The following is a 461,373-nucleotide window of genomic DNA, read 5'->3' as shown; positions in this document are numbered from 1 at the left end:
CGGCGTTGTTATTGATCTCCGTCACGGAACCCACCTTGAGCCCCTCGTACTTGTTCATCTTGCGCATTTTGTCCTTGAGGTTGGCCAGTTCTTTCTTGTTGAGGTCGCCCAGATAGACATCGTAAGGAACGCGGCACTCGAAGACTTTCACCGTATAGCCAGAGGAGGATTCGAGGGTGGCGGTGTCCATCTGGAACTTAGCGTTCACGCCCTTGACGGGGATATACGCGAGGGAGTCGACGTTGAAGTCGCGTCCCAGCAGGGTGTCTTTGGCTGACACCCACATCGTGTCACGACGGAAGTTCTGGAGGCCATTTCTGATCACCTCGTCATTGTTGCCGGTCTGGCGGGCACGGCGTACGATCTCGGCGGCTTTCTTTTCGGTCAGCCCCTTCTCCAGCTGTTCGTCGGTCAGCACGCCTTCCTTGATGACGAAGGGCAGCTTGGATTCGTTCAAGAACTTGGCCAGCTCCTCGAAGGATCCAGCATGGCGTCCGTTCCTGTTTTTATACTCGATCTGAGCCGTCCGAATATCGATCAGGCGCTTCTCGATGGCTGATTCACGCGCTGTCCGCTCTTTGTCAAACTCAATCGGTTCCATGATACTTCTGTAGCACATGTATGCCAGCAGCACAACCGCCGCAGCCAATAATACCTTCAGTGTAACTCTCATATCTGTATATTCACTTTGATTGTTAGAATGATTTTATTGCTGCAAATGTATGATTCTTTTCAAAGGTCTACCTTTATCCCAAAATATTCATCTGACATGGTCGACAAGTACATATACAAGAAGATTTCGGAGTATTTCCCGTATGAACCTACCGAAGAGCAGCAAAAAGCGATCGCTGCGATCGCTGCTTTTGCTGCGGATACGACCCCAAGATCGCTGTTGATTCTTAGGGGATACGCCGGTACGGGCAAGACGTCTGTGCTGGGAGCTGTGGTGAAGGCTTTGCATGCCATGGAGCGGCCAAGCGTGCTGCTGGCACCTACGGGCAGAGCAGCGAAGGTGTTCGCCGAATATGCGGAGCGTGACGCCTTTACGATCCATAAGAAGATCTATCGCCAGAAGTCGTTCTCGAACGATTTCGGCAGCTTTTCGTTAGGAAAGAACCTACAGAAGAATACGCTCTTCATCGTCGATGAGGCGTCGATGATCTCGAACGAAAGTGCGGGGCAGAACGCCTTCGGGAGTGGCCATTTGCTGGACGATTTGATTGAATACGTCTACGAGGGCCAGGGGTGTCGGCTGATTTTGTCGGGCGACTCGGCGCAGCTGCCACCGGTGATGCTGCGGGAGAGCCCAGCACTCAGTGCAGAGCGACTCAGGGCGTACGGGATGGAGGTGCATGAGGTGTCGCTGACGCAGGTGGTGCGGCAGGATGTAGACTCGGGCATCTTGTTTAACGCCACGCGGATCCGCAATGGGCTGTGGCAGTCGGAGACGACGCGTTTCCCGGTGCTGAGGGTCGAGGGGTTTCCGGACATTCGGAAGGTGACGGGCGAGGATCTGATCGAAGAGATTGCCTCGGCTTACAGTCGTGATGGGGTGGACGATACGATCGTTGTCTGCCGGTCGAACAAGCGTGCGGCACGCTACAACAACGGGATCCGACATTATATCCTGGACCGTGAGGAGGAGATCGAGCGGGGCGACCGCCTGATGGTGGTCAAGAACAACTACTACCGATGGTCGCAGGCGAAGGATGCGGAGTCGAGCTTCATTGCCAACGGCGAGATCGTGGAGGTGCTGCGTGTGCGACGTGTGACGGAGCTGTACGGGTTTCACTTCACCGATGTGTTGGTTCGGTTTCAAGACGATGCCGCGGAGGTGGAACTGCGTGTGCTGACGGAGACGCTCCGGAACGAGTCGCCCACACTACCGCGTGAAGACAGCGACCGCCTCTTTTATGCCGTGCTCGAGGATTACAAGGAGGTGAAAACGAAGGCGGCGCGGATGAAGAAGATGAAGGAAGATCCGTATTTCAACGCCGTGCAGGCGAAGTATGCGTACGCCATCACGTGTCACAAGGCCCAGGGCGGACAGTGGCGCAATGTGTTTCTGGACATTGGCTACCTGACGGAGGAGATGCTGGGCGAGGACTTTTATCGCTGGCTCTACACGGCCGTCACCCGCGCCACGGGGCGGCTCTACTTCGTCAACCTGCCGCCGGCCTTTGAGGATGGCGGACGACACGGGGAGGCGGCCGAAGATTTCTGACAACGATCCTACACTACACGAACACTTACACACACAAAACATACAACAATGGAAAATAGAGAGATTACCCCAAAGAAGAAATGCCCGTATTGTGGCGAAGAGATTCAGCCGGATGCTGTGAAATGCAAGCATTGCGGCGAGTGGCTGACGAAAGAGTCGGCGCCAGTACCACCTCCAACAGAGGATCAGCCTCCTATCGAAAACAAGTCATCGGCGCCTGATACCAACACTCCCGCCCCCCACAGACGAAGGATAAAGCCCGTTGTGCTCTGGGCAGGACTCATCGCCGTGGTGGCTATAGCCGCCATTGCCTTAGCTCCCTCCGAAGGGCAGCATAGGGAGCGCATCGAAAAGGCGGCCATCGCATGTGTCGAAAAGAAGATCAGTAGCTCTTTAGGCGCTGTCGGAGGGAGTGCGTTAAGCCCCATTTCTTCGATTGCTTTCAACGTAGAACTGGTTCAGCAGAAGATCCGGGAGCGCTTGGAGCAGGAGAATCGGATCGAGGTGGAGAACCGCGTGTTTTGGTCGCAGGGGCGCATCTATAATCAGCTTCACCCCTACGGCAAGATGGTCAGCTTCGGCTGCTTTGGCTTCGTCTTTCCTTCGATCGAGTGGGAGGACATCGCCCTGCTGTCCCAAGCGGAGCGGGAGGATATTTCTCGCTTCCTCAACCCGCCGTCAGCCCAAGCCGAACAGCCACTGACGCCCCCCGCTACGGCCCAAGCGCCTACGGGAACGACGGGCATACGTCAGCTCTATCACGGGGTGATTGAGGGCGACATCGACGGGAAGAACCGGATCGACACCTTGCGCTGTGAGTTCGATCTCTTTTTCGAGGATCGGGTGAATGAAGAGGGCAAGCTGATCGTGAATGGCACGTACAAATACCCCCGATATGGCGGACGCGCCATCACACTGAGCGGCACGTACGATCCGAATACCGATCTGCTCGTGCTGGTGGAGTATTACAAGAGTGGCAAGCCGAACTGCACCATGCGAGTCCAACGCACCAGCTATGGATTCGATGGCATGTTTATCCGCAAGAATGGCCAAACGTTGTCGCTAACCATGACACAATAACCCCCGTGCCACGGGGCGGCTCTACTTCGTCAACCTGCCGCCGGCCTTTGAGGAGGGCGGAGCCACTGTAAAGGAGTGACGACACCACGTTCCGAACCTATTGGAATACGTTAGGGAGGTGGTCGGAATACGTTCCGAACCAACTATTCCCCTCAAAAGCAGAAGTCCCGATATCGAAGCAAGTGGACTGATTGTTAGGCAGAAAGGGGTCGATATGCTTCCGGTTGCGTCGAGCGGAAAAGGCAGAAAAGTGCGGATCCGAGCAAGAGTTCGGTTACTAAACCGTTACCCTGTCTGGTGGTAGGTAACGATGGTGCAAACGCAGGTAACTGAACCTTTCTTGCACATGGTTCTTTTGCATTGATATACAGGAATCTGCACAGGTAACGGGCGCTTTGAACCGGGTAATTTTGCCCACAGTTTTCAAAGCGTATGGATGACATGAAAATGAAGGTGTTGCTCTACCTCAAAAAGAGCAGTCGCGACAGGTCGGGCAATGCGCCGATCATGGGACGGATCACGCTGGGACGTTCCATTGCACAGTTCAGTTGTAAGCTGTCCTGCAATCCCGATTTGTGGAACCCGCGCGAAAGTCGGATGGACGGGAAGAGCCGCGAGGCGGTCGAAGTTAATGGACGATTGGACAACCTCCTTCTTGCAGTTCAGACCTCCTATCAGTCCTTTCTCGCCAAGGGCTCACCATTTGACGCAACGGATATCAAGGAACATTTCCAAGGCAGCGTGCAGAGTCGAACTATGCTATTGGAACGGTTCGACGGCCTGATCGAGGACATGGAGGAGCACGTCGGGATAGACATCAAAAGAGAGTCTTTGGTCTTGTATCGTCAGACAAGAATGAGGCTGCAACAGTTCATTCGGGCGAAGCATAACGCTTCCGACTTGACCTTTTCGCAGCTCACGGAGGACTTCATCAAGCGGTTTGAGCAGTTCGCAACCGGAGAGGTTGGGCTGAAACAAAGCACCTGCTACAACATGGTCATCCTTGTCAAAAAGGTCTGCAAGTTGGCGTATCGAGAAGGTGCGGCAGACACCTTGCTATTCGACAATGTGCATGTAGATAAGGGAGACAGTCGACTGCCCAAAGCGCTCGACAAGGACGCGTTAGACAAGTTAAAGGCGCTCTGTTTTGACGGCTGGGAGATTGACTTGGAGACGGCGCGCGATGTGTTTCTTTTCGCCTGTTACACTGGCGCCGCCTATTGCGATCTGATGGCGCTGAATCGTGAGTATCTTGTCCGCGACGATGAAGGCGCCCTTTGGCTGAAGTTCAACCGGCAGAAGACGGGCGTCCTCTGCCGTGTAAAGCTCTTGCCCGAAGCACTCCGATTGATGAACAGACTGTCTGATGAGGGAAGGAACACGTTACTTCCTCACATCAATTACATGACCTATCAATCCCACCTGAAAGCCCTCCGACTGCGGGCCGGTATCGCACTACCCTTCACCTCGCACACCGCCCGACACACCTTCGCTACGCTCATCACCTTGGAACAGGGAGTACCCATTGAGACCGTCAGCAAGATGCTTGGACATAGCACGGTGCGCATGACCGAGCGATATGCGAAAGTCACTCCCCAAAAGCTATTTGAAGAGTTCGACCGCTTGATCGCCTTCACCGAAGACTTACACCTGACCATTTAACTGAAACCGATATGAGAAGTACATTCAAGATCCTGTTCTACATCAACAGACAGAAGACGAAGATAGACGGCAAGACGGCCATCTTTTGCCGCGTTACCATCGATGGCAGGAGTGCGGTGATGACAATCGGCGAGGAATGTCTGCCAGATGAATGGAACAGCAAACAGGGTATAACCGGCGAAAAGAAAATCAACCAACGCCTCGCTGCATTCAGGGAGCTTGTGGAAAAGACTTACTCGGAAATGCTCACGAAGGACGGCGTGGTCAGTGCAGAACTGCTCAAGAATCGTTTGCAGGGTGTCGCGACAACTCCAACCACCCTTTTGGCCATGAGCGAGGTAGAACTGCAATCCGTTAAGGCATGCGTAGGCAAGTCAAAGGCAGAAAGCACTTACCAAAACCTGACCTATTCGGACAAGGTGCTTCGAGAGTTCGTGAAGGAAAACGGAGGGCGAGACATCCCCCTCGCAGGCATTACGGAAGATCTGTTTGAGAACTTCCGCTTCTTCCTCAAAAAGCGCGGCTTGGCGACATCGACCATGAACAAACACCTCTGCCGATTGAGTCGGTTGATGTATCGCGCGGTAGACTTGAAAGTCATCCGCTGCCATCCTTTTGAGGATGTTGTCTACGAAAAGGAGGAAAGGAAGATCCGCTTCTTGCAAAAGAGCGATGTGGCCAAGATCATGGCGCTGAAAGTAAACGACAAGGAAGCGGAGCAGGCTCGGCAGATGTTTCTCTTTTCCTGCTTCACCGGACTGGCCATTGCGGATATGGAGCGCCTGAAATTTTCGCATATCCAGACCGCGGCCGACGGCCGGAGGTATATCCGTAAGGAACGACAGAAGACGAAAGTGGAATCTGTCGTGCCGTTACATCCGATCGCGGAGGAGATCCTTAGCAGATGCCGAGAGGAACAAACGGTGAAAGGAAAAGGCGACGACCTCGTCTTCCCACGCTGTTGCGGCCGCAGTGTGATGAATAGCAAACTGAGTACTGTGGGGCTGGCGTGTGGCGTCAGGCAACGACTGTCTTTCCACATGGCTCGTCATACGTTCGGAACGCTGTCACTCAGCGCAGGCATCCCGATAGAGAGCATCGCCAAGATGATGGGCCACGTGTCCATATCCAGCACGCAGATCTATGCGCAGGTGACGGACAAAAAGATCTCGGAAGACATGGACAAGCTGATCCAAAAGCAACAAGCGGCTTCAGTGTGATCCCCTGACGGCCGCCCTAACATGCCTTTTTCCCTTTCACTGATTCTATCTTACTACATGACTACAATGGGGGTAATACAGTGAAAGAAGAGGGGTTGAGGTATAGTCAGGTGTAGTCGTTGTAGTTCCAGCGAATCGATAATGAGTGCAGAAAAGAGGGATGCACGGTGTTGATGGAGGACTTTTTGTCGAAGAAGGAGAAAGCAGCCAAAGCTGATAATAGATTGATAATGAAGTTTAGGAAGTATCGATGGCAAGTGTGCTCTGTTTGACAAACGATCTTTGAGCTGATCATTAACCGTCTCGATCAGAGATCTTTTCGGAGCATAATCTTTTTATATTAAAGCATTAAGACATTCTTCATCCCTTCTTCAAACGTGTCCGCAAGGTGGATTCCGTCAATAAAAAGTTGTTTGAAGAGATTCTTTGAGATATCCTCCTGTCTCCGAAGAGCTTACTCAAATATTCATTTATGGAAGCCCAGATGTTTCAAGGAAGTCCTGTTGTTCACATTACCCGGAGTAAGAGAGACCTGAGTAGTTCTCCCTTGTCATTGATGATCAAGTGAAGTTTGAATCCATAGAACCGGCCTATTGTATTTTTCACATAGGTGGATTTGTTAAATTGTTTACGCAACTTTTTCATTTTGATATAACAGTGAGCGTAGGGGGTAGAATCGATAAAAGAAATGCCGGTACCTTGCTCTAGGGCTTTCATTTTCAAGAAGGCAAGAAGGGGCATACAAATCTTTCGCTGGAGTTCTACGAGGCGGTTGTAAGACCACGGTGTGAGGAAAGTCTTTCTTCTCATATGTTCGGACAGAGAGATGGAAATGCTTTAGATCTCAAAAAGAGGAGGAATGGAAAAGGATAACAATCGTCATCACCTCGCTACCGGACATAGTAAATTTGGGGTTCCTCTGTTTCTTTGGGGCAGGGCAACCGTACCAAAATGGCTGTAGACTCAGGATGCGCGTGTTTTTGCTCTCCATACCCCTATGGAGATCAAAATGACACGTGATTTTACCCCAAACACGACCGTAAATGGGCCGCGCACGCTGTGCGGAGCAAACCAAATAATTGTGGGGAAGCAGAAGCATGTTTTTGATGCGGTTGCTCTGTTCTTTAGGGTCCTTCTTCCAAGGATGGACTTTTGATTACAGTGTCGTCTTCTTTAAAGAAGTCGTCGACGATATAGTTGATCTCTACAGTTTTATTGGCGGGAATCATTATGCAGCTCACTCTTTGTTATCAACATATAAAGAAACAAACTATCCCTTGATTTCCGCGTCTTTTTGCACCCTTTTCTTACGTCGAACTCACGTTGACTAATAAATACACTCTTAAAGATCAACCGTTTTCCCACGGAAGTCTTCTTTCATTATGGATTTAATTAATGATTATGCTTCCTGTATTATTCTCTACATACACGGACTTTTCTCCGTTCTGAATAGTTTTACGGATCATAGTTGGCTGTGTTTCACCAGTAGGAATAACCCCCTCATCAAGTTTAACAGTCCTATAGGGTGTTGTTTTCTGAATCTCCTCCATAAGTAGAGCAGCATCGTTCTCTAACAGTGTTTTAAAAACGCCTGTATTAATGTGAACAATGTAATACCAAAACTCATCCAGAGCTTTTATGATGGCGTTAATTTTACGAAGCTCATCAATGATATAATCAGAGCTGCCCACCTCTGTCTGCATTTGAGCAGAAGCTTCAACTTTCTGCTTCTGCCAGTAATCTTTTATTTCTTCAAGGCCTTTCCGATTCCTAGATATTGGCGTTATATCAACAATGGGGAACACCCTCTCCATTACGTCTGATTTCTTGAAAATCTCTGTCATCTCAAACATACAGTCTATAGATTTCAGATAAGATGCTGTAATGAACATGATAACCCTAACCGCAGTTCCTATCTCTTTTTCATATTCAACAATATCATCCCGATATTTAATATCCTGTAGATCTATCGAGTATTCGATATTGTTCTTTTTTAGGCCATTTTTAATGGCTTCCAATGCTTTGCTGTAAGAGCTGTCGTGTTTATAAGAAATGTACACTTTATTCAATCTGCTTGCCGTAAACATATTTTCAATCCCTCCTTTTTTAACGATTTATTTATTGCAGAACCACTCTTTAATGTTAGTACATTCTTCCGTGTGGAAATAACAACTATCGTATCATCAATGTGAGTGAGTGCTGCATCGAATATATCCAAGTCTTCCGACTCTATGCATGATAAATCTTTTTTTCTAACACATGCACCACAGTTTTTCTACCTGCACTGAAATGTTTCAAGGTTTGAATTGCCAAACTATAGATGATGACATCTCTTATACGGTCATCCGCAGTCATTAATTGCTACTTTAGAAAATTGACGCCACTATCATCCTGGCACTGATGGCTCAATCCAACTATAAGCAACTCGAAGACGTTCCCCTTAGAAGCTGGAATAAGCTTTCCACTAACGTATTGATATGAGCTGTTTCTCCTGATATACGCCTCAATGTCCTCATCTGTCAAATCCGTATCAAGCAGATACAATCCAGATGACAATTCTGGATTCATCAACAGCTTGCGGAGTTGCTCCTCCCCATAAGCCTTATTCATTATCTAGTTTGTTGATGAAATTGGTTATCAGGTACTTGTTACTCCGATTTTTCATGATGGCATCTATCAAGTCCATGGCGTGCTCCAATGTTTCTTGATCATTATTGTGATTGAACGACTTAATGCCATTGTACGATTGGATAAGCACGTCTACCACATGATTCAAGATAAAGTAGTCATCAGGCAATTCACCTGCAAGGATCTTGTTTAGCCATATCAGCGTCTGGACAGGGTCTCTGATTGCATAGCTCACCAAGAACTCAATGAAAACTTGAATCTTATGTTTACTTACGGGTGAAGCCACAAATGCATCTGCTATCTTACGCTGAATATCATCATTCCAATCTTTTGCATGATAGAAAAGGTTGTCACAGTTTTTCCCCATTTCAGGTGTATCAAACTGCAGTTCCATAAAATGGAGAATATAGCAAATGGCATCCTCATTCATCCTCTGGCCAAGAGTGGACAAGAAGTTCAGCAAAGAAATTCGTGCCTCTTGGTCTTTCTCACACATTTTGTCAAGAAGTACCTTGATGGACTTGTCCCTATTGTTGTGCGTCCAGGCCAGCCATAGTATGATGACTTGCTCACGATAACATTCAGGGCAGTCTGCTGCATGGCTGAAGAATTCCATCAGTTCGCCAACGGCATAATTAACAAAGTACACAAGTGGATTATAGTTGTGTATAGGCATCGCCATTAGCCTAGGATTAAAGTCATACATCAATTTCTTAAAAAGCTCAACGTTCCTGCTTTTGTCGAGAAAGTTGAGCGTCGCCATGTTCAAAAGTATTGCCGCCCTTGTATAAACGGAAGCCGTCCCTGCAATTCTTTCTATGGTTCGGAATATATCTTCCTTATATTTATCCTCCTTGGCGCACTCTACCAGCATGTAACCGGCATTGCCTCTAGCTTGGTTAATTCCCACGTTATAAACCTCCTTCTCTTCCTGATGAATATCCTCTTCAGGTTCCTTGGTGTTGAGCAGTGCATTGCAGAGCAACTGAAACACAACCTCTGGAATTTGATCCATTTTGGGTATATCATTCAGAGCAAATAGCAACGAGTGCAGGCTAAATCCTCTTTCTGTGGAGTTGACATCATTGCAAATCACATCAAGTATGCGCTTTAGAACATGCATGGCATCGTCCAGTCGTTGGGCATCCAATAAACCTTGCATTCCGGCTTGTGGATAAGTCAGAAGTATGCGGTTGTCATTTAGTAGCGTATTTATCAGACCAATAAACTTGTCTGGATTTTTTTTTACAACAGCTCTGAACAGATTGCATTGCCCAGTCAAAGATGGTTTATTCCAATCCATAGGATCATTCGTATAGGTCAGCATAGATTTGTGCCATGTCTCAGGGGACATCTTCAAGCCTTGGTCTTCCCTCAATGAGGTGTACCCTATATGGCTTGACATGCTGGAAGGCTTTTCATTCTTCAGTCGGGTCTCATTGAATTTCCTATCAATTCTTTGTCGCTCTTGATAGGCTTGCCAAGACAACCTCCGCAGTTCCTCTTTATGTATAGCATACAATGCTTTACCCTTATGTAAATCAATATCAAGCAATGGATGACCATATTGTAGTCTTATCTCAACTATATCCTTGAACAGTATGTATTCTCCCCGGTCATCTATAGACAGAATTCTGCTTATTACTGCTAACTTTTGCTCATTATTCCATAGCGAAAATGTTACTCTTAATGCCTCCACAGCCTGATACTCCACCAAACTCGGAGCATTAGAGAGGACAGAACGCTTGGTTATGAGGTTATAAATGTCGTTCTTGAACTTCTCAGGATGCTCAGTATAGACATATAAGGCAATGAAAACGAATCCCTCATGTTTACTCTTACTAAATTCTGCTATACATCGTCTGACTCTCTCGTTATCAATGTCTTTCAAAAAGTCATCTATAAGGATATTCGTGGCATCTTCTGTGAAATTTGAACCAAAACAACTTCCTGCCACCCTCTGAAAACAATAAAATTCCGTAGATTTGTTTATTTCACTACCAGAAAGATTAAGTTTTGACTTATCATAAACGATCGCCAGGATGTCCACCAAGAGTTGAATTCCTATATCATGATGACTTTTTAGCAATTCTTCGTATAGATATGCAACTTTGCGATCAGCTCCAATCCTATAAACATACTTTAATTCCTTCTCTAACAATTGCAGTCTGATATTCTCTTTCAACTCCTGACAGACAAAATCTGGGTTATCCTTCATGATATTCTCCAGAAGATATATATGCTCGAGAGGAAGTCTGCTTTTAACCAGTCTATTATAAAAATCTATCAGTTTCTCGCTACCACAATTCAGATTATGATACTGAAGCAGATTGCTCAAATACTTACAGTCTTCTTCGTCTCTAAAATCAAGTGTTGCATCTAACTTATCAAGAACAATCTCAGCACCAAGCCCAAGGGTTCTCTCGCACATTAGCATAGTTTTCTCTTTATAACTCTTGCTTAAACTCTTCCATCCACCTTTACAGTCTATAATTTCCCAAATGGTCTCGAACCAGTTTGGTGCAAATACTGACTCAAATAAAATATCCATAAAAACCTCATCCGGAAATATCTTACTTGAAATTAGACTTTTCTCCTCTTGCAACGGCATTTCGAAATACGCCATATTGCTCAGAATCAAAGATTTTAGATGATAACGGTAAGTATCTTTACCATCCTTATTTTTAGCATAGAGTAGTTGGTCGATGATATGGATATACTCTTTTGGGTTCTGTTCGCGAAGGAAAGTTAATATACTCTTGACTGCTGCTCTGGAGAACAATCCCTGGTGCTGTCCTCTAAGCACTTCCAGTAAACTGTCACCCTTTTCCGTAAACCTGCGTGCGTATACATAATCAAATAACGTTTGATGGAAGAACTGTATCTGATTGCTCTTCATCTTTAACAATAGTTCGTGAGAAAACAGGTATTGTAACTCTGCACTAAAGTTGGTTTCAAACAACCTGATATGTACGGACAATTCTTGGTCTTTATACATGGTTGCAACTAACGCATCCAGTAAGGCTAAGAGGCTGTTTTTATTAACCTTTCTCACACTATCATCAAGTATATATTTCCTCCATAATTGGTGGTAAAGCAAGTTCGTTGACAATGGGTCTGTCAGTTGTTCGTCTGGCTTTACCATTAAGAACAAATACAGTTGCAGAGGATTCCCCAAGAATCGTAGAAGATTGTCATTCATACGTTCCTTGCACTTGTTCTTTCTAAGAATATCCTGAATCTGTTCTTCTGTAAACTCCTTCAGTTCCCACTTGTTTTTTATACGTAGCCTATTCAATAATGGGTCATATTCCAAGTCATACGGTCTGCAAGAGATAACTACACGAACGTTTGGGATATTTTGTGTTCGATTTATTAGTTCTAGGAGAGAGCGTAATGGTGTACGGTTGGAAGAGAGTGATAAAGACAGTGCATCAATCTGGTCTATCAGCAGTATGACCCGTTTGTATTGATTGGCCATTTCTTCTACGACAGTCTCTATCGGCTTGGCCAGATGAATATTCTTACGAAATTTATCAGTATCTACAAACTCTACCTGATCAGACTTTAGACCAAGTACCAGATAGTCCTTATTTGCCTGCAACTCTTCAAGCAGGTCATGCATCACAATCGACTTTCCGATACCTGCTTTTCCATACAGTAATGCCAGTCTGGATGAACATTCTGCAGATGACTTTCTTTCGATCCAATCTTTTATCTGACAGACCTCCTCTCTATGGATGGCAGGTTGTATGGTCGGTGTGTAATTCTGTAGTTCGTATGACCCCTTATTAAAAGCAGTAGAGGCCTCCTCTACGTAGTTATTATCTATGTAGATTTGACCTTCATTATTCTCTATATAAATTGGCGTTACACCATTTTGATTAATGGTTCCTTCTTTCATGATTACTTCTCCTTATTATGCTAAAACTTTACATGAGACTCATCCATTTCATACAGAATCAATCATGATGTCACTATGTCATAAACACCCTCCTGTTACTATCCTTCTCGTCTCGTTCCATGGTACTTCTTATGAATCAATTTATCCAACTGTACCTGAATCGTGGTAATACTACCCCTGTCCAAGCCTCCCATATCCATATCAGAAGCTGTTTGGTATCGTATAACGCGCAAATATACGCTTTTGATCTTAGAAGCTGTTTTTGAGTTTATTGGATGATCAGGGCAACCGTATCAAAATATATAAAAGTCTGATTTTTAGATTAGCTAGCCGATGATTGACAACATAAAAGTGATGAGAGAATACCCAACCAGCCTGACCGATAAACAGTGACAAAGTATGAAAGATCTATTCGAACCTCGAGAAAAACGCAAAAAAAATATCTCCGAGGGATCGTGAACACCCTACTGTACATAACAAAAACTGGGGTGCTAATGGCGAATGCTCCCTGGAAATTTCACTCCGCAGCAAACAGTCTACTTCTATTTTTAGAAAATGGAAACAATAAGGAGTCTTTGAGGAGCTGATGTGTCGGCTAAGAGATTCAGTTCGAAAATCCTATGACAGAAAATCTCCGAGCCTTGGTAGCATTAAGGCTCTTGAAGCGTACGAACATCTCCCCATAAAACAAAAGAATTGGGATTTAAGAGCCTGTCAATGAGTGAATACTGATTGCTCTACTCACCCAAAGGGAACGAATAGGAAACGAGCGAGGTACGCCTGCTTTCGTCTCTTTGCTGTAGTCATAAGACATCTCATTTCTCGCCCGCAAAGGTGCCAAAATCTTCGGCAAACGTCACAGCAAAAGTTTGAAGGCATGCGAAAATCCTGCAATGGCTACGAAGGCTCACCCTTCGATGATCAGATAGCAGTTCCTCGTCGAAATGCTGTCGATGGCGGAGGGTATTTCCTCCACGTTCATATCAGACTTGACGGGCGCCTGACGAATGATCACTTATCAGAAAGTTTTCCCTCTCTGCAAGTTTCATAGGACACGAGAAGCGAGAATTTTGGGAAAGCGAAGTATTTCTTCGATTAAAAAGTTTGATTTGTAGAAAAAAAGAGATCTTTTTGGAGTAAAATATCAAGAATTGCAGGAAATAGCTTTCGTATTACAACTATACGTGCTACATTTGTGTCGAATATTCAACAGGCCATTTATATGAAAACTATAGAGGATACTCCACCAGACCAGTCAGGGCGCCCTTAGGATCCGCATCCCGGAGGCGCAGTGAGATAAATCGATCCGGAAGCAGAACTATATTAACTCAAAACATGACGAGAAATGAAAGCGAAATACATGATATGGATTGGTGTGTTGTGTCTAATCGTCGCGGGATGTAGTAAAGAGCGAGAGTCGGAATCTCCGACTCCAGTACCAACGCCTGTACCGCCCACATCGCGTGATAGCATCTCCACTGTGCTGTTTGACAAAACATGGAAGCTGGAAGGTATTGGTCGGGTGGCTAACGGTGTCGTGCGCGAACCTGTGCCAAAAGGTTATGGCCGATGCTACACGCTGACGTTTCGTCGCGATAGCTTCCTCACCGGTTTTACGTCTCTATACGAAATGGCCGGTTCTTTTCAGGTTCTTGGCAACCGGATTGAGGCAGAAGGAGTTCGTCAGATCTACTCGGATGCCGTAGAATTATTCGATGATCGCATATTCTTGGATGGAATCAGAAGAAATACCCACTTTGAAGTGGACGCTAATCAACTGAAAATCTACTTCGAAGAAGGTCGTGAATACCTGCTCTTTCGTGTGTGGCGGGAAGGGGAAAATGGAGATCTCTCCCCAGGCAAAAAGCCCGACGAGCTGGTGAAGATGTGGCGTTTGACGGGCTTTGTTCGCGTCTCGGATGGCAGCGTAACGGCCGTCGATAGCAAAAGTTGCGGGTCGTGCTATACACTGACCTTCCGTGGGGATGGAACCCTTTCCGGACGCACTTCGGCAAATGTTTTTGATGCGATTTGCGGCGAAAAAGACCATCGAATGCAGATTTCTGACTTGATCGGACCGAATAAAGGAGAGCAGGCAGCCGATCGACACTATCGCAAGGCGTTACTCGGCACCGTACGTTGGGAAATTGTCCGCGGACAGTTGCGCATATATTACGATGCTGGTCGATATTTCATGCGTTTCGAGGCGCCACCCCAATTGACGGATAGCCGGTGGATTCCGGTCGGAATTGTGAACTCCGCGACGGGTGTCGTGCGCTCACTTGCGCCTGAGGGTGGCTATTGGATTCGTTTCACATCCCCAACAAAGGGAAATGGGCATTCGGTATTCAATCGTACGCACATAGATCTCGAGCATCCACCGTTTATCAGCCGGGTGACGAAAGTGGGAGACAATCACAACGGAGACGCAGCACTTTTTTATAGCATAATTAAGCGGCTCGAGTCTTACACATGGAAGGGTGACGAGCTGAAGTTCTTCTTCGATAACAATCGGCAATATCTGCTCTACAAACGCTCTGTTCCAGACCAATTGACGGGTAGTCGCTGGTGTTTGGCGGGCACGGTAAATGTAAAAACTGGCGTCCTGCGTCCGATCGCGCCTGCCGATGGCTATCAGCTCAACTTCACCTCTGAAACGGACGCCTGCGGAAGGGCAGTGGAAAACGCGCTGAGGGTCGATCTTATCGTACCCCCTTATTTTCACGTAGAAACGAAGGCCAATAGCGAAAAGATAGGCGACGCCGCAATGTTTTACAGCATTATTCGCTCAATCGAATACTATAATTGGGTAGGCGGTGAGCTGAAATTCTATTACAATAATAGTCGCGATTATCTACTTTATACATACTTGAAGTCATGAGAAAGATTGCCTTTTTAATTGGGCTGAGTTGTATGCTTTTCGCCCAATTTTTGGATGCACAAATTACGACAGAAGAAGCTCCCCCTATCTTTGATTTGTATATGTCGTCACTGAAGGGGGTGAACTTGAATACCTCAGAACAATCTCTTCCCTCTCCAGATATGAAGACTATAGAGATGGAGGATAGAGCTAACGATGGTAAACGAGGCGGCCCATTACGGTTTGCTTATCCGGTAAAAGTCCATTATACCTTAACCAATTCCGGGAGATGGTTCGACTTGAAAGATGGAAGCAAACTGTGGCGCTTAAAAGTTCTCATGGCAACAGCCATTTTCTGTAGTTGGGCTATCTTGCTTTGTTCAGCCTGCCTTACCCAGTCATCAATCACTTCTTCTGCCATAGCTTTCATAGGTTGCGACTATATCTGACGGAGTTGTTCCTTAAGATAGTATGCTTTTGACAATGGCTCGTTCATAGCTAAAGCATTCTCAAGCCTTGTTCTGTGTTGTTTATCAAAGATGTCAGCACCATTTCCGAGTAGCAGATACCTTGTCCCCTTGAGTACTTTACGCTTATTCGTATCTTTCTCCATGCTATAAACTTTACGTCTGATGTCGTCAAGTTTCTCGTTCATTAACTTCACCACATGAAAATGATCAAACACGTGTATCGCATCGGGACAATTCTCCATAACAGAGGCTATGAAAGCTGCAGACAGATCTGTTGCCACATGTTTTATCTTTAGGTTCTTACGCCTGACTTTTCGCCAGAATCCAGCTAGGGCATCCGTACCCTTGCCAGCACCAACATAGATTACCCTGCCAGTGTCCAAATCCACAACGATTGTCTTATATACATGTCCTTTCCTAACAGCAAACTCATCTATACCAATATTCTCTACACCATCTAAAGATGGAGGGCTATAATGACGCTTAAGGTAAGAGGAGTGTATTTCCTTTACAGTATCCCATGACACGCCCAGATGATTCGATACATCCTGAAGCGTCATACCACGAAGTAAATCTACTACATACTTGGCGAAGCGGTGAGTATAGCTGCAACTGCCAGTGGCAAAAGGAATTTTCTCCTGTTGGTAGAAATCACATTCCTTACATTTATAGCGTTGCGCTTTCATGCGTATGGTTACTCGCTTGCCACCTATGGGAAGTCCGACGAAGTCCCGCAGGCAATACCCATTCTTCACAATAGAGCTGGATCCACAAGAAAGACAACATCTTACTCGCTCTTTTGTTTGCACATGCAAAATAATTCTATTACCTTTGTATTCTTCACAAGTGCATTCGTGGGTATAAAGACCCCAAGCATGATATAGGAAACAGCTGTTCATCTTTGTGCATTTGTTTGTGTTTATTCAAATATACAATATTTACAGCGGTTTCTTTTTTTATTTTATGATATTTATCACTTTATATTTCGGAAGAATTCTTTTTTATTATCTTTGCAACTGATATTAACTTTTATAATAATGAGAAGTTACTTTCAACCTTGGTAGGCGTGTTGATAGCATCGACAATGCAGGCTCAGTATCAAGAGTCAGTACGACGTGACACGTCAAGGTTGCAGCCATTAAAGGGCTTAGAATATAAGGTAGAGATGCAGGGGGAGCCTTGCCAAAGGACGAACACCCCTCTGGCTCAATGCCAATAAATACGGACTGAGTTCGCTGGAGACGGCGAACGGCTATGTGCGGGGCGGTATTGAGCGACCTTTGCAGACGGATGAGGGGCGGAAATTCGGCTTAGGCTATGGCTTAGACGTTGTACGGCCTATCAACTATACGAGTAAGACTATTTTCAGCAAGCATACGTCGAGGGACGATGGTGGCACGGAACACTGACCATTGGAGCGAAGGAAGAGCCGATGGAACTTAAGAATAATGAACTGAGTTCGGGCTCGCAAACGTTGGGAATCAATGCCCGCCCAGTCCCACAGGTGCGTTTGGCATTGTCAGACTATTGGACACTACCCTTTGCGAATGGCTGGTTACACCTCAAAGGACACATCGCCTACGGAATGATGACCGACCAAAATTGGCAACATAACTTCACCGCTAAGCAGTCGAAATATACCGACCGCGCACTCTTTCACTCAAAGGCAGGCTATCTGAAGGTAGGCAATGACGAGGTGTTCTGTCCGTGGTCGTTAGAGATGGGATTAGAGATGGTTAGTATCTTATAGAATGTAGTTAATTCAAATAGAGATATCCAATAGTGATCAACAAAGTTTTATAATGAATTCTTGTTTAGTTTGTTTTTGCGATAAACTTTGTATATTTGAATATGTATAGAATGGGTTTATTGAAGTTAGTTAATAGATTATCTGTAGATATTTATTGAGTTTGATTCTCACATAATTCATAATGTGCTTATAGTTAATATAACTTAATTACACAGAAGGAAGGTATTTACGCATAAGTTAAAAAAAGAGATTTATGAAGATTGGATTGTATGATAATATTTTATTATTCTTATTTTTATGGGTTAACACATTAGCTTGCGTTTCTGCTGATACATCAAGAACTGTGGAGAGTCAGCCAATAGAAAATGGACTGATAATTACTGAGTCAAAAGGATGGTTAGAGACAATTTACGCTAAATGGAAGCCTGTAGATGAAGCAGATGGTTATTATGTTTATGTGAAAGGTAGGCAATATGCTGATTATAGCAAGGTTGATTCCGAGTTGATACGCGTATATAATGGCTATGTACGAGTTGATATTCCAGGATTAAAAGCTGGCACTTATTCTCTGAAAATCGTAGCTAAGAAGGGTGGAAAAGAAACCCAATCGAGTGAGGTAACAGGACTGAAAGTCTTGAATTATGTGCGAGAGGGCTTTGCTCATAAGAATTATTCGGGTGTAGGTGCCTATAATGATGACGGTACGTTGAAGTCTGGTGCTGTTGTTATTTATGTAAATAAAGACAATGCTAAAACAGTCAGTGCTCATTTAGGTAAGACTACGTTCATAGGTCTTCAGGCTATTCTCAATGCTTATCAGAAAGGCAATATCACCACACCATTGTCTGTTAGAATCTTAGGTTTGCTTAGAAATGGTGATACTGATACCTTCGGAAGCAGTACAGAAGGTATACAGATTAAGGGAAAGCAAGCAGATAGTGAGATGAATATTACTATAGAAGGAATTGGTGAGGACGCCAGTATTTATGGCTTTGGCTTCTTGGTAAGGAATGCTAAGAGTGTTGAATTCCGCAATTTAGGTATCATGCGAGCTATGGACGATGGCGTGTCACTTGACACAAATAATTCTAACATATGGGTTCATCACATGGATTTATTCTACGGAAAGGCGAGTGGTGGTGATCATATTAAGGGAGATGGTTCTATTGATGTGAAGACTGATTCAAAGTTTGTCACAATAGATAATTGTCATTTCTGGGACACAGGAAAGACGAGTATGTGTGGTATGAAGAAAGAAACAGGTCCAAATTATATCACTTATCACCACAACTGGTTTGATCATAGTGACTCTCGTCAAGCACGAGTTCGTACAATGAGCGTTCATTTATGGAATAACTACTATGATGGATGTGCAAAATACGGAATTGGTGCAACGATGGGTTGCAGTGTTTTCTCTGAAAACAACTATTTTCGTGCTACAAAGAATCCTATCTTGATATCAAAGCAGGGAAGTGATGCAAAGGGTACTGGCAAATTCTCTGATGAGCCTGGAGGTATGGTGAAAGAGTATGGAAGCTTATTTACAGAAAAGGGAGCGGAGAGTACTTATACCCCAATTAGTTATGCAGATAATAACAGTAGCTTTGATTTTTATCATGCTATTTCACGTAACGAAAAGGTGCCAGCTTCTGTTAAAACGCTTAATGGTGGAAATATCTATAACAACTTTGATACAGATGCTGCACTAATGTATTCCTATACCCCAGATGCAACCGCTCTTGTTCCTTCTCAGGTCACGGGATTCTACGGCGCAGGACGTTTGAATCATGGTTCTTTGCAATTTAAATTTAACAATACCGTCGAAGATACGAATTCTACTCCTATACCAGCATTGGAAGCACTTATCGATGCTTATTCAGGTAAGTAATACGGTAAAGGGCTATGTGTTTGTAGCTTGAAGAGTCTACTTAGACGAGATGTTGTGAGGCGAAGTCTTACGTCTTACGTTTGTTTTGCCTCAATCTTGTAGTCTTGGGTGTTTAGTAATTTATAGTATTAGTTGTTTGGGGGTGCTTATGATATGGTCATCTAATGACAATATCAATTCACTCTTACCATCTTTTACTAATGTGCGGAGGCTTAACACATGATGTGCGGAGGCTTAACACATGACGTGCGGAGGCTTAACACATGACGTGCGGAGGCTTAACACATGACGCGCGGAGGCTTCGCACCATTGGTGCGAACCGTAAGTTCAATATAAAGGATGCTCGGATAGAGATAAACAGGTGGGCAGTGGGTGATATCCTAAAAAAGTATGCAGGCCTTCTCTTTTTATTTTATTTTTCTTTCTTTTGTTCCCAGAATTTCCATTGATAAATTTTGGCTCTATAACGAATCGTGTGGGCAACCCTGTTTAAGCTCCCCTGTTATGAAATAGACTATATACTTAAAGTTTTCTGTATTTACGAATCTCCCTACCCTCCTTTTAACAAGTTGATTCTGGTAGGCCTAAAGCCTGTGCGAATATCTCGGTAATATTCATAATATAAAGATAATACTTTCATCTGAGTTCTCTATGATTGCCCACACGATTCGTTATAGAGCCTAAATTTTTGATTCATCCGACATTTCGAGTGATACGGCAGTCGTGTAGTGCATAGAGTCGTAGAGTAAAATATCTCTCATCCCTAAATCCATAAGCATTTCTTTTCATTACTTTAATCTTGTTATTAATGCCTTCAACTTTTTCCCGTTGATAGATGACAGTCGTACCATGCGAGGATGCCTTTCTTATAGGTTCGATTGCCAGGAGCCTTATCTACAAATGCCTCATATGATGTATTTCGTTTGCCTAAAGGTGCGAAATTCTATGTATACAGCGAAGAAACCAAACAGTATATTGGAGCAATAACTTCCGAATATCTGCCAGTATACGAATCGAGTAATATTCCGTATGCTTTCGCTACGGGGTTAATTTACGGAGAAACGGTCGCGTTCGAATATTATCAGCCTGCTACGGTACGTGATAATGCCATTATCTCTATTTGTCGAATTGATTATGGATATAGATTTATAGACAATCCTTATATTAATACTGATATTACTCGATCTAAAGCTCCTGGAGGATACGGTACTTCCGGAAAATGTCAAGTAGATGTAAATTGTTCGGAAGGGCAGAATTGGAAACGTGAGAAAGATGCAGTCGCCAGAATCTTGGTTAAATCAGAATACGGCTCCCATTGGTGTTCTTGCGCATTGATCAACAATACTTTGAATAACAATACGCCATACGTGTTAACGGCAAATCACTGTTTAGAAGCTCCAAACGAAACCCTTCTGTTTGACGCCGAAAGGAGAAGCAACCTTTCCCGATTGGGTGTTTTATTGGGGATATGAACATCCCGATTACGAGAACAAAGAAAAAAAGAGAAGTGAACCAATAAGGCGAGCAACAATTGGAGCAGAAGTCATAGCCAATGGAGATACCGACTTTGCATTGCTTAAATTAAAACAAGATCCATGCAATTTAATAGGATTTAATCCATGCTACTTAGGATGGGATCGATCTGGAAATTCCGGCACAGGAGGAGTAGGTATTCATCATCCAAGTGGAGATGTAAAAAAATCGCAACATTAAATCATACTCCAAATAACGGATGGAATGGAAAATCTATGTATTGGAGTTTTTATTGGGATGCAACTCCTAATGGATACAGTGTTACGGAGGGAGGCTCCTCTGGCTCACCCTTGATTAATAACAATCGTCATATTATCGGACAGTTATATGGAATTGATGAGGGAGATTGTGACGCTCCGGACCGAGACATATCTGTATATGGAAAATTCAGCTTTTCATGGAATGGAGATCCTACTTCAAATAGCCGTAAGCGTCGTCTAAGAGACTGGCTTGATCCGGCAAATATAAATCCTCAAACATGGAATGGAATTGGTGTCATAAATGCTTCTCCCTCCATTTCCGGCTCCACCGTAGTTTGCAATCAGGAGACGTACACCATCCAAAATCTTCCGTCTGGAGTTTCGGTACAATGGAGTACGAGTAATGGTAACTTGCAATTGATTTCGGAACAAGGAACGAGAACTGCTGTGTTTAGGAAAAATGGTTCAGGGGAATGTATGGTTCGAGCAAGGATTGCATCATCTACCATTACATATCGCGTTTGGGTAGGGATACCATCCCGAGTTGATTATATTGAAGGGATGAGAGAAGGCTCTCAATTTGAGCCAAATTCCACATACGTTTTCTCAATAGAAAACGATCCAAACAGTGATGATGTAACATGGGCAGTTGGAGGTGGTCGAATTGAAAGCGGCCAAGGTACTAACCGAATATTTGTTATAACAAGCGGTGCAGGTCGATTTTTTATATGGGCGAGAAAGAGGAATCGTTGTGGTACGGGGGGATACCACAGATTTAGTGGAACAATCAAGAATTCAAAATACTTCTCTCTCCCCCAACCCCGCCACGGATGTTGTGACACTCAAACTGACGGAAGGGGGCGATGGAATTCTGCCTCCTCAAGGTCAAGGCTCTTTGACCACAAAGGGCGTTACAAGTACGTATGAGATTCAGCTTTGGAATGGGCTGACGATGTTGAGATCGTTCAAGACGAATCAGCCGACTTTCCAAATTCCGATCGCGGGACTTCCGGCAGGGCTGTATTTCGTGCGTGTGATCAAAGACGGACAGACCTATACCGAGAAGTTGATCAAGAATTAGCGTCGAAGGCTCACCGTGTAAAAGCTGCGTGCAAGTGAACTGTTATTGGGCAGGCCGAAGGGATGAAAGTCCCTCGGGTCTGCCTGATTTTCGTATGGACGAACGGCAACGCCCCCTTCACTTCCCTTTCATCGCCCCCTCTCAGCTTTGGGGCAGCTCCGATGCGAGCATCCCATTTCGGGGACTTGGGGACGATTCACGGGGTCGGTTTTTCGTATGGGATTAGGTGGCGACTTTGGAGCCGAACCGCGCGGAGAGGTCGCTCCGGGCGCAAGGCGTTTTGTAGCACAAAACGGTTTTTGTGGCACAAAAACACACCTTGCCGGGCCCCAGAATAGGAGGTGCCCGTACCCTGAACACTTGCACTCAATACATGCAAGTGTTCGGGAGGGCATTGCACGCTAAGCGTGCATGTGTTCAGAGCTTCCGCCATAGTTCGATGCTGTCCTTGTACCCGTCGAGATGCTCCCGAAGCACGCGCTCGACATAGCCCGAGATGCTGGCGCCTCGCAGACCGATTCGGCGGACAACGAAGTCTAATCTCTGCTGGGTCTCGTCGGAGACGTAGACCGCCTTGCGGTGGCTGATGCGCGCTGGTTGAAGGTACATCTCTCGAAATGCGGCCAAATCCTCCTTGTGACTCTTAGCCTTTCGAGGGACCGAAGCGGGAGCGGCTGAGATGACTTCTTCCTTAGGCTCATCTGCTTTCTCCGGCGGATGTGCTGGGGTGCTTCTTTCCAGCTCGATCTTTGCGGGCGGATCAAAGAATAGCGACTCCTCCGCTTCCGCATTGGCCTTCCGCTTGGCTTCGGCATAGCCGCCCATGCCGCCCATCGCTTCCTGTTTAGCTGCCAATCTGGCGCGCCGTAGTTCTTCTATCGTCATACCGATGGCTTGGGAATGGGGTTATAATGTCGGTCGAGCATCGCTTGCAGGTCGCTCTGTTTGTAGAGGATCTTGCCGCCGATTTTGTAGAAGGCCAAGAGGCCGCGGCTGCGGTACTCCTGCAGCGTGCGGGTGCTGAGCTTGAGCCGCTCGCAAACCTCCTCGCCAGTGAGATAAACCTCCCCTGCGAGCGTGGGGCGGGCCGAGGCGCAATAGCGCTCCAGCTTCTTCAATACGCCCTCCATGAGCTGGACAAACAGCTGCATTTGAGGGCTTTCTTCCGTAATGATTGCATGTTCTTCCATCGTTCATTCAGCTTTTGAGTTCAGTAATTCAGCGATGTCTCCGGCTTTGTAATAACACTTGTGCCCGACCATGGAGAAGGGGATTTTGCCCGTATCTCTCAAGGTCTGCAGGGTGCGAGGGCTGATGCTCAGCCGGCGGCACACGGCGTCGTTGTCGAGCCATTCGTCGGCCTCGGGCGGGTTGCCAATGAGCCGCTCGATGCGGTGGATAAAGTCGGCAAAGGCGGAGCGATGTCGCTCCCAAGCCTTACCGTCTACAAGGATGATTTGCATGGTGTTTCGATAAGAATAAGGTTGCGTAATTGGATTGAAGCAAGCCAGTGCGACTGCCCGCGCTTGCTGTTTCTTTTGGCAGCAAAAGTCGGCGAAAGGACACGCGGAACCATGGATCAATGGAATATCGAGGATGCCAATGGAACACTGAGGATAAGGAGGGAGAGCGCTGGAAACAGGCGGGCTTAATCGTGAGAAATTCTCCGGCAGGCGGCCTGCCAACATCGCTGGAGTGTTCGATGACTCTGGCAGGCGGCCTGCCAACATCACCAGAGTGTCCGATAGTCCTGGCAGGCGGCCTGCCAACATCACCTGAGTGTCCGATAGCCCTGGCAGGCGGCCTGCCAACATCACCTGAGTGTCCGATAGCCCTGGCAGGCCGCCTGCCGGCGTCACTTTTTCTCGAGCATCCCCTTCCTCGGCGGACAAACTCGCAGGGCACGGCGTAGCCTCTGCGTCTGCTCGCTGCCCATCAGTGGACGCATCTCTTGGGCAATCTTTTGCTTGCTCACCTTGGCATATAACTCCGTGGTGGAGATAAAACGATGCCCCAACATCCGACTCACCGTCTCGATGGGCAGGCCGTTTTCTAAGCAGATGGTGGTTGCGAAAGTGTGGCGCGCGGTGTGCGAACTGGCCTCGGTGTGCGGCGAGCAACCGGCCTTGACGAGCAGCTCGCGGAGCTTTCGATTGAAGTGGCTGTTCACGGGAAACTCCCGAAACCATAGCCCCTCAGTACGCCCCTGCCCCACGTAGGCGAGTATCTCCTCGGCGATGGGCAGCAGGGGTACGATGCTGCGGTTCTGCGTCTTGGTGCGGCAGATGGAGAGGTATCGGCGCCCGTCGCCGAGCGTGTAGACGTCTTCCATACGGAGCTTCTTGAGGTCGGAGAATGCTAGGCCGGTGAAGCAGCCCAAGAGGAAGATCAGCCGAACGTGGTTGTCCACGGAGCGATGCGGGCGATAAGCCAAGAGCCGTTGCAGGTCTTCGGCACTGAGGGCGTTGCGTTCGTAGGCCGGCGTCTCGATGTCGATTAGGTCGAACGGATCCTCTCGAAGCCCAGCCTCTAACATCGCCCGTCGGAAGGCTTGGCGCAGACGCCTCAGGTAGACGGCCACCGAACTCATCTTATAGCCCAAGTCGCGCAGCATGTAGAGGCGATAGGCTTCTATCAGCGCCTTGTCCACCTCGTGAGGTAAACAGCGTCGCAGCCCGCGCGTGTCAAGGAAGCGGACGAAGCTCTTGTAGCTGTCTCTGTAGCCTCTAGTCGAAGACGGACTGAGCGTCTTGCCTTTCTGCGCCTCTTTCTCTCGGCAAAGGGCTAAGTAGATGTCGGCGAACGTCTGCCGCGGCTTGTCCTGACGCAGATATTGCTCCTTGAGGTACTCGGCCGTGATGTATCGCTCCTCCCGGAGCGTGCGCTCATAGAGTGCATTCAATCGTTGTTCGATGTCACTCAGTGCATGATTGACACCATGAGCCACCGCGGATGTGGGGCCCACTCTCCCTTTTTTCGCCAGCCAATCATCGGGCGAGGTCTGTTGCCGGGTGGAGAAAGAGGCTGTCCGGCCATTGCATGAGATGCGACAACGAACGAGGCACAGCCCTTCGCCGCTGGGCTTGCTGCGGTCGATGTAGAAGAGGATCGAGAAGGTACTTTTCATTAGATCGGGGGATTAATTGGTTAGATGATAATGGGTGATCGCAGGGAGGATGCGCGTGACGTCCTTGAAAATGCGCTCCGGAGAAGTCTCGGCATAGACCTGCGTCGTCTTGATCTCACTATGCCCTAACATCTTGGACACGCTCTCGATCGACACCCCTTCGGCAAGGGTCATTTGCGAGGCGAAGGTGTGGCGGGCCATGTGGAAGGTCAGCCGTTTCGGGATGTGGCAAAGCGCGACGATCTTCTTGAGATGGATATTGACGGTGTCGCAGCCGGGGATGGGAAGGAGGTAGCCCTCGGGCGGTTCGTGACGAAAGGCGCGTGTGTGGATGCCCCTGTACTGCTCGATGATCGCTGACGCTTCGGGCAGCAGGGGGATGTGGCACATCCGGCCCGTCTTTACGCGCGGCTTGCGGATCCAAGTCATTCCGCCCTCCTCGATCAGATGTTCCGCCGTCAAGTGGTAGATGTCCGTGTAAGAGAGACCTGTGAAACACGAAAAGAGGAACATGTCTCGGGAGACACACTCGTAGCTTCCCAGCTGCGTATCGTTCAAATTGATGATGCGCCGCAGCTCTTCCTTGGTGATGTAGCGCGGTGTGCCTACGTCCCATCGGATGGAGTAACCCATGAAAGGATAGGTGTCAATGACACGCCTTTTGTATAAGTCTTTGAGGAGCGACGCCAGCACGGTAAGATAGCCGGCGGTGGTGTTGAGCTTGAAGGCTTTCTCCTGCGCGAAGTAGGCCTCGAGATCCTCGATAAAGGCCTTGTCCGCCTTGTGCACCGGGAAGTCGCTCACTCGGTAGCGATGCCGAAGGAAGGCTGCGAGATGCCCCCGAAAAACCCGGAGGAACTTGTATCGGCGTTCGCTGCGATCCACCCCCACCCGCTCCCGAAAGCGAGCGAGGTATTCCTCCAAATGATAGAGCAAGCCTTGGCTGTCGCTCTGAAGTCCTAAGAGGAGGGCCTTGACCTCCTCGGCGGTCACAGCCTCGCCTTCCTTCTTCCGCAAGTCCTCATAGGCTCGGCAGACACTGACCTGCAGGCTGTCCAGCTCGGCGTTTACGGCCACCGCCTCGGTGCTTTTCCCGACGAGCCTGTGCTTACGGCTGTCCCAAAGCGACGGCGAGCAGGCCGTCTTACAACTGAATTGCACCATCGTTCGCCCTACACTGAGGCGCGCCATAATCGGGCTTTTGCCCGCCTTGCTCTTTGTGCCCCGTTTGAGGTAAAAGAGCAGCTTCAACGTTTTTTCTTTCATCGTTTTGTTGCTTACAAAGTGGAACCTTAAAAGAGATACTTGTCGCTACGCAAAACACTGAATGCAAGAGAAAAAGCCTCGGTTTAGTTACCTCATTTTGCGTCCTCTTGCCGAAAGGCAAAAAGGGGAACGATTAGGTAACTAAACTCCCTCTTTGAAGCCCCTTTTTTCACCTTTTCCCTCTGGTGCAAGCCTCGGCAGGATGCGGCAAAAGTCGCTACCCATCAGCCCTCTCGCCCTTTCTCGCTTTCCCTTGCTCCCTACTCCCATACTTCCCCTTATTAACAGTGAGGAATACGGAGTTGACGGAGGTAAGAAAATCAAAGGAATGAGCATATCGTTGTAGATACGCTCGGACATCCTATAGCTGCTTTGATCCATCCGGAAAACATTCATGAATCTAAAGGTACAACACTTGTTATAAAGCAACTACTAAGTAGATCTCCATGTCTTAAAAAGATCTTTGCTAATGATGGCTATCGGGGCTTGTTTGAAGAGTTTGTAGAAGGACTCGGATGGAACTTTGATGCTGTACTTTACCCCTAAGAATCTGCTCGCAAGTTTGTGCTACTTCCGCTCAGATGGATTATGGAAAGGACGTTCTCTTGGATGGAAAGCTATAGAAGAATGACCATCGATTACGAGCGAAGCAGTAATTCTGCAGAAGCCATGTTGTATGTCTCTTTCTACCAAATCCTCCCCAAAAAACTCCGCCAATAAATTCAAAAATAGCTTCTATCTTTCTGATTGACGTTTAGGATTTACTGTTTTCGGCGGTAAACATAATTGCACGTAAAACGCTGCTTATGCAATCGGGAACAGTAGGGATCCAAATGGAACAGTGAGGAAATGGCTGGCATAGCATGGATGCAGCTGCCGCTCATTCGGAAAACAGCCGCAACGGAAAGCAGATAGCAGCCTGCGAATCGTCCCCTACCTCTCTTTCTTCCAATGCCATTTTGTCTTATCGGATGGGCGAATCACTTCCTTGTAAAGCCTCTCTGAAGAAATCGGCCGCAAACAGATGCAACATCATGCCGGAATGCGCTATATGCTTGGATGCCGGGGATGCTCATCACACTTTTACCCTCGAAAACTCCATCCAAACCAACCCAAGAAGAAACAGGCAGATAGAAGCAATATAAATGACTCCAATGAACTACAGAACTCCCCTCCTTCAAATCTGTAGTAGTAACATGTAGTCAGCCGCGTAGTGACTTCGATTTGTATGGATGCTATTGGAAAACAATCGATTATGGCGATTGTAGCTTGTAGTAAGAAAAAGCCAAAAAGTACGGGTGTTTGATCTTAAATCACTTGCATTCCAATAAAACACCACGCCATTTCATCACCTATCCCAATGTTTGATCAGTATGAAAGAAGAAAACCTATCGACCATCAAACGGTACCCCATCACGGCGTACTTGGAAAGTAAAGGCATCACGCCCGTCCGACGGCTGGCGACCTACACGATGTATCGCTCGCCGCTGCGGGATGAACGCCACCCGAGCTTCAAGGTGGATACCGAGAGGAACCTGTGGATTGACTACGCCGAAGGCCGCGGCGAAAGCACAGGGCAACCGTGTCAAATTGGCGATAAGTCCAAGTGCAGGTACTTTTAATCTCCGTACCCCTACGGAGATCTCCCTGACAAGTGTTTTTAATCTCCGTACCCCTACGGAGATCTCCCTGACAAGTGTTTTTAATCTCCGTACCCCTACGGAGATCTCCCCGACAAGTGTTTTTGATCTCCGCACCCCTACGGAGATCTCCCCGACAAGTGTTTTTGATCTCCGTACCCCTACAGAGATCTCCCCGACAGGTGTTTTTGATCTCCGTACCCCTACAGAGATCTCCCCGACAAGTGTTTTTGATCTCCGTACCCCTACAGAGATCTCCCCGACAAGTGTTTTTGATCTCCGTACCTCAATGAAGATCTCTTGAGCTGATCGAACGTCGGGCTATCTATTTGAGTCGGGCAACTCAGAAGCGCGCCGACTTCGTTGTCCGTCGATTGGGAGATCGAGGAGTGGCGAAAGCCGTAATCCGAGTACGCAGATGCATCAAGGAGTCCACGATCGATTTACGTGCTAAGCATGCAGCATCTGTCTGAATGCACGGCATGCAGTGATCACAGGCGAAACTCCTGAATTGTACCAAAGCGTGACGACGGTAATGCAAGACGTCAGTTTGTTCCCACAAACTGCGCTTGCTCCCTCGGCCTCAAGGTCCGAGGGAGAGAGCCGTAATCACATCCGTTCTCATCGGCCCAAACCATAGAATAAGCACCACAGAAAAGACCTATCCACATGAAAAGACACCCCCAAAAGGAAGACAAGAAGACGAACAAGACGGCCTTCATCAAGGTCAGATGCACGGCCGAGGAAAAGGTACGGATCCGTTCGAGAGCCACGAACACAGGGCGGAAGTACTCCGACTACTGCCGCGAGATGTTGCTCAGCGGATCCGTCATTGCCGTACCTCCGATGGGTGACAACGAGAAGGAGGCGCTCGCCATCCTCCGTCAGACAGCGCTATTCTACGCGCACATTTCTAACCTGATTAAGGTCAAGGACGTCTCCTAGGTGGACGCAACGAAGGCCCTTGCCACCTATGCCCGGATCGCTTTTAAGCGGTTCTTCAGCCCTCGCTACCGGGTCAATAAAGAGGTGTTTAAGCGCTTAAATATTGAAGACCATGATCGCAAAATGTAAGGCCATCGCGCACGGAGGTAACGCGCTGGAGTACATCTTTCGTGAGGGAAAGCTCGGCCGGCTTCTCGCCCTCCACAACCTGTGCAGCGAAACGCCGAAGGAGATTCACAAGGAAATGAAGCTGATCAGCGACTACAACAGCCGTTGCAAAAACAAGTTCCTGCGCATCGAGATCGGCATCGCCCCGCAGGACGAGCCGCGGATGACGTTCAAGGCGCTGAACCGCCTAGCCTTGTTCTTTGCCAAACAGATGGGGCTGGATGACCATCAGTGGGTAGCCGTCACGCACAAAGACACCGACAACCTGCATATCCACATCATCGCCAATCGGATCAGCCTCGAAGGACAGGTCTACGACACCACTTTCGTCAGTAACCGAGCCGCCAGAGTGGCCGAAGAACTCAGCCACAAGTACGGGCTGACCATCGCCAAAGAAGTCCGTTCCGTACGACCACATCGAAAAGCCCAAGCCAATCCGGCAAGAGACCGCACGAAGCAACAAGTGCGGAGCATCTGCTACACCCTACTGGACAAACACCGCGGAAAAGGCTTGTCGGGTCACTCCATGTTCCTCTACGAACTCCACCAAAGCGGCGTCACGATCGACCGCATGAAGAACAAACAGGGGAAAGTCTACGGACTCAAGTTCACCTACGGCGAGCACAGTTTCAAGGCCTCCGAGATCGGTCGTGAGTTTGGTTTTCGCACCCTGCCGAAACAGTTCGAGACCAGCAATGCGCAGAAGCCCATCATCCAATCCTCCATGATCCCTACGAAAGACAGTACACCTACCGCACAAGTCGCAAGCCCCGTTGTGGACGTTGCTTTAGACACCGCGGGAAGCCTTCTTTCGGAGACTGGAGAGGTCACAGCTCTACAGACACACGGCGCAGACTACGCCGAGATCGCATGGCAACGGCGCTTAAGAAACCAAGCCGGGAAAAAGAAGAAGCGAGGGAGGGGGATATGAGCCTTAGCCCCCATCCGCTCTGCGTTCACATACTCCCAAGTCGAAAGCAGAATCGTGAGAATCGCATCAAAAGCGCCTGTAATTCAAATAGCCATAGTAACATTGCGCCCTCAAATGACAAGCGCCCTTTGTTTGTGCAGATTCCAGCAACCTCAAGCGCTTCGCTCGTTTCTATTTCGTTACCTATCAAATGTCTACGACCGACTAACTTCTTCTTTTGCAGAGGGATATTTTCTGACAATTTTCTCCCGAACCTATTCGAATACGTTGGGGAGGTGGTCGGAATACGTTCCGAACGTATTCCAACCACCTCAGAACGTATTCGCGGGGCATTCTCCTCCCGCTCATTTCCCCCACCTTTGCGGCCGATTAGACATCGCAAACACATGACGCCTATACACACACGAATACTCCGACTATTATGCATACGCTGAAATCAAAGAAAACGGCCATACAGGCCTTCCTCTATTTCATGGCTACGGCCGTCGTGATCGCCTACTTCTTTCCGCGAGAAGGCAAGTTCAGATACCAGTTCCACGAGGGTAAGCCTTGGCGCTACGGCCTGCTGACGGCCCCCAGCGACTTCCCCATCTACAAGTCCGACGCCGAGCTGAAGGCCGAAAGAGACAGTCTACAGGCTCGCTTCCGGCCCTACTTCCGACTCGACGACCGCGTCGCAGGGCAGGCCTTGGGCAACCTCAAGAACGACTACGTCGAACATCGCACCATGAGCACGCCCGTCTGGCAATACCTCACCCAAAAGCTCAGCGCACTCTACGCCGACGGCATCATCTCGGTGCAGGATATGGAGCGCATGACCTCCGAGCATCGCACCCGCCTCAGACTGCTCCGCAAGAACGTCTCCTCGCAGGTCGACATCTCCCGCTTCCACTCCGAAAAGTCGGCCTACGAGCTGGTCATCAACGAGGCGCCCGAATCGATGGACAAGGGCGAGCTGAGGGCCTCCAACTTCGACCGCTACCTGCAGCCCAACGTCACCTACGACGCCGAAACGTCCGACAAGGCGCTGGAGGCACTCATGCAGAAGGTGACACTCTCCACCGGCATCGTGCAGGCGGGCGAGCGCATCGTCGATCGGGGCGAGGTGGTCGACGCCCGCACGTACAACATCCTCCGCTCGCTCAAGATCGTCCACGAGACCAAGTCCGGAGGCAACCGCCGTGACGCCATCACCATGCTGGGCCAAGTGATTCTCATCCTCGGCATCATGGCCTGCTGCGCGCTCTACTTCTTGGCCTTCCGCCCGGAGCTCTACTTCAAGCGCCGGAACCGTTTCTTCATCCTCGTCTGCATCCTCGTACCCTGCCTCCTCACGGAGCTTTGCGTGCGCTACGACTTGGTGAACATCTACATCCTGCCCTTTGCCATCATCCCCATCGTCGTACGCACCTTCTTCGACTCTCATTCGGCCCTCTTCACCCACCTCATTACGGCGCTCATCTGTTCCCTCGTGGCCCCCTTCCCACACGAGTTCCTACTGCTGCAGATCATGGCCGGCGTCGTCTTCATCATCAGCCTCAAGGAGCTTTCGCAGCGATCGCAGCTCCTGCGATGTGCCTTCCTCATCTCTCTGGCCTACATGTTGGGCTACATCGGCCTCTCGCTCTATCAAGACGGCGACTTCAACAAGATCGATTGGCGCATGGGGATCTATTTCGGCATCAACTTCGTGCTGCTCATGTTCTCCTACGTCCTCATTTATATGATGGAAAAGGCCTTCGGATACGTCTCGCCCATTACGCTCGTGGAGCTGTCGAACATCAACACCCCGCTGCTCAAAAAGCTCTCCGAGACCTGCGCCGGCACCTTCCAGCACTCCCTGCAAGTCTCCATCCTGGCCTCCGCCGCCAGCGCCAAGATCGGCGCCGACACGCAGCTGGTCCGCACCGGAGCGCTCTATCACGATATCGGCAAGATGAAGAACCCGCCTTTCTTCACCGAGAACCAAATGAAGGGCATCAACCCCCACCGCGATCTGCCCTTCGAGCAGAGCGCGCAGATCATCATCAGCCACGTCACCGAGGGCATCAAAATGGCCGAAAAGGCAGGCCTGCCCGAGGCCATCGTCGACTTTATCCGCACGCACCACGGCGCCGGTAAGGCCAAGTATTTCTACAACTCCTACTGCAACGCCCACCCCGGCGAACCCGTCGACGAGTCGCTCTTCACCTACCCCGGCCCGAACCCCTTCACCCGTGAGACGGCGATCCTGATGATGGCCGATTCCGTCGAGGCGGCCTCGCGCAGCCTCAACGAATACACCGACGAGACGATCCGCGCACTGGTCAATAAGATCATCGACGGGCAAATAGCCGACGGACTCATGCGCAACGCCCCGCTGACCTTCCGCGACATCGACAAGATCAAGACCACCTTCGTGGAAAAGCTCAAAACGATGTACCACACCCGCATCAGTTACCCCGATCTCAAGAAGAGTTGACGCCCCCGGGGCTATTTCCAACAAGAAAGGCCTGCCGCACCGCTTGCGACAGGCCTTTTTCTATGCGAAAACTTCGCCGTTTTTCCCGATTTAGGCCCGTTGCTTAACGTGAGTTCGATTTAGGCCATCCTACGATTTCCTGAGGAAATGAGTGGAAGCCCATCCCAGCGATTTCCTGAGGAAATGAGCTGAAAAAGTTTTGTGGCAGGCGATTCCCTGAGGAAATGGGCTGAAAAAGTTTGTGGCGGGCGATTTCCACCAGAAAATCGCATATCGAACTCACGTTTGCTTAGAAGAAACGCACCAGAATTCCCGATTTAGGCGTGTTGCTCGAAAGAAACAGGCCGTTTTTCAGGATTACGGCCCATTCTTCGAGTAGAAACGCACCGGAATCCAGAAATCCAGCGCGTTTCCCAAACAGAAAGACGCCCGATGACCTCTTCTTAGTAGCCCGGATTATTGGGCAAGAGGTTGCGGTCGTTGTCGATGGCTTCCGTGGTGATGGGCCAAAGGAGGTTGTAGCCGTTCTCAGCGATGTTCAGCTTGTCGGAAGCCTGCGGACGACTGCCCGCGGCCTCGCCCGTACGATACTTACAGAGCGCACGCACGGCCTGCCGCCCTTCGGGGCCGGAGTTGAACCAGCGACGGAGGTCGTACCACCGTTGCCCCTCGGCGAAAAACTCCACGCGGCGCTCGTGCATGATGCGCGCCATGAAGTTTGCGGCCGTGATCGTGCTGCCCGTCTGGAGGGCCGAGACACCACGCTTGGCCCGCAGCTCGTTGAGCCGCTTCACGCCCTCGGGGTAGCCCGCCGCCTCGGCCACGATAAGGTACATCTCGGCGATGCGGACAACGGGGTAGGAGTCGGATTTGTCCGTGTTGGGATACTTGATGCAGTCGTACGTCTCGGTGCCGTTCTTGAGCTTCAAGTGGCGCACGGAGGCCGCCTTGCGCTCGTCGCCCTCCTCGTAAGCCCTGATGAGGGCCTGATCGACGGGTAATTCGTAGCGTCCGTTGCCGCCGGGGGCTGCGCTGCCCGCACCGTTTTCCTTCTCGTACTGGTCGACGATGTTGGAGCGCAAAAACCAGCCGTAGGAGCCGCTGTCGCCCGTCGTGTTGGTCCATTGCAGGATCATCTCCTTGCTCGTCTTGGCGTGCCAGATGTCGGCATAATGCTCGGCCAGGGCGAAGTGACCGTCGGCGATCACCTCTTCGGCCAACTGTCGGGCGCGCGCCTTGTCCTGCACGGGCGTGGGGGCAATGAGCAGCACCCGCGCCAAGAGTGCCTTGGCCGCCACGCGACTGGCATAGCCGGCCGTGGAGAAGGCCGGCGCATGCGCCATGCCATACTCCAGGTCTTGCTTAACGAGCATCCAGACGGAGTCCTCCGGCGCACGGCTCACGGGCTCGTCCGTGACGGTGGTCAGCAGCGGCGCGTCGCCCCAGTTGGCCGCGATGCGCATATAGAGCCAGGCGCGGACGATGCGCGCTTGGGCGGCGATCTCGGTCAGGTTGACGGTCGATGTGCCCGTATGCTTCTCCACCAGGTTGATCAGGTTGTTACACCGCTGCACGGCGCCGTAGAGCTGTTGCCAGAGGTCGTTGATGTTAGAGCTGCTTGTCGTTGGGTCGTTGTCGTCCATGTCGGCATACCACGACTTGCTGTTGAGGTTATCGGCCGCGATGTCCTCCATCACGAGTCGGTAGTTCTGGGCGCCGTCGTAGACGCCATTGAGCAGAGCCTGATAGTCGGCATCCGTCAGCGAAGAGTCCGAGACGGCCGCGGTGGGCGGATAGTCCAGGTTGCAGCCGTTGAAGGCCAGTAGTGAGGCCGCCAGTGCAGCGACCATCAAAGGGATTCTCATATTCATTGGGTAAGTCATCTCGTTGGGGGAAAGTTTAGAAGGATAAGTTCATGCCGAAGAGGAAAGAGCACGGATGCGGCACGGATCCGGAGTCGTAGCCGCGATAGGTGGCACGGTCAGGATTCATGGCCACTTCGGGGTCGAAGCCGTCGTAGGCCGTGAAGGTGTAGAGGTTGTTCACCTGGGCATAGAAACGCAGTCGAGAGAGGCCCAGATGGCGCACCGTCTCGTCGGGCAGGGTATAGCCAAGCGTCACGTTACGGATGCGTAGGAAGTCGGCCTTCTCGAGAAAGCGCGTCGTGTAGTTCATCATGTTGTTCGTGTACGCCGCACCGTCGGCCACGGCCCGCGGCCTGTCGGTCGATGGGCGTTCAGGCGTCCAACGGGCCTCAAACTCGTCACGGAAGATGGCGTATCCGTTCGGCGTACCGCCCTGTCCGCCGCCTCCGGTGTAGGCCCCTTTCCACGTGGCGTAAATCTTGGCGCCGAGAGCATATTGGAGATCCAGCCCGAGGTCGAAGCCTTTATAGGCAAAGTTGTTGATGAAGGCGCCCGTGATCTTGGGGAAGGGCGATCCGGCCGCCACACGGTCGTTGTTATTGATGATGCCGTTGCCATCCTTGTCGTAATACTTCACGTCGCCCGGACGGATGCCGCGCTTCCAGAGCGCCTCGCCGCCGGGCTGAGCCAGAATCTCCTCCTTGCTCTGGTAGATGCCCTCGGCACGGATCAGGTAGAACGTCGCCATCGGCCGACCCACCTGCAGGATGTTGCTCGGCCCGACTTCGATGAAGTTATCCGTGCCGTCAGCCTTCTTCGTGAGCGCCACGACCTCGTTATGCTGATAGCCGAAAGAGAGGCGCACGTCCCACGTTAAGCCACGGCCACGCAGCGGATGTCCGGTGATCATGGCCTCGAAGCCTTCGTTACGGATGCGCCCTACGTTGGAGGTCGTCCGCGTGTAACCGCTCAGGGCGTTGATGGAGTGCGAGAGCAACAAGTCGCGCGTATCCTTGTGATACCAGTCGAGCGTCAGCTCCAGGCGTCGATCGAAGAGCGCAGCGTCAACCCCCAGGTCGTATTGCAGCGTTTTCTCCCACGTCAAGTCCGGGTTCGGACGCGAGTTGGGGAAAGCCAGCCCCGACTGTCCGATGTAAGCCACATCGCTGGCGCGATAGGTGTTGAAGTAGTCGTAATAGCCGATCCCCTCTTGGTTGCCCGTATAGCCGACGGCGACGCGGAGCTTTAGATCGTTCACCGATTTCGTCTTGGGGAAGAAGCCCTCCTCAGACACGATCCACCCGAGCGAAGCCGCCGGGAAGTAGCCCACTCGCCGCCCGGGTGCGAACTTCGACGAAGCATCACTACGCAGCGACGCCTCCAAAAGATAGCGGTCGGCATAGTTCAGGTTCACGCGTCCGAAGAGCGACTGGAGGGCGTACTCCGACAGGGACGACGACCCTTCCGTGACGCTGCCCGCCGAGTTGATGTATTTCAGCATAGGCGAAACGAAGTTGCTGCCTCGGACAAAGTTGTTGTCCAGCGTTGTCTTCTGGTAGCTGTAACCGAGGAGCGCCTTGAGGGCGAGCTTGTCCCACTGGTGGAAATAGTCGAGCGTATGCTCGGCCAGGTTCGAGAAGCTGAAGCCGCGGAGGTCGTGCACGTCCCCATTGGAGCGGGCGCCGCGGATGGTGCCGCGTGGGAAGACGCCCGTCTCGTGCATGAAGATGTAGTCGCCGCCCAAATCGAGATTGTAACGCAGTTCGGGGAGGATGTTCCAAGTCGTCTTCAGACCGACGATGGCGCGGTACTTCCGCGTCACCTGCTCTTGCTCATCGATCAGCGCTACAGGGTTGTATTTGCTGGCGTTGATGGAGCCGAAGCTGCCGCTGGCGGTGCGCACGGCATAGTCTGGCGAGGCGGATAGGGCGTTGATCCAAGGCGAATAGAGGTTGCCGTCGCCCGTGGCACGATTGGTCGTGGCGGAGCTGAGGGCGATGTCGGCCGAGATCTTCACCGTGCGACTGATGCGGTTCGTGAGATTCGTGCGCAGGTTGTAGCGGGTGTAGTCCGTCTTCTTCATCACGCCCTGCTGATCGTAATAGCCGAGCGAGGCGTAGAACTGCGTCTGGTCTGTGCCGCCGGATAGGGCCAGCTGATGGTTCGTATGGAGCGCCGTGCGGGTGATGGCGTCGATCCAGTCGGTGTCCGCACCCTCCTGTGCGGCGGCGACAGGCTTCTTATACGTCGCGTCCGTGGGCGAGAGGCCGAGCGAGGTGTTGTAGTTGTTGATTGCCTCGTTGCGGGCGGCCACATGCTCCGCCGTGGGCAGGAATTGGAGCTTGCGCCAGAGGTTCTGCACGCCGACGTAACTATCTAACGTCACCCGTGTGCGACCGGAGCTGCCGCGCTTGGTGGTGATGAGGACGACGCCGTTCGAGGCGCGCGATCCGTAGAGCGCTGCGGCCGAAGCATCCTTGAGCACCTCCACCGAGGCGATGTCTGCGGGGTTAATGTCCGCCACACCGCTCAGGGTGTTGCCTTGGTAGCCGGCCTTCTGCGAGAAGTCGGCCGAGAGGATCGGCATCCCGTCGACGACATACAGCGGTTCGTTGCCGGCCGAGATGGAGCTGGTACCGCGGATGTTCACCACCACGGCTCCGCCCGGTGCTCCCGAGGCCTGTGTGACCTGCACGCCGCTGACGCGTCCGCTGAGCGTTTGCTCGAGCGACGTGGCGGGGGTCTCCCGAATGGAGGCGGCGTCCACCGAGCCGATGGCGCCCGTCAATTCGCGTCGTTTCTGTTGGCCGTAGGCCACGACGACCTGCACCTCGCCCAGCTGCGTAGCGTCCGTCTCCAGCTCGACGTGCATGGAGGCGGTGGCGGGGACCTCTTTCGTTCGGTAGCCGACGAAGGAGATGACGAGCGTGGCGCCGGGGCGTGGGGCGGTCAGGCGGAAGTGTCCGTCGACGTCGCTCACCGTGCCTGTCGTCGTGCCCTTGATTACAATGTTTGCGCCGATCACCGGTTGGCCGTCGTCCTTACCGACGACGGTACCGCTGACCGTCACTGACTGCGCCTGTGTCCATGCGACAAAGGCGAAGAATGCGAATAGCATCAAGAAGAGTAGTCTTCTGTTCATGTGTGACATACTTGTTTAATGGGGGTAATACAAAAAGAGAAGCGGCCCCTTTCATTGCATAGAAAGAGGTCGCTTCCGGGGGCGCAAAAGTACGGGCGGGGGCCGGCGCGGCTTGTCCCAAATTGTGGCGATTTCAGGCCGTGCGCTGCCCTGTAGACCTACCATTTGTAGCGATAACAGGACAGGTGCCGACCCCGTACCCAACAACAAGCCCCGCCGGACGAGGAGCGCTGGATGTAGGCTCATCGTCCGGCGGGGCAGAGTGTGGGGGGCTGGCGATCGGGGGGCTAATCGCGTTCGGGCAACTGGTGTTTCAGGAAGAAATAGCCGACGATGCCCGAGACGAGCGACCCGACAAAGATGCCCAGCTTGGCTTCGTTGAGCAGTTCGTCGCCGATGTCGGGCACGGCAGCAAAGGAGAGGTTGGCGATGAAGAGCGACACGGTGAACCCGATGCCGCCCAGGATCGAAACGCCGAAGAGGGCCCGCTTCGTGATCTCCGGTGAGATCGACACGATGCGCGCTTTAGCCGCCAGATAGGAGAAGGTGAAGATGCCGATGGTCTTACCCACGAATAGGCCGAGGAAGATGGCCAACGGGATGCCTGCCAGGGCCGAAAGGTCGAAGCCGCCGAAGTGTACGCCGGCATTGACAAAGGCAAAGAGGGGCAGGATGAGGTAATTGACCACCGGGTTGAGCCGTTCCACGAGGCTTTGCAGGGGGCTGACCGTGTGGGCGGCCAGGCGGTGGATGTTGGTGAGGACTAAGACTTGACCGGGGCTCAGGACGGTGGACTTGCCGGCGTGTCGGGCCTGGGTGAAGTCGAGCGAGGCGAGGTGATCACGCATGTTGTCGGCGAAGGAGTCGAGCTTCACCTTGGGTCGCGCGGGCACGGTGAAGGCGACGAGTACCCCGGCTATGGTGGGGTGAATGCCGGCTTGGGTGAAGAGGTACCAAACGACGAAAAATCCGGTGTAGAAGAAGAGCGCGTGCTGTATTCCCAGGCGTCCGCCGACGGTCAGGAGGACCAGTACGCCCAGAGCGATAAACAGCGGGGTGGCGGCGACGTGTCCGCTGTAGAAGATGGCGATGACGATGATACCGCCGATGTCGTCGACCACGGCCAGGGCGGTCAGGAAGACGCGTAGGCTGAGGGGGACGCGGCTGCCGAGGGCACCGAGGGCGGCCAGGGCGAAGGCGATGTCGGTGGCCATCGGTATGGCGGCGCCATGGGCCGCGGGGCCGCTATGGCAGACGGACAGGTAGACCAGTACGGGCACGATCATGCCGCCGCAGGCCGCTATGACGGGCAGTAGCGCCTTACGGGCGGAGCTAAGTTCGCCTACGAGCAGCTCCTGCTTGATCTCCATGCCCACGACGAAGAAAAAGATGGCCATAAAGGCGTCGTTGACAAAGGTGGTGAGCGACATGGGCTGACCGTGATGGGGGAAGAAGATGAAGTTGTCGAACCGGAAGTCGAGGGGGTACTCCAGGCAGCTGTTGTAGGCGTCGACTAAGGGGGAGTTGGCCAGCACGACGGCCGCGATGGTGGTTAGGAACAGCAGCAGACTGGCGTTGGGCTTCTGGGTCACGAAGCGGCTGAGGGATCGAATCTTGGTGATCATGAGTAATGTTGTAGTGAGGTTTGAGGATCAAATAACGTAAGTCTAAATAGGTGTGGCAAAGATAGACGGATCCCTATTTTTTGGCCATAAATTTTTGCAGTTGGGAGGCTTTTTTTGGTCTACGGCCGTCCAAGTTTTTCCCTTTGGGGGCGACTGAGCGGCATGCACGGCCGTTGGAGCGCGCTTTGGGAGCGGCTTGGGCGCAGTCGCCGCCGTCGGAAAACATTTTGCGGGCTGCAGGCATTTATACACTACTGTTGGAAAACATTTCACCGGCTTCGGGCACACGTAAGCCGTCGTTGGAGATCATTTTATGAGCTACGGTCATTCATACGCCGCCGTCGGAAAATATTTTGCGGGCTTCGGGCACGCGTAAGCCGTCGTCGGAGATCATTTTATGGACTGCGGGCACTCGGGCGCTGCTGTCGGAAAACATTGGAGCGACTCGGGCGGGCAGAAAGCTCCTCTCTTACTCTATTTCGTGAACTCCCGGCGCACTTTCGCTCCCGTTGAGACCTTCAATGGAGCGTAATTGCACGATCACATCCTCGTTGAGGCCTTCAATGTGGCGTAATTTCACGATCACACCCTTATTGAAGTCTTCAATGGGGTGTAATTGTGCAATCACATACTCGTTGAGGCCTTCAATGATGCGTAATCGGGGAAAAGAGTCCCCAAAATGTTTTCCAACAGCAGCGCCTGACGGCTGGTGGTCCCCAAATTGTTTTCTGAAGAGAGCGACCGGCCGAATAGAGTCCTCAAAATATTTTCCGGAGAGAGCGCCTGACGGTTGGTGGTTCTTATTGGAATATCCGACGAGAGCGCCCAACAGGTAGCTGCTCATAACGTATTCCCAAACGAGAGCGCCTAACAGGTAGCTGCTCATAACGTATTCCCAAACGAGAGCGCCCGACGGGCGGCGGCTCATAACGTACTCCCAAACGAGAGCGAGTGACAGGCAGCGGCCTGTAACGTACTCCCCAATAAGAGCGACCGATGGACAACGGCTCCCAAAATATTTTCCGAGAAGAGCGCCCAACGGACGGCGGCTTCCATAGTATTTTCCGACAGGGGCACGGCTTAAACCATCGCCCACGGATGACGTCTATCGCCCCGCTTTCGGGGCTTGGGCGCCTCGGAAGGACACACGATTTATAGGTAAACAAACGATGATACAACGATTTTCGATCCTTTTTTTGAGCCTCTTGCTGCTGGGGGCTGCCACTGGAGTGGTGGCGCAAGTCCACATCAAGGGCACCGTCGTCCGCTCGGGCGAGCCGGCCGAGGGTGTGGAGATGGCGGCCGTGAGGCTGCTGAACGTCAAGGACAGCGCGATGGTGAAGGGCACCGTCACGGACCGCGAGGGGCGCTTCGACCTGATGGGCGTCCGGCAGGGCGACTACCTGCTGCACGTGACGTACGTCGGGCTCGACCCGCTTTACCAACGGCTGCACATATCGGGCAGCAAGACGCCCGTGGACGTGGGCCGGCTGACGATGACCGAGGACGGGGTGCTGCTGGGCGAAGCCGTGGTGACGGCCCGCGCCGTGGAGGTGCAGGTCAAAAACGACACGGTGGAGTATAACGCCAGCGCGTACAAGGTGGCCGAAGGGTCTGTGCTTGAGGATCTGCTGAAGAAGATGCCGGGCGTGGAGGTGAGCGCTGAGGGCGCGGTGACGGTGAACGGAAAGGAGATCAAAAAGATACTGGTCGACGGCAAGGAGTTCTTCTCGGACGACCCCAAGGCGGCCTCCAAAAACCTGCCGGCCCAGATCGTCGACAAGGTGCAGACCTACGAGAAGAAGAGCGATCTGGCCATGCTTACGGGCTTCGATGACGGCGACGCGGAGGCCGTGATCAACCTCACGGTGAAGCCCGGCATGAAGCAGGGGTGGTTCGGCAACGCCTTTGCGGGGGCCGGCAGCCGTGGGCGGTACGACGTGAACACGATGTTGAACCGGTTCGTCGACGACGACCAGTTCTCGCTCATGGGCGGGATCAATAACACGAACAACATGGGATTCACGGACTTTGCCGCGGCGGCCTTCGGCGGTGGCCCGGGCGGCGGGCGGCACCGGTTCGGGGGCTTCGGCGCGGGGAATGGCATCACGTCGTCCGGCAACGTGGGCACGAACTTCAGCAAGCGCCTAATGAAGGATCTGACCGTCGGGGGTAACATCCGGTTCTCCGGTTCGGACAACGAGGCGCGGGCCAAGACCGACCGGCAGAACATCCTGGCCGGCGATAGCACCTCGTTCGACCACGCCGAGAGCGCCTCCGACACCCGGACGCGAAACGTGGGCTTCAACCTGCACATGGAGTGGAAGCCGGACTCGCTGACGCAGGTCATCTTCCGCCCGGAGTTCTCCTATGGCACGACCCACACCGACGCGGAGGAGCTGACCCATACCCTCAGCGGGAGCCTCGACTCGGTGAACGCCTCCCGATCGCGCTCCCGTGTGGACGGCCACGCGCTGACGGCCTCCGCCAAGCTCGACGTCAGCCGCAAGCTGAACAGTCGCGGCCGCACGCTGACGCTCTCCGTCTCCGGCGGCGGCAACCAATCGATCGACAACACCCAGAATCGCTCCGACACGCGCTTCCTGCTCTTCGCCGACTCTACCGAAACGATCGACCAGCAGGTGCACAGCGACACTCGGGGCTACAACGTGCGCGGCAAGGTGGCGTGGGTTGAGCCGCTGGGTCACTCCAACTTCCTGCATCTCTCCTATCGCCTCCGACGGACACACCGCGAGCTGCTCCGCGACGCCTACCTCATCGATGGGGAGGGCCAATACACCGTGCCCGACACGACGACAGGCCGCAACACACGTAGCGACGCGACCGAGCACCGCCTCAACCTCTCCTTCAAGATGGTCCGCCCGAAGTACGACTTCACCCTGGGTCTCAACTTCGACCCCACCCAGACCCGCACCGTGACCGAGGTGGCCGGCCGGACACTCTACGACCTCTCCCGGAGCGTCGTCAACTACTCCCCGACGGCCAAACTGCGGATCCGCTTCGACAAGCGCACCGACCTCCGCCTCGATTACGACGGCCGCACCGAGCAGCCCTCCATGACGCAGCTCCAGCCGGTGGCCGACCTCTCCGACCCGCTCAACACCGTGATCGGTAACCCGGACCTCCGCCCCACGTACACGAACAGCCTACGCCTCCACTTCGGCAAATTCGTCCCCGACAGACAGTCCGCATTCATCTTCATGGCCGGCGTGAACTATGTGCTGAACGACATCGTCAGCCGCACCACCACCGACCGCCTCACGGGTCGCCGCCAGACCACCTACGAGAACATCGATGGCAATTACAACCTCGACGGCCGCCTGATCATCAACCTCCCACTGCCGGGCAAGCACTTTACGCTCAGCTCCATGACCTACGCCCGGTATGGACACTCCGGCGGCTTCATCGACGGCTCCCGCAACACGAGCCAGGCCACCGTCCTTATGCAGCACGCAGGCATCAGCTTCCGTTCGTCCCTGGCCGACATCGAGCTCAACGGCAACATCCGCCATAACCGCACCCGCAACACCCTCAGCGCGGGCCGCGACCTGAGCACCCTCAACTATGGCGGCAGCGCAGCCTTCACGCTCTACCTCCCACTCGGCTTCCGACTGGAGTCCGACCTCACCTACTCTACCAACTCAGGCTACACCGATGGTTATTCGCAGCGCGAATGGCTCTGGAACGCGGGCGCCTCGAAGTCGTTCCTGAAGAACAACGCCGGCATGCTCCGCCTGAAGATGTACGACATCCTGCACCAGCGCAGCAACATCTCGTACAGCGCTACGGCGACGGCTATCCGTTACTCGGAGTACAACACGCTCTCCAGTTACGTCATGCTGCACTTCATCTACCGCTTCAGCCTCTTCAAGGGCGGGGCCAACGCGTCCGATATGCGTATGCCCGGCCCACCCGATCGGGGCGGCCGCGACCGTCGACCACGAGATTAAGAGTACAGATACAAGAAGTCCTGCCGGCAGAGGAGGTGTTCGCCTCCCGCCGACAGGACTTTTCCTTTTTAGCGGTTCGTTATTCGTTAATCAAAGAGACCCGGGTCGGAATAGTAGACTCGGTTGCCGACCACGCGGGCGGCCTGTGTGTAGGGATGCTCCTCGGCACGGCCCACGCCGGTGATGTGCATCACTCGCCAGCCGTGGGCCTTGAGATAGTCCGAAACGAGTGAGCGGTGACAGCGCCACCAGACGGCCTCGGCGCAGAAGTAGGCCGTCGGTTGGCGCTCCGCCTCATCCATAAGGCGGGCGATGCCGCGGGCAAAGTCGTCGGTCTCCATATAATCCGCATAGGCGCGGAAGGAGGCGTTGCGCCAGCGCGTGTTGTGCGAATCGCGGTGCACCCGTCGGCGCCCGCCCAGATCGGGGAGGTGGAGGTAGGCAATGCCGCTCGCGGGGAGCGACGCTTGCAGGGCCTCCTGATTGTACTGCGGATACTTGTTCGAGCCCGGTAGGCCGCGGATGTCGACCAGTAGGCGGACGTCGAACGATCGTAGCATGGCGATGAAGACCTCGATCGGGTGGGTGGAGTGGCCGATGGTGTAGACCACGCGCTCAGGTTGCGACATGGCGCAGGGCGTGTGTCAGCACTCGATGCCCGGCCGGGCCTCGACGCCGAGGGTGTAGTAATGCTTCACCTCCTGCATGTCGGTGACGAGGTCAGCGGCGGCGATGAGGTCGGGCGTAGCATAGCGACCGGTGATGACAACTTCCGTGTCGGGGTGACGGTCGTTGATGGCGTCGATGAGTTCGGCGGAGGTGAAGAGACCGAAGTAGATGGCGATGGTAGCTTCGTCAAGGATCACGAGCCCATAGCGGCCGTTGTGGAGTATGCGCCGAACCTCCTCGAGCCCCTCGGCGGCACGACTGATGTCGTCCGGTGTGGGTTTGCGCTCGATGAAGCACTCCGAGCCGTAGCGGTGGGTGGTGATGGTGGGGATGCGGCGGTCGATGTAGGCTATTTCGCCGTATCGCTGGCCTTTGACGAACTGTGCGATGTAAACACGTCGACCGGCTCCGACTGCGCGGAGGGCCAATCCAATGGCAGCGGTGGTCTTACCCTTGCCGTTGCCGGTGTAGAGATGTACGTAACTCATAGTGGATTGATATTAGTAGGTTGAATAGGATTTAGTTTGAGGTAGTTTGAAGGAGAGTGGGGAGGGGGAAAACGAGGCGAGAGGGTGAATGTCTCGTCCTTCTGCATAAAAGAGCATTGCCCCGACTGTCCGAGCGTCGATTCCTTGGGGCTGCCTCATCATTCTTTCACGAAAGCCTTTTTACCGTCCACATAAAGTGCCTGTTCAGCGTCGTTGAAGGCATAGCGATCGGCCTTATAGGTGCCATCGGCTGCCTTGTCGAGGATGATGGATTCCACGTCGCTGTTGGGCAGGAAGATCTCGGCTTTCGAGCGGTCGTCGTTGAAGAGTACGAAGGCGCTGATGACGGCTTCGCCCTCTTTCTTTTCTACGGGGTTCAGGCGGGTGCCGACCTCGAAGACTTGCACACATTCTTGGCGCAGCTGGCTCCACGACTGTCCGGCCGAGGGGATGCAACCGTGCTCGTCGCGGTCGCCTCCTGTGGCGGGGGCTTCCTGCGCCTGCGCGGTAGAATCGGCGGCGGCAGTGTCTTGCTGCTGGGCGTTGTTATTACATGCGGCCAAGGCCAGCATGCTGATCACTGTGATAAATACTTTCTTCATTGTCTTGTCATGTAGAAATTAAAATCTGGGGGCAAAGATACATAGGCTGCAAGGGCTTTGGACATAGAGGGGGCATGAATAGCAGGAAATAGGCTTCGTCCCGCGGCGGGACGAGATCAAAATGACCGTTGAGACGCCATCCCGTGGCGGGACGAGATCAAAATGGCCGTTGAGACGCCATCCCGTGGCGGGACGAGATCAAAATGACCATTGAGACGCCATCCCGCGGCGGGACGAGATCAAAATGGCCGTTGAGGCGCCATCCCGTGGCGGGACGAGATCAAAATGACCATTGAGACGCCATCCCGCGGCGGGACGAGGCCTAAATGACCATTGAGACGCCATCCCGCGGCGGGACGAGGCCTAAATGACCATTGAGGCGCCATCCCGTGGCAGGACGACGGAAGCAAACAGAAGACGGATCACTCAAGAACGAACAACGAAGAGAAACGGCCGAATGCCCCTTTGTGCACCCGGCCGTTTGTCGCTGGTCCGTCTTTAGTTGTTCGGTCGCTCCGTCTCATTTTCGGGGAGCGGCATCCACTTCAGGCGACGCGCCTGCCAAGTCTGCTGCTTGGCGGCGGTGGTGAGGCCACGGCGATAGTCGAGGGTGCGCTCACCGCGGAGGAAGAGGTAGACGCGGCGCAGGTGGTCGATGTCGCTGAGGGTGGGCTGGGTGGTCAGCGCCGAGGCGGCGTCGTAGGTCGTGATGACGCGGTTGACGGTGGCCAGGGCGTCGCCCGTGCGCACGCCGCGGACGATCAACTCGGCGCGAATGAGGAGCATCTCGGCGCCATCGGTGATGGTCAACGGGCTATGGCGTTGCAGGTTGGTGAGGTAGCGGTTGCCCTCCTTGTTCGTGGCCGTGGGGACAGCCTTCCGCTCGGCGTCGTTGCGCAGGCTGTTGACGATGTCGGCGTCGACCTCCACGTCGCGGGCCGTCTCGCCGAGGGTCGAATAGAGGCCGTTGGGCGAGCCGTTGACGTTGTAGACGATCTGCATCGTGGCCTTTTCGCCGAGGGCGGCATCGAGGTGGGCAGAGGCTTCGGCGTACTGCCCGCGACTCATGTAGAGTTTGCAGAGCAAGGCTTCGGCGCTGCCCACGGCCAGGTCGCGATTGAAGGCACCACCCATGCCGCGGAGCACCTCGGCGTCGGCCTCGCGGACAGCTGCCTGGAGGTGTGTGATGGCCTCGGCGTAGAGCGCCTCGTGGGTGAGGTTTTTACCGTTCACGGGCACCTCGCCAGCCGCCGAGGGGTTCGACGAGAAGCAGTCGGCCAGCAGCTTGTAGGCATAGCCGGCATAGAGATGGCCCGTGTGGCGGGCATAGGCACGGACGATCTCGTACCCTGCCGAGCCGTCATCTTCCGTCGAGGCCTCGATGGCGAGGAGCTCTTCGGCGCGGGCGCGGAGGTTCTGGAGACTGTTAAAGACGCCGTCGGCCTCGCCACCCGCAGAGGAGGCGTTGTCGTCGCTGAGGGCTTTATAGACGAGGGCGTTGGGCACCTTCGTCGGTGTCAGCTCGTCGGTCATCGCACCGAGGGCCATGAAGGCGGCCGAGGAGGCCTGTCCGGCCAGTGTCTTGACGTTGGCCGTGAGGGCGCCGTCGGTGAGGGTCTTGCCTTTGACGGAGGCCATCATGCCGGGTCGGCGCAGGTCGTCGTACGTGAGCGAGTTGGAGGGTGTCTTGGCGTTGTCGATCCATTTGTCGCAGCCGGCCAGGGTGACGAGGGCGACGGCCGAAAGGAGGATATAGCGGAGGTTCTTCATTATGTCTGTCTGTGTCATTGTTTAGAATCCGATGGTGAGTGAAGCGGTGAATGAGCGCGGCGCGGGGGCGTTGGTGATGTCGCGCGAGAGGCTGCCGATGCCACGCGTCTGGCGTGTGCCGCCGTTGGCCTCGATCTGCGGCTCGGCGCCGCTGTAGTTGGTGATGAGGATGAGGTTCTGCGCCGAGAGCATCAGGCGACACGTCTTGATCAGCTGATGCGTGGCCCGACGCACGGGCGAGCTGAAGTCGTAGCCCGCGGAGAGGCTGCTGAGGCGGATGAAGTCGGCCTTCTCGATGTAGTTATCGCGATTGCGCTCCGTGTGCGCCAGCTGTTCGGCCGTAGCGCGATAAGCGTCCGTGCCCGGCGTCTCCTTGGCGAGCGCGGCCTTGAGGTCTTCGCGCTTCTTAAGGTTATCGCCCAAGCCGGCCACGTTGTAGAAGCTCTGGTTGTAGACCGATGCGCCGGCGGCGTAGTTCACGCGGGCGTTGAAGGTGAGGTTATGGAACAGCTTCAGCTCAAAGCCCACCGCGCCGTTGAGCGTCGGGAAGGGTTTGCCGAGATATTCATACTCCTTGCTCTCCTGCGCACCCTTGTAGACGCCTTTGGCATCGTAGCGCGCGCCCTCTACCTTTTTATAATAGAAGGCGTAGGCCGGCTGACCCTCTTTGATCACGTTGGGCAAGTTCTCGATCGTGCGGCCGCCGGTGTTCGTCACCTCGTTCGTTTGTCCGTTCACACTGACGAAGAGGTCGAGGGCGTTGCCTGCGCTGCGATTCTCCCAGACGGTGCCGTTCCAGTTCAGCTCAAAGCCGTAGCCGCGCACACTACCGATGTTCTCCGGGCGCGAACCGAGCCAGCCGAGGGAGCTGCGCAGGGGCACGTAGATGATGGCGTCTGAGGTGAATTGGCCATAGAGCGAGAGGCCGATGCGATGGCGCTTCAGGTTGACGTCCGTACCCAGCTCGATCTCGCGCATGCGTTCGGGGCGGATGTTGGGATTGCCCTGCGTGGAGGGCGCCACGAGCGGACCGTAGGCCGAGCTACCGGTCAGGGCGTAGGCCGTGTGGGCGTCGGTGGGGTAAGGCAGGCGACCCGACTCGCCATAGGCGGCGCGCCACTTGAAGGCCTGTTGGTTGTACGATACGCTGAGCGAGGGATAATAGATGCTGGCCACGTTGGCGCCGATCAGGTTCGAGGCGTCGCGGCGGAGGCCGGCGTTGATGAAGAGCGTGTTGCGATAGTTGAAGAACGCCTCGCCGTAGAGTCCCCATGTGCGCTGCTCAAAGTCCGACTCACTGACTTGCTTCTCGGACGCGGCCGAGAGCTGCGTGACGTTGCCGCTGAAGACGCTTGTGGAGACGGTGTTGACCGTCTCGTAGCGGCGGACGATCTGCGAGAGGAGCGTCAGGGTAGTCTGCCATCCGCCACCGAGGTCGAAGCGACGGTTGGCCTTGATGTCCCAGTTGAGCGTTGAGTTGCGACGGTTGCTGACGTTGCGCGCACCCTTGTCGTTCGTGTTGAGCAGGTAGCCGTAGGGCAGCAAGTATTCACCGCGGATGAAGTTCACGTCCATACCGAGGAGCGTCTCGACCTTCACAGCGCCGGGCAAGAGGTAGCTGAGGCGGGCTTGACCGATGACGCGGTCGTTGTCGTACGTCCACGACTGTGCGCGCCAGGTGCGTTCACTGACGTAGCCCCACGGCTTCTGCGTGCGCATAAGGTTCCAGATCGCATCGTTCTTTCCCTGCGCCGTCTGCGGCAGGCTGAGCGAGCCGTTGATGTAACGCAAGCTGACGTTCATGCCGAACTTATCTTGGGTCACGTCGTAGGCGGCCATGAGGGCGTGGCGCACGTCGCGGTTGCCGGGGATGATACCGGCGGTGTGGTTCTCGTCGAGCGAGAAATAGAGCTGGTTGCCGGGCGCGAACCGCTTGGATAGGTTGGCGTAGACGCGGGTGATGTTGCCGTTGACGAAGAAGTTATTGATGTCGTCGTTGTTGACGAACTGCGTGTATCGGCGGGCTAACGTGTTGACGCCTTGGGTGAACTTGACAGTCCCCGTCAGGTTGCCGCCGTCGGCTGCGGCCGAGCTGCGACGCTTGGTGGTGATGACGATGACACCGTTGGCCGCCTCGGCGCCGTAGGAGGCTGCGGCGGCTGGACCCTTGATAACGTCGATGGAGGCGATGTCCTCCAGCGGCAGGTCGTTGAGGGAGCTCATGGCGTCCTGCGAGGTGTTGATGTCCGACGTATGGGAGTTATTGTAGCGCACACCGTCGACGTAGATGATCGGGTCGCGGTCCATGCTGAGCGTAGCGCCGCTGCGCATGTTGAAGCGGATGGGCATACCCACCTTACCGTTAGATTGGAACATCTGCACACCGCTGATGCGTCCGTCGATAATGTCGGCCAGGTTCGAGCCTGTGCCCTGATCCATGAGCCGCTCCACGTCCACCTTGTCGATCTTCGATCCGACGGCCTTGGCGTTGCGTGCGCTGGCGATACTGGCGGTGACGACCACCTCGCGAAGCTCTGCGCCCGTCTTCAGGCGGATCTCGTGATGGTCGATGAGGTAAAAGGCGGGGAGGGTCTGCGGCTCATAGCCGACATAGGAGACGGTGACCGAGTCGCCCCGTGTGATGGACAAGTTGTAGGTACCCTTTTCGTCGGTGACGGCATACGTCCCGTTTCGGGTGACGAGGTTCACGCCGGGCAGTGTCTCACCCGTTTCGTTGTCTACCACGCGTCCCTCCACGCGTCGCTGTGCCAGGGCCGTGGTGGCGGTGCAGAGCAGAAAGAGGAGGGTGAGCAGATAAAACTGCGTAGTTCTTTTTGTCATACTGTTCTTCTATTACAATTGATTTTTAGCGGGCGCAAAAGTACGCCCGCCCCTGCCCGTGGCCCCTCCCTAATTATAGCTGTTTATGCGGCTCTGCAGAGAATGCAAACTCCCCTTTTCTCCCTATCAATGGGGAGGAAACGGGCGAGGGACGTAAAAAGCCCTGCCGGCTGAAAGGGTGAGGTCTTCACCTTCCCACCGGCAGGGCTGATTCATAGGACGCCGCAGGCCGCGTGACTCAGAGTATAGCGGCAGCTAACGACGACTTCTTTTTCTTCGGCACGCTATGCTGATCCACCTTCTCGGGTGTGTGGTAACGGATCACCTCCGCCTCAGAAGAGAGCTTGAAAAGCTCCTCCTCGTCGCAGAATAGCGGTGCGTTGTCGTCGTATAGATCATTCATCCGATTCTCGAATTCCATCGTCTCACGGGCAAAAGATTCGCTCTCGTCAATCTTTTCTGAGGGTGAGTAGGAGACGAGGTATACGCCTCTCCTTTCGCTGTATTCAAATCGGATCGTCAGCCAGGTGTAGCGACTGACCAAGTCCTGCGCCCATCGCCGCAGGATCTGTTCCAACTCAAGATCTCTCATAGGTCTCTAAATATATTACCAGTTTCGCAATCAAATCTTCTGCCTGTTGTTTGCACGCCAGACATTCCTCTAAAGTGAACAGCCGTGTACTGTAATCGGCTTCCACCCTTTCTCCTTTCAATTCACGCACCGCCTATCCAAACTTTCGCGCCTTCTTATAGGTGCCCATCTGTAGAGCGATCCGCAGTACGATCTGCTCAATCACGTATTTGTGTGACCCCTTACTCCTCGCTTTCTCATCCTGCTCTTTGTAGGACAGCGGGGACGTTCCGGTGTTTGCCAATACGTACTTCATGTACTGAAACACGGCATAATAGGCGTGGTGTATGCTAGCCGTGTAATAGCGCTCGTCCTGTTTATCAATAAGGGCTGCAGCTGCTTCCAAATTGTAGATGGCTTTCGTCTTCATGTACATTATCTTTTATCGCTTGCCGAAGACAAACATAGTTCCTTCGATTGCGTCACGACTGCCCCTCCTCTCTGGCTTCCTTTTGGCGACGGCGGGCGCGGCGTTGCGACAGGCTCTGCTTGTAGGCTGTGCGGGTATGGTCGACCATCTTATTGATCAGATGTACCAGCTCGGTGATAGCGGCCTGTCCATCGGGCGAGGCGTTCATGTACGACAGCTCTAAATACTTGACGATGCGGCGATAGACGGCGTCCGTCGTGGGGCGGAGGTCGGTAGACGAGGGCAGGTCTGGCTTCGACCGCGCCTTAATTCGTTGCAGCTGTAAGTCTTCCAGTGCCTGGTTCGCCTCATCGAGCAGTTGCACGCCGCGGTCGAGTCGGAGGCGCGTAATAAGTGGGGCGTAGCGGTCATCTTTGAGATCGATCAGCAGGGACGTTATGCCGGCTGACTTCCGCCCGAGGGACACTCCCTGAAGTGGCTTATCGGAGCGCCACAGGAGGTAGAGCATTTCGGCGGCCTTCACCTCGTCCGGATCCGGCGAGAGGCGCATGGCCCGCACCACGGCCGCGATGTACGACAGCCAATGGTTGCATTCCTTCTCCTTCTTTGCGATATGTGGTGTCTCAAACCGCGCGCGGGTCTCCTTAATCATCTCCTGCTCGTCTTGGACACATTTCTCGTACTCCTCGACGAGTTCCTTCGGCAACCCGATCTTTTTCAAGTCCGCCTCGCGCAGCCAATCGCGAACGGAGGCGTGAAAATGCAGGTGCAGGGCGTTGTCAAGCCGCTCCTGACTGAGTTTTTGGATTTGCACTTCTTCTTCCATCTCTTTTTCTCCTCGTTTGTCTATGTGCAGGCCGTGCAGGAGGCCAAACGTGCCTCGTTTACCCCCTTGCACCTCGTGCAAAGGTAACATTTAGCGGTTTGTTGAAATCCCATCTATCCATCGATGCTTATCCACGCAGCGGATTGAAATCCCATCTATCCATCGATTCCGTTTATCAATGTCTATCGAAATCCCTTCTATTCATCGGTAAATAGATACCTCGTCTTTATCCATTCAACGATTCAATCGGCTCCCATACACATCGTATCTGCCAATCACTTCTATCAAATGGATCAAATATACGAAGTTAATTACAGTCACTTCTATAAAGTGGATCAAATATGCGCCGTATATTTTTACCGATCCTATCATGCGGCTTATATATACAGCATCAATAAGACACACCTCTATAATTCGACTCAAATATACGCTGTTTATTTGACCCGATTCTATCAGGGGATTCTCATCTACTGAGTTAATAGGAGTGGATTGAGCCATGTGATTCTTATATACCTTATCAATTCAATCCGACTGAATCATGTGGTTTTCTTCTACGCTGTTTTTTGGATTCCATTTTATCGGGGGAATGTGGCAAACGCCTCTTTGAGGGGCCTGCACGGGGTGATGGCCCCCACACGAGGCACTTTTCCGAGCTTGCCGCACTGCCGACCACCCAAACGTGCCCCAAATGGCTCCGCCAACGGCTGCCGACCTCCCAAAAGCGGCACGAACAGCGGCTTGTACGCCTTTCGATCCCTACTTTTGCCCCCATGATGACAAAAGATTTGACCGAACACTGCGCGCTCTTCCGAGGGCTGACGCCGGAGCGCGCCACGGAACTCCTCGAGACCTATGGCTACGCCCTCCGTTCCTACCCGCCGCGCTCCTTCGCAGCCATGCAGGGCGACACGTGTCGGACGCTGCTCATCGTCTGCCACGGGCAGGTCAACGCCTGGATGGCCGGCGCGGGCGGCAAGCAAATCATCGTGGAGCAATTCGCGGACTGGGACGTGCTGGCGCCGGCCTTCCTCATGGCCACGCACAACGTCTTCCCGGTCAGCATCGAGACGACCACGGAGAGCGAGCTGCTCGTGATCCATCGCGACACCCTGCTCAAGATGCTGCACGCCGATATGCGCATGATGGAGAACTACCTGCGCGAGATCTCGGACAAGTGCTTTGCCCTCACGCAACGCATCGGCAGCTTCGCCCTCAAGTCGCTCCGCGAGCAACTCCTGACCTACCTGCACACGCACGACACCTATGCCCGCCAGCAAGACATCGCCGACCGCTTCGGTGTGGCGCGGCCGTCGCTCAACCGGGTCCTACAGGAGCTCTCGCAGGAGGGCATCGTGAAGATGGTGCACGGTAAGATCAAGCTCCTGCGCCGCTTCGATCCGTAAGGCGAAAGGCCGTACGACGCCCCCGCAGCCTCGCTCTGGCTGGGGTATGAAAAAGCCTCCGAAGACCCGCTTTGCAGCAGGAGTTCGGAGGCTTTTCGCGTCGGGGCACGCACGATCGAGCGTCGGCCCGCGGAGCCGTCAAAAGTCACGGAAGGCGGCGTTGAGGTTGCCCATCTCGGTCTTCACCTGATTCATTCCGATCAAGCCGCCCGACATGCCGGACGACTCGGTGCGCACCTCGCAGATCACCTCGTCCGACGGGGAGACGGACGTCTTGACCGACACCTTGAAGTATTTCACCAGGGCGCCCAGCAGCAGTCGAGCCACCCGGTTGCCCTTTTCGTAGACTGCGGCGCCTTGAGCCGTATCTGATACCCGTTTGTAGCCCCACGCGCTGAGCAGTTGTGCCGCGCGGTCGTCCAGTTCACTCTTCGTCATGCCGCCGTAAACGTGGCGGAACATATCGCCCGTAGCGATGTCGTTTCTAATAAATGCCATTCTGTTCTGATGTTTTGTTATGTCCTTCAAACAACCTGCGTGGCGCATGGTTCATCCAATCATTGATACGCTTTCCACTCTTCCGGTATACGCAAATCATAGTCGGCGACAGATAAATGGATGACATCAGGCAAAAGACTCTGCCTGAATCGGCTCTCATAGCGTTGCAACTGCGTCGGTTTTCCGATCCCCATAGATGCCAGATTACTGGAATACTGATTGGGCGGGAAATAGATAAACACCTTTTGCCGCGCTTGTATGGCGAGCTCTATCGCTGGGATCATATCGCTGTCAGCAGAGACGACAATAGCCGCATCGCCATTCTTTTGATACGCATCGGCCACGATCTGCGTTGCAATCCTTACGTCCGTCTCCTTCTCCTCGTAGGTATGGATGACATTCCCACACTTGAAGCAGGTGATCTCCTTCTTCAAGTACTTCCCTAAGACCAGATGGAACTTCGGGTTCTCTTTGTTTGTCTGAAAAAAGGCATTCTGCCGCCTACTCCGCTCTATGTCGTCCGGCCTCGCGGAGAAATACTTTACCGCGACTAATTCTTGATTGGGACGCATAAAAGCCTCGAACAACTTGACGACATCGAGCCAATAGTATTTCTTCCAACGCCGATCTCCCCTCAAGCCGTAGTAAAAGTTGAACCCGTCGATATACACGATGACTCTTTGTTTTCCTTCTGTATCCATGACACCAATAAAAAAATAAGCCACCCCGATGTGGGGTGGCGAGCCTTAGTCTTTTCCACCTAAGGGTGATAATTCTGTCACAAAGATAAGCCCATCCTATTTACGCAGCCTCACGAAGTTCAATCGGAGCGCGTTCATCACCACGCAGAAGCTGGAGAGGCTCATGGCCGCGGCGCCGAACATGGGCGTCATGCCGACGCCGAACACGGGGATCCATAGGCCTGCCGCTAACGGTATGCCGACGACGTTATAGATGAAGGCCCAGAAGAGGTTCTCGCGGATGTTGCGCAGCGTGGCGCGACTGAGTCGCACGGCGTCGGGGACGTCCGACGGCCGACTCTTCATCAGCACCACATCGGCTGCATCCACGGCCACGTCTGTGCCGGCGCCGATGGCTATGCCGATGTCGGCCGTGGCCAGCGCGGGCGCGTCGTTGATGCCGTCGCCGACCATCGCCACGGCGCCGAACCGTTCACGGAGCGACTCCACCGCCGCCTTCTTTCCGTCGGGCAACACACCCGCGATCACCTCATCCACGCCTACAAGTCGCCCGACGGCCTCAGCCGTGCGCTGATTGTCGCCCGTCAGCATCACCGTCCGAAGGCCCATCGCATGCAGTCGGCCGACGGCCTCGCGCGCATCATCCTTCACCGTGTCGGCCACGGCGATCAGCCCCAGCCACTGATCCTCTGCGGCAAAGAGCAGCGGCGTCTTGCCCTCGCTCGCGACGCGTTCGGCGGCAGAGGTGATGGCGTCCGTCGTGCCGATCCGCTCCGAGAGGAAGGCCAGGCTGCCACCCGTAATCCGTCGCCCATCCACCATCGCCGTCAGTCCCTTACCGGGGATCACCTCGAAGGCCTCCGACGCGTCGGGCTGCATACCGCGCGCTTCGGCGTAGGCCGCTACAGCCCGCGCCAGCGGATGCTCACTCTTCACCTCTAACGCATAGGCCGCACGGAGCAGCTCCTCCTCTTCCACGCCAGCGGCCGGCAGGAGGTCGGTCACGACGGGCGAGCCGTTCGTGATCGTGCCCGTCTTGTCGAGCGCCACGACCTGCACTTGGCCCGCTCGCTCGAGCGCCTCGGCCGTCTTGAAGAGGATGCCGTGACGCGCACCGAGTCCGCTGCCCACCATGATCGCCACGGGGGTAGCTAACCCGAGGGCACACGGGCAACTGACCACCAAGACGGCCATGCCGCGTGAGACGGCTGTCCCCACATCCGCCCCGACAGCCAGCCACACGCCCACCGTGATGAGCGCGATCACGATGACGGCCGGCACGAAGATGCCCGACACGCGGTCGGCCATCTTGGCGATCGGCGCCTTGCCCGACGAGGCGTCGCTGACCATGCGTATGATCTGCGCCAGCGTCGTGTCGCGCCCGACGCGCTCAGCCCGACAACGCAGATAGCCCGAACGATTGACCGTAGCAGCCGAGACCCGATCGCCCGGCGACTTGTCTACGGGCAGGCTCTCGCCCGTCAGCGCCGACTCGTCCACGGCCGCCGTGCCCTCCGTGATGATGCCGTCCACGGGAATATGCTCGCCGGGGCGGACGGCAAACGTGTCGCCGACGCGCACCTGCTCGATGGGCACCGCCACCTCGCGGCCATCGCGCACCAGCGTGGCCGTCTTCGGAGCCAGCCGCATGAGGCTCTTCAGCGCGTCCGTCGTCCGCCCCTTGGCGCGCGCCTCGAGCAGCTTGCCGAGCGTGATGAGCGTAAGGATCATGGCGCACGTCTCGAAGTAGAGTGCATGCAGCCCCGCATAGGCGTCGGCCGTGCGCCCGTCCATCAGCGCGGCGGACATGGCAAAGAGGCCGACAAGACTATAGACGAAGGCTGTGCCTGACCCTAAGGCTACGAGCGCATCCATGCCCGGCGCACCGTGCAGCGTGCCCTTGTAACCAGAAATAAAGAAGCGCCCGTTGATGATCATCACAGCCATGGCGAGCAGCATCTGCACGATACCGACGGCCATCGGGTTGCCCGCCAGCGCCGCAGGGAGCGGTAGGCCGAGCATCGAGTGACCCATCGCCGTGTACATCAAAAGAAGGAGCAGCACCAGAGAGGCGATGAGGCGACGACGGAGGGCGGGCGTCTCACGGTCGGCCAGGGGATTGTCGGGCGACTTGTCCGCAGGCGCATGTGGCTCTTCGGTCACCTGCTCCGCGGCGTCATAGCCCGCCTTGCGCACGGCGGCCACGATGGCGTCGGCCGTAGCTGTGCCCTCGACCACCATCGAGTTTGTCAACAGATTAACGGCCACAGACGACACGCCCTCGACGCGCGACACGGCGCGCTCCACATGGGCGCTACAGGCCGAACAGGACATGCCATCGACGGAGAATTGTTTCGTTGGATTCATATCTATACGTAGTTAGGGGGAGTAATAAGTAGTAAGCAGGAATAAGAGGTAGTAAAAAGCACCCCGACAGGCCGTCGGACTCAAAAACAGACCGCCGCTGACACCCCGACGGGCTGTCGGACCCCAAAACAGACCGCCGCTGGCACCCCGACGGGGTGTTGGACCCCAAAACAGGCCGCCGCTGGCACCCCGACGGGCCGTCGGACCCAAAAACAGACCGCCGCTGGCACCCCGACGGGCCGTCGGACCCAAAAACAGACCGCCGCTGGCACCCCGACGGGCCGTCGGACCCCAAAACAGACCGCCGCTGGCACCTCAACGGGCTGCGCGGTCAAAAACAGACCGCCGCTGGCACCCCGACGGGCTGCGCGGTCAAAAACAGACCGCCGCTGGCACCCCGACGGGCTGCGCGGTCAAAAACAGACCGCCGCTGGCACCCCGACGGGCTGCGCGGTCAAAAACACGGTCTGTTTTTCACAGTTCTTGGGTGCGCGGTCAAAACGGCGCCCCGTTTTTCACCTTTCTTTACTGCGCGGTAAAAAAGGCGGCGCCGCTGGCACCGCGACGGGCTGCGCGGTCAAAAAGGCGGGGACATACACAACTAAAAAGACGGGGAGCACTGGGCAAAGATCGTGCCCCGGCTCCCCGTCCTGTCGTTTGGTGGTTCACTCCCACTCGATCGTCGCGGGCGGCTTGGAACTGATGTCGTAGACGACGCGATTGACGCCCTTCACCTTGTTGATGATCTCGTTCGAGACCTTGGCCAGGAAGTCGTAGGGCAGCTGCGCCCAGTCGGCCGTCATGGCGTCGGTGGAGGTGACGGCGCGCAGGGCGATGGTGTTCTCATACGTCCGCTCGTCGCCCATCACACCGACGGAGCGGATCGGCAGCAGGATGGTGCCGGCCTGCCAAACCTCGTCGTAGAGCCCCCACTCGCGGAGGAGGGAGATGTAGATGTCGTCGGCGTCTTGGAGGATGCGCACCTTCTCGGGCGTCACCTCGCCGAGGATGCGTATGCCGAGGCCCGGGCCGGGGAAGGGGTGACGCTTCAACAGGTGGGGCATCATGCCCAGTTCAGCGCCCACGCGGCGCACCTCATCCTTGAAGAGCAAACGCAGCGGCTCGACGAGCTTCAGCTGCATCTTCTCCGGCAGGCCGCCCACGTTGTGATGACTCTTGATCACCGTACCCGTGACGGAGAGTGACTCGATGACGTCCGGATAGATCGTGCCCTGACCGAGCCAGCGTATGTCGTGCAGCTTGTGCGCCTCCTCGTCGAAGACGTCGATGAAGCCCCGGCCGATAATCTTACGCTTCTGCTCGGGGTCGGTGACACCGGCCAGCTCGCGGTAGAACTTCGCCTTGGCGTCGACGCCGATCACGTTCAGTCCGAGATGCTCGTAATCGCGGAGCACGTTCTCAAACTCGTTTTTGCGAAGCAGGCCGTGGTCGACGAAGATGCACGTCAGGCGGCTGCCGATGGCGCGGTGGAGCAGAACGGCCGTGACGGACGAGTCGACGCCACCGGAGAGCGCCAGAATGACACGGTCGTCGCCGAGTTGGGCCTTCAGTTCGGCCACGGTGGATTCGATGAAGGAGGCCGGCGTCCAGTCGCGGGCGCAACCGCACAGGGTGAGGAAGTTGTCGAGCAGACGCGTGCCGCCCTCGGTGTGGAAGACTTCGGGGTGGAACTGTACGCCCCAGGTCTGCTCGCCATCGACGCGGAAGGCAGCCGCCTCCACATCGTCCGTGCGGGCAATGACGCGGAAGGTGTCCGGCAGCCGTGTGATCGTGTCGCCGTGCGACATCCACACCTGCGATCCAGCCCGGATGCCGTCGAGCAGAGGATCGTTGGCGTCGACCTCGGCGAGGAGTGCGCGGCCGTATTCGCGCGTAGCGGCCGACTCGACGTGTCCTCCGGCCGTAGCGGCCAGCAGTTGTGCGCCGTAGCAGATGCCGAGCACAGGGTATCGCCCGCGTAGGGCCGCCGTATCGATCCGGAAGGCGTCGGGGTTATTCACCGAATAGGGGCTGCCGGAGAGGATGACGCCGCGGACCGTGGGGTCGTCGGCCGGGAAGCTGTGGTAGGGCAGGATCTCGCAGTAGGTGTTGAGCTCGCGGATGCGGCGGCCGATGAGCTGCGTAGTCTGCGAGCCAAAGTCGAGGATGATGATCTTTTCGTGCATATCTAAATGAGTAGTTATAAGTAGCCAGAGGAAGCGTGAGGGGCAGCAATAAGTAGCCCGAGGGTGCCCCCTTTCGCTTTACGGGCGACAAAGATAGTCCGGGCGGCCCTTGTGGTTGCCGGTTTATCTTTGCCGCCCATAACATATTACTCACTATAACACACCCCAAAGACATGAATCCGGAGGATAAAGAGATTAGGAAACGCACGCTACTCATTATGGTCATCATCGTCGTCGTCATCGCGCTGATCGGCGTCAGCTATGTCGTCTTTCATCAACGCAAACAGATGGACGACATGACCGAGCTTTTCGCCATCGAAAAGGAACAACTCACGGACGAATACGCCGAACTGTCTCTGCAATACGAAGGGTATAAGTTCAGCGTCGGCAACGATTCGCTCGTGGCCCTGCTGACTACGGAGCAGATGAAGGTGCAACGCCTCATGGAGGAGCTTCGCACGGTCAAGGCCACTAACACGCGCCGGATCACCGAGCTGAAGCGTGAGCTGGAGACGCTCCGTAAGATCATGCGCGGCTATGTCGTCCAAATCGACTCCCTCAACGCCGAAAACGGTCGCCTGCGCAACGAGAACGAACGCGTCACAGAGCAATACCGCCAGGCCTCCTCGGCCGCGGCGCAGCTTACGCGCGAGAAGGAGCACCTCACGGAGCGCGTCACGCTGGCCAGCCGACTCGAGGCCTCCGCCATCGCCGTCCGCCCCATCACCTCGCGCGGGAAGGACGCCAAGAAGATCGATAAGATCGCCCAGCTCGCCGTCTCCTTCCACGTGGCCAAAAACATCACCGCGCCCACGGGCGAAAAGACCATATATGTGCGCATCATGCGCCCCGACGATGACATCCTGACCAAACCCGGATCGGGCACCTTCGCCTTTGAGAACCGCAACATTGGTTACTCCATGAAGCGCACCGTGGAATATGCCGGTGAGGACTTGCCCGTCGTGATGTATTGGGACGTGGAGGAATACCTCTCGCCCGGCACCTACCGCGTCGACATCTTTGCCGACGGCCACCTGATCGGCCGCCGCTCCTTCACGCTCCAGAACTAACCGGGGCGTCTACGGACGCCGGCGAAGTCTGGGCCGGATACGGGTGCGTGCGGTGAGACCGGTCCTTCCCGCGGCGGGAAGGGAATGCGCCTCCCCCCCCCTAAAAAAAACTCCCAAGCTGTAACCCGACGCAACTACTGGCGTCCATACATCACCGGCGGGCACATTGCCCGCCCCTCATCTTTCTCTAACTACTACATTCACCCACCAATGATTATCCGACTACAAGGAATCAACAAGACCTACTACAACGGCGCCCCGCTGCATGTACTCAAGGGAATTGATCTCGGCATCGAACGTGGCGAGATGGTCTCCATCATGGGCGCCTCCGGGTCGGGCAAGAGCACCCTGCTCAACATCCTCGGCATCCTCGACACTTACGACTCGGGCGAGTATTACCTCGACGACCTACTTATCCGTGACCTCAGCGAAAGCCGCGCCGCCGAGCTACGCAATCGCATGATCGGCTTCATCTTCCAGTCCTTCAACCTCATTTCCTTCAAAAACGCGATGGAGAACGTGGCCCTGCCGCTCTACTATCAGGGCGTGCCGCGCAAGCAGCGCAACGCCTTGGCGCTGGACTACCTCGAGCGTGTCGGCCTCCGCGATTGGGCCGAACACCTGCCCAGCGAGATGTCCGGCGGACAAAAGCAACGCGTGGCCATCGCTCGCGCACTCATTGCCCGCCCGCAGGTGATCCTGGCCGACGAGCCCACGGGCGCGCTAGACAGCAAGACGACCATCGAGGTGATGGAGCTCCTGCGCGCCGTCAACCGCGAAGGCATGACGATGGTCATCGTCACCCACGAACCCTCCGTGGCCGAAGCTACCGACCGCGTAGTACATGTCAAGGACGGACTGATTGTGGCTAATGATTGAGCTTGGCCAACTCCCTACTACCGCGGCTTTAGTCGCATAACTACCCGGCCGTAGGCCGTAACTACCGGGCGACTACAAGGGTCGCCCCTACTACCTATAAGATTTATGTTCGACTTCGATGACATTCGTGAGATCCTCAGCACGATGCGCAAGAACCGCTTGCGCACCTTCCTCACCGGCTTCTCCGTAGCCTGGGGTATCTTCATCCTCATCATCCTGCTGGCCGCCGGCAACGGTCTGCGCAACGGCGTGATGTACAACTTCAGCAACTTCTCCGCCAACCGTGTCGAGGTGTGGCCCAACTACACCACCAAGCCCTGGCAAGGCATCCGCGAGAACCGCCGCCTAACCTTACGCAACGCCGACGTGGAGCACCTGGGCACCGACTTCCCCGAGGTGGAGTACTACTCCGGCCGCATCGACCATAGCGACACGTTGGCCTACAATAAGGAATACGTCAACGGCAACCTGAGCGGCGTCGCACCCGACTTTGCCTCCATCGACTTTATCATCCCCACCCGCGGACGCTTCATCAACGAGATCGACATGCAGCAACGCCGCAAAGCGATCGTCCTCAGCCCACGCATGGCCGAGGTGCTTTTCCACGAGGAGGATCCCATTGGGCGCTACGTGCGCATTGGCCGCATGATGTTCCAAGTCGTCGGCGTCTATCGCGACAAGGAGATGAACAACAACAAGCCCGCCTACATCCCCTTCACCACCGCCCAGCAACTCTTCCGCAGCGGTATGGAGGTGGACGATCTGATCTTCACCGTGCGTGGCATCAAGTCTGAAGAAGAGAACACCGCCTTCGAGCAACGCTTCCGCACCGCCATGGCCCTCCGCCACCACTTCGACCCCTCGGACACGGGCGCCCTCGGCATGTGGAACACGGGCGACGACTTCCGCATGTTCGACCTTATCCTCAGCGGCCTGATGATGTTTATCTGGATCGTGGGCATCAGCACACTCATGGCCGGCATCGTGGGCGTGAGCAACATCATGCTCGTCACCGTTCGCGAACGGACGCGTGAGTTCGGCATCCGCAAAGCCATCGGCGCCGGCCCCGCCTCCATCCTGCGGCTCATCATCATCGAGTCCATCCTTGTCACCACGCTCTTCGGTTACGTGGGCATGGTGGCCGGTATCGGCGTGACTGAGCTGATTGATTACGGAATGACGATGGCCGGCATGAACGCTGACACGGGCGGTGGCACGGGCAACCTCTCCATCTTCCGCCACCCCACCGTCAGCCTCGGCATCGCCACCTCCGCCACCGTACTGCTCATCATAGCCGGCGTCGCAGCCGGATATTTCCCCGCCCGCAAAGCCGTAAGTATCCCCGCCGTTGAGGCCATGAGGAGTGAATAACGAAAAACTAAAAATGAAAAGTGACCGGGTACGGCGAATGCTTCCGGAGTGTTTAGTTGTTAGATTTTAGCTTTTAGTTCAATAGCAATATGTTTTTCGACGCAGATAGATGGACCGAGATATGGGTAACCATCACCCGCAACAAGACGCGCAGCCTACTGACCTGCTTCGGTGTCTTTTGGGGCATACTCATGTTAGTCATCCTCCTCGGGCTTGGCACAGGGCTCAAGAATGGCATCCTCAAAAACACCGACGGCTTCGCCACGAACTCCGTCTTTTTCATTGCCGATCGCACCAGCGAACCTTACCGTGGCTTCAACAAAGGACGCGAATGGAACATCCGCAACCGCGATTTGGAGAGTATCCGCCGCGAGGTGTCCGGACTGGAGGCCATCTCACCCGTCCTGTGGGGGGCGCGGGCGGATAAGAACGTGGTCTATGGCCAACTCTCCGGCACATATAACGTGAAGGGGGTCGACCCGGCCTACTTCCGCATCGAGGCGCAACACGTGCTCTTCGGCCGCCTGCTCAACGAGATCGACGCCCGCGAGAAACGCAAAGTATGCCTCATCGGCTCGCGCATCAACGAGACCCTCTTCCGCAACGAGAACCCCTGCGGCCGGTACATCCGCGTCAACGGCATCTACTATCAGGTCGTCGGCGTGGTACGTGAACGGGCACGGGTGAACATCGGAGGACGGTCGCAGGAGAGCGTCTTCCTTCCCTTCACCACCATGCAGCAGACACTGAACCAAGGCGACGTGATCCACTTCCTGGCCGCCTCCGCCTATAAAGACGTATCCATACAGCGCATCATCGACGATATCACCGGCATCCTCCGCCGGCAGAACAGCATCGCCCCGACCGACAAGCAGGCCGTGATGGTGATCAACATCGCCGAACAGTTCGCCACGTTCGCCATGCTCTTCACCGGCATCGACGCGCTGATCTGGCTCGTGGGCATGGGCACACTGCTGGCCGGTGTGATCGGCATCAGTAACATTATGATGGTGACGGTCAAGGAGCGCACGCGCGAGATCGGTGTGCGTCGCGCCATCGGTGCCCGCCCGCGCGACATCATCTCGCAGATCATGAGTGAGAGCCTTGTGCTGACAGCCATGGCCGGCATGATAGGCCTCAGCATAGGCGTCTTCATCATCGACATCGTCGACCGCCTCCTCAGCGCCCAACCCGGTGACGATGCGGCGCTCGTCAACCCCGGTGTACACATGGGCACCGCCGTAGCCGCCACCTTTGTGTTGCTCGTGTGCGGCCTCTTGGCCGGGCTTATCCCCGCCTGGCGAGCCATGCAGATTAAAGCGATAGATGCAATCCGCGATGAATAGGGGGGAGAGACTTTGTATAGCAGCGCATCTGCTGCGTGTCCTGCGACAAGCTCAGGCTCGGTCAGATACTTATGTATGCTCCCTTTGCCTTCGGTCTTGGACGCCTTGCATCTGCACTACTCTCCAAAGTCTCCCCACGCCCCAAACCGTTCATTTCCCAAACTGTGAGTTGTTAGTTTTTAGATTTTAGTTTTCAGCTTATGAATAATCGACTTGTAAAGAAGATCAAGAGAATCGTCCTGCTTTCCTTAGTAGGGCTGGCCGTGGTAGGCACCTTCGTATTTCTGTGGAAGAAGGCGCAGCCCGAAGTGACCGAGTATGAAATCGTGACGCCCGAGCGTGGGACGGTCGAGACCAAGACCGTGGCCACGGGCAATGTGGAGCCGCGCTACGAGATCCTGATTAAGCCGCAGATCTCGGGCATCATCTCCGAGGTGCTCAAGGAAGCCGGCCAACGTGTCACCGAAGGCGAGATCATCGCCAAAGTGAAAGTCATTCCTGAGATGGGGCAGCTCAACAGCGCCGAGTCGCGCGTCAATGTGGCCCGTATCAGCTTAGACCAGGTGGAGAGCACTCATCGCCGCGACGAACAACTCTTCAAGCAGGGCATTCTCACGGCCGAAGAGTTCGACGTGTCGAAAGCCAACTATCGCAAGGCCAAAGAGGAGCTGGCCAACGCCCAAAGCTCGCTCGAGATCGTCCGCGATGGCATCTCGCGCAACACACGCAGCTCGAGTACCACGCAAATCCGCAGCACCATCACCGGCATGATCCTCAACGTGCCTATCAAGGTGGGTAACTCCGTGATCCAAAGCAACAGCTTCAACGACGGCACCACCATCGCCTCCGTGGCCAACATGAACGACATGATCTTCCGCGGCAATGTGGACGAGACGGAGATCGGCAAGATCCGCGAGGGCATGCCTATCAAGCTGACCGTCGGCGCGCTGGGCACACGCACCTTCGACGCCGTCCTCGAATACGTCTCCCCCAAGGGCGAGGAGAAGAACGGCGCCATACAGTTTGAGATCAAGGCGGCCGTCTCGCTGCCCGACACCTCGTTCGTGCGCGCCGGCTACAGCGCCAACGCGGAGATTGTATTGGAGCGCGCCGAGAATGTCCTGACCATCCCCGAAAGCACGGTGGAGTTTCACGGCGACACGGCCTTCGTGCAAGTGGTTAAGCAAGAGAAGCCCAAGCAAATCTTCGAGAAAAGGCAGATCAAGACGGGCCTCAGCGATGGCATCAAGATCGAAGTGAAGGAAGGACTGACGGAGAAAGACAAGATCCGCGGTGCGGCTATCAGCAAGGATGCAAACAATAACAACGAAGCCAAGCCATGAAGACGCTGCCCCTCATCCCCGCCTTGCTCCTCGCCGCCACCCTCACCGCTTCGGCGCAGGACACGACCGCCACGTGCTGGAGCCTCCAACGCTGCATCGAGCACGCCAAAGCGAATAACCTGGAGGTACGCATGCGACAGGTGGAAGTCGACCGGCAGGAGCTGACGCTCCACACGGCGCGCAGCAAACGTCTGCCGAGCCTCTCGGCCGGAGCCTCACAACAATGGTCGTTCGGCCGATCGGCCTCAGCGGCTGACAACACGTATCAGGTGCAGACCACCTCCTCCACCGCCTGGTCGCTCTCATCCGACGTGCCTCTCTTCACCGGCTTCGAGATTCCCAACGAGATCGCCGCCGCGCGCCTCGACCTCATGGCCCTTGCCGCCGATCTCCAGAAGACGCGCGAGAATATGGAGATCACCGTCACGTCGGCCTACCTGCAAGTGCTCTTCGACAAGGAGCTGCTCGGTGTGGCCGAAAATAAGCTCGCCCTGAGCCGCACGCAGCTCGATCGCACGCGTAAGATGCACGACGCCGGGCGCGCCTCCGAGGCACAGATCTACGAGACCGAGGCACAGGTGGCGGCCGACGAGCTCTCCGCCGTGCAGACAGCTAACGACCTGCGCATGGCCACGCTCACACTCACCCAGCTGCTCGAGCTGCCCAGCCCGGAAGGCTTCGACGTGGAGCCGCCCACGGAGGCAGACACGACCTTCCTGTTGGCGCGCCGCCCCGACGACATCTATCGCACCGCCCTCACCACGCGCGCCGCCGTCCGCGCCGAGGAGCTTCGCCTCCAGAGCAGCGAGAAGCAAGTGCGCGTGGCCCAGAGCGCCCTCTACCCCAGCCTCTCCTTCGGCGCCAGCTACAACAATGCCTTTTATCACATCTACAACAAGCCCAACACGCCCTTCGCCAACCAGATTCGCGACAACCGCGGCCTCGGCCTCGGCTTCAACCTCCGCATCCCCATCTTCAACCGTTTCGCCACACGCAACAGCATCCGCAGCGCTCGCCTCGGCCTGCGCAACCAAGAGCTGCAGCTGGAGAACACCAAGAAGGCACTCTACAAAGACATCCAGCAGGCCTACTACAGCGCCCTTTCAGCCGCCGAGCGATACCGGTCGGCCACCGCCGCGTGGCAGTCGGCCGAGAAAGCCTTCACCTTCACCGGCGACCGCTTCGAGAATGGCCGCGCCACGACCTACGAATACAACGAGGCCAAGACGAACCTCATCAAAGCCCTCTCCGACCGCACCCAAGCCAAGTACGAGTTCCTGCTCCGCAAGAAAATTCTCGAGTTCTACGAGCAGCAGTAAGCGGGGTGGCTTGGTTTTCTGTGCTTACACTCCGTGCGGGTAGCATACTCGGGTGAGTTATCCTATGTCGCCTGCAAACTTGGCCGGCGCCCCTGGCGCCTTTCGAGGCTTGCACGCTGTGCAAGTAGCATACTCGGGTGAGTTATCCTATGTCGCCTGCAAACTTGGCCGGCGCCCCTGGCGCCTTTCGAGGCTTGCACGCTGTGCAAGTAGCATACTCGGGTGAGTTATCCTATGTCGCCCGCAAACTTGGCCGGCGCCCCTGGCGCCTTTCAGGGCTTGCACGGCGTGCGAATAGCAAAACCCGGCGGGTTTCGGGCCTTGCACGCCGTGCGAATAGCAAAACTCGGCGGGTTTCAGGGCTTGCACGCCGTGCGAATAGCAAAACCCGGCGGGTTTCAGGGCTTGCACGCCGTGCGAATAGCAAAACCCGGCGGGTTTCGGGGCTTGCATGCCGTGCGAGTAGCAAAATGAGGGTCATTTTGGGCCTTGCACGCCGTGCGAGTAGCAAAATGAGGGTCATTTCAGACCTTGCACGCCGTGCGAGTAGCAAAATGAGGGTCATTTCAGACCTTGCATGCCGTGCGAGTAGCAAAATGAGGGTCATTTCGGGCCTTGCATGCCGTGCGAGTAGCAAAATGAGGGTCATTTCGGGCCTTGCACGCCGTGCGAGTAGCAAAATGAGGGTCATTTCAGACCTTGCACACCGTGCGAATAGCAAAATGAGGGTCATTTTGAGCCTTGCATGCCGTGCGAGTAGCAAAACCCGGATTTGTTATCCTGTATCCGGAAAACTTGGCCGGCGCCCCTGGCGCCTTTCGGGCTTGCACGCCGTGCGAGTAGCAATACGAGGGTGGGTTATTCCCTCATGTGTGGTCTTCCTCCTCTCCGTCATCCTTGACCTTTAGCCATTGACAATTACACAAGCCTTCTACTTTTGTCCGCTCGCTGAACAAGCGGGAGAAATAGAACCACACCTATTTACATTAATGCATACACAGATCATGATCGGTATACCCAACGTAGACGTCGGGATCTTGACGGAGAGAGACGTTTCATTTCATTTCAACGGCGCCTACCGCTGCCTGGAGACGGGCCGCACGCACACAGGCCAACAACACGCTACGCTGCAAGACGGGCGCATCGCCTTCGAGAGTCACACGTTCGACACGCTGCACTTCGAGCCCACCGACCCCTCGGACTCGTTCGACCTGCGGGGCGTCACCATCGGCGTACACTTCCACTGGGAGCGCCGCGAAGACCAACGCTTCCGCGGAGCGTTGATCCTCACGCCCTCGAGCGACGGCGTCCTGGTGGTGAACCGTATTGACGTCGAGTCGTATCTCGAGAGCGTCATCTCGTCTGAGATGAGCGCCACCTCGTCGCCCGAGTTACTCCGCGCGCACGCCGTCATCTCGCGCAGCTGGCTGCTGGCCCAGATCGAGAAGCGACAGGCGTCGGTCGACGCCAAGGCGGAGAGCTGCAGCCAAGACGACGAGGGTCTCGTCCGATGGTACGACCGCGAGGATCACACGCGCTTCGACGTCTGCGCCGACGACCATTGCCAGCGTTATCAGGGCATCACACGCGCCACGACACCGGCCGTGGAGGAGGCCGTCCGGGCCACCTGTGGCGAGGTGCTCACGGACGAGGGCCGGCTTTGCGACACACGCTTCTCGAAGTCGTGCGGCGGCGTCACGGAGTGCTTCGAGTACTGCTGGGAGCCTATTCATCACCGTTATCTCGTCGCCCTGCGCGACAGTCGCACGCCAGACACCCCGGTGCCCGACCTGACGAACGAGGCCGAAGCCGATCGCTGGATCCGCTCCGCACCCGAGGCTTTCTGTCACACCACGGACGAGGGCATCCTCAGCCAAGTGCTCAACAACTACGACCTCGAGACGCCCGACTTCTATCGCTGGACGGTGGAGTACACGCAAGACGAGCTTGCCGACCTGATCCGCCGCAAGAGCGGCATCGACTTCGGCGCTATCCTCAACCTGCAAGCCGTCGAGCGCGGCCGATCGGGGCGCATCGTGCGGCTCCGGATCGTCGGCAGTCGGCGCACATATATCATCGGTAAGGAGCTGGAGATCCGCCGCACGCTCTCCGAGACGCATCTCTATAGCTCGGCCTTCGTGGTCGACGCGCTCGATCTGCATCACGGCGTCCCGCGACGCTTCCGCCTCACCGGCGCAGGCTGGGGACACGGCGTGGGTCTCTGCCAGATCGGCGCCGCCGTGATGGGAGCCGAGGGGCATTCCTATCGCGCCATCCTGTCGCATTACTATCCCGGCAGCCGGTCGGAAATACGGTACGTCCGATGAGCAGCTCTACCATCCTCTTCATCATCGCGGCCTACTTCGGCCTGCTGCTGCTCATCGCTTGGATCACTGGGCGAGGCGGCGCATCGGCTGCAGACAACGACGCCTTCTTCCTCGGCAACCGTCGCTCGCCGTGGTACATCGTGGCCATCGGTATGATTGGCTCCTCACTCTCAGGCGTGACGTTCGTATCCGTCCCCGGCTGGGTGCGGCAGATCGACATGACGTACATGCAGACCGTCTTCGGCTTCTTCTTCGGTTACGTCATCATCGCGCACGTGCTCCTGCCGCTCTACTACCGCCTTCAGCTCACGTCCATCTACACCTACCTCGAGACACGCATCGGTCGGCGGGCTTACAAGACGGGCGCCTCCTTCTTCCTCCTCTCCAAGATCATCGGTGCGGCCGCGCGGCTCTATCTCGTGGTGCTCATCCTCCAGACGTACGTCTTCTCGACGTGGCAGATCCCCTTCGGCGTGACCGTTATCCTGAGTATCCTGCTCGTATGGCTCTACACCTACAAGAGCGGCGTCAAGACAATCATCTGGACAGACACGCTTCAGGCCCTCTGCCTTGTGGGCACGCTCGTCGTGATCATCTGGCAGGTGAAGGATCGCATGGGGCTGGACTTCGACGGCCTCTGCCGCACGGTGGCCGAAAGCCCGCACTTCCGCCTCTTCGAGTGGAGCGATTGGTCGAGCAAGCAGCACTTCGTGAAGCAGTTCTTGAGCGGCATCTTTATCACGATCGTCATGACCGGACTGGATCAAGACATGATGCAGAAGAACCTCTCCTGCCGTAGCCTGCGCGACGCACAGAAGAACATGTACTCCTACGGCTTGGCCTTTACGCCGATCAACTTCCTCTTCCTCTCGCTGGGCATCCTGCTCATCACGCTGGCCGGACAGCTCGGCATCGCCCTGCCCGACGCGGGCGACGACATCCTGCCGATGTTCTGCACCTCGGGCGTATTGGGGCAGACGATCGTCGTCTTCTTCACCATCGGGATCATCGCGGCCGCCTTCAGCAGTGCCGACTCGGCACTGACGGCGCTCACGACGTCCTTCTGTGTCGACATCCTCGGCATCGAACGCGACCAAGCGGCGCGTGCTCGCCGCATACGCATGCGGGTGCACATCCTTATCTCGGCGCTCTTTGCGGCGATCATCATGGTGTTCAAAGCCGTGAACGATCGCAGTGTGATCGACGCCATCTATGTGATCGCCTCCTATACCTACGGCCCGTTGCTGGGCCTCTTTGCCTTCGGCCTCTTCACGCGCCTACGGCCCGCTGACAGCGCTGTGCCCTACATCTGCCTCGCCTCGCCCCTCATCTGCTACGCCCTCGAACGCCTCACGCTGCATTACACCGGCTATCGCTTCGGCTACGAGATGCTGATGATCAACGGCGCCCTGACGTTCGTCGGGCTGTGGATCGCGTCCGTGAGGATGCTGAAAAACGTCCGTGAGGATGCACATACCCGTGTCGGAGCGTAACGCTGACGTCCTGCTAAACACATACACAAGATCAGTTTCCACCCGGGGCCAAACTTTGGGTGTACTTTTACGCCCGCCGCAGCCAAAAGCGTAGCAGTCATTAATTATCAACCCATACACCACTCAAAAACCCAAACAAAAATGGACACCGTAAAACAAGAGAAAAGCAATGTCTTAGTCATCGCCGTCATGTTCCTGCTCTTTTTCATGATTGCGTTCGTCACCAACTTCGCCGGATCGATGGGCGTCATCGTCAAGACGCAGTTCGGCGCCAGCAACGCCCTCTCACAGCTGGGCACACTGGCCAACTTCATCGCCTACGCCTGCTTTGGCATCCCCGTGGGCCTCATCCTCAAACGCCGCGGATACAAGTTCACCTCCCTACTGGCCACCATTGTGGGCTTTGTGGGCGTGGGCATCCAGTTCGCATCGGGCTATGTGGATCCCTCCATCGCGTTCGGCATCTATGTACTCGGCGCCTTCGTGGCCGGCATATCGATGTGTCTGCTCAACACGACCGTCAACCCCATGCTGAACACCCTGGGCGGCGGCGGAAACCGTGGCAATCAGCTCATCCAGTTCGGCGGCTCGTGCAACTCCATCGGCGGAACGATCGCCCCCATCCTTCTGGGCTACCTCATCGGCGGCTCGGTGCAGACGGCTAAGGTGAACGACGCGGCCCCGGCCATGATCATTGCGATGGCCATCTTCGCCCTGGCCTTCCTCATCATCCTGCTGGCACGCATCCCCGAGCCGCACATGGAGACGGCCGACGAGCGCGCCGCGCGCCTCTCTGGCAACACGAAGAAAGACCCGCACGGCCCGATGTCGTTCCGCCACTTTGTGCTGGGCGCCATAGCCATCTTCTTCTACGTCGGCATCGAGGTGGGCATCCCGAACACGGCCAACCTCTACATGTCGAACCTCGAGTGGGTCGGCCCCGTGGTGGCTGGGACACTCGTCGGCTTCTACTGGTTCCTGATGATGTGCGGACGCCTCGTGGGCGGCGCCGTGGGTGGCCGCGTCTCGAGCAAGACGATGCTGACGACCGTCAGCCTGCTTGCCACCGTCTTCCTGCTCTGCCTCATCTTCATCCCCGAGGATGTGCGCTTCTCGATCCCCGTCATCGGCGCTGAGGTGCCGCTGGGCATGGTCTTCATGTTCCTCTGCGGCCTCTGCACGTCCGTCATGTGGGGCGCCATCTACAATTTGGCCGCCGAGGGGCTGGGCAAATACACCCCCTTGGCGTCGGGCATCTTCATGGCCCTCGTCTGCGGTGGCGGCGTCATCTCGTTCATCCAAAACCTGGTGGCCGATAAGGTGGGCTTCATCAGCAGCTACTGGGTGATCATTGCCGGCCTCTGCTACCTGCTCTTCTACGCCCTCGTCGGCTCGAAGAATGTCAACCGCGACATACCGACGGAATAAGTAGGGTCCGCCAACAAATTCGGCCGGGTACCAGTGGGGCGCAAACCCTCCGGTATCCGGCCGTTTTCGTTGTACCATTCCTCGCCATGCTCTCAAAAAAAGGGTAAGCGTTTGCGGGAGCCCCGCAAGGGCTTCGAAAAACTTTTTGGCGTTTGCGGGAGCCCCGCAAGTGCTCCGGAGAACTTTTTGGCGTTTGCGGGAGCCCCGCAAGTGCCTCAAAAAACTTTTTGGTATTTGCGGGAACTCCGCAAGTGCCTCGGAAAACCTTTTGGCGTTTGCGGGAGTCCCGCAAGTGTCACGAAAAATTTTTTGGTGTTTGCGGGAACTCCGCAAGTGCCTCGAAAAACTTTTTGGCGTTTGCGGGAACTCCGCAAAGGCCATTTTTCCCATTTTGATGCTTGCGGAAGTCCCGCAAGAGCCATTTTCTCCATTTTGATGCTTGCGGAAGTCCCGCAAACGCCATTTTCCCCATTTTGACGCTTGCGGAAGTTCCGCAAGTGCCATTTTCCCCATTTTGATGCTTGCGGAAGTCCCGCAAGTGCCTCGGGAAATGCTTTGGCGTTTGCAACACCGTTACAAGGCAAGCATTTCCAAAAACGATTTGCCCTCTTCGGAGGCATGAGTAGACGCGTCTCAGCGCTTATGGGCCCGATACAAGCACAGGCGGCTCGTCAACCCGCCTTCCTCAGGGCTAATCTTCCTTTTAACGGCGTGCCGAAGACTTCTTCTCCTCCGGCAGGTGTACGTGTTCGTACGCACCAATGGTCGGAGCGGTGCTGCCGGTGAGGCGACTCACGCCATAGCGGTCGGTGGGGAACTCGGCGGCGACGGTGCGGTCAGCGGCACCGATCCCGACGGATTTGTTGGCCAAACGGAAGTCGTAGGCGTAAGCCTGTTTGCGGGTGCCTGACTTGAGGTAGATGGGCTTCTGGCTGAAGCCGAAGAGGCAGCGGTCGAAGCGGGGATTGTTGGTGATGGCTTTGGTGAGGATGTAGCAGGCCGTGAATCGGTAGTTGAAGGCGTCGCTGCCGGCCGTGTCGCCGTTGCGGGAGATGAGGGAGATTTCGCCGCGGTACGTGCGTGTGGTGTCGCCCGAGATGCTGCCGTCGATGAGGCAGTTGTCGAAGCGCGCTTCGGTGAGTGGGTAGTGGTGCGGCGTGTTGTCGATGCGGGCGGTGTCGGCCAGGATGAGGGTAGGGGAACCTTGACGCGTGGTGAGGACGATGAAGTTGGCCAGCGTGCAGTGGGCGAAGCGGTGGCGCCCACCGATGAGGCAGACGGTATTTCCTGCAGCGTTTGTGAACTCGCTGCCAGAGGCCTCGATGTGACAGTTGACAGCCGTCAGTAGGTCGCCACTGCTGTTCGTGACGCGAGAGTTGTGGATGCGGATCTTAAGCCGATCGGGGGTAGAGGGTTGGAAGTCGAGGCCGAAGGAGGTGTTGCGGACGTCGGTGTATTCAAGCTCGTTTTCGAAGCTGGTGGATTCGAAGCGGATGCCGCCCCATTGGCCGGGGACGCGGTCGTAGGGCAGGGTGACGTTGGCGTAGATGCTGTCGAGGCGGTCGCCGCGCAGTGTGATGGGTTGGGCTTGGGTACCGATGGCCTTGAGTGTGCCGGCGACGATGAGTTTGGCCTGATGGTGAAAGCAGAGCGTGGCTCCGGGTGTGAGGGTGAGGGTGACGCCGGGGCCGACGGTGAGGCTATCGAAGATGAGGTAAGGCCGGTCAGCCGGGAGGGTTGTGTTTTCGGTGTACGTCCGGCCGCCTCGGATGATGTGAACGTCTTGCCCGACGGCTTGCAGCAGGACAAATTGGCGGACGCCATTGGTGTAGAAAAGGATGGAATCTTGGATCAGCAGCGGGCGGTCGGCATTATTAGCGCTGGCAGTCACTTCGACGAGCACGCGCAGGCTGTCGCGTTTCCAAAGATCGATGCCGCTGAAGGAGTCGCCCTTTCGACCGTCCACATTGAGGCGGAAGCCGCTGCGCCCTCCGCTGGCCAGTGTGACGGACTCGATACGGAGGTTCTCGCCGTGCGGGTTATAGACCATGAACTGCTTCGTGACGGACCCGATGGTGGTAAAAAGGGTGTCGAACGTGAGGGTGTCCGTAGAAAAATCGAGCCGGAGCGAAGGGTCGGTGGCATAATGGTCGACCCGTTCGCATCCGGCTGCGAGGTAGAGTAGCGTGGCGAGGAGCAGGCCGAGGCCGGCTGTTTGTTTCTTCATCTTCATCGTCTCTGGGGTTTGATTACGAATGAAGAAACGCCGCTACGCGTGCGATATTTTGTTTACGCGGGGATATTCTTCAGTATCTCCAGCAGGTGGCGCCACCAGAGGTCTACGGTGGCAATTTCGATCCGCTCGTTAGGCGAGTGAACGTCGCGCATGGTCGGGCCGAAAGAGATCATGTCGAGGTAGGGGTACTTCTCGAGGAAGAGTCCGCACTCCAATCCCGCGTGGATGGCCAGCACCAGCGCATCCTTGCCGAAAATCTTGCGGTACGTATCCTCAGCCACCTTCAGGATCTTCGAGTCCGGGTTAGGTGCCCAGCCGGGATAGCCGTCGCCATGCTTCACCTCGGCTCCAGCCAGACGGAAGACGGCAGCTACCTGATCGGCCGCAGCATCCTTCAGCGAGTCTACCGAGCTGCGTTGGCTGGTCTCAACGATCACCTTGCCTGCTTCAGGCATCTTCACCGACGCCAAGTTGGTCGACGTCTCCACCAATCCTTCCACCTCGTGGCTCATGCCCAACACACCGTGCGGACAGGCAATCAGCGACTCGACGAGTCGAGCAGCAACGTCCTTCGGCAGGACAGTCTTCGGCGTGTCGACCGTCTCCATCGTCAGGCGTACGTTCGGATCGATGCGCTTTAGCTCGTTCTCCACGTCGGCTTGGAAGTGGTTCAGCAGCACGCGCACCGGTTCGCGGTCGTCGTCCTTAAGTCCGATCACAGCCGAAGCCTCACGTGGAATGGCGTTGTGCAGGTTACCACCTTCGATAGCCGCCAGCGTGTAGTCATACTTCTCGCGCAGTGAATAGAGGAAACGAGCCAGCAACTTGTTGGCGTTGCCGAGGCCTTTGTGAATGTCGCCGCCAGAGTGTCCGCCGTTGAGACCCGTGACAACGATCTTGAAATACGACCGGGCAGGAGCCGCTTCGGGCGTGAAGCTGAACGTGGCGAGGGTATTCTTTCCGCCGGCACATCCGATGAAGATCTGGCCTTCGTCTTCGCTGTCGAGGTTGATGAGAATCTTCCCGCTGAGGAAGCCTTCTTTTACCTCAAAAGCACCTGTCATACCCGTTTCTTCGTCGACGGTGACGAAGCATTCGATGGGGCCGTGCTCGATGTCGTCGGAGGCCAAGATGGCCAGCGATGCAGCTACGCCGATACCGTTATCAGCGCCGAGTGTGGTGCCCTTGGCGCGCAGCCACTCACCGTCGACAACGGTCTCGATCGGGTCGTTGTCGAAGTCGTGGGTGACGTCGTTGTTCTTCTCGCAAACCATATCCATATGCGATTGCAGGATGATGGTTGGCAGCTTCTCGTAGCCCTTCGTTGCGGGTTTTGAGATGAGAATATTGCCGGCCTCATCTTTCTTAATCGGGAGATGATGGTCGGCAGCGAATTGCTCTAAATAGCGGATGATTTTTCCTTCCTTTTTAGAAGGACGAGGCACTTGTGTGATTTCGTGAAAATACTTCCACACAATAGCCGGCTGGAGATCCAATATAGTCTTCATTTTCTACGTATATAAATGACTTAAATCGCTGAGTGAAAAAAGATAGGCGCGGCGAATGACAAAAAAACGGAAATGGGAGGAAGCCCCGAATGGCTGTTTATCGAATCGTCTATCTTTGCGTCCACAAAGGTAAAGTAAAATGTTTATCGTCTCTCTGGCAACTATTATTATACTGATTATTTGCATGGCGCTGCTTTGCGTGAGGATTTTACTGGAGAAAAACGGACGTTTTCCGAACACGCATGTCGATAGCAGCCCCGCCCTACGCAAAAAGGGCATAGCGTGCGCTCGCACGCAGGATCGGCAGGCTTCGCACCAGAAGAATCTGGCCGATCGGATGGGTGAAATGATGAGTAATTAAATTCCGTTTATATGAAAAGTAATCTACACTATGTGATCGAGGGGATTCTTGCGGCTGCAATTGTCTGCCTGTTCGTCATGCAACTGTCCGGCCATAAAGGGGGCAGCGTCGCGGTGGCGAAGATGGAGACGGATTCCACCGGAGCGCCCCTCAAAGCTTTCCCTGTTGCTTATATCAACGTGGACTCCTTGTTGCAGAAATACAATTTCTCCATCGACCTGAACGAGCAGATCCTGAAGAAACAAGAGAACGCACGCGCCAGTTATACCCAGAAGGCACGCAGCCTGCAGGCGGAGGTCAAGGACTTCCAATACAAGATGCAGAACGGGGCTTTCGCCACGCGTGAACGCGCTGAACAGGAGCAGCAACGGCTGATGAAAAAGGAGCAAGAGTTGCAGGAGCTGGACGCCCGTCTGACGAAGGAATTGATGGAGCAGACGCAGGCCATGAACGAGCAGTTGCGCGACACCGTGGTGCGTTGCCTGAAGCTCTACAATAAGGACAAGGGCTATCAGATCATCTTTAGCAATACGGCCGGTAGCCCCATCTTCTTAGCTGACGACGTCTACAATATCACGGGTGAAATCATTGAGTTCTTGAATAAGCGATACGCCGGAACGAAGTAACCTGTCGGGCGTGATCCTATACATCCCATCCTTTCTCGGCCTCGAGAGTGGATGGGATTTTTTTGTTGCGCATTGGGCGGGTGCGGCCTCCGGCGAAGGTTGACCGGGTACCCCCCCGAGATAAATTCCCCCTCATCTTGTACCAGGCAAACTTCCCAGACCTCGGCAGAGGCCTGCCATGAAAGAAAAACGGGATGCACCGTTGACCGATGCACCCCGTGGGAGCTGATGAATGTCAGTCGCCGATTAGAGCTTGTAGGACTTGTCAGCGGCACGACGATAGCCGCGGATCAGGTCGTCCATGATCTCGGCGACGGGCCGGATGTCGGACAGCAGTGCGGAGGCTTGGCCGATCTCCAACTCACCCTCTTCGAGGTCGCCCTCGAAGATGCCCTTCTTGGCGCGCCCCTTGCCGAGCAGTCGGCTCATCGTTTCGGCGTCGGCACCGGCGGCTTCGGCCTCCTCGACAGCCGTGCGGAAGGCGCCGGCAGCCAGTCGGGTGGGGGAGAGCTTCTTGAGCAGCAGCTTCGTGTCGCCCTCGTCCAGGGCCAGGCAGTGGAGCTTGAAGGCCTCGTGCGCGGAGCTTTCTTCGGCCAAGGCGAAGAGGGTGCCGATCTGCACGCCGTCGGCACCGAGTGCCATCGCGGCGAGCATGCCTTCGCCCGTGGCAATGCCACCGGCGGCCATGAGCGGCAGGTCGGTGACGCGTCGCACGGCGGGGATGAGGCAGAGCGTGGTGGTCTCCTCGCGACCGTTATGTCCGCCCGCCTCGAAGCCCTCGGCCACGATGGCGTCGACGCCCGCGGCCTCGCATTTGGCGGCAAAGCGTGAGGAGGAAACGACGTGCGCCACGGTGATGCCGTGGTCCTTGAGGCGCGCCGTCCACGTTTTGGGGTTGCCGGCGGAGGTGAAGACGATCTTCACGCCTTCGTCCATGATGATCTGCATGATTTCTTCGATCTGCGGGTACATCAGCGGCACGTTTACGCCGAAAGGCCGATCGGTGGCGGCGCGGCATTTGCGAATATGCTCGCGGAGGGTCTCGGGGTGCATCGATCCGGCGCCGAGCAGTCCGAGTCCGCCGGCGTTGCTCACGGCCGCGGCCAGTCGCCAGCCACTGCACCACACCATCCCGCCCTGAATGACGGGGTATTCGATATCAAACAAAGAAGCGATTCGATTCATATACATACGGAATTAAATACGGCGGCAAAGGAACTGAGATAATTCGGGAACGATGCGGGCGCCCTGCTCCCCGACGGCCTGCCGGTAAGCCGTCCGGGCGTTGCAATAGGCGGTGCAGGCCTCGGTGTAGCGGTCGCGGGCGAGGCGCAGCTGGGTCTGGCGTCGAGCAGGTCGGTCATGGGGACGGTGCCCGCCTCGTAACTATCGCGATTGAGGCGGAGGTTCTCCGTGGCCGAGGCGACGGAGCGGCGGGCCAGATCGATCTGCAAGTAGGCCTCGCTGAGGTTGCTCCACCTTCATCAGGGCGTTGGGCAGGGTCACGCTGGCATCTACGGAGGCCTTCACCGTGCGATGTAGCTCGTCGAGCTGACTATTGCGGAGCGTGAGATTGTTTTCGGCCCCTAAGCGGAGGCATTCGTCAAGCGTATAGGTGCGTTGCGCCGAAGCGCTGAGGGTGGCCGTGAGGCAAAGGATGGAGAGTATGCCCTTCCATCGGAGGGCGCTGCGTTGGGTGTACATATATAGTAGGTAGGGTGGAGTGATAAGTAGTAAGAAGTAGTAAGTAGTAAGAAGTAGAAGGGAGTAGGCCTCCCGAGGCTCGGGAAATGGCCTCTCCCGAAGGTTGGGCCCATTTCCTGACTCGGGAAATGCCCTCTCCCGAAGGTTAGACCCATTTCCTGACTCGGGAAATGCCCTCTCCCGAAGGTTGGGCCCATTTCCTGACTCGGGAAATGGCCTCTCCCGAAGGTTGGGCCCATTTCCTGACTCGAGAAATGCCCTCTCCCGAAGGTTGGACCCATTTCCTGACTCGGGAAATGACCTCTCCCGAAGGTTGGGCCCATTTCCTGACTCGGGAAATGGCCTCTCCCGAAGGTTGGGCCCATTTCCTGACTCGGGAAATGGCCTCTCCCGAAGGTTGGGCTCATTTCCTGACTCGGGAAATGACCTCTCCCGAAGGTTGGGCCCATTTCCTGACTCGGGAAATGGCCTCTCCCGAAGGTTGGACCCATTTCCGAGGCTCGGAAGTGGCCTCTCCCGAAGGTTGGATCCATTTCCGAGGCTCGGCGAAGGGGGTGGCTTACGTTGAGACGTCTACGCCGTGTGCGTTTCTGGAGGAGCGCCCGCCCCGCGCGTCTGCCTTTTCTGATCCTCTTTGCCGTAGAGTTTCCAGTAAAGCACGGGCAGGACGGTGACTACGGCGATCAGCGCACCGATGCCACCAGCGAAGATGGAGACGCCCACGGGGCTCCAAAACGAGCTGCCCTCGATGATCATGGGGATCACACCCACGGCCGTCGTGGCGGTGGTCAGGAAGATGGGCGTCATGCGTCGGGCGCCGGCGTCGTAAGCCGCATCGCGTGCCGATCGGTGGGCCAGGTGGCGCTCGTCTTCGGCATGCTGATACATGAGGATGACGTTTTTCATGATCATGCCTAAGAGCGAGATGAAGCCGAACATGGACGTTACCCCCACCTCGGCCGTGCGACGCCCCACGACACCGGCAAAGGGCGCATGCAGGGCGCAGTCGTTCATGTTCTTCTTCGATAGTTCGTACATCGACCGAGCCTGTTGCAGGCGCGTCTCGACCTCCACCATTTGCATTTCCGGTAGGCTCTTCTTGTCGTAGAGTTGTTTCATGCGGGCGTAAGCGTCTTCGGCCTGATGCAGCGAGGCGACTGCTGCATCTCGTTCACCGACGAGCAAATCCGCGAGCTGGACGAGTATTACGCCTTATTCTTTCGACCCTGGCTTGCCCCGAGGCGCCTTTTAGGACGGAGGCCTTCAGGTGCCTGATCGCGGCGGCGATCTATCGCATCGGCGCCATCTTTTTCAGCAAAGTCAAGACAGGCAACAATCGCCCGACGAACAATCGCCGGGAGGCCCTCTTCGAACGTTTCATGCAGCTGCTTGAGGAGCATCATGTCTCGGAGCGCAACGTGGCTTTCTATGCTGACCACCTCTTCCTCACGCCCAAACATGTCTCGAAAGTGATACTCTAACCTGACGATACAAGAGATCGCTGACTACCTGAATTTCTCCACGCAGTCAGTCTTCGGTAAGTATTTCAAGCACAAGACGGGCCTCTCCCCACGGGAATACAAGGAGTCGTAGAAGTCAAGTACGGGCGGCCCCGGAGATGGTTCCGTCCGGCACTTGACTTCTTGGGGGCGGGCTTACTTCGACTCCTTCGGCTCCTTGGGCTTCTTCGGCTCCCTGTCGGTCATCTTGCGGAAGAGGGCGAGGGCCTCGTTTTCGTGGCGCTCCATGATCTCGCGCGCTCCGGGCGCTTTGTCGTCGATGCCGCAGAGGTGCAGGATGCCGTGGATGATGACGCGGCGGAACTCGTCGCGGAAATGTGTGCCATACTTCGCGGCGTTGGAGCGGACGGTGTCGGGGGCGATGATGATGTCGCCGGAGATGGTGTCGCCCTCGGAGTTGTCGAAGGTGATGATGTCCGTATAGTAATCGTGCTGCAAGAACTTTTGGTTCGTTTCGAGCATCTTCTCTTCGGAGCAGAAGAGGTAAGTGATGTCGCCCACCTTTTTGCCGTGACGTGCGGCCACGAGGCGGATCCAAGCGGAGGTGAGGCGGCGGAGGAATTCGGGGCGTTTGATGCCTTCGAAGTTGTACGTGATCATTATCTAAAGAATAAGTATGTCATAAGAATGGCGGTGATAGCGCCTGCCAGGTCGGCAATAAGGGCGCAGGGAATGGTGTAGCGCGTGCGGCGGATGGCCACGCTACCGTAGTAAACGGCCACGATGTAAAACGCCGTGTCCGTAGAGCCTTGGGCCACGCATGCGAGTCGGCCGACGAAGGAGTCGGCGCCGTAGGTGCCCATCGCGTCGAGCATCATGCCGCGTGAGCCGCTCCCGCTGAGGGGTTTCATGAGCAGCGTTGGCAAACCCTCGACGAACGACGTGTCCCACCCGATGGCGTCGACCGTCCAGCGCAGCCCGTCGATCAGCAGACCCATCGCACCCGAGGCACGAAAGACGCCCACGGCCACGAGAATGGCCACGAGGTAGGGCACGATCCGTATGGCGGTGCCGAAACCCTCTTTGGCGCCTTCGATGAAGGTCTCGTAGACGTTCAGCCGCTTGCGCACGCCGGCCACGATGAAGCCGCAGATGATGGTAAACAGCAGCACGTTGGCGGCGACCGTGGAGCAGAGCGAGACCTGCTCCGACGGCAGCGTGCGGAAGAGCCACACGAGTCCGCCGATGAAGGCTGCGGTGCCCGCGAAGAAGCCGATCAGGCTGCGGTGCATCAGGTTGATGCGTTGCATGAGTGCCACGGCGATGATGGCCGTCAGCGTGGCCACGGTGGTGGTCAGCAGGATGGGCAGGAAGACGTCGGCGGGGTTCGCAGCGCCGTACTGCGCACGGTACATCATAATCGTGATCGGCACCACGGTCAGGCCCGAAGCGTTCAGGTTGAGGAACATGATCATGGCGTCGCTGGCCGTGTCCTTGCGCGGGTTCAGCTCTTGGAGTTGCTGCATGGCGCGCAGGCCGATGGGCGTGGCGGCGTTGTCGAGACCGAGCATGTTGGCCGAGATGTTCATGAAGATGGACCCCGCAGCCGGATGACCGGCGGGTACGCCTGGAAAGAGTCGGCCGAAGACGGGCGCGGCCAGTCGGGCAAAGGCACCGACCAGCCCCGCGCGTTCGCCGATCTTCATCAGCCCCAGCCACAGCGAGAGGATGCCCGTCAGGCCGATCGAGACATCGAAGCCGGCGCGGGCAGCGCTAAAGGTGGACGTGACGATCTCGGTGAAGACGTCCGTATCATGAAAAAAGATGAGCCGGCATGTAGCGACCGCAAAGGCGATCACGATAAAGGCAACCCAGATGTAGTTAAGCGTCATGCCGGACTCAGAGATAGTGTGCCAAAAAGGCAGTCAGTTCGTGTTTGCGGAATCAATTGAACTCGTCCCCGTAGCGGATTTGGGCGTCGGCCATGTATTGCTTGATGCGCTGCTCGTCCGTCTTACGACAGATCAGCAGGACGTTACCCGACTCCACAACGATGTAATCCTTGAGTCCCTGAATGACGGCCAGGCGGTTGCGATCTTCGATGGCGACGATGTTGTCTTCCGACTCATAGAGCATGGCACGAGTCTTCAGCACGGCATTGTTGGCCTCATCGCGAGAGGCGATGTCGAAGATGGAGCCCCAAGTGCCGAGGTCGGCCCAGCCGAAATCGACGCAACGCATGTAGACATTGTCGGCCTTTTCCATCACCCCGTAGTCGATCGAAATGCTGGGGCAGAAGGGGAAGTGCTCCTCGATGAAGGCGGCCTCGGCGGGGGTGTTGAACTTCTCGGGGCCGATGTCGAAGCGTGCCGAAATGTCAGGCAGATATTGGCGGATAGCCCCCAGAATCGTGTCGACATTCCAGACGAAGAGACCGGAGTTCCAGAAGAATTCGCCGCTCTCCATGAAGACCTGCGCCAGTTCGCGGTTCGGCTTTTCGGTGAAGGTCTTGACTTTGAAGAAGTCGCCCTGACGTTCGTCGCTGCTTTGGATGTAGCCGTAGCCCGTCTCGGGTCGGGAGGGTTTGACGCCGAGGGTGACCAGAGCACGATGCTTGGCCACGAAGTCGAGCGACTTGCGAACGTCGTCGAGGAACTCGTTTTCCTTGAGGATGAGGTGGTCCGAGGGGGCCACGACGATGTTAGCCTGCGGGCAGCGGGCTTTGATGCGGTAGGAGGCGTAGGCGATGCAGGGCGCGGTGTTGCGCCGGGCGGGTTCGGCCAGGATTTGGTCGTCGGCCAGGAAGGGCAGTTGCTCGTGCACCATCCCGACGTAGCGCCGATTGGTGACAATGTAGATGTGTTCCTTGGGGATGATTTTCGCAAAGCGGTCGACCGTCATTTGCAGGAGTGATCGCCCCGTTCCGAAGAAGTCGAGAAACTGTTTCGGCCTGTTTTCGCGGCTGAATGGCCAGAAGCGGCTGCCAATTCCGCCGCCCATGATGACACAATAGTTATTATCCATAGGGTAGGGTTTGATTCTGTGCGACAAAGGAACGTAAAGAAATGGAGATCGATCGGACACTGTCCACGCCTGCGATCGGGAGACGGTCGGGAGGGGTGCGGAGGCTGTCCGGCGGCGTTTCCGAAGGCTGCAAAGAGATTGTCGGGCTCACCGTCGGGGTCGATCCCTTGGTGTGCGACTAAAAATGAGGTGCGTGCGAACAAATTTTGATGATGCGAGAGCTTCAGAACATCTCACGTGATCAAAATTCGATGACTCGAGAGCAACTATTCCTCTCAAAAGCAGAAGTCCCGATGTCGAAGCAAGCGGACTGATTGTTAGGCGGAAAGGGGTGGAGATGCTTTCGGTTGCGTCGAGCGGAAAAGGCAGAAAAGTGCGGATCCGAGCAAGAGTTCAGTTACCAAACCATTACCCCGCTCTGCAACAGGTAACGATGGTGCAAAAGCCGGTAACTGGATATATCTTGCACATGGTTCTTTTGCATTGATATACAGGGATCTGCACAGGTAACGGGTGCTTTGAACCGGGTAATTTTGCCCACAGTTTTCAAAGCGTATGGATGACATGAAAATGAAGGTGTTGCTCTACCTCAAAAAGAGCTCTCTCGATAGGTCAGGCAAGGCGCCGATCATGGGACGCATCACGCTGGGACGTTCCATCGCACAGTTCAGTTGCAAGCTGTTCTGTAATCCCGATTTGTGGAACCCGCGCGAAAGTCGGATGGACGGGAAGAGTCGCGAGGCCGTTGAGGTCAATGCCAAGTTGGACAACCTCCTTCTCGCCGTTCAGGCCTCCTATCAATCCTTGCTTGCCAAAGGATCGCCGTTTGATGCAATCGACATCAAGGAACATTTCCAAGGTAGGATACAGAGTCGAACTATGCTATTGGAGCGGTTTGATGGCCTGATCGAGGAAATGAAAGATCACGTCGGTGTAGACATCAAGGAAAATTCTTTGGCCGCGTACCGTCAGACAAGAGTGCAATTACAGCGGTTCATTCGGGCGAAGCACAAAGTCTCCGACTTGACCTTTTCGCAGCTCACGGAAGACTTTATCAAACAATTCGAGCAGTATGTAATAGGAGAAGTGGGGCTGAAACAAAGCACTTGCTATAACATGATCGTCCTTATCAAGAAGGTCTGCAAGCTGGCTTATCGCGAAGGAGCGGCAGACTCCTTGCTATTTGACAATGTACATGTGGACAAGGGAGACCGCCGATTACCCAAGGCGCTTGATAAGGATGCATTAGACAAGTTGAAGACGCTGCGTTTTGACGGTTTGGACGAGGATATGAAAACCTCCCGCGATGTGTTTCTTTTCGCCTGTTACACCGGTGCCGCCTATTGCGATCTGATGACGCTGAACCATAAGCATCTTATTCGCGACGACGAGGGCGCTCTTTGGCTGAAGTTCAACAGACAGAAAACGGGCGTCCTCTGCCGTGTAAAACTGTTGCCCGAAGCCCTTAGATTGCTGGAACAGCTACACAGCGATGCAAGAGAGACACTGCTCCCTTATATGAATTATGCCACCTATTTGTCTTGCCTGAAAGCAATCTCGTTAAGGGCTGGGCTGTCTTTGCCGATCACCACGCACACGGCCCGACACACCTTTGCTACACTCGTCACCTTGGAACAGGGCGTGCCCATCGAAACCGTAAGCAAGATGCTTGGACATAGCACGGTGCGCATGACCGAGCGATATGCGAAAGTCACTCCCCAAAAGCTATTTGAAGAGTTCGATCGCTTGATCGCCTTCACCGAAGATTTACACCTGACCATTTAACTTAACTGAAACCGATATGAGAAGTACATTCAAGATCCTGTTTTACATCAACAGACAGAAGACGAAGACAGACGGCAAGACAGCCATCTTTTGCCGCGTCACCATCGATGGCAGAAGCATAGTCATGACAACCGGAGAAGAATGTCTGCCGGCCGAATGGAACAGCAGACAGGGTATAACCGGCGAAAAGAAAATCAATCAACGCCTCGCTGCATTCAGGGAGCTTGTGGAAAAGACTTACGCGGAAATGCTTACGAAGGACGGCGTGGTCAGCGCAGAACTACTCAAGAACCGCTTGCAGGGTGTCGCCGCGGCACCGACTACCCTTTTGACCATGAGCGAGGCAGAACTGCAATCTGTTAAGGCATACGTAGGCAAGTCAAGATCTGCGGGTACCTATCGCAATCACACCTATTCAGACAAGATGCTTCGCCAGTGGATAGAAGACAAAGGGCGAAAGGATATACCCATTGGCTCTGTTACAGATGGGATGTTTGAGGAGTTCCGCTTCTATCTCAAGAAGAAGCGGTTTGCAGCGAAGACGGTTAATCGACACCTCTGCTGGCTGAGCCGATTGATGTATCGTGCGGCCAGTAAAAGGATCATTCGCTACAACCCTTTTGAGGATGCCATCTATGAAAAGGAAGAGAGGAAGATTCGCTTCTTGCAAAAGAGTGATGTGGCCAAGCTCATGGCGCTGAAAGTAAACGACAAGGAAGCAGAGCAGGCTCGGCAGATGTTCATCTTCTCCTGCTTCACAGGTTTGGCCATTGCGGATATGGAACGTCTGAAATTTTCGCATATTCAAACGGCGGCAGATGGCCGGAGGTATATCCGAAAAGAACGGCAGAAGACGAAAGTAGAATCCGTCGTGCCGTTACATCCGATCGCGGAGACTATCCTCAACAGACTCCGAGAAGAAGAGGAACAGGCGGTGAAAGAAAAAGATGGCGACCTTGTCTTTCCACGCGATTGCAGCCGCAGTGTAATGAATAACAAACTGAGCACCGTGGGGCTGGCCTGTGGCATCAGACAACGCCTGTCTTTCCACATGGCTCGTCATACGTTCGGGACGTTGTCACTCAGTGCAGGCATACCGATAGAGAGCATCGCTAAGATGATGGGACACACGTCCATTACAAGCACGCAGATCTATGCGCAGGTGACAGACAAAAAGATTTCGGAAGACATGGACAGGCTGATCCAGAAGCAACAAGCTGCGTCAGAGTGATTCCTGTATGGCTGGCTTAAGGTGAGAATGTAGACTTTTTTCCTTTCATCGAATAGATCTTACTACATGACTACAACAGGTATAAAGCGATGAAAGAAGCGTGACTGGGGAGTAGTTAGGTGTAGTCAAAAAGCCACACCTTTTCTTGATAAGTGTATTAAAGTTTTCACACACGCAACTGTCTAATAATGAGCGGAATACTAGAAACTCTACTATAAGAATTCAATGTTAAATACTGAAAAGCATCTCTAAAAATCAGGCTCTTATATTGATGCGGTTGCTCTGGGTAAGAAGATCAAAGGAAGGAAAGAATATATTGTTGTAGATACACTTGAACTTCCCCATAAAACAAAAGAATAGGATTTAAGTGCTTGTCAGTGAGTGGATGCTGATAGCTCTACTCACCCAAAGGGAACGAATAGGAAACGAGCGAGATTCTCCTGCTTTCGTCTCTTTGCTGTAGTCATAAGACATCTCATTTCTCGCCCGCAAAGGTGCCTAAATCTTCGGCATGTGCTACTTTCTCATCAAGCAGTTTTGCCAAACACATCTCGCCTCATTTTGGAGATAAGTATCTTTGTCATCGAACTCATGTAATCATTAGAACGAAGGAACATCATATGTCAATAATAGACAGGCGCAAAGCTGTGTTGGCAAACAAACAACGGAATAAGAGGCCAGCCGAACGATTGGAGAAAGCTGAGATAACCCTTTCTAAGCAGTGCTATAACGAAGTACAATCTCAGTTGGGGAGTCTTACGAATGCGGCCGAAATATTAGGTCTCAACATGCACGGATTGATTGTTCCAACCAGATAGTCTACAGCATATGAAAACGATCTATGATATTCTCAAAGAGTTCAGAGATGAATCCTTTTCGGAAAAGTATAAGGGGATACGGTTCGAGCGTTTGATGCGTGCATGGCTCAAAACAGACCCGAGATATACGGGCCTATTTGAGACCGTCTGGCTGTGGGAGGAATTTCCTTTTCGCGATGAGTTGGGAGGGACAGATACTGGAATTGATCTTGTCGCAAGAACTTATTCGGGCGACTATTGGGCTATCCAGTGCAAATGTTATGCTGAAGATACGGTAATCGACAAATCGTCCGTGGACTCCTTCTTGGCAACCTCGAGTCGGACTTTCAACCACCATCAAACAGCTTTTGCCCATCGCCTGTGGATTGCAACAACCAATCATTGGGGTAGTAATGCAGAAGAAGCTATTCAGAATCAGAATCCCCCTGTATCTCGCGTCAACCTATATGACCTTGACCACTCTTCTGTAGATTGGGAGAAACTGTTCCAAGGAATCGAGGGCAGGGAGGCTTTATCAGCTAAAAAGCAACTCAGAGAACATCAGCGGGAAGCCTTAAAAGCGGCCCATGAACACTATCAAAGTAGTGATCGTGGAAAGCTGGTCATGGCCTGTGGTACAGGGAAGACTTTTACGTCGCTAAAAATGGTCGAGCATGAACTTTCCGGCAAGGGGCTTGTGCTGTTCCTCGTTCCAAGCATTGCTCTCTTGGGGCAATCGCTGAATGATTGGATGGCAGATGCCGCTTATCCTATCAAAGCAATTTGCATCTGTTCCGACAGTCGTGCTTCACGCAAGATAAAGCGTAACAACGACGACGATGAATCCGATAACTCAATCGTAGACCTAGCTCTCCCTGCCTCTACAAATACCAGCTTCATCACCAAACAACTCATAGCGTACCAAATACACGATGGCATAACGGTGGTATTCTCTACCTATCAAAGTATCGACATCGTGGCCGAAGCACAGGCCGCCATATTGAAAGATACGAACGGTGAGTTTGGCGTGTTTGACTTTATCGTTTGCGACGAAGCACATCGCACCACAGGCGTGAAAATCTCCACGAAGGATGAAAGCGACTTTACCAAGATTCACAGCAATGAATTTATTCAAGGTAAGAAGCGCCTGTATATGACGGCTACGCCTCGCCTCTATGGTGAAAATGCCAAGATCAAAGCGAGCAAGAACGATTGCATCCTTTGCTCTATGGATGACGAAACTATCTATGGCAAAGAATTCTATCGGGTTAATTTCTCCTACGCTGTTCAGAATGGTATTTTGACCGATTACAAGGTGCTGGTACTTACGGTCTCGGAAGATATGATTCCAGAAAAGCTGATGGAGCAGGTCAAAGATCGGCATGTCAAAGAGCTGAACTACGATGACACGGGGCGATTGATCGGAGTCATCAACGGCTTATCGAAAAAGATCTTAGGCGATAAGGGAATTACTTGGGATGCTGACCCTCGCTTAATGCGCCGCGCCATTGCTTTCACGTACAAGATAGGACGTGTTAACGAGCCAGGAACTTCTAAAAACATCGCAACCGTACTGCCAAAGATTTCCGATATCTATAATGACAGTCTGCCACATGAGGAGCAAACGGGCGTTGTGCATATCTCGGCTCGCCATGTAGATGGTAGTATGGGGGCAATAGAACGAAACGCTGCTTTAGCATGGTTAGCAGAGGATACAGATGATCCTCAAGAGTGCCGTGTTGTGACCAATGTGCGCTGTCTATCCGAGGGTGTAGACGTCCCGGCTCTGGATGCCGTGCTCTTTCTCTCCGCACGCAACTCGCAGGTAGACGTGGTGCAAAGTGTAGGGCGTGTGATGCGTTCTTTTCATCGAGGACAAGTTGACGAAAAGAAGTATGGCTATATCATCATTCCCGTTATTGTCCCTGAGGGCACCAGCCCTGAAGAGGCATTGAACGAAAGCACCTCTTTTTCTGCTGTCTGGGATATTCTTAATGCCCTCCGTTCGCATGACGACCACTTTAATGCCCATGTCAATACCATCGCTCTAAACAAAGATAAAGGGTCTAAAGTGACTGTGGGGCTACCCGGCTTAGGGCAAATCGGTATTGGACAACATTCTTTTGCCGGCGACGGTAACGACAATCAAGACGCACAACAACTTTCTCACCAAGAGATTGCCAAGCAATTGGAACTGCAATTTGGCTCGATCCGAGAACAGATCTATGCTAAGCTCGTAGAGAAGTGTGGCGAACGCCTCTATTGGGAGAATTGGGCGGCAGAGGTGGGCGAGATTGCCAAGAAGTACATCGCTCGTATCTCTCGACTTGTATTGGGTAACAATGACAAGTTCTCCTCTGAATTTGAGATATTCGTGAAGACTCTTCAGAAGAACCTCAATCCAGGCGTCAATGCGGAGCAATGTATCGAGATGTTGGCGCAGCACCTTATCACGCGCCCCGTCTTCGATGCTTTGTTTACCGACTATCAATTTGTTAGTAACAATTCTATCTCTTCCTCTATGCAGAGGATGATAGAGCTGCTCGAGACCGAAGCGGTGGACAAAGACCTCGTAGAGCTTGATAAGTTTTACGAATCGGTACGCATCAATGTGGGCAAGATTGATAATCTGGAGGGCAAGCAGACCATCATTAAAAACCTCTATGAGAAGTTCTTTAAGCGAGCCTTCCCTTTAACGGTTGAGAAGTTGGGGACGGTGTACACCCCAGTTGAATGTGTTGACTTTATCATCCACTCGGTTGGCGATGTATTGAAGAGTGAGTTTGGATCTGCCCTAACAAATGAGCATGTGCACATACTTGACCCCTTTATTGGTACGGGCACATTCATCACACGCCTTTTGCAATCGGGGCTTATTCGCCCTGAGGATATGGTGCGTAAATACACGTCTGAGATTCACGCCAATGAGATAGTCCTCTTGGCTTACTATATCGCCGATGTCAATATCGAAAGCGTATTTCAAGAACAATGCCCTCAGACAACCTATCTCCCCTTCGATGGACTCTGCCTCACCGATACCTTTCAACTGGGCGAAAACAACGACCGTGACCTCTTCAAAGAGTTCTTCCGAGAAAATTCTGAGGCAGTAGAGTCCCAACGAAGCACACCAATACGGGTCATTATCGGGAATCCGCCCTATTCTATCGGGCAGAAGTCGGCTAATGATAATGCCCAAAACCAAAGTTATCCTATTCTCGACCAACGCATTTCCAACACCTATGCAGCATGGCTCAACGGCAGGTCTCTCCAAAGGCCTTTACGATAGCTACATCAAAGCCTTTCGCTGGGCTACCGACCGTCTTTCACCCGAAGAGGGTAGCGTTATCGCTTTCATCAGCAACGGAGCGTGGATAGACGGCAACAGCCACGATGGGTTCCGTGCCTCCCTGCAAAAGGAGTTTGATAAGATTTATGTCTTCAATCTCCGAGGCAACCAACGCACAAGTGGCGAGCTGTCTCGTAGAGAGGGTGGCAAGATCTTTGGTAGTGGTAGCCGCACGCCTATTGCCATTACCATCTTGGTACGCTATCCCGATGGCAAACGATTAAATGCATGCCAAATACATTACCACGACATAGGCGACTACCTCAGCCGTGAGGATAAACTGCGCATCATTCGTCAAGCAGGGTCATATAAATACTTAGAGTGGACAACGATAACACCCAATGAGAAGAACGACTGGATCAACCAACGTGATGGACTCTTCGATACTCTCCTGTCCCTTGCGCCGGCAAAGAAGTTTGACGCAAACGCACAGAGTGTGTTCTCAACTTATGCCACAGGGGTATTATCTAGCCGAGATGCTTGGGTTATTGGTTTTTCTAAAGAGCAGGTAGCTGAGAATATGCAGTCTATGATTGCATTCTATAATGAACAGCTGGGCAAGAATGTATTCTCTGAAGATGAGACAAGGATCAGCTGGACAAGAGCACTTAAAAGAGACTTGGGAAAAGAATTAAAGCATTCTTTCGATGCCACTGCTTTTGTACAGAGCTCCTATCGTCCTTTCTGTAAACAACAGCTCTACTATCATCGTCCTTTTATCGAAAGTCCAGGCACCTTCTCTTCACTGTATCCACAAGGCAAAGCCAACCTGATCATCACATTAAGTGGTGTAGGTAGTTCAAAAGGTTTTTCGTGCCTAATAACAGACAAAATTGCAGATTACCAGTCCCAATATAATACCCAATGTTTCCCTCTCTATTGGTATGAAGCAAACAAGGGGATGCAATCTCAAGACTTTTTTGGGGAAGAGAGCTCTGAACGCTGGATAAAGCGAGATGGCATCACAGATTGGTTCTTGAAAGAGGTGCGTAGCCGCTTCTCGGGAGCAAAGAACCTGACGAGGGAGGACATCTTCTATTATGTTTACGGATTGCTGCACAGCCCCGATTACAGAGAACGCTTTGCCGATGACCTCCGCAAGTCATTGCCCCGTATCCCGATTATAGAACGCGTGGAAGACTTTATAGCATTTAGCAAGGCAGGGCGTGCCTTAGCTGATTTGCATTTGAAGTATGAAGACTATGCCTGCGAAGCAGACGTGGAGGTGAAAGAGCGAGAGCGTGATACTATGGATGATTACGCTTACTACGCGGTGGAGAAGATGCGTTTTCCTAGCAAGGGCATGCGTGGCACGATTATCTACAATGCCCGTATCACCATCGAAGGCGTTCCCGATGCAGCCTATGAATACGTAGTCAATGGGAAGAGCGCCATCGAATGGGTAATGGAGCGCTACGCCATTACAACCGATAAAAAGAGCGGTATTAAAAACGATCCCAATCTCTGGTCTCGTGAACATGGCAAGCCACGTAACATACTCGATCTATTGCTTTCCATCATCTACGTGAGCCTTGAGACGCAGAAGATTGTGAAAACTCTGCCTAAGTTGAATTTCTAAATAAAAAGGCGACAAATAAGATGAACGATCCCAAATTGGATAAAATCATAAAAATGAATACAAAATCAGTCAAATTAAGAGCATTTAGAATCAGTCAGACTAGCGAATTAACTTCAGATGACAGCGCACTGATATCCCTATTGCAGCAAGTGTTAACCTCAAGATCGATTGTTCAAGATCGAAGTATGCGACTTAATCAGAATGAGAACGAAGAAGATGTTATGCCTTTCTTTAAATGGAATTCAGAAAAGAGCTTTGTGTTTGGCTTGGTGATGAGGGTTCTAAAAAATGATATCACGCAAGGGATACCAAGCGAATTCTATAATAGAGATTCTTTTTCTATCTCGGACATAGATGGAACGGAAGGAATTGATACTTGCAAAAGTTTTTATTACATAGCGCTTAATAAGGATTTTCTTATTACCAATCTTAGAGGAAATCTACCTGTGAATAGAGTGGAGGCGTACCTTAATTTTCTTGTCAAAGAACAACGACGGGTAATTTATAGCTTTACACCAGTTATGACGATTCCAGAAGGATTTCCGCTGTATAAAATTAAAAAAATATCAATTGGAGATGGAATTTCATTGCGAACATCAACAGGAGGAATTGGGAGTACGATAAAATCATTGTCAAAAGATGTTCTTTCCCATCTGCTAGGAGAAAATCCCGACCTTACAGAGTTGATGAAAAACGATATAATACAAGCGAGTTTGATTATTAAATTTCGAAAAAGGCCCGCAGAGATGACTAAGGAGGAGTATGAACGACTACTTGGGCAGATAGCACATCCGCTATCAGACGATAAAGAATTTTATATAGAGACGAAACAAGGTAGAAAGATAACAGGAGAAGAAATTCGTCGAGAAAAACAAGTAGTAGTAGATACGACTGAAACTGGTAGATATAATGAAATCAACCTGATGCATGAAATGGAACGCTTTATTACTGAATTAGTAAGAGAATGACTCGTAGTATAATATATAGAATAGTGCTATCTTTACTTGTCGGGGCATGTATTGCTTTTGCTAGTGATACTCCAAAAGGGAGTATTTCGGATACGCTTTTTACGGTACTCGGGATAGTATATTCTATTGTTATGAGTCTACTTATCACCTTCTCTACATCTGGTATAAAGAATGCCGAATATAGAAAGGTGATAAAAAAACTAATCAACAAAAAAATCTCGCTAACCACAGTAGATTTCTTTATACCCGTATTGTTTTATTTGAGCATTTATATCGAAAGACTGCCTAGTGGTTTTGTTGGACCTATTCATTGTTTTATTGGTGCTATTGTTGTTTCTTTGGTCAGTTTAACCCGAGCTTTCTTTTATATCCGAAAACTGAATGACGATATCGAAGAGAAGATTTTTGAAGAGCAAAAGCAAAATCTTTAACACCTATTCATTTTTGATTGTTTTAATCTACCCATTTTCGGCACTTACAATGCATAACACCTCTTGTTTGATGCGCTTATAATTAGTTCCAATGATCTCATTGAGATTGTTGGAGCCATCTTCGCATATGAACTCTGTTATGATAGAGATAGGCCCGTAAGTCTTATAGCATTAGCTGACACTTTGGCTGTATCGGCCACAATCTCCGCATGGAAAATCTTCTACTTGATGTGCGCGTCGAAGTTGTCGGACGCGGCGCCGACAAACGTACCTTGCCTGAGATCGGAGATCTTGTTTACCGGAATCATACTGTCCATTTGCATATTGATCGAGGTGGATACGTCCTGACGTTTTGCAGGACTCTGCCGAACCGTTTGGAGAGTGTCTTGGTGGTCTCGCCAATAACCTACCCCGAAAGTATATTCCCGACCGTGTTCCGAATTACCGAACTTTCCTTTTCACTGTAGTCGCACGTAGGCTGTGAAAAGTCTTGGAAACCGAGGCGAACAGCCAGTTTATTGCTGCGTGCCGTGGTGATCAGGTCGTCGAACCGTGGACATAGATCGTCGATAGCTCGTCGATGACGACCGAGTTTTTGAGCTATTTCTTGTTGATCAGCCTCACAATACGTGAGTCCTACAGGTTTGAGGGCGGCCGAGTAGAAGTGGAAGGCATCCAATTTCGAGGAGCGAACAGGTGTTTTCTTGGGTCGATTCATGGGGTTGGTTTTTCATATAAGATTAGGTGGCGACTTTGGAGCCGAACCGCCGCGGAGTGAAGGCTCCGGGGGCAAGGCGTTTTGTAGCACAAAACGGTTTTTGTGGCACAAAAATACACCTTGCCGGGCCCCAGAATAGGAGGTGCCCGTACCCTGAACACTTGCACTCAATACATGCAAGTGTTCGGGAGGGCATTGCACGCTAAGCGTACATGTGTTCAGAGCTTCCGCCATAGTTCGATGCTGTCCTTGTACCCGTCGAGATGCTCCCGAAGCACGCGCTCGACATAGCCCGAGATGCTGGCGCCTCGCAGACCGATCCTGCGGACAACGAAGTCTAATCTCTGCTGGGTCTCGTCAGAGACGTAGACCGCCTTGCGGTGACTGATGCGTGCGGGTTGGAGGTATGTCTCTCGAAATGCGGCTAAATCCTCCTTGTGACTCTTGGCTTTTCGAGGGACCGAAGCGGGAGCGGCTGAGATGACTTCTTCCTTAGGCTCATCCGCCGGAGGAGGATCAAGCGGGCTTCTTTCCAGCTCGATCTCTGCGGGCGGATCAAAGAAGGGTGACTCTTCTACTGTGCGACGTTTGACACCATAGTCGCCCAGTTCTTTCAGTTTGGCGGTCAAGACGGCCTGCCGTTGTTCTGCTGTCATCTTACCGTCTGCGGGCGGATCAAAGAATAGCGATTCTTCCACCTTGGCCTCCGCCTCCACTTCCGCCTTGCGCTTGGTTTCGGCATTGCCGCCCATCGCTTCCTGTTTAGCTGCCAATCTGGCGCGCCGTAGTTCTTCTATCGTCATACCGATGGCTTTTGAGTGGGGTTATAATGTCGGTCGAGCAGGGCCTGCAGGTCGCTCTGTTTACAAGAGGATCTTGCCGCCGATTTTGTAGAAGGCCAAAAGGCCACGGCTGCGGTACTCCTGCAGCGTGCGGGTGCTGAGCTTGAGCCGCTCGCAGACCTCCTCGCCGGTGAGATAAATCTCCCCGGCGAGCGTGGGTCGGGCCGAGGCGCAATAGCGCTCCAGCTTCTTCAATACGCCCTCCATGAGCTGGACAAACAGCTGCATTTGAGGGCTTTCTTCCGTAATGATTGCATGTTCTTCCATAGTTCATTCAGCTTTTGAGTTCAGTAATTCAGCGATGTCTCCGGCTTTGTAATAACACTTGTGCCCGACCATGGAGAAGGGGATTTTACCCGTATCTCTCAAGGTCTGCAGGGTGCGAGGGCTGATGTTCAGCCGGCGGCATACGGCGTCGTTGTCGAGCCATTCGTCGACCTCGGGCGGATTGCCAATGAGCCGCTCGATACGGTAGATAAAGTCGGTAAAGGCGGAGCGATGTCGCTCCCAAGCCTTACCGTCTACAAGGATGATTTGCATGGTGTTTTTGAAATATGAGGTTGTATAATTGGATTGGAGCAACCAGAGTTGCCAGCGTCACTTTCGATCCAGCGGACCCGTCAATCGAGTTGCCAGCATCACTTTTTCTCGAGCGTCCCCTTTCTCGGCGGACAGACCCGCAAGGCACGGCGTAGCCTCTGCGTCTGCTCGCTGCCCATCAGTGGACGAAGCTCTTGCGAGAGTGCAACCACACCGAAACGCACCAGCGCCAAAATGAAGCGAGGGACACTGGAGGCTTACAAGCAGACCTTCCTTGTTCCTGTCAAACTGACAGATCGTCGGGCGGTCTATTTGAGTAGGGCGACACAAGAGCGCGCCGACTTCGTTGTCCGTCGATTGGGAGACAGGGGCGCCAATCTGTCGAGCTTCGTGGAGCGCATTGTGCGCGCCCATTTGGAAGACTACGCCGAGGAAATCGAGGAATGGCGAAAGCTGTAATCCAAGCACACTGATTCATCAAAGAGTTCACGAACGATATGCAACCTAACAAGCAGTAACCATCTGAATGCAGGGCACGCAGTGATTGTAAGAAATACAGCGGGTACGTACCGGAGGTGACGACGGTAATGCAAGACGTCAGTTTGTTCCCACAAACTGCACTTGCTCCCCCGCCCTGTCCGGACGTGTGAGAGGGCCGTAATCACATCCGTTCTCATCGCCCACAACCATAGAATAAGCACCACAAAAAAGACCTATCCACATGAAAAGACACCCTAAAAGGGAAGACAAGAAGACAAACAAGACCGCCTTTATCAAGGTCAGATGCACGGCCGAGGAGAAGGAGCGGATCCGTTCGAGAGCCACGAAAGCAGGGCGGAAGTACTCTGACTACTGCCGCGAGATGTTGCTCAGCGGATCCGTCATTGCCGTCCCTCCGATGGGCGACAACGAGAAGGAGGCGCTCGCCATCCTCCGTCAGACGACGCTATTCTACGCGCACATTTCTAACCTGATTAAGGTCAAGGACGCCTCCTGGGTAGACGCAACGAAGGCACTCGCCACCTATGCCAAGATCGCTTTTAAGCGGTTCTTCAGCCCCCATCCGCTCTGCGTTCACACACTTCCAAGCCGAAAGCCAAATCGAGAGAAGCGCATCAAAAACGCCTGTAATTTAAATAGTCATAGTAACATTGCAGCCTCAAATGACAAGCGCCCTTTGTTTGTGCAGATTCTAGCAACCCCAAGCGCTTCGCTCGTTTCTACTTCGTTACCCGTCCAATGCCTACGACCGACTAACTTCTTCTTTTGCAGAGGGATATTTCCGAATAGTTTTCTACACCAGCTTTTTTACCTCTCACGTGATCAAATCTTGATGACGCATGAGTCTTTTTATCTCTTACGTGAACAAAATTCGATGACTCAAGAGCTTTTTCACCTCTCACGTGATCAAATTTTGATCACGTAGAAAACTATTCGGGAATATTCCCCTGAAAAAGAAGAAGTTACTTGGTCGTAAGCATTGGATAGGTAACGAAGTAGAAACGAGCGAAGCGCTTGAGGTTGCTGGAATCTGCACAAACAAAGGGCGCTTGTCATTTGAGGGCGCAATGTTACTATGACTATTTGAAAAACAGGCGTTTTTGATGCGATTCTCGCGATTTAGCTTTCGGCTTGGGAAAGGTCGGGATGGATGGAGTGGATGAACGTCGAACATCATATCCCCCTTCCTCTCCTCTTCTTCTTCACGGCTTGGTTTCTTAAGCGCCGTTGCCATGCGATCTCGGCATAGTCTGCGCCGTGCGTCTGCAGGGTTGTGACTTCGCCTACCTCCGAAAGAAGGCTGCCTGCGGTGTCTAAGGCGGTGTCCACAGTGGAGACCGCGACTTGTGCGATAGGTGTACTGTCGTTCGTGGATCTCATGGAGGAATGGCTGGATTGGATGATGGGCTTCTGTGCATTGCCGGACTCGAATTGCTTCGGCAGGGTTCGATAACCGAACTCACGGCCGATCTCGGAGGCCTTGAAACTGTGATCGCCGTAGGTGAACTTGAGTCCGTAGACTTTCCCCTGTTTGTTTTTCATGCGGTCAATCGTGACGCCGCTTTGGTGGAGTTCGTAGAGGAACACGGAGTGACCCGACAGGCCTTTCCTTTTGTGCTTCTCGAGCAGGGCGTAGCAGATGTTCCGAACCTGCTGCTTCGTTCGCTCTCTTGCGGGATCGGCTTGGACTTTCCGATGCGGTCGCGCAGAGTGGACTTCGTTGGCGATGGTCAGCCCGTACTTGTGGATGAGATTTTCGGCCACTCTGGCTGCCCGATTGCTCACAAAAGTGGTGTCGTAGACCTGCCCGCCAAGGCTGATCCGATTGGCGATGATATGGATGTGTAGATTGTCGGTGTCTTTGTGCGTGACGGCCACCCACTGGTGATCGTCCAATCCCATCTGTTTGGCAAAGAGCAAGGCGAGGCGGTTCAGAGTTTTGAACGTCATCAGTGGCTCGTCTTTCGGGGCGATACCGATCTCGATGCGCAGGAACTTGTTTTTGCAACGGCTGTTGTAGTTGTTGATCAGCCTCATCTCCTCGTGAATTTCCTTTGGCGTTTCGCCGCACAGGTTGTGGAGGGCGAGAATTCGGCCGAGTTTGCCTTCGCGAAAAACATACTCCAGCGCGTTACTTCCATGCGCGATGGCCTTACACTTTGCGATCATGGTCTTCGATATTTAAGCGCTTAAATACCTCTTCGTCGACCCGATAGTGGGGGCTGAAAAACCGCTTAAACGCGACCTTGGCATAGGTGGCAAGTGACTTTGTGGCATCTACCCAAGAGGCGTCCTTGACCTTGATCAGGTTGGAGATGTGTGCGTAGAACAGCGCCGTCTGACGGAGGATGGCGAGGGCCTCTCTCTCGTTGTCGCCTATCGGAGGGACGGCGATGACAGATCCACTCAGCAACATCTCACGGCAGTAGTCGGAATACTTCCGTCCTGCGTTCGTAGCTCTCGAGCGGATCTGCTCCTTTTCCTCAGCCGTGCATCGGACCTTGATAAAGGCCGTCTTGTTCGTCTTCTTGTTTTCCTTTTTGGGGTGTCTTTTCATGTGTGCTGTCTCTTTTCGTGGTGCTTATTCTATGGTTGGGGGCGATGAGAACGGATGTGATTACGGCCCTCTCTCTCGGCCTCCCAAGGCCGGGGGAGCAAGCGCAGTTTGTGGGAACAAACTGACGTCTTGCATTACCGTCGTCACCTCCGGTACGTACCCGCTGTATTTCTTACAATCACTGCGTGCCCTGCATTCAGATGGTTACTGCTTGTTAGGTATGCATATCGTTCGTGAACTCTTTGATGAATCAGTGTGCTTGGATTACAGCTTTCGCCATTCCTCGATTTCCTCGGCGTAGTCTTCCAAATGGGCGCGCACAATGCGCTCCATGAAGCTCGACAGATTGGCGCCCCTGTCTCCCAATCGACGGACAACGAAGTCGGCGCGCTCCTGTGTTGCCCTACTCAAATAGACCGCCCGACGATCTGTCAGCTTGACAGGAACAAGGAAGGTCTGCTTGTAAGCCTCCAGTGTCCCTCGCTTCATTTTGGCGCTGAAGCGTTTCGGAGTGGGTGCACTGTCGGCAGACGTTCGTAGACATCTACCTGGCCCTTTGCCGAGAGAAGGAGGCGCAGAAGGACAAGACGCTTAGTCTGTTTCAATAAGAGGCTACAAAGACAGCTACAAGAGATGCGCCCACTGATGGGCAGCGAGCAGACGCAGAGGCTACGCCGTGCCTTGCAGGTCTGTCCGCCGCGAAAGGGGACGCTCGAGAAAAAGTAACGCTGGCAACTCTGGTTGCTCCAATCCAATTATACAACCTCATATTTCAAAAACACCATGCAAATCATCCTTGTAGACGGTAAGGCTTGGGAGCGACATCGCTCCGCCTTTGCCGACTTTATCTACCGCATCGAGCGGCTCATCGGCAATCCGCCCGAGACCGACGAATGGCTCGACAACGACGCCATATGCCGCCGGCTGAACATCAGCCCTCGCACCCTGCAAACCTTGAGAGATACGGGCAAAATCCCCTTCTCCATGGTCGGGCATAAGTATTATTACAAAGCCTGTGACATCTCAGAATTACTGAATTCAAACGCTGAATGAACGATGGCAGAGCATGCAATCATTACGGAAGAAAGCCCTCAAATGCAGCTGTTTGTCCAGCTCATGGAGGGCGTATTGAAGAAGCTGGAGCGCTATTGCGCCTCGGCCCGCCCCACGCTCGCTGGAGAGGTTTATCTCACTGGCGAGGAGGTCTGCGAGCGGCTCAAGCTCAGCACCCGTACGCTGCAGGAGTATCGCGGCCGCGGCCTCTTGGCCTTCTACAAAATCGGCGGCAAAATCCTCTACAAACAGAGCGACTTGCAGGCGATGCTCGACCGGCATTATAACCCCATTCAAAAGCCTTCGGTATGACGATAGAAGAACTACGGCGCGCCAGATTAGCCGCTAAACAGGAAGCGATGGGCGGCATGGGCGGCAATGCCGAAACCAAGCGCAAGGCGGAAGTGGAGGCGGAGGCCAAGGCGGAAGAATCGCTATTTTTTGATCCGCCCGCAGACGGTAAGATGACAGCAGAACAACGGCAGGCCGTCTTGACCGCCAAACTAAAGGAACTGGGCGACTATGGCGTCAAGCATCGCACAGTAGAAGAGTCACCCTTCTTTGATCCGCCCTCAGAGATCGAGCTGGAAAGAAGCACCCCAGCTCATCCGCCGGAGAAAGCAGATGAGCCTAAGGAAGAAGTCATCTCAGCCGCTCCACCCGCTCCGGTCCATCGAAAGGCCAAGAGCCACAAGGAGGATTTGGCGACGTTCCGAGAGACATATCTCCAACCCGCGCGCATCAGCCACCGCAAGGCGGTCTACGTCTCTGACGAGACCCAGCAGAGATTAGACTTCGTTGTCCGCCGAATTGGTCTGCGAGGCGCCAGCATCTCGGGCTATGTCGAGCGCGTGCTTCGGGAGCATCTCGACGGGTACAAGGACAGCATCGAACTATGGCGGAAGCTCTGAACACATGTACGCTTAGCGTGCAATGCCCTCCCGAACACTTGCATGTATTGAGTGCAAGTGTTCAGGGTACGGGCACCTCCTATTCTGGGGCCCGGCAAGGTGTGTTTTTGTGCTACAAAAACCGTTTTGTGCTACAAAACGCCTTGCCCCCGGAGCCTTCTCTCCGCGGCGGTTTGGCTCCAAAGTCGCCACCTAATCTTATACGAAAAACCAGAGCCCCATGAATCACCCCAAGCCCCCCGAAATGGGACGCTAGCATCAAAGCCGACCCGGAGCTAAGGGAGCGATGAAAGGGAAGTGAAGGGGGCGATGCCGTTTGTCCATACGAAAATCGGGCAGACCCGAGGGACTTTCATCCCTTCGGCCTGCCCGATAACAGTTCGCTAGCACGCAGCTTTTACACAGCGAGCCTCCAACGCTAATTCTTGATCAACTTCTCGGTATAGGTCTGTCCGTCTTTGATCACACGCACGAAATACAGCCCTGCCGGAAGTCCCGCGATCGGGATCTGGAAAGTCGGCTGATTCGTCTGGAATGATCTCAGCATCGCCAGCCCGCTCCAAAGTTGGATTTCATACGTGCTCGTCGTGCCCATTGCCGAGGGCGATCCTGGGGCGCGCTGTTCGCCTTCCACCCCTGTCAGTTTGAGCGTCACCACATCCACGGCCGGGTTGGGGGAGAGGGTGAAATGGTATTTTGACGAGATATGAACACTGACATGTGCTGTCGTTCCCCTGCCACACTGATCTATTGCCGTCATGCGGAAGCTGCCAACCCCCTGCTTTATGGGACTGACGATTACAAGTGGGGCATGCCCTCTTAAGGAAATAACATCTGGCGTTTCATTATGCAATTCCCAGGTAACATCCATCACGTGTTTACTTCCTCTCATCGCGGCAAATTCGACGGTGTTATTTAATCCCAGACCTCCGAGCAGGTCGATGTGCAACGATGTTGAGGGACTAAATGGTGTGTCATGATCTTCTCCCTTGGCTCGTACAAGCGTCTTGACAGCTCCTGCCCAGACCTCTAAGGGGAGGGTTATATTCAGATGGGCTGAGCGTAAGGTTGCCCTTATCGTACATTCTCCCGAACCGTTTTTCCTGAACACAGCAGTTCTCGTTCCCTGCCCGGAAACCAATTGTAAGTTTCCATTGCTTGTACTCCATTGTATGGAAGTTCCGGACGGAAGATCTTGGATGGTATATGTCTCCTGACTACAAACGACAAAGGGACCAGAGATAGCAAATACTGAATTAACAGCCTTGTATGCGTCAATAAGACCATAACCGTAAGTGTGATCAAATCCAGGAGCTCCCAAATCCTTGGCCGTATTCTGTAGAATTGTTCGCACTTGTGCCTCGGTCAAAGCGGGATTCGCAGATAACATCAATGCTGCAACACCTGCAACTTGTGGACAAGCAGCAGAAGTCCCATTAAATTTAAGATAGTAATTACCAGTATAGTAGCCCAAATCACCCATTCTATCCGTTGTAACAACATCTCCGGGGGAACCTCCACTGGGAGCAACTAAATCCATTGAGGCGCCACGTTGACTGTAATTACGAATAACACCTCGATTGTCGATTGCTCCGACGGTAATAACCCCGTCTACATTGCCTGGGAAAGAAACGTCTTTTATGCTTGGATAGCCATTTCCAGAGGCGAAAACAACGACACATCCCTTCCCATTGCGACCATATCTTCTTGCGTTGTTTATGGCTGAAGTGATATCGTTAGAGGCAGGTCCTCCTCCCCAAGAACAACTAAGAATGTCCGCTCGTTGCCATGCCCATTTAATGGCCTCTGCAATTTCAATATTAGAACCAAAACCACCGGAAACAATCTGGTTTAGGTAATCCAAAATGACATAATCCGGTACGATGTTTACAGGGAGTATATTGATATTACTCGCTACACCTCTTATCCCAATAGAATTGTTTGTAGCGCCTATTATTCCGGCACAAGCCATTCCGTGGCCTTTACATGTAGATGATATATTCCCAGCATTTTGTGGAACTCCATATCCATTTGGATTACGAACGGTGTATCCCTCCAAAACTCGGTTACCCATATCTTCATGATTCCGATCTACACCTTCATCTATTACTGCAACTTTTATATTGGGGCTCCCATTCGTGATCTGCCATGCCGGCTCGGCATTGATATCAATACCTCTAATTCCACCATTCGGTCCGGTATTCTTTAGATAGTATTGAGCAGAATAAAGCGGATTATCCAACTTGTAGTCTGATAACATTTCTGGTTCACACCATTCAATTTCGTTTAAAGTGTTCAGCATTGCTATCACGTCCAATACATCTTTGGAATGATTCAGATGGCATCTCAGGATATACCTAGATCCATCCTTTTGCTCTACGGACACTTTTCCATAAAACTTCTCCAAGATGGGATCAATCATTCGGCCTTCTTTCATAGAAAGTACAATCCGAGGCAAAACAACAATTTTGCATTGATCTGGGTTTCTGTATACGTCGGAAACATAACCCAATGTATTTGCAACTGCTTCTTCTGCTGAAACAACAAGAAATCGGTTGGTGGAAATCTTATCGAATGACTTTACTATTTTTTGCTGCTGCCGAACACTCAAGGTATCTTCCATCGTCCTTTCGCTTACGACATCCTTTGTCTGTATAAAATACATCGTGCGGTCGGGTTTCAAATAGATATATTCCGATCCATACTGGTAACCAAGCTGAGCATATGTATTTATGCACGAGAGCATTAATACAATGGCTGATATGATTCTTTTCATCACACATTAATCATTACAAGGTTCAACTTCTCCAACATATTGAGGCCATCGATGGTCTGCTGTGGCAGGGCCACTCCATTCCTCATACCTGATAATTCTAAAACGTACCACATCTCCGATTTTTAGTTTGGGACTAAAATCACCTCTATTAAAGGTAATGGTAGAACCTATAGATAAATCTCCGCCAAATCGAGGAGTAGACGTGATTTCGATAATGTTATATTGCTCAAGTCCAATGCCAACCAGAGTGAGCACTTTTCCAGTATAGCATTGGGAGACGTCTTTTCCTTTTTCGCACCCTCCACCTGCCAGTAGAAGAAAGAGAGCGCTAATCCACAAAATGAACTTCGCCTTCATTTCTCATCATGTTTTCCGTTAATCACAAACTCCGCATTCGGATCGATTTATCTCGCTGCGCCTCCGGGGTGCGGTTCCTAAGGGCGCCCTGATAAGTCTGGCGGAGTATTATCTATGGTTTTCATATAAATAACCCGTTGAATATTCGACACAAATATAGCATATATAGTTGTAATACGAAGGTTATTTTCCATAATTCTTGGCGTTTTACTCTCAAAAGATCTCTTTTTCCTACAAATCAAACTTTTTATTCGATGAAAAACTTCGCTCTCCCCTGATTCCCGCTTCTCGTATCCTATAGAACTTACAGAGAGGGAAAACTTTCTGACAAGTGATCATTCGTCAGTTACTTGTCAAGTCCGATATGAGCGCGAAGGAAACACCCTCCGCCATCGACAGCATTTCGATAAAAGGAAGCTACGTAATCATCGAAGGGTAGGCCTCCGTAGCCGTTGCGGAAGTTTCGCAGGCTTCAAAACTTTTGCTGTGACGTTTGTCGAAGATTTTGGCGTCCTTTGCGGGCGAGAAATGAGATGTCTTACGACTACTGCAAAGTAACGAAAGCAGGAGAATCTCGCTCGTTTCCTATTCGTTCCCTTTGGGTGAGTAGAGCGATCAGTGTCTACTCATTGACAGATACTTGAGCTCTAACTCTTTTGTTTTATGGGGAAGTTCAAGTGTATCTACAACAATATATTCTTTCCTTCCTTTGATCTTCTTACCCATAGCAACTGCATCAATATAAGAGTCTGATTTTTAGAAGTTCTTTTCAGTATTCAACATTGAATCCTCATAGTAGAGCTCCTAATATACCACTCATTATCAAGCAGTTGTGCGTGTAAAAACTTTAATACACTTATCAAGAAAAGGTATGGCTTTTTGACTACACCTAACTCCCCCCCAGTCACGCTTCTTTCATCGCTTTATACCTGTTGTAGTCATGTAGTAAGATCTAATCGATGAAAGGAAAAAAGTCTACATTCTCACCTTAAGCCAGCCATACAGGAATCACTCTGACGCCGCTTGTTGCTTCCGGATCAGCTTGTCCATGTCTTCTGAGATCTTTTTGTCCGTCACCTGCGCATAGATCTGAGTGCTGGATATGGACGCGTGCCCCATCATCTTGGCGATGCTCTCTATCGGGATGCCTGCGCTGAGCGACAACGTCCCGAACGTATGACGAGCCATGTGGAAAGACAGGCGTTGTCTGATGCCACACGCCAGCCCCACAGTGCTCAGTTTGTTATTCATCGTACTGCGGCTGCAATCGCGTGGAAAGACAAGGCACTCGCCTTTTTCTTTCATCGTCTGACCCTTTCTTTCTTGGCATCTGCTAAGGATCGCCTCCGCAATCGGATGTAACGGCACGATAGACTCCACTTCCGTCTTCTGCCTTTCCTTGCGGATATACCTCCTACCGTCGGCCGACGTTTGGATATGAGAGAACTTCAGGCGCTCCATATCCGCAATGGCCAGTCCGGTGAAGCAAGAGAAGAGAAACATTTGCCGGGCTTGCTCTGCTTCTCTATCGTTCACTTTCAGCGCCATGAACTTGGCCACATCGCTCTTTTGCAAGAAGCGAATCTTCCTCTCATCCTTTTCATAGATGGCATCCTCAAAAGGGTTGTAGCGAATGATCCTTTTACTGACCGCACGATACATCAATCGGCTCAGCCAGCAGAGGTGCCGATTAACCGTCTTCGCTGCAAACCGCTTCTTCTTGAGATAGAAGCGGAAATCCTCAAATATAATCCGCCAATCAAAAAGTACAAGGTTTCCAATCAAAAAGTACAAAAACGGGACGTGTTTTTCGCGCCCCGTTTTTTGTATCCCTTTCACACCTCGAAAGGGGGCATTTTCGCCCCTTTTGATCGTCTACTTTACTTCTTGGAAGGTTGTCGAGTAGATCAGATTGAACACGACGATCTTATTGCTGCGCGTCTGCATTGTGGCACGGCTGCGGCTGAGGGCGGAAACCGTATCGCCCAGCGTCTCACCTTGGAGGGCATCATGTAGCTTTTCCACCGTATCGAGCATTTGCAGGGCCATGTCGCGCACCTTTTCAGGGGCGTGGTTGTGCGTTTCGCCAGCCGGTGGAAAGGCCACGCGTAGGGTGATGTCAGCCATTACCAATTGCGTATTCACCTCCACGGCAAGGTCACGGCAATTCGTGTAGTCGATGCTCAGCAGACAGCAAGGCCATTCCACGGGCGGGCGTTCGCTGGATGCGCTCAGCTGCCCGCGGTCGAAGTCTATAAAACGAATCTCGGGCACACACTGCCCGATTCGGTCGCATAAAGCGATAAACAGTTCCTTATTCATTGCCTCTATTCTATTTGATTACAGTATGCCATCGATGGCCTCATCGAGACGCTTTTTGATGCGGTCGGCCATGTCTCGAGAATAGCCCATGAATTGCCGCTTGGGGATATTCATGTGACGCGTGTGCGCCTTTACCGTGCCCGGGGCGTCGCCGGCATCCACCTTTTTCTTATTCGCTTTGCCCTTCGTGCTGCGCACGTAGGACTGTATAGCCACATCCCCCTCGAACCCCTCATTGTGCACTTGTGCGTAGGGCACTTGGGCATTACCGGCTGAGATGACGACCTTATCCGGCCCCACGTAGGCGGGACGGATACTATTCATCAGATTACCGCTTTGCACCAATAGGGAGCCGCTCTTTTTCGGTCTGCCTGGTATCCACGGAGATCCATCGAACCCTTTCACCGCAAAGCGCTCTTTGTAATACTCTACGGCTGTCTCTGACACAATGGCAGGCGCAGTGCTCAAAATCTTTTCCGGTAACGCCTTCAAATAATTCTTGAACTCATCTATATCCATATTCTGTTCCCTGTTTCGTTGTATATTTGCATTGAAGTTTGCAGCCACGGTTAAGGCTGATGGCCAACACCTCGGGGATGTATGGGGACTCCAGCCGACTGTAACAGCTACAGCGTGAGATGCAAATCAATCCCCCAATAAGCCGGAGTCCATCCGGCTTATTTTGTTTTCGGGGCTTTCTTAATCAGCAACCCGCGACGCACATTCTTATCCCTTAGTACATACCACGATTTTAGCATCAGCTTCGCTCGTTCAACTTTTCCAATCACGGCGATCGCCTCATCTTTGTAGTATTTGATCATTATGTAATTGTTGACTGCCCTCACATGGGTGTTCCTATCTTTTCGATCTCGACCAAGCCACACTTCATCAGGCGCATCAGCTACTTCCCGGATGGCATTCAAAAACTCAGTACGGAAAGCCCGTTTCTTTACTATATCTGTAGAGTGCGCAGTAAACGCCTTCTTTGTCATCTGCCACACACGGCCGACATAGTCTTTCACCTTCAATAGTTCCATGCCGGCCTCAATGACTTTATTCGCATCAAACCATTCTTCCGGTGATCCCTTGTATTTGGGTACCTCTTTTTTTGCTTCCTCTTTTAGCACATCGATCGATCCCTCAACGCCCCATTCGTCTGGGGTGATCTGCTCGATCGTCTTGCTGGGCATATCCGTAAAGTTGCGGATATACATCTGATTCTCCGTGAACACCGCGGCCTCATTAGCTCGATTGATGCCGAATCCCTGTGTCTCGCACCGTTTCCATTCGGGCGATTCAAGGTATTCGTCGCATTGCGCACGCATGCCCTCTATATCTAATTCGACCGCCTCATGCCTCATTCTGGGGGTAATGTAGCAACGGCAGTTCCACCCGTTGGGTGGCATAATCTTTTGCCAGCGCGGATCATTGACCGGCAGGATTAGCCCCTCTAAGACTTGGTGCTCCTGCCTTACACGGTTATCTCCCACGGTACGGTATTCCCAAAAGGGGAACACGTTCGTTTGCGCCATAAGGCGCCGGTAGGTGCTTGCCGATTCGGCCACGGATACGGCCGTATTGTACTCCGTGCGCAGCCATTGCTCATTGTAGACCTTTAGCAGCGCTCTGGCTTTCTTTCTGAAATCGCTGTAGCCCTTGCTCTCGCGGAACAGACGGTTTAATTCACTCACTTCGGCCAGTGTTTTGGCGGCTGAGAAATGAAACAGGTTTTGCTCCAAGGCGGTGATGTAAGCATCATCGTTGGCATTGTAGACAAAGCCACTATCAGCCAGACGGACGTCCGCGCGGCGATAGCCCTTTCGCAGTCCGCGGATGAGCTCCGTGTGGGTGTAGGCGAATAGTTCGGCGCTGAAATAAGCGTGGCCCTTTGTCTCAATCGTCTGTCGGATCAGGGCATCCGCAAGCGTGGCTTCCGAGAGTGTGAGGATGTCGGATGTCGCCCGGCCGTATGACCGGGCGGGGACGAAAAAATCGAACAACCGGGTAAAGAAGTTGCCGCGGTCGCGATCCGCATGTTTCACTTTGCGACTTGTCGGCGCATCATCCTCCGATGCCTTTTTGTCAGGCACGGTGGCGTCTGCTTTGCCCTTGTCGGGGGCGGTTTCTTCGTCCGTTTCTTCTTCCTCACTGTCCCCCTCGGGCACGCCAAACAGCGGCTGCGCCTGTCGGCGGGCGATAGGCTCGCCAGGCTCGGGCAGGGGGATGTTGTACTTTTCATGCAGGTAGCTCTGCGGGATGGGTAGGATGTCCGAGAGTTGAACGATTTCGGGCACCTCGAGCTCACGTTTGGCATCCATGTAGCGGAACTTCCCGCCAGTGATCGGATAGCCGCGACGGATGAGCATGGGCACAAAATAGCGATTGAGCATACGCTCCACGAACCGCCTATCGGCGCGGTGCTTCTTTTCTTGAACAGCCATGTGCACCTGCCCTTGCGCCAGCGAACTGCCGTCTACGGTGGTCATCGTCTGCCCCAAAATGGTGATCAGGATTTCCTCCGTACAAGCCTGTCGGAACTCTTTATATAGAAGCCCATTGCCAGACGCTGCGTTGGCTTCCTGCGTGGCCTCTGTCTCTTTGGGGATAACGAGATAAGGCGCCGATCCGGCCGTCTCGAAGGCGCGGATCAATTCGCGGCGGCTGGCCTCGTCCATTGCACTGTATTTGCCGATGCGCAGGGGCATGCCGAACAACTCGACAAACTGCGCCCAGTCGCCAAATCCGCCGCGTTTGTAGATGACCAGTGGCGAGACCTTCAGCAATAGCCCGAGATCGTCGTCTTTGCCCCACTGAATGATCCGATCATCACCGGCGTAGGAGATACCGCGATCATCCGTCTGCTGCCTTACAATCTCTTTCAACTTCGGGCGGATGTGCTTCCGATTGATAGACGTAAAGCGGAAGGCTCGATCCTCATCAAAATCGAACTCATCGACGGAGATACCCCAGAATTTGGCCATCATAATCTCGCCGATCAGTTCCTCGAACTCGACCGTATCCATCAGATCATACATCACATCCACGTCTTTGTTGTCGATCGTGAACGACAGATCGGCGTCTTTGACGGCGTCGATACGTTTATCGATGGCGTCGGCAAGCACGCCATCCAGCAGGATGTCACTATACAGGTCGTAAAGCTTTGTACGGTTGCCATTGTCGGCCATACGCAGTGCGGAGCGCCATGCGGCCACATCGTGGACGGTGCGCACCACAGGCTGCACGATGATCTGCGTAGAGATGGGGCCAGCGGCGGCCTGTTTATGCTTCGTTTTATTGCTCATTAAATGGCGTTTAATCGGTGTTTAATCAGTGCTTAATAATGCTGGCCGCGTTTGGGATTGCTGCCAAAGTGGATCTTTCCGATCGGCGACTCATTGCCGGGCTCAGTGGTGCGTGGGGGTAGGTCTGGCGAGAGATCGCCCTTTTGCACAAGCCGCAGCCACGCGATAGCGCTGTCGTAACGCTTTTCGCGTAGTTCCATATCGATACAGGCATTGCCGAGGTTCACAAAGTGCCACACGGCAATGTCTTTGACAAATAGCAGCAACAGCGCATTGCGCGCCTCACCCTCAGCCGAGAAAATGGCAGCCGTGTCGAAGTCATGCAAGTAGCTTTTGGCCTCGGCAATGGCAGCATCGATGGCGGCCACGGGTATGGCCTCTGTGTCGCGGCTAATGACGGCCACCGTCTCGTCATGCAGGTGGGTATAAAGTTCGTCGACGGTCAGAAACATGGGGAAAGAAGTGAAAACGAAAAGTGAAAAACTAAGCCTGCCCGGCGCTCAGCTGGGCGATGATTTCACGCTCACGGTCGGAGATTGCCCATGCCACGCTGGCTACCTTTTCCGCCTTGAGGCGGTCGGCCTCACGAAGGGCTTCTTCCATGCGAGCGGCTTGTTGGTCAGACAGCAAAAAGCCACCGCCATAGATGTACTTCTTCACTGCCTGTTGGCTGTCCAAACGGCGGACAAACGTGGCCCCACTGCGAGGGATCGAGAGCGCTACGCCGTGGCTGGCGCAGCGGGACAGATCGGAGAATGTCAGCAAATGCGAGGGGTAGCTATAGCGCGGCAAAGGATCTTTGCTACGCATAGCCGTCGTGAGGCGCTCATAAAGATCGGGCACGGACATGGCCAGCGTGTCCCCGAACAGGTTGCTGGCAAAAGAGGTGCGCACCGCGGCGCCGTTCTCATAAATCACATCCGCGCCACAAACGAGGCGTGTGTAGGGCGCATCGAGGTTGAAAATTGTTTTATGCTGAGCAAACAGGAAGAAGCGTACGCCGCGCTCCAAGTACCAGCGTATGATCTCGGCAAACTTTGAAAACGGCGGATTGTCCACCACGACGCACCCGTCGGGATATTCCACTCGGCGATAATCCGTATCCGGCCAAAAGGGGCGTACGATCTGGGCGCCGCGGAGGTCGACCTGTTCGCTGAGCCAGCCGTGCACGATGTCGTACACCTCGGGCGGTGTGTAGCAGTCGTCAGAGGTACGTTTGCGCTCGAATTTGGCCACGAAGGCCTCGTAATCGTCTTGCCTCTTTTTCATCTGCCCCCCCTCTCACACGATGGCCGTGATCTTGTCCAGATTCACCCAGTAGGGGACGTCTTTCTCGTTGTAAAACTTCACTTGTCGGCGCTCGAAGTCGACGGCTGTCACGTAGACTGTCCGCCCATCTATCAGCCGCGCCTTGGTCTTTCGCGTGAAAGCGAGAGCGTCGAACGCTTCGGGGGTGATCGGGGTGGGGCCTTGCACCAGCGTAGGCTGCGGCTTAACCTCCGGGGTACCCGGCGCGGCTGGCCGAATAGATGGAATAACCGGCGGCTCGATCGGCATGGGGTTCTGCGGCGGAACGGGCACGGCTTTGCGCTCGAAGTCGGGCGTGTAGGTCACGTTCGGATCGCCACCGGCCATGTAAAGGGCTACCTGCCGGGCGATGGCAGTCATCTTTTCGCAATAATACTTCTTGCGGGCGCTGTGGATGTCCGTGATCCCGAGGGCGCGGTAACGCTTTACGGTGGCCTTCTCATAGTCGAGCTTCAAGTCGTCAATGCCTTCGCCGGTCTCGAGCGCACGCTTCGCGGCGGGGCTGAAGAGGGTACCCCAAACGACAGGCGTGCCCTCGATTTTGTCGATCACCTCCGAGGGGGTGTCCGTCTTGAGGTTCACGCGCCAAAGCGGTTTTTGAATGAGCTGCAATTTAGCCCGGGCGAAGTCTATATGGCTGGCGTAGTTGGCATACGGATCGAGACTTCCCTCTACTTTGTCATCTCCCAATCGGCCGCTTTGCCCGCGGCGGGCCTTGATGTTGCAGTAATTGTAGTCGCCTACGGGTCTCATGCCTGCGCCGGTGTCCAGCACATCCATCGAGATCAACAGCTGGCGCATGGCGTCGCTGAGCGTGTCGTCTGCCTCGAAGTAGGCGCGGTCGCTGGCTTTGATGAATGCAGGCCGGGTATTGGCTCCAAAGGCGCCCTTGACGGGTTGCCCCAGGTAGCTGTAGGGGACATAGGTCGGGGTAAACTCCGGCGGGATGGTGGTTTTGGTTGGAGTGTTCATTGTTGTTGAATCGTTTATTTGTTGGGTTGTTGAGGGGGCGGTTGGTGGCCATGCAAGGTGTCATCTGCCTTCTTCCGTAGAATCTCGGCGAGGTTATCCGTCCCAAGGGCTTCAATCACGGCTTGCACGATAGCCTCAGAGCGGCGGCGGGTCTTTTCGTCGGCCTTTTCGCGTATGCTGAGAATCTCGATAATGCAGAGACAGACACTTATCAGACAGGTAATGACGGGCAACCCTACGATGGGGTACAGCTTCATCAATACAAACAGATGCGAGAAATGCAGCATGTGGTCGATCATGGCTGCAATGATTACGGCGCTCTCATAGATGACGAACTTCGTAACGCTACGGCTGAGCGGGTTCGAGCGGATCTCTTGCTTGCTCTCTTTGGCCTTCCGTATGCCGCTGATGAGGTCTGCGATGATGGCGATTAAAACGAATACGAAACACGCGGTTGCCACGGGAAACATGGCTCCAGTGCCCTCAAAGAGTACTTCCATTTGTTTGTTGTTAGTTGTTGTAGGTGTTAGAAAAACAGGGTGCCCCGCCCCGGTTATGGTCAGGGTGGGACACCCTCAAGGCAGTGGCTACGCCATAACCACCACCTCGCGTTCGATCAGCAAATACCCCTCAGTGGTACGGGAAAGCGTGACCGCTTCACCGAAAGAGGGTCTGTAGAAATTCATTCTGAAACCTCCTCCACCGAGCGGGGCGTTCAGCTCAAACTTGGCGACAGGTGAAAAGATTGTCGCCGATGCACCTGCTGCGATATTCGCAGAGAGCGGAACAGAGACACCATTCACCGTTGGAGCATCCCCCGTGCCTGTAGTGACTTCAATGGACCCACGCGCACTGTTGTTCTTCACGTTGTATTTGTGGACGATGCCGGTGAAGGCAGGCGCCTCAGGCTGATGGCTTGTGATGGATGTATTCAGTATCATAAGATCACCACGTTAACGGTTAGCGACTCTTCTGGCTGCTTGGCGCACGCAAACGTCAAGCGGCCCTCTTCCTGTGCGGCCGCATAAACGCCGCATCTCCCATAAACTACAATCGAAGCCGGCGCGGGGCTTACGATAAGTGTATTTTCAGCCGTCACGCCTTCCACAGCCGCCATCAGCTGCTTTGTATCGGTATTCCAAGCTGAGACCTCAAGCGTGACCGTTTGCGTAACAACCTTGGCAGCCTCCCCCTTTTCGCCCTTCAACGAAGCAAGGAAATCAGACTTGCTGCCTTCATTGCCGGCCTCTTTCCAAAGGTCGTACGTGCTTTCGCCGGCGTCACCCTTTTCACCTTTCTGGGCAGCAAGGAAGTCAGACATGCTGCCCTCGTTGCCTGCCTCTTTCCAAAGGTCGTAAGTCGATTTACCGGCGTCCCCCCGCTCGCCTTTCTGCTTAGCCAGAAAGTCGGACATACTGCCCTCGTTGCCTGCCTCTTTCCAAAGGTCGTACGTCGATTTACCAGTGTTGCCCGGTTCACCTTTCTGCTTAGTGAGGAAGTCATCCAGGCTGCCTTCGTTTCCCGCCTCTTTCCAAAGGTCGTACGTGCTTTTGCCGGCGGCGCCCTTCAATGAAGCAAGGAAGTCAGCCTCGCTGCCTTCGTTGCCTTGCTCTTTCCAAAGCGTATAAATATCCTTACCGGCTGCGCCTTTCAATGAAGCAAGGAAGTCAGCCTCGCTGCCTTCGTTGCCTTGCTCTTTCCAAAGCGTATAAATATCCTTGCCGGCTGCGCCTTTCAATGAAGCAAGGAAGTCAGCCTCGCTGCCTTCGTTGCCTTGCTCTTTCCAAAGCGTATAAATATCCTTGCCGGCTGCGCCTTTCAATGAAGCAAGGAAGTCGGACATGCTGCCCTCGTTGCCTGCCTCTTTCCAAAGGTCGTACGCCGATTTACCGGCGTCGCCCTGTTCGCCTTTCTGCTTAGCCAGGAAGTCGGACATGCTGCCCTCGTTGCCTGCCTCTTTCCAAAGGTCGTACGTCGATTTACCGGCGTCGCCCTGTTCGCCTTTTTGCTTAGCCAGGAAGTCGGACATGCTGCCCTCGTTGCCTACCTCTTTCCAAAGGTCGTACGTCGATTTACCGGCGTCGCCCTGTTCGCCTTTCTGCTTAGCCAGATAGTCAGCCACGCTACCCGTGTTGCCCTGCTCTACCCAAAGCTCGTAGGCACTTTTGCCAGCCTTTCCCGGTTCGCCTTTCAGCTTAGCCAGAAAGTCGGCCACGCTGCCTTCGTTGCCCTGCTCTTTCCAAAGCTCATAGGCCGATTTGCCATCCTGCCCGAGCCGCTGGTCGAGCGCTACTGTTACGTTAAACTCTTTTCCTTCCATGTCTTACGTTGTTTAATTGTCTACTACTTCAATACCTGTGTTCACTTCGCCCGAGGCGATGTCATAGAATCCATCCGGGAAGGTGGCATCATAGATGCGCGTCCGGAAACGTGCAAAGAGGGGGCCTTCGGTGAATCGGGGGTTGTCGAGGCCTACGACCACCTGCCCATTATCCACCTTCAATCCCGGGGGGAACGCTTCGCCGAGCTTTCGCCCGACGACGATACGCCGCGACCGCGACGTGTAAAACTCAAATAGCAGATCGCACTTCGTTGGATCGACGGGGTTGCCCATTCGGTCCGTAATGTCGATGCGAAACTTTGCATCCGATTGCTTTTGCAAATACTGTCTGTCCATACTTCGTATAATCGTTAATGGTTCGTTGTCTATACTTCCGGCCGCGTCCACGCATAGGGGCGGCGCTGAGTGAGGTAGTTCGGATCGGCCATATTGCGGTATGCCTCACGCTCGAATCGGATAGCCCGGTAAGCAGTGTGAGCGTCGCGGAGACGCAGCATTCCCCATAGCCATTCCAGCATATAGATGAGGTAGAATCCGAGGAAACCCGTTTCGCGCATCTGCGCCGTGTGGATGGCCTCATGCCGCAGGACGGCTTCGGATAGCGGCCGATACTCCCGCCGAGCGAATACGACGCCCAGCAGATTGATGGCCGTAAAGCCACGGAAAGGCACGAGGCCGTTGTAGATCACTTTCATGCTTTCGCCTTCTTTTCAGGCGTACCGCCACCCATAGACCGGAACGCACTGGCCACCTCGTCCACAATAGCGGCAAACGCGGCCTTCTTTTCCGCCTCTGTCAGGTTGCTCCCTTTATCGAGGTAAAAGCTGATCCGCCCATCCGGAAAGGCCGAAACACTGCCGAGGTTCCGATCCTCACGTTCGATCGAGGCGTTCAATTCCATCGTTCTTCCGCCTTCTTCCGTGATGTTGTACCGGATCGACAGCGTGCCCGCCTCGTCGATCTTTGTCACGCCCTGTCTGATAATTCGTTGCAGTTCCATTTCTATTATTCCCCTTTCACGTCCACGGCCGCCGCTTTGACGTCGCGGATAACTGAGTGAATAAATTGCCCGGTGAGGGTCTGAATAAGCAGTGCAAACTCATCGTCAGAAAACTCTGTTTCCTCCCCCTCGGGAGCGTTGTAAACCTTGCGCGCCAGCGTGTCGAGCTCGAGCGTTAACGAACGCCCATAGATGGCATTGCCGAACGCCCGCCGCTGGTCGAGCACCTCGAAGCGCCCCGGCTCTACTTCTAATTTGATCCTACTGAAATCTATTCTTTTCATATTGTCTATTGTTTGATTGTTGTTATTGCCAGCATAGCAGCCTCGTCTTGGAGTCCCATACAACTACATGGTAGTCATTCCCTCCTATGGGCTGAGTGGTGTGGTTCTTATGCGGTAGATCCATTCTTATTTGAGCGTAACTATGCCAATCAGAGTCCAATCTCCCAACTCGGAGTTCGATCCCCCCCCCTCCGCTCTGGATGCTCAACTCTCGACCGTTCAGACTTGTATTTGAACTGCTTCCATAGGTTGGATTAAATTCTCCTTTTAGACCGAAGCCGCTGAGTTCCATGTTCATCTTATTGTTTTCTAAAGCTGTTGCTATTCTAATGCCTCCAGTCGGAGACATAGACATTTGATGGTTAAAGCTATTTTTGACGGACGCCCAAGATGTTCCAGCTGATGAGATGTTTTTGTCTTCTATAACAAATCCTCCAATCTTCGCAGCCTTCGATAGAATCAAGTCCGCGTCAAGTAGCGAGGTAATGATCTTGCCTTTGTCAATGATGGTGCGGTTGCCATACTTCACGCGGTTAAGGTCAATGTCGCCGGAATTGACTTGTTTTTGCAGATTGGACGTAAACCTTTCCTCCGCGTCTAAACGGGTGTGTGCACTGTCGGCCAAGTCTCTTGTAGTCTTTAGACCGTCTTTATACGAACCAAAGGAGACGACGGCATCCATATTGATATTCTTCGAGATCATATTAATCGCCGTCGGGCTTTGGGTGATGTACGAGGCGATCGTGTCGCCATTAGCCAGCTGCGCGGAGGCGTATAGTGCATTGCCTTGTGCGGTGGTTATAAAGCCCGCCGTTTGCAGTCGGAAGATCTTATCCTCGGACGTTGCTTGCCGATTCAGCAGGCTGTTCACCTGATTTTGCGACCACGTTTGCAGCGCCGCGAGCTGATCCTTTGTTCCCCCGGCCGTGACATTGATACGCCCCACCTCACCACGGATCTGATCGGCAAAGACCTTGAACTCCGAACGGGTCTCATAGATCGAGAGATCCGGTTTGTCCGTCAGGTTGCTGTATCCCACGGAGCCCGATTCAATGCGAATATTCCCGCCGATCACCCCCTCGGCCACGTTGAAATACGTCCGGCCGTCGGGGCTGATGATGTTGCGGATGCGCATTTGCCCGGGCAGGATTTCCGTGTAGCCATAGGCCGTGGCAAAGCTGCGTTCCCCGCCCGATTCAGACGAAAGCAGCCCCACGAGGAAGTAATAAAAGCCATCGCCCGGGTCATACTTGTATGTCTCTTGCAACAGGAACTCGCCCGACGTGCCCCCTTTGGCGCATTTGGCCACGAGGTAAAAGGCCGACTTTTCACCTCCAAGGAAGGGCGAGGTGTAGCCCACCACGTCCCAATACTTATAATCCGTCGCTTTGTGTGCTGATGAGGTCTTATTGATGCCCATCGTCATATGCTTCAGGATGGCAGCCGGAGCCGTGAACACCTTCGTCTCATTATTCATCTCGAACAGCGGGATGATTTCGCGCTGCGTCTCCGTCCGGTTGTCGACGAACATGAATTGCTGATACTCGTTGCCCACCAATACGGACATCGTGCGCACCCAGATGGGATTGACGCCAGCCGAAAAATTGTCCAACGCCTTTTCCAGCATATCCTGCGCCTCTTTGGCATGCTCATAGGTGCGCGCCGTCTCGTGACGCAGCTGCCGGAAGCCCTCTTCCGTTGTTACCTCGTTGCGATCGATCTTACCCAGCTGCCCCGACACGCTGCCCGGCGATGCCACATTCGAGAGCTCGAACTGGGGGCGGCGCGGGGTGTTCACCGGCGTGCGTACCCCAGTGATGCGGATCAGCAGGCCATCCGTGGGGGCGTACTTATCTGACTCGAGCAACACGAATCCACCTTTGACGACGCGGCTGCCGATCTCTATCCAGTGACGGTCGGCATACAGCTCATCCAGCTCGGCGGAAAAGGTGTATCGCTCTACTTCGTTTTCATATTTCACCCGCACGGCCTCCCGGAACATCTCCCACGAAGCGCCCGTCCGTGTGGCATTGTCACACACATAAGCGTCGGGCAGCGAGCAACCGAATACGGCGTAGGTGTCACCCACCTTGGGGATGTAGACCGTGCCGCCGGGCATGGCGATGCCGTCGTACGTAGTTTGCACGAGCTCGAAGCGGCGCCCGTCGTGCTTATATTTCAGATCGAACTCCCGGCCGGTGAGGTTTCCACTTTGGAAAATGACTTTCATCGTCTGCCCCGCGATCAGCGCCTTATTGTAGTCGAGGGCCTCAGGGATGGAACTGTCGATGATGTCGTAATTCACATGGCCATCTTTACCGGCGATCATCTCGACGGACGAGACCGTGCCCACGCGCTTGGGGTAGATCTGCGACAGGTCGATGCTATCCTCGACAAAGGTCAGGAGCGGCCGGTCGGCACGGGTGATCTCCGTACCTGTCGCATCCGTTTTGTAGCTGCGCGCCGTGGCGGCGTTGAAGCCCGCTTCATCGGCGAACTTCGTCCCATCGAAAGCGATCGTTTGCGACTTTGGAAGCAACAGTTCCACACTGCCATAGGTCGAGGCGTCGATATTCTTCCGCCCGCCCTGTACAAGCAGGATCTCGCAAGGCTTCTTTGCCCCGAAATTGTCACGCGACACGCCCGGCTTCAGCCCGCAATCTCGCCCGTAACGCAGGCGCAGCGGGTTGGCTTTGTTGTATTCCACGCGGCGCAGGTAGATGGCTTTGCCCCGGATCTCCCATTCCGTTTTGAACTCATCGGCCAGCATTTGCAGGGCATCGGCGCAGGAGGTGTGGCTGTATGAAAGCGTCTTTTCCGTCGCCTCAATGCAGCCGCCCACCGTCCAGCCGCTATCCCTGCGATTAAGTGCCTTCACGATCAGCTCCAAGTGTGCCCGCGGTTTGGCCGTGTAGGCAAACTTCAGCAGGTTTTGAATCGTCGTGTCGCGCACTTTGTACTTACGCAGGGCAGCCTCTGGGCCTTCCATCGTCACGGTGTATTCGAAGTTGCGGTCGCCGTGGCAGATGAATTTTTGCGCGCTTTCCAGCCGGTAGCGCGTACCTCGGAAATCGGTGTAGGCCCCTTCCGGGATCTCCACATATTCAGGCAGGGAATAGTAGAGCGTCAGCAGCTTTGTCTGATGGATCCGATCCTCGAGGTAGCTGCCGTCGTCCGGCTCGACATCGAGGATCAGCGCATCCTTTTTATCGTAGATTTTCATCGGATCACCGTCAAATTCAGTTCAAACTCATACAGGATGAAACCGGGCCGGAGGGCGATAAGCCGCGTGCCCGTACATTCGCGATAAAACACGGGGTAATCCTTTCCCCGGTAGTTCAATGTGTGCTCACCCGGCGCCGTAAGTCGGCCGAACAGGGCGTCGCGGCAGCTCCACATGGCCGCCGTTGAAACGGCTTTTAAGCAGCATTTCAACGCTATTTCTTTGGCATTGAAACGCACGATGCCAGTGTCGTAGATGCGGCCGTCGCGGGTGGCGATCTCCCGGGTGAGATTCTGTTTTACCTCAGCCGGGCGCAGTAGGCTGTCACGCCCTTTTTGAACGAACACACCGAAATCGGCCAGATTGATGCCGTCGAGGGTGTAGGCCGAACGGATGACGTGCGTGCCCGGCGATTGCCAGACGGCCGCGTCAGTGCGCTCAGGTTCGTCGAGCTCGAACAGCGGGCGGAATGATTGCAGCGGCCCGTAATCGCGCAGCTCGTCGAAGTTGGTCAGGCGCAGGCGGAATGTTCGCCCGAGGGAGGGGAAAAGGATAGACCGATAGCCCGGCACAGCTAACGCCGCCACAAACCCGCGGACGTCGGCCTTGGGACCGGAGGCCACGCAGTCGATGCCCACCGTAAGGGGTTGCAGCTTGGGCGCCTTCAGATCCACCTCGAGCCCGTCGTGTTCCGGCCAATCATTGGCAGCCGGCTCTTTCATAGCCGGGTAGGCCAGCAGGTCGTTGTATCCGCCCCGTACCACCCACACGCCAAAGGCCGCCCGGGCGTCCACGCCATCGATGTAGATATTCGCTTTCATTTCCGTCTTATCCGTTATGCTGTTCGCAGGGTCACCCCGCGGGAATTGATTGTTTCCAGTTCGCGTTTCATGCTGCCGATACCGCTTTCGATCTGCTCGAGGCGCCGGCAGTGCGATGTGTTATCTCGTATCTCTGTCAGTATGGCCACACCCGCCACAAGGGTCTGATTGATCCCCCCTACGGACAGTTTGATGGCGTCTTGATAGATCAGCAGCGCCGTCAGACGGCCCTCGATGGCCGTAGCCGTGTCCTGCGTAATGCTTTGGATACTCTTCGTTGTGCCCGTGCGGCCGTCCTTCGCCTTATCATCTTTCTCGCCGAACTTGGTGTAGCCGCGCTCCTTCGCGCGCTTTTTGACCTTATTCAGCAGCTCGATGTATCGGTCGTCGCGCTTGGTCATCTCTTCCATCAGCTTATCGAAGTCGTCGAGTACATCCTGATCGCCGCCGGGCTTCAGCGATTCGACAAGGTTCTTCTTGAAATCCTCGAACACGTCCGAAAAGATGGCCGAATACAGTAGTTGCGTGATAAAGTCCTCGAGCGAGTCGGACGCCGTGGCAAACATGGCCTTACTGGCATCCTCGCCCGCCTTCCACGCTCCCACGATGGCGTTGCGCAGGTTGTTACCAATGTCGCCGGCCAGGCTTGTGGCGATCTCGCCGAGGCTTTCCTCCGCCTTTTTGACGGCATCCTGCCAATCGAGGGCGTTTTGAAGCAGCTGCTTCGTCTTATCGTCTACCTGATCGGTGTTGATCAGTGTTTTCGCCAGCTCTTTATTCAGGTTGCCGGCCTCGTCCACAAGCCCCGGGAAAACCTTCATCAGATCATCCGTGACCTTGTTTTTTTTCTTGCTGAATATGCCCGCAAGCAGTCCGCCGATCGTCCCCACCACGGCGCCGATGGCCGTTCCTATGCCCGGAATGATCGAGCCCACGGCCGCGCCGGCCAGTGCCCCCGTGGCCGCCCCTTTGACTACGTTGTTGCCGTCGACTACGTTGCGCAGGTCGACGTTGGCCTGCCCCTTATGCAGCTTGCCGATGGCATCGGAGTAACCATCCATTGCCTTATTCAGCGCTTTGAAGCTGTCTTTGATCTCACCGGCGTAGTTGCGCACAAAGGCGCCCGACTTGCTTTGCAGGCGCAATTGCTCATTCAGCGACAGGGCATATTCATGGGCAAAGGCGATGGCGTTTTTGTAGAACTCTTTTTCCACGGCGCGGCGTTTTTCGGCCGCCGCGGTGATCATATTGATCAGCGTGGCTGTGCCCGAGATGGCCGTGCTGATGGCGCCCACCTTGCCCCGTGTCGTATCCATGTCGCGGGAAAGCATCTCACTGGCGGCGGCGAGGCTCGAACCGATTGCCGCGAAGGCCTGACCCACGCTGCCGCTCAGTCCGCCCAGCGCCGCGGCCATCTGCCCGAAGGCGCCGAGCACCTCGGACAGCTTTTGCGTCGGGATACGTCCGAGTTCCTTATTCAGGGCTTCGAGTTCCTCGCGGGCAAGGGCGATTTCCTTAGCCAGCTTGTCCGTCGGGGCGAGCTTGTATCGCTCTTCCATCAGCCGGATACGTTCCTTTTGCACCCGGCGCTCTTCCTCGAGTTGCTTTTTGCGACGATCCGCTTCCCAGCGATAGAAAGATTCCGCATTGGCCATCTGCTTACGGGTGATCTCAATGTCATAATTGAGCATCTCCGCGGTATAGCTATTTTTGGCCAGCATGATCTCTTTCTCTTTGGCAACGGTGAGTTCGGCGATCAGTTTCTCATTGTTTTCCGCCATCCGCAGCCGCTCTTTGTAGTAGTTTTCGATGTCATCCAGCTGCACGGCCAGCTCATCGGCAAAGCGCAAGCGCCCTTCCTTGAATGCGCCGTTGACGGCTTCATCAATCTCAGCCGCGGACTTCTTATAAGACTTTTCGGCCAGATCGACGAGGTTTTTGAAGTAGGTCGTTTCTTCCTTCGATAGGGTGGCATTTTTGCCATAGGCCTCTCGTTTGGCCTTCAGCATATCCTCCTCCTGCTGTTTGATGGCAGCCAGTTCCTTCTTCTTATTCAGTTCGGCCTGCTGGCGTTGTTTGTAGTAGCTGTCATTCAGCAGGTCGATCTGCTTTTGGGCGAACTCGAGTTGGTTATTCTCCCATTCCCGCTGGTAGGCCTTTTGCAGTTTGAGCCGCTCCTGCTGTTCGCGAAGTGCCTTTTCTGCATCCTTGTTCCCTCTTCCGGAGCCGGAACGCGCCGCCTTGTCTATAGCGCCCAGTTCCTTTTCCCGATCCGTGTCCAATTTGATCAGAGAGGCCTTCAGCTGGTTCACCTTGTCGATGTCTTCCAGACTGTTCGTCGTTAGTTTGTTTTGGCCTTCCTGTATGCGCAGTTCCTCAGTAAGTTGTCGCTTCCGCTCGTCATAAATCTCATTGACGACGGCCTTGTATTCGTTGGCTAATTGGATCCGCCTTTTGCCTTTGGCGCTTTCCATCTGCTCGCGCAGCTTTTCCGCTTTGGCCTCTTTTTCCGCTTCTTCCACCCGCCATTCGCTACGGTCACGCGACAGCTTTTCCCCAGCTACACCCAACTCAGCCGTTTTTTTGGCTGCTTCATGTATAGACGTGAGATAATCAGACACGCGCTCATTGGCACGATCTATTCCCCAGTAGAATTTTGAAAAACCTGCACTAAGCTCGTCAAAACCCTCCGTAAAGCCCGAGAAAATGATCTTGCTCAGCCCTTTGAACATATCCCCCAAAGCCAATAAGCGGTTGGCGAGATTCGACAAAATGGCTCCACACACATCGTTTACAGCCTTTATCGGATCACGGACGGCGTTATAGATCGTTTCGCCGAGCTTAATGAGCGATTCCCTAAGCTGCCCCATCACACCAGAAAGATAGCCAGAGGTACGGGCAAACTCCATCTGTCCCTCAACAGACGAGTTGAACCACATCACCAAGGATCGCAGGGCAACGACGATGGCGTCGAGGAGAAAAACAATCCCAGAGGCTTTGAGAGCCCCAAAGGCTTTAGAGAGGGATCCCACTCCCGAGGCGGCTGTATTCAGTGGCCCAGGCAGCTTATTGATGGCATCGGCCTGTACACGAAAGCCCCGCGACACGAGATTGCTCCCCTCAGCCATCTTTTTTAGGACTTTGGAGGCCTCTATCTCTAATCGGTCGAGACTGTTCGTCACGCCGTCGACATCCTTATCCAGATTGCCCTGAAACTCGAATGTTACGTATATCGTTTTTTCGTCGGCCACGGCCTTTTCTCGTTAGTTGTTGGTGGGTTATGGGGGCGGAGGCTGTCCCGCCGTTTTAAGCCAGATTGAAAAACTTTTTGGCTTCAGCTTCGGAGGTGATTTCGCCCTCGTCAGCCGGTTTCTTCTTTCCGTATTTGGGTTGGTCATTGATGGCCGCCAGCACAACGCTCCACGGCACTTTATACATCAGTTCGCGCCACGTCCAAACGCCTTGCGAGGCGATCTGGAACAGTGCGCCGAAAGGGCTATGGGGGCCTTCGTCCCTTAACTCCCCGTCGCTTCCCGGCTCAGATTCGGAGTCGTCACCTGTAGATGAGCAATCGATCTGATAATAGTCGTAAAATGGCCCGCGCCACTCAGCAGGACGATCACTTTGGCCAGCTCTGCCATCGTTTGGGCATCCATCCGTCGGCGTAGGTAGGCCGCCACGGCACGATGAAACAGCGCACTCATCAGCCCCGAACGGATCAGCCCGAGGGCGATCAGCCGACTGGCACGGACGCCGTTTTTGGCCGCTGAGGTGAGCACTGCGGCGGCCTCGCCCGTTTCGAGCGTTTCGAGGTCGACGTGCATACGCACATACATCCGACTAATGCGCAGCAGCTGGGCATAGACGGGGCGCCGAAAGCGCATCGGGAACACCTTTATCCCCAACATGCGCAGTGGGCGGGGCGCCGGCACCTTGACCAGCAGCCCCGTATCCAACAGCGCATCGGCGACGTCGATTTCCACCGCCCGCTTGTTTTCCGTCTCTTCCATTATGCCGTCCAGCTGAATACCTCGTAGGTACCGCTATCGTCCCCATCGGGAGCCATGCAGCGCCCCGTAACTTCGATCTGCGCGATCTCCGTACGGGTCAGGTTCCACTGGAAGCGGGCGAGGATCTTTGCGCGGGGAATGTCGAAGCCCACCTTGTAAGGCGTAAGCACACGAAGCGCCTTTTCCACTTCCACGTAGTCCTTCGGGGGGATGAACTTTTTCACGTTACGCTCCGTGCCAGACAGATCCTTGATTTTGCCATCTACCTCTTTGCCACCAAACAGGGTTTGCAGCACTGCGTTATCCCATTCGAGAATGTTAAACGTGAGGTTCTTCAATCCCTTTTCCGAGATCACGGATTCCACCGGGGCATCCGGCTCTTCCTCGCAAAAGAACTCTTGTGTCTGATCCTGTTCGGTGGTAAAGGTGGCCGTGCCCTTCAGGGTGCGGGCCAGCTGCTTCATCTCTTCCGGCATCTTAGCGCCGCCGTCTGTCACGTCGCCGAACAGGATGGCGCTCAGTCCGACAGATCGGATTTTCTTTCCTAATGCCATGTTCTTTCTTTAATTGTTAATGGTTGTTGGTTGTAATAATTAGGGGATACCCCCGCGACCTCTGATGTAGAGCCGCACGATGAGCCACGCGGCCATGCCGAGCACGAGGGCCAGGAAGGCGTATCCGCCGCCCATCAGCGCCCGGTGATGCCACCGGAAGGGGCGCTCCACGGTGACATACTCCGTGCGTACACGGTCGGTCAGCTCGCGGATCGTGCGGTCGCGCAGGGCGATCACCCGGCGGAGGCTGTCTTCGTGGCATTGCACATCGAGCAGGGCACCACGGTAGCCCGTATCGGTCAGGACGTCCGTCAGCGTCACATTCGGCACGATGCGCGCGCCGGGCACGGCGATCAGCCGCGAGAGCGCCACCCTGCCCGACTGGCATTCCAGGTAAGCACGGATCAAGGCCGAGTCGGGTTCGATGACCACGAGCGTATCGCGCACCGTCTCGACGACTTCCCTTTGCGTCATCTCTCGCTCCGTGTACGGCATGCGCAACAGGCGGCAACCGGTCGTCGCAAAGAGTGTGAGGGCAGCCACCGCCGTAAGCCATAGGCGCCGAAAGAAGGCGCGCGCACGGTCGGGAGAGAGGTCGGCCAGTGCGCGCAGCCTCGGAACGAACAAAAAAGTGAGGGGAAACACCTTGGCAGGGTTACTTATTCGTTTTTGTGGGGTCGGCCTTTGGGGCCTTTGCTTCCGTGGATGGTTCCTCCTTTGCGGCCTCGGAAGGTTTCACCGTCTCGGGCGCCTTCGTAGCCTCGGAAGGTTCCACCGCCGCGGATTCTTCCGGCTTTGGCGCCGCTTCCGTGGGGTTCACCCACGGGGTCGAGCCGCCCAGACGGACGTACCTATCCGCGCCACCGGTGTACATCATCACCGTATCTCCGGGGTAGCACGGAATGCCCGAAACGGTCACCGGTTTATCGGTCTCGTTTTCCACGATCAGCATGGAGGCCGGCTGAATACCCTGCGGGAAGGCGCGCAGCTCGGCCTTGGGATCATTGGCAGTCACTGGTACGATGCAAGGATTGCAATCGTGACCGATGATGCCGTCCGCCGTAGGCCGGCGCAGCGCCGCGGCCGGGAAAGGTACCATGACCACATCCGGCCCGTCTAAACTGTCCGGGGCAACGAACGTGTACCGCCGCCCCGTGGTCTCATTTCTGTACATCGCCACTTCTACACTTATTTAGCAGAAAGCAGTGCGCCGATGTATTTACCCGTGATCGGCAGCGCCATGCCGCGCATGTTGAAGCCGATGATGTCGCCGCGGTGTTGCGGGTCTTTGAGCGCGGAATACATGTCAAAATCACCCTGACAACGACCTACGGAATCCTCGTGGTAGGCCAGTGAGGCAGGCACATCGCCCGTAGTGGCCGCTGCGCCCCACGCCTTCTTCTCGTGCGTCGTATTGAGGTATCCCGGCGTCAGTGAGCAACGCACAACGCGGAATGAAAACAGGCGATTCTCATTCCAGATGTTTTTGTACGCTTTGAGGTCTTGCAGCATCAAATCCGAGGCATGCACGTGGTTCAACGCCAAAATGCGCTCATCCTCGGGCACCTCCAGCTCGTTGAATCGAAGCTCCATTTCGAGGATGTCCTCGAAGGTCAGCATCTTATATCCCCGCTTGTTGGTAGCCGTTCCACTGGCGATCGTCACGGGAGTCGTCGGGGTATCTTTCTGCGGCGCCCAGTTGTAGGCGGCTTGTGCAGTAAATTGCTTCAGCAGCGCCTTCTTGTGCCCCTCGATGACACTTTGACGTTTCTCCGATGATTCTTCCACCTCAATGGCATCGCGGTAAACCGTGTTTTCCGTGTCGAAGCGGTGCAAGGGTAGCTGGTGAGGCACATCCGTGCGGGTAACTACCGGAATCGGCCACACGGTATTATCCATGTAAACCTTCGGATCGACGCCGGCCTCTTGCAGATTCAGTGCGTTGTTATCCACCCACGCGTCGAGGTTTTTGCAGTAGGACAACAGGGCGTTGCTCGGATAAAACTTTTCAATGATTTCCGGAATCCAGATCTCTTTATTCAATCCCATTTCTATACTGTTTAATTGTTATTGCAATGCTGTTTCAGGACGGATCATGGCCGTAGGCTTCACGGAATTTCTGCACATAGAGCTCGCGATCCTTTTTCAGCTCTTTCAATCTGTCGGCCTTCAGAATGTCGGCAAATGACATGTCAGCCAGCTGTACCATGCCGCCGGACGTTCCTGCGGGTGCGACTTGCTCGGCAATGCTCGGGCGCTTGGGGATGGATGCCAGCCGGACGGAAGCCTGCGCAAAGTCCGTCTCAAAGTCTTTCAGCCACGCTTCGCGACCGTCTGCATTGATGCGGGCTTCGCGTATGGCTCCGTCCACCAGACGCACGGCCTCAGCCTGTTCCGCTTCTTTCTTTGCCTTATTGATCGACTCGAGCCGCTCAGTCAGTTGTTTGTTTTCATCTCGGAGACGGACGGTCTCCGTTTGCAGCTCGTCGCGGTTGCGGATGATAGCCTCGACCGCCTCCGTTACAGCCGCTTCACCAGCGGCATCATTGAGTTTCAAAAGTTCCTTCAGTGTCATATATGTATCATTTGAAATTGCGGTATTGGGGCTCCCAGCAAATAGGCGGATCACCTGTGCACGGTCATTGAGGTCTACCCGCGCACCCGTGGCACGGTCATAGAGCGCCAGCGCGTTGTGGTTGGCTCCAATGGGGCAAATTGACGCTTCGCGCGCTGTCCAACGCACAATGGTCGGCCCAGTCTGTCCCGGCATGCGATACACCGGATCCTCCGATGCCTCGTCTACCCACGCAGAAATAGAGGCCATGCGCAGAAAGTCACGTTCCACTTTCCCGGCTACCTCTTTGGCGCGGGCATCCGTTTCATCGAATACGGCATCGGCCAGAATCTGTGTCCCTTCGATGCGGATATTCTCCCACCGGCCGATGGGCAGCTCCCAGTCGTTATGATTGAGCAGCATCACCGGGTTACGGCGGAACTCATTCAAGTTCGCCCCCGCGGTCAGCATACGGATCCCATACGTGTTCACCGTCTCATCGTGTAATATGAAAGTCTTTACAGCCATTGTGATCTTGTTGTCGACTGCAAAAGTGTCAGCCCATCGAACGACCTACAAATCGGCCGGAAATGGGACGTAAAATCCTGCGCTTCACACGTAAAAATCAGCGCTTCATTTCACGATCTTTTCAGGGGAAGACCTTACAGGCTGTAATTTTGTCACATACAAACAGACTTAGTTGCAGTAAGATGGATAAACAAACCCCCAAAGGCGGGACAAAGGCCGCCCGCCAGCAACAGCGTGAGCTGGCACGGCTCAAATTCTTTTATCAGCATTGGACGTTCAAGGAAATTTCCGGGTGGCTCGGCGTGTCTGAAAACACCATTGGGAAATGGGCAAAGGATGACGGGTGGAAAGATGAAAAACGATCCCTCACTCAAAGCCGCGAGCAGGCTCTGATGGCCGCGTATAAGCAACTGGGCGAGATCGATGCCAACATCGACGGGCGCCCCGAGGGCGAGCGATTTGCTACCAGAGATGAGCGCCTCGCCCGCCGTGACCTACGCCGCGACATTATGGAAATGGAAGCCGGTAGCGGCGTCCGCGATGTGATCAATGTATCGCAGGCCTTACTGAATTGGCTGCGCGCCTTCGATCCCACAAAGGCCATCGAAGTCAGCGCCCTATTCGATCAATACATTAAAGAGATGCTCCGATGAAGCTGACGGACAAACAGGCTTTACAGGAATGGGAGCAATACCTGCAATCCATCCGCGAAGAAACGGCCATCGATCGTGCCATGCCCGTGGCCGAACGCGAAAAGCGCCGCCAATGGCTCGAGGCGCATCCCCTCGAATGGATCAAAGAGCTGTTCCCACGGTTCGCCAAATATGACTTTGCAGGCTTCCAAAAGAAGGCTATCGCCCGCATCATTCGGCAGGCCACGGAGGGCAACTGGTACGAGGTGCTCTCATGGGCGCGTGAGCTGGCAAAGAGTACCACGGTGATGTTCGTTGTGATGTATTTAGCGCTTACTGGCCGCAAGCGGAACATCCTTTTGACCTCCAACAGCAGCGACAATGCCGAACGCCTGCTGCGCGTCTACCGGGCGCAGCTCGAGGCCAACAAACGAATCGCCTTTTACTACGGCAATCAGCGGGGCACGAAGTGGACGGAGGAACATTTCATCACCGCCCGCGGCGTTTCCTTCTTTGCCGTGGGTGCCCGGCAGTCGCCCCGTGGTTTCAAGCTCGACGAGGTGCGCCCAGACGTCATCCTGCCCGACGATTTCGACACGGATGAAGAATGCCGCAATCCTGAAATCATCGCTGACAAATGGAACTGGTTCGAGCAAGCCCTCTACTTTACACGCTCTTTCAGCGAGCCCCTGTTGGTTATTTGGTGTGGCAACATCATCGCCCGTGATTGTTGCATTGCCCGTGCTGGTGCGCGTGCCCGTGAGCTGGCCGGGCGGAATAAGCCGCTGGGGAATTGGGACATCATTAATATCCGAATGGTAGACATCCGCCGACCCGATCCCAAGCGGGACTTTGCTGAGGGCGTTTCGGTCTGGCCGGAAAAGAATACGGAGGCGATGATCGACGAAGTACTCGCTCAGGTGTCGGCCGCCTCGGCGCAAAAGGAATGCTTCAACAACCCGGTGGTTGAAGGGACGTACTTCAAAGAGATCACATGGGGCGCCGTGCCCCCGCTTAATAAGTTTCCTTTCCTCATTAGTTATGGCGACCCGGCGCCCTCCAATCGCACGACGCACCGCAAGGGCGTGAAAGCGCTCGGATCGTTTAAGTCGAATGTGCTTTTGGGTATTTTGGATGGCCGCCTGTATGTCATTACGGCCTTCCTCGATCATGTCACCAATGATGAGTTCGTCAATTGGTATTACTACCAAAAGGATTACGTCCGTGACCGTACGACGATCTACAACTACATCGAGAATAACAAGTTACAGGATCCCTTCTACGAACAGGTTTTCAAGCCGCTTTTTCTGCAAAAGGCCGTCGAACGGAAATTCATCATCTCTATCGCACCCGACGAGCGAGCCAAACCGGATAAGTTCGCCCGAATTGAAGGCAACCTCGAGCCGCTCAATCGGGCGGGCAATCTGATTTTCAACATTGCCGAAAAAGAGAATCCCCACATGCAGCGACTCGAGGAACAGTTTAAGCTCTTCGATGATGGACTCCCCGCCCCAGCCGACGGCCCGGATGCTGTGGAAGGGGGTTACTTCGTGGCTCAGCGTAAGGTTGCCGCCATCACCCCCACGGCGTGGTCGATTGGCACGCGGCCAGTGAATAAGAAGAGATATTAAGGGGGACAGCTACGGCCGCTGGCGAAGTTGATCCGGATAATTAAGAATTGCTCATTAGCCGGCCGCCTCCCAACTCCACGAAGGGTAGGCACGTCGAAGGGCAGCGGGCGTTTCGCGGCGGGTATGCAGGTCGGATAGGAGCTGGCCCGCATCGCGCAGCACATCCGTGATCGTTCGCTCAGACATGAAAAATTCAGACTCAGAAAGTATGTGCATCACATCATCGAAGCGGCGCCGGCGTACCTCTGTCCAATAATAGAAACGCGCAGCCATCAGCTGGTTGCGTGCATCGATTCGTTCCTCGCGTGTCATACACATCGGGGGTACCCCCTCCGTCTCTTTGGTCTGATGCTGTCCGGCCATTACCTTGATTGCTTGTTCTTGCTTTTGCAAAGAAAGCAAAAGCGTAGGGAAAGAGCGACGATTCAGAGCAGGTGAAAAGATAGACACAATGTCATCTGCCTATATACAGCAAAGGCGGCCTATCCATCCCGGACTCCGGCCGCCCCTATCAAAAGAAATTTATAGCATCTTACTCTTATACCTTGTCTGCTTCTTTCCTGACGTCAGGAAAATGCTCCCCCCGCTCTATCTCTATGATCCCCCGTATAATCTCATAAGCCACTTGCGGGACAATCGCGTTGCCGGCCGCTCTTAGGGCTTCTTCGTTGAATCGTTTATCGGCTCGGTGGGGCGCCTGCGGGCGCCGGCGAAGTCTGCCGGGTACCAGTGTCTCTACCCTTGAGACAAAAGACTCCCGCGGGATTCATGTACCCGGCCAAACTTCGCAGGCGGCCGCAGCCGCCCCGATATGAATCATCCCCGCTGCCATCCTGTTTTACACCTCGTCGTCCGTTTCCGATGTGTTATTCCCAGCGGCATGCGCCCGGCAAACTTCGCCGGCATGTACCCGGCCAAACTTCGCCGGCGTCCGCAGACGCCCCTGGTAAGTCGCTTCCCGGCTTCGGATCCACGCGGCAATATCTTTCCACGGGAGCATCCCGCCTACGTTTTTATCATCCACGTAGCAATGCGCATACACCTTGCGCGCGTCGCTACCATAGGCCACCACCTGATCCGGCTGATGATCATTGATGCGATCGAAGCCGATGCCCTTTTCAAGCAGCCAGTTCACCATCTCCGTTTGCTGGCGCCCTTCGCGGCATGTCCAGATAATGATATAGTGCCCTTCGGCGCGCAGAGCGTTGATCGCCTCACGCGCCCCAGGCATCGCCTCGCCGATCCTCGGCCACTGGCCGTCGTGGATCGTTCCATCAAAGTCTACTGCGATGATCATACGTCCGTCATGCTTAAGGGGATGGGCACCCAGGCGCCCGACTCGTCACGTACCGCCGCGCGGATGTAGTCTTTCGAGGGCGTGGGTTGGTAGCTCTCTTGGATGATGCGCACGCCCTCTATAAAGCGTTCGTCGCCCGTTTCCTCGGCCATCTTTTGCAGCTGTAGCACGCGGGAGGCCTTCAGATTGCCCGCCTCGTCGCGCGACAGCAGCCGCAGGATGGCCTTGACCAGCGCGCGGCTGGCATCGTCGCGGGCCTGCGATTCGATGTACGTTTTGACCATCGCGATACCCTCGTTCACCGTGTCGCGGTAATTGTCGAGCATGTAGTGCCCGATGGTGATGCGCATCGTGCCCTCGGAGTTGGTGAACGTGTGCGACTGCTGATCGTCTTTCACGCCGAACAGCTCCGCCTTCATCTCCAATGCCCCGCGGAAGGCCTCCGCCGCGGCCGTCTTTTTCTGGGCGATAGCCTCGCTGATATTCGTCAGCTCGGGCATTACGGCCGCGATCGTCTCATCCACCAATTCCGTGTAGGCTTCGCGATCGGACTTCCGTTTGGCCTCCGCCGCTTTCTTCTCTTTGGCCAGTTTGTAGGCCTCAAACTCTTGGCGCTCCTCGGCCGTCATTTCTACTGTTGTCATTTCTGTTTATGCGTTTAGGTGTTTATCTGTTTATGCGCCCAGGGATCTCTTTCCGTCCGTCGGGGAACATCACATAGAGGAAGCCCCCGCCGCCCTGGGGTGTATCCGCCATTCGGCCGACCTTTTCAATGTCTTTTACACGCTGCATAAAGGCGTTGTAAAGGCTGCGTAAACGCTCCAGCGGGATGCGGTTGAAGTTCGTAGCCCCGGCAGCCCGGCAGGCAATGGCCTTTACCCGATTCACATCCGCCTCATAGTCCATTGCTTGGCAGTAGCCGAACACGGCGGCCATCACCCGCTTGCGCCAGCGGTCTGCCTCGGACGCCCGCGGGGTCATCGCCACGGCCAGTTTACTACACACGTCGGCCAGCCCCGCGCAATCCATTTCCGAGGAATGCTCTACGCCATACGAGGCGAGGATTTCGCGCTTACCGTCCTCATCGATCCGCGCCCTGTTTAGCAGCATGTGGAAGCGCTTTAGCAGTTGCCGCTTCCGGTGATCGTTATCTATTGTTTTCATCATTCTCTACTTCTTCTAACTACCCGGGCGAAGCCCGTAACTACCGGGCGGCCTTACCCGCCCCTACTTCTTTTTCTCGCCCCCAGTATTCATCCGCGCCTTTATCCCAGATCACCACCGGCCGACCGCCGCCGTAACGGCTCGTGGGGAAGGCTTTGAACCCTTCGATGCGGAAAGCCACGTTGGCATCGCGCAGGATGCGCAGGGCCGTGGGCGTCGAGGGGCGACGGCCGTCCACGTGACTGATGTAGACGAACAGCTTCGTGGGAAAGCGTCGTTTGAGGTCTTTGTATTCTGAAAACTTCAGATCCATGAATTGCACGGAATCGATAAAGATGATGTCCGCACTGCGTTGCCGCCGCAGCCTTTCGCAAAGCTCGTCCTTGCTTTCGCGGTCGAGCAGTATCCAGCGGGCGCCCGCTTCGAGCATTCCAGCGCGGTCGACAGCCATCTGGATCGTTCGCGAATTGCCCTCCTCGACGCTGTTGTAGGCCACGCGGCCGAAGGCGGTCAGATACTTGGATAGCATCATCGCGAAGGTCGTTTTGCCGTTTTTCGTATCCCCGTAAATGATCCAGCTGCCCGTCAGCTGGGGATCACCCACCGCATCGCGCCACACGCCATCAAACCCGAGCGTGTTGAACTTCGTGGCCAACACATTGCGCGCTGTCAGTCCCTTCTTCATCGTCGTTATGCTCTTTTTGACAGTTCGATGTTTATCCGTCGGAGGGATGGCGTGTTATCCTCACCCATCAGGCGGCGCAGCAGGCGGTTCACGTCCGTATCCGCCCCGGCGTTGGCTTTGATGATCATCGCGGCCGTCAGTTGCAGGAAGCGCTCGGCCTCTTCGCGGGCCGTGGGCACGACCTTGCCGTAGCGCTTGCCAAAGCGGCCGAAGATTTCGGCGTAGCCCACCTTCTTATTGTCGATGGCTCGGCGGATCTTTTCGCTGAGACCGTCAGCGCCCATCATGTAATACCCGCAGCAGTGCTCCGTGGCGTTCCATAGGGCTTTGATCTCGAGGAAAGCCTCATAGCTGAGGTCGCCCGCCTCGTCGAGGATGACCAGCGGCCGATCGAGCGTTTTGAGGTAGAACACGAGGTCGTTGTAGACGTCCGCCAGCCGCCCCGTGCTACCCACGCCAAACTCTCGGGCGATGCCCCGCAGCAGCTTTTGCCGCGTTTTGACCTGCGAGCAATCCACGTAGACGGCATTGCGGTGCGTTTTGACATATTGCCGGGCGGTGTAGGTCTTTCCGATGTCGGTCAGGTCGCAGAGCATGGCCGAGAGGCCGTTCTGCTGGCACATTTCGAGCTGCGCCGTGATGTATTTGAAGACGGGCGTTTCGGCCGTCTGCCATGCCGGCGCATCGGTCAGGCCGACGCCCAAGCGGCGGGCGATGCTGATCCACTTTTCGTCGGCCAGCACCCCGACCGTCTCGCCCCGCTTGATGCGGCTGTATTGCGCGCTGCCTATGCCAAGCGTGGCGGCAAAGCGGGCGTCCGAGCCGTCGAAATTGGCCCGACGCGCCGCCAGCGCAGCCCGGATTTTCTCTTTGTATTCGTTCGTGAGGCTCATATATTCGCGTGTTTTTAACGTTATTCTTACTTGCTTATGACTGAGTATTATTTGCTTGAATGCATGATCCCTGACGAGCTGCCCGACAAGCAGTTCGTCGAGAGTACCAAAGCTCTTTTGTCGTTTTCCCGGCTGATGAAATGCCCTTGCCGGCAGGTGCAAGGGGAAAACTATTGGTTAGTTGAATTGCCGGCTGACCCATATGCTTTCTGCGAGGCGATAAATGCGTTTGAGGCGTTTTGCCCACTTTATCAGATTGCTCATTCTCTACAATGCTATCCTGTCGAAACATGTCCTATTCGTGTTAAGTAGTTTCTATTTTGTTGGTTCATAATTGATCGATCGCGCGGGCGGCCCAATCCTCCATCGAGGCCGTGAGTTCGTCTTCCTCGTAGCCGATCGGCTGACGGGTCTCGACGATTTTGACCGGCGCCGCGGCCACAGCCTCAGCCGTCTCCCGATCCACCCGACCCACCTGGGGAATCTCTTCGCGTCGCTCGCGGATCATCCGGTCGAAGCGCGCCGCCCGCTTGTGTTGCACGAGCATCCGCGCCTCGTCTTCCTCAGTGCGTTCCGCGGCGCATTCGTTGTAGGCCATCTCCGCCCGCGCCGTGGCCTGACCGATGTAGACATCGCCCTGATAGAGGTAGACACATGGCACCGAGCCATCCTCGAGGGGCAGCCAGTAGGCCGTGACGCGCCGATCGTTCGGCTGAAGGCGGCTGAGCATATCGAAGTCCGCAAGGGCGAACTCGGCACTGGCTACCCGCACGTAGTCGTTGTTGCGGATGGTCGTTTCCGTCACGTTGCCGATGTGTTTATACAGCCTTTCCGGCGCGATCGGCCGCAGCGTCGGGTTGGCGTGCTTCAAAAGCACCTCGCGGCGGGTCAGCCCGGGGAACTCTTTCTGCCGTGGATGCAAGGCGTTATTATGCAACTCAATGTCTGCTAAATCGTCGGCAATGATCGTTTGCGGTTGAAAGGTGGGATCGATGAAATCGCCGTGCACCTTGTTGCGCACGCTTTTGAAGGCCTCCGCCTTGCCGTACCAACGGCCGCGCATGTGCCCTTGCTTCTTCGATGTGCCCCATTTGAGCGACCGGATGTTGTGCTCGGCCCGTTTCTCGGTGGGCGACGAACAGAATCGGACGAATTGGAAGGCCTCAGGCAGCCAGTCGATGTTTTGCATCAGGTGATGCTCCACTTCCAGCTCGGCCGGCATGGGCAAACCCAGCTCCGTGAGCTCGCAAAAGACGTTGCGGAAGGCCTCTATCACGGTGTCCAGCGTGGGCGTGCCCACGGTGTAGGCCGGGCGGAACCAGTAGCCCGAGACGACGTCCACGCAGAGGTATTTGGCCACCCAGCCGCGGGTGCTTTTTCGGGACAGGACGGCGTCGTCCATCGAGATTTTGGAGAGGGCAAATCGGCCATTGTGTCGCACATGCTTCGGGCGTTGCGAGTTGGCGTAGTCGAACTGGCCGTTGCGGTCGGCATAGACAGCCGTCTCGTTGACCACGTTTTTCAGGTACCGCCGGATGGTCGAGCAGCTCACCGCCTGCGGGCGGCCTTTGTAACGGTAATCCTCGGGGCGGAACACTTCGCCCGTCTCCCGGTCGAACAGCTCCGTATCGCCCGCCGCGAACTCCATGTAGAGCTCGTGCACGCGGGCTGCAAACGGCTTGTCGTTCGTTCGCCAAAGCGCCACGATCAGGTTTTCAGCCCGGCGGGACACCTTCCGCGCCGCGTCGTTGCCCATGTTGCGGGGCAGCAGCGCGGCGTACCCCTCAGCCACATAGGCGCGGAAGGCGCGCTCGAGGCTGCGTGCGTTGGTGTACTCCGGTACGGCCACGCCGTACGTTTCGGCCGACCGCCGGCACTCGTCAGTGTGCCAACGGAGCATCGTCTGCCAGTAGGCACCTTTCCGAAGTTTGGAGCCACTGGCCGCGCGACGTTCCGTCTGCCGGGCGAGTCCCTCGCGGAGGGCGTTGAAGATTGAGGCTTTGGCCGTGAGCTGCCGGACGGTCTCTTCCGAGAGGCGCCCGCCGTCCGCCTTTTCGTAAGCGGCGAAGAAGGCCTCCGCCTCCCGATCCATGTCCACGGTGTAGAGCGGCCGGTGTTCCTCACGCGGCACACGCCCCATCACCCGTTCGATCACCCGCAGCCGGTCGGCCCGGCGGATCGAACGCGCGTCGATCACCGTCTCACCTCCTTTGCGTTGGCTGATGATGGATACATCGCCGTTTTGTCTGTCATAACAAAACTGCCGATACGTCAGCCCCGACTCACACCAGTCGTTCACCGTCAGGGCGGGCACACCATCTATATATGCGTAAGCGGGCATCGTTCTTTTTATCTCCTTTCAATGTCCGGTTCGGGGGAGTCGAACCCCCGCGGCCACTTTCGGCCGTCAAAACCCTGAACCGGCGCCCCCTTAGGGATCAGGCACCCCCTTGGGGACTCACGTCAAACAGTTCTAAGAAATAAGCATCTATGTCGAGCAAAAAAGTATTCTTCTAATCCTCGCCGAAGTGGTCGGCTATGCGTTTCATCCGTTCCCGGTCGAGCCACCAAATCAGCCCCACCATAACACCTGCAACCAGGTACAGGGCAATGTCTGTCATCGTCTCCGATCCTTCCGTCGGGCTGCACGAGAGCAACACCCCAAGGCATCCGAACCGAAGCCACATCCCCACGCTTGTCATTCTGAGCGCGCCCAAAAACATGCGTAGGGGCGCACACGCATACGCCTCCGGGCATCCCGTGAGGGATGAATGCCCGCTCTTGTATCTTCCGTTTTCCATTTTTCACTTTTCGTTTTTCGTTGCACTTACGCCCTCCCTTGGATATATCGTTCCACCCGTTCGGCCGTCAGTCTGACCGACTGCCCATCGTCCGAATCGAACAAGTAGACATCCAACTCCCGGTATCGGTATCGCAGCATTTCGCGCCGCCCCCGACCCGTGTACCAATAGCACGCGCCGGGCCTCAAATCACTTGTTTTCATCGCTCAGCTTGATTTTCTCGATTTCACTCATCAAAAACACCCGCAGCGCCACTCCGATCCGCGGATCGTTCCACATCAGCCGGCACAGCTCTATCAGCATGTAGCCCCGGCCGCACACCGCCAGCATAGCCTCTGACTCTTCCTCGCCGTCCATCTGATCCATCGTAACCAACACCGCCGCACGATCTTCGGATTTCTCCTTGACCAACTTCCGCAGCTCATTTCCTATCTCATCAGCCCGCAGAATCAGCGTGCTATTCACCTCCGAGACATCCGCTGGTCTCATATCCTTATCCGTATTCATTTCGTTTTTCACTTTTCGTTTTTAGCTCTTAATGATCAATTCTATCGCATCACTCAGCGCGTCGATGCGTGCCTGCGCACGCAGCAACTCCACATATAGCGGGTGCGCCACTTGGACGATCTGTTCGTCCATCAGTTCCTCTTCCAGTCGTTCCGCGTCCGCCTGCGCCAACTCCAACCGCTGGCCCAGCTCGCCGATTACAGATTCATACTTCGTTTCCATCACGTCGTTTTTCATTGCCATCAGCTCAGTTGTTCGATGACGGACGTCATCCGCGCCTCCGACAGCGGATCGACATACTCCTGACAGTTCTTTAGCGCCCGTTCCTGCAAAGCCAGCATCACGCTCCCGGCATGCCCACCGGCCTGGCCAGCCACTACCCGCTGCACGAACCACACCGGGTAACCCGTCGAGCGCGCCACCTGTATGTAGTCCCGCCGCGACAGGTAGCGCCTCATCCGCCCCATCATTACCCGTTCCAGCTCTTCCCGTTGCTCATCGGTCAGCTGAGCTCCCGGATCCACGTAGTAGCCATATTTCCGAAGGCTCGGCAGCACCTCGCCCGTCACCCATTTCCGAAACGCCCGCGCCTGCGGCTTCCTGCTTTGAAAGATCAGCGCATACATACCGGACTCATTGACGAACGTAAGCTCCTGTTTTCCACCAAGGGTGTCGGTATTAGCTACCCCCTTTTCATCGTCGTCCAATCCTTGGACGGCATCTCTACTGTTTTTAATACCCAGTACCTCGCACAGATCTTTAGCCGCAAACCACGGCTCATCCTTAATCATCTGCATCCGTACGGATGCCCCTTCTTTCCATTGTAAAATGCTCGTTTCCATTCTTCTTACTCCTTCATTTTAATACAGTTACTCGTTCCTTTCCTTTCTCTTTCAGACCCATATCCAGCGCCCGTTGCCGGATCCGCTTGGCCAGGTCACTCTGCGTTACGCCATCCAAGGCCGATCGTACGCTCCTCGTACTCACCTCGAAGGTCTTAGCCAACTCCTTTACTGTTTCGGGGTCTCTTAGAATCTTTCCCATTTCTTCGTTCGTTACGTTTATTCCTATTTTTAGCGCGTCTTCCCTTTTGGAAGGCGCTGCAAAGCAACTAATATATTTTCTGTCTGGCAAAATATTTTAGCTCAAAAACCAGTATGATCAAGGAAAGAATCTTGCAAATAGCTAAGAGAAAGGGAATTACAAATCGAGAAATCTGTCAGAAAATCGGTTTGACTTATGGCGGTTTCACGGGTGAGAACAAGAAAAGGCCCGTAAATTCTGATGCATTAGCTAATTTATTAGCTGAGTATCCCGATGTAAATCCCCGATGGCTTTTGACGGGTCAGGGGTCTATGCTGCGCGAGCAATCGGCGCCGGAAGTGGCTCCCCCACCATCAGAACCGGCCTTCCCCGGCTTTATCGAGAAAATACAGGATCTATCCGTCAAAGTCGGCCGCTTAGAAGCTGAGAATGAGCACTTGCGCGCCGTCATCGAAGCCAAACAGAGGGAGATCGAGGCCAAACAAAGAGAGATCGAAGCCCAGCGAATGAAGATTGAGGCCAGGCAAAAAGAGATCGAGGATAAGGAACGACAGATCAAGCTGATGCGCATTGATCACCTGAAAAAAGAGGAACCCGATATTCATACTCAATATCTCGAACCTGCCCACGCACCTCTACCCCCCGAAAACCCCGTAGAATCCGCCGAACTGTTAAAATCTCAGCCCCAAGAAGCCCTCTTTACCCCCTGAAAACGGCCTAAAACGCTGGTTTTAAGCCCCCTTTGTTGTGTCCCACCCGTCGCAACTCGCGCTCCTACGCCGTAATAGGGGGCAAAACTCACCTCAAAAAGTCCACAACTTAACACATTCTTAACCCGTAAGCGGGGGGCACTCACCCCCCTTCGTTGTCAATATTTTGTCATTATTCGGCGCCAGGATTGTCATTATCGCGTCATTATTCGATTTTGAGGGGTAAAAAAGAGGGGTGCCCGAACCCACGTCCGAACACCCCTTTTTAGGCCCTTTTTAAGGCCTCTGAGCGCCTTTGTTTATCCCCTCAGATCATCAGTATTCATGCGCCTTTTCGCGCGTTTTTGGCCCTTTGGGTGGCCTCAATCCAACCCGCCCGTTGTAGGCCCCCAATTCCATCCCCTCGAATCCAACCGAAATCCAAGCAAAATGTACTGAATGTTTGGCGCCCCTTTTTCTCACATCCCTGTCTATCAGTGTTTTCCGTTTTCCCCGTTGTACTTAATGATTTGTGGGGCATACAAACATCCCATCTGTAACAGAGTCAATGGGCACGTCCTTTCGCCCTTTGTCTTCTATCCACTCGCGAAGCATCTTGTCCGAATAGGTGTGATTGCGATAGGTGCCCTCAGATCTTGACTTACCCACGCATGCTTTTACAGATTGCAGTTCCGCTTCGCTCATGGCCAAAAGGGTGGTCGGTGCGGCGGCAACGCCCTGCAAGCGATTCTTGAGCAGTTCTGCACTGACCACGCCGTCCTTCGTAAGCATTTCCACGTAAGTCTTTTCCACAAGCTCCCTGAACGTCGCGAGGCGTTGATTGATTTTCTTTTCGCCGGTTGTTCCCTGTCCACTGTTCCATTCGGTCGGCAGACATTCCTCGCCGGTTGTCATCACCGCACTTCTGCCATCGATGGTGACGCGGCAAAAGATGGCTGTCTTGCCGTCTGTCTTCGTCTTCTGTCTGTTGATGTAAAACAGGATCTTGAATGTACTTCTCATAGTGCTTTGTGGTTAAATGGTCAGGTGTAAATCTTCGGTGAAGGCGATCAAGCGATCGAACTCTTCAAATAGCTTTTGGGGAGTGACTTTCGCATATCGCTCGGTCATGCGCACCGTGCTATGCCCAAGCATCTTGCTCACGGTCTCAATGGGCACGCCCTGTTCCAAGGTGACGAGTGTTGCGAAGGTGTGTCGGGCCGTGTGCGTGGTGATCGGCAAAGACAGTCCGGCCCTTAGCGAGATCGCTTTCAGACAAGATAAATAGGTGGCATAGTTCATATAAGGAAGCAGTGTTTCTCTGGCATCGCTGTGTAGCTGCTCCAACAATCGAAGAGCTTCGGGCAACAGCTTTACGCGGCAGAGGACGCCTGTCTTCTGCCTGCTGAACTTCAGCCAAAGATTGCCCTCATCGTCGCGAACAAGATGCTCACGGTTCAGTGCCATCAGATCGCAATAGGCCGCACCGGTATAACAGGCGAAAAGAAACACATCGCGGGAGGTTTCCATATCCCCGTCCAAACCGTCAAAACGCAGTGCTTTCAACTTGTCTAACGCATCCTTATCGAGCGCTTTGGGTAGCCGGTTATCTCCCTTGTCCACGTGCACATTGTCGAATAACAAGGAGTCTGCCGCTCCTTCGCGATAAGCCAGTTTGCAGACCTTCTTGATAAGGACGATCATGTTATAGCAGGTGCTTTGTTTCAGACCAACTTCTCCGATTACATACTGCTCGAATTGTTTGATGAAGTCCTCCGTCAGCTGCGAAAAGGCCAAGTCGGAGACTTTGTATTTCGCTTGGATGAACTGCTGCAATCGCGCTCTTGTCTGACGATATGAGGCCAAAGAATTTTCCTTGATGTCTACACCGACGTGATCCCTCATTTCCTCGATCAAGCCGTCAAACCGCTCCAATAGCATGGTTCGACTCTGCACGCTGCCTTGGAAATCCTCCTTGATGTCGGTTGCGTCAAACGGTAAGCCCTTGGCAAGCAAGGATTGATAGGAGGCCTGAACGGCGAGAAGGAGGTTGTCCAATTTGGCATTGACTTCAACGGCTTCGCGACTCTTCCCGTCCATCCGACTTTCGCGCGGGTTCCACAAATCGGGATTGCAGAACAGCTTGCAACTGAACTGTGCAATGGAACGCCCCAGCGTGATGCGTCCCATGATCGGCGCCTTGCCTGACCTGTCACGAGTGCTCTTTTTGAGGTAGAGCAACACCTTCATTTTCTTGTCATTCATACGCTTTGAAAACTGTGGGAAAAATTACCCGGCTCAAAGCGCCCGTTACCTGTGCAGATTGCTGTATATCAATGTAAAAGAATCGTGTGCGAGAAAGGTTCAGTTACCTGCTTTTGTACCATAGTTACCTGTAGAGGGACCGGGTAACGGTTTGGTAACTGAACTTCTGCTCGGATCCGCACTTTTCTGCCTTTTACGCTCGACGCAACCCAAAGCATATCTCCTTCTTTCCACCTAACAATCAGTCCACTTGCTTCGACATCAGCTCTTCTGCTTTTAAGGGGAATAGTTGATCACGCGTGAACGAAATTTGATCACGTATGAGTGAGGATAAGCTGGCGCATGATCAAATTTTGATGACAGATGAGTAAGAGGGAGCTGGTGCGTGAACGAAATTTGATGACTAATGAGCAAGGAGGAGTTGGTGCATGAACAAAATTTGATCACGCACAGGCTAGAAGGGAAGACTTAAGAGTGTGTTTGATGGATAGATCAGGCGGAGGCACCGGGGAGACGACCCCCAAAAACGGAGCCAGCCCCGCCGGAGGTGATCCGACAGGGCTGGCTCTATTTTTGTGACAATACGGCGGGGGCGTTTTGCCTCCGTTAATCCCTTATACACTTATAGATATGTGGCAGGAAATCATTGTCATTCTGATTGGCCTAGCGGCGTTTGGCGTCGTAGGCTGGAGGTTATACCGATTCTTTACGGGGCGTGGCAGCGCGGGATGCAGCTGCTGCTCGGGTTGCGAGGCCGCGGAGGTGGTCAAGGCTTCGGGTCATACATGCTGTTCCACCAAGCCGGCTGGCCCTTCAGCCAGCGATCAAAAAAGGCCAGAATCGAGCGCGTCCACTTCACACGCTTGTTGTAATCCATGATGAAGTGGTCTTCGCCCTTGACCTGAACGAGCTCGACGGGCTTGCCGAGGATCTTGAGGGCGACGTACATCTGGACGCTCTGTCCGGGGGGGACGTTCGTGTCCGAGGTGCCGTTGATGAGCAGGATCGGGGTGTTGATCTTGTCGGCGTTGAAGAGGGGGCTCTGGTCGACGTAGAGGGCCTTGTTGTTCCAGGGGTAGCTGCCGGCGCTGGCGGCGGTGCTGTAGGAGTAACCCCAGTGGCCCTCACCCCAGTATCCGGCGATGGAGCTGATGCCGGCGTGGGCCACAGCGGCAGCGAAGAGGTCGGTGCGCGTTTGCAGGTGCATGGTCATGAAGCCACCGTAGGAGGCGCCGATGCAGCCTACTTTCTTGCCGTCGACAAAGGGGTGGTCGGCGATGAACTTGCGGGTGCCCTCGATGATGTCGTCCGAGGAGCGTTTGCCCCATGCGTTGACGTGCAGGGCGGAGAACTTCTGCCCGAAACCGATGGCGCCGCTGGGCTGGAGCTCATAGACGACGTAGCCGAGCGAGGCGTAGACGTGCATCGGGTAACGGCCGCCGAAGTAGCGGGCGTTGGGCAGCGTGCCGCCGTAGTAGAAGACGATCATGGGGTACTTCTTGTTCGGGTCAAAGTCGGGCGGCAGGTAGTAGAAGCCCTTGATTTCCTGTCCGTCGGAGTTGGTGAAGTTCCAGTCCTTGACGGGTTGCAGCTTCAGCTGGGCCAGGTGCTCAGCGTAGGGATCGGCGATGCGAGTCGTCTTTTTCGTGTTCAGATCGTAGACGTAGGCGCGGGTGGAGTTCATGAGTCCCTCACCGCTGTAGGCCATGACGGGCGCTTGGTTGGCGACATCGAAGGCGTTGACCACGTCCTCCTCCGAGGGCAATCGGTTGAACTTCTTCGCGGCCACGTCGTAGGCGTAGACGTAGACATGGTCTTCGTCAGCTACTTCAAAGTAGATCGTGCGTCCGTCGCCGCTCCATTTGGCCTTGGAGATGCTCGGATTAAAGTCTCGCGTGAGCGGCTCCACCTTCTTTGTGGCCACGTCCATGAGGTAAGCCTGGACGTCGAAACTGTTTGGCGTCTGCCCTTGGCCGACGTTCAAGCCGATGCGTCCGAAAGCCTCGGGATCGCCGAGGAAGAGCACCTTGCGTCCGTCGGGTGAGAAGAGCGCCTCGGTGGTGTGCGCTTCGCGTGCGCAGAGCGTGTCGACGCGCATGGTGCGGAGGTCGAGGCGATAGTGGCTGTTGACGGTGAAGGGCTGCTCGGTGATGGTCTCGTCGGTGATGGTGAAGAGGATCGACTGTCCGTCATGGGCGATGTCGTTGAGTGTGGCGGTGCGATCGCCAAAGGTGAGCTGCGTGGTCAGGCCTGTGCCGAGGTCGTAGCGGTAGATGAAGGTCAGGGGCACGGCGCCTCCGGAACGGTCGGTGACGGTCTGCATGCGGTAGACGTCTTCGGTCTTCTTCGGCTCATCGCCCTTACTGTAGAAGAGCGCTTTCTCGTCGGGCGAGAAGGTGACCCATTCGTAAGGCACGTTGCGAGCCATGACTTTCTCCTCGAGTGTCTCCGGATCGATGGTGATGAGGTTGGCCACGTTGCCGTCATCCTTGGAGAGGTAGAACAGGCGCTCGCTCCGTGGCATCCATCCCAGGGCGTGCTTGTCGTTGTTGGGCGCGATGGTGACGCGTCGGCCGGTCTTGATAGAGTAGAGTTCTTTGGGGTAAGTGGAAGTCTCGCCGTGGTTGTAGGTGTAGGTCATCAAGACGTAGTTCCCCTTGGGCGATACTTTGGTGTCATAGACGCGTTTGCCTTTGATGGCGTCGTTCAGTTCGATGGGTCGCTTGCCACTCTCCCAGGTGGAGAGCTTCATGTCCTTTTCCGTCGAGTCTGGTTCAAGGGCGACCTTGATCACCGGTTCCGCCTTCGCACCGGCCGGTCGCAGCAGTTTGACTACCACGCGATCCGTCTCCGGATAGGGCGTTAACGTCGTCGACAGCTCTTTGGCCTCCTTTCGTCCGTCCTCCGAGGTCGTTTTGGTCGCTACCGATTTACCATTCACGAACAGCTCGGCCAAGTCGGGCGTTGTTACGGTCACTTTCACGTTCCCGTATCGGTCCCCCCTCACATAAAAGGCGAACAGTTGCACAGACGCACCTTGTGCCACCTTTCCAACCTGGAAAAATCCGTCAGCATCGGCGTCATACTTTTGAGTGAATCCCGTCTGTTCGGGGATCGTCAGTCCGAGTTTTAGGAGCTTGTCTGCTCCGAACGGATCCTTTGCATCTTTTGCCGGGTCCACCATTAGCGGTGCCCGAACTTCCAGCGGTGTAGTGGCGACGATCTTCTTCAAGGTCTCGCCCTGTGCGAAGCCGACTGTCACATATGACGCAAGCAGGAGCGCCACTTGCATCTTTCGCATCATCAAGTTCTTTTTCATCATGTTTTTACGGTTGATTGATACTTCTATTTTATGATCTCTGATATTCTTTCTGTTGAGGGAGGCCCACTTCAACAGTCGTAAGGAGTTCGCAGAGGCACACTCGGGGAAGTGTATGTAGTTCGAGCAGAAGTGTGTTCCAATGCGGCTTCACGACACGTTTTTTGTCGGGCGGCCAAAACTACAAATACAAAGGCGAGATCAAAGGATAGACACAAAAAAAGCCGGCGGAAAGAAACTTCCGTCGGCTTTTTCTAAATGTTAGGGGAATCGCTTATTTGTTATCGGTATTCATGATAACCACGCGGTTCCAAGCATTCTCAGCGTACGGCTGAACCGTGTCGCCCATCCATTCGATGGAGATGTTGTCAGACGAAACGCCATACTTGTCGATAAGGCGCTTAGCGACGGCTCTTGCACGTCTTTCAGAGATACCCTTGTTGTAGTCCGGGTTACCCGTCTTCTTGTCAGCATAACCTACCAACTTGATCGGCAAGTTGTACTTCTTAGCGTACTCAGCCGTGTTGAAGATGCTGATCTCTTGATGCTTGTCGATCTTCGCGCTATTCAGACGGAAGTAAACGACATTCTCGAGATTCTCCTTCTGCTCAGAGGCTTCGGGGCACTTCGGGCATTCGGGGCAGAACTCCGGACGCTTAGCCAGCTCAGCATTCTCTTCACGCAGTCTGTTGATCTGATCGTTCAGGTCGTTCAACAGGTTGTAGTCCATCGGCTCGATCACCTCGAACTCCTTGCGACCCAAGTTGAAGTTCAAACCAAGCATAGCCTGTACAGCGCGATCGTAACGGGGCCGTGGATGCGAATCCCAGTTCCAGTGCTCACCCAGCAGTGTGTACTGTCCTTCCAAGAACAGGTCTACACGCTTAGAAAGGCGGAACATAAACTGAGCACCACCGTTGAGCGATGCCGATTCAGCTCTCGGGAAACTGGTGTGCGTCTTATCATCCGTATAGCCCGGACGCAGTGCGTAACCAAGACCCACGAACGGAATGAAACGGAACACCTTAGACTCTTTGTACGGAGCAAAGAAGTTGGTTACATCCCACATCAAGTCTAGGTGAGGATTGATCCACCAGAACTCCTGAGCGTTATCGCTCTTGTAGTCCGTTACGTAGCTGTAGTTTCTCATCTTACCACCGTTTACCTGCAAGCGGAAAGCCAAGTACGGGTTGTACCACTTTCCGACAGAAATAGCACCTGACGGTGCAATGCGGTCCATCAACTCAGCATTGCCATTCAAGTCGCCAAACAGGACGTTCGCACCTCCGGCCAGCGAAATAAATACGTTGTCCGTCGCTTTGTTTTTCTTGAAGTTCGTCTTAGAACCTCTCTCCGTGCTGAAGCCAACTTGCGGTTCATATCTCTGCGCGTTTTGCGCTGAAACCGCCAATGCAGAACCGAATAAAACGGCTAAAAGTAATGCCTTAGTCTTCATAATCTATTCAATTTCTTATTAAACAATCTTCTTTTCCTTTCTGTTTTGTGATCTCTTACTTAACTCATTCGTTATCTCTCAATTATTTGCGGCAAAGGTAAATGTTTTTTCTTCCCTAGCAAGGGAAGCGCTTGCTTTGCTCTGGAGGCCCCATCTATATACACTTCACGTTCGATTTCACACCAACTGCCGTTACTTTTCCCCTTTCAGCAGATTCAATAGGTACTGTCCGTAGGGGTTCTTGGCCATTGGAGTGGCGTTACGCTCCAGTTGGGCGGCGTCGATCCAGCCTTGCCGATAGGCGATCTCTTCAACACAGGCAATTTTGAGGCCTTGACGCTTCTCGATGACTTCGACGAAGGTGGAGGCTTCGGCCAGTGAGGCGTGTGTGCCGGTGTCAAGCCAAGCAAAGCCGCGTCCGAGGAGTTCGACTTTCAGGCGATGCTTGTCCAAGAAGGCTTGATTGACGGACGTGATCTCCAGCTCTCCGCGGGCCGATGGCTTGACGTGGCGTGCCACTTCGACTACTTCGTTGGGATAGAAGTAGAGGCCAACCACGGCGTAGTTCGACTTGGGATGCTCGGGTTTTTCTTCAATCGTGAGTACGTTGCCCTGAGTGTCGAACGTCGCTACGCCGTACCGCTCGGGGTCGTTGACGTAATAACCGAATACGGTTGCATTTTGTTTGTCAGTTGCGTTGAAAACGGCGCTTTTTAACATTCGGGTGAAGCTCTGGCCGTAGAAGATATTGTCGCCCAGGACGAGGCAGACGTCGTCATTGCCAATGAAATCGGCTCCGATGAGGAAGGCTTGTGCCAGTCCGTCGGGCGAAGGCTGTTCGGCGTATTCGAAGCGAACGCCCCAATCCGATCCGTCGCCCAGGAGACGGCGGAAGGCGGGTAGGTCTTGGGGGGTGGAGATGACGAGTATCTCGCGGATGCCGGACAGCATGAGCACCGAGATGGGGTAATAAATCATGGGTTTGTCGTAGACGGGGATCATCTGTTTGGAGATGCCCTTGGTGATGGGGTAGAGGCGTGTGCCGGAGCCTCCGGCCAGTACGATTCCTTTCATCTGTAGTGTTGTATTTACGGGGTTGTTATGATGGGTTTGTTTATCCGTCGTGCTTGTTCCGCTTTCGGGGGTTGGAGCGGCGGATATGGCGCAAAAGTATGCCAATCTTGTCAGGTGACTGGCGTCCGACCTGCTGTTGACGGCCTCATCAGGGCTTCGATGCAAGAGGAGGCGCCGTAGTCTATAAAAATGGTTTGTGTAGATAGGGAGTACAAGATTTATAAGCTATGAAAGTTATTCCGCGTATGAAATATAACTTTTATAGCCTACGGAAATAGTTCTCTCTATAGATAGAAAGCATTATAGGCTATGATAAGTTGCTTTGATAATGATAGTTGTTTTTATTGGCTATATGGATAGGAGTTTGGATGAATAGAGAGCTTCATAAGCTATGAAAGTTGTTATCTATATGAATAAGAACTTTTATAGGCAATGAAAGTAGATTTTTATGTGGATAGGAATGCTTATAGACTATGAGGATAGGAATAGATAGTGGGAATGATTCCTATAGGCTATTTCAGTAGGTTTTTAGATGCAGAGAGAGATTCATAGGCTATGAAAGTTGTGTTTTGTATGAATAAGAACTTTTATAGGCTATGAAAGTGATGTTTTGTGCCGATAAGATATATCATGGTAGGATCTGTAGAGGCGACGGGTGTAGAAGTGCTGGTGGGGCGTACGACGGCAGATTGTGACACAAAAAAGCCCCGGCAAGGGGGGCGACGAGGCAAAAAATATGCGGAAGACCCGACGGGTCCCCCGCATATCCAGAAGAAAAAAACAGCAGGCTGATGTTTCAGCCTCCGAAGTTGTCAAACATGAGGTTCTCGGGCGGTACGCCGAGGCTGTCGAGCATGCCCTCTACGGCTTTCGACATGGGGCCGGGGCCGCACATGTAGTACTCGATGTCTTCGGGTGCGTCGTGATCCTTGAGGTAGGTGTCGTGCAGGACGTTGTGAACGAATCCAGCGGTGTACTTCACGCCTGCAGCATCGGCGGCCGGATCGGGTCGGTCGAGGGCGAGGTGGAAGGAGAAGTTGGGGTATTCCTTCTCTATGGCCAGGAAGTCGTCGAGGTAGAAGACTTCGTTCAGGGCGCGGGCGCCGTAGAAGTAGGACATCTTCCGATCGCGCGTGTGGAGCGTCTTGGTCATGTGCATAATCTGTGCGCGCAGGGGGGCCATACCGGCGCCACCGCCGATCCAGATCATCTCGTTCTTGGAGTTGAAGATCGGGTGGAAGTCGCCATAGGGGCCGCTCATTTTCACCTTGTCGCCAGGCTTGAGGGTGAAGATGTAAGAGGATGCGATGCCGGGCATGACGTCCATGAATCCCACCTGGGGCTTCGGCTTGAAGGGCGGGGTGGCGATGCGGACGGTCAGCATGAAGCGGTCGCCCTCGGCCGGATAGTTGGCCATGGAATAGGCGCGGATCGTCTCCTCGTCGTTGCGACATTTGAGGGTGAAGAGGCCGAACTTTTCCCACGCGGGCAGGTACTCGGCGCCGATGGAGTCTTTGTCGATGTCGACGTTGTAATCCATCGAGAATTTGGGGATGTTGATCTGGGCGTAGGAGCCGGGGATGAAGTCCATGTGCTCGCCCGGGGGCAGGGCCACGATGAACTCCTTGATGAAGGTGGCCACGTTCTTGTTCGAGACCACGGTGCACTCGTACTCCTTGACGCCGAAGACTTCGTCGGGCACTTGCACCGTCATGTCGTTCCTGACCTTCGTTTGGCAGGCCAGTCGCCAGTGGTCTTTCATCTGTTTGCGGCTGAAGAAGACCTTTTCGGTGGGCAAAATGTCGCCGCCTCCCTCGATGACTTGCGCGCGGCACTGGCCGCATTTACCGCCGCCACCGCAGGCGGAGGAGAGGAAGATGTTGCCGCTCTGAAGGGCTCCGAGCAGGGTGCCGCCGATGGGCGTTTCGATTTCTTTTTCGCCGTTGACGGTCAGCTTGACGTTGCCCGACGGCATGAGCTTGGCTTTTGCAACCAGCAGCAGTACGACCAGCAGCAGCACGATGATGAGAAACACCGCTACGCTGGCTCCGATCGTCAGTCCTGAGATTTCCAATAAAACCATCTTGTATTCTTGCTTATACGTTTATAAACCACTCAAATTTTGAACCCTGAGAAGCACATGAAGGCCATACCCATGAGGCCGGTCAGGATGAAGGCGATGCCCAGTCCACGCAGCGGTTTGGGGACATCGGAATAGGCCAGCTTCTCGCGAATAGCGGCCATGCCGACGATGGCCAGCATCCAGCCAATGCCCGACCCGAGGCCGTAGACGGTGGCGATGCCGACGTTGTCGAAGGCTTTCTGCTGCATGAAGAGCGAGCCGCCCATGATGGCGCAGTTCACGGCGATGAGCGGCAGGAAGATGCCGAGCGATGAATAGAGCGCGGGGGCGAACTTTTCGATTACCATCTCGACCAGTTGCACGAACGAGGCGATCACGGCGATGAAGAGGATGAAGGCCAGGAAGCTCAGGTTGACGTCCTGGAAGCCCGCACCGAGCCAGGCCAGTGCGCCCTCTTTGAGGACGTAATTCTCGAGCAGGTAGTTGATCGGTAGCGTGCAGACTTGGACGAAGGTGACGGCCAGACCGAGGCCGAGGGCGGTCTTGACGTTCTTCGACACGGCGAGGTAGGAACACATGCCTAAGTAGTAGGCGAAGATCATGTTGTCGACGAAGATCGACCGGATGAATGTGCTTAATAGGTTATCCATGATTGTTTACTCCTTTCTTTTTCGTCAGTGACATGTGTGTTACTTCTCTTGCAAATCCTTGTTGCGTGCACGGTGTATCCATACGATGACGGCGCAGAGGATGAGGGCCATCGGAGGCATGATCATCAGGCCGTTGTTGACGTAGCCTGCATCGTAGACAGCTTGCGGGATGATGCGGAAACCGAGCAGTGTGCCCGATCCGAAGAGCTCGCGGACGAAGGCTACGACGACGAGGATAATGCCGTAGCCGGCGCCATTGCCCACACCGTCGAGGAACGACTCCCAGGGCTTGTTGCCCAAGGCGAAGGCCTCGAGGCGCCCCATCAGGATACAGTTCGTGATGATCAGCCCGACGTAGACGGAGAGCTGCTTGCTGACATCGTAGGCGAAGGCCTTGAGTATCTCGTTGACGATCGTCACCAACGCGGCCACAACGACCAACTGGATGATGATGCGGATGCGGTTGGGGATCGTTTTGCGGAGCAGCGAAATGATGACGTTGGCGAAGGCCACGACGGCCGTCACGGAGATGGCCATGACGAGCGCCGGCTGCAGTTTGACGGTCACGGCCAGGGCCGAGCAGATGCCCAGCATTTGCACGATGACCGGATTGTCCTTGCTCAGGGGGTTGAACAGGATCTCTTTATTCTTTGCTGATAAACCCATATCTCTTTATTGTTTTTGCTTGGTTAGGAATCCGGCGTAGTGCCCCAGGCTGGTCTGGATCATGGCGTTGACGCCGTTGCTGGTGATGGTGCCGCCAGAGATGCCGTCCACATAGTCCTGGCCGTCGGCTTTGTTGCCATGCTTCACGACGGCGATCGATTTGAAGGCGCCGTCCTTGAAGAGCTCTTTGCCGGCGAACTGTCCGGAGAAGGCTTTTTGTACGATCTCGGCACCCAGACCGGGCGTTTCGCTCTCGTGGCTAAAGTCGGCGCCGAAGACCGTGTTGCAGTCGTCGTTGACCGACATATAGCCCCACAGCGGACCCCAGAGGCCGGTGCCACGCATGGCCAGAATGTACTTCGTCTGTCCGTCTACCGTGGCGACAAAGACGGGGAAGACGCCGCGGGCAAACTGCTTCTTGACGTCGTCGCTGAAGGCGTCGCCGTCTACGCGATTGCCGTCGGCATCGACCAGGAAGGCCTCCTTGATCAGTTCCTTGTATTTCGCTTCAGCCTCACTGGCGGGCACGCTGACGTTCACCGCGCGGAGGATCTGCTGTCGCTTGTCGTTGTCCTGGTTCGCCTTCTGGGCCGAGCTGAGCGCCTGCGAGGTGAAGGCCAAGAGCAGGGCCACGACGACGACCATCACCGTGGCATAAATCACGGTGTATCCGTTTCCGTTTGTATTCAACTTAGTTGCCATAATGTTATCCGTCTCCCCATGATTAGTTAGCGGTTTGTTTGAGTCGGGCAGCCCGACGTTTGATGTTGGCGTCGACCACGTAATAGTCGATCAGCGGAGCGAAGATGTTCATCATCAATATGGCCAGCATCATGCCTTCGGGATAGCCCGGGTTGAGGACACGGATGCAGATGGCCAAGAAGCCGATGAGGAAGCCGTAGATCCACTTGCCGCGTTCGGTGCGGGCTGAGGTCACCGGGTCGGTGGCCATGAAGACGGCGCCGAAGCAGAAGCCGCCCAGCACGAGGTGCTCGTACCACGGCATGTTGGCCATGGCGTTGTTCTCCATACCGATGGCGTTGAACATGCAGGCCGTGAGTGCGCCGCCCACGAAGACGGACAGCATCGTTTTCCAGCTGGCTATGCCCGTCCAGAGCAGCAGCACGGCGCCGATGGCGATGGCGATGACGCTCGTCTCGCCGATGGAGCCGGGGATGAGACCGGTGATCATATCCATTGAGAAGGCCGGATAGCCTGTGCCCGATGTGGCTGTGGAGGCGATGCCCAGCGGTGTGGCGCCTGAGAAACCGTCGACGACGCTACCGGTGCCTAAGCCGAACGTGTCGGCGGTGCGGACGAAGATCTTGTCGCCCGACATGGCGGCGGGGTAGGCGAAGAAGAGGAAGGCGCGGGTGACGAGGGCGACATTAAAAATGTTGTAGCCCGTGCCGCCAAACACTTCCTTGGCGAAGACGACGGCGAAGGCCGTGGCCAGGGCAATCATCCACAGGGGCGTATCCACGGGCACGATCATAGGGATCAGCATACCCGAGACGAGGAAGCCTTCCTGTATCTCTTCTTTCTTCCATTGCGCCACCGCGAACTCGATGCCGAGCCCGACGACGTACGAGACGATGATCTTGGGCAGCACGGCCAGGAAGCCGAAGAGGAACGCAGGCCAGAAGAGCTGTTCGGCGCCGATGGCCAGGTTGTGCTGATAGCCCACGTTGTACATGCCGAACAGCAGCGCTGGGATGAGGGCGATGACGACGACCGTCATCGTGCGCTTGGAGTCGATGCTGTCGTGGATGTGTACGCCCGATTGCGACGTGTCGCTGGGGACGAACAGGAACGTTTCGAACCCCTCGAATACGGAGCGAAACATCGACAGGCGGCCACCCTCCTCGAAGGTCGGCTTGATCTTATTGAGGTAATTCCTTAATGCTTTCACTTTCTATTTTCCGATTAATGGTGGTTGATCAATTCATCTCTTTGTAGAGTAGGTCGAGGCCACCACGCACGATCCGTTGGATCTCGATCTTGGAGGTGTCTACGAACTCACAAAGGGCGAAGTCCTCTGGCGCCACTTCGTAGATGCCGAGGGCTTCCATCTTATCGATGTCGTAGGCGATGATGGCTTTGAGGAGGTATTCGGGGTAGATATCCATCGGGAAGACGCGGTCGTATTCGCCGGACATGATCATAGCGCGGCGGCCGCCCTTGATGCGGGCGTCGAGGGTATATTCCTTTTTGGAGCCCATGAGCCAGGAGAAGTAGCTGTGCGACATGCTGTATTTCCCGAGGCCGGGCATGCCCCAGCCGAGGAACTCGTTGACGTCGTTGCCCTCGGGGATGGCTGTGATTTGCGTGTCGTAGGCGCCGAGCCAACCGGTGGCGGGGTCGACCTTGTGACCCGTCAGGACGTTGCCGCTGATGATGCGAAGGGCCGCGAGGTTAGGCTTCGTCCGCTCTTCGATGAGGCTGTTGATGCGGCATCCGGCGATGGCCTTGACGTAGCCGCGCTCCGTCATCTCGGAGCCTACGAGGGCTACGGTGCGGGTGAAGTCGATGCGGCCTGCGGTGAAGAGTCGGCCGATAAAGAGCACGTCGGCGGCGCGGAGGGTCCAGACCGTCTCGCCCTTGTTGACGGGCTTGACGTGGTTGATGATCACGCCCACGTTGCCGGCCGGGTGGGGGCCTTCAAGCTCGACGACCTCCACGCCCTGCATGTTGCGCAGCGGCGATCCGCGGCGGACGCCGAGGTAGACGCGCCCCGGGGTGAGTCGGGCGAGGGCCGCGAGGCCAGCCTGGAGGGTGTCCTCCTGACCGTTGACGACGTAGTCAAAGTCGGGCGCCAGGGGGGCGGTGTCGAGTGCGGACACGAAAATGTCGCGCGGTGTCACCGTCGGGTCTGCCACGCGATCGTACGGGCGTTGCTTGATGTAGGGCCATATGCCCGTTTGGAGGAGGAGGGTGCGGATGGCCTCCGGTTCCGCCGTGGCGGGACTCTTGGGGGCGTCGAAGGGCTCGCTGTCTGAGCTGCCATCGGGTCGGACTACGACGCTGAGCACCTTGCGTTTCTCGCCGCGATGGACGGCGGTCACTTCGCCGCTGACGGGCGCTACGAGGCGGATCTCCGGGTGGACCTTGTCCCACATCAGCGGCGTACCGACCTTGACTTTATCGCCGACTTTGACCAAGACCTTGGGCACAATGCCAGCGAAACAGCCCGGCTCAACGGCGTAATCCTCGGACTGGTGCCTTTCCAGTTCCGACAGGGGGGCTTTGCCTTTCAGCTGGATGTTGAGCCCCCGTTTGATATTAACCACATTTGCCATGTTACTTCTGGTTCTATTATTATTTTCTGTTTGCGACGCCAAAAATAGGTGCTTTCCTTCAGGTTTAATGATCGGCGATTATCCGAGGCGCGCTGGGGCATCTTCGGATGCCGGCGAAATGGACCTGATACCTGTAGGGCGTATACTTTTTAGTTCGTGTTTATGTGGTGTAATGCTATGCTGCGTAGTGGGAACCTCTGTTTCCGTTGTGCTCCGGATCGCTTTCGCCAAAGCTGTCCGAAATGGACCTCGCCCCGGGTCACTTTCGCCAAAGCGGCCTGAAATGGACCTCGCCCCGGGTTACTTTCGTCAAAGCAACCCGAAATGGACCTCGCCTCGGATCACTTTCGCCAAAGCTGCCCGAAATGGACCTCGCCCCGGATCACTTTCGCCAAAGCAACCCGAAATGGACCTCGCCCCGGGTCACTTTCGCCAAAGCAGCCCGAAATGGACCTCGCCCCGGGTCACTTTCGCCAAAGTAGCCCGAAATGGACCTCGCCTCGGGTCACTTTCGCCAAAGCAGCCCGAAATGGACCTCGCCCCGGGTCACTTTCGTCAAAACAACCCGAAATGGACCTCAAAAAGCATTTGTAATCCCCCGAAGCCTCCACCCCGCGGGGAGATCTGGAAAGATTCAGTTGTCTCCGCAGCCGGCATCTCTCCCTTTTAGAATGGCCTATGGGTCATTGCCTCAGCCGATGCGCATGACGGCGGATTCGAAGGCGTCGCGGTCGAGGGTGGACTTGCCACGGGTCTTGCTGCGGTAGTTGTAGATGGTGGTCACGGAGTAGCCGAGGAATTCGGCTATGCGGGCGCTGTCGGTGATGCCGAGGCGGATGAGGGCGAAGATGCGCAGCTCGGTCGTGAGCCGTTCGCCTGCTTTGGGCGTGATGCGGTCGGCGGGGTGGAGCAGGGCGTTGAACTCCTCCACGAAATGGGGGAAGAGGCCGAGGAAGGTGCGGTCGAACTCGGCGTAGAACTCGCGGCGCTCGTCGGCGATAAGCTCCGTGGAGCGGACCGTGCGCAGCAGTTCGTCCGTGCGGCCACTCTGGGCGAGCTTCATCAGTCGGCGGCGGTAGTGGTCGAGCTTGTCGATATAGACGGAGCAGCGGTTGATGTACTGGGCGATGTATTCCTCTTTGATGGCGTTGGCCTCAAGGAGGGTGCGGTTGACGTCGGAGAGGGCGTCGTTGGCGGTTTGCAGACGGGCGTTGGCGTCGGAGAGGGCGCGGCGGGCCTGGCGGAGGCGCTGCATTTGTCGGTAGACATGCAGGAGGCTGAGGACGAGGCTGGCGGCTAGAAGGACGCTGCCCAAGAGCAGTCCGACGATGGTGCGCTGCTTGCGGTCGCTACGGATACGGTAGGCGCGATCGATGACGGGGTAGATCTCGGCAGCCTCCACGATGCGTGCCCGGGCGTTGCAGGCGCCGGCGTCCTCGAGGGCGCACTTCATGTAGTCGTAGGCGCGGTCAATGTCGCCGTCCTCGTAGAGCAGGAAGGCCAGTTGGCGCAGCGAGATGTATTCGCGGACAGAGAGTCGGAGGTCAGCCTCGGCCGATAGGGCCAGGTAACGCTTTTGCCGCTCGCGGTCGCCCAGTCGGCCGTAAGCGTCGGCCAGGGTATAGGCCAAGAAGCGCATGACGGCGGACTGGCTGCAGGTGTCGGCCACGGGCTGGAGCAGACGGACGGCTTCGGCCGGTCGGCCGCGGGCAATGAGCTGGTCGGCGCGGATGATGCGATGGTTGACGTCCGCGGGGGGGATGACGGAGAGGAGCGAGTCGCGGTAACGGTCGGCGCGGAGGAGGTATTCGCGGCGTTCGTCGGGGGTCAGGGCATAGCCTGCCATGTGTCCGTAGAGGGTGCGGAAGTGGTGGAAGTAGGCCTGGAGGAGGTCGGGCGGGATGTCGCTGCGAGTCGTTTCTTGGAGCACCTCCAGCGCTTCCTTATACATGCCCGCGATGGTGAGTGCGCCGGCACGGTTGAGTCGGGCGTCGATACGGAATCGGGGTTCGGTGAGTCGGGGCAGCAGGCGTTCCTTCTCATGGATCAGCTTCAGGGCGGAGTCCGTTTGATAGGCCACGTAAGCCTCATAGAGTCGGCTGTAGAGATCGAACCGCGCGGCGTCCGTGTGGGCCCTGTAGAGACGGCGTCGCAGGCTGTCGATCGCACGTTCCTTATCGGCCTGAAAAGCGGCCCGTCGTCGGATCACGTCGTCCAGCCTCCGGAGCGCGTCACGCCGGCCGCCCGCCTGCACGCCGCCCGCGCAGCAGACACACAGAATGATGTATAAACAGATGCGTAAATCCCGTTGCATGGGTTGCCTTCTCCTCTCTATCACTGATCTATGGCTCTGATTTTCGCGGTAAAGGTAGAGGGTACATCTAAAAATGAAGAGCTAAGAGCTAAGCCGAGGGTGCACGTGAGGCAACTTCGCTGGCGTCCGCAGACGCCCAGAAGATCGTGTCCGTGTGCGCCAGGCGTTTTTCGGGCGGAGGCAGCTGCATATAGTCGCCGTAGAGCTGGGCGAGGTAGGCGTCGGGATGGGTGACGCCACTCAGTGTCATGTCCTCGAAGGCGTAGTCCACCGGCGCGCCGAAGACGTCGGCGGAGAAGATCTCGCGCGCCCGCCAATGGCCGAAATAGTTGATGCACCGTGATGCCCCCGACCGACTGTGGCGCAGGATGCAGCGGTCGATATGCGCGATCAGTGTGTCCGTGCGGAAGGGCAGGCGCTTCAGCGTGTCGGCAATGAGGCGCTTCAGGCCGCGTCGGGGCGAGGCGTCGAGTTGCTTGTAATCCTTGACGAAGAGCAGGAGGTGGATGTAGGTGGCGAAAGGGCGCGTGAGGAGCTCCACACGTGGGCCGCGATCGAGCGGGAAGAGGTCGATGTTGACGCCCGTGTCGGTCGTCTCCCATGCGCCGCGGATGCAGGTGCGGGTGTCGACCATCTTCAGATAGTTGATCTTGTTGGGCGAGTTGTGGTAGGTGTGCAGTCGGTAGGGTGTGCCGCGTAGGGCGTCGGTGAGCAGGTGGGTGAGGCGGTCGAAGTGGTCGCGGGGGATACCGAAATCCATGTCGTCGTCCCAGGGGATAAATCCGCCGTGACGGACAGCGCCGAGCATGGTGCCGCCGAGCATGTAGTAAGGGATGGCGTTCTCTCGGCAGACACGGTCGAGGATGGCGGCCATGTCGAGCAGCAAGCGGTGGCATTCGTGGATGTCGATCGGTCTCATGGGCGGGCTGTCGATGGGGCTTTCATGCACTGTCGGTAGAACGCGATGAGCCGCGGGTAGTAGTTCTCCGTGTTGAAATGTTCGCGGGCGAAGTCGAGTGCGGCGCGTTGCATAGCGGCATAGGCATCGCTCGAGAGGCTTGCGGCGGCGGTCAGTTTGGCACGCAGATCGTCGGTGTTGCGACTCTCGAAGCGGAAGCCGGTGACGCCCTCGGGTACGATCTCAGGGATGCCGCCGATGTTGGCACCGACGACAGGCGTACCGATGGCGTAGGCCTCGATGATGCTCATCGGATTGTTCTCGTAGCACTCCGACGGCACGACGATGAAGCGCGCATTCCGTACCAATGTGGCCAGTGGCTCGCCCGTTTGGTAGCCGCAAAAGTCTACGTTGCTCAGCCCGTGCTCCGCTGCGTAACGCTTCAACTCGGCCTCCTGCGGACCCGTGCCGGCCACCTTCAGTCTACATGACGGCAGACCGTTCATGGCCTCCACCAAGGTGCGGATGCCCTTCTCGCCCGATAGCCGACCCATGAATAGGAAATACGGTTCGCCTTGCTTCTTATATGGCTCCGCGGCGATCTCCGGCGCACTGTTATAGAGTACCATGTTGGGTTTTTGGCGCAGGGCGGGCATGTAGGTTTCGTGCTTCTTCTTCGTGAAATGGCTGACATAGATAAAGCCGTCGATCAGCTTCGAGGGGTTGAAAAAGGCGTTGCGGAAATACTGTTCGGTGGCCATTACGCCGCTCATTACCCAGTTGTTTTTCGCGCATTTGTGCAGGAAGCAGTGGTAGAAGGATCGCCCCTGGCAACGCTCGCAGATCTGTCCGCGGCCGTCACGAAAGACGTAGGCGGGGCAGACCACCCGGAAGTCGTGCGCCGTCAGCACGACAGGCACACCGTGGCGACGCAGGACGGGCAGGATGGACTCCGTGATCTGTCCCCAGATAAGGTGGATGTGAGCGATGTCTGGCTGCTCGTCGCGGAGCAGTTGGTCCATCTTACGGGCCGCCTCAAAGTGGTAGAAGTAATTGACGAGGTTCTTGGCCTGGCGAAATACCCCGCGGCGCGTCTCTTTCGATTCGGGGAAGTAGTGTTCGAAGGGGGAGGGGAGGTTGCGCTTCCATTTGAGGCAGAAATAGACCACCTCGTGGCCGTGTGCTTGCAATAGCTGTCCGGTATTGAAGCAGACCGTCTCGGCGCCGCCGCGGTTGTAATGGTACACGTCGATCAAGAGCACTTTCATTCGTTCAAGCGATTTCTTTCGGGGTAACGATTCGGGCCCGTGGCGACTTGCATCCCGCTACGGATGTCGGACATGAGCAGTCCGAGCAGCATCATAATAAACAGTCCGCGGTTGTGCGTGATGGTGGCGTCGGACGTGCTTTCGATCGCGAAAAAGAAGACGATCAGCAAGACGAGTATCGACTCCTTTTTCATCCCCACCCGATAGGCCTTCATGGCCCGCGAGGTTAGGTAGATCCAGAAGGAGAAAAAGAGCGCCACACCGACGAACCCGAACTGGGCCAGCACCGGGTAATACGTGTCGGCTACGAAGTTGGGATTCGATTCCGTCAGGCCATATAAATGGTCCATGCCGAAGCGATTGTAGAGCTTGGAATAGTAGACGCCCGAGGCGTAGGTGCCGTACGAGGCGAAGCCGGAACCGAAGGGGATGTATTGCAGGAAAATCGGGATCGAGAAGTAGTAGAGCGCCATGCGGGCGTAGAGATCCTCCTCCGACCGTCCACCGCCGAAGCCTCCCGTGATGAAGTAAAGCTCGATCTTATCCTTAGCCACATAGGCCGTCGCCGCCAGTGCCATGAGCAGGAAGAAGGTGTTGCGCAGGTCGAACCGCATGCGGAACGAGCGGTTCATGTAGATCAGCATCAGGGTGGATAGGGCCAAGAAGCCGAACAGCTTCGAGCGCCCGGAGAAGAGCCCCACGGCCAGAATGCAGACGTAGACGAACTTGTCCTTCGACGTGAAGTCGCTGCAATAAAGGTAGATCATGGCCAGGATGGTGGCCGATGTGGCCAGACGCGATTCGTGGCCGAAGAAGGCTTGAATGATGTGCCCTCCGTAGACGGCTTCGGCCAGCCCGATGGGAATCATGTAAAGCGTGAAGAGTACCACCAAGTTGCGCAGGATGCTCTTTTGGTTCTCCGTCAGCTTCGTCCTGAGCGAATAGATGCAGAAGAAGGCGATGTAGGGCTTGATCTGAATCAGGAAATCCATGGCGATACCCTGCACCGAGTTGCTGCCGATGAGGAGGGAATAAATGAAGTAGAAGACGAAGACGCCGATCACGAAAAGGAAGCCTCGGTTGAAGGCCCACGTGCGCGACTGCGACGTGTGGTAGCCGAAAAGGCCGAAGATGAGCAGCGCGCAGATCTCGTCGACGTAACTAAAGCCCAGCCGGTCGATCATGTCGTAAAACATCACGCCGAAGATGAGCGTGAAGACCAGTAGCGCGAAGAAGCTCTTGTTGATATAATCCTGCATCGTGTGGTTTTTACTGTTGTTCCTAAGAGCGCGGCAAAAGTAAGCCGGGGGGCTAAACCTTTGCAAAAGCGTGCCGGAGGGGAGGCGTCTACACGGTTAGAAACTGTACTTCACCCAGCCGAAGTACTTCTTCTCCGCGATCCATCGCATGAAGATGGTCAGGAAGAAGCACGGCGCCACGACCAAAACGTAGAACAGCCACGTGTGCATCTCAAGGCCGATGATGTCGTCCAGGAAGTTGATGAAGGTGAAGTGAGCGAAGTAGGTCACTGTACTTTGATTGCGGATGAAGGCGTAGTTCACCTTCCAATGCACCTCATGACGCAAAACGAACACCAGAAGCAGGGTCGTCACGGGCACTAACATGAAGTAGGTGTCGTCCGAAAAAGCCGTGTGAGAGAGCACCTCGAGGGCCGCACCGGCCATGCTTAGCAGTAAAGCCGTGTCAGTCGCCCAACGTGGTATCCGCTCGATGGCGTCTTGCTTTTCCGAGAGGTATTTGCCGATGCTGCAAAACACGATGGCAGCCAAAAAGGTGAATTGTATCGGGCCGAAAGTGGCCACCGTCCAGTCGTGGAATTGCTGGACGCCCGCTGGCAGATAGTTGTGGTAGTTCGAGAGCAACGTCACGGGCAGGTAGCAGAGCGCCCCGATGCCGATGGCCCACCGCGTGGATAGCCGTTTGCTGATGGCGTACACCAACGGGATGGCTATCATCAGCGCCATGACGAACCAGGAGCCGCGGAAGGTGCTGCCCAGAAAAAAGTTGCGAATCAGGACGAGCAGATCCGCTCCGAATCCACCCTCATGATCGAGGAATGAGCGCTTGATGATGACCGGCAGTCCGACGATGAACCAGATCAGATACAGGCGCCCTAAGCGCTTCAGATAGGCGACGAGCTTCTCCCCGTCGCACCCCGCCCGGAAGAAGAAAAAGGCGCTCACCATGAAGAAAAAGGGCACCGCCATGCGGGCAAACAGGCTGATGGCAATCGTGGAGCTGAGGCCGCTGAAGGGATTGGCGTGGATGGCGGCCACGAAAAAGGCGCTGACCAATTTGGCCACATCGATGCTGTTGTAGGTTCGCTTTGTCATGCGTTTTCCGTCTTTGTGCTTTCCGCCTTCTTTTTCCGTTTGGGGAAGACCTGCTGCCGATAGCGCCGCACCAGCTCGTTCACGAAGTTGATGAACGGCGCCACCACCGCTTCGTCCTCCAGCACAGCCATGGCGTTGGCCACCCGGGCCACCTGCCTAAAGGCCGCATCGGTCCGCAGCCGCGCCTGCTGCATAGCCGCCGGTTTACGCTCCACCTCGCCATTTGATCGTTCGTCGATTAGGCCTTTCACCCGCTCGTTGGCCGCTTTGAGCCCACTCACGAACAGGCCTATGCTAAGTAGTGACACTTGCGAGGCATACGTCGTTTCCAGCTCCTCCGTGAGCTTCGTGATCATGCCTGTTTCGCGATCCAGCTGCATGCTGCGTTTTACCCGGTTGCCGCTCAGCATCACCTCCAATTCTTGAGCAGCCTTGGCCTTCTCAGGATCGGGCAGACGCCGAAGTCCGCGCACCGTGGCACGGAGGCCCGTTAGTAGGCCATCTCGCTCCTTGTCCGCAGTCTTGATTTCGTCCGTCAGTAGGCTTTTGCGTGACCGTCCCAGATAGAGTGATTCCTCTTCCATAGCTGCCTTCAGCGCCATAGCCGCCCGTTGCATCACGGCGTTTTTCATCACCTCCGATTCCTTCTCCAGCCGCTCGCTGACTGATTGCATGAACATGCCATGCGCCCCGTTGTTCGCACGCCTCATGTCGGGATAATCGATCTCCTTCATATAATTAATGGTGTAAGTTCCGTTTGCAGAAAGGTTCCACCAAAAATCGTTTGGGTCGATGATCGTTGGAGGAGCTTTCGCTGAAATATTTTCGCTGTCGTGTGACCTCGCAATAGGTTCTCATCCTTTCGTTTTATCTCTGTTTGATGCCACAAAGATAAGTCTAAAATGATCTTATTCGCTTCGTGCGCGAACATGAATCTGTATTTACTTATCTCTATGATTATATGGATGTCCTATAAAATAGATCAGATAGAGTTCTCTACTTCATGATGTCACGGAGATAAGAAAAAATGATTTGATTATTTCTGTGCGCGCATGTATATTATATGAATATGATATCTATGTTCACTTCCATGCGTGTATAGTTTAATCATATTGTATAGTAATTAAAATCCATGCAGTATGAACTGCATATAGATGATATTCTATTCTATGGTATGGATGAATATATAGATATGATCATTCTTAACTGTACATGCTTGGAGTGAAATCTATAATCTATTTTTGTGTTGCGATAGGTATACACGAATTATTTAGCATATAGTTATTTGCTATTTCGTGTGTGCAGGATGAATTTCAAACGAATATAACATCCTATATGTGTGTGCATTTTTCAGTATAGATAATTCATCAAAGATTGATGTGCGTGCACGAAGATCTGAATTTTTATCCCGTGAGCGGCTTTACAACGTCAGACAGCCTCATCGTGATCACCGTCGGATGTTCGCTTTCGCTTTTCTCTTTCTTTGCCGCCGCTTTCGACCCCCAATCTACGGTCACTTAGCTCTTGTAACTCGTAACCATTCGCTCGTAACTCGTTTTTAGATGAATCTCATATTGGATCAAGGCAACACGGCCACGAAAATTGTCCTCGTCGACCGCGGAGAGGCCGTCTACACCGCCGCCTGCTCCCGCCTGACGTCGGAGGAGCTCGCTGCACTCATCGATCGATACCGCCCCGAGCGCGGCATCATCGCCTCCGTCGCCACGCCCGATCCCGCCTGGCTCCCGTTGCTCCGCCGGCGCCTCTGCCGCTTCCTCTCCCTCAATGACGACCCGACGATCCGCCTACCCATCACCCTCGGCTATCGTACGCCCGAGACCCTCGGCCGCGACCGCATCGCCGCTGCCGTTGGGGCCTGGACGCTCCGCCCAGAGGTGCCGCTGTTGATCATCGATGCGGGTACGGCCATCACGTACGACGTCGTCCTCCCGCCGGGCCATTTCGTGGGCGGAAACATCTCGCCCGGCCTCACCACCCGCTTCCGTGCCCTGCACGATTACACCCGTCGCCTACCCCTCATCAGCGAGCGCGACGAGGTGCCCGATCTGGGCGTCACCACCGAAGAGGCGATCCTCTCGGGCGTCGTCCGCGGCATTGTCTACGAGATGAATGGCTACATCGAGACCATGCACGCCAAGCACCCTCATGCGGCTGTCTTCCTCACCGGCGGACATGCCCCCTATTTTGATAGAAGGCTCAAATGCCGCACCTTTGCCTCTGAAAATTTAGTGTGGCTCGGATTAAATCGAATTATTGAATATAATGAAGACAAGTAGGTCAGTCCTCTCCCTCCTCCTTGGCATCCTCCTTTGTGGCGCCCTGCCGATGATGGCACAAAACAGCACAAACTCCCCTTATACACGTTTCGGATATGGCATGCAGGCCGACCGCTCCTTTGCGGCCGGGCGAGCGATGGGCGGCATCGGATACGGCCTCCGCTCCGCACGCCAAATCAATCCGATGAACCCCGCGTCGTACACCGGCATGGACTCGCTGACCTTCCTTTTCGACGGCGGCATATCGGCGCAAATGTCCTGGTTCAACGATGGCACCCATCGGCAGCGCGACCTCAATGGCGGCTTCAATTACGCTGCTATGCAGTTCCCACTCCATCGTCGCCTGGCCGTTAGTATCGGCCTCCTGCCTTTCTCGTCCGTCGGTTACAACTATACCGCGCCCAGCCAGGGCGACACCCGCTATACGGATCGATTCAGCGGCACGGGGGGATTAAACGAAATCTACGGGGGCCTGTCATTCGCGCCGTGGAAAGAGAGATTATCCATAGGCGCCAACATCAGTTACATGTTCGGGACGATCACCCACAGCAGCGTGACGAACTTGACGAACACGTTTTACTGGCGGAATAAGATCCGGGTACACAACGTCAAGTACGACTTCGGCCTGCAATACACGCATCCCCTCTCGAAGACCGATCGACTTACCCTCGGCGCGGTCTATTCGCCCAAGCTCCGCCTCGGCACTACGGTGAGCAACGAGACCAGCTTCCGCGAAGACTTCTCCACCGTCGTCGAGGGCGACACGATGCGCAACGCAGGCTTCGACCTTCCGGATATGTACGGCGTGGGGCTGTCCTTCACAAGAGACAATCGGATGGTGCTGGCGGCTGACGTCTCCTACAGGCAATGGTCGAAGGCGCAGTTCTACAACCGCGAAGGCGACTTCAACGATCAGATCCGCGTCGGCCTCGGTGGCGAATACATCCCCAACGCCTTCACCCGCGCCTACCTGCAACGCATTCGCTATCGTGCCGGTCTGCACTACGGCAATTCATACGTCAAGGTGAATGGCAACGGTGGGTATAAGGAGTACGGAGTGACGCTGGGTGTAGGCCTGCCGATGCTCGACAATCGGTCGTTCATCAACGCCTCGCTGGAGTACATCAAGGTGGCGCCAGAACGCAAGGGCCTGATCGATGAGCAGTACCTCCGGTTGACGGTAAGTTATACGTTTAATGAGTATTGGTTCTTCAAACGCAAGATAGATTGAAAGAGAAAACAGAGAGAGACTTGTTTCGGATTAGTGAATACAAAAAGACAATGAGGATATGAACATCAAAGGATTCTTGAGTGTCGCCCTGTTCCTGGCGACGGTAATGAGTGCAAATGCACAAAAAGGTGTGGACAACGGGACGCAATTCGGTTCCGGAGAAGACAGCATTCGGTGTCTGACGAATATCAGCCTGTTTATCCCTTATGCCAAGGTGAACAACTTCCAGGACGCCTATCCGTATTGGAAGATCGCCTACGACGAATGCCCAGCTGCTACGAAGGACATCTATCTCTATGGTGTCCGCATCATGAATTGGAAGATTGCGCAGGAGAAAGACCCGACGAAGCAGGCTGCGCTCATCGATGAGCTGATGGCCGTCTATGACAAGCGTGTGAAATACTTCGGTGGCGATCAGAAATATGGTAAGGACTGGATCTTGGCGCGTAAGGTGGAGGATTATCTCCGTCTCAAGGGCGATAAGGCCGACATCGCTGCCGCCTACGGTTGGCTGACTCAGGTGCTGGACGAGTACAAGGAGAAGACGGACGAGTTGGCCGTATCGGAGTACATGTTCCTTTCGCATAAGATGATGGAGAAGGACGAGGCCGGACACAAAGCCAAATTCGTGCAGGACTTCCTCCGCTGCTCATCCATCTTCGACACCCAAATCAAGGCTGCTCAGGAGGCTAACAACCAAAAGCAGCTGGACAACCTGATGGCCATGAAGGCCGGTATCGAGAAAGGATTCTCGGGTAGTGGTGCCGCCGACTGTCAGACGCTCCAGAGCATCTACGCCGATCAGATCGAGGCCAACAAGGACAATCTGGACTTCCTGAAGGAGACCCTCACGCTGCTCCGCCGTGCTGGATGCCAGGAGATCGAGGCCTACTTCAAAGCCTCTGAGTACGCTTACCAGAAGGAGAAGACGGCAGAGATTGCTTTCGGCATGGGTAATCAGGCTATCAAGAAGCGTGACTACGCCAGCGCCGAGCGTTACCTCTTGGAGGCCGCCGACATGGCTAAGGACAAAGAGATGAAGGAGAACGTCTACTATACGCTGGCCGTACTGGCTTCTCAGCAGCGTGCGTATCCGAAAATGCGCACCTACTGCTACAAGGCGCTGGAGTTCAATCCAAACAATGGCAAGGCGTATATCCTGATCGGCAATGCGTACGCAGCCACGGCTGGCGGTATCTATCCGGACGATCCTGTGAAGCGTAAATGTGTCTACTACGCCGCTGTGGACAAGCTCCAGAAGGCACGCTCGGTAGACCCCTCGGTGGCCTCTGAGGCTAATGCACTGATCGGACGTTACAGCTCGTATTTCCCCTCGACGGAAGAGATCTTCATGCACCCCGATCTGAATAAGGGCGCTGGATTCACCGTCGGTGGCTGGATCGGTGAGCATACTACGATACGCTAACTCCAACCTCTTCCCCCCCTCCATCGAAGAGGTGATGATTCACAAGAGAAACAATCCCAGCATAGCAATCGCTTCTGTAGCGGTTGCTATGCTTCTTTTTTGCTCGATCGTCTCGTGTAGTCGCGAAAAGAAAGAGGAGGTAGAAATTGGCTTCAACCCCGACAGCACCTACACGATGAAGGCGGTGGACGTGGTCACGCTCGTCTCTGACTCCGGGGTCACGCGCTACAAGGTGGAGACGCATGAATGGTACATGTTCGGTGAGGCATCGGAACCGTATTGGTACTTCCCTAAAAAGCTGCATCTGGAAAAGTTCGACTCGCTCTTTCGCGTCGAAGCCAGCGTGGATGCCGACACGGCCTATTTCTATCAGCGGCGCAAGCTCTGGAAGCTAATTGGCAACGTGCGTGTCCGCAGCTTACAAGGCGAACAGTTCGAAACGAGCGTCCTCTATTGGGATCAGAACACGGAGAAAATCTACTCCGACCAATTCATTCGTATCACGAAGGGCGAGTTTGTCAACACGGGGCAGGGCTTTGAATCGAATCAGGCGTTGACACAATACAGAATCTTTAATTCGGCAGCAGAGATCCCTTTTGATGAGCGCTCCTCGTCCGATTCGATGGGTGTCGCGCCACCACTTCCGCCGACATAAGACGAACGTATTTATCCCCCCGAAACAACCCACAAACACCACCTAAAAAGCGCGTCAAATTTGCCGTATACCAATTTTTGCACCTCCTTTGCGCGCGCTAAATCAAAAGACAATTCATATTTGCAGAAGTAAAGATGGCTACATTAGAGAAGATTAGAGGGCACGCACCGCTGTTGGTTACTATCGTCGGTCTGGCCCTGTTAGGGTTCATCATCGAGGACTTTCTGAACTCGGGTTCGACCTATTTCCGTCAATCAAAAAACCAGGTGGTTACCGTCAACGGTACCTCCGTCGACTATCAAGAATATCAAAAACGCATCGAGGAAATGACGGAAGTCACCAAGCTGCAGTACGGCCTCCAAAGCCTGAATGAAGAGCAGACGCTGGACCTCCGCCAGAGCGTATATAACTCGATCGTGAGTGAGATTGTGATGAAAGACGTGGCGGATAAGATCGGTATTGACGTGACGTCAGACGAGCTCTTCGACATGATTCAAGGTGACAACATCCCCCCGATTGTGCAGCAGAATCCGCTGTTTTTGGATCCACAGACGCGGCGATTCAGCAAGGCACGTGCACTGGGTGTGTTGAAGGCCTTAGAGAACATCGACGCTGTGCCCGAAGAGCAGCGCGAAGAAATGCAGCAGATGCGCAACTTCTGGCTCTTCTGGGAGAAGAACATGAAGCTGCAACGCATGCAAGAGAAATACATGAACCTCTTAACGAAAGCAATCGTAGCCAACCCCATCGACGCCAAGGATGCTTACGAAGGATCGGTGGTAAGCTCGGACATTGTTTACGCCGTGCAGTCGCTGGCTTCGATACCTGATTCTACGGTGCAGGTGGACGAGTCGGCCATTCGCAAGCTCTACAACGAGCGCAAGGAGCAGTTCAAGCAGAAAGATTCGCGCGTGATCGATTACCTGGCCGTCGAGGTTCGCCCGAGCAAGGAAGATTACGACGCCATCAATAAAGACATGCAGGAGGCCCGTGCGCAGCTTGCCGCTACGGACAGTAGCAGCAGCGTGGAGAATGTGATCTCGAAATATTCCCGCACGCCATACATGGACTTCTATATCTCCGAAAACGATATGCGAGACGAAGACCTCAAACGCTTCGTTCAGAATGCTGAAGTGGGCACTATGGAAGGCCCGATCTTCAAGGATGACAGCTATCGCCTCTACAAGCTCCTCGGTCGCAAGTCTGCACCGGACTCCGCCAAAATCAGCGACATCTTCCTGGCTGCCCCCAGCGGATCGATTACCGCTGACCTAACCCGACTGGCCGACAGCCTCATGACGCTGCTCAAGGGCGGCGCCGACTTTGCCGAGCTGGCCAAGAAGTACTCCTCCTTCGGATCGGCCGAGAATGGTGGCGATCTGGGTTGGCTTACCGAGGCCTCTCTTACCCAAGCCAACCTTGGCAAGGACTTCGACCGTGAAGTCTTCAGCGCCCCTATCAACCAGCCGACGCTGGTCAAGACCAACAATGGCTATCACCTGCTGAAGGTGACGGAGCGTACCGCCGCCGTATCGAAGTATAAGGTAGCCGTCGTCTACATGGATGTGCGCCCGACCAACAAGACTTACAGCAAGGTCTTCAACGACCTCAACGCTTTTGTGGCGAAGAATAAAACGGCTGATCAGATCGCTGCTGCCGCTAAAGAGAATGGCTATGAGTTGACGCCAGACGTGACCGTAACGGGTGAAGACCATCAGCTGGGCATGATCCAAGATGCCCGCCAGGTAGTGCGCTGGGCCTTTGAGAACAAGTCGAAAGGCAAGGTGTCCGACATCAAGGAGTGCAAGTCGCGCATCCCAGGCACGAGCGATTACAAGACGACCTACGTCGTGGCTATCCTGCGCGATGTGTTGAAAGAGGGTTATCAATCGTTTGAGACCGTGGCCCCGCTGATCCGTCGTGAACTGGCCATGCGCAAGAAGAGCGAGGACGTAGCCGCAGCACTGAAGGCCAAGAACCTGACCTCGCTTCAGGCCTACGCTTCGGCCATGAACTCACGCATTGACACCGTGAAGTTCATTACGATGAACACGGCACGCATCAACGGTATCGGACTCGAACCGATCCTGAACGCCTACGTGGCCTATGCAAAGCCGAACACACTCTCTGGACCCGTAGCGGGATACAACGGCGTTTACGTCTTCCAAGTCTACAACCGCACGAAGGACGCCACGCCCTACAACGAGAAGGCGCAAATGCGGGAGATTGAGGCCAACACCGCACCGCGCGTGGGCTATTTCGCCCTTCAAAAGTTGGTGGAGGACTCGAAGATCACCGACAATCGCATTCGATTCGAATGATACTTCCTCCTCTCTCTGAGGAGGCACTTTGTACATAATTTTTTTGCTGCCGTAGCGACGAAAGTCGTTGCGGCAGTTTTTTTAGCTTTTGATTTTAGCCGTTAGATCCCCCCACCTATATTTGCGGCCGCAAGAAGAAAAACGACAACCATCCGATCCACACAGAACCGAATGACTATTTCAAGCCTCGACATACCGCACTCCTCCGACGAGCTGCACGAACAAGCGCCTATGCAGGCGTTTGGCGATCTGGTTGTTAAAAATACCCCCCCCCTATTTAACAGTTAAGCCCATTATTTACGGACTCCTACTTGTCTGCGGATGCTTGTTGCCGTCCGCAGCCATGTTCGCGCACCCTTTTGCCGGGGATGCGTGCCGTGTCGGTGTGTCCGTTGGGGAGGGAGAACTGAGAAACAAACAAGCACGAAATATGAGTAACGGAAAATGTTATTGTGCCTACTGCGGCCAGTCGTTCAAGAGCGTCAGTGAGCTGACGCGAGCAGGACTGTGTGCGCGCCACCCCGACGGCCCCGTCCGAGGGAAACACAAACTCTATGAGGGGACCGAGAAGACGGTCTACACCTGCAAATACTGCGGCGCGGAAGCCCGCACGATCGATCGCCTGACGGCCTCCACCTGCGTACACCATCCCAAGGGTCACCATCGCGGCCACCATGAGCCGGCGCTGTAGAAAAGAGTACAATGAAGCACCAACTAATAGATAGGTATTATATGAGAAAGGAAATTAGAAATGTAAAGGGACATCTGAAGTATGTCCATGAGGTTGTTAGATCTTTCGTATGCACTCCCCAAACAACTAATTGAACTATGGCAGGAGAAAGCAGTAACAAGATTGTGCCGATTATTATCGGTGTATTAGGTGTTTTATATGGGATCAGTCCGGTTGACATATTGCCGGACGTCGTGCCGGTGTTTGGCTGGGTAGATGATTTGGTGTTTACCGGAGGCAGCATATTGGGCGTCATGCAAGGATTCGCTCAAGATAGCAATGCGGCCTTTGCAGGGATACTGAAATTCTTCAAGTGGACACTGTGGTTGCTGGGAGGTATAGCTGTGCTATTGATAGCCTTGCTGGGTGGATTGGTTTACAAACTCGTAGCCTCGTAACAAGGGGGGCTTTAGATTATCTACACTCATGGATTTAATAAAAGCAGCCCTCATGCTGGGCAAGTTCGCAACCAAGGAGCGGTTCAAGTCCGCACACAACTTTATAGATAAGCATGGTGATGACATCGCAAACATCGCGAAGGGAATCGGTGCGGCTTCGGCATTCATGCAGAAGAAGAGCGAAGAGCGGCGACAACGGTCAAGTATCACGCGGCTTACTGAAGAGAATTTGAAAGCTGGGAATTTTAGTACGGTTGACATTCGACTTACTAACAAGGGCATTATCGACGACGATTTTGATGTACGGTCGAAGTAAGCCCTCCAATGATAGTCACGGAATGAATAAAAGGGAAACAGCGACGGGGCATGCTTTTGTGGCATGACTTGGAGCTTCATACTACTAACTGAATAACGAGATTTCTTATGGGACAAAAAATTGAGAACACAAAGAAGCATGTCAAGACGGTTGGCGAGATCGCCAAAGTCGTGATCGAGGTCGCTACTGCAGTAGGACTTGTCTTGAACGTGTTGTCCGGAAACAAGAAGAACTGATTAACCCTCCGCGCCCCACCCCATAGCCCTATTATCGCAATAGGCATAAGCGGGTAAGTGAATCTGGTGGTGCAATCGTACGTGTGGGGCGGCCCTCAGTGGTCGCCCCTTTTTGACCTCTATAAGGGAGGTGTAGTCATACGATTTTCACATTTCACATCTCCGGTTACTTTTGTCGCCGCAATCACCCTTCAGAAAAGAAGAAAATGAACCATTACAGCTTACACTATCGACATTATACCCCGCGAAAGAAATAGATAAGGAATCGCAACCCTGTACCTTCCCGCGGCGGGGACGGCGGCTTCTTGAAAATGCTCTTCGCGCGGCGGAAAGCGTTTTTCGGAGAATTTGCCCCATTTCCCGCCGCGGGAAACCGATCTCCAGCAAATTTTACCGCCTTCCCGCCGCACGAAACCGTTTTTCGGGAGATTTTATCGCTTTCCCGCCGCGGGAAACCGTTTTTCTGAGAATTTTTCCCATTTCCCGCCGCGGGAAGGCGTTTTTCTGAGAATTTACCCCATTTCCCGCCGCGGGAAGGCGTTTTTCGGAAGTTTTGATCGGTTTCCCGCGGCGGGAAGGCGTTTTTGGAAATCAGCGATCGGTTTCGCGTTTCATTTTGGCGTTTCACGGGAGCAGAGATCCATTTCGTGTTTGAGGACGACCTTTCTGCTTCAAAAACATCTTGCTCCAATTCAGGGGGAGCATCGAATCTTCTGGCATTTCATGCACCTTTGCATGGTTAATAAACACCCTGAGAGAAATGAAAATACTCGAAGTGACCTTGCCCCGGGTCATGAAATTTGAAGGGGGCAACAGACAGATGTTGAACATCTCGCTCCACACCCAGTTTCACTACCTGCAATACGGACTGGTGAAGGCGGTGGATCAGACAAAGCTCAAAATCCCTGTCACAGTGATGAACGCTTGGGACACGACGATCGGCGCGCAGACGAAGCTCGTCGAACAATCGGCCGCTTCCGAGCGTACCGCCAAAATGCTGGCTCTGGACAACGAACGCGACAACCTGCTGGACGGCATCTTTCATGTCGTCAGCGGTTTGAAGTACTCGCCCACGGAAGCTACCCGCGAAGCCGCGCTACGCCTCGAGGCCAAACTGAAACCGTACACCAACCTCCGCAGTCGCCCGTTCGAAATGGAAAGTGTGGGTATACGCGGCTTGGAAGACGACATGAAGACAAAGACGGCGGACATTGCAGCCGTTGGCCTCACCGACGTTCTGACGCGACTGCATACCGTCAATGAGGAGTACGAAAAGCTCCGCACCGATCGCCGTATCCAAACCTCCGACGAGAAACTCCCGACAGCTCAGCAGGTGCGTCCGCTGACTGACGCCGCCTACGATGTCGTTTGCCAGTACATTCAGTCAGCCTACCTCACCGCTACGGCCGACGAGGACAAGGCGATGATTGAGCAGCTCGTCGATCGTATGAATAAGGTTGTGATCGACATTAAGGGCAACCAGCGTCAGATCTTGGCCAGTCGCAAGCCTAAGGATCCGAACGCTCCTAAAGAGCCCAAGCAACCGAAAGACCCCAAGCAACCCAAGGACCCCAAGACTCCCGATCAGCCGAAGGAACCGAAGCAGCCGGAGAAGCCCGGTGGTGGCGCTGGCGAACAGCCCAAGAAACCGGACGAGAAACCGAAGGATCCGAAGAAACCGGGTGACGACGGTAACCCTGACATCACGTTGCCGGAGGAATAGGGGCGTCAGGGACGCCTGCCAAATTGGCCGGGTACATGTTGATTCGATTCACATGTACCCGGCTTTTTTGTATCCGGTTGTAGGGGCGAATTGCATTCGCCCCACAGGTACCCGGCCAAATTCGCCGGCGTCCGCAGACGCCCGTATGCAATACGCCTCTACCCGGGTACGATTATTCGGTTCCCCACGTGTACCCCGGCCTACACGTCTCCAGCTTTTCGTTTTCCCCGTCGCTTGCGGCGGAAGAGACGGCCGATGTAACGCAGGCCGAGGACAAAGCCGCTGACCGAAACGGCCGTGCCGCCAAGCAGTAACACCCACATGACGACCGTCCACAGCGCGGGATGATCGATCAGGAACGGGAACCGTAGACTGTGCAGCCCCTTGTACATCCAAAAGCCCGCGCGGCGGTGGTCGCTGTAGTCGCGCAGCTGGCCGTTCGCGGGGTTGATGTAGTACGTGGTATGATCGGCGTCGGCTACGCGAATGCGGTAGACGGGCAGCGGGAGGCGCCCCTTGCGGTCGAAGTAATAGGTGTCATAGTCTACCATCGATTCCGTGCTGAGTTGGGCGTCTGAAGCGTGGAGTCGCCGAACGGCTTCGGTCACTTGCTCGCGGGTGAGAGCCAGCGGACGGAGCGTAGTGGCGTCCAAGGTCTGTCCCTCTTTTTCGTCTTGTAGACGCACCTCATAAGCGGGGCGGCCGAAGAAGTGCGTCCAGCGGATCTGCGTGATGGGCGCTTCGAAGTAGGTATAGTCCGTCGTAAAGGCCTCGCGGTAGTCCATCGGGTACGACGCGGGGTTGGGCGCGAGGGCCTTGATCGTGTCTTGGGCGGCCGAGGGCGCATGTTGCGGCATAAACCATTCGGGCGGATCGGCCAGCGACATCATGCCGCTGAAGGCCCACGTGAGGGTGAAGAGGCCGAAGACGAGCCCCGTGAGGTGGTGCCAGTAATACCACCGCTTTTTGTAAGGGATGAACCGTTTCTGTCGGCGGCGCCGCGCCTGGACGGTGGTGTAGATGCCGACGTAGAGGCCGGCGATGACCATGATGCAACCAATGCCGGAGAGCCAGATGACGGTGCGGCGCCAGAGGTCGACGTCCTGCCTGAGGCGGGTGAAGTAGACCCAATGCGGGATGGGCCCGAGCCAAGCCCAGATGCGCTCTTTGAGGGTGGTGCGTTGGAGCACTTCGCCGGTGCGTGAGGCGACGTAGAGCTGCGTATGGTCGGCGTCGGCAAAGCGGAAGCGGAGGATGGGCAGCTCCTCGCGCAGTCGGCCGAAGGGGATCCACTGGTCGAGGTCGCGGAGGGTGTCGACGGCGGCTATGGGTGCGTCGCACCACGCGGCGGCCACGCGGCGGAGGTAGGCTGCGTCGATGGTGGGCAGCGACTGGGTGCTGTCGGCCGGGAGGCGGAGTGTCTCGTCGCCAGCGTGCACCTCAAAGACCGTCTGCCCGAGATAACGGCTGACGGAAAGTCCGTCGATGTGGCCGAGCGAGTCGGGCACTCGGCAAAGCACGGACTCGACCGGAGGCAGATCGGCCGTGTCTAAGGGGTCGAGTCGGGCGAGTCGATCGTCGGCTGTGACGCGTGGGAAGCCGTGGTACATCATCACAATCCCGGAGACGAACCAGGCGACGAAGAGTAGACTCAGCAGCGTGCCCGTGACACGATGCAGGGTGAACATAAAGCGGGTGAACATAGCGGATGAAGGTTTGAATCTTTAGAGGGTGAGATAAAATAGAGGGGGCGAATCATTGCTGATCCGCCCCCAGGCATAAAAAGAACAGATTACAGACTGTACCCGATCGTAAACAAGTAGCTGCGCGGTGTGCGGGGCGTGATCTGTGTGCCGAGCGACTGCGTAAAGGTGCGGTCGTCGAGGACGTTGTTGATGTTCACTTGCAGACGAATACCATTCTTCAGGCGATAAGCGATGCCGAGGTCGGTGTCCCAATAGGCGCCGTAGATGAGGGTCTTGTTCAGGTCGCGGTAGACGTTATCCATGTAGTTGGCCGTGGCGTTCAAGCCGAGGCCCTGGAGCGGTCCGCGGGTGAAGGTGTAGCCGGCTGCGAGGTAGAACGTGTTCATGGGGATACCGGCCTGGCGCATGCCGTCCTGCATTTTGGTTCCCTTGTCCATGAACCCGTCTTCGATCAGGCGTTCGGGGCTGAAGCTGAACTTGCGGATACGGGCGTCGGTGTAGCCGTAGCCGGCCAGGAGTGAAAGACCTTCCGTCGGCGTGTAAGCCACTTCCACCTCAAGGCCCTTAGAGTCTGATCCGGCCACCTGAGCGACCACGCTCTTCGTCTTCCCGTCCGTGGGATCGACGTAGCGACTGTTGAGCGTCTTGTTCTCGTTTTCGCGGCGGATGTAGAAGAGGCTGGCCGTGGCCTGGAGGCGAGACGTGAGGTTGTAACGGGCACCGATCTCACCCTGATACCCCTTCTGCGCTTTGAATGCTTCTTCGCCCGAGGTCGGATAGAAGCGGTTGCCGTCGGCGCCGATGTAGACCGTGGTGGCCGTATTCACGATGTTGCGGTAGGGCTGGAAGAAGTTGGCGAATGAGCCATAGAGGGAGAGGCCCGGCGTAGGCAGGTAGACGGCGCCGATGCGGTAGGTGAAGGCCGAGGTAGACGTCTGGTCGTAGTCCGGCAGTTCGCTGTATTCGCGCGTCTTGAGGCGGTTGATCTTGGCCGTGGCGGTCTTGAAAATGAACTGATCGAAGCGGCCGGAGACCATCACTTTGAACTTCTCAGAGAGCTCCAAGAGGTTTTGCAGGTAGACGCTATGCGTATAGTTACGCGTGGACGTTCCGCCGCTGAAATGAGGCTCCATGTAACCCATGCTGTGCGGGTTGCGGACGGCCACTTTAGAGTTCAACCCAGGGCCCTCGATCAGGTCAGAGAGCTTGTAACCGCCGCCATAGCCGCGATAGGTGTCACGGAAGAAATAGACATAGTTGTAGCCCGCGAGGTAATTGTACTTCATGCCGCGGCCGAGCGAGACGCTACCGGAAGCCTCGAGCTGCTCGTTGACGGTGTGCACGGTGTAGGCGAATCGCAGCGGGTAGGTCAGCTGCACGGTGTCGAGGTCGATGAACTTCTTCTTGCCGCCAGCCATATAGTAATGCTTGTAGATCGGCTCATCGCTGGTGGGATAGCTGAGCTCCTCGGTGCTGAAGTAGTCAATGTTGTCGTAGGTGTACGCCAATCGATTCTCGAGCTTGAAAGCGGGCGAGAAGCGGTAGTTGTACTTCACCGATACGTTCGAGCCGTGGTGCAGCATGAAGTCCGATTCATTATTGTAGCGCCAGCGAGGATTGAGTCCCGGCAGGCTCTCGCCCTTGGAGAGATACGGCGTGCCGTCGGCGTTGAAGATGTCGTTAGCCATGAGCTTCGGCAGACCGATATCCGTGCCATAACTGTCACGGTTGAAGCCGCCGCGGATGTCCAGCTCCTGATTCTCCCAGCGGGCACCGATGGCGGCGTAGCCCGAGAAGCGGCGGTCGTTGGCGTAGCGATAACCCTCCACGTCTTGCCAGTTGAGGACGGCGCGGTAGTTGAACGGTCCGATGAGTCGTCCGCCTATGTCGATCATGGCGCGGCGGTCGTTCCATGAGCCGTAGGTGAGGCGCGTGTTGAGCGTCGTGCGGGCGGTAGGCGATTTACGGATGATGTTGAGGATGCCGCCGACGGTCGAGTGGCCATAGAGCACGGAGGCAGGGCCTTTGAGCAGCTCGATACGCTCTACGGAAGCTAAGTCGCCCATCGGAGCGGAGTTGTTGATCGAGGTGCGCTCGTCACGCACACCGTCGATCATCACCGGGGTGTGGTCGAAGCCGCGCACTTGGAACTGTTGGTAGGCGCCATAAGTAGTGCGCATGCGGGTGCCGGGCAGGAACTTGACGGCGTCTTGCAGGTTGACGATGCCGCGGTCTGTGAGCATGGAGGTGGGGATCACGGAGCCCGATACGGGCAGGTAAGCATTGGGCACACCGAGCTTCGTGATTGACATCGGCCGCTGGCGCGTGGCGGTGACGGATACCTCGTCGAGTCGGAAGGTGGTGTCCTGGAAGTTGGTGTACTCGCGTTTGGTGTGGCCGTCCTGCGCGTGAAGCATCGGGCAGAGGGCAAGGCCGAGGAAAAGGGTAAGGGATGATTTCATTCTCGTGTAGTGTTTGATTGTGACAAATGTTTTGTGCGATTATTTCTGCGACAGGTAAATGCATGCTTAGGGTAGCGGGGGCGAATCGGTGAATAGGGTGTAGTGCGATTCGCCCCCCATATCCTTGAAGGATGAGATTACAGGCTGTACGCAGCAGAGATGAGGAAGTTGCGGGGCATGCCGGGCACGTACTGGCTGTCGAGGGCTTCGTTGTAGTAGTCTGTGTTGAAGACGTTGTTGACGTTCAAACGCAGCCGGACGCGGTTGGGCAGGCGGTAAGAGATGCTGGCGTCAGTCATCCAATACGAAGGGAAGGTGGAGGTGTTGGAGAAGTCGCGGTAGACCTCATCTTGATACGTGACGTCGAAGTTGAAGCCTAATCCGCGCAACACACCTTCGCGAATCGTATAGTCGGCGTAGACGTAGAAAGAGTGGAGTGGCGAATAGGCGTAGCGCTTACCGACCAGATTCTCGCCGTCCAAGTAAGGATTGGTGGCGATCTTACGAAGGCGGGTATCGGTGTAGCCATAGCCGGCCGTGAGCGAAAGACCGCGGATGGGGCGATAAGTCAGCTCTAAATCGAAGCCGCGCGAATCCATGCGTCCCACCTGGCCCACGACGTATTTGTCGAGCTTCTCGCCATTGATGACTTCGCCCTTGTAGGCCATGTATTGGCGCTCGTTCTCGCGATTGATGTAGAAGAGGCTGAAGTCAGCGCTCAGCTTATCGTCCAGCTCATAGCGCGCCCCGACCTCCACTTGTATGCCGCGCTCGGGGTCGAAGATCTTGCGGCTGTCTTTGTTGGGGAAGAACTCGCGGCCGTTCCGGTCGAAGTAGCGGGTGTTGTCACTGTAGGTGGTGTTGTCGGGCTTGAAGTAGGAGCCGACCGAGGCGAAGAGGGACAGCGGCTGGACGGGAATGTAAACCAACCCGGTGCGGAAGGAGAAGGTGCTCGTGGCGGTGCGAGTGAAGAGACTGTCTGCAGGCATCTCAAATTCTGCGCGTCCGTCAATGGTGGGGACACCGGAGACGCGCTTGTAGGAATAGAGGTCGTAACGCCCGGCCAGTAGCATCTTCAGCTTCTCGTTCAGCTCGAGCAGGTCTTGCAGGTAGAAGCCGTGCATGTAGATGCGTGACACGAAGGCTTTGCTGAAGCGTGTCTCCATCCAACCGATGCTGTGCGGATTGTAGACCGAGCCGATGCCCGTGAGTCCGGGGCCGTAAACATCCTTCCCGAGGTCGTAGCCGCTGAAGGAGTTGCGGTAGAGGGCGATGAGCGAATAGCCGCCGAGGTAGTTGTGCTTGACAGATCCGGTGGCGAAACGTCCGTTCAGCTCTAACTGGTTGTTCCAAGTGCGGGCGATGTGCTCGAAGCGCAGGGGAAAGTCGTAGCGCAGGGAGTCGAGGTTGATGTAGACCTTGCGGTTGCCCGACTTGTAATAGTGTTTATAGATGGGCTTATCGCTGGTAAGGTAGGCCAAGTCCTCGGTGCCGAAGTAGTCAATGTCGTCGTAGGTGTAGGAGAGCTTGTCGGTTAGGCGAGCTGCTTCGCCAAAGGTGTGCCGCCACATGATGGAGGCGTTGAAGTTACGGTTGTACATGAAGTCCGACTCGCTGTTGTAGCGGGCTTTCTTGTCGAGGCCGGGCAACATGTCGCCACGGTCGTAAGCCTTTGTGTCGTCGGCCGTGCGATAGATGTCAGCGGGCATGACGTCGGGCAGACCGATCTCCGTCGGGTAAAAGTCGCGGAGGGCGCCGATGCGGATATCTAATTCGTCCGCTTCAGAGAGTTTACCACCCAAGGCGAGGTAGCCCGAGAGGCGTCGCATGGCGTTGTCTCGCCAGCCATCTTGCGTTTGATAATTGAAGTTGGCGGAGTAGTTGAGCGGGCCAAAGAGGCGTCCGCCGAAGCCGAGCGTCGTTTGCAGGTTCTGATAGCTGCCATAAGCCACGCGTGCATTGACGTGTTGCTGTGCGGTAGGTGCCTTACGCACGATGTTGAGCACGCCGCCCACGGCCGATTGTCCGTAGAGCACCGATGCCGGGCCTTTGAGCAGTTCAATACGCTCCACGGAAGTCAGATCCATGAAAGGGTAGGAATTGTTGATGGACGAACGCTCGTCACGCACGCCGTCGACCATGATGATAGAGTGGTCAAAACCGCGGATGGAAATCTGCTGGAAGGCGCCGTAGCTGGTCTGTACGCGTACGCCGGGCAGGAAGCGTGCGGCGTCTTGAATGTTCGTGATGCCGTGGTTGGCAAGCAGCCGTGAGGGCAGGGTGTTGGTGGTGACGGGCAGGTAAGCCGCAGGGACACCCAGCTTCATCACCTCCACTTGCATGGGGCGCTTGGCGGTGACAGAAATTTCGGAGAGCTGGAAGGTGGTGTCCTGGAAGTTGGTGTACTCGCGTTTGGGCTGACCGTCCTGCGCGTGAAGTGTGGTGGTGAGGGTAAGGCCGAGGCCGAGGAAAAGGGTAAGTGATGATTTCATTCTGATATAATGTTTGGGTGATACTTAATGTGAGTTCGATGTAAGCATAAAACCAGCAGAGACTCTTTACGGAAGCCACGCGATAGCCAAAACGCTTTTGGAAATGCTTGCAACAGTGTTGCAAACGCCAAAAAGTTTTTCGTGGGACTTGCAACGGTGTTGCAAACACCAAAAAGTTTTTCGTGAGACTTGCAACGGTGTTGCAAACGCCAGAAAGTTTTTCGTGAGACTTGCAACAGTGTTGCAAACGCCAGAAAGTTTTTCGTGAGACTTGCAACGGTGTTGCAAACGCCGAAAAGTTTTTCGTGAGACTCGCAACGGTGTTGCAAACGCTGAAAAGTTTTTCGAAGCATTTGCAGCATTGCTGCAAGACCTTCTCCAGAGACAAGACGCCTCATGCTTTCGTCGAACTCACGTTACTTAATTGGTGAGATAGCCTCGTCAATTCAATCGACGACGAGGGAGGACTGATTCGATGCGTTCCATAAGTGTGCGGGGACGGATGGGTGTAATGTGTAGTGTAGTGTTGTTCTAAGAGGGGGAGAATCCGTCCCCGCATTTGTGTCAGCGTCTTAGTCGCGATCGTTCGTCTCGTAATGTTTCTTTTTGGAGAGGATGTCGAACATGCGGTGGTTCAGTGCAAAGCGGATGTGGGCCAGGTAGAGGGCACGGATGGCGTCGCTCTGGCCGAGGCCTTCGAGGAGGACGTTGACGCGGTAGCCTTCCTTTTCGAGCTCTTGCTTCATATCGGTGGCGATGTCATTCTTAGCGTGGTCTCCAGCGACGAACATGAAGGGGCGCAGGGTGACGCGTTTCGCACCGCTCTGCTTGAGCTTTGCCCGGAGGTCGTCGAACGTGGGGTAGCCCTCGATGGTGGTCACGAAGCAGCGTGCGCGGCCCTCGGCGGCGAGCATGTAGCCGAGCATGGCGTACTGTGCCGTGGCGGGATCGTAGCTGCCGTGGCCCACCCAGACGTCGGCGGCGTCATCAGCGGGCGCGGGGGCGAGGGCGCGGATCACGGCCGCGTAATCCTCCGGCATGTAGAGCAGCGGGGTGCCGATACGCACCTCCTTGAAGTCAGCGGCTACGGACGCCACCTCGCGACGCAAGGCCTCCATCTCCACGCCTTCGATGATGTTGGCGGATTGGATGACAAGGTGGGTGAAGCCGTCGGATTTGAGCTGCTTCAGCACTTCAAGCGGAGCAGATGTCTCAACGCCGCGATCGCGAAGCCGGCGGCGCACGATGCGTGAGGTGTAGGCCTCGCGTACCTCCAGCGTCGGGTAGGCGGCGCGTACCTCGCGGGTCAGGGCATCGATGGTGAGAGCTCGGGTGTCGTCGTGCGTGGACCCGAAATAGACCATGACGATGGCGGCTTTGTCGCCGGGCTGCATGGACTTGAGCATGTCGGAGGCGACGAAATTCTCTCCGTCATGCGCGTAGCTGATTGCGGTAATCATCAGTAGAAAGGCGATGAAATAGGTTTTCATTCGAATAAGCAGTTAGGGGGTAATAAGAAGTAGTAGTCAGCGTAGTCAAACAGCCTCAAGCTCTCCGCTTTTTGCTTTTGCGGCGGAGTCGCTTGAGGTTGATCCACACGCCAGAGAGGGAGACAAAGGCACCACCGAGGCAGGCCGTCCAGATAGCGATGGTCCAGAGCGTGGGGCGCTCTACGAGCCAGCGGATGTTGAAGTAGTGCAAGCCGCTGAAGACCCACTTCTTGGCCATGCGCGCGCGGTTGAGGTTGCGGAAGTTGCCCGTGGCCGGATCGACGTAGTAACGGGTCCGGTCGGCGTTGTCCACCATCACCTTGTAGGCCGGGAGCGGGAGTGCTGTCCAGCGGGAGATGTAATACTCTTCGTAGCGTTCGATCTGCGAGATGGTGAAAGACTCACCCTTGTGCAGTGCGCCGATCGCTTTCTCTACCGTGGCCGGAGAGAGTTGGAGCGGGGGCAAGTCGGGCGTGGAGGCATCGAGGCTGAAGGTGGCTGTGTCGGTCGTCACGTCGTAGATAGGCACATCGCGGAAGTGGTTCCAGACGATTTGCCGCGCTTCGGGGTGCAACTGCCGGACGGCGCGATAGTCCGTGTAGGCCGAGAGGGGCAGTGACTTGCCACGCATCTTGGCGTCCGACACGCGATAGTCGCCGTGCGTAGGGATGACCCATTCGGGGATGCGTTGCAGGGCCATTGCGCCGCTGAAGGCAAAGCCGATGAGGACGAGTCCGAACGTGAGTCCGGTGACGTGGTGCGCCTTCAACCAGGCCTTCTTATAAGGGCTGCCGAGCTTACCCCGCGCCTTCCGGTTACGCCGGAGCATGATGAGGCCGACGATGATACCGGTGAGTATCGCGATGAGCGCTACGACACCGCCGGTGGTCAGGCTGCGGATCCAGACGTCGTTATCGCGGCGCAGGATGGGCAGGTAGAACTTGTGCGGGATGGCGCCGACGTAGGCCCAGAGGCGACTGCTGCGGTCGGTGAACTGGAGCACTTCGCCCGTGCGGATAGAGATGTAGAGCTCATGGCCCGCGGCATCGTCGAAGTAGCACTTGGCGATGGGCATCTCGTCCAGATAGCGGGAGTACATGATCCACTGATCACGGCTGTGGAGCGTGTCGATGCGTGCGATGGGGGCGTCGACCCAGCGGCGGGCCACGTTGCGGATGGTCTCCGCGGTGACGGGCCGCCGGACCTCGGCGGAGTCGGCGCAGAGGGTGTAGGTCGTGTCCTTCGTCTCAAAGTCGAAGAGCGTTTGGCCTTGGAAGCGCCGCACCGTGACCGTCCGCACCTTCGCCGCCGCGCCCTCGGGTAGCCGTTTGGCTACCGAGTCGACGGCGGGAAGGGAGTCGGGCAGCGGCTCCATGCGCGCTTGCAGGTCGCGCTCGTCTACGTTGGGGAAAGGATGGTAGACGAGCACCAACCCCGACAAGCACCACATCAGAAAGAACAGTCCGACGACTGCGCCCACCCAGCGGTGGATCCGAAACAGCCACTTATTCATCAATCTTCTGTGCGTTGATATCGTTTATTCCTCGATGCCCACGATGCGTTCGAAGTGGTAACCCTTGGCGATGGTCATGCCCTTGGTCACCTGGCCCGACGGGATGTCGTAGATGTAGATACACGTAGGTGCGTCCTTCGGGTTGACACCGATGTAGGCCTTGTTACCGAGGACGAGTGAGCGCTGCGAGAAGGTACCGCTGCTGAAGGGCAGGTTGGTGCCGTTGTATTGGATCTCGGTCAGCTGATCCGTCGTCAGGTCGAGGATGGCGTAATAGCAGTTGTAGTCAGCACCCCAGCCCTTGGCACCGGTGTGCTCCGGATCTTGGATGTAGAGCAGCGCCTTGGTCGGAGAGAGACAGTCGGCGGTAACGATCTTGCCTTTGGGGTGGTTGTAGCCGCGGTAGCTCTTGTCGAACTCCGTCGCGCCCTTCTTGATGCGCAGCAGGGCACCGTGCTGTTGCGTGGAGCTCTTGGCGCCGGCGTTCACACTGTTGCAAGCCAGATAATAGTCGCCGTTGGGGGTGAAGAAGCTCTTGTGCTGGAGCAGTTCGCCGTAAGCCGTGCCGGCCATGAACTCGGCGCGCGTCTCCTTGACCACCTTCTCCGTCTTCATGTCTGCGGCGTTGATGAAGGCCAGCTGGAAGCCACTCTTATCGTTGCTGTAGGTGAAGGCATAGAGAATCTTGCCGTCACGATAGTTAGCGATGCCGGAGGTGTTGAACTTGTCTTTGTCTGGCGGTGCGGGCAGGTCGAGCTCGCCCTCGCCGAGGATGGTCATGTTCTCGGTGTCGATCTTGATCCAAAGGATCTTGTCCGACTTGCCATTCGAGCCGATCAGCACCAGGGTGTGGTCGTTGATCCAGGCGTGCGTGTAGCGGCGGTCCTTCAGCGTGTTCTTTTTGAAGCTGACCTCCTTGACGACGGCTATCTGATGCGTCCCTCCGGCGTCAACAATTTGATACTTGCCGAAGCGATCCTTCTCCTGCGGAATCTGGTAGTAATACTTACCGCGGATGATGGTCTCTTGATAGAGTTTCTTCGTCACGTCTACGCCCGAGCCTTTGAAGTCGAGCTGCGTTTGTGCGTCGAGCGACTGGGTACTCTTGACCAGCAGCGCTGCGGTCGAGCCCATGCCACCCTCTTCGCCCACAGCCACCCAAAGGTCGAAGTGGGCTTTCTGCGTAGGACCCGGATTCGGTGTTGGTTCCGGATCATCATTACATGCCGTGAAAACGGCTGTCGTTAGCGCCATGATCAGCGCCCAAGCGTAACATTTGATTGCTTTCATCTCTGTGTCTATTTATTGGTGTAAGTCAATTGTCATTCTTAATGGAAGGGCTTCAGTCAACCCTCTGCCCTCTATTCTACCCTCTACTCTCTACTCTCTACCCTCTACTCTCTACTCTCTACCCTCTACTCTCTACCCTCTACTCTCTACCCTCTACTCTCTACTCTCTACCCTCTACCCTCTACCCTCTAATTAATGAACACACGGAACTTGCAGAAGAAGGCACGGCCCGGCTTCTGGAGTTTATAGTTGTCGTAGAGCGTACGGTCGAAGAGGTTGTTGCACGAGAGCGAGATGTTGTAGCGCTCATCGGCGAAGGAGACGGAGAGGGAGACGTCGTGGCGATACTGCGTGGGGATGCGCGACTTGCTGTCGAGGCTGCCGTAGCCCTCCCAGGTGAGGAAGAAGCTGCGGACAAAGTCGAAGTTGTACGTCAGCCGCACCGTGCTGCGGGGGATGAGGAGGTCGCGCCGCTTCAGCGTCGCCTCGACGTGGGCAAAGAGCCACGGGCGATTGGGGATGCGGTTGCGATAGGTGATCATCTCCTTGCCGTCGGGATAGTAGCGCGTCATGCTGCGGGCGTCCTCCCAGCTGCCGTTGGCCACGACCTGCAGCAGGTCGGAGTAGGCATAGCGCAGCTCGCCCTCGAGGCCCCGGATGCCCACGCCGGGCACGTTGTCGTACTGGCTGGTGCCTTCGGTCTCGGAGACGACGAGGCGGATGTAATCCTTCACGTCGCGATAGAAGGCGTTCAACTCGTAATCCAACCGATGACCGGGGGCGGGGCGGAGCGCACCGAAGAAGCCGAGGTTGATATTGTGACTGTTCTCCGGACGCAGACGTAGGTTGGCATAGACGGTGGTGCCGTTGCCGAGCAGCTCGCGCGACATGGGTAGACGCAGACTGTGCTCGTAGGAGGCTTTCACAGCGAAGGCGTCGGAGGGGAAGGCGTAACGCGTGGCCAGGCCGTAGCCCGTATGATTCTTTGTCGAAGAGCCCTGCACCTCACCCGAACCGGTGATCCAGGGGAGTTCCTGCTGCCCAACCTTCAGGTAGTTCGTGTAGTTCTTGACGAAGAACGTGTTCTGCCAACGGTCTTCGACGAGCAGCTGGCTATAGGAGAGGCCGAGTGTATGCTTGGCGAAGATGTCGTCCGAGGGCGCAAAGTCCGAATCCACGTCGTCCGTACGGCGATTGCCGGTGCGGTTCATGAGGTAGTTCAGGTTCAGCGAGTGGTGCAGGCTGAAGTGGTAATCCAGCCCGAGGCGGACGAGCATTAAGGGGCGGCGATAGTGTCGGTGCATGCGGTCGCGGCCTAAGATCTCGCTGCGGGCGGACTCGATGTAGGAGCCGTCCCAGCGGTATTTGCGGAAGGTGGTGTCGATCGTCTGGGCGTGATCCCAGGTGTGTGAGGCCGAGAGCGAGGCGTTGAGTCCGGGCAGGAAGAGGGCCTTCTTGGCATACCGCGCGGCGATGTTCCAGGCCTCCGTCTGACGTTCGGCGGCGCCGTAGACGATGGTCTGCATGGCGCCCGTCTGAAGCTGCTTGCGGGTGGTGGAGTAGGAGGCAGAGACGAACAGCTCGTCGGCCCAGGTGCGGCGGCTGACGCCGGCCTCGAGCTGCATGAGGGCGGAGAGGTAGTCGTCGTGGAAGCGACGCCGATCGGTGAGGCGGAACTCCTGCGCCGCCTCGTCCCACAGCTCCACGCCGCGCACTCGGTAGTCGTTCTTGGAGAAGTTGAAGCCTGCCGCAGGCCGCACGATAATCCCCGTGCGCCGATCGACGACCTGCGCAAAGAGGTCGGCCTTATGCGTGTGGAAGGAGCCGATGCCGTACGAAGCGTCGAGGTAGTTGCGCTGCTCGCGGCGGGTGATGATGTTGATGGCGCCCCCCAGCGCGTCGGCGCCGAGGTAGGCCGGGACGACGCCTTTGTAGATCTCCACGCGCTCGATGAGGTTGACCGGGAGGTTGGCGGGCGATACGCCGCTGCCCTTCGTGGCGAGCGGCAGGCCGTCCATGAAGTAGCGGATGGAGTTGCCCGAGAGGCCGTTGATCGATAGCTCGAAGTCGGAGCCGACGCCGCCCTCCTCGCGCACCTTGACGCCGGCGGTGCGGCCGACGAGGGTGTTGAGGTCGTGCAGCTGACTCAGCTGCGCCTTGACATCGGGGGCCGCGGCGGCGAAGGCGCTCTCGCGGAGACGCTGTGCGGGGCTTTTGGCGTAGACTTCGACAACGTTGAGTGTGACGGCGTCTTCCTCGAGCACAAAGTTCTGCGTGGGGGTTCGCGCTGCGTCCACCTCGGCCTTAACCGTCTTGTAACCGACGGACGAAACGGTGAGCGTCGTGCGTCCGGCGGGCAGTTCGAGGGCATAGGCACCGCGGTCGTCGGTGGATGTGCCACGCTGTGCACCGGCAGCGACCGTGGCGGCCACGACAGGTCTACCCGCAGCGTCGCGCACCGTACCTCGCACCGTGCCCTGTGAGGCGGCGTCGAGAAGGTAAAGCAGCCCGGCAAGCAGCATCAGGGCGCGCCGCAGTGCGACGTCCGACAGGCATCTCCTATGTATCTCGTATGTGTGAAACATCCCTTTTGTAACCTCCGCCCCTTGACCCCGAGGGGCGGTATACGTGTTGTTTCCGGCAGGTTTCCTGACTTCACCCTGAAGGGGGGCTGTGGGCCTTCCCGCCGCTCCGGGGGCGGCAGTGGCACGTCTTGCGGGTGCTCTCCTTTGTTCGATAGGCGGGGTGTTACAGTAGCGGGCACTGTTCCAGTCTTTCACTGGATTCCCTTTTTACGCCGTGGGCCGGACGGCCTACGATGCGTCACCGAAAACGGCGGCAAAAATAGAATCAGAAAGCAAAGTAGAAAGGCATCAGGGATGCCAGCCAAGTTTGCCTGGTACATGAATGGCGTGTACCCATGTAGGGGCGTATTGCATACGCCCCACCGAACGGTCCCAACGGGGCCGAACGATCCATGCCAACCGGGTACAAAAAAGGGCACCCCCATCTGTTTGGGGATGCCCTTTAATCATTCCGGGTACCTGTGGGGCGAATGCAATTCGCCCCTACAACCGGGTACCCTATTCCTCCGGCAACGTGATGTCAGGATTACCGTCGCCACCCGGTTTCTTCGGATCCTTCGGTTTCTCGCCATCCGGTTTCGGTGGCTGAGGCGTCTCCGGCTGCTTCGGATCCTTCGGCTGATCGGGCGTCTTGGGGTCCTTGGGTTGCTTAGGCTCTTTCGGTTGCTTAGGTTCCTTGGGCTTCTTCTTTGCAGCAGCCTTCTTCTGAGCAAGGCTCCGATTATAATCGGCATCGATACGATCGGCCAGCTTGCAAAGGTTCTCAGCCAACGTAGCGATAACCTCGGGGTCGATCGGCGTAGCACCATTGAGATAGTTCCACTGTAGGATGAGGATTACGCGGTCGTAGATGGCATCTGTTTCGGGGCGGATCTTGCTGGAAAGTGGAAGTTTCGCACCCGTGTCAGACGTCATGCGCTTCGTGTATAAGTCGTCGAACTCTTGGTTCGTCGTTTCCAGTTTTGTGAGCATCGGCGTGAGTCCGAGCTTGGCTATATCTGCTGCGTTCTCCGTCTTTTTCAGGTCGGCCACCAGCCCCCTGATGTCCGCCGTTTCACGATCGAAGCCTTCGTTCTGCATCCCGTTGTACGGTTTGACTACTGCCGCAATACGAATCGCAGCCTCTACGATGTCCTTATCAGGCAGGAACTGGGCATTGCGAATGGTGCCCATGATGTAAGTCAACAGCCCATCGCGTTCCCCATCTTTCTCCTGCATCAACCTTGTCTCAGCGCTTATTTGCGAGACCTTGGTGATGTCCGTCTCGATACTCTTATTGCCGTCCCACTCGACCATCAGCTCGTTCGGGATGCCCAGTTTGGTGATGTCGGCACCCTTAACCAGGCCATAGGCTAAGCTGTGAAATTGCACATGCAGGGAATTGTCCAATTTGCTCATTCCCGGCTTCCTGATCTCTACTGTCTTTTTCATTGTGTGTACTTTTTAGTTCGCGTTTATGTCGTGTACTACTATGCTGCATAGTGGGGGGCTCTATTTCTGTTGCGCCCCGGGTTGCTTTCGCCAAAGTTGCCCGAAATGGACCTCGCCCCGGGTCACTTTCGCCAAAGCTACCCCAAATGGACCTCGCCCCGGGTCACTTTCGCCAAAGCTACCCGAAATGGACCTCGCCCCGGGTCGCTTTCGCCAAAGCTGCCCGAAATGGACCTCGCCCCGGATCACTTTCGCCAAAGCTGCCCGAAATGGACCTCGCCCCGGATCACTTTCGCCAAAGTTGCCCGAAATGGACCTCGCCCCGGATCGCTTTCGCCAAAGTTGCCTGAAATGGACCTCGCCCCGGATCACTTTCGCCAAAGTTGCCCGAAATGGACCTCCGCCCCGCAGCGGGGGCGAAAGTAGAAAGATTCGGGAAAGGGGGCGTGTGAGCCCCCCCCCACGTTTTCGCTTGCGGTCAGACGTCGTCGTCGAGTGAGGAGAGGTATTTCTCGATGAACTCGTTGGAGATGCTGGTCAGCTTCTCTTCGCGGTCGGCCAACTCGCGCATCTCGTTGAGGCGGAGCAGGTGCTCACAGCCGGCCTCGCGGAAGAGACTCGCCAGACGCGAACGCTGGTCGATCTTGGAGGCAAAGAAGGTGCTGAGGCGGTCGATGCAGAGGTAACGCTTGTCGAGGGCCTTGAGGCCGGCGTAGCTGGAGAGTATCTCTCCCTCGGGCGTGTGGTCGTAGGTGATGAAGTAGAAGGTGCGGATGACGATCTTACGGTCGCGCGTGAAGTCGGCAAAGAAATACCCCACCCGGAAGCTGAAGACGCTGAAGGAGATCAGCAGCGAACCCTTGTACCAATCCACGTCGAAGGAGGTGAAGCAGAAGTTCATGTACGTATTGACCACGTTGGGCGAGAGGCCGTCGACGCGCTCGAACATGCGCTTGATGGCGTGCTCCTGGATGTAGACGTCGTAGGGGCGGTCGGGGTCCAGCTCGGGGATGTAGGGGTTGTGGGGGATGCAGGCCGAGAGCCAGCGGAGGCCGTCGTTGAGGATGTCCGGAAAGCCGACGCGGAAGAGTAGCCGTCGCTCGCCCTTGCGGTCGGTGCCCCAGATGGATTGCGGCTTGCAGGAGGAGAAGTCGACCGTGCGTCCGACGCGGTTACGCAACATTTCGAAGTTGCGCTTCTTGAACCACAGGAGGTGCATGCAGGGGTTGGAGAGCTGGAAGATGTAGGTCATCAGGGTGCTGGTGTACTGATACTCCATGCGCACCAGCACGCGGTCGAACTCGGCCGAGAACTCGTAGGGGTTGTTGATGCCGCGCATGGAGAATCCGCCCGCCTCGATGATGTCTACAATGCGGGCGTAGATCTTGTCCTCCGGATACTTGGGCTCGCGCAGGAGGTAGAGCGAGAGGGGCATCCAAATGTCGTAGAAGTCGAGGGCCGAGATGGTGCGTTTCTCGCCTTCGCGCAGGGTGAAGGGCATCTTGTCGAAGTCCATGTAGTAGTAGAACTCGCTCTTGATGATGTCCAAGTCTTCCTTGTTGAAGATGGTCATATCCGCGGCGTTGATGCGGAGCAGCGTCGGTCGAGCGGAGTAGAGGACGCGCAACATGGAACGGTCGATGTACTGTATGGCTTCACTATACCCCAGCTCGCGGAGCAGGTTGAAGACGCGTTTCTTGTAGACGTTGTATCGTCGTGCCTCTTCTTCTTTTCGGGCTTGGGTAGCAGCCGCTTTTTTCTTTTTCGCCATGACTATGTATCTATATTTTGAATAGGTGAAACTTGCGCTTTCGGGTGAACCCCCTGAAGGCGCTTTTTGTGGGCCTCCGGTGGCTGCCCACGCTCGCTGTGGGGGCATCGTGGCTACGTTTGCCACCTGTAAAATCACGCCCCCTGTTTATGAATTACGTTTATCTCTTATCCCTTTTGCTTCTGGCCCTGCCGACGGCCACGCATGCGCAACAAGACGTGTCGGCCTTCAAGCGTGGCCGCATGCGTGGCGACAGCCTCCGCACGGAGCTCCTGCGCCGCATCGAGGATGCACGCCCGGACTACAATGCCGACAGCGTGCGGGCGGTCATCGAGAGCGGGCCATACTTCGGCATCTTCCGCGACAACTACTTCATCGGCGGCATTCCGATTGGCGGGCCTGTCCGCCGCGACAACGCCAACGTGAAGTTTCAGATCAGCATCATCCATCGCCTGACCAAGAGTCGCCTGCCTTTCGACACGTATCTCTTCCTGCAATTCACGCAGAAGACGATCTGGAACGTCTTAGAGGAGTCGCTCCCGATGCGAGATCTGAACTTCAATCCCGGCGTAGGCTTGGGCCACCTCATCGTCTACCACAACAAGTATATCGGTCACGCCCTCTTCATGTTGGAGCATGAGTCGAACGGCAAGGACGGCCCCGCGTCACGCAGTTGGAACAAAGTCTCGCTCAGCAGCACCCTCCTCCTCAATCGCCACATGGAAATGCAGCTCAAGGCCTGGATCCCCATCGTGGACGGCGAGAACAATCGCAACATCCTCCGCTACTCGGGTTTGGCACAGATGGGACTGCTCTATCGCACGGACAATCGGCGTGTGCAGGCAGGCATGCTGGCCACTTGGCGGGCGCACTCCTTCAGCTTCAACACCCAATGGGAGCTTAGCCTCAAGATCAGCCGTCACGCCAATCAGTACCTCTTCTTCCAGTACTACAACGGCTACGGCGAAAACCTCCTCGACTACGACCGTTTCAAGAGTGTCCTCCGCCTAGGGATGGTGATCAAGCCCGAAGGCTTCTCCATTTACTGAGGCCGGAGGATGGCGCTTAGGGCTGGGCGAAGAGTCATCTACCCCTCAACGCGCCGCTCTCCACGCGCTACTCCCGATCGACCACGGACGTCAGTTCGCGGACGAAAGTCTCTTCGGCCGAGAGCAGCCAGCGGCGGAAGGTGTCGTGATCAAACGTGCGCGGAGTCTGCATGAAGTTCAGCAGCCGCGAGAGGTCGAACGAGTCACCCGTCGTGGCGGCGCCGGGGATCGACGAGGCGTCGGCGGCATTGATCTCTTGTTCCAGGTGCGCGGGGATGAGCATCACGGGCTTATTCAGATAGAGCGCTTCGCAGACCGACTCGAATCCGGCCGTGGTGATGTAACCGCGGCAGCCAGCCATGTAATGGAGGAATTGCTCATCGTCGATGCGGTGAAGCGTCAGCGTGTCGTCCACCCGGAGTTCCGCCGGAGCGTCACGCTTGTCCCAGAAGAAATGCAGGCGGACGTCCGGGTGGGCGTCGTGCCAGCGGCGCACTTCGTTCTCAAAGCCCTGATTGAGCATATAGCCGAGGATGTAATCCCCTTCCGTGGCTTGCAGGTCGAGCACCTCACGCCTGAGGAGCGGCGGCACGACCACGATGCGTTCCCTGACGCATGACTTCATCGGATAGAAGGATAGGGCCAGGAGCTTCGTAGCGCCGATACCCGTCAGCAGCGTGTGCAGACGCAGGACGAGGAGGCTCTGTGCGTCGCCCGTGCCATGCCGATAATCGGGGTGGCGCAGCAGGTATTGGTGGGCGATGTTGACAAAGGGGATGTCTATGCGGAAGCGCAGCTGCGCCAGGGCGGGGAGCATCTCGTAAAAGTTCACCACCACGTCCGGCTGCTGCTTCTTGATCCGTCGGTGAATCATTTCAATGCTTTGGCCGTACTGCCGCAGCTTTCGCGGATTGCCGTTGTAAAATGCTGTGCGGAGCTTGTCGAGACGCTTATGATCCTTCTTATAGATCAGCGACGGGGCTTCGTAGGCGCGCACCGGCGCTTTGACCTTCGATCGAAAGAAGGAGGGCACTTCGCGCCCGTGACTCTTACCGACCAGTACCTCCACGACCTCGTGGCCGTGGCGCCGCAACATATCGGCGAGTGAGAGCGCTTGCGTCAGGTGGCCGCGCCCCTCACCTTGGACAATAAACAGGAACCGCAGTGGGCGGGTTGCTTCATTCATTGGGATAGGGAGTCAGAAGTAGTTCGGAGGTAGTTGAAGTAGTGAATCGTAGACCTGTTTGGACGTCTGACAGACGATCTCGCCTAATTTTCTACGGCTGCGAACTCCATCAAGTAAGCCTTAATAAATCCATCAATCTTACCGTCCATCACGCCGCCCACGTCGGAGGTTTGGAAGTTCGTCCGGTGATCCTTCACGCGGCGGTCGTCAAAGACGTAGCTGCGGATTTGCGACCCCCATTCGATCTTCTTTTTTCCGGCCTCCACCTTGTTTTGCTCCTCCATCCGATGCTGCATTTCGCGGTCGTAGAGGATGGATCGGAGTTGACGGAGGGCGTTCTCGCGGTTCTTCGGCTGATCGCGCGTCTCGGTGTTTTCGATGAGGATCTCCTCCTCGGCACCCGTGTACGGGTCTTTGTACTGATAGCGCAGACGGACACCAGACTCTACCTTGTTGACGTTCTGACCTCCCGCGCCGCCGGAGCGGAAAGTGTCCCAAGAAATGCGCGCCTGCTCCACGTTGACCTCGATCGTGTCGTCGACGAGCGGTGTGACAAAGACGGAGGCGAACGACGTCATGCGTTTTCCTTGCGCATTGTATGGCGAGACGCGCACGAGGCGATGGACGCCATTCTCCCCTTTGAGATAGCCGTAAGCATAGTCACCTTCGATATTCATCGTGACGGTTTTTATGCCTGCCTCGTCGCCTTCTTGTAGGTTGCTGATGGTCACCTTGTATCCATTGGCCTCGCCCCAACGCATATACATGCGCATAAGCATCGAAGCCCAGTCTTGGCTTTCGGTACCACCGGCGCCGGAGTTAATCTTGAGCACGCAGTTCATCGCGTCGGCCTCGCCGCGCAACATGTTGCGAAATTCGAGGTTCTCCACCAGTTCCTTCGTGCGCGCATAGGCGGCGTCGACCTCGTCCTCGGTCGTCACGCCCTCCTTGACGTATTCGAAAGCCAGGCTCAGCTCCTCCGTCGCATCGTGGACAGCGCGGTATAGCTCAATCCATTTCTTCAGATCCTTGACCACTTTCATCTGCGCCTCCGCCCGTTGGGCGTCTTCCCAGAAGGCCGGGTCGCGCGTGCGCAGCTCTTCTTCCTCTAATTGAACGGTTTTCGCATCGACGTCAAAGAAACCTCCTCAACGCCTGCTCGCGTTCCAACATATCCTTCAGTTGGTCTATCGTAATCATGTTCGTAAATCTTGTTCGTTCATTCTGTGAATAAAAAGCCTCGTTCGAAGCGGTCGCAAATGTAGAATCTCCGTCCAAAACGCCACGGCGTCGGGGGCGGCCTATTTTCAGGATCTGCGGCGTGGCGGGAGATGCTTTCCGAAAAATGTAGGGCTGAAAAAAGTAATGCTTGGGGCAATCGATCGAGTGGGGGAGATGCTCCGCGGGGCAGGTTGGGCAGTCGACATATTTACTTGGTGTGCAGCGTGGCAGGGGAGGAACTTCGTCAGTTATCGCTGCCGAAAAATTGGCGCCAGCGCTTTATCTTTGTCCCCGAAATCCATATCTTTAGGTGGGGGCGTCCGGGACCATATCTTTTTTTCATTTACGCAATGAATCTCCAAAACCCCGGATGCCCTACCTTCTTTTTTTGCCCTTTCCGAGAGGATGGCGGGCAGATCGATCGCTTTCCCTATCGAATTTTAGACCCAATGAATAGAAGAAAATGGATGCAGCTCCTTTGTTTGGTGACCTGCTTTTTGATGATGATGTCCATCGCCCTGTTGCGCGGTGGCAAACTTTTCGGGCACGATTTTACGGCCAAAAAATCCACCTCGACGGAGGCACCGAAGGACACCGTGCCCACGATACGCACCTCGTCCGACGGCACGACAGTGATCAACACCACCGCGCTGGGGGCCGACCTTGTCGGCTACGCCGGCCCGGTGCCGATCGAACTCCATCTGCGTGACGGGCGCATTGAGCGCCTCGAGGTGCTACCGAACAGCGAGACGCCCTCGTTCCTCGAGGCGGTGACCGATGAGCTGCCCGCGCGCTGGGTCGGGCACACTGCGGAAGAGGCGGCCACGATGGAGGTGGATGTCGTTTCCGGCGCCACGTTCACCTCGCGCGCACTGATCGGAAACGTTCGCCGCGCCGCTGCCTATGCGACAGACCATCCCGCCGCACCCTCGCTCTGGGACACGCTCGACCTCTCGCCCGGGTCGATCGCCGCGCTCTTGGTCGTACTCCTGGCCGCCATCCTGCCCCTTTTCGTGTACAATCGCACGTATCAGACCGTGCAGCAGGTGCTTAACGTGGCTGTGCTCGGCTTCTGGAGCGGCTCCTTTCTCTCCTACACGCTCTTTTTGGGATACCTCACCAACGGTGCCCAGCTGCTCCTGTCGATCGTTCCGATCGTGATGCTCGTCACCGCCTTCATCTACCCCCTTTTCGGTCATCCGCAGTACTACTGCACCCACATCTGCCCCCTCGGATCGCTGCAACAGTTGGCCGGGCGCGTCAACCGACGCAAGTGGCACCTCAGCAGCCGTACCGTCCGCCTATTGGAGCGTTTTCGCAAAGGGCTTTGGGTGGCGCTGATGATTTGCCTCTGGACCGGCGTACTGGCCGACTGGATCGACTGGGAACTCTTCCCCGCCTTCCTTGTCCGCACCGCGCCCGTGGTCCTAATCATCCTCACCGCCATAGTGACCCTCCTTTCGGCCTTCATTCCTCGTCCCTACTGCCGATTTGTCTGCCCGACAGGCACCCTTTTCAAGATGTCTGAGGGAATGAAGCCGAAGCGTGCCTTCCGATAAGAGGCAAGGATTTGAGTCCGACAGTTATCGGGGATCAAAAAATTACCCACATGTACCCGGGTAGGGGCGTATTGCATACGCCCCTTGGATGTTTTCGGTAGGAAGCGAATGATCGATACCGAAAATGGGCGTTTTTTTTCTTGCCTTCAGGATCTTCTTTTCTTCCCTTGATACAAGAAAAGGCCCCTTCCGGGGCAGGGAAGTTTTTCCTGGTACATTTTTAAGACCGATCATGTATCCGGTCAAATTCCCCGGCCTCGGTGAGGCCTTGATCTTCTTTTGCTTCTTTTCTTCCATCAAGGGAAGAAAAGAAGATCATAGCAAGGCCCCAAAACCTGCCGGGTTTTGGATTCCGCCAAACGACATAGCACGAAACCCGGCGGGTTTTGGATTCTGCCACACGACATAGCGTGAAACCCGTCGGGTTTTGGACCTTGCCACACGACATAGCGCGAAACCCGGCGGGTTTTGGACTCTGCCACACGACATGGCGTGAAACCCGGCGAGTTTTGGACTCTGCCACACGACATGGCGTGAAACCCGGCGGGTTTTGGACTTTGCCACACGACATGGCGCGAAACCCGGCGGGTTTTGGACTTTGCCACAAGTCTGAGTGAAACCCGGTGGGTTTTACTGAAACTTGTGGCAAAACGAATCCGAAACCCATCGGCCGGCAGGCGGTAGGGGCGTATTGCATACGCCCTTTGGACGTTTCCGGTAGGAAACGAATGATCGACATCAAAAAAGGGGTATTTTTTCTTGCCTTCATGTTCTTCTTTTCTTGTCTTGATACAAGAAAAGAAGCAAAAGAAGATCAAGGCCTCACCGAGGCCGGGGAATTTGGCCGGGTACATGATCGGTCTTAAAAATGTACCGGGAAAAACTTCCCTGCCCCGGTAGGGGCCTTCCCTTGATGGAAGAAAAGAAGCAAAAGAAGATCAAGGCCTCACCGAGGCCGGGGAAGTTGGCCGGGTACATGTGGGAACGGAAAAGAGGGCGGGGAATTAGGCCGGATACGGGTGGGGGTGGAAAATGGGGTACTTTTTTCTTTGCTCCGTCGGTCGCTGACCGATATTTGTCTGGCGGGAGCTTCAATATCGGTGCGCGTACGCTTCTTTTGCAGGCGATTTTGAACAACCCGGCGGCGCACTGACGCGACGCCCTACATTTTCTACAGATATGATTCCTCAATGGCTCATCGCGGCCACAAACTCAGGCTGTGGCAAGACCACATTCACCATCGGGCTACTGCGCGCACTCCGGCGACGCGGGCTCTCCGTGCAACCTTTCAAATGTGGGCCGGACTATATCGACGCACGCTATCACACCCGGGCCGCGGGCCTGGCGTCCGTGAACCTCGACACTTGGATGGCGTCGCCCGATCATATACAATATATATATGGCAAATACGGCGGGTCGGCCGATGCGTGCGTGGCCGAGGGCGTGATGGGGCTCTTTGACGGCTTCGACAAGACGCGTGGAAGCTCGTCCGAGGTGGCGCGGACGCTCGGCCTGCCGGTCGTGCTCGTCGTCAATGCCCGTTCGACGGCCTACTCCGTGGCGGCTCTCATCCACGGCTTTGCGTACTTTGATCCGCGTGTCGAGGTGGCCGGCGTGGTCTTTAATATGGTCGCCTCGACGTCGCATGCCGCTTACCTCCGGGAGGCGTGTGCCGACGTCGGTGTGCCTTGTCTCGGCTGCCTGCCTCGGCTGGCGGAGCTGGAGGTGCCCTCGCGACACCTCGGGCTGACGCTCGATACGAATTTCCAACTCGAACAATGGATCGATCGCGTAGCCGACACCGTCGAGCAGCACGTCGATCTGGATCATTTGCTCAGCGTCTGCCGTCGCCCCACGCCCCCCGCCGGCCAGGCCCCGCCCCTCATGCGCCCCATCGGACGCGTGGCCGTGGCCGACGATGAGGCGTTTGCCTTCGTCTATCGCGAGAACATCGCCAGGCTCGAGCAGGCCGCCGAGGTCGTCCGCTTCAGCCCGATGCGAGACGAGCGGCTGCCGGAGGCCGATCTGGTCTACCTGCCGGGCGGATACCCCGAGTTCCATCTCGACGCCCTCACGGCGAACACCCCGATGCGCGACGCGATCCGTCACTATGCCGAGCGCGGCGGCCGGATACTGGCCGAATGCGGCGGCATGATGTATCTCTGTCGCGCCGTGACGGGGATGGACGGCGTGCGGCGGGAGATGGTCGGCATCCTCGCTCAGGACGCCACGATGGAGGGTATGCGGCTGCGCCTCGGCTATCGCCGTTTCGAGCTTGGCGGGACAGACTGGCGCGGCCACGAGTTCCACTACTCCTCGGTTGTTCCCTCGCCCGACGCCCCGCCCAGCGTCGCCCAGCAGTACAATGCCAAGGGCGGCACGGTCGATACCCCCGTTTATCGCCACGCCAACGTCCTGGCCAGCTATACCCACCTCTATTGGGGCGAGTCGGACATCGCGACGCTGTTCGGATAGGGCGCCACGAGGTAAAGACGGGCCGGCGTCCCTGACGCCTTGATTTTCTTTTGTTTCTTTTCTTGTATCAAGACAAGAAAAGAAGATGAGGCGCGGGGCGAAGCCGCGCAAAAAGACCCCCCTACTTCTTACTACTTTTTACTACCGGGCACCATGAGCGGCGCCCTTACTACCGCGGCCATTAGGCCGCATAACAACCCTTCTGATGAGATACTTCATTTGGCTATCATACACCGGTGGCGCCTACTGCGGCTGGCAGCGACAGCCCAACGGCATGAGTGTGCAACAGCGCGTGGAGGAGGCCTTGGCCACCATCCTTCGTCAGCCCACGCCCCTCACCGGAGCCGGCCGTACAGACGCCGGCGTGCATGCCCGACGCATGGCGGCGCACTTAGATACGGACGTCCCGATCGACGATCCCGCCGGGTTGGTGGGTCGGCTCAACCGACTCCTACCGCCCGACATCGCCGTGTGGAGCCTCGACGCCGTGCGGCCCGACGCCCACGCCCGGTTTTCGGCCACGGCGCGCACCTACGAGTACACCGTGACGGGCGTCAAAGACCCCTTCGCGCCTCCGGCCGTACATCGGATGGTCTTGCGAGGCGTCGATTTTGAGGCTATGAACCGCGCCGCGGCGACGCTGCTGGACTATCGCGACTTCACTTCTTTCAGCAAGTTACACACCGATGTGAAGACCAACCTCTGCCACGTGACGCGCGCCGAATGGCGACGCCAGGGCGACCGCTGGACGTTCACGATCACGGCCGACCGCTTCCTGCGCAACATGGTCCGCGCCATCGTCGGCACCCTTCTCGAGGTGGGGCGCGGCCGACTGAGCGAGGAGGGCTTTCGACACGTGATCGAAGCCCTCGACCGCAGTCAGGCGGGCGACTCGGCCGCCGCCGAAGGTCTCGCACTCGTCGAGGTGCACTATCCGGCCGACATCTATCTTTAGTCCCGATCACGCCCTCCTTGGGCGCCTCAGATCCCGCTCCGGAAGCGGCTTTTGACTTTTGCGAGATTGGTCTACTTTTGCGGCCAGTTTAATTTTCAACGAATTACAGTAATAACAGAATAAGAAAATGATTAACTCTCAAGACATCAAGAAAGGGACCTGTATCCGCCTCGACGGCAAGCTCTACTTCTGCATCGACTTCCTTCACGTAAAGCCCGGGAAAGGCAATACGATCATGCGCACGACCCTGAAAGACGTCGTTCGCGGCAATGTGATCGAACGCCGATTCAACATCGGGGAGAAACTGGAAGACGTACGTGTGGAGCGTCGCCCGTACCAGTACCTTTACCAAGAGGGCGAAGAGTTTATCTTCATGAATCAGGAAACTTTCGAGCAAATCCCTATTGCCAAGTCGCTGATCAACGGGGTAGACTTTATGAAAGAGGGTCAGATTGTAGACGTCGTCTCGGATGCCTCTACGGACACGATTCTCTTTGCCGACATGCCCATCAAAGTGCAGCTGGCCGTGACGTACACCGAGCCGGGCATCAAGGGAGACACGGCGACGAACACGCTGAAGCCGGCCAAGGTTGAGTCAGGCGCTGAAGTGCGCGTGCCGCTCTTCATCAACGAGGGGGATGTGATCGAGATCAACACCCAGGACGGATCCTACACGGGTCGCGTGAAGTGACGCGCGTCGCCGTCCTATACCTATATATATAGGGGTGCGGCAAGGGGGAGCATACGCATGCTCGCCCCGTTTGTCAATCACCCGTAGCGGTTACTTACCATTCGTAACGCGTAACGATTGGGCGCAATGGACGACAGGCTGCGCATCAAGGAGTTGGCCGAGGAAGATCGGCCGCGCGAGAAAATGCGGCTCAAAGGGGCCGCTGTGCTGAGCGACGCCGAGCTGATCGCGATCTTGATCGGATCCGGTAGCAGTACCGAAACGGCCGTGCAGCTCTCGCAGCGTATCCTCGGCACCGTCGATAACAGTCTCGGGCGGCTCGCCCGCCTGACCGTCGACGAGCTGATGGCTTTTCGTGGCATCGGCGAGGCGAAAGCCATCACCATCGCCGCCGCGATGGAGCTGGGGCGGCGCAAGGGACTCACCAACGACGACGCGGACCGCGACACGATCCGAAGCAGCGCCGAAGCCTTTCGCCTCTTCCATCCGCACCTCTGCGACTTGCCGCACGAGGAACTCTGGGCGGCCTTCACCAATCGCAGTGCCAAGGTGATCGCCCGGACGATGATCAGTCGCGGCGGCACAGATCATACCTCCGCCGACGTGCTGATCGTTCTCAAAGCAGCGATCAACAACCTCTGCTCGGGCATTGTGCTTTGCCACAACCATCCCTCAGGCGATCCCCGCCCCAGTAGGCAGGACGACGCCCTGACCGATCGCATCGCCCGCGCCGCTGCGCTCCTCGGCATCCAGCTGATTGATCATATCATCCTCTGCGACAAGCGATATTATAGTTACGCCGACGAAGGTCGCCTGCCGCGCACCTAACCCTCGTTCACGCTCCGAAGCGTACCTCTTTCGGTCAAGGTGCCGCGGACTCAATCCTCAACCCACCCGGCTTTGAGGCCAAACGAAAGTTGCCCCCAAGGGCGCGCCAAATCCCGCAGCCCGCAGGGTTGCATGAATGTTTTTTTGACCCCTTTCGGCCAAGGTGCCGCGGGCGCAGCCCGCAAATCGCCCGGCCTTGAGGCCAAACGACCGTCGCCCCCAAGGGCACGCCAAATCCCGCAGCCCGCAGGGTTGCAGAAATGTTTTTTAGCCCCCTTTGGGCCAAGGTGCCGCGGGCGCAGCCCGCAACTTGCCCGGCCTTGAGGCCAAACGAAAGTTGCCCCCGAGGACACGCCAAATCCCGCAGCCCGCAGGGCTGCATGAATGTTTTTTTTAGCGCCCTTTCGGCCAAGGGTACCGCGGACTCAGTCCGCAAATTGCCCGGCCTTGAGGCCAAACGACCGTCGCCCCCGAGGGCGCGCCAAATCCCGCAGCCCGCAGGGTTGCATGAATGTTTTTTTAGCCCCCTTTGGGCCAAGGTGCCGCGAGCGTAGCCCGCAAATCGCTTGGTTTTGAGGCCAAACGAAAGTCGCCCCCGAGGGTGCGCCAAATCTCGCAGCCCGCAAGGCTGCATGAATGTTTTTTAGACCCCTTTGGGCCAAGGTGCCGCGGGCGCAGTCTGCAACCCGCCCGGCCTTGAGGCCAAACGACTGTCGCTCCCAAGGGTGCGCCAAATCCCGCAGCTCGCAAGGTTGCATGATTGTTTTTTAGCCCTTTTTGGGCCAAGGGTACCGCGGACTCAATCCGTAACTTGCTTGGTCTTGAGGCCAAACGAAAGTCGCCCCCGAGGGCGCGCCAAATCCCGCAGCCCACAGGGTTGCATGAATGTTTTTTTAGACCCTTTGGGCCAAGGTGTCGCGGGCGCAGCCCGCAACTTGCCCAGTCTTGGGGCCAAACGACTGTCGCCCCCAAGGGTACGCCAAATCTCGCAGCCCGCAGGGTTGCATGAATGTTCTTTAGACCTCTTTCGGCCAAGGATACCGCGGATCAATCCGCAACCCGAACGGCCTTGAGGCCAAACGAAAGTCGCCCCCAAGGGTGCGCCAAATCCCGCAGCCCGCAAGGTTGCATAACTACTTTTTAACTCCATTATGGATAACGAATTCCTGAGAATAGAAGAAGAGATCGTGAAGGTCCTTCGCACCGTTTTTGACCCCGAGATACCCGTCAATATTTACGATCTGGGACTAGTCTACCGCGTCGAAGTCGACGACGATAAGGATGTGACGATCGACATGACCTTCACCGCGCCCAGTTGCCCAGCCGCCGACTTTATCCTGGACGATGTGCAGCAAAAAGTGGAGGGCATCGCTGGCGTGCATGGCGTGACGATCAATCTTGTCTTTGAGCCCGAGTGGAACAAGGACATGATGACCGACGAGGCTAAGCTCGAGCTGGGCCTGTTCTAATCCCGCCCCTCCGCCGACCTTCCCTCTGTGAAGAAGATCTACTTTGCCTCCGACGCCCATCTCGGCAACCGTTACGCGGCCGATCCCATGGCCGACGAGAAGCGGCTCGTCCGCTGGATGGACCGCATTGCCCCGGATGCCGCGGCCATCTACTTTCTGGGTGACATGTTCGACTATTGGTACGAGTACCGCTACGTCGTGCCCCGCGGCCACGTGCGTTTCTTGGGCAAACTGGCCGAGCTGCACGACGCCGGCGTGGAAATCCACCTCTTCATCGGCAACCATGACATTTGGATGTTCGATTACCTACCCGCCGAGGTGGGCGCTGTCATCCATCGCGGCCCGCTGACTGTGGAGCTGCTCGGCCATCACTTTTTCCTCGCTCACGGCGATGAGGTGGGCTACCAGCCCCGAAAATACCGCTTCATTCAGCGCATCTTTCGCAATCGACTCTGTCAAGTGCTCTATGCCTCGATCCACCCTCGGTGGACGTTCGGTTTTGCCCGGGGATGGTCGCTCAGCAGCCGTCGCAAAGGCCTCGCCGAGACACGTCGCGCAGCCGCACAGGAACGCAACACACGCTCGCTCGACGCCTTTGCCCGCACTTATTTGCAATCCCATCCCGAGACGGATTTTTTCCTCTTCGGCCATCTCCACCTCATGCTTGACCGCCAGCTCACGCCCCACACTCGCATGATTGTCCTCGGCGACTGGATGCAGTATTTCTCTTACGCCGTCTGGGACGGCCTCGAGCTCCGTCTGCTTCAAGACGAAGGCTGACCGCGCTCCCGATCACTTTTTCCTTGGTGAGAAGTGATCTTTCGGGACATTTACCCTGTTTTTCGCCCTGTCGGGATTATCGATCGAAAAACTGGATTGATTTTCCGCTGTGAGGGGAGGTCGGATAGCGATCCTTGCTCGGTTTTGCACCCCGACGGAGGGTGTCAATGGGATCAAGGGCGTGTTTTTCGAAGGGTAACTTTTTGCAATGGAAACGGAGGTGTCTTATGGCCCCCGTTTTTAGATCCGTACGCATGTCTTTACTTTGCGCCCATATTTACAGCAGACAGATTTTCAAATAGCAATAATGATAAAAGTCACATTCCCGGATCACTCCGTAAAAGAATTTGCAGAGGGAACGACCTCCATGCAGATAGCCGAAAGCATCAGCCCCAGACTGGCCAAAGAGGTGCTCGCGGCCAAAGTTAACGGCACCGTTTGGGACCTCACACGACCTCTCAACGAAGACGCCCAAGTTGAACTCCTCAAATGGGAGGACGAAGGCGGTAAACACACTTATTGGCACTCCAGCGCACACCTTATGGCCGAAGCCCTCCAGCAACTCTATCCCGACGTTAAGTTCGGTATCGGCCCCGCCATAGAAAACGGCTTCTACTACGATGTCGATCTGGGCGACCGCACCATCACAGACGAAGACTTCTCACGCATCGAAGCTCGCATGCAGGAATTGGCTGCACGCGCCGAACCGATTGTCCGCCGGAGCATCTCCAAGGCTGACGCCATGAAGATGTTTGGCGACCGTGGCGAGGTGTACAAGACGGAACTAATCAGCGAACTCGAAGACGGTAAGATTTCCACCTATACGCAAGGCTCTTTCACCGACCTCTGCCGTGGTCCGCACGTTCCGGATACATCGTACATCAAAGCGGTCAAAATCACCAGCGTGGCCGGAGCCTATTGGCGCGGCGACGAGAAACGCAAGCAACTCGTGCGTCTCTACGGCATTACTTTCCCGAAAAAGAAGATGCTCGACGACTACCTTACCATGCTCGAGGAGGCGAAGAAGCGAGACCATCGTAAGGTAGGCCGCGAACTAGAGCTGTTCACCTTCTCACCTGCCGTAGGTGCCGGTCTGCCTCTGTGGCTCCCTCGTGGCACACAGCTCCGACTCAAACTGGAGGAGTTTCTCAAGCAGATCCAGAAGAAGTATGGTTACAAGCAGGTTATGACACCGCATATCGGCAGCAAACACCTCTACGTCACCTCCGGCCACTATGCCAAATACGGCAAGGACTCTTTCCAGCCTATCCACACGCCGCAGGAAGGCGAAGAGTTCCTTCTCAAGCCTATGAATTGCCCGCACCACTGCGAGATATACAAATCTTTCCCACGTTCCTACCGTGATCTGCCTTTGCGCCTGGCTGAGTTCGGCACGGTTTACCGTTACGAACAGAGCGGCGAATTGCACGGCCTGACGCGCGTCCGCGGCTTCACGCAAGATGACGCCCATATCTTCTGCCGCCCCGATCAGCTTAAGGACGAGTTCCTCAAGGTGATGGATATCATCTTCATCATCTTCAAAGCGCTCAACTTTGAGAGCTTCGAGGCGCAGATCTCCCTCCGCGATCCTAACAACAAAGAGAAATACATCGGCTCCGATGAGAACTGGGAAAAAGCTGAACGTGCCATCATCGAAGCCTGCGAAGAGAAAGGTCTTCCAGCCAAAGTAGAGCTTGGCGAGGCCGCTTTCTACGGTCCCAAACTCGATTTCATGGTCAAGGATGCTATTGGACGCCGTTGGCAACTGGGTACTATCCAAGTCGACTATAATCTGCCCGAACGATTCGAGTTGGAGTACACAGGCGAGGATAACCAGAAGCATCGCCCAGTGATGATCCACCGTGCGCCCTTCGGCTCCATCGAACGCTTTGTTGCCGTATTGATCGAGCATACCGGCGGAAAGTTTCCCCTCTGGCTTACTCCTGACCAAGTTGTCGTACTTCCCGTAGGCGAGCGCTACAATGACTATGCTCATCGCGTGGCCAAAGAGCTGGAGCAGCATGACATCCGTGTCCTCGTAGACGACCGTAACGAGAAAATCGGACGTAAGATTCGTGACAACGAGCTCAAACGTATCCCCTACATGCTTGTCGTCGGAGAGAAGGAGCAGGAAAGCAATTCCGTATCTGTCAGGAAACAAGGTGAGGGCGATAAAGGAGTAATGGAAATTTCTACATTTGCCGCGCTTTTAACAGACGAGGTCAACGACATGATGCATCGCTGGGAAAAAGAACAGATAAATTGATTTCACCGTACAATTAAAAAGGAGGATATATTACTCATTTGGATACGAGAGGTAAGATGAGAAACGACAAACTGAAGGACCAATACCGGATCAACGACCGGATTCGCGTACCTGAAGTTCGTTTGGTCGGCGAGAATGTGACTAACGGAGTCTATCCGATAGAAAAAGCATTGCAGATAGCAGAGAGCCACGAGATGGATCTGGTGGAGATCTCTCCCAACGCCGATCCCCCGGTGTGTAGAATCACCGACTATCAGAAGTTTCTTTATCAGCAGAAAAAGCGGCAGAAAGAGCAAAAAGCTAAGTCGGTCAGAGTCGTCGTGAAGGAGATCCGCTTCGGACCGCAGACTGACGATCACGATTATAACTTCAAGCTCCGCCACGCCAAAGAGTTTTTGGACGAGGGTGCCAAGGTTAAGGCCTACGTATTTTTCAAAGGCCGCTCGATCCTGTTTAAGGAGCAGGGAGAGGTGCTGCTGCTGCGATTTGCTAACGATCTGGAAGAGTATGCCAAGCTGGATCAGATGCCTGTCTTAGAGGGTAAGCGCATGACCATCATGCTTTCGCCTAAGAAGAGCGTATCGAGCAAGGCCGCTGCCGCTAAACAGCAGGCCGCTGCGGTACAGAAAGCCGCCAAGAACGCCGATGACACCCAGCCCACAGAATCCGCTGACTCCGACGAGGAAGAATGATATATACATCGATATACAGTATTAATTAAGAGTAGATTATGCCAAAGTTGAAGACTAATTCCGGTGCCAAAAAGAGGTTCGCCCTTACCGGAACAGGGAAGATCAAAAGAAAACATGCCTTCAAAAGTCACATCCTGACTAAGAAGACGAAAAAGCAAAAGCGCAACCTGACCGCCACCGGTCTCGTGGATCGCGCCAATGTTCGTAGCGTGAAGGAAATGCTTTGCATGAAGTAAGTTGATCCGCAAAACAGAGAGGACAGAATATCATTTTACTAACCGAATGAATCAGCGCCAAAGATCATCGCTTGCAGAAGGGATGACGCTGACATTCAAAAACAAGAACTTATGCCAAGATCAGTAAATCATGTTGCTTCGAGAGCAAAAAGAAAACGGATTCTGAAACTTACGCGCGGCTACTATGGCGCCCGTAAGAACGTGTGGACGGTAGCTAAAAACACGTGGGAGAAAGGTCTGACCTACGCCTTCCGCGATCGTCGAAACAAGAAGCGCAACTTCCGCGCCCTGTGGATTCAGCGTATCAACGCTGCGGCACGCCTTGAAGGGCTGTCGTACTCCCGACTGATGGGTGGGTTGCGTGAGGCCGGTATCGAAATCAACCGCAAAGTGTTGGCCGACCTTGCCGTCAATCACCCCGAGGCGTTCAAGGCCGTTATTGCCAAGATCGCGAAGTGACGATGAAAAGATAATGTGAGAAAATAGATCGTTGAAGGAGCTCGGCCCGATGAAGGTCGGGCTCTTTCTGTTTATTGTCGCCACTCTGCGCACCCCATCCAAGCCCTTAACCGCCTGCCCTATGGACATCCTTATCGTTGCCATTGTGACGTTCGCTATCAACCTGTTACTAGGACGGTGGCGCGTACGCTATCGGAAATTCAGCCCCATGTGGTGGGTGCTGATACATGCCTCGATCCCCATCGTTATCCCACTGCGTATAGGACTCGGCGTACCGTTATGGACGATACCCGTTTTTATTACCCTGGGTGTGGCGGGTCAAGCGTTAGGAGCGAGGCTCAGATGGTGATCCTCGGCGGGGCACGCTTTACGATTCACAACACGATCGGGAGGACGCCCAAATCCTCTCTTCCCCCAATCACCCGGGAGCACAACTCCCATAAATTCCCGTTATGAAAAAGACATTTTTACTGTTGATCGTCGCTTCCGCGTGTGTAGCGACGGAAATGGCCTGCATGTCGCGCGAGGCGAAAGATCCTGTGGTGCAGGCTGATGCGAAACGTGGCGAGACACAGATTGACACAGCGCCGTCGATCGCCACACCTGCCCCCGAACCCGTTCGCCCGAAGGTAACGACCGAAACAACCTGGTCCGAAATCGTTACCATACCCCAGTTCAAGGGCTTCGGCCAGTACATTTTGGCTCGCGAGCGCATCGGATACAAGCCCCACATGAAGTTAGCCGATGTGGCCAAGACATTGCCCTTCCACCGTAACGTTGACGCCAATCAGGCTGCCGATTGCATTAACAAAATGATCGAGCGCGTCGATGCCGGTCGGATGAGCTACCACAGCATTGGGCAGGACGTCGGTCTTTTCTTCTTCCGCGGTCGGCCCGGCGCCCCGTTTGCCATTATCAGTGCCGGCGGCGGGTTTTACTACGTCGGATCCATCCATGAGGGCTTCCCGTTGGCGATGGCACTCAGCGACTTAGGCTATAACGCCTTCGTTCTTCAGTATCGCACCGGCGGGTTTCAGATCGCTTGCAAAGATTTGGCCCGCGGCATCGATTACGTTTTCAAGCACGCCGACGAATGGAAGGTCGGTACCGCCGACTATTCCCTTTGGGGCGCCTCGGCGGGGGCTGAAATGGCCGCTGCGCTCGGTTCGCACGGCACACGGCACTATGTCCCGAGCATTGTTCGGCCTCGCCCGGCCGCGGTCATCCTCTGCTATACCGAGCACGCCGATTACACCCGTCACGACCCACCCACTTACGCCGTTGTTGGCGCTGACGATCGTGTCACGAAGGCTTCCGCCATGCGTCGCCGCGTAGCTAACCTCAAGGCTGCCGGCATCGACGCCGAGGTGCACGTTTACCCGAACCTTGTTCACGGTTTCGGTATGGGCATTGGCACTACCGCCGAGGGATGGCAGATAGGAGCTGTCAAGTTTTGGGAGAAATACATCAAAAAGGACCGCGCAAAGTGACAAAATGACATTCTTTGACCGCCAGATAAACCTTTTCGTAGCCTTATTGCCGTACGCAGGCGTAAAATGAAGCGCAAAGGAGGCGAGTCGGCTGACGCGACTCTATCCCATAACGAAAGACCGGAAGGCTTTGCGCTTTCCGGTCTTTTTTTGATCTAAAATATCGGCGTTTCTTATCTTCATCGAGAAGATTTATACCCTAAATCCATCGAAAAATCACTTCCACAAGTAGATTTTGATCATCAGTCTGTCATAAATTCAATTCCGAGAAAAGAAGAGTATCTAGAATCTACCAAGAATCTGCTTCCATGAAAAGAAAATGGCAGAGCACCTATCGATGATTTTCTTCACTGACACTTTTCCTACTTCAAATTAGATCAAGATATGCTTCTCTGACTCACTTTGCACTCAAAACCTATCAAAGATTTGCTTCTCTGATACATACCAGATCTAAAAATTGGCGGGAATTTGCTTCATTGGCACTCTTGGATGGGAATCCTTGCCGGATTTTTCGTATCTTTTGGCTCTTGGATAGGAATCCTCGCCGGGTTTTTCGTGTCTTTTGGCTCTTCGATAGAAATCCCCGGCAGGCCTTTCGTATCTTTTGTCTCTTGGATGGGAATCCCCGGCAGGTCTTTCATGTCTTTTAGCTCTTGGATAGGAATCCTCGATGGGTTTTTCGTGTCTTTTGGCTCTTGGATGTGAATCCTCACCGGGTTTTTACTTTTAAGAGCGCGCTCTAAGTCTGATCTATATAAAAATGGGCTGATCTTTTATCGTGGTAACGCTACTTTATATGAGTTTGGCTATGTGATTGCTTCTCGGAACAGTTCTTCTTTTCTTTCCTTGATGAAAGAAAAGAATCAAAAGAAAATCAAGGCGATGATCGCCATCTATTGTTGCCTTGTACATGTAGTTAATGGGCAGTATTTTGTGCACCTAGGGGATAGGAAGAGCATCCTCGCTGGTTTTTTGCTTTTGAGAGTGCTCTATAAGTCTAATCTGTATAAAGATAGGCTGATATTTTATTGTGATAGCGCTGCTTTGCATAGGCTTGGCCATGTGGTTGCCTCTCGGAACGGTTCTTCTTTTCTTTCCTTGATGAAAGAAAAGAATCAAAAGAAAATCAAGGCGATGATCGCCATCTATTTTTACCTTGTACATGTAATTAATGGGCAGTATTTTGTACAATTGGAGAGGGAGGGGAGTGTCCTTGTGAGGTTTTCGTTTTTGAGAGCATGCTCTAAGTTTGATCTATAGAAAGATAGTCTGATCTTTTATCGGGATAGCGCTGCTTTGCATGGGTTTGGCCATGTGGTTGCCTCTCGGAACGGTTCTTCTTTTCTTTCCTTGATGAAAGAAAAAGAATCAAAAGAAAATCAAGGCGATGATCGCCATCTATTTTTGCCTTGTACATATAGTTAATGGGCGATGTTTGGTACGATTGGGGGAGGGGAGAGCCATCTTTGCCGAGGGCTTGCTTCTCCGTACTTTATATATGAGGAAAAAGTGCCTCCATTTTTTTTCGATTGTGCTTGGTGTTTGTTTCAAAAACATGTTCTAACTTTGTGGCCATGAAACGAAGGGAATCGTTGCCGATATGAGACTTATAAGTCACAGCGGGTAGTAGATTCTCTTCCAGATGTAAATTATAATACTAAATATAAACAGGAAAAAGATGGCAAGAACGATTGAAGTTAAGAGAGTGGGCATGAAAAAGTACGACAACTCTCTTCATGTACGTTATCACAGCGAGATCTATGGCATTGTAAAACAGTATGATCTGACCAAGATTGGCCTTACGACCGCTTTGATGGATGAATGGAATGGCGACATCAATTTAGAGGGCGATATTAACAAAGAGGCAGGCATGAATGTGAACACAGAGCGCATGCTTAAGAAAGACGAAGAGCGTGGCAAGCTGATCACGTTCATTTTTAATGCTATTCGGAACGCGCGGCAGTCTCCCGACGACAACGAATCCGATGCGGCTATGACGCTGTACACCGTGATTCGCTCTTACGATGGTCTGCAACAGGAAGCGCACGAGCGCAAGTCTGCCGATATCTTTGGCTTAGTGACCGACTTACGGAAAACTGAAAATGCTTCGTTTGTTACAGCCCTTCATTTGACAAACGCCGTGAATAAATTGGAGACGGTGAACAAAGCGTACGACGAATTTGTCGCAAAACGGGCAAAAGATCGTACAGCGGCCGCCGAACTGCCTCCGGCTCGGGTAGTCCGCCCAAAGACGGACGAGGTTTTTGACCACATTGTCTTTGCGATACAGAGCGCTTACACTTTTGGCACCGCACCCGTAGAAAAGGAGCTGATTACGAAGATGGTAGCCGAGATGAATCAGCGTACCCGAGAGATCGAGGAGGCTTATCACCGCAGTTTGGCGGAGAAAAAGGCCAATCGGAAGAAAGATCCCGGTCAGCCAAAGGATCCTAAACCGAAAAAGCCCAAGAAAAAGGACAATGATCCGGATATCCATCTGCCTGAGAAAGAGGAACCTAAGAAGCCTGAGGATGGCAAGGACAAAAAGCCTGAAGGAGGCGGCGGGTCTGCTGGTGGCGGAACGGAAGGCGGCGGCGGAGGCGGCCCCGAAATTCATCTCCCGAAAGAATAGATGCATAGACTGGGCAGGTCTGGGAATCGTTTGTAATGCCCTAACTACCTTTTGATGAGATAGATAATGACTGGGTGCACGGCGAAGGGAAACCTTGGTTCGTGCGCCTTTCATTTTGCCTATCTGTAGCGAAATCTTGGCTTTGTTTCTATTCGTAAAGTGTTCGTATAGAGGATATTTAGCGAGTGCGCCCTTCGTCTATACTTTTTTATAGACGTTCCTCTTGAATTTCTTCTTCCTTTTTTATCCTTGATGAGAGAAAAGGGCGGGAAGTAGATTAAGAGATCAAGAGTGTTAGCCAAACTGGCCGGGTATCCAGTAAAAAAGGAGTAAAATAGCGCCAAAATGTCAGGGATTTTGGATGAATGGGCTTGGTATTAGGCAAACTTCCCCGCCTCCGAAGAGGTCTTTTCCCTTCTTAATGAGAGAAAGGGAGGGAAAGAGGATCGGGGCATTACGAGTGTCGCTATCTTTGCCGGGTAAATTCTGAGTTGGCGTCCTGTTTATCAGATATTTAGTGAGTACTTTCTTCGGAAAAACTCTTTTTAGGGTAAACTGGGCGAGACATCGATTAGAATTTCTTTCTGTCATGTATAACTGATTATTAATCAACCGCTAATAGCTTCATCTTTTCCCATTCTTGACAATATGTCCAAACTGATAATCACCCTGATCATGATTACGAGCTTTACCGCGGTAGTCGGCCAGCGGATCAAGGTCGCATGCGTGGGCAACAGCGTAACCTATGGCTATGGTTTGCCGAATCCTGCCACCGACGCTTATCCCGCACAGCTGCAAAAGCTGCTCGGCGATACGTTTGACGTGCGCAACTTCGGCCGCAATGGCGCCACCCTCATGCATGGCAGTGGCACGACCTACCGTCTTCAGAGCGAGTGTAAACGCGCCCTTGCTTTTGCCCCTGATTACGTCGTTATTGACCTCGGAATGAACGATGTAGATCCGATGAATTGGACACCCAACGACACGGCCTTTACTCGCGACTACCGCGAGCTGATCGACGCCTTCCGTCGGGTCAATCCGCGGTGTCGCATTTGGATTTGCCACATGACGCCGATCGCGTATGACTATCCGAACTATTTCCACGGCCTTCGTGAGCGCTATGCCATGATTCGACAGAAAATTGCGGATGTGGCTCGCGAAACAGGCGCCTCACTGATCGACCTTCGCGAGCCGTTCCGCCATCGCCTCGACCTACTTTTTGACGGCCTCCATCCGAACGCCGAGGGCGCACGCTTGTTGGCCGCAACCATTGGCGAGGCCCTGACCGGGAGGCACGGCGGGCTGCGCATGCCTGCCATGTACACCGATCACATGGTGCTCCAGCGCGACCGGCCGATCAAGATCGAGGGCACGGCCGACGCCGGTGAGACCGTAACCGTGCGCATAGCCGATCGCACGCACTCGGCGCAGGCCGCAGCCGACGGGCGCTGGCTCGTCACGCTCGACGCCATGCCCGCCGCCACCGGTCTCACGCTTGAAGTGGCCACCCCGAAGCGCAAACTCCGCTTTGACGACGTAGCCGTGGGCGACGTTTGGCTCTGCTCCGGGCAGTCGAACATGGCCTACCCCACGGACAGCGTCGTGCCGGCCGAGCGCGCCGTATTGCGCGCCTTCGCGAAGACCCTTCCCGCCGTGCGTCTCTTCCTCATGCAGCCCTCGCGGATCCCCTTTGCCGAGGAATGGGAGGCGCCGATGCTCGACAGCCTCAACCGCTTGGAATATTTCCTGCCCGCGCGCTGGGAGCAGTGCGACGATTCCACGGTCGGCCATTTTTCAGCTATAGCGATGGTCTTCGCTAAGCGGATTCAGGAGACGGAGAACGTTCCTATTGGCCTCATCCTCAATGCTGTCGATGGCTCACCGCTTGAGGCTTGGATCGATCGCGAGACCTTAGAAGCTGACGGCCCGGAGATGCTCAGCGACTTCGCGTCGAACGTGCTCATTCATCCCTGGGTGCGCAGCCGCACTGCGTTCAACCTACGGCGTGCGACATCGAATCGACAACGCCACCCGTACGCGCCCACGTACCTCTTTGAGACCGGCGTTTGGCCCCTTGCGCAGCTTCCCGTCCGCGGCGTGTTGTGGTATCAAGGCGAGTCGAACGCGCACGATGCGGCGGGTTACGCGCGCTTCTTCCCGTTACTCGTCAGCAGTTGGCGGCGTTGCTTCAGCGACGCCACATTACCGTTCTATTTTGTCCAAATTTCCACTACCGAAAAGCCCGATTGGGGTCGTTTTCGCGACATGCAGCGCCGCCTGCCCGAGTGCGTCCCCGCCTGTTACATGGCCATCAGCAGCGACCGTGGCGATTCGATCGACATCCATTTCCCGCATAAGATCGACGTCGGGGAACGGCTAGCGCGACAGGCCCTTTATCACAGCTACGGCCACACGGACGTGATCGCCGACGGTCCGATCGTCGAACGCGCCGTGCAACACGATGGCCGAGTGACGATTTACTTCCGATCGGCTGCGGATCTCATCACGTCTGACCGTCAGCCAGTTCGCACGGTCGAGTTGGCCGATGCCGAAGGCCCGTTTTACCCCGCTACGGCCGAGATTATCGAGGACAGGCTGAGCGCTTACTCACCACACGTCCCCCGTCCGCATCGCGTGCGCTACGGTTGGGCGTCATTCAATCGGGCCAACCTAACGAATGGCGCAGGACTGCCCGCTTCGACCTTCTCCGTCGATGTCGAACAGGAGGGCAAGCCATGAAGAAAGCTCAAAAAGGTGCGGTGCCTCGTTCGGAACGCAAGCCGCGCATGCATCGCGTATCATTTTTGATGAACGAAGAAGAATATCGGGCTGTCACGCATCATTTAGCAAGATACAAGATTAAAAACCGTTCGAATTGGCTTCGCATGACGATTCTCACCCACGTTTTTCGCGTTATGAGCGAGGATCATCCGACACTCTTCAACGAAAACGAAATGCGCCGATGACCGTACAGCCTTTTAATGACGAATACTTCATGCGCCGTGCCCTCGATGAGGCGCGTCAGGCCGCTGCAGAGGGCGAAGTGCCCGTCGGAGCGGTCGTAGTTTGCGGCGATCGCGTCATTGCCCGTGCCCACAACCAAACGGAGCGCCTCAACGACCCGACTGCGCATGCCGAGATGCTGGCGATCACCGCCGCCACCGGGGCTATGGGAGCGAAATATTTGCCCGAATGTCGTCTCTACGTTACCGTCGAGCCTTGCGTCATGTGTGCTGGCGCCATCGGTTGGGCACAATTAGGCGCCGTCGTCTACGGTGCGCCAGACGCCAAGCGCGGCTTCACCGTTTACGCTCCGCAGGCGTTCCATCCGCGGACGGAGGTGCGTGGCGGCGTGATGGAGGCGGAATGCGCTGCCGAGATGACAGCTTTCTTCCGTGCTAAGCGGTGAGGTGTTATCGTGTGCTTGCGGGGGTGTACCGATGTGGCCGCCCAGAGCAAATAAAAAGAGGGTAGGACGTCGTGGTCTTACCCTCTTCTCATTGTCTGTTACCGGACCCGCTGTTCGGCTGGGATCCGCACTGAATGCGGCATACGTTTAGCGTATCCTATGCGCAGCAAGATTGTCGGATACTCACTCGGAAGACCGAGCGTGTCGGCCAACTCATGGGTGAGTTCCGGAAGCTCGTTCGGTGGGTTGAGGTACGCATGGACGAGGCCCATCGCCGTCGACGTGAGCAAGAGGCGCTCCAACGTCCGACCCAGCGCTACCCATTGCTCCACGGTATTGCTGCGGGTGGTGAGCAGGATCAAGTGGGAGGCCGAGGCGATCTTTTTGCGGTCGGCGCGGTTCTGCGATCGCTCGTTGAGTGCACCGGCGATCACGTTTTCGGAGATGAAGCGCGGCAGATTAGGGGCGCCGAAGACGTCGTAACTCAGTCCGTCGTGCTGAGCGTCGCGGTGCTTTTTGTTGTAACGCATCCAGCTGCGGAGTTCGGCTTTGAATGCGTCGTCCTGCATTTGCAGGCTGTTGCCGCGGTAGATCAGTTCGGCGATAGCGTTAAAAGCAGGCGTGCCACGCTCGTAGAAATGGATGTGGACCGAGGGCGCGACTTCGACGGCCCGCAGTTGGTCGATGTTTGCCGCGGGGATCGTGCGCCCATCGTACACCCGACGATTAGTCTGACGGAGGGCGATTTGTGCGAAGAGCGGCGACGGCGTTACGTCGGCGTGGCGATCAAGCCGGATGCAGATCGTACCGTCTTCTGCAACGGTCACCGTCGGGCAGTAGCCCTTATGCGAGGCGGCTATGCAGAGGTTTTCCGTCGCGCAACCGAGGCTGACGAACAACTCCCGATTGTCCGGATCGACTACGGGCAATGCCCGGCTGTAGTCGGGGCAGATGTCGATCTCCGTCTTGCCGATTCGGAACAGCCACGGCTGTGTGTTATGCCCCGACGGGGCTTTGACGGCCTGCTCGATCAGGAACAGGAGGTCAGGGTTTTGTGTGAACAAGTCATTCATTGCAGTCTAAATTCAATAGGTGAAATCGAGCATGCCATTTCATTTTCCGTTTTTCACTCCCTTGAGGTAGTGGTCCAACGCCTTGACGTATTGATGGAGAGCTTCCGTGCCCTCGGGCGTGATACGGCAGGTGGTACGTGGAATTTTTCCCCTGAAACCTTTCTCTATAGCGATATAACCCGCTTGAGAGAGCTTCTCCAACTGCACACTCAGGTTGCCGGCCGTCGCGCCCGTCTCCTTGCGCAGGTAGGTGAAGTCGGCACTTTCTACGCCGATCAGGATGGACATCACGCCCAGCCGAAGTTCGCTGTGGAGCAGCGGATTCAGTCCGGGGAGCATGCCTTCTTTGCGCGACGGTTCAAGATGTGTCCGGGGATGATATCCATCGCCACGAAAGCCAAGGCGAAGGTCAGCAGGTGCAAGTCTATGTCCGTGAGATGGAGGAGCGCGAAGCTGAGCAACAGCGCGACGATGCCGCCGATGGTGAGCGGCCGGAAGCGCGTGACTAACCCCGTGATGACGCTGCCCTGACCCATCATCAGCGTGATGAGGAACAGGATCGTCGTCCGCATTGCACCGAGGAACGAGAGGCAAGAGACGATGAAGCCGCTCCAGCCCATGACGATCCAGATGTACGACACCACTTTGTCGACATACGTGCGGACCTCCGGCGGCCGGCGTTTCTGAAATAGCTGCCACGGCAGCCCGATGGCGGGGATTAGGAACCAGAGGTACTGCATCCGAGGGTCGTTCGTGAACTTCAAGCCGGCCCAGACCGCCAGCGTGGCCAGTATCGTGGCGTAGCCCCACACGAGCATCGGCGTACCCGCGCCACGCTCCATCTTGCGCTGCGTGTTGCGGATCATCTCCGCGATCAGCGCCATACTTTCTTCTTCATTCGGCGGGACGTCCCGCAGGATCTTCTTCTCTTCTTTCATTGTCATGATTCGTTATTTCGATTCTTATCTGTTTGGATGATTTACCGGCTACCGGCTGAGCCTATTGGGGGCGCCCCTGACTTCCTTTTCTTGTCTTGACACAAGAAAAGGAAGCAGAAGAAAGTCAAGGCGCCAAGGGGCGCCAGCCATCCTTGCCTGTTACAGGCATGTATTCCCGATCATTTTTTCCTTTTCACTTCTCATTCTTCACCCGATCCATCCGCCGGGTGTCGTCGGACGAGGCACGCTCCACGGTGCGCGACTTGCCGGACTTGCCGGAACGCAGCACGTAATGCAACCCGACCGTGACGCGTCGCCCGGCTGATCCTCCGGAGACGGACGTGCGCTCGTCGAAGCGCTCGGTGTGCGAGAAGTACGTCACGCCGCGGTCGAAGATGTTGCTTACGCCAAGGGTGACGGTCAGCCGACGGTCGGCGAACTGCTTCTTGAGCGCGACGTCGAACGTGTGGCGTGGCTCGATGCCGGAGTTGGCCGAATAGAGCCGACTCGACGCGTTGTAGGTCAGCTCCGCGTACGCGTCGCGGGGGAGGGTGACGCCGAGCGTGAGGCGAGCAAAGCCGAGCCAGTGCGTTGCCCACGGATCGGAGGATGTGGCGCGCAGATCTTGCCGCACACCGACGAGGTTGGCGTTGAGTTCCCACCCGCGCATGGGGCGGAGGGGCGCGCTCAGGGCGACGAACCAATGGTTCTCGCGGTCGTGATTCTCGGGCCGCACGATGCGGACCTCGGGCGCCGAAGCGTCGGTGTGCGCCTCCTCACGGACGAGGTCGCGGTGGAGGTTGCCGCCGACGGTCAGCGTGTAGCGGTAGTGCCAGACGGCCGTCAGGCTGAGGCGCCGGATGTAGGTCGGGCGGAGCGCCGGGTTGCCCTCGATGTAGGCGAAGTCCGACGAGCGGACGCGCCGCGGATTGAGGTAGCGGAAGTTGGGCCGCTCCACGTTGCGGGCATACTGCGCGACGAGCATGAAGAGGCGCATCGGATCGAAGGCGTACGTCGCGGTGGCGTTCTCGAAGAGGTCGGCATAGGCGCGCCGCACACCCTCGCGACCGGCCGTGTGTGTCCACTCTGCGCGCAGTCCGGCGGTGAGGCTGAGGCGACCGAGCTCGAGGGCGAGCGAAGCGTAGCCGGCCGCGATCTGCTCGGTGTAATCCGTCAGGAAACCCGGGTCGGACGCCGCGCCCTCACGTCGGACAGAGTCACGCATGCGGTTGCGGGTGTACTTCGCGCCGGCGGAGAGCCGCATGCCCGACCGGAGGACGCGCAAGGCGGAGGCGTCGATGGCCAACACTCGGTAGCGCGAGGCCGTGATGTCGCGGTTCGTCCAGCCCGCCGTCGAACGTTCGTCCGTCTCGCCGCCGAGGCTGCGGTCGGTGTAGTCGGCCACGAGCTTGAGTCGCGAGCCGATCGTGTCCGTGCGGTGTGTCACGTTCAGGGCTGCCACGGCTGTGCGATCCGTCTCCTCGCGGTCGTAGTGACCCGTGATAGACCGCAGCTGGCCGTGTTGATTGATCCGGGTCTCCACCTCCGACGGCTCCGTTTCTCGCCCGCGCGACAGCTCCGCCTCGGCGCCGACGGACGTCCGCGGGTTGGCGTCGAAGATCGCCCCCACGCGCCCCGTGACGTTGCGTCGCCGGCCGTCCGTCACCGACTGGGACGCGAACGAGCCGGCTTCGCGGTTCACATAAAAACGCTCGGCCGATAGCTGCCCTATACCTTTATATAGATGGTCACCCGCGGCGGAGGCGTGCCACGTCCAGCGCCCGGCGTGCGCCCGGACAGAAGCCGAGGGCCGGACGCCGCCGTACTGCCGGCCGAAGTCGGCCTCGGCTGACACGTTGGCATCCACGCCCCGCTCGCGCCGACGACGCAGCACGATCCGAACGACGCCGCCCCGCACATCCGCGCCGTACGACGCATCAGCTTGGGGTAAGACCTCCACCCGCGCCACATCGGCTGCCCGTAGCGTGCGCAAGTAAGCCGTCAGCGCGCGCCCCGAGAGCCGCAGCTCGCGGTCGTCCACATAGACCCGCGCGCCGGCCGCGCCATTGACTGACACGCCGTCGTCCGTCACCCAGACGCCCGGCGCCGTGCGGAGCAACTCCGCGCCATCGCGGCCGGCCATCGCCGGCGCATCGCCCACGTGCACCACGAAGCGATCCGCCTCACGCACGATCCGCTCGGCCTGCACCGTCACCTCGCCAAGACCCACGGACGCCTCAGCCATGACGAGTGACAATTCGTCACCCGAATGGCCGCGCACCGAGATCAGCGTGTCCAACGGTCGATAGGCCACATGCCGCACACGGAGCGTGTATGGCTCGTCAGGAGCGGCCAATCGGAATCGCCCCGCTGTGTCTGTCACGTCGGCTGCCAGCTGTCGATCGCCGCGGAAGACGGCCACCGTGGCAGGCTCCACCGCCCGGCCCTCGGCGTCCGTCACCCGGCCGCGGACCTCCTGTGCCCGCGCCTCATGGGCGAGCATCGCCGCCGCCAGCGCCACCATATATAAGGTATAGCGCATAGCCGTAGCCGCTATTTGCCCATCATCTCGGCCGGGTTCACGAGGTGCGCCCTCAGAAGAACGCCGTGGTCAGCAACCTTCACCTTCTGCTTCATGTAGCAAGGCTCAGTGGGCACGCCGTCCGCGTTGCAATCGAGCTTTTTGTTGCCGTTCAGGTCTTGAAAGACGTAGATGTCGCACATGCCCACGGGCACGTTCTCCAGTACGACCGCCTGCAGCTCGTCGGCCGTCGGATCCACCATGGCGTAGACCGTGTGCTTGCTGTCTTTCGGGTCGACGGCCGAGGCCATCAGCTTGCCGCCGTCAGCGCGTACGCCTGAAAGGAGCAGGTTCACGTTCACCTTGTCCGACATAGGCAGGGGCCTACTTTGCGCCACCATCGCGGCGCCCGTCATCATGCAAAACACGCCTGCGAGGCAGGCCATTCTCAGTGTTTTCATCTTGTTTATCTCCTATTTTAATGGGGTTTGAATCGTCATTGAATGGGTTCGATGACGGGGGCAAATGTATATCAGTTTATTTTATAAACCATTCTTCTTTGCAGACCAATTGAAGCTGATGGGTGAGCGATTGGGGGTGAGGGGAGAGGGGGGCGGAGTGTGTGTTTCTCGTAAATCGCTGATCAATAAGCGTTTTTTGTTGGCAGACGAGCAAGGGGAAGCTCATCGGCGAGCTTTTTTGAGTAGAGAGAGCTTTCTGTGGTTGCATTGCATGGCCTTTTCACGTGGAAGGAAGAGCGGATGAACGAATGTGCCTGCCAATCTGTGACGAACGTGGTGTGAAGGTTGAAGGTTCAGAGAGGAACCTTTTGGGGAAGTCTATCTTTGCGGGCAACTAATCAAAACACATGACATAATGTACTATCATATTGCTGTAACAAAGGGAGAGCACGAAAAAAAGGAGAGTGCGTATTATCCTTACTACGAACTAAATATTAAAAAGGAGAAGGTAGAAAAAATCGTTCGCGAATACATTAAGAAGGAACCTTTTCTACTTAAGAGTACGCATATAGATCTTCAGGAATATCCACAGATGATAATCGTGCAAACCCGAAAAGCTGTTCATGGATTTGCTGAGGATCGAGCTCGAGCTCTAAATCCATTACCAATCCTCCTAGGACCTTCAGGAGCCGACACATTTTTTATTGTGAGAAGAGATACAAAAGATGATGTCACGACCTCATTTATCGAACGTATGCAGAAGGTAGTTGATGAAGAGAATCATCCGAAAGCGCGATTAGCTAATACAGATGTTGTCAAAAACAAGAAGGTATTTATCGTTCATGGGCACGATGATGAGCTTAAAGAAAGCGCGGCACGATTAGTTGAAAAGATCGGGCTTGAGGCTGTTATCCTACATGAACAAGCCAATGAGGGCCTGACAATCATTCAGAAGTTGGAAAAGCAGGCAGATGTGGGTTATGCAATCATACTGTATACACTCTGTGATGAGGGCAGAAAGAGAGGAAGTGAGAACAGTAAGCCTCGTGCTCGGCAGAATGTAGTTTTCGAACACGGCCTATTTATGGGCAAGCTGGGTGCGAGGCGCGTTTGTGCTCTACGGAAGAGCGAGGTAGAAATGCCTTCCGATGCCCAAGGCATTTTGTACATCGAAGTGAAAGATGGAAGTAATGACTGGAAGTATCAAGTGGCTAAAGAACTCGAGAAAGCCGGCTATGATGTAGATTGGAGTAAGATATAATCCAGCATCTCTCCCTTTAGCCTCCCGCCGTTTGGATCTTCTCCTTGGAGAGTATCCGGACGGCGGGAGGCTTTTTTGTGGCCGGGGATTGATCGTAACCTTTGGATTTTGCGAGGGCGTGAAACATGTCGAATGCGTTTTCGGAAGGGTATTCAACGTATGTTTTTACGCCCCCACCCTAACGGTAGGAGGGGTGAGGGGTGACAAAGTGTCCGCCTCTATGATTTTTGAGGCGCTTTTTCATGTCAGAAAGGCGCGAAAAATGGGCTGAGAGGTTCTAAACGTCTCCGGAGAGGTAAAAAAGGTCTCGCGAGAGGTTCTGAACGTCTCGCGAGAGGTAGAAAAGGTCTCACGAGAGGTTCTGAAGGTCTCGCGAGAGGTAGAAAAGGTCTCGTAAGAGGTTCTGAACGTCTTCGGAGAGGTAAAAAAGGTCTCACGAGAGGTTCTGAAGGTCTCGCGAGAGGTAAAAAACGTCTCGTGGATGTGCGGACACCTTTCCCGTAAAAAATGAAGCATTATCTTTACGCCATCTAAAAATCATAGATTATATGGCACGGAAAAATTTAGTATCAGCATCCATAACGGATGAAGCAATGACCGCTGTAAAGAAGGGTCTTGGAGACATCGCAACCGCTCTTCCATTCTTGATCGTATTGAGTGCGGAAGAAAGAAGGAGGACAAGAGTGATGGGACATAAAAGTGTCGAATTTGTCAACCTGGCATTGAACGGCGCTGAATCTTTTTCGGAGTATCTGCTCTCTTCCTTCAACAAGGCTGAGATGGCAAAGGACATCGAGTTGATTAACAAGCTGTGGAAGATCCGTGTAGACGTGGCCTCGCTGCTTGAGAAGATTGACGATACCATCTATGGCGCATCGGCCGACGCAATAAAGGCCGCAGACGAGGTTTATGAGTACTTGAAATCGGCCAGCGGTAAGAACGCTGCCGTGAAAGCCCTTGTAGCTGAGATGAGTAAGCGCTACGAGCGTCCAAACAAGAAGTCGAAAGACGATCCCAACAAGCCTGCCGACCCGAAGCAGCCCGCCGACCCCAAAAAGCCCGCCGACCCGAAGAAGCCGGACACGCCGAAGAAACCGGGTACGGGCGGCGATCCGGACATCCATCTGCCGGAGGAATAAGGAGGGTCGTTTAGTCGGCGGTCGCAGCCGCCCGAAGCCGTCTTAAAGTGCCAATGGCCACAACCGGAGATGATCCGGGGAGGCCGTTGGCACTTTCTTTGCTAAACAACGCCTCGTTTCACACATCACCCCATGCCTAACGATTATGACGTGAGCCGCACGCTCTGCCGGTGGTACGACACGCACCGCCGCGCGCTCCCCTGGCGCGACACCCGCGACCCCTACCGCATCTGGATCTCCGAGGTCATCCTCCAGCAGACCCGTGTGGCGCAGGGGATGGACTATTACCACCGCTTCCTCGAGCGCTTCCCCGACGTCCGCGCCCTGGCCGACGCCGCCGAGCAGGACGTCCTCCGGCTCTGGCAGGGCCTCGGCTACTACTCCCGCGCCCGCAACCTTCACGCTGCTGCGCGCGACGTCCGCGATCGCTTCGCCGGGCGCTTCCCGACGGCGTATGCCGACGTCCGCTCCCTCAGCGGCATCGGCGACTACACGGCCGCCGCCATCGTCTCCTTCGCCACCGGCGCCCCGTATGCCGTCGTCGACGGGAATGTGTTGCGCGTCATCGGCCGACTCTTCGCCCTCGACACGCCCACCGACACCTCCGCCGGCCGACGCCTCTACAACGATCTGGCCCGCAGCCTCCTCCCGCCCGATCATGCCGGCGAACACAACCAAGCCATCATGGAGTTCGGCGCCCTGCAGTGCGTCCCCCGCAACCCCGATTGCAGCGTCTGCCCGCTCGCCGCGCGTTGCGCCGCCCATGCCGCCGGCACACCGGAGCGCTTCCCCGTCAAGCAGCACCGCACGAAGACCGTCGACCGTTACTTCCATTATTTCTACGTCACCACGGGTGACGACCTCTTCCTCCGCCGACGGCCCGCGGGCGACATCTGGCAAGGCCTCTTCGAACTCCCGCTCATCGAGACGTCCGCCCCCGCCGACCTCGACGCGCTCATGGGTACGGACGACTTCCGCGCGCTCTTCGCCGACACGGGCAGCACGCAGTTTGCGCTTGTCGCCGCCGACGTCCGCCACGTCCTCACCCATCGCATCCTCCACGCCACCTGCTACCTCGCCCGCATCCAACACCCCTCCGAGGCCCTCCTCCGCCTCACCCACACCTCGCGCGCCGAGCTGGATCGCTATCCCCTCCCGCGGCTCATCACGCTACTCATCGATCGTATCCACGTCGACGGCCACTGACCGCTCCCCGCTTTGTGCGATCCTATTCTAAGCCATACTTTTGGCGCACTTAAACGATAAAAAAGACTGATAACTATGTCACTGAACAAAGTCATCCTCATTGGAAACGTGGGGCGCGAACCCGACGTCCGCTACTTTGACAGCGGGAACGCCGTAGCCAACTTCACGCTGGCTACCAACGAACGCGGATACCGCCTGGCCAACGGCACAGAGATCCCGGAGCGCACCGAATGGCACAACATCGTCGCCGGCCGCGATCGTGCACTCTTCGTAGAGCGCCACGTCCATAAGGGATCGCTCGTGTACGTCGAAGGCAAGATCCGCACCCGCAGCTACGACGATGCCTCGGGCAACAAGCGCTACATCACAGAGATCTACGCCGATCGCATTGAGTTCTTTTCCCTCGGTGGACGCCGTCCGCAGGATGCCGAACACGCGGGCGACCCATCTGCCGCCACCCAGCCGGCTGACGCTGCCGCCGAAGTGCATGCTTTCGCCGCCAAGTCCGAACCTACACCGACGACATCCGCCTCCGGTCTCGAGCCGATCTCTCCCGCCGACGCTGATCCGGTGGACGATTTGCCCTTCTAACCTTAGCCCCCTCATTCCTTGGATTCAGACTATTTCCCGCCCCTTTCGCTGCAAATAGCAGCCCCCGGATGGACGGTTCCGGACGCCATCCTTTGTTGTGTCATCCTCTGTATTCTCCTGATTCTCGCTTGCGCAATTGCTGCGGGTGGGCGCGCACTCTTTGCGCTCACCCTGGAAGAGTTGAGTGAGGTGCGTGAGGAGAAGAATCCTGCCGATCGTTTCCTCCATTTATTGTCTGATCGCCCGCAGCAGACGCGTTTCTCACTGGCCGCCGTCCAGTCGCTCGTGACGTTAGCCATTGGCACAGTCGGATTGTATGGCGTGGCGTTGTTGTGGCCGGATGCCTTGCAGTCGGCAGTCGGATGCGTGTCGGTGATCCTTGTTGGTAGCCTTTTGATGTGCCTTTGCTGCGGACTTGTGCCGAGATGGCTGCTTAGGAAGGGCCATCTGCGCGTGGCGCGGACCATCGCACCCGTATTGAAGTTCATCGATTTTCTCTGTTCGCCCATCAGTCGCCGATTAGCCGTCGCCCCTTCGAACGCCATGCATCGCAACGAGGTGGCAACTAGTGAACCCGCCACGATCCTCTCCAAAGAGTCGGCCGATGAGCACGAAATGCTCGAGGAGATCGGGCAGTTTTACAACAAGACGGCCGACGAGATCATGGTCTCCCGCATGGACATGAAAGCGATCAGCGCCCATTGCACGTTTCAGGAGGCCCTCGACCTCATTATCCGCAGCGGCTTCTCGCGCATCCCCATCTATGAAGAGTCGGACGACAACATCACCGGCATTTTGTACGCCAAGGACCTTCTGCTCTACATCCGCGATCCGCAAGACTTCAACTGGCAGAAATTGATCCGCCCCGCCTACTTCGTTCCGGAAACGAAGAAGATCGAAGACCTCCTCGAAGAGTTCCGAACCAACAAAGTGCACATTGCCATCGTCGTCGACGAGTTCGGTTGCGCCTCCGGACTGGTAACGATGGAGGATATTATCGAGGAAATCGTGGGCGACATCAGTGACGAGTACGACACGGAGCAAAAACCCTTCTTCCGACTGCCTGACGGTAGCTACATTTTCGAGGGGAAGACGCAACTCAACGATTTCTTTCGCGAAACCGACATCGACGAGGAAGAGTTTGGCGATTTGACTGAGGACGTCGAGACGCTCACCGGCTTGCTACTCAAAATCAAGGGCACGCTGCCCCGACGTCGCGAGACGATTGACTATGGACACTACCGTTTTCGCGTGCTTGAGGCCAATGAACGTCGTGTGCTCAAGGTAAAATTCTATCGCCTCCTCACGTCACCCGCCGAGAACACGAAAGCGTGATGCACGAGGGGGCTTCCACCTCCCATTCTTTCTCAAGAAAAACAAGCGCATAATGAACTTAGCAGTACACCAGGCCGGAAACAAGAAAATCGCCGAGATACAGGCATCCGGAATCGTCATACATAGCACGGAAGATGCCTTGAACCTGATGGGCGATCTCTATTATCAGGGTTACAACGGACTCATTCTGCATGAGGGGCAAGTCACCCCCGCATTCTTCGACTTAAAAACGAAAATGGCTGGCGAGATCCTTCAAAAATTCTCGAACTATCGTTTCCCATTGGTCTTGATTGGCGACTTTTCCAAGTTTCCAAGCCAGAGTTTGCAGGATTTTATCCGAGAAAGCAACAAGGGACGACAAGTGAACTTCGTCTGTACCCTTCCGGAGGCGCTCCAACTACTGTCCAAGCCATGAAGCCGCGGCCGACTACTCTCGTCACCCTCTGTGCAGTCCTTTTTTCCCTCTTCACGGCCTGCAATGCACCCATGCCAAAGCCCCGCGGCATGCTGCGCATCGACTTACCCGCGCCACGATACGCCGAATTTTCCGCGCTAGGCCGTCCCTACACCTTTCGTTTCTCTCGCCTTGCGAATGTGGAGCTTCCCCCCGTCGGTGAAGCTGACGACCGACTCAACATTACCTACCCCAAGTGGGGCGTAACGATCTATTGCAGCGGGGCAGCCATTACCTCGGCCACCTTAGCCGCCGCCACCGACGAATGTCGCGAGCTTGTCCGCCGGAGTGTCCGCGACGTGCACGCCGTTACCGAACAAGTCTACGAGGATCCCGACGCACGCGTCTACGGCGTCCTATTTCGCATCGAGGGAGATTCGCCCGCGCCTATCCGCTTCATGCTCACCGACAGTGCAGCCCACTTTTTTCAGGGCGCGCTCTATTACTCCGACCGTGTGAGCCCCGACTCTGTCGCGCCGCTGACTGATTACCTCCTTAGAGACGTCGCCGTGCTGATCCAAACCTTTCGTTGGAAATAAGTACCCCCTTACCGTGCCATTGCTTGAAATTCATACGCGGTCGAAGTGCCGATGGGGACTGTGGCGCATAGACGAAACAGGATTGGAGTTGCTCGACGGGCTGGAGCGACGTGATGCCTACCGAGATTTTCTCGAAAATGTCCGCGCGGAGGGCCGTCGCACGGAATGGTTAGCCGTTCGCGCGCTGTTGCGAGCCCTACTCGGCTATGAACCGACCGTCAACTATCGCCCCGAAGGCTACCCCGAGGTCGATGGATGGCACGTCAGCTTCTCACATACGAGACACTACGCCGCAGCCATCTGTTCCCGCGACACGGTCGTCGGTATTGACATCGAACGGTTCCGTCCGCGCATTGTCGGGCTGCGTGACCGCTTTCTGGATAGGGATGAACTGGCGCTCATCGGCGGCCCGAACACGGATGATGTCCGTCGGCTGACGGTCTGCTGGAGTGCCAAGGAGGCGGCATTCAAAATGCTCCGTCTGGGGTCGTCTGACTGGCTCCGAGGAGTGCGTATCGTGGCCTACGAACCCGCTTCCAACCAGCTAACAGTCCACGAAACGCTCACGCCGAACACATACACCTTCAAAATAGACTTCTCCCTCACCTCGGACTACGTACTCACGTGGAGTAGGAGGGGGTAGCGCGGTGTGTTTTTAGGGATACATGGAATATGTATGCCCAAAACACGGTACATTTTCAAGGTAAATCATGTACCCGGTCAACTTCCTCGGCCTCGGCAGAGGCCTTGATTTTCTTTTGCCTTCTTTTCTTTCATCAAGGAAAGAAAAGAAGGTAGGGGTATGAGGGCAAAGCCCCTGATTTTTATTCTCCAAGATCAATATATTCAGAAAACGTACCGCGTATTGGGATTAATAGATCGTTATATCTGAAAAATGAACCGCATTCCCATTATTCATTGAATATGAATGCCCAAAACGTGATGCGTTTGGGGATTATTAGATCCTTGTACCCCAAAAATGTATCACGTTTTCGGCATCCGCCATCATTAAAATGGCGTCTGGTGGGGCGTATGCAATACGCCCCTACACAGAGACCTGAAAAATCGATACGTTTTCGGGTAACAAGGTAGGGGCGTATTGCATACGCCCTACAAACGTTCCATTTATGGAACGAATGGCCCGAACCGTGGATCGATCGCGGACATATACCGTTGATGAGTTGCTAAAGTTTGAGGTAGCGGCCGGTTAGGGACTCGGGGCAGGCGGCAATCTCGCGCGGGGTGCCGGCACAGATCAGGTGTCCACCGGCTTTCCCGCCTTCGGGACCGAGGTCAATGACGTAGTCGGCACACTTGATTACGTCCGGATGGTGCTCAATAATAACTACCGTGTGCCCCAGGCGGATCAGATCGGAGAAGGCTTTGAGTAGGGTCTTAATATCGTGGAAATGAAGGCCAGTCGTAGGTTCGTCGAAGATGAACATCGTCGCCGGATGCTGCTTCTCTAACCCTAAATAGTAGGCCAATTTGACGCGCTGGTTCTCGCCTCCAGATAGGGTCGACGAGGATTGCCCGAGTTTGATATACCCCAAGCCTACTTCTTGCAAAGGCGTCAAGCGAGCGACTATTTTCTTGGCTTGTTTGTCGTCCTTCTGCGCGCTGAAGAACTCCATTGCCTGTGCAACCGTCATCTCGAGCACGTCGTAAATGTTCACCCCGTGATATTCCACCTCCAGCGTGTCGGCGTTGAACCTCCGCCCGTGACAAGCCTCACACTCGAGCGTGATGTCGGCCATAAACTGCATTTCGACCGTGATCCGTCCCTCGCCTTTGCACTCCTCGCAGCGACCTCCCTCCTTATTGAACGAGAAATGGGCTGGTGTGTAACCCATTTGCTTCGAAAGCGGTTGTTCGGCAAAGAGTTTCCGTATTTCTTCGTACGCCCCGATATAAGTGACGGGATTTGACCGCGAACTTTTCCCGATCGAATTTTGATCTATGAACTCTATGTTCTTGATATGCTGCACATCGCCCTCGATAGCGAGGCACTCCACGGTTAGAGGCGCATCGTCTAAGAGTTGTTTCAATCCCTCATACAAAATATCCCGAACGAGCGAGCTTTTTCCCGACCCACTGACCCCGGTAACGACCGTCATGGCGTGAAGTGGGAACTTGACATCGATTTGCTTCAGATTGTTTTTCCGAGCGCCCCGTACTTCGATAAATTCGTTCCAGAGCCGAGGCGCGTCGGGGGCTTCAATCTGCTCTTCCCCCGTCAGATAGCGCACGGTGAAGCTCTCCTTGGCGCCTTTTTCTATTTCGCTGACCGGGCCTTGATATATCACCTCGCCACCAAGCCTTCCCGCGGCTGGGCCGATGTCAATAATGTAATCCGCAGCCCGAATAATCTCCTCGTCATGCTCTACTACGACGACCGTGTTGCCCTGCGTCTGCAATTGCCGGAGCACTCGGATCAATTGATCCGTATTGTGCGGATGGAGACCAATGCTCGGTTCGTCGAGTATATAAAGCGAGCCCACGAGGCTACTTCCCAGCGAGGTGGATAGGCTGACGCGCTGACTCTCGCCGCCTGAAAGCGACGCAGATAGGCGATCGAGCGTCAGGTAACCGAGTCCCACATCGAGAAGGTACTGAATCCGGGTCGTGATCTCGGCCAATAGTCGCTTTCCAATCGTTGCCTCGGTCTCGTTGAGCCTTAAATCGGAGAAAAAAGCACGTAGTTCGGTGATGGGCATAGATACCAGTTCGGTGATTGTCCGTCCGCCGACGCGGACATAGAGCGCTTCGGGTTTTAAGCGCGTCCCGTGGCACGTGGGGCAAGTCGTTTTTCCTCGATATCGCGCAAGCAACACGCGATACTGTATTTTATACACATTGACCTCCACGTCTGCGAAAAAATCGTCGATGCCATTCACATCCTCTGCCCCATGCCAGAGCAGATGGCGCTCCTCATCCGTTAGATCGTAATAAGCACGATGAATCGGGAAGTCCTTTTTCGATGCCGTCCGCATAAAATCGCGTCGCCACTGATCCATCACCTCACCCCTCCAGCACGCGACCGCGCCCTCATAGACCGACAGGTTTTTATCCGGGATCACAAGGTCCTCATCGATACCTACTACCCGTCCGAAGCCCTCACATTGCGGGCAGGCGCCCATCGGATTATTAAAATTGAACATCATCTCGGTCGGTTCCTCGAACGTCAGGCCGTCAGCCTCGAAACGTTTGGAAAATTCGAGGACCTCAGGATCGGCCCCAGGCTTAGCGTAGACGCTGAGGCGGCATGTCTCATGCCCTTCGTAGAAAGCCGTTTCCACGGAGTCAGCTAATCTGTTCCTAAAGAGCTTGTCGTCGGACACTTCGAGGCGGTCAATCAAAATATATACCCCTTCCGTGGGCCACTTTTCCTGTTCCAACACCTCTTGAAGGCGCATCACGCGCCCGCCCGCCTCTATTCTCGTGTAACCCTCTTTTTGCAAGATCTCGAGTTGCTCCTTCATCGTCCTCCCTTCCGGCAAAACGATCGGCGCATAGACCGCCAACCGAGTGCCAGTCGGGTAGGAGAGCGCCTTTTCGACTACATCAGACACTTGATGCTTCTTCACCTCCTGTCCAGAGACAGGCGAAAAAGTACGACCCAGTCTGGCGAACAACAATCGGAGGTAATCATAGATTTCAGTCGACGTCCCGACCGTCGATCGGGGATTCCGGACGCTCACTTTCTGCTCAATGGCAATGGCCGGGGGTATACCTTTAATATAATCACATTCCGGCTTGCTCATTCGGCCAAGAAACTGCCTGGCATAGGCCGACAGACTCTCCACATAGCGACGTTGGCCCTCGGCATAGAGCGTATCGAAAGCCAGCGACGACTTTCCGCTGCCCGAAAGCCCTGTAATGACCACGAATCGGTCTCTCGGGATACGTACATCTATATTTTTCAGATTGTTGACCCTTGCTCCCTTGATAAGGATGCAATTATCGTCTTGCCATACGGCCTCTTTCATCTTGGATACGGTCATTTTGTTGCGTGTGATGAGATCTATGTCTGATGTAAGTGGCCACAAAGGTAGGTCGAATAAGTCATTGATACACTGATTATCCATCTCAAAAAGAAGCACCACTTCAAAAAAGGAAAAGACCCCATCTACACGAAGTTTTACATTAAAATACTTTGATTGATCAGCAAAACGCGGCGAAGGCAAAACATCCATCTTAGATGGAAGACTAAAACGCGGCGCGTTTTGCACCTCCAACTAAGATGGAAGTCCCAAACGCGGCGCGTTTTTCACTTCCAACTAAGATGGAAGTCCCAAACGCGGCGCGTTTTTCACCTCCAACTAGGTAGCAAGTCCCAAACGCGGCGCGTTTTTCACTTCCAACTAAGTAGCAAGTCCCAAACGCGGCGTGTTTCGCACTTCCTACTAGGTAGCAAGTCCCAAACGCGGCGCGTTTTTCACTTCCTACTAGGTAGCAAGTCCCAAACGCGGCGCGTTTTTCACTTCCTACTAGGTAGCAAGTCCCAAACGCGGCGCGTTTTTCACTTCCTACTAGGTAGCAAGTCCCAAACGCGGCGCGTTTTTCACTTCCTACTAAGTAGCAAGGTTTAGGCACGATAATTTTTAGACCGTCAGGGTAGGGGCGTATTGCATACGCCCCACCGGACACCATCCCGAGGATGGCGAATGCGCAAAACATGATATGTTTTTAGGTTATTCATTCCATAGATAGAACGTTTGTGGGGCGTATGCAATACGCCCCTACCATGTTACCAGAAAACGCGTTGATTTTTCGGGGTTCCATGTAGGGGCGTATTGCATACGCCCCACCGGACGACATACCAATGATGGAGAATGCGCAAAACGTGATACGTTTTTGGGATATAAGGATCTAATAATCAGAAAACGCGTCACGTTTTCAGGTTATTCGTTCCATAGATGGAACGTTTGTGGGGCGTATGCAATACGCCCCTACCATGTTACCAGAAAACGCATCACGTTTTCTATTTTCATCATGTACCCGGCCATCTTCCCCGGCCTCGGCAGAGGCCTTGATTTTCTTTTGTCTTCTTTTCTTGTATCAAGACAAGAAAAGAAGGTAGAGGCATGATGAATACGCTTCGCCGAATACCATTTTAATGATGATGAATGTCGAAAACGTGATACGTTTTCGGGATATAAGGATCTAATAACCAGAAAACGCATCACGTTTTTGGTGTTCATATTCAATGAATGATAGAAACGCATCACGTTTTTAGGATATTCGTTCCATAGATAGAACGTTTGTGTGGCGTATGCAATACGCCCCTACCGTGTTACCGGAAAACATATTGATTTTTTGAGATCTCATGTAGGGGCGTATTGCATACGCCCTACCGGACGCCATCCCAAGGATGGCGAATGCACGAAACGCGTCAATTTTTCAGGATATAACGATCATATAATCCCAAAACGCGTCACGTTTTCTATTTCCATCATGTATCCGGCCATCTTCCCCGACCTCGGTAGAGGCCTTGATTTTCTTTTGCCTTCTTTTCTTGTATCAAGACAAGAAAAGAAGGTAGAGGCAAGAAGAATACGCTACACCGAATACCATTTTAATGATGATGAATGTGGAAAACGTGATACGTTTTCGGGATATAAGGATCTAATAACCAGAAAACGCATCACGTTTTGGAGATTTATATTCGATGAATGATGGAAACGCATCACGTTTTTAGGTTATTAGATCCATAGATGGAACGTTTGTGGGGCGTATGCAATACGCCCCTACCGTGTTATCAGAAAACGCGTTGATTTTTTGAGATCCCATGTAGGGGCGTATTGCATACGCCCAACCAAACGCCATCCCAAGGATGGCGAATGCGCAAAACGTGTCAGTTTTTCAGATTATAACGATCTAACAATCCGAAAACGCGTCACGTTTTGGAGATTCATATTCGATGAATGATGGAAACGCGGTTCATTTTTCGGATATAACGATCTAATAATCCGAAAACGGATCACATTTTCCGGATATATTGATCTTGGGGCATAAAAATCGGGGGCTTTGCCCCCATGCCCCTACCTTCTTTTCTTTCCTTGATGAAAGAAAAGAAGGCAAAAGAAAATCAAGGCCTCTACCGAGGCCGGGGAAGTTGACCGGGTACATGATTGATCTTAAAAATGTACCGAGAAAAACTTCCCTGCCCCGGTAGGGGCCTTGTCTTGATACAAGAAAAGAAGGCAAAAGAAAATCAAGGCCTCTGCCGAGGCCGGGGAAGTTAACCGGGTACATGATGAAAATAGAAAACGCATTGATTTTTTGGGGTCCTACGTAGGGGCGTATTGCATACGCCCCACCGGACGTCATCCAAAGGATGGCGAATGCGCAAAACGCATCACGTTTTTGGGATATAACGATCGTATAATCTGAAAACGTATCGCGTTTTGGGGGCATAACGATCTAAACGTAAGGGAACGGTACAAAAAAACGGCACCTCCTCTCGGAAGATGCCGTTTGCGACATAGAATCAGGCGGGTGTATCGACCTATCTCTCCGCTTCTTTATCGCTCTACGACTACGCGACTGGCACGGGTGCGGGCTTGCACGCCGGGGGCGTACATGGCTGCACAACGGATGGCGGGTAGAATGAATGATCCGGCGTATGAGGCTTGCAATCGTACGCGGAACGTTTTCGTCTCGCCTCTCTTGAGGTCGAAGTAGGTCAGTACGCGGTCGTCGCGGATGTCTCTATACGTGTAGGATGTGGCTGAGGCGCCCGACTCGACGTCTTCCGGCGTGATAAGCCTCTCGTTGTAGATCTCCCAACCGGAGGGTATGATCTGGGTAAGGGCTAGATTGGTGTAGTCGGACACCGCCGAGGGGTTAGATACCTTGACCACGGCCACGAGATCGGTTCCTTGCGGCAGACGATCCACCGAGAGGGCACGCCCGGACCTATCTGTATAGGTGACTTCCATGCGGAGGCCTTCGGAGATGGCTGGCAGGGAGTCGCGAAGGGGTATCATCTTCGTGGTGAGGCTTACATAGAGCTGACCCTTGCCGTTATTCTTGACGGAGACGAGTCCTACGGGCGGGAAGGTGGGCAACTGGCTGCGGAAGAGGGTCCGCTGACTGTTGACTGTCGGTTGCTTGCCGCCGTTTAGGCTCCAATCGAACTGAAGGCTGCCCGACGTGCGTTCGGCCAGTCTTCCTAAGGCCAAGAGGGCGTAAGCCGTGGACTGGGTAGCGAACTCTTGCGACGTGGTAAGGCTTTGCGACACGCGTCGAGCCTGCTCGAACGCCTCCCGATCACGCCCCATCAGCACGAGCGCCTCTAATATCATGGCTTGATCACGCTCCGGCGACCCGTACGTCGGATTGCTCCAATCGTAAGTCGCCACCGCGAGGGGAATTCTGAATATTAATTCGTTAGCTATGTTCGGCTTGCCCGCCAAAGCATACGCTGCGGCGAGACGCCACCGTGCCTGCATCGAAAGTGTGCGACTCTCACGCAATCTGTTCATCGCGCCCAGCTCGGGAGCACCTGCTAAGGCCAAGGCATAGAGTCGGTAAGCCTGGACAAGGTCTCCCTGGTCGATAGCAAAGCGTGAAGGCGCCTTGGCGGCCGGCCTCCACCCCTGTGCAGCCCGTCGCTGGTACGATTTCCACCGATTCAGTGCGCCAGCATTCACCTCGTAGCCTTTTTCGCGGGCTAAAACGAGGAAAGTGCCCACGTACGAGGTCGCCCACTCGTCTTCTTGCAAGCCACCAGGCCAATACGTGAAGGCACCGCCGGGTAATTGTCGGCTGTAAAGGTCTTGGACGGCGCGGCGGACGTTTTCACGGATGGCATCAGCCTCGCGCTTATCCAATTCTCGGAAAGCACCGACGTAAAGAAGGGGTAAGGCGGCAGAAGTGACCTGTTCTGTGCAGTAATGAGGGTAATCGCTGAGAAAATCGAGGCATCTGCTGAGGTTGGGAGAGGGTATGCGAGCCACTTCGAGGCTTGCCCAGCCCTCGGATGATCCGCCGAAGCCCGTTTGATAGGTCAAGAGACCGGTGGATCCCGCAGCGATGAGGCGGCTGTCGATCCTTACGATGGGGGGATTGGGATTGCGGACGCCGATTTCGATCGTTTCCTTGGAGGAGTGTCCGCCGCCGGTAGCGGTGACGACTATGCGTTCAATGCCAGTGGTCAGACCCGATCGGAGCTTGAAAAACACGGGTTTATCGCCAGGTGCCGCGAACGTGACGGACTGGCTGGAGCCTTCAGTAAGTCGCAACTTGCCCGTGGTTTCCACTTTCACGGTCACATTTTTCACGCCGCTCTCCATCGCAAAGACATTCACCGGGAAAAGAATTTCCTCATCCGTGCTCACGACGCGAGGCAAAGACGAAAGAACCATCAACGGCGCACGCACAGCCACCCTTTTTTCGGCACGTCCGTACGCCCCTTCCTGTCCGGCCACTACCATGACGCGAACAGATCCGATATAAGGCGGAAGTTTGAGCTTATGCGTCTGTGTTTCTCCCTTCTTCAGCGCGAAAGGCCCAAGGAACTTCACGACAGGCTTAAACCGGTTCGCTTTTGACTCTACTGGGCGCAGAGACTCGTCGCCCCCGACGCTGAAGAGGGATCCCAGACGGCCGGCATAGGCGCCCATGACGAAATCGTACATATCCCAGGTGCGAATACCGAGCGCCTCGCGGGCGTAGAAGGTATTCCAGGGGTCGGGAGTCTGAAAATTGGTCAGGTCGAGGAGTCCATCGTCCACAATAGCCAGCGTGTAGGTCATCGGGCGGCCTGATTGCTCTTTGACTTGCACAGTGAAGTCCGCTTCGGGCCTCAACACATCTTGCATGACGATCAAGGGCTTCAGGATGGAATTTTTATGGGTCACGAAGACGGGCATCACGCCATACATACGGATCGGCAGATCGTTAGCAGTCTGTGCGTAAGGCTGGATGAGGGTAATGTGGAGGTAGACATTGGGCGCCATGCCCTCGGTGACCTTAAAACTGTATTTCGTATCGCCCGAGGCGGCCATGTTGACCCATTCACGATGGAGCACTTCCGTACCATTTTCAATGGCGACCAATGCGCGTCCGCCGGTAGAGGCAGGAATGATGGCGGTGGCCGTTTCACCCACCTCGTAAGACGATTTATCGAGCGCGAAGGCCAACATTTTGATGCCGTTAGGGTCAGATTTGTTCGAGCGACCGCGCCATTCGGGCCAATCCACGTAAATCGTGCCGCCCGTGGCATGTCCACCCTCGCGATCCTTGATATACACCAAATAGCGACCCCATTCAGGATAGTTGACTCGGAAGGGGATCACGGCTTTGCCGCTTCCCACCGTGTTGATTGTTCCCGCCGCGACGGGGACGATAGATGCGTTGTTGAGATAAGAGGCAAACGTCTCGTCGTCATGCTCCCACCACCAGCTCCAGTTCACTTTGTAGATCTTGTATTCCAGTCCTTGGCGGTTAAGAGGCTTGCCATCGGGCGAGAGGGTGACTACCTCGAAGTGGTGATCCCGATCCGTCTCAAGGGTCTGACCTTGGTCGAAATTGCCCAGCTTGACGCCGACGTAAACGGGGAAAGGAGAGAATGGAATGCTCTGCGTGAAGAGACTTGCGTCACCTCCAGGTTCAAAGACTCGGCAAGTGAGGTTGGCTTGCAGCATGCCAGGTGCATCAGATGCCGTAGGCAGGTTGGCGAGGAAGGATGCTTTTCCCACATCACTCAGTGCGCCGTCAAAAAGATCGGTCGTACCGGAGGTGAATGCCGCTGCGGGATTGTCGAAGGTGTACTTTTCGTAGCCTTTGAATTGCGTCGGCACCTTCGTGAGGGACATCTCCACCTTAGCTTTTAGCCCACGCGCCACGGCACCGGTCAGCCAGGCCGATTCAAGGTTCATCGGCACCGGCAGCGGGGACACTTGCAAGATTTGACCGGGCAGCGTAAGGTTGATTTTGAGCCTATTGGGCTTTACGGTTTCGATCCGCAGCGCCTTATGGAAGCTGGCACCGCCTACTTTCACGTAAGCGTTCCAAAGTCCGGTAGGGTCATCCGGTCGGGTGGGGATATGGAAAACATACATGCCATTCACACCACTGACGGAGATCTGTTTCGTGTAGAATTGGCCACGCGGATTGAAGATCTCTATCGAAACGGGATGATTTTGAGGGATACGTTTTTCGCGATCTTCCATCATGAAGGTCACGTGGAGGGTGTCACCGGGCCGCCATACGCCACGCTCGCCGTAGATGAAGCCTTTCAGTCCGCGTTCAGTCTCTTTGCCGCCAATGTCGAAGCGGCTAAGCATGTTTTCCTCCCCGTCCACGAGTCGGAGGTAGCCTTTTTGCTTGTCCGAAGCGGTAGCCACGAGGGCGAAGGGCTTATTTTTCGTCTTGATTTCGGCAAAGCCATTTTCGTCGGTCTTTGCGCTGCCGATGGGTTGCAGTTGGAAGTTGTAAACCGTCACTTCTACGCCCGACAAAGGCTTCGTATCGATCAAATTAGAGACTGCTACCCAGAGCGTATTATTCGCATTGGCCTTGACGATAAGCCCTAAGTTCGAGGCAAGTACGTTCGTGGCCGCCATACGGTCTGACGATATATAATAACTGGCCGAGCACGGATTGTCGCGCTCTTCCCACTGGTAAGTATCCCAATCGATGTCTGCGCCGTCGGAGTAATAGGTTTGTGGCTTGTCCCACGTGGCCTCGTCTGCCTCTCCCAACTCGTTTTCATCCAGTCGCGTCATGCCAGCAGGGCCTAAATTTCGCGCACCACCCTCGACGCTGTCGCAGGGATAAGCTGAATACTCGCGCTTAAACGAAAGCACGACGCGGTAGATGGCTCCCGGTTCCTGACGAATGAGTTTGCTGAGGTCGATGAAGTAATTATCCCAGTTGTGAATGTCTTTCGTGGCGTCGTTGTCGAGTCTGAGCATCTTGCGATAGACGAGTCGACCCGTCCGCCGGAGTTCTGACGAGGAGGAAGCCTCGAGCGAGTTGTCCTGTAAGAAGGTCAGGACGTTACGCTCGAAAATGCGGATAATTTTTAGGTCTACCGCATAGAGATTTACGGCTCGGAAAGGCAAAATGAGCTGCTCCGCGTTCGGCATAATCGTCCCCTCGGACAGGAATTCGACCTGCGGATTGAGCGATTTCACCTCCAGCCGCACGGACGAGGAAGCCGTCAAGGCATCACCCGCCATGCTGCGCAGCGCACCGTCTACCTCGATGGCGACAGCCTTCAAATCGCTCCGCCGCTCGAAGAAAAGTCGCACTTTGTTGTCTTGCACCTGACAGGTGTAGGATACAGCGCCGTCAGATCCCCCTTCGCCAGCCCGGAGAGTGACTAAACCGTTCACATCTTGCGTCGTGGAGACGGGGGCGGAGAAGGTCAGGCAGACGCCACTCTCCGGCTCGTCGATCATCTCGGCTTGCATCAACTTGAAAGGGGGTTTCGTGCCCGGGATGGTAGCTCGGAGCGTCTCCTTATGGTCTGCGCCGAAAGGGCTGCCGTCTATCGTCACTGGGAGTTCCGTGTCGGCCTCTTTTTTGGCGACTTCCGAGACGGTGAAGCGGTACACCCGGGCGTCTTCCGTCCTTGTGACCGTCACCTTGGGCTTATCGCCGTCATGTTTGGCCGTCACCATCTTCGCGACCTCATCCGCCTTGGGCGCTTCGCTCAGTCTAAGCTCGCCGCACACGGTCACGCGGTCCGGGGCCGAGGCTGTGATGTCGGTTGAGGTGATGCGCGCCGTAAAGTCACGCGCTTGTACGCGGTAGGAGAAGCGAAACGCATCCAGTTTCTTCTCCACTTTCATCACACGCCCCAAGCGGAAGGTCGCATTGTAGAGTGTCCCCGGGCGTAATTGCCCAGAATCAGGCACGAACTCAATCGTGCGACTGTTGACCCAATACGTTTTGCCTTTCAGACCAGGAGAAAAGTCGAAGAGATCGTCCTTCACTTCCTCGCCCATCTGTACAATCTGTTGTTCTTCGGTCAATTCGATGCGTATCGTCCCATCCGAGCCGATGACACCCCCCGTATAGGCAGAGATGTAGGGCGCAAATTCGATGGAAGGGGTAAGATCTTGGTTTGACCGGCACGACACGATGGCCCAAGCCACTGTCGCGATCGTCATCAGTAGAAATATCCGTTTCATAGAGTCACTTGTTGATATGTTATGTATGAGCATGTTTTTATGAGTTCTTGCCAGGGAATGGAGAGCGGACTCCCTCTCTGTGAGGGTTTACAAAGGTATTCCTCTTCGGCCCATTTTTCCTCGTAGGGGTCCGTCCCCTCGCCGCGTGAAGAGGAGGCACTCTTCATGGATGTTCGTGCGGCGGGCCTTTAGGGGATCAGAAGCTGTTTGGAATTTATTTCGGAGGCTACCCTAGAGCATATTTCTGATGATTTTGTTTCATCATGAGACGAGCATAGCGAGCTATGTGAGGATTAATGAGGGAACAAAAGGGCAGAAACAGGCCTCGATAGGCCCGAAGCAAGAAAGGAGAAAGATCCACTCAAACACCTCCATGAAACAATCACCCAATAAATTCAAAACGGCTTCTCAAAACTGCGTCTACCTTTGGCCCCGCTTTTTTGGAAAGAATGGGACAAGAGAATAATGATCGCTCCGGGCAGTTGGTACTGATCCTGCTGGTAACAGCAGCGGCCTGTCTGGCGCTCTACATGTTGCCAGACGAGTTGTTTGGCCTAAGCATAAAGAAAATGGATATGCTCTCCGACCTTAGAGTCGGGAGCGAGGATGAAGACGAGGACAGCAACCTCTCCAGAGCCGACTCCGTACTGTTGCGCGGCGACTCCACGGGGTTGAGTGCAGCCGACCGTGAACGTTTGGCGTACCGTGACTCGATGTATAGGGCCATCATGGCTCAATTGCGGGGCGATACGCTCAAGGCAGTCGTCGAAGACTTTTCCGTGGGGCACATCGGACTGCGGCGATTCTTCGCTGCGCTGAACGGTATCAGCACGTTAGGCCGACCCGTCCGCGTGGCGTTCCTCGGCGACTCCTTCATCGAGGGTGACATCCTCACGGCCGACTTCCGCGAGCGGATGCAAGCGCGATTTGGTGGCCGAGGCGTAGGCTTTGTGCCGGTGTCATCGCAGGTGGCACAGTTTCGCCCGACTGTCCGACTGCGCTCTAAGGGGTGGACGACGCGCTCCATACTCTCCGACCGTAAGCCGAAGTACCTCCTTTCTTGCCTCCTGTTCGATGCCGCGAACGATGCCCCGACAATAGCCTTCGAAACGACCGACTATATGCCCCACTTGAAGAGTGTCGGTACCCTCAAGTTCCTCTACACAAGCAATCGAGCGACAGACCTCCGCTGGATATGCAACGAGGGGCGGGATACATTCACTGCGCGCCTCCCAGAGACCGACGGCGTGGGGCAATATGTGGCGAAGGGCTCCTTTACGGAGGGCAAATTGGCCTTTACACATGCGCAAGGGTTGCAAGCGTTGGGCATTGCGTTAGAGGATGACCGTGGAGTGGTAGTGGACAATTTTGCTTTGCGAGGTAATTCCGGTTTGCCGCTGGAAAACTTGGACGTAGCGCGCTGCCAAGCGTTGCAGGGCATACGCCCCTACGACCTGATCGTGATCCAATACGGCCTGAATGTGGCCGTCGAACGAACGAAGGACTATGGCTTCTACCGAGACCGGATGGTGGCCATCATTAAACATATCCGCACCTGTTTCCCAGGGGCCGACGTGCTGCTTTTGGGTGTCTCGGACCGCAGTAAAGTGGTCGGCGGAGAGCGCCACACGATGTCGGCCGTGAAGAATCTTCGCCGCGCGCAACGTGAGGCGGCCCTCGAGGCGGGAGTAGCCTTCTGGGACGTTTACGAGGCGATGGGCGGAGAGGATGGCATGGTCAATTACGTGAAGCGCAATTGGGCGGCCAAGGATTATACACACCTCAGTTTTCAGGGTGGCCGCGAATTGGCCAATGCCCTCTACGACGCAATCATTTTAGAGAAAACGCTATATGACAATCTGGAAAAAACGCAGCGCTAACAGGGCACCTTTCTGGGCGGCGCTCTGCTGCTTATGTATGGCTACGGCAGCCCAGGCCGAAAGGCCGCATTCGCCGATTGAAAACAGGAACCTTGCAGCGGAAAAAGCTGCCCCCGAAAAGAAGAAGACCAGCCCCCTGACGGATCAGGTCGACCTCACGATGACGTTTGCCGTCGATTCGCTTTGTCGCATCATTGATCCGAGGCACACGCTGGACGAGTTCTGGGAGAATCTGCTCAGCCTATACAATGGTAAAGACACCGTACTGCCTATCGCTCACTTGGGCGACTCCCATATCCAGGGCGGATTCTATACGAACGAGACTATGAATCTGCTCCGGCGCACCTTTGGCAATGCCGGCCGCGGATGGATCGCACCTTACCGGCCTGCACGCGAAAATGGCCCCTCGGACTATCGTATTTTCTCGCAAGTGAAGAGCTGGAGCGTCGGGCGGTGCACGCGTCCGCAGTCGGGCACGCCGTGGGGGCTGGGCGGCATGGGCTTGCAGACGGATGCCGCCACGATCGACTTCACGATCGCGGTCAATGGGGCGGACGACGACTTCACGCAGGTGCTGATGTACCGCGGAGAGTACGCCCGACCCATGCTCCCGGAGGGGATCCGCAATGCGCGGACGGCTTGGGGCAAGGATACCTATGCGCCCGACCTGACGGTGGATAGCTTCTTCCTGCCCGAGGCTGTGCGCGAGCTCCGTTTGCAGAGCGTCAGCCGCAGTGAGGCTCCCACCTCAGTCACGGGCGCGAGCTGCTACTACGGATTCTCGCTCTTCAACGGGCGCCCCGGGGTGGTCTATCACGCCATCGGTCGCAACGGAGCCACCTATTCGCAGTACACCTCCGAGCGATTCGTCCGCCAGCTCTCGCTCTTGGAGCCTGCCATACTCATTATCTCGCTCGGCACCAACGAATCGTACGGCACGCACTTCTCGGCCTCCGATTTCATCACGCGCGTAGACCGCTTCGTGCGACTGGCCCAGCGATACATGCCCCTGACGACCATCGTACTCACTACTCCGGCCGAAAACTACCTCGCGGCGCGAACCACCGTCACTCGGCGGGCCAAGGGCAAGAAACGTCGCACGACGACCACCGTCACGCGGGGCTATACCCGCAACGTGCACGTCGGTGAGGCCGCTGAGGCGATCCTCGATTATGCCGCGCGGGAGGGTCTGGCCTGCTTCGACCTCTACGGCATGACCGGCGGCGCAGGCTCGTGCGAGCGGTGGCAAGCCGAAGGACTCTTCTCGCACGACCGTGTGCATTACAGCGCCTCCGGTTATAGGGAGCAGGGGCGGCTACTGTACAAGGCACTCGTCCGCAGTGCATTGGATTACCAGCAACGTAAACGAAAATGATCCACAGCCTACCCCTTGACCTCAGCCTCGAGCGCCTCCGCGCCCTCTTCGCGTATCAGCCTGAGAGCCCGATGCTCTTCAGCACAGGCCTCTTTTTCTTCCTTTTCATCGCCTTCTACATCGGTTATCGCGCCCTGCGCCACACGACGACCGCCCGCATCCTTTACGTCGTCCTCTTTTCGCTCTACTTCTATTATAAGAGCAGCGGCGTCTGGTTCCTGCTTCTCGTCTTCACCGCCACGTCCGATTTTCTCATCGCCCGGGCCCTCGCCGCCACCGTCCGCCCGGCTGGACGAAAGGCTTGGGTCGCGCTCAGCTTGGTCATCAACTTGGGCATGCTGGCCTACTTCAAATACACCAACTTCCTCCTCCAGACCCTCCTCGCCATAGGTCAGAGCATGGGCTCTTGGTTCGGCGTGGCTCCCGTCGGAGGCACGGTTTACGAGCCGTTGGACATCTTCCTGCCCGTCGGCATTTCGTTCTTCACCTTCCAATCGCTCAGCTACACCATCGACGTCTACCGCGGTGAGCTCCAGCCGCTCCGACGCTGGATCGACTACCTGTTTTACGTCTCCTTCTTCCCCGGACTCGTGGCCGGACCTATCGTCAGGGCCCGCGACTTCATCCCCCAGATGTTCCGGACGCCCGTCGTGACCCGCGAGACGCTCGGCGAAGGGCTCTACCTCATCATCTGCGGCCTGCTGAAGAAAAGCGTCATCTCGGACTATATCAGCGTCAACTTCGTCGACCGCATCTTCGACGCCCCGACGCTCTACACGGGCCTCGAGAACCTCGTCGGCGCCTACGGCTATGCGCTTCAGATCTACTGCGACTTCTCGGGTTACTCCGACATGGCCATTGGCATCGCCCTGCTGCTGGGCATCCGCTTCAATACCAACTTCGACTCCCCCTACCAGTCGGCCACCATCACGGAGTTTTGGCGACGGTGGCACATTTCGCTCTCCACCTGGCTCAAGGACTACCTATATATCAGTCTCGGCGGTAATCGGCGCGGCCGCGTCCGTACGTACGTCAACCTCATGCTTACGATGCTCCTCGGCGGACTCTGGCACGGCGCATCGGGCCGCTTCATCCTCTGGGGCGGACTTCACGGGGCAGCGCTAGCCGTTCATAAGTTCATGATGAACCATTTCCCCAGCTTCCGCCCTACCGGCGACACGATGTCGCCACTTCGGCGCGTCTGCGGCGTCCTCATCACCTTCCACGTCGTATGCTTCGGCTGGATCTTCTTCCGGGCCGACACGATGGCCACGGGTTGGGACGTGATCCGCCAGATCTTCACCGCCTTCCACCCGGAAGTCTTCAGCCAGTTCGTAGTCGGATACACCGAAGTCTTTCTGCTGATCCTCGGCGGCTACGCGATCCACTTCATGCCCCGAGTGGTCGACACGACCGTCCGCGGGTGGGTCACCCAGTCTCCGACGCTGGTGCAAGCCCTCTACCTCACGGTCGCCATCATCATTGTCCTGCAACTCAAGAGCGCCGACATCGTCCCCTTCATCTACTTCCAGTTCTGAGGCGTCAGGGACGCCGGCCAAGATGGCCTGGTACCCATATACAGCCCTTAGGCGTCAGGTGCCCCCGTCGGAAACCATTTCAACGGCGGGCACATGCCATCCGCCGGTAGGGTAGGGGCGTATGGCATACGCCCCCACAGATGCCCCGTCAGGGGCAAATCCATGACGAGCGATTTTCGGTCAGGCGCCCTCGTCCCTTGTTGGTACGTGCTGGGGCGAATGCAATTCGCCCCTACCCTGACGGCCGACAATAGCCCCCGACACAAACCCGCCCCCGCCGAAAACCATTTCAACGGCCCCATCCCATACCCGGCCAGCTTCCCCGCCCCGGTGGGGGCTTGATTTTCTTTTGCGCCCTTTTCTTGTATCAAGACAAGAAAAGGGTGTGGGGGATAGGGGGCAAAGCCCCCCACGACAATAGCCCCTGGCACAAACCCGCCCCCGTCGGAAACCATTTTAATGGCCCCATCCCGTACCCGGCCAGCCTCCCCGCCCCCGGTGGGGGCTTGATTTTCTTTTGCGCCCTTTTCTTGTATCAAGACAAGAAAAGGGTGTGGGGGATAGGGGGCAAAGCCCCTCACGACAATAGCCCCCGACACAACCCCGCCCCCGCCAGAAACCATTTCGAGAACCTCGGGCACCCATCCGCCTCCGCCGCATATTCCGGTGGGGGCGATTTCATGTCAATGGCTTCCATCGAAAAACAATTCGTGAACTCCGGACACAAACCCGCCCCTGTCGGAAACCATTTCGCTAACCTTGGGTACCCATCCGCCCCCATCGGAAAACATTTCACGAACCCCCGGCGCACCGTCGCCTCCATAAAAAATCCGTTTGGGAACCTATTTCACGATCACGCCCCCGTTGAGGCCTTCAATGATGCGTTATTTTGCGATCACACCCTCATTGAAGTGTTCAATGGGGTGTAATTGTGCGATCACGCTATCGTTGAAGTATTCAATGGGGCATAATTTCAAAAACACACCCCCATTGATATCCTCAATGGAGGCGAGACAACGACGGGAGTCCATGAAATAAAATCCGATGCGAGCGTCTATCCGGTGGGAGTAGCCGAACCATCTGTCTTTCTGTGTATAGATCATTCCTATCTCCCCGTTGGAAACCCATTCGGGAGCGACTTTGCGTCCAATGTTCCCAACGGAAATTATTTTACCGGCCGGTGTCACCCATTCGCCTCAAATGGAGACCCATTTACCGGCCACTGACACAAACCCGCCCCCGCCGGAATTTATTTTGTCGGCCCGTGTCACCCATTCGCCCCCGATGGAAACCCATTTACCGGCCACCGGCCGTCGTCCGCCTCCGATGGAAACCCATTTACCGGCCACTGACCGTCAGGCGCCCCCGTTCCTTTTTGGTACGTGCTGGGGCGAATACAATTCGCCCCTACCCTGACAGCCGACAACGGCGCCCACACGTCGGCTGCCCGCGTCGGAAACCATTTCAATAGCCCCATCCCGTACCCGGCCAGCTTCCCCGCCCCCGGTGGGGGCTTGATTTTCTTTTGCGCCCTTTTCTTGTATCAAGACAAGAAAAGGGTGTGGGGGATAGGGGGCAAAGCCCCTCACGACAATAGCCCCGGACACAGACCCGCCTCCAACGAAAATCAATTTACCGGCCACCGTCGGTCAGGCGCCCCGGGAAGGGTCTACGGCGAGGGCCAGAGGTTCAAGGGGGCTGCCATATATTTGCAGGACGATAGCAAAATAGTGTTCAATAGAAGTAAACGAAAAACGAAATAATGAGACCGGTTAAAACGATCGATGAACCGGGAAACAGTCGCTTCCCGCTGGATCTCCATCTCGACTATCAGCAACGACTTTATGGCGTGATCACCGAGATGGAGCCTCGAAAAATAGGTCTGGAGGAGGCCGATTTCCTCCAGTGGCTCACGGATATTAAGACGGAGGAGGATGTCGTCCGCGAGACACGGGCGGCGAAAGAGTCGGAGGCCCTTCGCGACAAGGATGCGGAGCGAAACGAATGTCTGACGGGGCTGTTTCAGGAGATTCGGCAGGCTGCGCGCTCTCCGATAGTGGCGCGTCGCGAGTCGGGGCTCCTGCTGAAAACCATTATCGATGCTTACAAGGGGCTGCAGCACCAAAGGCGATCTGGGAAGACGGCGCATATCGACTCCTTGCTCCGGGATTTGTCTACGGCGGAGGCCGCCGAGGCGCTGAAGCAGCTGGAGGTAGATACGATCGTGAGCTTGCTCCGGGAGCGCAACGAAGAATTTAAGTCGTTGCGCGAGGTCCGCTCGACCGTAGCCGCCGGCGCAAACCGCCTCGCGGGCCAGGCGATCCGGAAGGTGAACGACCAGACCTTGAACACCATCTTCCGCTACATCGAAGCCGCCTACATTGCGTCCGACAACGACCCCGACCGCCAAGTCATCAGTCGTCTGATCGACCAAATCAACCAGCGCACGCACGAGAGCAAGGTCTCGTTCAAACGAATCGAGGGAATACGCAAGAAGCGGCTCCAAATGAAGGATTCGGCGGAGGCGACCGACACGAAGGCGCCCCCGAAACGAAAACGGTCGGCAGCCGACCCGTCCGCCGTGCCCCCGATGGAACCTACCGGGGAGGCCGAGACGCCTCAGGCGCCGCCGATGGGCACTACGGAAGCAGCCGCCCTGTCCGCCGTGCCCCCGATGGAACCTACCGGGGAGGCCGAGACGCCTCAGTCGCCCCCGATGGGCACTACGACACCGACCGCTGACGAACGGTCATAGCCCCCGGATTCCGCTACATTTGCCGCCATGTCAAGAAATAAACTCCAAAAATTCGCCGAGATGGAAGCCCTGCCCAACGTCTTCCAATACCCTTACGCCGCGCTGGCCGAGGGCGGCGGCTGCCCCCTGAAAGGTCGCTGGCGGGAGGCCGCTTTCGGCGGAAGGCCCGGGCGCATCGTGCTCGAATTGGGCTGTGGGCGCGGGGAATACACCCTCGGACTGGCTGAGCGGCACCCGGACGCGAACTTCGTCGGCATCGACGTCAAGGGCGCCCGCATGTGGGCCGGCGCACGCGTGGCCGCAGCTCGCCAGATGGGCAATGTGGCCTTCCTTCGGACCGACATCGAACTTTTGGCCAGCTTTTTCGAGCCGGGCGAAGTGGACGAACTTTGGATCACCTTCCCCGATCCGCAAATGCAGAAGGCGCGGAAACGCCTCACCAGCACCCGCTTCATGGCGCTCTACAGCGGCATCTTGCCTCAGGAGGGCGGGCGCGTCCACCTCAAGACCGACAGCCCGTTTCTCTTTGCTTACACCTGCGAAATGCTCCGCGCGAACCAGCTGGAGGCGGCGCCCTGCACGGCCGACCTCTACGCCGATACCGCGGACACGAGCCTCGACGAGGTGCGCGCCATCCGCACACACTACGAGCAGCAGTGGCTCGACCGCGGCCTAACCATCAAGTACCTCAGCTTCTGCCTCACCCCGCGCGAGGCTTGGATCGAACCGGAGGTGGAGATCGAGCGCGACGCGTACCGAAGCTATGGGCGCGGCCAACTGTCGCCCGCCCGGCCCGTCCGCTCCCGTCGCTCCTCCCGCTGAGGGCTGACACGCGGCAAGGGCCTCCGGGGCATCTCCCGATCGGGGGCTACCCCCTCAAAAATGCTTTTGAATCACAGGCCGAAAGGTCCCATCCACCCCAGATGGCTGCCCGGCTTGTCCTTATAAACTATAGCGGCCAAGTGGCTGCACAACACGATTATATAAGATGAAACTTTATCCGAAATTGATTTTAGACGCACTGGAAAAAGTGCGATACCCAGGCACGGGGCAGAACCTCGTGGAGTCCGGAATGGTGGACGATGATATCCGTATCGACGGCATGAAAGTCTCTTTCACGCTCATTTTCGATAAGCCCAACGATCCGTTCACCCGATCGGTGGTCAAGGCCGCCGAGGCCTCGATTCTGGCTTACGTTTCGCCGGACGTGGAGATCAAGGGCAACATCAGCACCACCTCACGGCAGGAGATGCAGCCCGTCGGCCCCGCCTCGGAAGAGGCACCGCTGCTGCCGGGCGTCAAACACATCATCGCCGTGGCCTCGGGCAAGGGCGGTGTGGGCAAGAGCACCGTATCGGCGAATCTGGCCGTGGCGCTGGCTGCCGCTGGCTATCGCGTGGGACTGCTGGACGCCGACATCTTCGGCCCCTCGCAGCCGAAAATGTTTGACGTGGAGGCCGCCCGGCCTGCGTTGGAGAAGGTGGGCGACAAGGAGCTGATTATCCCCATCGAGAACTACGGCGTGAAAATGCTGTCGATTGGGTTCTTCGTCAACCCGGACGAGGCCGTGCTCTGGCGTGGGGCCATGGCCTGCAATGCGCTCAAGCAGCTCATTAGCGAAGCCAACTGGGGCGAGCTGGACTACCTGCTCATAGACCTGCCACCGGGCACCAGCGACATCCACCTCACCCTCGTGCAAACCCTTGCGCTGACCGGGGCCGTGATCGTCAGCACACCGCAACAGGTGGCGCTGGCTGACGCCCGTAAGGGGATCAGTATGTTCGTTGACAACAAGGTGAATGTGCCCGTGTTGGGTCTCGTCGAGAACATGGCGTGGTTCACTCCGGCCGAATTACCAGAGAACCGGTACTACATTTTTGGGCGCGAGGGCTGCAAGCGCTTGGCCGAGGAGTTAGGTGTGCCCCTGCTCGGGCAGATTCCGCTCGTGCAGAGTATCTGTGAGAGTGGTGACGTCGGCGAGCCGGCTGCGCTGGACGAGGATACGGTCACAGGCATGGCTTTCCGGCAGCTGGCCGAGCGCGTGGTGGAGCGTGTGGCCTACCGTGAGCAGCACATGGCGCCTACGCAGAAGGTGGAAATCACACATTCATAGCCTCCGTGGAACTTTCCGCGGACATGCGGCAATTCATAGCCGATCACGCAGCGGACGACACCCGTTCGCTGCTGCTCGCAGCGGCACGTTACCCCCGGGTAGACGTGCCGTTTGCCGTTATACAGATCGAATCGCACCGCCGAATCCGGGATAAGCTGCCCCAGTGGTTTGCGGCGCGCGATCGGCTCGTCTTCCCCTCGCGGCGGTCGGTCGAGCAGTGCTCCTCGGAGGCGGCGGCGCGCTACAAACAGCGGCTTATCGAGGGCGCGGTCGGTAGCCTCTGCGACCTCACGGGCGGCCTCGGGGTGGATACCGCGAGCTTAGCCGAACGCGTGGCACGCGTCATCTATGTGGAGCGCGACGGCCCGACGTTCGAGGCGGCCATGCATAACTTTTCCGCCTTGGGGTTAGGCAACGTGACCGGCCTCCATGCTTCGGCTGAGGACGCCCTCCTTATCCTGCCGCCCGTGGACATCTGCTATATCGACCCCTCGCGACGCGACGGCTGCGACCGCCGACTGTTTGCGTTGGCCGATTGCAGTCCGGACCTCGAGCAGTTGCTTCCGACGATCCTGTCTAAGGCCCCGACGCTCATCGCCAAACTGTCGCCGATGCTGGATTGGCAACATACGCTGGCCCGCCTACCGGGGACGTCGGACATCCACGTGCTGGCCGTCCGGGGCGAGTGCAAGGAGCTGACCTTCGTCGTCCGACGCGCCCACGCCGCACCGCCAATGATCCACTGCGTTCACCTCACGGCCGACGGCGGGGAGCAGGTCTTCCGCTTCACCCCGGATGAGGAGCGCGCCGCACCGTCGGCCGTCACCGCCTCCGTCTCGTCGTTCCTCTACGAGCCTAACGCCGCGATCCTCAAGGCGGGCGCCTTCCGACTCGTAGCTCAGCGCATGGGCCTCGGTAAGCTGCACACGGACAGCCACCTCTACACGTCGAGCGCCGAGGTGACAGACTTCCCCGGCCGACGCTTCCGTGTGGACGAGGTGCTGCCGTTCGGTCGCCAATTGTCCCGCGTGATGGCCCGCACCGTGCCCCGCGCGAACATCGCAGTGCGCAACTTCCCCCTCTCGCCCGACGCCCTCCGCGCCCGACTGCGGATAGCCGACGGTGGCGACGTCTACCTCTTCGCCACCACCCTGGCCGACGGCCGCCGGGTAGTGATCCGTTGCACGCGCATCGGCTGACGGGGGCGACCGTCGACTGCGGCCAAAAGAAAAGGGTTGGTGAGCCTGCTTGGCCCATCAACCCTTTTTGGTAGTGATCGGTTACGGTGGCCCGTTTGTGGTCACCGCCCGCGGTACGTCCGTCAGTCGTCCGCCTGTTGCATACGGAAGGCCCGGCCCAGTTCGTGGACAATATCGCTGGCCACCAGACTCTCCTCCGACGACCGCGCTGCGGCCAGATCGCCCGCCGAACCGTGCAGGAAGACGCCTATGATGGCCGCCTTGACCGGATCGTAGCGCTGCGCCATGAGTGCGGCGATGACACCCGTCAGCACGTCGCCACTGCCGGCCGTCGCCATGCCAGGGTTACCGGTGGTGTTGAAGTAGATCTGCCCCTGCGGCGCGCAGACGGCCGTATAGGCGCCCTTGAGGACGATACAGATGGCGTGCTTGACGGCGGTCGTGGCCGCCTTGTGCAGTCGGTCGTAGCCGTTGGCGCTCTCGCCGAACAGCCGATCGAACTCGCGTGGGTGGGGCGTCAGCACGGTGCCCGGCGGGAGGAGCGGCATAAGCTCGCGGTTGCGCGCCAGCAGGTTCAGCGCGTCGGCGTCGAGGAGGAGGGGCTGGTCTACCGAGCGCAGCAAACGCCCCAGGAGGGAGGCCGTACGCTCGTCCGTGCCGATGCCGGGCCCGATGGCAATGGTGTCGAACTCCCGCAGGCTATCCGGCAATGTGGTGATGCGATCGCGGTCCGCGTCGAGGTCGATCATGGCTTCCGGAACGGCCGTCTGGAGCACCATCTCGCCCCGCTGAGGCAGGTGGACGGTCAGCTTACCCACGCCGCTGTGCATGCAAGCCGAGGCGGCTAAGAGCGCTGCGCCCATGCGGCCTTTACCGCCGGCGACGAGCAGCGCATGGCCGAAGTCGCCCTTGTGTGCAAAGCGGCTGCGGGGACGGATCAGCCGCTCCATGTCCTCGTCCGTGACCATGAGATAAGCCGTCGGCGTCTTCTGGATAATGTCGGGGTGCAAGCCGATGGGGAGCACCTTCCAGCGACCCACGTAGGCCTCGTTTTCAGGCAGCAGCATGGCCAGCTTGGGGAACTCGAAGGTGAGCGTCATTTTGGCGCGGATGATGCTGTCGGGGTTGTTGCTCAGGTTGTCCTCGCCGAAGAGTCCGGAGGGCATATCGATGGATACGACGGTGGCGTTGGACTGGTTGATGTAGCCAACTACGGCCGCATAGCCGCCTGTGAGGGGGCGGTTGAGGCCGGAGCCAAATAGGCCGTCGATGACCACGTCATGCTCGGTGAGTTCGGGCGGATCAAAGTCGTCGATCACCTCATAGAGGCGTACCTTCTCGTCAGCCAAGATGCGCTGCTTGTTCTCCTCACAGTCCGGCGAGAGTCGTTGGCCGGGGTTGAAGAGGTAGACTTCCGTGCGATACGATTCCTCGGCCAGCAGTCGGGCTACGGCCAAGGCGTCGGCGCCGTTGTTACCCTGCCCCGCAAAGACGATCACGCGTCGCTGCTTGGAGAAGTTGCGCTTAAATTCATTGGCAAAGGTCACGGCCGCTCGCTCGACCAAATCGATCGACGAGATCGGTTCGTTGTCGACCGTATATTGATCAAGGCTCTTCAGTTTCGATGTCTCAAATATTTTAATCATGTCCGGTGGGGGTTAATGGATTGAGTGTCCAAAGATACGGCTGTGAGGGCGAAACGAGCCGGAATTGCCTTCATCATGCCCGGGCGGCAGCATCTGAACCGTACCAGCCTCCAGACTTTCTGCCGACCTGCGGAGATCCTACCCCGCGCGTAGCTTTCCTTTCCGTAACGTGAGTTCGATGTGCGATTTTCTGGAGGAAATCGCCTGCCACAAAACTTTTTCGGCTCATTTCCTTGAGGAAATCGGCCGCCACAAAACTATTTCGGCTCATTTCCTCAGGAAATCGGCCGCCACAAACTTTTTCGGCTCATTTCCTCAGGAAATCGGCCGCCACAAACTTTTTCGGCTCATTTCCTCAGGAAATCGGCCGCCACAAAACTATTTCGGCTCATTTCCTCAGGAAATCGCTGGGATGGCCCACATCAAACTCACGTTATTCTTACGTCGAACTCACGTTTCCGTAGATGCACATGGAAAGGCGCCTTTTTGATGCGGTCGCCCTGCCCATCATCTCCAAATAGGCTCAAGAACACGGTGCTCGTTCGTTTTTTTTTGCACTTAGCAATAAGATCACGGAGCGATCGTTTTTCAATCGTGAAATAAAACAACCAATCAAGTAGATTATGAAAGCAAAACGAGTATGCGCTGTGCTGATCCTGTTGATCGGTATGGCAGGCGTGGTTCGGGCGCAGGAGCTGACCGGACGCGTGGTGGACGACGCAAAACGTCCGATGGAGTTTGTCAATGTGGTAGCCTATGCGCTGCCCGATTCTGCCTTTGTGGCGGGGGCGATCACCGACGCCAATGGCGCCTTCTCATTGTCCGTCCCTGGCACGGCTGCGAAACGCGTGCTGAAGGTCTCCTTCGTGGGCTATGAGACGCAAGTCGTTGAGGCACGGCCGGGCGTCGTCGTCACCTTACGACCCGAGGCGGCAGCGCTCGGCGAGGTCACGGTGACGGCCGATCGCATTCGCCGCAGTGCAGGCGGATACACGGCCAACCTGCTCGGCTCGACCGTGACACAGGGCCGACAGGCGGACGAGATACTGGCATTACTGCCCGGCGTGACGCGCCGTGATGGAGAGCTGCAAGTGCTCGGGCAAGCCGTCGGAACGGTCTACGTGGACGGCATCCGGCTGACCGACATCAAGGACCTGGCTGCCCTGCCCGCCGACCGCATCCATCGTGTGCAGGTGGATTACACGCCCGGCAGCAGTGAATTTGCCTCCACACGCGGCGCCGTGATCCGCATCACACTCCGCAAAGAGCTGGATGGCGGATACTACGGCTATGCCATGGCCGGCGCCGATGTGTACTCCAAATACGGCTTCTCGCGCGACTTCGCCTACGCCGTCTACAACGGCCGATTCAATCGCCTGAGCCTCTACAATGTCCTCTCTTATACCGATTACTACCTCGCCACCGACGACGAAAACACGTACGACTTCCTCCGCACGGGACGCGCGCAGCGTACCGACGTACAGTCTCGCGGCTGGACGCACCGCCTCTACGACCGCCTCAGCCTGACCTACGACCTCACTCCGCGCAACACCCTCGGCACCTCGCTATACTTCTCTACCGACCACGCCAAACCCCGCACCGACGTGGCCACGTTCGTGCGCACCCCGTCGGGCTGGGCCGACACGGCGCTCTACACCACACGCATCGAGACGCCCTACACCTATCGCACGTACCAGGGCACCCTCCGCTTCGACCGCGAGCTGGACGACCAGGGTAGCACCTTCAACATCGGCGCCGACTACCTCCGCCAGTACGCCCGCAATCGCATGCAGACCCTGCGCCTCCTCCCCTCGCCCAATTTAGACACCCTCTCGAATCGCTCCGAAGAGACGACGAACATGCTCGAGGCCCGCACGTCGCTCAACAAGAATTTCGCCTCCGGCCTCGCCATCAACGGCGGCTTGGCTTACCGTCGCATCACCGTGGATTACGACCTCACCAACGAGCGCCACCTCCGCACCTTGCCCTACGCCGAGGGACGAATGCCCGCCATCTATGCCGAGGTGCAAGGCCCTATCGGCAAACGCCTACAGTACGGCGTCGGGCTGCGCGTGCAGGAGAGCCGCATCGCCTATCGCCCGGACGCTGCCGCCGACCTCACCGTGCACGACGATTGGGACGCTTACTCCTCCTTCAACCTGCTGTGGATGATCAACGAGGCGCGTAAGATCTCCGCCACCCTGAACTACACCGAAGCCGTCGACGACATCCCCTACAGTGCCCTCACGACTCACCGCGAGTACACCGACGACCACAGCTACACGACCGGCAACCCCGACCTCGTCCCCTGCAAGTCGCACACCCTCACGGCTGTCCTCGACCTCTACGACCATCTCTCCTTCAACACGATCTACATCTACAACGAGACCCCGATCTATTACGCCACGCGGATGGATCCTGCCCTGCCGTCCGTGACTTACACGAAACCGATGAACGCCAAATACGAGCGTCTGCTCGGACTTAGCGCCGAGGCACGCTTCGATCCCCTGCCGTGGTGGAAGCTGAAGGGCATGGTGATGTACACGCTTTTCGGATCTAAGTCGGAGGACTTCGACGTCAGCGGTCAGCAGAAATACTACTTCTCGCTCTCGAACACGTTCCGCTTCACGCCGCACATGGGCGCTTCGCTCGAGGGCTATTACGAGCCTACGTACCACTTCACCGACCGTATCTACCGCACCGTCTATGAGATGTCGGGTAGCGTCTACCACACCTTCCTGCGCGATCGGCTGGCACTCCGGCTCAACTTCAAGCTCTTCCGCCACGGCCGCGTGATCGACACCGAGACGCCCGACCTTCGCCTCGTCGAGGCCAACCGCTCGCACGAGCAATACTTCGGCCTCTCTCTCTCGTACTCCTTCAGCGGCGGCCGCAGCGTAGACGTCAAGCAGACGGAGGAGATCCAGTCCTACGAAAAGATCCGCGACAAGCGATGACGGAGCGCGATTGTACCCGTACAATCGCCTGTCGAGCCTATGCAGCACGCGAAAGTGTGGGGCGCGTGTATGACTAAATGTACGCGCGTCCCTATTCTATGGTTTTAGTCGTTGCGCCGCCGGTGCAAGATTTCCAAAGGCACTTTGGCCATCGCGTGACGCCCGTAGAGAGTCTCTGCGGGCTTTATTCTTACATCGACATACGCGTTATGTCACAAGACGAAGGGAGGGGAATGTGTGGAGGAGGGGTAGGGATAAAAATATAGGAATCGACGGTAATCACTTACGGTCGATTCCAGAAAAGAAATTTATTTGACTTACGTGGTTTTTTTATCCATGTCTAACTAAAAATTCACACCGCAAAGGTACGGGTGCTGAGCGGGGGGCGAAATCCCTAATTGTGGGTAAATTACTGTCTTACCCTTCGCTATTACTGGGTATGCGAGCCGTATTGAGGGCAAAAAGAACAGCCTCAGGCACTCAAAAACAGCCCCGCGAGGTGGTAGACTCCGTACGACATCAGCCACGCCACACCCGTATTATAAAGGATGGAGAAGGCTACCCACTTGCGACTACCGGTCTCGTTGCCGATGGCGGCCAGTGAGGCGATGCAGGGGCAGTAGAGGAGGATGAAGATCAGGAAGGCCAGGGCTGAACGCTGCGTAAAGTCGCCCGAGGCGGCCAGGGTGCCGGAGAGCGAGGCCTCGTCCGCGTTGCTGTAGAGCACGCCGAGCGTGCTGACGATCACCTCCTTCGCGGCGGCACCGGAGAGGAGCGCCACGGTAGCCTTCCAGTTGAAGTCCATCGGCGCTACGAGGGGTTGGCAGAACTTGCCGATGCGACCTAGGAAAGAATTCTCGTATTGCATTTCGGACAGTGCCACAGGGTCGAGCGTGGTGTCGGTGGGCACCTCGGTGCGGGGGTAATAACTCAGGAACCAGATGATGATGGAGATGACAAGGATCACGCCGCCGATCTTGCGCATGTACTGCTCGGCTTTGTCCCACATGTGTTTCAGCGTAGCGCGGACGGTGGGCATGCGGTAGGGGGGGAGCTCCATCACGAAGGGCGTCTCGTCGGCTTTGAAGACGCCGCGGCGCAGGAGCACTGCGGTGAGGGCGGCCATGAGGATACCGAAGGCGTAGAGCGAGATGAGCACCGTGCCGGCGGTGGCGGAGAAGAAGGTGCCGACGAGCAGAATGTAGACCGGTAGGCGTGCGCTGCACGACATGAAGGGATCGATCAAGATCGTGATCAGTCGGCTGCTGTGGCTCTCGATCGTGCGCGTGGCCATGATGGCGGGCACGTTGCAGCCGAAGCCCATGAGCATGGGGATAAACGACTTGCCGTGCAGGCCGATGCGGTGCATGATGCGGTCCATGATGAAGGCTGCGCGGGCCATGTAGCCCGAATCTTCCATGAGCGAGATGAAGAGGTAAAGCAGCAAGATGTTAGGCAAGAAGACGGTCACGCTGCCCACACCACCGATGACGCCGTCGGCCAGCAGATCGCGCAGCGGCCCCTCAGACATGTGTGTGCGGAGCAGTTCGCCGAGCCACGCGAAGGCGGCCTCGATCCAGTCTTGCGGATACTTGCCGAGCCAGAAGGTGGTGGAGAAGGTGAGCCACATGAGGAAGATGAAGATGGGGAAGCCAAGCCACTTATGGGCCACGATGCGGTCGATGCGGTCGGTGGCGCGGTTGAGGTCGACGGTGCCGGGGGTGTAGACCTTGCGGAGGGCGCCGGCGATGTAGCCGTATTTGCGGTCGATGACGGCGGCCTCCGTCTGTTCGGCCAGCAGTCGGTGGATCTTCTCCGCGCCCCGTTCGGCCGCCGCCTTCCACTCCGGGTAAGCCGCACAGCTGCGCAGGGTACGCTGCGCCTCGGTGTCGCCCTCAAGGAGCTTCAGGGCCCAGTAGCGGGGTGGGAACTGGCGGGGCAGCTCGTCGCTCTGCTGCATGAGGCGGGAGACGATGGCCAGTTCGGGTTCGATCGTGGTGCCGTAGTTGATGTTCACCTGACGCGTCACGCGGTTGCGGCCCTCGAAGAGGTCGATGATCGTGTTGAGCAACGTGTCGATGCCATCGCCCGTGCGGGCCACGGTGGGCACCATCGGTATGCCGATCATGCCGCCCAACTTCTCGTGGTTGAGCGTGGCGCCGCTCGCTTCCAGCTCGTCGTACATGTTGAGCGCGATGACGGTCGGCTGGCTGAGGTCGATCAGTTCGGTGGTGAGGTAGAGGTTGCGCTCGAGGTTGGAGGCTACGACGACGTTCAGGATCACGTCCGGCCGGCGGTCGAGGATATGCTGACGCACGTACCGCTCCTCGGGCGAATAGGCCGAGAGGGAGTAGGTGCCCGGCAGGTCGGTGATGTTGAAGCGGTAGCCTTTGTAGGTGACATGCCCCGTTTTGGCGGCCACGGTGACGCCGCTATAGTTGCCCACATGCTCGCGCCCGCCGGAGATGACGTTGAAGAGCGACGTCTTGCCGCTGTTGGGGTTGCCCACGAGGGCCACGTTGATTTCGTTCTTGCGTGGTGCGGGCTGTGTGTCGGCCGACGGGCGACGGTTCGTCGGGTCGTTCGCGTTCGGTGCCTCCTCCGGGCCGTCCGGCAGGGGCTGGTTGGCTTCGTCTTCGGGCAGCACTTCGATCATGGCTGCCTCGCTGCGTCGGAGGGAGACCTCATAGCCCATGACGCCGTATTTGACGGGGTCGTTCAGCGGGGAATTGAGCATCGACGTGACCTTCTGTCCGCGTACAAAGCCCATCTCTATAATGCGTCGGCGGAAAGCTCCGTGTCCCGACACACGCACAATGACGGCCGAGTCGCCGTTCTGTAAGTCCGATAAATTCATCTGTATCCTTGATTAGTAAAGAGGGACATTACGGAGCATGCACACTGCTACGCACTGTCCTTTTGGAGGGCGCAAAAATATTTCCGTGCCCTTCTTATACCAATCCCAAATAATCGGGGGCGTTTTATGATCATCCCCCCCACATATCCCCAATAATTGGGGGTGTCGGGGGACGTCTGCCCAATTGGCGAAGAGGAGACAGGGCGTTATCCTGAAATTACACCTCATTCCCTCGGGGGATAGGGGCGTTATCCTGAAATTACACCTCATCCCCTTGAGGGGATAGGGGTGTTATCCTGAAATTACACCTCACCCCCTCAGGGGATAGGGGCTTCATCCTGAAATTACGCCTCACCCCCTCAGGGGATAGGGGCGTCATCCTGAAATTACGCCTCATCCCCTCAGGGGATAGGGGTGTCATCTTGAAATTACGCCTCATCCCCTCAGGGGACGGGGGTGTCACCGCAAAAAAAGCTCCCATCCCCTCAGGGGACGGGGGTGTCACCGCAAAAAAAGCTCCCATCCCCTCAGGGGACGGGGACTTTCCGGACGGGTACGCCCTCATCCCCTCAGGGGACGGAACTTGGTAAGGGCGTCTCTGGGTATTTCTGGCTCGTCATTGATCCGCAATCAGCGACAGCAGCGCCTCGATGTTGGTGGCGGACTGGGTGCTACCGTCTGCGCGGTGGATGACGAAGGGATCGCCTGCGGAGCCGGTGGTGTCAATGTGGAGGGAGTCGTCAGCGACGTGGCGGTCGGCACGGATACCGTTTCGTTGCAGGGCTTTGCGCACCATCGCGTAACGGCTGCCGTGGCCGTGGAGGTGGATCTCGCGGCGGTAGTCCGTGTCGATGCGGAAGAAGCCCGTTTCGGTGTCGTAGGTGATGCCTTTGCGGGAGAAGAAACTGCTGAGTTTGCCTTCTAAGGAGAGGTCCTCAGGCGTACCGATGGCGATGCCGTTCGTGCGGTCCATGAGCCAGATCTTGTCCGCGATTTGGAGCGCCAGCTCGAGGTCGTGGGTGGACATGAAGACGGTCTTCTGGAGCGTGTGCGTAAGGTTGTGGAGCAGCTGCATGACCTCCACCTTGCTGGGGAAGTCGAGGAAGGCCGTGGGCTCGTCGAGGAAGATGATGGGCGTCTCCTGCGCCAGCGCCTTGGCGATCATCACCTTCTGCCGCTCGCCATCGCTGAGGGTGTGCACCATGCGCTGGGTGAGCGGCTCGATGCGCACGCGGGCGATGGCCTCGTGCACGATCTTGCGATCGCCCTCCTTGAGTGTCCCCCAAAAGCCGGTGTAGGGACTGCGCCCGAGGCCGACCAGCTCCTCGACCGTCATGTTGCGGATGTCGCTCTTTTCGGTCAGGACGACGCCGATGACGGTGGCCAACTGCCGGTCATCATACGTGGAGAGCGGACGGTCGAGCAGGTCGATCGTGCCGCCGAGCGGGGGTTGGAAGGCCGAGAGGGTGCGCAGCAGGGTGGATTTGCCCACGCCATTGGTGCCGAGGAGGCACGTCAATTCGCCGCTGTGGATCGAGGCGTTGAGGTGTTCGGCCACGCGCTTCGTGTTGTGCTTGTCGGGGTAGCCGATGCTGAGGTCGCGGAGGCGGATAGTCGTTTCTTTCATTCGTTCACTTCATTTCTTCGTTTACTGAAAAGCACGTAGACCACGATAGGTGCGCCGATGAGCGCCGTGACGGAGTTGACGGGCAGGGCGCCCTCGAAGCCGGGCATGCGGGCGATGAGGTTGCAGACCAAGGCCAGCGAGGCGCCGGTGAGGATGGAGGCGGGCATAAGGATGCGGTGGTCGGACGTGCGCAGGAGGCCGCGGCAGAGGTGCGGCACAGCCAGCCCGAGGAAGATCACCGGCCCGCAGTAAGCCGTCACAATGGCCGTCAGGAGGCCGGCGCAGGAGATGACGCTCAGGCGCGCCCGCTTGATGTTCAGGCCGAGGTTGCGGGCGTAGCCCTCGCCGAGGAGCAGCAGGTTGAGCGTCTTGATCAGCAGCAGTGAGAGCGGCAGTAGCACGGCCATGATGGCGACGAAGAGCGTCATCTGATTGCCCGACACGCGGGCGAAGCTGCCCAGGCCCCAGATGACGTAGGCGCGGATGTCCTCCTCGACGCTGAAATACTTCAGCATGCCGATGATGGCGTTGGCCACATAGCCGATCATGACGCCGATGATGAGCAGCGTGACGCTGCCCCGCACCTTCTGCGAGACGAAGACGATGAGCGCCATGACGGACAGCGAGCCGACGGTGGCCGCGATCGTGAGCGCCAGTTCGCCGATGTAGCCGAGCTTGCTCAGCGCTACGCCGCCCACGCTGCCCGAGAGCAGGATGACGAGCGCCACGCCGAGGCTGGCCCCGGAGCTGATGCCGAGCACCGATGGCCCGGCCAGTGGATTGCGAAAGACGGTCTGCATTTGCAGGCCGCTCACGGCCAACCCCGCGCCCGCCACTAAGGCCGTCAGTGACTGGGGCACGCGCGACTTCCACACGATGTTGCGCCACACCTCCGACTCCTCGCCCGTGCCGAAGAGGATATGCACGATCGATTGCAGTGGGATGGCCACCGATCCGAGCACCAAGTTGAGCACGAAGAAGAGCGCGATGGAGGCGGCGATGAGCGTCAGAATAAGTGCTGTATGGCGCTTCATCACTTCAGCAACTTGTAGTAAACCGGCTTATGATCGGGCAACAGCTGCGGGTGGAAGGCGTGGATCAGGTCGGCCAGGACCACCTCCGGCTCCACGGGCACGCCCTCGTAGAAACGTTGCGACTTGAGGTTGCAGTAGACCACGCCCCGCTCGCGGAAGGCTCGGAAGTCGGCATAGCGGGCGTCCTCCTGCCGGAGGGCGTCGTAGGTGAAGGTACCGTCGTAGCTGTTGATGATGCGCCAGAAGCGGGCGTTGACGGCTTGGGCGTAGACGGTCTCGAAGTCGAGCGTGAAGCCGCCCGAGTGGGGGTCGTCCTTGAGGAAATAGTCGGCGCCGGCGTCCTCGAACTGGCGCGCCAGGAAGCTCTTACCGCCGACAGCGTACCAGTTGCCGCCACGCATCTCGCCGCTGAAGACCACCGGTCGCTCCTTGACGTCGGCCGTGAGCGCCTTCAGCTCGTTGTATCGCTTCTCGATCTCGTCGAAGCGTTTGATCGCAGCGTCCTCGTTGCCGGTCAGCAGGCCGACGAACTTGATCCATTCGGCCTGCCCGAGCGGCGTCAGCTCCTTGTATCCCAGGTGCGGAATGAGCGGTGCGCCGGTCTCCTTGAGCGCCTCGTAACCGCCGCGTTTGAAGGGCGAGATGAGGATCACGTCGGGCGCAATGCCCATCACCACCTCGGTGTCGAAGTTGCCCTCGATGCCGATCTTACGCGTGCGGCCATCCTTGAGTTGGGCGTTGATCTGCGGGTCGAAGAGGTGGCGTGTGCTGGTCAGACCGGCCACGAGGTCGCGGCGGTCGAGGGCGATGAAGTTGGAGAGCTGGAGCGTAGTCATGCAGACCACCTTGCGGACGGGTATCTCGATCCGCTCGTAGCCCTCAGGCGCCCGGAGGTCACTGCCGCGCGGCACGAAGGCATAGCGGTAGGCACCCTCCGCCATCTCCCCCTCTTCGTCCTCCTTCTGCGGGTCCTGGATGTCAACCAGCCACACGCCGCCCTCGGATCGCAGGCTGAAGCCCTCGGCATAGCGCGGCTTGAGTCGTTCGGTACGTTCCGCATCGGTCGCGTCCGTCTGGCCCGCTCCGTGCTGTTCCTTCTTAGCGCCGCCACATGCCGCCATCAGTAAGAGCAGCAGGCCCGCGGCCATCATTTTCTTGAGTGTCATTGTCATCATTCTTCTATTGTAGTATATGTCATCTTCTCGCTTCTGGCCGCCCCCTTCCGGGGGTACGCGCATCGGCCATGCCCATTCGGTCGATGCCTATATAAATAGGTATAGCCTCCGCCTCCGGAAAAATCGGCGCCAAAGGTAACGGCCGGATCCAATCAGAGCGGTGCTGGATCCGTAATCCTTTGGGCCTTACGGGCGATTTGAAGATATAGGCCCGGACTTCGGTCGGGGGGATCAGTCCTCCCTATCGTGTCCTGCCAACAGCTTTCGGCTCCTGAGGCGGCCTCGATGTGCGACTTGGCAACTCTGGCAGGCCGCCTGCCAACATCGTCGGAGTGTTCGGTGACGCTGGCAGGCGGCCTGCCACCATTACCGGAGTCTCCGATAGCCCTGTCAGGCGGCCTGCCACCATCACCGGAGTGTTTGGTAGTCCTGTCAGGCGGCCTGCCAACGTCACCGGAGTGTCCGATAGTCCCGGCAGGCGGCCTGCCAGAGTCACCAGACACTCCGACCACTTTGGAAGGCCGCCTGCCAGCGTTTGCGCCCCCGGATGTTCAGCGACGCGCCCCCCCGAAGCAACAAGCCGACGGACGACCTCGCCAAGCTCATAGACAAGCTCATAGATATACAGCAGACAGCGGCGCCGATAGGTATCGATGGGGCTGTCGGTTTGTCTACGATCACCGGATCGGAAGCCGTTTGGACTACAGCCGAAGCGCTACGCACCCGGCACCACGGATGATTTCACAACTTTTCGTCAGGTGCTTTGGCCATTATGGACGATTTCACAGACTGGCGCCTGCTCTCCACCAGCCCTCCCTGCCTTTTCATCTCTTTTTGCGCTTCGGATGCCCCAACCCGCCAGAGAAGCCACTCCGAGGAGCTCCATTCATCCGCGGACGGGCCGTAAACGGCAAGGCAGGGAACCCGGAAAGTCTATTTTTGCGCCGATTACAAATTGAAGAAGATAGATCAAATGAAAAATCGTATCCTATGGATTCCCCTCTTGGGGATCTTGGCCATCATGAACTTGATTGGCTGCTCAAGCGAAGAAAAACTGCCCCCCACGGTCACCCTGGAGGCCAACAAAACGTCGATCAAAGCCAACGGCCGCGACTCGATCACCTTCGTGGTGAAGGTGAACGGTCAAGAGACGACTCAGGGCGTCACCGTTCGCTCCGAGTCGGGTCAGGCCGTCTCGTCCACGCTCCGCTATGCCGCGGATAAGGTCGGCACGCAGACGTTCTACGCCCTGTATGAGGGCACGAAGTCGAACGCCGTCACCGTCACAGCCACCCAGATCGTGGTGACGCTCAAGGTGGATCGCACATCGATCCGACCGGGCACAGCGGATCAGGTACACTTCACCGTTCTGGCTGACGACGAGGATGTGACCGCCTCCTCCTCCATTCTGCGCCGCGGCGAGACCGAGACGAAGCTCGAAGGCACCACCTTCTCGGCCGATAAGTCGGGCGACTACACCTTCTACGCCATCTATCGCAACGAACGTTCGGCCGAAGTGGCTGTGCACGCTGCTGCTGGTAGCGTCACGCTGCGTGCCGACCGCAGTGCGATCCACGCTGACGGCAACGAGGCGGTGGCCTTCACCGTGACGGCCGACGGTCACGACGTTACGGACAAGGCCGTCATCTCCCTCCGCTCCACGCCCGACATCGCCCTCATCGGCCACAACTTCACCACCACCGAGGCCGGCGACTATGCCTTCTATGCCACCTACGACGGCGTCCGCTCGACTGAGGTGCGCGTCAAGGCCAGCGCAATGGCGTTGAACTTCGCCAAGCAGCATTGCATCATGCAATTCTCGTCGGCCACCTGCGCCACCTGCCCCATCATGACCACGGCCATCAACGACATCATGACCCTCACGCCGGGTCGGGCTGTGCCCATCGTCTTCCACGTCAGCCAGCTCTGCTTCAACTATCCCGAGCTCTACGGCGTACTCTCGGAGACGGCCGACCGTCTCTGCCCGGCTTGGCCCTCGGCGCTGGTGGATATGCACACGAAGGTGAACGTCTACCGCACGGCCACGCGCGAGAAGTTCAACGAGGCCATCTGGATCCTGAACAGTTACGCACCGGCACAGACGGGCATCGCCCTACGCTCTTCGGTGAAAGGCGGCACGATCAGCTTCACGGCCGATGTGGCGGCTAACAAGACGGGCGAGTATCGCTTCTTCGCCTACATCGTCGAGGACGGCATCAAGTACGGCCAGCGCATCGGCAATGGTGAGGACGCCATCGACCCCAACTATGTACATAACAACGTGGCGACCTATCCGCTGACCGCCACGGACGACCCGAGGTCGGGCCTCTCGTTAGGTACCATCGAGCGTGGCAAACACCTCACCCGCACCTATACGATCGACACCCGCGCCTACAACATCAAGCGCAACGTGGATCTCAGCCGCTGCCGCGTCGTGGCTTACACACTGCGTTTAGTGAACGGCTCGTACACGGTCGACAATGTGGCCACCTGCTCCGTCTCGGGCGGTTCGGTCAGCTTCCGCTACGCCAAGTGAGCAGGGCGTCACTCTAATCACCCCGTAACGAAGAAAAGCCCGCTACCGACAGAGGAGTTCGGGAGCGGGCTTTTTGTGTGATAGAGGTGGGATCAGAGGCTGCGATTGATCTCGTCGATGTAGGCGAGGATCTCGTCGCGCCCCTCGTTCTTCTCGGACGACGAGGTCATGATGGGCGGCAGCTCCTCCCACGTCTCGAGCATCTTTTCGCGATAGGCCGCAAGGTTCTCTTGCAGGCGACTGCGGCTGAGCTTGTCGGTCTTGGTGAAGATGATGGCGAACGGCACACCATTCTGCCCGAGCCACTCCATGAACTCCAGGTCAATGCGCTGCGCCTCATGGCGACAGTCGAGCAGGACGAAGAGGCACGTGAGCTGCTGGCGACTGAGGATGTACGATTCGATGATCTGCCGCAGCCGGTCACGGTTCTCGCGACTGCGTCGGGCGTAACCGTATCCGGGCAGGTCGACCAGATACCAGCTGTCGTTGATGATGAAATGGTTGATGAGTTGCGTCTTACCGGGCTTCTGCGACGTCATGGCCAGCTGTTTGCGTCGTGTCAGCATATTGATCAGCGACGACTTGCCGACGTTCGACCGTCCGATAAAGGCATATTCCGGCATCCCACCGTCGGGACACCGCTTCACGTCCGTGTTACTCGTCACGAACTCTGCACGTTGAATTTCCATTTGTTGTTATGTATGGGGTTAGGGTGGATGAAGGCGTTCTGTAGCTGTTTCCTTTCGGGAAATAGTCGCCCCACCTTATTTCAGGAATCCGTAGGCATAGACCTTCGGCTCGATCTTACGGGCCAAGGCGGCGACACGGGCGCGGAGGTCTTTGATCAGCGTGGTATAGGTGTCGTCGGGGCTGGTGGTGTTCATCTGCGTCTTGCCGCTCTTGCTCGTCTTGACGCCTTGGCAGTGGAGGCGGATGTCGTAGAGCGAAGCGTCGGGGAGGGCGCCGGGTTGGCGGTGATAATATTGCCAGAGGGCACGGCCGGTGTCCATCGCCGCGGTAGCCTCGGGCGAGAAGGCGAGGGGCTCGCCTGTGCGTGGGCGGGGCGTGTCGACATTGAAGATTTGGAGCTGGCTCTCAGCTGTCGCCTCTGCCTTGGGCAGCTTGCCGCGGATAAAGTCGTGCATGAAATGGCTCTTAAACGCGTCTTGTGCGCCGACCTCTGCTTCTGAGAAAGGGATCCAGTGGTTGACGCCTTGCGTGCTGCTGATGCGGTTTTGTCCGTGGAAGAGGGTAAAGACAAGGCAATCGTTTTGAAACTCCGTATCGCTCGCCCAGCCATCGTTGGGGTAAAGGAATTGGTCGCGGTCGTTATCCCAGTTGGGAGAAATGCAAAGACGGATAGCGAAGTAGATGCTGCCTACAAACAACGTATCTCTATTAATGTATAAGTAGTTGTTATGCCGACTTCCTTCTATAGATGCGATGTTTAAGAACTTGTTGTTTTGAAAATCAGGAGTAGGGTTTTCCATAAATCCGATGGCTCCCTTCTTCTTGTCAAACTGCTTAATCCATGCGTTGATTCTTGGTACATGGTCGAGTGAGGCTACGGTCTTCTCTTTATAGAACGCGCCCTTTTTGTCGTAGAAAGTCCCCGTCTTTTCAACAAAGATCTCTTCCTGCTCCGTGTTCCACATCTGAAATGAGATGGGGAACTGCCCACTCACATTGTCGAAGGTATCGGCTGGAACCGCAAAAAATTTTTCGAGCTGCGCTCGAAATTCTTTCCTGAAATCCGAGAAGTTGGAGGATTGCAAATTTTTCAAAGTTGAAAAATTTGCAATCCTGCATAGAGGGATTTCCTTGTATATCCGGATCAAGAATTGTGCGAATAATTCATTTCCAGCTTTACCGATAATTCCTTTATACTTCTCGTGTGTGCGATTACCAATGGCTGTGCCTGCTTTGTTCTTGCTTGTTCCTGTGACTGTTTTGGCCGTAGTTGCCTCCGCATACGGCGGATTGATATAGATGACCAGCTTACGGCGGCGTTCGGGATCATTAATAATCTCTCGGAGGCCGTCGGGGAGGAGGTCGAAGGAGTCGTTGAGGAAGTCGAAGCGGAAGACGTGGCTGTCGAGCAGGTTGGCACCGTTGGCGATGCGATCGTGCATGACGTCGACGTCGCTCTGGTCGAGCGTGGAGGCCCAAATGCGGTACTTGTTCGTTAGCCCCACGAGCAGGTTGCCCGTGCCCGCGCAGCAGTCCCAGATGTCGTATTCCTCCTGCCAATCTTCACCTAACTCGTCGGAGAGGTACTGCTGCGAGAGCTCCACCCACTGGCGCGGCGTGAAGTAGGAGCCTTTGCGTTCGCGCACGTCTTGCGGCACAAGTAGGTCGCGCCGCGCCACGATGTACTCCCAATATTCCTCACGAGGCGGACGCTCGTAGCGATTCCAAAACTCAGTGTGCGCGCGGCCGTCATCCTTAAAGTCGGCTCGTTTGGCGTTAAGAAAGCCCATGCCGTCGATCTTCCGATCCAGCTCGTAAAACGTCTCTCGCAGCAGGACGTAGAGCTTCTCTCGGAGCGTGATGTTTTGCCGAGAGAGGAGGTCGGCTAAGTAGAAGTCAGCGTCGATGATGCCGGCCTTCTTCGTCTTTTCCCAATCGATAGCGATGGACGGTCGGACGGCCTCGCGCCACTTGGCGTATACGGCCGTGAAGTTGGTCTTGTTGATGGGCAGCTTCCAGAGGTTGGCTTTGTCGATGATGAAGTTTTGGCGGATGAATTGCCGTAGCTCTTCGCTGTCGGTGTCGAGGCGGAAGCGGAGCGTGTCCTTTTCGAGCGTCCGGCGGACAGTCTCCATGAGTTGCCGAAACTCGCGTGTATCGTGGTCGGAGGGCTTGACGTTCCAGTTGAAGTCGTTCTGATAAAAGACGTCATGGATGTCGCTGTAGGGCAGGAAGGCAATCTTCTCGGCATCAAAGGCGCCGAGGAAGGTGGGCGGCATGTGTCGGTCAAAGGTGCGTGCCTTTCCGATGGTGAGGATGAGCTGCACGAGCGACTCGTCGATGTCGTGCGATGTACCCTTCTTGGCTTCGGCCCAAAGCAGGTACTCCCTGTCCTCGGGTGCCGGAGCGACGCCATGCAGCGGCAGTGCGGGTAGGGCTACGGCAAAGTCAATGTTGCCCAAGATGGGCGTGGCGTCGTAGGCGCCGAAATAGTCGTGCCGGAGTCGGTTCTTAATCTCTTCTTCGCGGAGGTTGGTTTGATACTTCATAAAGGGGAAATAAGCGGGGAGGAGGCATGCAGAAAAACAAGGGCTGAAATCAGTGACTTCGGGGTCGGGATAAAAATCCAAGACCTAAACGTGCGGCGCGTTGTCATCCCTCCTCGGGAGGAAGATCGAAAAGCGGCCGGGTACACGGGAGGGGGGAATCCTCCATCTCGCGTGCCCGGCCTTAGCTGTTACGCATTGGCCACCAAGTAGGCGGTGTAGGCGATGAAGCAGAGGGTCATTACGACGCCCTCCCAGCGGGTGATGGTGCGCTGGCGGAAGAACTGTCCGAAGATGAGCAGGAGGACGGCCGATCCGATCATCACGGCATAGTCGACCATCGTAATGCCGGCTACGTGTAGCGGCGAGATGGAGGCGGCGCAACCGAGGACGAAGAAGATGTTGAAGAGGTTCGAGCCGACCACGTTGCCGATGGCCATCTGTGGATTCTTCTTCAGCGCAGCCACGGCGGAGGTGGCCAGCTCGGGTAGGGAGGTGCCGCCGGCGACGAGCGTCAGGCCGATGGTCGACTCGCTCACGCCGAGGTTGCGCGCGATGGCCGACGAGCCGTCGACGAAGAGCTGTCCGCCGTAGATCAGCCCTGCTAGTCCGCCGACGATGTAGAGCGCCGAGCGCCAGACGGGCATGGATTTGATGCCCTCCTCGTCGGCGTCGTCCGTCTTATTGTGGGCGATGGCCAAGGTGTATCCGAAGAAGATGGCGAAGAAGCAGAGGAGCACCAGTCCGTCGATGCGGCTGAGGACGTTCTCCGTGGCGCCGTCGATCCAGACGTCGCTGGCTACGAAGAGGAGCACCAAGGAGGCGAGGATGCAGAAGGGCACTTCTTTCGTTATGGTGCTTCGAGGGACGTGCAGCGGAATGATGGCGGCTGTCACGCCAAGGATCAAGAGGACGTTGAAAATGTTCGACCCGACCACGTTGCCCATGGCCAGGTCGGGGCTGCCCTTGAGGGCGGAGAGTACGCTCACGGTCAGCTCCGGGGCGGAGGTGCCGAAGGCTACGATCGTGAGGCCGATCACGAGGTTTGAGATGCGGAATCGCTTGGCTACGGCCGCGGCGCCGTCAGTCAGGGCGTTGGCGCCGACGAGGATCAGCACCAGTCCGATGACGACAAAAACGAGGGACATCCATACGTTGTTCATTGTTTTTCCATCCTTTCTTCTTCATTGTTTTCCAGCCGATCGATGGCGTCCCGAAGGGCGACGAGCTCGGCGCGAATCGTTTTTAATTTCTCTATGATTTGCATTTGGTTGATAGTAGTCTCCTTGTTGTCCTTGAGCTTGCGTCGGGCGCCGGCGACGGTCATACCGCGTTCCTTGAGGAGGTAGTGGATGAGGCCGATGAGCTCAATGTCCTGCTCGGTGTAGTAGCGGGTGCCGCCGGGCGTCTTGCGCGGAGCGAGCTCGTCGAATTCCTTCTCCCAGTAGCGGAGGGTGGATTCGTTCAGGCCGAAGCGTGCGGCTACTTCCCGGATGGAGAAGTAGAGCTTGAGGTTCTTGTTCTGTTTTAATCCCATTGATGGGCGAGGGGGGGGATCAGTCGAGCACCTGGCCGTGGTTCTCAGACAGCTGCAGCATCTGGTCGTACTCCTCGGGATTGAGATCCTGATAGTAGTACTTGGCGGGGTTGTCCGGTTTGTCGTTGATGTGCACCTCGTAGTGCAGGTGTGGGCCGGTGGATTTGCCGGTGCTACCCACCAGGCCGATCACTTCGCCACGGGTCACAGACTGCCCTTCGCGGACGAGGATCTTCTCCATGTGGCCGTAGAGCGTTTTGTAGCTGTAGCCATGATCGATGATGACGCAGTTGCCGTAGCCCTGTTTCCATCCGGCTAGGATGACGCGGCCGTTACCCGTGGCGTAGATATCCGTGCCCATCGGGGCGGCGAAGTCCATGCCCGCATGGAAGCGGAGGGTGTGATAGATCGGGTCGATACGTGTGCCGTAGCCCGATGCGGTGCGTTTGAGGTCTTTGTTCGATATGGGCTGGATGGCGGGGATGCAGCGCACACGCTCTTCGAGACTTTTACCGATGGAGATCAGCTCCTCGAGCGAGTTAGATTCGACGTAGAGCTGCTTCTTGAGCATGTCGAGCTTCTGCGTGGTCTCGATCACCAGATCGGCGTTGGAGAGGCTGGAGAGGTAGGCGTAGCGGTTGGTGCCGCCGAAGCCCGGTTTGCGGACAGATTCAGGGATGGAGCGGGCTTGGAAGATGGCACGATAGAGGTTCTCGTCGCGTTGCTGGATGTCGTCCAAAACCTCCAGCGCATCGTTGAGTTGCAGGCTGAGCACCTCGTATTGGGTTTGCAGCAGTTTGTTCTCCTTTTGCAGGAGGGATTCCATGGGGGAGGAGAAAATGTTGGCGAAAAGAAAGAAGAGCGCTACCCCGACCAATATGCCGATGCTGGCATGCCTGACGACAGCGAAAATGCGCTGCTTGACGGTGGGATAGACCCGCTCGAAGCTGAGCGTCTCCGTGTTGTACTTGTAGTATATCTTCTTTGACTTGAATAGTCCCATAATCAATTCATCCCTTATGATTGAGGCGCAAATGTAGGTTTTGACCTATGTTTGCGCCCCATTTGCAAGGTTTTAACAGGTTATTTACATATTCAAATATGCTGACAGCACAAGAAATTCGCGAATCATTCTTGTCTTTTTTCGCATCGAAAAGACACCATATTGTACCATCGGCTCCGATGGTTATTAAGGACGATCCCACGCTGATGTTTACCAACGCCGGGATGAACCAATTCAAGGACATTATACTCGGTAACACCGCCATCAAATACCCTCGCGTGGCCGATTCTCAGAAATGTTTGCGCGTCAGCGGTAAGCACAACGACCTCGAGGAGGTGGGCCACGACACGTATCACCACACCATGTTCGAGATGCTCGGCAACTGGTCGTTCGGCGATTATTTCAAGAAAGAAATTATCAGCTGGGCGTGGGAATACTTGGTTGACACGCTGCATCTTGACCCGGCACGACTCTACGCCACCATCTTCGAGGGCAGCCCATCCGAGGGCCTCGAGCGCGACAGTGAGGCGGCCGGCTATTGGGCCGAATACCTGCCCGCTGACCACATCCTCGAGGGCAACAAGCACGACAACTTTTGGGAGATGGGCGACACGGGCCCCTGCGGACCTTGTTCGGAGATCCACATCGACCTCCGGCCCGACGCTGAGCGCGCGGCTGTGCCCGGGGCATCGCTCGTGAACAAAGACAATCCGCTCGTGATCGAGATCTGGAACCTCGTCTTCATGCAATATAACAGGAAGGCCGATGGCTCCTTGGAACCGCTGCCGAACCGCGTCATCGATACAGGCATGGGCTTCGAGCGACTCTGTATGGCGCTGCAAGGCAAGACGTCGAACTATGACACGGACGTCTTCCAGCCGCTCATCCAGGCCATCGCCCACATGACGGGCACGACCTACGGCGCCGATCGGCAGAAGGACGTGGCTATGCGCGTCGTGGCGGACCATATCCGCACCATCGCCTTCTCCATCACCGACGGACAGCTGCCCTCGAACGCCAAGGCGGGCTATGTGATCCGCCGCATCCTGCGCCGCGCGGTGCGTTACGCCTACACCTTCCTCGACTGCAAAGAGGCCTTCATGTATCGCCTCCTCCCGACGCTCATCGCCACGATGGGCACGGCTTATCCGGAGCTAGTGGCCCAGCAGGAGCTGATCGGAAAGGTGATGAAGGAAGAGGAAGAGGCTTTCCTCCGCACGCTCGAAACAGGCATCCGTTTGCTCGAAAAAAAGATCGAAGAGCTGAACGCCGCGGGTCGTAAAACGCTGGCCGGAACGGACGCCTTCGCCCTCTACGACACGTATGGCTTTCCGCTTGACCTCACCGAACTGATCCTCCGCGAGCATGGCATGGACGCTGACCTCAAGGGCTTCGACGCCGAGATGCAGAAGCAAAAGGAACGCGCACGCAACGCCGCCGCCATCGAGGCTGACGACTGGGTGACGCTGCGCGAGGGCGAGACGGCCTTCGTGGGTTACGACATGATGGAGTGCGACGTGGAGATCCTCCGCTACCGCCGCATCAAACAGAAAAACAAGACCCTCTATCAGATCGTCCTCGACAAGACGCCCTTCTACGCTGAGATGGGTGGACAGGTGGGCGACAGCGGATGGCTCATCGCCCCGGACGGCGAACAGACGGAGATCATCGACACGAAGCGCGAAAACAACCTGCCTGTGCACCTCACCACGAAGCTCCCGAAAGACCTCACCGCCTCGTTCACAGCCCGCATCGACGTGGAGCGCCGCATCCGCTGCGAATGCAACCACACGGCTACGCACCTGCTCCATGAGGCGCTCCGCGAGACGCTCGGCACACACGTTGAGCAGAAAGGATCGTACGTCGGGCCCGAGTCGCTCCGCTTCGACTTCTCCCACTTCGGCAAGATGACCGACGAGGAGATCCGCCGCGTGGAGCAGATCGTCAACCGTCGCATCCGCCAGAACCTGCCTCTCGACGAGCGTCGCAACATGCCCATCGCCGAGGCCAAAGCCTTGGGCGCGATGGCCCTCTTCGGCGAGAAGTACGGCGAGGAAGTGCGCGTCGTGCGCTACGGCACCTCCGTCGAGCTTTGCGGCGGCACCCACATCCCCGCCACCGGCATGATCGGCTCCATGTACATCACCAGCGAAAGCTCCATTGCCGCCGGTGTGCGCCGCATCGAGGCCGTCACGGCCGACGCTGCCGAGCGACTTTTCCACTTCACCCAAGACGCCGTGCGCGAGGTGCGCGCCTTGTTCAACAACGTGCCCAACCTGCTGCCGACCATCCGCAAATCGATCGAAGAGAACAGCGAGCTCAAGCGGCAAGTCGGCGAGTACATCCGGGAGAAAGCCGCCACGATGAAGAAGGAATTGCTCGCCCACGCCGTCGATCGTCGTGGCACCCGACTGATCCTCTTCAACGGCGAGGGCGACGTCGACCTCTGCAAGTCGATCGCCATGCAGATCAAGGACGAATCGTCGAGCGACGAGCGTATCTGCTTCGTGGCCGGCATCCGCGACCACGATCGTTGCGGCCTGCTCGTCCTGCTCAGCCAGCCCCTCGTCAGTGAAGGTCTCGACGCCGCGAAGCTGGTCAAGAAGGGCTCCTCGTTCATCCGCGGTGGAGGCGGCGGACAGCCCCACTTCGCCATGGCTGGCGGCAAGAACCCCGACGGCTTGAGCGCCGCCATCGACGCCATCTTGGAGGAGGCCGGACTGAAATAAAGTCGCCCGGACCGCCCCCGCCAAGAGCTTTGCAAGCGTGTGAAATCCAATCTGAGCCTCATTTTGGACTTTGCACGCTTGCAAAATGCAATCTGAGGCTCATTTTGGACTTTGCACGCTTGTAAAATGCAATCTGAGGCTCATTTCGGACTTTGCACGCTTGTAAAATGCAATCCGAGCCTCATTTTGGACTTTGCACGCTTGTAAAATCCAATCTGAGGCTCATTTCAGGCTTTACATGCTTGTAAAATCCAATCTGAGGCTCATTTCGGACTTTGCACGCTTGTAAAATGCAATCTGAGCCTCATTTCAGGCTTTGCACGCTTGTAAAATGCAATCTGAGCCTCATTTTGGACTTTGCACGCTTGTAAAATGCAATCTGAGGCTCATTTTAGACTTTACACGCTTGTAAAATGCAATCTGAGGCTCATTTTGGATTTTGCACGCTTGTAAAATGCAATCTGAGGCTCATCTTCTCCCATTATTATATGTATAGCATAGACCCCCCAATGATCATCTTCACAAAAGACATCGCCGAGGCGCTGACCGCCTACCTCGCGTCAAAGAATTACGACAAGACCTACCTCGTCACCGACACCAACACGCGGCAGCACTGCCTGCCCCTGCTCGAAGGCACTCCCGCCCTCCGCGACGCCGGGCAGATCACCATCGAGGCCGGCGACGTCCATAAAGACATCGCGCAGGTGGCCCAGATCTGGCAGCACCTCTCCGACGGCGGCGCCTCGCGTCACTCGCTGCTCATCAACCTCGGCGGCGGCATGGTGACAGACCTCGGCGGCTTCGCCGGCGCCACCTTCAAGCGCGGCCTGCACGTCCTCAACATCCCCACCACCCTCATGGCCTCCGTCGACGCCGCCGTGGGCGGAAAGACGGGCATCAACTTCAACGGCCTCAAGAACGAGATCGGCTCCTTCCACCAGCCCGATTGCGTGATGATCGACTGCACCTTCCTCCGCACCCTCGACCGCGACAACCTCCTCTCCGGCCTCGCCGAAATGATCAAGCATGGTCTCATCGCCGACTCCGACCACCTGCGCGCCCTCCTCACCATCGACATTTCTGCCCGCCACTTCACCATTGATCCCGCTGAGGTGGAGCGTTCCGTCGCTGTCAAAGCGCGCATCGTCGAGGAGGACCCCATCGAGCAGGGCATTCGTAAGGCGCTCAACTTCGGCCACACCATCGGCCACGCTTTCGAGAGCCTCTCCTTCGCCCGCAGCCGTCCCATCCTCCACGGCCATGCCGTCGCCGCGGGCATCGTCTGCGAACTCTACCTCTCGCACAAACACTGCGGCCTCTCGACCGACGATCTGCGCCGCGTAACCCACTTCATCCGTTCGGGCTATCCACCCTTCTCGTTCAGTTGCCGTGATTACGACACGATCTACGAACGCATGACGCATGACAAGAAGAACGCTGGCGGCCGCATCCGCTTTGCCCTCCTGCGCGGAATCGGCGACGTCGTCATCGATCAAGAAGTGCCTCGTGAGCTCGTCATCGAGTCGTTCGACTTCTATCGGGAGAACATGGGACAGTAAGAAATAGTGCGCACGGGGTTTTGGTTAGTCGATTATCTTTCTACTTTTGCCGCGCATTCGAGAAAACGATGCAACGCGGGGTGTAGCTCAGCCCGGTTAGAGTACTCGTCTGGGGGGCGAGTGGTCGCTGGTTCGAATCCAGTCACCCCGACTAACTGGAAGGCCTCTCAAAGTCAGCATTCAAGCTGCTTTGAGGGGCTTTTTTCATGGCCATGAACGAGGCGGCGCCGCGCCTCTCCGCAGAGCCGTTTTCGGGTATTATGGGGATATTGGAGAGTGCCGCAATCGAGTGTTTATCGATCAACGTAGAACCGATAACTATTGAGAAGCTGTCATCAGAAAGTCTCTATTCGCGTGGGGGGGAAAGGAAGCCGGATACTTCTATCCATTGCCGGTTTGCGGCAAAAGAGACGATGTTCCACGAGTAGGGTGTTTTCAGGTATCGCTTTCGGGGCGGGGGCAGAGAATCGCGCGACATTACAGACGTCCGCAGAGGAACGAGAGAAGACCGCCTCTCTTCATCAGGAAAGCTCCCTCTTCTTGAGGATCCGATCTTTTCCCGGGTCATGAAAGCGAGGAGGTAATAGAGCCATTGTCACTCTCCTTATTCCTTTGGATTCAATGGTAGTAGTTTGACGGAATAGAAATCCATAAAAAAATAAAGCAGTACGTTGAAACGAAATAATTTGATTCCCTCTACGGCAAATTTTTGCCGACAAACATTCGGCTATCAAATGAACTACAGACATAAGACTAAAGTGAAGAATAAAAAGAGCTCCGATGTCAGATAAGGGGACTTCGGGGCAGATTCCAAATCAATAAAGTATTACAAAATGAAGAAGAGAAGAATCTCTGGTAGGACGTTCGCTATGGCCCTTGCGGCCACGACGTTTTTTGCAGCACCATCCTACGACGCTTGGGCCTCCAGCCCGGACGCCAGTGGACGGAACGGAGAGGCCAGCCTTCGGGCACCGCTATCCAACCCCGCAGTATCCGATGGTGATCTGCTTGGCACCTGGACCATCAACCGGGTGAAGGTCAAAAAGACCGTCGATGGTGTCTCCTCCGAGCGCACCTATTCGGCCGGTCAGAAGGTGGAGTCGTTCATTCCTTGCCCTCAAAGATGGAGGATGATGAATAGCAAGGAGTTGGAAATGTATTTTGAGGATGGGCGGAAAGAAGTGCTTGAGTATAAGTTGGGAGACGGACAGTTCTCCATCAACAGCTTGGGCGCCATTTTTGACTATTCGTATAGCGTGAATGGGAATACGATGACCTTAACGTCGATCTTTAAGTACGGCAAAGAGGAAGAACAATTGATCGTGGATTTGAAAAAGCAAAACTGATCGGGAGTATGAAGCGAATAATTACACTATTCCTCCTCTTGGTATTTGCGTGCTCTCTTGGTGCGCAAGTCGAGACGCGAGGGTCTGATTTCTGGATTACGTTCGGTAATAATGCAAACGCCCCATCGAATGGCGTATATCTGCAGTTGCGAATCGTAGCCAAACAAGCGGTAACGGGTCGGATTACGTTTACGGAGAACAACAAGGTTGTTCCCTTCTCAATCTCAGATAATGACGCGTTCAATTACACCCTGACTCAAGAGGATAGAGCTGCCTCCTACTCCCTTGAAACGAGGATAAGCAGCAAGTCTATCCGAATCCAAACGGACAATGATATTCCCGTGACGGTGTATGCCTTTAATACCTATGCGGCATTGGCTGATGCGACGAATTTGTTGCCTGTCCCCACACTGGGAAGCGATTATTATCATTTGGGGCGAGCTGCTGTTAATAGTAATTTTACTGACAACTACATGGTTGTAGCCACTCAGGATAACACGATCGTCTACGAGAATGGAAATGATGTGGCACACCTTTCAAAAGGGCAAGTCTATTTCAGACGAGCTGATAACATGAGCCAAGATTTGAGTGGACGTCACATCACCTCAAACAATCCGATAGCCTACTTCACAGCCCACAATTATCATCAGATAGATGGTGGTGGTGACAATATCTTCCAGCAATTGACCTCCACCGAAACTTGGGGTACCAAGTTTATTGTACCGGTCAGCTTGAGAGGTGTTGAATTGATTAGGATTGTTGCGTCTCATAATAACACCAAGGTTACGCAGACCGGGGCGGTACTCCCTAAAACGTCTACACCTGCTCAACAGACTTATACACTTAACGCCGGAGAGTTCGTAGAGCTTCAGATTTCATTAGCTAATAAGGGCTGCTATATCGAGAGTGATAAGCCAGTGCAAGTCTGCTCCTACATGGTGGGAATGAATTACAATAATGGTGCGGTTGGTAATGGTGATGAATCGCTTGTGTGGATTCCTCCTGTTGAGCAGTCTGTGCAAACAGCCTTGATTGCACCATTTGGTTCAGATAGGTTGTCGTCTCATTATGCATTGATCGTGACCCCTACCGCGACAAAAGAGAAAACGACCATTAAGATTGGGGCTGGACAGACGATGCTTTTGAGTAGTCAAAACGGTACGTGGTATGACAATCCGAGCTCCGGTATGTCATTCTACAACCTACAGCTTACGGAGTCTTCGGCCTCTTATCTGTTTGACAACGAAGAGGGCCTTATTGTTTATGGATATGGCTTTGGATCTTTCATATCCTACTACTACATGGCAGCATCATCCCTACGGCAGCTGAACCCTTCATTCTATATCAATGATGTCCATTTCCAAAATGCGAATGGGCAGACGTACTGCAATGGCTCGTTCAAATTCAAGGCTGAATTGAATTTCCCGCTAAGTGCGAATCCCGGACATATAAAATGGTATGTCAACGGAGTCGAAGAGCCCACCGCTCAAGATAAGATCGAATGGACGAAGTCGTCATTCCCATTGAAGACCCCTCAAGAGATCAAATTGGTCGTTATCGGAGAAGATGGAAAGCAGCTCACGATAAAATCTACGATAACAGTAGTAGATCCCAAACCATTGAAGATTACGGGTGACCGTTTTATCTGCCCACCTGCAAAAAATACGGTGTTGACAGCTGAAAGTGGTCCGACACGTTATCAGTGGTACTATAATGGCAATCCTATTTTAGGAGCCATAGAGAATACATACACGGTTACGTCGGATAAAGCGGGTCAATACTCAGTAATTGGCTCGTATGGTAAGTGCACCTCCCCGATGAGTGACACCGTAACCGTGGTAGACGGCTGCAACGCTACGCTCAATGTGACCTACAACGGAAACGGCAGTAACAGTGGCACGGTGCCGACGGACGAGAAGAGTCCCTATGTCGAGGATGCCGAAGTGACCGTAAAGGGCTTGGGCGACCTCAAGCGTACGGATGCTACGTTCATCGGTTGGAGCTTTACGCAGAAGCAAGGCGTCATCACCGCCAAGAGCGACGAGCCGACCGACCTGAAGAAGGAGAACGACAAGTTCACCATCAAGACCGATACGACGCTTTACGCCACATGGGCCGTCGATAAGAAAGGTCCCAATGGCAACGGTGACAATGTGCCCGACTACCTGCAAAACGGGGTGACCTACAACGGTAACGGTGGAACCGGTGCCGCTCCGACGGATGATAACCTCTACAACGCCAATACGCAGGTTGAGGTGAAAGATTCCGGCAGCCTCGTTCGTACGGGTGCAGCATTCGTCGGCTGGAGCTTCACGCAGAAAGAGCTGATCAAGAAGGCCAGCGAGGTGCCAAGCGACCTGAAGACGAAAGGCCAGAACTTCACCATTACCCAGGACACGACACTCTTCGCCGTATGGGGTGAGGACAAGACCGGCCCGAACGGAACCTCTGACGGTATCCCCGACTATCTGCAAAAGGGTCTCACCTACAACGGTAACAACCAAACCAGTGGCGACGCTCCGGTAGATAACAACCGCTATAACAGCGGCACGTCAGTAGCTGTAAAAGATTCCGGCACGATGGTTCGCACCGAGGCCGTGTTCCTTGGCTGGAGTTTCGCGCAAAAGGGTCTGATCACGCAGGCCGCGGATGAACCCGCAGACCTGAAGAAGACCGGTGCCCACTTCAACATCACGGCCGATACGACGCTCTTTGCCGTATGGGCAATCGACAAGACGGGCCCGGGCGGTACCCCCGACGGTAAGCCTGACTACAGCCAAGCCGGCGTGACCTACAAGGGCAACGACAATACCGGTGGTACGGCTCCGGTAGATTCGAAGCTTTACAATGACAACGACGATGTGAAAGTGCTCGATAAGGGTAGCTTGGTTCGTACGGATGCCGTCTTCCTCGGCTGGCTCTTCGAGCAGAAGCCTCTGATCACGAAGAAGGCTGATGTACCGGCAACGATCTACCAGAAGGATGCCACCTTCAAGTACTCGGCTAACCAGAAGACCCTCTTCGCACTCTGGGGAGAGGATAAGACTGGCCCGAACGGGACCTCTGACGGTATCGCTGACTACCTGCAAAACGGTGTCACCTACAACGGCAACAATCAGAGCAGCGGCGCGGCTCCCGTGGACGCTAACCGCTATAACAATGGTGAGAACGTAACGGTGAAAGATTCTGGTTCACTGGCACGCACCGAGGCTGTATTTATCGGCTGGAGCTTCACACAGAAACCTGTAATCACGAAGGCCGCAGATGAACCTGCCGACCTGAAGAAGAAGGGTGCTACGTTCGCAAGCACAAGCGATACGACGCTTTACGCTGTATGGGCAATCGACAAGACCGGCCCGAACGGTACGCCTGACGGTAAGCCGGACTATAGCCAGGACGGCGTGACCTACTATGCTAACGGTGGCACAGGCGACGCTCCGACGGACAACAGCCTCTATAACGACAATGACGAAGTGACCGCGAAGGATAAAGGCACCTTGGCACACACGGAGGCCGTGTTTATTGGCTGGCTGTTCAATAGCCACGCCTTGGTTACGAAGGCTGCCGATGTGCCGACAGGTCTGAAGCAATCCGGAGACAAGTTCAATTACTCGTCTACGACCAATAAGCTCTACGCTATCTGGGGTCAGGACAAGACCGGCCCGAACGGCAACTCGGATAATATCCCCGACTACCTGCAGAAGGGCGTTACCTACGACGGCAACGAGAACTCTACCGGTACAGCACCGACGGATGACAAACGCTATAACAGCAATGACGCAGTGACCGTCCTGGGCAAGAATGATCTGACCCGCGATAAGGCCGCGTTTGTTGGCTGGAGCTTCGGTAAGAAGTCGCTGCTGACCACGAAAGCCGAGCACGATGCAGTGACCGACCTGAAGAAGGAACACGAGACGTTCACCATCACCACCGACACGACGCTCTTCGCCGTATGGGGTAAGGACGAAACCGGCCCAGCTGGACAGAGCGATGATGTGCCCGACTACCTACAGATGGGTGTGACCTACGACGGTAACGGTGGCACAGGCACAGCGCCGACAGATGCCAACCGCTATGACAACAACGCAACCGTAACGGTGAAAGACAAAGAACAGCTGACCCGTAATCAAGCCGTATTCATCGGCTGGAGCTTCGGCGTGCATCCTTTGGTTGAGACGTCGGCCGCACAAAGTGCAATAACCGATCTGAAGCAGCCAGGTGGAACCTTCGCCATCACGGCCGATACGACGCTCTATGCGGTATGGGCAGTAGATAAGACCGGTCCGAGCGGCACACCAGACGGCAAGCCAGACTATAGCCAAGATGGCGTGACCTATCATGCTAATGGCGCCAGTGGCACGGCTCCGCAGGATGCCAACCTCTATAATAATGACGACCAAGTGACCATCAAGGATAAGGGCGACTTGACGCTTAACCAGACGGTATTTATCGGATGGCACACTTCAAGTGTATCTGTAGTGACAACTGCATCCGCTGTACCGGCCGACATGAAGCAGCCGAATCAGCAAGTGTCTTACTCATCCGCACTCGCAAACCTATACGCCGTATGGGGTGAGGATAAGACGGGTCCGAACGGTCAGAGCGACAATGTGCCCGACTACCTGCAGAAAGGCGTGACCTATGTTGGTAACGGCAATGACGGTGGTACGGCCCCTGTGGATAACAATCGCTACAATGACAGCATGATGGTTACCGTGAAGGGCAAAGGCACCTTGACGCGTACAAAGGCTGCCTTTATTGGTTGGAGCTTTAGCACCTCAAGTCTGATCACAGCCAAGGCCGATGAGCCAAGCGGTTTGATGAAGCCAGATACAGCCATTAGGATCACATCTGATCTGACCTTCCATGCCGTATGGGCTAAGGATGCCAACCAGAATGGTATCCCTGACTATGACGAAGTGTTTGTTACATGGAATCCGGGAGCTCAGCCTCGGGCCGGTAAGCAGAGGACTGAGCCCGTATCGAAAGGCACCCTTCAGTTCAAGGCCAACGGCTTTGCCATACGTGGTTATGTTCTGCTCGGATGGTCTGAACAAAAGAAGCCCGTGGTGACAAGTCAGGCAGCGGAGAATAGCCTATCCAATTTCCATAGGCTCGGAAGTCAGTACGACATTCAGGAGGATAAGAAGTTCTTCGCTGTATGGGCGATCGATAAGGACAACAATGGTTCACCTGATTACAATAATGCAGTGGTTGAGAAGCGCTCGCAATTGAGAATCTTGTCAGAGGATCAGACAGATCAGACAGCGCCCCAGCTTGAAGCAGCCGCCATCCGCGTATGGGCTCATGAGGGTGTGCTCTATATCGAGTCCGACCGTCGTACACGTGCAGAGGTCTACACCCGTAGCGGTGCGTTGTACAAGCGTATCGACGTAGCCGAAGGGCAGACACGCGAACCGCTCGCCGAAGGCTTCTATGTGGTAGTCATCGACGGCAAGACGCACAAAGTGATAGTGAAGTAAACCAAACCAAATTACAATGGAATATGATACGAACAAGTAAAAAGAATTGTTTGTGGGCTATGATAGCAACCTTCGGGTTGCTGTCCGCCCTCAATATCGGCTCGCTGCGTGCAGCCGATGTGACTTGGCGCCCGGGGGCCCAGCCTCGTGCGGGTGCACAAAGGACGGAGACGGTAGCCAATGGCATGCACCGGTTGACTCACAATGGCTACGGGATACGTGGCTATATGTTGCTCGGATGGTCCGATCGTAAATTGCCTGTGGTGACTTCTTCCTCTGCAGAGATGGGAATTGAGACGTTGCTCTATCGAGTGGGAGATGCTATCGATATACAATCCGATAGGACGTTGTATGCTGTATGGGCTATTGATAAAGACAACAATGGCTCTCCCGATTATAATAATGCGCGAAGAGAAGTGAAGGATCTGGCCCAGATCGAGAGAGGAATAGCTGAACGCGAAAGAAAAAAGCGGGCTGCCGAAACAGGTGCAGCACGTTATAACCTTCGAGCGGCAGCAGTCTCGCTTCCGAAATGGAATATTGATGATGATATACTAGCCTATAAAGACAACGTTTTTTACGTAGGCTGTGTGTATAATACGGATACACTCGAAGAGCACAATCTAAGAGAGACGATTATTTGCTGGAATAAGAACGAGAACGTTTTTGGCGGGCTAAAACTAGCTAGCATGAAAATGATAAAGGCAGCTCGTGACTTAGAGCTTGTTTTTGAATACGGAGGCGTATTGGAAGATTCTTGCTTAACGGGAGGCCGGGCTCAAAAACCCATCACGAGAATCCTGCTTCCGAGGGATTCTGCAGTACACACTTTAATCATGTGTGATCCGATACAGTTTACCCGGATCAAGGAGGATGGCGATGCGGTATTGAAGATGTACTTTGTCAGAAAGAAGACGGGTAACGGCCCCGATACGCTGGCGAACGATGCCTCGGATTGGGTGGTACCTCCCACTAATGCTTGGAGATACCCGGGGGTGGGTAATAGCCATCCGGCGTTATTCCCCCATCCTTTTTACAATGAGGAGACCGGTGAGCCATCCGATACGTTCACCGTTCGATTCAAGATCTACAACCAGCCAAAATTCGCTTCGAATATTATTCGCTCGCGAGTGCATTATCGCGACACGATGCGTTTGAATTACGGCTTTGTGAGCGGTACAGACACAAAGTATATGGTACGTAGCCTTGATGGAGGTTGGAACTGGCATCCGGCTGATTCGCCCCTGACCGATGTGGAGAGAGACTTGCTACAAGACGACAGTGTACGCGTCTGTCTGAGACAACTCGATTCAAAAGTCGGGCGATCAGCAGATCTAAAGCAAACTTATATGGACCCGAATAGATTTTACTATACCGGCGATACCCTTAATAGTCTTACCAATCTCCTGAATGGAGGTACTGAAGAGATAGCTTATAGAAGGAAGATGGGTATTCCATATTACAAATCATTGTTCGAAAGTCAGTCGGCTACCATTCAGAATGCTATCATAGAATATTATGAGGATGGTTCCTTTATGGGTATTGGTTCTGGAACTTGGGGCCCCCTTAGCGATGAAGATAAATACAACCCAGAGGGAGGTGAATTTTCGCAGGTATTAGACAACTTGCTCATGGACAATTTTCCTCTTCCTTCCGGTCACCCATTGGAAAATTTTGTGAGCAGAATTAATTACCCGCGAGGAACTGATCAGGCTTTAGATGCCATACTGAGAAGAAATCTGAATACGGTATTAGGTAAAGAACTGGCCGACAAGCAACTTGTCCCCGACTGGTGCCGTGATGAGAGCTACTGCTTCTATGTCAAGCGGGATGCACCTCCCGTTCATCAGCGCTCGGTGTTTATCCCGACGGTGGAAGGGGTGACGGTCGTTTCGCCGGGAGTTGGATACAGCTCGATACCTTCACAGAAGAACTTCACCTTCCGCGTCAAGTATGCCGGCGAACCGATGACGGTCACGGCTAAGCGTCTGATCGACGGTCGCACGGTGGAAGTGCTGACGGGTACGCGGAACGCAGATGGCGAATACGAATATGTGATTCGTCGCGTGATGCAAGACCTGACGCTGGAGTTCACCAAGACGGTGGCCAATACACTGGTAGATCAGCCGTCCGTATGGGCGAACAGCGGTGCGGTTCGCATCCACGCCCCGAAGGAGACGACGGTGCGCATCTACTCTGCTTCGGGTGTGCTGGTAAAGCAGGCCACGGTGCAAGGCGACAAGACGGTGCCTCTCGCTGCCGGTCTCTACCTCGTTGTCCTCAGCGACGGCACAACGCAGAAGGTATTGGTACAATAATCCAATCGTAACGCTACTCCGTCCCCCCCCCTCATCTTTTTGACGTGGGGGGCGGTATAAAAGAAGAAGCGGGCATGCCTATCCAAGGGCGTGCCCGCTTTCCTTTTCTATACGTGCCTCCAACACGGACGCCAAAAAATGAACCGGATTTTACACCAAAAACCGTTTGGGAGCCCGAAACTTGGGGCAGTTTCGCTTGCGTAAGCGTATGGGGGAGGATGGTCTGCACCCCTACGGAGATCAAAACCACGCGTGGGTGGGCTTTCCGTAGGGGTACAGAGATTAAAACCACGCGTGGGTGGGCTTTCTGTAGGGGTACGGAGATTAAAACCACACGTGGGTGGGCTTTCCGTAGGGGTACGGAGATTAAAACCACGCGTGGGTGGGCTTTCCGTAGGGGTACGGAGATTAAAACCACGCGTGGGTGGGCTTTCTGTAGATGTACAGGGGAGTAAGACCCCGCGCCCGGATCCCTACGGAGACGCCCCCGCTTCTTTCTTATTCGAACGACAGGTAGGGCTCGAGGCGTGCACGGTCGGCGTCGGAGAACTCCTCCAGCAGCGACAGCTCGCTCCAACCGCTGATGGGGCCGTTCTTGCGACGTAGGCGGACGATGACCTTCGCTTGGTAATAGTTGATGTAGGGGTGGCGCCGAAGCGAATCTTCCGATAGCCGGTTGACGGCCAGACGACGGATGAGTCGCGGATTGACGGTGAACCAGGGCGCCAGTTCGGCGTATTTCTCTTCGTCGACGCCGTAGACCTCGCTCAGCTGCTCCACGCGGGCAAAGCCACCGAGCAGGGCGCGAAACTTTGCGATCCGCCGCGCGTAATACGGCCCGATGCCAGGCACCTTTTGTAGGGCTACGGTGTCGGCTGCGTTCAGCTCGAGCGTCTGCCCCGGCGAGAGTTTTTCGCGGTGCGGATAGTGTGGCCGTCGGTCGGTCAGGCGCCGGACACGCTCCCCCAGACTCTCCCTGCGATACGAGCGACGGTAGGCCGTATGCCGCGGACGACTGTCGGACGGCGGCGAGGCATACGTGGGCCGGTCTGCCGCGCGAGTGTCGATCGGCGGCACTGTCTGTTCCGTGGCCACCGACGCTGCGGCCTGCTGCCGATCATAGAGGATGTCGCCCCAAATCAAAAGGATCAACCCGATGGCGATCAGGATGAGCAGTAGGATCAGGGCACGCCGTTCGCCGATGGAGAGGTAGAAGAAGTCTTTCCAGTCGTTCATGGCTTTAGATGCCGGCTATGCTAAGGAGTGCTTGATGAGGCCGAACGCGATGCGGCACGACAGGCAACGCTTCGGCTCGCAGTACTCGCGGCGGAGCTGTAGCAGGGCTTGCGAATCGGAGGCGTTGCGGGGACGGATACCGGCCTCGGTGAAGGGGCGGATGACGGCGTTGCGCTCCGGGGGCAGGCTGTCGAGGAGGCGCTGGGCGCGTTCGCAGTATTCGGGCACATTCTTCTGGAGACCGTAGGCGTAGAGGATCGGTACGACGGTGTTGATCAGCATCAGGCGGGCGGCGGAGGGGCCGAGGGAGGGCTTATGCGGCGGCGAGGGATAGTCGAAGTGGAAGTGCGTATTCCAATAGGCCGACAGTGGGACGTCGAAGCAGCGGCAGAGGCGGTCGGCCGAGGGATCCTCGAGTATCTCGGAGAAGAGCGTGTCGTTGTGCGCCCAGACGGAGGCGAGTTGCGCCACGCGGAGGTGAGGGAAGTTGAGGGGGCGGGTGCGGAAGTTCTTGAAGAGGTGGGCGTCGATCGGGCGAAGGCTGTACTTGGTGCGGAGGAAGTGGTATTCGCGCTGTAGGGTGCGGTAGTAGGCGTCGTCACGTGCGTCGCTGAGCATGCCCGCTTGGCCGAAGAGCAGGGCCTCGATTTGCACCGTGCTGTGGCGCTGCTTGCAGATGTATTTGAAGGGTAGCCCGGAGGCGAGCCACTCGAAGGCGTCGCTGTTGGTGCCAAAGCCGAAGTTGCGCGAGAGGGTGATGTAGAACGTTTCGTTCCAGTCGTTGTGTGTGCGCTCGAGGCGTCGGAAGATGTCGTTCGTTTTGCGTTTGAGGCGTTCGCCGACTAAGACCGAGAGCCAGCCGTAGAGCAACCGGTCGTCGAGTCCGCTGAGGCGATCGATGCAGGGGACGGCCTGCTCGCGCGAGAGCAACCAGTCGATGCTTCGGACAACGCGTTCGGGCACCCGTACGACGACCTGCGGGATGAGCGAGCCGTCGGTGCGACGGATCGGCGTGTCGGCCTCACCGACAACGTGCAGGATGACCGAGTCGTAGGCCGGATTCGTATCGTGCCCGTGCCGTAGCCAGTCCGACGAGCGTCCGTGGATCTCCACATTGCCCACCCAGGTGATGTCGTCCAGTTGCACTTTGGCGTTGAAGAAGTCGGGGCCGGCGTCGGTGTTGTGTATGCCGGGCGTGATGACGCGGAGCTGTTCGCCGTCCGTGGTCGTCCATTCCGGCGCGGCGTAGAGCTGGTATTTCCATGCGTAGTGAAGGATTTGTTCTTGAGTCGCCATGATGAATAAGGTTGTAAGCGTCGGGAGGAGCTCCACGTTTGGTAGCCGTAGAGCCTCTTAGAAGTCGTTTTGAAGTGAATGCTTGGAAAAAATGCCAGATCTGCTCTTACCCCCGAACGCGAATAAGGGCGCACGCTCCAGTCTGGAGGTGGCTTGTGTGACGTCGTACAACCACTTGACTACCGACTGTGTCGGTACGAGTCGTTCTCTCGGCGGCTTGGTGACACCTTTAATCTGAGTTTTGAATGGATAGACCATGATCTGTGTAATGGATAGGTGTTATTTCTATGGCCCCAAAAGTACGACGCCGAAGAGGTTCCGAGGCACTTGCCCGAAAAAGATTTTCGTGTAAAGCCCCGTGTGCAGTAAGAAAAGTCTACATGCGGATCGAGGCGCAGCACACAGACCCCGCGATCGTGTTATTCAAAAGAATCTATCTTTGCGCCCGTTGAAAGAGAAAGCCAGCCACGTCGAGGCGTCGACGGAGTGACAAGATCAAGGCTGCTTTTTCCAAGGTACAAACACATTTCGGGGCTGACCGGTTTTGACAGCGGGTAGAAGTGGTTTGTAAGCATGCAGTGCCTCGTTGGCCAGCACTCAAATCTCGGCTGATGAACAATTAACTGGCGAAGAATCTTACGCTCTCGCTGCCTGATTGAAGAACAGTAGGTCAAGGCTTAATCCTTACACAAGGTGTTTGGACGAGACATCACCCGGAAGCCGTGGCTTCGAGGCCGTCCGAATCGGTGGTGCAGCAATTTCGGAGATAGCCTGATGGACGTCCCGGACGTCAGGTGAAACTTTAGGGAATAAGGTTGCGGTTGGTGGCTCTGGTCTTGCCGCAGCACGAAAATGAAGGCAGAGATAAGCATGTAGAAAGCGGATCAATTCCTCGTTTGGACGAGAGTTCGACTCTCTCCAGCTCCACAAACAACGCTATAAGTATCAGCAAGTGATCGTGCGTTGCCACGGCCATTGCCACGTGAAGGGGTCTTCATCGAGAGATGGGAATGATTTTCAGATACACGTATATAGTGGCTCTATGACTGACATCATTAATCACAGTCAACGCTCGAGATCTCTTTCGTTCGACTTGAGGCGTGGTTAGCAAAAAGTCCTGCTGGTAGGAGACATGCTCCCGCCGGCAGGACTTTTCGCTTTCTCGTCTCACTATGCCCACTCCGTGTACGGTCGGGTGGAGAGCGCGGAGTTGTAATAGTGGGCGTCGCCTGTTACTTCACGACCCACCCACGGGGGTAATGTGAGCGGCTCGTCAGCGTCTTGGAGCTCGATCTCCGCCACCGTGAGCCCTGCGTTGGCGCCGCTGAAGACGTCCACCTCCCACGTGTGACCGTCGCCGCCGGGCACCAGATGGCGCACCTTCTCGATCCGGTGGCCCACACACATCGAGAGCAGCTCTTGGGCGTCGTCCACCGGGATCGGCTGCTCAAACTCGTACCGACTCCAGCCGCGCTCGTCCGGCGCACTCTTGATCGTCAGATAGGCCCTATCGCCCGCCCGACGCACGCGCACGGTACGCTCCGGATCGGTGCAGAGATAGCCCTGAGCAATGGGAATCGCGGCCGTCGCGTAGGGTATAAAGTCGCCCGCCACAAGGAATTTCCGTTCCGTCTCTTGTGCCATGACGCTCAGTGGATCTTGACCATCGTAGCCCCGAAACCATACTCCCGGAACGAGGCGTCTTGATACTCACACGACTTATACCGCGTCTTCAGCTCCTTCTCGATCGCCGCCCGCAGCACGCCCTCGCCTTTGCCGTGAATAAAGACGATCCGCTGCCCCTTACGGCCCGCATATTCCTCCATCACGGCGTGGAAACGGTCCACCTGATAGCGCAACATATCGCCCGGCGCCATGCCTGTCGTGTCGTCTAACAGCTGATGGATATGCAGATCCACCTCCACCGGGTCGTCGTCCCGTCGCTTGGGCTTCGAGGCCGCAGGCTGCGGCCGCCGACGATCCTCGCGCGCCTTGGTCATCATGGCCTCCTCCAGCTCGGCCACCGGGATCAGGAGCGGACGCTCCGGCACATCGTTGCGCACGATGGGCACCACGATCGCCCCCTCGTCGAAGTAGTCGTTCGGCGCAAAGCAGTGCAGCTTGTAAAACTTCACCGTGTCCAGCCGCAGCTCCACCGAGATGGCGTTCTTCAGCCCAAACGGCCGCCCCCGCTTGAAGGCGATCAGCTGCACGCAGAGCCGCTCCAGATCCCCGAGCTGCTCCTTGCCGAATTCCTCGAGGAAGATCCGCGTGTTCGGCTCCACCGTCCCCCCGGCGCGGAGCGTCCAGCTGCGGTTCGAGGCAGACATATAACTATAGGAAAGCTCGTAATTGCTCTCGTTGATCAGGTACGCCTCATAGCCACTCTCGACCAGGTTCTTCGGGTCGATCGGCAGGTAGGCCAGGCTCACGTTCAGGCACTCGCCGTCCGGCGTCTCCTCCGGACGATAGGCCGCCGGCCGAGGCTGAGCCGGCTCCGACCGCGGAGGCTCCGGAGCCGTCGGTCGCGTTGCACCGCCCGCCGCCGGTCGCTTCCCGTCGTCCACCACAACGCATTCGCTCACGAGCACAGGGTAGTCGAATCCATTTTCATCCTCCACCATCACCGTCTGCTTATCCTTCAAAGCCTTCACCACGCCCCCGCCCACACTGTTGAGGAAGCGCACCTTGTCACCTATTTTTATTCTGTTCATAATCTTGATCGTGAAATTGTTTGGCGCAAAGGACGGCTTTTCGCCCGCGCAACCCAAACCGTGCCTGTGAAGGCCTTGTCCACGGCCCGGAAAGTCCTGTCGGGCGACAAATTCGGGTTACCCGAAGTGCAGAAAGCCCCGTCACTCCACCCGATGCCGTTACCCTCTTACCGGTATGTCCCCACAGCTGGATTATCCGCATTGTCTTCCTTTACCTGATAAATAGCAAGTCACTTTTTTATACTGAACAGCTTTACTCAAAAATGAAAAAGTGACTTTTTATCATGGAGCAAAAATGATCAGGAATTAAATGGTGGCCTTTTTATACTGGATAAATCTCGTAGACTAATAAATTGTTGCTCTTTTATATCCAAGAGAATTTATTGGGTATAAAAAAGTCACCAAATAGATACCAATCATTTTTATTCAGAATAAACGAGTGACTTTTTATAACCCAATAGATTTTATCACTATAAACTGGCGACTGTTTTATAGCTAAGACATATTCTCAGGTATAAAAAGTGACCATTTAATTCCCGATCAATGTGAGACAACGGTAGAATTTCAACTGGTGGCCTTTCCTTGACCCAGACCGTGGCTTCGTGTCGGCTGGCGAGGCTTTACCCGACCTGAACCGTGGCTTCGTGTCGGCTGGCGGGGCTTTATCCGACCCGGACCGTGGCTTCGGGGCGGCTGGCGGGCCCTTCCCTGACTCGGATCGTGGCTTCGTGTCGGCTGGCGGGGCTTTACCCGACCCGGACCGTGGCTTCGGTGCAGATGATGGAGCCTCGCCTGACGAGGACAGCGATTTGATGGAGGCGTTTGGCCCCCTCTCGCCTCGTGTGCGACGCCTTTTTGCCTGCGGGGCCAATTCCCTCTACCTTTGCGGCGTCTAACTCAATCAAAGTGCATTACATATGACGAAAATTCAATCGAAACAATCCAACGAGCCGATCTGGAGAGACATCTATTCTCACTCCAAACTCCCGAAGCAATTATCCCCTTTGTATGAAATAGCCAGCAACCTCTGGTGGGTGTGGCACTACGAAGGGGCTAAACTTTTCGGTGAGATCTCTCCCGACTTGTGGAAGTCTACCGAGGGTAACCCCGTGCTGCTGCTCCAAGAACTGCCCCAGCGACGGATCGATGAGATACTGGCCGACAATGAGCTGATGATGAAAATCGACTGCGTCTATCAGCAATTCAAGGATTACATGGCCGAAGCGCCCGACACGTCGAAGCCCTCAATCGCCTATTTCAGCATGGAATACGGCCTGACGAACGTGCTCAAGATTTACTCCGGCGGCCTCGGTGTGCTGGCCGGTGACTACCTCAAGGAGGCCAGCGACAGCCACGTGGATCTCACGGCCGTCGGCTTCCTCTACCGCTATGGTTATTTCACCCAGACGCTGGCTATGGACGGCCAACAGATAGCCAACTATGAGCCGCAAAACTTCACCACCCTGCCGCTGGAGCAGGTGATGGAGGGTACGAATCAACCTTTCGTGCTCGAAGTGCCCTACCCCGGCCGCACGGTTTATGCACACGTCTGGAAGGTGAGCGTCGGCCGCGTGCCCCTCTATCTGATGGACACCGACATCCCCGAAAACAGCGAGTGGGACCGCTCCATTACGCATCAACTCTACGGTGGCGACTGGGAGAACCGCATGAAGCAGGAATACCTGCTGGGTATCGGCGGCATCCTGCTCCTGAACAAACTCGGCATCAAGCAGCAGGTTTATCACTGCAACGAGGGTCACGCGGCGCTGATCAATGTGCAGCGACTCGTGGACTATATCCACAACGAGAAGCTCGACTTCAACGAGGCTTTAGAGGTGGTGCGCGCCTCTTCCTTATATACGGTGCACACGCCCGTGCCCGCCGGCCACGACTACTTCGAGGAGTCGCTCTTCGGCAAATACATGAGCGAGTTCCCCGACAAGCTCGGCATCAGCTGGCAGGACTTTATCGACATGGGCCGCACCAATCCCGGCACCCCGGAGAAGTTCTGCATGAGCACCTTCGCCCTCAATACCTGTCAGGAGGCCAACGGCGTCAGCTACCTCCACGGCATCGTCTCCCGCAAGATGTTCGCCCCCGTGTGGAAGGGCTATTTCCCCGAGGAGCTGCATGTGGGCTACGTCACGAACGGCGTGCATCTGCCCACGTGGATGGCCACGGAATGGAAGAAGTATTGCGAGCGGACGTTCGACCGGAACTTCCTCGACGACCAGTCGAACAAGGCCATTTGGGATCCCATCCGCAATGTCCCCGACGGCGAGATCTGGGAGATCCGCAAGGCGCTCAAGAATAAGCTCATCGAATACATCAAGAACCAGTATCGCGACAACTGGCTGAAGAATCAAGGCGACCCCTCGAAGGTGATTACGCTGATGGAGAAGATCAATCCCGGCGCACTGCTGATCGGCTTCGGCCGCCGCTTTGCTACCTACAAGCGCGCGCACCTGCTCTTCACCGACCTCGACCGTCTGGCCAAGATCGTGAACAACGACAAGTGCCCCATTCAGTTTGTCTTCACCGGCAAGGCTCACCCGGCCGACGGTGGCGGGCAGGGACTGATCAAGCACATCGTAGAGATCTCTCGCCGGCCGGAGTTCCTCGGCAAGATCCTCTTCCTCGAGAACTACGACATGCGTCTGGCTCGCCGCCTCATCTCCGGCGTCGACATCTGGCTGAACACACCGACACGTCCGCTTGAGGCCTCCGGTACGTCGGGCGAGAAGGCTGAGATGAATGGTGTGCTCAACTTCTCCGTCCTCGACGGCTGGTGGTACGAAGGCTATAAGGAAGGCGCTGGCTGGGCGCTGACTTCGCAGCGGACGTACGACAATCAGCAGTATCAGGACCAGCTGGACGCGGCCACGATCTACCACCTACTGGAGGACGAGATCATTCCGCTCTACTTCGCCAAGAACAGCAAGGGCTATTCTCCGGAGTGGATCCAGTACATCAAGAACTCCATGTCGCAGATCGCACCGGAGTACACGATGAAGCGCATGCTGGACGATTACGTGGCGCGTTTCTACTCCAAGCTGGCGGTGCGTGCCGCACGCTTAGAGAAGTCCGACTTTGCCGAGGCGCGTGAGATCGCCGCATGGAAGCGGGAGGTGGCCGATCACTGGAACGAGTTCGAGGTCGAATCGTTCGACTATCAAGACGACGCCGCTCACCCGACCGTAGGCGAGGAGTACGACATCCGCATCGTGATCGATCGCAAGGGCCTCAAGAGCATGCTTGGCGTGGAGATCGTCTACACGAAGGAGAATCCGGAGAATCATCAGACGGAGCTCGTCACCGTGGCACCCTTCACGCTGAAGAAGGAAGTGGGATCGAAGCTCTACTTCGAACTCCATAAGAAGGCCGCCGTCTACGGCCACATGCGCGTCGGCTTCCGCGTCTATCCCGTCAATCCGAAGCTGCCGCACCGCATGGACTTTGCCTACGTGCGCTGGATTCAACCCTAAACAATGGCACAATTCATGGAACGAAAACTCATTATCTCCGACCTTCTGCGGAAGGCGTGGCAGAGCCTCGTGGCTCAGATATGGGTGCTTGCAGGGCTGGTGATCGGTTACACGATCATCAGCCTCTTGCTTACATGCACTATGCCTTACGTCGGCTTCCCGGGTCGCACGGCGCTCGGGGTAGCCAACACGCTCTTCACGCTGGTCTTTGCGCTGGGCTATCTCAAGAACCTCTTTCAGGCGCTCGACGGCGAGGAGCCGCAATTTTCGGCTTACGGACAGATGTCGCGCAAGGTGTTTGCTCTGCTCTTTGCCTATATCCTTTATTGGACGATTGTCAGCATCGGGCTGGTGTTGCTCATCGTGCCGGGTATCTACGTCGGCCTGCGACTGGTGTTTGCACCACAGATCATCGTGGAAGAGAACGCCGGCGCGTTGTCGTCGCTTAGGCGCAGCTGGGAGATCACGCGTGGCGCTACGGGACAAGTCTTCAAGCTCGTGCTCGCCGGCTGCGGTATCATGTTGCTGGGACATATAGCCTTCGGCGTAGGCGTCTTTGCGGCTATTCCGCTCGCGCATTTGATGATGTGCGCGGCGTACCGGCAATTAATTATTCGAGGGCAATGACTCCAGTACCCGGCCAACTTCCCCGCCCCCTACTTCTCCTTTTCTTGTCTTGACACAAGAAAAGGAGCAAAAGAAAGTCAAGGCGGCTGCGGCCGCCGGCGAAGTTGGCCGGGTACCCGATAATCATAGACAATGAATCATTCAACAAGAAGATGAGAATCATCGCTGACGATAAGATCCCTTTTCTGCGGGGTGTGATGGAACCGTATGCCGACATTGCCTACTTGCCCGGCGCTGCGATCTCGGCTGACGATGTGCGTGACGCGGATGTGCTTTTCACTCGTACCCGCACGCATTGCGACGCGTCGCTGCTTGCCGGCAGTCGCGTTCGCCTGATTGTCACCGCGACCATCGGTTTCGACCATATCGATACGGATTACTGCCGACGCGCTGGCATCCGCTGGGTGAACGCGCCCGGTTGCAACGCCGCCTCTGTCCGACAATATATCGCCGCCACACTTGTCACCATCGTCCGCCAACGGGGCCTGCGACTTACTGACACGACGCTTGGCGTCATCGGCGTGGGGCACGTCGGGCGAGGCGTGGCCGACGCGGCGCAGGCACTCGGCATGCGCGTCTTGCTCAACGATCCGCCCCGTGAGGAACGCGAGGGCAGCGACGCCTTTACGTCGCTCGACGAACTGCTCCGACAGAGCGACATCATCACCTGCCACACGCCGCTGACGGCCGATGGCCCGTATCCGACGCGCCACTTAGCTGATGCCCGTTTCTTCGACCGGATGCGTCGCGGCGCCGCCTTCATCAACTCCTCCCGCGGACCGGTTGTCGACAGCGCGGCTCTCCGTGAGGCTGTGCAGAGCGGTCGACTCGCGGCCTTTATCCTCGACACGTGGGAAGGCGAACCCGATATCGATCGCACGTTGCTCCGCAATGCGCTTATCGCCACGCCCCACATCGCCGGTTATTCGGCCGACGGAAAGGCCAACGGTACGGCCGTTTGCGTGCGCACGTGCAGCCAAATGTTCGGCATTGACGCCCTCGCGGACTGGTTCCCGCCCACCCTCCCCGCGCCGCCTATGCCGACGGATTTTGCGCTCGACGCCATCGGCCGCACGGACGAGGATGTCTTTTACGAAGCTGTCACCCACACTTATCCGATCGAGGCCGACAGTGCCCGACTGAAAACGTCGCCCGAGACGTTCGAGCGCCAACGCGGCGACTATTGGATCCGACGCGAGTTCCCCTGCTTCCGCCTGTGCCTCACCGGTGCGAGCCGACGTGCGGAGGAGGGCCTACGCCGACTTGGTTTTCGGGTCGATTAATAAGCAAGCTGCCGCGACCCACCGATGACTTTGAAGTTCACCCCGACTGACCGCGAGATCCTGCGTTTGGCGCTGCCGAACATCGTCTCGAACATCACCATCCCGTTGCTGGGCATGGCCGACACCGCGATCGCCGGGCGCATCGGCGACGACGCCAACATCGCCGCCCTTTCCGTCGGCACGACCATCTTTTCGATGATCTACTGGAACTGCGCCTTCCTACGCATGGGCACCGGCGGCATCACCGCCCAGGCCTACGGAGCCGGCCAACCGGGCGAATGTGCCAACATGCTCGCGCGTTCCGTGTGGGTGGCCGCCGTGCTTGCGCTGCTTTTGCTCGCCTTCCAACGCCCCATCGGCCACGCCTCGCTCGCCCTGATGCAGGCCGGCGACCACGTCAACGCACTCGCTGCCGACTACTTCTTCGCCCGCGTTTGGGCCGCGCCCGCCTCCGTCCTGCTCCTCTCGCTCCAGGGCTGGCTGATCGGCATGCAAGACGCCCGCACGCCCATGTTCATCGCCATCCTCTCGAACGTCGTCAACGTCGTCTTTAGCCTTTGGTTCGCGCTCGGGCTCGGGTGGGGCATCGCCGGCGTGGCTTGGGGGACGGTCGTGGCGCAATACACCGGGCTGCTCGTCGCCCTCGTTTTCCTATGGGTCAAATACCGCGGCTATTTGCGGCTCATTGACCTCCGCGCCTCGCTCAGTCTGGCGCCGCTCGTGCACTTTCTGACCGTCAACCGCGACATCTTTCTGCGCACCCTCTGCGTCGTCACGGCCTACACCTTCTTTACCGCGGCCTCGGCGCGTTTCGGTGACACGATACTGACGACAAACGCCGTGCTGATGCAGCTTTTTACGCTCTTCTCCTACCTCTCCGACGGCTTTGCTTACGCCGGCGAAGCACTCTCAGGCCGCTTCGTGGGCGAGCGTAACGCTGAGGCGCTGCGCCGTTTCATCGGTCGCTTGATGGGTTGGTCGCTCGTCATTGCCGGCCTCTTTATCGGGGTGTACGCCCTCTGCTGGCGGCAGATCTTGGCCATCTTCTCCCCCTCGCCCGCCATCATCGCGACGGCCGGGCGCTACATCGTGTGGATCATTGCCGTGCCACTCGTCGGTGCCGTCCCGTTCATGATCGATGGCATCATGATCGGCGCCACCCGCACCCGCATCCTGCGCAATACGGTCTTCTATGCCCTCGTGCTCTACCTCGCCGTTTTCTACGCCCTTGCGCCGTGGATAGGCAACGACGCCCTGTGGATCGCCTTCCTCACCTTCCTCTTCGCCCGCGGCTTCTTCCTTTACGTCTGTTCAGGCCGCCTCAACGTAGAGCGGATCATCGGCGGATCGACTGCGGCTACCGGCAAACTTCGCCGGCCGGCGCACCGGCCTTGATCTTCTTTTGCTTCTTTTCTTCTATCAAGAGAAGAAAAGAAGGGCTGCGGCCGCTGGCGAAGTTTTCTTCGTCACGTTTCGGATACATTCCGTACCCGGCCAACTTTGCCGGCCGGCGCACCGGCCTTTTTCGCGCGATTTCCTCAGGCAATTGGCTGAAAAAGTTTTGTGGCGGGCGATTTCCTGAGGAAATGGGCCGAAAAAGTTTGTGGCGGGCGATTTCCTGAGGAAATGAGCCGAAAAAGTTGGCTTAAGGGTCAAATATGTTCCTGCGGAGTGCTATAACACACTGTGAGTCTCATTAAGGGTCAAATATGTTCCTGTGATGGTTCAACTCTCGTTTATAGGACAGGGGTTGTAAGCTATTATAATGGCCTGAATAAGTCTTTGCTTTCTTTCCCGAGAGATTCCACGATGCAAGCGCAATTTCGTCTTCAGGGAAGCATTCAGTGACTCCAATGCATTATTGGTGTTTGGTAGGCCTAACTCCGGAAAGCATTGGTAGGTATAGAGAATATCTAAGTGCCTTGTTAAGCTAAAATAAGCGGCCCTTAAACGCCGATGGGTATAAGTGAAAGACGCTCCATTTTCTGAGAATGTTTTCTCTTCCAAGTATGCCTTCCACTGCTCATGCCATTGTGCTAACAAACCAGCAAACTGTTTTTTGTCGGATTGTGTAAGCTGTAGGCCGATCTCTTTCAGCGCAATAGAGGCCGGATGTTTTGGATGATTGGTGAGCAGCTGTCTGATACGCTGTATTTGATGGAATTGACAGTATTGGTAAGGGATTGGTGCTAAGGCTTTTCTCAGTCCAGAGAGTCCATCAGAAATGACTCCGCTCACCCGTATTCCTTGTCTTTTGAGATAAGCTATTCCTGCCAAGTAATCTTCTATACGCTCCTTTCGATAAATGAATCTGAAATGAAGGACGCGATGGGTGGCTACATCCATGAAAAGTACTACGCCAAAGTTTCTACCCCAGTATGTGGTATCCATTTGAAGCGCCACAGTTCGAGGTGCTATAGAGGTAGAACTGAGAGGGAAATTTTTCATACGACGCTTTACTGTAGAACAAGATATACCCAATCGCTCTGCGATCTGTGCAATGGTGTAGGTACCTTGAGCATAGTACTGATAAACTGCTGAAGAATCTACACGCGAACGACCACTGAAGTAGTGTCTACAGCTATGGCAGAACCAATAAGACGCTCCATTTCGTGTGCCTTTACGTATCACATCTTTTGATCCACAATGGGGGTACTTTTTTTCGAGTTTGATCTCTCATAATACTATGAGATACAACATATGCATGACTCACAGTGTGTTATAGCACCCCGCAGGAACATATTTGACCCTTAAGCCAAAAAGTTTTGTGGCGCGCGATTTCCTTAGGCAATTGGCAGCCCTCCGCTCGGCGGGATTTTTCGTTCCCACTTTTTCGATTTTCACCCATTCCGGTTATACATTTGCACCCGTCAGAACGAACGATACGTAATGAGTATAAGATAGTTATCACATATAAAACAACAAGGTATGCAGACCATTGATTCATTTGATTTTGCCGGTAAGAAGGCATTCGTGCGGGTCGACTTCAACGTCCCGCTCGACGAGAATTTCCACATTACGGACGATACGCGCATCCGCGCCGCCCTGCCCACACTGAAGAAGATCCTCGGCGACGGGGGCAGCGTCGTCATCGGCTCGCATCTGGGGCGGCCCAAAGGCAACGACGACAAGTTTTCGCTCCGGCACATCCGTGCGCATGTGGCTGAGCTGCTTGGCGTCGATGTGCAGTTTGCCAGCGATTGCGTCGGCGAGGAAGCCGAGCTTAAAGCCTGCGCCCTGCAGCCGGGTGAGGCGCTGCTGCTGGAGAACCTCCGCTTCCACGCCGAGGAGGAGGGCAAGCCGCGCGGCCTGGCTGACGACGCCTCGGACGAGGTGAAGGCCGCCGCCAAGAAGGAGATGAAAGAGAAGCAGCGCAAGTTTGCCGAGACGCTGGCCTCCTACGCCGACGTCTACGTCAACGACGCCTTTGGCACCGCTCACCGCGCTCACGCCTCGACGGCGCTCATGGCCGACTGCTTCGACGCGGATCACAAAATGTTTGGTTACCTGATGGAGAAAGAGGTGCGCGCCGTCGAGAAGGTGCTCAACGACATCAATCGGCCCTTCACCGCCATCATGGGCGGCTCGAAGGTGTCGTCGAAGATTGAGATCATCGAAAACTTGCTCGGCAAGGTGGACAACCTCATCATCTGCGGCGGCATGACGTACACGTTTATGAAGGCCCTCGGCGGTAAGATCGGCAGCTCCATCTGCGAGGACGATAAGCTCGACCTGGCCCTCTCGCTCATCGAAAAGGCCAAGGCGCGCGGCGTGAAGCTCGTCCTGTCGAGCGATTCGAAGATCGCCGACCGCTTCAGCAACGACGCCAACACGGCCATCGCGCCGAACAACAACATCCCCGACGGCTGGCAGGGACTCGACATCGGCCCGGAGACGGAGCGCGAGTTTGCCGACGTCATCCGCAGCTCGAAGACCATCCTCTGGAACGGCCCCACGGGCGTGTTCGAGTTCGACAACTTCTCGCATGGTTCACGTGTCGTGGCCGAGGCCATCGTCGAAGCCACCAAGGCGGGCGCCTACTCGCTCGTGGGCGGCGGCGACTCCGTGGCGTGCATCAATAAGTTCGGTCTGGCCGACGGCGTGTCGTACGTCTCGACCGGCGGCGGCGCCCTCCTCGAAGCCATCGAGGGCAAGGTGTTGCCCGGCATCAAGGCGATCCGCGGATACTGATCTGCCCGTTGCCTAATAGATATGTATAGCAAGAGAGGGGAGCTGTCCGTCCGGGGGTGGTTCTCCTCTCGGTTTTATGGGACATCTTTGCCCGCCCAAATCGAAAAGGAAATAAACCACACATCGACACGTATGGATCGACATCTGATTATCAAAACAAGAGACGAACTGCTCCGGCTACGCATCAACAACATCCTCTACCTCGAGGCCGACCGCAACTATACCCGTCTGCTGCTCACCGAAGGCATCCAGTTCACCTTCGCCATCAACCTCGGGCGCATCGAGGAAATGCTCAACAAACAAACCGCCGGATCCAATTCCCCCCTCGTCCGCGTCGGGAAAAGCTACATCGTCAATAAGAACTACATCCTGCACATCAATCTGCCCAAGCAGAAAATGCTCATGCTCGTGCCCGGCGGCAAACCTCGCGAGCTGGTCATCTCGCGCGATCCGCTGAAGATGATGAAGGATCGTCTGGAGCAAGAAGCCCTGGCTGGCACCGCCACGCCCACCCCGTCAACCGCCGCTGAGAAGCCATGAGCCAGGCCACGATCCGCATCGGTAAATCCACCGACAACGACTACGTCATCCCGGCCGATGCGCCCGGGGTCAGTCGCCATCACGCCCGTCTCGTCCGCGAGGTCGACGGCCGACTCTTCATCGAAGACGCCGACTCGGCCAACGGCACCTTCGTCAATGGCGATCGCATCGTCCGCAAGCGCCTCGGCGCGTCCGACACCGTCACCCTCGGCGACACCTACACGCTCGACGTCCGCGAAGCCCTCAAGTTCGACAACGACTACACCGCCGAGTTCGCCGCCCTCAAGCCCATCTACGACGGCTACATCCGCCGCAAGATCCGCATCCAGTCGTCCAACCAATTCAAGACGCGCCTCTTCCAGACCTTACCCTTCGCCGCTGTCGGCATTGTCGGGCTGATCGTCGGCTCCGTGGGGCGGAGCCATCGCGTCGTCTTCCTCGTTAGCCTCGTGCTCACCATCGTCGCTCCGTTGCTGGGCGTCTACCTCGGTGCGCGCCAGTCGGCCAAGATCCCCGCGCTGCTCCAAGACCTGGCCAACCAATTCAAAATAGATTACGTCTGCCCCAAGTGCGGCACCTTTTTGGGCGAGATCCCGTGGGAGTCGCTGGCCAAAAAGAAACGATGCCCCACGAACGGTTGTCGTGCCAAATGGGTAAACGACAACAAGCCGTAAAGCCCCTACGGCGGGTGTAATTGGTACATAAACGTCTGCTTTTTGTACGTTATGAATCCCGTGGGACGGCTCGAGGCCGGCAATCGTCCTACTTTCGTCACCGATTTCTAATTGATAACGATGTAATTATACAGCACAATGGACGAGCAAACTTTTGTTTCAATAGACAGCGATCTGGCCGACGTGGTGATGATCGACATGGACAATGATGCGGACCACAGTTTCGTGATGGTGGACGACGCAGCGCAGGCAATGGATTTTATTACCCTCTCGGACGACGCCGAGTTCTCCACCGCGGACGACATTATCGACATCGCCTCCGACATGGATGACGCCGCTGACATCTCCATCTTCTCATGATACCCGTCAAATGCCCGCATTGCCGGACCGGCCTCAAAGTCGACGAAACGAAAATCCCCGAGGGCATCACCTCTTTCAAATGCCCGCAATGCAAGCACGACATCCCCGTATCATACTTAACCCAGCGAGCTGCTGACGGCGGCTCCGAAACCGTCCTTCTTAGGCCGGTTGAAAAGCGGCAAGGGCGGATCACTGTCCTTGCCGCTTTTGATACGCCCGAACAGGTCTTCCCCTTAAGCGAGGGCACGCACATCGTCGGGCGTAAATCTTCGACCACAGAGGCCGCGATCGCCATCGAAACGTCCGACCGCACCATGAGCCGCAGCCACGCACGGATTGACGTCCGTCGGGATCGCCGCGGCAACCTCATTCACACGCTCTCGGACTGCCAAAGCAAGAATCACACGCTCTACAACGGCGTCCCACTGGGCGCGGGCGAGACCGTCGTCCTCAAGGACAACGACGAGCTGCGGCTGGGCCGAACCACGCTCCGATTCAATTTCTGAAAGTCTTATGCAAATAGTCGTCGGACAACCCTTTGCCGCCTCAGAAACGGGCGGGCGAGCGAATAATGAGGACGCCATCTATCCGGCCATTGGGCAGGCGGCACGGGGCACGGGTGCGCTGTTTGTCGTCTGTGACGGTGTGGGCGGAGCCGAGCGGGGCGAAGTGGCCAGTGCGCTGGCCTGCGAGGCCTTGGCGGACGGCATGGCCGTGACAGGAGGGCGTGATGTGCAAGAAGCGGTGAAGTACACCGAGCGACGTTTCGACGAATATCTCGCCGCGCACCCCGAGGCGGTGGGCATGGCTACGACGCTCACGATGCTTGCCTTCGACCGCGGCGGGGGCGTCACGGTGGCGCACATTGGCGACAGCCGCGTGTACCAGTTTCGCGACGGTCGGATCGTCTTTCGCACGGAGGATCATTCGCTCGTCAACGTGTGGGTCAAGCTGGGGCGGATCACGGCCGAGGAGGCCGCGCGCCATACGCAGCGGCACGTCATCACGCGTGCCATCCAAGGCTCGAGCGCACCCGCGGAGGCGGACGTGGTGCGCCTCACGGACGTGCGCCCGGGCGACCGTTTCCTGCTCTGCACGGACGGTGTGACGGACGTCATCACGGACGACGCGTTGTCGTCCCTTTTTGCCACGCACCCCACGCCCGAGGCCGTCGGCCGGGCAATCATCGACGCGTGCTCGGTCCGGGCGCGCGACAATTTTTCGTTTTACATCGTTCCCATCCTCCGCGGCTGATAGGCTGCCGGTTGAATGTCGCGTCATGCGACACGAAATGGCTTCGACGGTCGGAAATGCCATTTCATGCGACATGAAATGGCTTCGACGGTCGGAAATGTCGTTTCATGCGACATGAAATGGCTTCGACGGTCGGAAATGTCGCGTCATGCGACATAAAACGGCTTCGACGGCTGGAAATGTCGTTTCATGCGACATAAAACGGCTTCGACGGCTGGAAATGTCGTTTCATGCGACACGAAACGGCTTCGACGGTCGGAATGTCATTTCATGCGACATAAAACGGCTTCGACGGTCGGAAATATCATTTCATGCGACATAAAATGGCTTCGACGGTCGGAAATGTCATTTCATGCGACATGAAATGGCTTCGACGGTCGGAAATGTCGTTTCATGCGACATGAAACGGTTTCGACGGCTGGAAATACTGTTTCTGGTGACCCGAAATGGCTGCAAACCTCTTTTTAGTCATTTCTGGTGACCCGAAATGGCTGCAAACCTCTTTTTGGTCGTTTCTGGTGACCCGAAATGGCTGCAAACCTCTTTTTAGCCGTTTCCGGTGACCCGAAATGGCTGCAAACTACTTTTTAGTCGTTTCGGGCGAAAAGATGGGCTTCCGGCGTTCCGCTGCATCGTTTCAAAAGATGGATTTCGATTCAGCTGTATTTGCGCGGCAGACGCAGGGCGATGGCCAGGATGGCGCAGGCGCCCATGATGAAGGGGTAATAGAGGTAGCCGACGATGGCGATGGGCGAGACTTCGGCGAAACGGGCGGCCAGAAGCAGCTGCGCGCCGTAGGGGATCAGGCCCTGGATGAGGCAGGAGAAGGTGTCGAGGATGCTGGCCGACTTACGCGGATCGATGCCGTAACGGGCGGTGATCTCACGCGCCATCGAGCCGGTGGTGAGGATGGCGATGGTGTTGTTGGCCGTGCAAATGTTGGCCACGGAGACGAGTGCGGCGATGGCCGCTTCGGCGCCACGCTTGCCGCGAATGCCGCGCGTGAGGCCACTCATGAGGTAGTCGATGCCGCCGTTGAAACGGATCAGCTCGAGCATGCCGCCGGCGAGCATGGTAACAATAATGAGTTCGCCCATGCCGACGATGCCTTGCCCCAAGGCGCCGATCCAAGGCCAAAACGTGACCGTGCCGAAGACGGCGCCGACGAGGCCACAGACGACGATGCCGAGGGTCAGGACGGCGGCCACGTTGATGCCGCGGGCGGCGGCGATGAGGACGACGAGGTAGGGGAGGGCCAGCCAGGGCGAATGGGTGTCGGTGCTGAGCGGCGTCTCGGCGAGGTGGGCGCCTTGGAAAGCGTAGATGACGAAGGTGGCGATGGCGGCGGGCAGGACGATGCGGAGGTTGACCCGAAATTTATCGCGCATGCTACAGCCCTGGGTGCGTGTGGCGGCGATGGTGGTGTCGGAGATGAACGAGAGGTTGTCGCCGAAGAAGGCACCACCCGTGACGACGGCCGCAATGTACTCCACGGGCAGACCGAGCGGCTCGGAGAGTCCGAGGGCGATGGGCACGAGGGCGACGACGGTGCCGACGCTCGTTCCGATGGAGAGGGAGATGACGCAGGAGGCAAGAAAAAGACCCGGTAGGAGTAGTCCGGCGGGCAACAGGCGGAGGATGAGGTGGACCGTAGCGTCGATGGCGCCGATGCTCTTGGCGGCTTCGGAAAAGGCGCCCGCCAGGACGAAGATCCAGATCATCATCAGCAGGTTGTAGTCCGCCACGCCGCGCGAGAAGCGCAGGACGCGTTTCTCGGTCGATAGCCCGCGGGTGATGGCCACGGCGTAGACCGAGGAGACGAGGAAGGCCACGGTGATGGGCATCGCGTAAAAGTCGCGGAGGATGAGCGAGGTCAGCAGGTAAACGGCCAGGAAGACGACGAGCGGCGTGGCGCCGATCCATCGTGCCGCGGCCGGGATGTGGGGATTGATTTCTTGGGCGGGGTTATGGTCCATTGTGATGCGTTATAGGGAGTGAGTAGCGTCCTCTCCGGCCTCTAATGGGCGGATGACGCGGCAGGGATTGCCGACGGCGAGCGAGTCGGCGGGGATGTCGTGCGTGACGACGCTGCCCGCGCCGATCACCGTGCGATCGCCGATCGTGACACCGGGGCAGATGATCGCTCCGCCGCCAATCCAGCAGTCGGCGCCGATGGTGACGGGGCGCGCATGCTCGCGGCCCGTGCGGCGCTCGAGATAATTCAGCGGGTGATGGGGCGTGTAGATCTGTACGGCGGGGCCGATGAGGGTGTGGTCGCCGATGCGGATCCATCCGCCGTCGAGGAAGGTGCAGCCGGCATTGATGTAGACGCCGTGGCCGAGGCGGATGCCGTGGCCGTGGTCGCAATGGAAGGGCGGACAGACGACGGACGTCGGGGGGATGCCGGGGATGAGCTGTTCGAGCAGCTCGCGGAAGCCGCCGCTGTAAGTCGACATGGTACGCATGCGGGCCAGCAACTCCTTAGCGTGCCGGAAGCTGGCTTGCAGCTCGGGCGATTGGAAGTCGGGCGACTCGCCGCGGCGCATTTTCTCGATCTCGGTATGATGCATGCGCTATTCGACTTCTAAGACGAGGCCTTTGAGGTATTCGCCTTCGGGGTGATAAATGCTGACGGGATGATCGGCGGGTTGGGTGAGCTGATGCAGGATGCGGACGTGGCGACGCGTCTGTGCGGCGGCGGTGAAGACGGCCAGTCGGAAGTCGTTGCGACTGACCACCTGCGAGCAGGAGAAAGTGAAGAGGATGCCTCCGGGCCGAATCTTCTCAAAAGCCGCGGCGTTGAGTTTGCGATACCCCTGGAGGGCGTTGCGGAGCACGTCGCGATGCTTGGCGAAGGCCGGGGGATCGAGGATGATGAGGTCGTAATCGTTGCCGGCACGTCGGAGGTAATCGAAGGCGTCTTCGGCAAAGGCGCGGTGGCGGTCGTCGTCGGGGAAGTTGAGGGCGACGTTGCGCTCGGTCAGGGATACCGCCTTCGAGGAGCTATCGACGGAGTGTACCGCCCGCGCACCGCCGCGCATGGCGTAGACGGAGAAGCCGCCGGTGTAACAAAACATGTTCAGCACCGTGCGACCGCCGGCGTACTGCTCTAAGAGCCGACGGTTCTCGCGTTGATCGACGAAGAAGCCCGTCTTCTGCCCCTTTAGCCAGTCGATGCCAAAGCGTAAGCCGCGTTCCGTGGCGAGGTGTTCGCCGCCGGAGTAACGCCCCAGTAGGTACTCGTCGGTGTGATCGAGGGCGGCCTTGAAGGGCAGTGTGCCGTCGGATTTATAGTAGATGGCTTGTAGGCGATCGCCGAGGAGCTCGCGCAGGGCCGTGGCGATGTCGTGGCGGGCGTGGTGCATGCCGACGGAGTGCGCCTGCATGACGGCCGTGTCGGCATACATGTCAATGACGAGGCCCGGCAGGCGGTCGCCTTCGCCGTAGACAAGTCGGTAGGTATCGTTCTCCGGCGCATGGTCTAAGCCTAGCATTTGACGGAGGTTGTAGGCCGAGCGGAGTCGGTCAAGCCAGAAGGCATGGTCGATCGTCACTTCATCGAAGGCAAGCAGCCGGACGGCGATGCTACCGATCTGATAGTGCCCTACGCCGAGCGGTCGGCCATCGGCAGCGAAGACCTCTACCACGGCGCCCTCTTCGGGCTGGCCGTCGATACGTGCCACGGCGCCGGAGAAGATCCACGGATGGAGGCGCAGCACGGACTCCTCCTTCTTGGGCTTGAGGTAAATCTTGGGGTATATCATGAGCAGAGGTGTTTGTAGATGCGCAGGCAGGCCCAAGCGTCGAGGGCGGCGTATTTCTGTTGCGCGGAGGTGAGTACGTTGGCGTCCCAGTTGGTGAGGCGTGCTCGTTTGGAGATTTTCTTTTGGAAGAGGATGGCGTAGATCTTTTGCAGGCCGGCCTCGTTGATGCCGTAAGAGGGCATGAGCTTTTGTAGTTCGATAAAGCCCGCCGGCTGGAGCGTCTCCACCCGTTCACGAAGCATATGGAAGTCGTCGGCCAGCGAGAGGCCGATCTTCGTCACGTCGGCGTTGGAAAGGAAGCCCACGAGTGGCTCCGGAATACCGCCGAGACAGTTCAGCCGAAAGAGGTAGCACGTCTCTTCGGTAGCCACTTGTACGAGCGACACCTTGTGGTGCTGATCCTTGCGAAAGTTGGGGCGTGTCTCGGTGTCGAAGCCTACGCGTGCCTCGGCTGATAGTTCGGCAACGGCCCGAGCTACGTCCTCCGGGCAATCCACGACGACGATTTGCCCCGCATATTCTTCTTGGGGCAGCGTAGCGATTTCTTCTTTGGTGATTTTGGCGGGGAGAGGAGGGTGTAGTGTCATGTCGTGGGGTCGGTTAGGGTGAATTCTTCGTTGTAACGCACTGCGTGGAGGGCCTTGAGGGCGTTGAGGAGCGTTTGGCCCCAATAGAGGCGGAAGTTTTCCGTACAGCGCGCCAGTGCGGCGTGCATCGTGGGCTCATGCTCCTGGCGGAAAAGGGAGACGAAATCGCCGAGGTCTTGGTAGAGATCGGACAGGTTCTCGGAGATAAAAGCAGCGATAGGGGTGTCGCTGTATCGCATGTCGGGCAGGAAGGTTTCGAGGTAGCTATCGTGTTGTCCGAGCAAAGCGGAGAGTCGGGTGCGCAGTGCCTCGTAAGTCTCTTCGGTGATGAAAGGCGCGAGGTCGACGTCTTCATCGTCGTCGACCTCGACCTCGGGTAGGAGCGTCGCTTTGAGATAGAGCAAGGGGAGCAGCTTGGTCGCCTTGTCAACAAATGCGAAGAGGTCGGCGCCCTCACGCTCGGTTTTTTCTAACCACGAACAGCACTCGAAGGCCACAGCGACAAACTCCAGCGTGTTCTTATCGTAGAGTGGATTATTTCCCTTCTCCATCGGCTCCTTGTTGCTATACATTATAGATTACTGCAAACCGTCGACAGCCACGGCGGGCTCAATTTTCTTGATCAATCCCTGCAGCACATTGCCCGGGCCCAGCTCCGTGAAGTGCGTAGCGCCGTCGGAGGCCATGTTGCGCACGGTTTGCGTCCAGCGGACGGGTGAGGTGAGCTGCGCGATGAGGTTGCGGCGGATCGCGTCGGGATCGGTCTGCGGTCGTGCGTCCACGTTCTGGTAGACGGGGCAAACGGGCTGGTTAAAGTGGGTCGACTCGATCGCCTCGGCCAGTTCGGCGCGTGCGGGCTCCATCAGCGGGGAGTGGAAGGCACCGCCCACCTTCAGCTTGAGGGCGCGTTTGGCACCGGCGGCTTTCATCTTCTCGCAGGCGGCGTCAACACCAGCAAGGGTACCCGAGATGACGATCTGTCCGGGGCAATTATAGTTGGCGCAGACAACCACCTCGTCCGTGATCTCAGCGCAGATCTGCTCGGCCTGCTCGTCGGCCAGTCCGATGATGGCGGCCATCGTGGAAGGCGTCTTCTCGCATGCCTTTTGCATGGCCTGTGCACGTTTAGAGACAAGCGTGAGGCCGTCCTCGAACGAGAGTGCGCGGGCGGCGACGAGGGCAGAGAACTCGCCCAGCGAATGGCCGGCCGTCATGTCCGGACGGAAGGCGTCGCCCTGCGTGAGCGCCAAGATGACGGAGTGGAGGAAGACGGCGGGCTGGGTGACTTTCGTCTGCTTCAAGTCGTCGTCCGTGCCGGCAAACATGAGGTCGGTGATGCGGAAGCCGAGGATGCCGTTGGCTTGTTCAAACAGATCTTTCGCGAGGGGATTTTCGTCGTACAGCGACTTGCCCATTCCAACGAACTGGGCGCCCTGGCCAGGAAAAACATAGGCGTTCATACTATCTTTTATCGTTTTGGTTTTAAGCGCGGCAAAAGTAGGCGCAGTTTGGAAAGGGGGAAACCCGTTCGCGATTCGATGGCCAGTCCATCGAGGGCGAAAGTGCGTAGCGGGATCAGATTGGCACTTCGGATATAGATCGCAGGAGCGTATAGCCTCTAAACGATCTATCGGAGCGAAACGGATGCCCTCGACGGCGGATCTCCCTTTCCAGAAATCTTTGCAACGTGAGCTTGAACGAAAGAATGAGGCTCCTAATCCCTGAAGAATGGCTTGGATAGAGCGCTGTAACGGCCAAAGTGCTTTTGGGAATGCTTGCGGAACTTCCGCAAACGCCAAAGCGTTCTCTTTTTGATTTGCGGAACTTCCGCAAGCGCCAAAACGTTCTCTTTTTGATTTGCGGAACTTCCGCAAGCGCCAAAACGTTCTCTTTTTGATTTGCGGAACTTCCGCAAGCGCCAAAGCGTTCTCTTTTTGATTTGCGGAACTTCCGCAAGCGCCAAAACGTTCTCTTTTTGATTTGCGGAACTTCCGCAAGCGCCAAAGCGTTCTCTTTTTGATTTGCGGAACTTCCGCAAGCGCCAAAACGTTCTTTTTTGATTTGCGGAACTTCCGCAAACGCCAAAGCGTTCTCTTTTTGATTTGCGGAACTTCCGCAAGCATTTCCAAAAACGTTTTGGTCATGGCGTGGCTCCCGTAGAGACTCCCGGCGGGCTTTATTCTTATTTATCGGACTCACGCGTAGTTCTAAATCGCCATAGATGGGCAGAAGGCTTGAAGGTGGCTGCGGTTTTTGATGTGGTTGTCCGAGAAATACACATCCCGATAGACCCTGAAATCAAATTAATTCGCTGCGTGTACTTTTGCGCCCTTGGAAAAGAGAAGATTTCAAGTGATACGGAAACATGAACCCTCTGCTACTCATGGCCCATTGGGGCGTTGGAGAAGTGCTTCTTGCGATAGCCATTTTGGCTTTGCTTTTCGGAGATCGACGGACGTGGGAGGTACTCAAACGTTTGGCGCAGACCCTACGGACACGACTGCGTTCGTTTCGGCCGAAAACGACACACCACCGATCGGCATGATACGGCTATCGCTAACCGATGGCTCACTTCTGTCTTATCCCCCACACGATTTGCTATTACATCTACCCCTTCTATTTTGATATGAAAGAGATAAAGAAAAACGTCGGACACTTCGCTGCCAATGGGGCGGGGTCTCATCGCAAATCCGGCGACCCCACGAACCGCAAGCTGCACCTTCCGTCTCGCGGTCGACAGCGCTTCATTGCCGCCATATGGATCACCGCAGGAAGTATAGCGGCACTCGTGTTCATCATCTTCTTTGCCATCTCGCAAGGATGGATTGGCTATGTGCCGGCTGTGGAGCAGCTCGAAAATCCGATAGATCGCTATGCTACGCAACTCATTTCGGCCGACGGAAAGAGTCTCGGGAGCTTTTCCTACAGTCAGGACAACCGATTTTATGCCAGCTATCAAGATCTGTCCCCCGATTTGGTTCAGGCGCTCATAGCCACGGAGGACGTGCGCTTCACGGATCACAGCGGAATCGATGTCCGTGGACTCTTCAGGGCCATTGTGAAACGCGGATTGATGGGCCAACGTAGCGGTGGTGGCGGTAGTACCATCACGCAGCAGTTGGCCAAACAGCTGTACTCCCCCAGCGTAGAAAGTTTGACCGAGCGACTCCTCCAGAAGCCCATTGAGTGGGTCATTGCCGTCCGTTTGGAGCGCTACTATACCAAAGAGGAAATCATCAATATGTACCTCAATAAGTTTGACTTTCTTCATAACGCAGTCGGAATACGATCCGCTGCGCAGTCCTACTTTGGGAAAACTCCGGCTACGCTGACTACCGAGGAGGCCGCAATGCTGATCGGTATGTGCAAAAATCCTTCCTACTACAACCCGATTCGTTATCCCGAGCGCACCCTGGAACGCCGCAACACCGTCTTCCGCCAAATGGTCAAGGCTGGGTTTATGACCGAGGCCCGCTGCGAAGAATTGAGCGCCAAGCCGATCGTCTTACACTATACACAACTCGATCATACGGACGGCATAGCACCCTATTTCCGCGAATATCTCCGTGTCACGATGATGGCTAAAAAGCCCGAGCGTAGCGATTATTCCAAATGGCAGCAGCAGAAGTATTTGGACGACTCCCTGGCCTGGGAGACGAACCCCCTTTATGGCTGGTGCAACAAAAATCGAAAGGCCAACGGCGACCCCTATAATTTATATACCGACGGACTGAAGGTATACACTACCATCGACTCCCGCATGCAGCAATACGCCGAAGAAGCCATTGCCGAACACCTCGGGAAGCATCTTCAGCCTGCTTTTTTCCGTGAGAAACGTCGGAAACCCTATGCGCCTTTTTCAGAAGATATTACCGAGAAGCAGCGGAAGGATATTCTCGATCGAGCCATGAAGCAGAGCGATCGTTACCGCGCACTCAAACAAGCTGGATACTCCGAGAAGAAGATTCGGGAGAACTTCAACGAAAAAGTAGAGATGCAGGTCTTCACCTGGAAGGGAATTGTCGACACGACGATGTCGCCGATAGACTCCATCATCTATTGCAAAAGTTTATTGCGTACCGCCTTTATGGCCATGGACGTTCGTACGGGGCAAGTCAAGGCCTACGTAGGCGGCATCAACTTCGATAAATTCAGATACGACATGGTGACTACCGGGCGCCGTCAAATCGGATCCACCATGAAGCCCTACCTCTATTCATTGGCCATGATTGAAGGTTTTACGCCTTGCGATCAGCTTTTACATGTCCAACCCGTTCTTTATGACGAAGGCGGAAACGCGTGGATACCTCGAAACCCCGGCGCACGCCGTATAGGAGAGATGGTAACTGTCCAATGGGGGTTACAAGTATCCTCCAACTGGGTCACGGCCTATCTGATGAAACAACTTTCGCCCTACAGTCTGGTTCGATTGCTCCGTTCCTATGGTATGCATAGCCACATCGATCCCGTGGTCTCTATTTGCTTGGGTACGCCGGACATCTCAGTGAGTGAAATGGTCAGTGGTTACAGCGTTTTCGCCAATAAAGGCATTCGTGTAGAGCCGCTTTATGTGACACGCATTGAGGACTCCTTCGGAAATACCATCGCCACGTTCGCTCCGCAGGTTAACGAAGTTTTACCTGAAGAAGCGGCTTACAAGATGCTATACATGTTGCGCAGTGTGGTCGATGGCGGTACAGCAGGGCGTGTGCGATACGGCTATGATATTACCGCGCAAATGGGAGGCAAGACGGGAACCACTCAAAATAACTCCGACGGTTGGTATATGGGCTTCACGCCTTCCTTAGTAGCCGGTTGTTGGGTGGGCGGGGAAGATCGATCGATCCACTTTGACAAAATGGACGAAGGACAGGGTGCCGCAATGGCTTTACCTATCTATGGTCTATTTATGAAGAAGGTCTATGCTGACAAGAAGCTCGGTTACTCGCAATCGGAGACCTTCGATGTCCCCAAAGAGTACGCCAACCCCTGTCGCGGATACGTCCCAATGGAATCCGACTACTCCAACCACACCGGAATCGACGATCTATTCAATTAGAGGCTCGAAATTAAGTTCTAAGACAGCCCCGAAAGGTCTCCAGTCCATCCGACTGGAGACCTTTTGTTTTCAGATACGTGTGAAGCCTTACTTGATTTTCTGATGAGACCTTCTTTTCTTTCCTTGAGAAAAGAAAAGAAGCAAAAGAAACTCAAGCCCTCTGCCGAGGGCGGGGAAGTTTTTCCGGGTACCTCGAGAATAGCTGGAGGTCTTGAATCTCTCAAATTACTGGCTTCTAAATACGTACCAGGCCAAATTTGGCTGGCGTCCCTGACGCCTTGATCTTCTTTTGCTTCTTTTCTTCTATCAAGAGAAGAAAAGAAGATCATGTGGCCTTACTTGACTTTCTGATGGGACCTTCTTTTCTTTCCTTGAGAAAAGAAAAGAAGCAAAAGAAACTCAAGCCCTCTGCCGAGGGCGGGGAAGTTTGGCCGGGTACATCGAGAATATCCGGAGGTTCTGATTCTCTCAAATTATTGACCTATAAATACGTACCCAGCCAAATCTGGCTTTCTAATGAGACCTTCTTTTCTTTCCTTGAGAAAAGAAAAGAAGCAAAAGAAACTCAAGCCCTCTGCCGAGGGCGGGGAAGTTTGGCCGGGTACCTCGAGAATAGCTGAAGGTCCTGAATTTCTCAGATTACTGGCCTCCAAATTTGTGCGGTCTCGAATGGCTTCTCGATAGGATATGTAGAGGAGTGTATACTGTACGCCTCTAATGCCTACCGGAATAAAAAGCACTCTCTCCTCAAAAAATCTGCGTTTGATGTAGTTCCCTTTTGTCTTCTATTGTCGGGTGTGTCGATGGATGAAATTCCGTATATGGTGGAAGCCTTTTTGTCAAGGATACTTTCAGGGCGTATCTTTGTAATCGTTTTTTAATCCATATCCACATGAATAGAAAAGATCATTACACAAGTCATCGAACGAAACAAGGCAGTTGGCGAAAGCTGTTGCCTGCCATTGGCCTGGTTGTCACCCTTTCGATGCAAGCCGAAGGTGCCGGAGCGGCGACCGTAGGCAGTGCAGCCAGTCGTGCACCGGAAATGGCGACGCTAACACAACATCAAAAACGTACCGTGGTCGGAACGGTTATCGACGAAACAGGCGAACCGGTTATCGGGGCCAATATCCTCGTGAAGGGAACAGCTACGGGCACAACGACAGACCTCGACGGACATTTTTCGATTGAAGCCGAGGGTTCGCAGGTCATGTTAGTCATCTCTTACATAGGTTACAAGCGTTTGGAGGTGTCGGCTACGGCGGGGCAACCTGTTAAGGTACGTCTGGAGCCGGAAGACAACGTGATGGACGAAGTTGTCGTCACGGGTTATGGCACATTCAAAAAGTCAGCCTATGCTGGATCGGCTTCGAATGTGAAAGCCGATAAAATGCAGGATGTTCCAGCCGTTTCGTTTAAGGATTTGTTGCAAGGAAACGCTTCAGGCGTGCAGTTTTCCTCCTCTTCCGGTCAGCCGGGAGCCGCCTCGACACTCAAGATCCGTGGCATGGGATCGTTCAACGCCAGCAATGCGCCGCTTTATGTCATCGACGGCGTACCCGTACGGTCGGGATCGATTAATAGTCTCAGCTCGCGTGCAGGGCTTGACATCATGTCCACGTTAAATAGCTCCGACATCGAAAGCATTACCATCATTAAGGATGCAGCTGCGGCTTCGCTTTACGGATCGCGTGCGGCCAACGGTGTGGTGCTGATTACCACCAAAAGAGGCAAGTCAGGAAAGCCTGCCTTCTCCTTCAAGGCCGATTTTGGTAGTTCAGACTTTGCGATGGAGTATCGCCCGATCATGGGCGGAGAAGAACGTCGCCAATATATCTACGACGGACTCGTGGCGGGCCAAATGAAACGCGGGAAGACCGAAAGCGCGGCGCGCGCATACGCCGATAAACGCATCAACAACTTCGCGCCCATTCCGTGGAGCGGCTATACGGACTGGGATGACGTATTGTTTCGCAAAGGCAGTCACAGCAGCTACGAAGCCTCGATCACGGGCGGATCGGACAAGTTCAAATACTATTCATCTCTCTCTTACCTCAAGCAAGAGGGTATCGCCTACAACTCAGGTCTGGAACGCATCAGCGGACGCCTTAACGTGGATTATCAGGCCACGGATCGCTTGAAATTGGGCGTAAATATGTTGCTGGCCACCGTAAATCAAGAAGTAAACAGCGAGGGAACGTCTTATGTTTCACCTTTCTACACATCGCGCAATGCCGTTGTGCCTTCAGATCCGGTTTACAACAAAGACGGCAGTTGGAACCGCAATATGATTCGTATCGGCGACCGCAATCCGGCCCAGTCGGCAGCTTACGACTATCAACGCGAATACGTTACGCGTACTTTTAATACGCTCTTTGCCGAATATGAATTCATTCGTGATCTCAAGTTCCGCTCCACCTTCAGTTATGATTACGTGAACACAAAGGGAAAGGACTGGAGTGACCCACGCACGGCCGAGGGACAGGACAAAAATGGTATCATGGATAAGCGCTACAGCGAATTGAGTAAAATGACTTGGGCAAACCAATTGAGCTATCGGACGACCCTATCGGACAATCATCACCTCGATGCGCTGATCGGATACGAGGTTGACGATCAATATAGTGACTATCTGCTCGGAATAGCCAGTAATTTCGCTACGCCACAGAAAAACGAGATCAGTAACGGTATGAAAACCGAAGCCGTAGGCGGAAGTAATACGCGATCGCGGATGGTGTCTTACATCTCTCGCTTAAATTATGATTATCGCAATCGCTACTACTTAGGAGGTAGTTTCCGCACCGACGGAAGCTCTCGCTTCCACCGCAATAGCCGTTGGGGCAGCTTCTGGTCCCTCTCAGGCGCTTGGCGGGCCATCGAGGAATCGTTTATGGAACCTACAAAAGGCTGGTTGTCCGATTTGAAGCTCCGCGCGTCGTATGGCGTGAACGGAACACTTCCTTCGGATCTCTATGGCTATATGGGGCTTAGCGACCTCACGAATGGCTATTTAGAGCAACCTGGAATCATTCGGTCGCGGCTCCCGAATATCGATTTGAAGTGGGAGACGAACCACAACCTCAATCTGGGTCTCGATCTGGGCCTCTGGAATCGTATCAACGTGACGCTGGAATATTATGTCCGTACGACGAAGAATCTACTCATGGATCGCCCGATTTCGATGACTACGGGATTTTCGAGCTACCTGATGAACATTGGCGAGGTGAAAAATCAAGGCGTGGAGTTGGAAATCGGTTCGACAAACGTGCAGACGAAGGACTTTACCTGGACGACGAATTTCAATATCTCGCACAACCACAACGAAATTGTCAAACTCGACGGATTGCAGACTGAGATCATCGGCGGATATCAAATTCACCAAGTCGGAAAGCCTTACCGTACCTTCTATATGATTGAATTTGCTGGCATTAACCCTGAAACGGGTGCGCCACAGTTCTACACGAACGAACGGGATGCTAACGGCAACTATAAGAAGGATATTACCGAAGATGTAAGCAAGGCAAACGCTGCCGTACTCGATAAATACGCGGATCCGGCCGTGATAGGCGGTCTGAGCAACTCGATTCGTTACAAATGGTTCGACCTGAGCTGCATGTTCTCCTATCAGTTTGGCGGATATGCCTACGACGTATGGGCGCAGAAGACGGAACACGGTGGCAACGATATGCGGGCTAACATACCGACCTATTATCGAAACAGTTGGCGGAAGGCAGGCGACGTGACCAGCTACGAACTTTTCTACGAGAACCCCGCGGTAGCCATGAACAAGATTTCGACTTCTCGACGCCTGCACAGCACAGACTTTATCCGTCTAAAAACGCTCACCTTAGGCTTCACACTGCCCAAAAACTGGGTAAAGGCAGCGCATCTTGAGAACGTACGCCTCTATGCTTCCGCAAATAATCTCTGGACCTGGGCGGCATACGATTATTATGATCCCGAAGCCACCGAAGGCGGTTCGGCAACGTGGGGAACGCCTCCGCTCAAAACCGTCATCTTTGGCTTAAACATGAACTTCTAATCTCAAAAAAATGATCGAATCATGAATCGCTTGAAATATATCACCCTCTTTTTGGTTGCCGTCCTGATCTCCTCGTGCGGCAACGATTGGCTCGACGTGGAGCCCTCGACATCCATACAGACCGAAAGCGGCGTCAAGTCGCTGAAGGAAGTGGAGTTTTCCCTCAATGGCATTTACAGCACGATGCAAAGTGCCGATGCTTATTCCGGCCGACTCGTTTATTACGCTGACGTGACGGGCGACGACATGCAAGCCGTCAGCTCGACTAAGCGAACGGCCAATTACTATCGCTTCAATTTCACGAAAGACAACGGTCCGTCCAGTCATTGGGCTTACCTCTACAACATCATTCAGAATTGCAACGTAGTGTTGGCCAGCCTCGATCGCATCACCGCAAAAGACGCTGAGAAGGCTTATCGCAACGATTTGCGAGGCCAGGCGCTCGCCATCCGTGGCATGGCGCTCTTTGACCTGACCCGCATCTTCGGCTACCCCTATACGAAAGACGGCGGGGCCTCGATGGGTGTCCCCATCATCGAAACCGTTTCCGGCACGGAGGATAAGCCCTCCCGCAGCTCCGTGGCCGAATGCTACACGCATATCATAGCCGACCTGAAGTCCGCCTCGGAACTCCTCGGGGAGAAGTTCAACAAGGGGAAGTTCAATAAGTGGGCCGCTCTGACGTTGCTGAGCCGCGTGTACCTCTATAAAGGCGAAAATGCGGAGGCCCTGAAAGCCGCCAAGTCCGCTATTGAAGGCGCGGAGAAGAACGGGTATGCCCTCTGGTCCAATAAGGCTTATCCGACGGCTTGGGGAGCAGACGCGTCGTCCGCAGATCAAGGCGAAGTGCTGTTCGAGATTGTCAATCTCACCACCGACTCGCCCGGCAAGGAGAGCATGGGTTACCTGAACTCCAAAGACGGATACGACGACATGTGCATCACCGCCTCGTTCTATCGTTTGCTCAAGGAGAACCCCCGCGATGTACGTCTGAAGCTCCTCAGCTTCGACGGCAAGCAGTACGCGTATGTCAATAAGTATCAGCCGCAACCGGGAGAGAATATTGCCGATGCCAATATACCCCTTTTGCGTCTGTCGGAAGCCTATCTGAATGCAGCTGAGGCCGCAGTCAAGACTGGCGACAACGCCACAGCCGTGACTTACCTCGATGCCATTGTTCATCGAGCAGATCCCGACTCTACGGTGAAGGGAAAAACCTTGACTTTGGCCAATGTACTCAATGAGCGACGCAAAGAATTAGTTGCAGAAGGACATCGCATGTATGATGTAATGCGTAATGGCCTTTCGATCAAACGTGAAGACGTCGAGGAGAGCGCCATCAGTCGCACCCGCCACGACACGCCCTACATGGAGTACGATCGCACGTTCTATATGATCGTCCTGCCCATCCCCAAGGGCGAGATTGATGCCAATCCCAACATCAAGCAAAACCCCGGCTATTGATTGGATCTCATTTAGGAGAACAAAAAGAGCGGCAGGCCAGTTTGGTCTGCCGCTCTGTGTTTCCACCCATGCGTTAGTTCGGAAATAGGCCGGCGCTAGACCTCCAAATACGTATCAAGTCAAACTTGGCTGGCGTCCCTGACGCCTTGATTTTCTTTTGTTTCTTTTCTTCTATCAAGAGAAGAAAAGAAGATCATGGAGCTTTACTTGGCTCTCTAATGAGACCTTCTTTTCTTTCCTTGAGGAAAGAAAAGAAGCAAAAGAAACTCAAGCCCTCTGCCGAGGGCGAGGAAGTTTGGCCGGATACATTCATATAAGTCGGATGCCTGAAATTTGGCTGGCGCTGGATCTCCAAACAGGTACCAAGCCAAACTTGGCCGGCATCCCTGATGCCTTGATCTTCTTTTGCTTCTTTTCTTCTATCAAGAGAAGAAAAGAAGATAATGATGCCAGAAAGATCTTGCATCAAAAGAATAAAATCAGCTACACCCTGAAAATCAGCACATACAACAGCTCCGTAAAAATTTTTCTACGATTTTTTCGCGAAAAGTTTGTTGCTATTCAAAACAGTTATACTTTAGCCGCCGCTTAGGACAGCGGTCATAAGTCAAACTACATATTGAAACACTTTCGAGTCGTGGGAAACACTCCAGATAGATTTTGAGGATAAAGAGAAAGCGCCAAATACGCTTTGGATGTGTTTTTACAGCTCGGAAGGAGCCAAAAACCGTTTGAAGTCAATTTTGAGGCTCAAAAAGGGCTACAAAACCATTTGAGGTCGATTTTGAGGCTCAAAAAGGACTACAAAAGCGTTCGAGGTCGATTTTGAGACTCAAAAAGGACTGCAAAAGCGTTTGAGGTCGATTTTGAGGCTCAAAAAGGACTGCAAAAGCGTTTGAGGTCGATTTTGAGGCTCAAAAAGGACTGCAAAAGCATTTGAGGTCAATTTTGAGGCTCAAAAAGGACTGAAAAAGCGTTTGAGGTCGATTTTGAGGCTCAAAAAGGACTACAAAAGCGTTTGAGGTCAATTTTGAGGCTCAAAAAGGACTGTGGAGATATGTGGAACAGCTTACGCTGCCGTCGGAAGCATTCATCATTATATATGTACCTATAAAGAAAGGAGAAAAACGAATGGACGAATTAGTCGAGATTCAAAAAATGCGCCTTACGAGGCTTGACAACGCGCTGCACGTACTGTATCATTCGGATGCGTACGACATAGTTCATGCTGTAGACATTACGAAACTCGGATTGACCCTCGCGCTACTCAATGAGTGGAATGGCAATCTGCTGACGGAGAAAGATCTCAATTTGGAAGCACAAGCCAATCACAACACGAAGCTCCTGAATGAGAAAAATGAGGAACGAAACAAATTGATCACCTTTATTTTCAATGTGGTTCGTACCTACCAGCGTTCACCGGATGCCGACGAGGCGAAAGCCGCTACACAGTTGGATATCATCACTCGCCGCTATCGGGGCATACAGTATGGCAGCAAATCGCATGAGACAGTGCATATTGATGGCCTGCTGATCGATCTGAAGAAGGCTGAGATGACTCCGCTACTCGCTACCTTGCGACTGACGTCGGCCGTGTCACTTTTGGAGACTGCCAACGCCGAGTTTAACAAGTTCCGTAAGGCCCGCACCGCATCTCGCGCTAAAAAAGACCTCCCGAAGATCGTCGAGGTACGTCCGAAGACGGATGCGGTATATGAGCGCGTCATTTTTATGCTTCAAGCCGCCTATTTGTCAGGTTCGGCAACGGTAGATAAGGAATTGATCCGTACAGTAGCTAAGCAGCTCAATCAGCGGATGGACGAAATCAACGATACGTTTAGCCAGATCCTCGCGCGCCGCAAATCGGACAAGAGTAAGGATCCCAAGACACCCAAGGAGCCTAAAAAACCGCGTAAGCCGAAGGATAAGGATGATCCGGATATCCGTCTGCCAGAGACCGAGGAGCCCAAGAAACCCGGCGATAGTGGAAAAGACAAAAAGCCAGAGGGTGGCGGTACGCCGAAGCCCGGAGGCGGTGGCAAGAAGTCCGAGGGCGGCGGCTCGGGTACCGAAGGCGGCGGAAAGAACTCTAAAGAAGGCGGCTCAGGTTCCGAAGGTGGAGGTGGTGCCAGTGGCGGCGGCCCCGAGATCCATCTTCCGGAAAATTGAACAGAGAGAACGAACACCATAAACCTAAAAACAAATCCGGGTACATGTCAAATCATGTATCCGGATTTTTCGTTTTCGATTTTTCGATTTCAGATTTTCCGGTAGGGTAGGGGCATATTGATTGTTAGAATATTATCGTATCGGAATATATAGGGGCGAAAAAATATATGCCCCTCTAATATGTATCAAGCCAAAATTAGCTGGCGCCCCTGATGCCTTGATTCTCTTTTGTTTCTTTTCTTACATCAAGACGAGAAAAGGTCCTCTACCGAGGGCGGGGAAGTTTGGCCGGGTACGTTCATATAAGTTGGATGCCTAAAATTTAGCCGACATCCCTGATGCCTTGATTTTCTTTTGGTTCTTTTCTTGCATCAAGACAAGAAAAGGCCCTCTGCCGAGGGCAAGGAAGTTTGGCCGGGTACGTTCATATAAGTTGGATGCCTAAAATTTGGCTGGCGTCCCTGACGCCTTGATTTTCTTTTGGTTCTTTTCTTGCATCAAGGCAAGAAAAGAATACCAGAAACGAGAAAAATCTAATTGTTAGAAGATCAGTATATCAGGATCTGTAGGGGCGCAAAAGCATACGCCCTACGAACACCGCCGGAGGCGGCGAATGATCATTTTTGTGCATTGGCACGCCTCTTCGTTTCCTTCGGAAACGTTCGGGGGGCGTATGCAATACGCCCCTACCTATGTACATTCTTATTTTTCGGATTCTATTCCTGTAATACGGTAGGGACGCAACAGCATACGCCCCACAAACACCGCCGGAGGTGGCGAATGATCATTTTTGTGCATTGGCAAGGATTGGGAAACATGTTGTATAACATGTATCTCTATTTTTGATGATACAGAAGGTAATTGTTTCTTTGTGGGGAAGCATATAAGGATATTTCAAATGAAACGAGTACTGATATTTCTTTTCGCGTGGACATTAGTAGTCTTCGCCCTGCAAGCGCAGACAGAAATCGATAAGGCGATGTTCCGGGCTATGTATAAGTTCTCTTATAAAACAAGCCCGGAACAGCCCACATTTGGTTGGGTGGATTGGATGTATATCGATATAGGGAATAAGGCAACGATGTTTTATAATCGTTATGCCGAACTCAAAGATTCTATGACGAACGAGTGCCTAAAGCAGAATATGCCCCCAGAGGCGATCCATGAGCGGACAAAAAACTATCCCGTAAGGGGAGATGCGCCGGTTTATTGTCAATTGTACAGTGAGAAGACAACGCGGGTTGCTACACGGTATACCAAAGGTTATTACTATGAAGAACCGATGGTCATGCCGCAGTGGATACTTGACAATAAGTCGCTAACCTTATACGGTTACACTTGCCTTCGGGCTACAACCCATTATTTAAGTCGAACATGGGAAGTCTATTATACCACAGAGATACCCTTGAGTTATGGACCATGGAAATTATGGGGATTGCCCGGATTGATAGTTCGTGCTACAGATGCAGACCATTATTTTCTCTTTGAATTAGATCATTTCAAACGTCTATCTAAGCCTGAACCCATTATTTATATCCATCGGGAATTTGGCAATAAGGGTGGATACACAGGAAGTGAGTATAAGAAGGTATCCAAGAAGACTTTTGTGGAATATGAGAGATTGTTCCATAAGGATGCTATGGCGTTTCTCGATTTTGAGATGGGAGATACAGGACCTACATCGGGTGATCCCGCTCCAGTTGCAGAAATTCCATATATCCCACTCGAGAAATAGCTTTCTCAAAAACATATTCCTATTGCCTATATATGGGGACTCTGTTTTTAAGCGGCTATGGCAGTCATTGAGCATCTCCAATAGCAAGCTCCCCAATTTTCAGGAGCCAAAAAACATGTTGTAAAGCATGCGCTCTTGTTTTTGAGTCTACAGTTGTTTCTGCGTTCTTTGTGGAGAACAAATAAGGACATTCCTAATAAGACGAATACCGATATTCTTTTTTGCATGGATTTTCGCTATAGTGGCGATGCATGCGCAGGAAACAATCGACACGGCACAGTTCCGGGCGGTCTATAAGTTCTCTTATAAGACCGCTCCGGAACAGCCGGAGTTTGATGGCGTGGATTGGATTTATCTGGATATGGGCAATAAGGTGACGAAATTTTATAGCCGTTATGGTGAGATACGTGATTCAATCAAAAATGATGCGTTTAAGAATGGTCTGTCTGCCTGGGAAGTCCTCGAATTGATCAAAGGCTATCCGCGGCCAAGTAATACCCCCGCTTACTATCAATTTTATGACGAAAAAAAGACCCGTACGACTATCGAATATATGGATGGGTATATCGGTGAGGAACAAATGGCTATGCCTGACTGGACATTGCATGAAGACACCGCAACCATATCAGGATATTTGTGCAAACGGGCTACGACGCATTATCGAGGTCGTGATTGGGAAGTGTATTACACCTCCGAAATACCGCTTAATCGTGGTCCGTGGAAACTTTGGGGCCTTCCGGGATTGATTACTCGCGCTACGGATGCGGATCACCACTTCCTATTTGAAATGGAGGATTTTAAGCGTCTAATAAATCCAGTTCCGATCATTTATATTCATCGCGAGATTGGTGCAAAAGGAGGTTATACAGGTGCTGAATACAAGAAAATATCGAGGAAGACCTATTTGGAATATGAGCGATTGTATCACGAGGATGCCATTGCTTTTGGAGATTTTGAGACGGGGTCGCCTTCGACCTTTTTTGATGAGAGCGGAAACCCCACATCTGCTCCTGTGATGAAAAGAGAGTATATCCCAATAGAGAAATAGCACCTATTTTTTTCAGAAGTACTTTACAGGCCTCAGCTTGTGCTTTTCTTTAGACGAAAGACACATCCTGAGGTTTTTTGATTACTCACTTTAGCGTAAGAATGACCTATGATGAATCGTGGACTACTTTTTTGGACAATACTTTTTATGCTGACCGTCGCCGGATCCAGCGCGCAACAGCAATTGAAGGGCCATACCCGCGCGAAGACCAATGGCGCACCCATTCCGGACGTCTACGTTATGCTGATGAGTGCGGACGGACGGCGAATCCTGTCCTACGATTACTCGAGGGATGACGGCGCTTTCACTTTAGACCTCCCGTCGGACGGTGCTCCGGAATACGTTGTATCGACCTCTCGGTTAGGTTTTGAAGCCCTGCGGCAAAGTGTTCGGAGGGATGCGGGCACTGTGGAACTGCGTTTGCAGGAGACTTCGGTCAAGCTGCGCGAAGTGAAGGTCGAGGCCGCGCCCATGCGACGCCGCGGAGATACGCTGACCTATTTCATGTCTAATTTTTCGCGGCCGCAGGATAAGACGTTGGCCGAAGTGCTGGAGCGTATGCCCGGCATTGAAGTCCGTAGTGACGGACTTGTCAAATATGACGGCCGACCTATCAACCGCTTTTATATCGAAGATTTGAATCTGCTTGGCAATCGGTATTCACTGGCTACGAAAAATCTTTCACCGGCTGACATCGCTTCCGTACAGGTTTACGAAAATCATGAGCCGATCAAAATGATGCGTGGACGCACGGATCCCGACGAGGCGGCCCTAAACATCAGACTGAAATCGGGATCGCGTGCCAAATGGCTCCTCACGGGTGACTTCGGTTTGGGCGGTTTTCCGATGCTCTATGACGCGACCGTGACGCCAGCCCGCTTTGCGCGTCGAAACCAGACGCTGATTGTCGCTAAGGCCAATAATACGGGGCGGGACATTGCCATGGAGCTCCGGATCCATTCGATGGGCGCCACCGTCTTTAATCCGGCTACTTTGGAGGGCATTCCGGATCAACTTTCACCCCTCACGATGACCTCGGCCTTCTTCGTTCGCGATCGTGCACGCTTCAATCGGTCTGCTATCGCCTCGGTGAATCAACTTTGGCGGTTGGCGGACGACGTGGACTTGCGTCTGAATCTCAATTATGGCTACGAACGTGAGTCGCGCAGCCGTAGCGTAGAGACGGAGTACCGGCTGGGCAACGGACAGACGTATATCGTCGGCGATTACACCTCGCAGATCGTTCGACGTCATCAATTGGAAGGCGAATGGACTTTGACGGCCAATCGGACACGTTATTTTTTGGAGAATAAGCTCAGCGCAGAAATTCATTGGAAGGATGCGCGCGCCGATGTAGCTGCCGGTGGTCGCCAAATGCAGCAGCAGATGAATTTGCCACGCACCTTGATAAAGAATCACTTAAAACTTTCTCGTTTGATCGGTCGCGTGGCTTTTGGATTCGGAAATGAGACAGAATTTATACGTATGCCGCAATGGCTTACGGTTTCTTCGCAAGATTCGATACCACTTTTTAGACAGCTATTCGTCCGGCAATCTATTCGCTATGAGGCGGGTAGCAACGATTCATATCTGACGCTCAACTTCCACTCCGGGGCACATACGCTGGACTTAAAAACGGGTTTTGCATGGAAGGGACAAGCCGTGCGGTCCGCCCTGCAACCCCAACCGGAGGGCGTGGAGGGTCCCTACACGAACGATCTTCGTTGGCGCCTATGGCAGCTATACGCGGTGCCTGCTTATCGATTCGTGTATGGGGCTTGTAGCCTCACGTCATCCGCGATGCTGGAGCAACGACAGACCACGTATGCCGGCCATACCGATCGCGATCTGCAAATCCACCCCGCGATACGTTTCAGCTATGAGCCTTCGGCGGTATTCAAGTCGAGCGCCAGTTGGAAGCGTACGATTCGCCGTGGCGACCTGGACAATCGCCTCACGGGCTATGTGATGAAACGCTATAACCTGCTCACGCGTGGCACGGACCGTGAGGAACGCAACGTTTCGGACATGCTGAGTCTCGACCTCTCGGTCAAGGATCTGTCGCATTTCTTCAACTTGAGTTATATGACGTATTTTTCTCGTCATCAGGGAAACCTGATCTCGGCATATCTTATTCGTGATTTCTATACCTTCTCCTGGCTTCGTCCTTTTGATCAACGCAGCACGTATTGGGCTCATACCCTTTCGGCAACTCGGCTATTGACGCGCCTTTCCCTTACCGCAGGGCTACAAATTACGTACGCTCGCAACGCATCGACCTTGGAGCAGCAGGGAGCTACGATAGATTATACCGATCATAGTTTCACGCTTTCGCCTTCCCTTAAATGGAACGCTCGGAGGAACTTAAATTTTGATTATGTCGCGTCGCTATCGTATACCGGGGTAAGCATCGATCGGAGCGCCGTGGATCGGTACATTCCATTCCTCGACCATCGTCTGTACACCTATTGGGGCCTCACGCCGCGCCTCTCACTAACCACCACCCTGCAACATTATTACACACAGGCCCCAGACATATCGGCAACGAATCTTTTTTTCGCTGACTTAGGTCTGCGTTTTTCGTTCCCTCACATGACCGTCAGTTTAGACTGGACGAACCTCCTGAACCGTCGCACGTATGTGGTTACGGGCTATAACGCCATCAATACCTATACGCGTACCGATCGGCTGCGGCCCTCGGAATTTCTGATCAGCTTTCGTTTTAAGCGATAGGGGATCAGGAGAAAACGAAAATCGAAAAACAAAAAATGGCCGGACACCTGCGAGTTTTCTCGTCAGGTATCCGGCCTTTTTTTATCCATCCGACTATCCGGAGATAAGATCGCAAAATCTTACGCCACCTCAAACGACGCGTAAGGTGCACATGCCGTTTCATGAAGGAGCCGCGGCGCCGTGTGTAGACTTATTTTTCATCCCAACTTATTTCGCCGGTACACGTGAGGACAAAAAAATGCCGGGTACACGACTTGGGGAAATTCCGCCCGTGTACCCGGCTTTCGTTTGAAGGCCTTAGACTTTTGTCGACCTACGTTTTACAGCTTCCGCACCACCTGCATCATCTGCTCACCTAAGCCAATCGTATAGCCCTGCGATACAAAGACTACCCGACCGAACGTATCGGCGATAATGAAAATTGGCAAGTCGTTCGTATTCCGCAATTTCATGGCCTCGGCAATCATACGCGTCACGGAACCGTCCGCGTCCGTGCCCCACGTAATTGTGCTCGGTAGCGGGCCGAACTCCTTTCGATCAAAGCCATCCAAAGAAGCCTTATCCTTGAAAAGAAGCACTATGCCACGGTTCCAGCCTTCAAAGTCGGCCTTCAGACGGGCAATATCGCGCAGTGCATGATTCGTCGGTTCCTGACGCGCGCCGAGAATGCCTATGATGAAGTATCCGCGGCCTGTGGTCGAAAGAATGGAGACCTTCGAGCCTGTTTCGTTGTCGAACTTGGCTTCGGGATCGATACTGCCGATCACGCTGATGTCCGTCGTATCCGCACGCATGACAAGCGGCACATTCGTCGTCTGCCCTTCGTGAATAGAGAAGAAGGTGAGACGTGCCAGCACCTTGCCACTGGCCATACGCGTACCCGTGACGAGCACATAATTGCCGCAATCGAGTCGCAATGAGGACGGCGCGCGAAGCAGATCCTGCCACGTGTCGCCCACACCGCCCTGCGATTCAAAGTCGAGTGTCCGCATTTGTGCGTCGTCACGCAATCGGGCAATCGTGAAGTGGCTGTAGTATTTCGGATTGTCAAGCGAGGGAGTGGGGGAGTAGCTGGCCGTGAGCATTCCTTGGGGCGCGTTAGTCTGATGGTCCGCCTCGAAGTTCACATCCTGCCATCCGTGATTGTAGTACTGCACCTTACCCGTCATTAACTCGATCCGGGCAGGTATGCCAAGGCTTCGCGCCACGGCCACGAAGAAAATGTTGCGCGAATAGGTGTCCGCCATGCGCGCACGCCATACACCCGTCGGCATGATAGAGATATACTGCGGATTGAGGTCGTTACGAAGGGCGATATGTATCTTCACCCATTCCACGAGGGCCTGCGGATTGCGTCGAGCTGCCGTAGCCAACGACGTATCGATCCGCTCGGCAAAGAATTGTTTGTAAGGCGTCAGATACTCGTTCCATACGCGTGGGTTAACTACGTACTTCGCAAAAAGAGTGGCATCAGGTCGGTCGATAAGGCTCTCCGGGATTTGCGGCGTGTTGTTCAGATGGTCGAGTAGCACGTCCGCCGGCGTATCGCGGAGGTCCTTTTCGGAGATACTGTTTAATAGACGCAGCGCGTCGGGCAGTCGGTTGGTCTGATCTGCCTCACGCAGGAAATGCTCGACCTCCTGGTGGTTGCCACGTGTCTTGGGCATGATTTTCCGCAGCTCATCCGCGTTCGACATACCTAAAACTTTCGCTAAGGCAGCAGACAGGGTGTCGGTATAGAACGTGGCCACGTATGCGTTGCGGATACTGTCCTCAGCCAGCATGCGACGCGTATTTTCGGCCTTCTCCGCATCCGTCACCTCACGCTCCGGTGGGATGGCACCTTCCACCGGGGGCACGATGTCCATCTCTACCGTAGCCGTGTCACCTGGCGTATGATCCAAGGCGATCGTCACGGCGTCGTCTTTACCAAAGGTCACCTTGTGGAAGCCGTAGCGTCCGTCTTTCGACACCCACACGAGCATGTCGCCCTTACCTGCCGTCAGTGAGGCCTTGCCGTCGGCATCGGTCTGCTTGCGCGCCACGGTGAAGAACTCAGCGTAGTTGTAGAGCTGGAACTCTACGAGCGCATCCGCTACCGGCTTGCCATCGGTACCCTTCACGGTGATTGTCGTGTGACCCGTCGGAGCGTAATTGTCGATCACGTTGATTTCCGTGTAGCAGGCCGTGCGCTCCATCACGTCCTCTGGCCCGTCGTAGTAGCCGAACACCTTCGTGTGCATCAGCATCCCGCGATAAGCCGGAGCGTTGAACCAAGCCAGATTGAGCGCCGGCTCAGGCTCACAGGCGCCGAAGAAGTACCAGCGACCGTCGACCCACGCCTCGACCCAGGCATGATTGTCGTCCGTATGGGCCCAGCGTGGCGTGTAGACCTGCCGCGCGGGAATGCCGACAGCGCGTAGGGCGGCCACGGTGAAGGTGGACTCCTCGCCGCATCGTCCGTAGGCCGTGCAGACGGAGGCGAGCGGTGAACTGGTGCGGGCGTCGGAGGGTGTGTAGATCACCTTCTCGTGACACCAATGGTTCACCTCAAGCACCGCCTCGCGCAGTGAGAGTCCCCGCACGCGGTCCTTCAGCTCTTCGAAGAAGACGGTGCGACTCTCGTCCAGATTCTCGTTGTTGACGCGGATCGGGAGGACAAAGTGGCGAAAGATGTCCTCCGGGATCTGTTGTCCCCATGGCATCTCACGGCGGGCCGTGAAGGCCGCCCGGACGTTGCGCAGATAGAAGGCGCCGTCGTAGTCGGCCACGTCGCCGATGGGCATGTAGGCATAGAGGAACTCCATCGCCTCACGCTCCGGGGTGGTCATCTCGGTTTGGAAGATGGCGAAGAGCGACGAGTCGGCGAAGGCCTCACGTTTCGTTTTGAAATCCGCCTCCACGCGAGCGCGATAGGAGGCGTCTGTGATGAAATGTTCGGATTTCGTGCAGCCGAACGCAGCGAAGAGCAGGAGCAAGAGTCCTGCGATCATGGGTGAGTATGTTCTCATAATGAATAGGTAGTTATAGAGCCTTGCATAGGTAGTTGCGCACCTGCGGCGTCGAGCCGCCTCACTTCAGATATTCCTTCAGGAATCGATCGATGATATCGAAGGGGATGCGCTTTATGTCGTCATAGAGGTCGATGTGGTAGGCGCCGGGCACGATGTAGAGCTCTTTGTTCGAGCCGTTGAGGCGCTTGAAGATGTCCTCGGCCATGCTGCGAGTGTGCGACTTTTCGCCCTGGACGATGAGCACCGCACCGCGGATTTCGCTCACTCGCGAGCAGAGCGGCGAGCCGATGAAGGAGATGGGCGTTGTCTTTGTCCAGCCGCCCGTGGAGTTCACCGAGCGCTTGTGGAAGCCGCGGGCCGACTTGTAGTAGGCCTGAAAGTCGCGCAGGTAGCGGGGCGCGTTGGCGGCGATACGATCCAAGTTATCGCCCGTCACCTCGTGCGTATCCGTCTGCGCGTCTCGGGTGCGCTGATTGCTCAGTCGGCGCAGCTCCTCGTAGCGCGCATCGTCGCTTTTGGAGTCGTAATAGACGTCGGCGAAGAGGCGCTTCATGTCGTAGAAAGAGCAGATGACGGTCGCCTTGACGCGCGTGTCGACCGAGGCCTCATTGACCGCCATGCCGCCCCAGCCACCGATGCCCACGAGGCCAATCTTCGAGACGTCGACGTTGCGCAGGCGCATCAGATAGTCCACGGCCGCGCCGAAGTCCTCCGTGTTAATGTCTGGTGCGGCCACGCTGCGCACCTCGCCGCCGCTCTCGCCCGTGAACGAGGGGTCGAAGGCCAGGGCCACAAAGCCGCGCGATGCCAACTCCTGGGCGTAGAGTCCGGAGGCCTGCTCCTTGACTGCCCCAAAGGGTCCGCAGACAGCCACGGCGGGGTATCGCTTCGATGCCTCATAGCCTTTGGGCATGTAGAGGTGGCCGGCCAGCTCTATCCCGAAGCGGTTTTTGAAGCGCACGCCCTGCACATCGATCGCCGGATCGACCTTGAAGACGCGCGTGTCGTTAGCCAGCACATTGACTGCGGCCGACTTCTGTTTCTGTTTTGCTTTTTGCCCGTAGGCTGCGCCCCCATGTAGGGCGACAAGCAGCGCCAAAGCGCCGATAAATAGATGCTTCATGCGGGGGTTCTTGTTTGGTCTGTTATCTGTGAATCCTTCCATTGTCCTATTGTCACTTCTTACTCTCTGGAAATTTGGAGGCGCAAAGCTAAGCGGCTGTTCGATTTATGGTAGGGGCCTCTGCGGAGGCAGGCGCAGTTTGGCCAGATACAGGAGAGACGATCGGGTAGGGGCGCAAAAGCATATGCCTCCCTTCCGGGGGAACATCCCGCAGGGGAGGACGGAAAAGACGAAGTGGAGTCGATCCGTGAGGGGCGTTAGCCTGCAATTGGAAGGGCATTTCGGGGTGCGACGTCGTGTGAGGGGCAAAAGCGACGGCCTTTCGGACTGTTTCCGGGTGGCAGGCTGCCCCAGCGGCCCCATTCGAAGCTCCTCCCCGCTGCGTAGCCTTAGATGGAGGTGTATATCAGACGCTTTTAATGTGATAGGATAAAATATCACATGTATATTTTATGCTTTTAATCTGATAGGATAGAATATATACTGCAAGTCGGAGCGTATTAATTTGAAAGATATCTACTTTCACCGTATATATAATACTTTCAGATTAAAAGGATTAGATATATCATGTATATTGTATCCTTTCAGTGTAAAAGCATTAAATATAGATCGTATATAATAGGCTTTTAATATGAGAGCATTCAATGCGTGTCGAATATCTTATCCTTTCAATATAAAAGCATATTACTTGCACTGTATATCTCGCACTTTTAATGTAAAAGCATGGAATATATGGCTCTTTTTAGGGCCTGATGGGGTGGTAGTGGGGCAAAATGACTCGCTTCGGGCGCCGCGCAGGGTGTCTATCGGGTAAAATGAGGCGCATTAGGGGCCACGCAGGGCGTCTATTGGGCAAAAAGAGGTGCTTCGGGCGCGGCGCAGGGTGATTGTAGGACAACGGAAATGGCGATGCCGGGTAAGCCGTTGCGCGCACCCGTAATCAGGGGAATTTGACCCCTGACCCTTGCTCCGGACGCCGGTTGTGTAGGACGAATATCTATCTACTTTTGCCCCTCGTTCAGAAAAAACAATTGTGTAAATGAGAAATAACGGGTTACGATCGGTGCTTGTCAGCTGTTTAGCAGCGCTCGTTTTGTCGTCCTGCTTGAAGGACGAAGCGCAGAGGACAACGCCGAAATGGCGGCAGAAAAACTGCCAAATCGCCTCCTTTTTGCTGAAGAATGTCACCAAGGACAAGGACTCCATCGCAGGCCTGAGTCGGGTGACTTTCACCATCGACCAACTGCGAGGGGAAATCTACAACACCGATTCACTGCCGTACGGCACACGGGTCACCCATAAGTTGGCCTGCCAGATCGTATACGACGAAGCCGTGGGTCCGTCGAGCGTGGAGTTCGAGCCAGAGGCGACCGGCAAACGCATTTCGGGGCGGGAGGACGACTCGATCGATTTCTCGCGGCCTGTGCGCATCTACGTCACGTCGCTCGACCGCACCGAGGCCAAGACCTACACCGTGCGCCTGAATGTGCACCAGCAAGACCCCGACTCGATGGCCTGGCAACACACTGCGCCGCTGCTCCGCCAGAGCAACCTCGTTGAGGCGCGCGTGCTGGCCCACACTGGCGCCTACCTGCTTTTGGCCCGCACGACCGACGGCCTGAGTGCCTATCGCTCGTCCGACGCGCAGACGTGGACGGCCCTCACTCCGTCCGGCCTACCCGCGGGCAAGACGTTCGAGGCGGCCTACGCCACCCTCCTCCGCCATACCTATTATATACACGCCACCGACGGCGCGCTCTACCGCTCGTCCGACGGCGCCACGTGGACGTTCGTCGCAGGGGCGCCCACCATCGTCCGCCTCTTGGGCGCCGTGGACACGGTGACTTACGGCTCACAGCCGGTGGCGCTGGCGGCCATTGTGCGCAGTAAGGACAACACGCTCCATTTCGCCTCGATGGATGCGTCGGGCACATGGACCACGGGCGACGCCGTCCCAACTACGTTCCCCACGGAGGGCTTCGGCAGTACGAGCTATGAGGCGGCCTACCGTCGGCACCTGCTGATCGCGGGCGGTCGTCGGCGCGACGGTATCCTGACGGATCAGGCTTGGGAGACGACCGACGGTCGCACGTGGATCTGCCTCAACCAGTACACCGCCTCCGGTCTGCCGGCCTTGGAAGGCGCGGCGGTAGCGAACTACAGCGGCGCCATCGTCCTTGTGGGCGGCCTGAACGCCTCGGGCACTGCACAGCGCACGCTCTACCTCTCCTACGACCGCGGCGCGACATGGATCGCAGCGGCGCACAAGCTCCAGCTGCCAACGGAGTTCGTGGCGCGTGGCTATGCTTCGGCCGCTGTCACGTCGGACGGCTACCTGCTGCTCGTCGGCGGACGCACCTCGCGAACGGGTGCCATGATGGACGAACTGTGGCGTGGACGCATCAATCGACTGGGTTACGGGCGGTAAAGGGTGAACGTAATTTTGAAACACTTTTCGCGTTAGGGAGAAAGTAATGACCGTAATAATCAAGGATAATGTCAGCAGCTTTCTTTCGACACCTTGCGGCGGGGCTCGTCTTCGCCGTCGTCAGCGTGTCGGCCTTTGCGCAGGAATACAAATACGAGATCGGCGGCATGGGCGGCGGAGCGTTTTACATGGGGGATGTGAATAAGAGTACGCCGCTCAAGGGCATGAACCCGTCGTTGGGGCTGGTCTTTCGCTACAACGCCAACTTCCGTATTGCCTTCAAGGGCGGCCTGACGTGGGCACGGGTCACGGGTAGCACGGCTGGCCTCAAGAACGCCTTCCCCGGCGGTATGCAGACCGCTTTCTCGCGCAACGTGGTGGACCTTGGTGGGCAATTCGAGTTCAACTTCTTTCCCTACAGCGACAAGTTCGCCTACCTCAATACGCAGCGCCTTGCGCCCTACCTGCTCGTTGGCCTCGGTGGCACTGTGGCTACAGGCCAAGGCCGTACGTTCGGCGGGCTGAACCTGCCCATCGGCGTGGGGATCAAATACAAGCTCCGCAACCGCGTCAACATCGGCGCAGAGCTGACGGTGCACAAGGTCTTGGGCGATGGCTTAGACAATGCGCAGCTGGACAACCCGTACAACATCATCCCCGGCAGCGTGATGAAGAACGGCGACTGGTACACGCTCACGACGCTCTTCCTCACGTGGGACTTCGGGCCGCGCAACCGCAAATGCAACAGCACAAAGGGCATCGAGGCGCTGATGGGATTATCGAAACACTGAACCAACTGAAGACTTACCAAAGCATGTCGTTGAAAGAACAAATAGACCGCAATCGATTGCCGCAGCATGTGGCGATCATCATGGACGGAAACGGCCGATGGGCGCAGGCGCGTGGCGAAGATCGCAGCGCGGGACACCGCGAGGGCGTCGTCTCCGTGCGTAAGGTGGTCGAGGCGGCCGTGGCCATCGGGCTGCGCTACCTGACCATCTACACCTTCTCCACTGAAAACTGGAACCGCCCTGCGGCCGAGGTGCACGCCCTGATGGCGCTCATGGTGGCCGCCATCCAGCGCGAGACGCCCGACCTGATGAGGAATAACGTGCGCCTTGAGGCCATTGGCGACTTAGACCGTTTGCCGGCCGAAGTGCGGGCCACGCTTGAGGAATGTCTGCGCGAAACGTCAGGCAATACAGGCACGACGCTCGTTCTTGCGCTCAGCTATTCGGCGCGTTGGGAGATCCTGCGTGCTACGCGTGAATTGGCCGAAGCCGTTCGTGACGGTCGGCTACGGCCGGAGGAGGTGACGGAGGCGTGCTTCTCCAATCATCTCACCACCCGCCATCTGCCCGACCCCGATCTGATGATCCGCACGGGCGGCGAGCAACGCATCAGCAACTTCCTGCTTTGGCAACTCTCCTATGCCGAGCTGTATTTCACCGACACCTATTGGCCCGATTTCAGGGAAGAAGAATTATACACGGCCATCTTGGACTATCAGCACCGCGAGCGGCGCTTTGGCAAGACCGGCGAACAACTCAAATAAATAAGACAAGTACACAGGTACGAACCTCGCTGGGGGCACCGCTTCCCTACGACTTACTACCTCAAACCACACTCCTACTACTTCTAACTACTTTACTATGCAGAAGAGATTACGCTTGATGGCGGCGGCCCTAATGGCAGCCTTAACGGTGGGCAGCGCGTGGGCGCAGGTCGACACCACGGCCGTGCACGCTGGGACGGTGCTTTCGGACCTTACACCGACGAACGCGGTACCGACGGATACGGTGCCAGCCGGCGAGGTGCCGACGGTATCCTATACGCTGACGCCGAAACGCTACACCATCGCCGGCATCCAAGTGACCGGCACCAAGAACTACGACGATTTCATCCTCATCGGCTTCTCCGGCCTCTCTGTTGGCGACGAGGTGTCGATCCCGGGCGATGAGATCTCGGACGCGGTGCGGCGCTTCTGGAAGCATGGGCTGTTTTCTGACGTGAAGATCCTGGCCACTCGCATCCAAGGCGATAAGGTGTGGCTCGAGATCCGCCTGAAGCAGCGCCCACGTATCTCGGAAATCCACTATAACGGCGTGAAGAAGAGCGAACGTGAAGACCTCGAGGCAAAGCTCGGTCTGCGCAAGGGCCATCAGATCACGCCCAACGTGATGGATCGCGCGAAGACGCTCGTCAAGAAATATTTCGATGGCAAGGGCTTCAAGAACGTGGAGGTGGACATCGTGCAACGTGAGGATGCGGGGAAAGACGGCGAGGTGATCGTGGACGTGAACATCTCCAAAAACCAAAAGACGAGGATTCGCGAGATCCACCTCAATGGCAACCATGCCCTCTCGGATGTTACACTGAAGAAGGCCATGAAGAAGACGAACGAGAAGTTCGACCTCAAGAAGCGCTTCCGCACCAGTTGGTTGGAGCTTTTCAGCACGAAGAAGTTCACCAGCGAGGAGTATGAAAACGACAAGAAGAACCTCATCGATAAATACAATGAGTACGGCTATCGAGATGCCGTCGTAACCTCAGACAGCATTGTGCCCGTGGACGACAAATACGTCGACATCTACCTCAACCTTAACGAGGGCGACCGATACTATCTGAAGGACATCCGCTTCGTGGGCAACACGAAGTATCCCACCGAGCAGCTCTCCATGCTGCTGAACATGAAGGCGGGCGACGTCTACAACCAGAAGAAGTTGCAGGAGCGCCTACAGTCAGATGACGACGCCGTCTCGAACATCTACTACAACAACGGCTACCTCTTCTTCTACGCCGACCCCGTCGAAGTGGAGGTGGAGAACGACTCGATCTCGCTTGAAATCCGCATACAGGAAGGCCCGCAGGCCACGATCAATAAAGTGATCATCAACGGTAACGATCGGCTCTACGAAAACAATATCCGCCGTGAGTTGCGCACCAAGCCAGGACAGCTCTTCAGCCGCGACGACCTGATCCGTTCGGCGCGTGAGATCGCGCAGACGGGCCACTTCGATCCTGAGAAGATGAACCCCGAACCCATCCCCAACCCGGACAATGGCACGGTGGACATCCGCTACAACCTCGTCTCTAAGGCCAGCGATCAGATCGAGTTATCAGCCGGATGGGGACCGGGCGGATTGCTTGGGCGCGTCGGTTTGAAGTTCAACAACTTCTCCATGCGCAACCTTTTCCACCCCGGCACCTACCGCGGCATTATCCCCCAGGGCGACGGCCAAACGTTTACCATCAACGGCCAGACGAGTGGTAAATACTATCAGTCCTACAGCCTCTCCTTCCTCGACCCGTGGTTCGGTGGCAAGCGCCCGAACACGCTCTCTGTCGGGCTCTATTATTCCAAGTACACGGGTTATAATCCCCGCTATTTTAATCAGGAATACAGCCGCTACATGGCCAACAGCTTCTACAACAACGGCATCTACGGTCGCAATAGTTATGGAAGCAATGGCTACAATCCCTATGAGCAAGCCTACGACCCAACGAAGTACATCGAAATGGTTGGCGGAAGTATAGGTTTTGGTAAGCGTCTCAATTGGCCCGACGACTATTTCTATACCATGCTCACGCTGGGCTATCAGCTGTATCATATGCACGACTACCGGTATTTCGACGTAGCCAACGGCGTCTGCCACAAGATCAGCCTCGATCTGAGTTTGCAACGTAACTCGATCGATAACCCGATCTACACGCGCTACGGCTCGCAGTTCCTGGCTTCCGTCTCGTTCACGCCGCCCTACTCGCTCATCGATGGCAAGGACTACTCTAAGATCAACGACCCGGCCGAGCGACACAAGCTGATCGAGTATCACAAGTGGAAATTCCAAGGCAAGATGTTCTTTCCCCTCACGCCCCTGCCGCAAAACAACGGCCCCAAGCGTACGCCGGTCCTCATGACCCGTGTGGAGTACGGCTTCCTTGGCTACTACAACCGACATAAAATCTCCCCCTTCGAGTCTTATCAAATGGGTGGCGACGGCATGTCGGGCTATTCCGGCAACGGCTATCCCACCGAGCTTGTTGCCCTACGCGGCTACGAAAACAACTCCATCGCCGGCAACAGCGTCGTGCCCTACGCCTACGCCTACTCCCGCCTGTCAATGGAATTGCGCTATCCGCTTATCCTCGAGCCGACATCTACGATCTATGGCCTGGCCTTCGTGGAGGGCGGTAACGCCTGGGGATCGGTGCGCGACTTCAACCCGTTCGACTTGAAGCGTTCGGCCGGTGTCGGTGCGCGCATCTTCCTGCCTATGATCGGCATGATCGGTATCGACTGGGCCTACGGCTTCGATCGGCCTTATCCCGGCGCGCAGCGCGGCGGCAGCCAGATCCATTTCTATTTGGGCCAAGAATTTTAATGTGATTTATGAAGCGGACGACTCAAACCTCTACGCAGGCAGTCCGTCTGTTGCGACGATAAATTTTTAATGACCATAGAGCGATGAAAAGGAAAAGTATTTTGATGATCGGAATGGTGCTGCTGTTCTCAGTGGCATCGATGGCGCAGAAGTTCGCCTTAGTGGACATGGAGTATATCCTGAAGAATATTCCGGCGTATGAGATGACCAACGAACAGCTGTCGCAGCTCTCCAAGAAGTGGCAGAACGAGGTCGAGGCCATCCAGCAAGAGGCGCAGAACATGTATAAGAAGTATCAGAGCGACCTCGTCTTCCTATCGGCCGAGATGAAGACCAAGCGCGAGGAAGAGATCGTGAAGAAGGAACAGGCGGCCCAAGATCTGAAGCGGAAATATTTCGGGGCCGAGGGCGAGCTCTATAAGAAGCGCGAGAGCCTGATGAAGCCCATCCAAGACGAGATCTACAACGCTGTCAAGGAGATTGCCAACGACAAGGGCTACCAGATGGTCATCGATCGTGCCTCGGCCGGCAGCATGATCTTCGCCTCGCCACGGATCGATATCAGTAACGAGGTGCTCACCAAACTCGGCTACGCGAAGTAGAGCGGAACGACGAAAAGCCAAAAGCCCGAAGGCGGACCCCACATCTGGACCAGCCGTCCCCCTTAGCTTTTCGCATTTCGCTTTTACCTCCATCTTTGCCGCCCGCTTTTGAATAGACAGAACAATCCATTTTAGTAACAAGAGATTTTTAGAGTAATGAAGAAGTTAGTAGTGCTGATTTTTATGCTCCTGCCCCTGGGCGGAGTCTTCGCACAAGACAAGATCGCTATTGTCAACACGGCAGACATTTTCAATGCCATGCCTGAAGTCGCAGCCGTTGAAAAGAAGATGGCGGCCCTCAATGAGCAGTATGAGAAGGAGTTCAAAACCATGCAGGACGAGTACACGAAGAAGTATTCCGAGTACATGTCCAAGCAGGACTCCCTGACCGAGAACATCAAGCTCCGCCGTCAGCAGGAGATTCAAGACCTCGAAACCCGGATCCAAAACTTCGTTCCCGTGGCCCAGCAAGAGATCCAGAAGAAGCAGCAAGAGCTCTACGAGCCCATCCAAAAGAAGATGCAGGCCGCCATCAAGGCCGTGGGCGATGAGAAGGGGTACACCTACATCATCAACCCCCAAGTGCTTCTCTACACGGGTAGCTCCGCTATCGACGCCACACCGCTGGTTAAGGCCAAACTTGGGCTCAAGTAATCGGGACGAGACGCACGTGTAATCCGAAGTAAAAATCAGAGAAGGGATGCCCCGCCAATCGATGTGCGGCCGGCATCCTTTCCCTTTTTATCCCCGCCCCCCTCTTCCTATAACTACCCCTAACTCCCCGGTCGCAAGGCCGCAACTACCGCGGCCGACGGCCGCATAACTACCCGCGCCAACGGCGCGTAACTCCCCTAAAAAATGAACGATAAACCTACCCCCATCGGCATCTTCGACTCCGGCTTCGGCGGACTCACCATCTTCGACAAGATCCGCGAAGCCCTGCCCGACTACGACTACATCTACCTCGGCGACAACGCCCGCACCCCCTACGGCACACGCTCCTACGACGCCGTCTACCGCTTCACCCGCGAAGCCGTCATGCACCTCTTCGCCGAAGGCTGCCCCCTCATCATCCTAGCCTGCAACACCGCCTCGGCCAAGGCCCTCCGCACCATCCAGCAGCGCGATCTGCCCGCCGGGCACGACCCCTCGCGGCGCGTCCTGGGCGTCATCCGGCCCACCGCTGAGATCGTCGGGCGGCTCACACACACGGGCCACGTCGGGCTGCTGGGCACCACCGGCACCGTCGCCTCCCGATCTTACCCCATGGAGATCGCCAAGCTCTACCCCGACGTCACCGTCGTCGGCGAGGCCTGCCCCATGTGGGTGCCGCTCGTCGAGAACGGTGAGGCCGACTCGCCCGGCGCCGACTACTTCGTCCAGAAGCACATCGAGCGCCTCTTCAACCGCGATCCGCAGATCGACACCGTCATCCTTGGCTGCACGCACTATCCGCTGCTCACCGACAAGATCCGCCGCTACCTGCCCGAGGGCGTTACCCTCTTCTCGCAAGGTGACCGCGTGGCCGACCGCCTCAAGGACTACCTCACGCGCCACCCCGAGATCGAGCGTCGCCTCAGCCGACACGCCGAAGTGCGTTTCCAGACGACCGACTCCCCCGAGCGATTCGCCGACATGGCCTCCCTCTTCCTCCGCAAAGACGTCGGCCGTGCCGAACGCGTCGCCCTGACGTCCGACACCGTCACACAGCGGCGCATCCGATGAAGCGCCCCCTCCTTGCCCTCCTCGTCGCCCTTGTCCTCGCCGCCACCGCCCGCGCCGAGGACTGGGACGCCCGCCTCCGGGCCGCCGGTTACGTCGACCTCCAGCTCCTCATCCCCGGCCTACGCGTGGAGCTGAAGTATGCCACGGCCGACAACTTCATGGGCCGCCCCGTCTACGACGGCCTCACCCGCGCCTTCCTCCACCCCGACGCCGCCCGTAAGCTCCGCCGCGCCCACGAGCTGCTCCGCCTCGAGCGCCCCGACCTCACCCTGCTCGTCTACGATGCCGCGCGGCCCATAGCCGTGCAGCGCATCATGTGGAGCCTCGTCCGTGGCACCCCGAACACCTACTACGTGGCCAGTCCCGCCCGCGGCGGCCTCCACAACTTCGGCCTCGCCGTCGACCTCACCCTCTGCGACACCCTCGGACACGCCCTGCCCATGGGCACGCCCTTCGACCATTTCGGCCCCACGGCCAACATCGACCGCGAGCCGTCGCTCGTTCGCACCGGCCGCATCACCCAACAGGAGCTCCAGAATCGCCTGCTGCTCCGTCGTGTCATGCGCGCTGCAGGTTTCACCACCGTCACCAGCGAATGGTGGCACTTCAACGCCTGTCCCGCCGCTCGAGCCCGCGCCTCCTACCCCCTGATTGGCAAGTGACGCCCCGCGGCGCTCCCCCCGACGCCCCGTTTGGCCCAGTAGACCGCTCGTCCGCCCCCAGAACGGGTGTCTGTGATATGCTTTCAGCTTAAAAGGTTAGAAATGTCACTGCCTGTAAAGTGCTTTCACAAGGAAAGGATCTAATGTCTATCGTATATAAGAGGCTCTCAGATTAAAAGGAGGTTATGCATACTGTACATAGTATGATTTCAGATTAGAAGGATAAGACCTCTCATGTATATGTCAGCCTTTTACATTGAAAGTATGTAATAGTCAATGCATATTCTATCCTTTTAGATTAAAAGGAGGCTATGTGAACTGTATATAGTATGCTTTCAGATTAAATGGATACAATCTCTCATGTATATGGTGTCCTTTTATATTGAAAGCATAGTACAGTCGGTGCATATTCTTTACTTTTATATTAAAATCGTGTGATAGATAAAGTGTGTAGGCACATTTCAGATCAATAGCCAATAACCTGCTGTGCATATTATAGGCTTTCAGATTAAAAGCCTATGATATACATTCAGCACAAGGCTGCGGTGGCTCGGTTGAATTTTAGATAAGTTCGCGACGACACCGCGCTACCTGATGGAAGTCCATTTCGAACCTTTTCGGACATCCCGTCACCCGACGAAAGCCCAAAACGAGCCTCCCAAACCGCTACGCATCGTCGCCCGATGCTGTTCCGAAGCGGGAAGTGGATCGGATGGCGGGGAGTGGCACCCAAACATTCAAACGATCCTCGCCGCTATCCAATTTCCCCACATACCCGGCTGTCTGATCGATGAATAAGGCTTACCTTTGTGCACAAATTTTTAATTGACTATGAATAGATTGAATTTCTATCTGCTGTCTCTCTTGCTCTGTTTGCCACCCAGCTTCTTGGCGGCACAGGGTAGCCGCAAACAAGCATCCGCCGGTAACGAGCGCGACGACAGCGTTATTTATCACACCGTAGAGCGTGGACAAACCATCTATTCCATCGCCGCCCTGTACAAGGTGAGTGAAAACGACATCTATCGGTTGAACCCCAGTAGCCGCAACAACATCCGGGAGGGCGAAACGCTGAAGATTCCCCGTAATGGCACGTCGAACGCCAGCGGACGGACGGCCGACGGCGCCTCTGTGCAGCACACCATTCGCAGTGGCGAGACGCTCTTTTCCCTCTCCAGGAATTATGGCGTGACGCCGGACGAGATCACGGCCGCAAACCCGGGACTGGACGCAGGCACGTTCTACGTCGGCAAGACGATCCGCATCCCGGCCCCGTCCGCCGCTCCAGCCACCGCCTCGACGGGCGAGACCTACACGATCAAGAAAAACGAAACCATCTACGGTCTCTGCCGACGCTTCGAGACGGACAACGAGACACTGCTCCGAGTCAATCCACAACTTAAAAGCGGCCTGCGCGCGGGCATGGTGATCAAGGTGCCACCCAAGAAAGCGGGCGCCGCACCTTCTACACCCACCACACCCGTCAGTGGACCCACGAACGAATTTGACATCGAGGCCATGCGTGCCTATCGCAACGAGGTGAATCGCATAGACGTGGCCCGTGTGGCGCTGCTGCTGCCCTTCCTGACGAGCGACAAGAAAAACGTACCCCGCTTTGTGGAGTATTACGAGGGTTTCCTCATGGCCATTGACAGTCTGCGCCGTACGGGCACCTCGATCGATCTCTCGGTCTACGACCTGGGCGACGGCACGCAGAAGACGGAGGAGGTGCTCCGCACGGACGAGGTGAACGCCGCCGACCTGATCATCGGTGGCGTGACGGACGAACAGATCGAGCTGATTGCCGACTATGCCTCGCGGAAGGGCGTCAAATACGTCATCCCCCTCTCTTCGAAACTCGAGAAGCTGACGTCTGGCAACTCGTTCATCTTCCAAGTCAATGCCCCCAAGGCTTATATCGCACCCATCGCTGCCGTCCGAGCCGCCTCACTGTTGGCGAACTACAACGCCGTCTTTGTCAGCATCGGCGATAAGGACGAAGAGACGGACTTTGTCCGCGCCCTCAAAGCGGAGATGACGAAAAAGGGCATTCCGAATCGGGAAGTCGGCTATAACAGTCGCACGTTCATGAACGATCTCACGGGCCTGCTCAGCACATCGAAACCGAACGTGATCATCCCCACTTCGTCGTCCGAGGGCGCGCTGGCCAAGCTCCGCCCCACGCTCCGCGCGCTCTTGCAGGGCAAGTCGAACTATCGGCTGACGCTCTTCGGATACCCCGAATGGCAGACGTACACCAACTACACGCGAGACTTTAGCGCCTTCAATACGTACATCTACGCGCCCTTCTTCGCCATCAGCCGATCGGCGAGTGTGCGCCGCTTCACCTCGCGCTACAAATCGTTCTACCAAAAGAGTATGCACCAGACCTACCCGCGCTACGCCATGCTGGGCTTCGATACGGGCATGTATTTCATCGGTGCGCTGCAAAAGCACGGCGCAAACTTCGAGGAGAACATCCGCCAGATGAAGTACACCAGCCTCCAGATGGGCCTCTACTACAATGAGCGGATGAGCAACTGGGGCGGCTTCATGAACCAGAACATTTACATCGTCCACTACAATAAGGACAACACCGTCACGCGCGAATGATGAGCCGACTTCACAGCGCAGCCCGGTGGCTGCAAGGCGTTTCAAACAGGAGGAGGGCGATGGCCCTCTTTCTGTTTCTGGCATGGGCGGCCGTTCACGCTACGGACAGTCGGGCACAACGGCCCACGTTCCGCGAAGAATGGGCGGCAGGCGTGACGGGCGGCATCAACTATTCGACCGTCTTCTTCGCGCCCAAGGTGCATCAGAGCCCGATGCAAGGCTTCAACGCTGGCGTGGCCTTCAGGTGGATCACGGAGCGTAACCTCGGGCTACAGCTCGAGGCCGGCTTCCGTCAGCTTGGTTGGCGCGAGCGCTTCGACGAGCAGCCCCGGTATCGCTACATCCGCCGCATGAACTACCTCGAAGTGCCCTTCCTGACGCACATCTACTTCGGCTCCGAGCGCGTGCGATGCTTCTTCAACCTCGGTCCGCAGATCGGCCTCCTGACGGGCGAGAGCACGGACGAGAACCTGAACGGCGCCACGCCTAACAAGACGAACGATCAGCACACGATGGCCATCGAGCGGCGTTTCGCGTGGGGACTCTGCGGCGGGCCGGGCGTAGAGCTGCGCACGTCTGTCGGCTATTTCCAGCTCGAGGGCCGCTACTACTATTCCCTTGGCGACTTCTACAGCACCCGCCATGGCGACGCCTTCTCCAAAGCCTCGCCCCAAGTCTTCACCCTGCGGCTGGCCTACTTCATGCCCTTCACCCTGCATCGCCCCCTCTCCAAATAGAATTGGGAGTAGGGGTGAATGCTATTTGCCCCCGTGTACCCGGATAACAGGCCTACGATTCCATCCTAAGGGGCGTATGCAATACGCCCCTACATCCTACCGGCAGGAGAGGCCGCCTTCGCCTCCCACATATTGGCTAAAAAAATCCCGCACACCGTGTGGCCGGTATGCGGGATTAGTCGTGAAAGCAGGGTAGGAGGGGGGCGCTCGGTCAGAAGCGAGCCGAGAGCTTCTCCAGCATGTCGCGCGTCATGGCGTCGAGATCGTAGCGCGGCGCCCAGTCCCACTCCTCGCGGGCGCAATGGTCGTCCATGTGGTTCGGCCACGAGTCGGCGATAGACTGCCGCAAGGGATCGACGGCGTACTCCATGACGAAGTCGGGCCGATACTTGCGGATCTGCCGGTAGATGATCTCCGGATCGAAGCTCATCGAGGCGATGTTGAACGCGTTGCGATGCCTGAGCCGCGCAGGGTCAGCCTCCATCAGACTGATGGCAGCGTGCAGTGCGTCGGGCATGTACATCATGTCCATGAACGTGCCGCCCTGAATGGGGCAGCGGAACGTCTCGCCCCGAGCCGCGGCGTAGAAGATGTCGACAGCATAGTCCGTCGTGCCACCGCCCGGAGGCGTCACGTACGAGATCAGCCCCGGGAAGCGCACGCCACGCGTGTCGACGCCGAAGCGGGTATAATAGTAGTCGCTGAGCAACTCGCCCGTCACCTTCGTCACGCCATACATGGTGTGTGGCCGGCAGATGGTATCCTGCGGCGTCATGTCTTTCGGCGCACCGTCGCCAAAGGCTCCGATCGAGCTGGGGGTGAAGACGGCGCAGCCCCGTTCACGGGCCACTTCGAGCACGTTCATCAGGCCGTCGATGCCGATGTGCCACGCCAGGCAGTGCTTGCTTTCGGCCACGGCCGAGAGTAGCGCTGCGAGGTTGTACACCGTGTCGACGCGATACTTCGCCACCGTGTCTGCGATCTGCTGTCCGTTCGTGATGTCCACAATGGCTGCCGGGCCCGTTTCGGCCAGCTCGCCCTTGGGTTCGGCTCCGGGTATGTAACCCGCAACCACATTCTCTCCGTAATGCTTTCGCAATTCCAAGGTCAGTTCAGAGCCGATTTGTCCGGTTGAACCGATTACCAATATGTTTTTCATCTTGCTGAATGTGAATTTTTGCGCGCAAAGGTATCAGAATAGATATACGACAAAATAGAAACCCATACAATCTGCAAAAAGAGATGATGCGTGCACTTCAAAACGCACAGCGACGGGCTGTCGCAGATTTTGCAACGCCCGAAATACACAGCGACGGGCTGTCGTAGATTTTGCAACGCTCGAAATACACAGCGACGGGCTGTCGCAAAATTTGCAACGCTCAAAATACACAGCGACGGGCTGTCGCAGCTTTTGCAACGCCCAAAACACACAGCGATGGGCTGTCGCAGCTTTGCAACAGCTCAAAACACACAGCGACGGGCTGTCGCAGCTTTGCATGGCCCCGAAATACACAGCGACGTGCCCGCGCAGACGGGCGACGATACGCTGATATCGCATCGGTGGCTGAGGGATGAGGCGCCGGCCCCGTTTTACCTCGAACTACGTCTTACATTTGCCGCCGCGAAACCATAATTACATACACAAAGAGTCATGTACGGAAAAATTCAAGCGTTCCTCCAGCAGGAACTGGCCGACATCGAGTCGGCGGGATTATTCAAAAAAGAACGCATCATCCGAACCCCGCAGCGCGCTGACATCCGCGTTGGCGACGGCGAGGAGGTGCTAAACTTCTGCGCCAACAATTACCTCGGGCTATCCGACAATCCGCGCCTCATCGAGGCCGCCACACGCGCCATGCAACAGCGCGGATTCGGCATGTCGTCCGTGCGATTCATTTGCGGTACGCAGGACATGCACAAGGACCTCGAGGCCGCCATCGCCCGCTTCTTCCGGACGGACGACACGATCCTTTACGGCTCCTGTTTCGACGCCAACGGCGGACTCTTCGAGCCGCTCCTCGGCGAGCAGGACGCCATCATCTCCGATGCCCTCAACCACGCCTCGATCATCGACGGCGTACGCCTCTGCAAGGCCAAACGTTTCTGCTACGCCAATGCGGATATGGCCGACTTGGAGCGTTGCCTGAAGGAGGCCGCGGGCTGTCGCTTCCGCGTGATTGCGACGGACGGCGTCTTCTCGATGGATGGCAACGTGGCGCCGATGGATCGGATCTGCGACCTGGCCGAGCGTTACGACGCGTTGGTGATGGTCGACGAGTCGCACTCTGCGGGCGTCGTTGGGCCGACGGGACGCGGCGTAGCGGAGCAGTTCAACCTTTACGGACGCATCGACATCTTCACCGGTACGCTGGGCAAGGCCTTCGGCGGCGCTATGGGCGGCTTCACCACGGGCCGGAAGGAGATCATCGACATGCTCCGCCAGCGGTCACGCCCGTACCTCTTCTCCAACTCGCTGGCCCCGTCGATCGTCGGCGCGAGCATTGAGATGTTCAAGATGCTCGACGAGTCGGACACGCTCCACACGAAGCTGGCGCGCAACGTGACCTACTTCCGCGACCGCATGATAGAGGCGGGCTTCGACATTAAGCCCACGCAGTCGGCTATCTGCGCCGTGATGCTGTACGACGCCAAGCTCTCGCAAGACTTTGCCCGCGAAATGCAGCACGAAGGCATCTACGTGACCGGCTTCTACTATCCGGTCGTGCCCAAGGATCAAGCGCGCATTCGCGTGCAGCTCTCTGCCGGACACGAGCGCGAGCACCTCGACAAGGCCATCGCCGCCTTCATCAAAGTCGGCCGTACGCTGGGCGTCATCAAGTAGACGTAAGCCTGCCGACAAGCCCCCCGACGCCGATCGGACAGATTTCAGGCCTGCCCGGTCGGCGTTTCCTTTCCTATTTATAGACTTATGACATTCCAACCCATCTCCCTCACCGATCGCGACGCGATCAGCGCATTCACCCTGAATGCCCCCTATTCCAACTGCGATTTCGCCTTCGCCAACATATGCAGCTGGCGGTTCCTCTACGACACCGAGTATGCCATCGAGGACGGCTTCCTCTTCATCCGCTTTTACATCGAGGAAAACGCGGGCCGACGACTGGCCTACATGATGCCGATCGGCCACGGCGGCCTGGGCGCAGCCATCCGTAAGCTGGACGAAAACAACCACGTGAACGGTTTCGGCCACCCGCTGCTTGTGCTCGGCATTACCCCCGAGGCACGCCCGGAGCTGGAGGCTGCCTGCCCCGACAAGTTCGCCTACATGGCCGACCGCGACTACTTCGATTACATCTACCTGCGCGAGGAGCTACTCACGCTGCGCGGCAAAAAACTCCAGTCGAAGCGCAACCACGCCAACCGTTTCCGCAAGGAATACACCTACACCTACCTGCCCCTCACGCCCGAGACGGCCCCCTGCTGCATGGAGCTGGAGCGCACCTGGATGCGTGCCAACGCGACGGACGACAACGCCGACGACCTCACCAATGAGCGTCGATCGATGGACTTCGCCCTCCGCAACTTCGAAGCGCTGGGCCTCACCGGTGGCGCCCTGGTCATCGACGACCACATCGCCGCCTTCACCTACGGATCGCCCATCAACCGCACCACCTTCGGCGTGCACGTCGAGAAGGCCGACACGCGCTACGAGGGCATTTTCAGCGTCATCAACCAGGAGTTTGTCGCCCACATTCCGGAGACGTACACCTACATCAATCGCGAGGAGGATCTCGGGCTGCCGGGCCTCCGCAAGGCCAAACTGTCGTACAACCCCGCCGTGCTGCTGGAGAAGTTCGGCGCCGTGAAGCGCCGATGATCCGCGACCCGCGACTACCCGCGATGATGCGCCTCTGGCAGGACACGTTTGGCGACTCCGACGCCTTCGTCCGCCTCTTCTTCACCCGCGTCTATCGGCCCCAGAATGCCCTCACGCTCAGCCGCGACGGACGCCTCGCGGCCATGCTTCACATCGTCCCCTACCGCCTCCGCGTGGGGAGGCGCACGCTTCCCGCGGCCTACATCTGCGGCGTCAGCACCCGCCCCGAGGCGCGCGGCCAGGGGCTGATGACGGCCCTCATGCGCCGCGCCCTCCGCACGATGCGCCGCCGAGGCTTCGCCCTCACCACGCTCATCCCCGCCGAGCCGTGGCTCTTCGACGTCTACGCCCGCTTGGGCTACGTCCACCCCATCCAGACTTGCGACGAACGGATCGCCACGGCCGACCTACCGCTCGCTCCCCCTGACGTCCGCATCGCGCCCTGCACCGACGCGCGCTTTTACGCCGCCTTCGACCGCCTCGAGCGCCGCCGACCGTGCGCCATCCTGCACACGGCCCGCGACTTCGACACCATCCGCCTCGACTGCGAATCGGACGGCGGCCGTGTGCTCGTGGCCCTGGCCGACGGACGGCCCGCAGGCTTCCTCTTCGAGGCGCCCGAGGAGGGCGGCGTGGTGCGCGTCAAGGAGTTGCTCGCCGAGGACGCGGACACCGAGACGGCCCTCCTTCGCGCCGCTGCCACGCGTCACGGCGCCACGCAGCTCCGCATTCGTCGCCCCCCGCAGCCCGACCGCCCCTCGCAGCCTTACGGACTGGCCGCACGGCTCGACGACCGTCTCTCGGCGGCCGACATCGACCGTCTCCACATGGCGCTGATGCTCGATTAGCCGAGCCGCGCGTCGTTTCCACCCGTTTTTGGGTCCCTGATCCTGATTTCTATTGAATGCAAAACGTGTATCCTATCGTATGGCTCAAAATACGATTTGATACACGTTTGTTTTATATCAGATAGCATGCAATCCGATCCGATACAAAATTGTTTCGCTCTGGATTGCACGCAATCTGATCCGAATCAAAACTGATTCGCTCTAGATTGCATGCAATCTGATCCGAATCAGAATTGTATTACTCTGGATTGTATGCAATCCGATCCGATACAAAACTATTTCGCTTAGAATTGCATGCAATATAATTCGAATCAAAATTGTATTACTCTATATTGCATGCAATCTGGTCCGATACAAAACTGTTTCGCTCCGGATTGCACGACAAACGAAGCATTTCTATTTTGTATAGATAGAGGTGGAAGGGGATGTGATCTGAATCAAGATGGATTCAAAAGAGAGGGTCGGCTATACGAGATGAATCCAAAAAGCGGCTATTCGTTTCTTAGCGTCGAGGGGCTGTCGTCAGCCCGCGTCAGACGAGAGACGACCGACTGAGATCGCTTCTTCACCTGCGTACAATAATGCACCGGCCTCGTAGTTATAAAGGGGCTTATTTTTTGAACGAAACATTGACACAAACCCCTATGATGAACCTTCGTAGAATCGTCGGCCTGTTGCCGGCGCTGCTCCTGCCCGCAGCCCTGCTGCATGCACAGGACAAGTACAAACAATTCAGCCCCATCAACACGGCTATCCCTTCGCTTTCCATCGCCCCCGATGCGCGCGGCGGCGGTATGGGCGACATCGGCGCCGCCACCCTGCCCGACATCCACTCGCAGTATTGGAACGCCTCGAAATACGCCTTCATGGAGAGCAAAGCTGGCGTCGGCATCTCGTACACCCCCTGGCTCCGCAAGCTCGTCAAGGACGTCTACATGGCCTACGCCTCGGGTTACTACAAGCCCAACGACCGATCGGCCATCGGCGCCTCCCTGCGCTACTTCTCGCTGGGTGAGGTGCCTATCACCAATCAGGTCGGCCAGCAACTCACCAACCTCAACCCCTACGAAATGGCCTTCGACCTGAGCTACGGCATGAAGCTCTCCGAAAACTACTCCATGGCCGTCGCCCTGCGCTACATCCGGTCTGACATGAACGCCACCGTCAACCAAGACCTGCAGCCCGCCAACGCCGTCTCGGTCGACGTCTCCGGCTACCTCGAGAAGTACGTCTACCTCGGGCAGAGCGAGAGCCTCTGGAGCTTCGGCTACAACGTCTCGAACCTCGGTACCAAGGTCTCGTTCGACGGTGGCAACCGCCAGCAGTTCCTGCCCGCCAACCTCAAGATCGGTACCGGCCTCCTGTACCCCATCGACGACTACAACCAGATCGGCGTCTACCTCGACCTCAACAAGTACCTCGTGCCCACCGAACCAATTAAGCGCGAGGGCGAGTCGGACGCCGACTTCGCCAAACGCAGCGACGACTACAAGACGATGAACTCCCTCTCGGCCGCGCTCCGGTCCTTCTCCGACGCCAACGACGGTTTCAGCGAAGAGCTGAAGGAGGTCAACGTCTCGCTCGGTGCCGAATACAGCTACAACAACCAGTTCTTCGTCCGCGGCGGTTACTATTACGAGAACCAGCTAAAGGGCAACCGCCAATACTTCTCGATGGGTGCTGGCTTCAAGATGAACGTCTTCCGCCTCGACGCCGCCTACCTCATCAGCACCGTCCAGAGTAACCCCCTCGATCAAACGCTCCGCTTCTCCCTCTCCTTCGACATGGACGGACTGCGTAGCCTATTCAATTAATCATTAGAGGGTAGAGGGTAGAGCCGGGTACATGTTCATCCTCTACCCTCTACTCTCTACCCTCTACTCTCTACCCTCTACTCTCTACCCTCTACTCTCTACCCTCTACTCTCTACCCTCTACTCTCTACCCTCTACTCTCTACCCTCTACTCTCCACCCTCTACTCTCTACCCTCTACTCTCTACCCTCTACCCTCTACCCTCTACCCTCTACCCTCTACCCTCTACCATTATGCGAATCGGATTCGGATACGACGTCCACACCTTCGCCCCCGACCGTGAACTGTGGATCGGCGGTGTGCACATCGACCACCCCCTCGGACTCCTCGGCCATAGCGACGCCGACGTACTCATTCACGCCATCTGCGACGCCCTGCTCGGCGCCGCCGGACTGCGCGACATCGGCTATCACTTTCCCGACACCGCCGGCGAGTATGCCGGCATCGACAGCAAGATCCTCCTCTCCTGTACCATGCGCCTCCTCCGCGATGCGGGCTACGAACTGGGCAACATCGACGCCACCGTGGTGGCCGAACAGCCCAAGCTCAACCCCCACATCCCCGACATGCAGCGCACGATGGCCGAAGTCATGGGCGTCCCCACGGCCGACATCTCCATCAAAGCCACCACCTCCGAGCGTATGGGCTTCGTCGGACGCCGCGAAGGCATCGCCGCCTACGCCGTGGCGCTCATTGTCCCCCGGTGACTTATGCTGCATAAGACGCGCGGCATCGTCCTCCACACCCTACCCTACGGCGACAAATACCTCATCGTCGCCATCTACACCGAACTCTTCGGGCGTGTCGGCTACCTCACCACCCCCGCTCGACGGGGTAAGGGTGGCGTTGCGCAGGCCCTGCTCATGCCCCTCTCGCTACTCGAGCTGGAGGTGGAGCACCGCAACGACCGCGACCTGCAACGCATCCGTGAGGCGCGATCCCTCTCCATCCCCACCGCCCTCCAGACGCATCCGGCGAAGAACGCCGAGGCGCTCTTCCTCTCCGAGATCCTCTATCGGGTCATCCGCGAGAAGGAGTCCGATCCGCCGCTCTTCCACTTCCTCTTCGACGCCGTCCGTCATCTCGAAACGGCCGACGCCGGCATCGCCAACTTCCACCTCACATTCCTCTTCCGTCTGGCCGTCTACCTCGGCATCCGCCCCAATCGCGAGACGTACGTGGAGGGCCGCTACTTCGACCTCCTCGAGGGCATCTTCACCGAGGAAGTCCCCCTTCACGGCCGCTATCTGAACGCTGACGACAGTCGCGTCATGGCCCGCCTGACGAAGATGACCTTCGCCAACATGTCGCTCTTCGCCTTCTCCCACACCGAACGCTCGGCCATCCTCGGCCACGTCCTCGACTTCTATCGCCTGCACCTGCCCGGCTTTCCAGAGCTCAAGTCGCTCGAGGTGCTGCGCGCGCTTTTTGAATGAAGGCGGATCGTGTATGGGAGGAGGGCGTAGAACGACGGCAGATGCACCGCTAAGCAGAGTCACCCAAAAAACAGTAAAAGCCGAATTGCCACTTTGGCATTACAACCCCGGGCGTATCTTTGCCCGCGTTTTTTGCCATACAGCAGAATGAGAACCATTGTATTATCCATCATCACAACAATCATCAGCTTTACACTTATGAGCTTCGACATGCCCAAACTTCCCTACGCAACGAATGCGTTAGAACCCGTAATCAGCCAACAGACGATCGAGTTTCACTACGGTAAACACCTCCAGAACTACGTCAACACGCTGAATAAACTCATCGAAGGCACCGAATATGCGAGCAAACCCCTCGAAGAGATCGTCAAGACAGCCCCCGCGGGCGGCATTTTCAACAACGCCGGCCAGCTGCTGAATCACACGCTCTACTTCCTCCAGTTCAAGTCGCCCGTCGAGAACAACAAGCCCACCGGCAAGATCGCTGAGGCTATCAACCGCGACTTCGGCAGCTTCGAGGCCTTCCAGAAGGCTTTCGGTGATGCCGCCGCTACCCTCTTCGGGTCAGGCTGGGCGTTCCTCTCGGTAGATCAGAATGGCAAACTTGTCATCACGCAGGAGCCCAACGGTGCCAATCCCGTAGTCCGTGGCTACAAGCCCATCTTCGGTCTCGATGTATGGGAGCACGCTTACTACCTCGACTATCAGAACCGTCGTGCCGATCACATCAAGGCCGTCTGGGATATTGTCGACTGGGACGTGGTAGGCAGCCGCCTCTAAACCGGAAGCGTCAGTTAATGGCGCCAAGGCGCACCAACAACTCTTCACGGCGGACTGTTTCTCAGGCGGTCCGCTGTTGAATAAGGTCTCGTAGTTCAATGGATAGAATGGAAGTTTCCTAAACTTTAGATTCGGGTTCGATTCCCGGCGAGACTACCAAGCAACACTCCCTCCTCCCCCCTCTATGAAAAAAATCAGAGCTGCCGTAGTGGGCTACGGCAATATCGGGCGCTATGCGCTGGAAGCCATTGAGGCCGCGCCCGACTTTGAAGTGGCGGGCGTCATCCGTCGCAACCCCCAATCTCCCCTTCCTGAGCCGTTCCGCTCATACCCCGTAACCGATCATTTAGAGAAGCTCGAGGCTGTCGACGTGGCCATATTGGCTACCCCCACGCGTTCGGTCGAGGTTTACGCCAAAGCCGCACTGGCGCTGGGCATTCGCACGGTGGACAGCTTCGATATCCATACCCAAATAGCCGACCTGCGTCGGACGCTCGATGTAGAGGCCAAACGGCACGGCGTTGTGTCGGTTGTGGCTGCCGGATGGGATCCGGGTAGCGACTCGGTGGTGCGTGCGCTGCTGCAGGCCATCGTGCCGGAGGGCATCACCTACACCGACTTTGGCCCAGGCATGAGCATGGGGCACACGGTGGCGGTGAAGGCCATCGAAGGCGTACGCGCGGCGCTGAGCATGACTATCCCGATGGGCACGGGCGTGCACCGACGCATGGTCTACGTAGAGATTGAAGACGGATACGACTTCGACACCGTAGCCGACGCCATCTGCCGCGACGACTATTTCGCCCACGACGAGACGCACGTCGTCCGCGTCGACTCGGTCGAGGCGCTGAAGGATGTGGGCCACGGTGTGCACCTCACCCGCAAAGGCGTCTCCGGCGTGACGCACAACCAGCGCATCAGCTTCGATATGCAGATCAATAACCCGGCGCTCACGGGGCAGATCCTCGTGGCCGCCGCCCGCGCTGCGATGCGACTCCAGCCGGGCGCCTATACAATGATTGAAATTCCGCCCGTCGACCTGCTGCCTGGCGATCGCGACGCCTGGATCGGACGAATCGTGTAACGAATCCCACTCGGCCTATGCTTTTAGACATTACTTGGACCGCCGACCCGGTCATCTTCTCCATCGGCCCGAAGGAAATCCGCTGGTATACGCTCATGTTCCTCATCGGTTTTGCCGTGGGTTACAAGATCGTCGAGCGCATGTTTCGGCGCGAAGGCCTCAATGAGAAATGGCTCGATCCGCTCCTCTACTTCACCCTGGCCGGCACGCTTATCGGTGCCCGACTGGGGCATTGTCTTTTCTACAATCCGTCGTATTACTTCTCCCACCCGGTCGAGATCCTCAAGGTCTGGGAGGGCGGCCTGGCCAGCCACGGCGGCGTATTGGGTATCATCATTGCCATCTATTTCTTCTCGCGTTACGTGTCGCACCGGAGTATGCTCTGGACGTTCGACAAGCTCGTCGTCCCCACCGGGCTGGTGGCGGCGCTGATCCGCATCGGCAACCTGATGAACCACGAAATCTATGGCCACCCGACCGACCTGCCGTGGGGTTTCCGCTTCGTCAAGAACCTCTACGCCTGGCGTCACGGCGCCGCGCCCATCTTCACCCCGCCCTCACACCCGACGCAGCTCTACGAGGCCATCTGCTACCTCCTGACTTTCGTCCTCTGCATGTGGCTCTACTTCAAGCGGGACGCTTGGAAGCGCGAGGGACTCATCTTCGGCATCTTCATGATCTGCATCTTCACCGCCCGCTTCTTTGTGGAGTTTCTGAAGAACTATCAGGAAGACTTTGAGGCCTCCCTGCCGCTCGATATGGGCCAGTTGCTCAGCATCCCGTTCATCCTTTTGGGCATCTATTGCGTATGGCGCGCGCTGAAACAGCCTGTCCAGTCTTGAACGCATATTCTGAGGGCTTTACAGTGCCCGCGGAGCTTTTGGAAATGCTTGCAACAATTCTGCAAAGCCCAAAAAGTTTTTCGCGGCACTTGCAGCGTCCCTGCAAACTCCAAAAAGTTTTTCGAAGCACTTGCAGCGTTCCTGCAAACGCCGAAAAGTTTTTCGAGGCACTTGCAGCGTTCCTGCAAACGCCAAAAAGTTCTTCGCGGCGTTTGCAGCATTCCTGCAAACGCCAAAAGGTTTTTCGAGGCACTTGCAGCGTCCCTGCAAACGCCAAAAAGTTCTTCGCGGCGTTTGCAGCATTCCTGCAGAGGCCAAAAAGTTTTTCGGGGCATTTGCAGCATTTCTGCAAGCACCAAAACTTCATTTTTCGATTTGCAAGATTGTTGCAACGACTAACAAGTCCCTCCGCGCCCCGTATTTCCCATAAAAAGGAGGCTGAGAGTTCATTTCTCCCCAACGATTTCGCACTACCGAATCATACACATATCAATCATCAATAAAAAAACAGGATCCATCATGAAAGCTGTTGCTAAGGACATTTATTACGTAGGCGTAAACGATCGCCAAAAAGCACTGTTTGAAAACCTGTGGCCGCTCCCCGGGGGCGTGTCCTACAACTCTTATTTGATCGTCGACGACAAGACTGTGCTCGTCGATACGGTCGATATCTGCTATTCCGACCTCTTCTTCAAGCGCGTGGCCAAGCTGCTTGGCGGCCGCAAGCTGGACTATCTGGTGGTCGATCACATGGAGCCGGACCACGCCGGCAGCATCCGCCTCTTGCGCCAGATCTACCCCGATGTGAAGATCATCGGCAACAAGCAGACCTTCGGCATGCTGGCCGGATATCACGGCATCACCGACGGGCTGCACGAGGTCAAGGAGGGCGACACGCTCGACTTGGGCCACCACAAGCTCTCGTTCTACATGGCCCCGATGGTGCACTGGCCTGAGGTCATGGTCACGTATGAGGAGACGGAGAAGGTGCTCTTCTCGGCCGACGCCTTCGGCACGTTCGGCACCCTGGACGGCGGCGTGCTCGACACCGATATGGACACCGACCGCTTCTGGAGCGAGATGACGCGCTACTACGCAAACATCGTCGGCAAGTACGGCGCCCCCGTGCAGCGCGCACTCAAGAAGCTCTCCGGGCTTGAGATCCACACCATCTGCTCTACCCACGGCCCCGTCTGGACGAAGCAAAGCGGCGATGTGATCGCCCTCTACGACCGCCTCAGCCGCTACGAAGGCCTCGACGGCGTGACGATCATCTACGGCAGCATGTACGGCCACACCGAACAGATGGCTGAGGACATCGCCACGGCCCTCTCCGACGGCGGCGTGCGCCACATCGCCATGCACAACGTCAGCAAGAGCCACGGCTCCTACATCCTGCGCGACGTCTTCAACTACCGCGGCCTCATCGTGGGTTGCCCCACCTACAGCGGCCAGCTCTACCCCGAGGTGGAGATGGTGCTCTCTGAGATCAAGCTGCGCGAGGTGAAGGATCGCCTCTTCAGCTACTTCGGCTCGTTCACCTGGGCCGGCGCCGCAGTGAAGCATCTGGCGGCCTACGCCGAAGCCATGAAGTGGGAGGTAGTCGGCACACCCGTCGAGCAGAAGCAAGGCATCAGCACCGAAGAGCAGTGCATCGCCCTCGGACAAGCCATGGCGGAACGACTGAGAGGAACGAACAAGTAAAAACGGAACAGTGAAAGGCTCCTGCCGGTAAGGGAGGGGGATCGCCCCTTCGTCCGGCAGGAGCTTTTCGTTTATAGATCAATCATGCGCCTGCTTATTCAACCCACCTACGAAGCCATGTCCCGCTGGGCGGCGGACTACATCGCTTTGCGCATTAACCGCGCCGCACCCACGGCCGAGCGTCCCTTCGTCTTGGGTCTGCCCACCGGCTCGTCGCCCATCGGCACCTACAAACGGCTCATCGAGCTGTGCCAGCAAGGCCGAGTATCCTTCCGCCACGTCGTCACCTTCAACATGGACGAATACGTCGGCCTGCCCGAGGATCACCCCGAGAGCTACCACACCTTCATGCGTCGCCACTTCTTCGATCATGTCGATGTAGCGCCGCACAACATCCATATCCTCAACGGTAACGCCCCCGACCTCGAAGCCGAGTGTGCAGCCTACGAGAAGCGTATCAGCGAAGTCGGCGGCATCGACCTCTTCCTCGGCGGTATCGGCCCTGACGGCCATGTGGCCTTCAACGAGCCCGGTTCGTCGCTCCGTTCGCGCACCCGCATCAAGTCGCTCACCACGGACACGATCATCGCCAACTCACGCTTCTTCGACAACGACGTCACGCAGGTGCCCAAGACGGCGCTCACCGTCGGCGTCGGCACCGTCATGGACGCGCGCGAGGTGGTGATCCTAGCCAACGGTCACGCCAAGGCGCGTGCGCTGCAGCAAGCCGTGGAGGGCAGCGTGAACCAGATGTGGACCATCACCGCCCTGCAACTCCATCCGCACGGCATCATCGTCTGCGACGAAGCCGCCTGCGACGAGCTGAAGGTCGGCACCTACCGTTACTTCAAAGACATCGAGCGAGCGAACATCCTCGGTCACTAAGGGCCGGAGCCGGTTCGCCGGCCAGCGAAGTTTGGCCGGGGGCGTCTTCGGACGCCAGCGAAGTTTGGCCGGGTACAGGTGGCTGTGGCCGTCAACGAAGAATGCCGGATACATGTGGGGGAGACCCATCGTGTATCCGGCATTGTCTTGTATAGAAGAGTTTGTACCCGGCCAGCTTGGCTGGCGTCCCTGACGCCTTGATCTTCTTTTGCTTCCTTTTCTTCCATCAAGGGAAGAAAAGGAAGTAGGGGCGTATCGCATACGCCCCACATGTACCCGGTAATTTTTCGTTTTTCGTTTTTATCAGAACGGCACCGGTTCGTCGTTTTGGGCGGCGATGAAGTCCTCCACGTTCGGGGCGGTGACGGGAGCGGGACCGGGGGCGTCTTCCTGATTCATGCTGGAGGCGTACTCGCGGACGGCTTGATCCTCGCTGAGGTTGATGAACTTGGCAAACTCGCTCTTGAAACGCAGTCGCACGTCGCCCGTGGCGCCGTTACGGTGCTTGGCTACGATGATCTCGGCGATGCCCGCGAGGGAGTTGCCGCGCTCGTCCTCGAGGATCTTGTAATACTCCGGGCGGTGGATGAAGCAGACCATGTCCGCGTCCTGCTCGATGGCGCCCGACTCACGCAGGTCGGCCAGCTGCGGGCGCTTCCCCTCGATGCCTTGGCGCGCCTCCACGCCACGGTTGAGCTGCGAGAGGGCGATGATGGGGATGTTCAGCTCCTTGGCCAGCCCTTTGAGCGAGCGCGAGATGGTGCTCACCTCCTGCTCACGGCTGCCGAAGTTCATGCCACTGGCGTTCATCAGCTGGAGGTAGTCGATGAAGATGCACTGGATCTTGTGCTCGCGTACGAGACGTCGCGCCTTGGTGCGAAGCTCGAAGATGGAGAGGCTTGGCGTGTCGTCGACGTAGATTGGCGCGTCGTAGAGGTCCTTGATCTTGTACTCCAGCTGCTCCCACTCGTACTTCTCCAGCCGGCCGCTCTTGATCTTCTCGCCCGGCAGCTCGCAGACGTTCACGATGAGGCGGTTCACGAGCTGCACGTTGCTCATCTCAAGCGAGAACATGGCCACGGGGACTTTGAACGTGACGGCCATATTGCGGGCCATGGAGAGCACGAAGGCCGTCTTACCCATCGCGGGGCGGGCGGCGATGATGACGAGGTCGGAGTTCTGCCACCCGGACGTGATCTTGTCCAGATCGGCAAAGCCGGTGGGCAGTCCGCTGAGGCCCTCCTTCCGGTTGGCCGCCCGCTCGAGCAGCTCGCGCGCCTCCTTGATGATGGGGTTGATCTGCACGGCCTCGTTGCGGATGTTCTGCTGCGAGATGCGGAAGAGCTCGCCCTCGGCCTCCTGCATGAGCTCTTTGACCTCGATCGTCTCGTCGTAGGCCTTGCCTTGGATCTCGCCCGTGTAGCGGATCAGTTCGCGGGCCAGGAACTTCTCGGCCACGATCTGCGCGTGGCGCTCGAGGTGAGCTGCGCCGCCCACGTTCTCGGTCAGCTGGGAGATGTAGAGCGGTCCGCCGATCGCCTCCAGGTCGCCGTTTTTCTTCAGCTGATCGATGACGGTCAGCATGTCGATGGGGTGCTGGCGCGCGGCCAGATCGACGATGGCCTGATAGATGAGCCGGTGTGCCCGTTCATAGAAGCTCTCGGGCTTGAGCGTTTCGTTGACCTTAAAAAAGGCGTCCTGTTCGAGCATGAGCGCACCGAGGACAGCCTGTTCCAGATCGCGCGCCTGAGGCTGGAGTCGGCCCATGTCCGAGACTTGTACGACGACGGGCTTCTTGCGCGCCGTGCGGTTGGAATTGTTTTCTGCCATAGGGATGGGATGTGTGATAAGATGTTTTTTGTGGCGCCAAAAGTACTTGTCTGTCGGAAGGGCCTTCGAATCCGTTTCTGATTCCTTATCCCTTTCGTGTGATAGCCCCCAATCAGAATCTGATTCCCTATCCTTTTCATGTGATGACTCCCAATCAGAAACTGATTGCCTATCCTTTTCATGTGATAGCCCCCAATCAGAATCTGATTGATGACCTTTTGCGGTCAGGGGTAGCGAATCAGAAACTGATTGAGGCCCTTTTGCAGTCAGGGATAGCGAATCAGAAACTGATTGATGACCTTTTGCAGTCAGGGATAGTGAATCAGAAACTGATTGATGACCTTTTGCGGTCAGGGATAGTGAATCAGAAACTGATTGATGACCTTTTGCGGTCAGGGATAGTGAATCAGAAACTGATTGATGATCGTTTGCAGTCAGGAATAGCGAATCAGAAACGGATCCACGACTCAAAACAAGAAGTCCCGTGGATCAACAAAGGATCCGCAGGACTTCTCTGCATTGGGGGATAAGGCGCCGTACCCGGCTCATTGGCTGGCGCCCGTAGACGCCTCCGCAGACGCGTTCGTGTACCAGCGATAGATGCGGTCGACACCCTCGTCGATCTCGATGCGGTGGTGCCAGCCGAGGGCGTGGAGCTTGGAGACGTCGGTCAGCTTGCGGAGGGTGCCGTCGGGCTTGGTGGCGTCGAAGGCGAGGCGGCCGCCATAGCCGACGGTGCGGACGATGAGCCGCGCCAAGTCGCCGATGGTGATCTCGTGGCCCGTTCCGATGTTGATGTGGCAGTTGCGGACGTCGGGATCGGAGCCCTTCAAATCGGCGAAGTCGACATGCTCCATGATGTAGACGCAGGCGTCGGCCATCTCCTCGCTCCAGAGGAACTCGCGCAGCGGTGTGCCCGTGCCCCAGAGCGTGACGGCGTCGGGGGCGATGCCGTACTTGGCGAGCAGGGCGAGCAGCTCCTCGTCCGAGGCCGTGCGGGCGTCGACTTGCTCAACGGGGCGGCGGACGAGATCGGCGCGGACGTCGTCCATGCGGCCCTCGTGGAGGCAGCGGGCCAGGTGGATCTTGCGGATCATGGCGGGCAGGACGTGGCTGCGCTCCAGGTCGAAGTTGTCGTTCGGGCCGTAGAGGTTGGTGGGCATGACGGCGATGTAGTTCGTGCCGTATTGCAGGTTGAAGCTCTCGCACATCTTCAGGCCGGCGATCTTGGCGATGGCGTAGGGCTCGTTGGTGTACTCCAGCGGGGCGGTCAGGAGGGCGTCCTCGCGCATGGGTTGGGGCACGTCGCGGGGGTAGATGCAGGTGCTGCCGAGAAAGAGCAGTTTGCGGACATCGTGGCGGAAGCTCTCGCCGATGACGTTCTGCTGGATGCCGAGGTTGCGGTAGATGAAGTCGGCGCGGTAGCGGCTGTTGGCCATGATCCCACCCACGTAGGCCGCGGCCAGGACGACGTACGCCGGGCGCTCCTCGTCGAAGAATCGGCGAACGGCAGCGGCGTCCAGCAGGTCGAGCTCCGTGTGGGTGCGGCCCACGAGGTTCGTGTACCCCTTGGCGAGGAGGTTGTTCCAAATGGCCGACCCGACGAGTCCGCGGTGGCCGGCGACATAGATTTTGGCTTGCTTATCCATCATCGGTTTACTCCTCCTCTTGGGCGCGCAGATAGAGCTTGCGCGTGAAGCGTAGATCGTGTTTCACCATCAGGCGGACCAGCTCCTCGAACGAGGTCTTGCGCGGGTTCCAGCCGAGCAGGGTCTTCGCCTTCGTCGGGTCGCCAAGCAACTGCTCCACTTCGGCGGGTCGGAAGTATTTCGGATCTACCTCCACGAGCGAGCGGCCCGTCTTGACGTCGATGCCGTGCTCATTCAGGCCCTCGCCCTCCCAACGCAGCTCGATGCCGGCCTCACGGAAGGCCAGGGTGCAGAACTCGCGCACGGTGTGCATCTCGCCCGTAGCGATCACGAAGTCCTCCGGGCGCTCGTATTGCAGCATCATCCACATACACTCCACGTAATCCTTGGCGTAACCCCAGTCGCGCAACGCGTTGAGGTTGCCCATGTAGAGCTTGTCTTGGAAGCCCTGCACGATGCGTGCGGCGGCCAGCGTGATCTTGCGGGTGACGAAGTTCTCGCCCCGGCGTTCGCTTTCGTGGTTGAAGAGGATGCCGTTGACGGCAAACATGTCGTAGCTCTCGCGATAGTTCTTGGTGATCCAGAAGCCGTATTGCTTGGCTACGCTGTAGGGCGATCGGGGGTAGAAGGGTGTCGTCTCGCGCTGCGGCACCTCCTGCACGAGTCCGAAGAGCTCAGAGGTAGAGGCCTGATAGATGCGTGTCTTGTGTTCCATACCGAGGATACGTACGGCCTCCAGCAGGCGGAGGGTACCGATGGCGTCGGCGTCGGCGGTGTACTCGGGCACGTCGAAGCTGACCTTGACGTGGCTCTGTGCGGCGAGGTTGTAGATCTCGTCGGGCTGCGTCAGTTGGATGATGCGGACGAGCGAGCTGCTGTCGGTCATGTCGCCGTAGTGGAGGTTGATGGTGCGTTGGCGCTTCATGTCGCGCACCCATTCGTCGAGGTAGAGGTGCTCGATGCGCCCGGTGTTGAACGACGAGGAGCGGCGCATGATGCCGTGCACCTCATAGCCTTTGTCGATCAGGAACTCGGCCAGATACGATCCGTCCTGACCCGTGATGCCTGTGATTAATGCGGTCTTTCTCATTGTGTGTGATATACTATTATACGTGTTGTTTGGGCGGCAAAGATAGGCGCGGGGGGAGGCTTAACTCCTTTTCTTCCTCTTGCATCCTTCTTTTCTTCCCTTGATGGAAGAAAAGAAGCAAAAGAAGATCAAGGCCTCTACCGAGGCCGGGTAAGCTTGGCCGGGTACTTGAGTCTGAGTGGACTTTGCTGACTGACTTTTTCAGCGCAGAACAACATCCATCATGCAACGGACGAGGTGTAACACGGAAAAAAGGGCACCCCCGACCAGCGGAGATGCCCTTTCTATCATGGACAATGAACCCTCTGACGATTACAGCGTGAGCTTCATGCCGGCGTACCAGCAGCGGGGCGAGCCGGGGCCGTAGATGTAGGCCGAGTCGCGCGAGGGACCGCGGTCGAAGTCGTCTTGGAAGGCGTTGAACATGTTCTGCACACCGGCGTGGAGCTGCAGTGTGTAGGTCTTGTAGAGCGGGATGTTGTAGGCCACGCGGGCGCCCATCTCGAAGAAGGCCGGCGTCCGGAATGTGCGCGGGCCGTAGGTCTTGTCCGTCTGACCTTCGCCATGCTGCATGCGGTCGGGGTGGATGGTGGCGGCGGGACGGCCGTTGAACTGTGTGAGCGAACCGTCGTCCTCGGTCGGGATCTCGTGGCCGGTGAGCATGTTGCCCGTATAGTTACCCGTCAGGGAGAAGCTCAGGGCGCGGGTGATGTTGAGCGTGCCGATGAAGTAGGCGTAGAGATCGGGGGTGCGGTAGATGCGGCGCGTCTTGTAGGCGTCGTCCTCGTTCCACTGTCGCTCGGTGTTCCAAAGGCTACGTTGCGCGGTGAGTCCACCTTGCAGCTGCCAGGTGTTGAGGTAGGCAATTTTACCCTCGAAGTTGAGGCCGTACACCTTGGCGCCGTCGGAGTTTTCGCGCGTCTTGAGGATCTGCGAGATGCCACCGATGACGGTGTCCTTCTGCGTAAACCCAAAGGCGTCCACGAGCTGCGTGTAGAAGCCTTCGGCCAGCAGGTTGAGCTGCCAAACGCCGAAGCGGTGGTACCAGTCGATGGAGGCGCTGAAGCTGTGCGAGGTTTCCTCCCGGAGGCCCGGGGCGTTGCGAGAGACGATGAGGTCGCCACCAGCATTGTCCACGTGCAAGTCCTCGTCAAAGAGCTGCGGGGCGCGGAATCCCTTGCTGTAGCTGGCGCGCAGGGTAAAATCTTTCGAGGGGGCAAAGCGCAGGTTGAGGCGCGGGCTGAGGATGGCGCGGCTGACCATCGAGTGCTTGTCGAGCCGGGCACCGACGAGGATGCTCCAGCGGTCGTCCTTCCATTCGTTTTGCAGGAAGGCGCTCTTCGTGTTCACGCGCTGATCGATGGGCGCCTCGCGGTATCCGCTCTTATCGTCCAAGTGATCGTGGTTGTACTCGATGCCCGCGGTGAGCGTGGAGGGGAGGAAGAGCAGGCGGTCAAAGTCAGCGGCATACTGTGCGCCGAACATGTAGGTCAGGCCGTTTGTGCGTCCGTAAGAAGACATGCGCTTGTTCAGCTCCAGCATATCCTCGTTCGTCAGGCCGTTGTGCGAGCCGGGTAAGAAGGACTTCTTCACCTCGGCCTCTAGCTCGTCGTCCGTGATGGCGGGGTTCTTCTTTTTGAGCTCGGCGATGAAGGCATCCTTGGCAGCCTCCACGTTCTTCTTGCCCTCGTTGATGATCTCGTCTGCCGTGCGATCGCCGCCACCGTAGTAGCTCTTGCGCTGCACCTTCATGAACGAGCCGTAGGCGTTGAAGCGGTGATGGCCGTCGGGGCTGAAGTATTGGTAGCCGAGGCTGCCCACGTTGTTGATGTGCTCCAGCTGCTCGGCGATGTGGGCGTTGTGGGGCTGCTCCTTGAGCAGGTCACCGCCGCGGCGGAACTCGTGGGTGTTGTGAAACTCCAGCGTGAAGCGCGAGTAGATGTTCGGCTTGAGGAAGGTGCGGAAGCCTAAGGTGCGACCGTCGAGCACGGGCAGCTCCGTGTAGCCGTCGCCGTCGTGGTCGTAGCCCGTGCGGTGGCGTGCCTGGCCGAAGAGGGTGACGCCCAGCCGACCGTTTTCGTTCACCATGGAGCCGTTGAAGTTCGTCGTGTTCTCAAACGTGTTCAGGCCGCCCAGTCCGCGCGTCTGGTGCGAGAGGGAGGCGGAGTTGCCTGTCGGTTCGCGGGTGATGATGTTGATCGTGCCCGCGATGGCCGACGATCCGAACAGCGCCGATCCGCCGCCACGCACCACCTCGACGCGCTCGATCATGTTGGCCGGGATCTGCTCCAGCCCGTAGACGCCCGCCAGCGCGCTGAAGACGGGGCGTGAGTCGATCAGGATCTGCGAATAGGGGCCGTCGAGGCCGTTGATGCGCACTTGGCTGAAGCCGCAGTTCTGGCAGTTGGTCTCCACGCGCACGCCGGGTTGGAACTTCAGTCCTTGGGCGATGTCGGTCGATTGGGTGCGCTCGAAGAGCTTCGTGTCAAGCACGTTCACGAGCGACGGTGCTTCGCGGCGCATCGTCTCGCTGCGTGTGGCCGAGACGACCACCTCGTCGATGGCCAGCGCCTCTTCCTCGAGCTCAAAGTTGACTTCGAGCATCGTGTTGGGCTTCGTCTTGATCTTCTTCACGGCCTTTTTGTAGCCGATGAAGGTGGCCTCGATGGTCAGTTCGCCCGCGGGCAGGTCCTTGAGCATGTAGTGACCCGTGGCGTCGGTGGCCACGCCGATGGTGGTGCCTTTGACTACGACGTTGATGTAGGGCAAATGTTCGCCCGTCTTAGCGTCGACCACGTGGCCGGTGACGACGGCGTCTGTCTTGGGTTTGACTTGTTCCGATCCGATCGTGGGATCAGTCGTGCCGGCCCAAGCCGGCTGTGTGAGCGATGCGCAAAGCATCAGCAGGGGGAGGTAAATGATTCTCATTTTCTTACTTGTGTTTATTAGTGTGATATCTGTTTGTTTTTAGACAGTTGGAATAATGTATATCGGGCCATGCAAGCCTGCTTGAAGCTGATATACTGTATATCGGGGCCCTGCAAGCCTGCTTGAAGCTGATTTACGGTAAATCGAGTCCATGCAAGCGTGCTTGACGCTGATTTACGGTAAATCGGAGCCATGCAAGCCTGTTTGAAGCTGATTTACGGTAAATCGGAGCCATGCAAGCGTGTTTGAAGCTGATTTACGGTAAATCGGAGCCATGCAAGCATGTTTGGAGCTGATTTACGGTAAATCGAGTCCATGCAAGCATGTTTGAGGCTGGCGAAGACTTCGACGAGGCCCTGCAAGCCTGCGTGAAGCTGGCGAAGACTTCGACGAGTCCCTGCAAGCCTGCATCAGTCTGATAGCGTGTATTTCCGAAGCAGGAGCACGCAACAATGGCCGTCGGGGCGAATCATGGCGCCCTATGACCATTGACAATGATCAATTGACAGGTGGATTACAGGGCGGTGTTCATAAATGGATGAAGTGCAAGGCGTCCGAGACCGAGAATCGATCGCAACGCAGCAATTCGCCATTTAGAGGCACATCGCCGGCGGGCCGCGAAGGGATAGGTGGAGGAACTCCTGGCTGACGAGGGCAATGCAGATCGCCTTGATGATGACAGCCGAGAGACGCGTGAGAGGTTCAGTGTAAAGCGTGGGCGCGATGGAGGTCATCAGCGCTGCGGTGAGGCAGGCCAGCGTAGCAAAGCCCGCCTGCGTGTGGGTGTGGTGGCCCGTCTCGGGCGCCTGGGTGTAGGGGTGAGAGTGCACGATCCATCGACCGTTCACGTAGTGCGCATGATAGAAAAACGACGTCGCCGCCGTGTATCCGATGAAGAGGATACACAGCCAGAAGGCCAGTCGTCGTCTTACTTTTTCAGTGCAATGCATGCGTGGGGTGTGTATGGATGGAATGCGCTTGAAACGTGTTTGAAATCGGGTGCAAAGAAATGTACTGAAATCAGATGCGCCAATCCCATCGAATGGGGACGGTGGGGGGGAGGCCTTCCCCACGACGAATTTGCCACCTCCTTTTGGATGGTCGGGTTTTTACGCTCACTCTATCTTTGGCGCCGCTTAATTGAACAGTAACAAGTTATCTTACACAGAATGAACAAAGCGGTTATCCGAACCCTCTTTGCGGTCCTTTTGCTCATCGGCCTCGGCCGACAAGCCGCATACGCACAACACGCTACTTCCGTCGCTGGCATGGTGGTCGACTCCATCACTGGCGAACCCCTGCCCTTCGTCACGATCGTCTTCGAGGGATCCACCATCGGTGGGGTCACCGACATGGATGGCAACTTTCAGCTGAAGAACGATCGCGGGCTGACACGCCTCAAGATCTCTTACGTGGGCTATGACCCCAAGACCGTCACCCTCACCGCCGGGCACGCCACGACCGACCTCCGCATCCGCCTCGCACCCTCCACCATCCAGCTCTCCGAGATTGTCATCCGCCCCAAACGCGAACGCTACACCCGCAAGAACAACCCCGCCGTAGAGCTGATGAAGCGCGTTGTGGCCCGCAAGGACAGCAACCGCATCACCCAGCTGGACGACTACAGCACGGAGTGCTACGAAAAGATGACCCTCTCGCTCGATAAGTTCGACACCCGACTGGAGAAGAGCAAGGTGCTCAAGCGATTCAAGTTCCTGAAGAACTACCTCGACACCTCCGAGTTCGACGGCCGCCCCATCCTCACGCTTTCCCTGCGCGAGAAGATCTCCGACATCTACTACCGCCGCGAGCCCCGATCCGAAAAGGTCGTCGTCCGTGCCACCCGTCAGCAGGGCATCGACCAGAGCCTCGACGAATACGGCACCCTCACTGCTAACCTCGACGAGATCTTCCAAGGCGTCGACATCTTCGACAACAACATCACCTTTCTGCTCAATCGCTTCGTCAGCCCCCTCTCGTCCACCCTGGCCAACACCTTCTACCATTATTATATCATGGACACCGTCGACGTGGGCGGCGAGCCCTGCACCGACCTGGCCTTCGTGCCCGTCAACGCGCAGAGCTACGGCTTCACCGGTCGACTCTATGTCACGACCGACGGCACATACTCGGTCAAGAAAGTGCTCCTCAATGTGCCCCGACACATCAACCTCAACTTCGTCCGTGAGCTGCGCGTCGAGCAGCAGTTTCGCCGCCGCACGGACGGCCTCTGGGAGCTGGACACGGACAACACCTACGTGCTCTTCCAACTCTTCGACGGCGGTCAGCAGATGTACGCCCACCAGCTGCGCAGCTACTCGGACTATCGGACGAACATCGCCAGTGCGGACTCCATCTTCGCCCTCTCCGGACGCGTCCAGACGCCCCTCTCGCGCTACCTCGCGCAGCCCGATTCCTTCTGGGCCAACCGTCGCCACACCCCGCTCCGAGAGCGCGAAAGTGGCATCGAGAGTCTGCTCAATCAGCTCAAGGAGGTGACGGCCTTCAAGGTGCTCCTCAAGACGGCCGAGATCCTCATCTCCGGTTACATCCCCATCAACGACGTGCACGAGAAGAACAAGCTCGACTTCGGCCCCATGAACACCGTCTTCAGCGCCAACAACATCGAGGGCTTCCGCATCCGCGCTGGCGCCATGACTACGGCCAACCTCCATCCGCACCTCTTCCTCGGTGGCTACGGCGCCTTCGGCCTCAACGACCGCCGATGGAAATACAGCGCCACCGCCACCTGGGCCTTCAACGAAAAAGAGTATCACGAAAAGGAATCGCCCGTCAACAACCTCTCCCTCCAGCACGAGTACGACCTCTACACCCCCGGCCAGGACTTCCTCTTCACCAGCAAGGACAACGTCTTTGTGGCCTGGAAAGTGGGCCATCCGAACCGCAACATGAACTACCTCCGCAAGACCCGCCTGCAATACGAACGCGAGTGGCGGAACGGATTCTCCGTCAAGACTTGGGCGCAGGTGATGAACAACGAGGCCGCTGGCACGCTCCGCTACATCGTCCGCAACAGCGCCGACGACTTCACCCGCCTACAGGACTACAACACCACAGAGTGGGGCTTCCAACTCCGCTTCGCCCCCGGCGAGCGCGCCTATAACAGTCGCCTGGGCAAGAGCTCCGTCTTCAACCTCAGCAAAGACGCCCCCGTCTTCCGCCTCTCGCATCAGGTCGGTTTCCGCGGCATCCTGGGCGGCGACTACCGCTACAACCGCACCGAGGCCGGCGTCAGCAAACGCATCTGGCTTTCCTCCTTCGGTCACATCGACGCCTCCCTGCGCGGCGGCATCGTCTGGGACAAGGTGCCCTTCCCGCTGCTCATCACCCCGAACACGAACCAGTCCGTCACCATCCAGCCCGAAGCCTTCCACCTCATGAACCCGATGGAGTTCATGGCCGACCGTTACGTCTCCTTTGACGCCCGCTATCACCTCAAAGGCTGGATCCTGAACCGCATTCCGCTCATCAACCTCCTCGGGTTGCGTGAGGTAGCCTCCGTCAGCGGCGTCTGGGGCAGCCTCAGCGACCGCAACAACCCGGACAAGACCGACGGCCTCATGCTCTTCCCCGACGGATCGCACGCCTTTGGAACCTCGCCCTACATGGAGTTCAGCGTCGGGCTGGAAAACATCTTTCGCGTGCTCGAAGTCAGCTATTACCGCCGCCTGACCTACCTCAATCACTCCGACATCCAGCGCCACGGCTTCCGTATCGCGCTGCATTTTGACTTCTAACGTCTACGGTCGCTCGATCATAACGAAAGGCGCCTCTGTCACCTCTTTGGTGATCGGGGCGCTTTTTTGCGTTTACGCCTCTCTTTTCGAGAGTAGAGGACTGTTGTCATGAAAAAACAGCTCTTCCCTCGAAAAGAAAAGGCTTTCGCTATGTGGATTTAGTGCTCTCCTTGAAAGGAAAGGGGGATTGTCCGAAAAAAATAGCTTTTCTCTCAAAAAGGAAGAGCTATCGCTGTGAAAAAATAGCTCCTCCCTTGAAGAGAAAAGGCTGTCGCTGTGTGGATTTAGTGCTTCCCTTAAATCGAAAAGGGAATTGTCTGAAAAAAATAGCTCTTCCCCCGAAAAGAAAGGGCTGTCGCTGTATGGATTTAGTGTTTTCCTTAAATCGAAAAGGCTATCAGCAAGAAAAATCATCTCTTTCCTTGAAGAGAAAGGACTGTCGCTATGAAAAAATAGTGCTTCCCTTGAATAGAAAGGGAGATTGTCCGAAAAAAATAGCTCCTCCCCCGAAAAAAAAGGGCTGTCACTGTGAAAAAACACTCCTTTCCTTGAATTGAAAAGTCTATCGCTGTGAAAAAATAGTCCATCCCTTGAATCGAAAGGACTGTTGCTGTGAAAAAATAGCTCTTCCCTTGAAAGGAAAGGGCTGTAGCTGTGAGGCAATAGGGCTTTCCATTTGAGGGAAGGGGTGTTGTTGGGTGGGGAGGGGGCGTCAGAAGCGGAAGAAGAGGCCGACGGTGAGGTTGCGTGGGCGGAGGAGATAGGATTTGCGGAAGGTGGCCGGGCCGTCGTAGAGGGTGTAGGCGTAGGTGCGGCGGTTGAAGAGGTTGCGGGCGGAAACGTTTACCTCCCAGCCATGTTTCAGGCTGCACGTCAGCTCGGCGTCGGCCAGGAGGAGTTGCTTGCGGAGGCGGGGGGCGATTTCATTGCTGTAGTGCTCGGCCGTGAGGCGTAGGCTCCACATGCGATGCGGGATGAGGTGTAGCGTGATACGTTGGGAGAGGTCAAGATACGAGGATCGGAAGTCGGGACGGTCGACGTGAAGCGTGCTCTGGGAGAGAGAGAGCTCGTAGGCGGTGTTGCACCACGTCGCGAGACGGGTGGAGAGCTTGCAACTGGCATCGCGATTTGTAGACGTGAAAAAAGTGGGCACGCGATTGCGGTAGGCCATGCCTCGGGTGGAGAGGAAGCTGGCGCTTAGAGTGACGATGCTCCGAAGGGCGTCGAGACCCTTACTCAGACTGGCGTCGGCCATCCATGACCGAGTGTCGGAGGCCTCTGGGATGGTCGTCTGAAGGAGGTAAGCGCCGAGGAAACGGCTGTCGACGGTGTGCGTCTGGCGACGCTGCACGTAGCCGGCGGAGGCGTGGGCGAACAGTGCACGAAGCGGATAGCGGTAACGGACGGTGATGTCGGCCGAGATGTGTTGCCCCAAATGGTCGTCGATGAGTCCCTGCGACAGGTGGCGATAATCGCGCAGGATAAGGCCTTCGTAAAACGTCTGCTCGTCGGGCGCGATGGGGGACAGGCGACCGTCGAGGGACAGGGTGAGTCGCGAGGTGAGGTACCACTGGATGTAAGCCGTGGGCGCAAAAAGGAGGTGTCCGCGCGTGGTCGTGCGGCCGGTGATGTGGTCCGTATGGCGATAGGGGAGGAGGGAGAGCGGCAGTCGGACGGTCGCCTCCAGGTCGGCGTGACGGTACGCCAGCTCGGGGGAGACGTACAGGCAGAGGCGACGCGTCGACATGTCGTTGCGGAGGCTGCCGAACGAGTCCGAGAGGCCGGTCAACGCGCTGCGCAAGCTCCTCCAGGTGCCGACGAGGCCCGCGCGCAGGGAGAGGGCGACGGGGTCGAAATAGAACGAGAGCGACGTATGCGTGTGGGTGTAAAAAACGGACGACTCGACGCGCTGTTGCTGCTCGTCGCCATCGCTCCGGCGGACGGTGAGGCGGTGCGGATGGGCGCGGTAGACGTTGAGCGAGCGGAGCGAGTAGGCGCGACGGCCGTAGCGACGGATCAGCTCCAATTCGTCGGAGAAGGAACGGCGGGGGAGCGTGGCTGCTTGACGGTTGGGGTAGGTGCCACGGACGGTTTGCTGCGTGTCGTCCCACCGGAGGTCGACTTGCAGCTTGTTGCGCACGTATAAGGACGGGGTGTTGGCCGTCAGCGTGATGTCGCCCGTGCAGGTGTGGTGGCGGCTGAGGGTGTGCTCGTCGGATTCGGTGAAAACGGTCGAGTCGTCGAGGAAATACGTCTGGCTGCTGGCCACGTCGGACGTGAGGCGGTGGTTGCCATAGGTGACTTGCGACGTGAGGTCAAAATCTTTAGACACGCCCCAGAGGTTGTTCGTCGTCACGAGGTGAGAACGGTTGAAACGACTGCGGTCGCCGTCGATAGCCCGCAGGCGATCAGGGGACACGTCGATATGCTCCATGAGAGCCGATTCGGCACGCTCGCCGTCGATGAGCAACGCGGCCTCACGCGTCACGTCGCGACCCGTGTTGTTCGACTTCAACGTATTCAACGTTTGCGATTTCCGCTTAAAACGCATCAGCGCCAGCTCTCCCTCCCAAAGGAAAGGACTCGCGCCGACGGCCGCCTTGGCTGTCCCCACCCAGCGCGCCTTGGCGTCCTCCTTCAACCGGATATTGATGGCCGGGTTTTGAGAAAAAGAGATGTTCTCCAGCGCTTTCACCGGTTGGTGGTTCTCCATCACCTCCACGCTACCCACGTCGCTGGGATGGATATTGTTCGTCGCTATGCCGTATCGGCCCTCCAGCATGTCCTTACCCTCGATGTAGAACTTGTTGATAGGCTTTCCATTGTAGGTGATGGCCCCGCTCTTCTCGACTTCAATGCCTGGCATCTTTTTGAGGACGTCACCCAGCGAGCGGTCGGCCGTTGTCGCAAATCGGGAGACGATATACGTGATGGTGTCCCCTCTTTCGTGAATACTGGGAGCGCGGATGATGACCTCTCGCAGCGCTGTGGCCTGTTCTTTAAGGGTCACGTCGTACGTCGTCCGACCTTTCTCGATCGGGAGTGTGCGTGCGGCATAGCCCATCATCGAAAAGTGGAGCACGCGATCAGTCGCGTCGGCCGTCAGCGTCACTTCAAACCGTCCGTTAGCCATCGTTTGCGTGAACGCCAGCACTTTCTGTGCTCCGGAAGGGCGCACCGTGACGAGCACACCCGCTATGGGTTGGCCGTTAGCGCCGTCGGTCACCGTTCCCGAGAGCGTCACCCGCTGGGCCGTGGCCGCGACGCCCGTCATAAATAATAAGAAAATAAGGAAGTATCTCATCACCGGTAATCCCTCTCTATCAGATCCCTATATACAGGTTCGTAGTCCGTCGACTTCAGACCCGAGGCGCCGAGTGCACCGCCGTGCGTCAAATCGAACATTTTCGCTTTGAGGAAAGCACGCCTGTCCACTGTCCGGTAGCCATTCTTCCCTCCGCAAGGGGTGAAGACGATCGGCTCCTCCGCTACCCGCTCTAAGCCGACGGCTGTAAACGTATATTGATGGCCCTTATCGTAAGCCTCGAGGATCAGCCCCGGCAGTCCGCCGAGCTTCCAGGGTCCGTCGCTGACGGGGATGTCCGTCGCGAACCAAGCTGTCCATCGGCGACCGCGAAAGTCGGCCGTCGCTTGCTGACACGTATATCCTAACACCTCGCGCGTGCTGTCGGTCATCGTCCACTGCTGGGCGTTGAGGGTGTCGCGATACGTCACTTGATCTTCCCGCAGTCCGTCGGTCACGGTGATGGCGCCCGCGGGGTGATTCTTGTAAACGATTGTGATGGTGCGATTGCGCGGAAAGCTATTCAGGAACCGGCTGCGGTCGCGATGCTTATGGAAATCGGCCAAGGCACGATTAAAAAGCTCACTCGCCTGACGATTTCCCTCCGGCGTCTGTCGGAGAGAGTCGTTCTGGAAGGTGTAATAGCTGAAACATTTGGAGACTTGGGGGCCAATCTGCAGTATCAAGAGGTCTTCATAAAAAGCGACGTCGAGCGTGTCCTTTAATTCCGTCGCCCGATACATACACTTCATAGATGCGTGGTCGAGCACGTCCTTTTGTGCCGATGCATGGACGGCCAACGCCATAAATAACAAGAGGTAGCGAATCGTTTTCATACCCTATCGTATTAGTAATCCCTTTCTAATGGATCGAAGAGCAGCCGATGGGCCTCGCGCTGCATGTAGGTCTTCCGGCGGCCGGATTGCACGATTGCGCGGATCAATTCGATGTCGTAGACGTTGCCTTGTCCGCTGAGGAAAGCACGCTGGGAGCGAAGGAAGGTCCGGCGATCGGTGTCGAAGAAGGGTTTGCCGTCGAAACAGTAGAACGTCACGGGATCGAGGCCACTCTCTACGATCTGGACGGCCGTGTAACGGTAGTCGTCGCCCCGGTCATACGCCTCGAGGATCAACCCCGGCAGTCCGCCGAGCTTCCAAGGGCCGTCGCTGACGGGGATGTCCGTCGCGAACCAAGCCGTCCAATGACGACCGCGAAAGTCGGCCGTCGCCATGCGGCATGGGTGGCCGAGTATCATGCGGACGGAGTCGGCCATCCCCCACGAGATCGAGGGCGTGGCCTCGTCGTAGCGGCAGGCAACGTGGAACTGTTCGTTAGTCGTCGTGATTCGCCCCGCCGGGTAATTCTTGTAGAGGTAGTCGTAAGTCGTTCCCACTCGCGGCTCTTTTGAATGATCGCGCGTGCGAAAGGCCTCGAGCGTCAGCGCTTCGGCTGTCGCGCGACCGTCGGGGTCGTTCCACAACGAGTCATAATAAAAGGTATGATGGCTAAAAAACTGGCTCGCGCTTGCTCCGATTCGGAGGATCATGGAGTCCGTCTCCGTCGCCAGCCGTCTCACCGTGTCGCGCTGCATCGTGTGGTGATAATGCACCTCTATTATAGCCGGATTAAGCCTTGTGTGATGTTGCGCCACAACTTGCGCAGAAAAAAGTAAGAGAAAAACGGTCGTCTTCATCGCTTACGAAATCAGTAGTCACGTTCCAACAGGTCGTATCGCATCACTTGATTGGGTTCATCGCCAAGCAAGTCAATACCTGTCTCCATTTGGATAAAAGAATTGGAATCCATCAGGAATCGCCGCTCCATACGGAGGAAATCCAGGCGATTCGTTGGCTCAAAACGACGGTTGCGGCCATCCTGTTGATTAAAAATGATCGGTTCATCCTTCACCCGTTCTAAGCCGACGGCAGTAAATACATGTTGCTGCCCCTCATCATACGCTTTGAGGATCAACCCCGGCAGTCCGCCGAGCTTCCACGGGCCGTCGCTGATGGGGATGTCCGTCGCGAACCAAGCCGTCCATCGGCGACCGCGAAAGTCGGCCGTCGCTTGCTGACATGTATATCCCAACACCTCGCGCGTGCTGTCGCCCATCGCCCATGTTTGCGTGTGTAGCGAATCCACGTAGCAATAGCCCTGTGAAGAAATCCGATCTGTGATTGTCATCTGTCCCGTCGGGTAATTTTTATAGACATAGGTGCTCATTCGGACGTGTGGGAAGTCTCCATAGATCCCATCCTTTTCTATCGCTCGTCGGAACAGCTCGCTCCAGACTTTTGCCCCATCGGGCGTGCGCTGTAGCGAGTCACATTGAAAGGTGTAGTAACTGTAACACTTCGACACCTCTTTCCCGATTTGGAGAATAAGTAAGTCGTCGCGCAACTCGTTTTTCAGCGTGTCGAAGGTGTAAACATAACGGTAGAGGCACTTCATGTGCGCCCGATCGAGCACCGGCTCTCGCGCGGTAGCCTGTACGGCGAGAGAGGTGAGGAGAAGATAGAGGATGACTTTCATTTTGAAATCAGTAATCACGTTCCAACAGGTCGTATCGCATCACTTTTTGCGGCTTTCCCTGGCTCAAGTCAATGCCCGTCTCCATCTGAATGTAGCCATTGAGATCCATCAGTGATTTTTTCTTCGATCGGAGAAACTCGAGGCGGTTTGTCTGCTCAAATTTTTGATTATCTCCAAACGATCGATTAAAAATGATCGGTTCATCCTTCACCCGTTCTAAGCCGACGGCAGTAAACACATGTTGCTGCCCCTCATCATACGCCTCGAGGATCAGCCCCGGCAGTCCGCCGAGCTTCCAGGGGCCGTCGCTGACGGGGATGTCCGTCGCGAACCAAGCCGTCCAATGGCGACCGCGAAAGTCGGCCGTCGCTTGCTGACACGTATATCCTAACACCTCGCGCGTGCTGTCGCCCATCGTCCATATCTGCGTGTGCAGCGAATCCACGTAGCAATAGTCCTGTAGAATCAGCCCATCGGTTACTGTCATGCGTCCTTCTGGGTAATTCTTATAAATGTAGGTCTTCAGACGCTTGTGGGGATAGTTTCCCCGCATAAATTCGCCGCTATTCATGGCGTCGTCAATCATTTTTCCAATTATCATGTCTCCATTCGGCAGCGCAGAGAGGGAATCGACTTGGTTGCTGTAATGACTAAAGCACTTGGAGATGCTTTTCCCGATTTGTAAGATGAGCAGATCATCCTTGGTCTTTCCTGTCAACGTATCATTGAGGTAAACATAGCGGTAGAGACACTTCATATAAGCCCGATCGATCAGCGGATCGCGCGCAACAGCCTGTACGGCGAGAGAGGCGAGGAGAAGGAGGTAAACAACGATTTTCATCTCGTTCAGTTTGTAGGTTTGCCGCAAATATATGGCCTATATTTGTTTTAAGATGAATCAAAAACGGAAATCGGTCACACTTTCCTCTAAAAAGAAATAGGGTAGACGACCGACGAGTCATCTCTTTATCTATATAATCTATTATAGACGGCTTGCAATGAGCCTCCCTCAAAAAGTTTGCACTGTCGACGGCTTACAATCAGCTTCCCTTAAAAAGTTCGTACTGTCGACGGCTTGCAATTGGCTTCCCTCAAAAAGTTTTTGTTGTCGACGGCTTACAATTAGCTTCCCTCAAAAAGTTTGCGCTGTCGACGACTTACAATCGGCTTCCCTCGAAAAGTTTTTGCTGTCGACGGCTTACAATCGGCTTCCCTCAAAAAGTTTTTACTGTCGACGGCTTACAATTGGTTTACCCCGAAAAGTTTTTGCTGTCGACGGCTTACAATCGACTTCCCTCAAAAAGTTTGTACTGTCGACGGCTTGCAATGGGCTTCCCTCAAAAAGTAAGCACTGTCGACGGATTACAATTATTCTTCCTGTAGAAGGTTTGCGTGATCGATGAATGACGATAGGCCAAAATCAAAAAGATGACTGCTATTGATGGGAAAAATTTGGAAGGTCAGAAAAAAGATAGATCTTCGCACCCCAAACAGATACCATTTTTATAGAGAGTTAGTCATGAAAATATCAACTATCAACATTGCGAGACTCCGAGTGCAGGAGGATTTTGGGTTCCAAGAGTTAGTTAAGAACGAGACAGACCAGTTACCGCTGCTCGAATCGGCTTCTGGATATACAGCAGGGCTAAAGACGGACGTCGAGAATCACGGCAAGGCTTTCGGAGAGTTTGATACGGCGCTCAAGGCCGCATCCAGTGTGCCGTCAGCGGCCGAGGTGTCGAACTTGGATCGTCAGCGCGACGATTCTTGCACAAAGCTCTACACTTTTGTGCGAGGCGTTTCGGGACATCCGGACAAGGAGAAGGCCAAGGTCGGTGCCGAAGCGGTAGCCGTATTCAAGAAGTACGGCGGCGGCAGTATCGTTGATCAGCCACAGAACCAAGAGTCCGGCACACTGCGAAACCTGATTCAAGATTTCCGCGCGATGGACGTTAGTAAGCTCACCCAGACCGGTATAAAAGACTTTGTCGACGATCTGGAGCAGAAACAAACGGCCTACTTGGCGGCAGTTAAGAAGCGCGCCAAAGAGGAGCGATCGGAGTTGACGGGCGTCATTAAGCAGAAGCGCAAAGCCTGCGACGAAGCGTACCTCAAGCTCATAGAGACGGTCAACGCCCTCGTCGTAGTGAATGGCGACGCCCCATATCGCGGCTTTGTCGAGAGCGTAACGTCGCACATCAACCATCAGAAGTCCACTCTGGCGAACCGGCAGACGAACGCCGACAAGAAACCGAAGGATCCGAAGCAACCCAAGCAGCCGAAACAGCCGAAGGAGCCCAAACCCCAAAAACCGGGGAAGGACGACGGTAAGCCGGACATCCACCTCCCCGAGAAGGAAGAGCCGAAGAAGCCCGGCGGCGATAGCGGCGCCGGAAAGAAACCCGACGGCGGCGGAGGCGCCGGTGGTCATTCCGGCACCGGAGGTGCCGGCGATAGCGGCAATCCCGATATTCATCTGCCGGAGGAGGGATAACCGTAAGTTGCTTACGCTCACCCGCAAACGACCAGATACTAGCCGAGCATCGCTCGCAGGTATCCGGTCGTTTTTTGTTGTTTGATGTTTGGTGTTGGGTGTTTTTTTGTTGGGATTGAAGTCTTGATTGCTGTCGGAAGAGCATTTTTTTAGGGGGTAGGGGTATCGGGAGGCATCGAGGATAATTGCTTTTTGAAGTAAGGGCTATTTTTGTAATCGGTGATAGTTGCTTTTTAGAGAGTAGAGTCGTTGATGGGCATCGGTGAGGTACTTTTTTAGGTGGGAGGGCTATCGGGAGGCATCGAGGATAGTTACTTTTTGAAGTAAGGGTAATTGTTTTCGGTCGGTGATAGTCGCTTTTTAGGAGTAGAGTCGTTGATGGGAATTGGTGGGGTACTTTTTTAGGGGGGAGGGCTATCGGGAGGCATCGAGAGTAATTACTTTTTGAAGAAAGGGCAATTGTTTGCAGTCGGTGATAGTTGCTTTTTAGGATTAAAGTTATCGATGGGAATTGGTGAGGTACTTTTTTAGGGGGGAGGGCTATCGGGAGGCATCGATGGTAATTACTTTTTGAAGTAAAAGCTATTGTTTGCGGTCGGTGATAGTTACTTTTTAGGAGTAGGATCGCTGATTTGCATTGGTGAGGTGTTTTTTTTAGGGGAGAGGATATGGGGATGCATCGAGGGTAATTACTTTTTGAAGTAAGGGTAATTGTTTGCGGTCGGTGATAGTCGCTTTTTAGGAATAGAGTCGTTGATGGGAATCGGTGGTGTACTTTTTTAGGGGGGAGAGGTATTGTAGAAAGTTTTGAGAGTACTTTTTTAGAGGGTCGGGGTATCTGCAGATATCGGTGAGGTACTTTTTTAGAGGGGAGGTATCAGGAAGCATCGAGTGTAGTTACTTTTTGAAGTAACGGCTATTGTTTGCAGTCGGTGATAGTCGATTTTTAGGAGTAGAGTCGTTGATGGGCATCGGTGAGGCATTTTTTTAGGGGGGAGGGATATCGGGAGGCATCGAGGATAGTTTCTTTTTGAAGTAACGGCTATTGTTTGCGATCGGTGATAGTTGCTTTTTAGGAGTAGAGTCGTTGATGAGAATCGGAGGGGTACTTTTTTATGGGAGAGGAGTGTCGGAAAGCATCGAGGGTAGTTACTTTTTGAAGTAAGGGTAATTGTTTACGGTCGGTGATAGTTGCTTTTTAGGAATAGAGTTGTCGATGGGGATCAGTGAGGTATTTTTTAGGGAAGAGGGATGTCGTGGTGCATTGAGGATAGTTACTTTTTGAAGTGAGGGTAATTGTTTGCGATCGGTGATAGTTGCTTTTTAGGGGGTAGAGTAGTTGATGGGCATCCGTGGTGTACTTTTTTAGGGGGTAGTACTATCAGCGGGCAGCGGATATGTACTTTTCGATAGGATAGAGCTGTCGATAGCTATCGGATGGGTACTTTTTTATAGGGTAGAGATACCGATGATTATCGAGGATCCTCTATTTTTGTGATTTAGTTTTTAGCTTTTTATTGTCCCCCCTTACTCCTGATTATAGAGGTATGAATCGAATCATCGAAGTCTGCGCCAATTCAGCGCAAAGCTGCGTGGAGGCCGAAGCCGGCGGAGCCGCACGTGTGGAACTCTGCGCCGGCATCCCCGAAGGCGGCACAACGCCCAGCTATGGCGAGATCGTCATGGCTCGACAGTCCACTGAGCGGATCGCGATCCACGTACTCATCCGTCCACGGGCCGGCGACTTTCTCTATACCGAGACCGAGGTCGGTGCTATGCTCCACGACATCCAGGTAGCCCACCAGCTCGGCGTGCAAGGCGTCGTCATCGGTTGCCTAACGCCCGACGGCAACATCGACGAGCCCCTCCTCGACCGACTTATGGCCGCCGCCCGACCGCTTTCGGTCACCTTTCATCGCGCCTTCGACGTCTGCCGCGATCCGCGCGCCTCACTCGAGCTACTGATCCGTCACGGCGTCGATCGCGTGCTCACTTCCGGCCAAGAAGCGACCGCCGTGCAGGGTATCCCCCTCCTCCGCGAGCTGGTGAGCCAGGCCGACGGACGTATCGTCGTCATGCCTGGCTGTGGTGTGCGGGCAGACAACATCGCGCGCATCGAGTCCGAAACCGGAGCCCGCGAGTTTCACACCTCCGCTCGACGCGTCGTCGAGAGTGGCATGATTTACCGCAACGAGCGCGTACCCATGGGCAGTTGCGCCGTGACGTCAGAGTTCGAAACCGTGCAGACAGATCGGCGCGAAGTGGCGCGCTACGTCTCTCAGACTTGCATAAAATGAAAAGGGGTGTACTTTTGGCGTCGAAAAGAAATTTATTTGACGTTTTCCACTAAGAAACAGCAATCAAAACAGTCGAATTCGATCAAATTGGTCACAGCGAGCCCTTACGCCACGCAGGAGAGAGAATATACGCAAGGCAGCGACTCCGAGAGGCGGGCGTCAAACCGAGGCGGGCTCCACGAGACATTGTTTTTTTGAGATTAAGAGCGGCGCATTGCCCATCATATCGCCGCTCTGGTGTAGTGTTTAAAATTCTTCTGAGGGGGCGAAGATGTGAATCTTCGCCTTTCCTTTTTTTAGAGGGCAGAGGATCGGGAGCATCCTATGGACAGGATCAAGAGAAGGCCCCCATACATATATTATAGGTACAAAGAGGAAGATGAAAATCGGAACAATTGAATTAGGTGATCGGCCCGTCATGCAGGCGCCGATGGAAGACGTCACGGATGCCGCCTTCCGACTGATGTGCAAACGCTTCGGCGCGGATATGGTGTACACTGAATTTGTCTCGAGCGATGCGCTCATCCGTGGCGTCAGCCGCACCGAAGAAAAGTTGCGGGTACGCGACGAAGAACGCCCCGTGGCGATACAGATCTATGGCCGCGATGTCCAGTCCATGGTCGAGGCCGCACAGATTTGCGAGGCCGCTCGGCCCGATGTGCTCGACATCAATTTCGGATGTCCGGTCAAGAAGGTGGCAGGTAAAGGTGCCGGAGCCGGCATGTTGCGCAACGTGCCGCTCATGCTCGAGATCACGCGGGCCGTCGTCCGTGCTGTCCGTATCCCCGTGACCGTCAAGACGCGCCTCGGTTGGGATGCCGATCATCGTATCATCGTCGAGCTGGCCGAACAGTTGCAAGACTGTGGCATCGCCGCCCTGACGATCCACGGCCGTACCCGCGCGCAGATGTACACCGGCGAAGCCGACTGGACGCTCATCGGCGCCGTCAAGTCGAATCCCCGCATGACAATTCCCATCATTGGCAACGGCGACATAACCTCCGCCGAGCGTTGCCGTGAGGCCTTTGATCGCTACGGTGTCGATGGTGTGATGATCGGGCGTGGCTGCATCGGCCGGCCGTGGATCTTCCGTGAGGTGAAGCACTATCTACAGACGGGTGAACCGCTTCCGCCAGAGTCATTCGCGTGGTATCTCGACGTGCTCAAGCAGCAGGTTTTGCAGAGTGTAGAGCGTCTTGACGAGCGTTGTGGCATCCTCCATATCCGTCGCCACTTGGCCGCCACGCCGCTCTTCAAAGGCATACCGGACTTCAAGCCGACGCGTGTAGCTATGCTGCGCGCTGAGACGGTTGGTGAGCTTTTCGCCATCATGGATGCCATTCCCGCACCGACGACCGAATAGCCCCCTTTCGCAAGGCTTCATTTGAGGGCTACTTCCCTGTATTGATGGGGCTTTTGCAAAGGTTCTCTTCCGTGTAGTTGGAATAAAAAACGCGCTATATTTGCGCCCTGAAAAAAAAGAATAAGGTATAAATAACAATAAATCAGGAATTTCAAATGCAGAACAAAGGATTCGTGAGGGTCTTCTCCATACTGCTCGCTTTGGTTTGCTTGTACTATCTCTCCTTCTCGTTTGTGACGAGAAAATACTACAAGGAAGCCGCCGAGTATGCTAACGGGGACCCTGCTAAAGAGAGTTTTTATTTAGACTCATTGGCCAACAAGAAGGTCTGGTTCGGCGCCTATACGCTGAAGCAATGCCGCGAAATGGAGGTGACCTTGGGGCTTGACCTGAAGGGCGGTATGAACGTCGTATTGGAGCTTAACGTGCCCGATGTCGTTCGTTCGCTGGCGGACAATAATCCCGACGCCAACTTCAACAAGGCACTCGATGCGGCTTATGCCCGTCAGGCAACCAGCCAGAAGAATTACATCGATTTGTTTGCCGAAGAATACAAGAAGCTGGATCCGGGCGCTCATCTTGCAGCCCTCTTCAGCACCTTTGAGTTGAAAGATAAAATCACTCCCCAAAGCTCCGACGCGCAAGTCATTGCCGTACTGAAAGAGGAGCTGCAGAGCGCTATCGACAATTCATTTAATGTATTGCGCACACGTATCGACCGCTTCGGCGTCGTGTCGCCCAACATCCAACGCCTCGAGACGGCTGGTCGTATCCTCGTCGAGCTGCCGGGTGTGAAGGAGCCGGCACGTGTCCGCAAACTCTTGCAGGGTAGCGCCAATCTGGAGTTCTGGGAGACATACAACCTGACCGAGATCGGACAGCAACTCACCGCCGCTGACCACGCTTTGGCGGAGGCGCTGAAGTCCACAAAGCCTTCGTCCACCGCCACGACCGATACAACGGCTACCGCCGCCAAATCTGATCTCACGGCTAAGGCCGACTCAGCTACCTCCGAGACCGATTCGCTCATGGCGCAGATTAACGCCGAAAGCCAACAGTCGCCTGCAGCCGGTCAGATGACCGCCGAAGAATACGCCAAGGAGCACCCGCTCTTTGCCCTGTTGCAATTGAATGTCGACCGCACCGGCCGCTACCTCGTTCCCGGCCCCGTCGTAGGTTACGCCAAGAAGACGGACATGGACAAGATCACCGAATACCTCAACCGGCCTGAAGTGAAGGCTGTGTTGCCCAACAATGTCCTCTTCCGCTGGAGCGTGAAGGCGATGGACGATAACGATCAGTTCTATCAGCTCTTTGCCCTGAAGGTCACCAACCGTGACGGTACGCCCGCCCTGAGTGGCGACGTAGTCACGAATGCCGTGGCCGACTTCGCCCAGCAGCAGATCGGCCGCCCACAGTACCAAGTCAGCATGACGATGAACGCCGAAGGTGCCCGCGAATGGGCCCGCCTGACCAAGGAGAACATCAAGCGTAGCATCGCCATCGTACTCGACGGCATGGTCTACTCCGCCCCCACGGTACAGTCAGAAATCACCGGTGGCCAGTCGCAGATCACGGGTAACTTCACCCAAGATGAAGGCAAGGACTTAGCCAACGTGCTCAAGTCGGGTAAGATGGCCGCCTCGGTCAACATTGTGCAGGAAGACATCGTCGGGCCGTCGCTCGGGCAGGAAGCCATCAACGCCGGTATCATCTCGTTTGCCCTCGCACTCATCCTCCTCATGGTCTACATGTGCGCTATGTATGGCCTGTTGCCGGGTATGATTGCTAACGGCGCCCTCGTCATCAACATCTTCTTTACGATGGGTATCCTCGCCTCCTTCCAAGCTGTGCTCACCCTGCCCGGTATCGCCGGTATGGTGCTAACGCTCGGTATGGCAGTCGACGCCAACGTGCTCATCTATGAGCGATCGAAAGAGGAACTCCGCGCCGGCAAACCTTTGGCCCGTGCCATTGCCGATGGTTACTCCAATGCCTTCTCCGCCATCTTCGACTCGAACCTCACGACAATCATCACCGGTGTCGTACTCTTTGTCTTTGGTACCGGCCCCATCCGCGGTTTTGCCACCACGCTGATCATCGGCTTGATCTCATCCTTCCTGACCTCTGTCTTCATCACACGTCTCGTCTACGAAGCCCTCTTGGCTAAGGAGAAGATCAAGCACCTGACCTTCACCACATCGATCTCGAAGAACTTCCTCAACGATCCGAAGATCAACTTCCTCGGTAAGCGTAAAGTGGGCTACATCATCCCGCTCGCCATCATCCTTCTCGGTTGTGTTTCGATGGCTACGATTGGCCTCAACAACGGCATCGACTTTACCGGCGGTCGCAACTATGTGATCCGTTTCGATAAGGATGTTCGCACCGACGAGGTGCGTGCGGCCCTCGAACCGCAATTCAAAGGCGGATCCGTCGGCGTCATCACCATCGGCTCGCAGAATCAGGTGCGCGTCTCGACCAACTATAAGATCACGGACAACTCGGCCGGCATCGACGACGAAATCATCGGCAAGCTCTACGCCGGCCTCAAGCCCTTCCTTGGCAACGCCACACAGGAGCAGTTCGCCTCGGACAACATCCAAAGCTCGCAGAAGGTCGGCCCCAGTATGGCGGACGACATCAAGAACAGCGCCGTCCTGGCCGTCCTCTTCGCTATGGTCTGCATGGCGCTCTACATCCTCGTTCGCTTCCGCGACGTAGCCTTCTCCGTCGGTGTGTTCATCTCCGTGGCCGTCACCACGCTCTGCATCATCGCCTTCTACACGCTGCTGTGGAAGATCATGCCCTTCTCTATGGAGGTCGACCAGACCTTTATTGCGGCCATTCTGACCGTCATCGGTTACTCGATCAACGACACCGTGGTCGTCTTCGACCGTATCCGCGAAACGATCAAGCTCTATCCCAAGCGCGACCGTTACGAGGTGATCAACGACGCCCTGAACTCCACACTCTCGCGTACGTTCAGCACGTCACTCTCCACCTTCATCGTCGTCTTCGTGATCTTCCTCCTCGGTGGATCCACGATCCAGAGCTTCACGTTCGCCATCCTTCTCGGTGTCATTGTCGGCACCTACTCCACGCTCTTCGTGGCCACGCCGATCGCTTACGAGATCCAACATCGCAAATCGCTCAAGGCGGCCGGTGCAACGGCAGCCGCTGCGACGGCATAACGTATAGCTTCTAAGTTTCTCCTCTGACTGAAGGGGGCTGTCTCCACATAGGGTGGGGCAGCCCCCTCGTCTTTTTTGTGGGCTGGTGCCTCTCAAATATCTCTTCTTCTAACTGGTGGAAAGGGATCGAGAGATCATTCTGGATTTGGAAGTGTTTGCAGGAGTTCTGCAAACATCAAAATGGAGAAAAGTGTCCTTGCAGAAGTCCTGCAAACGCCAAAATGGGGAAAAGCGTCCTTGCAGAAGTTCTGCAAACGCCAAAATGGGGAAAAGTGTCCTTGCAGGAGTTCTGCAAACGCCAAAATGGGGAAAAGTGTCCTTGCAGAAGTTCTGCAATCATTTCCGGGGTGCAGTCTGCGGACTTTACGGCGTCTTGTTCTGAGAGGTGAGGGGGAAGGTGAGCGTGAAGGTGTGGAGACGGTCGGCGGTGAAGGCGTAGCGGATGTCGATGGTGTAGAGGCGGCAGATGGCACGGACGATGGAGAGCCCCAGGCCGGTGGAGCCTTCGACGCGGTGGGGGCCCTGATGGAAGCGGTCGAAGAGGTGGGTGGGATCGAGCGAGGCGGCGGGGCCTGTGTTGGCGATAGTGAGGGTGGGGGTGGTGATGCGAATCAGGATGCGTCCGTCGGAGTGATTGTGGACGAAGGCGTTCTTGAGCAGGTTGGAGACGAGGGCGTCGGCCAGAGATTCGTGCATGGATGCACGGAGGGGCGGATCGACGGCGGTGAGGTCGACGGTAATGCGGCGCGAGGCGTAGACCTCTTGCAGATCTTCCAGATCGCGGCGGAGGAGGGCGTCGAGGCAGAGGTCGGTCTGGTCGAGGAACTGCCGATTGTCGATCTTGGTGAGGAAGAGCAGCGAGCGGTTCAGGCGCACGGCACGGCGGAGCGTCTGCTGCGTTTTGATCACCTCGGCGAGTTGGGCTTCGGTGAGCGCGGGCGTACTGTCGGCCAGGAGTTCGAGGCGGCCTAGGCTGACGGCCAGCGGCGTCTGAAGCTCGTGCGAGGCGTTGCCGATGAACTGCTTTTGTTGCTCGAAAGCCTGCTCGGTGCGGTCGGTGTGGCGGCGCACGGCGTCGTAGAGTCGGCGAAACTCGGTGACGGCCGAGTGGGCCGTGAGTGGCGTGTGCGATCGGCCGACGGTGTAGGTGTCAAGCCAACGGAGGAGGCGGTACAGGGGGCGCATGCTGCGACTGTAAACCCAGACGTTGACGGTGAGGATGGTGACGAGGAGCGCAACGTAGAGCGTGATGATGCGCCAGAGGATGGCCTGCTTGAGGTCGTCTTTATCGATCGTGGGCGTGCTGACGGAAAGCAGGAAGTAGCGCCCTGCACGGTCGCGAAAGACGGTGCGGAGGGTACGCGCGGGTTCGGTCTCACCTTTTTCAGCGATGAAGACGGATTCGTCGATGTACTCGATGGCGGGATGGTGATGGAGGTAGTCCTCCGTCACGGCGTGGACATAGAAACTGTTGTTCGTGCCATTGTCTTCGGAGGGCAGATGGACGCCGGCCAGGTAGCGACGGATGATGCGCTCGGCGTAGTCGTCGAGGGCGTCGTCGGTCTCGTCGTTGACCTCCTCCACGATGCCGGCGTAGAAGTAGATGGCCCACCCGGTGAGGACGGCCGAGAGAACGACGGAGAGGTGGAGGAGGATGCGATAGATGAGCTTCATGTCTCCGTGTCTTCGATCAGTTTGTAGCCGAAGCCGTAGACGGATTTGAGCTGGATCGTGGCGCCGGCGTCGGTGAGCTTACGGCGGAGGTTCTTCATCTGGGCATAGACAAAGTCGAAGTTGTCGGCCTGGTCGACATGGTCGCCCCAGACGGCCTCGGCCAGCGTCTCCTTATTGATCAGGTGGCCCGGGCGATGGAAGAAGTAGGCCAAGATGCCGTACTCCTTACGTCCGAGACTGAGCTCGCGGCCGGCGACGAAAACTTGGAACGTCTCCGGCAGCAGTCGGACGTTGCCCAGCCGGATATCCGCCTCGCCGGCCTGTCGGCTGCGGCGGACGACACTGCGGATGCGCGCATGCAGTTCGGCCAGGTGGAAGGGTTTAGCCAGATAGTCGTCGGCGCCAAGCTCCAGCCCGGCCACCTTGTCGTCCGTCGTGTCGCGTGCAGAGATGATGATCACGCTCTCGCGCTTCTTCATCGCCTTGAGGCGCTCCAGAAGGGTGAAGCCGCTACCGTCGGGCAGCATGATGTCGAGTAGGACGCAATCGTAGTCGTAGTCCTCGATCTTGTAGAGCGCCGAGCGAAGGTTGTCGGCCGTTTCAACCACGGCGCGCTCGCGGTTGGTAAGCGATTGGGCGATCAGTTCGCGCAGCGAGGGGTCGTCTTCGATGATGAGAATCTTCATTTCGTATCGGGGGGGGAGTAATGGGTTATGGGCGGCAAAAATAGAGCGACCCGGGCGTCTCACCAGTTCGTTTTTCTCGGTTCGCTTTCACATTTTCGATCCCCCCGTATTTTTGCGGCCTGTTTGCCGAAAGGGGTGTGCACCTATGCGCCCCCGACTCGGAGGAACGAGAGAACAAAACCGATTTCATTTTAATTCAAAAGATCAAGACAAAGAAGATGGTAAAGAAAGTGGGGAACCTGATCCCGAACACGTTTTTCATTGCAAAGGGCAGTGGCGACTCCGACCTGGAGAAGCACGCCGGGTCGTATCACATGGCGCTCTTCGACGCCGGCATTGCTGATTTCAACATCATGACGTATTCGTCCGTGATTCCCGCCACGGCGCACCCGGTGATGATGGACGAGGTCGACCTGCCGCCCTTCGGCTCGGAGCTGAAGACGATCATGGCCGTTTCGCACGGCTATCAGGACGAGTTCATCTCGGCCGGCCTCGTCTATGCGTGGATGTATAAGGACGAAAACTTCGACGAGAAGGCCGGCGGCCTGGTCTGCGAGGTCAGCGGCCGCTACCGCATCGAGGAGCTGGAGGCGCGTCTCATTCGTGTGATCAATGACCTGCATCAGCGCACCTACAGCCGGTTCTACCTCGGCGATCTGAACTTCGTCACCGAGGGTATGACCATCGAGCGCCGCTATGGCACCGCCCTGGCCGCGCTCTGCTTCACCGACTTCATCATGCCCGACTCTGCGGATGGAAGCAGTGAGGTGGTAAGACTCTGAGAGGGTCTGGGATAGGCCACAGCGCATAAGAAAAGGCAGTCACGACGCATCCGTTCGTGGCTGCCTTTTGTCATATGTGGTCCGCGAGCATCAAACCCGTTTCAGCCCATTGATCGAGTCAATCGGCATAGCGGGTGTATGCTCATTGATCGAGTCAATCGACAGGATAAAGCCCTCCCCAGCAAAAAAAGAGAGAGGGGAAACCGGAGTCGTATCACTCCAGCTCCCCCTCTGCTCAGGTGCGAACTATTTTCAACTACAAAGCGTCACATATACAGCGCGAGCGGCATGAGCAACACGCTGTCAAGGCAGAATGTTCTGTCTCATATATAGTATTCCACCATCTCCACCAGGCCGGCACGCAGGGCATACTTCGTGGCCTCGTAAACGTTGTTGACGCCCAGCTTACGGAAGATGTTCTTCTTGTGAGTGATGATGGTGTGTGTGCTGGAAATGCGTTCGGAGGCGATCTCCTTGACCGACAGTCCGCGGGCGATGAGTCGGAGGATCTCCGTCTCAGTGGCCGTGAGCGCCTCGTGCGTATCCGGCTGACGGTGCACGGTGAGCAGGAAGTCGGCAATGCGGTGACAAAGGAAACGATCGCCCTGCACCGTGTGTCGGAGCGCCGCGCGGATCTCGTCGGCCGTACAATCCTTGAGGATCAGTCCCACGTGGTACTCGGCGCTGAGGCGGCGGATGAGGGCGTCGCTCAGCTCGTTGGAGCAGAGCAGCCACGCGACCTCCGGAAAGCGTCGCCCCAAGTTTAAGAGCTCCTCCACGCTGGCCAGGTCGAAGAGCGCATAGTCAAGGATCACCACCGTGCTGTCTCGGTGCGTCGTCAGAGCCTCGATCAGCGCCTTCTTATTGGCCACCTCGAGCGTGCAACAGCCCGCCTCGCCGAAGGTGTCGGCGATGTAGGCACGCAGTCCAGCCCGCGTGATATCTTGATTATCGGCCAGGAGGAAAGTGATCATAGGAGGAGAAAGGTGAGACGACTGAAAGGGGGGAGACACAGCGCGCCCCCTTTCAGTGTGCTTTAATTACAGCGGATACTCTTCGAAGGCATAGAGCACGGTCGAGAGGTAGCGTTCGCCTGTGTCAGGCAGTAGGGCCACGATCGTCTTACCCTCGTTTTCGGGCTTACGAGCCAGCTCCAGCGCGGCGTGCAGCGCGGCGCCAGACGAGATACCGACGAGCAGACCTTCACGGGCAGCCAGCAGTCGGGAGGCACCGATGGCCTCGTTGTCCTGCACTTGCAGCACTTCATCGATCGCGTCAGCGTGATAGTTCTTCGGCACAAAGCCAGCACCGATACCCTGAATCTTGTGCGGCCCCGGCTGTCCACCCGACAGCACCGGCGATCCCACCGGCTCCACGGCCACGGCCTTCACCTTCGGGTTATGTTTCTTCAATCCCTCGGCCACACCGCTCACGGTGCCGCCCGTGCCTACGCCCGCCACGAAGATGTCGACCTTTCCGTCCGTATCGTTCCAGATCTCTTCAGCCGTCGTGCGGGTGTGCACTTCGGGGTTGGCCTCATTCTCAAACTGCTGCAGGATAATCGATCCCGGATGCTCCTCTTTCAGTTCGCCAGCACGACGGAGCGCACCCTTCATGCCCTCGCTACCGGGCGTCAGCACCAACGTAGCGCCGAGAGCCTTGAGCAGATTCTGACGCTCCACGCTCATCGTCTCGGGCATGGTCAGGATCAGCTTGTAACCCTTTACGGAGGCCACCCAGGCCAGTCCGATACCCGTGTTGCCACTGGTAGCCTCGATGATAATGGAGCCGGGCTTCAGCTCGCCGCTTCGCTCTGCGGCCTCGATCATGGCCAGTGCGATACGATCCTTGACGCTACCGCCGGGGTTGAAATACTCCAGCTTAACGATCACGTGTGCCTTGAGGCCTTCTGACTTCTCGATGTTGCTCACTTCCAAGAGCGGGGTGCCGCCTACGAGGGCGGTCAGGTTCTGATAAACTCTTGCCATTTTCTTTTGGTGTTTAATTTGAGCGCAAAGGTACGGGCGTCCCATAGGCCCGACAATACCATATGTGTGGTATATTGGTGATTACCCGCATGGAATGCGGGTTTTGGAGGGGGTATGTGGAGGATATACAGCGCTCCGGAATGCGTTGAAGGGCGGATAAATCAGATGGAACATCTTTGCGGCAGGTAAACCACATTGTATTCATCAATAACGTGAGTTCGATGTAAGAATAACGCCAGCAGAGAGTTTTTGCGGGAGTCACACGATGGCCAAAATGTTTTTGGAAATGCTTGCACCGGTGGTGCAAGAGGTGAAAAGTGGTTTTTGAGGTTTGCACCGCCAGTGCAAGCATTTCCAAAAGCACTTTGGCTGCTACTGCGCGCTATCAAAGACATTCTTCAGGGATTAGGGAGTCCATTCTTTCGTCGAACTCACGTTATATTATAATATGAGTGTGACGTGGAGTGATTCGTCTCTGGCCGATTGTATCGTACAAACAACCGCTACGGATCGGATAGAGCGCCTCAATCCGCTCGTGAACTGTACGATTCGCGCGTCTTATGTCCATTTCGGTGGAATTATGGAACCGCGAATCTATGCGCTAATATCTTTGCGCCCCTGAAAAATAAACACGAAGAATGAAGCACTCATTGATTTTATGGATGACTTTCGCACTGCCCATTTGTGCCGCTTACGGGCAGGAGGCGCTCACGATGGAGCAATGCCGACAGCTGGCTATCGACAACAATAAGGAGCTGAAAATCGCCGAGGCACAGGTGGATCGCGCTGCGCAGGAACGACGCGCGGCACGCACGAAATACTTCCCCCAACTCTCCGCCACAGGCTCTTACATACACAACAGTAAGCCGCTCGAGCTGGTGGATTACAGCCGTTTTGAGGCCATGACCGGCCAACTGCTTCCGCAACTGGCGCCGCTACTGATGAAGTATCCGCAACTAGCGCAATCACTCCCTCAAATCATGGAGGAGCTGAAAAGCCTCACGCATGTGGATATGCAGAACGTTTGGATCGGCGACGTATCGCTTGTGCAGCCCGTTTTCATGGGTGGAAAGATCGTCTCGTACAACCAGATCACGGGTTACGCCCGCGAGTTGGCCGAGTCGATGCACGACACGAAGTTGCAAGACGTGATCTGCCGCACGGACGAGACCTATTGGCAGGTCGTCTCGCTGGCTAACAAGAAAAAGTTGGCCGACGCGTACGTAGATCTGCTTCGCAAGATGGACACCGACATCGCCGCCATGATCACGGCCGGCGTGGCCACGAAGGCGGACGAATTGTCTGTCAAAGTAAAGCTCAACGAGGCCGAGATGGCCCAGACGAAGGTGAACAACGGGCTGGCGCTCTCGCGCATGCTCCTGGCGCAACTCTGCGGGCTCGACATGGAGCATCCGCCCCTCTTGGCTGACGAACGTATCGAGCAGTTTGCCGTCCAACCCACCGCAACGCAGGCCAACGCCGAGGAGGCATTTAGCCATCGCCCCGAGCTGAAGAGCCTCGAGCTGGCCACGAAGATTTACCGCAAAAAGGAGCAGATCGCACTGGCCGAGATGCTGCCCACCGTCGCACTGACGGCCAACTACCTCGTCACGAATCCGAACACCTACCACGGTTTCAAGAAAGAGTTTTCGGGCATGTACAACGTCGGCGTGCTGGTCCGCGTGCCCCTCTCGGCGTGGTGGGAGGGCTCCTACAAGCGTAACGCCGCACGCGCTGAGACGGTGATCAAACGACTCGAAACGGAGGAGGCGCGCGAGAAGGTTGAACTGCAAGTCAATCAATCCGTCTACAAGGTGAACGAGGCCGGTAAACAGCTCACCGCCTCCACGCGCAACATGGAGCGCGCCGAAGAGAACCTCCGCTACGCTAACGTCGGCTTCGAAGAGGGTGTCATCCCCGCACTCAACCTCATGGAGGCGCAAACCGCATGGGTCTCCGCCCGTTCTCAGCTGATCGACGCCCAAATCGAGGTCAAGCTCACCGAAGTCTACCTCAGCAAAGCCCTCGGGCGCTTAGGCAAAGAGTAGAATCCCTGTACCAAGCTAGTTTGGCTGGCACCCTATACCTATTATATATAGGCATCTCTACCACCCAGGGTGCCCACAAGGCTCCCTCCCCACTACGTATCAATCCCGGGGCAAAGCCCCATAACTACCCTACATACAATGAGCGAGAAAAAATATTCAATCAACAACATGCTACTGGCCTTCATTGCAGTCGTCATCGTGATAGGCTTAGTGTCATTGGCAGGCTTCATCCTGCTCACTCCCCCCGACGACATTATCATGGGTCAGGCAGAAGCCACCCAAGTACGTATCTCCGGCAAGGTGCCCGGACGCATCGAGGCTTACCGCTTCGGCGAGGGCGACCGCGTGCACGCCGGCGACACGTTAGTTTACCTGAACACCCCCGAGGTAGATGCCAAACTGCGTCAGGCCGAAGCCGTACGATCTGCCGCCGAGGCACAGAGCGCCAAGGCAATGGCCGGCGCCCGATCGCAGGAAGTGACCGGCGCCTACGAGCTTTGGCAGAAGGCCAAGGCGGGACTCGACATCGCCAAGAAGTCGTACGACCGCGTGCAACACCTCTACGATCAAGGCGTCATGTCTGCCCAAAAGCGCGACGAGGCCGAGGCAAACTATCAGGCGATGGTGGCTACCGAGAAGGCCGCACATTCGCAGTACGACATGGCCCGCGAAGGTGCTCGGCGGGAGGATAAGGCGGCTGCATCGGCCCTTGTCCGTCAGGCTGGCGGCGTCGTCGACGAGGTGGAGGCTTACCTCGGCGAGCGTGCCCTGACCTCCCCCATCGATGGCGAAGTGGTGGAGCGTTTCCCGCAGATCGGCGAGCTGGTGGGTACCGGTGCACCGATCATGAACATCGCCGACTTGAACGACATGTGGGTCACCTTCAGCGTTCGCGAAGATTTGTTGCGCGACATCAAGATCGGCGCCGAGATCCGAGGCTTCATCCCTGCGCTCGGCGATAAGGAGGTCGTGATGAAGGTCTACTTCATGAAGGACATGGGCACCTACGCCGCATGGAAGGCCACAAAGACTACTGGCCAGTATGACTCGAAGACCTTCGAGGTGCGCGCACGTCCCACATCGCCCGTGGCCGACCTCCGACCCGGCATGTCCGTCATCATCAAACGCCCCGGTAAACGATGACCCTTCGCGAAGGCATATACGCCATCCTGCGCATCGCCCGACGGGAGCTGCGCCGCTTGGTGGCCAACCCGGTCTACTTCTTCTGCATGGTCGTGGCCCCCGTCGGCTGTCTCTTTTTCTTCACTACGCTCATGCGCAGCGGCCTGCCCACCGATCTGCCCGTGGCCGTCGTCGATCTCGACAATACGCCCACTTCGCGCCGTCTCGTCCGCCAGCTTGACGCCTTTGAGCAGACCGCCGTACGCATGCAGTGCGCCTCTTTCGACGAGGCGCGACACGAAATGCAGCAAGGCAGCATCTATGGCGTCTTCCTGATCCCGAAAAACTTTCAGCAGGACGCCACCTCCGGCAAGCGTCCCCGGCTGTCGTTTTATACCAATGGCTCGTTTCTCATCGCTGGGTCCCTCATGTTTCGCGACATGAAGACGCTCTCCGTGCTGGCCGGCGCCTCCGTCGGGCTACAGCAGGGGCAGGCGCGCGGCATGACCGATGCGCAGATCATGGGTCAGATTCAGCCCATCACCGTCGATACGCACGCCATTGGCAACCCGTGGCTGAACTACTCCGTCTATCTCAGCAACGCCATGCTGCCCGGACTGCTGCAGCTGCTCGTTTTCATTGTCACCGTCTACAGCATCGGCGCGGAGATCAAACAGCGCACTTCCCGCCGTTGGCTCGGCCTCGGGAACGGTTCGCTGGCGGTCAGTCTGGCCGGCAAACTGCTTCCGCACACGATCATCTTCACCGTTGTCGGACTGCTTATCTGTGCCGTGCTCTATGGCTACAACGCCTTCCCATTGGCCAGCGGTTGGCTTCCCATCCTCGCCGCCATGACGCTATTAGTCATTGCCTCGCAAGCCGTCGGCGTGTTTATGATCGGCGTCTTACCCACCGTCCGACTCGGCCTCAGCTTCGCCAGCCTCTTTGGCATGCTCGGCTTCTCCATCTGCGGCCTGTCGTACCCCGTGACGGCCATGTATCCTCCCTTCCACGCCCTGTCGTACCTCTATCCCCTGCGCCACTATCTGCTCATCTACATCGATCAGGCCCTCAACGGTCGCGCGCTGGCTTACACCTGGGGAGAATACGTCTGGCTTGCCGCCTTCTTCCTGTTGCCCCTCACCATCTACCGCAACCTGAAAAGGGCCCTGCTCTATTTCCATTACATCCCATGATCATAGAGGATAGAGAGTAGAGGGTAGAGGGTAGAACCGGGTACATGAAGCGACCCTCTACCCTCCACCCTCCACTCTCTACCCTCTATCCTCTACCCTCTATCCTCTACCCTCTATCCTCTACCCTCTATCCTCTACCCTCTACCCTCCACCCTCTACCCTCTACTCTCTACCCTCTATATATGGATAACGAAAAACGTCTACCGACCCTCATAGCCGAAGGCTTCCGAGACCTGTTCTACATCTGGCGGCAAGAGCTGCGCGCCATCTTTCGTGACAGCGGCGTGATGATCTTCTTCTTCCTCGTCCCCTTGGCCTACCCAGTCATCTACGCCCTCATCTACAACCCCGAAACGGTGCGCGACGTCCCCTTGGTCGTCGTCGACCAGAGCGGATCGCAGCGCAGCCGCGAGTTCATCCGCCGTGTCGATGCCACACCCGACGTCCGCGTTGTGGCCACCTGCGGATCCATCGAGGATGCCCGTCGGTTAGTTGATAGCAAGCAAGCCTACGGCATCCTCCTCTTCACGTCCGACTTCAACCGCGATCTTGCCGCCGGACGTCAGGCCACCGTCTCGCTTTATACCGACATGAGCCTGCTGCTGCACTACAAAGCCCTCCTCCTGGCCACCACCGAGGTCTCGCTCGACATGGGGCGCGAGATCCGTGCCGCCCGCACGCCCCAATCCACCGACGAGCTTCAGCAGATCTACGTCGCGCCCATCCCCTACGAGTCCGTGGCCCTCTTCAACCCCGCCAACGGTTTCGCCAGCTTCCTCTTGCCCGCCGTTTTGATCCTTATCATCCAGCAGACGCTCGTCCTGGGTATCTGCATGCTGGGCGGCACCGCCCGCGAGCAGAGCCGCTTCCACCACCTCGTCCCCCTCGACCGACGCTTCCGCGGCACCCTCCGCGTCCTCCTTGGCAAGGCCTTCGCTTACGTCATTATCTACATCCCCGTCTGCCTCTGGACGCTCGTCGTTGTTCCGCGAATCTTCGCCTACCCCTCCGTTGGTAACCCCTGGGACGCGCTACTTTTCCTCCTTCCCTACCTCCTGGCCAGCATCTTCTTTGCCATGATCCTATCCGGCTTCATGCGCACTCGCGAGTCCGGCATGATGCTCTTCGTCTTCATGTCCGTCATCCTGCTCTTCCTCTCCGGCATCTCTTGGCCCACCGACGCCTTCCCCTTCTACTGGCGCGCCCTGGCCCAACTCTTCCCCTCCACGCCAGCCATCCGCGGCTTTGTGCTGATCAAGAGTTGCGGCGCCACCCTCTTCGACGTCGCCCGTGAGTACCGTCTCCTTTGGCTGCAGACCGGCCTCTACTTCCTCCTTGCCGCCCTCGTCTACCGTCGGCAGATCATACGCGTCCGTCGGAAGATGATCCGCCAGTACCAAGCCGCCAAAGCCCGACAGCCCCAGCCAGAGTAGAACCATATATCCATTAAGTTGCCGGCGACCTCAGCCAAGGCCGATACGGTTGTTCGGTACCCGGCAAACTTGGCAGGCGTCCCTGACGCCTTGATCTTCTTTTGCTTCCTTTTCTTCCATCAAGGGAAGAAAAGGGAGACCATCAAGGGGAGAGAGGAAGAACCATCAAGAAAAGGAAGAGAGATCTCAGAGAAACGTCCCTGACTTATTCCACAGCCGGCAACTCAAAGAGATATTCCGGAGCCAGATCTGCGCCGTTCTCCCATTCGATGGTGGCATATTTGACTTGGAACCGCTTGAACCGTTCCACGTCCTTCAGAGGTTCGAACACGCTTCCTTTCAGCGATTGTTCCAGATCCACCGTTTTCACCGTCTCGTTGTTAAACCACAGCCGCACGCGGTATCCCCCCGCGTATTCGGCCCGTACCACTTCTGTAAACATCATTGCATTCATGTCAGAGGTTCTATTTTGTTCAATGCCTCGCCCTTGCAGGCCCGCTCCCAATTCACCATCAACTCGTCGCGATGCAAATCGAGCCACTCCAGTATCATCCGCAGCGCCCGCGCTGGCATTTCACCTTTCACCACACCATCTTTGATGGATACCGTAACCTTATAATTCCCATACCACGCATGGAAATGCGCCGGCGCGTGATCGGAGAAGTACATCATAATAATGATGCCGTAAAAAAGACTGATCTGAGGCATAATCTTACTGTTTGAATATGATGGAGCAAAAGTAAGGGGGAATCGGCACCTCGGCAGACCCTCTGCGCCCCTTGTCCTCCACCACCCAGCTCCAGTCCGCCTCTTCGTCACCCTTATCTAACACCCCCAAAGTCCCGGCAGAGCCTCTGCCACCTTTGTCTTCGTCCCCGGTAGTTCAGGCAGAGACTCTGCCGCCTTTATGATGCCCTGTATAGGTGCTGCTTATGATATAGACACTATAAAATCATTTTTCGAGTCACTATTTTTGATATGAACAGTAACTAAAAATCGAATATGATACCGTCTATAGAAAGAACTAGCTTGATATATTTTATAGCCTATTTCTTGATCATGGATAGTTATGGAAAATATTTGGACATGCTGTTTATGTAGAAAACCATCTATATAAGAGCTTATATATCATTTTATCAGACAAAACAGAGGCATAAAATCTCCATCAATCATTTTCATATTCAGGATACCGTATCTAAGTATTTAGACAGCCTGTTTAGATTACATACAGCGCTATATTGATTTTTGATAGCCTGTTTAGATCATTGACACTATCTATACAGGGCATCATAAAGGCGGCAGAAGGTCTGCCTGAGATCTTGGAGGCAAAGACAAAGGCGGCAGAAGGTCTGCCGAAGGAGTCGGAGGCGAAGACAAAGGCGGCGAAGGGTCTGACGGCAGCCGGGTAGGGGAGGACAAAGGAGGCAGAGGGTCTGCCGAAGGAGTCGGAGGCGAGGATAAGAGCGGCTGCGTGTGTGACGGGGACGACGTGGTTTAGGAGGATCTCGGAGAGGGATAAAACGGGAGAGAAAGGGGCTGGGTGAGGGGCAAAAAAGGAGGCGATAGCACCTTTATCGGCACACTTCGCCTTGTCGTGTGCAAAAAGGTGCGTTCTGGAGCCGTTGATTATCTGTGCGTTATAAAAATTGCAATGTCGACCTTGCATTTTTCCGCCTAAAATGTGTCCAGTGTAAGGAAATGCCTCTACATTTGCCCGCGGATGACAGAGGAAAGGGGGCCAACCCCCTCCCGAAAAGGTCAGCCGATAACATCATCAACAATAAAAATTCGATCATAAAATGAGACAGGAATGGAATGGGTTCCAAGGAACCAAGTGGACGGATGAAGTGGACGTTCGCGGATTTATTCAAGACAATTACACGGCTTATGACGGCTGCGAATGCTTCCTGGAGGGCCCAACCGAGGCCACGCAGAAGCTGTGGGGCATCCTGCAGGGCTTGCAGAAGGAGGAGCGCGCCAAGGGCGGTGTACTCGATATGGAGACGGAGATTGTCTCTGGCCTGACGGCTTACGGAGCGGCTTACATCGCCGAGGGCACGAAGGATTTGGAGCGCGTCGTGGGTCTGCAAACCGACAAGCCGCTCAAGCGCGCATTCATGCCTTACGGCGGTATCAAGATGGCCGAAGAGGCCTGCACGACGTATGGCTACAAGCCGTCGGAGAAGCTGCACGAGATCTTCACGGAGTATCACAAGACGCACAACGACGGTGTGTTTGATGCCTACACGAAGCAGATGAAGTCCGCGCGACACAACCACATCCTCACCGGTCTGCCGGATACCTACGGCCGCGGACGCATCGTGGGCGACTACCGCCGCGTGGCGCTTTACGGCGTGGATTTCCTGATCGAGAAGAAGAAGCAAGACCTGGCACTGCATGACGGCGGAGGCGTGATGACGGACGACGTGATCCGTCTGCGCGAGGAGGTTTCGATGCAGATCAAGTCGCTCCAGGGACTCAAGAAGATGGCGGCCATCTATGGTTACGACATTTCGGCACCGGCGAAGAATGCTCGCGAGGCCGTGCAGTGGCTCTACTTCGGCTACCTCGGCGCCATCAAGACGCAGAATGGCGCTGCGATGTCCGTGGGCCGTATCTCGACCTTCCTCGACATTTATATCCAGCGCGATCTGGAGGCTGGCACGCTGACGGAATCGGAAGCGCAGGAGCTGATCGACCATCTGGTGATGAAGTTCCGCATGGTGAAGTTTGCGCGCATCCCGTCGTACAACCAGCTCTTCTCTGGCGATCCGATCTGGGCTACGCTCGAGATGGCTGGTCTCGGTATGGACGGCCGCTCGATGGTGACGAAGAACGACTTCCGCTTCCTCCACACGTTGGAGAACATGGGTCCCTCGCCCGAGCCGAACTTGACGGTGCTCTACTCGTCTCGTCTGCCGGAAGGTTTCAAGCGTTACGCATCGAAAATCTCGGTGACGACCAGCTCCATCCAGTACGAAAACGACGACGTGATGCGGCCTATCTGGGGCGACGATTACTCGATCTGCTGCTGTGTGTCGGCCACGCAGACGGGTAAGGAGATGCAGTTCTTCGGTGCGCGGGCTAACCTGGCTAAGTGCCTTACGTACGCCATCAGTGGCGGTGTAGACGCCAAGACACGCGAGCAATGCGGTCCGGCTTACCGTCCGATCGAGGGCGACGTGGTGAAGTACGACGAGTTTATGCCGCGCTTCATGGATATGATGGAGTGGCTGGCTGGCGTGTATGTGAACACGTTGAATGTGATCCATTACATGCACGACAAATACTTCTACGAGGCCGCTGAGTTGGCACTGATCGACACCGATGTGCGTCGCACGTTCGCTACGGGTATCGCAGGCTTTAGCCATGTGGTAGACTCCATCAGCGCCATCAAGTACGCCAAGGTGAACATCATCCGCGACGAAACGGGCTTCCCGCTCAGCTTCAAGACCGAAGGCGACTTCCCGCGCTACGGCAACGATGACGACCGCGCCGATGAGATCGCCGTATGGCTGCTGAAGACGTTTATGAACATGATCCGCCGCCACCACACCTACCGCAACTCGGAGCCGACGACGAGTATCCTGACCATCACCTCGAACGTGGTTTATGGCAAGTACACGAGCAACATGCCCGACGGACGTCCGGCCGGTGCACCGCTCGCTCCGGGTGCCAACCCGTCGTATGGCGCAGAGAAGAGTGGCTTGCTGGCATCGCTGAACTCAGTGGCTAAACTGCCGTATGAGTATGCGTTGGACGGCATCTCGAACACGCAGACGATCAGCCCCTCGACGCTCGGCCATACGCAGGATGAGCAGGTAGAGACCCTCGTTCGCGTAATGGACGGCTACTTCGATCGCGGCGCACACCACCTGAACGTGAACGTCTTTGGCGTAGATAAGCTGATCGACGCCATGGAGCACCCCGAGAAAGAAGAGTACGCCAACTTCACGATCCGCGTCAGTGGTTACGCCGTCAAGTTCATCGACTTGACCAAGGAGCAGCAGCTCGACGTGATCGCACGCCAGGCACATGGAAAGATGTAATTATTGAATGAAGAAGAGGGGGAGCGGAGCACGTTCGATGCTCCTCCTCTTTTCGCTCTACCCAATCACAACCTCAACCCCCAACTTTAGTTTTTCGCTTTTAGTCATTCGCTTCATGGAAACTTCTTCCCTCTTAGGCCGTGTGCATTCGGTTGAAACGTTCGGTTCGGTCGATGGGCCGGGCATTCGCTTCCTCATTTTCCTGAAAGGTTGCAGCATGCGCTGCCGTTATTGCCACAATCCAGACACGTGGGATCCCGAGACGGACGATCTGCGTACGGCGGACGAATTGCTGACGCAGGCCATGCGTTACCGCAGTTATTGGGGACGCGAGGGAGGTATCACTGTCAGCGGTGGCGAAGCGTTGCTGCAGATCGACTTCCTGACTGAACTGTTCCGTAAGGCCAAAGCGAAAGGTATCCACACATGCCTCGACACGTCGGGGCAACCCTTCACACGTCGGGAACCGTTCTTCTCAAAGTTTGCAGAGCTGATGAAGTACACTGACTTGCTTCTTTTTGATCTCAAGCAGATCGACGACACGAAGCACCGCGAGCTGACCGGACGCACGAATCGTAACATCCTCGATTGCGCGCGCTATCTGTCCGACATCGGCAAGCCTATTTGGGTGCGACACGTACTCGTCCCGGGCGTAACCGACAACGATGACGATCTGCATGCCCTGCGTGCCTTCATTGACACGCTGCAAAACGTCAAGCGGGTGGAAGTTTTGCCCTATCACGCGATGGGAACGTACAAGTGGGAGCAATTGGGTATTCCATACACACTGAAAGACGTTAGCGCACCCTCCGAAGAGCGCGTTCGCAATGCCGAACACATCCTCACCGCCCCAGGCATTTGTCCTGTGGAGCGCGGCGCGTAACCTGTCCGGAAGACAGCTTAGCGAAAAAGAACACGAAGCACTTCCCCCACTTTACGCGGCGGGAAGTGCTTCGTGTTTTATTCTTGGAAGCTGTTTGGAATTTATTTCGGAGGCTATCGGGAGAATGTTTCTGATGATTTTATTTCATCATTAGACGAGCATAGCAAGCTATGTGAGGATTAATGATGGAACAAAAGGGCAGAAACAGGCCTCGATAGACCCGAAACAAGAAAGGAGAAAGATCCCCCCAAACAGCTCCATAAAACAATCGCTCAATAAATTCAAAACAGCTTCTTACACACAACATTTAAACGACAACAAAATGGATGACAGGAAACACATCGTAATTGTAGGCGGTGGATTTGCCGGCCTGCGATTAGTCAAGGAGTTAGATCGCGGTGGAAAGTACCGCGTGACATTGGTAGACATGAACAATTACAACTTTTTCCCGCCCTTACTCTATCAGGTGGCCGCGGGTTTCATGGAGCCTTCGTCCATCTCGTACCCGTTCCGCCGATTGTTACGCAAACGGCCGAACACGCGTTTCCGCATGGGGATACTTCAGGCCGTGGTGCCAGAGGAGAAGAAGCTCGTGCTTAGCAATGGCGAGCTACATTACGATTTGCTGATTATGGCCACAGGTGCGGAGTCCAATTTCTTCGGCAATCCGGACGTCGAGGCCAAAGCCATGCCGATGAAGACGATCGGTGACGCCCTCATGTTGCGCAATTTGGTTTATACGCGTCTCGAGCGGGCCACCCGCACTACAGATAGCGAGCAACGCCACAAGCTGCTCTCTTTCGCCATAGCCGGTGCCGGGCCAACGGGTGTGGAACTGTCTGGCATCTTCGCCGAAATGAAGCAGAACATTATGATGAAGGACTACCCCGAGCTGAGTCGCTCTGAATTGGGCGACATCTACCTCATCGACGGGCAAAAAACGGTGCTTGCGCCTATGTCGCAGCGTGCCCAGGCTTATACTGAGCAGGCATTGCGACGTAAGGGAGTCAAACTCAAGCTTGGAGTCTTCGTGAAGGACTTCGTGAACGATGAAGTGCACCTTTCCGACGGTACGGTCTTAGAGGCGCGAAACCTGATCTGGGCCGCTGGCGTGTCAGCGCGGACCTTTCCGGGTCTCGACACTCCCGATCGGCTCGGAAGGGGACGCCGGATGAAGACCGACGCCTTCAATCGCGTCGAAGGGCAAGACGACATCTTTGCCGTGGGCGACGCTGCCCTCATGACGGCCGATCCGGCTTATCCCGGCGGTCATCCACAGCTGGCGCAGGTAGCCATTCAGCAGGCCACGAACTTAGCTCGCAACCTAAACCGAGATTTTCAATCGCCCACGCCCTTCCGTTACGTCGATAAAGGAGCTATGGCGATCATCGGGCGTAATCAAGCGGTGGCAGATTTGTCTCGCAAGATTTTCCTCAAGGGATTTCTCGCGTGGGCCATTTGGGCTTTTGTTCACATCATGTCGTTAGTGAACTTTCGGAACAAGCTGCGTTCGTTCTACAACTGGGCTGGCTATTATATCAGCAAGGATCAGTCTTACCGCATGGTGCTTCGCCCCACGGAGAAGGCCAAGGGATAAGGCATAGAAAAAAAGTGCCCCACAAAGGCTCTCAAGAAGTAGAGCATGAATAGAAAGTGCTCCAAAAAGGCTCTCAAGAAGTAAGGCATGAAAAAAAGTGTCCCGCAAAGGTTCTCCAGAAGTAAGGCACGAGAAAAAAGTTTCCCTAAAAAGGTCTCCAGAAGTAAGGCATGAGAAAAAAATTACCCCAAAAGGCTCTCAAGAAGTAGTGCACGAGAAAAAAGTGCTCCGCAAATAGTCTCAAGAAGTAAGGCACGAATAAAAAGTGCCTCGAAAAAAGCAGTCCTCCGGACGACAGGTGTCAAGCCTTCGTTCGGGGGACTTTCTTTTGGGTCTGCAAGTGACAATCTGTCAGGCTTACACGGCCTGTGTTTCTTCGGCCGTCTCTGTAAAATGCGTCGGATTGAATTCCGCCAAACCCTGCTCAAAAGTTCGGATCGCTTCTTCGAGTGTGCCGTAAAATTCGCCTCCAGATGCGTTCTTATGACCGCCGCCGTTGAAGTAACGCATAGCAAAACGGTTGCAAGGGAAGCTCCCGACGGATCGCAGGGACACTTTAGCGTAATCAGGATCCTCGCGAATAAATACAGAGAAGACGATTCCGTCGATGTCGAGAGGCATATTCACGAAACCCTCCGTATCGCCCGTCTTATAATGGTAGCGCCGAAGTTCATCGCTCGTGAGGGTGATCAAGGCGGCCTGTTGCGCAGGGTAAACCTTCATTTTTTCGTTCATAGTGTACCCCATCAAACGCATACGAGACTCTGAATAAACCTGATAGACCTGCCGATAAATGGCATCCTTATCGATTCCCTTCTTGATCAGTTCGCCGATAATGACATAGATATCAGCGCGGTTAGAATTATAGCTAAACGCTCCTGTATCGGTCATCATACCCGTATAAAGGCATTCCGCGGCGTTGCGGCTGATGTCATCGTACGCTTTCATGGCGCAGAGCAACCGGAAGACCAATTCGCACGTCGAAGAAAGCTCCGGGTGAGAGATCACGAGGCGACAAAAGTCGGGAGCGGGATAGAGGTGATGATCGATCATCACCTTTCGCCCCGAAGCGGCTTCGACGAGAGGTGCAAGGTCTCCAATACGTTTCGGTTCGTTAAAGTCGAGATTGATAATCACGTCTGCTTCGCGAATTAATTGCTCCGCGTAGTCCGGATACTTGTTATAAATCAAGACATCTTCGGCGCCGGGCATCCACTTGAGAAAAGCTGGAAAATCGTTAGGGACAATCACATGCACACGCTCCTTGCCCTGCTCCGAAAGATAGTGGGCCATTCCGAGCGCCGAACCGATCGCGTCGCCATCGGGCGAGAGATGGGCCGTCAGTACAAATTTTTCGCCTTTTTCAAGGTAGCGGCTAAAGCGATGCACCGCGTTTTCGTCTAAAATCTTCGTTAGCATAATGTGATGAGAAAATAGGGTTCGTTAATGGGTTGCTTGTACGCCTACACGGCAAGGAAATGCCCCCGAGAGGGCCTGATTTCCTTTTGCCCCTTCCCTTTTATCAAGAAAAGGAGAGGGGATAGGAGTGGCAGGCTGAAATCTGTTGACAAGTAGAGACTTACGCCGGTCGAAGGCAAAAAAATATACCTCCAAACAGGCCTTATGCATCTGCTAAGGAGCCATTTTAAGTTCGATGAACGACTAAAACAGCAGCCAACCTGCCAATCCGGCAGCTAAAATAAGGCGGATTGTGCCAACACGAAAAAAATAAGACGCCACGAAGGCCCCGATGGCGATCACCACGCTACGCCAATCGATGAAATTATGTTCGTTCATTAACAGCAGGGCCGCCGCTGCGATGAGTCCGATGGCCGCGGGCTTCATCCAGCTCAAAGCTCCGGTCATGTAGACGTTGTTGTGAAAGAGCAGGAAGAAACGACAGATCAATGTCATAATGATGATGGCCGGCAGGCAGACCGCTGTCGTGGCAAGTAGGGAGCCGAGGATACTGCCGCCCGTTGCTGTGTAGCCGATATAGGTGGCGCAATTGATAATGATCGGTCCTGGCGTCATTTGCGAGATGGCCACAATGTCAGTAAACTCGCCCACGCTGAGCCAGTTATGTACTTCAACGACCTCGTATTGAACCATCGAAAGCATGGCATATCCACCGCCGAAGCCTACAATTCCGATCTTGAAAAACGTAATAAACAGTTGGATGTAAATTTCCATTGAGGGAAAAATGTATCTCGTGAAACTAAAAGTGAAAAACTAAGAGCGAAAAGCGTATCTCGTGAAACGGAATGCTAAAAACAAAGGTCGAAAAATGGATCTTGTGAAACTAAAAGTGAAAAACTATGAGCGAAAAGCGTATCTCATGAAACGGAATGCTAAAAACAAAGATCGAAAAATGGATCTCGTAAAACTAAAAGTGAAAAACTATGAGCGAAAAGCGTATCTTGCGAAACGGAATGCTAAAAACAAAGATCGAAAAATAGATCTCGTAGAACTAAAAGTGAAAAACTAAAATCGAAAAGTGTATACTGTGAAACAGAATGCTAAAAACAAAGATCGAAAAATAGATCTCGCAAAGCGGCATGGAGGAAAATAGTTGAGAAGCGGGGAATATGAATAGCCGCGGCCTGTCATTTTGTCCATTTTATTTCTCGGGGTGCTCTTTCGCGATCCAAGAATGGTAGATGACACCGGTCACGCCGGCTGCTGCGATAACCCAAACGGGCGAAACGCCAAACAACCAAACCGCCAGCGCTGCAATCGTGGCCAATGAGACGACGAAGGGACTGAAACCGCTTTTCTTCAGCATGTTGACAACAGGCACGACAATCAGCGAGACAACCGCTGGCCGGATGCCACGAAAGATGCGTTCCACCGTGGGGTTTTCTCGGATGTCGGTAAAGAACATGGCAACCAGCAGGATGACCACAAATGACGGAATGACAGTCCCTAAAACGGCGGTGATCATTCCTCCGAGACCGAGCGTCTTATACCCAACGAAAACAGCGGAGTTAATCGAAATTGGGCCTGGTGCAGATTGCGCCAAGGTGAGCATTTCGGTAAATTCCTCACGTTCAATCCATCGCCGACGTTCCACGACTTCTTTTTCGATCAGCGGGATCATCACGTAACCTCCACCAATGGTGAAGGCACCTATCTTGAAAAACGAGAGGAAAATTTGGAGGTATTTTTTCATAATGAGGGTGTGTATGATGAAAAAATGAGGTCATGTATTTGACCTGAAGTTTCGATGAATAGAAAGTGTATGGCTGGAGATACTTCTGTCAATTGGCACGTATAAATTCCTGCATTTGGCGGGGCTTATGAGGAGCTTCGCTACCGATTCTGCACCTTCTTTTCTTTCCTTGATGAAAGAAAAGAAGGCAAAAGAAAATCAAGCCCCCGCGGGGGCATTTCTCATCCATGTAGGAGACGGAAGAAAATGGATGATGTCTTTTCGCACGCCTCATTCTTTCTCCGTTTTTTCTGCTGTTTGCTTTTCCGTGAGTTCGCGATAATGATGATAACGGCCAAGCACTGCGTCGACATAGCGATAAGTCTCGCGGCCGCGTAAATACCCAAAGCGGCAAACGGAATCGGTGTAATATTTGGGTTCTGCCTTGAGGCGGATGTATTCTGCCACGTTGTCAGTCCATACGTTGGGGTTATGGCCATATTTTTTGGCCAAACGTTGGGCGTCGTTGATGTGTCCGACACCTGCATTATAGGAAGCGAGTGTCAATTTGACACGTTCCTCTTCACTTGCCGCTGGAAAAGAGCCGCGGAAACGTCGCAGACATTCAATTCCTGCGCGAATGTTCTTCTCGGGGTCGCCCATCTCTTCATATCGGAAGCCGAGGGCACGCGCGGTGGACGGCATGATGCCCATCAGCCCCTTAGCGCCTGTCCAGGCGACTGCGTTGGGTCGAAAATGCGATTCAAAATAGGCTATGGCGGCCAGCAGGCGCCAATCCCAGCCGAGACTTTTGGCGTGACGCTTGAAAAGATCGTCGTAAGGCGAAATCATTCCCGGCCGCATTTTGGGCACTTTCGGTTTTGTCTGCTTGACGGTGTCGGGCGTTTCTGCATCAGCCTCGATAGCCTCCGGGCCGCCCTTGGAGAGTTCGAAATAGCGCTTTTCTGCCGCCCGATAGGTGTCGTCGCCCGTTGCACCGGCGGCCCAAAGATCGATGGCCATCCCAAGCAAAGGACAATCACGCCGTACAGCCCACGCGGAACGTTGGCGGAAACTGACTGCCAAACTGACATCTAAATTTCCGTAGTATGTACGATTGAGTCGGGCCACATCGTCCTCACAAATCGTGTATTGAATTTCGCCTCGAGAAACCATTCCGATAAGATCTTCAACCGACAAAGTGTCAGACTTCATTTCCACGATACGAATGCCTCCACCCAGTTCGCGGTTCAGATTTTCCAGCCGATCGCGATACCTGCTGTCTGGTTTGATATGCACTTCGCGGCCGATAAGCTGCGTGACGTCTGTCAGCACCGAATCTCGGTTCGAGCTGCGCTGCACCACAACGAGACTCGACTGTCTTTCGCGACCGCAGAAGCGCAGCGATTGTTTTCGCTCATTATCGATCGGAACCGGGTATGCCACCACATCGGCCTGCCCATTTTGCAGCATTTCAATCGATTGCGCCACACTCTCGGCCACTTTAATCTCCAATTTGAGACCGTTGCGAGCTGCAAAATCAGCAATCAGATCGTATTCATAACCCATGGGCTGCATCTTGTATTGAAAATACGACGTAGAGCTGTTCAGCGTGACTGCCGTGATCACGCCTCGCGACTGAAGGACAGGCAGGTCAGGTGCCAGCTCCGTTTTTTTCTGCTCACTGTGACATCCGGCCATCAGCAGCAGCGTTGCAAGGAAAGCCAAACCGGTCTTGTTCATTCTCATTACTCGTTTTTAGTTGCGTACATAATAAAAGATACGCGCGTACATATTATATATGAGCCGAAAGCCATGCGTGCCATTCGTCACGACCCTCGCTCGGAACCACAAAAATCGCCTGCAAAAATGGGACACCATTTGCATTTATCGGCAGAGGGGTATGCTGAAATGTTTACCATCCGTTTGGCCGACAGCGATCATCATGCCATGCGTCGTACCCCGCGCTCTGTCGAAGCACTCGCTATGCAGTGCTACAGCAGACCGTCTTTCGCGGAAGATATTAAGTCGCAGGAATGTTATTTAGTTGCTCTGATGAAGCAATTAAGCCGTAAAAATGTCTCTTAGTTGCTCTGATGAAGCGATTAAGCCGAGAAAATGTCTCTTAGTTGCTCTGTTGAAGCAATTAAGCCGTGAAAATGTCTGTTAGTTGCTCTATTGAAGCAATTAATCCGCAAAAATGTCTCTTAATTGCTTTGGCCAAGCAACTAAATAAGAAGAATGTCTTTTACTAATTTGCTCCCAAAGAGGCCTCTCGCCATCCTGCACGTCCCTTTTTAAGGCCAATGTGAGATACCCGCGAAACCGTTTACCCCCTTCCTTGATCCAAAAAAGTATCCTGCAAAACGGAGGGAACCTTTTTTCGATTCAGGAAAGACTTATGCCAAATGGAGGCATCCTCCTTTTGATTCAGGATAGGTTTATGCCGAATGGAGGCACCCTCCTTTTAATTCAGGATAAGTTTTTGCGAAATGGAGAGAACCTCTTTTTGATCCGAAAAAGTCTCACGTAAAACGGAAGGAACTCATTTTTGATTCAAGAAGAGCTTATGCGAGACGGAAGGAACTCTTTTTTGATTCAGAATAGGCTTGTGCAAAACAGAATGAACCCGTTTTCGATTCAAAAAAGACCTATTCTATTAGTAAGGTAGGGGCGTATTGCATACGCCCCACGTGTACCAGATGGCAGATTATATGATCTTTACAAGGCGACCTATAAGGCGCATATTTTTATGCCTCTAATTCAGGACCCTCCTAATAAACGATTCGGATTAAGTCGCTATTGGACTCAAAAAAGACCTATGCAAAACAGAGAGAACCTCTTTTTGATCCGAAGAGGGTCTATGCAAAAATGAGGCGCCCTATTTTTGAATCAGAATAAGTTTGTGCAAAACAGAGAGAACCTCTTTTTGATTCGAGAAAGGCCTATGCCAAATGGATTGGACCTTTTTTTGAATCAGAAAAGACTTGCGCCAAACGGAGGTACCCTCTTTTTGAATCAAAAAAGGCTCGTGCAAAATGAAGGAAACGTCTATGGGGTGAAAAAGTGGAGGCTTTATTTATACCGGTACCCGATTTGGCGCACTGCTTCCTCTACGGCGGATTGATCGGCTGTCCGATGGACGAAAAAAACGTACTCGTCAGCTTGCGTATCAATAAAACCGAGTTTCAAATCGTGCTTGCTGAGTGCCGCCTCATAGTCAGGAAAGACTTTCGGATCGTAGACAGGTGTATCGATATAATCCTGAGGATCAGGAAGGGAGATGCAGAGTCCAAAATTGTTTTTTACCGCATTATCGATCCTCCATTCCAACGTATCGACCTCCTCTTTCCAATCGACGGCCATGATGAAAAACAGATCGTGATCGTCTTCCCAGTCCATGACATAGTTGAGGGTTGTAAAATATCCGTCATCGCCCTCAAAATCGTTCAGGTTGTCAATAAAGACTGCCATTTCGTCCTGTTTTTCCTTCGCCAGACAGAGCGCGGCCAACGTTCTGTAGCCATTTTTCTCCGTGTCAGACAGCGGGCGAGGCTGTGGCGTCACATCGACCGTCTCGGACGTTTGCACCACTGCGGACGGCTTCCGTTTGAAACATTTGAAGAGTGACGCTAACATTTTTCTGCGCACTTTTTTCTCAGTAGAGCCACGTTTTCCACGTGATGCGTGTGGGGAAACATGTCAACGGGTTGGATGCGCACGATTTCGTATTGGTCCGCCATCCGTGCAATGTCGCGAGCCTGCGTCGCAGGATTACAACTGACGTAGACGATGCGCTCGGGTGCTGCTCGTAGGATGGTGTCAGTCACGTCGTTATGCATGCCCGTCCGTGGCGGGTCAGTGATCACCACGTCGGGTCGCCCGTGTGCCTCAATGAACGATTCGGTGAGCATGTCCTTCATGTCGCCCGCGTAAAAGACGGCATTTTCGATGCCGTTAAGTCCGGCATTCACGCGTGCGTCGTCGATAGCCTCCGGCACATATTCAATACCGATGACGCGCCGCGAGCGACGAGCTACGAAATTGGCAATTGTGCCCGTGCCCGTGTAGAGGTCGTAAACCGTTTCGCAACCGCTGAGCTCGGCAAATTCACGAACCACGGAATAGAGCCTGTAAGCCTGCTGACTGTTAGTTTGATAGAAGGATTTCGGCCCGACCTTAAATTGCAGGTTTTCCATTCGCTCGATCAAATGATCCACCCCGCGATAGAGGCGAATATCTTGGTCGGTCAATGTGTCATTACATTTTTCGTTGATGACATACATCAGGGAAGTGATCTCGGGCACCTCCGCGGCGATAAAATCGAGCAGCGCTTCCCTGCGCGCGCGATCCTCATAATAAAAAGCCATCACGACCATCACCCCGCCCGCTGATGAGGTGCGAATCATGAGCGTGCGAACGAACCCGGCGTTATTTTTTAGGTCAAAAAATGGGTAGCCATCGTGCGTGAGGCAATATTTTTTGACGGCGAGTCGGATGCGGTTCGACACGTCGTCCTGTAGGTGGCAGCGGCGAATGTCCAGCACCTTATCAAACATGCCCGGAATGTGGAAGCCCAGTGCATTCATGTCCGTGTCATTCCTTTCTGAATCAATCTCTTCTGCGGTTAGCCAGCGGCGATTAGAGAACGTAAATTCGAGCTTATTCCGATAGTGCGTCGTCTGCTCGGAGCCAAGAATGGGCTGCACCTCACGCGGCGTCACGTGCCCGATGCGAGTCAGGGCGTCGACAACTTGCTGCTGCTTAAAACGCAGCTGTTCTTCGTACGGTAAATGTTGCCACTTGCAGCCTCCGCACACACCGAAATGCTCGCAAAACGGATCCACGCGTAGTGGGCTCCTTTCTCGAAACGCGACAATTGTACCCTCTGCGTAATGACTTTTTCTACGCGTAAGTCGCACATCAACAACGTCTCCCGGGGCCGCCCAAGGGATAAACACCACTCTCTCGTCAATTCTTGCGACAGCTTTTCCTTCAGCCGCCACGTCCGTCACCTTCACGCCCTCAACGACGGGGCACGGTTTTTTCTTTCGTGTCAAAATTGCAATGCCATTTGAATTTTCAGGGGCGCAAAGGTATGGATAGCCTCAAGAAGACCTTGGCGCCAACCAGCACGATGAAAAAAACTGCGAAAACGGCGGTGTAACGAAAGCGTATATATTTGCCGCCGCTTAAAAAAACAGCGAGACACATAAAAAATATACGACCTAATGGAAGTAAAGAGAGTTTACACCTTCGGTAACGGAAAGGCCGAAGGAAAAGCAGATATGAGAAATCTGCTGGGAGGAAAAGGTGCCAATTTGGCAGAGATGAACTTGATCGGCGTACCCGTTCCACCGGGTTTCACGATCACGACGGACGTGTGCAACGAATACTATCGGATTGGAAAAGAGAAGATGGTCGAGTTGCTGCAAGACGATGTGAAAAAAGCGGTCGCTCACGTTGAAATGCTGATGAACTCCAAGTTTGGAGACGTGGAAAACCCGCTGCTGGTCTCTGTGCGCTCCGGTGCACGCGCCTCGATGCCGGGCATGATGGACACCATCCTCAACCTCGGACTGAACGACGACGTCGTGGAAGGCTTAACCCGCAAAACGGGTAACCCGCGATTCGCCTGGGACTCTTATCGTCGCTTTGTACAGATGTATGGCGACGTCGTGCTGGGCATGAAGCCGGAAAATAAGGAGGATATCGACCCCTTCGAAGAAATTATCGAAGATGTAAAGAAGGCTAAGGGTGTCAAGCTCGACAACGAACTCGAAGTTGAAGACCTGAAGGAACTCGTAAAGCGTTTTAAGGCAGCAGTGAAGAAGCAGACGGGAAAAGACTTCCCGACTTGCGCTTATGATCAGCTGTGGGGAGCCATTTGCGCCGTGTTCGACTCTTGGATGAACGAGCGCGCGATCCTTTATAGGAAGATGGAAGGCATTCCCGCTGAATGGGGAACGGCAGTGAACGTGCAAGCGATGGTGTTTGGCAACATGGGCGACACATCGGCCACGGGCGTTTGCTTCTCACGCGACGCGGCAACTGGCGAGGACCTTTTTAACGGCGAATATTTGATCAATGCACAAGGCGAGGACGTCGTAGCCGGCATTCGTACACCGCAGCAGATCACCAAGATCGGCTCACAGCGTTGGGCAGAACTGGCGGGAGTTTCCGAGGCCGATCGTGTGGCCAAATATCCTTCCATGGAGGAAGCCATGCCCGAGATTTACAAGGAACTCGATGAGATCCAGACCCGCCTCGAGAACCATTATCACGATATGCAGGACATGGAGTTCACCGTACAGGACGGTAAGCTCTGGTTCCTCCAGACGCGAAATGGCAAGCGTACAGGTTCGGCCATGGTGAAGATCGCGATGGACCTGCTCCGTCAAGGTATGATCGACGAAAAGACCGCCATCAAGCGCATTGACGCCAATAAGCTCGATGAATTGCTCCACCCGATTTTCGACAAGGAGGCGCTGAAGAAAGCGAAGGTGTTGACGCGTGGATTGCCCGCATCACCGGGCGCTGCGACGGGCCAGATCGTCTTTTTTGCCGACGATGCCGCCGAATGGCACGCCAAGGGACATCACGTGGTGATGGTTCGCCTCGAGACGTCGCCAGAGGATTTGGCAGGTATGGCTGTAGCCGAAGGTATTTTGACGGCTCGCGGTGGTATGACCTCGCACGCTGCTGTGGTGGCTCGTGGCATGGGTAAATGCTGCGTATCGGGCGCAGGCGCACTGAACGTAGACTACAAGAATCGCACAGTCGAAATTGACGGCGTGAAGCTGAAAGAAGGCGACTATATCTCGATCAACGGTTCGACCGGTGAGGTGTACGAAGGCGAAGTGCACACGAAGGCAGCCGAGCTGTCAGGCGACTTTGCAGACCTGATGACGCTGGCAGACAAGTACGCCCGTCTCAAGGTGCGCACCAACGCCGATACGCCACACGATGCACAGAGCGCACGCAACTTTGGTGCTGTAGGTATTGGCCTTTGCCGTACGGAGCACATGTTCTTCGAGGGAGAAAAGATCAAAGCCATGCGCGAGATGATCTTGGCTGAAAATGCAGAGGATCGGAAGAAGGCACTGGCGAAGATCCTGCCTTATCAGCAGGACGACTTCAAAGGTATCCTGCGTGTGATGGCAGGTTATCCCGTGACGGTTCGCTTGCTCGATCCACCACTGCATGAGTTCGTTCCGCACGATGAGAAGGGTCAGCAGGAGATGGCTGAAGCGATGGGCGTGAGCCTCGCATACATCCGTCAGCGCGTGGAAGCACTCCACGAGCAGAACCCGATGCTCGGTCACCGCGGATGCCGTCTGGGCAACACCTATCCGGAGATTACGCAGATGCAGACACGCGCCATCCTCGGTGCTGCACTCGATCTGAAGAAGGAAGGCGTGGAGACCCATCCGGAAATCATGGTGCCGCTGACGGGTATCCTCTACGAGTTCAAGGAACAGGAAACCGTGATCCGTGCCGAGGCCGAGGCACTCTTCGCCGAGCGTGGAGACAGGATTGATTTCCTCGTGGGTACAATGATCGAGGTGCCACGTGCCGCGCTGACAGCTGACCGCATCGCTACGTCTGCAGAGTTCTTCTCGTTTGGCACGAACGACTTGACGCAGATGACTTTCGGTTATTCGCGTGACGACATCGCCTCCTTCCTCCCGATCTATCTGCACAAGAAGATCCTGAAGGTGGATCCGTTCCAGGTGCTCGACCAGAAGGGCGTTGGCTCGCTGATCCGCATGGCTACCGAGAAGGGACGCTCTGTTCGCCCGACGTTGAAGTGCGGTATCTGTGGCGAACATGGTGGCGAACCCTCGTCCGTGAAGTTCTGCCACAAGGTAGGCCTCGACTATGTCAGCTGCTCGCCGTTCCGTGTGCCTATCGCCCGGGTCGCTGCAGCACAGGCAGCCATCGAAGAGTAATTCGACAAACCGAAGAAAGAGCGCATGAGGCGCATCGCCGCCTTTGCCTCTCTTTCGTGCCATATGCGAAAGCCGACTTATCCCCCGACGAAAAGGGTGGGTAAGTCGGCTTTGTTTTTTGGAGGTGGGGGATTCATGGGGAATCCGCGGCGCGGAAACCGTTCAAACAGGTGTTTTGACCCGAGATGAGGCTCAGAAGCGATTCAAACAGTTGTTTTGACTTGAGATGAGGCTCAGAAACGATTCAAACAGGTGTTTTGGCCCGAGATGAGACTCAGAAACGATTCAAACAGCCGTTTTGACCCGAGATGAGGCTCAGAAACGATTCAAACAGGTGTTTTGACCCGAGATGAGGCTCAGAAACGATTCAAACTCTGGTTTTGATCCGAGATGAGGCTCAGAAGCGATTCAAACTCTGGTTTTGATCCGAGATGAGGCTCAGAAACGATTCAAACAGTTGTTTTGACCTGAGATGAGGCTCAGAAACGATTCAAACTCTGGTTTCGATCCGAGAAGCATTATTGAGCAGGGGGAGACGAACCTTTTCCGGCTCTTTCCTGCGGAGGCGTACTTTTGCGGCGAACTAATCAATAGACACGGAAATGAAAAAGATCATTGGATTATGCATGCTGCTCGTTGTGGCGGCGTGCAGCGTTGTCCCCCTGACAGGTCGGCGGCAGATGCTGCTCGTATCCGACTCGGAGCTGCTTACGGCCAGCCTGTCGCAGTACAACGCTTACATGAAAACGGCGGTCAAATCGAGCGACAAGGCGAAAACCGAAAAGGTCGTACGCGTCGGCCGACGCATTGCCGCAGCTACGGAGGAATATCTGCGCCAAAATGGCATGGAGAGCGAGTTGCAGAACTTCCGCTGGGAGTTTAACCTGATCAAGGACAAGCAGCACAACGCCTTCTGCATGCCGGGCGGGAAGATCGTGGTCTACGAGGGGATCCTCGACCTGACACCGACGGACGACGACTTGGCCGTGGTGCTTGGACACGAGGTGGCGCACGCTGTGGCCAAGCATAGCAATGAGCGCATGAGCCAACAACTGGTGGCACAATATGGTGCGGCCATCCTCGGCGCGGCGTTGAGTAAGAAGTCGGCCGCTACGCAGCAGCTCGCCTCCACGGTCTTCGGACTCGGAACGCAGGTGGGCGTCATGTTGCCCTTCTCACGCAAGCACGAGTCGGAGGCCGACTATATGGGGCTGGTGTTTATGACCATGGCGGGCTACAACCCGAACGTGGCTGTGGGCTTCTGGCAACGCATGTCTCAGGGTGGGTCGAGCGTGCCCGAGCTGCTTAGCACACACCCGAGCGACGAGACGCGTATCGCTGCCATCCGCCGCTATCTGCCAGAAATGGAGAAATACAAGCGGAGAAAGAACTGAGAAACGAAAAACGAAAAATGAAAAGTCCTCCGGGCGCAAGACTTTAAGGTCTCGTCGTCCGGAGGACTTTTCGTTTTATGGTGTGTGCCCGGTCGGCTAATGACCGATTGGGGCTGGTCGGAAATCGTTTTTCTTTTCCCCTACTCGAGATCCACGACGGTGATGCCGGCGCCACCGAGGCGGATGTCTTCGTCGGCGAAGTGGGCGACGCCGGGGACGGTCGGGAGGTACTGTCGGATCAGCTGGCGGAGGATGCCGTTGCCCGTGCCGTGAAGGATGCGGACGCGGTCGGCGCCGACTTGGATGGCGTCGTCGATGAAGTAGGTGACAGCTTGCAGCGCCTCGTCGCCACGCATGCCGCGGAGGTCGATCTCCTGGCGGAAATGCAGGCGTTTCTCGTGCATGGCATCGGCCGTGTGTGCACTGAGGAAGGTGGCGCTGCGCGTCGTGGCACGCTTCAGGGCGGCCTGGTCGACGCGCTCCAAGCGCTCCGTGGCGACGGTGCTCTTGATCGTCCCGAAGGCTACGACGGCCTGCTTGCCTTGTATTTCCAAGACGCTTCCGACGGCCGTCTGGCCCTTCATGCGCACCGCGTCGCCCGTGGCCAGTGGCCGTTCGGCCTTTGGCTGAGCGGCAGAGGGATTGCTTGCAGTGGGCGACTGCTTCTTGCTTTTGCGCTCCTTGCGCCGCTCTTGACGTTGGCGCACCTGCTCCATCTTGCGGGCGATGCGTTCGTCGTCTTCGTTCGTTTGGCTGACGGTCTCTTTGAACGCGTCCAGTTCGCGGCGTGCGGCACGCGTGCGTTCCTTCTCGGCCTGCGCCTCGCGGATCTCGCGGATCGTATTCTCGATGCGGGCATTGGCTTCGCCGACGATGCGTTGTGCGGCCTCTTTGGCCTCACCGATAATCGCCTTCCGTTGGTTGTTCACGGACTCGAGATCTTGTTCGTAGCGCGCGACCAGCTCCTCGAGTTGCTTCTCGCGGCGGCGGATGTTTTGTCGCTTGTTTTCCCAGTAACGCTTGTCGCGGACAATGTCCTGGAGATACTTGTCCATGTCGACGTAATCGCTGCCCACCTTTTCGGAGGCTTCGGCGATGACATCGTCAGGCAGGCCGATCTTGCGGGCGATCTCGATGGCGAATGAGCTACCGGGATGGCCGACGGAGAGGCGGAAGAGCGGCTGCATGAGGTTGCGGTCGTAGAGCATGGCGCCATTGACGACGCCCTCGTGATCCTCGGCGTACTGCTTGAGGTTCTGGTAATGCGTGGTGATGACGCCGAACGCGCGGTGACGGTTGAAGCGCTCGAGCAACGCCTCGGCCAGTGCGCCGCCAATGAGTGGCTCTGTGCCGCTACCGAACTCGTCGATGAGCAGCAGCGTGCGCTCGTTGCCGTGACGGACGAAGTACTTCATGTTCGTCAGGTGTGAGCTGTAGGTGCTGAGGTCGTTTTCGATGCTCTGTTCGTCGCCGATATCGATGAAGATACGCTCGAAGATGCCCGTGCGGGAGTGCTCGTGGAGCGGAATGGGGATGCCGCATTGGAGCATGTATTGTAGCAGTCCGACGGTCTTCAGACAGACGGATTTCCCTCCGGCGTTGGGGCCGGAGATGATGAGCAGTCGGCGGTCGCGATCGAGGGAGAGGTCGAGCGGAACGACCTCTTTGCCGGCTTTGCGGTGGGCGAGGAGTAGGAGGGGGTGAACGGCTTCCTGCCAGTCGATCAGCGGCTCGTTTTGGGGCAGCGTGACGATGGCGCCGATGCTTTCGGCGAAGCGGGCTTTGGCACGAATAAAGTCGATGACGGATAGGAATTCGTAGGACTGGATGATGTCCGGCACGAGTGGGCGGAGCACGTCGGTGAAGGCGGTCAGGATGCGGACGATCTCGCGTCGCTCCTCGGCTTCGAGTTCGCGGATGCGATTGTTGGCTTCGACGACGGCTTCGGGCTCGATGTAGACCGTCTTGCCGGTAGCTGATTCGTCGTGCACGATACCGCGGATTCGTCGCTTGAAGGCGGGGGCTACGGGGATGACGAGTCTGCCGTCGCGCATGGTGGGCGCCGTGTCACGATCCACCCAGCCTTCAGCCTGCGCCGAGCGGAGGATGGACTGCAGGTTGCGGGAGATGCTGCCCGAGACGGCCGACATGTCGCGGCGGATACGGGCCAGCTCAGCCGAGGCGCTATCCTTCGTGCGGCCGTAGCGGTCGAGGATGGCGTCGATGTCGCGCACGAGCTGTGGGAAGACGGGCACTCGGCCGGCCATTGCGGCCAACACGGGATACTCCGGCTGGGCGTCGTCGCTCTTGTCCACGGGCCGAAAGAAGCGCGTGATGTCGACGATGGTCTGCAGCGAGCGTTTGAGGTCGAACAGCTCCGGCTCATCGGCGAAGGTGCCTTCGGGCCGTATGCGGCTGAGGGTGGGACGGACGTCTATAAAATAATTTGCAGGGAAAGCACGCTCCCCCTGCAAAATGCGGACAAACTCGCCTGTTTGTTCCAACTCTTCGGCTACGACCGTCGCATCGGCCGAGAAGCGAATCGCTTCTACTTGCTCGCGACCCAGCGAACTGAGGCATTGCGCGGCGACCAGTTCGCGGATCTTGTCGAAGCCGAGTTTATGTTCAAAGTTTTCCGGATAAATCACGTAGTTCAATTCAGTTCGATCGTCTTTTCGGAGCGCAGCTCAGGACGGATGATGTACTCCAACTTCTCCGTGCCGCGGCGCAGGTGCAGGATGCAGACGTTGGCGCCGGTGCCTTCGGGGTTGACGTAGGGGGCGAAGAAGTAGAGGTAGGAGAAGGCGGTCATATACTTATCGGTCTCGAAGATCTTGGCGATCTGGGGGTACTTGAACTTGTCCCAGAACATGCAGTTGGGGAAGCCGTTGGCGTTGGTGAAGCGGGTGCCACTGTCGCGATATTTGAGCGTGTTGGTGATGAACTGGCGATAGGCGGCGGTGAACTCGTCGGCCGTGTGATCCATACGCTTGCCGTTGATGCGGTCGATGATGTCTCCGCGCTGGATGCCGGCTTTGGAGGCGGGCGATCCGTAGTCCACGTCGACCACCTTGTTCAGCTCATAGATGCTGTAGCGGATGCCGGTGTAGTTGTGGCTATTTTTGGTGAGGATGAACTGGGCGTTGCGCTCGTACTTGACGTAGGGGAACTGCATGCACATGAGGGGGATGTGGATCGAGGCGTACTCATCGACGGCGTAGGGGCTGCTCATCAGTTCGTTGGCTTCGCACTCCCAGAGGACGCGGCCGCGGACGTAGCGCTGATCGATGAAGCGGATACCGAACTGAAGGATGTATTCGGCTTCGCTTTCGGGGGTGTTGGCGTCGTAGAAGGGGAATTTGGTGACGCGGTCGCGGGTGATGTCGTAGCGGAAGGTGGGCGACTGTTCGGCGGTCTCGCGGCTCTTCTTCTTAAAGTTGGGGTTCTTGTTGAACTTGTAATAGGTCTGGATGGTGAAGTCGGGCTTGATGGATTGTTGGCGGAGCCCCTTCTTGGTGAGTTCGGTTTTGAGGACGTTGTTGATGACGGATTCGATCTTGGAGATCGTGTGGTCGTCGGTGTCGGTGAAGTCGAAGGTAGTGAACTGCGAAAAGTCGACTGCGGCATCGGTCGTTTTGGTCATGAAGGGGCAGATGAAGAGGCGGTCGTGTGTGCTCTCGACGCTGTACATGGAGAAGGCCGTGGCGAGCTGTTCTTCGCCAAGTGAGAGGGCGGAGGTGCACTCTTTCTCGAGGGTCACCTCGCGGTTGTTGCTGCTGAAGTTGTGGATGGTGAGGCGCACTTCGCGCACTTCAGGGTCGGAGATGAGCGAGTCGACGTCGTCGGGTGAGATCTCTTCGATCCGAGCGCCATTGATGCGTTCGATGATGTCGTTTTGCTTTAGGCCTGCTTTTTCGGCCGGCGAGTTGGGGTAGACTTTCATGATGACGGGTTTGTCTTTCCCCCAGTTTTTGTTGTTGCTGAATTCGTAACTGAATCCCAGGCGGCAGCTCTGGGGTTCTTGTGCCGTGGTGATCCATGCGGTACAAGCCAAAAGGATCGAACAGAGAAGGAACTTCATACTTACTTACTACTTGTTTTATTGGGAATAAAAAAATGTGACTGCGTTTTGCGACGCGCTTAACGGCGGCAAAGATATAGCCAATCGGAAATGCGTCCACGAACCTTTCTACGTATCGGATAGGCGTGTTGGCCTTTGTAGCACAAATAATGCGTGAGTTCGACGAACGATTGCCTCAAGGGAATCGGCCGCCACAAACTTTTTCGGCTCATTTCCTTGAGGAAATCAGCCGCCACAAAACTTTTTCGGCTCATTTCCTTGAGAAATCGGCCGCCACAAAACTTTTCGGCTCATTTCCTCAGGAAATCGGCCGCCACAAAACTTTTCGGCTCATTTCCTTGAGAAATCGGCCGCCACAAAACTTTTTCGGCTCATTTCCTCAGGAAATCGGCCGCCACAAAACTTTTCGGCTCATTTCCTCAGGAAATCGGCCGGATGTGGATCGCCTCCGTATCAAACTCACGATACGCTGAGGGGCGCCTACTTCGACTGAACGGGGCGCAGTGAACGGCGGCGGATCAGCTCCGCAGGCGAGGTGAAGTCGCGGTGGAAGAGGATGCCGACGCCTTGGCGGGTGAGCGATTTGAAGTTGTAACGATAGAGATCGTTGGCGTGGCTGTAGGCCTTGAGGCGGATGTCGCCGGTGGGGCCCAGCAGGTATTCGAGGTCGAACTCGCCGATGAAGGCGTTGCGCTGGATGTAGTTGCCGCGGTAGCCGAAGTTGCCATTGAAGAGGAGGCGATTGTTGAGCAGGCGGCCGGAGAGGAGCATTTCCATTTCCGTGTCGCTGTCGCTGGTGCCGTCTTGCTGGGTGCGGATGTTGGTGCCGATGCGCACTTTGTCGGTCAGGCTGCTGAGGATGCCCGAGAGCTGCGCCGAGAGGGCGGACGAGGCCACGGCGTTGAGCTCGCCGGCGCGGAAGCCGTTGCCGGAATAGCCGGGCGTGTAGAAGCGGCCGATGGCGAGGAGGTAGATGATTTGTCGCGTCATCATGTCCTCGGTGCCGATGAAGGCGCGCACCTGTCGGGCCAGCTCGCCGGTGGAGTTGGGGAACTCCATGTCGAAGGCGATGGCGGGCGAGGTGAGGCGGCCGTTGAGGCGCAGGATGCAGTTGACGGGGATGGTGCGCTGGGAGCCACTTTCGCTGGCCAGCCGCTCGTCCAGGTCCTCGATGTCGGCCTTGAGGGCGTAGACGGCGCTGAGGTCGAGCAGGGCATCAGTGGGGTTGCCGCGGAAGTCAATGCGACTGCCCTCGCGGATGCGGAACTCCTTGCGGAGCACTTGCTCGAGGCTGAAGTTGTAGTTGCCCTCGCGGATGGTGTAGGTGCCGTACAGGCCCAAGTCGGCGTTGGTGGAATACTTGATTTGTAGGTTTCCGGTGCCGTTACCGCGGATGCGATCGCCTGCGATGGGGTCCATGACGAGTTCGAAGGTGGCGTCGGGGGTGATGTCGGTGGTGATGTTGATACGGATCTCGGTGGCGTCGTCGTCCGCTGTGGGCACGATGAGCGGGGGGCGGAGGGCAAGGGCGGTGTCCGTCAGGACGGGGGGGAGGAAGCGGATGAAGCCGTAATCTTCAGCCGAGGAGGCGGAGTTAAAGTCGAAGCTCATGGCCGTCTGACGGTCGGTGGTGACGGCGGCGTCGATGTCGATCAGCTGCTCTGTACCGCGGAGGCGAGCCGTTCCGGTGCCGCTGACGGAGCCATAAATGCGGGGGTTCATCTTGCGGGGCACGTCGTAGAGGAGCAGGTTGCGGGCGGCGATGTCAGCTTGGAAGGCGAAATTCTCCAAGTGGTTGTGTCGGACGGTGAAGTCCAGCGTGCCGGTGTGTCCGTTGCGGTCTGTGAGGGTGATAGCGCGGCCTTCAATGGCGGTCGGGGTGAGGCGTACGGAGTCGTTGAAGCTGTAGACCGTGTTGAGGAAGTCCACGCCGATACGTCCATCACGGATCATGGCGCTACCCTCGAAGTTGATTTCGGAGAAGGTGCCATAGAGGCGCATGCGCCCCGTGGCGCGTCCATCGAGGGTATGCGTGAAGGCGTCGAGATAGGGACGGAGTAGGCCCACGTCGAGGTTGTGGGCGTCGAATTGGAGCGCCAGACCGGCACTGTCGCCCACGGGGAAGATGTAGCCGTTGACGTCGGTGAAGGTGGTGGAGTCTTTGAAGATCGTACCGCGCATGAGGATACCGTTTCGGGCGTTGTCCCACGCGCTGAAGAGATTAAGGCGGCCCTGTACGACGTCGTTGAAGGCGAAGTCACGAATGTCCAGGTCGGTGCTGATGATGCGGCTTCCGTAGAGGTCGTTCAGGCGGACAGTACCCGTGGCGCGGCCTCCGAACTGTAGCACGGGGATGTCGACGATGCGGAAGATGTCGCGTAGCTCGAGGTCGTTCAGGTCGAGTAGGAGCGTCTCCTGTGGATCGCGTTCGGAGAGTCGACCGTTGATGCGCAAGTATTGCGAGCCGTTGGCTAAGTGGATGTTGCGGATAGTGATGTCGCGGCCGTCGATGGTCACGGAAGCCGGCTCCGTCTGCCAGGTGGAGTCGCGGATGACGAGGCGATTCGGCTCCAGATCGATGTCGGCCAGCAATGCCTGTCGACCGTCCGCGCCAGTGTGCATGCTGAACCGCGTGGCGGCCGATAGCGCCAGATCTACGCCGGCCTCCGGGTAGCGGAAGGCTAAGCGCGTCTTCAACCGGTCGCTTTCCGCCTCCGCTTCTACGTGGATATGGCTCAAGTTGCCTTCTTGCTGCATGCGATCGGCTTCAATCTGCACGCGTACTGGGCCGTCGGCATTGTCGGCAGTGAGCTTTCCGGCGCGGAAGGTGGATCCAGCCGCCAGAAAGTGGGGCAAGTCTGCCGTGAGATGTACACGCCCCGTGCGGCCGTCATAATCTGCGGCGATGGTGGCTGGCTCCACGACGGTGACGGGCAGTCCGAGTAGGCGCGAGAGTACTTCCGTGTTCCGCACCGACGCAGTCAGGGAGAAGCGTGGCGACTCACCGGCGGTGGCAGTTCGTTTGGCGGGTGCTTCAAAAACGGACGGTAAGCAGGTGTGCATCACTTCACGGAGTGCCACGGGAAGGTCAGCCACAGCGAAGGCACCGCGCAGCTCTCCATCTAAGAGCTCCGAGTGCACTGCGATACGTCGGTCGGACGGTTGGCCGTCAGCCTCAATGCAGACGGATCGGAGCGCGAGGCTATCGGTGCGGGTGCGGAAGACAGGGGCGTCGATGCAGACCGTGCCACGAAAGTTGTCTGGGCTGTTACCAGTGATGTTACTGCGGATGGCAAAGCTAAGGTCGGGCTCTTCGTAGCGGTCAGTTAGACGAAGTCGATCGGGGCGTAGATGGTGGACGATTGCTGTGAAGTCGAACGCGGACGCTGCGCCGTTGCTCAGGAATAGGCCGTCGGCATGTAGGCTGCCATTCGGATCGTCCATGCGTACGCTGCCACGAAACTCGCGCGGTCGGAAGCTGCCGTCGAGCTCGATGTTCTCATATCCGTATTGGTTGTACTCCAGCCGGTCGATTCGCGCGCGGACGATGCCTGCCAGATCGCCGCCCGTGGGCTGTGACGCGTCGAGCTCTGCGCTGAAACGTACGTTGCCGAATGCATTGCCCTCATCGAAGAGGCGATGCATGTCCAGATCGGACGACTCTATCCGTCCTTGTAGCGACGTGGCTATCCGTTGGCTCCGGTCTCGCCCGATCATGATGTCCATGGCAAGTCGGCCCACGTCGGAGTTCAGCGTACCGTATGCGACGAGCTTGTCCAGGAAGCCGGAGATTTCCCCCGAGAAGTGTAGCGTGCCTAACCGCTCAATGACCGAAGGGAGTGCGGCGGACGGATCGTCACCTAACCGCCGGAGGAGCATGCCGGCACCGGCCGTGGTGACTTGTAGGCGGGACACGCGACCATCCATGTAGAGACGTTGTGCATGACGCACGTCGCGAAGCGCAGCCCGTGCAGTGAGCGATAGCGCTTCACCTTGGCTCACCGATAGCTTATCGAGCACGGGATTGTTTAAGGTCCCGGACACGGTGGCTGCTACGCGCAATGTCTCAGGCAAATCGCTGAGTGCGGGCACTAATGCTCCGAGGTCTGCGAGGCAAACCTCCGAGGGCTGGAGGTTGAGGCGGATCGGTGTGTCGTCCGAGTCGAGAGGCAGGCGGGTAGTTGCTACGGCGATGTGTAGGTAAGTGCGCGGTAGGTGGAGTAGGAGATGGCGAAGCTCGAGCTGCTTCCCGAGCTTGCGGAGGTTGCCCGACAGATGGCGGATCTCCAATCCCGATCGCTCGCGGAATCGTAAACGGTGCACTTCGACACGAAGCCGGTCGCCGTGTAGTTCGTGAAGCGTAGCTTTTGCGTCGATGTCGTCGGCGCGGAGGTGGGTGGCATCGAATCGGCCGGCGAGTGGTTTGTCGCGACCTACGTCGTAACTCATTCGTCCGCGGGAGAGTCGGATGCCGCGGATTGCCAAATCGATGCCGCCGGTCGAAGTAGTGTCTTTCGAGGCAAGCGCGTCGAAGATGAATTGGGCATTCAGCGGGCTGTCGGGGTTCGCTTTCCGGAGTTGGATGTCGAAGCCGATGAGTCGGGCGGAGGTAAAACGGACTTGCCCGAGCAAGAGCGCACCCAGATCGATACCGCCCGAGAGTCGGTCGGCACGAAGCAGCGGACGGCCCGATAGGTCGTCGATGGCGACATGGCGAAGCGTCAGCCCGTCGGGCCAGGTGATATCGACCTCGCCGAGCTTCACCGGTGCCCCGAGCTTAGCCGTCAGCAGGTGTGAGGCCCCTTTGGCGAGGTGTCGCTGAACCGCAGGCACATGCACGAGTACTACGGGGAGTCCGTAGAGTAGCAACGCGACGGCCAGTAGGGCAATGAATATGTACTTGAGGGTCTTAATATCCGTGTATCGTGTGTAGGAGGCTTGCCCGATGATTGGGCACACCGTCCTGTTTTGAGTAGTGCAAAAATACGGTACTCAGCGCTAACCCCTTCAAACATCTATCCTGCTACGCCCCCGATTGCCCTATATATAAGGTATAGGCAATCGCCTCGACCGAGTGATCAGAAATAGAACAAAGCGTAGCCAACCGCAGAGACTGGATGAAGGGGAAAAGAGATTCCGAATACCTATCCCTCCACCTCCCCGATCGCCCTATATATAAGATATAGGCAATTGCCGAGACTGGACGAAGGGAGAGAGGCATTCAAAAGCTCTCCCTTACCGCGCCCGGGATGGGGGATGCGATAAGGGAGAGGCAACCATCTCGTCTCCGGGATAGGGAAAACGATCAGGGGGAAGCATTCACTGCGGCTGGGTGAAGGGCCGCAGAGACATCAACGGGCTTCTGTGCACTCGTTGACTAAGTACGCAATACTCATGTACGGTATCCCCGAGTTGCTCTGGAGACCGATTTCGCACGTGCGACTGTTAGAGTAGCCGGTCACGACTTGCAGTTTTTCGATCTGTGGACGGAGCTTACGCAGCGCATAACGGTTCGACTCAGGATAAGTGAAGCCGCGATCGCCCGCGAAGGCACAGCATCCGATTCCTTCTGGCTCTACGACGTTGTCGGAGCATAGCCGTGCGAGTTGCAATAGCTGACTGCCGAGGCCCATCTCTTTGGTCGAGCAAGTCACGTGGACAGCCACCCGGCGGTCGGTCTTGTGAAAAGTAAGTCGGTCGACCAAGTAAGTCATGATGAACTCTACCGGTTCGTAGAGCTTCATGCGAGTGATGACCTTCCGCATACGGTGTAAGCAAGGACTTTGGTCACAGAGTATGGGGTAGCGACCGTGCTCCGAGGCTTCCCACAGCGACTCCTCGAGCTCGCCGCTTTTCCGATCGGCTATGTCCATCATTCCCTTGCTCTCCCAGATTTGCCCGCAGCACATGCGATCCATATTCCTGGGGAAGATGACTTCGTATCCCGCTTTATTGATTAGCGAGCACATTTCCTCAACGACTGTGTTTTTGACTGGCGATCCCTTTGCGACGCCCATCGTCTGATTGATACAGCTGGGGAAATAGACAACCTTGAGGTCTCCGTGACCCACGTGAGTACCTGGTTTTGGCTGTCGTGTGCTGCGGGGCATAGCCGAAGTCCACAGCGGAAGGCCTATGCGGTGTGCGCCGCTACAGATTCCGCTCATCAGCGAGGTACCAAGGAGTGTGTGGCCAAGGTTCGCGGCGCCCAGAACGAGTCGCAAATTGCTCTTGAGACCGCCCAAATGATCGGCTGCGAACTTGCCCACGCGGTAGCCGGTAGGGTTCTGCATCATGTTTAGCTGACGGATGAGGTGCGTCAAATCGCCCGTGTTGATCTTCATGGGGCAGGACGTGGCGCAGAGACCGTCCGCAGCACATGTGGCGTCCCCATAGTACTCGTAGAGCTTTCGCAATCGGGCTACGCGTTCCGGATCGGCGCCACGATTCTCAAGGTCGCGGATCTCGCGTTGGACAACTATCCGCATCCGTGATGAGATCGTGAATCCGCAGGAGACACAGTTCACCTCACAGAACCCGCACTCAATACATTTGTTTGCCCTTCGGACGCCCTCCACCATATCCTTCGTGGACGAGCGCGTGCCTTCGGCCAGGGTCAGGAATTGCCCGCCGTCGGGTATATTGTCAAAGCGGAAGTCGAGCACAGGCAGCGGCTTAAAGTTTTTGATGAAGCACTGAGGGTCGTCGTTAAAGATCACGCCTCGGTTGAGCAATCCCTCCGGATCGAATATTTGCTTCAACTCTTTCATGGCGGCATACGCGGCCTCTCCCCACTCGTATTTCACAAACGGTGCCATGTTGCGCCCGGTGCCATGCTCTGCCTTCAGCGATCCGTCGAACTCTTCAACCACCAACCGGGCAACGTCGCGCATCATGCTTTCGTATCGCTTCACCTCTGCCTCTGTGTGAAAACTTTGGTTGAGGATGAAGTGGTAGTTGCCCTCGAAGGCGTGCCCATAAATGCACGCGTCACTGTAGCCATAATCCGCAATCAACTTTTGGAGCTTAACGGTAGCCACGGGCAGGTCCTCTAAGTGAAAAGCAACGTCTTCGATGAGGCATGTGGTGCCCTCGGGACGCGTCCCGCCCACGGAGGGGAATATCCCGGAGCGGATGGCCCAGTATTTACCATAGATTTGGGGATCATCCGTGAACTCCGGTTGCTGATAGAGATTAAAGTTGGCAAGGCATTGCTTCACGCGATCGATCTTCGAAAGCAATTCTTCGTGAGTCACGGCCTTAGTCTCAGTCAAAATGGCCGTCAAATTGTGATAGTCGCCCGGCTGGACTCCCGGAACGAGACCTGCGTCGACATCCTTTTTGTACTGGAGAAAGACGGGATCATTCACGGAGCCAAGCGATAAGTAGTCGAGCATCTCGGCACTTTTTACGACGAGGTCCTCCGCGCTCATTTCGATATCCTTTTCGGTCGCCTTCATCCCTTTCATGGCTACCACCGCACGGCAACTCTCTTCCATGGTGTGGAAGTAGACCATCGCGGAGGCGCGAAAACGATAATCGTAGAGCGTTCGCATAGTGACCTCGGATAGGAAAGCCAGTGTCCCTTCCGATCCAACCATGCAATGAGCCATGATTTCGAACGGGTCGTCGTATGCAATGAGTGGCCGGAGATTCAGACCCGTCACATTTTTGATACTGTATTTATAGCGGATACGCTCAGCGAGCTTCTTATCGGCTCGGACCCGGTCTCGGAGGTTCTCAATCCGACGAATCATCTCCGAGTGCGTGCGCCGGAAGGATGCCTTACTGGCTTCGTCTCCGGTATCGACCAGGGTGCCGTCAGGCAAAATGATTCGCGCGCTGATAAGCATTCGGTCGCTGTTTGCGTGCACACCACAATTCATGCCCGATGCATTGTTGCAGACGATACCGCCCACCATCGCACTTCCGATTGAGGCGGGATCGGGCGGAAAGACACGGCCGTACGGTTTGAGTACCCGATTGACTTGGGAACCCACAATACCGGGTTGTAAGCGGATGCTATTGCGGTCATCGCTAATCTCATACTTTTCCCAATGCTTACCGGCGACAATCAGCACAGAGTCGCTGACGCTCTGTCCGGATAGCGATGTGCCCGCGGCACGGAAGGTAAAAGGTAGTTTGTGCTTGTGGCAGGCGCGGACGATTCGTGATACGTCTTCTTCGTCCCTTGCGCGGACGACGACCTTAGGGATCAATCGATAAAAACCGGCATCTGTGCCCCATCCGAGGGTGCGCAATTCGTCGGTGTACACTTGGTCTTTGTCGAGATAACTGCCAATCTCGGCGAGGAAGGCCTCATAATTTTTGGTGTCCATAGAGGTGTGATATGTTTAGTTAGAACTGGAAACCATCTGGAGTGGCAAAACCTAATTACTGCGAGGTATGGCGGACAAACACGGACCGCCACGGAAGTCTAAATTTCTTTATCGTCGAACGAATGTGATACCTGTTTGGTACTTGCGTGGCAAATATACGGCGCTTTTGGATAGCTCGTACTCCATGCGGTGACTAATTATCGTATGTGCGCGCACGCCTATATATAAGGTATCGCCCTACCTCCGGCTGCGCCCGTATCCGTCCCCGCCTTTCGGATCGCTATCGCCCGACGCCGACGCATGCCTCTCTGCGATCCCTCTTCTTACCTCCCCCTCTCCATGAAGCTCCACAGCATACTCTTTCGGCTACCTCTGCTGCTCCATGAAGCCACACCGCAACTCGTCTCTCGAACATAGAAGGCACGCTGCATAGGAATCGTAAGTCTTTTCGGCTATCCCCGCTGCTCCATGAAGTCTCGTCACAACTTATCTCCCCAATTTGAGAGACGCATTGCATGGGTATCGCAAATCCTTTCGGGTTTCCCCGTCTCTCGGCGAAGCCCAATCGCAATTCATTTTTGCGTCTCCAGACACTCCGTGAAGCAAAATCGCAATTCATTTTTGCGTCTCCGGACACTCCGGGAAGCAAAATCGCAATTCCTTTTTGCGTCTCCGGACACTCCGTGAAGCAAAATCGCAATTCGTTTTTGCGTTTCCAGACACTCCGGGAAGCAAAATCGCAATTCATTTTTGCGTCTCCGGACACTCCGGGAAGCAAAATCGTAATTCATTTTGGGCTTTCAGAGGCTCCGGGAAGCAAAATCGAAATTCATTTTGGGCTTCCGGAGACTCCGGGAAGCGAAATCGCAATTCATTTTTGGCTTTCCGAGGCTCCGGAAACGCAAATCGCAATTCATTTTTGGCTTCCCGAGGCCTCGGAAATGCAAATCGTAATTCATTTTTGGCTTCCCGGAGCCTCGGAAACGCAAATCGTAATTCATTTTTCGCTTCACTGAGTCTCCGGAGAGCAAAATCGCAATTCATTTTGGGCTTCATGGACACTCCGAGTATGCCCATCGAAGATTATTTTATGCTTCACTGATAATCAGTAGTTTACGAATCATATTCGTCTTACCCATCAATGAGCCGAGGGAGCCGTCTAAAGTAAGTCATTTGGGCTATCCTGCGCAGATGGTAGCTCGGCCTAGCTATTCATTTTGAGCTTCCTATACGCATAGCAGTAGCCCTCAGCGTGTCGTTATAGGTATCCATCGCTTAGGGTAGTTGTCTATACATATCCAGCAAGAGAATCGCCTGTGCACATGCCTCCCGATGACATACCCCGCAAAAGCATCGCCTATGCACGCGTCTTCCGATGATATACCACGCAAAAGCATCGCCTATGCACGCGCCTTCTGATGACATTCCCCGTAAGAGAATCGCCTATGCATGCGCCTTCCGATGACAGATCCGTTATCCGAGGTATCTCTTTCTTTCAGTAGGATAGGGGCGCAAAAGCATACGCACCTCAAGGCGTCCGAAGAAGGATTGACATGGAATCAGACAGAACCGGTAGACGCGGGTGGTACGCCATACATTCACGCGCCGATTACCTCCTGAATGACCGACTTCGGATCAATAGATAGGTAAGGCGTAGGCTATGCCGCGGAGGGTCGGCTATACTTGATCATATCGTGGAGGGCGATTGGCGGGCGGTCCTATCGCCGGGGGCTGCAATCTACCATGACTGTGGTATTTCCTGCCTCGACAGGAACCCGGACCTTTGCCGCCGTAAAAATTCACATCCTAAAACAGTTTCATCACATGTCACCTCATTCATCACACGATCACGTGCACACGCACGAAGAGCAGGCGCATACCCACGGTATTTCGTATGCCCATTCCCACACCCATAGTCATGGCCACGGGCACCCGCATGTACACGGCGGTACGGAGGACTATATGGCGGCCGTGAATGCTTATCGGAAGACGTTTTCCAACAAGCAGCGCGTCATTGAGCAGACACCCGACCCCGCCGTGCGAGAGATGTTGCTTCATATGCAGGAGATGGGACTCGAAACAGTCTTCGATCGCTTCGATGCACAACAGCCGCAGTGTAATTTTGGCTTAGCGGGTACGTGTTGTAAGAACTGTTTTATGGGCCCCTGCCGAATTACCAAGAAGGCGCCCCGCGGTGTTTGCGGTGCGGACGCCGACCTCATCTCGGCGCGGAATCTCTTGCGGCATGTGGCAGCGGGAACGGCGGCCCACGGCGCTCGCGGGCGGGAGAGTATGCTGGCACTCAAGATGGCCGCTGAGGGCAAAGCTCCGATCGCCATCGAAGGTGAGGAGAAGATCCGGGCCGTCTGCAAGACGTTTGGCATCGAGCAGGAAGGGCGGTCACTAAACGAGTTGGCAGGCGAAGTGGCAGATATCTTGCTCGCGGACCTCTCGCGAACAGTCCCGGACAAGCACCGCACGCTCTACGCCTTTGCCCCGAAGGAACGGATTGAGGCATGGGAGAAGGCCGGCATCATGCCGCTCGGGCCGTATCACGAAGCCTTCGAGAGCCTGCACCGCACCTCCACCGGTACGGATGGCGACTGGCGTAACTGTATGCATCAGTTTCTGCGTACGGGCGTCTCGTTCGCTTGGTCGTCGTGTCTCGGATCGTCGATCGCCATGGATAGTCTGTACGGCCTGCCCCAGCGAAGCACGTCGAAGATCAACCTGGGCGCCCTGCGCATGGGTTACGTGAACATCGCGGTGCATGGACACTCGCCGCTGCTGGTTAGCGAAATCGTGCGCGTCGGCCGATCTGACGAGATGGTGGAGTTGGCTAAATCTAAGGGCGCGAAGGGTATCCAGTTCTATGGCATCTGCTGCTCGGGCCTGTCGGCCATGTATCGTTACGGCGGAGTCATTCCGCTCTCCAATGCAGTGGGATCGGAGTTAGTGCTGGGTACAGGTGCGATCGACCTTTGGGTAGCTGACGTGCAGGATGTCTTCCCGTCCATCATGGATGTAGCGTACTGCTTCCGGACGACAGTCGTCACGACGAGCGATTCAGCCCGACTGCCGGGCGCCGAGCATTACGGCTTCGATCACGAACACTCTAATATCGGCGAGATTAACTCTATTGCACGGAAGATTGTCACCCGGGGCATTGAGAGCTTTGTTGATCGTCGGGACATTCCGGTCAAGATACCGCAGTACGAGGTAGAGGCTGAAATGGGATTCTCGGTAGAGTGGGCCGGTAAGCACTTCGAGCGTGGACTGCGTGATTTGGCAGACGCGCTGCGCAGCGGTAAGATTCGCGGCATTGTCAACTTAGTTGGCTGCAATAACCCCCGGCTTGTTTACGAAAAGGCCATCGTGGAGGTGGCGCAGATACTCCTCAAGAACGACATCCTCATCTTTACTAACGGATGCGCGTCGTTCGGATTACTGAAGCTGGGATTCTGCTCCAAGAAGGCGTTAGATTGGTGTGGCGACGGGTTACGTGAATTCCTGGTCGACCAGCCTCCCGTGTGGCACCTCGGCGAGTGTCTTGACAACGCGCGCGCCTCGGCTTTCTTCAGTGGGATAGCGGCCGCCGCAGGGGCAGCCATTAAGGATATGCCCTATGCGTTCACATCGCCGGAATGGAGCAATGAGAAAGGCATTTGCGCCGCCCTTGCTTTCCGCTTATTGGGCATCAACTCCTATCACAGTGTCTACGCCCCCGTGCAGGGCTCACCTGGTGTGGCGGAGTTTATGGCCACAGGCACGAAGGAGCCGCTCGGGTCTGAGATGGTCGTCGACGTAGATCACATCTCGCTGGCCAATAAAATCGTGGAGCATATCTCGAACAAGCGGCAGGCCTTATGGGGCGAGTAGCCGCCTTACTGCTTACTCTGTCGCTGATGGCCTTGACCGCGTCGTGCCGCAAGTCAGGTGCGGCGGATGAGCACACGATTCGCCTGGCTTATCTGCCCATCTCGCACGCCTTACCAGTTATTGAGACGGCCTCGGATCCCGAACTGCGCGTGGAGCTTATTCGCTATGGATCGTGGCCCGAGCTGATGGACGCACTGATCACAGGTCGCGTGGACGGCGCGTCGGTGCTCATCGAACTGGCCATGAAGGCGCGTGAACGCGGCGCACCGCTAACGGCGGTGGCGCTGGGCCATCGTCGCGGCAACGTGATCGTGGCGGGCGCTGGGGGCGCATCGGCCGAGGCGCTGCGTGGGCGTGTATTCGCCATACCGCACCGTAACTCATCGCACTATCTCCTGTTCCGCTCACTGCTGGAGCAACATGGCTTGCAGCCGTCCGAAGTGCAGGTGGTGGAGCTATCGCCTTCCGAAATGCCTTCCGCCTTGTTTACTGGTCAGATCGGCGGGTACTGTGTAGCGGAACCGTTTGGTGCGGTCGGTATCGCCAAGAGTGGCGGACACGTTATCGGCGAGTCTGATGCGCTCTGGCCCGACGGGCTTTGCTGCGCACTGGTGCTCAACAATCGGATGATCGAGCAACGCCCGTCGCTGGCTGCACGCTTAGTGAAGGCTTACCACGCTGCGGGCAATCGGCTGAGCGACCCTAATGTGGCCTTGCGCGCCTTGAAGCAAATCAGTCGTCAACCGGACGACGTGCTGCGGGCATCGCTTCGTTGGATCGATTTTTCTCAACTGACCATCACGGAGACTGCTTACCGTGACCTCGCCGAGCGTATGCGTCGGTATGGATTGTCGGAGGCACCGCCGGAGTATGCGGACTTTGTGAACCCCATAGTAGATCAGCAATAAGGATGAATGGCAAGGCTTTTCTCAAGGCACTTTACTATACGGTGGCATCGTTCACGGTGGTGATCGTCCTGTGGCAGGTTGCCATCATGGTTTGGCGACCTGGCGACTTTCTGTTGCCCTCGCCACTGGCAGTTCTTCGGGCGTTGGTCGCATGGGTGGTCGACGGTACATTGGCGTTAGGCTTACGCGACAGCTTGGGGCGTTTCGTTGTGGGATACTCCGCGGCTGTAGCCGTGGGCGTCGCCTTCGGATTACTGCTCGGTTTATGCAACAGCCTCTTCCGCTATGCTTACCCGCTGATTCAGTTGGTGCGACCCATAGCGCCGGTGGCTTGGATGCCCTTCATCGTCTTGCTTCTTGGTATCGGCGACGCCCCCGCTATCGTGATCATTTTCCTGGCGGGGTTCTTCCCCGTACTTCTGACGACGGCCTCTGCAACGCATCGGATCGACCCGATCTATGCCAAAGTAGCGGCCAACTACGGAATGGCTCGCTCGGCATACGTCTTTCGCATTGTCCTGCCAGCCATCTTCCCGCAGATCGCCAATAGCTTGCACATTGCCTTAGGCACATCCTGGATCTTCCTCGTCTCGGGCGAGATGATGGGTGCACAGACAGGGCTGGGCTACATGATCATTGATGCACGTAACAACATGCGAACGGACCAGCTGCTGGCCACGATGATCGTGATCGGTGCCGCGGGGTTCGCCCTCGACTTACTTGTCGGGCGGCTAACGTCTTCGGTACTCAAGCGCTGGGGGGCTGTCGCATGAGTCTGCGGAGCAACAGGTGCCTCCATACCCGGGTGCGCTCTTTTCGTTCTTTGTTCTTAGTCTTTCGTTCTTCAGCTTCCACTACATGTACATCGAGATAGACCACTTATGCAAGCGGGTTGTGGCGCGTGACACGGATGGCGTACGCCGTGAGCGCGTCATCTTGGACGACATCACGCTCAGCATCGACCGCGGAGAGTTCGTTTGTTTGCTTGGCTTCTCCGGTTGCGGAAAGTCCACGCTGCTGAACCTGCTCGCCGGATTCGATCAACCCACGTCCGGACGCATCAAAGTCGACGGTCAGCCCGTGACACGCCCATCCAGTAGCCGCGTGATGATCTTCCAACAATACGGATTGCTACCCTGGCGCACAGTGGAGCAGAACGTCATGCTCGGTCTGGAGGCCCAGCGACTTCCGCGAGTCGACCGGCAGCGTTTGGCAGAGGAATACCTCTGCCTGGTAGGTCTGTCTGACCAGGCGCACAACTTTCCCGCCCGGCTCTCAGGGGGGCAACAACAACGTGTGGCACTGGCCCGCGGACTGGCGGTGAATCCCCAAGTGCTCTTCATGGACGAACCCTTTGCGGCGCTCGATCCGATCACACGCCACCGCTTGCAAGACGATCTGCTGCGCATCGTGAGTGAACGGAGCAAAACGGTCGTCTTCGTCACGCACGACATCCACGAAGCGATCTATCTGGCCGACCGCATCGTCGTCCTATCCTCCTCTCCCGGACGTGTTCGGCGAGTACTCACCATCGACAGTCCCCGACCCCGAAGCCGCGACTCGGGTGCCTTCGCCCGACAGTACGATCTCCTCTATCACGAGCTCTACTCCCTGTCGAAGCAACCCATAGAGTACTATATATAAAGGTATGCGCAGGGGCCGACGACTCGCCCTTACGCGCCCCGCAAAGTCACTAATAACTGCGGCCAGTAGGCCGCCCAACTCATGTATTCCTAACCGCGGCATAGCCGCACAACAACATCACATCATTATGCACCTTCCATCAGAAATGCTTCATGGCAGCATTTGCCCCGTAACGGCAACAATCGCCATCGCCGGAGTGGCCGCGGCCACCCTTTTCGCACGTAAGTCCGACACGCGCCCGTCCGCCTCACGGTTTGCGCTTGTCAGTGGCACCGTCTTCGCCCTTCAAATGCTGAACTATCCGATCGGAGGCGGCCTGTCTGGCCATGCCCTCGGCGGACTCCTCGCCTCGAGTCTGCTCGGTACGCCCTTCGGTATACTGAGTGTGTCGCTCGTGCTCCTCCTGCAAACCCTCCTCTTTGCCGACGGCGGACTGCTGATGCTCGGCGCGAACACGCTGAACATGGCGCTTATCGGAGCGGGTCTGGGCGGCGTACTCCACGCTCGACTCCAGGCGCACGTGGGCCGATCGGTGTCGCTGGTTGCCTCCGCCGGACTGTCTGTGATGGCTGCCGTAGGCGCACTTGTCGCTGAACTCTCCGCAGCCGGAGTCGGCTCGTCCGCGCTTTACACTTCGCTGGCCATCCACCATATCCCGGTGGCTCTGGGCGAGGGCCTCGTTACACTGCTGCTCTACCGCCTTCTCTCCGCAGTCCCCCTGACGGACGCTGCGAAGGGAGCCTCTCCCGTCGCCCGTTCGACTGCGTGGACGGTTTACGGAGCCCTGTTGATCGGCGCCCTCCTTTTGGCACCGTTGGCGTCCGCCTCTCCCGACGCATTGGAGGGCACGCTGAGCAGTTTCCACCTACTGCCCGACGCACCGAACTTCGCGCATGCCCCTTGGGCCGATTATCAGTTCACAGCGGACGGGGGCTATCTGTCTATCTTCCTTGCGGCTCTGGCAGGCTTAGGCGCCACGTTGCTTTCTGCTATGCTGCTCCGTCGAGCCATCAGCCGAGCGTAATAAGGTATGCGATCGGGCCGTCAAGTCGCTTGACGGGCCCGCTGGCACGCAGCGGCGTGAAAAAGTCGCTTGACGGGCCCGCTGGCACGCAGCGGCGTGAAAAAGTCGCTTGACGGCGCCGCTGGCACGCAGCGACGCGAAAAAGTCGCTTGACGGCGCCGCTGGCACGCAGCGACGCGAAAAAGTCGCTTGACGGAGCCGCTGGCACCCAGCGACGCCAAAAAGTCGCTTGACGGAGCCGCTGGCACGCAGGCTCCTCAAAATGTCGCATGACGGGCTCGCTGGCACGCAGGCTCCTCAAAATGTCGCATGACGGGCTCGCTGGCACGCAGGCTCCTCAAAATGTCGCATGACGGCGCCGCTGGCACGCAGGCTTCCCAAAATGTCGCATGACGGGGTGGGCTACTCACATGAGATACAAAGACTCGGAACCGATGGCTGTTTCCATCTGGCTCCGAGTCTTTGCATGATCCAATCCCGACGCGTGAGGGTCAATCACCGAAGCGGAAAGTCACCCGGTCATAGAAGATCGGCCTGTATTGCTCCAGCTGTTGCAAGCTGCCATCGACAAAGCAGACGATCAGGCTGACGGTGGCGTTCTCGCCCACGTAGCGCAGAGCCGACTCCACGCCAGGGCTGAGGAAGGAACCAGACGCGGTGTAGAACTTCTTATCCCCGTGTACGTAAAAGCCTCGCGAGGAGACATACTGCGCCGTGCCGTAGATAAATTCGATCGGCGCTTTTTCGTTGACAAAGAGGTTGAAGGGGATCGCCGTGTCGAGCTGGAAGAAGTCTTCGCCGCTGCAACGCATCAGCACATCCGTGCGGCCCATCACGGCGCGGTTGCCATTCCCGGAGTCGATCACGTGCAGATAGACTTTGCCTTCGTTCAGGCCGTCGTCGATCAAGTAATACTGGTTCTTGCCGAAGACGCCATTGGCGGGATAGCGGTGCAGCACCTCAATGCCGCGTTCTTTGATAAACTTCTCGACGGCCTTACGCTCAGCCCGCTGTTTGCTGGCGAACGATTCATCCTTGCCGCACGAGGTCAGGGTCAGCACAGCCGCCATCAGCAACGCCATGCCCATGAAAATCTTTACTCTCATCTTGTATAACTACTTGTGGGTTTTGTACGGGCGGCAAAAATAGACGCAGACATGGCATTGCGACGCACCGGTCACTGCTTCCAAGGTTTCTCAGACGGTCTATTCCGCCGGTGCAAGCTCGACGGTGAAGTGACGCATGATGGGGTGCTCCTTCGTGATGCGGTAGCCACGGGTGATCCGTTCGCGGCGGTCGAAGACGTTCTTCAGCGCCGCAGCCACGACGTCCATATGGTTGTCGGTGTACGTGCGGCGAGGGATGGCCAGGCGCAGCAGCTCGAGCTTCGGGTAACGGTTCTCGCGCGTCTTCGGGTCGCGGTCGGCCAGGATGGCGCCGATCTCCACGCCGCGGATGCCGGCCTCGAGGTACAGCTCCACGCCGAGCGTCTGGGCGATGAACTCCTCCTTCGGCACATGCGTGAGGACACGTTTGGCGTCGATGAAGACGGCGTGACCGCCGACGGGGCGTTGGTAGGGGATGCCGTACTCGTCGAGACGGTGGGCCAGGTGCTCCACCTGCCGGATGCGTGTCTCGAGATAGTCGAACTCCGTGCCCTCGTCGAGGCCCACGGCCAGTGCGTTCATGTCGCGGCCGCTCATGCCGCCGTAGGTGATGAAGCCTTCGTTCATGATGCAGAACATCTGGCAGCGGCGCCAAAGCTCCTCGGAGCGGAAGGCCACGAAGCCGCCCATGTTCACGATCGCGTCTTTCTTCGATGACATGGTCATGATGTCGGCGTAGGAGAAGATCTCGCGCACGATCTCTTTGATCGACTTGTCGGCGTAACCCGCCTCACGCGTCTTGATGAAGTAGGCGTTTTCGGCGAAGCGGGCCGAGTCGATTTGCAGCTTCACGCCGTAGCGGCGGCAGAGGGCCGAAACCTCGCGAATGTTCTGCATCGACACGGGCTGACCGCCGGCGGTGTTGTTCGTGATGGTGAGCACGACGCAGGGAATGCGTTCGGCGGGGTAGGAGCGGAGCACGCGCTCGAGCTTCTCGACGTCCATGTTGCCTTTGAAGGGCAGCTCGAGCTGCGTGTCGGCGGCGGCGTCGATGGTGCAGTCGAGGGCGGTGGCGCGGCGAAACTCGATGTGCCCCTTGGTGGTGTCGAAGTGGGAGTTGCCGGGCAAGATGTCGCCCTCGTGGACGATGGCGGAGTAGAGCACGTTCTCAGCCGCGCGACCCTGATGGGTGGGCAGGAAGAAGTCGAAGCCGAGGATACGGCGGATGGCCTCGCGCATATTTTCGTACGAGCGTGCACCGGCGTAGCTCTCGTCGCCAAGCATGAGGGCCGACCATTGGCGGTCGCTCATGGCGCCGGTGCCGGAGTCGGTCAGGAGGTCGATGAAGACCTCGTCGCTCTTCAGCATGAAGAGGTTGTACTTTGCGTCCGCCATCCAGCCTTCGCGTTCTGTGCGCGTGCTTTTGCGGATCGGCTCTACCATTTTAATGCGGTAGGATTCGGAAAAAGGGAGTTCCATGATGTTTGGTGTTTGATGGGTTTATGCGGCATTCGCCGCGGTAGTTATAAGTAGTTACGGCCTTGCGGCCGGGTAGTTATGCGCCTGCGGCGCGGTAGTAGGGGCACCCCTTATGGGCGCCCGGCCGAAGGCCGTTCCAGGTCGAACGCCAAACGTGGGCTGCCGTCGCGGACGTAGATGATGCCGCAGGGGCGGAAACCGTAACGGGTGATGGCGCGGAGCATAGGGCGATTGTCGGCGTGGGTATCGATGCGGAGATAGTCCGTTTGGGCGGCGCAGTAGTCGAACGTGGCGCGGGCAATGCCGTGCGTGTGACCGTCGGAGGTCATGCGGTGGATGGTGCCGTAGGGGCGATCGGCGTGCCAGTGGCCCTGCTCGATGAGGCGATACGTGGGTTCCTCGCCGAGGATGAAGACGAACGTGCCGACGATCGTTTGGCGATCTGCCGGCGTGCAGACGTAGCAGTTTCCGTGGGCGATGTCCGCCCGTACAATATCCGCGTTGGGGTAGCCTTCGACCCATTGCGACGGGTTGCCGTTGGCGGCCATGAAGCGGCGCGCCGTATCGAAGAGTGACAGGATGGCGTCCAGATCGTCAGCGTTGGCCGAGCGTATGGTGAGGGAAGTATTCATGGATGTGCTTTCGTTTTCTTTTAAGCGCAGGCAAAGATAGAAGCGCGCGCCACTTCTGGCAGAAATGTGTGTCTGATGGATGAAATTTCCCCAGAGGGAGGCCCAGATGACATGCTTTGGGAGGTACGGCGAGGCATCCCGCGGCGGGACGAGATCAAAATGACCGTTGAGATGCTATCCCGCGGCGGGACGGGGCCAAAATGACTGTTGAGACGCCATCCCGCGGCGGGACGAGACCAAAATGACGGTTGAGACGCCATCCCGCGGCGGGACAAGACCAAAATGGCCGTTGAGATACCATCCCGCGGCGGGACGAGACCAAAATGGCCGTTGAGATGCCGTCCCGCGGCGGGACGGGGCCAAAATGACCGTTGAGACGCCGTCCCGCGGCGGGACGAGAAGAACAGATGGCGGAACCTACTTGCACCGATCTCTGCCGATCAGGCATCGCGCGTCCGCCCCTACGTTTACTTTTGCCGCCCCTACAACACATCGAAATCCCCGGGCGGACTGTGAGGTGCGCCCACATACGTATTATATATGAAGCATATCATCATTTTGGGAGACGGCATGGCCGACGAGCCGATAGCCGAACTGGGCGGACTGACGCCCTTGCAATATGCACCTACGCCTGCGATGGATCGGCTGGCCAAGCTCGGAGCTTCTGGCCGACTGCACACGGTGCCCGACGGATTCCACCCGGGCAGTGAGGTGGCCAACCTTTCGATTCTCGGTTACGACCTGCCCACCGTCTACGAGGGGCGCGGCGTGCTCGAGGCCGCCAGCATGGGGGTCGACCTCCGACCCGGTGAGCTGGGCCTGCGCTGCAATCTCATCTGTATTGACGGCGATCGGATCAAGAATCACTCCGCGGGACACATTTCCTCGGAGGAGTCTGACGTCTTGATTCGCTACCTCAACGAGCAGCTCGGGTCGGACGATGTCACCTTTCACCACGGCGTCTCCTACCGCCATCTGCTTGTGCTCCGTGGCGGCGATCGGCGCTTGGATTGCACCCCGCCGCACGACATCCCGCTGCACCCCTTCCGTCCAGCGCTCGTCAAGGCGCGTGTGCCCGAGGCTGAGGCTACGGCCAACCGCCTGAACGACCTCATCCTCCGCTCGCAGCAGTTGCTGGCCGATCATCCGATCAACGTGAAGCGTCGTGCCGAGGGTAAGGATCCCGCGAACAGCATCTGGCCGTGGTCGCCCGGCGTGCGTCCGGCCATGAAGACGCTCCGTGAACTGTACGGCATACGCTCTTCGGCCGTCATCTCGGCCGTCGATCTGATCCGCGGTATCGGCGTCTATGCCGGCATGGACGTGATCCACGTGGAGGGCGCCACGGGGCTTTACGACACGAATTATGAGGGCAAGGCGGCCGCCGCCATCGAGGCCCTCCGCACGCACGACTTCGTCTATCTGCATATCGAGGCCAGCGACGAGGCCGGTCACGAGGGCGACGTGGAGCTGAAGGTGCGCACCATTGAGTACCTCGACCGCCGCATCGTCGATCCCGTCTTCCGCGCCGTCAATCAGTGGGATGAGCCGGTGGCCATCGCCGTCCTGCCCGACCATCCCACGCCCTGCGCCATCCGTACGCATACCAACGCCCCCATCCCCTTCGTGATCTATAAGCCCGGCGCCACCCCCGACGCCGTGGAGCGTTACGACGAGTTCGCCGCCATCGATGGCAGCTACGGGCTGCTCCGTAAGGATGAGTTTATGAAGGTGTTCTTAAGGTAGTCATGCGGCCTTTCGGCCGTGGTAGTTACGGCCTAACGGCCGGGTAGTTATAGGGCTGTGCCCCGGTAGTTATGGCGCTTCGCGCCGGTAGTTATGCGGGCTTTCGCCCGCAGTAGTTAGACGTAGTTAGAGGGTAGTTAGGGGAGGCATCTTTTAACTACCGCGCCGCAGGCGCATAACTTCTTTCTAACTACCGAGGGCGTAGTCCCCCTGACTACCGCGCCGCAGGCGCATAACTTCTTTCTAACTACCGGGGGCGTAGCCCCCCGGACTACTGCGCCGCAGGCGCATAAATTCCCCCTATCAAGATGAAATATTACAGCACCAATCACCAAGTATCGCCCGCCAGCCTCGAGGAGGCCGTAGTCCGCGGGCTTGCCGCCGACCGCGGGCTATTCATGCCCGAACGTATCCCCACGCTCGACCGCGCGTTCATCGACGGGATGAAGCACATGACCTTTCACGAGATCGCCCTCCACGTGGCCAGCGCCTTCTTTGGCGACGATATGCCGCAGAGCGATCTTCGCCGCATCGTAGAGGACACACTGGCCTTCGACACGCCTGTCGTGCCCGTCACGGACACGGTCTACTCCCTCGAGCTTTTCCACGGCCCCACGCTGGCCTTCAAAGACGTCGGCGCACGGTTCATGGCCCGCATGCTCGGCCACTTCATCGCCCGTCAGGGGGCGAGCCGCGAGGTCAACGTGCTCGTGGCCACCTCGGGCGACACGGGCAGCGCCGTAGCCAACGGCTTCCTCGATGTGCCCGGCATCCGCGTCTTCGTGCTCTACCCCAAGGGCAAGGTCAGCGCGATTCAGGAGTGCCAGTTCACCACCCTCGGGCGCAACATCACCGCGCTGGAGGTGGACGGCGTCTTCGACGACTGTCAGGCGCTCGTCAAGTCCGCCTTCGTGGACGCCGACCTCAACGCCCACCTGCAGCTCACCTCGGCCAACTCCATCAACGTGGCCCGCTTCCTGCCCCAGGCCTTCTATTACTTCCACGCCTACGCCCAGATGGACCGCATCGGCCGTGCCCAGCGCCTCGTCGTGAGTGTGCCCAGTGGCAACTTCGGCAACCTAACGGCCGGACTCATCGCGCACCGTATGGGGCTGCCCGTGTCGCACTTCATCGCCGCCAACAACCGCAACGACGTCTTCTTGGACTATCTCCACACGGGCGTCTATCGGCCCCGCCCCTCGGTGGCCACGCTGGCCAACGCGATGGACGTAGGCGATCCGAGCAACTTCGCCCGCATCCTCGACCTCTTCGGCGGCGACCATGCCGCGATCACGGCGCTCATCTCCGGCAGCCGCACGACGGACGAGGAGATCCGTGCCACCCTGGCCGACGTCGTCCGCACGCATGGCTACACGCCCGATCCCCACGGTGCCTGTGGCTATCACGCCCTCATGCAGCGCGGCCTGCAGCCGGGCGAGACGGGCGTCTTCCTTGAGACGGCTCACCCGGCTAAGTTCCTCGACACGGTGGAGACGGCCACGGGTCGCTCAGTCGAGATCCCCGAGCGGCTCCGAGCCTTTATGCAGGGCGAGAAACGCAGTGTGCCGATGGCGCGCACCTTCGAGGCGTTCAAGGACTACCTGCTCTCGCAGGCCTGATCTCACCTCGCTGGATAGGCCTAACGCCCTACCGAGGACGTCTGCGGACGCTTGCGAATCTGTCCGAGGCGTCTGCGGCCACCACAGCAAAATTTGCCGGGGCGTCTTCGGACGCCAGCGAAGTTTGCCGGTGCGTCTTCGGACGCCAGCGAAGTTTGCCGGGGCGTCTGCGGCCACCACAGCAAAATTTGCCGGGGCGTCTTCGGACGCCAGCGAAGTTTGCCGGGTACACGATGGGATTTTCATCGTGTATCCGGCTTCGTTTTATAGTCAGCCCGAAATGAAGGGCCGATACAGCAGCCCCGACGGGGTGTTGGCCTGCAAAACAGACCGCCTTTTGGTGCCCGACGGGGTGTTGGCCTACAAAACAGACCGCCTTTTGGACCCCGACGGGGTGTTGGCCTACAAAACAGGCCGCCTTTTTGACCCCGACGGGGTGTTGGCCTGCAAAACAGACCGCCTTTTGGACCCCGACGGGGTGTTGGCCTGCAAAACAGACCGCCTTTTGGACCCCGACGGGGTGTTGGCCTACAAAACAGACCGCCTTTTGGTGCCCGACGGGGTGTTGGCCTGCAAAACAGGCCGCCTTTTGGTGCCCGACGGGGTGTTGGCCTACAAAACGGGCCGCCTTTTTGACCCCGACGGGGTGTTGGCCTGCAAAACAGACCGCCTTTTTGACCCTGACGGGGTGTTGGCCTGCAAAACAGACCGCCTTTTGGACCCCGACGGGGTGTTGGCCCATAAAACAGACCGCCTTTTTGCCCCCGACGGGGTGTTGGCCTGCAAAACAGACCGCCTTTTGGGCCCCGACGGGGTGTTGGCCTGCAAAACAGACCGCCTTTTGGTGCCCGACGGGGTGTTGGCCTGCAAAACGGGCCGCCGTTTTCGCCGCGCAGCTAAGAATGGTAAAAAACGGGCCGCCTTTTTGACCGCGCACCCAAGAACTGTGAAAAACAGACCGCCTTTTTCACCGCGCAGTTAAGAATGGCAAAAAACAGGCCGCCTTTTTCGCCGCGCAGCCCGGAGTGGTGCAAAACAGACCGCCTTTTTCACCGCGCAGCCCGGAACGGTGCAAAACGGGCCGCCTTTTGGTGCCCGACGGGGTGTTGGCCTACAAAACAGACCGCCTTTTGGGCCCCGACGGGGTGTTGGCCTGCAAAACAGGCCGCGTTTTTGACCCCGACGGGGTGTTGGCCTGCAAAACAGGCCGCCTTTTGGGCCCCGACGGGGTGTTGGCCTACAAAACAGACCGCCTTTTGGACCTCGACGGGGTGTTGGCCTACAAAACGGGCCGCCTTTTGGTGCCCGACGGGGTGTTGGCCTGCAAAACAGACCGCCTTTTTGACCCCGACGGGGTGTTGGCCTGCAAAACAGGCCGCCTTTTGGTGCCCGACGGGGTGTTGGCCTGCAAAACAGACCGCCTTTTGGGCCCCGACGGGGTGTTGGCCTACAAAACAGACCGCCTTTTTGACCTCGACGGGGTGTTGGCCTACAAAACAGACCGCCTTTTGGACCCCGACGGGGTGTTGGCCTGCAAAACAGACCGCCTTTTGGGCCTCGACGGGGTGTTGGCCTGCAAAACAGGCCGCCTTTTGGTGCCCGACGGGGTGTTGGCCTACAAAACAGGCGCAAGGAGGAGCGATGTCCGGCTGATCTCCCCCCGCTCGCCCCGCCCTGCCAGACTCGGCTGTCCATGCCGATTTACGCTTAATGCTACTTTTGCGCACCCTTTTCGGACAGGGTGACTACACACGACGATGAAGGGGGCTATTCCTAATATGTAGATACAGCGATGACGAATAAGGAAGAGAAACAATATGAAACCGACCGGCGCTACCTGCGTATGGCAGCCGTCTGGGCCGAAAATTCCTATTGTAAGCGCCGTCAAGTAGGCGCATTGCTTGTCAAGGATCACATGATTATTTCCGACGGGTACAATGGCACACCCTCGGGCTTTGAGAACGTTTGCGAGGACGCGGACGGCGTGACCAAACCTTATGTGCTGCATGCCGAGGCCAACGCTATCACCAAGGTGGCAGCCTCGTCAAATAATAGTCGCGGATCCACGATCTACGTCACCGCCTCGCCCTGCATCGAGTGCGCCAAGCTCATCATCCAAGCCGGCGTCGTGCGGGTGGTCTACTCCGAGGAGTATCACACCGACGAGGGCGTCCAGTTGCTCCGCCGCGCAGGTATAGCAGTCGATTACATCAGCATCAACGAAGAAAATCATGAATAAGAAGCGTAAGAATGTCTTGTGGGGAATTGTCGGCGCCGTGGCGTGCCTCTGTTTGGGCATGTGGCTCGGCATCTTCCTCTATTCGCGGTCGCCCCGGTTCCGCGGCATCAACACGGGCAAAAACAAGATCAACGCCATCCTCGACATCATCGACACGCAGTACGTTGACACGGTCAACATGGGCGACCTCATCGACCGCACGGCTGAGAACCTGATCAGCGAGCTTGATCCGCACTCCGTGCTCATCCCGGCCGAGAGTGTGGAGGCCGTTAACGACGATCTCGAGGGGTCGTTCGGCGGCATCGGCGTCTCCTTCAGTCTGCGAAACGACACGATCCTCATCACCGGCATCATCTCCGGTGGGCCTGCCGAGAAGGCCGGTCTCCGCCCCTTCGATCGCATCATAGCGATCAACGACACGACGTTCGCCGGCAAGGGCTTCGAGCAGGCCAAGATCATGCGCACCCTGCGCGGCAAGAAGGGCACAAGGGTGAAGCTCGGTGTGCAGCGCAACCATGCCTCGAAGCTGACTGACTTTGTCGTCACCCGTGGCGAAGTGCCCAACCGCTCCGTCGACGCCGCCTATAAGATCGGGCGAGACATCGGCTACATCAAGGTGCGCAGCTTCACCCGTTCCACCTATAACGAGTTCATCACCGCCATTGCCAAAGAGAAGAAAGAGGGCTGCACCAAGTTCATCATCGACCTGCGCGACAATGCCGGCGGACTCTTGGATGCGGCCGTGACCATGCTCAACGAGTTCATTCCCGGCGGCGAGATGATCGTCTATGTGCAGGGCAAGGCTTACCCTCGGCAGGAGTTCTTTGCCGATGGTCGCGGCACCTGCCAAGACGCCCCGTTGGTCGTCCTCACCGACGAGATGTCTGGCTCGGCCAGCGAAATCTTCGCCGGCGCCATCCAGGACAACGACCGCGGACTCATCATCGGTCGGCGCTCCTATGGTAAGGGCCTCGTGCAAATGCCCATCCCCCTCTCCGACGGCTCCGAGCTGCGCCTGACCATCGCCCGTTACTACACGCCCTCCGGTCGTTGCATCCAGAAGATGTACGAGATGGGCAAGACCGACGAATACGAGCAAGATCTTTATCGGCGCTACCTCCACGGCGAGTTCGACACGGCCGACAGCATCACCTTCGACAAGTCGGCCGCCTACAAGACTCGCGGCGGGCGTACCGTCTATGGCGGCGGCGGCATCATGCCTGACATCTTTATCCCTCGCGATACGCAGCGCATCACCTCGTATTACAACCAGGTCATGACTGACGGTATTCTCTACGATTTTACCCTCGATTACTCCGATCGCAATTACAAGAAGCTCTCCTCCTTCCATTCCTACCCCGAACTGCTCGGTTACCTCCGTCAGCAGTCGCTACTCAATCGTTTCGTTGACTATGCCGAGGAGAATGGTGTCCGCCGTCGGCCGACACTCATCGAAGTTTCACGACCGCTAATCGAGACCGCTCTCGAAGCCTTCATCGTCCGCCATTTCTTCGACTACGACGGCTTCTATCCCGTCTTCCAGCGCGACGACGCTACCCTACAGCGTGCCGTTCAGGAGTTAGAGAGTAGCGCCTGGCGTCAAAAGCTCATGGCCCACATCCGCTCCATCGGACGCATCACGATAGGGAACTTGCGCTCCACCACAGCTTCTTATTTCATCTATTCCCCGCTGCCCTTAGACCGTAACTATCGCATGAAAGGCGCATAACTACCACTCCTAACGATCCTTGATATGACGATCAACGAACAGAAACAAGCGCTGCGCAAGCAGGTGGCAGCGCTCAAGCGAGCCCACACCCCGGAGGCCCTCGAGGCGCTCTCTGCCGAGGCGCTCGCCCGATTAGAGACCCTCGACGCCTTTCAATCCGCCGCCTGCGTGGCGCTCTACCACGCGCTGCCGGGCGAGGTGCAGACGGCCGAGTTCCTCGGGCGATGGTACGGCCGTAAGCAACTCCTGCTGCCCATCGTGCAGGGCGACGACCTCGTGCTCCGCCCCTATGCGGGGCCGGACAGCCTGCACAAAGGCGCCTACGACATCTGGGAACCGTCCGTCGACGCCTCCGCCTCCGACGTGCCACGGACCGACCTCATCATCGTGCCCGGCATCGCCTTCGACCGCCAGCTGAACCGCCTCGGTCGCGGCCGCGGATACTACGACCGCCTGCTCTCTGACCTCACCCTGCCCTGCATCGGGCTAGCCTTCGCCTTTCAGCTCTTCGACCACATCCCCGTCGACGCCCACGACCGCCGCATGACCGCCGTCGTCACCGACACGGAAGTGATCAGGGGGTAAAGACGAAAAATTCAGGCGGACACAATGAAGATTCAACGCGTCAAAATCGTCACGTTTTCATCGCTATTTATCCTGCTCTGCTTGCAGGTGGTGTGGTCCGTCTATACGTATAAGGAGCAGCATGCGAAGCTGGAGAAGGTGAGCTATACGACTTTTTTGAGTGCTATTTTCAAGGAGGTCATAGAAAGAATCGATGCCATTTTCCCCGCAGGAGTTGAGGTTGAAGCAGGCGCGGTTCGAGATGATGGTACAGGGGACTACGTGTATTTTCAAGACACACTTATCAAGCGCAACGTCCCGATTTCCCTGACTAGGCTCGATTCTTTCTATCGCGCCGGCCTCTCCGCTGAAGACATCCATGCGCGCACCGTCATCAACCGTATCAACCCCCGGACGGGCGAGGTGTTGGAAAGCACGGACTCCACCTTCCGCGGGTCGTGGGGCTCGATCACCACGTATCCCCAATACCTCCGCCGCGACAGCACCGAGGCCGTGGTAGCCGTGGTCGTCTCACCTGTTCAGGATGTGCTTCGGAGGGTATGGCTGCTTTATCTCAGTTCGATTGTGTTGATCGGCTTTGCTGCCTGGGGGTTGTATTATCAGGTGAAGATCATCTTCGATCAGAACCGTCTGTCGGAGCTTAGGGAAACTTTCTCCCGCACGATGGTGCATGACATGAAGACGCCCATTTCGTCCATTATAACCGGGATAAGGATGCTGAGGGGTGGACAGTTCGACAGCCTTCCGGAGAAGAAGCAAGAGGTATTCGATCTGGTCGAGCGCGAGAATCAGCACCTGCTTTCGCTCGTGAATAAGGTGCTGACCATTGCCAAGATGGAGAGTGGAAAACTTGTGCTTAATCGTAAGCAGATCGCCCTTAAGCCGATGGTAGATGAGTTGATGGAGAAATACCCGTTGCGGTCGAAAAAAACAGTCACGTTCAGCGTCGATGTCCCTGACGATGCCGTCGTCTATGCCGATCCGTCACATCTCACAGAGTGTTTAAGCAACCTCGTCGAGAACGCCGAGAAATACTCCGGCCAGACGGTACATATCGCCATTGCTTATGCCCACGATGAGGCTCAGGCGAGCATTCGAGTGTCGGACAATGGCGTGGGTATTCCGCAGAGTGAGCAGGCGCGGATCTTCGAGAAGTTTGAACGTGCATCCAGGGCCAATAAACGGTCGACGACTGGTACTGGGGCTACGGGATTTGGGTTGGGGCTGAATTATGTACAGCTCATGATGAAGGAACACGGCGGGAGTGTGACGGTGTCGAGTGAACCCGGTCGCGGCAGTACGTTTACCCTGACCTTTCCCGTTCCGTCGGAGACATAAAAAGAATAGGTACACACAGATAAAACAAGGAGAAAACGGAGACATGATGAAGTTGCTATTGGTAGAAGACGATGCCACGCTGCGCTATATGATTCGCAACAGCTTGGAGGTTGTGATCGGCGGATATGAGATGGCCGAAGCCGCCAACGGTGCGGAAGGATTGGAACTGTGGAAGACGTTCCGGCCAGATATCATCGTGGCCGACGTGGAGATGCCTGTTATGGATGGCTACGAGATGGTGGCCAAGATCCGGGAGACGGATCGCCTGCAGCCCATCGTGTTTGCCTCCGGTATGGAGGATCCGTCGCATGTGATGCGGGGCTATGAGGTGGGTGTGAACAACTACATCAAGAAGCCCTACCTGCCCGAGGAGTTGGACGCACACGTCCGGGCGCTGCTTCGGAATATCAATCTGGGCGGGCGGATGGAGAACAACACGGAAACGTATCCTATCGGCCGATGGAAGTTCAACGCCGAGAAGGCGTCGCTCAGCGATACGGAGGGGAAAAGCGTCTCTCTGACGCTTTTGGAATCGCAGATCCTCCGCCTGCTTTGCCGCAGCATGGGAGAGACAGTCGGTCGAGATACGATCTTGGAGACTTTGTGGCCCGACGTGGATTATTTCTACGCCTCTCGTCGCTTGGATGTCTTTATCACGAAGCTGCGTAAGCTGCTTTCTGCCGATCCCGCAATCACCATCTCCACCATAAGGGGAGTGGGGCTGCGGTTAGACGTGGAGAACTAACAGCTAAGAACTACCAACTAAAAACGAAGCCGGATACACGAGCGGAGGAAACTCTCATGTACCCGGCTTTCGTCTTTCCCAGTCTTATCTCCCTCTTGCATAATGTAGACGATGATGAAAATCAAAACAGAGAAACAATTCAGAGAATATCAAGACGGTTGCGAAGCGCTGATACGTCGTGGAGCGGAGCTTGGAGGGATGGATTATCTCTCAGACGAAGAGAAGCGCGAGTACATCCGTCTTTCGGACGCGGTCATAGAATATGAAGCCGCTTATTATCCCTTACCGGGACGTGCATCAACCCTTACAAAGCATACAATGACCGCCGCTGAGCGTGTACCTGTATAGCGTCAACACCTCCCAGTGCCGACCGATAATAACAAAAGGGGCATCCCTCGAACGGAGGGGTGCCCCTTATCTCATTTCACCGGCTCGGCGTGCAGTGTGATCTGTGTGCCGGGGCCGTACTTCTGGCGCAGGCGGCGCTCTGCGTGACACATGATCTCGTGCGCCTCGGCGACTGTCATGTGGCCGTCTACGCGGATGTGCACGTCGATCGCATAGTCGTTGCCGATGCGGCGTGTCTGTAGATGGTGCGGATTGCTGATGCGATGGTCCTCGAGGATCGTGGTGAGGATGTCGCGCTCTACCTCCTCGGGCAGGGACTTCTCCAGGAGGTCGTTCACGGCGGGGACGGTCAGCTTGATGGCCACACGCACGATGAGGATGCTGACGACGACGGCCGCAATGGGGTCGAGCACCGTCCAGCCGTGTCCGAGGAAGATGGCGCCGCTGATGCCTAACGCTGTGCCGACGGACGAGAGGGCGTCTGAGCGATGATGCCAAGCGTTGGCGATGATCGTTGAGCTATTGCGCCGTCGGCCGGCGGAGAGCGTGACACGATAGAGCAGTTCCTTGACCACGACCGAGACGAGGGCAGCGATGAGTGCGATGTGGCCCGGCGCTTCGAGCTCGTAGCCGAGGAAAAGGACGGCGTGGATCTTAGCCGCCCCCTCCCAGAAGATGCCGATACCGACGAAGAGCAGCACGATGCCGATGATGGACGTGGCCAGGGTCTCATACTTGCCGTGGCCGTAGTCGTAATCCTTGTCCCAGGGGCGGGCCGAGAGACGGAGGCAGAGGAAGACGATGAGGTCCGTGGCGAAGTCCGAGAGCGAATGCACCGCGTCGGCCATCATGGCGCCACTATGCCCGCCTACACCGGCGGCGAATTTGAAGAGGAGTAGCAGCAGATTGACCGCCGCCCCAGCGGCGATGATGCCGACGAGTGCCCGTTCACGTGCGCTGTCTGTCGGCTCGCCGCAGGGGGTGTTTGGGGTGATCTCAGCCATCGTCAGAGGCGCTCCGAAGCCAGTTCGGCCAGGGCGCTACGCTCGCCTTTGACCAGATTCACGTGCGCAAAGAGTCGCTCGCCACGCATTTTATCGATCATGTAAGCCAGACCGTTGCTCTGGGCGTCGAGGTAGGGCGAGTCAATCTGCTCGATGTCGCCGGTGAAGACCATTTTGGTGCCCTCGCCGGTGCGGGTGATGATGGTCTTGATCTCGTGCGGCGTCAGGTTTTGCGCCTCGTCGACGATGCAGAAGGTCTCCGAGAGACTCCGTCCGCGGATGAAGGCCAGCGCCTCGATCACGAGCCGGTCGCTCTTCTGGAGCTCATCCAGCCGGCGCAGCTCCTTCGACCCGGGGGCGAGTTGGGCACGGATCACGTTAAGGTTGTCGAAGAGCGGCTGCATGTAAGGCGCCACCTTGTCTTTGCCCGACCCGGGCAGGTAGCCAATGTCTTTGTTGGCCAGCGCCACGATGGGCCGCGCCAGGAGGATCTGCTTATAGTCGTCCATCTGTCGGAGAGCCGAAGCCAGCGCCAGAAGCGTCTTGCCCGTGCCTGCGCGACCGGTGATACCGACGAGCTTCACCTCCGGGTCGTTGAGCACCTCGAAAGCGAAGCTCTGCTCCACGTTGCGGGGCCGGATGCCAAGGCCCACGGCCGCGCCCTTGTCCACACGGTGGAAGCGCTCGGTGAAGGGCACATAGCGCGCGGGCACAGAGTTTCGGTGGCTTTTGAGAATGAAGCAGGCGTTCGGTTCGGGGCGTTTGGGTAGCCCGAAAAGGTCGGCCTCGACACCTTCGGGCGTGGCGTAGAGGCGGTCGATAAGCTCCGGGTCGATGCCCTCGTAGACGGTCTCATTTTCACTGAAGGGCACGAAATCCGTCACCTTGTCCGTGAAATAATCCTCGACCGGAATGCCCAGTGCGCGGGCCTTCATACGCATGTTGATGTCTTTGGTGACGAGGATGGTGAGCATGTCCGGATGTCGCTCGGCCACGGTCACGGCTGCGGAGAGGATGCGGTGGTCGGGGATACGCTCGGGGAAGGAGTTGGCCACGCGCCTCTGGTAATGGTCGCCCACGACGACGTAGAGCATGCCGCGTCCCGGGCCGAGCGATGCGCCGCGCAGGTGCAGCTCGTTGGAGGTCAGTTCGTCGAGCCGACGGACGAAGGCGCGGGCGTTGTAATGGATCTGTTCGCTGCCCTTCTTGAATCGGTCCAGCTCCTCGAGCACGGTGATGGGCAGATAGATGTCGTTGTCCTCGAAATGGTCGATGCAACTGTAGTCGTGCAGGATGACGTTGGTGTCTAAGACGAAGTTCTTTTTCATAACGAGTAAGATGTGTGTGTGGTGAATGGTTGGTGGTTATCCGAGGCTCGGAGAATCGGGGGCGAAATAAGGGGCTTTTCGCCGAAGGCGGGGACCCGTGTCTCGTCTTGCCGCAGTTTTTGGTCCGAAAAAGAACACTCGTTTTCCCCCTTCTACAGCTATAGAAAGTCTCAAACCATTGGTTTGGCTCCAATCTGAGGGCGGTTTTGCTTCAAACCATTGGTTTGGCCCGAATCGGGGTCGGGTTTTGCTTCAAACCATTGGTTTGGCCCGAATCGGGGTCGGGTTTTGCTTCAAACCATTGGTTTGGCCCGAATCAGGGTCGGGTTTTGCTTCAAACCATTGGTTTGGCCTAAATCAGGGTCGGGTTTTGCTTCAAACCATTGGTTTGGCCTAAATCGGGGTCGGGTTTTGCTTCAAACCATTGGTTTGGCCCGAATCGGGGTCGGGTTTTGCTTCAAACCATTGGTTTGGCCTAAATCAGGGTCGGGTTTTGCTTCAAACCACCTGGTTTGACCCGAATCGGGGTCGGGTTTTGCTTCAAACCATTGGTTTGGCCCAAATCGGGGTCGGGTTTTGCTTCAAACCACCTGGTTTGGCTCCAATCGGGGTCGGTTTTGCATCAAACCACCTGGTTTGACCCCAATCGCGGGTGTGTTTCGCATCAAACCACCTGGTTTGGCCTAAATCGGGGTCGGGTTTGCTTCAAACCACCTGGTTTGGCTCCAATCGGGGTCGGGTTTTGCTTCAAACCACCTGGTTTGGCCTAAATCGGGGTCGGTTTTGCTTCAAACCACCTGGTTTGGCTCCAATCGGGGTCGGTTTTGCATCAAACCACCTGGTTTGACCCCAATCGCGGGTGTGTTTCGCATCAAACCACCTGGTTTGGCTCCAATCGGGGTCGGGTTTTGCTTCTAAAGCAATACCGATTTTGGGTCTTATACGTGCGGAAAGCAAAGACCCTGCTCCCGCCAGAGGGGGAACAGGGTCTTGAGGTTAGGCTTGCGACGGGTGTCGCAGCTGAGGCGTCGTCACTCCGCGCCCATTTCTTTATACCATTTGAACGACTCCACGGCTAAGAGGATGCTGAAGCAGAGTACGAATGGAAGAACGAACACCTGCACCGGGTTGAAAGCCATGATGAGTTCGCCGCCATCGTGCAGGACATTGAAGAGCGCCATGACGGCGGCCAGGATGAGGTTCACGAGCGCCGCGCCACGGCCACGGCCGTACATCGTTGTGGCGATACCCACAGCGGGCAGTGTGTAGGTGATGATAGCCATGAAGGCCATCATGCCCACGGGCGCCTCTTCGGCATGCTCCACGGCTACGTCCACGGCCCAGAAGATGGGCAGCAGGTCGGCTATGTTGTGCGCCAAGAATCCCGCCAGCACCAGCCCCCAGAGCGTGATGATCTTTTGTATGCGTGTCATTGTCTGTGTGCCTCCTATCTCTTAGAGTGCGATCACCTTGTAAGCGCCCGAGGGGGTCTCTACGGTGGGTTTGTTGCTGCCTTTGCCGGTGGTCATGTCGTAGCGATAGAAGCCGATGCCCTCGCTGGTCTGCTCGCCAAAGTAGATGGCGTTGCCTACGCGGATGATGGCGCTGGAGGTCCAAGCCACGGTGGCGGGCATGGGCAGCACGCGGCCCGTCTTGGCGCGCACGTCCACCTCGTAGGGCACGAAGCTGCGGTTCTTGGTCATGTTCGGATCGTCCTTCTCGGTCACGAGGCTCGGCTTGTAGAGCATGAGGTAGATCTTGCCGTTGCCGCCGTAGGCCATATACAAGCCGTACGACCCCACTTCGCCGCCGTTAGTGGTTTGCAGGCTCATGTAGAAATCCTTGTCGAAGTCGGTCTCACCCTTCTTGATACGCAGCAGGCCGTCCTTGTAACCCTTTCCGGGCATGAACTGCGCCATCATGGCTGACCGGGGGCCGGTGTAGAAGTAGATGTTGCCCGCCTCGTCCGTCACGGGGCAGGTGTGGCCCACCATGCCGAGGCTCGTAGCGCGCTCGTCCTTGATCACCTTCTCCACGCGGTCCGTGGCCACGTCGATGACGGCTATTTGCGCCGCTGTGGGCAGGATCTCCTGCATCGATTTGGCTTGGTTGAGGGGGAGGAACAGTTTGCCGTCGCGCACAATGCCATTGCCACCGTCCGGGTCGTTGTCGCCCTCGGCGTACGCGGAGAGGTCGATCTCCTTGACGACCGTCATGGTGGAGGGGTTGATGACGATGAGCTGTCCGCGGCTACCGGTGGTCACGGCGTAAGCCTTCGTTTCGCTGGCGAAGATGATCTCCACCACGTTGGGCGATCCGGGGAAGGCCAGCTGTGCCACGGGTTTTTCCGAGAGGCGGCCCGTCTTGCTCAGGGCGTACTTATAGAGCGTCTGCTCGCCCTGCTGTCCATACATGGAGCCGGACTGCATGTAGACGTAGTCGCCAAACTTCTCTATGAAGAGGTGCCCGGACGCCAGCTTGATGGCACCTTTGAAGTCGGTCTTCAGGCCCTCCTTGAAGTCTTCGAAGGTGGTGATGTAAAACGCATTGTCCACGTTTGCCGCGAAGGCGTAATGGTGCACCGCCTCCTCCGGCATAGGGTTCGGTCCGGGCTTGGGATCGGGCTTTGGCGTTGGGGTGTCGTTCTCGCCGCATGATGTGGATAACATCAGGGCCAAGGCTGCCGCCACGGTGGGCAGTAGGCCGTACAAATTGCTCTTTTTCATTCCTTGATCGTATTAAGTTTGTTAAGCGTGTATTTGACTTTGAAGTGCAGGGTGCGCTTCTCTAAGGGGTAACGGTATTCGCCCCAGTTCTCGCGGTCGAAGAGGTTGCGCACCTCCAGGCCGAGCTGCCACTGAGGAGTGAAGGCGTGGTGCAGGCCCACGTTCACTTCGTATTTCGAAGGGATCTCCATCGAGCTGCGATCGCCGGGAGCCTCCCAGTTGTAATTGAATCGGTGCGTGAACTCAAAGCCGAGGGTCAGGGCCGAATGCGATCTGCGGCCCAGCAGGTGGTCGGCGTGCAGGTTGATGTCGCAGTTGCCGAAGAAGTAGGGCGTGTTGGGGATGCGGTAGTTGTAGTGGAAGTTAGACCCGCCACCGACGGCGTCGCGGCGCGTATCGCGTGCATCTTGCCAGGACACGTTGCCCCTCACGTCGAGCCACGGGAAGAGGCCGGCATCCACGCTGCCCTCCACGCCCGTGATACGCGCTCGGCCAATGTTTTCGTAAGCCATATACATGGTGCCGTACATCATTTTGATCATGTCCGTGAGATGCATGTAGAAAGCATTGACCTCGATGCGGGCGTGCGGATAGCGCCCGGAACGGACGATCCATCCGACCCCGAGGTTCATGTTCAGGCTCTGTTCGGGGCGGAGCATATAGGAGGGATAGATCAGCACACCGTTGCCAAACATCTCGTCGGCTGTGGGCATTCTGCGCAGCGATTGCACGGAGGCTTTCACGGTCAGTGCTTCGCTGGGGTGCCAGGCGATGGCCTCACTCCATCCCGGTGCCGCCTGAGCATTCTTGGCGGCCGTCAATTTTTCTTGTAGCACCACTCGCTCAGGCGACGGCATGACCTCCGATTGGTAATAGAACAGCTTAATCCCCGCCTCATTGACCCAGCGTCCACCGGCCAGATGCAACTCGTACGTCAGGCCGGCCACGATTGCATGTAACTGACTCGGGTAGCCGCCGGTGGGGAAGCGCGAATAGCTGTCGGCCAAGTCGTCCTTGGGTAGTTTGCGGTTGTATCGGTGGGTGATGTTGGCGTTCAGGGCGTGGACTTCGTTGAAACGATAGTTGGCGTTGAGTCGCTCCTGTAGGTTCGTGTATCGATCGCGGGAATCGTTCGGCAGCGAACCCACCTCGCCTTGCACAGAGGCGCTGAGAAAGCGATTGCCGAGGAAGTCGTAGCTGTAATGCGAGGTGTCCACCTGATTGGCCACAGCCAAGCCCTGCGAAGCGTTGAGTAGGATCGAGAATCGGCCGTCGGCGAGTCGCTTGGACAGCGCTTGGGAGATGTTGAGGGAATTGTAGCGCGAGAAGGCGTGCCGGATATTGTTCTGCACGTTCATCAGCCCGCCTTGGATCTCGTCGTAGAGGTTTTCGTAGCCTACGGACAGCTCTGCGTGGTCGAGCGGCAGGTGGGTAAAAGCGACGCCCACCTCAGCGGCTATGCGCCGATAGGCGTCGTGATCGCGGCGGATGATGCGCCCAAGTTCGAAGGGGGAATTGAAGGTATAGTCGTTTTTGGAGTAGTCGAATGAGCCGCCCGCGCGGACAGCCAGACCGGCCGCGGGCAGGTATTTCTTGGCTTGGAAGTTGGCCGTGTGCGTGTGGTAGGACCCGATGCCATACGCGGCCTCGAGGTGATCGTTTTGGAAGTCCTTGAGGATGATGTTTACCGCCCCACCCAGTCCGTCGCCCCCCAAGTAAGCCGGCACGATGCCTTTGTAGATCTCCACCTCCTGCACCATGTCGGGCGGGATGGATCCGAGTGAAAACTCCTCCGAACTCCCCATGGGTACACCGTTGACGAAGACGCCGATGCGCTTACCGTCGAGGCCCTGCACCAGGATACGCGCCATGCTGCCCATGCCGCCCTGTCGCGCTACGTGCACGCCGGCCGTCTTGTCGAGCACCTCGTTGAGCGTTGCCATATGATAGCGCAGGGCCGAGGCATCGACCACGGTCACGGCCGACGGAGCTTCACGCAGGCGCTGCGCCGCGCTCTTGCTGGTCACGACGACTTCGGACAGCTGACTGTCGTCCGGTCGCAGCGCCACGTCGAGTTGCGTTGTGCCTGCTCGACCGACCGTTACCGTCAGTGTTTGCGAGGTGTAGCCCAAGCAAGAAAAGGTCAGCTTGAATCGTCCGGCCGGTAGCGCAACGCTATAACGCCCCTCGGCATCGGTCACGGCGCCATGATAGCCGCTGGCATCGCGCACCAATACGCCCTCGAGCGCCCTGTGTGTCTCCGCGTCAGTGACGCCGCCCTGACAGACGCCCGTGCCGTCCTGTTGCGCAAACAGAGAGACGAACGACAGTAGGAGGATGAAGGCCAGTCCAAACAGGCGGACGCCTCGACCGAGGCGGATTGTGTTTAGGATGTTTACCATAGTGGGTACAGTGCTTTCTTGTTTTTGGGGCAAAAGTATCGGCCCGTGTAGGGCGCCACAATCCCTATTTTTAAGGAGGGTTGTTGGGAGAAAGAAGCCCTGATCGGGTTAGAGGCCGTTTCTCAATCCTGCAAAGCCTCGACCTACACTGTCGATTCGGCATTTCAGACTTGAAAAACGCCGACCTACACTGTCGATCCGGCATTTCAGACTTGCAAAGCCCCGACCTACACTGTCGATTCGGCTTTTCAGACTTGAAAAGCCCCGACCTACACTGTCGACTTAGAGCAATTCAAAACAGCCGTCTATATTTGCGGCGCAATTGAGGCCCCGTAGCTTAGTTGAATAGAGCGTCAGATTCCGGTTCTGAAGGTCGTGCGTTTGAGTCGCACCGGGGTCACTACTTCGACATTCTTCGCCGTGAGGCGCTTTAGATTAGGAATGAAGATGTAATTGTTATAGTATAGATAGTGTTTTCGAGGAGCCTCGTCGGTCATGCTTTTAGCCGACGGGGCTTCTTTTTGAAGAGCGGAATGGGCCGCGATCTCCCGATCGAGGGGTGCACGCGCCATCCCCCCCGGACATATGTAGAAGCTGGTTTGAATGTATTGGATGATTGTTTTATGAAGCTGTTTGGGCGAATCTCCCCCATTTCTATTTCTGGTCTATCCGGGGCCTGTTTCTACCCTAATAAATTCCAAACAGCTTCTGAAAGCGACAAACGGCGTTTTGCCGGAAGAGGTGAGAAGACGGACGGAGTCAATGGATAGAATGACCACCATCGAACGTAGACGAAGAACGACGACGGAGCGTGCGTGGCTCGGTGTGCTATGGTGCCTGATCGTGGGTGCCGTGGCCACGGGCTGCCAACGCGGCGGGGAGCGTCGGCAGGAACCGACGGCCGCGGAACGGGCGGCACGGCGAGACTCGCTCGAGGCGCTATTCAATGCGCGTCGCTGGACCTCGGTCGATTCGCTTCCGGTGGCCCTTCGCGAAGCACGTGCCTCGGGTGACAGTGTGGCGGTAGCCGTGGCTTGTCGGGCGGCCGCGATGGCGTTGCAGAACAAGCAGCGGTTTGCCGAGGCGGCGCAGGTGGTGCAGACGGGGATTGAGGCGCTGCATGACACGCCCGACACGATCCTCGAGGCTGCGCTGCAAAACACGGCAGCCACGGGCTATCGACGCATGGGCGCCCTCTTCGAGGCTTCCGACCGACTCTACGATGCGCTGCACCGTGTGGAGACCTTCTCTGGCGCCGACTCGCCCGAGGGCAAACGTATGCGTGCCTTCCTTTACAACAACCTCGGCAACGTCTATAAATACCTCAATGACGGCGACGAGGCCGAGATCTTCTTCCGCCGCGCCATCGTACTGGACGAGGAGCTGGGCAACAACAATGGCGTGGCCATGAACTACTCCACGCTGGGTAGTATCTACGAGTACCGCAAGCAGAACGACTCCGCCTTGGTCTTCTACAATCGCGCCCTGGAGCGCAACATCCGCGGCGGATCGGCCACGGGCATAGCTATCTGTCACAATCACATCGGACAGCTGCTCATGAAACGCGGCGAAATGGACTCTGCGCTCGTCCACCACCGCGCCGCCTACCGAGTTCTTCAGGGCGAAGGTGAGGTGTGGAATCGGCAGCGGGCTGCCCTATCGATGGCTTGGATTTACCTACAGAAGAACGACCTCGAGGCGGCGCGTCGGCTGCTCGACGAGACGGAGGTCGTGGCCCTCCGCGCGCATTCCTTCGGCCATTTGGAGGAAACGTATTACTGTCAGGCCGAGTATTACCGTCGGCGGGGTGACTATCGCGCGGCTTCCGATCGGCAGGCGTGTTGCTTAGATTGTCGAGACAGCATGGCTCGACAGCGCGACGAGCGAGAGGTGGTCCAAAATCGCATCCGCTACGAACGCGAGAAGAACGACGCGGAGGTCTTCCGCCTGCACCGTCGCAACGAGGCCGTGGAGGCCAATCGGCAGCTCATCCTCTTCTCGTCCGTCCTGATCGGGTCGGTGCTCATCGTCCTGCTCGTGTTGGCCGTGTTGCTGATCCGCCTGCAACGTCGGCGCAACCGCGAACTGCACGAGATGAATGCGACGAAAGACAAGTTCTTCTCCATCATCTCGCACGACCTCAAGAACCCCGCCTTGGCCCAACGCAACGCCCTGCAAGCGCTCGTGAACGACGCTGCAGAGCTGGACGCCGAATCGCTCTCGCATTACTACGCCATGCTCCTCAAGTCCGCCGACGCACAGGTGGAGCTGCTCTACAACCTCCTCGACTGGGCGCGTGTGCAGACGGGCCGCATTCCCTTTACCCCGGTTACGTTTTCGCTCAGCCGTGTAGTCGAGGACGAGGTTTCGCTCATGCATATGCCCATCGAATCGAAGTCCATCCGCCTCACCGTCGACGTCTCGGACGATCTCTGCGCCAACGCCGATCGCAACATGGTCGCCACCGTCCTGCGCAACCTGCTCACGAACGCCATCAAATTCAGTCACCCGGAGGGCCGCATCGCCATCTCCGCGCGGCAAGACGGCGCATGGATCACCGTCTCCGTCGCTGACGACGGCGTGGGCATGTCGGCCGACAAGCTGCGCACCCTCTTCGACGCTGGCCGCGAGCAGTCCACGCGCGGCACCCGGGGCGAGACCGGCAGCGGCCTCGGACTCGTCGTCTGCAAACACTTCGTGGAGCGCAACGGCGGCCGCCTCACTGCCCACAGCGAAGAGTCGCGTGGCACCACTTTCCACTTCACCCTCAAAGCCAAGTGAGGAGAAAACAAAGCACCCGAACTACTCCCTACTACTTATAACTACCCTAACAACCCAACAACATGGACGTAAAAATGGAGCCGAGCTGGAAGACACGTCTGGCCGGCGAATTTGAGAAAGACTATTTCGTGAAACTGACCGATTTCGTGCGTCAGGAGTACCGCCAAGCGACGGTCTATCCCTCTGGGCCGAACATCTTCAACGCCTTTGCGCACTGTCCCTTCGACCGCGTCAAGGTGGTCATCATCGGTCAAGACCCCTACCACGAGCCCGGCCAGGCGCACGGGCTCTGCTTCTCGGTGCAGGACGGCACGCCCTTTCCCCCCTCGCTTCAAAACATCTTCAAAGAGATCACCGACGACCTCGGCCGACCGCGCCCCACGAGCGGCGACCTCACGCGTTGGGCCGATCAGGGCGTGCTGCTGCTCAACGCCACCCTGACCGTCCGCGCGCACCGTGCCGGATCGCATCAGGGGCATGGTTGGGAGACGTTTACCGACGCCGCCATCCGTTGCCTCAACGCCGAGCGACAGCACCTCGTATACATGCTTTGGGGAGCGTATGCACAGAAGAAGGGCGCCTCGATCGATACCTCGCGCAACCTCGTCCTCGCCTCGCCCCACCCTTCGCCGCTGTCGGCCCATCGCGGCTTCTTTGGCAACCGCCATTTCAGTCGCGCCAACGACTATTTAGTAGCCCTCGGCGAGTCGCCCATCGATTGGTGAGCAATCGTGGAGAATCCGGAACACGGATGGTATCCCTCGCGGTGTGCATCGAAGCACTTCGACTGGCATCCGAAATGCTGGAATCATTGATTTTGGGGCTCAGAAGGGCTTTCGAGTATGGTGTCTGGTGGGATGGAAACACTCCTACAGATAAAGAACAAACCCCTGCGCTGGATCTAAAAACAGAAGGCGCAAGGGCTTGTAATGAATGATGAAGGTTGGTGATTCCGGTGCGACTCGAACGCACGACCCACAGCTTAGAAGGCTGTTGCTCTATCCAACTGAGCTACGGAACCGTCGTTTTTTCTTTTTGCGGCGGCAAATATAGAAGCAGTTTTGATTTCGCCCCGCCTTGCGAGCGGCCTCTGGCAGGGCGACCGCATCAAAACGGCACCTTCCCGAGCCTTCTGTTCATCTACGAAACGTGGGGTTCGGCGTAAGAATAGAGTCAGCAGTTTCTACGGAAGCCACGCCATGGCCAAAACGTTTTTGGAAATGCTTGCAACACTCCCGCAAACGCCAAAAAGTTTTCCGAGGCACTTGCGGGGCTCCCGCAAACGCCAAAAAGTTTCTCGAGAGACTTGCGGGACTCCCGCAAACGCCAAAGCATTTCCCGTGGGGCTTGCGGGACTCCCGCAAACGCCAAAAAGTTTTCCGAGGCACTTGCGGGGCTCCCGCAAACACCAAAAAGTTTCTCGAGAGACTTGCGGGACTCCCGCAAACACCAAAAAGTTTTTCGTAGGACTTGCAACAGTGTTGCAAACGCCAGAAAGTTTTTCGTGAGACTTGCAACGGTGTTGCAAACGCCGAAAAGTTTTTCGTGGGACTTGCAACGGTGTTGCAAACGCCAGAAAGTTTTTCGTGAGACTTGCAACGGTGTTGCAAACGCCTGAAAGTTTTTCGTGAGACTTGCAACAGTGTTGCAAGCATTTCCAAAAGCACTATGACCGCTGCAGCGCGCTATCAAAGGCCATCTCTATGGATTAGGCCCCCCATTCCCTCGTCGAACTCACGTTACGGAAAGGAAGATCACGCGTGGGGGTGGGATCTCCACAGGTCGGCGAAAAGCCTGAAGGCTGGTGCGGTATTGATGCAGTTGCCCTGGCGGCGGCTAGGGCTGTGATAGCCAATTTCCGGCCTTGGATCATCTATTATCACCATGCAGCTATCCCAAGGAGAATCTGGGCCAACTTCTGGCAGCATATTTGCTAAGGAGGGGACACATATAAGAATAGGAACAATCAAAATATAGTATCATATGGATAGAAACGAGCCAATGACGGCCAATAATCAAGAGAACGAAGAAGGCACAGAGGCGACAAAAGTGCAGAGTGAAACAGAAAACACGTCAGCCGAAAACGTTATAGCTGACGATTTGACAGACACTGCAGCAACGCCAGATGGAGGTGAAGCCACGACCGACTGGGAAGCCAAATACAACGAGCTGAACGACTCTTACCTCAGACTGCGCGCCGAGTTTGACAACTATCGCAAGCGTACCCTACGCGAAAAGTCTGATCTGATCAAGAGCGGCGGTGAGGGTGCACTGATCGGCTTACTACCCGTGATCGACGATTTCGAACGGGCACTCGATACGATGAAAAAGGCGACCGACCCGAAGGCTGTGGCTGAGGGCGTGGAGCTGATCTATAGCAAATTCATGGACTACCTCGGTCGGCAGGGCGTGAAGCCCATCGAGGCCGTCGGGCAACCCTTCGGCACGGAGATGTTTGAGGCCGTCGCCATGATCCCCGCCCCAGACGAGGCGCAGAGGGGGCGCGTGATCGATTGTGTGCAGACGGGATACGTGTTGAACGATAAGGTGATCCGCCACGCTAAGGTGGTCGTCGGTGAATGATTCTCTCCAATATCAACTAAGAGGAATAGAAGACTGTGGAAAAAAGAGACTATTACGAAGTGCTGGGCGTGGCGAAAAACGCTTCAGCAGACGAGATAAAGAAGGCTTACAGGCAAAAGGCCATCCAGTATCACCCGGATCGTAACCCGGGCGATAAGGAGGCGGAGGAGAAGTTCAAAGAAGCCGCTGAGGCTTACGACGTGCTGAGCAACGACGAGAAACGCGCCCGTTATGACCGTTTCGGACATGCCGGAATGAGCGGTGCAGCCGACGGCGGTGCGGGTGGATTCGGCGGCGGTATGTCGATGGAAGACATCTTCTCGCAGTTCGGCGACCTCTTCGGCGGACATTTCTCTGGGTTCGGAGGCTTTAGCGGCTTCGGCAACGCCGGCGGTGGCCGACGTGTCGTGCAGCGTGGCTCCGACCTGCGTGTGAAGGTGAAACTCACGCTCAAGGAGATCGCTACGGGCGTGGAGAAGAAGATCAAGGTCAAGAAATACGTGCCCTGCACACACTGTCACGGCAGTGGGGCAGAGGACGAGAAGGCCGTCGAGAAGTGCCCCACCTGCCATGGCAGCGGTTACGTGACGCGCGTGGCCAACTCCATCTTTGGCCAAATGCAGACGCAGTCCACCTGCCCCACGTGCGGCGGATCGGGCGAGACGATCACACGCAAATGCGCCGAGTGTAATGGCGAGGGCGTCGTGCGTGCTGAAGAGGTGATCACACTCCATATCCCCGCAGGTGTGAGCGAAGGCATGCAGCTGTCGATGGAGGGGAAGGGTAACGCGGCGCGTCGTGGCGGTATCAATGGCGACCTGCTGATCCTCGTCGAGGAGGAACGTCACCCGGAACTGCTCCGTGACGAGAACGATCTTATTTATAACCTCCTGCTCTCTTTCCCGCAAGCCGCTCTGGGTGCGTCGGTCGAGATCCCGACGGTCGACGGTCGCGTGAAGGTGAAGATTGAGCCGGGCACACAGTCGGGTAAGGTGCTTCGCCTGCGCAACAAAGGTCTGCCTTCGGTCAACAGTTACGGTACGGGCGACTTGCTGATCAATATCAAGGTTTACGTCCCCGAGAAGCTGACCGCCGAGGAACGCAAGAAGATCGAGAGTCTCGTGGCCTCAGCCAACTTTACGCCCGATGCTTCGGCCCGTGAACGTGCCTTCCGCTCGTTGAGAGACTTTGAGGATTGACCCCCTGCACACCGATGGAATACTACGAGTTTCGATTCACCTACGACCATCCCGCAACGATGGATGCGGACACGATCAACGACGTCTTGGCCGCTGAGCTGGGCGCGATCGGTTTCGATAGCTTCGCTCCCGACACCGACGGACTGAACGCCTACGTCCCTGTGGCGGATTATCATCCCGAGTCGCTCGCACAGCTGCTCGCCGACTTTCCCCTGTCGGATATCGTAATCCGCTACACGCACACGTCCGTTCCCGATCGTGACTGGAACGAGGAGTGGGAGAAGAACTATTTCCAGCCCGTGCGCATCGGTCACGAATGCCTCATCCGTGCCTCCTTCCATCAGCCGGAAGAGGGTTTTGCGCACACGATCGTCATCGATCCGCGTATGGCCTTTGGTACGGGTAATCACGCTACGACAGAGCAGATGGTCCGAGCCATATTGCCGCTCGACCTGCACGGTCGGGAGGTACTCGACATGGGCTGCGGTACCGCCGTGCTGGCCATCTTGGCCGCACAGAAGGGCGCGCACCGTGTCGTAGCCATCGACAATGACGAGTGGGCCTATCGCAACGCCATCGAGAACTGTCGGCTGAACAATACGCCCGACATTCATGTTCTCCACTGCGGTGCCGAGCAGATAGCAGCCTGCGGTACGTTTGATTACATCTTCGCCAATATCAATCGGAATATCCTTCTGCGCGATATTTCGCATTACGTGTCTGCGCTTCGCTCGGGCGGACGTCTCTATTTGAGTGGATTCTATGAGTCGGATGTGTCTACCATAGCGCAGGAATGCCGCTCGCAACGGATGACATCAAGCCTCTATTCATCCCGTAACGAATGGGCTGTAGTGGTGGCTGCGAGGGAATGGTAAAGATCATTAAAAGCCCTCTATTTGGCAGAATCTTATTCTCCCGAATGCGTACGTTTGCCGAAAACACTAACGGATTTTTAATTGTAGGTCAATATGAAGAATAATGTAGACTCCAAGTTCTTACTGGGACTTCTAATCGGCGGGGCAGTTGGAGCCGCCATTGGCTATTTAGCCGCAACAGATAAGCGCGAACAGCTCATCGACGAACTTAACGACGTAGTCGGAAAGGTGAAGAGCACCGTAAACATGGCCATCTCGAAATACAAGGAAGGCCGCGTAGCTCCGATTATCGACGAGGTGGAAAGCGCCGCTGAAGATGCCGAACTCGTGTAACAGTTTATGAAGCGCGATTCGGAGCAATTCTTCCAGGAGATTAAGAAGGATTTGACCCGGTACGGAGAGCTCCGACTTGAGCTTTTGAAACTGGGGGCGTATGAGAAGGCGGGGAAAGTGTTTTCCGTCCTCTCATACAGCTTAATATTACTCACCCTCGCTTTCTTCCTAACCCTTTTCCTCTTCCTGGCGCTCGGATTCTTTCTGAGCGAATGGTTACACTCCACCGGCGTCGGATTCTCCATCGTCGCCATTCTCTATGTCATGCTCGTCGGAGGTGTAGTAGCCTTCAAGACTAAAATTCGGAGGCTGATCCTCAATGCTATACTCGATATGTTGATGAATGACGAAGACGACGAAGACACTCCACCCGTTACAAACGCACCTCATGACAACGACCACCCTGCCACAAACTCCGCTGAACAAACTGCAGGCTGAGAAACGCGAGTTAGAAGCGCTCTGCAAAAAGCAAGAAGAGCGACTCGCAGTGCACGCCCGGTATCTCCAAGACAATGCGGGCAGTCTGCTGCTCTCCGGCGTATCCGCACTGCTCTCCAGCACCGGTACACCGAAAGCAGAGAAGACTGAATCCACCACGCAACAGCGACCGCGTCCGCAATCGTTTGCCAAACGTCCAGCCGCAGCACCCGCCATCCCTGGGCTTCCCATGGGACTATCGACCTTGCTCAAGGTGCCCAAGATGGTCTCAATTGGCGCCGGGTGGATGCCGCTAGCATGGGAGGTGGCACAACCCCTTCTTATCACTTGGAGCATCAAGCGCGTCAAGCGGATTATCGGTGGTGCCTTCACCCGAAAAAAGAAAAAGTGACACCCCGCCCCGGTAGCCGGTAAACTCCTACTGAGGCGATCCCCCCCTAAAGAGAAAGAATGAGGCGTATCATCACCATCCTCTGTACCGCAGCCCTCCTCACCGCATGGCTCACATCTTGCGCAACGCCCTGTGGCTGTTAGCGCTCGAGCAACATATACAATCATCACACAATCATCAACCCTTTAAAGATTTACGATAATGACAAAAGTAGGTATCAATGGATTTGGCCGCATCGGACGGTTCGTTTTCCGTGCAGCCATCAAGAGAGATGACATCGAAGTAGTAGGCATCAACGACCTCTGCGCGGTGGATTACATGGCATACATGCTGAAATACGACACCATGCACGGCCGCTTCGAAGGCACCGTTGAGGCTGACGTAGAGCACAGCACCCTGACCGTGAACGGCAAGAAGATCCGCGTCACCGCCGAGAAAGATCCCGCCAACCTCAAGTGGAACGAAGTCGGTGCCGAGTATGTGGTAGAATCCACCGGCCTCTTCCTCACCAAGGAAAAAGCCGAAGGCCACCTCAAGGCCGGCGCCAAGTATGTCGTGATGTCTGCCCCCTCGAAGGACGACACCCCGATGTTCGTCTGCGGCGTCAACCTCGACGCTTACAAGAAGGGCACGCAGATCGTTTCTAACGCCTCCTGCACCACCAACTGTCTTGCCCCCATCGCCAAGGTGCTGAACGACAACTTCGGCATCGAGAGCGGACTCATGACCACCGTACACTCCGTAACGGCTACGCAGAAGACCGTCGACGGTCCCTCGATGAAGGACTGGCGCGGCGGACGTGCCGCCAGTGGCAACATCATCCCCTCGTCTACCGGCGCCGCTAAGGCTGTAGGCAAGGTGATCCCCGCCCTGAACGGTAAGCTGACCGGCATCTCTATGCGCGTCCCGACCCTCGACGTATCGGTGGTCGACCTGACCGTCAACCTGGCTAAGCCCGCCTCTAAGGAGGCTATCTGCAAGGCCATGAAGGAGGCTTCAGAAGGCGAATTCAAGGGCATCCTCGGCTATACCGAAGACGCTGTCGTATCGTCCGACTTCCTCGGTTGCACCCTGACCTCGATCTTCGACGCCAACGCCGGTGTTTACCTCACCGATAAGTTCGTGAAGGTCGTTTCGTGGTACGACAATGAGATCGGATACTCCAACAAGGTGCTCGACCTCATCGCACACATGGCTAAAGTGAACGGATAAACGCATCATTTGGAGGTACATTCTCCGGATTGTTATTTTTTAATGGTATTTCTCTTCGGGGCGTCACTCTCAGCAATGAGGGGGGCGCCTCGATCTTTATTCCCTATGGAAAAAGCCAAAGCACTCATCACCATCGCACAGCGCATGCGCGCTCTGGCGCAGACCGGACTCTCGTACTCCGTGAGTGATTACGAGACCGACCGCTGCCAGGAGCTGCTCCGCCTCAGCGACCGCATCACGTCCATCGTCAGCGGCCTCCCGGACGAGGAGATCGCCGCCTGCTACCACCCCATGAAGGAGTACGTCACCCCTAAAGTCGACATCCGCGCTGCCATCTTCAACGACCGCGACGAGATCCTCCTCGTGCGCGAAAAGGCCGACGGACGCTGGGCCATGCCCGGCGGATGGTCCGACGTGGGCTACACCCCCTCGGAGGTGGCCGTCAAGGAGACGAAAGAGGAGACGGGCCTCGACGTGCGCGTCGAGCGCCTCCTGGCCGTGCTCGACAAGCGTTGCCACGACTACCCCGCCTCGCCGCTCTACGTCTACAAAATGTTCATCCTCTGCACCGTCACGGGCGGCGAGCTGGCCGGCACGTTCGACATCCTCGACCAGCGTTTTTTCGCCCTCGACAACCTGCCGCCGCTCTCGCTCGACCGCACCCTGCCGGAGAATATCCGTATGGTCGACGAGCTGCGCCGTCACCCTGAGCGGCCCGTGGTGCTGGATTAATACGGGTTTAATCGCGCAGCCTGCTTGAGGTTCCGGCGGCATTTGCTTTGGCGTTTGCGCAGCCTGCGCAAGTCCCGCGGCATTTGCCTTGGCGTTTGCGCGGGCTGCGCGAGTTCTGCGGCATTTGCTTTGACGTTTGCGCAGCCTGCGCAAGTCCTGCGGCATTTGCCTTGACGTTTGCGCAGCCTGCGCGAGTCTCGCGGCATTTGCCTTGGCGTTTGCGCAGCCTGCGCAAGTCCTGCGGCAATTGCTTTGGCGTTTGCGCAGCCTGCGTGAGTTCTGCGGCATTTGCTTTGGCGTTTGCGCAGGCTGCGTGGGGTTCCCGGCAAATGACGCGGCCCCAGCGGGTACTCCCGCAAATGCCGCCGCATGGGCCGAAGAGCGGTGCGGAAAGGGAAAAATGACGGACTTTTGGGCCGTTTTTATCGATGACAAAAGGGAAAATGGAGCAGAAAACGAGTTTGCTGGGGATGACCATCGCGGAGTTGCGCACAGTGGCCGCGGAGGTGGGTCTGCCGGCCTACGCGGCGAGTCAGATGGCCGATTGGCTGTACAAGAAACGCGTGTCGGAGGTGGCGGAAATGACCAACATCGCGCTGCGGAAGCGGGAAGTGCTGGCCGCGGGCTACACCGTGGGCGCACGTGAGCCGGCGGAGGCGGCGCAGTCGAAGGACGGGACGGTGAAGTACCTCTTCGAAGCCGCCGCGGGGCGTTTCGTGGAGGCGGTCTATATCCCGGCCGAGGAGCGAGACACGCTCTGCGTCTCGTCGCAGGTGGGATGCCGCATGGCGTGCCACTTCTGCATGACGGGGCGGCAGGGACTGGGGGCGAACCTGACGGCGGGCGAGATCATGAACCAGATCCTCCGGCTGCCCGAGGCGACACAACTGACCAACCTCGTTTTCATGGGCATGGGGGAGCCGTTAGACAACGTGGATGAGGTGCTGAAGGCGCTAGAGATCCTCACCTCGAGCTACGGAGTCGGGTGGAGCCCGCGGCGGATCACGGTCTCGACCGTCGGCGTGGCGGCGCCGCTCAGGCGGTTTCTGGCCGAGAGTGAGTGTCATCTGGCCGTGAGCCTGCATTCGCCCTTCGCCGAGGAGCGCGCCCGACTGATGCCGGCCGAGCGAGCCTGCCCGGTCGAGGAGGTGGTGGCGCTGCTCAAGGAGTACGACTTTGCGCACCGCCGGCGGGTGTCGTTCGAGTACATCCTCTTCGACGGCGTAAACGACACGATGCGCCACGTGAAGGCGCTCTCGGCGCTGCTTCGGGGGCTGCCCTGCCGGGTGAATCTGATCCGCTTTCATGCCATCCCGGGCGTGGCGCTACGGAGTTGCTCGGCGGAGAAGATGATCTGGTTTCGCGACGCGCTGAATGCGCGGGGCGTAGTCTGCACGATTCGCACTTCGCGCGGGGAGGACATTCAGGCCGCGTGCGGCATGCTCTCGACCAAGCGACTTTTAGAGAAGAGACATTAGGGCGCACGCTACTTTTGGGCCGTACACATATACATTTATATATAGGACAACTAAACAGAGAGAGAAGACAATATGAAAAGGACCTTTTTCTTGACGATGATCATGGGCCTTGTGGCCCTGTTATGGAGCGCATGCCACACGTCGCCGTCGATCATTTCGGCCACCGGCATGCCGTACGAGGTGGAGGTGGTGACGACGCGCGCCCTCTGGGACGACACGGTGGGCGTGAGCCTGCGCGCCGAGTTGCAGCGGCCTATCAGCGGGCTGCCTCAAGCCGAGCCGTCGATGCGTGTGACGTTTGTCACGCCGGACGATTTCAACGGGCTGACAACCTATGTGCGCAACATCATCATCCTCACGGTCGACGCCGAGCGCTACACGAAGCTGTCCGTTCGGGCGGAGAAGGATCGCTGGGCGACGGGGCAGGTGGTGGTCTACATCTCGTCGCCGGACGAGGCGTCGGTGCTCACCTATCTGGCCGACCATCGCGGCGCGCTGACGGACTATTTCACGCGGCTGGAGATGATGCGCATGGCGCAGGTGATGCAGGAGACGTACAGCTCGCTGGTGATGGACTCGGTAAAGTCGAAGTTCGGCGTGATGCTCAATGTGCCATCGGACATCACCTCGTTTAAGGACACCACAAACTTCTTCTGGGCCTCGAACAACGCCAACACGGGTCGCATGGACGTGGTGGTTTACACCTTTCCCTACACCGACGAGAAGACCTTCACGCTGGAATACATGCAGCACATGCGTGACTCCATCCTAGGCGCGAACATCCCCGGAGCCTACCCGAACTCGCACATGACGACGCAGCCCATCGGCCTCACCTACACGCCGCGGACGCTTCAGGGCAAGTATTGTGGCGTATTGCGCGGACTGTGGAAGATGGAGGGCGACATGATGGGCGGACCCTTCGTCAGCTTCGCCCGGCTGGACGAGGCGAACCACCGCGTGGTCGTAGCCGAAGGCTTTGTCTACGCCCCCGAGACGGACAAGCGCAACTACATCCGTCGCCTCGAAGCGGGGTTGCACACGCTGCGCCTGCCCGGCGAGTTCGATAAGCCGCTGGACGGCGTGGAAGAGATGAACGGACAGAAGAACTAACAACGAAAATCGAAAAAGCTAAGAGCCTCATCGCCGCACTTATCGGCAGGGTTCTTAGCTTTTCGTTTTTCACTTTTCACTTGATAGCTTACAGAGACAGCATGGAAGAAAGATTGATTCGCGTGGGTATCACGCAAGGAGATATGAACGGGGTGGGATACGAGGTGATCCTGAAAACGTTCGCAGAAGAGATGATGACGGACATCTGCACGCCGGTCATCTATGGCTCACTCAAGGCGTTGCAGTATTATCGGGATACGCTGACGGACATCACCGAACCGGTGATTCCGAACGTCATCGCCCGCGCCGAGGAGGCGGAAGAGGGCCGTGTGAACCTCATCAATTGCGTGGCGGCCGACTGTCCCATTGCACCGGGCGAGTCGACCGCGGAGGGTGGCATGGCCGCCTTCGCGTCGCTCGAGGCAGCCGTGGCCGACCTCAAGCGGGGCGTCATCGACACGCTCGTCACGGCGCCCATCAACAAGCACAACATCCAGCACGACGGCTTCCACTTCCCCGGTCATACGGAATATCTCGAGGCCTGTTTCGGGGAGAATGGCGTCTACCGTTCGCTGATGATTCTCACGAGCGACAGGCTGCGCGTGGCCTTAGTGACGGGTCATGTGCCGCTGGCCAGCGTCGCCTCCCACCTCACGCCGGAGGCCATTACGGATAAGCTGATCCTCTTCAACACGTCGCTCAAGGAGGACTTTGGCATCGTCCGCCCACGCATTGCTGTGCTCTCGCTCAATCCCCACGCCGGCGACGCCGGACTGTTGGGCGAGGAGGAGGAGACCGTGATTCGTCCTGCGATGGCCGAGGCCAAGAAGAAAGGCGTGTTGTCGTTCGGCCCCTACGCCTCGGATGGTTTCTTTGGATCGAGCACTTTCCAACTCTTCGACGGGGTGCTGGCCATGTATCACGATCAGGGGCTGGCGCCGTTCAAGGCCTTGGTGATGGACGAGGGCGTGAACTTCACCGCCGGACTGCCTATTGTCCGCACCTCGCCCGACCACGGTACGGCCTACGACATCGCTGGACGCAATCGGGCCTCGGAAGCCTCGTTCCGACAGGCCATCTACGCCTCGATCGACATCTATCGCAACCGCGAGGCCTATCGCCAGGCTACCCTGCATCCCCTGCGTAAGGAGTTTGTCGACAAGGTCGGGAAGGACAACGTGAAGCTCGACCTCACCCAAGAGGTGGAAGAACCCGAGCTGTAGCGCCCCTGCCAGTCCCCGTCCCCTCCAGGGGATAGGGGCGTACCCGCCTGGAAAGTCCCCGTCCCCTGAGGGGATAGGGGCGTACCCTTCTGGAAAGTCCCCGTCCCCTGAGGGGATAGGGGTGTACTCGCCTGGAAAGTCCCCGTCCCCTGAGGGGATAGGGGTGTACCCGCCTGGAAAGTCCCCGTCCCCTGAGGGGATAAGGGCGTACCCGTCTGGAAAGTCCCCGTCCCCTGAGGGGATAGGGGCGTACCTGTCCGGAAAGTCCCCGTCCCCTGAGGGGATAGGGGTGTACCCGTCTGGAAAGCTCCCATCCCCTGAGGGGATAGGGGTGTACCCGTCTGGAAAGTCCCCGTCCTCCTGAAATTGGTAAGATCGAAACAGCTTCTACCTTTGCCCGCCGTGTAAAAATAGGTATCAGAAAATTCAAAACGGCATCCTATGTTCAAGAATAAAACGGTGGTTTACACCTCAGGGACATTCGACATGTTCCACTACAATCATCTTCGGATGATCAATTACGCCCGCAGCTTGGGCGACATTCTGATTGTCGGCGTGAGCACGGACGAACTCGTATCGTCGTACAAGGCGCCCCCCATCATCCCCTTCAACGAGCGGATGCAGATCCTCGAAGCCCTCAAGACGCCCGACATCGTCATCCCCCAACATACGCTCGACCATACCGAGATCGTTAAGAAGCTCAACATCGATGCCTTCGTGGTGGGCGACGACTGGTATGGAAAATACGACTACCTGCGCGAGCTCGACGTGCAAGTCTTCTACTTCCCTTACGGCACAGGCGTCTCCTCCTCCTCGCT

Annotated in this window: 349 protein-coding genes, 4 tRNA genes, 1 other RNA gene, 16 pseudogenes and 1 riboswitch (2 of these 371 running past the window's edge); of the genes and pseudogenes, 189 read left to right on the top strand and 181 right to left on the bottom strand. The window is 56.1% G+C overall.

All coding sequences use genetic code 11. The annotated features are described in order from the left end of the window. Nucleotides 1-673, bottom strand: partial view of a hypothetical protein gene (locus C7123_RS03075; protein ID WP_069175736.1) — the 5' portion only. Its footprint begins 14 nt before the window's first position; the window shows 673 of its 687 coding nt (coding positions 1-673); its start codon is at nt 671-673; its stop codon lies beyond the left edge, outside the window. Between the two features lie 96 nt (nt 674-769). Between C7123_RS03075 and C7123_RS03070 the strand changes: the two genes are divergently transcribed. The 4 genes from C7123_RS03070 to C7123_RS03055 all read left to right on the top strand — a co-directional run bounded on the left by C7123_RS03070 (nt 770) and on the right by C7123_RS03055 (nt 6,186). Next, entirely contained in the window at nt 770-2,224 is a 1,455-nt protein-coding gene (locus C7123_RS03070; RefSeq protein ID WP_069175735.1) for an ATP-dependent DNA helicase, read from the top strand. Between the two features lie 48 nt (nt 2,225-2,272). Beyond that, the gene (locus tag C7123_RS13290; RefSeq protein WP_083206946.1) at nt 2,273-3,304 is read left to right on the top strand and encodes a zinc ribbon domain-containing protein; all 1,032 of its coding nucleotides are present in this window, start codon (nt 2,273-2,275) and stop codon (nt 3,302-3,304) included. A gap of 432 nt (nt 3,305-3,736) precedes the next feature. Continuing rightward, on the top strand, nt 3,737-4,966 hold the full coding sequence (locus C7123_RS03060; RefSeq protein WP_069175733.1) for a site-specific integrase: 1,230 nt from the start codon (nt 3,737-3,739) through the stop codon (nt 4,964-4,966). Between the two features lie 11 nt (nt 4,967-4,977). Further along, nucleotides 4,978-6,186 (top strand): site-specific integrase, encoded by a 1,209-nt coding sequence (locus C7123_RS03055; protein ID WP_069175732.1) that lies wholly within the window; start codon nt 4,978-4,980, stop codon nt 6,184-6,186. Nucleotides 6,187-6,693: 507 nt separating this feature from the next. On the opposite strand, the gene C7123_RS13590 is transcribed toward C7123_RS03055, so the two are convergent. From C7123_RS13590 to C7123_RS03035, 3 genes are all read right to left on the bottom strand, one after another. Further along, nucleotides 6,694-6,903 (bottom strand): transposase, encoded by a 210-nt coding sequence (locus tag C7123_RS13590; RefSeq protein WP_394365932.1) that lies wholly within the window; start codon nt 6,901-6,903, stop codon nt 6,694-6,696. Between the two features lie 671 nt (nt 6,904-7,574). Further along, nucleotides 7,575-8,273, bottom strand: a complete 699-nt coding sequence (locus C7123_RS03045; protein ID WP_083206945.1) for a toll/interleukin-1 receptor domain-containing protein — start codon at nt 8,271-8,273, stop codon at nt 7,575-7,577. A 515-nt stretch (nt 8,274-8,788) separates the two neighbouring features. Next, nucleotides 8,789-12,718 carry an NACHT domain-containing protein gene (locus tag C7123_RS03035; protein ID WP_069175728.1) on the bottom strand — a complete coding sequence of 1,310 codons (3,930 nt, stop codon included), beginning with the start codon at nt 12,716-12,718 and terminating at the stop codon, nt 8,789-8,791. A gap of 1,345 nt (nt 12,719-14,063) precedes the next feature. On the opposite strand from C7123_RS03035, the gene C7123_RS03030 reads away from it, so the two are divergent. Both C7123_RS03030 and C7123_RS03025 read left to right on the top strand, forming a co-directional pair. Continuing rightward, the gene (locus C7123_RS03030; RefSeq protein ID WP_109187376.1) at nt 14,064-15,599 is read left to right on the top strand and encodes an META domain-containing protein; all 1,536 of its coding nucleotides are present in this window, start codon (nt 14,064-14,066) and stop codon (nt 15,597-15,599) included. After that, the gene (locus C7123_RS03025) at nt 15,596-16,027 is read left to right on the top strand and encodes a hypothetical protein (protein WP_083206944.1); all 432 of its coding nucleotides are present in this window, start codon (nt 15,596-15,598) and stop codon (nt 16,025-16,027) included. The genes C7123_RS03030 and C7123_RS03025 overlap by 4 nt, the downstream gene beginning before the upstream one ends. On the opposite strand, the gene C7123_RS03020 is transcribed toward C7123_RS03025, so the two are convergent. Next, nucleotides 16,018-16,947, bottom strand: coding sequence for an ISL3 family transposase (locus C7123_RS03020; protein ID WP_083206943.1), 930 nt, complete (start codon nt 16,945-16,947; stop codon nt 16,018-16,020). The two genes, C7123_RS03025 and C7123_RS03020, sit on opposite strands and share 10 nt — an antisense overlap. A 185-nt stretch (nt 16,948-17,132) precedes the next feature. Here C7123_RS03020 and C7123_RS03015 point away from each other — a divergent pair. After that, nucleotides 17,133-17,792: pseudogene (locus tag C7123_RS03015) on the top strand (capsule assembly Wzi family protein); the annotation flags it as partial. Nucleotides 17,793-18,051: 259 nt separating this feature from the next. Next, the gene (locus C7123_RS03010; protein WP_069175725.1) at nt 18,052-19,686 is read left to right on the top strand and encodes a pectate lyase family protein; all 1,635 of its coding nucleotides are present in this window, start codon (nt 18,052-18,054) and stop codon (nt 19,684-19,686) included. Between the two features lie 693 nt (nt 19,687-20,379). Here C7123_RS03010 and C7123_RS03005 read toward each other — a convergent pair. Beyond that, a pseudogene (locus C7123_RS03005) lies at nt 20,380-20,505 on the bottom strand (transposase); the annotation flags it as partial. A 597-nt stretch (nt 20,506-21,102) separates the two neighbouring features. Here C7123_RS03005 and C7123_RS13500 point away from each other — a divergent pair. From C7123_RS13500 to C7123_RS03000, 3 genes and pseudogenes are all read left to right on the top strand, one after another. Continuing rightward, nucleotides 21,103-21,399, top strand: a complete 297-nt coding sequence (locus C7123_RS13500; protein WP_159049815.1) for a hypothetical protein — start codon at nt 21,103-21,105, stop codon at nt 21,397-21,399. Beyond that, nucleotides 21,306-22,175 (top strand): annotated as a pseudogene (locus C7123_RS13585) (hypothetical protein); the annotation flags it as partial. The gene C7123_RS13500 and the pseudogene C7123_RS13585, both read left to right, overlap by 94 nt. Nucleotides 22,176-22,197: 22 nt before the next feature. Beyond that, nucleotides 22,198-22,500: a T9SS type A sorting domain-containing protein gene (locus C7123_RS03000; RefSeq protein ID WP_069175724.1), complete on the top strand. Its 303-nt coding sequence runs from the start codon at nt 22,198-22,200 to the stop codon at nt 22,498-22,500. Nucleotides 22,501-22,917: 417 nt separating this feature from the next. Here the strand turns inward: C7123_RS03000 and C7123_RS02995 are convergent, their stop codons facing one another. From C7123_RS02995 to C7123_RS02975, 5 genes are all read right to left on the bottom strand, one after another. Then, the gene (locus C7123_RS02995; RefSeq protein WP_069175723.1) at nt 22,918-23,385 is read right to left on the bottom strand and encodes a DUF3408 domain-containing protein; all 468 of its coding nucleotides are present in this window, start codon (nt 23,383-23,385) and stop codon (nt 22,918-22,920) included. After that, nucleotides 23,382-23,690 carry a helix-turn-helix domain-containing protein gene (locus tag C7123_RS02990; RefSeq protein WP_069175722.1) on the bottom strand — a complete coding sequence of 103 codons (309 nt, stop codon included), beginning with the start codon at nt 23,688-23,690 and terminating at the stop codon, nt 23,382-23,384. The genes C7123_RS02995 and C7123_RS02990 overlap by 4 nt, the downstream gene beginning before the upstream one ends. 3 nt (nt 23,691-23,693) lie before the next feature. Then, nucleotides 23,694-23,963 (bottom strand): helix-turn-helix domain-containing protein, encoded by a 270-nt coding sequence (locus tag C7123_RS02985; protein WP_069175721.1) that lies wholly within the window; start codon nt 23,961-23,963, stop codon nt 23,694-23,696. Between the two features lie 392 nt (nt 23,964-24,355). After that, nucleotides 24,356-25,627, bottom strand: coding sequence for a site-specific integrase (locus tag C7123_RS02980; RefSeq protein WP_069175720.1), 1,272 nt, complete (start codon nt 25,625-25,627; stop codon nt 24,356-24,358). A gap of 12 nt (nt 25,628-25,639) precedes the next feature. Beyond that, nucleotides 25,640-26,893, bottom strand: a complete 1,254-nt coding sequence (locus C7123_RS02975; protein WP_069175719.1) for a site-specific integrase — start codon at nt 26,891-26,893, stop codon at nt 25,640-25,642. A 336-nt stretch (nt 26,894-27,229) separates the two neighbouring features. On the opposite strand from C7123_RS02975, the gene C7123_RS13580 reads away from it, so the two are divergent. The 7 genes and pseudogenes from C7123_RS13580 to C7123_RS02940 all read left to right on the top strand — a co-directional run bounded on the left by C7123_RS13580 (nt 27,230) and on the right by C7123_RS02940 (nt 33,038). Further along, nucleotides 27,230-27,439 carry a transposase gene (locus C7123_RS13580; RefSeq protein WP_107490577.1) on the top strand — a complete coding sequence of 70 codons (210 nt, stop codon included), beginning with the start codon at nt 27,230-27,232 and terminating at the stop codon, nt 27,437-27,439. 18 nt (nt 27,440-27,457) lie between these two features. Beyond that, on the top strand, nt 27,458-27,613 hold the full coding sequence (locus C7123_RS13575) for a transposase (RefSeq protein ID WP_394365928.1): 156 nt from the start codon (nt 27,458-27,460) through the stop codon (nt 27,611-27,613). Nucleotides 27,614-28,266: 653 nt separating this feature from the next. After that, a pseudogene (locus C7123_RS02955) lies at nt 28,267-28,479 on the top strand (toprim domain-containing protein); the annotation flags it as partial. A 356-nt stretch (nt 28,480-28,835) separates the two neighbouring features. Then, nucleotides 28,836-28,922, top strand: a pseudogene (locus C7123_RS13280) (DUF3408 domain-containing protein); the annotation flags it as partial. A gap of 280 nt (nt 28,923-29,202) precedes the next feature. Beyond that, nucleotides 29,203-29,607 (top strand): annotated as a pseudogene (locus C7123_RS02950) (plasmid mobilization protein). Further along, entirely contained in the window at nt 29,591-30,577 is a 987-nt protein-coding gene (locus C7123_RS02945; RefSeq protein WP_069175717.1) for a relaxase/mobilization nuclease domain-containing protein, read from the top strand. The pseudogene C7123_RS02950 and the gene C7123_RS02945 overlap by 17 nt, the downstream one beginning before the upstream one ends. A gap of 430 nt (nt 30,578-31,007) precedes the next feature. Next, nucleotides 31,008-33,038 carry an HD family phosphohydrolase gene (locus C7123_RS02940; RefSeq protein WP_394365931.1) on the top strand — a complete coding sequence of 677 codons (2,031 nt, stop codon included), beginning with the start codon at nt 31,008-31,010 and terminating at the stop codon, nt 33,036-33,038. Between the two features lie 443 nt (nt 33,039-33,481). Here C7123_RS02940 and C7123_RS02935 read toward each other — a convergent pair whose 3' ends face one another. The 4 genes from C7123_RS02935 to C7123_RS02920 form a co-directional block, all read right to left on the bottom strand. Then, a complete protein-coding gene (locus C7123_RS02935) occupies nt 33,482-34,903 on the bottom strand; it encodes a RagB/SusD family nutrient uptake outer membrane protein (RefSeq protein ID WP_159049814.1) in 1,422 nt (473 codons plus the stop codon). A gap of 34 nt (nt 34,904-34,937) precedes the next feature. Beyond that, nucleotides 34,938-38,045, bottom strand: a complete 3,108-nt coding sequence (locus tag C7123_RS02930; protein WP_069175714.1) for a SusC/RagA family TonB-linked outer membrane protein — start codon at nt 38,043-38,045, stop codon at nt 34,938-34,940. Nucleotides 38,046-38,332: 287 nt separating this feature from the next. Then, nucleotides 38,333-39,670: a Na+/H+ antiporter NhaA gene (gene nhaA / locus C7123_RS02925; RefSeq protein ID WP_069175713.1), complete on the bottom strand. Its 1,338-nt coding sequence runs from the start codon at nt 39,668-39,670 to the stop codon at nt 38,333-38,335. A 469-nt stretch (nt 39,671-40,139) separates the two neighbouring features. Beyond that, entirely contained in the window at nt 40,140-40,556 is a 417-nt protein-coding gene (locus tag C7123_RS02920; protein ID WP_159049813.1) for a hypothetical protein, read from the bottom strand. 283 nt (nt 40,557-40,839) lie between these two features. Here C7123_RS02920 and C7123_RS02915 point away from each other — a divergent pair, with 283 nt between their 5' ends. Next, nucleotides 40,840-43,641 (top strand): outer membrane beta-barrel protein, encoded by a 2,802-nt coding sequence (locus tag C7123_RS02915; protein WP_069175711.1) that lies wholly within the window; start codon nt 40,840-40,842, stop codon nt 43,639-43,641. A gap of 86 nt (nt 43,642-43,727) precedes the next feature. Here the strand turns inward: C7123_RS02915 and C7123_RS02910 are convergent, their stop codons facing one another. The 8 genes from C7123_RS02910 to C7123_RS02875 all read right to left on the bottom strand — a co-directional run bounded on the left by C7123_RS02910 (nt 43,728) and on the right by C7123_RS02875 (nt 51,838). Next, nucleotides 43,728-44,270: a DUF488 domain-containing protein gene (locus tag C7123_RS02910; protein WP_069175710.1), complete on the bottom strand. Its 543-nt coding sequence runs from the start codon at nt 44,268-44,270 to the stop codon at nt 43,728-43,730. 15 nt (nt 44,271-44,285) lie between these two features. Further along, nucleotides 44,286-44,798 (bottom strand): cob(I)yrinic acid a,c-diamide adenosyltransferase, encoded by a 513-nt coding sequence (locus C7123_RS02905; protein ID WP_037984260.1) that lies wholly within the window; start codon nt 44,796-44,798, stop codon nt 44,286-44,288. 158 nt (nt 44,799-44,956) lie between these two features. Next, nucleotides 44,957-45,400 (bottom strand): hypothetical protein, encoded by a 444-nt coding sequence (locus C7123_RS02900; protein WP_037986243.1) that lies wholly within the window; start codon nt 45,398-45,400, stop codon nt 44,957-44,959. Nucleotides 45,401-45,898: 498 nt separating this feature from the next. Further along, nucleotides 45,899-47,188: a RagB/SusD family nutrient uptake outer membrane protein gene (locus tag C7123_RS02895; protein WP_159049812.1), complete on the bottom strand. Its 1,290-nt coding sequence runs from the start codon at nt 47,186-47,188 to the stop codon at nt 45,899-45,901. 3 nt (nt 47,189-47,191) lie between these two features. Further along, the gene (locus C7123_RS02890) at nt 47,192-50,011 is read right to left on the bottom strand and encodes a TonB-dependent receptor domain-containing protein (RefSeq protein WP_083206938.1); all 2,820 of its coding nucleotides are present in this window, start codon (nt 50,009-50,011) and stop codon (nt 47,192-47,194) included. A gap of 238 nt (nt 50,012-50,249) precedes the next feature. After that, nucleotides 50,250-50,603, bottom strand: a complete 354-nt coding sequence (locus C7123_RS02885; RefSeq protein WP_069175708.1) for a hypothetical protein — start codon at nt 50,601-50,603, stop codon at nt 50,250-50,252. Nucleotides 50,604-50,736: 133 nt separating this feature from the next. Continuing rightward, nucleotides 50,737-51,012 (bottom strand): HEPN domain-containing protein, encoded by a 276-nt coding sequence (locus C7123_RS02880; protein WP_237269266.1) that lies wholly within the window; start codon nt 51,010-51,012, stop codon nt 50,737-50,739. 52 nt (nt 51,013-51,064) lie between these two features. Beyond that, complete coding sequence (locus C7123_RS02875) at nt 51,065-51,838, bottom strand: DUF6261 family protein (RefSeq protein ID WP_159049811.1); 774 nt, start codon at nt 51,836-51,838, stop codon at nt 51,065-51,067. 770 nt (nt 51,839-52,608) lie between these two features. Here C7123_RS02875 and C7123_RS02870 point away from each other — a divergent pair. Beyond that, nucleotides 52,609-53,241 (top strand): Crp/Fnr family transcriptional regulator, encoded by a 633-nt coding sequence (locus C7123_RS02870; RefSeq protein WP_083206937.1) that lies wholly within the window; start codon nt 52,609-52,611, stop codon nt 53,239-53,241. Between the two features lie 138 nt (nt 53,242-53,379). Here C7123_RS02870 and C7123_RS02865 read toward each other — a convergent pair whose 3' ends face one another. The 4 genes from C7123_RS02865 to guaA form a co-directional block, all read right to left on the bottom strand. Beyond that, complete coding sequence (locus C7123_RS02865) at nt 53,380-53,739, bottom strand: hypothetical protein (RefSeq protein ID WP_159049810.1); 360 nt, start codon at nt 53,737-53,739, stop codon at nt 53,380-53,382. A gap of 59 nt (nt 53,740-53,798) precedes the next feature. Next, nucleotides 53,799-54,440: an NYN domain-containing protein gene (locus tag C7123_RS02860; protein WP_173896999.1), complete on the bottom strand. Its 642-nt coding sequence runs from the start codon at nt 54,438-54,440 to the stop codon at nt 53,799-53,801. A 96-nt stretch (nt 54,441-54,536) separates the two neighbouring features. After that, nucleotides 54,537-56,807 carry a heavy metal translocating P-type ATPase gene (locus C7123_RS02855; RefSeq protein ID WP_069175704.1) on the bottom strand — a complete coding sequence of 757 codons (2,271 nt, stop codon included), beginning with the start codon at nt 56,805-56,807 and terminating at the stop codon, nt 54,537-54,539. Nucleotides 56,808-57,472: 665 nt separating this feature from the next. Then, on the bottom strand, nt 57,473-58,993 hold the full coding sequence (gene guaA, locus C7123_RS02850; protein WP_069175703.1) for a glutamine-hydrolyzing GMP synthase: 1,521 nt from the start codon (nt 58,991-58,993) through the stop codon (nt 57,473-57,475). A 173-nt stretch (nt 58,994-59,166) separates the two neighbouring features. On the opposite strand from guaA, the gene C7123_RS02845 reads away from it, so the two are divergent. The 9 genes from C7123_RS02845 to C7123_RS02805 all read left to right on the top strand — a co-directional run bounded on the left by C7123_RS02845 (nt 59,167) and on the right by C7123_RS02805 (nt 71,569). Next, nucleotides 59,167-60,063, top strand: coding sequence for a cell division protein FtsL (locus C7123_RS02845; RefSeq protein WP_037984237.1), 897 nt, complete (start codon nt 59,167-59,169; stop codon nt 60,061-60,063). 210 nt (nt 60,064-60,273) lie between these two features. Then, entirely contained in the window at nt 60,274-60,942 is a 669-nt protein-coding gene (locus C7123_RS02840) for an ABC transporter ATP-binding protein (protein ID WP_069175702.1), read from the top strand. Between the two features lie 105 nt (nt 60,943-61,047). Continuing rightward, on the top strand, nt 61,048-62,313 hold the full coding sequence (locus C7123_RS02835; protein ID WP_069175701.1) for an ABC transporter permease: 1,266 nt from the start codon (nt 61,048-61,050) through the stop codon (nt 62,311-62,313). An 89-nt stretch (nt 62,314-62,402) separates the two neighbouring features. After that, nucleotides 62,403-63,659 (top strand): ABC transporter permease, encoded by a 1,257-nt coding sequence (locus C7123_RS02830; RefSeq protein WP_069175700.1) that lies wholly within the window; start codon nt 62,403-62,405, stop codon nt 63,657-63,659. Nucleotides 63,660-63,859: 200 nt separating this feature from the next. After that, complete coding sequence (locus tag C7123_RS02825) at nt 63,860-65,002, top strand: efflux RND transporter periplasmic adaptor subunit (protein WP_069175699.1); 1,143 nt, start codon at nt 63,860-63,862, stop codon at nt 65,000-65,002. Then, entirely contained in the window at nt 64,999-66,321 is a 1,323-nt protein-coding gene (locus C7123_RS02820; RefSeq protein ID WP_069175698.1) for a TolC family protein, read from the top strand. Before C7123_RS02825 ends, C7123_RS02820 begins: the two co-directional genes overlap by 4 nt. Nucleotides 66,322-67,328: 1,007 nt before the next feature. Then, nucleotides 67,329-68,648: a SpoIID/LytB domain-containing protein gene (locus C7123_RS02815; RefSeq protein WP_107490690.1), complete on the top strand. Its 1,320-nt coding sequence runs from the start codon at nt 67,329-67,331 to the stop codon at nt 68,646-68,648. After that, on the top strand, nt 68,645-70,141 hold the full coding sequence (locus C7123_RS02810) for a sodium:solute symporter (RefSeq protein WP_069175696.1): 1,497 nt from the start codon (nt 68,645-68,647) through the stop codon (nt 70,139-70,141). Before C7123_RS02815 ends, C7123_RS02810 begins: the two co-directional genes overlap by 4 nt. A 141-nt stretch (nt 70,142-70,282) precedes the next feature. Beyond that, on the top strand, nt 70,283-71,569 hold the full coding sequence (locus C7123_RS02805; protein WP_037986214.1) for an MFS transporter: 1,287 nt from the start codon (nt 70,283-70,285) through the stop codon (nt 71,567-71,569). A 703-nt stretch (nt 71,570-72,272) separates the two neighbouring features. On the opposite strand, the gene C7123_RS02795 is transcribed toward C7123_RS02805, so the two are convergent. Together C7123_RS02795 and C7123_RS02790 are read right to left on the bottom strand one after the other, a co-directional pair. After that, nucleotides 72,273-73,796, bottom strand: a complete 1,524-nt coding sequence (locus C7123_RS02795; RefSeq protein ID WP_069176408.1) for a hypothetical protein — start codon at nt 73,794-73,796, stop codon at nt 72,273-72,275. 62 nt (nt 73,797-73,858) lie between these two features. Continuing rightward, nucleotides 73,859-75,313, bottom strand: coding sequence for an aminoacyl-histidine dipeptidase (locus C7123_RS02790; protein WP_069175695.1), 1,455 nt, complete (start codon nt 75,311-75,313; stop codon nt 73,859-73,861). A 372-nt stretch (nt 75,314-75,685) separates the two neighbouring features. On the opposite strand from C7123_RS02790, the gene C7123_RS02780 reads away from it, so the two are divergent. Continuing rightward, nucleotides 75,686-76,300, top strand: coding sequence for an OmpH family outer membrane protein (locus C7123_RS02780; protein WP_037984216.1), 615 nt, complete (start codon nt 75,686-75,688; stop codon nt 76,298-76,300). A gap of 246 nt (nt 76,301-76,546) precedes the next feature. Here C7123_RS02780 and C7123_RS02775 read toward each other — a convergent pair whose 3' ends face one another. From C7123_RS02775 to C7123_RS13120, 4 genes are all read right to left on the bottom strand, one after another. Beyond that, nucleotides 76,547-77,485: an NAD(P)H-dependent flavin oxidoreductase gene (locus C7123_RS02775; RefSeq protein WP_069176407.1), complete on the bottom strand. Its 939-nt coding sequence runs from the start codon at nt 77,483-77,485 to the stop codon at nt 76,547-76,549. 201 nt (nt 77,486-77,686) lie between these two features. Next, on the bottom strand, nt 77,687-78,004 hold the full coding sequence (locus C7123_RS02770) for a hypothetical protein (RefSeq protein ID WP_069175694.1): 318 nt from the start codon (nt 78,002-78,004) through the stop codon (nt 77,687-77,689). A 573-nt stretch (nt 78,005-78,577) separates the two neighbouring features. Beyond that, nucleotides 78,578-79,123: an efflux RND transporter permease subunit gene (locus tag C7123_RS02765; protein WP_107490689.1), complete on the bottom strand. Its 546-nt coding sequence runs from the start codon at nt 79,121-79,123 to the stop codon at nt 78,578-78,580. An 86-nt stretch (nt 79,124-79,209) separates the two neighbouring features. After that, nucleotides 79,210-79,407 (bottom strand): hypothetical protein, encoded by a 198-nt coding sequence (locus tag C7123_RS13120; RefSeq protein ID WP_173896995.1) that lies wholly within the window; start codon nt 79,405-79,407, stop codon nt 79,210-79,212. Between the two features lie 79 nt (nt 79,408-79,486). On the opposite strand from C7123_RS13120, the gene C7123_RS13275 reads away from it, so the two are divergent. Further along, nucleotides 79,487-79,597 (top strand): helix-turn-helix domain-containing protein, encoded by a 111-nt coding sequence (locus tag C7123_RS13275; protein WP_317046613.1) that lies wholly within the window; start codon nt 79,487-79,489, stop codon nt 79,595-79,597. 62 nt (nt 79,598-79,659) lie between these two features. On the opposite strand, the gene ybeY is transcribed toward C7123_RS13275, so the two are convergent. From ybeY to C7123_RS02745, 3 genes are read right to left on the bottom strand one after another with little or no spacing between them, the layout of a single operon-like run. Then, complete coding sequence (ybeY, locus tag C7123_RS02755) at nt 79,660-80,124, bottom strand: rRNA maturation RNase YbeY (RefSeq protein WP_069175691.1); 465 nt, start codon at nt 80,122-80,124, stop codon at nt 79,660-79,662. Further along, nucleotides 80,124-81,356, bottom strand: a complete 1,233-nt coding sequence (locus C7123_RS02750) for a nucleoside recognition domain-containing protein (protein WP_037983708.1) — start codon at nt 81,354-81,356, stop codon at nt 80,124-80,126. Before C7123_RS02750 ends, ybeY begins: the two co-directional genes overlap by 1 nt. Before the next feature lie 52 nt (nt 81,357-81,408). After that, nucleotides 81,409-82,488, bottom strand: coding sequence for a mannose-1-phosphate guanylyltransferase (locus C7123_RS02745; protein WP_069175690.1), 1,080 nt, complete (start codon nt 82,486-82,488; stop codon nt 81,409-81,411). A 555-nt stretch (nt 82,489-83,043) separates the two neighbouring features. Here C7123_RS02745 and C7123_RS02740 point away from each other — a divergent pair. From C7123_RS02740 to C7123_RS02720, 5 genes and pseudogenes are all read left to right on the top strand, one after another. Beyond that, nucleotides 83,044-84,273, top strand: coding sequence for a site-specific integrase (locus C7123_RS02740; RefSeq protein WP_069175689.1), 1,230 nt, complete (start codon nt 83,044-83,046; stop codon nt 84,271-84,273). A gap of 16 nt (nt 84,274-84,289) precedes the next feature. Next, the gene (locus C7123_RS02735; protein ID WP_069175688.1) at nt 84,290-85,504 is read left to right on the top strand and encodes a site-specific integrase; all 1,215 of its coding nucleotides are present in this window, start codon (nt 84,290-84,292) and stop codon (nt 85,502-85,504) included. Nucleotides 85,505-86,332: 828 nt separating this feature from the next. Continuing rightward, nucleotides 86,333-91,226: pseudogene (locus C7123_RS02730) on the top strand (DEAD/DEAH box helicase). Nucleotides 91,227-91,246: 20 nt separating this feature from the next. Beyond that, entirely contained in the window at nt 91,247-92,194 is a 948-nt protein-coding gene (locus C7123_RS02725) for a hypothetical protein (RefSeq protein ID WP_069175687.1), read from the top strand. Then, nucleotides 92,191-92,625: a hypothetical protein gene (locus C7123_RS02720; protein WP_216820862.1), complete on the top strand. Its 435-nt coding sequence runs from the start codon at nt 92,191-92,193 to the stop codon at nt 92,623-92,625. The genes C7123_RS02725 and C7123_RS02720 overlap by 4 nt, the downstream gene beginning before the upstream one ends. A gap of 27 nt (nt 92,626-92,652) precedes the next feature. On the opposite strand, the pseudogene C7123_RS13270 reads toward C7123_RS02720, so the two are convergent. From C7123_RS13270 to C7123_RS02700, 4 genes and pseudogenes are all read right to left on the bottom strand, one after another. After that, nucleotides 92,653-93,349 (bottom strand): annotated as a pseudogene (locus tag C7123_RS13270) (TraM recognition domain-containing protein); the annotation flags it as partial. Nucleotides 93,350-93,561: 212 nt separating this feature from the next. Beyond that, the gene (locus tag C7123_RS02710; protein WP_069176406.1) at nt 93,562-93,999 is read right to left on the bottom strand and encodes a DUF3408 domain-containing protein; all 438 of its coding nucleotides are present in this window, start codon (nt 93,997-93,999) and stop codon (nt 93,562-93,564) included. Between the two features lie 143 nt (nt 94,000-94,142). Beyond that, nucleotides 94,143-94,452, bottom strand: a pseudogene (locus tag C7123_RS02705) (helix-turn-helix domain-containing protein). Nucleotides 94,453-94,455: 3 nt separating this feature from the next. Then, nucleotides 94,456-94,725: a helix-turn-helix domain-containing protein gene (locus C7123_RS02700; protein WP_069175684.1), complete on the bottom strand. Its 270-nt coding sequence runs from the start codon at nt 94,723-94,725 to the stop codon at nt 94,456-94,458. A 198-nt stretch (nt 94,726-94,923) separates the two neighbouring features. Here C7123_RS02700 and C7123_RS02695 point away from each other — a divergent pair. Both C7123_RS02695 and C7123_RS02690 read left to right on the top strand, forming a co-directional pair. Continuing rightward, nucleotides 94,924-95,184, top strand: a pseudogene (locus C7123_RS02695) (DUF3408 domain-containing protein); the annotation flags it as partial. Between the two features lie 262 nt (nt 95,185-95,446). Next, nucleotides 95,447-95,788, top strand: a pseudogene (locus C7123_RS02690) (plasmid mobilization protein); the annotation flags it as partial. Between the two features lie 611 nt (nt 95,789-96,399). Here the strand turns inward: C7123_RS02690 and C7123_RS02685 are convergent. The 3 genes and pseudogenes from C7123_RS02685 to C7123_RS02675 all read right to left on the bottom strand — a co-directional run. After that, a complete protein-coding gene (locus C7123_RS02685) occupies nt 96,400-97,395 on the bottom strand; it encodes a relaxase/mobilization nuclease domain-containing protein (protein ID WP_069175682.1) in 996 nt (331 codons plus the stop codon). Then, nucleotides 97,379-97,783 (bottom strand): plasmid mobilization protein, encoded by a 405-nt coding sequence (locus C7123_RS02680; RefSeq protein WP_069175681.1) that lies wholly within the window; start codon nt 97,781-97,783, stop codon nt 97,379-97,381. Before C7123_RS02680 ends, C7123_RS02685 begins: the two co-directional genes overlap by 17 nt. A 264-nt stretch (nt 97,784-98,047) precedes the next feature. Continuing rightward, a pseudogene (locus tag C7123_RS02675) lies at nt 98,048-98,299 on the bottom strand (DUF3408 domain-containing protein); the annotation flags it as partial. Nucleotides 98,300-98,566: 267 nt separating this feature from the next. Here C7123_RS02675 and C7123_RS02670 point away from each other — a divergent pair. The 3 genes from C7123_RS02670 to C7123_RS02660 all read left to right on the top strand — a co-directional run bounded on the left by C7123_RS02670 (nt 98,567) and on the right by C7123_RS02660 (nt 99,747). After that, nucleotides 98,567-98,836, top strand: coding sequence for a helix-turn-helix domain-containing protein (locus C7123_RS02670; RefSeq protein ID WP_069175680.1), 270 nt, complete (start codon nt 98,567-98,569; stop codon nt 98,834-98,836). Nucleotides 98,837-98,839: 3 nt separating this feature from the next. Further along, complete coding sequence (locus C7123_RS02665) at nt 98,840-99,148, top strand: helix-turn-helix domain-containing protein (RefSeq protein WP_037999286.1); 309 nt, start codon at nt 98,840-98,842, stop codon at nt 99,146-99,148. A gap of 152 nt (nt 99,149-99,300) precedes the next feature. Continuing rightward, complete coding sequence (locus C7123_RS02660; protein WP_037982636.1) at nt 99,301-99,747, top strand: DUF3408 domain-containing protein; 447 nt, start codon at nt 99,301-99,303, stop codon at nt 99,745-99,747. Between the two features lie 418 nt (nt 99,748-100,165). Here C7123_RS02660 and C7123_RS02655 read toward each other — a convergent pair whose 3' ends face one another. From C7123_RS02655 to C7123_RS02540, 26 genes and pseudogenes are all read right to left on the bottom strand, one after another. Next, nucleotides 100,166-102,523 (bottom strand): S8 family serine peptidase, encoded by a 2,358-nt coding sequence (locus C7123_RS02655; protein WP_069175679.1) that lies wholly within the window; start codon nt 102,521-102,523, stop codon nt 100,166-100,168. A gap of 6 nt (nt 102,524-102,529) precedes the next feature. Further along, nucleotides 102,530-102,880, bottom strand: coding sequence for a hypothetical protein (locus C7123_RS12825; protein WP_159049808.1), 351 nt, complete (start codon nt 102,878-102,880; stop codon nt 102,530-102,532). A 1,008-nt stretch (nt 102,881-103,888) separates the two neighbouring features. After that, nucleotides 103,889-104,629, bottom strand: a pseudogene (locus tag C7123_RS02650) (tyrosine-type recombinase/integrase); the annotation flags it as partial. 126 nt (nt 104,630-104,755) lie between these two features. After that, nucleotides 104,756-105,202, bottom strand: a complete 447-nt coding sequence (locus tag C7123_RS02645) for a hypothetical protein (protein WP_038001089.1) — start codon at nt 105,200-105,202, stop codon at nt 104,756-104,758. Nucleotides 105,203-105,220: 18 nt separating this feature from the next. Then, the gene (locus tag C7123_RS02640) at nt 105,221-105,721 is read right to left on the bottom strand and encodes a phage virion morphogenesis protein (protein WP_069175302.1); all 501 of its coding nucleotides are present in this window, start codon (nt 105,719-105,721) and stop codon (nt 105,221-105,223) included. 158 nt (nt 105,722-105,879) lie between these two features. Continuing rightward, nucleotides 105,880-108,504 (bottom strand): phage portal protein family protein, encoded by a 2,625-nt coding sequence (locus C7123_RS02635; protein ID WP_069175303.1) that lies wholly within the window; start codon nt 108,502-108,504, stop codon nt 105,880-105,882. 32 nt (nt 108,505-108,536) lie between these two features. After that, entirely contained in the window at nt 108,537-108,956 is a 420-nt protein-coding gene (locus C7123_RS02630) for a phage protein Gp36 family protein (RefSeq protein ID WP_069175304.1), read from the bottom strand. Nucleotides 108,957-108,987: 31 nt separating this feature from the next. Beyond that, nucleotides 108,988-109,773, bottom strand: a complete 786-nt coding sequence (locus C7123_RS02625) for a chromosome partitioning protein ParB (protein WP_107490574.1) — start codon at nt 109,771-109,773, stop codon at nt 108,988-108,990. A 12-nt stretch (nt 109,774-109,785) separates the two neighbouring features. After that, complete coding sequence (locus tag C7123_RS02620; protein WP_069175306.1) at nt 109,786-110,784, bottom strand: hypothetical protein; 999 nt, start codon at nt 110,782-110,784, stop codon at nt 109,786-109,788. 14 nt (nt 110,785-110,798) lie between these two features. Beyond that, nucleotides 110,799-111,284: a phage holin family protein gene (locus C7123_RS02615; RefSeq protein ID WP_069175307.1), complete on the bottom strand. Its 486-nt coding sequence runs from the start codon at nt 111,282-111,284 to the stop codon at nt 110,799-110,801. A gap of 87 nt (nt 111,285-111,371) precedes the next feature. After that, nucleotides 111,372-111,725, bottom strand: coding sequence for a hypothetical protein (locus tag C7123_RS02610; RefSeq protein ID WP_069175308.1), 354 nt, complete (start codon nt 111,723-111,725; stop codon nt 111,372-111,374). Then, nucleotides 111,722-113,104, bottom strand: a complete 1,383-nt coding sequence (locus C7123_RS02605) for a hypothetical protein (protein WP_069175309.1) — start codon at nt 113,102-113,104, stop codon at nt 111,722-111,724. Before C7123_RS02605 ends, C7123_RS02610 begins: the two co-directional genes overlap by 4 nt. A 12-nt stretch (nt 113,105-113,116) precedes the next feature. Beyond that, the gene (locus tag C7123_RS02600) at nt 113,117-113,461 is read right to left on the bottom strand and encodes a hypothetical protein (RefSeq protein WP_069175310.1); all 345 of its coding nucleotides are present in this window, start codon (nt 113,459-113,461) and stop codon (nt 113,117-113,119) included. A gap of 29 nt (nt 113,462-113,490) precedes the next feature. Further along, nucleotides 113,491-113,820, bottom strand: a complete 330-nt coding sequence (locus tag C7123_RS02595; protein WP_069175311.1) for a hypothetical protein — start codon at nt 113,818-113,820, stop codon at nt 113,491-113,493. Then, on the bottom strand, nt 113,817-114,125 hold the full coding sequence (locus C7123_RS02590; RefSeq protein WP_069175312.1) for a hypothetical protein: 309 nt from the start codon (nt 114,123-114,125) through the stop codon (nt 113,817-113,819). The genes C7123_RS02595 and C7123_RS02590 overlap by 4 nt, the downstream gene beginning before the upstream one ends. Before the next feature lie 5 nt (nt 114,126-114,130). After that, complete coding sequence (locus C7123_RS02585; protein ID WP_069175313.1) at nt 114,131-114,409, bottom strand: hypothetical protein; 279 nt, start codon at nt 114,407-114,409, stop codon at nt 114,131-114,133. 22 nt (nt 114,410-114,431) lie between these two features. Beyond that, complete coding sequence (locus tag C7123_RS02580) at nt 114,432-117,632, bottom strand: hypothetical protein (RefSeq protein ID WP_107490573.1); 3,201 nt, start codon at nt 117,630-117,632, stop codon at nt 114,432-114,434. Next, complete coding sequence (locus C7123_RS02575) at nt 117,629-118,453, bottom strand: phage tail family protein (RefSeq protein ID WP_069175315.1); 825 nt, start codon at nt 118,451-118,453, stop codon at nt 117,629-117,631. The genes C7123_RS02580 and C7123_RS02575 overlap by 4 nt, the downstream gene beginning before the upstream one ends. 14 nt (nt 118,454-118,467) lie before the next feature. Then, the gene (locus C7123_RS02570; RefSeq protein WP_069175316.1) at nt 118,468-121,704 is read right to left on the bottom strand and encodes a hypothetical protein; all 3,237 of its coding nucleotides are present in this window, start codon (nt 121,702-121,704) and stop codon (nt 118,468-118,470) included. 55 nt (nt 121,705-121,759) lie between these two features. After that, a complete protein-coding gene (locus C7123_RS13445; RefSeq protein WP_257791032.1) occupies nt 121,760-121,891 on the bottom strand; it encodes a hypothetical protein in 132 nt (43 codons plus the stop codon). A gap of 77 nt (nt 121,892-121,968) precedes the next feature. Next, entirely contained in the window at nt 121,969-122,463 is a 495-nt protein-coding gene (locus tag C7123_RS02565; RefSeq protein ID WP_069175188.1) for a hypothetical protein, read from the bottom strand. Beyond that, nucleotides 122,463-123,017 (bottom strand): hypothetical protein, encoded by a 555-nt coding sequence (locus C7123_RS02560; protein WP_069175317.1) that lies wholly within the window; start codon nt 123,015-123,017, stop codon nt 122,463-122,465. The genes C7123_RS02565 and C7123_RS02560 overlap by 1 nt, the downstream gene beginning before the upstream one ends. 39 nt (nt 123,018-123,056) lie before the next feature. Then, nucleotides 123,057-123,662, bottom strand: a complete 606-nt coding sequence (locus C7123_RS02555; protein WP_159049807.1) for a hypothetical protein — start codon at nt 123,660-123,662, stop codon at nt 123,057-123,059. 10 nt (nt 123,663-123,672) lie between these two features. After that, a complete protein-coding gene (locus tag C7123_RS02550; protein WP_069175319.1) occupies nt 123,673-124,191 on the bottom strand; it encodes a hypothetical protein in 519 nt (172 codons plus the stop codon). A 14-nt stretch (nt 124,192-124,205) separates the two neighbouring features. Then, nucleotides 124,206-125,066, bottom strand: coding sequence for a hypothetical protein (locus tag C7123_RS02545; protein WP_069175320.1), 861 nt, complete (start codon nt 125,064-125,066; stop codon nt 124,206-124,208). 34 nt (nt 125,067-125,100) lie between these two features. After that, a complete protein-coding gene (locus C7123_RS02540; RefSeq protein WP_069175321.1) occupies nt 125,101-126,099 on the bottom strand; it encodes an HK97 family phage prohead protease in 999 nt (332 codons plus the stop codon). 62 nt (nt 126,100-126,161) lie between these two features. Between C7123_RS02540 and C7123_RS02535 the strand changes: the two genes are divergently transcribed. Then, on the top strand, nt 126,162-126,752 hold the full coding sequence (locus C7123_RS02535) for a terminase gpP N-terminus-related DNA-binding protein (RefSeq protein WP_083206871.1): 591 nt from the start codon (nt 126,162-126,164) through the stop codon (nt 126,750-126,752). Next, nucleotides 126,749-128,362 carry a hypothetical protein gene (locus C7123_RS02530; RefSeq protein WP_069175323.1) on the top strand — a complete coding sequence of 538 codons (1,614 nt, stop codon included), beginning with the start codon at nt 126,749-126,751 and terminating at the stop codon, nt 128,360-128,362. Before C7123_RS02535 ends, C7123_RS02530 begins: the two co-directional genes overlap by 4 nt. A 54-nt stretch (nt 128,363-128,416) precedes the next feature. On the opposite strand, the gene C7123_RS02525 is transcribed toward C7123_RS02530, so the two are convergent. The 13 genes from C7123_RS02525 to C7123_RS02465 form a co-directional block, all read right to left on the bottom strand. Beyond that, nucleotides 128,417-128,674 (bottom strand): hypothetical protein, encoded by a 258-nt coding sequence (locus tag C7123_RS02525; RefSeq protein WP_107490546.1) that lies wholly within the window; start codon nt 128,672-128,674, stop codon nt 128,417-128,419. A gap of 526 nt (nt 128,675-129,200) precedes the next feature. Beyond that, complete coding sequence (locus C7123_RS02520) at nt 129,201-129,659, bottom strand: HAD family hydrolase (RefSeq protein ID WP_069175325.1); 459 nt, start codon at nt 129,657-129,659, stop codon at nt 129,201-129,203. Further along, nucleotides 129,656-130,303 carry a DUF3164 family protein gene (locus C7123_RS02515; RefSeq protein ID WP_069175326.1) on the bottom strand — a complete coding sequence of 216 codons (648 nt, stop codon included), beginning with the start codon at nt 130,301-130,303 and terminating at the stop codon, nt 129,656-129,658. Before C7123_RS02515 ends, C7123_RS02520 begins: the two co-directional genes overlap by 4 nt. A gap of 22 nt (nt 130,304-130,325) precedes the next feature. Next, a complete protein-coding gene (locus tag C7123_RS02510) occupies nt 130,326-130,823 on the bottom strand; it encodes a hypothetical protein (RefSeq protein WP_069175327.1) in 498 nt (165 codons plus the stop codon). A 40-nt stretch (nt 130,824-130,863) separates the two neighbouring features. Continuing rightward, nucleotides 130,864-131,508, bottom strand: coding sequence for an ATP-binding protein (locus tag C7123_RS02505; RefSeq protein ID WP_069175328.1), 645 nt, complete (start codon nt 131,506-131,508; stop codon nt 130,864-130,866). Between the two features lie 5 nt (nt 131,509-131,513). Continuing rightward, a complete protein-coding gene (locus tag C7123_RS02500; RefSeq protein ID WP_037985084.1) occupies nt 131,514-132,401 on the bottom strand; it encodes an ATP-binding protein in 888 nt (295 codons plus the stop codon). Nucleotides 132,402-132,729: 328 nt separating this feature from the next. Continuing rightward, nucleotides 132,730-134,742: a hypothetical protein gene (locus C7123_RS02490; RefSeq protein ID WP_069175330.1), complete on the bottom strand. Its 2,013-nt coding sequence runs from the start codon at nt 134,740-134,742 to the stop codon at nt 132,730-132,732. 172 nt (nt 134,743-134,914) lie between these two features. Beyond that, nucleotides 134,915-135,202, bottom strand: coding sequence for a hypothetical protein (locus C7123_RS02485; RefSeq protein ID WP_159049769.1), 288 nt, complete (start codon nt 135,200-135,202; stop codon nt 134,915-134,917). Nucleotides 135,203-135,228: 26 nt separating this feature from the next. Then, nucleotides 135,229-135,405, bottom strand: a complete 177-nt coding sequence (locus C7123_RS12820) for a hypothetical protein (RefSeq protein WP_159049770.1) — start codon at nt 135,403-135,405, stop codon at nt 135,229-135,231. Continuing rightward, entirely contained in the window at nt 135,392-135,691 is a 300-nt protein-coding gene (locus C7123_RS02480; RefSeq protein ID WP_159049771.1) for a hypothetical protein, read from the bottom strand. The genes C7123_RS12820 and C7123_RS02480 overlap by 14 nt, the downstream gene beginning before the upstream one ends. Before the next feature lie 39 nt (nt 135,692-135,730). Next, nucleotides 135,731-135,931 (bottom strand): hypothetical protein, encoded by a 201-nt coding sequence (locus C7123_RS02475; RefSeq protein WP_159049806.1) that lies wholly within the window; start codon nt 135,929-135,931, stop codon nt 135,731-135,733. Between the two features lie 20 nt (nt 135,932-135,951). Then, nucleotides 135,952-136,551 carry a BRO-N domain-containing protein gene (locus C7123_RS02470; protein WP_107490570.1) on the bottom strand — a complete coding sequence of 200 codons (600 nt, stop codon included), beginning with the start codon at nt 136,549-136,551 and terminating at the stop codon, nt 135,952-135,954. 13 nt (nt 136,552-136,564) lie between these two features. Beyond that, nucleotides 136,565-136,753 carry a hypothetical protein gene (locus tag C7123_RS02465; RefSeq protein ID WP_107490687.1) on the bottom strand — a complete coding sequence of 63 codons (189 nt, stop codon included), beginning with the start codon at nt 136,751-136,753 and terminating at the stop codon, nt 136,565-136,567. 113 nt (nt 136,754-136,866) lie between these two features. Between C7123_RS02465 and C7123_RS02460 the strand changes: the two genes are divergently transcribed. After that, the gene (locus C7123_RS02460; protein ID WP_107490569.1) at nt 136,867-137,463 is read left to right on the top strand and encodes a hypothetical protein; all 597 of its coding nucleotides are present in this window, start codon (nt 136,867-136,869) and stop codon (nt 137,461-137,463) included. A gap of 522 nt (nt 137,464-137,985) precedes the next feature. Here the strand turns inward: C7123_RS02460 and C7123_RS02455 are convergent. The 17 genes and pseudogenes from C7123_RS02455 to C7123_RS02375 all read right to left on the bottom strand — a co-directional run. Next, nucleotides 137,986-138,465, bottom strand: a pseudogene (locus C7123_RS02455) (Arm DNA-binding domain-containing protein); the annotation flags it as partial. 12 nt (nt 138,466-138,477) lie between these two features. Next, entirely contained in the window at nt 138,478-139,707 is a 1,230-nt protein-coding gene (locus C7123_RS02450; RefSeq protein WP_069175677.1) for a site-specific integrase, read from the bottom strand. A gap of 766 nt (nt 139,708-140,473) precedes the next feature. Continuing rightward, on the bottom strand, nt 140,474-143,026 hold the full coding sequence (locus tag C7123_RS02445; protein ID WP_244905558.1) for a S9 family peptidase: 2,553 nt from the start codon (nt 143,024-143,026) through the stop codon (nt 140,474-140,476). Between the two features lie 274 nt (nt 143,027-143,300). Further along, on the bottom strand, nt 143,301-144,176 hold the full coding sequence (locus C7123_RS02440; RefSeq protein WP_237269265.1) for an OmpA family protein: 876 nt from the start codon (nt 144,174-144,176) through the stop codon (nt 143,301-143,303). A 498-nt stretch (nt 144,177-144,674) separates the two neighbouring features. After that, a complete protein-coding gene (gene rfbA / locus C7123_RS02435) occupies nt 144,675-145,556 on the bottom strand; it encodes a glucose-1-phosphate thymidylyltransferase RfbA (RefSeq protein ID WP_069175675.1) in 882 nt (293 codons plus the stop codon). Between the two features lie 796 nt (nt 145,557-146,352). After that, a complete protein-coding gene (gene nqrF / locus C7123_RS02430) occupies nt 146,353-147,639 on the bottom strand; it encodes an NADH:ubiquinone reductase (Na(+)-transporting) subunit F (protein WP_037983215.1) in 1,287 nt (428 codons plus the stop codon). A gap of 32 nt (nt 147,640-147,671) precedes the next feature. Then, nucleotides 147,672-148,289, bottom strand: a complete 618-nt coding sequence (nqrE, locus tag C7123_RS02425; RefSeq protein ID WP_037983216.1) for an NADH:ubiquinone reductase (Na(+)-transporting) subunit E — start codon at nt 148,287-148,289, stop codon at nt 147,672-147,674. Between the two features lie 39 nt (nt 148,290-148,328). Next, nucleotides 148,329-148,955: an NADH:ubiquinone reductase (Na(+)-transporting) subunit D gene (locus C7123_RS02420; protein WP_037985945.1), complete on the bottom strand. Its 627-nt coding sequence runs from the start codon at nt 148,953-148,955 to the stop codon at nt 148,329-148,331. Nucleotides 148,956-148,961: 6 nt separating this feature from the next. Beyond that, complete coding sequence (gene nqrC / locus C7123_RS02415) at nt 148,962-149,657, bottom strand: NADH:ubiquinone reductase (Na(+)-transporting) subunit C (protein ID WP_083206934.1); 696 nt, start codon at nt 149,655-149,657, stop codon at nt 148,962-148,964. A 22-nt stretch (nt 149,658-149,679) separates the two neighbouring features. Next, nucleotides 149,680-150,867, bottom strand: coding sequence for an NADH:ubiquinone reductase (Na(+)-transporting) subunit B (locus C7123_RS02410; RefSeq protein WP_069175674.1), 1,188 nt, complete (start codon nt 150,865-150,867; stop codon nt 149,680-149,682). A 28-nt stretch (nt 150,868-150,895) separates the two neighbouring features. Then, nucleotides 150,896-152,254 carry a Na(+)-translocating NADH-quinone reductase subunit A gene (locus C7123_RS02405; RefSeq protein ID WP_069175673.1) on the bottom strand — a complete coding sequence of 453 codons (1,359 nt, stop codon included), beginning with the start codon at nt 152,252-152,254 and terminating at the stop codon, nt 150,896-150,898. Nucleotides 152,255-152,945: 691 nt separating this feature from the next. Continuing rightward, entirely contained in the window at nt 152,946-154,568 is a 1,623-nt protein-coding gene (locus C7123_RS02400; RefSeq protein ID WP_069175672.1) for a DUF6377 domain-containing protein, read from the bottom strand. An 88-nt stretch (nt 154,569-154,656) separates the two neighbouring features. Next, the gene (locus tag C7123_RS02395) at nt 154,657-155,487 is read right to left on the bottom strand and encodes a LicD family protein (RefSeq protein ID WP_069175671.1); all 831 of its coding nucleotides are present in this window, start codon (nt 155,485-155,487) and stop codon (nt 154,657-154,659) included. Next, nucleotides 155,484-156,734: a glycosyltransferase family 4 protein gene (locus tag C7123_RS02390; RefSeq protein ID WP_069175670.1), complete on the bottom strand. Its 1,251-nt coding sequence runs from the start codon at nt 156,732-156,734 to the stop codon at nt 155,484-155,486. The genes C7123_RS02395 and C7123_RS02390 overlap by 4 nt, the downstream gene beginning before the upstream one ends. After that, nucleotides 156,731-157,993: a hypothetical protein gene (locus C7123_RS02385; protein ID WP_069175669.1), complete on the bottom strand. Its 1,263-nt coding sequence runs from the start codon at nt 157,991-157,993 to the stop codon at nt 156,731-156,733. Before C7123_RS02385 ends, C7123_RS02390 begins: the two co-directional genes overlap by 4 nt. A 96-nt stretch (nt 157,994-158,089) precedes the next feature. Beyond that, complete coding sequence (locus tag C7123_RS02380) at nt 158,090-159,088, bottom strand: acyltransferase family protein (protein ID WP_069175668.1); 999 nt, start codon at nt 159,086-159,088, stop codon at nt 158,090-158,092. Continuing rightward, nucleotides 159,085-159,822 (bottom strand): DUF6261 family protein, encoded by a 738-nt coding sequence (locus C7123_RS02375; protein WP_069175667.1) that lies wholly within the window; start codon nt 159,820-159,822, stop codon nt 159,085-159,087. Before C7123_RS02375 ends, C7123_RS02380 begins: the two co-directional genes overlap by 4 nt. Before the next feature lie 828 nt (nt 159,823-160,650). On the opposite strand from C7123_RS02375, the gene C7123_RS02370 reads away from it, so the two are divergent. From C7123_RS02370 to C7123_RS13440, 9 genes are all read left to right on the top strand, one after another. After that, a complete protein-coding gene (locus tag C7123_RS02370; RefSeq protein ID WP_083206933.1) occupies nt 160,651-161,385 on the top strand; it encodes a type III pantothenate kinase in 735 nt (244 codons plus the stop codon). Further along, complete coding sequence (locus tag C7123_RS02365; protein WP_083206932.1) at nt 161,372-162,616, top strand: OmpP1/FadL family transporter; 1,245 nt, start codon at nt 161,372-161,374, stop codon at nt 162,614-162,616. Before C7123_RS02370 ends, C7123_RS02365 begins: the two co-directional genes overlap by 14 nt. A 58-nt stretch (nt 162,617-162,674) precedes the next feature. Then, a complete protein-coding gene (locus tag C7123_RS02360) occupies nt 162,675-164,042 on the top strand; it encodes a tetratricopeptide repeat protein (RefSeq protein WP_037985956.1) in 1,368 nt (455 codons plus the stop codon). A 34-nt stretch (nt 164,043-164,076) separates the two neighbouring features. Next, nucleotides 164,077-164,697, top strand: a complete 621-nt coding sequence (lptC, locus tag C7123_RS02355) for an LPS export ABC transporter periplasmic protein LptC (protein ID WP_037983234.1) — start codon at nt 164,077-164,079, stop codon at nt 164,695-164,697. Between the two features lie 134 nt (nt 164,698-164,831). Continuing rightward, entirely contained in the window at nt 164,832-167,018 is a 2,187-nt protein-coding gene (locus C7123_RS02350; RefSeq protein ID WP_069175666.1) for a peptidylprolyl isomerase, read from the top strand. A gap of 430 nt (nt 167,019-167,448) precedes the next feature. Further along, a complete protein-coding gene (locus C7123_RS02345; protein ID WP_083206931.1) occupies nt 167,449-167,709 on the top strand; it encodes a hypothetical protein in 261 nt (86 codons plus the stop codon). 137 nt (nt 167,710-167,846) lie between these two features. Beyond that, nucleotides 167,847-168,146, top strand: a complete 300-nt coding sequence (locus C7123_RS02340) for a YkvA family protein (RefSeq protein WP_069175664.1) — start codon at nt 167,847-167,849, stop codon at nt 168,144-168,146. A gap of 28 nt (nt 168,147-168,174) precedes the next feature. Continuing rightward, nucleotides 168,175-168,462: a hypothetical protein gene (locus C7123_RS02335; protein ID WP_069175663.1), complete on the top strand. Its 288-nt coding sequence runs from the start codon at nt 168,175-168,177 to the stop codon at nt 168,460-168,462. Nucleotides 168,463-168,569: 107 nt separating this feature from the next. Further along, nucleotides 168,570-168,698: a hypothetical protein gene (locus C7123_RS13440; RefSeq protein ID WP_262509626.1), complete on the top strand. Its 129-nt coding sequence runs from the start codon at nt 168,570-168,572 to the stop codon at nt 168,696-168,698. Between the two features lie 235 nt (nt 168,699-168,933). Here C7123_RS13440 and C7123_RS12815 read toward each other — a convergent pair whose 3' ends face one another. After that, nucleotides 168,934-169,326: a hypothetical protein gene (locus C7123_RS12815; RefSeq protein WP_159049805.1), complete on the bottom strand. Its 393-nt coding sequence runs from the start codon at nt 169,324-169,326 to the stop codon at nt 168,934-168,936. A 132-nt stretch (nt 169,327-169,458) separates the two neighbouring features. Here C7123_RS12815 and C7123_RS02330 point away from each other — a divergent pair, with 132 nt between their 5' ends. Continuing rightward, the gene (locus tag C7123_RS02330; protein WP_069175662.1) at nt 169,459-170,421 is read left to right on the top strand and encodes a DUF6261 family protein; all 963 of its coding nucleotides are present in this window, start codon (nt 169,459-169,461) and stop codon (nt 170,419-170,421) included. Between the two features lie 200 nt (nt 170,422-170,621). On the opposite strand, the gene C7123_RS02325 is transcribed toward C7123_RS02330, so the two are convergent. The 9 genes from C7123_RS02325 to C7123_RS02280 form a co-directional block, all read right to left on the bottom strand. Then, entirely contained in the window at nt 170,622-172,124 is a 1,503-nt protein-coding gene (locus C7123_RS02325; protein WP_069175661.1) for a PepSY domain-containing protein, read from the bottom strand. Between the two features lie 89 nt (nt 172,125-172,213). Continuing rightward, nucleotides 172,214-174,589 (bottom strand): TonB-dependent receptor, encoded by a 2,376-nt coding sequence (locus C7123_RS02320; protein WP_069175660.1) that lies wholly within the window; start codon nt 174,587-174,589, stop codon nt 172,214-172,216. 137 nt (nt 174,590-174,726) lie between these two features. Beyond that, nucleotides 174,727-177,081, bottom strand: coding sequence for a TonB-dependent receptor (locus C7123_RS02315; RefSeq protein WP_069175659.1), 2,355 nt, complete (start codon nt 177,079-177,081; stop codon nt 174,727-174,729). A 572-nt stretch (nt 177,082-177,653) separates the two neighbouring features. Continuing rightward, nucleotides 177,654-178,571 (bottom strand): sirohydrochlorin cobaltochelatase, encoded by a 918-nt coding sequence (locus C7123_RS02310; protein ID WP_069175658.1) that lies wholly within the window; start codon nt 178,569-178,571, stop codon nt 177,654-177,656. A gap of 55 nt (nt 178,572-178,626) precedes the next feature. Further along, nucleotides 178,627-180,084, bottom strand: a complete 1,458-nt coding sequence (locus tag C7123_RS02305) for a PepSY-associated TM helix domain-containing protein (protein WP_069175657.1) — start codon at nt 180,082-180,084, stop codon at nt 178,627-178,629. Between the two features lie 24 nt (nt 180,085-180,108). Then, nucleotides 180,109-181,374: a hypothetical protein gene (locus C7123_RS02300; protein WP_069175656.1), complete on the bottom strand. Its 1,266-nt coding sequence runs from the start codon at nt 181,372-181,374 to the stop codon at nt 180,109-180,111. Nucleotides 181,375-181,562: 188 nt separating this feature from the next. Then, on the bottom strand, nt 181,563-183,959 hold the full coding sequence (locus tag C7123_RS02295) for a TonB-dependent receptor plug domain-containing protein (RefSeq protein ID WP_237269263.1): 2,397 nt from the start codon (nt 183,957-183,959) through the stop codon (nt 181,563-181,565). A 37-nt stretch (nt 183,960-183,996) separates the two neighbouring features. Continuing rightward, nucleotides 183,997-184,220, bottom strand: a riboswitch (cobalamin riboswitch). Between the two features lie 237 nt (nt 184,221-184,457). Further along, nucleotides 184,458-185,390: a DUF6261 family protein gene (locus C7123_RS02290; protein ID WP_159049804.1), complete on the bottom strand. Its 933-nt coding sequence runs from the start codon at nt 185,388-185,390 to the stop codon at nt 184,458-184,460. Between the two features lie 478 nt (nt 185,391-185,868). Beyond that, nucleotides 185,869-187,161, bottom strand: a complete 1,293-nt coding sequence (locus C7123_RS02280; RefSeq protein WP_037978803.1) for a hypothetical protein — start codon at nt 187,159-187,161, stop codon at nt 185,869-185,871. A 242-nt stretch (nt 187,162-187,403) separates the two neighbouring features. On the opposite strand from C7123_RS02280, the gene C7123_RS02275 reads away from it, so the two are divergent. Then, the gene (locus C7123_RS02275; RefSeq protein WP_107490685.1) at nt 187,404-188,210 is read left to right on the top strand and encodes a phospholipase A; all 807 of its coding nucleotides are present in this window, start codon (nt 187,404-187,406) and stop codon (nt 188,208-188,210) included. A gap of 67 nt (nt 188,211-188,277) precedes the next feature. Here C7123_RS02275 and C7123_RS02270 read toward each other — a convergent pair whose 3' ends face one another. Together C7123_RS02270 and prfB are read right to left on the bottom strand one after the other, a co-directional pair. Beyond that, entirely contained in the window at nt 188,278-189,396 is a 1,119-nt protein-coding gene (locus C7123_RS02270) for a glycosyltransferase family protein (protein ID WP_237269262.1), read from the bottom strand. Nucleotides 189,397-189,479: 83 nt separating this feature from the next. Continuing rightward, a protein-coding gene (gene prfB, locus C7123_RS02265) for a peptide chain release factor 2 (protein WP_107490565.1) occupies nt 189,480-190,596 on the bottom strand; the annotation gives its coding sequence in 2 pieces (ribosomal slippage) (nt 189,480-190,532 and nt 190,534-190,596; 1,116 coding nt in all). A gap of 470 nt (nt 190,597-191,066) precedes the next feature. On the opposite strand from prfB, the gene C7123_RS02260 reads away from it, so the two are divergent. Continuing rightward, a complete protein-coding gene (locus C7123_RS02260) occupies nt 191,067-192,176 on the top strand; it encodes an FMN-binding protein (RefSeq protein WP_069175652.1) in 1,110 nt (369 codons plus the stop codon). A 42-nt stretch (nt 192,177-192,218) separates the two neighbouring features. Here C7123_RS02260 and C7123_RS02255 read toward each other — a convergent pair whose 3' ends face one another. Continuing rightward, on the bottom strand, nt 192,219-192,473 hold the full coding sequence (locus C7123_RS02255; RefSeq protein ID WP_069175651.1) for a hypothetical protein: 255 nt from the start codon (nt 192,471-192,473) through the stop codon (nt 192,219-192,221). 431 nt (nt 192,474-192,904) lie between these two features. Between C7123_RS02255 and C7123_RS12810 the strand changes: the two genes are divergently transcribed. The 12 genes from C7123_RS12810 to C7123_RS02190 all read left to right on the top strand — a co-directional run bounded on the left by C7123_RS12810 (nt 192,905) and on the right by C7123_RS02190 (nt 204,517). Then, nucleotides 192,905-193,042 (top strand): hypothetical protein, encoded by a 138-nt coding sequence (locus tag C7123_RS12810; RefSeq protein ID WP_159049803.1) that lies wholly within the window; start codon nt 192,905-192,907, stop codon nt 193,040-193,042. 313 nt (nt 193,043-193,355) lie between these two features. Next, nucleotides 193,356-194,651, top strand: coding sequence for a cobyrinate a,c-diamide synthase (locus C7123_RS02245; RefSeq protein ID WP_069175649.1), 1,296 nt, complete (start codon nt 193,356-193,358; stop codon nt 194,649-194,651). A 205-nt stretch (nt 194,652-194,856) separates the two neighbouring features. Beyond that, complete coding sequence (truA, locus tag C7123_RS02240) at nt 194,857-195,606, top strand: tRNA pseudouridine(38-40) synthase TruA (protein ID WP_083206930.1); 750 nt, start codon at nt 194,857-194,859, stop codon at nt 195,604-195,606. A 127-nt stretch (nt 195,607-195,733) separates the two neighbouring features. Continuing rightward, entirely contained in the window at nt 195,734-196,297 is a 564-nt protein-coding gene (efp, locus tag C7123_RS02235; RefSeq protein ID WP_037979746.1) for an elongation factor P, read from the top strand. Nucleotides 196,298-196,423: 126 nt separating this feature from the next. Then, on the top strand, nt 196,424-197,125 hold the full coding sequence (gene radC / locus C7123_RS02230) for a RadC family protein (protein WP_069175647.1): 702 nt from the start codon (nt 196,424-196,426) through the stop codon (nt 197,123-197,125). Nucleotides 197,126-198,276: 1,151 nt separating this feature from the next. After that, a complete protein-coding gene (locus tag C7123_RS02225; RefSeq protein ID WP_037979741.1) occupies nt 198,277-198,594 on the top strand; it encodes a metal-sulfur cluster assembly factor in 318 nt (105 codons plus the stop codon). A 27-nt stretch (nt 198,595-198,621) separates the two neighbouring features. Then, complete coding sequence (locus C7123_RS02220; protein ID WP_069175646.1) at nt 198,622-199,374, top strand: UDP-2,3-diacylglucosamine diphosphatase; 753 nt, start codon at nt 198,622-198,624, stop codon at nt 199,372-199,374. A 307-nt stretch (nt 199,375-199,681) separates the two neighbouring features. Beyond that, nucleotides 199,682-201,640, top strand: a complete 1,959-nt coding sequence (thrS, locus tag C7123_RS02215; RefSeq protein ID WP_038009712.1) for a threonine--tRNA ligase — start codon at nt 199,682-199,684, stop codon at nt 201,638-201,640. 56 nt (nt 201,641-201,696) lie between these two features. Continuing rightward, nucleotides 201,697-202,332, top strand: a complete 636-nt coding sequence (gene infC / locus C7123_RS02210) for a translation initiation factor IF-3 (protein WP_037998688.1) — start codon at nt 201,697-201,699, stop codon at nt 202,330-202,332. Between the two features lie 38 nt (nt 202,333-202,370). Next, nucleotides 202,371-202,568, top strand: a complete 198-nt coding sequence (gene rpmI, locus C7123_RS02205; RefSeq protein ID WP_037979733.1) for a 50S ribosomal protein L35 — start codon at nt 202,371-202,373, stop codon at nt 202,566-202,568. A 111-nt stretch (nt 202,569-202,679) separates the two neighbouring features. Then, nucleotides 202,680-203,027, top strand: coding sequence for a 50S ribosomal protein L20 (rplT, locus tag C7123_RS02200; protein WP_069175645.1), 348 nt, complete (start codon nt 202,680-202,682; stop codon nt 203,025-203,027). Nucleotides 203,028-203,479: 452 nt separating this feature from the next. Then, nucleotides 203,480-204,517 (top strand): alpha/beta hydrolase, encoded by a 1,038-nt coding sequence (locus C7123_RS02190; RefSeq protein ID WP_216820861.1) that lies wholly within the window; start codon nt 203,480-203,482, stop codon nt 204,515-204,517. Between the two features lie 473 nt (nt 204,518-204,990). On the opposite strand, the gene C7123_RS12805 is transcribed toward C7123_RS02190, so the two are convergent. Then, nucleotides 204,991-205,158 (bottom strand): hypothetical protein, encoded by a 168-nt coding sequence (locus C7123_RS12805; RefSeq protein ID WP_159049802.1) that lies wholly within the window; start codon nt 205,156-205,158, stop codon nt 204,991-204,993. A gap of 1,037 nt (nt 205,159-206,195) precedes the next feature. Here C7123_RS12805 and C7123_RS02180 point away from each other — a divergent pair. From C7123_RS02180 to C7123_RS02165, 4 genes are all read left to right on the top strand, one after another. Then, nucleotides 206,196-207,149 carry a DUF6261 family protein gene (locus tag C7123_RS02180; protein ID WP_109187373.1) on the top strand — a complete coding sequence of 318 codons (954 nt, stop codon included), beginning with the start codon at nt 206,196-206,198 and terminating at the stop codon, nt 207,147-207,149. Between the two features lie 648 nt (nt 207,150-207,797). After that, complete coding sequence (locus tag C7123_RS02175; RefSeq protein WP_069175640.1) at nt 207,798-209,888, top strand: GDSL-type esterase/lipase family protein; 2,091 nt, start codon at nt 207,798-207,800, stop codon at nt 209,886-209,888. Next, nucleotides 209,885-210,115, top strand: a complete 231-nt coding sequence (locus tag C7123_RS02170; protein ID WP_069175639.1) for a hypothetical protein — start codon at nt 209,885-209,887, stop codon at nt 210,113-210,115. Before C7123_RS02175 ends, C7123_RS02170 begins: the two co-directional genes overlap by 4 nt. After that, complete coding sequence (locus C7123_RS02165; RefSeq protein WP_038009724.1) at nt 210,112-210,558, top strand: nucleoside deaminase; 447 nt, start codon at nt 210,112-210,114, stop codon at nt 210,556-210,558. The genes C7123_RS02170 and C7123_RS02165 overlap by 4 nt, the downstream gene beginning before the upstream one ends. 98 nt (nt 210,559-210,656) lie before the next feature. Here the strand turns inward: C7123_RS02165 and C7123_RS02160 are convergent, their stop codons facing one another. The 5 genes from C7123_RS02160 to C7123_RS02140 form a co-directional block, all read right to left on the bottom strand. Then, the gene (locus tag C7123_RS02160) at nt 210,657-211,631 is read right to left on the bottom strand and encodes an Acg family FMN-binding oxidoreductase (RefSeq protein WP_069175638.1); all 975 of its coding nucleotides are present in this window, start codon (nt 211,629-211,631) and stop codon (nt 210,657-210,659) included. Nucleotides 211,632-211,670: 39 nt separating this feature from the next. Continuing rightward, complete coding sequence (locus C7123_RS02155) at nt 211,671-211,970, bottom strand: winged helix-turn-helix domain-containing protein (protein ID WP_037983059.1); 300 nt, start codon at nt 211,968-211,970, stop codon at nt 211,671-211,673. Then, a complete protein-coding gene (locus C7123_RS02150; protein ID WP_069175637.1) occupies nt 211,955-212,569 on the bottom strand; it encodes a hypothetical protein in 615 nt (204 codons plus the stop codon). Before C7123_RS02150 ends, C7123_RS02155 begins: the two co-directional genes overlap by 16 nt. A gap of 193 nt (nt 212,570-212,762) precedes the next feature. Beyond that, nucleotides 212,763-215,111, bottom strand: a complete 2,349-nt coding sequence (locus C7123_RS02145; protein ID WP_083206927.1) for an outer membrane beta-barrel protein — start codon at nt 215,109-215,111, stop codon at nt 212,763-212,765. An 11-nt stretch (nt 215,112-215,122) separates the two neighbouring features. Then, nucleotides 215,123-215,551 carry a DUF2141 domain-containing protein gene (locus C7123_RS02140; protein ID WP_083206926.1) on the bottom strand — a complete coding sequence of 143 codons (429 nt, stop codon included), beginning with the start codon at nt 215,549-215,551 and terminating at the stop codon, nt 215,123-215,125. A 415-nt stretch (nt 215,552-215,966) separates the two neighbouring features. On the opposite strand from C7123_RS02140, the gene C7123_RS02135 reads away from it, so the two are divergent. The 8 genes from C7123_RS02135 to C7123_RS02100 all read left to right on the top strand — a co-directional run bounded on the left by C7123_RS02135 (nt 215,967) and on the right by C7123_RS02100 (nt 222,719). Then, entirely contained in the window at nt 215,967-216,812 is an 846-nt protein-coding gene (locus tag C7123_RS02135) for a TIR domain-containing protein (protein ID WP_069175634.1), read from the top strand. A 686-nt stretch (nt 216,813-217,498) separates the two neighbouring features. Then, complete coding sequence (locus C7123_RS02130) at nt 217,499-217,951, top strand: hypothetical protein (protein ID WP_069175633.1); 453 nt, start codon at nt 217,499-217,501, stop codon at nt 217,949-217,951. 132 nt (nt 217,952-218,083) lie between these two features. Continuing rightward, on the top strand, nt 218,084-219,157 hold the full coding sequence (mutY, locus tag C7123_RS02125; protein ID WP_107490564.1) for an A/G-specific adenine glycosylase: 1,074 nt from the start codon (nt 218,084-218,086) through the stop codon (nt 219,155-219,157). 75 nt (nt 219,158-219,232) lie between these two features. After that, nucleotides 219,233-219,748: a single-stranded DNA-binding protein gene (locus C7123_RS02120; protein ID WP_069175632.1), complete on the top strand. Its 516-nt coding sequence runs from the start codon at nt 219,233-219,235 to the stop codon at nt 219,746-219,748. Nucleotides 219,749-219,766: 18 nt separating this feature from the next. Continuing rightward, a complete protein-coding gene (locus C7123_RS02115; RefSeq protein ID WP_237269261.1) occupies nt 219,767-221,083 on the top strand; it encodes a hemolysin family protein in 1,317 nt (438 codons plus the stop codon). Between the two features lie 52 nt (nt 221,084-221,135). After that, nucleotides 221,136-221,498, top strand: coding sequence for a DUF4180 domain-containing protein (locus C7123_RS02110; RefSeq protein WP_069175631.1), 363 nt, complete (start codon nt 221,136-221,138; stop codon nt 221,496-221,498). Next, the gene (gene gldD, locus C7123_RS02105; RefSeq protein ID WP_069175630.1) at nt 221,495-222,076 is read left to right on the top strand and encodes a gliding motility lipoprotein GldD; all 582 of its coding nucleotides are present in this window, start codon (nt 221,495-221,497) and stop codon (nt 222,074-222,076) included. Before C7123_RS02110 ends, gldD begins: the two co-directional genes overlap by 4 nt. Nucleotides 222,077-222,095: 19 nt before the next feature. Continuing rightward, nucleotides 222,096-222,719: a 4'-phosphopantetheinyl transferase family protein gene (locus tag C7123_RS02100; protein ID WP_159049801.1), complete on the top strand. Its 624-nt coding sequence runs from the start codon at nt 222,096-222,098 to the stop codon at nt 222,717-222,719. 541 nt (nt 222,720-223,260) lie between these two features. Here C7123_RS02100 and uvrA read toward each other — a convergent pair. Both uvrA and C7123_RS02085 read right to left on the bottom strand, forming a co-directional pair. Beyond that, nucleotides 223,261-226,080 carry an excinuclease ABC subunit UvrA gene (gene uvrA / locus C7123_RS02095; RefSeq protein ID WP_237269259.1) on the bottom strand — a complete coding sequence of 940 codons (2,820 nt, stop codon included), beginning with the start codon at nt 226,078-226,080 and terminating at the stop codon, nt 223,261-223,263. 2,523 nt (nt 226,081-228,603) lie between these two features. Continuing rightward, nucleotides 228,604-234,225: an alpha-2-macroglobulin family protein gene (locus C7123_RS02085; protein WP_069175628.1), complete on the bottom strand. Its 5,622-nt coding sequence runs from the start codon at nt 234,223-234,225 to the stop codon at nt 228,604-228,606. A 449-nt stretch (nt 234,226-234,674) separates the two neighbouring features. On the opposite strand from C7123_RS02085, the gene C7123_RS02080 reads away from it, so the two are divergent. The 7 genes from C7123_RS02080 to C7123_RS02030 all read left to right on the top strand — a co-directional run bounded on the left by C7123_RS02080 (nt 234,675) and on the right by C7123_RS02030 (nt 245,085). After that, nucleotides 234,675-236,105, top strand: coding sequence for a GDSL-type esterase/lipase family protein (locus C7123_RS02080; protein ID WP_069175627.1), 1,431 nt, complete (start codon nt 234,675-234,677; stop codon nt 236,103-236,105). After that, nucleotides 236,077-237,480 (top strand): GDSL-type esterase/lipase family protein, encoded by a 1,404-nt coding sequence (locus C7123_RS02075; protein WP_083206924.1) that lies wholly within the window; start codon nt 236,077-236,079, stop codon nt 237,478-237,480. Before C7123_RS02080 ends, C7123_RS02075 begins: the two co-directional genes overlap by 29 nt. Nucleotides 237,481-237,551: 71 nt before the next feature. Further along, nucleotides 237,552-239,018, top strand: coding sequence for an MBOAT family O-acyltransferase (locus C7123_RS02070; RefSeq protein ID WP_237269341.1), 1,467 nt, complete (start codon nt 237,552-237,554; stop codon nt 239,016-239,018). A gap of 1,762 nt (nt 239,019-240,780) precedes the next feature. After that, nucleotides 240,781-241,773, top strand: coding sequence for a DUF6261 family protein (locus tag C7123_RS02045; protein WP_069175620.1), 993 nt, complete (start codon nt 240,781-240,783; stop codon nt 241,771-241,773). A gap of 27 nt (nt 241,774-241,800) precedes the next feature. Then, nucleotides 241,801-242,595 carry a tRNA (guanosine(46)-N7)-methyltransferase TrmB gene (gene trmB / locus C7123_RS02040; RefSeq protein ID WP_037998039.1) on the top strand — a complete coding sequence of 265 codons (795 nt, stop codon included), beginning with the start codon at nt 241,801-241,803 and terminating at the stop codon, nt 242,593-242,595. Between the two features lie 166 nt (nt 242,596-242,761). Then, the gene (locus tag C7123_RS02035) at nt 242,762-243,886 is read left to right on the top strand and encodes an Mrp/NBP35 family ATP-binding protein (protein ID WP_037980464.1); all 1,125 of its coding nucleotides are present in this window, start codon (nt 242,762-242,764) and stop codon (nt 243,884-243,886) included. 5 nt (nt 243,887-243,891) lie between these two features. Further along, nucleotides 243,892-245,085: a THUMP-like domain-containing protein gene (locus C7123_RS02030; RefSeq protein WP_069175619.1), complete on the top strand. Its 1,194-nt coding sequence runs from the start codon at nt 243,892-243,894 to the stop codon at nt 245,083-245,085. A gap of 122 nt (nt 245,086-245,207) precedes the next feature. Here C7123_RS02030 and C7123_RS02025 read toward each other — a convergent pair whose 3' ends face one another. Then, nucleotides 245,208-246,731 carry a bifunctional ADP-dependent NAD(P)H-hydrate dehydratase/NAD(P)H-hydrate epimerase gene (locus C7123_RS02025; RefSeq protein ID WP_038010090.1) on the bottom strand — a complete coding sequence of 508 codons (1,524 nt, stop codon included), beginning with the start codon at nt 246,729-246,731 and terminating at the stop codon, nt 245,208-245,210. A 623-nt stretch (nt 246,732-247,354) separates the two neighbouring features. Between C7123_RS02025 and C7123_RS02015 the strand changes: the two genes are divergently transcribed. Then, nucleotides 247,355-249,688: an outer membrane beta-barrel protein gene (locus tag C7123_RS02015; RefSeq protein WP_083206923.1), complete on the top strand. Its 2,334-nt coding sequence runs from the start codon at nt 247,355-247,357 to the stop codon at nt 249,686-249,688. Between the two features lie 472 nt (nt 249,689-250,160). On the opposite strand, the gene feoB is transcribed toward C7123_RS02015, so the two are convergent. The 4 genes from feoB to C7123_RS01995 form a co-directional block, all read right to left on the bottom strand. After that, nucleotides 250,161-252,545 carry a ferrous iron transport protein B gene (gene feoB, locus C7123_RS02010; RefSeq protein WP_069175616.1) on the bottom strand — a complete coding sequence of 795 codons (2,385 nt, stop codon included), beginning with the start codon at nt 252,543-252,545 and terminating at the stop codon, nt 250,161-250,163. A gap of 616 nt (nt 252,546-253,161) precedes the next feature. Continuing rightward, nucleotides 253,162-254,172 carry an ABC transporter ATP-binding protein gene (locus tag C7123_RS02005; RefSeq protein ID WP_069175615.1) on the bottom strand — a complete coding sequence of 337 codons (1,011 nt, stop codon included), beginning with the start codon at nt 254,170-254,172 and terminating at the stop codon, nt 253,162-253,164. Continuing rightward, nucleotides 254,169-255,206, bottom strand: coding sequence for an iron ABC transporter permease (locus C7123_RS02000; RefSeq protein WP_069175614.1), 1,038 nt, complete (start codon nt 255,204-255,206; stop codon nt 254,169-254,171). The genes C7123_RS02005 and C7123_RS02000 overlap by 4 nt, the downstream gene beginning before the upstream one ends. Further along, complete coding sequence (locus C7123_RS01995) at nt 255,206-256,372, bottom strand: ABC transporter substrate-binding protein (RefSeq protein WP_069175613.1); 1,167 nt, start codon at nt 256,370-256,372, stop codon at nt 255,206-255,208. The genes C7123_RS02000 and C7123_RS01995 overlap by 1 nt, the downstream gene beginning before the upstream one ends. A 982-nt stretch (nt 256,373-257,354) precedes the next feature. On the opposite strand from C7123_RS01995, the gene C7123_RS01985 reads away from it, so the two are divergent. After that, nucleotides 257,355-258,917: an Omp28-related outer membrane protein gene (locus tag C7123_RS01985; protein ID WP_069175611.1), complete on the top strand. Its 1,563-nt coding sequence runs from the start codon at nt 257,355-257,357 to the stop codon at nt 258,915-258,917. 92 nt (nt 258,918-259,009) lie between these two features. On the opposite strand, the gene yihA is transcribed toward C7123_RS01985, so the two are convergent. The 5 genes from yihA to C7123_RS01960 form a co-directional block, all read right to left on the bottom strand. After that, a complete protein-coding gene (gene yihA, locus C7123_RS01980) occupies nt 259,010-259,606 on the bottom strand; it encodes a ribosome biogenesis GTP-binding protein YihA/YsxC (protein WP_069175610.1) in 597 nt (198 codons plus the stop codon). A 75-nt stretch (nt 259,607-259,681) separates the two neighbouring features. After that, a complete protein-coding gene (locus C7123_RS01975; RefSeq protein WP_069175609.1) occupies nt 259,682-262,156 on the bottom strand; it encodes a hypothetical protein in 2,475 nt (824 codons plus the stop codon). A gap of 188 nt (nt 262,157-262,344) precedes the next feature. Further along, entirely contained in the window at nt 262,345-263,301 is a 957-nt protein-coding gene (locus C7123_RS01970) for a calcium/sodium antiporter (protein ID WP_038010462.1), read from the bottom strand. Nucleotides 263,302-263,312: 11 nt separating this feature from the next. After that, a complete protein-coding gene (locus tag C7123_RS01965) occupies nt 263,313-263,690 on the bottom strand; it encodes a MerR family transcriptional regulator (RefSeq protein WP_037983192.1) in 378 nt (125 codons plus the stop codon). Nucleotides 263,691-263,709: 19 nt separating this feature from the next. After that, on the bottom strand, nt 263,710-264,693 hold the full coding sequence (locus C7123_RS01960; RefSeq protein WP_037983193.1) for a M23 family metallopeptidase: 984 nt from the start codon (nt 264,691-264,693) through the stop codon (nt 263,710-263,712). A 98-nt stretch (nt 264,694-264,791) separates the two neighbouring features. On the opposite strand from C7123_RS01960, the gene alaS reads away from it, so the two are divergent. The 5 genes and pseudogenes from alaS to C7123_RS13570 all read left to right on the top strand — a co-directional run. After that, a complete protein-coding gene (alaS, locus tag C7123_RS01955) occupies nt 264,792-267,422 on the top strand; it encodes an alanine--tRNA ligase (protein ID WP_069175608.1) in 2,631 nt (876 codons plus the stop codon). Between the two features lie 509 nt (nt 267,423-267,931). Next, a complete protein-coding gene (aroB, locus tag C7123_RS01950) occupies nt 267,932-268,981 on the top strand; it encodes a 3-dehydroquinate synthase (protein ID WP_069175607.1) in 1,050 nt (349 codons plus the stop codon). A 76-nt stretch (nt 268,982-269,057) separates the two neighbouring features. Next, nucleotides 269,058-269,132 (top strand) — tRNA-Pro (locus tag C7123_RS01945). Nucleotides 269,133-269,814: 682 nt separating this feature from the next. Beyond that, on the top strand, nt 269,815-270,327 hold the full coding sequence (locus tag C7123_RS01935) for a hypothetical protein (protein ID WP_107490561.1): 513 nt from the start codon (nt 269,815-269,817) through the stop codon (nt 270,325-270,327). Between the two features lie 8 nt (nt 270,328-270,335). After that, nucleotides 270,336-270,869: pseudogene (locus C7123_RS13570) on the top strand (hypothetical protein); the annotation flags it as partial. Nucleotides 270,870-270,932: 63 nt separating this feature from the next. Here C7123_RS13570 and C7123_RS13265 read toward each other — a convergent pair. Beyond that, nucleotides 270,933-271,097, bottom strand: coding sequence for a hypothetical protein (locus C7123_RS13265; protein WP_237269258.1), 165 nt, complete (start codon nt 271,095-271,097; stop codon nt 270,933-270,935). On the opposite strand from C7123_RS13265, the pseudogene C7123_RS13565 reads away from it, so the two are divergent. From C7123_RS13565 to C7123_RS01925, 3 genes and pseudogenes are all read left to right on the top strand, one after another. After that, nucleotides 271,059-271,583 (top strand): annotated as a pseudogene (locus tag C7123_RS13565) (hypothetical protein); the annotation flags it as partial. The gene C7123_RS13265 and the pseudogene C7123_RS13565 overlap by 39 nt on opposite strands. A gap of 561 nt (nt 271,584-272,144) precedes the next feature. Continuing rightward, nucleotides 272,145-275,810 (top strand): RHS repeat domain-containing protein, encoded by a 3,666-nt coding sequence (locus C7123_RS01930; RefSeq protein ID WP_069175604.1) that lies wholly within the window; start codon nt 272,145-272,147, stop codon nt 275,808-275,810. A 23-nt stretch (nt 275,811-275,833) separates the two neighbouring features. Then, a complete protein-coding gene (locus C7123_RS01925) occupies nt 275,834-278,128 on the top strand; it encodes a T9SS type A sorting domain-containing protein (protein WP_107490560.1) in 2,295 nt (764 codons plus the stop codon). Between the two features lie 498 nt (nt 278,129-278,626). Here C7123_RS01925 and C7123_RS01920 read toward each other — a convergent pair whose 3' ends face one another. Both C7123_RS01920 and C7123_RS01915 read right to left on the bottom strand, forming a co-directional pair. After that, nucleotides 278,627-279,364, bottom strand: coding sequence for a helix-hairpin-helix domain-containing protein (locus C7123_RS01920; RefSeq protein ID WP_069175602.1), 738 nt, complete (start codon nt 279,362-279,364; stop codon nt 278,627-278,629). A 15-nt stretch (nt 279,365-279,379) separates the two neighbouring features. Next, complete coding sequence (locus tag C7123_RS01915) at nt 279,380-280,660, bottom strand: DUF2851 family protein (RefSeq protein ID WP_069175601.1); 1,281 nt, start codon at nt 280,658-280,660, stop codon at nt 279,380-279,382. Nucleotides 280,661-281,190: 530 nt separating this feature from the next. Between C7123_RS01915 and ssrA the strand changes: the two genes are divergently transcribed. Further along, nucleotides 281,191-281,590, top strand: a transfer-messenger RNA (tmRNA) gene (gene ssrA, locus C7123_RS01910). Between the two features lie 240 nt (nt 281,591-281,830). Here ssrA and C7123_RS01905 read toward each other — a convergent pair. Together C7123_RS01905 and C7123_RS01900 are read right to left on the bottom strand one after the other, a co-directional pair. Continuing rightward, nucleotides 281,831-282,304 carry a CYTH domain-containing protein gene (locus C7123_RS01905; protein WP_069175600.1) on the bottom strand — a complete coding sequence of 158 codons (474 nt, stop codon included), beginning with the start codon at nt 282,302-282,304 and terminating at the stop codon, nt 281,831-281,833. Between the two features lie 5 nt (nt 282,305-282,309). Then, entirely contained in the window at nt 282,310-283,374 is a 1,065-nt protein-coding gene (locus C7123_RS01900) for a DUF2027 domain-containing protein (protein ID WP_069176401.1), read from the bottom strand. A 602-nt stretch (nt 283,375-283,976) separates the two neighbouring features. Between C7123_RS01900 and C7123_RS01895 the strand changes: the two genes are divergently transcribed. The 5 genes from C7123_RS01895 to C7123_RS01875 all read left to right on the top strand — a co-directional run bounded on the left by C7123_RS01895 (nt 283,977) and on the right by C7123_RS01875 (nt 290,164). Further along, nucleotides 283,977-284,270 (top strand): hypothetical protein, encoded by a 294-nt coding sequence (locus C7123_RS01895; RefSeq protein ID WP_069175599.1) that lies wholly within the window; start codon nt 283,977-283,979, stop codon nt 284,268-284,270. A 21-nt stretch (nt 284,271-284,291) separates the two neighbouring features. Next, nucleotides 284,292-286,859 (top strand): alpha-glucan family phosphorylase, encoded by a 2,568-nt coding sequence (gene glgP / locus C7123_RS01890; RefSeq protein ID WP_069175598.1) that lies wholly within the window; start codon nt 284,292-284,294, stop codon nt 286,857-286,859. Nucleotides 286,860-286,862: 3 nt separating this feature from the next. Beyond that, nucleotides 286,863-287,486, top strand: a complete 624-nt coding sequence (locus C7123_RS01885; protein ID WP_244905557.1) for a YciC family protein — start codon at nt 286,863-286,865, stop codon at nt 287,484-287,486. Between the two features lie 152 nt (nt 287,487-287,638). Next, nucleotides 287,639-288,769, top strand: coding sequence for a 4-phosphoerythronate dehydrogenase PdxB (gene pdxB / locus C7123_RS01880; protein ID WP_069175597.1), 1,131 nt, complete (start codon nt 287,639-287,641; stop codon nt 288,767-288,769). A 24-nt stretch (nt 288,770-288,793) separates the two neighbouring features. Further along, on the top strand, nt 288,794-290,164 hold the full coding sequence (locus C7123_RS01875; protein ID WP_069175596.1) for an MATE family efflux transporter: 1,371 nt from the start codon (nt 288,794-288,796) through the stop codon (nt 290,162-290,164). Nucleotides 290,165-290,494: 330 nt separating this feature from the next. On the opposite strand, the gene C7123_RS01870 is transcribed toward C7123_RS01875, so the two are convergent. Continuing rightward, nucleotides 290,495-291,442, bottom strand: coding sequence for an IS256 family transposase, variant Zn-binding type (locus C7123_RS01870; RefSeq protein ID WP_455431913.1), 948 nt, complete (start codon nt 291,440-291,442; stop codon nt 290,495-290,497). A gap of 255 nt (nt 291,443-291,697) precedes the next feature. On the opposite strand from C7123_RS01870, the gene C7123_RS01865 reads away from it, so the two are divergent. The 6 genes from C7123_RS01865 to C7123_RS01840 all read left to right on the top strand — a co-directional run bounded on the left by C7123_RS01865 (nt 291,698) and on the right by C7123_RS01840 (nt 295,788). Next, nucleotides 291,698-292,960: a phosphoglycerate kinase gene (locus C7123_RS01865; RefSeq protein WP_037983880.1), complete on the top strand. Its 1,263-nt coding sequence runs from the start codon at nt 291,698-291,700 to the stop codon at nt 292,958-292,960. A gap of 132 nt (nt 292,961-293,092) precedes the next feature. Next, nucleotides 293,093-293,500 carry a LytR/AlgR family response regulator transcription factor gene (locus C7123_RS01860; protein ID WP_069175593.1) on the top strand — a complete coding sequence of 136 codons (408 nt, stop codon included), beginning with the start codon at nt 293,093-293,095 and terminating at the stop codon, nt 293,498-293,500. Further along, a complete protein-coding gene (locus C7123_RS01855) occupies nt 293,497-294,174 on the top strand; it encodes an FHA domain-containing protein (RefSeq protein WP_037983878.1) in 678 nt (225 codons plus the stop codon). Before C7123_RS01860 ends, C7123_RS01855 begins: the two co-directional genes overlap by 4 nt. 138 nt (nt 294,175-294,312) lie before the next feature. Next, nucleotides 294,313-294,534 (top strand): hypothetical protein, encoded by a 222-nt coding sequence (locus tag C7123_RS01850; protein ID WP_037983875.1) that lies wholly within the window; start codon nt 294,313-294,315, stop codon nt 294,532-294,534. After that, a complete protein-coding gene (locus C7123_RS01845; protein WP_069175592.1) occupies nt 294,531-295,040 on the top strand; it encodes an FHA domain-containing protein in 510 nt (169 codons plus the stop codon). Before C7123_RS01850 ends, C7123_RS01845 begins: the two co-directional genes overlap by 4 nt. Nucleotides 295,041-295,047: 7 nt before the next feature. After that, the gene (locus C7123_RS01840; protein ID WP_107490559.1) at nt 295,048-295,788 is read left to right on the top strand and encodes a PP2C family protein-serine/threonine phosphatase; all 741 of its coding nucleotides are present in this window, start codon (nt 295,048-295,050) and stop codon (nt 295,786-295,788) included. A 656-nt stretch (nt 295,789-296,444) separates the two neighbouring features. Here C7123_RS01840 and C7123_RS01835 read toward each other — a convergent pair. From C7123_RS01835 to C7123_RS12800, 7 genes are all read right to left on the bottom strand, one after another. Then, the gene (locus C7123_RS01835; protein WP_083206920.1) at nt 296,445-297,764 is read right to left on the bottom strand and encodes a Na+/H+ antiporter NhaC family protein; all 1,320 of its coding nucleotides are present in this window, start codon (nt 297,762-297,764) and stop codon (nt 296,445-296,447) included. A 9-nt stretch (nt 297,765-297,773) separates the two neighbouring features. Further along, on the bottom strand, nt 297,774-298,358 hold the full coding sequence (locus C7123_RS01830) for a sugar O-acetyltransferase (RefSeq protein WP_069175591.1): 585 nt from the start codon (nt 298,356-298,358) through the stop codon (nt 297,774-297,776). Nucleotides 298,359-298,361: 3 nt separating this feature from the next. After that, complete coding sequence (locus tag C7123_RS01825) at nt 298,362-299,552, bottom strand: class I SAM-dependent rRNA methyltransferase (RefSeq protein ID WP_069175590.1); 1,191 nt, start codon at nt 299,550-299,552, stop codon at nt 298,362-298,364. Beyond that, a complete protein-coding gene (locus tag C7123_RS01820) occupies nt 299,549-300,139 on the bottom strand; it encodes a 3'-5' exonuclease (RefSeq protein WP_069175589.1) in 591 nt (196 codons plus the stop codon). The genes C7123_RS01825 and C7123_RS01820 overlap by 4 nt, the downstream gene beginning before the upstream one ends. Beyond that, nucleotides 300,136-300,690: a DUF5063 domain-containing protein gene (locus C7123_RS01815; protein WP_069176398.1), complete on the bottom strand. Its 555-nt coding sequence runs from the start codon at nt 300,688-300,690 to the stop codon at nt 300,136-300,138. Before C7123_RS01815 ends, C7123_RS01820 begins: the two co-directional genes overlap by 4 nt. A 27-nt stretch (nt 300,691-300,717) precedes the next feature. Then, on the bottom strand, nt 300,718-301,599 hold the full coding sequence (gene fabD, locus C7123_RS01810; RefSeq protein ID WP_069175588.1) for an ACP S-malonyltransferase: 882 nt from the start codon (nt 301,597-301,599) through the stop codon (nt 300,718-300,720). A gap of 115 nt (nt 301,600-301,714) precedes the next feature. Continuing rightward, nucleotides 301,715-302,338 carry a hypothetical protein gene (locus tag C7123_RS12800; RefSeq protein ID WP_159049799.1) on the bottom strand — a complete coding sequence of 208 codons (624 nt, stop codon included), beginning with the start codon at nt 302,336-302,338 and terminating at the stop codon, nt 301,715-301,717. 427 nt (nt 302,339-302,765) lie between these two features. Between C7123_RS12800 and C7123_RS01805 the strand changes: the two genes are divergently transcribed. The 9 genes from C7123_RS01805 (at nt 302,766) to C7123_RS01765 (ending at nt 318,389) form a co-directional block, all read left to right on the top strand. Further along, nucleotides 302,766-305,198 carry a transglycosylase domain-containing protein gene (locus tag C7123_RS01805; protein ID WP_083206919.1) on the top strand — a complete coding sequence of 811 codons (2,433 nt, stop codon included), beginning with the start codon at nt 302,766-302,768 and terminating at the stop codon, nt 305,196-305,198. Between the two features lie 257 nt (nt 305,199-305,455). After that, complete coding sequence (locus tag C7123_RS01800; protein ID WP_069175587.1) at nt 305,456-305,818, top strand: hypothetical protein; 363 nt, start codon at nt 305,456-305,458, stop codon at nt 305,816-305,818. A 425-nt stretch (nt 305,819-306,243) separates the two neighbouring features. After that, the gene (locus tag C7123_RS01795) at nt 306,244-309,240 is read left to right on the top strand and encodes a SusC/RagA family TonB-linked outer membrane protein (protein WP_069176396.1); all 2,997 of its coding nucleotides are present in this window, start codon (nt 306,244-306,246) and stop codon (nt 309,238-309,240) included. Between the two features lie 21 nt (nt 309,241-309,261). Further along, nucleotides 309,262-310,704 (top strand): RagB/SusD family nutrient uptake outer membrane protein, encoded by a 1,443-nt coding sequence (locus C7123_RS01790; RefSeq protein WP_069175586.1) that lies wholly within the window; start codon nt 309,262-309,264, stop codon nt 310,702-310,704. Between the two features lie 157 nt (nt 310,705-310,861). After that, complete coding sequence (locus C7123_RS12795; RefSeq protein ID WP_037998367.1) at nt 310,862-311,296, top strand: hypothetical protein; 435 nt, start codon at nt 310,862-310,864, stop codon at nt 311,294-311,296. A gap of 467 nt (nt 311,297-311,763) precedes the next feature. Further along, complete coding sequence (locus C7123_RS01780; RefSeq protein ID WP_037998364.1) at nt 311,764-312,873, top strand: DUF6261 family protein; 1,110 nt, start codon at nt 311,764-311,766, stop codon at nt 312,871-312,873. Nucleotides 312,874-313,771: 898 nt separating this feature from the next. Next, complete coding sequence (locus tag C7123_RS01775; protein WP_107490558.1) at nt 313,772-314,608, top strand: GLPGLI family protein; 837 nt, start codon at nt 313,772-313,774, stop codon at nt 314,606-314,608. Between the two features lie 181 nt (nt 314,609-314,789). Beyond that, complete coding sequence (locus C7123_RS01770) at nt 314,790-315,656, top strand: GLPGLI family protein (protein ID WP_317046616.1); 867 nt, start codon at nt 314,790-314,792, stop codon at nt 315,654-315,656. Between the two features lie 108 nt (nt 315,657-315,764). Continuing rightward, nucleotides 315,765-318,389 (top strand): porin family protein, encoded by a 2,625-nt coding sequence (locus C7123_RS01765; protein ID WP_159049798.1) that lies wholly within the window; start codon nt 315,765-315,767, stop codon nt 318,387-318,389. Nucleotides 318,390-318,709: 320 nt separating this feature from the next. Here C7123_RS01765 and C7123_RS01760 read toward each other — a convergent pair whose 3' ends face one another. Further along, the gene (locus C7123_RS01760) at nt 318,710-321,400 is read right to left on the bottom strand and encodes a transglutaminase domain-containing protein (RefSeq protein WP_069175580.1); all 2,691 of its coding nucleotides are present in this window, start codon (nt 321,398-321,400) and stop codon (nt 318,710-318,712) included. A 61-nt stretch (nt 321,401-321,461) separates the two neighbouring features. Then, nucleotides 321,462-322,526 (bottom strand): alpha/beta hydrolase, encoded by a 1,065-nt coding sequence (locus C7123_RS01755; RefSeq protein WP_083206917.1) that lies wholly within the window; start codon nt 322,524-322,526, stop codon nt 321,462-321,464. Between the two features lie 1,039 nt (nt 322,527-323,565). Between C7123_RS01755 and C7123_RS01750 the strand changes: the two genes are divergently transcribed. The 10 genes from C7123_RS01750 (at nt 323,566) to C7123_RS01705 (ending at nt 335,675) form a co-directional block, all read left to right on the top strand. Then, nucleotides 323,566-324,954, top strand: a complete 1,389-nt coding sequence (locus tag C7123_RS01750) for a DUF6242 domain-containing protein (protein ID WP_159049797.1) — start codon at nt 323,566-323,568, stop codon at nt 324,952-324,954. Nucleotides 324,955-325,022: 68 nt separating this feature from the next. Continuing rightward, nucleotides 325,023-325,745 carry a type IX secretion system protein PorG gene (gene porG, locus C7123_RS01745; protein ID WP_037984479.1) on the top strand — a complete coding sequence of 241 codons (723 nt, stop codon included), beginning with the start codon at nt 325,023-325,025 and terminating at the stop codon, nt 325,743-325,745. Between the two features lie 23 nt (nt 325,746-325,768). Next, entirely contained in the window at nt 325,769-326,509 is a 741-nt protein-coding gene (locus C7123_RS01740) for an isoprenyl transferase (protein WP_069175578.1), read from the top strand. Nucleotides 326,510-326,606: 97 nt separating this feature from the next. Then, nucleotides 326,607-329,336 carry a BamA/OMP85 family outer membrane protein gene (locus tag C7123_RS01735; RefSeq protein WP_037986858.1) on the top strand — a complete coding sequence of 910 codons (2,730 nt, stop codon included), beginning with the start codon at nt 326,607-326,609 and terminating at the stop codon, nt 329,334-329,336. An 83-nt stretch (nt 329,337-329,419) separates the two neighbouring features. Next, nucleotides 329,420-329,938 (top strand): OmpH family outer membrane protein, encoded by a 519-nt coding sequence (locus tag C7123_RS01730; protein WP_037984470.1) that lies wholly within the window; start codon nt 329,420-329,422, stop codon nt 329,936-329,938. A gap of 156 nt (nt 329,939-330,094) precedes the next feature. Next, entirely contained in the window at nt 330,095-330,592 is a 498-nt protein-coding gene (locus C7123_RS01725) for an OmpH family outer membrane protein (RefSeq protein ID WP_037986857.1), read from the top strand. A gap of 204 nt (nt 330,593-330,796) precedes the next feature. Further along, entirely contained in the window at nt 330,797-331,663 is an 867-nt protein-coding gene (murI, locus tag C7123_RS01720; RefSeq protein ID WP_069175577.1) for a glutamate racemase, read from the top strand. Further along, nucleotides 331,660-332,325: a M15 family metallopeptidase gene (locus C7123_RS01715; RefSeq protein ID WP_069175576.1), complete on the top strand. Its 666-nt coding sequence runs from the start codon at nt 331,660-331,662 to the stop codon at nt 332,323-332,325. Before murI ends, C7123_RS01715 begins: the two co-directional genes overlap by 4 nt. A gap of 831 nt (nt 332,326-333,156) precedes the next feature. Beyond that, nucleotides 333,157-334,938 (top strand): LysM peptidoglycan-binding domain-containing protein, encoded by a 1,782-nt coding sequence (locus C7123_RS01710; RefSeq protein ID WP_037984459.1) that lies wholly within the window; start codon nt 333,157-333,159, stop codon nt 334,936-334,938. Between the two features lie 59 nt (nt 334,939-334,997). After that, complete coding sequence (locus C7123_RS01705; protein ID WP_069175575.1) at nt 334,998-335,675, top strand: porin family protein; 678 nt, start codon at nt 334,998-335,000, stop codon at nt 335,673-335,675. Between the two features lie 211 nt (nt 335,676-335,886). Here C7123_RS01705 and C7123_RS01700 read toward each other — a convergent pair whose 3' ends face one another. Then, nucleotides 335,887-336,834, bottom strand: a complete 948-nt coding sequence (locus tag C7123_RS01700; RefSeq protein WP_069175574.1) for an NAD-dependent epimerase/dehydratase family protein — start codon at nt 336,832-336,834, stop codon at nt 335,887-335,889. Between the two features lie 492 nt (nt 336,835-337,326). On the opposite strand from C7123_RS01700, the gene kbl reads away from it, so the two are divergent. From kbl to nagB, 12 genes are all read left to right on the top strand, one after another. Beyond that, the gene (gene kbl / locus C7123_RS01695; RefSeq protein WP_069175573.1) at nt 337,327-338,517 is read left to right on the top strand and encodes a glycine C-acetyltransferase; all 1,191 of its coding nucleotides are present in this window, start codon (nt 337,327-337,329) and stop codon (nt 338,515-338,517) included. A gap of 87 nt (nt 338,518-338,604) precedes the next feature. Then, nucleotides 338,605-339,513 (top strand): DUF2156 domain-containing protein, encoded by a 909-nt coding sequence (locus C7123_RS01690; RefSeq protein ID WP_069175572.1) that lies wholly within the window; start codon nt 338,605-338,607, stop codon nt 339,511-339,513. After that, complete coding sequence (locus C7123_RS01685; protein ID WP_069175571.1) at nt 339,510-340,361, top strand: GNAT family N-acetyltransferase; 852 nt, start codon at nt 339,510-339,512, stop codon at nt 340,359-340,361. The genes C7123_RS01690 and C7123_RS01685 overlap by 4 nt, the downstream gene beginning before the upstream one ends. 644 nt (nt 340,362-341,005) lie before the next feature. Then, nucleotides 341,006-342,175, top strand: coding sequence for a type IX secretion system outer membrane channel protein PorV (gene porV / locus C7123_RS01680; RefSeq protein WP_069175570.1), 1,170 nt, complete (start codon nt 341,006-341,008; stop codon nt 342,173-342,175). Between the two features lie 232 nt (nt 342,176-342,407). After that, on the top strand, nt 342,408-342,881 hold the full coding sequence (gene ispF / locus C7123_RS01670; protein WP_069175569.1) for a 2-C-methyl-D-erythritol 2,4-cyclodiphosphate synthase: 474 nt from the start codon (nt 342,408-342,410) through the stop codon (nt 342,879-342,881). Between the two features lie 3 nt (nt 342,882-342,884). Then, nucleotides 342,885-343,610, top strand: coding sequence for a DNA repair protein RecO (gene recO / locus C7123_RS01665; RefSeq protein ID WP_069175568.1), 726 nt, complete (start codon nt 342,885-342,887; stop codon nt 343,608-343,610). A gap of 147 nt (nt 343,611-343,757) precedes the next feature. After that, on the top strand, nt 343,758-344,390 hold the full coding sequence (locus C7123_RS01660; RefSeq protein ID WP_069175567.1) for a superoxide dismutase: 633 nt from the start codon (nt 343,758-343,760) through the stop codon (nt 344,388-344,390). Nucleotides 344,391-344,474: 84 nt separating this feature from the next. Continuing rightward, nucleotides 344,475-344,549, top strand: a tRNA-Arg gene (locus tag C7123_RS01655). 25 nt (nt 344,550-344,574) lie between these two features. Beyond that, nucleotides 344,575-345,474, top strand: a complete 900-nt coding sequence (locus tag C7123_RS01650; RefSeq protein WP_069175566.1) for a diaminopimelate dehydrogenase — start codon at nt 344,575-344,577, stop codon at nt 345,472-345,474. A 17-nt stretch (nt 345,475-345,491) separates the two neighbouring features. Further along, nucleotides 345,492-346,316: a prolipoprotein diacylglyceryl transferase gene (gene lgt, locus C7123_RS01645; protein WP_069175565.1), complete on the top strand. Its 825-nt coding sequence runs from the start codon at nt 345,492-345,494 to the stop codon at nt 346,314-346,316. 519 nt (nt 346,317-346,835) lie between these two features. Next, on the top strand, nt 346,836-348,020 hold the full coding sequence (locus C7123_RS01640; RefSeq protein ID WP_069175564.1) for an FprA family A-type flavoprotein: 1,185 nt from the start codon (nt 346,836-346,838) through the stop codon (nt 348,018-348,020). Nucleotides 348,021-348,104: 84 nt separating this feature from the next. Then, the gene (gene nagB, locus C7123_RS01635) at nt 348,105-348,905 is read left to right on the top strand and encodes a glucosamine-6-phosphate deaminase (protein WP_069175563.1); all 801 of its coding nucleotides are present in this window, start codon (nt 348,105-348,107) and stop codon (nt 348,903-348,905) included. Nucleotides 348,906-349,208: 303 nt separating this feature from the next. Here nagB and dnaB read toward each other — a convergent pair whose 3' ends face one another. From dnaB to C7123_RS01605, 5 genes are all read right to left on the bottom strand, one after another. After that, nucleotides 349,209-350,735 (bottom strand): replicative DNA helicase, encoded by a 1,527-nt coding sequence (gene dnaB, locus C7123_RS01630; protein ID WP_069175562.1) that lies wholly within the window; start codon nt 350,733-350,735, stop codon nt 349,209-349,211. Between the two features lie 545 nt (nt 350,736-351,280). Then, entirely contained in the window at nt 351,281-352,387 is a 1,107-nt protein-coding gene (locus C7123_RS01620; RefSeq protein WP_069175560.1) for a GDP-L-fucose synthase family protein, read from the bottom strand. A gap of 4 nt (nt 352,388-352,391) precedes the next feature. Continuing rightward, complete coding sequence (gene gmd, locus C7123_RS01615; protein WP_069175559.1) at nt 352,392-353,474, bottom strand: GDP-mannose 4,6-dehydratase; 1,083 nt, start codon at nt 353,472-353,474, stop codon at nt 352,392-352,394. A 312-nt stretch (nt 353,475-353,786) separates the two neighbouring features. Next, nucleotides 353,787-356,402 carry a TonB-dependent receptor gene (locus C7123_RS01610; RefSeq protein WP_069175558.1) on the bottom strand — a complete coding sequence of 872 codons (2,616 nt, stop codon included), beginning with the start codon at nt 356,400-356,402 and terminating at the stop codon, nt 353,787-353,789. 593 nt (nt 356,403-356,995) lie between these two features. Continuing rightward, entirely contained in the window at nt 356,996-357,352 is a 357-nt protein-coding gene (locus tag C7123_RS01605) for a hypothetical protein (RefSeq protein ID WP_069175557.1), read from the bottom strand. A gap of 219 nt (nt 357,353-357,571) precedes the next feature. On the opposite strand from C7123_RS01605, the gene C7123_RS01600 reads away from it, so the two are divergent. Both C7123_RS01600 and C7123_RS12790 read left to right on the top strand, forming a co-directional pair. Then, nucleotides 357,572-360,160 (top strand): DUF5686 and carboxypeptidase-like regulatory domain-containing protein, encoded by a 2,589-nt coding sequence (locus tag C7123_RS01600; RefSeq protein WP_069175556.1) that lies wholly within the window; start codon nt 357,572-357,574, stop codon nt 360,158-360,160. 152 nt (nt 360,161-360,312) lie between these two features. Then, nucleotides 360,313-360,717, top strand: a complete 405-nt coding sequence (locus tag C7123_RS12790; RefSeq protein WP_159049796.1) for a hypothetical protein — start codon at nt 360,313-360,315, stop codon at nt 360,715-360,717. A 155-nt stretch (nt 360,718-360,872) separates the two neighbouring features. On the opposite strand, the gene C7123_RS01590 is transcribed toward C7123_RS12790, so the two are convergent. From C7123_RS01590 to C7123_RS01570, 5 genes are read right to left on the bottom strand one after another with little or no spacing between them, the layout of a single operon-like run. Beyond that, the gene (locus C7123_RS01590; RefSeq protein ID WP_083206915.1) at nt 360,873-363,464 is read right to left on the bottom strand and encodes a carboxypeptidase regulatory-like domain-containing protein; all 2,592 of its coding nucleotides are present in this window, start codon (nt 363,462-363,464) and stop codon (nt 360,873-360,875) included. Then, nucleotides 363,464-364,300, bottom strand: a complete 837-nt coding sequence (locus tag C7123_RS01585; RefSeq protein ID WP_069175553.1) for a GLPGLI family protein — start codon at nt 364,298-364,300, stop codon at nt 363,464-363,466. The genes C7123_RS01590 and C7123_RS01585 overlap by 1 nt, the downstream gene beginning before the upstream one ends. A gap of 11 nt (nt 364,301-364,311) precedes the next feature. Then, on the bottom strand, nt 364,312-365,157 hold the full coding sequence (locus C7123_RS01580) for a GLPGLI family protein (RefSeq protein WP_083206914.1): 846 nt from the start codon (nt 365,155-365,157) through the stop codon (nt 364,312-364,314). Nucleotides 365,158-365,168: 11 nt separating this feature from the next. Continuing rightward, entirely contained in the window at nt 365,169-365,996 is an 828-nt protein-coding gene (locus tag C7123_RS01575) for a GLPGLI family protein (RefSeq protein ID WP_069175551.1), read from the bottom strand. Between the two features lie 7 nt (nt 365,997-366,003). Continuing rightward, a complete protein-coding gene (locus C7123_RS01570) occupies nt 366,004-366,837 on the bottom strand; it encodes a GLPGLI family protein (RefSeq protein ID WP_069175550.1) in 834 nt (277 codons plus the stop codon). Between the two features lie 678 nt (nt 366,838-367,515). Here C7123_RS01570 and C7123_RS01565 point away from each other — a divergent pair. The 4 genes from C7123_RS01565 to secDF all read left to right on the top strand — a co-directional run bounded on the left by C7123_RS01565 (nt 367,516) and on the right by secDF (nt 375,344). Continuing rightward, the gene (locus C7123_RS01565) at nt 367,516-368,490 is read left to right on the top strand and encodes a DUF6261 family protein (RefSeq protein WP_159049795.1); all 975 of its coding nucleotides are present in this window, start codon (nt 367,516-367,518) and stop codon (nt 368,488-368,490) included. A gap of 1,547 nt (nt 368,491-370,037) precedes the next feature. Next, nucleotides 370,038-370,787: a copper homeostasis protein CutC gene (locus C7123_RS01560; RefSeq protein WP_069175548.1), complete on the top strand. Its 750-nt coding sequence runs from the start codon at nt 370,038-370,040 to the stop codon at nt 370,785-370,787. Nucleotides 370,788-371,166: 379 nt separating this feature from the next. Beyond that, nucleotides 371,167-372,150, top strand: a complete 984-nt coding sequence (gene dusB / locus C7123_RS01555; RefSeq protein WP_069175547.1) for a tRNA dihydrouridine synthase DusB — start codon at nt 371,167-371,169, stop codon at nt 372,148-372,150. 155 nt (nt 372,151-372,305) lie between these two features. Further along, complete coding sequence (gene secDF / locus C7123_RS01550) at nt 372,306-375,344, top strand: protein translocase subunit SecDF (protein ID WP_069175546.1); 3,039 nt, start codon at nt 372,306-372,308, stop codon at nt 375,342-375,344. A 363-nt stretch (nt 375,345-375,707) separates the two neighbouring features. Here the strand turns inward: secDF and C7123_RS01545 are convergent, their stop codons facing one another. Both C7123_RS01545 and C7123_RS01540 read right to left on the bottom strand, forming a co-directional pair. Next, a complete protein-coding gene (locus C7123_RS01545; protein WP_069175545.1) occupies nt 375,708-377,018 on the bottom strand; it encodes a sensor histidine kinase in 1,311 nt (436 codons plus the stop codon). Further along, nucleotides 377,015-377,704, bottom strand: a complete 690-nt coding sequence (locus C7123_RS01540) for a response regulator transcription factor (RefSeq protein WP_069175544.1) — start codon at nt 377,702-377,704, stop codon at nt 377,015-377,017. The genes C7123_RS01545 and C7123_RS01540 overlap by 4 nt, the downstream gene beginning before the upstream one ends. Before the next feature lie 218 nt (nt 377,705-377,922). Here C7123_RS01540 and C7123_RS01535 point away from each other — a divergent pair, with 218 nt between their 5' ends. Next, the gene (locus C7123_RS01535; protein WP_037984501.1) at nt 377,923-378,486 is read left to right on the top strand and encodes a pyruvoyl-dependent arginine decarboxylase; all 564 of its coding nucleotides are present in this window, start codon (nt 377,923-377,925) and stop codon (nt 378,484-378,486) included. A 323-nt stretch (nt 378,487-378,809) separates the two neighbouring features. Here the strand turns inward: C7123_RS01535 and C7123_RS01530 are convergent, their stop codons facing one another. Together C7123_RS01530 and cysK are read right to left on the bottom strand one after the other, a co-directional pair. Then, on the bottom strand, nt 378,810-379,460 hold the full coding sequence (locus C7123_RS01530) for a response regulator transcription factor (RefSeq protein ID WP_069175543.1): 651 nt from the start codon (nt 379,458-379,460) through the stop codon (nt 378,810-378,812). A gap of 66 nt (nt 379,461-379,526) precedes the next feature. After that, complete coding sequence (gene cysK, locus C7123_RS01525; protein WP_069175542.1) at nt 379,527-380,474, bottom strand: cysteine synthase A; 948 nt, start codon at nt 380,472-380,474, stop codon at nt 379,527-379,529. 638 nt (nt 380,475-381,112) lie between these two features. Between cysK and C7123_RS01520 the strand changes: the two genes are divergently transcribed. The 4 genes from C7123_RS01520 (at nt 381,113) to C7123_RS01505 (ending at nt 386,273) form a co-directional block, all read left to right on the top strand. After that, nucleotides 381,113-382,522: a TolC family protein gene (locus tag C7123_RS01520; RefSeq protein ID WP_069175541.1), complete on the top strand. Its 1,410-nt coding sequence runs from the start codon at nt 381,113-381,115 to the stop codon at nt 382,520-382,522. Nucleotides 382,523-382,660: 138 nt separating this feature from the next. Next, complete coding sequence (locus tag C7123_RS01515; RefSeq protein ID WP_069175540.1) at nt 382,661-383,665, top strand: HlyD family secretion protein; 1,005 nt, start codon at nt 382,661-382,663, stop codon at nt 383,663-383,665. Next, the gene (locus tag C7123_RS01510; protein ID WP_069175539.1) at nt 383,662-384,840 is read left to right on the top strand and encodes an ABC transporter permease; all 1,179 of its coding nucleotides are present in this window, start codon (nt 383,662-383,664) and stop codon (nt 384,838-384,840) included. The genes C7123_RS01515 and C7123_RS01510 overlap by 4 nt, the downstream gene beginning before the upstream one ends. 182 nt (nt 384,841-385,022) lie before the next feature. Next, nucleotides 385,023-386,273, top strand: coding sequence for an ABC transporter permease (locus C7123_RS01505; RefSeq protein ID WP_069175538.1), 1,251 nt, complete (start codon nt 385,023-385,025; stop codon nt 386,271-386,273). A gap of 205 nt (nt 386,274-386,478) precedes the next feature. Here C7123_RS01505 and C7123_RS01495 read toward each other — a convergent pair whose 3' ends face one another. Further along, complete coding sequence (locus C7123_RS01495; protein WP_237269257.1) at nt 386,479-386,727, bottom strand: DUF2442 domain-containing protein; 249 nt, start codon at nt 386,725-386,727, stop codon at nt 386,479-386,481. Beyond that, nucleotides 386,724-386,981 (bottom strand): DUF4160 domain-containing protein, encoded by a 258-nt coding sequence (locus C7123_RS01490; protein WP_037995501.1) that lies wholly within the window; start codon nt 386,979-386,981, stop codon nt 386,724-386,726. The genes C7123_RS01495 and C7123_RS01490 overlap by 4 nt, the downstream gene beginning before the upstream one ends. A 1,091-nt stretch (nt 386,982-388,072) precedes the next feature. On the opposite strand from C7123_RS01490, the gene pflB reads away from it, so the two are divergent. The 3 genes from pflB (at nt 388,073) to C7123_RS01470 (ending at nt 392,802) form a co-directional block, all read left to right on the top strand. Further along, the gene (gene pflB, locus C7123_RS01480; protein ID WP_069175536.1) at nt 388,073-390,322 is read left to right on the top strand and encodes a formate C-acetyltransferase; all 2,250 of its coding nucleotides are present in this window, start codon (nt 388,073-388,075) and stop codon (nt 390,320-390,322) included. 115 nt (nt 390,323-390,437) lie between these two features. Further along, complete coding sequence (pflA, locus tag C7123_RS01475) at nt 390,438-391,205, top strand: pyruvate formate-lyase-activating protein (protein WP_069176393.1); 768 nt, start codon at nt 390,438-390,440, stop codon at nt 391,203-391,205. A gap of 322 nt (nt 391,206-391,527) precedes the next feature. Beyond that, nucleotides 391,528-392,802, top strand: coding sequence for an NAD(P)/FAD-dependent oxidoreductase (locus C7123_RS01470; protein ID WP_069175535.1), 1,275 nt, complete (start codon nt 391,528-391,530; stop codon nt 392,800-392,802). A 357-nt stretch (nt 392,803-393,159) separates the two neighbouring features. Here the strand turns inward: C7123_RS01470 and C7123_RS01465 are convergent, their stop codons facing one another. Beyond that, on the bottom strand, nt 393,160-394,221 hold the full coding sequence (locus C7123_RS01465) for a DHH family phosphoesterase (RefSeq protein ID WP_069175534.1): 1,062 nt from the start codon (nt 394,219-394,221) through the stop codon (nt 393,160-393,162). A 243-nt stretch (nt 394,222-394,464) separates the two neighbouring features. Next, nucleotides 394,465-394,995: a chromate transporter gene (locus C7123_RS01460; RefSeq protein WP_069175533.1), complete on the bottom strand. Its 531-nt coding sequence runs from the start codon at nt 394,993-394,995 to the stop codon at nt 394,465-394,467. A gap of 61 nt (nt 394,996-395,056) precedes the next feature. On the opposite strand from C7123_RS01460, the gene C7123_RS01455 reads away from it, so the two are divergent. Next, a complete protein-coding gene (locus tag C7123_RS01455; protein WP_109187370.1) occupies nt 395,057-395,290 on the top strand; it encodes a hypothetical protein in 234 nt (77 codons plus the stop codon). A gap of 132 nt (nt 395,291-395,422) precedes the next feature. Here C7123_RS01455 and C7123_RS01450 read toward each other — a convergent pair whose 3' ends face one another. From C7123_RS01450 to rlmD, 4 genes are all read right to left on the bottom strand, one after another. Then, nucleotides 395,423-395,974 (bottom strand): chromate transporter, encoded by a 552-nt coding sequence (locus tag C7123_RS01450; protein ID WP_069175531.1) that lies wholly within the window; start codon nt 395,972-395,974, stop codon nt 395,423-395,425. Between the two features lie 270 nt (nt 395,975-396,244). Next, nucleotides 396,245-397,696, bottom strand: a complete 1,452-nt coding sequence (locus tag C7123_RS01445) for an MltF family protein (protein ID WP_069175530.1) — start codon at nt 397,694-397,696, stop codon at nt 396,245-396,247. A 1,332-nt stretch (nt 397,697-399,028) separates the two neighbouring features. Next, the gene (locus tag C7123_RS01440) at nt 399,029-399,544 is read right to left on the bottom strand and encodes a DUF6630 family protein (RefSeq protein ID WP_216820860.1); all 516 of its coding nucleotides are present in this window, start codon (nt 399,542-399,544) and stop codon (nt 399,029-399,031) included. Between the two features lie 41 nt (nt 399,545-399,585). Then, nucleotides 399,586-401,013: a 23S rRNA (uracil(1939)-C(5))-methyltransferase RlmD gene (gene rlmD / locus C7123_RS01435; protein ID WP_069175528.1), complete on the bottom strand. Its 1,428-nt coding sequence runs from the start codon at nt 401,011-401,013 to the stop codon at nt 399,586-399,588. Between the two features lie 171 nt (nt 401,014-401,184). Between rlmD and ppdK the strand changes: the two genes are divergently transcribed. Both ppdK and C7123_RS01425 read left to right on the top strand, forming a co-directional pair. After that, the gene (gene ppdK / locus C7123_RS01430) at nt 401,185-403,905 is read left to right on the top strand and encodes a pyruvate, phosphate dikinase (RefSeq protein ID WP_037983611.1); all 2,721 of its coding nucleotides are present in this window, start codon (nt 401,185-401,187) and stop codon (nt 403,903-403,905) included. A gap of 602 nt (nt 403,906-404,507) precedes the next feature. Continuing rightward, nucleotides 404,508-405,299 (top strand): M48 family metallopeptidase, encoded by a 792-nt coding sequence (locus tag C7123_RS01425; RefSeq protein WP_069175527.1) that lies wholly within the window; start codon nt 404,508-404,510, stop codon nt 405,297-405,299. A 140-nt stretch (nt 405,300-405,439) separates the two neighbouring features. Here the strand turns inward: C7123_RS01425 and C7123_RS01420 are convergent, their stop codons facing one another. Both C7123_RS01420 and C7123_RS01415 read right to left on the bottom strand, forming a co-directional pair. Next, nucleotides 405,440-407,947, bottom strand: coding sequence for an endonuclease MutS2 (locus C7123_RS01420; protein WP_069176392.1), 2,508 nt, complete (start codon nt 407,945-407,947; stop codon nt 405,440-405,442). 5 nt (nt 407,948-407,952) lie between these two features. Beyond that, a complete protein-coding gene (locus tag C7123_RS01415; RefSeq protein WP_037979315.1) occupies nt 407,953-409,380 on the bottom strand; it encodes a PDZ domain-containing protein in 1,428 nt (475 codons plus the stop codon). Nucleotides 409,381-409,529: 149 nt separating this feature from the next. Here C7123_RS01415 and C7123_RS12780 point away from each other — a divergent pair, with 149 nt between their 5' ends. Further along, a complete protein-coding gene (locus C7123_RS12780) occupies nt 409,530-409,853 on the top strand; it encodes a hypothetical protein (protein WP_159049793.1) in 324 nt (107 codons plus the stop codon). Between the two features lie 7 nt (nt 409,854-409,860). Here the strand turns inward: C7123_RS12780 and C7123_RS01410 are convergent, their stop codons facing one another. Both C7123_RS01410 and C7123_RS01405 read right to left on the bottom strand, forming a co-directional pair. Beyond that, the gene (locus tag C7123_RS01410; RefSeq protein WP_237269256.1) at nt 409,861-414,339 is read right to left on the bottom strand and encodes a translocation/assembly module TamB domain-containing protein; all 4,479 of its coding nucleotides are present in this window, start codon (nt 414,337-414,339) and stop codon (nt 409,861-409,863) included. A 392-nt stretch (nt 414,340-414,731) separates the two neighbouring features. Beyond that, on the bottom strand, nt 414,732-417,719 hold the full coding sequence (locus C7123_RS01405; protein WP_069175526.1) for an FAD-binding and (Fe-S)-binding domain-containing protein: 2,988 nt from the start codon (nt 417,717-417,719) through the stop codon (nt 414,732-414,734). Nucleotides 417,720-418,234: 515 nt separating this feature from the next. On the opposite strand from C7123_RS01405, the gene C7123_RS01400 reads away from it, so the two are divergent. The 6 genes from C7123_RS01400 (at nt 418,235) to C7123_RS01375 (ending at nt 425,174) form a co-directional block, all read left to right on the top strand. Next, nucleotides 418,235-418,735, top strand: a complete 501-nt coding sequence (locus C7123_RS01400) for a hypothetical protein (RefSeq protein WP_069175525.1) — start codon at nt 418,235-418,237, stop codon at nt 418,733-418,735. A gap of 808 nt (nt 418,736-419,543) precedes the next feature. After that, the gene (cooS, locus tag C7123_RS01395; protein WP_083206913.1) at nt 419,544-421,598 is read left to right on the top strand and encodes an anaerobic carbon-monoxide dehydrogenase catalytic subunit; all 2,055 of its coding nucleotides are present in this window, start codon (nt 419,544-419,546) and stop codon (nt 421,596-421,598) included. Then, nucleotides 421,586-422,506 (top strand): ABC transporter substrate-binding protein, encoded by a 921-nt coding sequence (locus tag C7123_RS01390; RefSeq protein WP_069175524.1) that lies wholly within the window; start codon nt 421,586-421,588, stop codon nt 422,504-422,506. The genes cooS and C7123_RS01390 overlap by 13 nt, the downstream gene beginning before the upstream one ends. A 2-nt stretch (nt 422,507-422,508) precedes the next feature. After that, nucleotides 422,509-423,279, top strand: coding sequence for an ABC transporter permease (locus tag C7123_RS01385; RefSeq protein WP_069175523.1), 771 nt, complete (start codon nt 422,509-422,511; stop codon nt 423,277-423,279). Nucleotides 423,280-423,364: 85 nt separating this feature from the next. After that, on the top strand, nt 423,365-424,150 hold the full coding sequence (locus C7123_RS01380) for an ABC transporter ATP-binding protein (protein ID WP_069175522.1): 786 nt from the start codon (nt 423,365-423,367) through the stop codon (nt 424,148-424,150). Between the two features lie 4 nt (nt 424,151-424,154). Next, entirely contained in the window at nt 424,155-425,174 is a 1,020-nt protein-coding gene (locus tag C7123_RS01375) for an energy-coupling factor ABC transporter permease (RefSeq protein ID WP_083206912.1), read from the top strand. Between the two features lie 491 nt (nt 425,175-425,665). On the opposite strand, the gene C7123_RS01370 is transcribed toward C7123_RS01375, so the two are convergent. From C7123_RS01370 to C7123_RS01360, 3 genes are all read right to left on the bottom strand, one after another. Next, nucleotides 425,666-426,280 carry a DUF4827 family protein gene (locus C7123_RS01370; RefSeq protein WP_083206911.1) on the bottom strand — a complete coding sequence of 205 codons (615 nt, stop codon included), beginning with the start codon at nt 426,278-426,280 and terminating at the stop codon, nt 425,666-425,668. Nucleotides 426,281-426,379: 99 nt separating this feature from the next. Next, the gene (locus C7123_RS01365; RefSeq protein ID WP_069175520.1) at nt 426,380-427,759 is read right to left on the bottom strand and encodes a tryptophanase; all 1,380 of its coding nucleotides are present in this window, start codon (nt 427,757-427,759) and stop codon (nt 426,380-426,382) included. Nucleotides 427,760-427,869: 110 nt separating this feature from the next. Then, on the bottom strand, nt 427,870-428,391 hold the full coding sequence (locus C7123_RS01360; RefSeq protein ID WP_069175519.1) for a GNAT family N-acetyltransferase: 522 nt from the start codon (nt 428,389-428,391) through the stop codon (nt 427,870-427,872). A 540-nt stretch (nt 428,392-428,931) separates the two neighbouring features. Between C7123_RS01360 and C7123_RS01355 the strand changes: the two genes are divergently transcribed. From C7123_RS01355 to C7123_RS01310, 10 genes are all read left to right on the top strand, one after another. Continuing rightward, the gene (locus tag C7123_RS01355) at nt 428,932-430,137 is read left to right on the top strand and encodes a cofactor-independent phosphoglycerate mutase (RefSeq protein WP_069175518.1); all 1,206 of its coding nucleotides are present in this window, start codon (nt 428,932-428,934) and stop codon (nt 430,135-430,137) included. Nucleotides 430,138-430,445: 308 nt separating this feature from the next. Further along, nucleotides 430,446-431,756, top strand: coding sequence for a threonine synthase (gene thrC, locus C7123_RS01350; protein WP_069175517.1), 1,311 nt, complete (start codon nt 430,446-430,448; stop codon nt 431,754-431,756). 280 nt (nt 431,757-432,036) lie between these two features. Beyond that, complete coding sequence (locus C7123_RS13115) at nt 432,037-432,738, top strand: hypothetical protein (protein WP_069175516.1); 702 nt, start codon at nt 432,037-432,039, stop codon at nt 432,736-432,738. 43 nt (nt 432,739-432,781) lie between these two features. Beyond that, nucleotides 432,782-433,501: a hypothetical protein gene (locus tag C7123_RS13110; RefSeq protein ID WP_173896998.1), complete on the top strand. Its 720-nt coding sequence runs from the start codon at nt 432,782-432,784 to the stop codon at nt 433,499-433,501. A 47-nt stretch (nt 433,502-433,548) separates the two neighbouring features. Continuing rightward, a complete protein-coding gene (locus tag C7123_RS01335; protein ID WP_037987285.1) occupies nt 433,549-433,995 on the top strand; it encodes a deoxycytidylate deaminase in 447 nt (148 codons plus the stop codon). Next, nucleotides 433,988-435,724, top strand: a complete 1,737-nt coding sequence (locus C7123_RS01330) for a S41 family peptidase (RefSeq protein WP_083206910.1) — start codon at nt 433,988-433,990, stop codon at nt 435,722-435,724. Before C7123_RS01335 ends, C7123_RS01330 begins: the two co-directional genes overlap by 8 nt. Before the next feature lie 24 nt (nt 435,725-435,748). Further along, on the top strand, nt 435,749-436,309 hold the full coding sequence (locus C7123_RS01325; RefSeq protein WP_083206909.1) for a 5-formyltetrahydrofolate cyclo-ligase: 561 nt from the start codon (nt 435,749-435,751) through the stop codon (nt 436,307-436,309). A 24-nt stretch (nt 436,310-436,333) separates the two neighbouring features. After that, nucleotides 436,334-437,647, top strand: a complete 1,314-nt coding sequence (locus C7123_RS01320; protein WP_083206908.1) for a sensor histidine kinase — start codon at nt 436,334-436,336, stop codon at nt 437,645-437,647. Between the two features lie 43 nt (nt 437,648-437,690). Then, the gene (locus C7123_RS01315) at nt 437,691-438,392 is read left to right on the top strand and encodes a response regulator transcription factor (protein WP_069175514.1); all 702 of its coding nucleotides are present in this window, start codon (nt 437,691-437,693) and stop codon (nt 438,390-438,392) included. 114 nt (nt 438,393-438,506) lie between these two features. Continuing rightward, nucleotides 438,507-438,740, top strand: coding sequence for a hypothetical protein (locus tag C7123_RS01310; protein ID WP_162597285.1), 234 nt, complete (start codon nt 438,507-438,509; stop codon nt 438,738-438,740). Nucleotides 438,741-438,811: 71 nt separating this feature from the next. Here the strand turns inward: C7123_RS01310 and C7123_RS01305 are convergent, their stop codons facing one another. From C7123_RS01305 to C7123_RS01285, 5 genes are all read right to left on the bottom strand, one after another. Continuing rightward, on the bottom strand, nt 438,812-439,744 hold the full coding sequence (locus C7123_RS01305) for a cation diffusion facilitator family transporter (RefSeq protein ID WP_069175512.1): 933 nt from the start codon (nt 439,742-439,744) through the stop codon (nt 438,812-438,814). Nucleotides 439,745-439,746: 2 nt separating this feature from the next. After that, nucleotides 439,747-441,072 (bottom strand): PhoH family protein, encoded by a 1,326-nt coding sequence (locus C7123_RS01300; RefSeq protein WP_069175511.1) that lies wholly within the window; start codon nt 441,070-441,072, stop codon nt 439,747-439,749. Nucleotides 441,073-442,103: 1,031 nt separating this feature from the next. Next, the gene (locus C7123_RS01295; protein ID WP_037987289.1) at nt 442,104-442,505 is read right to left on the bottom strand and encodes a hypothetical protein; all 402 of its coding nucleotides are present in this window, start codon (nt 442,503-442,505) and stop codon (nt 442,104-442,106) included. 21 nt (nt 442,506-442,526) lie between these two features. Continuing rightward, the gene (locus C7123_RS01290) at nt 442,527-443,798 is read right to left on the bottom strand and encodes a YncE family protein (protein ID WP_069175510.1); all 1,272 of its coding nucleotides are present in this window, start codon (nt 443,796-443,798) and stop codon (nt 442,527-442,529) included. Continuing rightward, the gene (locus tag C7123_RS01285) at nt 443,795-446,200 is read right to left on the bottom strand and encodes a TonB-dependent receptor (protein WP_069175509.1); all 2,406 of its coding nucleotides are present in this window, start codon (nt 446,198-446,200) and stop codon (nt 443,795-443,797) included. The genes C7123_RS01290 and C7123_RS01285 overlap by 4 nt, the downstream gene beginning before the upstream one ends. Before the next feature lie 326 nt (nt 446,201-446,526). Between C7123_RS01285 and C7123_RS01280 the strand changes: the two genes are divergently transcribed. From C7123_RS01280 to ung, 3 genes are all read left to right on the top strand, one after another. Further along, nucleotides 446,527-446,600, top strand: a tRNA-Arg gene (locus C7123_RS01280). A 362-nt stretch (nt 446,601-446,962) separates the two neighbouring features. Further along, nucleotides 446,963-448,981, top strand: a complete 2,019-nt coding sequence (locus C7123_RS01275; protein WP_069175508.1) for an ATP-binding protein — start codon at nt 446,963-446,965, stop codon at nt 448,979-448,981. A gap of 62 nt (nt 448,982-449,043) precedes the next feature. Continuing rightward, the gene (gene ung, locus C7123_RS01270) at nt 449,044-449,706 is read left to right on the top strand and encodes a uracil-DNA glycosylase (protein WP_069175507.1); all 663 of its coding nucleotides are present in this window, start codon (nt 449,044-449,046) and stop codon (nt 449,704-449,706) included. A 219-nt stretch (nt 449,707-449,925) separates the two neighbouring features. Here the strand turns inward: ung and C7123_RS01265 are convergent. Beyond that, nucleotides 449,926-450,002: transfer RNA gene (locus C7123_RS01265), tRNA-Arg, on the bottom strand. 962 nt (nt 450,003-450,964) lie between these two features. Between C7123_RS01265 and C7123_RS01260 the strand changes: the two genes are divergently transcribed. From C7123_RS01260 to C7123_RS01205, 12 genes are all read left to right on the top strand, one after another. Further along, the gene (locus tag C7123_RS01260; protein ID WP_069175506.1) at nt 450,965-451,564 is read left to right on the top strand and encodes a nucleotide exchange factor GrpE; all 600 of its coding nucleotides are present in this window, start codon (nt 450,965-450,967) and stop codon (nt 451,562-451,564) included. A gap of 35 nt (nt 451,565-451,599) precedes the next feature. Beyond that, nucleotides 451,600-452,763: a molecular chaperone DnaJ gene (gene dnaJ, locus C7123_RS01255; RefSeq protein WP_069175505.1), complete on the top strand. Its 1,164-nt coding sequence runs from the start codon at nt 451,600-451,602 to the stop codon at nt 452,761-452,763. 14 nt (nt 452,764-452,777) lie between these two features. Continuing rightward, nucleotides 452,778-453,638, top strand: coding sequence for a 50S ribosomal protein L11 methyltransferase (gene prmA / locus C7123_RS01250; protein WP_069175504.1), 861 nt, complete (start codon nt 452,778-452,780; stop codon nt 453,636-453,638). Between the two features lie 93 nt (nt 453,639-453,731). Next, the gene (locus C7123_RS01245; RefSeq protein WP_037981983.1) at nt 453,732-453,971 is read left to right on the top strand and encodes a YtxH domain-containing protein; all 240 of its coding nucleotides are present in this window, start codon (nt 453,732-453,734) and stop codon (nt 453,969-453,971) included. A 6-nt stretch (nt 453,972-453,977) separates the two neighbouring features. Next, a complete protein-coding gene (locus C7123_RS01240; RefSeq protein ID WP_069175503.1) occupies nt 453,978-454,409 on the top strand; it encodes a phage holin family protein in 432 nt (143 codons plus the stop codon). Further along, a complete protein-coding gene (locus C7123_RS01235; RefSeq protein WP_069175502.1) occupies nt 454,360-454,800 on the top strand; it encodes a hypothetical protein in 441 nt (146 codons plus the stop codon). Before C7123_RS01240 ends, C7123_RS01235 begins: the two co-directional genes overlap by 50 nt. A gap of 201 nt (nt 454,801-455,001) precedes the next feature. Continuing rightward, complete coding sequence (gene gap, locus C7123_RS01230) at nt 455,002-456,012, top strand: type I glyceraldehyde-3-phosphate dehydrogenase (protein ID WP_037999042.1); 1,011 nt, start codon at nt 455,002-455,004, stop codon at nt 456,010-456,012. Nucleotides 456,013-456,117: 105 nt separating this feature from the next. Then, nucleotides 456,118-456,744 carry an NUDIX hydrolase N-terminal domain-containing protein gene (locus tag C7123_RS01225; protein WP_037981987.1) on the top strand — a complete coding sequence of 209 codons (627 nt, stop codon included), beginning with the start codon at nt 456,118-456,120 and terminating at the stop codon, nt 456,742-456,744. Between the two features lie 443 nt (nt 456,745-457,187). Further along, the gene (rlmN, locus tag C7123_RS01220; protein ID WP_069175501.1) at nt 457,188-458,222 is read left to right on the top strand and encodes a 23S rRNA (adenine(2503)-C(2))-methyltransferase RlmN; all 1,035 of its coding nucleotides are present in this window, start codon (nt 457,188-457,190) and stop codon (nt 458,220-458,222) included. Between the two features lie 72 nt (nt 458,223-458,294). Beyond that, on the top strand, nt 458,295-459,332 hold the full coding sequence (locus tag C7123_RS01215; RefSeq protein WP_069175500.1) for a DUF4837 family protein: 1,038 nt from the start codon (nt 458,295-458,297) through the stop codon (nt 459,330-459,332). Nucleotides 459,333-459,433: 101 nt separating this feature from the next. Further along, nucleotides 459,434-460,555 carry a 4-hydroxythreonine-4-phosphate dehydrogenase PdxA gene (pdxA, locus tag C7123_RS01210; protein WP_037999050.1) on the top strand — a complete coding sequence of 374 codons (1,122 nt, stop codon included), beginning with the start codon at nt 459,434-459,436 and terminating at the stop codon, nt 460,553-460,555. Between the two features lie 441 nt (nt 460,556-460,996). Continuing rightward, nucleotides 460,997-461,373 carry the 5' portion of an adenylyltransferase/cytidyltransferase family protein gene (locus tag C7123_RS01205; RefSeq protein ID WP_069175499.1) on the top strand. The gene runs 124 nt beyond the window's last position, so the window shows 377 of its 501 coding nt (coding positions 1-377); the start codon lies at nt 460,997-460,999; its stop codon lies off the right edge, out of view.

The organism is Tannerella serpentiformis (assembly GCF_003033925.1).
GTDB lineage: Bacteria > Bacteroidota > Bacteroidia > Bacteroidales > Tannerellaceae > Tannerella > Tannerella serpentiformis.
Note: the sequence above shows the minus strand (reverse complement) of the source record. Positions and strands in the feature narration are given on the sequence as shown.

Bases quoted from the DNA above. Each gene is read 5' to 3' on its own strand.
- C7123_RS03070 (WP_069175735.1), top strand. From the start codon at position 770: ATGGTCGACAAGTACATATACAAGAAGATTTCGGAGTATTTCCCGTAT.
- C7123_RS13290 (WP_083206946.1), top strand. From the start codon at position 2,273: ATGGAAAATAGAGAGATTACCCCAAAGAAGAAATGCCCGTATTGTGGC.
- C7123_RS03060 (WP_069175733.1), top strand. From the start codon at position 3,737: ATGGATGACATGAAAATGAAGGTGTTGCTCTACCTCAAAAAGAGCAGT.
- C7123_RS03055 (WP_069175732.1), top strand. From the start codon at position 4,978: ATGAGAAGTACATTCAAGATCCTGTTCTACATCAACAGACAGAAGACG.
- C7123_RS13590 (WP_394365932.1), bottom strand. From the start codon at position 6,903: ATGAAAGCCCTAGAGCAAGGTACCGGCATTTCTTTTATCGATTCTACC.
- C7123_RS03045 (WP_083206945.1), bottom strand. From the start codon at position 8,273: ATGTTTACGGCAAGCAGATTGAATAAAGTGTACATTTCTTATAAACAC.
- C7123_RS03035 (WP_069175728.1), bottom strand. From the start codon at position 12,718: ATGAAAGAAGGAACCATTAATCAAAATGGTGTAACGCCAATTTATATA.
- C7123_RS03030 (WP_109187376.1), top strand. From the start codon at position 14,064: ATGAAAGCGAAATACATGATATGGATTGGTGTGTTGTGTCTAATCGTC.
- C7123_RS03025 (WP_083206944.1), top strand. From the start codon at position 15,596: ATGAGAAAGATTGCCTTTTTAATTGGGCTGAGTTGTATGCTTTTCGCC.
- C7123_RS03020 (WP_083206943.1), bottom strand. From the start codon at position 16,947: ATGAACAGCTGTTTCCTATATCATGCTTGGGGTCTTTATACCCACGAA.
- C7123_RS03010 (WP_069175725.1), top strand. From the start codon at position 18,052: ATGAAGATTGGATTGTATGATAATATTTTATTATTCTTATTTTTATGG.
- C7123_RS02995 (WP_069175723.1), bottom strand. From the start codon at position 23,385: ATGACGATAGAAGAACTACGGCGCGCCAGATTGGCAGCTAAACAGGAA.
- C7123_RS02990 (WP_069175722.1), bottom strand. From the start codon at position 23,690: ATGGAAGAACATGCAATCATTACGGAAGAAAGCCCTCAAATGCAGCTG.
- C7123_RS02985 (WP_069175721.1), bottom strand. From the start codon at position 23,963: ATGCAAATCATCCTTGTAGACGGTAAGGCTTGGGAGCGACATCGCTCC.
- C7123_RS02980 (WP_069175720.1), bottom strand. From the start codon at position 25,627: ATGAAAAGTACCTTCTCGATCCTCTTCTACATCGACCGCAGCAAGCCC.
- C7123_RS02975 (WP_069175719.1), bottom strand. From the start codon at position 26,893: ATGAAAGAAAAAACGTTGAAGCTGCTCTTTTACCTCAAACGGGGCACA.
- C7123_RS02945 (WP_069175717.1), top strand. From the start codon at position 29,591: ATGATCGCAAAATGTAAGGCCATCGCGCACGGAGGTAACGCGCTGGAG.
- C7123_RS02935 (WP_159049814.1), bottom strand. From the start codon at position 34,903: ATGAGAATCCCTTTGATGGTCGCTGCACTGGCGGCCTCACTACTGGCC.
- C7123_RS02930 (WP_069175714.1), bottom strand. From the start codon at position 38,045: ATGAACAGAAGACTACTCTTCTTGATGCTATTCGCATTCTTCGCCTTT.
- nhaA (WP_069175713.1), bottom strand. From the start codon at position 39,670: ATGATCACCAAGATTCGATCCCTCAGCCGCTTCGTGACCCAGAAGCCC.
- C7123_RS02920 (WP_159049813.1), bottom strand. From the start codon at position 40,556: ATGAGCAGCTACCTGTTAGGCGCTCTCGTTTGGGAATACGTTATGAGC.
- C7123_RS02915 (WP_069175711.1), top strand. From the start codon at position 40,840: ATGATACAACGATTTTCGATCCTTTTTTTGAGCCTCTTGCTGCTGGGG.
- C7123_RS02910 (WP_069175710.1), bottom strand. From the start codon at position 44,270: ATGTCGCAACCTGAGCGCGTGGTCTACACCATCGGCCACTCCACCCAC.
- C7123_RS02905 (WP_037984260.1), bottom strand. From the start codon at position 44,798: ATGAGTTACGTACATCTCTACACCGGCAACGGCAAGGGTAAGACCACC.
- C7123_RS02900 (WP_037986243.1), bottom strand. From the start codon at position 45,400: ATGAAGAAAGTATTTATCACAGTGATCAGCATGCTGGCCTTGGCCGCA.
- C7123_RS02895 (WP_159049812.1), bottom strand. From the start codon at position 47,188: ATGACACAGACAGACATAATGAAGAACCTCCGCTATATCCTCCTTTCG.
- C7123_RS02890 (WP_083206938.1), bottom strand. From the start codon at position 50,011: ATGACAAAAAGAACTACGCAGTTTTATCTGCTCACCCTCCTCTTTCTG.
- C7123_RS02885 (WP_069175708.1), bottom strand. From the start codon at position 50,603: ATGAGAGATCTTGAGTTGGAACAGATCCTGCGGCGATGGGCGCAGGAC.
- C7123_RS02880 (WP_237269266.1), bottom strand. From the start codon at position 51,012: ATGAAGACGAAAGCCATCTACAATTTGGAAGCAGCTGCAGCCCTTATT.
- C7123_RS02875 (WP_159049811.1), bottom strand. From the start codon at position 51,838: ATGGAAGAAGAAGTGCAAATCCAAAAACTCAGTCAGGAGCGGCTTGAC.
- C7123_RS02870 (WP_083206937.1), top strand. From the start codon at position 52,609: ATGATGACAAAAGATTTGACCGAACACTGCGCGCTCTTCCGAGGGCTG.
- C7123_RS02865 (WP_159049810.1), bottom strand. From the start codon at position 53,739: ATGGCATTTATTAGAAACGACATCGCTACGGGCGATATGTTCCGCCAC.
- C7123_RS02860 (WP_173896999.1), bottom strand. From the start codon at position 54,440: ATGGATACAGAAGGAAAACAAAGAGTCATCGTGTATATCGACGGGTTC.
- C7123_RS02855 (WP_069175704.1), bottom strand. From the start codon at position 56,807: ATGAATCCAACGAAACAATTCTCCGTCGATGGCATGTCCTGTTCGGCC.
- guaA (WP_069175703.1), bottom strand. From the start codon at position 58,993: ATGCACGAAAAGATCATCATCCTCGACTTTGGCTCGCAGACTACGCAG.
- C7123_RS02845 (WP_037984237.1), top strand. From the start codon at position 59,167: ATGAATCCGGAGGATAAAGAGATTAGGAAACGCACGCTACTCATTATG.
- C7123_RS02840 (WP_069175702.1), top strand. From the start codon at position 60,274: ATGATTATCCGACTACAAGGAATCAACAAGACCTACTACAACGGCGCC.
- C7123_RS02835 (WP_069175701.1), top strand. From the start codon at position 61,048: ATGTTCGACTTCGATGACATTCGTGAGATCCTCAGCACGATGCGCAAG.
- C7123_RS02830 (WP_069175700.1), top strand. From the start codon at position 62,403: ATGTTTTTCGACGCAGATAGATGGACCGAGATATGGGTAACCATCACC.
- C7123_RS02825 (WP_069175699.1), top strand. From the start codon at position 63,860: ATGAATAATCGACTTGTAAAGAAGATCAAGAGAATCGTCCTGCTTTCC.
- C7123_RS02820 (WP_069175698.1), top strand. From the start codon at position 64,999: ATGAAGACGCTGCCCCTCATCCCCGCCTTGCTCCTCGCCGCCACCCTC.
- C7123_RS02810 (WP_069175696.1), top strand. From the start codon at position 68,645: ATGAGCAGCTCTACCATCCTCTTCATCATCGCGGCCTACTTCGGCCTG.
- C7123_RS02805 (WP_037986214.1), top strand. From the start codon at position 70,283: ATGGACACCGTAAAACAAGAGAAAAGCAATGTCTTAGTCATCGCCGTC.
- C7123_RS02795 (WP_069176408.1), bottom strand. From the start codon at position 73,796: ATGAAGAAACAAACAGCCGGCCTCGGCCTGCTCCTCGCCACGCTACTC.
- C7123_RS02790 (WP_069175695.1), bottom strand. From the start codon at position 75,313: ATGAAGACTATATTGGATCTCCAGCCGGCTATTGTGTGGAAGTATTTT.
- C7123_RS02780 (WP_037984216.1), top strand. From the start codon at position 75,686: ATGAAAAGTAATCTACACTATGTGATCGAGGGGATTCTTGCGGCTGCA.
- C7123_RS02775 (WP_069176407.1), bottom strand. From the start codon at position 77,485: ATGAATCGAATCGCTTCTTTGTTTGATATCGAATACCCCGTCATTCAG.
- C7123_RS02770 (WP_069175694.1), bottom strand. From the start codon at position 78,004: ATGTACACCCAACGCAGCGCCCTCCGATGGAAGGGCATACTCTCCATC.
- C7123_RS02765 (WP_107490689.1), bottom strand. From the start codon at position 79,123: ATGAAACAACTCTACGACAAGAAGAGCCTACCGGAAATGCAAATGGTG.
- C7123_RS13120 (WP_173896995.1), bottom strand. From the start codon at position 79,407: ATGATGCTCCTCAAGCAGCTGCATGAAACGTTCGAAGAGGGCCTCCCG.
- ybeY (WP_069175691.1), bottom strand. From the start codon at position 80,124: ATGATCACGTACAACTTCGAAGGCATCAAACGCCCCGAATTCCTCCGC.
- C7123_RS02750 (WP_037983708.1), bottom strand. From the start codon at position 81,356: ATGACGCTTAACTACATCTGGGTTGCCTTTATCGTGATCGCCTTTGCG.
- C7123_RS02745 (WP_069175690.1), bottom strand. From the start codon at position 82,488: ATGGATAATAACTATTGTGTCATCATGGGCGGCGGAATTGGCAGCCGC.
- C7123_RS02740 (WP_069175689.1), top strand. From the start codon at position 83,044: ATGGATGACATGAAAATGAAGGTGTTGCTCTACCTCAAAAAGAGCTCT.
- C7123_RS02735 (WP_069175688.1), top strand. From the start codon at position 84,290: ATGAGAAGTACATTCAAGATCCTGTTTTACATCAACAGACAGAAGACG.
- C7123_RS02725 (WP_069175687.1), top strand. From the start codon at position 91,247: ATGAACGATCCCAAATTGGATAAAATCATAAAAATGAATACAAAATCA.
- C7123_RS02720 (WP_216820862.1), top strand. From the start codon at position 92,191: ATGACTCGTAGTATAATATATAGAATAGTGCTATCTTTACTTGTCGGG.
- C7123_RS02710 (WP_069176406.1), bottom strand. From the start codon at position 93,999: ATGACAGCAGAACAACGGCAGGCCGTCTTGACCGCCAAACTGAAAGAA.
- C7123_RS02700 (WP_069175684.1), bottom strand. From the start codon at position 94,725: ATGCAAATCATCCTTGTAGACGGTAAGGCTTGGGAGCGACATCGCTCC.
- C7123_RS02685 (WP_069175682.1), bottom strand. From the start codon at position 97,395: ATGATCGCAAAGTGTAAGGCCATCGCGCATGGAAGTAACGCGCTGGAG.
- C7123_RS02680 (WP_069175681.1), bottom strand. From the start codon at position 97,783: ATGAAAAGACACCCCAAAAAGGAAAACAAGAAGACGAACAAGACGGCC.
- C7123_RS02670 (WP_069175680.1), top strand. From the start codon at position 98,567: ATGCAAATCATCCTTGTAGACGGTAAGGCTTGGGAGCGACATCGCTCC.
- C7123_RS02665 (WP_037999286.1), top strand. From the start codon at position 98,840: ATGGCAGAGCATGCAATCATTACGGAAGAAAGCCCTCAAATGCAGCTG.
- C7123_RS02660 (WP_037982636.1), top strand. From the start codon at position 99,301: ATGACAGCAGAACAACGGCAGGCCGTCTTGACCGCCAAACTAAAGGAA.
- C7123_RS02655 (WP_069175679.1), bottom strand. From the start codon at position 102,523: ATGAAAAGAATCATATCAGCCATTGTATTAATGCTCTCGTGCATAAAT.
- C7123_RS12825 (WP_159049808.1), bottom strand. From the start codon at position 102,880: ATGAAGGCGAAGTTCATTTTGTGGATTAGCGCTCTCTTTCTTCTACTG.
- C7123_RS02645 (WP_038001089.1), bottom strand. From the start codon at position 105,202: ATGAATAAGGAACTGTTTATCGCTTTATGCGACCGAATCGGGCAGTGT.
- C7123_RS02640 (WP_069175302.1), bottom strand. From the start codon at position 105,721: ATGGATATAGATGAGTTCAAGAATTATTTGAAGGCGTTACCGGAAAAG.
- C7123_RS02635 (WP_069175303.1), bottom strand. From the start codon at position 108,504: ATGAGCAATAAAACGAAGCATAAACAGGCCGCCGCTGGCCCCATCTCT.
- C7123_RS02630 (WP_069175304.1), bottom strand. From the start codon at position 108,956: ATGTTTCTGACCGTCGACGAACTTTATACCCACCTGCATGACGAGACG.
- C7123_RS02625 (WP_107490574.1), bottom strand. From the start codon at position 109,773: ATGAAAAAGAGGCAAGACGATTACGAGGCCTTCGTGGCCAAATTCGAG.
- C7123_RS02620 (WP_069175306.1), bottom strand. From the start codon at position 110,784: ATGAACACTCCAACCAAAACCACCATCCCGCCGGAGTTTACCCCGACC.
- C7123_RS02615 (WP_069175307.1), bottom strand. From the start codon at position 111,284: ATGGAAGTACTCTTTGAGGGCACTGGAGCCATGTTTCCCGTGGCAACC.
- C7123_RS02610 (WP_069175308.1), bottom strand. From the start codon at position 111,725: ATGATACTGAATACATCCATCACAAGCCATCAGCCTGAGGCGCCTGCC.
- C7123_RS02605 (WP_069175309.1), bottom strand. From the start codon at position 113,104: ATGGAAGGAAAAGAGTTTAACGTAACAGTAGCGCTCGACCAGCGGCTC.
- C7123_RS02600 (WP_069175310.1), bottom strand. From the start codon at position 113,461: ATGGACAGACAGTATTTGCAAAAGCAATCGGATGCAAAGTTTCGCATC.
- C7123_RS02595 (WP_069175311.1), bottom strand. From the start codon at position 113,820: ATGAAAGTGATCTACAACGGCCTCGTGCCTTTCCGTGGCTTTACGGCC.
- C7123_RS02590 (WP_069175312.1), bottom strand. From the start codon at position 114,125: ATGGAACTGCAACGAATTATCAGACAGGGCGTGACAAAGATCGACGAG.
- C7123_RS02585 (WP_069175313.1), bottom strand. From the start codon at position 114,409: ATGAAAAGAATAGATTTCAGTAGGATCAAATTAGAAGTAGAGCCGGGG.
- C7123_RS02580 (WP_107490573.1), bottom strand. From the start codon at position 117,632: ATGAAAATCTACGATAAAAAGGATGCGCTGATCCTCGATGTCGAGCCG.
- C7123_RS02575 (WP_069175315.1), bottom strand. From the start codon at position 118,453: ATGAAAGCGAATATCTACATCGATGGCGTGGACGCCCGGGCGGCCTTT.
- C7123_RS13445 (WP_257791032.1), bottom strand. From the start codon at position 121,891: ATGTATAAAGTGCCGTGGAGCGTTGTGCTGGCGGCCATCAATGACCAA.
- C7123_RS02565 (WP_069175188.1), bottom strand. From the start codon at position 122,463: ATGGAAGAGACGGAAAACAAGCGGGCGGTGGAAATCGACGTCGCCGAT.
- C7123_RS02560 (WP_069175317.1), bottom strand. From the start codon at position 123,017: ATGGCATTAGGAAAGAAAATCCGATCTGTCGGACTGAGCGCCATCCTG.
- C7123_RS02550 (WP_069175319.1), bottom strand. From the start codon at position 124,191: ATGTACAGAAATGAGACCACGGGGCGGCGGTACACGTTCGTTGCCCCG.
- C7123_RS02545 (WP_069175320.1), bottom strand. From the start codon at position 125,066: ATGGGATTGAATAAAGAGATCTGGATTCCGGAAATCATTGAAAAGTTT.
- C7123_RS02540 (WP_069175321.1), bottom strand. From the start codon at position 126,099: ATGGCTGTAAAGACTTTCATATTACACGATGAGACGGTGAACACGTAT.
- C7123_RS02535 (WP_083206871.1), top strand. From the start codon at position 126,162: ATGGGACGTAAAATCCTGCGCTTCACACGTAAAAATCAGCGCTTCATT.
- C7123_RS02530 (WP_069175323.1), top strand. From the start codon at position 126,749: ATGAAGCTGACGGACAAACAGGCTTTACAGGAATGGGAGCAATACCTG.
- C7123_RS02525 (WP_107490546.1), bottom strand. From the start codon at position 128,674: ATGACACGCGAGGAACGAATCGATGCACGCAACCAGCTGATGGCTGCG.
- C7123_RS02520 (WP_069175325.1), bottom strand. From the start codon at position 129,659: ATGATCATCGCAGTAGACTTTGATGGAACGATCCACGACGGCCAGTGG.
- C7123_RS02515 (WP_069175326.1), bottom strand. From the start codon at position 130,303: ATGACAACAGTAGAAATGACGGCCGAGGAGCGCCAAGAGTTTGAGGCC.
- C7123_RS02510 (WP_069175327.1), bottom strand. From the start codon at position 130,823: ATGAAAACAATAGATAACGATCACCGGAAGCGGCAACTGCTAAAGCGC.
- C7123_RS02505 (WP_069175328.1), bottom strand. From the start codon at position 131,508: ATGAAGAAGGGACTGACAGCGCGCAATGTGTTGGCCACGAAGTTCAAC.
- C7123_RS02500 (WP_037985084.1), bottom strand. From the start codon at position 132,401: ATGAGCCTCACGAACGAATACAAAGAGAAAATCCGGGCTGCGCTGGCG.
- C7123_RS02490 (WP_069175330.1), bottom strand. From the start codon at position 134,742: ATGCCCGCTTACGCATATATAGATGGTGTGCCCGCCCTGACGGTGAAC.
- C7123_RS02485 (WP_159049769.1), bottom strand. From the start codon at position 135,202: ATGGAAAACGGAAGATACAAGAGCGGGCATTCATCCCTCACGGGATGC.
- C7123_RS12820 (WP_159049770.1), bottom strand. From the start codon at position 135,405: ATGAAAACAAGTGATTTGAGGCCCGGCGCGTGCTATTGGTACACGGGT.
- C7123_RS02480 (WP_159049771.1), bottom strand. From the start codon at position 135,691: ATGAGACCAGCGGATGTCTCGGAGGTGAATAGCACGCTGATTCTGCGG.
- C7123_RS02475 (WP_159049806.1), bottom strand. From the start codon at position 135,931: ATGGAAACGAAGTATGAATCTGTAATCGGCGAGCTGGGCCAGCGGTTG.
- C7123_RS02470 (WP_107490570.1), bottom strand. From the start codon at position 136,551: ATGGAAACGAGCATTTTACAATGGAAAGAAGGGGCATCCGTACGGATG.
- C7123_RS02465 (WP_107490687.1), bottom strand. From the start codon at position 136,753: ATGGGAAAGATTCTAAGAGACCCCGAAACAGTAAAGGAGTTGGCTAAG.
- C7123_RS02460 (WP_107490569.1), top strand. From the start codon at position 136,867: ATGATCAAGGAAAGAATCTTGCAAATAGCTAAGAGAAAGGGAATTACA.
- C7123_RS02450 (WP_069175677.1), bottom strand. From the start codon at position 139,707: ATGAATGACAAGAAAATGAAGGTGTTGCTCTACCTCAAAAAGAGCACT.
- C7123_RS02445 (WP_244905558.1), bottom strand. From the start codon at position 143,026: ATGAAAAAGAACTTGATGATGCGAAAGATGCAAGTGGCGCTCCTGCTT.
- C7123_RS02440 (WP_237269265.1), bottom strand. From the start codon at position 144,176: ATGAGAAACTACAGCTACGTAACGGACTACAAGAGCGATAACGCTCAG.
- rfbA (WP_069175675.1), bottom strand. From the start codon at position 145,556: ATGAAAGGAATCGTACTGGCCGGAGGCTCCGGCACACGCCTCTACCCC.
- nqrF (WP_037983215.1), bottom strand. From the start codon at position 147,639: ATGGTTTTATTGGAAATCTCAGGACTGACGATCGGAGCCAGCGTAGCG.
- nqrE (WP_037983216.1), bottom strand. From the start codon at position 148,289: ATGGATAACCTATTAAGCACATTCATCCGGTCGATCTTCGTCGACAAC.
- C7123_RS02420 (WP_037985945.1), bottom strand. From the start codon at position 148,955: ATGGGTTTATCAGCAAAGAATAAAGAGATCCTGTTCAACCCCCTGAGC.
- nqrC (WP_083206934.1), bottom strand. From the start codon at position 149,657: ATGGCAACTAAGTTGAATACAAACGGAAACGGATACACCGTGATTTAT.
- C7123_RS02405 (WP_069175673.1), bottom strand. From the start codon at position 152,254: ATGGCAAATGTGGTTAATATCAAACGGGGGCTCAACATCCAGCTGAAA.
- C7123_RS02400 (WP_069175672.1), bottom strand. From the start codon at position 154,568: ATGCAACGGGATTTACGCATCTGTTTATACATCATTCTGTGTGTCTGC.
- C7123_RS02395 (WP_069175671.1), bottom strand. From the start codon at position 155,487: ATGAGACCGATCGACATCCACGAATGCCACCGCTTGCTGCTCGACATG.
- C7123_RS02390 (WP_069175670.1), bottom strand. From the start codon at position 156,734: ATGAAAGTGCTCTTGATCGACGTGTACCATTACAACCGCGGCGGCGCC.
- C7123_RS02385 (WP_069175669.1), bottom strand. From the start codon at position 157,993: ATGCAGGATTATATCAACAAGAGCTTCTTCGCGCTACTGGTCTTCACG.
- C7123_RS02380 (WP_069175668.1), bottom strand. From the start codon at position 159,088: ATGACAAAGCGAACCTACAACAGCATCGATGTGGCCAAATTGGTCAGC.
- C7123_RS02375 (WP_069175667.1), bottom strand. From the start codon at position 159,822: ATGAAGGAGATCGATTATCCCGACATGAGGCGTGCGAACAACGGGGCG.
- C7123_RS02370 (WP_083206933.1), top strand. From the start codon at position 160,651: ATGAATCTCATATTGGATCAAGGCAACACGGCCACGAAAATTGTCCTC.
- C7123_RS02365 (WP_083206932.1), top strand. From the start codon at position 161,372: ATGAAGACAAGTAGGTCAGTCCTCTCCCTCCTCCTTGGCATCCTCCTT.
- C7123_RS02360 (WP_037985956.1), top strand. From the start codon at position 162,675: ATGAACATCAAAGGATTCTTGAGTGTCGCCCTGTTCCTGGCGACGGTA.
- lptC (WP_037983234.1), top strand. From the start codon at position 164,077: ATGATTCACAAGAGAAACAATCCCAGCATAGCAATCGCTTCTGTAGCG.
- C7123_RS02350 (WP_069175666.1), top strand. From the start codon at position 164,832: ATGGCTACATTAGAGAAGATTAGAGGGCACGCACCGCTGTTGGTTACT.
- C7123_RS02345 (WP_083206931.1), top strand. From the start codon at position 167,449: ATGAGTAACGGAAAATGTTATTGTGCCTACTGCGGCCAGTCGTTCAAG.
- C7123_RS02340 (WP_069175664.1), top strand. From the start codon at position 167,847: ATGGCAGGAGAAAGCAGTAACAAGATTGTGCCGATTATTATCGGTGTA.
- C7123_RS02335 (WP_069175663.1), top strand. From the start codon at position 168,175: ATGGATTTAATAAAAGCAGCCCTCATGCTGGGCAAGTTCGCAACCAAG.
- C7123_RS13440 (WP_262509626.1), top strand. From the start codon at position 168,570: ATGGGACAAAAAATTGAGAACACAAAGAAGCATGTCAAGACGGTTGGC.
- C7123_RS02330 (WP_069175662.1), top strand. From the start codon at position 169,459: ATGAAAATACTCGAAGTGACCTTGCCCCGGGTCATGAAATTTGAAGGG.
- C7123_RS02325 (WP_069175661.1), bottom strand. From the start codon at position 172,124: ATGTTCACCCGCTTTATGTTCACCCTGCATCGTGTCACGGGCACGCTG.
- C7123_RS02320 (WP_069175660.1), bottom strand. From the start codon at position 174,589: ATGAAATCATCCCTTACCCTTTTCCTCGGCCTTGCCCTCTGCCCGATG.
- C7123_RS02315 (WP_069175659.1), bottom strand. From the start codon at position 177,081: ATGAAATCATCACTTACCCTTTTCCTCGGCCTCGGCCTTACCCTCACC.
- C7123_RS02310 (WP_069175658.1), bottom strand. From the start codon at position 178,571: ATGAAAACCTATTTCATCGCCTTTCTACTGATGATTACCGCAATCAGC.
- C7123_RS02305 (WP_069175657.1), bottom strand. From the start codon at position 180,084: ATGAATAAGTGGCTGTTTCGGATCCACCGCTGGGTGGGCGCAGTCGTC.
- C7123_RS02300 (WP_069175656.1), bottom strand. From the start codon at position 181,374: ATGAAAGCAATCAAATGTTACGCTTGGGCGCTGATCATGGCGCTAACG.
- C7123_RS02295 (WP_237269263.1), bottom strand. From the start codon at position 183,959: ATGTTTCACACATACGAGATACATAGGAGATGCCTGTCGGACGTCGCA.
- C7123_RS02290 (WP_159049804.1), bottom strand. From the start codon at position 185,390: ATGAAAAAGACAGTAGAGATCAGGAAGCCGGGAATGAGCAAATTGGAC.
- C7123_RS02280 (WP_037978803.1), bottom strand. From the start codon at position 187,161: ATGGCGAAAAAGAAAAAAGCGGCTGCTACCCAAGCCCGAAAAGAAGAA.
- C7123_RS02275 (WP_107490685.1), top strand. From the start codon at position 187,404: ATGCGTGGCGACAGCCTCCGCACGGAGCTCCTGCGCCGCATCGAGGAT.
- C7123_RS02270 (WP_237269262.1), bottom strand. From the start codon at position 189,396: ATGAATGAAGCAACCCGCCCACTGCGGTTCCTGTTTATTGTCCAAGGT.
- C7123_RS02260 (WP_069175652.1), top strand. From the start codon at position 191,067: ATGAATAGAAGAAAATGGATGCAGCTCCTTTGTTTGGTGACCTGCTTT.
- C7123_RS02255 (WP_069175651.1), bottom strand. From the start codon at position 192,473: ATGGAAGAAAAGAAGCAAAAGAAGATCAAGGCCTCACCGAGGCCGGGG.
- C7123_RS12810 (WP_159049803.1), top strand. From the start codon at position 192,905: ATGATCGACATCAAAAAAGGGGTATTTTTTCTTGCCTTCATGTTCTTC.
- C7123_RS02245 (WP_069175649.1), top strand. From the start codon at position 193,356: ATGATTCCTCAATGGCTCATCGCGGCCACAAACTCAGGCTGTGGCAAG.
- truA (WP_083206930.1), top strand. From the start codon at position 194,857: ATGAGATACTTCATTTGGCTATCATACACCGGTGGCGCCTACTGCGGC.
- efp (WP_037979746.1), top strand. From the start codon at position 195,734: ATGATTAACTCTCAAGACATCAAGAAAGGGACCTGTATCCGCCTCGAC.
- radC (WP_069175647.1), top strand. From the start codon at position 196,424: ATGGACGACAGGCTGCGCATCAAGGAGTTGGCCGAGGAAGATCGGCCG.
- C7123_RS02225 (WP_037979741.1), top strand. From the start codon at position 198,277: ATGGATAACGAATTCCTGAGAATAGAAGAAGAGATCGTGAAGGTCCTT.
- thrS (WP_038009712.1), top strand. From the start codon at position 199,682: ATGATAAAAGTCACATTCCCGGATCACTCCGTAAAAGAATTTGCAGAG.
- infC (WP_037998688.1), top strand. From the start codon at position 201,697: ATGAGAAACGACAAACTGAAGGACCAATACCGGATCAACGACCGGATT.
- rpmI (WP_037979733.1), top strand. From the start codon at position 202,371: ATGCCAAAGTTGAAGACTAATTCCGGTGCCAAAAAGAGGTTCGCCCTT.
- rplT (WP_069175645.1), top strand. From the start codon at position 202,680: ATGCCAAGATCAGTAAATCATGTTGCTTCGAGAGCAAAAAGAAAACGG.
- C7123_RS02190 (WP_216820861.1), top strand. From the start codon at position 203,480: ATGAAAAAGACATTTTTACTGTTGATCGTCGCTTCCGCGTGTGTAGCG.
- C7123_RS12805 (WP_159049802.1), bottom strand. From the start codon at position 205,158: ATGAAAGACCTGCCGGGGATTCCCATCCAAGAGACAAAAGATACGAAA.
- C7123_RS02180 (WP_109187373.1), top strand. From the start codon at position 206,196: ATGGCAAGAACGATTGAAGTTAAGAGAGTGGGCATGAAAAAGTACGAC.
- C7123_RS02175 (WP_069175640.1), top strand. From the start codon at position 207,798: ATGTCCAAACTGATAATCACCCTGATCATGATTACGAGCTTTACCGCG.
- C7123_RS02170 (WP_069175639.1), top strand. From the start codon at position 209,885: ATGAAGAAAGCTCAAAAAGGTGCGGTGCCTCGTTCGGAACGCAAGCCG.
- C7123_RS02165 (WP_038009724.1), top strand. From the start codon at position 210,112: ATGACCGTACAGCCTTTTAATGACGAATACTTCATGCGCCGTGCCCTC.
- C7123_RS02160 (WP_069175638.1), bottom strand. From the start codon at position 211,631: ATGAATGACTTGTTCACACAAAACCCTGACCTCCTGTTCCTGATCGAG.
- C7123_RS02155 (WP_037983059.1), bottom strand. From the start codon at position 211,970: ATGCTCCCCGGACTGAATCCGCTGCTCCACAGCGAACTTCGGCTGGGC.
- C7123_RS02150 (WP_069175637.1), bottom strand. From the start codon at position 212,569: ATGAAAGAAGAGAAGAAGATCCTGCGGGACGTCCCGCCGAATGAAGAA.
- C7123_RS02145 (WP_083206927.1), bottom strand. From the start codon at position 215,111: ATGCGCTATACCTTATATATGGTGGCGCTGGCGGCGGCGATGCTCGCC.
- C7123_RS02140 (WP_083206926.1), bottom strand. From the start codon at position 215,551: ATGAAAACACTGAGAATGGCCTGCCTCGCAGGCGTGTTTTGCATGATG.
- C7123_RS02135 (WP_069175634.1), top strand. From the start codon at position 215,967: ATGTACTATCATATTGCTGTAACAAAGGGAGAGCACGAAAAAAAGGAG.
- C7123_RS02130 (WP_069175633.1), top strand. From the start codon at position 217,499: ATGGGACATAAAAGTGTCGAATTTGTCAACCTGGCATTGAACGGCGCT.
- mutY (WP_107490564.1), top strand. From the start codon at position 218,084: ATGCCTAACGATTATGACGTGAGCCGCACGCTCTGCCGGTGGTACGAC.
- C7123_RS02120 (WP_069175632.1), top strand. From the start codon at position 219,233: ATGTCACTGAACAAAGTCATCCTCATTGGAAACGTGGGGCGCGAACCC.
- C7123_RS02110 (WP_069175631.1), top strand. From the start codon at position 221,136: ATGAACTTAGCAGTACACCAGGCCGGAAACAAGAAAATCGCCGAGATA.
- gldD (WP_069175630.1), top strand. From the start codon at position 221,495: ATGAAGCCGCGGCCGACTACTCTCGTCACCCTCTGTGCAGTCCTTTTT.
- uvrA (WP_237269259.1), bottom strand. From the start codon at position 226,080: ATGACCGTATCCAAGATGAAAGAGGCCGTATGGCAAGACGATAATTGC.
- C7123_RS02085 (WP_069175628.1), bottom strand. From the start codon at position 234,225: ATGAAACGGATATTTCTACTGATGACGATCGCGACAGTGGCTTGGGCC.
- C7123_RS02080 (WP_069175627.1), top strand. From the start codon at position 234,675: ATGGGACAAGAGAATAATGATCGCTCCGGGCAGTTGGTACTGATCCTG.
- C7123_RS02075 (WP_083206924.1), top strand. From the start codon at position 236,077: ATGACAATCTGGAAAAAACGCAGCGCTAACAGGGCACCTTTCTGGGCG.
- C7123_RS02070 (WP_237269341.1), top strand. From the start codon at position 237,552: ATGCTCTTCAGCACAGGCCTCTTTTTCTTCCTTTTCATCGCCTTCTAC.
- C7123_RS02045 (WP_069175620.1), top strand. From the start codon at position 240,781: ATGAGACCGGTTAAAACGATCGATGAACCGGGAAACAGTCGCTTCCCG.
- trmB (WP_037998039.1), top strand. From the start codon at position 241,801: ATGTCAAGAAATAAACTCCAAAAATTCGCCGAGATGGAAGCCCTGCCC.
- C7123_RS02035 (WP_037980464.1), top strand. From the start codon at position 242,762: ATGAAACTTTATCCGAAATTGATTTTAGACGCACTGGAAAAAGTGCGA.
- C7123_RS02025 (WP_038010090.1), bottom strand. From the start codon at position 246,731: ATGATTAAAATATTTGAGACATCGAAACTGAAGAGCCTTGATCAATAT.
- C7123_RS02015 (WP_083206923.1), top strand. From the start codon at position 247,355: ATGAAAGCAAAACGAGTATGCGCTGTGCTGATCCTGTTGATCGGTATG.
- feoB (WP_069175616.1), bottom strand. From the start codon at position 252,545: ATGAATTTATCGGACTTACAGAACGGCGACTCGGCCGTCATTGTGCGT.
- C7123_RS02005 (WP_069175615.1), bottom strand. From the start codon at position 254,172: ATGAAAGAAACGACTATCCGCCTCCGCGACCTCAGCATCGGCTACCCC.
- C7123_RS02000 (WP_069175614.1), bottom strand. From the start codon at position 255,206: ATGAAGCGCCATACAGCACTTATTCTGACGCTCATCGCCGCCTCCATC.
- C7123_RS01995 (WP_069175613.1), bottom strand. From the start codon at position 256,372: ATGACACTCAAGAAAATGATGGCCGCGGGCCTGCTGCTCTTACTGATG.
- C7123_RS01985 (WP_069175611.1), top strand. From the start codon at position 257,355: ATGAAAAATCGTATCCTATGGATTCCCCTCTTGGGGATCTTGGCCATC.
- yihA (WP_069175610.1), bottom strand. From the start codon at position 259,606: ATGGAAATTCAACGTGCAGAGTTCGTGACGAGTAACACGGACGTGAAG.
- C7123_RS01975 (WP_069175609.1), bottom strand. From the start codon at position 262,156: ATGAAGTATCAAACCAACCTCCGCGAAGAAGAGATTAAGAACCGACTC.
- C7123_RS01970 (WP_038010462.1), bottom strand. From the start codon at position 263,301: ATGTCCCTCGTTTTTGTCGTCATCGGACTGGTGCTGATCCTCGTCGGC.
- C7123_RS01965 (WP_037983192.1), bottom strand. From the start codon at position 263,690: ATGGGATTAAAACAGAACAAGAACCTCAAGCTCTACTTCTCCATCCGG.
- C7123_RS01960 (WP_037983193.1), bottom strand. From the start codon at position 264,693: ATGGGACTATTCAAGTCAAAGAAGATATACTACAAGTACAACACGGAG.
- alaS (WP_069175608.1), top strand. From the start codon at position 264,792: ATGCTGACAGCACAAGAAATTCGCGAATCATTCTTGTCTTTTTTCGCA.
- aroB (WP_069175607.1), top strand. From the start codon at position 267,932: ATGATCATCTTCACAAAAGACATCGCCGAGGCGCTGACCGCCTACCTC.
- C7123_RS01935 (WP_107490561.1), top strand. From the start codon at position 269,815: ATGAAGAAGAGAAGAATCTCTGGTAGGACGTTCGCTATGGCCCTTGCG.
- C7123_RS13265 (WP_237269258.1), bottom strand. From the start codon at position 271,097: ATGAGACGCAACAATCCTAATCAATTCAACACCTCTCAAGCTGACCGG.
- C7123_RS01930 (WP_069175604.1), top strand. From the start codon at position 272,145: ATGAGTGACACCGTAACCGTGGTAGACGGCTGCAACGCTACGCTCAAT.
- C7123_RS01925 (WP_107490560.1), top strand. From the start codon at position 275,834: ATGATACGAACAAGTAAAAAGAATTGTTTGTGGGCTATGATAGCAACC.
- C7123_RS01920 (WP_069175602.1), bottom strand. From the start codon at position 279,364: ATGAACGACTGGAAAGACTTCTTCTACCTCTCCATCGGCGAACGGCGT.
- C7123_RS01915 (WP_069175601.1), bottom strand. From the start codon at position 280,660: ATGGCGACTCAAGAACAAATCCTTCACTACGCATGGAAATACCAGCTC.
- C7123_RS01905 (WP_069175600.1), bottom strand. From the start codon at position 282,304: ATGGCACAAGAGACGGAACGGAAATTCCTTGTGGCGGGCGACTTTATA.
- C7123_RS01900 (WP_069176401.1), bottom strand. From the start codon at position 283,374: ATGAACAGAATAAAAATAGGTGACAAGGTGCGCTTCCTCAACAGTGTG.
- glgP (WP_069175598.1), top strand. From the start codon at position 284,292: ATGACGAAAATTCAATCGAAACAATCCAACGAGCCGATCTGGAGAGAC.
- C7123_RS01885 (WP_244905557.1), top strand. From the start codon at position 286,863: ATGGCACAATTCATGGAACGAAAACTCATTATCTCCGACCTTCTGCGG.
- pdxB (WP_069175597.1), top strand. From the start codon at position 287,639: ATGAGAATCATCGCTGACGATAAGATCCCTTTTCTGCGGGGTGTGATG.
- C7123_RS01875 (WP_069175596.1), top strand. From the start codon at position 288,794: ATGACTTTGAAGTTCACCCCGACTGACCGCGAGATCCTGCGTTTGGCG.
- C7123_RS01865 (WP_037983880.1), top strand. From the start codon at position 291,698: ATGCAGACCATTGATTCATTTGATTTTGCCGGTAAGAAGGCATTCGTG.
- C7123_RS01860 (WP_069175593.1), top strand. From the start codon at position 293,093: ATGGATCGACATCTGATTATCAAAACAAGAGACGAACTGCTCCGGCTA.
- C7123_RS01855 (WP_037983878.1), top strand. From the start codon at position 293,497: ATGAGCCAGGCCACGATCCGCATCGGTAAATCCACCGACAACGACTAC.
- C7123_RS01850 (WP_037983875.1), top strand. From the start codon at position 294,313: ATGGACGAGCAAACTTTTGTTTCAATAGACAGCGATCTGGCCGACGTG.
- C7123_RS01845 (WP_069175592.1), top strand. From the start codon at position 294,531: ATGATACCCGTCAAATGCCCGCATTGCCGGACCGGCCTCAAAGTCGAC.
- C7123_RS01840 (WP_107490559.1), top strand. From the start codon at position 295,048: ATGCAAATAGTCGTCGGACAACCCTTTGCCGCCTCAGAAACGGGCGGG.
- C7123_RS01835 (WP_083206920.1), bottom strand. From the start codon at position 297,764: ATGGACCATAACCCCGCCCAAGAAATCAATCCCCACATCCCGGCCGCG.
- C7123_RS01830 (WP_069175591.1), bottom strand. From the start codon at position 298,358: ATGCATCATACCGAGATCGAGAAAATGCGCCGCGGCGAGTCGCCCGAC.
- C7123_RS01825 (WP_069175590.1), bottom strand. From the start codon at position 299,552: ATGATATACCCCAAGATTTACCTCAAGCCCAAGAAGGAGGAGTCCGTG.
- C7123_RS01820 (WP_069175589.1), bottom strand. From the start codon at position 300,139: ATGACACTACACCCTCCTCTCCCCGCCAAAATCACCAAAGAAGAAATC.
- C7123_RS01815 (WP_069176398.1), bottom strand. From the start codon at position 300,690: ATGGAGAAGGGAAATAATCCACTCTACGATAAGAACACGCTGGAGTTT.
- fabD (WP_069175588.1), bottom strand. From the start codon at position 301,599: ATGAACGCCTATGTTTTTCCTGGCCAGGGCGCCCAGTTCGTTGGAATG.
- C7123_RS01805 (WP_083206919.1), top strand. From the start codon at position 302,766: ATGAAAGAGATAAAGAAAAACGTCGGACACTTCGCTGCCAATGGGGCG.
- C7123_RS01795 (WP_069176396.1), top strand. From the start codon at position 306,244: ATGGCGACGCTAACACAACATCAAAAACGTACCGTGGTCGGAACGGTT.
- C7123_RS01790 (WP_069175586.1), top strand. From the start codon at position 309,262: ATGAATCGCTTGAAATATATCACCCTCTTTTTGGTTGCCGTCCTGATC.
- C7123_RS01775 (WP_107490558.1), top strand. From the start codon at position 313,772: ATGAAACGAGTACTGATATTTCTTTTCGCGTGGACATTAGTAGTCTTC.
- C7123_RS01765 (WP_159049798.1), top strand. From the start codon at position 315,765: ATGATGAATCGTGGACTACTTTTTTGGACAATACTTTTTATGCTGACC.
- C7123_RS01760 (WP_069175580.1), bottom strand. From the start codon at position 321,400: ATGAGAACATACTCACCCATGATCGCAGGACTCTTGCTCCTGCTCTTC.
- C7123_RS01755 (WP_083206917.1), bottom strand. From the start codon at position 322,526: ATGAAGCATCTATTTATCGGCGCTTTGGCGCTGCTTGTCGCCCTACAT.
- C7123_RS01750 (WP_159049797.1), top strand. From the start codon at position 323,566: ATGAGAAATAACGGGTTACGATCGGTGCTTGTCAGCTGTTTAGCAGCG.
- porG (WP_037984479.1), top strand. From the start codon at position 325,023: ATGTCAGCAGCTTTCTTTCGACACCTTGCGGCGGGGCTCGTCTTCGCC.
- C7123_RS01740 (WP_069175578.1), top strand. From the start codon at position 325,769: ATGTCGTTGAAAGAACAAATAGACCGCAATCGATTGCCGCAGCATGTG.
- C7123_RS01735 (WP_037986858.1), top strand. From the start codon at position 326,607: ATGCAGAAGAGATTACGCTTGATGGCGGCGGCCCTAATGGCAGCCTTA.
- C7123_RS01730 (WP_037984470.1), top strand. From the start codon at position 329,420: ATGAAAAGGAAAAGTATTTTGATGATCGGAATGGTGCTGCTGTTCTCA.
- C7123_RS01725 (WP_037986857.1), top strand. From the start codon at position 330,095: ATGAAGAAGTTAGTAGTGCTGATTTTTATGCTCCTGCCCCTGGGCGGA.
- murI (WP_069175577.1), top strand. From the start codon at position 330,797: ATGAACGATAAACCTACCCCCATCGGCATCTTCGACTCCGGCTTCGGC.
- C7123_RS01715 (WP_069175576.1), top strand. From the start codon at position 331,660: ATGAAGCGCCCCCTCCTTGCCCTCCTCGTCGCCCTTGTCCTCGCCGCC.
- C7123_RS01710 (WP_037984459.1), top strand. From the start codon at position 333,157: ATGAATAGATTGAATTTCTATCTGCTGTCTCTCTTGCTCTGTTTGCCA.
- C7123_RS01705 (WP_069175575.1), top strand. From the start codon at position 334,998: ATGGCCCTCTTTCTGTTTCTGGCATGGGCGGCCGTTCACGCTACGGAC.
- C7123_RS01700 (WP_069175574.1), bottom strand. From the start codon at position 336,834: ATGAAAAACATATTGGTAATCGGTTCAACCGGACAAATCGGCTCTGAA.
- kbl (WP_069175573.1), top strand. From the start codon at position 337,327: ATGTACGGAAAAATTCAAGCGTTCCTCCAGCAGGAACTGGCCGACATC.
- C7123_RS01690 (WP_069175572.1), top strand. From the start codon at position 338,605: ATGACATTCCAACCCATCTCCCTCACCGATCGCGACGCGATCAGCGCA.
- C7123_RS01685 (WP_069175571.1), top strand. From the start codon at position 339,510: ATGATCCGCGACCCGCGACTACCCGCGATGATGCGCCTCTGGCAGGAC.
- porV (WP_069175570.1), top strand. From the start codon at position 341,006: ATGATGAACCTTCGTAGAATCGTCGGCCTGTTGCCGGCGCTGCTCCTG.
- ispF (WP_069175569.1), top strand. From the start codon at position 342,408: ATGCGAATCGGATTCGGATACGACGTCCACACCTTCGCCCCCGACCGT.
- recO (WP_069175568.1), top strand. From the start codon at position 342,885: ATGCTGCATAAGACGCGCGGCATCGTCCTCCACACCCTACCCTACGGC.
- C7123_RS01660 (WP_069175567.1), top strand. From the start codon at position 343,758: ATGAGAACCATTGTATTATCCATCATCACAACAATCATCAGCTTTACA.
- C7123_RS01650 (WP_069175566.1), top strand. From the start codon at position 344,575: ATGAAAAAAATCAGAGCTGCCGTAGTGGGCTACGGCAATATCGGGCGC.
- lgt (WP_069175565.1), top strand. From the start codon at position 345,492: ATGCTTTTAGACATTACTTGGACCGCCGACCCGGTCATCTTCTCCATC.
- C7123_RS01640 (WP_069175564.1), top strand. From the start codon at position 346,836: ATGAAAGCTGTTGCTAAGGACATTTATTACGTAGGCGTAAACGATCGC.
- nagB (WP_069175563.1), top strand. From the start codon at position 348,105: ATGCGCCTGCTTATTCAACCCACCTACGAAGCCATGTCCCGCTGGGCG.
- dnaB (WP_069175562.1), bottom strand. From the start codon at position 350,735: ATGGCAGAAAACAATTCCAACCGCACGGCGCGCAAGAAGCCCGTCGTC.
- C7123_RS01620 (WP_069175560.1), bottom strand. From the start codon at position 352,387: ATGATGGATAAGCAAGCCAAAATCTATGTCGCCGGCCACCGCGGACTC.
- gmd (WP_069175559.1), bottom strand. From the start codon at position 353,474: ATGAGAAAGACCGCATTAATCACAGGCATCACGGGTCAGGACGGATCG.
- C7123_RS01610 (WP_069175558.1), bottom strand. From the start codon at position 356,402: ATGAGAATCATTTACCTCCCCCTGCTGATGCTTTGCGCATCGCTCACA.
- C7123_RS01605 (WP_069175557.1), bottom strand. From the start codon at position 357,352: ATGCATTGCACTGAAAAAGTAAGACGACGACTGGCCTTCTGGCTGTGT.
- C7123_RS01600 (WP_069175556.1), top strand. From the start codon at position 357,572: ATGAACAAAGCGGTTATCCGAACCCTCTTTGCGGTCCTTTTGCTCATC.
- C7123_RS01590 (WP_083206915.1), bottom strand. From the start codon at position 363,464: ATGAGATACTTCCTTATTTTCTTATTATTTATGACGGGCGTCGCGGCC.
- C7123_RS01585 (WP_069175553.1), bottom strand. From the start codon at position 364,300: ATGAAAACGATTCGCTACCTCTTGTTATTTATGGCGTTGGCCGTCCAT.
- C7123_RS01580 (WP_083206914.1), bottom strand. From the start codon at position 365,157: ATGAAGACGACCGTTTTTCTCTTACTTTTTTCTGCGCAAGTTGTGGCG.
- C7123_RS01575 (WP_069175551.1), bottom strand. From the start codon at position 365,996: ATGAAAGTCATCCTCTATCTTCTCCTCACCTCTCTCGCCGTACAGGCT.
- C7123_RS01570 (WP_069175550.1), bottom strand. From the start codon at position 366,837: ATGAAAATCGTTGTTTACCTCCTTCTCCTCGCCTCTCTCGCCGTACAG.
- C7123_RS01565 (WP_159049795.1), top strand. From the start codon at position 367,516: ATGAAAATATCAACTATCAACATTGCGAGACTCCGAGTGCAGGAGGAT.
- C7123_RS01560 (WP_069175548.1), top strand. From the start codon at position 370,038: ATGAATCGAATCATCGAAGTCTGCGCCAATTCAGCGCAAAGCTGCGTG.
- dusB (WP_069175547.1), top strand. From the start codon at position 371,167: ATGAAAATCGGAACAATTGAATTAGGTGATCGGCCCGTCATGCAGGCG.
- secDF (WP_069175546.1), top strand. From the start codon at position 372,306: ATGCAGAACAAAGGATTCGTGAGGGTCTTCTCCATACTGCTCGCTTTG.
- C7123_RS01545 (WP_069175545.1), bottom strand. From the start codon at position 377,018: ATGAAGCTCATCTATCGCATCCTCCTCCACCTCTCCGTCGTTCTCTCG.
- C7123_RS01540 (WP_069175544.1), bottom strand. From the start codon at position 377,704: ATGAAGATTCTCATCATCGAAGACGACCCCTCGCTGCGCGAACTGATC.
- C7123_RS01535 (WP_037984501.1), top strand. From the start codon at position 377,923: ATGGTAAAGAAAGTGGGGAACCTGATCCCGAACACGTTTTTCATTGCA.
- C7123_RS01530 (WP_069175543.1), bottom strand. From the start codon at position 379,460: ATGATCACTTTCCTCCTGGCCGATAATCAAGATATCACGCGGGCTGGA.
- cysK (WP_069175542.1), bottom strand. From the start codon at position 380,474: ATGGCAAGAGTTTATCAGAACCTGACCGCCCTCGTAGGCGGCACCCCG.
- C7123_RS01520 (WP_069175541.1), top strand. From the start codon at position 381,113: ATGAAGCACTCATTGATTTTATGGATGACTTTCGCACTGCCCATTTGT.
- C7123_RS01515 (WP_069175540.1), top strand. From the start codon at position 382,661: ATGAGCGAGAAAAAATATTCAATCAACAACATGCTACTGGCCTTCATT.
- C7123_RS01510 (WP_069175539.1), top strand. From the start codon at position 383,662: ATGACCCTTCGCGAAGGCATATACGCCATCCTGCGCATCGCCCGACGG.
- C7123_RS01505 (WP_069175538.1), top strand. From the start codon at position 385,023: ATGGATAACGAAAAACGTCTACCGACCCTCATAGCCGAAGGCTTCCGA.
- C7123_RS01495 (WP_237269257.1), bottom strand. From the start codon at position 386,727: ATGAATGCAATGATGTTTACAGAAGTGGTACGGGCCGAATACGCGGGG.
- C7123_RS01490 (WP_037995501.1), bottom strand. From the start codon at position 386,981: ATGCCTCAGATCAGTCTTTTTTACGGCATCATTATTATGATGTACTTC.
- pflB (WP_069175536.1), top strand. From the start codon at position 388,073: ATGAGACAGGAATGGAATGGGTTCCAAGGAACCAAGTGGACGGATGAA.
- pflA (WP_069176393.1), top strand. From the start codon at position 390,438: ATGGAAACTTCTTCCCTCTTAGGCCGTGTGCATTCGGTTGAAACGTTC.
- C7123_RS01470 (WP_069175535.1), top strand. From the start codon at position 391,528: ATGGATGACAGGAAACACATCGTAATTGTAGGCGGTGGATTTGCCGGC.
- C7123_RS01465 (WP_069175534.1), bottom strand. From the start codon at position 394,221: ATGCTAACGAAGATTTTAGACGAAAACGCGGTGCATCGCTTTAGCCGC.
- C7123_RS01460 (WP_069175533.1), bottom strand. From the start codon at position 394,995: ATGGAAATTTACATCCAACTGTTTATTACGTTTTTCAAGATCGGAATT.
- C7123_RS01450 (WP_069175531.1), bottom strand. From the start codon at position 395,974: ATGAAAAAATACCTCCAAATTTTCCTCTCGTTTTTCAAGATAGGTGCC.
- C7123_RS01445 (WP_069175530.1), bottom strand. From the start codon at position 397,696: ATGAACAAGACCGGTTTGGCTTTCCTTGCAACGCTGCTGCTGATGGCC.
- ppdK (WP_037983611.1), top strand. From the start codon at position 401,185: ATGGAAGTAAAGAGAGTTTACACCTTCGGTAACGGAAAGGCCGAAGGA.
- C7123_RS01425 (WP_069175527.1), top strand. From the start codon at position 404,508: ATGAAAAAGATCATTGGATTATGCATGCTGCTCGTTGTGGCGGCGTGC.
- C7123_RS01415 (WP_037979315.1), bottom strand. From the start codon at position 409,380: ATGAAGTTCCTTCTCTGTTCGATCCTTTTGGCTTGTACCGCATGGATC.
- C7123_RS12780 (WP_159049793.1), top strand. From the start codon at position 409,530: ATGCGTGAGTTCGACGAACGATTGCCTCAAGGGAATCGGCCGCCACAA.
- C7123_RS01405 (WP_069175526.1), bottom strand. From the start codon at position 417,719: ATGGACACCAAAAATTATGAGGCCTTCCTCGCCGAGATTGGCAGTTAT.
- C7123_RS01400 (WP_069175525.1), top strand. From the start codon at position 418,235: ATGGGTATCGCAAATCCTTTCGGGTTTCCCCGTCTCTCGGCGAAGCCC.
- cooS (WP_083206913.1), top strand. From the start codon at position 419,544: ATGTCACCTCATTCATCACACGATCACGTGCACACGCACGAAGAGCAG.
- C7123_RS01390 (WP_069175524.1), top strand. From the start codon at position 421,586: ATGGGGCGAGTAGCCGCCTTACTGCTTACTCTGTCGCTGATGGCCTTG.
- C7123_RS01385 (WP_069175523.1), top strand. From the start codon at position 422,509: ATGAATGGCAAGGCTTTTCTCAAGGCACTTTACTATACGGTGGCATCG.
- C7123_RS01380 (WP_069175522.1), top strand. From the start codon at position 423,365: ATGTACATCGAGATAGACCACTTATGCAAGCGGGTTGTGGCGCGTGAC.
- C7123_RS01375 (WP_083206912.1), top strand. From the start codon at position 424,155: ATGCGCAGGGGCCGACGACTCGCCCTTACGCGCCCCGCAAAGTCACTA.
- C7123_RS01370 (WP_083206911.1), bottom strand. From the start codon at position 426,280: ATGAGAGTAAAGATTTTCATGGGCATGGCGTTGCTGATGGCGGCTGTG.
- C7123_RS01365 (WP_069175520.1), bottom strand. From the start codon at position 427,759: ATGGAACTCCCTTTTTCCGAATCCTACCGCATTAAAATGGTAGAGCCG.
- C7123_RS01360 (WP_069175519.1), bottom strand. From the start codon at position 428,391: ATGAATACTTCCCTCACCATACGCTCGGCCAACGCTGACGATCTGGAC.
- C7123_RS01355 (WP_069175518.1), top strand. From the start codon at position 428,932: ATGAAGCATATCATCATTTTGGGAGACGGCATGGCCGACGAGCCGATA.
- thrC (WP_069175517.1), top strand. From the start codon at position 430,446: ATGAAATATTACAGCACCAATCACCAAGTATCGCCCGCCAGCCTCGAG.
- C7123_RS13115 (WP_069175516.1), top strand. From the start codon at position 432,037: ATGAAGGGCCGATACAGCAGCCCCGACGGGGTGTTGGCCTGCAAAACA.
- C7123_RS01335 (WP_037987285.1), top strand. From the start codon at position 433,549: ATGACGAATAAGGAAGAGAAACAATATGAAACCGACCGGCGCTACCTG.
- C7123_RS01330 (WP_083206910.1), top strand. From the start codon at position 433,988: ATGAATAAGAAGCGTAAGAATGTCTTGTGGGGAATTGTCGGCGCCGTG.
- C7123_RS01325 (WP_083206909.1), top strand. From the start codon at position 435,749: ATGACGATCAACGAACAGAAACAAGCGCTGCGCAAGCAGGTGGCAGCG.
- C7123_RS01320 (WP_083206908.1), top strand. From the start codon at position 436,334: ATGAAGATTCAACGCGTCAAAATCGTCACGTTTTCATCGCTATTTATC.
- C7123_RS01315 (WP_069175514.1), top strand. From the start codon at position 437,691: ATGATGAAGTTGCTATTGGTAGAAGACGATGCCACGCTGCGCTATATG.
- C7123_RS01310 (WP_162597285.1), top strand. From the start codon at position 438,507: ATGAAAATCAAAACAGAGAAACAATTCAGAGAATATCAAGACGGTTGC.
- C7123_RS01305 (WP_069175512.1), bottom strand. From the start codon at position 439,744: ATGGCTGAGATCACCCCAAACACCCCCTGCGGCGAGCCGACAGACAGC.
- C7123_RS01300 (WP_069175511.1), bottom strand. From the start codon at position 441,072: ATGAAAAAGAACTTCGTCTTAGACACCAACGTCATCCTGCACGACTAC.
- C7123_RS01295 (WP_037987289.1), bottom strand. From the start codon at position 442,505: ATGACACGCATACAAAAGATCATCACGCTCTGGGGGCTGGTGCTGGCG.
- C7123_RS01290 (WP_069175510.1), bottom strand. From the start codon at position 443,798: ATGAAAAAGAGCAATTTGTACGGCCTACTGCCCACCGTGGCGGCAGCC.
- C7123_RS01285 (WP_069175509.1), bottom strand. From the start codon at position 446,200: ATGGTAAACATCCTAAACACAATCCGCCTCGGTCGAGGCGTCCGCCTG.
- C7123_RS01275 (WP_069175508.1), top strand. From the start codon at position 446,963: ATGGATAGAATGACCACCATCGAACGTAGACGAAGAACGACGACGGAG.
- ung (WP_069175507.1), top strand. From the start codon at position 449,044: ATGGACGTAAAAATGGAGCCGAGCTGGAAGACACGTCTGGCCGGCGAA.
- C7123_RS01260 (WP_069175506.1), top strand. From the start codon at position 450,965: ATGGATAGAAACGAGCCAATGACGGCCAATAATCAAGAGAACGAAGAA.
- prmA (WP_069175504.1), top strand. From the start codon at position 452,778: ATGGAATACTACGAGTTTCGATTCACCTACGACCATCCCGCAACGATG.
- C7123_RS01245 (WP_037981983.1), top strand. From the start codon at position 453,732: ATGAAGAATAATGTAGACTCCAAGTTCTTACTGGGACTTCTAATCGGC.
- C7123_RS01240 (WP_069175503.1), top strand. From the start codon at position 453,978: ATGAAGCGCGATTCGGAGCAATTCTTCCAGGAGATTAAGAAGGATTTG.
- C7123_RS01235 (WP_069175502.1), top strand. From the start codon at position 454,360: ATGACAACGACCACCCTGCCACAAACTCCGCTGAACAAACTGCAGGCT.
- gap (WP_037999042.1), top strand. From the start codon at position 455,002: ATGACAAAAGTAGGTATCAATGGATTTGGCCGCATCGGACGGTTCGTT.
- C7123_RS01225 (WP_037981987.1), top strand. From the start codon at position 456,118: ATGGAAAAAGCCAAAGCACTCATCACCATCGCACAGCGCATGCGCGCT.
- rlmN (WP_069175501.1), top strand. From the start codon at position 457,188: ATGGAGCAGAAAACGAGTTTGCTGGGGATGACCATCGCGGAGTTGCGC.
- C7123_RS01215 (WP_069175500.1), top strand. From the start codon at position 458,295: ATGAAAAGGACCTTTTTCTTGACGATGATCATGGGCCTTGTGGCCCTG.
- pdxA (WP_037999050.1), top strand. From the start codon at position 459,434: ATGGAAGAAAGATTGATTCGCGTGGGTATCACGCAAGGAGATATGAAC.